Below are 456687 nucleotides of genomic sequence, written 5' to 3' on the forward strand. Positions count from 1 at the left end.
CTCTTTTTCGTTCCGTTTCCGGTCCGAATTCGATTTCCGGCGACCCGTGGAGTGGTCTTGCCTTTCGGCGTGTCCACTACGTTAGTCGATTCTCTCGGCAGCTCATAATCGAGCTGATAACGCGAATTACGGGCATGCCGAATTCGCACCCGTCAGGGCGAGGATCGTCGGTAGTGGTGTGGCCGCTCCGAGTGGCTCGATCCGGTCCGATGGACCGTGCCGAGAGCTGTACCCGTGTCAAGCGGCTCGGACTACATTAGGCGTCTGCCGGGCGTGAGTCAAGCCGCCTTGCGGCTGGGGCGACGACGCGGCGCGTGGGCACGGTACGGGCTCACGGTCGGATCCCCCTCGATCCAGAAGCGCCACGGCTGGTGGGCCCCGTCGCCGCCCACCCCGGTGCGGGGACCGCTGCGCACCTGGTCACGGGGCGGCGGGGTGCCGTGCAGGACGGACAGTGCCGGAGCGGGGCCACCGAAGAGGTCGCTGCCGTTCAGCTCGCGGTCGACGTCCAGGGCGGTCGCGAGACGGGCCGGGCCCTTGGCCAGTTCCTTGTCGTTGCGGGCCGAGAGGCGTCGTTCGCGGGCCAGGCCGGCCCCGACGTTGATCTCCCCGGCCCTGAGCAGGACTCCGCTCGCGTGGCCGTCCGGGCCGCAGACCAGGTTGAGGCAGTGCCACATCCCGTAGGTGAAGTAGACGTACGTGTGGCCGGGCGGGCCGAACATGACGCCGTTGCGCGCGGTGCGGCCCCGGAAGGCGTGGGAGCCGGGGTCGATCTCGCCCGCGTACGCCTCCACCTCGGTCAGGCGCAGCTCGATCGTGCCCATCGGGTGACGGCGTACGAGGGTGCGGCCCAGCAGGTCCGGGGCGACCTCCAGGACGTCGCGGTCGAAGAAGTCCCGCGTCAGCGGAGTGCGGTCGAGGTTCTCGGTCATGCCATCCGAGGGTACCGGGATCGTCCGGAGGGGAACCGGCTACCGTCATGGCGCGTAAGTAGGGGTCAGGACCCAGCAGTACCTAGAAGGAGTGACTATGGGCTTCAAGCGGCTGCTCGCGAGCATGGGCGCCGGTGGCGCATCGGTGGAGACCGAGCTCACCGAGGCGAACGTCGTCCCCGGCGGCATCGTGCAGGGCGAGGTGCGGATCCAGGGCGGTTCGGTCGCCCAGCAGATCGAGGGGTTGAACGTCGGGCTCCAGGCACGGGTCGAGGTCGAGGGCGGGGACCAGGAGACCAAGCAGGACATGGAGTTCACCAAGCTGAACCTCGGCGGCGCCTTCGAGGTGCAGGCGGGCGCGGTGCACGTGGTGCCGTTCGGCCTGGAGATCCCGTGGGAGACGCCGCTCACGATGTTCGGCGGCCAGCACCTGCGCGGGATGAACATCGGGGTGACCACCGAGCTGGAGATCGCCCGCGCGCTGGACTCCGGTGACCTGGACCCGATCAACGTGCACCCGCTGCCGGCGCAGGAGGCCATCCTGGACGCCTTCCGCCAGCTCGGCTTCGGTTTCCGCAGCGCGGACATGGAGCGCGGCCACATCCGCGGCACCCGCCAGCGGTTGCCGTTCTACCAGGAGATCGAGTTCGTCCCGCCGGCCCAGTACCGCGGGCTGAACCAGGTGGAGCTGACGTTCGTCGCCGACGACCGCGAGATGGACGTCGTCCTGGAGATGGACAAGAAGCCGGGGCTGTTCAGCGAGGGCAGCGACTCCTACCGAGCGTTCAAGGTGGGTCTGCACGACTACCAGCAGACCGACTGGGCCGCGTACCTCAACCAGTGGCTCGCCCAGGTCGGCGGCCAGCGCAACTGGCTCTGAGGGCTGTCCCGCCATCCCCGGCGGTACGCCCTCCGGGAGGAGGGCGGTACGCCCCCTACAGTCGGGGAAGAAGGCAGACGAACCGATCAGGAGAGGTGCGAGACGTGACCGAGCCGAAGAGGGCCCCGCTGCCGCATGACTTCCACCCGGAGGTGCCGGCGTTCACCGTCGTGAGCGACGATCTCGCTCCGGGGGCCGTACTGGGCGACGCCCAGGTGTATGCGGCCGGGAACACCTCGCCGCAGCTGCGGTGGGAGGGTTTCCCCGAGGGGACCGAGAGCTTCGCCGTGACGTGTTTCGACCCGGACGCCCCGACGGGCAGCGGGTTCTGGCACTGGGTGCTCTTCGACATCCCGGTGTCGGTGACGGAGCTGCCCGCCGGCGCGGGCAGCGGGGAGTTCAAGGGGCTGCCCGAAGGCGCCGTGCAGGCACGCAACGACTACGGGGAGAAGGAGTTCGGCGGCGCCGCGCCGCCCGCCGGGGAGAACCACCGGTATGTGTTCACGGTCTACGCCGTGGACACGGAGAAGCTCGGTGTCGACAGCGACACGTCTCCCGCCGTGGTCGGGTTCAACCTCCGGTTCCACACGCTCGGCCGCGCCCAGCTGATCGGCGAGTACCGGGCCCCCGCGGGCGATTAGTTCGTCTGCTGTTTGCCCTGCTCTGGTCTTGGAGAGATCAGAGCAGGGCATTTTTTTATTGCGTTGTCCATCGCGGCCCGCCCGGACAGAGTTGATCCGGGCCTGCCAGGGGGCGGGCGGCACACGGGAGGTGGGCAGGATGCGTGACACGCTGGTTCTCAACGCGAGCTTCGAGCCACTGTCGACGGTGACGCTCAACCGTGCGGTGGTCCTGATCCTGACGGACAAGGCCGTCGTCGAGCAGTCGCATCCCGAGCTCCGTATGCGTGGTGCCGCCGTGGACATTCCGGCGCCCCGGGTGATCAGGCTCTGCCGGTACGTACGGGTGCCGTTCCGAAGACAGGCGCCGTGGTCCAGGAGAGGTGTGCTGGTCCGGGACCAGTACCGGTGCGCGTACTGCGGGGGGCGGGCGTCCACCGTCGACCACGTGGTGCCGCGCGCCCAGGGCGGACAGGACACCTGGCTGAACACGGTGGCCTCCTGCGCGGAGGACAACCACCGCAAGGCGGCGCGGACGCCGGAGCAGGCGGGGATGCCGCTGCTGAAGCAGCCGTTCGTCCCCTCCCCCGCCGAGGCGATGCTGTTGGCGATGGGTGCGCGCGACCGGTCGGCGCTGCCCGAATGGCTGGACCGGGCGGCAGCGGCGTAGGGCGTGGTGGAGAGGGGGCGTCGCGGTCGCGGAGGGCCGTGACGTCCTGGGTGTACGCCCGGCGGGGGCGGGCCCCGTGCGTCAGCGGAGCAGCAGCTGGACGATGGCCACCGTGCCGACCGCGACGATGAGGCAGCGCAGCACGGTGGGGCTCAGCCGGCGGCCGACCTTGGCGCCTATCTGGCCGCCGATGGCCGAGCCCACCGCGATGAGGACCACGGCTGTCCAGTCGAAGTCGGCGACGAAGAGGAAGAACAGGGCGGCGATGGTGTTGACCACGGCGGCCAGGACGTTCTTGACGGCGTTGAGGCGCTGGATCGTGTCGTCGACCAGCATGCCCATCAGGGAGAGGTAGATGATCCCCTGGGCGGCGGTGAAGTAGCCGCCGTAGACGCTGGCGAGGGTCAGACCGGTGAACAGGAGGGGCCCGCCGTCGGTGCGGGGCGTGGCTCCGGTGTGCTCACGGCGGCGCTGCACGGCTTTGCTGATGCGCGGTTGCAGGATCACCAGGACGAGAGCCAGGGCGACGAGGACGGGGACGATCGTCTCGAAGGCCGTGGAGGGCAGGGCGAGGAGCAGGGTCGCCCCGGTGAGTCCGCCGATCGCGGCGCCGGCGCTCAGCTTGAGGATGCGGCGGCGCTGTCCGGCGAGTTCCTTGCGGTAGCCGATGGCCCCGCTGATGGAGCCCGGGATGAGTCCCAGTGCGTTGGACACGGTCGCGGTGACCGGGGGCAGGCCGGTGGCGAGCAGGACGGGGAAGGTGATCAGGGTTCCTGAGCCGACGATCGTGTTGATCGTGCCCGCGCCGAGGCCGGCCGCGAAGACGGCGATTATTTCCCAGATGGACAAGGCCATCTCCTTCGGTGGTCAGTGACGCCTCCCCGCCATGAAGGTCGAGGGGCCTCACTGATCATGCACGAAGGGGGCGTCGGGTCAGGAGACGGGGGGTTCCTCGCGTCGTTCCACGGCGGGGGCGGGGATGGAACCGTGAGTGTTGCCGCCGTTGCCCCCGTTGCCGCCGTTGCCGCCGGTGTTGAAGCCGGGGACGCCGCCGCCGAGGTTCCCGAAGGCGCCGCTGAGGCCCTTGAGGGCGTCGCCGATCTCGCTGGGCACGATCCAGAGCTTGTTGGCGTCCCCCTCGGCGATCTTGGGGAGCATCTGGAGGTACTGGTACGAGAGGAGCTTCTGGTCCGGGTCTCCGGCGTGGATGGCCTCGAAGACCGTGCGGACGGCCTGGGCCTCGCCCTCGGCGCGCAGGGCGGCGGCCTTGGCCTCGCCCTCGGCGCGCAGGATGGCGGACTGCTTCTCACCCTCGGCGGTGAGGATCTGGGACTGCCTGATGCCCTCGGCGGTGAGGATCGCGGCGCGCTTGTCGCGGTCGGCGCGCATCTGCTTCTCCATCGAGTCCTGGATGGAGGTCGGCGGCTCGATCGCCTTGAGCTCGACGCGGTTGACGCGGATGCCCCACTTGCCGGTCGCCTCGTCGAGGACGCCGCGCAGGGCCGCGTTGATCTCCTCGCGGGAGGTGAGGGTCCGCTCCAGGTCCATGCCGCCGATGATGTTGCGGAGGGTGGTGACGGTGAGCTGCTCGATCGCCTGGATGTAGCTGGCGACCTCGTACGTCGCCGCGCGCGCGTCGGTCACCTGGTAGTAGATGACGGTGTCGATGTTGACGACCAGGTTGTCCTGGGTGATCACCGGCTGGGGCGGGAAGGGCACCACCTGTTCACGGAGGTCGATCCGGTTGCGGATCGAGTCGATGAACGGGACGACGATGTTCAGGCCCGCGTTCAGGGTGCGGGTGTAGCGGCCGAACCGCTCCACGATGGCGGCGCTCGCCTGCGGGATGACCTGGATCGTCTTGATCAGGGCGATGAAGACGAGCACCACCAGAATGATCAGAACGATGATGATCTGCATCGTGTCTCTCGTGCCCTTCGGTTGGCCGGTGGATCGCGGGGATCGGGGTCGTACCTCATGTGCGGCCGGTGGGCGGCGAGTTGCGGCTGCCGGGTCCGGGGCTCACGAAGATCGACATGATCGTCTTCGAGTCTGGCAGACCTCGGCCCGCCCTGTGCACGGTTTCGGTCACATGACGACGGCCGTCGCTCCGTCGATGTCCACGACATCGACCTGGCTGCCGGGTTCGAAGATCTGGTCGCTGTCGAGCGTGCGGGCCGACCAGACCTCGCCGGCGAGCTTGATGCGCCCTTCGTGGGCCGATACGCGTTCCAGCACGACCGCCTGACGTCCTTTCAGGGCGTCGATGCCGCTGGCGTGCCCCGCCTGTCCGGCCCGGTGTCTGGCGGCGATCGGGCGTACGACGGCGATCAGCGCGACCGAGACCAGGACGAAGACCAGCACCTGGGCGACGATCCCGCCGCCGAGGGCGGCGACGGCCGACGCGGCCACCGCCCCGACGGCGAACATGCCGAATTCGGGCATCGCGGTCAGGACGAGGGGGATGCCCAGTCCCACCGCGCCGATCAGCCACCACACCCACGCGTCGATGTCCACCCGGTCATCGTAGGACTGTCGGTGCGTCACCGACAGGGCGCACGGGGGTCGACTGCGGTGAACCGCTTGCCGGCCGGGGTGCGGTGGCCCGTGGCGGCGCCCCCGTCAGGAGAGCGGGAGACCGTGCGCGGTGTAGCGGTCCCCGGTGTGCTCGACGATGAGCGGGAGGCCGAAGCAGCGGGAGAGGTTGCGGGAGCTGAGCTCGGTCTCCATGGGGCCGGCCGCGAGGATCTTGCCCTGACGGATCATCAGGACGTGGGTGAACCCGGGCGGGATCTCCTCGACGTGGTGGGTGACCATGATCATGGAGGGGGCGTACGGGTCGCGGGCGAGGCGTCCGAGGCGGCGGACGAGGTCCTCGCGCCCGCCGAGGTCGAGTCCGGCGGCGGGCTCGTCCAGGAGCAGCAGCTCGGGGTCGGTCATCATGGCGCGGGCGATCAGGGTGCGCTTGCGCTCGCCCTCGGAGAGCGTGCCGAACCTGCGGCCCAGGTACTCCGTCATGCCGAGGCGGTCGAGGAAGGCGCGGGCGCGCTCCTCGTCGACGGCCTCGTAGTTCTCGTTCCAGGTGGCGGTCATGCCGTACGCGGCGGTGAGGACCGTCTGCAGCACGGTCTGGCGCTTGGGCAGCTTGTCGGCCATCGCCACGCCCGCCATGCCGATCCGGGGGCGGAGTTCGAAGACGTCGGTGCCGACGCCGCCGAGCTGGTCGCCCAGGATGGTGGCGGTGCCCGTGCTGGGGAAGAGGTAGCTGGAGGCGAGGTTGAGGAGGGTCGTCTTGCCGGCGCCGTTGGGGCCGAGGATGACCCAGCGCTCGCCCTCCTTGACCGACCAGGAGACGTCTTCCACCAGAGCCCGTCCGTCGCGGACCACGGATACGTCCACCAGCTCCAGTACATCGCTCATGGCGCGTTGTCTCCCCATGCAGTCTCGTCGATCGTCGCGTGCCGGTGGGCACGGCTCCCAGGGAAAACCTACGCCACCGCGCGAGTGCTTCGGCCGTGAGGGCTGTCCCCAGGCGTCGCCCGAGGGCTGTGCCGCGATTCCCGGGGGATCGGCGCGCGGCGTCGGATGCGGTGCACCGCAAGGCGGAGGGGCATCCGCATACCGGATGTACGGGGATGTTCCGACAACGCGGCGAGGTGCCGTAGCCGGCGTCGCGCGCCCGCCGGGAATCGCGGGACGGTCCTTAGGCTGTCGGCATGCTTGTCGAACCACGTTCAGGGTTGTTGGCCGCTTGGGGAAACGCGCTTCTGGCGGGGCTCGTCTCGCCGGACGAGGCGGCCCTCGCGATTGTCGGTGAGGACGCGGTGCACCGCGTCGAGGGGCTGCCGGGCGAGGCGGGGCCGGTCGGGCTCACGCTGGCGCTCGGCCGGTTGCGGGGGCTGGGGGTGACCGGTTTCCGGGTCGCGCTGCCGGTGCCGGGGCACCCGCTGGGGCTGAGCGGTCCGCCGGATTTCAACGCGCGGGCGCTGGAGGCCGAGGAGGCGGTGGTGGCGTACGGAGCACCGTACGGGCTGGTGCCGGAGGTGAGCGAGGCCGGGCCGGAGGGGGATCTGCACGTCGAGGTGGTGTGGCGGGTGCTGCCGGTACGGGAGGCCCCGCCGGCGGACGTGCCGTCGCTGGGCGAGGCGGAGCGGGAGCTGGCCGAGGCGCTGCGGGACGCGACGGCGGTGCTGGCGCGGCTGGACGTGGCCGGGGCGGGTCCGGTGGCGGAGGCGGCGGTGGACGCGTACCGGGCGCGGGTGGAGCGGGGGGACGGGCGCGAGGTGCTGGCGCCGGGGTATCCGCCGCGCGCGGTGCGGGTGCTGGAGATGGCGCAGCGGGTGGGGCTGCTGGTCTCGGTGGCGTACGGGAACGGACACGGCGGTGCGGTGAGCGCGTCGGAGATCGCGGCGCGGGGGGCCGCGCTGCGGCCGGTGGAGCGGGTGGCTCGGCGGGCCGTGGTGGCGGCGTACAACGCGTATGTGGAGGGCGGGGAGGTGGGTCGGTAGGCCCGGGGGCGTTCCGCTCCCGGCGATGCGCCCCGGTGGTGTTCCGCTCCCGGCGGTGGGGCTCCCCCGGGCCGCCGGGGGCGGACGGGCCCCTGCTGAGGACCGCCCGCCTCGGCACCCGGCCGGGCCGGCACGGTGGCGGGGTCAGTCCGCGGCTCCGTGGCGTACGGCCCACAGGGCCGCCTGGGTGCGGTCGGCCAGGTCGAGTTTCATCAGGATGTTCGACACGTGCGTCTTGACCGTCTTCTCGGAGAGGACGAGCGCGCGGGCGATCTCCCGGTTCGAGCGGCCGTCCGCGATGAGGCCGAGGACCTCGCGTTCCCGTTCGGTCAGGGTGCTCCCCCGCCCGGTGCCCGCGCCCGCCTCCTCCTGGGCCAGCAGCGCGCCCGCCACCTCCGGCTGGAGCAGGACGTGGCCGGCGTGCACCGAGCGGATCGCCCCGGCCAGGGCGTCCGGGTCCACGTCCTTGTAGACGTAGCCGGAGGCTCCGGCGCGCAGGGCGGGGACCACCGTGCGCTGCTCGGTGAAGCTGGTGACGATGAGGACCTTGGCAGGGTTGTCCAGCTCGCGGAGGCGGCGCAGGGCCTCGATGCCGTCGGTGCCGGGCATCTTGATGTCCATCAGTACGACGTCGGGGCGCAGCTCCTCGGTACGGGCCACGCCCTCCGCGCCGTCGGCCGCCTCGCCGACGACCTCTATGTCCTCCTGGATCTCCAGGAAGGTACGCAGTCCGCGGCGGACCACCTGGTGGTCGTCGACCAGCAGCACCCTGATGATCTTCTCAGCCACCGGGGACCTCCATCTCGATCGTGGCGCCCTTGCCGGGCTCCGAGGCAACGGTGAGCCGGCCGCCGACGCTGCTCGCCCGGTGGCGCATGGAGACGAGGCCGAGGTGGCGGCCCGCCCGTCGGACGGCGGTGGGGTCGAACCCGCGCCCGTCGTCGGCGACGCGCAGGACGGTGGCGGCCGCGCGCCGGGTCAGGGTGACGGTGACGCGTTCCGCGCCGGAGTGGCGCAGGGCGTTGTGCAGGGCCTCCTGCGCGACCCGGAGCAGGGCCTCCTCCTGGGCGGCGGGCAGGGCGCGCACCCCGTGGCTCTCGAAGGCGACCTCGGCGGTGTGCGCCCGGTCCAGGACCTGGACCTGGGTGCGGAGGGTGGCGATGAGGCCGTCCTCGTCGAGCGCGGCGGGGCGCAGCTCCACGACGGCGGCCCGCAGCTCGTCGACCGCCTCGGCGGCGAGGGCGGCGACCTGGTGGAGCTCCCCCTTGGCGCGGGCGGGGTCGCGGTCCACGAGAGCGGCGGCGGCCTGGGCGGTGAGGCGGAGCGAGAACAGCTTCTGGCTGACCGCGTCGTGCAGCTCGTGGGCCAGCCGGGAGCGCTCCTCGGCGATGGTCAGTTCGCGGCTGCGCTCGTAGAGACGGGCGTTGGTGAGGGCGATGGCCGCGTGCTGGGCGAGGATCGAGAGCAGTTCCTCGTCCTCGGCGGTGAAACCGCAGCCGCCCTCGGGCTTGGGGCACAGCTTGTTGGCGAGGAACAGGGCCCCGATGATCTCGTCCCCGTCCGTGATGGGCAGGCCGAGGAAGTCGGACATGTCGGGGTGGGCGGCGGGCCAGCCCCCGAACCGGGGGTCCTCGCGGACGTCCGCGAGGCGTTCGGGCCCCGACTGGTGGAGCATCGCGGCGAGGATGCCGTGCTGCCGGGGCAGCGGACCGATGGCCTTCCACTGCTCGTCGCTGACGCCGTCGACCACGAACTGGGCGAAGCCGCCGTGGTCGTCCGGGACGCCGAGGGCCGCGTACTGGGCGTCGAGCAGCTCGCGGGCGGAGGCGACGATCGTCTTGAGGACGTCGCCCACGTCGAGGTGGCGGCTCATGGCGAGCAGCGCGGCACTCACCGCGGCGAGCCCCGACGCTGGGCGATGACTCATGGGATCACCGTACCGGCGAGGTGTCGAGGGCCGTATCGGGCCGGAGTCGGTGATCGGCGGGCGGCGGCCCGGGCCCGCGGGGCGCCGCGGCTCGGTCGCAGGTCGTAGGACCGGCCGCCGGTACGTCCGCGCGGGGGCCGGCGAGGCGGTCGGGGGCGGGGCGCCGCCCCAGGCGCGGCGCCCCGGGGGGAGCCCGCCGGGGCCGTCCTCGCCGGAGGGGGCGAGGGTCGTGACGCTCCGAGTTGCTTCAGCAACGAAAGGTGAGGCGGCCCGGGTGCCGATGTGAGCCCAAGCATAGGAGCCACGTCACTTACGAACGTACCTAGTGGGACGATAAGGGCGATTTGACCAGGAGCACGTCAGGGTTATTTCGGGCGAACAGGACCCTTCTCCACTACCCGGCTTCGTACGTCACATCTTTGCCACGGGTTTTTGCTGCCGCTAAGAATTGCTCTCGTCCCCGACGGAGGTGCGCATCACCGCCTCCGGTCTCGTCCTCCGTGAGGACCCCTGAGTATTCGAAGAGGTAGCCCTACATGTCTGCGACTCGCATCCCCAGTCGTCTCCGTCGTCTGAACAAGGTCCAGAAGATCTCCGTGGCCGGTGTGTCGGCCCTGGGCGTCGCCGCCCTGACCTTCTCGCTCGTCCCGTCGAACGGTGAGGCCGAGGTCGCCCCGCAGGCGGCAGCCGCCGCCGCGCCCGTCGCGTTCACCGGCGTCACGGGTTCCGCACAGGCCAAGACCGTGCAGGACAGCGTGATCGCGCAGCACTCCACCGCCGAGAAGCTGGTGAAGGCCGCCGACGCCGCCAAGGCGAGGGCCGCCGCCGAGACCAGGGCCAAGGCCGCCAAGGCGAAGGCCGCCGCGGAGGCGAAGGACAGGGCCGAGAAGGCCGCCAAGGCCAAGGCCGACGCGAAGAAGCGCGGCTCCGAGGCCGCCAACCGCTCCACCGCGCGCAAGCCCGTCTACGCCAACAACCTGGACGGCTGGATCCGCGAGGCGATGTCGATCATGAAGAAGGAAGGCATCCCCGGCTCCTACGAGGGGATCCACCGCAACATCATCCGTGAGTCCAGCGGCAACCGCTGGGCCATCAACAACTGGGACATCAACGCCCGGAACGGCATCCCGTCCAAGGGCCTGCTCCAGGTGATCCAGCCGACCTTCGACCGGTACCACGTCAAGGGCACCAAGAAGGACCTGTACGACCCGGTCGCCAACATCGTCGCCGCCTGCAACTACGCGGCCGACCGCTACGGCTCCATGGACAACGTGAACAGCGCCTACTGAGCCGCTGCTCCCCACCGGGCGCCGCCGGGCCACCGGGAACCGGTCCCGGCCCGCCCGACCCGGCCGTACCCATGCCGGAGGCCGGCACCCCGCGGGGTGCCGGCCTCGGCGTCGTACTACCGGTGGCGCGCCGTCCGGCGACGGCGCGGGAGGAGCCTACTTGCGCATGACCTCGGGCTCGTGGCGGCGCAGCAGGCGGGCGACCGCGAAGGCGCAGACGAGGGCGATCACCAGCAGCACGAAGATGTTGATCCCCCACTGGGTCGCCGTGGCCTCCCAGAGCGGGTCCAGGTCGGTCGGGTTCTTCGGGTCCCACGGCGGCATCAGATGGGCCAGGTCCAGCGTGGTGCCCGCCGCGGCCACGCCCCAGCGGGACGGCATCAGCCAGGTGAGCTGCTCCAGGCCGGGGGTTCCGTACACCTGGAAGAGGACGCCGGTGAACACCAGCTGGACGATCGCGAACATGACCAGCAGGGGCATGGTCATCTCGGAGGTCTTGACCATCGCCGAGATCATCAGGCCGAACATCATCGAGGTGAACCCGAGGGCCACGATGGAGAGGCAGATCTCGACGGCCGGCGGCATGAACAGGCCCTCGGCCGGCAGGTCGCGGACGGCGAAGCAGATGCCGCAGAGGATGACGCCCTGGAACGCGGTGATCACGCCGAGCACGATCACCTTGGACGCCAGGTAGGCCGAACGGGAGAGGCCGGTGGCCCGTTCCCGTTCGTAGATGACGCGTTCCTTGATCAGTTCTCGTACGGAGCTGGCCGAACCGGCGAGGCAGATGCCGACCGCGAGGATCAGCAGGATCATTCCGGACTTGCCGTTGAACCGGGTCGGCGGGGTGGGCGCGGTCAGTCCGAACTCCGCCGGGATGACCGCGCTCAGCACACCGATCACCGCCGGCAGCGCCACCATCAGGCCGAGGAAGGCCTTGTCGGAGGCGATGACGGAGGAGTAGCGGCGCACCAGGGTCCACAGCTGCGTGCCCCAGGCCTGCGGCTTGGGGGGCCGCATCTGCTGCGGCGGCGGCATGGTGACCGGCTGGGCGGCGACCGCGTCGATGTCGGAGGCGTACAGCTGGTAGTGCTGCGAACCGCGCCAGCGGCCCGCCCAGTCGTAGTCGCGGTAGTTCTCGAAGGCGGAGAAGACGTCGGCCCAGCTGGTGTAGCCGAAGAAGTTCAGCGCCTCCTCCGGCGGGCCGAAGTAGGCGACCGAACCGCCGGGCGCCATCACCAGGAGCTTGTCGCAGATCGCCAGCTCGGCCACCGAGTGGGTGACCACGAGCACCGTGCGGCCGTCGTCGGCGAGGCCGCGCAGCAGCTGCATGACGTCGCGGTCCATGCCCGGGTCGAGGCCGGAGGTCGGCTCGTCCAGGAAGATCAGCGAGGGCTTGGTCAGCAGCTCCAGGGCGACCGAGACGCGCTTGCGCTGGCCGCCGGAGAGCGAGGTGATCCGCTTGTCCTTGTGGATGTCGAGCTTGAGCTCGGCGAGGACCTCGGTGATCCGGGCCTGGCGCTCGGCCTCCGTGGTGTCCGCGGGGAAGCGGAGCTTGGCCGCGTACTTGAGCGCCTTGGAGACGGTCAGCTCCTTGTGCAGGATGTCGTCCTGCGGGACCAGGCCGATGCGCTGGCGCAGCTCGGCGAACTGCTTGTACAGGTTCCGGTTGTCGTAGAGGACGTCGCCCTGGTCGGCGGGCCGGTAGCCGGTGAGCGCCTTGAGCAGGGTGGACTTCCCCGAACCGGACGGGCCGATGACCGCGATCAGCGACTTCTCGGGGACGCCGAAGGAGACGTCCTTGAGGATCTGCTTCCCGCCGTCGACCGTCACCGTGAGGTGGCGGGCGGAGAAGGAGACCTCGCCGGTGTCGACGAACTCCTCCAGCCGGTCCCCGACCAGCCGGAAGGTCGAGTGGCCGACGCCGACGATGTCGTTCGGGCCGATGAGGGCGGAGCCGGACTTGTGGAGCGGCTGGCCGTTGACGTACGTGCCGTTGTGCGAGCCGAGGTCGCGGATCTCGAAGCGGCCGTCCGGCGTGGCGCGGAACTCGGCGTGGTGGCGCGAGACCTGGAGGTCGGAGACGACGAGTTCGTTCTCCAGCGCACGACCGATGCGCATGACCCGGCCGAGGTCCAGCTGGTGGAACGTGGTCGGGCTGCGGTCTCCGTAGACCGGCGGCGCCCCCGCGGCGCCGCCGTGTCCCGGTCCTGCCGGGTGCCCCGGGGCCTGCTGGTGCGGCACCCCCTGGTGCGGGGGCTGCTGGTGCGGGACCTGCTGCCGGGGAGCCTGCGGCTGCTGCCACGCCTGGTGCTGGGCGGGCGCCTGGTGCTGGACCGGGGCCTGGTGCTGGACCGGGGCCTGGTGCTGGACCGGGGCCTGCTGTCCGTGCCAGCCCGCGCCGCCGCCCTGCTGCTGGTGGGGCTGCTGTACGGGCGCCTGCCCGGCGGCGGCCGGGTGGCCGCCGGAGGCGTCGGCGCCCGTTGCGGCGCTGAGGCTCACCCGGGGCCCGTCGGTGGCGTTGCCGAGGTGGAGCACCGTGCCGGGGCCGATCTCCACCTGCTGGATCCGGCGCCCCTGCACATAGGTGCCGTTGGTGCTGCCGTGGTCCTCGATCGACCAACCGCGGCCGTTCCAGCTGATCGTGGCGTGCCGCCACGAGACCCTGGCGTCGTCGATCGTCAGGTCGCCCTGCGGATCACGCCCCAGGGTGTACGTCCTGGACGGATCGAGCGTCCAGGTGCTGCCATTCAATTCCAGTACGAGTTCCGGCACTCCGCGCCCCACTAGTCGTCCCCCGTGTTACCCCCGTCGCAGGGAGTCTAGGGATGCTGAACATCGTGGGGAACTATTCCAGGACCAGTCCCCGATCCGAAAGTCGGACGGGTGAAGACCGCGCGGAGACCCGGCCGGCCACGCCGAAACCGGGGGTGAAACACGATCGGAGCGGGTGAAGTCCGGACGAACATCCGCTTACCGCTCACCGACGTCCTCATGGCCGGATAACCACGCATTGAGCAGCAGTCGTCGGGGCGGAGCGCAAGACCCGTACCGGTCAGATCCGCACTCCGTGCTCCGGCGGGGGCCGAGGACCGCCGCCTGCCGGGGCGGGGCCGGTCCGGGCGGCGCGGGCACCGCCGGGGCGATTCCGTCCGGCACTCGGGACGACCGGCCGGAGGGGGCGGCGGGACCGATACGGTGGGAGCACCATGAGCGCATCCCAGCCATCTCAGCCCCTCCCGTCTCCTGGGCCCGTCGAGCCCCCCGAGCCCCGCCGGGCCGGCGGGACGGGCGGTGAGCCCTCCCGGGCCGGCGACAGCCCCACGCTTCTCGTCAAGATCTTCGGCAAGGACCGGCCCGGCATCACCGCCGGCCTCTTCGACACCCTCGCCGCGTACGCGGTCGACGTCGTGGACATCGAGCAGGTCGTCACCCGGGGCCGCATCGTGCTCTGCGCCCTGATCACCCCTCCCGCCGCGGGCGGGAGCACCGAGGGCGATCTGCGGGCGACCGTGCACAGCTGGGCCGACTCCCTGAACCTCCAGGCGGAGATCATCTCCGGCATCGGCGACAACCGTCCCCGCGGGGACGGCCGTTCGCACGTGACGGTGCTGGGGCACCCGCTGACCGCCGAGTCGACGGCGGCCATAGCGGCCAGCATCACCTCGACCGGCGGGAACATCGACCGGATCTTCCGGCTGGCGAAGTACCCGGTCACCGCCGTCGAGTTCGCGGTGTCGGGGACCGGGACCGAGCAGTTGCGGACGGCCCTGGCGACCGAGGCCGCGGAGATCGGCGTGGACGTCGCGGTGGTCTCGGCCGGGCTGAGCCGCCGGGCCCAGCGGCTGGTGGTCATGGACGTCGACTCCACGTTGATCCAGGACGAGGTCATCGAGCTGTTCGCGGCGCACGCGGGGTGCGAGGACAAGGTCGCCGAGGTGACCGAGCAGGCGATGCGCGGGGAACTGGACTTCGAGCAGTCGCTGCACGCCCGGGTCGCGCTGCTGGCCGGTCTGGACGCCTCGGTGGTGGACAAGGTCCGCGCCGAGGTACGGCTCACTCCCGGCGCCCGCACCCTCATCCGCACGCTGAAGCGGCTGGGCTACCAGGTCGGTGTGGTCTCCGGCGGTTTCACCCAGGTCACGGACGACCTCAAGGAGCGGCTCGGCCTCGACTTCGCCTCGGCCAACACGCTGGAGGTGGTGGACGGCAAGCTGACCGGCCGGGTCGTCGGCGAGGTGGTGGACCGGGCGGGCAAGGCGCGGCTGCTGCGGAGCTTCGCCGAGCAGGCCGGGGTGCCGCTGGCGCAGACGGTGGCGATCGGGGACGGGGCGAACGACCTCGACATGCTGAACACCGCCGGGCTCGGCGTCGCGTTCAACGCCAAGCCGGTGGTCCGGGAAGCCGCGCACACCGCGGTGAACGTCCCGTTCCTGGACACCGTGCTCTACCTCCTCGGCATCACCCGGGAAGAGGTGGAGGCGGCGGACGGCCTCGTCGGCTGACCGGCCGGCGTCCGTCCCAGGACGCCTGCGGCCGGGGCCGGGGCGGTCCCGCCGTCGCACGGGTACGTGCCGCGAGCGGCCCGGGGCCCGGTCCGGGCGGGGCCCGGAGCACGAGGCCCCGGAACGCCCGGCGGGAAGGGCGTGCCGGGGCCATCGCATGGGTGTGCGACCGGTCCTGCGGTCGGCTCAGTCGTTCGGCGTCCAGTACTCGGTGAGCCTGCCGGCCCCGTGTTCCACGCTCTTCCAGGGGCCGGGGAACTCGACCACGGCGTAGGAGGCGGTGGGGAAGCCGTCCCGGGTCATTCGGGCCAGGGCGTCACCCTCGGCGGAACCGGAGAGGGCGTCGGCGGCCCCGTGCATGCCGGGGTTGTGACCGATGACCAGGAGGTTGCGCACCTCGTCCGGCGTCTCGTTGAACAGGGCGATCAGCTCGCCGAGGGAGGCGTCGTACAGCCGCTCCTCGTAGACGGTGCGGGGACGCTGGGCGAACTCGTGGACCGCCAGCTTCCAGGTCTCCCGCGTCCGGACGGCGGTGGAACAGAGGGCCAGATCGAAATCGATGCCGGAATCGGCGAGCTTGCGGCCGGCCACGGGCGCGTCCTTGCGGCCGCGTTCGGCCAGCGGGCGCTCATGGTCGGAAGCCTGTGACCATTCCGCCTTGGCGTGCCGGAGAAGGACGATCCTGCGAGATGTCTCGACGCTCATACATCTCAGCTTCGCATGAAAACCGGCCTGGGGCGCAGGGTGTTGACGGGCTCGCCCAGAGAGAGGGCGGGGAGCCGGCGCACCGGTCCGCGACCGCTCCGGCTCAGCGGAGCAGCAGCCGGAGTATGGGCTCGATCAGCTGTCCGAGCACCGGGGCGCCGGTGGCGGCGTGCGCCTGTCCGGGAGTGAGGATCATGGACAGCAGGACCGCGAAGGCGACGGCGGGCAGGGCGAGGGCCCACCAGGGCAAGCGGGCGCCGCCGCCGTCCGCGGGCGGCCGGGGAGGCCTGGGGCGCGTCGTCGGTACCGGCATGGCCGCCTCCGTGGAGTCATCGGGTCGTCACCGAAGAACTTACGGACCGGGGGCAGCGGCTTCCATCCGGCGACCCACCCACCTGACCCTGACCCTGGCCCCCTAAGGGAAGGGGGGCTAGCCCCACCCCCGGACAGGGGAAGGGGCCGCCGGGGCCTCCCGGGGGCGCCGGACCACCGGGTCCGGGCCCCGCGGGCAGCCGCGGCCTCGGGGGTCAGGGTGAGGCGATCGTGGCGATCACGCCGATGACGACGGTGATGAGAAGCATGGCCCCGAAGACGAGGAGGAGCTTCTTCTGGCCGTTCTGGGGATTCGGATCGAGCACTGGCATGGGGTCAGTGTCGCATCTCAGCACTCGTCCTCGATCGTCCGGTTCCGTCCCGCGAGGACGCCGACCGCCATCTGGGGAATCATCAGCCCGGCCATCAGGGCGATCGGCAGTCCCCAGCCGCCGCTGTGCTGGTAGAGGACGCCGACGAGCAGCGGGCCGGGGATCGAGAGCAGGTAGCCGGTGGACTGGGCGAACGCCGAGAGCCGGACCACGCCCGCGCCGGTCCGGGCCCGCATGCCGATCATGGTGAGGGCGAGGGGGAAGGCGCAGTTGGCCACCCCGAGGAGCAGGGCCCAGGCCCAGGCCCCGGCGGCGGGGGCGAGGTAGAGGCCGCTGTAGCCGATCAGGCCGCACATGCCGAGGGCGACGACGATGGGGCCCTGCTGCCTGAGCCGCGAGGCGGCCCGGGGGATGACGAAGGCCAGCGGAACGCCCATCGCCATGGTGACCGCGAGCAGCAGTCCGGCCGTACCGGCGGAGACGCCCGCGTCGCGGAAGATCTGCGGCATCCAGCCCATCGTGATGTACGCGGCCGTGGCCTGGAGCCCGAAGAAGCAGGCGAGGGCCCAGGCGGTGCGGCTGCGGGTGATCCGCAGGCCCGGGGCCTCCGCGCCGGGGGCGGCGGAGGCGGCCGGGGCGGGCGCCGGTGTGCGGTCGCGGACGAGAACGACCCAGGGCAGCACGGCGGCGGCGGCGAGCGCGGCCCAGACGGCCAGGCCGGTCCGCCAGTTCCCGCCCAGCGCGCCGGTGACGGGGACGGTCAGGGCCGCGGCCAGGGCGGTGCCGAGGGCCAGGGCCATGGAGTAGAGGCCGGTCATGCTGCCGACGCGGTCGGGGAACCAGCGCTTGACGATCACCGGCATCAGGATGTTGCTGACCGCGATGCCCATCAGGGCCAGCGCGCTGGCGGCCAGGAACCCCGCGGTGGAGCCGATGTAGGGGCGCACGACCAGGCCGACCGCGATGGCGGCCATGCCCGCGCAGACCACGGCGCCCGCGCCGAATCGGCGGGCCAGGCGCGGCGCCGTCACGCCGAAGACCGCGAAGCACAGCGGCGGTACGGAGGTGAGCACTCCGGCCACGCTCCCGCTCATGTGCAGCCCGTCGCGGACCTCCTCCAGCAGCGCGCCGAGGCTGGTGATCGCGGGGCGGAGGTTCAGAGCGGCCAGGACGAGCCCCACGGCTATGAGGCGCAGCAGCCAGGGCGCGGGGGGTTCGCTCCCGTCGGCGAGCCGCGGCGTGCGGAGTTCAGGGGCGGCGCGCGGGGTCGGGGCGCTCTTCAGGGTCGGGGCCTGCGTATCGTCGTCCGGCATAGCCCCATCATAGAATCATGGGATGATTGATTGTCCACTCCGTTCCCCCTCGACCGCCCGGGCCGCCTGAGAGAATCCGGCCCCACCCCCTTCCCACCCGGCCCTCGCCGGGCAGGACCCGAGCAAGGAGCACCATGGCGTTGACGTCCCCGCGGCGTTCGGCACTCTCCGACCAGGTGATCGCCCAGCTGAGGAACCAGATCACCTCGGGCGAATGGCCCGTCGGCTCGCGGATCCCGACCGAGCCCGAGCTGGTCGAGCAGCTGGGCGTGGCCCGCAACACCGTCCGCGAGGCGGTGCGGGCCCTCGCGCACAACGGGCTCCTGGACATCCGGCAGGGCTCCGGCACGTACGTGATCGCCACGAGCGAGCTGGCCGGGGTGATGCACCGCAGGTTCGCCGCCGCCGACCCCCGGCACATCGCCGAGCTGCGCTCGACGCTGGAGTCGTCGGCGGCCCGGCTGGCGGCGGTCCGGCGCACCGAGCGGGACCTGCGGCAGCTGGACACCGTGATGGCGCGCCGGGAGGCGGCCTGGGCGTCGGGCGACACTGAGGCGTTCGTCGCGGCGGACGCCACACTGCACCTGGCGGTGGTCGCCGCCTCGCACAACGACGTGCTGAGCGAGCTCTACGCCGACCTCGGGGACCTGCTGCGCGACTACCTGCGCGGCGACGTGGGCCCCGAGCTGCGGCCGGAGAACCACATGGACCACGCCCGGCTGGTCGAGGCGATCCGGGCGGGGGACGCGGAGACGGCGGCCTCGGAGGCGGCGGGTCACGCGCTGAAGTGGCTGGAGCCGCGCGCCGAACCGACCGGCTGAAGACGCGGCGGCCCGGGCCGGCGGATCCGGCCGACGAATCCCGCGCCGGACCGGACCGGGGCCTCCTCGGCGTCTCCACCGCCGTCCGCGGGCCGGGCCGCTCCCCGGCTCCCGGCCCCTTCAGCGGGGAGCGGGGCGATGGCTGACCCAGGCCGTGGCGATCTCCTTCCAGCAGCGGTCCTCCAGCCGTACGGTCCGGCCGGGTTCCACCGCGATCGCCTCGCCGTCCGCGTCCACGTCCCACCACCGGTCGCATTCGGTGTGCAGCCGGACCAGGTCGACGGAGGGGTAGGGGTTGTGGCAGTACGCGACGACCCGGGAGCCCTCGATGGAGGTACGGCACTCCGAGCCGGCCGGTTCGGGCTTCGGCGGCTCCGCTCCCGCACCGGGGTCGGCCCCGCTGGCGGCGTGGACGCCCAGCGGCACGGCGAGGACGGCGGCGGCCAGCGGGGCGAGCAGGAGGAGACGGGTCCGTCGGCGGGTGGGGCGCACAGCGTTCTCCCTCCCGCAGCCTGACCAGAAGTCCGGTTCCTCCCCATTCTGCGGTGGATCGGCGGACTTTTCGACCGGAGCGTCGGCGGGGGCCCACGGAGCGTGAACGGCCCCCGGCCGCGTACCGCCTCCCGGAAGGGGGAGAGTACGCGGCCGGGGGCCGTCAGCCCGGTCCGGTCGCGGTCAGGCGCCCATCATGTGCACGCCGCTGTCGACGTGGATGATCTCGCCCGTGGTGCGCGGGAAGAAGTCGGAGAGCAGGGCGACGATGCTGCGGCCGGCCGGCTCCGGGTCGTTCATGTCCCAGGCCAGCGGGGCGCGGGTGTTCCAGACGTCGGCCAGCTCCTCGAAGCCCGGGATGGACTTGGCGGCCATGGAACGGAGCGGCCCGGCGGAGATCAGGTTGCACCGCAGCCCGTCCTTGCCCAGGTCGCGGGCGAGGTAGCGGGAGGTGGCCTCCAGCGCGGCCTTGGCCGGGCCCATCCAGTCGTACTGCGGCCAGGCGTACTGGGCGTCGAAGGTGAGGCCGACGATCGAGCCGCCCTCGCTCATCAGCGGCTTGCAGGCCATCGCGAGCGACTTCAGGGAGAACGCCGAGACGTGCATCGCGGTGGCGACGGACTCGAACGGCGTGTTGAGGAAGTTGCCGCCGAGCGCGTCCTGCGGCGCGAAGCCGATGGAGTGGACGACGCCGTCCAGCGAGCCGAGCTCCTCGCGCACCAGGCCCGCGAGCCGGTCCAGGTGCTCCTGGTTGGTCACGTCCAGCTCGATGACCTTGGCCGGCTTCGGCAGCTTCCTGGCGATGCGCTCGGTGAGCGTGGGGCGGGGGAAGGCCGTGAGGATGACCTCGGCGCCCTGCTCCTGGGCCACCTTCGCGGCGTGGAACGCGATGGACGACTCCATCAGCACCCCGGTGATCAGGATGCGCTTGCCGTCGAGAATTCCGCTCATGGTGATCAGTGACCCATGCCCAATCCGCCGTCAACGGGAATGACGGCTCCAGTGATGTACGACGCGTCGTCGGAGGCGAGGAAGCGCACCGCGGCGGCGATCTCCTCGGGCCGCGCGTAGCGGCCGAGCGGTACCTGGGCCACGATGCCCTTGCGCTGCTCCTCGGTGAGCGCCTGGGTCATGTCGGTGTCGACAAAACCGGGGGCGACGACGTTGAAGGTGATGTTCCGCGAACCGAGTTCGCGGGCCAGCGAGCGGGCGAAGCCGACCAGCCCGGCCTTGGAGGCGGCGTAGTTGGCCTGGCCGGCCGAGCCGAGGAGGCCGACGACGGAGGAGATCAGGACGACGCGGCCCTTCTTGGCGCGCAGCATGCCGCGGTTGGCGCGCTTGACGACCCGGAAGGCGCCGGTGAGGTTGGTGTCGACGACGGAGGTGAAGTCGTCCTCCGACATCCGCATCAGCAACTGGTCCTTGGTGATGCCGGCGTTGGCGACCAGCACCTCGACGGGGCCGTGCTTCTCCTCGATCTCCTTGTAGGCCTGCTCCACCTGTTCGGCGTCCGTGATGTCGCAGCGGACCGCGAGGACACCGGCGTCGGTGAGGAGGCGAGGGGGCTCTCCGGAGCGGTAGGTGATCGCGACCTGGTCGCCGTTGTCGGCGAAGGCGCGGGCGATGGCGAGGCCGATGCCCCGGTTTCCTCCGGTGACGAGAACCGAGCGGCTCATCGGATCACCCTTTCCTTGGCTGTCTGGTACGCCGAAAACCTATCGGTACCGTGCGTGGATCGTGGAATCGGGCCCTGACAGTGGCTTGTCCGGGGTGCTGTCGGGTTCCTACAGTCCGTGCCGATGCGTGGTCGCTCCACGCGTCCGCGATATCCCCCGGTGCGGCCACCCCGCGGCGTGGTTCACTGCCGTGATGGATCGAGAAGGGAACTCCCCGTGCCCCACGAGGTAGATCAGTCATTCCTGGCCCTGCCGTCGCGCGCGCTGGCCGACGCGGCGCTCGCCCGGGCGCGGGCGCTCGGCGCGACGCACGCCGATTTCCGGTTGGAGCGGGTGCGCAGCGCCTCCTGGCGGCTGCGGGACGCGCGGCCGGCCGGGGCGTCCGACAGCACGGACCTCGGGTACGCGGTGCGGGTGGTGCACGGCGGGGCGTGGGGGTTCGCCTCGGGCGTGGACCTGACGATGGACGCGGCCGCGAAGGTGGCCTCTCAGGCCGTCGCGATGGCGAAGCTGTCGGCGAAGGTGATCGCGGCGGCCGGCTCCGAGGAGTTGGTGGAGCTGGCGGACGAGCCGTCGCACGGTGAGCGGACCTGGGTCTCGGCGTACGACGTCGACCCCTTCTTCGTACCGGACGAGGAGAAGGCGGCGCTGCTCGCCGAGTGGAGCGGGCGGCTGCTGGGCGCGGAGGGCGTCGCGCACGTGGACGCGTCCCTGACGACCGTGCACGAGAACAAGTTCTACGCGGACACGGCGGGCACCGTCACCACGCAGCAGCGGGTGCGGATCCACCCGCAGTTCACCGCCGTGGCGGTGGACGGCACGACCGGCGAGTTCGACTCGATGCGGACGATCGCGCCGCCGGTGGGGCGGGGCTGGGAGTACCTCACCGGGACCGGCTGGGACTGGGACGCCGAGCTGGAGGAGATCCCCGGGCTGCTCGCGGAGAAGATGCGCGCGCCGGGCGTGGAGGCGGGGGCGTACGACCTGGTCGTCGATCCGTCGAACCTGTGGCTGACCATCCACGAGTCGATCGGCCACGCCACCGAGCTGGACCGGGCGCTGGGGTACGAGGCGGCGTACGCCGGTACCTCGTTCGCCACCTTCGACCAGCTGGGCAAGCTGGCGTACGGCTCCCCCGTGATGAACGTGACCGGCGACCGCACGGCCGAGCACGGGCTCGCGACGATCGGGTACGACGACGAGGGCGTGGAGGCGCAGTCGTGGGACCTGGTGAAGGACGGCACGCTGGTCGGCTACCAGCTGGACCGCCGGATCGCGAAGCTGACGGGGCTCGGCCGCTCCAACGGCTGCGCGTTCGCGGACTCGCCGGGCCACGTCCCCGTACAGCGCATGGCGAACGTGTCGTTGCGGCCGGAGCCGGGCGGGCTGTCCACGGAGGACCTGATCGGCGGGGTGGAGCGCGGGATCTACGTGGTCGGCGACCGGTCGTGGTCCATCGACATGCAGCGCTACAACTTCCAGTTCACCGGGCAGCGGTTCTTCCGCATCGAGAACGGCAGGCTCGCCGGTCAGCTGCGCGATGTGGCGTACCAGGCGACGACCACGGACTTCTGGGGCTCGATGGAGAAGGTCGGCGGACCGCAGACGTACGTCCTGGGCGGCGCGTTCAACTGCGGCAAGGCCCAGCCGGGCCAGGTCGCGGCGGTCTCGCACGGCTGCCCCTCCGCCCTCTTCCGGGGCGTCAACATCCTCAACACGACGCAGGAGGCCGGACGATGAGCCGGGTCAGCAAGCCGTACGAGATCGTCGAGCGGGCCCTGGAGCTGTCCGCCGCGGACGGGCTGGTGGTCATCGCCGACGAACACTCCTCGGCCAACCTGCGCTGGGCGGGCAACGCGCTCACCACGAACGGGGTGACCCGGGGCCGGACCCTCACCGTCATCGCGACGGTGGACGGGGCACGGGGGACGGCGTCCGGCGTCGTCTCCCGGTCCGCCGTGACCACCGAGGACCTGGAGCCCCTGGTACGGGCCGCCGAGGCCGCCGCCCGGAGCGCGGGGCCGGCGGAGGACGCGCAGCCGCTGGTGAGCGGGGCGCCCTCCTCCCCCGATTTCACGGACGCGCCCGCCGAAACCGGTTCGGAGGTCTTCACGGACTTCGCCCCGGCGCTCGGCGACGCCTTCGCCCGCGCCCGGTCGGGGGGCCGCGAGCTGTACGGCTTCGCCCACCACGAGACGACCTCCACCTACCTGGGGACGTCGACCGGGCTGCGGCTGCGCCACGACCAGCCGAACGGGACGCTGGAGCTGAACGCGAAGTCGCCGGACCGTACGCGCTCGGCGTGGGCGGGCCGGGCCACCCGGGACTTCAAGGACGTCGACCCGGCGGCGATGGACGCCGGGCTGGCGCAGCGGCTGCGCTGGGCGGAGCGGCGTGTCGAGCTGCCCGCCGGACGGTACGAGACGCTGCTGCCGCCGACCGCCGTGGCCGACCTGCTGATCTACCAGTTCTGGTCGTCCACCGCGCGGGACGCGGTGGAGGGCCGGACGGTGTTCTCCACGCCGGGCGGCGGTACCCGGCTGGGCGAGACGCTCTCGCCGCTGCCGCTCACCCTGCGCAGCGATCCGCACGCGCCGGGTCTGGAGTCGGCGCCGTTCGTCATCGCCCACTCCTCCGGCGACAGCGCCTCCGTCTTCGACAACGGACTGCCGCTGGCCTCCACGGACTGGGTCCGGGACGGGAAGCTGGAGCGGCTGACGACCACCCGGCACTCGGCGGCCCTGACCGGGCTCCCGGTCGCCCCGGCGGTCGACAACCTGCTGCTGGAGGGCGGTGGCGAGCGGTCGCTGGAGGAGATGGTCGCCGCGACGACGGGGCGGGCGCTGCTGCTGACCTGCCTCTGGTACATCCGCGAGGTGGACCCGGCGACGCTGCTGCTGACCGGGCTGACCCGGGACGGCGTCTATCTGGTCGAGGACGGCGAGGTCGTCGGCGAGGTGAACAACTTCCGGTTCAACGAGTCGCCGGTGGACCTGCTCTCGCGGGCCTCGGAGGCCGGGCGTACGGAGAAGACGCTGCCGCGCGAGTGGGGCGACTGGTTCACCTGGGCGGCGATGCCGGCCCTGCGCGTCCCGGACTTCAACATGAGCTCGGTCAGCCTGGGCGTATGACCCGCCTAGACTGGGCCCCCGACCCCTACACCTGCAAGGAGCACCGGAACCGTGACGGACATCGTCGACGAGCTGAAGTGGCGCGGGCTGTTCGCCCAGTCCACTGACGAGGACGCATTGCGCAAGGCTCTCGCGGACGGTCCCGTCACCTTCTATTGCGGCTTCGACCCGACCGCGGCCAGTCTGCACGTGGGGCACCTGGTGCAGGTGCTCACCATGCGGCGGCTCCAGCAGGCCGGGCTGAAGCCGCTGGCGCTGGTCGGCGGGGCCACGGGGCAGATCGGCGACCCGCGGCCCACCGCCGAGCGCACGCTGAACGACCCGGAGACCATCGCCGCCTGGGTGCGGCGGCTGCGGGGGCAGATCGAGCCCTTCCTCACCTTCGAGGGCCCGAACGCGGCGACGATGGTCAACAACCTGGACTGGACCGCGGGCATGTCCGCGATCGAGTTCCTGCGGGACATCGGCAAGCACTTCCGGGTCAACAAGATGCTCACCAAGGACTCGGTCGCCCGGCGGCTGGAGTCGCAGGAGGGCATCAGCTACACCGAGTTCAGCTACCAGCTGCTCCAGGGCATGGACTTCCTGGAGCTGTACCGCCGCCACGGCTGCACCCTCCAGCAGGGCGGCAGCGACCAGTGGGGCAACCTCACCGCGGGCATCGACCTGATCCACCGCCTGGAGCCGGGGGCGGTCGTGCACGCGCTGGCGACGCCGCTGATGACGAAGGCGGACGGGACGAAGTTCGGCAAGTCGGAGAGCGGCGCCGTCTGGCTCGACCCGGAGATGACGACGCCGTACGCGTTCTACCAGTTCTGGCTGAACGTGGACGACCGCGACGTCTCGCGCTACCTGCGCATCCTCAGCTTCAAGAGCCGTGCGGAGCTGGAGGAGCTGGAGAAGCTGACTAAGGAGCGGCCGCAGGCGCGCTCCTCGCAGCGCGCGCTGGCCGAGGAGCTGACCACGCTGGTGCACGGCGGCGCGCAGTGCGCGGCCGTGATCGCGGCGTCGAAGGCGCTGTTCGGCCAGGGCGACCTGGCCGAGCTGGACGAGGCGACGCTGAGCGCCGCGCTGTCGGAGGTGCCGCACGCCACCGTCGCCGAGCTGGGCCCGCTGGTGGACCTCCTGGTGGAGGTCGGCCTGGCGCCCAGCAAGTCGGGGGCCCGGCGCACGGTCAAGGAGGGCGGCGCCTACGTGAACAACGTGAAGGTCGTCGACGGCGAGGTCCCGCCGGACGCCGGGGAGCTGCTGCACGGACGCTGGCTGGTACTGCGCCGGGGCAAGAAGAACCTGGCCGCCGTGGAGGTCCGCCCGGCGGGCTGACCTCTCGCGCACCGCGTAGGTACGCCGCGGCCGGCCACGCATCGGATGCGTGGCCGGCCGCGGCGCTTCGGGGTCAGGGCCCGCCGCGCCGTCGTGCGGGCCGGTCTCGGGTACGCGGGTCGCTCCGGCGCACGAGCCGGTCTCGGGCGTGCGCGTCGGGGGCCGCTCCCGGGGCCCTCGGTGGGACGGCCGTCACCCCTTCTGCGCCTTGATGTGCTCGACGACCTCGTCGAAGGCCCCGGCCGGCGAGAAGTCCACGTATTCGCAGTCCTCCAACGCCACCGGGACGTGTCCGGGCGGCCAGTAGAACGCGTCCCCGGCTTCGTAGAGATCGTCGCCGTGGGGCGTCCGCATCTTCAGCCGCCCCTTGAAGAGATAGCCCCAGTGCGGGCACGGGCAGAGGTCGTCGGCCAGCCCCTTGAGCGCCGGCCCCATGTCGGTGCCCTCGGGAAACTTCACGAAGGCGACGGACAGGTCTCCGCCGATGTCCTGAACACGCAACTCCACGCCGTCGCCTTCGATGGCGACAGGGGTGTCCTTCTGCGTCGTCGCTGTCATGGCTCCTCCTTGCTCACCTGGTGAAGGACCCAGCGAGAACTTCCTCTCCCAGCCTGGACCCGCGAACGGCGCACCGCGAGCCCGGTGCACCGCTTCCCCAGGGGTTGGAGCAGCGGCGCCGGGCGGGACTCCGGCACCTCAGGGCGCCGCGGCCGGACACGCCTTGCTCGCGTGTCCGGCCGCGGCGCCCTGAGGTGCCTTCGGGGGGTCAGGTTCTCTGCCGGTTGCCCCGGATCGCCTGCCAGGCCATGTCGCCCACGGCGACGACCGCCACGGCGCCCGCCAGTTGCAGCAGGTGGCGGATCCAGTCGATGCCCTTGGTGTCCTCGACGCCGATCCAGCCGGCGACGGCATTGCCGAGGATGCTGCCGAGGACGCCGAAGACGACCGTCAGCCAGAGTGGGATGTCCTGTTTGCCGGGCAGGATCGCTCTGGCGAGGACGCCGAGCACCAGTCCCACGATGATTGCCCACAACCAGCCCATTTCGCCTCCTCGTACGGCGCGGAGTGCGCGTCCGTCCAGTCTTGGGCCGCCGTTCGGGCGGCGCACGCCCGGTTGGACCGTCCGGGGGACACGGCCCCGCCCGCGGGGCCGCGCCCCGGTCTCCTGTCCGGCGGGGGCCGGGCGTACCGTGGAGGCAGCGCGGGCCCGGGGAGCCGGGCGAGGAGATCGGGTGGTGGAGCATGCTGCGGAAGAACGCGGGGCCGGAGGTCATCCGGATCACGGGCGCTCGTCAAGGGCTGACGGAGGACGTCCGGGGCCGGCAGCGGCGCTATGTGATCTCGATGTCGGTGCGCACGGTGTCGGTGGTCCTGGCCGCGGTGCTGTGGAACGTGGAGCGGCATGTGGCGATCGTGGCGCTCGTGCTGGGGGTGCTGTTGCCCTACATCGCGGTGGTCATCGCCAACGCGGGCCGCGAGAACGCGACTTCGCTGCCGACGACGTTCGTGGCGATGCCGGTGCGGCCCGCGCTGGGAGCCGGGCCGGCGCCCGGCACGGCGGAGGCCGGGGGCGCCGGGGGGACGTCGGGCCGGGTTCCGCCGCCGCACGGAGACGGCTGACCTCGTACGCCCCGCGAAGCCCGGGAAAAGCTTCAGATCAATCGTGACGTTCCGGTGCACCGCACCCCGGTCCCCGTGACATACTTCAAATCCGCTCCGCATCCCCCGTCGGAGCGATAGACCGACGCCGGGCAGCTCCCCCCGTGGCTGCCCGGCGTCGCCTTTTCTCCGGCGGGGACGGCTCGAACGCTCGGCGAGCAGCAGCCCTTAAGCTGAGGCGCGTGATCCTTTCCGAGACGTCCGCCGAGAGCCCTGCCGGCGCCCCGATCTGCTCCGCCAAGGGCTGCCGGGCCGCCGCCGTGTGGGTGCTCGCCTGGAACAATCCCAAGCTGCACACACCGGAGCGGCGCAAGACCTGGCTGGCCTGCGAGGACCACCGGGAGCACCTGTCGTCGTTCCTCGATGTCCGCGGTTTCCTCAAGGACGTCGTGGCGCTGGAGGACTGGGAGTCTGTGGACGGGCCCGGGGGCGGCCGGGCGGTCTGAGTCCCGGCCGCCGATCGCGGAGGCGGTTCAGCCGCCGATCGCGGACATCGGGCGGTCGGGTTGCAGGAAGCTCGGGTCGTCCAGTCCGGAACCCGCCTTCTTGCCCCACATGGCGGTCTTCCAGAGCCGGGCGATCTCCTCGTCCGGCGCGTCCCCGCGCAGTGCTCCGCGCAGGTCGGTCTCCTCGCGGGCGAAGAGGCAGGTGCGGACCTGGCCGTCGGCGGTGAGCCGGGTGCGGTCGCAGGCGCGGCAGAAGGGGCGGGTGACGGAGGCGATCACCCCGACGCGGTGGGGGCCGCCGTCGACCGTCCAGCGTTCCGCGGGGGCGGAGCCACGGGAATCGTCGCCCTCGGGGGTGAGGGTGAACCGGGTGCGGAGCGAGGCGAGGATGTCCCCGGCGGTGATCATGCCGTCGCGTTTCCAGCCGTGCTGGGCGTCGAGCGGCATCTGCTCGATGAAGCGGAGCTCGTAATCGTGGGCGAGGGCCCAGGCCAGCATGTCGGGGGCCTCGTCGTCGTTGAGTCCCGGCATCAGGACGGAGTTGACCTTCACCGGGGTGAGCCCGGCCTCGCGGGCGGCCTCCAGCCCCTCCAGCACGTCCTTGTGGCGGTCCCTGCGGGTGAGGGTCTTGAAGACGTCGGGGCGCAGGGTGTCCAGGGAGACGTTGACCCGGTCGAGTCCGGCCGCCTTGAGGGCGGCGGCGGTCCGCTTGAGGCCGATGCCGTTGGTCGTGAGCGACATGCGGGGGCGCGGGGCGAGCGCGGCGCACTGCTCGACGATGGAGACGAGGCCGGGGCGCAGCAGGGGCTCGCCGCCGGTGAAGCGGACCTCGGTGATGCCGAGCGAGGTGACGGCGATGCGGATCAGGCGCACGATCTCGTCGTCGGAGAGCAACTCGCTCTTGCCGAGCCACTGAAGGCCCTCTTCCGGCATGCAGTAGGTGCAGCGCAGGTTGCACTTGTCGGTGAGTGAGACGCGCAGGTCGGTGGCGACCCGGTCGTAGGTGTCGATGAGCACGGTAGCTCCCTCCCCCGGTGGCGCCGGCGCTCTTCCGGTACTTCCGAGCCTACGTGAGACGGGGGGCATCGGTGGGGCCCGTTTGCCACGAGGTGCGGCCGGGCCGCGTCGTAGGGTCCTACGACGCGGCCCGGCCGCGGGTGGCGGGTGATGTGCCGGGGGTTCCTCGGCGTCGCCCCGGAGGGGGCCGCCCGGGTGCGGTCAGTGGGCGCCGATGCCGGTGAGGGACTTGACCTCCAGCTCGGCGTACTTGTCCGTGTCGGGCTTCTCCTTGGCGGCCAGCGAACCGATCCAGCCGAGCAGGAAGCCGAGCGGGATCGAGATCAGTCCGGGGTTCTCCAGCGGGAACCAGGCGAAGTCGACGTCGGGGAACATCGAGCTGGGCTTGGAGGAGACGACCGGGGAGAACAGCACCAGCAGGACGGAGGAGGCGAGGCCCCCGTAGATGGACCAGAGGGCCCCGGTGGTGGTGAACCGCTTCCAGAAGAGGCTGTAGAGGATCGTCGGCAGGTTGGCGGAGGCCGCGACGGCGAAGGCGAGGGCGACGAGGCCGGCGACGTTCAGGTCGCGGGCGAGCGCGCCGAGGGCGATGGAGACGACGCCGATGGCGACGGTGGCCCAGCGCGCCGCGCGGACCTCCTCCTTCTCGGTGGCCTGGCCCTTGCGGATGACGTTGGCGTAGATGTCGTGGGCGAAGGACGAGGAGGAGGCGAGGGTGAGTCCGGCGACGACGGCCAGGATGGTGGCGAAGGCGACGGCGGAGATCACCGCGAGGAGGATGGCGCCGCCGGTGGAGCCGGAGCCGCCGCCGATCTCCAGGGCCGCCAGGGGCGCGGCGGTGTTGCCCGCCTTGTTGGAGGCGATGATGTCGCCGGGCTTGAGGAGCGCCGCGGCGCCGAAGCCGAGCACGATCGTCATCAGGTAGAAGGCGCCGATGATGCCGATCGCCCAGTTCACGGACTTACGGGCGGCCTTGGCGGTGGGCACGGTGTAGAAGCGGATCAGGATGTGCGGCAGGCCCGCGGTGCCGAGGACGAGGGCGAGGCCGAGGGAGATGAAGTCCAGCTTGGAGACGCCGTCGGCGCCGTACTTCAGACCGGGCTCCAGGAAGGCCGCGCCCTTGCCGCTGTTGGCGGCGGCGGTGCCGAGCAGGTCGGAGACGTTGAAGTTGAACTTCAGCAGGATCAGGAAGGTGATGAGCAGGGTGCCCGCGATGAGCAGGACGGCCTTGACCATCTGCACCCAGGTGGTGCCCTTCATGCCGCCGATGGTGACGTAGAGGATCATGAGCACGCCGACCAGGGCGACGATGAGGATCTTCCCGGCGTCGCTGGTGATGCCGAGCAGCAGCGAGACGAGGACGCCCGCCCCGGCCATCTGGGCCAGCAGGTAGAAGATCGAGACGACGATCGTGGAGGTGCCGGCGGCGGTGCGGACGGGGCGCTGGCGCATCCGGTAGGCGAGGACGTCGCCCATGGTGTAGCGGCCGGAGTTGCGCAGGGGTTCGGCGACCAGGAGCAGGGCGACGAGCCAGGCCACCAGGAAGCCGATGGAGTAGAGGAAGCCGTCGTAGCCGAAGAGGGCGATGGCTCCGGCGATGCCGAGGAAGGACGCGGCGGACATGTAGTCGCCGGAGACCGCGAGTCCGTTCTGGAATCCGGTGAACTGACGGCCGCCCGCGTAGAAGTCGGAGGCGCTCTTGGTCTGGCGGCCCGCCCAGACGGTGATGAAGAGGGTCGCCACGACGAAGACGGCGAACAGCGTGATGATCAGGGGCCGGTGCTCGCTCGCGCCCTCGGTGGCGGCGAGCTGGACGGCGGGGTGGAGGGCGGGGGCGGTGCTCATGCGTCGGCCTCCATACGGGACTTGATCGCCTCGGCCTTGGGGTCGAGCTGGGTGGCGGCGTGCCGGGAGTAGAGCCAGGCGATGAGGAAGGTGGTGGCGAACTGGGCGAGGCCGAGGACGAGCGCCATGTTGATGTTGCCGGCGACCTTGGTGGCCATGAATCCGCCCGCGTAGTTGCAGAGCAGGACGTAGAGCAGGTACCAGGTCACGAAGGCGATGGTCAGGGGGAAGGCGAAGGACCGGTGGGAGCGGCGCAGGTCGGCGAAGTCCGGGCTCGCCTGCATCGCGACGAACGCCTCGGTGGTGGGCTGGACGGGGCCGCCGGGCGAGGTGCCCTGGGGCGGCGGCGGGGCATCGGTAGCCACGGAATCTCCTCGTGACGCGGGTGCGGTGGGCTGGGGGGCGATGGGTGTCAAGGAAGCCTCTGGTGCCGGGGGACGGTGATGTGCCTCCTGGACAACGGCACGAAGGGCGTGACGAAGCGGTTCACCGCCTCTTTCGCCTTCCGGGAACCGGTCCTTTCGCCTCCTCGGAGGCGTCGCGCCGCGTCCGGCCGCCGGGGGCGTCACCCGTTCGCGTTCACCCTTCCCCCTCACCCTTCGAACTGACTTGCCAGGAAACGTTGATGCGCCGGGAAGATCGGCGTAGCTTCACTCGTCATGTACGCGACCGAGCACGCCAGGTGCCCGGTCGTTCGGCACGGATGATGTGGAGAACCCATGGCTCATCTGTCATCGAGACGGACCCGCGCACTCGCGGTCCCCGTCGGACTCGCGCTGACGGCCTCGCTCGGCTTCCTGCCGACGGGGACGGCCACCGCGGCGCCCACCGGCGAGCAGGCCTCCGCGAGCGTGCGGACCGACGGCCCGAAGCTGTCCTACGTGGTCAACACGCGGGGCGGTCACGGCACCGTCAAGAAGGTGAAGAAGGCGATCGCCGACGCGGGCGGCACGGTCGTCATCGCCTATGAGCAGATCGGCGTCATCGTCGTCCACTCGCAGAACCCGTCCTTCGGCGAAACGATCCGCCGGGTCCGTGGCGTGGAATCGGCGGGCGCGACCCGCACGAACCCGATCGTGCCGCAGGCCACCAAGGACGTCGGCTCGATGGCGGAGCCGCTCACCGCCGAGCAGGCCGCGGAGGCCGCCGCGGACGCGACGGCCGACGAGGACCCGCTGGAGCCGCTCCAGTGGTCGTTGTCCGCGATCAAGGCGGACAAGGCGCACCAGAAGTCGCTGGGCTCGAAGAAGGTGACGGTCGCCGTCATCGACACGGGCGTCGACGACACGCACCCGGACCTGGCCCCGAACTTCGACAGCCGCGCTTCGGCCAACTGCGTCTCGGGCGCTCCGGACACCACCGCCGGCTCCTGGCGTCCGGCGGCGGGCGAGAGCGACCACGGCACGCACGTGGCGGGCACCATCGCCGCGGCGAAGAACGGCGTCGGCGTCACCGGCGTCGCCCCGGGCGTGAAGGTGTCGGGCATCAAGGTGTCCAACCCGGACGGGTTCTTCTACACCGAGGCCGTGGTCTGCGGGTTCCTCTGGGCCGCCGAGCACGGCGTCGAGGTGACCAACAACAGCTACTACACCGACCCGTGGCTGTTCAACTACAAGAACGACGCGGACCAGGGCGCGTTGGTCGACGCCCTCACCCGTGCCGTGAAGTACGCGGAGCGCAGGGGCACGGTCAACGTCGCGGCGGCGGGCAACTCCCGCCACGACCTGGCGGCCGACGCGATCGAGGACACCACCAGCCCGAACGACTCCGAAACGGTCACGCGGACGATCGACCCGAGCGCGTGCCCGGACATCCCGACCATGCTGCCGGGCGTCGTGACGGTCTCCGCGACCGGTGCGAAGGGCCTCAAGTCCTCGTACTCGAACTACGGCAAGGGTGTCATCGACGTGGCGGCCCCGGGCGGTGACTCGACGGTCTACCAGACCCCCGAGCCCCCGGCCGTCAGCGGGCTGATCCTCTCGACGCTGCCGGGCGGCAGGTTCGGCTACAAGGCCGGTACGTCGATGGCCTCCCCGCACGTCGCGGGCGTCGTGGCGCTGATCAAGTCCAAGCACCCCTACGCCTCGCCCGCCGCGGTGAAGGCGCTGCTGACGCTCCAGGCGGACGCGAAGGCGTGCGGCGAGCCCTACGACATCAACGGGGACGGCGTCATCGACGCGGTCTGCGAGGGCGGCAAGAACGACAACGGCTTCTACGGAGCCGGAGTGGCGGACGCGCTGGACGCGGTGCGCTGGTAACGGTACGGCCGAGGGGCCCGGGGAGAGCGATCTCCCCGGGCCCCTCGGGCGTTCCCCGGGCGTTCTCCGGGCGTTCTCCGGGCGGCGGGGATGAGGGTCAGGGCGCGCCGGAGGCGGCCCGGCCCGCGCCCCGGCCCGCGGCGGTGAGCACCCCGAGGGTCAGCAGGGCCTGGGCGGCGATGTAGGTGAGCATCACCCAGAAGTCGGGCGCGGGCGCCTGCGGCCACTTCGCGATGCCGGTGGCGATGAGGGCGTCGGAGAGCAGGAAGAGCGCCCCGCCCGCCGCGGCGTACGCCCCGAACACGCCCGCCCGCCAGGCCGTCGCGGTGAGCAGCAGGCTGTAGCCGGTGAGCGGGATGCGCAGGTCGGCGGGAAGGTCCGGCCAGATCAGCGCGAGGAAGACGGCGAGGACGACGGCGTACCCGGCTCCCGCGGCCACCGGCACCCGCCCGCGGCCTCCGCCCCGCCCGAACAGCGTCAGGTAGCAGACGTGGCCCACGGCGAAGGAGCCCATGCCGACGAGGAAGGCCAGGTCGTCGTCGCCGAGCAGGAAGACGTCGCCGCCCCATCCGAACAGCAGGGCGGCGACGAGCAGCCGGGGGCCGCCCCGGAGGGCCGCGTACACGGCGAGCAGCGGCATCAGCAGCGGTTTGGCGACCAGGTGGACGGCCTCGGCCCCGGCGAGCAGCCCGGCCAGGTCGGCGGTCGCGGCGAGGAGGAAGGCGAGGAGCACGGGACGGGCGAAGCGCTCGGCACGGCCGCCCGCCCCGGTGCCGCCGGGGCGGGCGGCGGTGGCGGTCACAGGGCGCTTTCCGCGGCGGAGCCCCTCAGAGGCACGGACGACGGCTCGCCCGCCCCGGCGGCGGCGGGCGCGGCCTCGGCGGGCGCGGTCCCCGCCTTCGCCGCCGGCTGCCAGCCCGGTCCCCGGAAGACCCGCCCGGCCCGCTCGCTCCAGGTGTCGGCGGCACGGACGTCCCGGGCGATGGCCGCGTACTCATGGGTGGCGACGCGCAGCGGGTTGTAGGTGTCGATGTTCTTGGTGAGCCCGTAGACGGGCCGCTCGGCCTCCGCCGCGAAGGACCCGAACATCCGGTCCCAGACGATCAGGATGCCGCCGTAGTTGCGGTCCAGGTAACCGCCCTGCGAGGCGTGGTGGACGCGGTGGTGGGACGGGGTGTTGAGGACGTACTCGAAGGGGCGGGGGAGCTTGCCCACGCGTTCGGTGTGCACCCAGAACTGGTAGACGAGGTTGGCCGACTGGCAGAACGCGAGCGCCGCCGGGTGCACGCCGCAGGCGATCAGCGGCAGGTAGAAGGGCCAGACGGTCGCGGAGGTCCACGGCTGGCGCAGCGCGGTGGTGAGGTTGAACTTCCGGCTGGAGTGGTGGACCACGTGGCAGGCCCACAGGATCCGGATCACGTGGTGGCCGCGGTGGGACCAGTAGTAGAAGAAGTCCTGGGCGAGGAGCATCAGCGGCACGGTCCACCACAGCACGGGCGCCCGCAGCGGCGTCAGCTCGTAGACCGCCGTGTAGACGGCCAGGATGGGGATCTTCCACAGCAGGTCGAACCCGAGGCTGCCGAGCCCCATGGTGACGCTGGTGGCGGCGTCCTTCGTGTCGTACCCGGCCGCCTCCTCGTCCGGATGGAGGCGGTAGCTGACCATCTCGATCACGGTGAGCAGCACGAAGGCCGGTATCGACCACAGCACGACGTCGGGCAGGTTCGGCTCCATGCGAGCACCGTAGGGCCGCGGGTCGGCGAGGGCTAGAGGTTGTTACCCACAAGTATGCGAGACCAGCTGTCAGCAGTCTTTGGCGCCTTCCGCCAAGAGCCGCCTCCCCGGGGCCTGCCGGGCCGGCCCCCCTCGTCTCGATCGCCGTCCTCACCGTCATCACGGTCGCGGCCGGCATCGCCGTGCCGACCGTGGGCGACAAGGGCGCCCTCCCGTCCTCCCTGCCGGTCCCCGGTCTGCCGGACGTGCCGTTCACCCTGGAGGCTCTGACGGCGATCGCGCCGTACGCGTTCGCGATGGCCCTGGTCGGCCTGATGGAGTCCCTGATGGCCGCCGAGCTCGTCGACGAGATCACCGACGCCCACTCCTCCAAGACCCGGGTCGCCGTCATGGTCATGGTCTCCTCGGGGGCGCCTCCTCCGTCGCCGCCCTGGACGCCGTCGAGGCCGAGTACGCCCAGCGCGGCAAGACCGTGGAGATCACCGGCCTGAACGACCCCAGCGCCGACCTCCACGGCAGGCTCACCGGCGAACTCGCCGGCGGCCGCTGACCCCGCGTCCGCACGGCGACGGCGTCGGCGTTGTGGGGCGAACCGGACCCCGGCGCGCCGCCGCCGGGCCGGCGCCGCCCGGCGCGCCCGGGGGCCCGTGCCCGTCCGCCGCGCCTCCGCCGAATAGGGCCCTGTCAGTCGAGGCCCGTATTCTCTGTGACCATGCTCGACGACCGCCAGACAGCCGCACCGTGGCCGACCTCCTACCCCAAGGGGTACGCGGTCGTCGACGTGGAGACCACCGGCCTCGCCCGGGACGACCGGATCGTGTCCGCCGCCGTCTACCGGCTGGACGCCCGGGGCGACGTCGAGGACCACTGGTACACGCTGGTCAACCCGGAGCGCGACCCCGGGCCCGTCTGGATACACGGGCTGACGAGCGACGTGCTGGAGGGAGCGCCGCTCTTCCCGGAGGTGGCCGCCGAGCTGTCGGAGCGGCTGGCGGACCGGGTGCTCGTCGCGCACAACGCCGCCTTCGACTGGTCGATGATCGCCCGGGAGTACGCACGGGCCTCGGTCGTCGCCCCGGTCGAACACCGGCTGTGCACGATCGCGCTGGCCAAGGAGTTGCGACTGCCCCTGCCCAACCACAAGCTGGCCTCGCTCGCGGCGCACTTCGGGGTCGTCCAGCAGCAGGCCCACCACGCCCTGGACGACGCCCGGGTGCTGGCCGAGGCGTTCCGGCCGAGTCTGCACGCGGCGGCCCGGAGCGGGGTGCGGCTGCCCCTGCTGGAGTGCCGGCCGCTGACCGAGTGGTCCGACTCCCCCGTCGCCCCGCGCGTGGGGTACCAGCCCTCGCGGCAGCCGAACAGCTGGCGGCCCTCACGCAAGCGGCCGGCCTGCCCGTACCCCAATCCGGGGCGGTACGAGAAGGAGAAGCCGCTCAAGCAGGGGATGCGGGTGGCGTTCTCCGGGGACACCTCCGTCGACCGGGAGCTGCTGGAGGACCGGGCGGTGGAGGCCGGTCTGCACGTGGCGACCAGCGTGTCCCGGCTGACCAGTCTGCTGGTGACCAACGACCCGGACGCGGCCACCTCCAAGACGCAGAAGGCCAAGGCGTACGGGACGCCGATCCTGGAGGAGAGCGCCTTCACCCACCTCCTGCGCGACGTGGCCCCCGCCGAGGGCTCCGCACCCCGGCAGCAGGCTCCCCCGCCGTCATCGGAGTGAACCGGGCACGACTCGCCCGCCAGCCGCTCGCCCCCCCCGCCGCCGGGCGTCCCACCCTGTGGCGCATGGCACGTTGTGAGGTTTGCGGAAACGACTACGGCATGTCCTTCGAAGTCCACGCGCAGGGCGCGGTGCACGTCTTCGACTGCTTCGCCTGCGCCATCCACCGCATGGCGCCGATCTGCGAGCACTGCCGGGTCCAGGTGATCGGGCAGGGCGTCGAGGCCGACGGGCAGTGGTACTGCGGCGCCCACTGCGCCCGCGCCGAGGGGAAGGCGGGCATCGTGGACAGAGTGTGACGCACCACCCCATTGCCGGATGGCTCCGGCCGTACCCCTGAGTGCCGCGCCTCAGCGCCCCGGTTGTACGGTCATGGGGTGTACCGCTTCCTGTTGACCCGGCAGTGGGTGATCCTCACCCTGCTCGGCCTCGCGCTGATCCCGACGATGATCGAGCTGGGTTTCTGGCAGTTCCACCGGCACGAGCACCGGGTCGAGCAGAACGGGCTGATCTCGCGGAACCTCGGCGCGCGGCCGGTCCCGGTCACCGAACTCACCTCCCCCGGGCACACCGTCCCCCGGTCGGACTACTGGCGGGCGGTCACCGCGACGGGAACGTTCGACACCGAGCACGAGGTCGTCGTCCGCCGCCGGACCTCGGACGACGACCGTATCGGCGTCCACGTCCTGACCCCGCTGGACCTCACGGGCGGCGGCACGGTCCTGGTCAACCGGGGCTGGGTTCCGGCCGCTCCGAACCAGACCGACTACCCCGACGTGCCGCCCGCGCCCCGGGGCGAGGTGACCGTCACCGGCCGTCTCAAGGCCGACGAGACGACCGGCAGCAGCGGCATCAAGGACCTGGCGGGACTGCCGGACCGGCAGGTGATGCTGATCAACAGCGACCAGCAGTCCCAGTTGCTGTCCCGGCCGGTCCTCGGCGGTTACATCGAGCAGACCGAGCCCGCGCCTGCGGGCGACCTGCCCGAGCAGATCGCCCGCCCCGACGACAGCTCGATCGGCCCGCACATGGCCTACGCGGTGCAGTGGTGGCTGTTCGTCGCCGCCGTCCCGGTCGGCTGGTTCATCCTCGTACGCCGCGAGAAGCGCGACCGCGAACAGGCCGCGGCCGGGGACGCGGCGACCGAATCCGCCGAGGAGCCCGCACCGGCGAGCGCCTGAGGCCGACGGCACCTCACCGGCCCGGTCGACATCCACCCGGTTGACATCGGTCCGGTTCGGGAAAACGCCTGGCGTGACCCCATGCATCGAGGACTACGCTCTGATCGGCGATCTCCAGACCGCCGCGCTCATCGGCAGGAACGGTTCCGTCGACTGGCTCTGCCTGCCGCGCTTCGACTCCGGCGCCTGTTTCGCCGCCCTGCTCGGCACCGAGGAGAACGGCCACTGGCGCATCGCCCCCCAGGGCACGGCGTCGTCGGACGTGTGCACCCGGCGCGCGTACGTGAAGGACTCGCTGGTCCTGGAGACGTACTGGGAGACGCGGACCGGCACGGTCAAGGTCATCGACTTCATGCCGCAGCGCGACCAGGCTCCGGACCTGATGCGGATCGTCGAGGGCGTGAGCGGCACCGTCGACATGAGTTCGGTGCTGCGGCTGCGCTTCGACTTCGGCTCGGTGGTGCCCTGGGTGCGGAAGTCGCACGGCCACCGGGTGGCGGTCGCCGGTCCCGACTCCGTGTGGCTGCGCAGCGAACCGCCGGTCAAGACGTGGGGCCAGCAGTTCAGCACCTGTTCCTCCTTCACCGTCTCCGAGGGCGAGAGCGTGGCGTTCGTGCTCACCTGGCACCCCTCGCACTCGCCGCGCCCGAAACTGATCGATCCGCACAAGGCGCTCAAGCACACGTTGCACGACTGGGCGAAGTGGGCCGGGCGGTGCACCTACGACGGCCCCTACCGCGAGGCCGTGCTCCGCTCCCTGATCACCCTGAAGGCGCTGACGTACGCCCCCACGGGCGGGATCGTGGCGGCCCCGACGACCTCGCTGCCGGAGGAGATCGGCGGCGTACGGAACTGGGACTACCGCTACTGCTGGCTGCGGGACGCCACGCTGACCCTCGGGGCCATGGTCTCCGCCGGTTATCTGGAGGAGGCGGAGGCGTGGCGGGACTGGCTGCTGCGGGCCGTCGCCGGGGATCCGGCGGACCTCCAGATCATGTACGGGCTGGCGGGCGAGCGGCGGCTGCCGGAGACGGAGCTGCCGTGGCTGGCCGGGTACGCGCACTCCCGGCCGGTACGCACCGGCAACGCGGCCGTCCGCCAGCGCCAGCTCGACGTCTACGGCGAGGTCATCGACGCGCTCCGGCTCGCCCGCGTCGCCGGCCTCGACGACAAGCCGCACGCCTGGAACCTCCAGCTCAGCCTGCTGGGTTTCCTGGAATCGAGCTGGCGCGAGCCGGACGAGGGGCTGTGGGAGATCCGCGGCGCCCGGCGGCACTTCGTGCACTCCAAGGTGATGGCCTGGGTCGCCGCCGACCGGGCGGTGCGCACCCTGGAGGAGAACCCGGAGCTGCCCGGCGACGCGGAGCGCTGGCGGGCGATGCGGGACGCCGTGCACGCCGAGGTCTGCGAGAAGGGGTACGACCCCGAGCGGAACACCTTCACCCAGTCCTACGGGTCGCGGGAGCTGGACGCCGCGACGCTGCTCATCGTGCGGACCGGGTTCCTGCCGCCGGACGATCCCCGGGTGATCGGCACGGTCGACGCGGTCCGGGCCGAGCTGGGCAGCGACGGCCTGGTCCGCCGCTACTCCACGGAGGGCGTCTCCGTGGACGGCCTGCCGGGCGACGAGGGGGCGTTCGTCGTCTGCTCGTTCTGGCTGGTCGACGCGTTGCACCGGACCGGCAGGACCCGCGAGGCGCGGGAGCTGTTCGAACATCTGCTGGAGCTGCGCAACGACATGGGGCTGCTGGCCGAGGAGTACGACGTGGCGGCGGGCCGCCAGCTGGGCAACTTCCCCCAGGCGTTCAGCCACATCGGACTGGTGAACTCCGCGGTCGACCTCGCCGGGGAGGACCCGGCAGGATAGGGCCATGGATCTTGGACTGAAGGACCGCGTCTACATCGTCACCGGAGCGACCCGGGGCCTGGGGAACGCCACGGCTCGGGCGTTGGCCGAGGACGGCGCGAAAGTGATCATCACCGGCCGGGACGGGGCGTCCGTCGAGGAGGCCGCCGCCGAGCTGGGCCCGGACGTGGTCGGGATCGCCGCCGACAACGCCGACCCGAGCGCCGCCCAGCGCCTGGTGGACACCGCGCGGGAGCGTTTCGGGCGGCTCGACGGCATCCTCGTCAGCGTCGGCGGGCCCGCCCCCGGCTTCCTCGCCGACAACACGGACGACCAGTGGCAGACGGCGTTCGAAACGGTGTTCCTGGGGGCGGTGCGGCTGGCCCGGACGGCCGCGGCCACGCTCGGCGAGGGCGGGGTGATCGGCTTCGTGCTCTCCGGGTCGGTCCACGAGCCGATCGCGGGGCTGACCATCTCCAACGGGCTGCGTCCCGGTCTCGCCGGCTTCGCCAAGTCGCTCGCCGACGAGTTGGGACCGCGCGGCATCCGGGTGGTGGGCGTGCTGCCCGCCCGCATCGACACCGACCGGGTCCGCGAGCTGGACGCCCTGTCCGGCGACGCGGAGGCGGCCCGCACCGCGAACGAGGCGCGGATTCCGCTGCGGCGCTACGGGACGCCCGAGGAGTTCGGGAAGACCGCCGCGTTCCTGCTCTCCCCCGCCGCCTCGTACCTCACGGGCGTCATGGTCCCGGTCGACGGCGGGGCCCGGCACGGCTTCTGACCGGCCGGGAGGTGACGTCCGCGCCGGGGGCGCGCCGCCCGTCCGGCGCCGCAGGGGGCGGCGTCGGCGCGGACGCTCCCCCGGCCGCGCGTACCCGCCGGGCGACGGCGGAGCCGCTCCCGCCGGTACGTGCCCGGGGCCGTCAGGACACGCGTGCGGCGCGGTGCTTGACGGCCTTGAGCCGTACCTCGGCGGGGAGTTCGGCCAGGCCGGCCGATTCCCTGGCGTGCCTCAGCGCTCCGTCCGCGACCGCGTTCAGCGTCTCCCGGGGCGCGGCGTGCGGTTCCGTCAGCAGGCGGACCCGGGCCCGGGGGGCGGTGCGGCGGCCGGTCAGCATCGTCCGGGCGCGGGAGACTCCGTCCAGGCCGCCTGCCTCGTCGGAGACCACGTTCTCCAGGGCGCGGCCCCGCAACCGGGCCCCTTCGCCGTCGCCGCTGTCCACCAGGATCTCCGCGAGCCGGCCGCGGCGCAGCTGGGCGAGGAACCACCACAGGGCGAGGACCACCAGGACGGCGAGGATCGCGATCACGGTCGGCCACCACCAGCCCTCGTCGCGCCAGCGGTGCCGGGCGGCCGTGCTGAGCAGCACGTCGCCCTTGCCGTCCCAGGGCCACCAGGTCGGCACGGACGCGCCGAGTCCCACGGCGAGCACGGCCCCGCCGACGACGACCAGCACCAGTCCGGCCAGGGCCAGCAGGACCCGGTTGACGGTGGAGCGCATGCGGCTCATCCCTTCTTCGGCGGTCGGTGCACCTGGACGGAGGGGGCCGGCGGCTTCGCCAGGCCCAGTTCCCCCACGGCTTTCTCCAGCACGGAGTTCAGGTCGGCCCTCACGTCGTCGAGCTCCCGGAAGTGCGCCAGTGCGCGCACCTTCGCCTTCCGCCGCCCCACCCGGACCCGCACGGACTGCACCCCGGGCACCCCCACGGCCCGGTCCCGCAGGACCAGTGCGGCAGCGTCGCGGTCGAGGCCGGCGCGGACGCCCGCCCGTTCCCGGCGCATCGGCAGCAGGCCGCGCAGTCCGGGGGTGAGGGCCAGCAGGATCAGCCACAGGCCGATCGCCGCGGCGACGCCCGCGCCGACGAGCACCGCGACGTCGTCCAGGTGCCGTTCGGCCAGGCCGTCCGCGAGCGAGCGCCGCCACCGCATGGCGGGGTGGTCGGCCCGTACGGCGGCGATGTCGTAGAGCAGCAGACCGGCCGCGCCCAGGAGCACGAGGGCCAGCAGGGCGGCCGGAACCCTGCGCGCGGACCAGAAGCGGCCGGCCCTGCCGCCGCCGCCCTGTTCGAGGGTCGGGACCGGTTCGCGGTCGGCGGACGGCGTGGCCGGGGGCGCGTCGCCGCCGCGTCGCTCGACGGTGGGCATCCGCCGGGTGGAGCCGGTCGGTTCCCCGGGTTCGGTCATCGGATCCTCCCCTGTGCGGCGCTCGCTCCGGTCGGGTGCAGCCGTTCGACCTGCACGGCCACCTCCGGAACCTCCATACCGGCGAGCGTCTTGACCCGTTGGGCGACGCGGCGGCGGACGGCGCCGCAGGTACGGCCGATGTCACCGGGGTAGCCGAGTTCCAGACTGACCCGGACCCGGGCGGAGTCCCGGTGCACGGTGACCGTCGCGCGCGGCGAGATCCCGTCCGCCGGCGGGTCGTCGACGGCCTCCTTCGCCGCCTGGGCGGCGATCTTGGCGACGACGCGGTCGGCGATCCGGGTCTCGCCCCGTTCGGCGGCGGCGACCCGGCCGGTCACCGCCGTCACCGTCGCCGGTCGGCGCGCTCGCGACTCCGGAAGAAGTCGCCGGGCTCCAGGTCACCGTCCAGGAAGCGGCCGGCGACGAAGCCGATCGCGCCCAGGGCGGCCACCAGGACGAAGGCTCCGAATCCGCCGAAGTATCCGGCGAACCCGAGCGCCATGCCGGCCAACAGGCCGGCGACAGCCATGCTCATCGTGTCTCTCTCCTCGATTGCCGTGCGACTCGACCGCCGTGCGACGGAGATGCGGAAGGACTACTGGACGCGCTGTTCGGACTGGTCGTCATCGTCGTCCTCGTCGGGCAGTTTGACGTCGCTGACCGCGATGTTGACCTCGACGACTTCGAGGCCGGTCATGCGTTCCACCGCGGAGACGACGTTCTCGCGGACGTCGCGGGCCACCTCGGAGATGGCCACGCCGTACTCGACGACGATCTCCAGATCGAGGGCGGCCTGGGACTCGCCGACCTCCGCCTTCACCCCGCGGGTGACGGACTTGCCGCCGCCGGGGACCTTGTCGCGGACGGCGCCGAAGGTCCGCGAGAGGCCGCTGCCCATCGCGTGGACGCCGGACACGTCGCGTGCCGCCATCCCGGCGATCTTCTCGACGACTCCGTCGGCGATGGTGGTGCGGCCCCGGGTGCCCGGGTCGCCGCCGCCTCGCTTGCCGAGGGACTTGCCGCCCGGGCCGCTGTCGGGGTTGGTGCGCTGGGAACTTTCAGTCATCGCCGCTCTTCCCTTCGGGACATTCGGGATACTCCGGACAGAAGGACTTCCTTGCTCACGTTAAGTGCGCTTTCGCGATCCCGCGCCATGGATACGGCAGGCTGGGGCAATGACAACGGCTCGGGGCCCCGAGAGGGCCGACGGATGGACCGCTGCGGTACGGGAACGGCTCGGCCTGGGCAGGCTGCTGCCCTTGGGCGGCCCGGCGGAAGGGGCCTGGATCGCGGAGACGGCCGCCGCCTCGGTACTGCGCGGGGCGGCGGCCCGCCCCGGAACAGTGCTGGGGAAGCTGCGGATCGGTCCGGCGGAGGAGGCGATGGCGGGCTCCCCGGCGGCTCCCGGCGCCCCGGCGGCCCCACCGGCTCCACCGGGTGCGCTGCCACCGGTGCCGCTGCGGATCGAGGCGGAGTTCTCGGCCGCCCTCGACCGGCCGCTGCCCGATGCGGCGGCGGCCCTGCGCGCGGCGCTCCTCACGGCCGCCGCCGCCCGGCTGGGCCTGGAGATCACCGAGGTCGACCTGACGGTGACGGCATTGCTCACGGACGGTGCGCCCGATCAGGTGATGGAGCGGAGGACAGCGGCGGTTCCGGCCGCCGAGGCGGACAGCCCGGTGGCGGAGGCGGCGGCCGGGGTGCCGGGCGTCGTCTCGCTCACCCGGATCCTGGGCTCGCCGGTGCACACGGCCGCGGACCACGTGCGGGTCGAGGTGGCGACGGCCGGGGACCGGGAGGCGCGGGAGGTGGCCCGGTCGGTGCGTACCGCGGTCACCGCCGCCCTGGCCCGACCGCTGCCCGTGTCGGTGCTGGTCACGGACGTGGTGGAGCCGCCGGGCGGCGCCGGGCCGAGCGGCTCCGGCGACACCGGCCGCCCCGGCGGCTCGGAAGGCCGCGACGGCTGAGTCCGGCGGAAGGCCGGAGCGGGTACGGGCCCGCCGCCCACGCCCTGCACGGCCGCCCCCGGCGGAGGCCCGCCGGGGGCGGCCGTGTGAGGACCGGGCCTAGTCGGTGATGCCCGCCAGGTCGCGGAGGCGGCGGCCCTGGGCGGCCCGCTCGGCGACGCGCTGCTGCTCGTAGTCGCGGGAGAGCGCCCCGGCCAGCAGCGCCTTCGTCTCGACGACGGCGTCACGGGGGGCGGCCACCAGGGCGGCGGCGAGGTCGCGGGCCGCCGCGTCGAGCTGGTCGCCGGGGACCACCAGGTTGGCGAGGCCGGTGCGCTCGGCCTCCTCGGCGTGCACGAAGCGGCCGGTGGCGCAGATTTCGAGGGCGCGGGCGTACCCCACGAGATGGACCAGCGGGTGGGTGCCCGTGAGGTCGGGAACGAGACCGAGACTGGTCTCACGCATGGCGAACTGCACGTCCTCGGCGACGATGCGCAGATCGCAGGCAAGGGCGAGCTGGAAGCCGGCGCCGATGGCGTGGCCCTGAACCGTCGCGATGGACACCAGGTCGTTGCGGCGCCACCAGGTGAACGCCTCCTGGTACTCCGCTATGACGGCGTCCAGCTCGGCCTCGGAGCCGCGGGCCATGTCGAGGAACGAGGGCTCGCCGTCGAAGCCCTCGGGGGTGAACGCCTGCCGGTCCAGGCCCGCGGAGAAGGACTTGCCCTCGCCGCGCAGCACCACGACCCGCACCGTGCCGGGCAGCGCCCGTCCGGCCTCCGTCAACGCCCGCCACAGAGCGGGAGACTGAGCGTTGCGCTTGGCCGGGTTGGCGAGCGTCACCGTGGCGACGGCATCGTCGACGGCGAGCCGTACGCCGTCCTTGTCGAGCACAGTGTCGAGCGAGGTCATCGGGCGCCTCCGGAGGGGGTTCGGTCAGCACGAGGAACTAAGTGACTGAACAGTAACCACCCGGGCGACCGTGTGGTCGACCGGGTGGCCACCCCGAAATCCCGCTGGGCCCGAAGGCGTCGAAGAGCTGCGGCCTCAGGCCGAAGCGGCCTTCTTGCCCCGTGTCGCGCCGCCGCGCCCTCGCAGCGTCACTCCGGACTCACTGAGCATCCGGTGGACGAACCCGTAGGAGCGGCCGGTTTCCTCGGCCAGCGCCCTGATGCTCGCACCGGAGTCGTACTTCTTCTTCAGGTCTGCCGCGAGCTTGTCACGCGCGGCGCCGGTCACCCGGCTGCCCTTCTTCAGAGTCTCGGCCACCCGTGCCTCCTCATGGGAAGTGCGCTCTGGACTCTCATGATCACCCCTCCCGCGCTTCCTGGCCACCCATTCGGCAAGGTCGGTGCGTGCGGTTTCCGGGAGGCGAGGGGCGCCGACACGATCGGAAGTCCTCGTTCCCGAGGGCGCACACAGGCGTGCGGCCCCGATCGGCCGGAGAACCGGCAGGTCAGGGCCGTACGGGGAGAAACCGTCCGGCAGAGGGCGTGCGGCGGGCGAGCGCCCGGCGCACCACCGGAGTACGAGAGGTTCTCACGCAGATGACGGATCACGCGTAGGCCGAATGATCCACCCCCGGTGGATCAGGCGAGGGCGACGAGGTCGCGGTAGTCCGCTCCCCAGAGGTCCTCGACCCCGTCCGGAAGCAGGATGATCCGCTCCGGCTGGAGCGCCTCGACGGCCCCCTCGTCGTGGGTGACGAGGACGACCGCGCCCTTGTAGGTGCGCAGCGCGCCGAGGATCTCCTCGCGGCTGGCGGGGTCGAGGTTGTTCGTCGGCTCGTCGAGCAGGAGCACGTTGGCGGAGGAGACGACCAGGGTCGCGAGCGCGAGCCGGGTCTTCTCGCCGCCGGAGAGCACGCCGGCGGGCTTGTCGACGTCGTCGCCGGAGAAGAGGAAGGAGCCGAGCGTCTTGCGGACCTCGACGAGGTCGAGGTCGGGGGCGGCGGAGCGCATGTTCTCCAGGACCGTGCGCTCCGGGTCGAGGGTCTCGTGCTCCTGGGCGTAGTAGCCGAGCTTGAGACCGTGCCCCTGGATGATCTCGCCGGTGTCGGGCTTCTCCGCGCCGCCGAGCAGACGCAGCAGTGTGGTCTTGCCCGCGCCGTTGAGGCCGAGGATGACGACGCGGGAGCCCTTGTCGATGGCGAGGTCGACGTCGGTGAAGATCTCCAGCGAGCCGTAGGACTTGGAGAGGCCCTCCGCCATCAGCGGGGTCTTGCCGCAGGGGGCGGGTTCCGGGAAGCGCAGTTTGGCGACCTTGTCGGAGACGCGGACGGCCTCCAGGCCGGCCAGCAGCCGGTCGGCCCGCTTGGCCATGTTCTGCGCGGCCACGGTCTTGGTGGCCTTGGCCCGCATCTTGTCGGCCTGCGAGTTGAGGGCGGCGGCCTTCTTCTCGGCGTTCTGGCGCTCGCGCTTGCGGCGCTTCTCGTCGGCCTCGCGCTGCTGCTGGTAGAGCTTCCAGCCCATGTTGTAGACGTCGATCTGGGAGCGGTTGGCGTCGAGGTAGAACACCTTGTTGACGACCGTCTCGACCAGTTCGACGTCGTGGGAGATCACGACGAAGCCGCCGCGGTAGGACTTGAGGTAGTCGCGCAGCCAGACGATGGAGTCGGCGTCGAGGTGGTTGGTCGGCTCGTCCAGGAGCAGGGTGTCGGCGTCCGAGAAGAGGATGCGGGCCAGCTCGACGCGGCGGCGCTGACCGCCGGAGAGGGTGTGCAGGGGCTGGCCGAGGACCCGGTCGGGCAGGTTGAGCGCGGCGGCGATGGTGGCGGCCTCGGCCTCGGCGGCGTACCCGCCCTTGGTGAGGAACTCCGTCTCCAGGCGTTCGTACTTCTTCATCGCCTTCTCGCGGGTGGCGCCCTTGCCGTTCGCCATCCGGTCCTCGTTCTCGTGCATCTTGCGCAGGATCTCGTCGAGGCCGCGGGCGGAGAGGACGCGGTCCCGGGCGAGGACGTCGAGGTCGCCGGTGCGCGGGTCCTGCGGGAGGTAGCCCACCTCGCCAGACCTGGTGATGGTTCCCGCGGCGGGGGCGCCCTCGCCGGCGAGGCACTTGGTGAGGGTGGTCTTGCCCGCTCCGTTGCGGCCGACGAGGCCGATGCGGTCGCCCTTGGCGATACGGAAGGAGGCGGACTCGATGAGGATGCGGGCGCCGGCGCGCAGCTCGATGCCGGAGGCGGTGATCACGGAAAAACTCCAGGGCAGTATGGACGGCGGAGGGACGAGGGCGGAGGTCTCTCGACGCCGCTAATGCACAAGGAGAAAGGCCATACGGCCCATTCTACCGGCGGTCCGCAACTGCTTTTCCGCGTGCCCGGCGGGACGAACCGACCGATACTCGGCGCAGGGCGGCACGCCGTCGCCCGCCGAGCCCGAGGGTGGTGCGACGTGCAGTTCGACGACGACGCCGATCTGGACACCTCCGAGGTCCAGGACGTGCGCGGCAGCCGGATCCCGGGCGGGCGGGCCACCGTGGGCGGCGGGATCGCCGGGGTGATCGCCCTGGTCCTGGGCCTGCTCTTCGGTGTCGGCCCCGATCAGCTCGGCCTCACCTCCGACGGCCCGGACGCGGCGGCGACGGCCTCCTCGGCGGGGCAGGTGCAGGAGAGCTGCCTGAAGGGGCGGGACGCGAACAGCCGGGAGGACTGCCGGACGGTGGCGGTGGTCAACAGCGTGCAGGACTTCTGGCGGCAGGAGTTCCAGCGGCAGGACATGCCGTACGAGGGCGCGCGGACGGTCCTGTTCAGTCAGCGGGTGGGCACCGCGTGCGGGTCCGCCACCTCGGCGGTCGGGCCGTTCTACTGCCCCGGCGACCGCAAGGTCTATCTGGACCTCGGGTTCTTCGACGACCTGCGGACGAAGTTCGGCTCCAGCGGCGGCCCGTTCGCGCAGGCGTACGTGGTGGCGCACGAGTACGGCCACCACGTGCAGAACCTGACGGGCGCGCTCGGCCGGTCGCGGGACGGCCGGCCGGGCGAGAACAGCGACGCGGTGAAGACGGAACTGCAGGCCGACTGCTACGCCGGGGTCTGGGCGCACCACGCGACGACCACGGACGGGCCGGCCGGCCGCCCGCTGATCACCGAGCTGACCCGGGCGGACGTCCGGGACGGCCTGGACGCGGCGGCGGCGGTCGGCGACGACCGGATCCAGCAGAGGTACCAGGGCCGGGTCGCACCGGAGTCCTGGACGCACGGTTCGGCGGCGCAGCGGCAGCAGTGGTTCTCCACCGGACTCCGCACGGGCGACATGACCCGGTGCGACACCTTCGCCTGACCGGGTGCGGCCGCCCTCGCCGGGCGCCGCCGGAAGACCGGGGCGCGGATCACCCGGCGGCGGACGGGCCGGGCGCGCCCGCGGGCCCGGCTGTCGCGCGCCTCCCCGACGGGCGGGCTTGGCATGCCGCCGCCCCGGGGCCCGGCTCCCGGGGTCCGGGGCGGGCCCGGAGGCGTGCGGCTCAGGTCCCCCCGGTGTGCACCTGGAAGGCGGCCCGCCGGACCGCCTTGGCCAGGGCCGGGTCCGGGTGGGCGGCGGCCAGCGCGACCAGGACCTGGACGGTACGCGGGTGGCCGACGGCCCTGACCTCGTCGAGGAGGGCGGGGACGGTGCCCTGGACTGCGGTGTCGAGGTGGCGCACGAGCAGCCCGGTCTCGCCGTGGTCGGCGACGGCCGCCGCGGTGTCGACCCAGAGCCAGGTGGCCTCCTCGCGGCTGAGGACGTCCTGGGCGTCGTCGGGGTCGTTGCCCTCGTACTCGGCGAGCCAGAGCAGCGCGTAGGGGCGCAGCGAGGGCTCGGCCAGTACAGAGCGGACCTCCGGTTCGGCGGGCGCGCCGACGACCCTCAGCGCCTCGAAGGCCAGCCCGCGCAACAGGGCGTCCTCGCCCCGGGCCACGGCGAGCAGTTCGGCGACGGCGCTGCCGACCGTGCGGGCGGCGAGCCAGGCGCGGTATTCGTCGCGGGCCGGGCCGGGGGTGAGCCGGGCGCAGCCGAGGAGCATGTCGGCGGCGGACTGCTCGATGTTCCCGGCCGGGCTCTGGGCGGCGACGCAGATCTGTTCCAGCTTGACCCAGACCGCCCAGTTGCCGAGGGGGGTGAGGGTGGCGTGCCCCTGGCCGAGGGTGAGCGCCCCGACGGCGGCGAGGCCCTCCAGCGCCCAGTCGAGCAGCAGGGCGTTGAGGTCGGCGTCGCGGGCGGGCTCCACGGGGGCGGGGGGGCCGGCCGGGCCGGCGGTCGCGGGGCCGCCGGGCCCCAGGGGGACTTCGCAGCGCTCCTCGTGGAGTTCGGCGACGCGCTGGCCGAGGAGGTCCAGCAGGGCGGGGACGGTGACGGGGCCCGCGGAGAGCTGGAGGAGCGAGAGCACCTGGGGCACGGCCTCGACGGCTTCGGCGACCGCCCCGGCCTCGATGCCGGCGGGAGCGGCGTGGACCAGCGACCAGGCGTCGAAGAGCGCCACCCAGCCGCGCAGGACGGCGGAGTCGTCCCGGTCCCAGGCGCGCAGCCGCCAGCCGGGGCGGGCGGTGTCGCCGTGCAGCTCGATCAGTCCGGCCAGCCGGGCCCGGTCCCATCCCGCCCGGACCTGCGCCGGGGAGAGCTCCAGGGCGGCGGCCGCCCGTTCGAGGGCCTGGGCCGCGAGCGGGGCGGTGGTGCCCGGCCCGGGCGCGTCGGCCGCCCAGTGGGCGATGCGTACGGCGTCGGCGAGGACCGCCCTCGCCTGGCGGGCCAGTTCCGCACGGGGCGGGGTGCCCTCGGGGGGCCGGGGCGCCGGCCTGGTGCGCCGGGTGGTCACCGCCTTGCGGGCGGTGGCGAGGGGTCGCGGGCGGACAAGTCGCAGTCTGGAGTCGCGCGGAGTACGGGACGTCACGGGAGCAGTCTTGCCCCTGACGGCCCGAAAGCCCAAACGGAAGGCGTTTCGCCGGTACGTGAAAGGTTCCCCGGACGCGACGACAAGGGGGAGAGTTCACCCCATCGGCTCACATGAGGGGCGTGAGGAAGCGCCGCAGGGTCTCCTCGTAGCGGGCGGGGCCGGCGTTCCACATCGACGCGTGCGGAGCCTGCGGCACGGTGTGGAGGGCGACCAGCTCGGGGCGGCGGGCGGCGAGTTCGCGGGAGGGCCCCCAGGGGGCGATCGTGTCGTCGGGCCCGTGCAGGATCAGGGTCGGGGTGTCCAGGGTGACCGGCGCGGAGGTCTCGAGCACCGGAGCCGGGTTCATACCGGTCCGGCCCTGGGCCGCGCGGACGGCGAGCGGCAGCAGGGCGGCCGGGACGCCCCGGGCGGCGGCCAGGGCGCGCAGGGTGGCCTGCCAGTCCAGCACCGGGGAGTCGAGGACGATGCCGCTGATCCGGTCGCGGAGCGGGGACTCGACGGCGGCGTACAGGGCCATGGTGGCGCCGGTGGACCAGCCGTGGACGATCACGTTCCGGGCCCCGTACCGCAGGGCGAAGCGGATGGCGGCGTCCACGTCGCGCCACTCGGAGGCGCCGAAGCGGCCGACGCCGTCGGCGGCGCGCGGGGCTCCGGGGTCGCCCCGGTAGGCGAGGTCGAGCACGGGGAGGCTCTGCCCGTGCAGGAAGGGCATCACGTTCATGGGGTGGGCGCGGGTCGTGCCGAGGCCGTGCACGGTGATCACCCAGGTGTCGCGCTCTCCGGGGACGTACCAGGCGGGCAGGGGGCCCCGCTCTCCGGGGATCTCGACGTCCCGGTGGTCCAGGCCGAGATCGCCGCGCGGGTCGCCGCCGTACAGCTCGGGGGTGAGCCGGACCTTGGCGCCCGGTTCGAGGAGCCCCCGGCCGACGCCCTCCAGCTTGCGCACGACGGTGTCGGCGCCCGGGGAGGCCCCGTCGATCACCGGTCCGACGACCGCGTGGACGCCGGGGCCCGCCAGGCCCCAGGTGCCGGGCCGGAGCGCCGAGAAGGACCGGGTCAGGGTGGTTCGCCCGGCCGCCGTGGCGTGCACGGTGAGCCGGCGGTCGGCGGGGAGGGGGCGGCCGGGCGTCGCCCGGAGGGCGACGTCGCCCGCGTACCGGCCGGCCGCGACCGCTGCCGCGCCGACGCCGAGGACTGTGGTGACGGCCGTTGCCGTCGCGGTTACCGGGCGCACCGCTCCAGTGTCGTGGGGCGGACGGCGTGCTGCCAGTGGGCGGCGGCCGTCCGGGGCCGTCCGGTCCCCGCGCGCCCGCGGCGCCCCATCGGGCCGCAGGACGCACGGTGGACGTCAGCCGCGCTGGCCGTACCCCCGGAGTGCTTTCGTCACCTCGGCCAGCTGTCCCTCGTCGAGCAGGGCCGGGACGCGGCCGGGGACGGAGCTCGCGGTGAGCCAGAGACGGCAGAGCCACTCCAGCTGGGCGGTGCGGTCGTACGCCTGGTCGAGGGTGTCGCCGTAAGTGACGGTGCCGTGGTTGGCGAGCAGGCAGCCGGTGCGGTCCCGGAGCGCTTCGAGCATCGCCTCGGCCAGCTCCGGGGTGCCGTAGCGGGCGTAGGCGGCCGTGCGGACGGGCCCGCCGAGGAGGGCGGCCGCGTAGTGGACGAGCGGCACCTCGGCGACGAGGGTGGAGACGGCGGTGGCGTGCACGGCGTGGGTGTGCACCACGGCGGCGGCGCCGGTGGAGCGGTAGACCGCCAGGTGGAGGGGGAGTTCGCTGGTCGGCTCCAGCTCCCCCAGGACCCGGCGGCCCTCCGGGTCGACGCCGACCGCGTCGCCGGGTCCGAGCCGGTCGTAGGGGACCCCGCTGGGGGTCACCAGGATCAGGTCGCCGAGGCGGGCGGACACGTTGCCCGAGGTGCCGACGACGAGGCCGTCCGCCGCGCTGCGGCGCGCGGTGTCCACGACGTCCCGCCACACGCGGTCCACGGCTTCCGGGTGCTGGTGAGTCATGGGGCGAGCGTAGGGGGGTATCCGCTCAACCGGAACGTCGTACGGCGCGTGACGGGGATCTCCATCGAGTGACGAACGGCCGTTCAAAAATGTTCGCCAACAAGCGGCAAAGAGCAGCCCACGCCCCGCCCCAGGGGCCTCGCGCGGCCTCCCCCGCCCACAACCGGAAGCGACCCACTCCGCTTGGGGTCACCGCAACGCCCTGCCCAGTTCATCTTCCGTTCATCCAGGTTGCCTACGGTCCATGTGCCACTGACGTCGAACGATTGCCTGGGTAAATGGAACACATCACGCTGCTGCTTGCGATTGTGGTCGTAACAGCTCTCGTGTTCGATTTCACGAACGGTTTCCACGACACCGCCAACGCGATGGCGACGACCATCTCGACCGGCGCACTGAAGCCCAAGACAGCGGTGGCGATGTCCGCCGTTCTCAACCTGATCGGCGCGTTCCTGTCGGTGGAGGTCGCCAAGACGATCTCCGGCGGGATTGTCAACGAGGACGGCCTCAGAACAGAGGTCATCTTCGCGGCGCTCGTCGGCGCCATCCTGTGGAACCTGCTGACCTGGCTGGTCGGCCTGCCGTCCAGCTCCTCCCACGCCCTGTTCGGCGGTCTGATCGGCGCCGCGGTCATGTCGGCCGGCTGGTCCTCGATCAACGGCGGCACCGTCGTCACCAAGGTCCTCCTCCCGGCGATCGCCGCCCCCGTGGTCGCGGGCCTCGCCGCGATGCTGGCCACGCGGCTCACGTACCGGATCAACCGGAACGTCACCGACCCGAACCAGCTGAAGTCCACCGCCAAGGGCTACCGGGCCGGGCAGATCGCCTCCGCGGGTCTCGTCTCCCTCGCCCACGGCACCAACGACGCCCAGAAGACGATGGGCATCATCACCCTCGCCCTGGTCACCAGCGGTGTCCTGGCCCCGGGTTCCAACCCTCCGATGTGGGTCATCGTCTCCGCCGGCGTCGCCATCGCGCTCGGCACCTACCTGGGCGGCTGGCGCATCATCCGCACCATGGGCAGCGGCCTGACCGACCTCAAGCCGCCGCAGGGCTTCGCCGCCCAGACCAGTGCCGCCACCGTCATCCTGGCCTCCTCGCACCTCGGCTTCTCGCTCTCCACCACCCAGTCCTGCTCGGGTGCCGTGATGGGCGCGGGCCTCGGCCGCAAGGGGGGCGTGGTCCGGTGGTCCACCGCCACCCGGATGTTCGTCGCCTGGGGTCTGACGCTGCCGGCCGCGGGACTGGTCGGCGCCGCCGCCGAGTTCCTGACCAAGCAGGGCACGTGGGGCATCGCCGTCACCGCGATCCTGCTGATCGGCGGCTCGTTCGCCATCTGGCTGGCCTCGCGCCGCCAGCCGGTCGACCACACCAACGTCAACGACTCGGCCGCGGCCGACGAGCCGCAGGGCGTCGTCACCACCGCCATGGCCGCGGTCCAGCCGCCGCCGGCCGGCGTCCCTGCCGCCGGCCTCATGACCACCATCGCGGCCCCGGCATCGGCGCCCGACGACCCGGCCCGGCCGCCGGCCAAGGTGTAAGGACAGATCCGTATGAAAATCGACTGGGCAGCTCTCGCCTCCGTCTTCGGTGTCAGTCTCGTCGTCACCGTCGCTCTGGTCGGCCTCTTCACCCTGGGCATCGTCGCCCTCTCCAAGCCGTCGGCCGCGTCCGGCGGCGGCTCGGCGGCGCTGGCCCGCACCAGCGCCTACGCCTGCTTCGCGGCGTGCGCGGCGGCGGTCGCGTACGGGATCTACCTGATCGTCGCCTGAGCCGTATCCCGCACGCGGGCGCCACACCGGGCCGGACACACACCTGTGTGTCCGGCCCGGTGTGCGTCTGCCCACAGTGGAGCCCCGCAGGTCAACAGCGAGTTGACGGCTGTTCGCGGGGCGTGGTGGACTGCCGGAGCCATTTACGGCGACAGCAGAGGAAGCCGGTGCGAATCCGGCGCGGTCCCGCCACTGTCACCGGGGAGCACTCCCCCACACCGGACGTCACGGCTCGCGGTACGCGGGCTGGAAGGCCGGGGGAACTGCGGATCCGGGAGCCAGGAGACTCTCGTCGCCGTCACGTCGAACCAGGGCGCGGACCCTGAGTGAGGACCTACGCCATGCCCGGCCGCCGTGTGCCGCATCCCGTGCCCCCGTGTACAGGCCGAGGTGCCGGAACGCCTCTTCCCGCGGCGGGCTGACCCGTGCGAGCCGATCGCGTCTTCGCGTACGGCGCCACGGCCGGGCTGATCGCCGACGCCCTGTTCGGCGACCCCCGGCGCGGCCACCCCGTCGCCGGTTTCGGCCGCGCCGCCGCGCGGGTGGAGTCCCTGTTGTGGCGCGACGACCGGGGCCGGGGCGCGCTGCACGCCCTCGTCTGCGCCGGAGGCGCCGCGGGGGCCGCCGCACTGGCCGCGCGCGCCGTGCGCGACCGCCCCGCCCTCGCCGTCGCGCTGACCGCCGCCACCGCCTGGTCCGTCCTGGGCGGTACGTCGCTGGGCCGGGAGGCCCGTGCCGTCGGCGGGGCGCTGAGCGCCGGGGACCTGGAGGCGGCCCGGGAGCGGCTGCCGCATCTGTGCGGGCGCGATCCGCAGGCCCTGGACGGACCGGGGATCGCCCGTGCCGTCGTCGAGTCGGTCGCGGAGAACACCTCGGACGCCGTCGTGGGCGCGCTGGTGTGGGGCGCGATCGGCGGGGTGCCGGGGCTCGTCGCCTTCCGGGCGGTGAACACCCTCGACGCGATGGTGGGCCACAGGTCGCCCCGCTACCACCGCTACGGCTGGGCCTCGGCCCGCCTGGACGACGTGGCGGGGTGGCCGGGCGCCCGGCTGACGGCCGCGCTGGCCGTGGCGGGCGGCGGGCGGCCCCGGGACGCCGTGCGCGCCTGGAAGGCCGACGCGCACCGCCATCCGAGCCCGAACGCGGGACCGGTGGAGGCCGCGTTCGCCGGGGCGCTCGGCGTACGGCTCGGCGGGACGCTGGCGTACGCGGGGCGCGTCGAGCACCGCCCGGTGCTGAACGGGGCCGCCGGGCGGGACGTGCGCGGCGCGGACGTCGAGCGCGCGGTGCGCCTGTCGCGCCGGGTCGGCGTCCTGGCCCTCGGGGTCTGCGTGGCGGGCCGGCTGGCGGCGGGGCGCCTTCTCGCGGGACGGAAGCGGGGGCGGGCGTGAACGGTCCGGTGCGGAAGACGGTACGGAACGGGTACGGGCGTGCGCGGCCCGGCGGGGGAACGGGAGCGGGCATGAGCGGTGGACTGCTGGTCGCGGGGACCACGTCGGACGCGGGCAAGAGCGTCGTCACGGCGGGCATCTGCCGCTGGCTGGTGCGCCGGGGCGTGAAGGTCGCGCCGTTCAAGGCGCAGAACATGTCGCTGAACTCCTTCGTGACCCGGGAGGGCGCGGAGATCGGCCGGGCCCAGGCGATGCAGGCGCAGGCGGCCCGGGTGGAGCCGACGGCCCTGATGAACCCGGTGCTGCTGAAACCGGGCGGCGACCGCTCCAGCCAGGTGGTCCTGATGGGCAGGCCGGTCGGCGAGATGAGCGCGCGGGGGTACCACGGGGGCCGTCAGGAGGCGCTGCTCGGCACGGTCACCGACTGCCTGGAGCAGCTCCGGTCGACGTACGACGCGGTGATCTGCGAGGGGGCCGGCTCCCCCGCGGAGATCAACCTGCGGCGCACCGACATCGTGAACATGGGGATCGCGCGGGCCGCCGGCTTCCCGGTGCTGGTGGTCGGGGACATCGACCGGGGCGGGGTCTTCGCCTCGTTCTTCGGGACCACCGCACTGCTGGGCCCCGAGGACCAGGCGCTGGTCGCGGGCTACCTGGTGAACAAGTTCCGGGGCGACGTCTCGCTGCTGGAGCCGGGCCTGGACATGCTGTACGGGCTGACCGGACGGCGGACGTACGGGGTGCTGCCGTTCGCCCACGGGCTCGGCATCGACGAGGAGGACGGCCTGCGGGTCTCCCTGCGGGGTGCGGTGCGGGAGTCGGCCGTGGCTCCCCCGCACGGCGAGGACGTGCTGCGGGTCGCGGTCTGCGCGGTGCCGCTGATGTCGAACTTCACGGACGTGGACGCGCTGGCGGCCGAACCGGGCGTCGTCGTGCGGTTCGTGGACCGGGCGGAGGAGCTGGCCGACGCGGACCTGGTGGTCGTCCCCGGGACGCGCGGCACCGTGAAGGCGCTGGCCTGGCTGCGCGAGCGCGGCCTCGCGGACGCGCTCGCGCGGCGGGCGGCGGAGGGCCGGCCGGTGCTGGGGATCTGCGGCGGGTTCCAGGTGCTCGGTGAGCGGATCGAGGACGAGGTGGAGTCGCGGGCGGGGGTCGTGGACGGGCTCGGCCTGCTGCCCGTGCGCATCCGCTTCGACCGGGCCAAGACGTTGGCGCGACCGGTCGGCTCCGCGCTGGGCGAGCCGGTGGAGGGGTACGAGATCCACCACGGGGTGGCCGACGTGCGGGGCGGCGAGCCGTTCCTGGACGGGTGCCGGGTGGGGGCGGTGTGGGGGACGCACTGGCACGGGTCGCTGGAGAGCGACGCGTTCCGGCGGCGGTTCCTGACCGAGGTGGCGCGGGCCGCCGGACGGCGGTTCGTTCCGGCGCCGGACACGAGCTTCGGGATGCTGCGGGAGGAGCAGCTGGACCGGCTCGGGGACCTGGTCGAGGAGCACGCGGACACGGACGCGTTGTGGCGGCTGATCGAGGGGGGCGCGCCTGCGGGGCTGCCGTTCGTGCCGCCGGGGGCCCCTGCCCTGCCGGGGGCCGGCACGGGGGCGGAGGCGCGTTCGGCGCCGGGGGACGCGGGCGCTGAGGATGCGGAGGGCCGGGGCGCCGCCCCGCCTCCCGCTCCTCGATCGCCCGAGGGGCCGGGATTCGCCCGGTCCGCGGAGGCGGCGCCCCGGGGAGTGGAGTGCGCCGGGCCCGGCCCGGCCGGGCTCGATGGTGTTGACGTCGACGAGGAGGCCAAGTGAGTACGCCGTATCCCTTCACCGCGATCGTCGGACAGGACGACCTGCGGCTCGGGCTGTTGCTGAACGCGGTCAGTCCCGCTGTGGGCGGGGTCCTCGTGCGCGGGGAGAAGGGGACCGCCAAGTCCACCGCCGTGCGCGCGCTCGCCGCGCTGATGCCCGAGGTCTCCGTCGTCCCCGGATGCCGGTTCTCCTGTGACCCCGCCTCCCCCGACCCGGCGTGTCCCGACGGGCCGCACGCGGACGCCGCCGGCGTGTCGCGCGCGGCGCGGACCGTGGAGCTGCCGGTCGGCGCTTCGGAGGACCGGCTCGTGGGAGCGCTGGACATCGAACGGGCGCTCTCCGAGGGCGTGAAGGCGTTCGAGCCGGGGCTGCTGGCCGACGCGCATCGCGGCATCCTCTACGTGGACGAGGTCAACCTCCTCCACGACCACCTGGTGGACCTGCTGCTGGACGCGGCGGCCATGGGCGCCTCGTACGTGGAGCGCGAGGGCGTCTCCGTACGGCATGCGGCGCGGTTCCTGCTGGTCGGGACGATGAACCCGGAAGAAGGCGAGCTGCGGCCGCAGTTGCTGGACCGGTTCGGGCTGACCGTGGAGGTCTCCGCCTCCCGGGACACCGACGAGCGGGTGGAGGTCGTGCGGCGACGGCTCGCGTACGACGACGATCCCGAGGGGTTCGCGGCGCGCTGGGCCGAGGAGGAGGGGGCGCTGCGCGAGCGGATCGCCGCCGCGCGCGCCCTGCTGCCCCGGGTCGTGCTGGGCGACGGCGTGTTGCGGCAGATCGCGGCGACCTGTGCCGCCTTCGAGGTCGACGGGATGCGGGCCGACATCGTCATGGCCCGTACCGCGACCGCACTGGCCGCCTGGACGGGGCGCGAGGAGGTCACCGCCGAGGACGTACGGCAGGCCGCGCTGCTGGCCCTGCCCCACCGGCGTCGCCGCAACCCGTTCGACGCGCCCGGCCTGGACGAGGACAAGCTCGACCGGACCCTCGACGAGGCCGCCGGGCAGGACGGGGGCCCGGGGGACGACGAGCCCGATCCGGACGGCGGAGGGGACGGCGGAGGTGGCGGTGGCGGTGGCGTGCCGCCGCAGGCCGGCGGACCGGACAGCACAGCCCCGGAGGACGGTACGCCCTCCCCGGCGCCCGAGGACACGCCGTCCCGGGCCCCCGAGGGCGAGTCCGGCGCGCCCGGCCGGCCCGCCGGGGGCGAGCAGCAGTCGGTGGCGTCCGCCGAGCCGTTCCGGACGAAGACGCTCAGCGTGCCCGGGCTCGGGGAGGGCGCTGCCGGGCGGCGCTCCCCGGCCCGTACCGAGCACGGGCGCACCACCGGCGCGCGGCGGCCCGAGGGGGCGCTGACCAAGCTGCACCTGGCCGCGACCGTGCGGGCGGCCGCCCCGCACCAGCGGGCGCGCGGTCGGGCCGGGCGCGGGCTCGTGGTGCGCCGGGACGATCTGCGGCAGGCGGTCCGCGAGGGGCGGGAGGGCAACCTCGTGCTGTTCGTCGTGGACGCCTCCGGGTCGATGGCCGCCCGGCAGCGGATGAGCGCGGTCAAGGGGGCCGTGCTGTCGCTGCTGCTCGACGCCTACCAGCGGCGTGACAAGGTCGGCCTGGTCACCTTCCGGGGCAGGGAGGCCGAGGTGGCGCTGCCGCCGACCTCGTCCGTGGACGCCGCCGCCGCCCGGCTGGAGTCGCTGCCGACCGGGGGCCGCACCCCGCTGGCCGCCGGGCTGCTCAAGGCCCATGACGTGCTGCGGGTGGAGCGGCTGCGCGATCCGTCGCGGCGGCCCCTGCTCGTCGTGGTCACGGACGGCCGGGCGACCGGCGGCCCGGAGCCGGTGGCGCTCGCCGGACGGGCCGGCCGGCTGCACCGCTCCGAGGGGACGGCCTCGGTCGTCGTGGACTGCGAGTCGGGGTACGTACGCCTCGGTCTCGCCGGGGAACTCGCCCGGGAACTGGGAGGCGCCGCCGTCACGCTCGACGAGCTGCGGGCCGACTCGATCGCCGGGCTCGTCAAGGACGTCACCGCAGCCGGGAGGGCCGCTTGATGCCGCAGGGACAGCCGACTTCCGTACCGGACGACGGGCTTACCACCCGTCAGCGGCGCAACCGCCCGCTCCTGTTCATCCACACGGGCGTCGGGAAGGGCAAGTCCACCGCCGCCTTCGGGCTGGCGTTGCGCGCCTGGAACCAGGGGTGGCCGATCGGGGTGTTCCAGTTCGTGAAGTCGGCGAAGTGGAAGGTCGGCGAGGAGAACGCGCTCAAGGTGCTCGGCGCGAGCGGTGAGGGCGGCACCGTCGACTGGCACAAGATGGGCGAGGGCTGGTCCTGGGTGCAGCGCGACGGCCAGCTCGACAACGAGGAGAAGGCCCGCGAGGGCTGGGAGCAGGTCAAGCGCGATCTGGCGGCCGAGACGTACCGGCTGTACGTGCTCGACGAGTTCGCCTACCCGATGCACTGGGGCTGGATCGACGTCGACGAGGTCGTCGAGGTGATGCGGAACCGGCCCGGCGTCCAGCACGTGGTGATCACCGGCCGCAACGCGCCGGACGCGCTGATCGAGGCCGCCGACCTGGTGACCGACATGACGAAGGTCAAGCACCCGATGGACGCGGGGCAGAAGGGCCAGAGGGGCATCGAGTGGTGAGTGCGCCCCGCCTGGTCATCGCCGCTCCGGCCTCCGGCAGCGGCAAGACCACCGTCGCCACCGGCCTGATGGCCGCCTTCGCCGCGCGCGGGCTCGCCGTCTCGCCGCACAAGGTGGGCCCGGACTACATCGATCCGGGTTATCACTCCCTGGCGACGGGACGTCCCGGCCGCAACCTCGACGCGTACATGTGCGGGACGGAGTTGATCGCCCCGCTGTTCGCGCACGGGTCGGCGAGGTGCGACCTCGCCGTGGTCGAGGGCGTGATGGGGCTGTACGACGGCGCCTCGGGACAGGGCGAGCTGGCGTCCACCGCCCAGGTGGCGAAGCTGCTGCGCGCCCCCGTGGTGCTGGTGGTGGACGCCTCGTCGCAGTCCCGTTCGGTGGCGGCCCTGGTGCACGGGTTCGCGTCCTGGGATCCGGAGGTGCGGATCGGCGGGGTGATCCTGAACAAGGTGGCCTCCGACCGGCACGAGGCGCTGTTGCGGGACGCGTTGGACGAGTCGGGGCTGCCGGTGCTCGGCGTGATCCGGCGGGCCCCGCAGGTCGCGACGCCCTCGCGCCATCTGGGGCTGGTCCCGGTGGCCGAGCGGGGGGCGGAGGCGGTGGAGGCCGTACGCGCCATGGGCGAGCGGGTGCGCGCCGGGTGCGATCTGGACGCGCTGATGGCACTGGCGCGGACGGCTCCCGCACTGCCGGACGAGCCGTGGAGCCCCGCGTACGCCCCGGCCCGGGAGTCGTACGCCCCGGCACGGGGTCCCCGGCCCGTCGTCGCGGTGGCGGGCGGGGCGGCGTTCACCTTCGCCTACGCGGAACACGCCGAGCTGCTGACGGCGGCCGGGGCGGAGGTCGTGGCCTTCGACCCGCTGCGGGACGAGAAGCTGCCGGCGGGTACGGCGGGCATCGTGATCGGCGGCGGGTTCCCGGAGGTGTACGCGCCCGAGCTGTCGGCCAACCGGCCGCTGCGGCGCGCGGTGACGGAGCTGGCCCTGAGCGGCGCCCCGGTGGCCGCCGAGTGCGCGGGGCTGCTCTATCTGGCGCGGGAACTGGACGGGAAGCCGATGTGCGGGGTGCTCGGCGCCGAGGCCCGGATGTCCGAGCGGCTGACCCTCGGATACCGGCAGGCGGTGGCCGTCTCCGACAGCGTGCTGGCGGTGGCGGGCACCCGGATGCGCGGGCACGAGTTCCACCGCACGGTCCTGGAGCCGGGGGCGGGGGCCACCCCCGCGTGGGGCATGCACCAGCCGGAGCGACGGGTCGAGGGGTACGTGGAGCGGGGCGTGCACGCGAGCTATCTGCACACCCACTGGGCCGCCTCGCCCGAGGTGGCCGGCCGGTTCGTGGCACACTGCCGGGCCCGGTGAGCCGCTTTCCCGGGGGCGTGACGGGGCGCGCGAGAAGGTGCGGGGGCGTACGCGCGGCTCACTCGGCGATGCCGACGACCAGCCAGATGAAGCCCACGCCCCCGATGGTGCAGAGAAGGGTGGAGCGGGCGGGATGGGTGTGGTGCGCCTCGGGAAGGATCTCCGCAGCGGCCAGGTAGAGCAGGGCTCCGCCGAAGAAGCCGAGATAGCCGCCGAGCAGTTCCTCCGGAAGGGTGAATAGCAGCGTCGTCGCCGCGCCCACGACCGGCGCCACCGCGGCCGCGAACAGCATCAGGAGCGCCTTGCGGCGGGCGTTCCCGTAAAGAGTGGTGAGGGTGTACGTGTTGAATCCGTCGGCGAAGTCATGACTGATCACCGCCAGCGCCACGGCCACGCCCATGGAGCCGCCGACCTGGAAGGCGGCGCCGAGCGCGACGCCGTCCATCAGGCTGTGGCCGACCATCGCGGCGGCCGCCGTCAGCCCCACCTGCGGTACGCGCTCGTCCCGGCGGGCCGCCGCCCCGTGCGCCACCTGGCGTACGGCGAGCAGCCGCTCGACCAGATGGGCCACCAGGAAGCCGCCCACGAACAGCAGCAGGGCGGCCGGCACCCCGAACACCGGCTCGCCCGCGGCCTCGACCGCCTCCGGCAGGAGGTCGAGTCCGACCACGCCGAGCATCAGGCCGCCCGCGAAGCCGAGCACCAGATGGCGGCGGTCGGTGATGCGCCGGGCGACCCAGCCGCCGGCCAGGGTCATCAGGAACGCGCCGAGCGCGACGAACACCGCCATGGGCCCTTGCTAGCCGATCGGGCACGCCCTCCGCATCCCAGGGTGTCCTTACCCGCGGGGCCCCCGGCGCCCCCGCGGCAGCCCTCCCGGTACGCCGCCGGCCGCGCCGTCCGGGTGTTCCCCACCGCCCGTCCCGTGTTCCGCACGACCCGCCCGTTCCGTATACGGAGGGGGCTCGTCCCCTCTCCCGCGCCCCCGCGCCGTACCACCTGAAAGGCAGGACTCCGCCGATGACCGGAGCATCCCCCGGCCCCGCACCCGCGTCCGGCGCCCGCAGTCTCGTGGTGGGGGTCGGCGCCCGCAAGGGCGTCCCCGGTGATGTGGTGTTCGCCCTCATCGAGGCGGCGTTGCGCGGGGCGGGGCTGGACGCGTCGGACGTGGTGGAGGTCGCGACGGTCGACGCCAAGGGGGACGAGCCGGGGATCGTGGGGGCGGCGGCCCGGCTCGGGGTGCCGGTGCGGACCCATCCGGCCGGGGCGCTGGCCGCGGTCCGCGTGCCGCATCCCTCGGGCGCGGTGGGCGCGGTGGCGGGCACCCCCTCGGTCGCCGAGGCGGCGGCGCTGATCGAGGCGGACGAACTGGTGGTGCCCAAGACCCGTGCCCCGGGCGGGAAGCCGGGCGAAACCGCGTTCGCGGGCGGGGGGGCCGCCGAGGAGGGGGCGGCGGTCCGGGGGGCCGCGACCTGTGCGGTGGCCCTGCGGTATCCGGCCGCCGCCGGGGCGCCCGGTGTTCCGGGCAGGAAAAATTCCTCTTCCCCGGTGACGGCGGGCCCCGGTCCGTCCACCATGGCTGCCATGAATCCCCCCACGAACATCGAGAGCGCCGGGCCCGACCTGCGCCACCACGGAGACGCGGAGGTACGCGGCGAGAATCTGACCGACCTCGCCGTGAACGTCCGGACCCACACGCCCCCCGAGTGGCTGCGCGAGCGGATAGCCGGGTCGCTCACCTCGCTCGCCGCCTACCCCGACGGGGCGTCGGCCCGCGCCGCGGTCGCCGACCGGCACGGCCTGCCGGTGGAGCGGGTGCTGCTGACGGCGGGCGCGGCCGAGGCGTTCGTCCTGATCGCGCGGGCCCTTCCGGCGCGCCGTCCGGTCGTGGTGCACCCGCAGTTCACCGAACCGGAGGCGGCGTTGCGGGCGGCCGGGCACCAGGTGGGGCGGGTCCTGCTGCGTGCCGAGAACGGCTTCCGGCTCGATCCGGCAGCGGTGCCCGAGGAGGCGGACCTCGTGGTGGTCGGCAATCCGACGAACCCGACGTCCGTGCTGCACCCGGCGGCCCTGCTGGAGAAGCTGGCGCGGCCGGGGCGGACGCTGGTGGTCGACGAGGCGTTCATGGACGTGGTGCCGGGCGAGCGCGAGGCGCTGTGCGGGCGGACGGACGTCCCCGGGCTGGTGGTGCTGCGCAGCCTCACCAAGACGTGGGGGCTGGCCGGGCTGCGGATCGGTTATGTGCTGGCCGCGCCGGAGACGGTGGCGCTGCTGGCCGAGGCGCAGCCGCTGTGGCCCGTCTCCACCCCGGCGCTGGCGGCGGCCGAGGCGTGCATGGAGCCGCGGGCGCTGGTGGAGGCGGCCGGGGCGGCGGACCGGATCACGGTGGACCGGGCCCATCTGCTCGCCGGGCTGGCCGAGTTCAGCGAGGTCCAGGCGGTGGAGGAGGCCCGGGGGCCGTTCGTCCTGATCCGTCTGGAGCGGGCGGCGGAGGTGCGCGAGCGGCTGCGGCTGCTGGGCTTCGCGGCCCGGCGCGGGGACACGTTCCCGGGGCTGGGGCCGCAGTGGCTGCGGCTCGCGGTCCGCGACCGGACCACGACCAATCGTTTCCTCCAGGCGCTGGACCAGGCGGTGCAGGCGCTGCCCGCGCGGTCGGGGCGCTGAGGCGGGCCCCGTCCGGGGAGCGGGGCGCCGGAGGGTTTCCCGACCGGCCGGGGCGCGCCCGTGAAGGGTTTCCGCCCGGCCGGGCTGAGGCACCGGAGGGCCGGGCTGAGGCACGGAGGGGCTCACGGGCGGCAGGGCGGAGTGGTGAGGGGCAGGGCCCGGTGGAGGGCCCCGCCCCGGGGCGTTACGGCGTCGTACCGGTCCCGGTCAGTTCCGGCCGGCGGCCCGCCTGCGGGCCAGCACCGTCGCGCCCGCGCCCACGGCCAGCAGCAGGGCCGCGCCGCCCGCGATGTACGGGGTGGCGGAACTGCCGCCCGTCTCCGCGAGGTTCTCGGTGGGGGCGGTGCCCGTGTCGGAGCCGGTCTGCGTCTTCACGTCGCCGCTCGTGCCGCCGTCGCTCCCACCGCCCTGGTCGCCGCCGTCGCCGTCGCCGCCGCCCGTGGAACCGCCGTCGGTGGAACCGCCCGTGGAGCCGCCGTCCGCGGGGCCCGGCTTCCCGGGGGTCTTCGGGCCCTTCGGGGTCTCACAGGTCGCCTCGGCGAGGGTGACCTCGCCGTTCACCTCGGCCACGTTGAGCTTGAGCGGGTTGACCGCGACCTTCAACCGGAGCGCCGTGGCGGCCGCGGTCCGCTCGGTGGTGGCCGTCGTGGACAGGTCGAGGGAGACCTCTCCGACCCCCGGTACCGACACCCGCGTCGGGCCGCCCGCGCTGAGCTCCACCTCCTTGCCCAGGACCGCGACACGACCGAGCACGTTCGACTCGGCGACCGGCTTCTTCCCCGCCTCGCAGACCGCCTTGGAGGTGACCTTCTCGACCTCGACGAGCGAGAGCGCCGCGAGTCCGGGGACATGGACCCTGGCCCTGGCCAGGTGGGCGGCCCCTTCGGCCCGGTGCTCGTCGGCCGTGGCGTTCGCGGTGGCCACGTCGGCGCGCAGGAGGCTGACCGGAGCTCCGCCCTCCACCCCGTCCACGTTCACGCTCAGCGCGGTCTTCCCGGCGGCGGCCGGGGCCTGTACCTCGTTGAGCGTGGCCTTGAGGGGCACGTGGACGGCCTTGTCGAGGAGCGAGACGTCGAGCCCGGTACGGAGCACGACCGCGCTCGCCCTGCCCTCGCCGGTGGCGGGCGTCGCCGGGGCCGCGTGCGCGGGGACGGCGGCGAGCAGGACGACCGGAGCGGCGGCGACCGCCAGAGCGGAGAGACGGAAGGTGTTGCTGTTCAAGGTGGTGGAACCCCCACAAGAGACATGGAGCCGCCGGCGCGGCCCAATGGGGGACATCGCCCGCGCCGGCGGCTTCGACTCCGTGAATCTTTACGTACTGAGGGTGAACTGACGTACACCTGGCGTGAGTTCACCCCAAAGGGGGGTTTCCGAGCACGTATTCGAATCTTTCGGCGCACGCGTCCCCTACCGTCACTCGATTCACCCGCCGCCGGTCGTACAACCCTGTCGGCGTCCGATGCCGGGGCAGTACGCGCGGAAAGGGCACAACGAGCCGGAAGCGCGTCCGTCACCGCCGGTCAACACGGCACCCGGCCGCAGCCGCCCCACCACGACGCCCGACCGCGCCGCCCCGGCCCGGTCGCACCCCTCACCCGACCACCCGTCCGTCGAGCACGACGTGCCGGGGGGCCGCCAGCACCCGCACATCCGCGCGCGGATCCTCGTCGTACACGACCAGGTCCGCCGGGGCCCCCTCCTCCAGGGCCGGCCGCCCCAGCCAGCGCCGCGCCCCCCAGGCGGTGGCGGAGAGGGCCTCCAGGGGCGGGATGCCCGCCTTGACCAGCTCGGCCACTTCGCCCGCGACCAGTCCGTGCGCCAGGGAGCCGCCCGCGTCGGTGCCGACGTAGACCGGGATCCCCGCGTCGTAGGCGGCGCGCACGGTGTCGTAACGGCGCTCGTACAGCCGCCGCATATGGGCCGACCAGCGGGGGAACTTGGCCTCGCCGCCCGCCGCGAGGTCGGGGAAGGTGGCGATGTTGACCAGGGTCGGGACGATCGCTACGCCCCGTTCGGCGAAGAGCGGGATGGTGTCCTCGGTGAGGCCGGTGGCGTGCTCGACGCAGTCGATGCCCGCCTCCACCAGATCGCGCAGCGACTCCTCGGCGAAGCAGTGGGCGGTGACCCGGGCGCCGAGCCGGTGCGCCTCGGCGATGGCCGCCTCCACCTCGCCGCGCGGCCAGCAGGCGGTCAGGTCCCCGGCGGAGCGGTCGATCCAGTCCCCCACCAGCTTGACCCAGCCGTCCCCGCGACGGGCCTCCCGGGCGACGTAGGCGACGAGGTCGCCGGGCTCGATCTCGTGCGCGTAGTTGCGGATGTAGCGGCGGGTCCTGGCGATGTGGCGACCGGCCCGGATGATCTTCGGCAGGTCCCCGCGGTCGTCGATCCACCGGGTGTCGGAGGGCGATCCGGCGTCCCGGATGAGCAGGGTTCCGGCCTCCCGGTCGGTGAGCGCCTGCCGCTCGGCGGTCGCGGCGTCGACGGGCCCGTGCCGGTCGAGGCCGACATGGCAGTGCGCGTCGACCAGGCCGGGCAGCACCCAGCCCCGCACCGTCCCGGCCCGGTCCGCGCCCGGCGGCCGCTCGTAGGTGATCCGCCCGTCCACCGCCCACAGTTCGTCCCGCACCTCGTCCGGGCCCACCAGGACCCGGCCCTTCACCCGCAGCACCCGCTGCTCCTCCCGATCACTCATATGCCGCACTGTACGAGGCCGTCGGTAGGCTGCCAGGGCCCGGGAACATGTCGGCGGGCCCCGGAAGCCCGCCGCCCGACGAACGACACCGAAGAGAGCCCCGCCGTGACGCACCCCTTCCTCGACCTCCCCCCGCTGACCGCCGCGCACTTCGCGGCCATCGAACGGCGGGTGGCCGCCCTCCTGGCCACCGAGCAGGACGTCGTCATCACCCAGGGCGAGGCCCTGCTGCCCCTGGAGGGCTGCATCCGCGGCGGCGCCCGGCCCGGCTCCACGGCGCTGAACGTGGTCACCGGACCGTACGGGCAGACCTTCGGCGACTGGCTGCGGGACTGCGGCGCGCACGTCGTCGATCTCACCGTGCCCTTCCACACCGCCGTGACCGCGGCCCAGGTCGCCGAGGCGCTCGCCGCGCACCCCGAGATCGACTTCGTCTCGCTGGTGCACGCGGAGGCGGCGACCGGCAACACCAACCCGGTCGCGGAGATCGGCGAGGTGGTCCGGGCGCACGGCGCGCTGTTCATGCTGGACGCGGTCGCCTCGGTCGGCGCGGAGCCGCTGCTGCCGGACGCCTGGGGCGTCGATCTGTGCGTGATCGGCGCGCAGAAGGCCATGGGCGGCCCCGCCGGGGTGTCGGCGGTGTCGGTGAGCGAGCGGGCCTGGGAGCGGATGGCCGCCAACCCGGCCGCCCCGCGCCGCTCCTACCTCTCCCTCCTGGACTGGAAGGAGCGCTGGATCGACGGCGGACGCGCCGCCCTGCCGCACGCCCCCGCGCAGCTGGAGATGCTGGGCCTGGAGGCGTGCGTGGCGCGGATCGAGGAGGAGGGGCTGGAGACGGTGACGGCCCGCCACGCCTCGGCCGCGGCGGCGACCCGGGCCGGGGCGCAGGCCCTGGGCGGCGGTCTGGAGCCGTACGTCCACGATTCGCGGGACGCGGCCCCGGTGGCCACGACGCTGCGCGTTCCGGCGGGCACGGACGCCGCCGCGCTGGTCGCGCACGCGCGGGCGGCGGACCCCGCGCTGCCGCTCGTCGCGGGCGGCGGGGCGCTGTCCAAGGAGATGATCCGGGTCAACCACTACGGCCCGGACGCGACGCGGGGCACGGTGCTGTCCTCGCTCGCGGCGGTGGGGGCGGCGCTGGCGGACGCGGGTCTGCGGGTCGACATCGAGGCTGCCCACCGGGCCGTTTCGGAAACGTGGCCGAGCCGCTGATATTCATAATGTGGGAAGCTGCTTTATATAAAAGCAGCTTCCCACATTCTTCTGCCCGCTTTTCCGTCACCTAAACGGGGCAGTTTTTTCCGGCCTCGAACTTCATGATTCGGACAGGTTCCGAGAGAGTTACCACCCTGTGACCGACTCCACACGGGCGACATTATGCCCGATTAATTCAGGACAAAGGGCTGGAAACCGACCCCAGATCGGGGGGCTTCTCGCGCACGCCTGATAACACATGGCCGCGCCGCGTCCAACCCCTCACGCCGATGCAATTTCGAAATTTGCTGGGTAAATTCAATTCGCATGACCGCCGCACCAGCAGATTTTGCCCGTGCCCGAAGTGAATTCCTCAGTATCGATGCACCGCGAGTGGAGGACGGAGCCGCGATCTGGCGTATCGCCCGCGACTCCCAGGTCCTGGACCTGAACTCCTCGTACAGCTACCTGCTGTGGTGCCGTGACTTCGCCGCGACCTCCGTGGTCGCCCGGGGCGAGAACGGCGAACCCATCGCCTTCGTGACGGGCTACCTCAGGCCCGACCGGCCCCAGACCCTCGTCGTCTGGCAGGTGGCCGTGGACCGGGCCCACCGGGGCAAGGGACTGGCCGCCGCCCTGCTGGACGCGCTGACCGCCCGGGTCGCCGCCGATCAGGGCCTGTCGTTCGTGGAGACGACGATCACGCCGGACAACACCGCCTCCGAGCGGCTGTTCACCTCCTACGCCCAGCGCCACGACGTCGGCCTGGAGCGGGAGGTCCTCTTCGACGGCGGCCTGTTCCCCGAGGAGGAGCACCTGCCCGAGGTGCTCCACCGGATAGGCCCGTTCACCACCTGAGCCCTCCCGGCCACGGCGCCGGCGTGCCCGAACCGTACGCCGTCGTTCCGCGGGTCCGCGCACCCGATCCGTGCGCCCGGCCCCCTCTTTCCGCGCCGGCCGACCCTCCGGCGCGGTCCCGGCCGCCTCCGTGCGGCGGGGAGCACCAGACCACCGCCCGTCACACCCCCTCACGCAGGAGATCCGCTGTGACCATCACCCCGCCCGCCCTGAGCGTCTTCGAAACCCTGGAGTCCGAGGTCCGGAGCTACTGCCGCGGCTGGCCCGCCGTGTTCGACCGCGCGCAGGGCGCCCGGCTGACCGACGAGGACGGCCACTCCTACCTGGACTTCTTCGCCGGCGCCGGCTCGCTCAACTACGGCCACAACAACCCGGTGCTGAAACGCGCGCTGATCGACTACATCGAGCGCGACGGCATCACCCACGGGCTCGACATGGCGACCACCGCCAAGCGCGCGTTCCTGGAGACGTTCCAGAACGTGATCCTGCGCCCGCGCGACCTGCCGTACAAGGTGATGTTCCCCGGCCCGACCGGCACCAACGCCGTCGAGTCGGCGCTGAAGCTGGCCCGCAAGGTCAAGGGCCGCGAGTCCGTCGTCTCGTTCACCAACGCCTTCCACGGCATGTCGCTGGGCTCGCTCGCCGTCACCGGCAACGCGTTCAAGCGCGCCGGAGCCGGCATCCCCCTGGTGCACGGCACCCCGATGCCGTTCGACAACTACTTCGACGGCCGGGTACCGGACTTCCTCTGGTTCGAGCGGCTGCTGGAGGACCAGGGCTCCGGGCTGAACAAGCCCGCCGCCGTGATCGTGGAGACGGTCCAGGGCGAGGGCGGCATCAACGTGGCCCGCGCCGAGTGGCTGCGCGCCCTCCAGGAGCTGTGCCACCGCCAGGACATGCTGCTGATCGTCGACGACATCCAGATGGGGTGCGGCCGGACCGGCGGCTTCTTCTCCTTCGAGGAGGCCGGGATCACCCCGGACATCGTCACCCTGTCGAAGTCCATCAGCGGCTACGGCCTGCCGATGTCGCTCTGCCTGTTCAAGCCGGAACTGGACATCTGGGAGCCGGGCGAGCACAACGGCACCTTCCGCGGCAACAACCCGGCCTTCGTCACGGCCGCCGCCGCGCTGCAGGCGTACTGGGCGGACGGCCAGATGGAGAAGCAGACCCTGGCCCGCGGCGAGCAGATCGAGCAGACGCTGCTGGCCATCTGCGGCGAGGAGCCGACCGCGCGGTTCCGCGGCCGGGGCCTGGTGTGGGGCATGGAGTTCGAGGACCCCGCCCGCGCCTCGGCGGTCTGCGCCCGCGCCTTCGAGCTGGGGCTCCTGCTGGAGACCTCCGGCCCGCAGAGCGAGGTCGTCAAGCTGCTCCCGCCGCTGACCATCACCCCCGACGAGCTGGACGAGGGCCTGCGCACGCTGGCCCGCTGCGTCCGCGAGACGGCCTGACCCGGCGCTGCCGGGGCAGGCGAAGAAGGAGGGGCCCCGGGCCGATGGGCCCGGGGCCCGCGCAGAGAAGAGAAAGGCGACAGCTCACCGTGATCGTCCGATCGTTCAGTGACATCGAGAACACCGACCGGCATGTGAAGGCCGCGTCCGGCACCTGGGAGAGCAAGCGCATCGTGCTCGCCAAGGAGAAGGTGGGCTTCTCGCTCCACGAGACCGTGCTCTACGCGGGTACGGAGACCTCCATGTGGTACGCGAACCACATCGAGGCCGTGCTCTGCACCGAGGGCGAGGCCGAGCTCACCAACGACGAGACCGGTGAGAAGCACTGGATCACGCCGGGCACCATGTACCTGCTGGACGGGCACGAGCGGCACACCATGCGGCCCAAAACGGACTTCCGTTGCGTGTGTGTCTTCAACCCTCCCGTGACCGGACGGGAGGACCATGACGAGAACGGCGTCTACCCCCTGCTGACCGAGGAGGCCTGAACCACCATGACCACCGAAGTACGCGCCGATCTGTACCCCTCGCGCGGTGCCGCCGAGATGACCACTCCCCGCCAGGACCCGGTCATCTGGTCCGCGCCGGGCGCACCGGGCCCGATCAGCGCCAAGGACCTCCAGGGCTACGAGCACGACGGTTTCCTCACCGTCGACCAGCTCATCACCCCGGACGAGGTCGCCGTCTACCGGGCCGAACTGGACCGGCTGGTCTCGGACCCGGCGGTCCGCGCCGACGAGCGCTCCATCGTCGAGAAGCAGTCCCAGAACGTCCGGTCCGTCTTCGAGGTCCACAAGCTCAGCGAGGTCTTCGCCGGGCTGGTCCGCGACGAGCGGGTGGTGGGCCGGGCCCGCCAGATCCTCGGCTCGGACGTGTACGTCCACCAGTCCCGGATCAACGTGAAGCCGGGCTTCGGGGCCTCGGGCTTCTACTGGCACTCGGACTTCGAGACCTGGCACGCGGAGGACGGCCTGCCGAATATGCGGACGGTGTCCGTGTCGATCGCGCTGACCGAGAACTTCGACACCAACGGCGGGCTGATGATCATGCCCGGTTCGCACAAGACGTTCCTCGGCTGTGCGGGCGAGACGCCGAAGGACAACTACAAGAAGTCGCTCCAGATGCAGGACGCGGGCACCCCGTCCGACGAGGCGCTGACGAAGATGGCCGACCGCCACGGCATCAAGCTCTTCACGGGCAAGGCCGGTTCGGCGACCTGGTTCGACTGCAACGCCATGCACGGCTCGGGCGACAACATCACCCCGTACGCGCGCAGCAACGTCTTCATCGTCTTCAACAGCGTGGAGAACGAGGCGCAGGAGCCCTTCGCGGCTCCGGTCCGCCGGCCCGAGTTCATCGGGGCGCGGGACTTCACCCCGGTGAGGTAGCGCGGCGGCGCACGCCGCGGGGGCCGGGACGGCGTATCGTCCCGGCCCCCGCGGCGTGCCGGGAGAACCGGGTCCATCGGGTTGTGCGCCCGGCCGGTCCGGCCGGGCGCACAACCCGATGGACCCGGCGGGAATCGGCGAGGAGGGNGGCCGACCGCCACGGCATCAAGCTCTTCACGGGCAAGGCCGGTTCGGCGACCTGGTTCGACTGCAACGCCATGCACGGCTCGGGCGACAACATCACCCCGTACGCGCGCAGCAACGTCTTCATCGTCTTCAACAGCGTGGAGAACGAGGCGCAGGAGCCCTTCGCGGCTCCGGTCCGCCGGCCCGAGTTCATCGGGGCGCGGGACTTCACCCCGGTGAGGTAGCGCGGCGTGCCGGGAGAACCGGGTCCATCGGGTTGTGCGCCCGGCCGGTCCGGCCGGGCGCACAACCCGATGGACCCGGCGGGAATCGGCGAGGAGGGTGTGCTCCATGACTTCTTCCGTACGCCACATCACGATCGACTGCGCCGACGCCTACGCGCTCGGCGCCTTCTGGGCCCGGGTGCTCGGCGGGCGGGTCTCCGACGAGGACTCCCCCGGCGACCCGGAGGCGCTGGTCGAGGCCCCCGGCACGGCCGTCCTCCTCATCCGGGTGGACGAGGAGAAACGGACCAAGAACCGCGTCCACCTGGACATCCAGCCGCAGGACCGCTCCCGGGACGAGGAGGTGGAGCGGCTGCTCGCGCTGGGCGCGACCCTGGTGGCCGACCACCGCAAGCCGAACGGCCGCGGCTGGGCGACGCTGGCCGACCCCGAGGGCAACGAGTTCTGCGTGGAGTGCTCCGCCGCCGAGCGGGCGGCGCTGTCCGGGACACGGCTGCCGGTGACCGCCGACGACGTGTCCTCGGCGGTGCGCCTCGCGGTGGACGTGCTGGCCGGGGCCCCGGCGGACCGCTGGGACGCGCCCGCCGGGAACCTGACGTGGAGTTGCTGGGAGACGGCGGAGCACCTGAGCGACGACCTGTTCGCGTACGCCGCGCAGCTGGGCCCCCGCACGCCTCCGCTGGACCGGGAGGTGCCCTACCGGTGGGCGCCCCGGCGGGAGGGCGGGCCGCGCAACGCGGTCTTCGCCGACCGGGAGGCGGGCCCCGCCGGACTGCTGGCCACGCTGGAGGCGAGCGGGGCGCTGCTGGCCGCGATGGTCCGGACGACACCGCCCGAGGTGCGCTCGTACCACGGGTACGGGATCTCCGACCCCGAGGGGTTCGCCGCGATGGGCGTGGTGGAGACCCTGGTGCACACCCATGACCTCGCCCGGGGGCTGGGCCTGGAGTGGCCGCCGCCCCCCGGGCTGTGCGACCGGGTGCTGGCCCGGCTCTTCCCGGACGCCCCGGCGGGCGGCGACCGGTGGGCCGTCCTGCTGTGGGCCACCGGCCGCGCCGGACTGCCGGACCGCCCTCGCCGCACCTCGTGGCGGTGGGACGGGCGGCCCCCGGCGGATCAGACGGCGTCGAGCGCCGGGTAGTCGGTGTAGCCCTTGGCGTCGCCGCCGAAGAAGGTGGCCGGGTCGGGGGTGTTGAACGGGCCGCCCGCCTTCAGCCGGGCGGGCAGGTCGGGGTTGGCGAGGAAGAGAGCCCCGTAGGAGATCAGGTCGGCGGCGCCGTCGTCGATCACCGTGTGGTCGCCGGGCCCGGTGGGTCCCTCGGTGTGCACGTTGAGGACGACGGCTCCGGAGAACGCCTTGCGCAGGGCGAGGGTCAGCTCGCGGATCGGGACGGCCTCCAGGATGTGCAGATAGGCGATGCCGATCGGGTCGATCTCCCGGACCAGGGCGGTGTACGTGGCCTCCGGCGCGGGCTCGTCGATGCCGTTGTACGGGTTGCCGGGCGAGATGCGCAGGCCGGTGCGCTCCGGGCCGATCGCGGCGGCGACGGCCCGGACGACCTCGACGGCGAAGCGGGTACGGGCCTCGTCCGAGCCGCCCCAGGCGTCGGTGCGCCGGTTGGTGTTGGGCGCCAGGAACTGGTGGATGAGGTAGCCGTTGGCACCGTGCAGCTCGACCCCGTCGAACCCGGCCTCCACGGCGTTGCGGGCGGCGGTGACGAAGTCCTCGACGGTCGCGCGGACCTCGGCGTCGGTCAGCTCGCGCGGCTCGACGAAGTCCTTCGGCCCCGCGTGGGTGTAGACCTGGCCCTCGGCCTTGACGGGGGACGCGCCGACGGGAACGAGCCCGTCGGGCAGAAGGACCGGGTGGCCGATGCGTCCCGTGTGCATGATCTGGGCGAAGATCCGGCCGCCCGCGGCGTGCACCGCGTCGGTGACCTTGCGCCAGGAGGCGACCTGCTCGGCGCTGTGCAGACCCGGGGTGGAGGGGTAGCCCTGGCCCACCGCGGAGGGCTGGATGCCCTCGGTGATCACGAGTCCGGCCGAGGCGCGCTGGGCGTAGTACGTGGCGGTCAGCTCGGTGGCGGTGCCGCCCTCGCCGGCCCGGCTGCGGGTCATCGGGGCCAGTGCGATGCGGTTGGCGAGCGGGAGGCCGGCCAGGTCGATCGGGTCGAAAGCGGTGGTCATGAGGGCTCCCAAGAAGTATGTGGTCGGCCAACTATTTCCGCCGGGAGTCACTGTAGCCCATTGATTGGCCGACCAAGGTAAAGTCGGGGGAAACCGTCGGGCATCATCGGAACCCCCCACACGGGAGCCGCCGCTCCCCGCCCGAGGACCCCAGGAGCCCGCCATGACCACCGGCCGCGCCACCCCCGCGGAAGACGCCTGTACCGCCACCGCCGCGTCAAACGCCTGCGCCGCCGCGCCGGCGCTCGGCGGACCCGTCAGCCACGCCGTCTCCCGGGTCGCCCGGCTGCACCGGATCGCGGCGGGCAAGGTGCTCAAGGGGGCGGGCCTCTACCCGGGGCAGGAGCTGCTGATGACGCACCTGTGGGACCGGGGGGCGGTCCGTCAGACGGAGCTGATCCGGGCCCTGGAGCTGGACCCGTCCACGGTCACGAAGATGCTCCAGCGGCTGGAGCAGAGCGGCCATGTGCGCCGCCGCCCCGACCCGGCCGACCGGCGGGCGGTGCTGGTCGAGGCGACGGACGACAGCTGCGCCCTGCACACCGCGGTCGAGGCCGCCTGGGGCCGGCTGGAGGAGCAGACGCTCGCGGGCCTGGACCCGGCCGAGCGCGATGCGCTGGTCCGGCTGCTGGCGAAGGTCGAGGAGAACCTCTGCCAGGAGACCGCCGACTGCCCCGACCGCCGCTGACCCGCCGGGGCCCCGGCGGAAGCCGGGCGGAGGGGCCGGGGGTTCGTACGGCGGACCCGGGAACGCGCGCCGGGGCTCCGGGAGGGCTCCGCACGGGTCAGGCCAGGAACTCTAGCACCCGGTCCACGTCGGCCTCGGTGTTGTAGAGGTGGCAGGAGACGCGCAGGTTCCCCACCGGGGCGGAGACGGCGATCCCGGCCTCCGCCAGCTCCGGCTGACGGTCCGCCAGCCCCGGCACGGAGACGATGGCCGACTCCCCCGGGACCACCGCGCGCCCCAGCCCGGTGAGCCCCGCGCGCAGCCGGGCGGCGAGCCCGGTGGCGTGCGCGTACAAGGTGTCGGCGCCGACCTCGGCGAGCAGGGCGAGGGAGTGCTCGGCCCCGTGGTACGAGAGGAAGGCGGGCGGCTCGTCGAACCCCCGGGCGGTCGGGGCGAGGCGTTCCAGCGGGCCGTAGTTGCCCGCCCAGGGCGCCCCGGCGGAGACCCACCCGGCGAAGAGGGGCGGCAGAGTTTCCTGCGCTTCCTCCGTGACGGTGAGGAACGACGTACCGCGCGGGCAGAGCAGGAACTTGAAACCGCCGGTGACCGTGTAGTCGTACGCCCCGGCGTCCAGCGGCAGCCAGCCCGCCGCCTGGGTGGCGTCCAGCAGCGTCCGGGCCCCGTGCGCGGCGGCGGCCGCGCGGACGGCGGCGAGGTCGGCCACCCGGCCGTCCGCCGACTGCACGGCGGAGAAGGCGACCAGGTCGGTCGAGGGGCGGACGGCGGCGGCGAGGCCGTCGAGCGGGACGTACCGCGTCCGCAGATCCCCGCGGAGCGCGAACGGGCTGACCACGGAGGAGAACTCCCCCTGGGGGCAGAGGACTTCGGCCCCGGGCGGCAGTGATGCGGCGATCAGGCCGACGTGCACGGTGACGGAGCTGCCGGTGGCGACGCGGTCCGGGTGGACTCCGACGAGCCGGGCGAAGCCGGCCCGGGCCGCCTCCACCGCGTCGAAGCTGCCCGCGCCCACCCGGCGGCCCGCCGCGTTCTCGTCGGCCAGGGCCTTGACGGCGGCGATCGTCCGGCGGGGCAGGAGGCCCCAGCTGGAGGTGTTGAGGTAGGTGACCTCCGGCGCGAACTCGGCGGCTGCCGCGGGGATGGGCGCGAGGATCGTCATACGGCCAGCCTGAGGCCCCGGCGGCGCACAGTCAATCACGCAGAGTGAAGAAGGGGGCCGCGGGGGCGCGGACACGGGGCGCGGGACCGGCGCTCCCCGGCCCGGGCTCCGGCACACGCCCGCCGTCGTCCGGTCCCGATCCGGTCCCGCCCCCCGGCCCCGGCTCAGCTCTGCGGGACCTCGCAGGCCCCGTCGGGGCCGCAGGCCGGGGCATCCCCGCCGACGTCGGCGAGGGCGGTGGCGGAACGGTCCTTCCATGCCTGCTCCAGCGCCTGGACGAAGACCTCGGAGGGCTGGCCGCCGGAGATCCCGTACCGCCGGTCGAGGACGAAGAACGGCACGGCGCCGGCGCCCAGTTCGGCCGCCTCGCGCTCGTCGGCGCGGACGTCGTCGGCGTACGCCCCGGGGTCGGCGAGCACCGCCCGCGCCTCGTCGGCGTCGAGCCCGGCCTCCACCGCGAGGGCGAGCAGCACCTCGTCGTCGTAGACGGAGCGCTCCTCCGCGAAGTTGGCCCGGTAGGCGAGGGTCAGCAGCTCATCCTGGCGGCCCCGGGCCTTGGCCAGGTGCAGCAGCCGGTGGATGTCGAAGGTGTTGCCGTGGTCACGGCCCTCGAGCCGGTAGCCGAGCCCCTCGGCCCGCGCGTTGGCCGCCACGTCGGCCTCCATCGAGGCCGCCTCCTCGCGGGTGCGGCCGTACTTCCGGGCCAGCATGTCGAGCACGGGCGCGGTGTCGCCCTTGGCGCGGGAGGGGTCGAGCTCGAAGGACCGGTGCACCACCTCGACCTCGTCCCGGTGGGCGAACTCCGCGAGACCCTTCTCGAAACGGGCCTTGCCGATGTAGCACCACGGGCAGGCGATGTCCGACCAGATCTCGACGCGCATGACTCTTCTTCTCTCCAGGCTCGCGGGGGCGTGCGGAGGGTTCGCCGCGCGCCGGTTCTCCGGTACGAACACCGGACCTGACCTGGTGATTCCCCTGCCGGAGGCGATCTGCTGGCGTCCGGTGCGGAAATCGGGGAGACTCCCCCGCATGATCTCGGTGGTGCAGAACGTGGCGATCGACTGTGCGGACGCCTACGGGCTGGCCCGGTTCTGGAGCGAGGTGACCGGCTGCCCGCTGCATCCGCAGGACGCGCCGGGCGCCCCGGAGGCGCAGGTACGGCAGGCGGAGGGCCCGGCGCTGTACTTCAACCAGGTCCCCGAGGCCAAGGCCGGCAAGAACCGGCTCCATCTGTGCCTGCGCCCCGACACCTCGCGCGAACCGGAGGTGGAGCGGCTGCTGGCCCTCGGCGCCACCCTCGTCTCCGATCTGCGGAACCCCGACGGCTCCGGCTGGGTGGTCCTCGCCGATCCCGAGGGCAACGAGTTCTGCGTCCTGCGCAGCGCGTCCGACCGGGCCGCGACGGACGCCTGACATCCCTTTTCCCCTGCCGCGGCAGACGGTGGAGGACCGCCCTGCCGACGGCCGGGAACGATGCGTACCCGCCCCCGGAGGCTCTGATGACCGAGATAACCCTGCGTGCGGTCCATGACGGGGACCTGCCGCTGTTCTTCGCCTGGATGAGCGACCCCGACGCGACCCGCGTCGCCGCGTTCACCCCGCAGGACCCCGCCGACAGGACCGCGTTCGACGCCCACTGGGCGCGCATCCGTGCCGCGTCGAGCACCGTGGTGATGCGCACGGTGGTGGCGGACGGGACGGTGGTGGGCCATGTCGGGGAGTACGGGGAGCCGGGCGACCGCCAGGTCACGTACTGGATCGACCGCGCGCACTGGGGCCGCGGCCTGGCGACGGCCGCCCTGCGGGCGTACCTCGACGAGTCGCCCACGCGTCCGCTGCACGCCCGGGCCGCCGCCGACAACCTCGGATCGCGCCGGGTGCTGGAGAAGTGCGGCTTCGTGGTGACCGGCGCGGACCGGGGGTTCGCCGCGGCTCGCGGCGAGGAGATCGACGAGGTCCTGACCACGCTGCACGGCTAGGGAACGCCCCTCCCCCACGCCGCACGGGCTGTCGGTCGTGGCCTGATTCGGCCGTTGCACGGCTTATGTCCACGGCGGAAGAATGACCGGGACCGGACGGTGACGCGGGGACGGGGCGCTCGGTGAAACGCATCCACTTCACGGCGGAGGACCTGGCCCGCACGCGTGTGGCCCCCACCATCGGCGTGGCGGCGGAGACGTTCGACAGCGTGCGGATGCTGGGGAACCGCGACGCGGGCCTCGCGTTCCGCGGCTGGCAGGTGTCGGTCCGCGGACGGCTGGGCGAGGGGGCGGGCCCGCTCGCGGCGTTGATGCCCGCGCGGGGCCCCTGGTCGACGCGATGTCCTTGATGGGCGCCGCGCCGTCGATCGACGAGGCGGTGGACACCTGGATGGCGGCGCCCCGGGCCCTGCTGCGCGTCGAACTGGAGCACATCGGCTTCCACCCCGCGCACCGCACGTGGGCCCGCGGTCTGCTCGACGGCGCCCGGGAGGCCCGCCTCCAGGTGGCCTCGGCGCTCCGGGCCTGCCACCGCGTGACCGTCGCCCCGTACTGGAACGGGGTCCGTTCCCATCTGGACGAGGCCCGGGCCGGGTACGTGCGCGCGATGGCGGACGGCGGGGTCGAGCGGCTCCTCACCGGGCTCGGCGGCTCGGCCGCCCGCTGGCGGCCCCCGGTTCTGGAGGTGGCCCACGCGCGCGACGAGGACGTCCATCTGAACGGGCGCGGTCTGGTCATCGCCCCGACGATGTTCTCCACCGGCCAGATCGAACTGCTCTTCCCGCCGCTCGATCCGTCCCGGCCGCCCACGCTGGCCGTCCCCGCCCCCGGCCTTGGGGCGCCCGCCCCCGCCCTGTGGGAGGGCGGGGGCGAGTCCGCCGTGCACTCGCTCGACGATCTGCTGGGGCGTACCAGGGCCGCGGTCCTGCGGGCGGCCGTCGCCGGGCGCCGCACCACGGAGCTGGCCCGCGTCCTGGGGATCTCGCCGGCGACCGCTACCCACCACACGGCCGCGTTGCGCAACGCGCGCCTGCTCGCCACCCGTCGCGAGGGCAGAGCGGCCGTGCACACCGTCACCTCGCTGGGTCTGGCCCTGCTGGGCGGGCGCCCCGTCGCCTGACGGGTCGGCCCGGCCGGCGCGGGAGGAACTTCCCGCCACCCGGCTCCTTTCGACGGTCCTCGAAATGTTGGCGGCTCTCCTCGGCCGGCCCCTACGTTCGGACGCGAAGCGACCATCCGCCGCCCGGCCGGAACGGGCGGCGGACCAACGTCTCGTACACGTTCCACGAACGTGTCGGCCTCTGGGGGAGTCACATGATCAGAAAGCGCATCGCGGGAATGCTGGCCTCGACGGCGCTCGTCCTGGCGGGGGGCGCGGCCCTCGCACCGGGCGCCGCGGCGAGCGGCCCCTCCCTCTCCACGGCGCCTCCCGCCTCGGCCGCCTCCGTGCAGCAGGCGTGCTGGGGCCAGCCGGAGCACGGCAGCGAAGGGCATTACGGGAACAGCGGCTGGTGCGACTCGGGCCGCTACCGCCAGGCGATCAGGTGCGAGAACCTGGGCGGCTACCGCTACGTGCGCTACGGCCCGTACGTCTGGGCGCCCGCGAAGAGCACTGCGTGGTGCAGCCTCGGCGACCGGGTCGTCGGCACCTGGCTCGAATAGGCCCACGGGCCCTCCGGCAAGGGGCGGGCGGCCCGTGCGGCGGCCCGCCCCGGCCGGAACGGCTCGGCACCGCTTCCGTCTCCGCACCGCACCGCATCACGCACGCACGCACGCACGCAACGGAGTAGACGTATGCGCACAGCATTCCTCAAGCCGGTCCTGGCGGCCGCCCTCCTCCTGTCGGCGGTCACGGTCTCGGCTCCGGCGGCGACCGCCGCACCGGCGGCCGGCTGGGACCGCTGCCCCAACGGTTCCTTCTGCATCTTCGACGGGCGCGACGGCACCGGCACGATCGCCTGGTTCCGGTCGGGTTCGCCGGACCTGCGGGGTCAGTCGATGGACAACCGGACCTCCTCGTACTGGAACCGCACCGGCACCGTGTTCGCCCTCCACGACTGGTACGGCTACGGCGGCAACTGCTGGCCGATCTGGAACCAGAGCCCGGCCAACCTCCAGTCGGTCAACGCGGCATGGGACAACATCGCCAGCTCGGTCAGCAGGGGATCCTGCGGCTGAGCCCCCGTGCCACGGGGGGGGCGGGGGCCGCCTTAGGACGAGCACCACCGGACGGCGGCCCCCGCGGGCCCGCACCCGAGGGGCGGCCCGCCTCCCCCGCGCGGCGGAGGCGGATCATCGCCGGGCAGGAGGCGCCGGGGGCCGGCCGGGGGCCCGCGAGGCGCCCGAGGGTCGCGGGCGCCGGGTGACGGCGCCCCAGGTGAGAAACGGGTGAGAAGGGGGTGAGAAGGGGCACGATCAGGAACGTCCGGAGGCGTCCCGTTCGTCCCTCCAGCGGGATGAACAAGACCATCAGGCGCGCTTCGGTCTTCTGCCTGCTCATGGTGCTCGCCCTGCTGGTGCGGGCGACGTGGGTGCAGGGCTACGAGGCCAAGGCGCTCGCAGACGACGAGCACAACCGGCGGAAGACGATCGCGCAGTACGCGCAGCCGCTCGGGGACATCATCGTGGCCGGTTCGCCGGTCACCGGATCGAAGGGGACCGCGGGTGGCGACCTCCGGTACAAGCGCACGTACACCCACGGCGAGCTGTACGCGGCCGTCACCGGCTACAGCTCGCAGGCGTACGGGGCGACCCAGCTCGAAGGGATCTACGGCGACGTCCTGGACGGCACGGACGACCGGCTGAAGAACCCGAAGGACCTGCTCACCGGTGAACAGGCGACGCCGGGCGACGTCCTCACCACCATCGACCCGGACGTCCAGAAGGCCGCTTACGAGGCGCTCGGCGACGACAAGGGCGCGGCGGTGGCGATGGACCCGAGGACCGGGCGGATCCTCGGCATGGTCTCCACCCCCTCGTACGACCCCTCGAAGATCAGCGGGACGGCGGACGGCGAGGCGTGGAAGGCGCTGCTGGAGGACGAGGACAAGCCGCTGGTCAACCGGGCGCTGCGGCAGCCGCTGGCGCCGGGCTCCACGTTCAAGCTGGTGGTCGCGGCGGCGGCGCTGGAGAACGGGCTGTACGGCTCGGTCGACGAGCCCACCGACAGTCCCGACCCGTACACCCTGCCGAACACGGCCACCGTCCTGCGCAACGAGAACGCCTCCGCCCCGTGCGAGAACGCGACCCTGCGCACCGCGCTCCAGTACTCCTGCAACAACGTCTTCGCGAAAGCGGCCGTCGATCTCGGCCAGGAGAAGGTGAAGGAGATGGCGGACGCCTTCGGATTCGACACGGAGAAGCTGGACGTCCCGGTGCGGGCGGCGAAGAGCGTGTATCCGACCGGTATGGACGAGGCGCAGACGGCGCTGACGGGGATCGGCCAGTTCGAGGTCACCGCGACCCCGCTCCAGATGGCGATGGTCACCTCGGCGTTGGCCAACGGCGGCGAGTCGGCCGCGCCGCACATGGTGTCCCGGGTGACGGACGGGGACGGGACGGCGCTGGAGGAGACCGGCGACGGCGAGGGGAAGCGGGTGGTGGAGGAGTCGACGGCGAAGCAGTTGCGGAGCGCGATGGTGACGGTCGTCGAGGAGGGCACCGGCGCCAACGCCCGGATTCCCGGGGCCGAGGTCGGCGGCAAGACGGGGACGGCGCAGAACGGCGTGGACAACGGCAACACCCCGTACGCCTGGTTCACCTCGTACGCGAAGGACCGTGAGAGCGGTGAAGAGGTGGCGGTGGCCGTGATCGTCGAGGACTCGGGCTCGGCGCGCTCCGAGGTCAGCGGAAACGGGCTGGCCGCGCCGGTCGCGCAGAAGATGATGAAGGCGGCGCTGGAGCGGTGAACCGGGGGGGCCGGGGCGACTCGTGAACCGCCTCCGGTCCCCGGCCCCGCACCCCCCTCTTCGGCCGGCCTCGCCCCCCGTCGCTCCGGACGGCGCCCGGTCCCCCGAGCCGCCCCCGCACCCCCGGCGGACCGGCCCGGGGTCTGTCGTCACCCTGCCGGCTGCCCGGCCGCCCTTCGGGCGACGAGGGCGGTGTGACGACCGGCCCTAGGGAATCCGCCCGATGCCGTCGCACCGCCTTACTCCGCAGCATGAGCCGCACGGTGTGGGCGCGGATCACGGAGCGGAGGCCGGAGCGGCATGGGCGGTACGGGCGGTACGGCGGTGGCGCGGGTCCTGCGGGACCGCGTGGCCGGGCGGTATCTGGCGGGGGTGGTCGTCTCCGGTTTCGGTACCTCGGCGATGTGGCTCACGGCGGGGATCTGGGTCAAGTCGCTGACCGGGTCGAACAGTCTTGCGGCCCTGACGGTGTGCGCGATGTGGGTTCCGGTGCTGGCGGGACCGGCGCTCGGAGCGCTCGCCGACCGGATGGACCGGAAGGCTCTGCTGGTCCGGGTGAATCTGGCGATGGCCTGTCTGCTCGCCATGCTGCTGCTGGTGGACTCGGGCCGCACGGTCTGGCTGGTGTTCGTGGTGCTGGTGCTCTACGGGGCGGGCGGCGTCCTGCTCGACGCGGCGGAGTCGGCACTGGTCGCGGGGACCGTGCCCGCCCCGCTGCTGGCGGACTTCAACGGGCTGCGGATGACGGCCAACGAGGGCGTGAAGCTGGTCGCACCGCTGGTGGGCGCGGGCCTGTACGCGCGGTTCGGCGGTCCGGCCGTGGCGCTGCCGGCGGCGGTGACATGTGGCGTCGCCGCCCTGGTCTTCGCCCGGCTGCCGGTGCGGGAGGGCCCGCGCGACCGGGACCGGACGGAGCCGTGGTCCGCTGAACTCGTCGCCGGGCTGCGGCGGATCCGCGCCTCGGCCGGGCTGCGCCCGCTGGTGACGGCGGGCTCGGTGACGATGCTGCTGGCGGGGGTGAACGGGGCCGTGACCTTCGCGTACGTCGACGATGTACTCGGCCGCGCACCGGCGTACGCGGGGGTGCTGTACGCGGTGCAGGGCGCGGGTTCGGTGGCGGTGGGGCTGCTGGCGGGCCCGCTGCTGCGCCGCCTGCCGGAGCGGGTGTTCGCGGCGGCCGGGACGGCGCTGTTCGGGCTGGCCGTGGCGGCGCGGTCGGTGCCGTCGGACGCGGTCGCCCTGGCGGCGAGCGCGGCCATCGGGTTCGGTTTGCCGTGCGTGCTGATCGCGGCGACGACGGCGGTGCAGCGGGAGACGCCGGACGCGGTGCTGGGGCGGACGGCGGCGACGGCGGCCTCGCTGATGACGGCGCCCAACGCGGTGGCCCTGGCCCTGGGGGCGGGGCTCGTCGCGGTGGCGGACGTCCGGCTGCTGACGGTGGCGGCCGGGGGGCTGGGGGTGCTGGCGGCGGCGGTACTGGCCGCGGGCGCCCGGACGGGACGGCGGCCGGACGGGGCGGCGGCCGGCGGTCATCCGGGCGGGCGATGACGGCACGGACGCCCCGGAGGGGGCCGGGCGGCCCGGAGAGCGACGGGGCTGCGGGGATGCGGGATTTCGGGGCGACGGGATTGCGGGGCGGGCTGCGCGGGGCTACGGGGCCGCGGAAATCCGTGCGACGCGGGCACGGCGGGCCGGGCAGGATACGGCCATGCCGAAACCTTCCGGATTCCAGTACGAGCAGCAGGGCGACCAGAGCGTCGTCATCACCCACCACGGCCGCGCCGCGGGCGCCCTGCGCGGCGGCCGGGCGGAGAAGTTCCTGGCGGAGGTCGCCTCGGGCGACGCCCAGCTGGTGATGGCACGGTGGACCGGGGCGTACAAGCACGGCAACGAGCGGACCGCCCGCGACCACCCGCGCAACCGCCGCTGAGACCGGGCCGACGGCCGCCGTCCCACCGTGCCATCGCCTGTCGTCCGGACGGCCGAAGGTAAGGGAACGGCAAAGCCGGGTCGTTCGTTACCCCGTGCATGACCGCAATGACCCCCGGCTCGAACCTTCCCCTCTCCGCCGCCCGCGTGGCGGTGGACGTCGCCGCTCCGGTGCGGCTCGACGTCTCGGGCCTGCTGCTCACCGCCGACGGCAGGGTGCGCTCCGACGACGACTTCATCTTCTACAACCAGCCCTCCGGCTCCGGGGTGACCTACCGCTCCGGCGGAGGCTCCGCGCCCGACGCGATCGTGGTGGACACCGCGGCCGTGCCGCCGGACATCGAGAAGATCGTCGTCACCGCGAGCCCGGACGCCGCGGGCCAGACCTTCCAGGGCATCGAGCCCACCGCCACCGTGCGCAACGCGGACGACGGCAGCGCGCTCGCCACCTTCACCCCGCCCCGGTTGGGCTCGGAGACGGCGCTCGTGGTCATCGAGGTCTACCGGCGCAACGGGGCCTGGAAGGCACGCGCGGTCGGCCAGGGGTACGCGAACGGGCTGGCCGGGATCGCCACGGACTTCGGCGTCACGGTCGAGGAGCCGGCGGCCCCCGCCCCGCAGGCGGCGCCCGCCCCGCCCGCGCCGCAGGCCCCCGCGCCGGTGGCCGCTCCCGTGGACCCGCGGATCGCCCCGCCCTCTCCCCCCGCTCCCCCGGCGGCCCCCGCCGGCTCGGGGAAGATCAACCTGGACAAGGGCCGGGTCAGCCTCCAGAAGAACCAGACGGTGTCGCTCGTCAAGGGCGGGGCGCCCCTGCTGTCGCGGGTCAGGATGGGCCTGGGCTGGGAGCCCGCCTTCCGCGGCAAGGACATCGACCTGGACGCGTCGGTCATCGCCTACGGCCCCCAGCGCAACCACCTGGCCAGCTGCTACTTCGGCAAGCTGACCATCCTGAACGGCGCGGTCCAGCACTCCGGGGACAACCTCACCGGCGAGGGCGCGGGAGACGACGAGACGATCATGGTGGACCTGGGCCGGCTTCCCGCGGAGGCCACGGGCCTGGTCTTCACGGTGAACAGCTTCACCGGCCAGAAGTTCAGCGAGGTCGCCAAGGCGTACTGCCGGCTGATCGACGACGCCACGGGCGAGGAGCTGGTCCGCTTCGACCTCACCGGCGCGGAGCCGCAGACGGGCGTGATGATGGCCAAGCTCATCAGGCAGTTCACCGGCGAGTGGGAGATGACCGCGCTGGGCGAGTTCGTGAAGTCGCGCACCGTGCGGGGCATGGTGAAGCCCGCCGCGCAAGCCCTGTGACCGGGCCCCGAAGCAGGTCCGGGGCGCCCCGGACCTGCTGGGGGCGCCCCGGAACGTGAGGACGAGCGGAGGGGGCGGGCGGCTGACGGCGCCCGCTCCGCCCTCCGCTCAGAGCTTGGTCAGCTTGGAGTAGGGGCTCAGGATCCTTCCCTGACGCCCCGAGAAGTCGATGAGGACAGCATCGTTGTCGCCCTCGACAGCGAGAATCCTGCCGAGCCCGAACTGGTCGTGCGACACCCGGTCGCCCACATCGAAGCATTCGACCGGTGGGGCCTCCTGGGCCGGGCGGTTGAAGGGACTGGACGGCAGGTGACGCCGGGAGCCGGCTGACTGTTTCATTGCCACGAGTATGCGCCCTGCGATGGCCCGACGCCATGCCCGCCGACGCCCGGGCCCCCCAGAAATACCGGATCGTAACCAGCACTCCCCCTGCCCACCCGGGGTCGGCACCCGTCCCCAGCAGCGGAATCACGGCAGAACACCACCTCGGAAAGCCCCCGAACGTGTGGCGGCCCTTGTGCCCGGCCGAGGGTGTTGGAGCCGGTATGCGGTCGGTTTCCCGGTGGGGTCGGGCACCACCTCCGGAAAGCCGCGAGCCGTGACACACCGGGCGCGCGCATCTCCCGCACTGGTCAGTAGTCCGGAGCCTCACGCAGTTGCTCGTCGTGCTGCATCGAACGAGGGGCCGGCAACGCGGACTCCGAAGCCGGAGCGTCCCTGCCGCACAGAGCTCGGTGGTAGCGCAGATGCGCTTGGCTGATGCGGTGCTGGGGAATCTAACGGAGCGTTCCCACGCGACTACCGTTCGAGGTCGAACGGACGGTGCCTTCCGGATCGACGTAGATGGCCAGCGTGTCGAACTGAACGTGATGGTTGGGGCACAGCACCAACAGGTTGGCAAGTTCGTCGGGCCCGTCGTGCGGGTGCCCCAGTCCCCGGATGTGGGCTGCTTCGCTGTACGTGCCGAACCGTTTCGCCAGCTGCTCTCCACAGACCTGGCAATGGTCGGCGTGCATCTTCTTCACCCGATCGGCCAACCCGACGTCGCGAACGGCACGGTACGTGGTCGTCTCCCGACGAGCCACGGGACCTTGCCGCCCCTGGCCGTCTGCCGATTTCTCTATACCGCTCGCGCTCTCGTACCCGGCCAACCCGAGGCGGTCCATCAGCCGGTGCTGCTCGAAGTCGGCCAGAAACGTCTCCCGTACGACGGCGATGGCCTGGGACCGTACGAACGGATCTCTCAGGAGCCGGTCGGCCTGGTCGGTGAAGCCTGCTCGCGGTTCGGATCTGTCGAAAGCCGCCGCGCTCACCTTTTCCGGCTGCTCCGTCGAGAGCCCTTCGACGTCCCACAAGCCGCTCGTCCGAAGGTGCCAGAACGGGTACTCCGGAGTCGGGGAGGAATGAGGCCGACCGAACTCGACCAACAGATCGCCCACTTCCTGACGGAATTGCGGCCAGGGCGAAAGCCTTGATTCCCCTCGGGCGTTCCGCGCGATGGCCCACATCAGAGCCAGAGCCTTGTGCGGGCTCACATGTCCCTCACGTCGATGAACCCTGATCTTCCTCAGTCTTTCCATCAGGTGATCGACCGTGAGGTCCGGCTGCCGCTCGCCTCTTGCCGCCCTGGCGACGTCTTCGTCCGCCAGCGGGGGGATCAGCGAGTTCTCGGGCCGGCTGGGGGCAAGAGGCGAAGAAGTGGCTGCGGTCTCCTCCAGACGAAGAGGACGTTGACGCACTTCGGGAAGGACGGCACGACCGCCCTCCACCCAACGGCGCCAGGAACGCGGCGCGCGCTCCAGCGCATCCGCCGCCGAGAGGCGCTTGTCGCCGCGCGCTTCGATCCAGGCCCAGTTCAACCGGTCCTCCTCCCCCTGCAGATCGAGGAGTGCCAGTTCGTAGCGCATATTGGGAAAGGTCTTCCCCTTGTCGCTCTGTTCGATGACTTCACAGTCCTCGATGACCGCCAGGCCGCAGAACTTCACGTATCCCTTGCACGTATCCCTTGGGGGTCTTGTTGCGCGTAACCGTCGCGAAGACGAGCAGGGGCGCAGCCAGGGCCCGCTCCCGCGGGCTCACTGCGCGATGGCTCGCCCAGACCCTCTGCAGCACCTTGTTGCCCGGCGTACCGCCCACAGGAACGGCATGATCGACACGTTGATCCCCGAAGTAGACGACGCGTCCGCGCTTCAGGTCGAATTCATCGTGCCACGGCGTCTCGACGGATCCCGCCTTCCAGGGGCTCGAACGAATGAGCACCGCCGGCCGACGCGTGATGCCTGCCGCCTTGACTTCAGCGATCGGGTTGATTCCCTTGCTCAGCTGAATCGGAGCAAGAATCCGCGAAGCCGTTCGGTGATGGATGTTCGGATGACCATCCATGTCGGAAATGAGCGGATCCCTGTTCTGCGAGGACCGCAGCACCTCGCCCACAAGCAACCGGCCACTCATCGAATTCCTCACCTCACCGTTTCGTGCAGGTGATTCTGCCAGGTCGGAATCGCTGACCGTCGCCGGGTACGGTGGGCACAACCCCACTCGTCGACATCTGCTTGGTGAGAACAACGCTCCACCGCTGAGCGCCGCTCCCCCCACTGCCTCTTTCCGTCCGAGACCCTCCGCGCCCCCCTCAGTGGCCCGCGCGTGAGCGGGCCTTGAAGGCCGCCTTGCGGGCCTCCTTGGCGGCCTTCTTGTCGCCGTGCAGGCGGCCCATGGCCTCCAGGACGTCGGCGGTGGCCGGGTGGTCGACGCGCCAGACCTCGTCGAAGAAGCCGCCGTGCTGGGTGGACAGGCCCTCCACGAGGCCCTGGAGCTCGTCCAGCTCGCCGTCGGCGTCCAATTGGGCGGCGATGGTGTCGACGGCCAGCCAGAAGATCATCTCCTCCGGCGGTGCGGGCACGTCGGCGGCGCCCCGCTCCGCGAGCCAGACGCGGGCCAGGCCGCCGAGTTCCGGGTCGTCGAGCACCGCGCGTACGGCCGGCTCCGCCTCGGGGCCGGCCAGGGCGAGGGCCTGCTGGCAGTGGAGGCGGCGGAGCGGCGCGCCCCCGTCCGTACCGCGTGCGGCGGCCAGCAGCTCCGCGGCCGCCGCCTCCGCGTCCCCGGCGCCGCGGCCCGCGAGCCAGAGGGTGACCTCGGTGCGGGCGGCGGACTCCGGGTAGTGCGCGATGCCGTCGAGAAGAGCCTCGGCCCCCTTGCCCGCGAGGTCGCCCACGGCGGGCGCGTCCACCCCCGCCTCCAGCATGCGGGCGCGGACGCCGTACAGCCCGAGGGGGGTGAGCTTGACCATGCCGTACCGGGTGACGTCGTCGTCGGCCCCGGCGGCGGAGCCGTCCGCCGATTCGTCCTCCTCGACCAGCAACGCCTCGTCGACCGGCCGGTACTCGACGATCCCGATCGGTTCGAGCAGCCGGAACTGGTCGTCCAGCCGCATCATCGCCTCCGACACCTGCTCCAGGATGTCGTCGGTGGGCTCGCCCATGTCGTCGGGGACGATCATCGAGGCGGCCAGCGCGGGCAGCGGGACCGGATCGTCGCCCGCGCCGCTGTCCGCGAGGGTGAGCAGGTAGAGGTTGCCGAGCACGCCGTCGAGGAACTCCGCCTCGGCCTCCGGATCCCAGTCCAGCGCCTCGAAGTCGATCGAACCGTCCTCGCCGACCAGGTCCGCGAAGTCGTCCAGGACGGGCGCGGTGGCGTCGGCGTGCACGGCGTCCAGGCCGTCGAGCCAGATGGCCAGGACGTCCTGCGGGGAGCCGCCGGTGAGCAGCGCCAGGTTCTCGCCCGCGGTGACGGTGCCCTCGGCCTCCGAGTCGTCCGCGCCGTCGGGGAGTTCGGCTTCCTCGGGGTCGGTGACGTCGAGGAGGCCGGTGTCCACGGCGAGCCGCCATGCCTCGCTGGCGTACGCGGCGCCCTCCTCGTCCGCCGTGAGCCCCAAGTGCTCGGCGGCGGCGGGGAGTTGCGCCTCGACGAGTTCACCGCCCGCGCCGACCCGGGTGTCCGGGCCGGCCCAGCGGGCGAGCCGTACGGCGCGGACCAGCAGCGGAGCGGCGAGCGCGTCCCGTGCCAGTTCGGCCTCGGAGTTCAGCCGCACCGGCGGCATGGAGGGGCGCTCTGCGGACATCGGGGGATTCTCCTCGGTGCGTGCTCGGAGCGTACGGAAGGCGTACGCGGTTCAGCCGCTCCAGCCTAGACGCAATTCACCGCATGCCGCCCACCGCTCACGGGAGTCCGCGGGCCGCCCCCGTCCCGTCCCGCCGCCGTCACTCCGCCCCGGGCTCCATGCTGAGCACCGGGGTGTAGCGGTTCACGCCGCCGCCGGTCATGCCCGGGTACCTCTGGACGCGTTCCCAGAGGGGGGAGCGGGAGCCGATCCCCTCACCGGGGGCGGCGAGGGCCGCGATGTGGTGCTCGGCGCTCTCCCACTCGGCGTAGTTGAGGACCCGGGTGCCGTCGGTGCTCGCGTGGAAGTGCGCGGCGAGGCCGCCGGCGGGCAGTTCGGGCTCACCGTCGAGCGCCTCGAACACGCTGTCCACCCAGTCGCGTTGCCTTGCCGGGTCGGGCCCGTCGAACTCGACGTCGACGATCACGACGCAGCCGGTCTCCCGGGTGTCGCCCTCGGCCCGGAGGCCGGAGCGGTACAACGCGTACGCGTGGAGTCCGAGGCGTTCGATGCCGGGGACCGCGGCGTCGATGTCGGCGTTGCGGGCGTCGCGGCCCTCCCGTACGAAGTCCTGGTAAGCCTGTTCGCCGGTCCACTGGGAGTAGTGCAGGAGCGTCGCGCCGTCCTCCCCCGCGTAGACGCTGTAGGAGAGCAGGCCGTGGTGCGGCCACTCCCGGCTCTCCCAGGCCTTCCGGATGGCGTCCACGGCCTGCGTCTGCCGCTGGGGCGTCCCCACGTTCCAGGTACTGGCTTTGGCGATCGCGGCGTCGGGGCGGGCGGGGTCCGGGCGGCCGGTCAGGCGGATGGTCATGGCGGTCTTCCCCTCTCGTGCGCACCGGTCGGTGCGCCACGGCCACCACCGTCACACCTCAAGCGCGATCGAGGTCAAGGCCGTTCCGCCGCCGGTCGCCGCCGCGGGCGGGAACCCCCGGCGTCATGTGCCGAGTTCGGTGCGCCAGGCCGTCGTGTTGAGCTCGTCCATCAGCCGGATGTCGTGGCCCTCCAGCGGGAAGACCCGCCCCGGCAGACCGGGGGCGGCCGAGACCGCCAGGGCGTCGCCCTCCACCAGGTCCCCGCCCTCGGGGGTGGAGACCCAGGCGAGGATCGACTTCACGGTGTCGCCGGGGTCCAGCAGGACCTTCTTCGGACCCGGGTCGCCGCCGAAGTACGAACCGTCCTCGTTGACCTTCACCGGGAGGGGGCGGCCGTCCTCGCCGAGGGCCCGGACCCCGGGGTAGCCGTCCACGGCGTAGGGCTCGCGGCCGCAGTTGGTGAGGGTCAGCACGACGGCCCGGTGCATCATGCCGGTCTCCACCGGGCCCATGTCCACCACGACCCCGGAGGCGGGGCACTTCCCGGCCGGGGCGGCGGTCGGGCCGGGCCGCACGGGCGCCCCGTGGGCGGGCGCGGGGGCCGGGGGAAGCGTCTCGGCGCGGACGATGCCGGAGCGGGGTGCGGAGGCGGACGGGGCGGGTTCCGGCCGTTCCCCCTCGCCGGCCGGGACGAGGAAGCCGGAGCAGCCGGTCAGCACCACCGTCGCGGCCCCTGTCAGGACGGCCGGGACCCGCCCCCGTACGCGTCCGCCCCTGCCGTTCACGCCGCCCCCTCGCCCCTGCCGTTCACGCCGCCCCCTCGCCGCGGCCGGTCGTCCGGCCGCCCGCTCGATCATGTCAGAGGAGAGGCGGCAGGCCGGGAGACGGGAGCGGGCGGAGGGGAAGCGGGGCCGCCACCAGGACACTTCAGCAATTCTTTGCCTTCATCCCCAGAAGATCTAAGTGGACCTACCCGATGGCCGGAGCCGACACTTCGGACATGACCGCCACCGCACCGCGCCCCTTCGGCCGCGTCCTCTGCGCCATGATCACGCCCTTCACCGCCACCGGGGCGCTGGACCCGGACGCCGCCCGCGCGCACGCCGCCCGTCTGGTGGCCGAGGGCTGCGACGGCATCGTCCTCAGCGGCACCACGGGCGAGTCCCCCACCACGACGGACGCCGAGAAGTCCGCCCTGCTGCGGGCCGTCCGGGCGGGGGTCGGGGACGGGGTGCCGCTGCTCTCCGGCGTCGGCGGCCCGGACACCGCGACCGTCCTGCGCCGCGCGCGCGAGGCCGAGGAGGCGGGCGCGGACGGGCTGCTGGTGGTGAGCCCGTACTACAGCCGCCCGCCGCAGGCCGCCGTCGAGGCGTACTTCCGGCGGGTGGCGGACGCCACCGGTCTGTCGCTGATGCTGTACGACATCCCCGGCCGCACCGGCGTCCGGATCGAGCCGGAGACCCTGCTGCGGCTGGCGGAGCACCCCCGGGTGGTGGCGGTGAAGGACTGCGCGTACGACCTGCTCGGCTCGACGAAGGTGATGGCCCGCACCTCCCTGGCGTACTACTCGGGCTGCGAGGAGCTGAACCTGCCGCTGTACGCGGTGGGCGGCGCGGGCTGCGTCAGTACGGTCGCGAACGTGGTCCCGCGCCGGATGCGGGCGCCGCTGGACGCGTTCGACGCGGGCCGCCCCGACGAGGCGGCCCGGCTGAACGGCCTCACGGTCCGCCTCACCGAACTGATGATGGCGAGCGGTCTCCCCGGTACGGTCACCGCCAAGGCCCTCCTGGACGCCGGCCCGGTCCGGGAACCGCTGCAGCCCGCCGGGCGCGAGGCGGCCGACGGGCTGCGGAAGGCGTACGAGGAACTCCTCGCGGCCTGAGGGGGACGGCGGGCCGCGGTCCGGGGCCCGTGCGGGCCCGGACCGGACGTTCCGGGGCGGCGGCCTCAGTTGTGGGCGTGCAGGACCTCGTTCAGGCCGCCCCACACCGCGTTGTTCGGGCGGGCCTCGACGGTGCCGGTGACGGAGTTGCGGCGGAAGAGGATGTTGGAGGCGCCGGACAGCTCGCGGGCCTTGACGACCTGGCCGTCCGGCAGGGTGACGCGGGTGCCGGCGGTGACGTACAGGCCGGCCTCGACGACGCACTCGTCGCCGAGCGCGATCCCGACGCCCGCCTCGGCGCCGATCAGGCAGCGCTCGCCGATGACGATGCGCTCGGTGCCGCCGCCGGAGAGGGTGCCCATGGTGGACGCGCCGCCGCCGATGTCGGAGCCGTCGCCGACGACGACGCCCGCCGAGATGCGGCCCTCGACCATGGAAGTGCCGAGCGTGCCCGCGTTGAAGTTGACGAAGCCCTCGTGCATGACGGTGGTCCCGGCGGCGAGGTGCGCGCCGAGCCGGACCCGGTCGGCGTCCGCGATGCGGACGCCCTTGGGGGCGACGTAGTCCGTCAGGCGCGGGAACTTGTCGACCGAGGTGACCTGGAGGTGCAGGCCCTCGGCGCGGGCGTTGAGGCGGACCCGCTCCAGGTCGTCGACGGCGACCGGGCCGAGCGAGGTCCAGGCGACGTTGGCGAGCAGTCCGAAGAGGCCGTCGAGGCTCTGTCCGTGCGGGCGGACGAGCCGGTGCGAGAGCAGGTGCAGACGCAGGTAGGCGTCGTGCGCGTCGAGCGGCTTGTCGTCGAGCGAGGAGATGACCGTGGCCACGGCGACGACCTCGACGCCGCGCCGGGCGTCCACGCCGACGGCCTTGGCGGCGCCCTCGCCGAGCCGGTTGACGGCCTCGTCCCGGCTGAGACGCGTCGTGCCGGCCGGGCCGGGGTCCGAGGTCAGTTCGGGGGCGGGGAACCAGGTGTCGAGGACGGTGCCGTCACCGGCGACGGTGGCGAGGCCGGCGGCGACGGCGCCGGTGGTGCGGGCAGAACCCTGGGAGATCGTGTCGGTCATGAACAGCAACCTAACCGGCCGGGGCCCGCTCGGGCGAACCGGTCCCGGCCTGCGGCCCCTTCCCCGCGACCGGCTGCCGCGCCCCCCGGCCCGGCAGTCGCCGCGCCGCCCGCACCGCCGCTCCCGCCGCCACCGCGAGCAGGGCGCAGAGCGGCCACAGGAGGGCGGGCGCGGCGGCGTACACGGCGGCCCCCAGCGGAGGGGCGAGCACCTGCCCGCTGATCGACGCCCCGGCGTACAGGCTCTGGAAACGGCCCTGGAGGTGGCCGGGCGCCTGGTCGGCGACGTAGGCGGTGGCGGGGGTCTTGTAGAGGATCTCCCCGAGGGTCAGCGAAAGCATCATGGCGACGGCGAGGAGCACGCCCGCGCCGGGGATCAGCAAGGCGTAGCCGAGCGCGACGAGCAGCAGCCCCGCGCCGACGAGGCCGAGCGGGGCGCGTCGGCGCAGGGCGTGGGCGGCGGGCAGTTCGAGGCAGAGGATGACGCCGCCGTTGAGGGCGAGCAGCCAGCCGTAGAGCTGGGCGGAGTGGCCGTGGTCGGCGAGGAAGACCGGGAGGGTCGAGTACTGCTGCCGGTAGACGAGGTCGACGACGACGATCGCGGCGAGGAGCACCAGGACGGCGGGCCTGGCGCGGAGTTCGCGCCAGAGGCCGGGGGCGGCCGGGTCGTGGACGGGTGCGGAGAGGGCGGTGCCGCGGGCGGGCAGGATGCGGGCGGCGTACACGGCGAAGAGCAGGGTGCCTGCGCCGTCCGCGACGAAGAGCCAGTCGTAGGAGAAGCGGGCGGCGAGCAGGGCGCCGAGCGGCGGGCCGACGGCGAAGCCCCCGTTGGCGGCGAACCGGGTGAGGGCGAAGCTCTGGCGGCGGCCCCCCTCGGGTACCGAGACCGCCACGAGGGCGGCGTTGGCGGCCCGGACGACGCCCGCGGCGTACTGGGCGAGGGGGAGCACCCCGTACAGGGCGGCGACCGGGAGTGCGGGCAGGACGACGAGCGCCGCCCCGCTGACGCAGGCTCCGGTCAGCAGCCCGCGGCGGTGGCCCAAGCGGTCCCCGAACCAGCCGCCGGTGAAGTTCCCCGCCACCAGGCCGATGCCGCCGACGCCGCTGACCACGCCGGCCTGGGCGACGGTCAGCCCGCGCGGTCCGACGAGGTACACGAAGAGGTAGACGAAGGTGAAGCTGACGACGGCGTTGAGGAACGCCCCGAGTGCCAGCAGCCGTACCGTTCGCGGCACTCCGCGCAACATGCCCATCCCCCGCCGCCTCCCGTGTCCGGGAACCACCGCACGGCGCAGTGAGTTCCTTATGGGAACTAACTGTGTCAGCATGGTTCCATCGGGGTCAACCGGAAAAGCCCGGACGGGGACGACAGCGGTCACCACGGAGGGACGACCATGCCTCAGCGCACCAGCCTGGCCGACGCCGACTGCTCCATCGCCCAGGCCCTCGACGTCGTGGGCGACTGGTGGACGCTGCTGATCGTGCGGGACACCGCGCGCGGGGTGCACCGGTTCGACGCGCTCCAGCAGGAGTTGGGCGTCTCGCGCAAGGTGCTGACCGAGCGGCTGCGGCTGCTGGTCGACGCCGGGGTGCTGGCGCGGGAGCCGTACCAGGACCGTCCGGTCCGGTACGAGTACCGCCTCACTCCGCGCGGCCGGGCGCTGCTGCCCGTACTGATCGCGCTCCAGGACTGGGGCGACGCGTGGGTGCTGGGGGAAGGGGAGACGATGGCGACGACGACGGAGGCCTCGCGGGAGGCGGCCCGGGTGCGGGCGCTCCGGGGGACGCGGCTGCCGGAGCTGCTGCTGCCGGGCGACGACGGAGTGCCGCGCGACCCGGTCGCCGAGACCCCCTACACCGTCCTGTACTGCTTTCCGAGCGCGTACGCCCGCCGCGACGCCTACCCGCCGGGCTGGGCGGGGATCCCGGGGGCGAGCGGCTGCACGCTCGAATCGTGCACGTACCGCGACCAGGTGGCCGAGTTCACGGCGGCGGGGGCGACCGTGCACGGGGTGTCCACGCAACGTCCGGACGAACAGCGGGCGTTCGCGGAGAAGGAGCGGCTGCGCTTCCCGCTGCTCTCGGACGCGGACCTGACGCTGACCGCGGCGCTGCGGCTGCCCACGTTCCGGGCGGCGGGGGTGAGCCGGCTGAAGCGGCTGACGCTGGTGGTGGACCGGGAGCGGACGGTCCGGGAGGTGCTGTACCCGATCACGGACGTCGGGGCGAGCGTGCGCGACGCGCTGGAGGCGGTGCGCCGGGAGCCGGCCGGCTGAACCCCGCCCCCGGCGGGCCCGTACCCAGCCGCCGGTCCTCGCTCACGGCGCCGGGCCCGCCCCGGGCCTCAGCCGCCGCCCGCCACGATCCGCGCCAGCATCTCGCGGGTGTACGCGGCGTCGAACCCGCCGCCCGCCAGCAGCACCTGGAGGCAGACGCCGTCCATCAGCGCGACGAGGGCGCGGGCGGTCCCGGGGTCGGTGCGGCGGGACAGCAGCCCGACGGCCTCCTCGGTCCACTCGGCGGCGACCGGCCGCAGCGCGGGGCGGCGCAGGGCCGCGAGGTACAGCTCGTACTCCAGCTCGATCGCTCCGCGCTCGCCCGCGAACCACCGGTCCAGCAGCCGGGCCAGCTCGTCCGCGAGGTCCGCCCCCGAGCCGCCCCCTCCGGGCTCCGCGTCGAAGACGCCGCTGTCGCGCAGGGCCTGGACGAAGTTCTCGTTGCACCGGCGCAGGGCGGCGACGAGGAGGTCGTCGAGCGAGTCGAAGTGGTACGTGGTCGAGCCGAGCGGCACATCGGCCTCGGCGGCCACGGTGCGATGGCTGAGACCCGCCATGCCCTCGGCCGCGATCACGCTCAGCGCCGCGTCGATGATCCGCGTCCGCCGCCCCGGGTCGTACCGGCGGGCCATCAGTGGGCCCCTCCCAGGTTGAGCACGACCACCCCGGCGACGACCAGGGCGATGCCCGCGATCTTGACCGGGCTGCCGGACTCCCCGAGGAACAGGATCCCGATCAGGGCGACCGCGGCGGTGCCGACACCGGCCCAGACGGCGTACGCGGTGCCCACCGAGAGCGTCTTGAGGGTCTGCGCGAGCAGGGTGAAGGCGATGAGGTAGCCCACCACGGCGCCGAGCGAGGGCCAGAGCCGGGTGAAGCCCTCGCTGTACTTCATGGCCGTCGTCCCGGCCACCTCCGCCGCGATGGCGGCGGCCAGCAGGCCGTATGCGTATCCCATGGGACGACTGTACGCAACGTTGCGTACGACCGTACATATCATCGGCCCACGTCCGGGACGTTACGGTGTGCCGACCGACCACACGGCCCGGGCACCCGGGCCGACGACATGACGGAGACGCAGTGGCGCAGGACGCAGGGTGGGGCGGCGGCCCGTACGGGGGCGCACCTCACGGAGGGGGGCCCTTCCACGGGGGCGCGCAGGGACCGGGCGGAGGCTGGAACGGCGGGTGGGCGGCACCGCCCAGGCCGGGGGTGATACCCCTGGCGCCGCTGAGGGTCTCGGACATGCTCAGCGGCGCCTTCTCGACACTCGGCAGGTACTGGAAGCCCCTGATCGGCGTCGCGCTGACGCTGTTCGGCGCGGCGACGCTGGTGATGATCGTCGCTCTGGTGGTGGCCGGCTCCGCCGTCGCGACCCACTGGGACGAGCTGACGTCCGACTCCTCGGGATCTCCGGACGCAGCGGACCTGGTCCCGCTCGGCGTCGCGTTCGGCGTGCTGATGGTCGTCGGCATGATCGTCTACCTGCTGGCCTCGGCCGTGGTGCAGGCAGCCGTGCCCGTGGTCCTCCAGGAGGCCGTCCTGGGCCGTCCGATCCGTTTCGGCGCCGTCTGGAGCCGCGCGTGGTCGCGGGTCTGGGCGATCATCGGCACGGTGTTCCTGACCGGGCTGATCCTGGTCATCCCGATGGCGCTGTTCCTGGCCGCCTTCGCCGGCCTGATGATCTACACCGTCTCGCTCGGCGACGAGGACGGCGTCGTACCGCTGATGCTGTTCGGCTTCCTCGGCGCCCTGCTCATCGCCCCGGTGGCGACCTGGCTCTACGTACGGTTCTCGCTGGCCCCCACGATCGTGGTCTTCGAACAGCAGCGGCCGGTCGCCGCCCTGCGTCGCTCGGTCCGACTGGTGCGCGGGAGCTGGTGGCGGGTCTTCGGCGTCGGACTGCTCGCGTACGGGCTGGCGGCCACGCTCGGTTACATGATCCAGATGCCGTTCCAGGCGGCCGGCATGCTCCCCGGCGTGTTCGACCCCGCGGACATGGGAGCCGATCCGACCGCCGGGGAGCTCATCGCCGTGTTCGGCGGCCTGATCCTGCTGTCGCTCCTCAGCCAGCTGATCTCCCAGCTGTTCACCGCGATCTTCCCGCCGCTGGTGGTCGGCCTGTTGTACGTGGACCTCCGGATACGCACGGAGAACCTGGGCCCGGTCCTGGCGGAGGCGGCCGGGGCGGCCCTGCCCGAGCAGTACGGACCGCCGCCGCCCGCCCACGCCTGAACCGCCCCGCACGCGAACGGCCCTGCCCGCCAGTCGGACTGGCGGGCAGGGCCGTTGGTGTGCGTCCGGGACGCGTCAGACGTTGAACCCCAGCGCGCGGAGCTGCTCGCGTCCGTCGTCGGTGATCTTGTCCGGGCCCCACGGCGGCATCCAGACCCAGTTGATCCGGAGTTCGTTGACGATGCCGTCCGTGGCGGACTTCGCCTGGTCCTCGATGACGTCGGTCAGCGGGCAGGCCGCGGACGTCAGGGTCATGTCGATGGTGGCGATGTTCGCGTCGTCGACGTGGATGCCGTAGATCAGGCCCAGGTTGACGACGTCGATGCCCAGTTCGGGGTCGACGACGTCGTACAGCGCCTCGCGGACCTCCTCCTCGGAGGCCGGCTTCATGGTCACGGTCTCGTTGTCGCTCATGCGGTCTTCCCTTCGGACAGCGCCTTGGCCGTCGCGTCCTTCCACGCCATCCAACTCAGCAGCGCGCACTTGACCCGGGCGGGGTACTTGGAGACGCCGGCGAACGCCACCGCGTCCTCCAGCACCTCCTCCATCGCCTCGTCCGGCTCCAGCTGGCCCTTGGACTGCATCAACTCCAGGAACGTCTCCTGGATCCTCCGCGCCTGGGACAGCTCCTTGCCGACGAGCAGCTCGTTCAGCACGGAGGCGCTGGCCTGGCTGATGGAGCAGCCCTGGCCGTCGTAGCTCACGTCGGCGATGGTCTCGCCGTCGTACTTCACCCGGAGTGTGATCTCGTCACCGCACGTGGGGTTCACGTGGTGGACCTCCGCGTCACCGTCCCGCAGGCCGCGCCCGTGGGGGTGCTTGTAGTGGTCCAGGATCACTTCCTGGTACATCGAATCAAGCTTCACCAGTCAACCCTCAGCCGAAGAAGTTCCGTACGTGCTCCAGGCCGTCCACCAGGGCGTCGACCTCGGCGGGCGTGGAGTACAGATAGAACGACGCTCGCGTCGTCGCGGGAATTCCGTACCGCAGGCAGACCGGGCGGGCGCAGTGGTGGCCCACGCGGACGGCGATGCCCTGCTCGTCGAGTACCTGGCCCACGTCGTGCGGGTGGATGTCGCCGAGCGTGAAGGAGATCGCCGCCCCGCGGTCCTCGGCCGTCGCCGGGCCGATGATCCGCAGGTCCGGGACCTCCAGGAGGCGCCGCACCGCGTACTCGGTGATCGCCTTCTCGTGCTGGTGGATCTTCTCCATGCCGATCGCGGAGAGGTAGTCCACGGCCGCGCCGAGGCCGACGGCCTGGGCGATCGGGGGCGTACCCGCCTCGAACTTGTGGGGCGCCGGGGCGTAGGTCGAGGAGTGCATCGACACGGTCTCGATCATCTCGCCGCCGCCGAGGAACGGGGGCAGGTCCTCCAGGAGTTCCTGCCGCCCCCACAGGACGCCGATGCCGGTCGGGCCGACCATCTTGTGGCCGGTGAAGGCCACGAAGTCCGCCTGGAGCGCCTGCACGTCGAGCACCATGTGCGGGGCCGCCTGCGAGGCGTCGATGCAGACCAGCGCGCCGACCTGCTGGGCGCGGCGGATGATCTGCTCGACCGGGTTGACGGTGCCGAGGATGTTGGAGACCAGGGTGAAGGAGACGATCTTCGTCTTCTCGGTGATGATCTCGTCGATGTTCGACAGGTCCAGCCGGCCGTCGTCGGTGATGCCGAACCACTTCAGCTTCGCACCCGTGCGCTGCGCGAGCAGCTGCCACGGGACGATGTTGGAGTGGTGCTCCATCTCCGTGGTGACGATCTCGGTCTCACGGTCCACCCGATAGGGCTCGTCCGCCCACCCGAGCATGTTCGCCACGAGGTTCAGCGACTCGGAGGCGTTCTTCGTGAAGATCACCTCGTCGCGGCTGGGCGCGTTGATGAAGGCGGCGACCTTGTCGCGGGCGCCCTCGTACAGCGCGGTGGCCTCCTCGGCGACCGTGTAGACGCCTCGGTGCACGTTCGCGTTGTGGCGCTCGTAGTACGTGTTGAGCGCGTCGAGGACCTGGCGCGGCTTCTGCGAGGTCGCCGCGGAGTCCAGGTAAACGATCTTCTTGCCGTCGTGGACCGTGCGGTCCAGGAGCGGGAAGTCCTTGCGGATCGCCTCGGTGTCGAGGAGGCCGGAGAGCCCCTGTCGGGCGTCAGTCACGCGGAAGCGCCACCCTTCGTGTAGGCCTCGTAGCCCTCGTTCTCCAGCTGGTCGGCCAGCTCGGCGCCGCCGGAGGCCGCGATCCGGCCGCCCGCGAAGACGTGCACGTAGTCGGGCTTGATGTACTTCAGGATGCGGGTGTAGTGCGTGATCAGGAGCGTGCCGACCTCGCCGGTCGCACGGACCCGGTTGACGCCCTCGGAGACGGTCTTGAGCGCGTCGACGTCGAGGCCGGAGTCGGTCTCGTCCAGGACGGCGATCTTCGGCTTGAGCAGCTCCAGCTGGAGGATCTCGTGGCGCTTCTTCTCACCGCCGGAGAAGCCCTCGTTGACGTTGCGCTCGGCGAAGGACGGGTCCATCTGGAGCCCGGCCATCGTCTCCTTGACCTCCTTGACCCACGTACGCAGCTTGGGGGCCTCGCCGCGGACGGCGGTGGCGGAGGTGCGCAGGAAGTTGGAGACCGAGACGCCGGGGATCTCGACCGGGTACTGCATGGCCAGGAACAGGCCGGCGCGGGCGCGCTCGTCGACGGACATCTCCAGGACGTCCTCGCCGTCCAGGGTGACCGTGCCCCCGGTGATCGTGTACTTGGGGTGACCCGCCAGCGAGTACGCGAGGGTGGACTTGCCGGACCCGTTGGGGCCCATGATGGCGTGGGTCTCGCCCTGCTTCACGGTCAGGTCGACGCCCTTGAGGATCTCCTTCGTGGCGTTGTCGGCCTCGACGGTGACGTGCAGGTCGCGGATTTCAAGCGTTGCCATGGGTGACTCAGGACTCCTGGGTGACGGAGACGAGCACATCGTCCCCTTCGATCTTTACGGGGTATACGGGGACGGGGCGCGTCGCGGGAAGACCGGACGGCTTGCCGGTGCGGAGGTCGAACGACGATCCGTGCAGCCAGCACTCGATCGCGCAGTCCTCCACCTCGCCCTCCGAGAGGGAGACGTTCGCGTGCGAGCAGATGTCGTTGATCGCGAACACCTCGCCCTCGGTGCGGACGACGGAGACGGGCGTGCCGTCGAGCTCCACCCGCTTGGGGGTGTCGTCCTCCAGCTCGCTCAGCGCACAGGCTTTGACGAAGGCCATCAGACGGACGCCTTCAGCTCGGCCTCGATCTTCTCGATCAGCCGCTCCTCGACGTCCGGGAGGCCGATCTGCTGGACCAGCTCGGCGAAGAAGCCGCGCACGACCAGGCGGCGGGCCTCCTCGGCCGGGATGCCGCGCGACTGGAGGTAGAAGAGCTGCTCGTCGTCGAAGCGGCCGGTCGCGGAGGCGTGGCCGGCGCCGACGATCTCGCCGGTCTCGATCTCCAGATTGGGCACGGAGTCGACCCGGGCGCCGTCGGTGAGGACGAGGTTCCGGTTCATCTCGTAGGTGTCGGTGCCCTCGGCCGCGGCCTGGATGAGGACGTCGCCGATCCAGACGGCGTGTGCGCCGTCGCCCTGGAGGGCGCCCTTGTACACCGCGTTGGACGTGCAGTGCGGGGTGTTGTGGTCGACCAGGAGGCGGTGCTCCTGGTGCTGGCCCTTGTCGGTGAAGTACAGGCCGAACAGCTCCGCCTCGCCGCCGGTGGCCGCGTAGGCGACCCGGGGGTGCAGGCGGACGAGGTCGCCGCCGAAGGTGACGACGACGGACTTGAAGGAGGCGTCGCGGCCGACCAGCGCGTTGTGCTGGCCGACGTGGACGGCCGTGTCGTCCCAGTCCTGGACGGAGACGACGGTCAGCTTCGCGCCGTCGCCCAGGACGTAGTCGACGTTGGCGGCGAGCACCGCGTCGCCGGTGTGGTCGATGACGACGACGGCCTCGGCGAAGGCGCCCAGCTCGATGAGCTGGTGGCCGTAGGCGGTGCCGCCCTCGCCGTGCACGGCGATCCGGATCGGCTCGGTGAGCACGGTGTCCTTGGCGACCGTGACGACCGACGCCTGCTCGAAGGAGCTGTACGCCTGGGCGGCCACCCGGTCCACCGGGGTACCGGCCCGGCCGAGGCGGGCGTCGTCGCGGCCGACGGTCTCGACGGTGACGCCCTCGGGGGCGTCGATGGCGACCTTGACCCCGCCGCCGGTGGCGACGGCGGTGCCGTCGTGCAGCCCGCGCAGCCGCTCCAGCGGCGTGAAGCGCCACTCCTCCTCGCGGCCGTGCGGGACGGGGAAGTCCGCGACGTCGAAGGACGGGGGTGCGCTCATGCGGGTGGCGACGGTCGACTCGGCGGCCACCGCGATGGAGCCGGCGGTGGTGGAGCCCGCCGGAGTGTTCTGAGCCTCAGCCATGGCTGTCGTAGTGCTCGCTTTCTTCAGTCACGTACTCGGGGGTTCGGTGGGGCGGCGGGACGGCCGCGGGCGGCCGTCCCGGGGGTCTCGGGCGAGACCTAGCCGACCGAACCCTCCATCTGCAGCTCGATCAGCCGGTTGAGTTCCAGGGCGTACTCCATGGGCAGCTCCTTGGCGATCGGCTCGACGAAGCCGCGCACGATCATCGCCATGGCCTCGAACTCGGTGAGTCCGCGGCTCATCAGGTAGAACAGCTGGTCCTCGGAGACCTTGGAGACGGTCGCCTCGTGGCCCATCGACACGTCGTCCTCGCGGACGTCGACGTAGGGGTAGGTGTCCGAGCGGGAGATCGTGTCGACGAGCAGGGCGTCGCAGAGGACGTTGGACTTCGCGCCCGGCGCGCCCTCGCCGATCTCGATCAGTCCGCGGTAGGACGTGCGGCCGCCGCCGCGCGCCACCGACTTGGAGACGATGTTCGAGGAGGTGTTCGGGGCCATGTGGACCATCTTGGCCCCGGCGTCCTGGTGCTGGCCCTCGCCCGCGAAGGCGATGGACAGGGTCTCGCCCTTGGCGTGCTCGCCCATCAGGTAGACGGCCGGGTACTTCATGGTCACCTTGGAGCCGATGTTGCCGTCGACCCACTCCATGGTCGCGCCCTCGTAGGCCACGGCCCGCTTGGTGACCAGGTTGTAGACGTTGTTCGACCAGTTCTGGATGGTCGTGTAGCGGCAGCGGCCGCCCTTCTTGACGATGATCTCGACCACGGCGCTGTGCAGCGAGTCCGAGGAGTAGATCGGGGCGGTGCAGCCCTCGACGTAGTGGACGTAGGCGTCCTCGTCGACGATGATCAGCGTCCGCTCGAACTGGCCCATGTTCTCCGTGTTGATGCGGAAGTAGGCCTGGAGCGGGATGTCCACGTGGACGCCCTTGGGCACGTAGATGAACGAGCCGCCGGACCACACGGCCGTGTTCAGCGAGGCGAACTTGTTGTCGCCGACCGGGATGACGGTGCCGAAGTACTCCTTGAAGAGCTCCGGGTGCTCCTTCAGCGCGGTGTCGGTGTCCAGGAAGATGACGCCCTGCTCCTCCAGGTCCTCGCGGATCTGGTGGTAGACGACCTCGGACTCGTACTGCGCGGCGACGCCGGCGACCAGGCGCTGCTTCTCCGCCTCGGGGATGCCGAGCTTGTCGTACGTGTTCTTGATGTCCTCGGGCAACTCCTCCCAGGAGGCCGCCTGCTTCTCCGTGGAGCGCACGAAGTACTTGATGTTGTCGAAGTCGATGCCCGACAGGTCGGAGCCCCAGTTCGGCATGGGCTTCTTGTCGAAGAGCTTCAGCCCCTTGAGCCGCAGCTTCAGCATCCACTCGGGCTCGTTCTTCTTCTCCGAGATGTCGCGTACGACAGCCTCGGAGAGGCCGCGCTTCGCCGCCGCGCCTGCCGCGTCGGAGTCGGCCCAGCCGAATTCGTACGTACCCAGACCCTCGAGCTCAGGGTGGGCAGTCTCCGTGGGGAGCGTCATGCGGGGTTCCTCCCGGCCGTGCTTGCAGATGCTGAATGGGTGGTCTGTGGGGGTGCTGCGTGGCCACTGCGCGGCACATAGGTCGTGCACACGCCGTCGCCGTGGGCGAGGGTGGCCAGACGCTGCACATGGGTCCCGAGGAGGCTGGAGAAGAATTCCGTCTCCGCCTCGCACAGCTGTGGGAACTGCTCGGCGACGTGCGCCACCGGGCAGTGGTGCTGGCACAGCTGCTCGCCCTGCTGGGGGCCGGGCGCGCTTCGCGCCGTAGCAGCGTACCCGTCGGCGGACAGGGCCTTGGCCAGGGCCTCGGTACGCCCCTGGGGCTCCGCGGCCTCGACCGCCGCCCGGTACGCCTCGCCCGCCGCGGCCATCCGGGCGCGGGCGAAGGCGACGACCGCCTCGTCCCCCCCGGACTCGGCGATGAAGTGCAGGGCGTCGGCGGCCAGCTTGTCGTAGGACTGGTCGAAGGCGTCACGGCCGCAGTCCGTCAGGGCGAACACCTTGGCGGGCCTGCCGCGGGTCCGCGCCCCGTAGACCCGCTGTTCGCGGGCTTCCACGACGTTGTCGGAGACGAGGGCGTCGAGATGGCGGCGGACGGCGGCCTGGGTGAGGCCGAGCCGCCCCGCGAGGTCCGCGACGGTGGAGGGGCCGTGGTCCAGGATGGAGCGCGCGACCCGGTTGCGCGTGGAGCGCTCACCGGTCGCGAGGTCCTCCTGAGGAGCCCGTCCGTCGTATTTCACAACACCATTGTTGCGTAATTCATTCGACTCTGACAACCACGGTCCGAAACGATCTACGGTGCGGTTCGTCACTTAGGGTTACCTAATCCGGCCCCGCGGAACGCCCTGTCCGAGGCGCTGCCTAGACTGGTGCGCCATGGAGAACGAGCCCGTCGTACAGGTCGGGAACCTGGTCAAGCGGTACGGCGCGAAGACCGCGGTGAACGGCCTCGACCTGGTCGTCGCGGCGGGCGCGGTGACCGCCGTCCTCGGCCCGAACGGCGCCGGGAAGACCACCACGATCGAGATCTGCGAGGGCTACCGCCGGCCCGACGCGGGCGCCGTGCGGGTCCTCGGCCTCGACCCGGTCGCCGACGCGGAACGGCTGCGCCCGCGCATCGGCGTGATGCTCCAGTCCGGCGGCGTCTACTCGGGGGCTCGCGCGGAGGAGATGCTCCGGCACATGGCGAAGCTGCACGCCCACCCCCTCGACGTGGACGCCCTGGTCGAGCGCCTCGGCCTCGGCGACTGCGGCCGTACGGCCTACCGGCGGCTCTCCGGCGGCCAGCAGCAGCGCCTCTCCCTGGCCATGGCGGTCGTCGGCCGGCCCGAGCTGCTCTTCCTGGACGAGCCGACCGCCGGGCTCGACCCGCAGGCCCGCCGCGCCACCTGGGAGCTGGTGCGCGAGCTGCGCGGCGACGGGGTCTCCACGGTGCTGACCACCCACTTCATGGACGAGGCCGAAGCGCTCGCCGACGACGTCGCGATCATCGACGCGGGCCGGGTCGTCGCCCACGGCGCCCCCGAGGAGCTGTGCCGGGGCGGCGCGGAGAACACCCTGCGCTTCACCGGCCGCCCGGGGCTCGACCTCGGCTCCCTCCTCAAGGCGCTGCCCGACGGTTCCGGGGCGGCGGAGCCGCTGCCGGGGACGTACCGGATCACCGGGGACGTCGGCCCGCAGCTGCTGGCCACCGTGACCTCCTGGTGCGCCCAGCACGGCGTGATGCCCGACGGCATCTCCGTGGAGCGGCACACCCTGGAGGACGTCTTCCTCGACCTGACCGGCAAGGAGCTGCGCGCATGAGCGCCGGTACGTACACCCCGCGCCCCGGCGCCGCCCCGCTCCCCCGGATGATCGCCGCGCAGACCGCGCTGGAGACCCGGATGCTGCTGCGCAACGGCGAGCAACTGCTGCTGACGGTGATCATCCCGGCGCTGCTGCTGGTGCTGTTCAGCGCGGTCGACATCATCGACACCGGCTCGGGCGCGTCGGTGGACTTCCTGGCCCCGGGCGTCCTGGCGCTCGCCGTGATGTCGACCGCCTTCACCGGCCAGGCCATCGCCACCGGCTTCGAGCGCCGCTACGGGGTCCTCAAGCGGCTCGGGGCCTCCCCGCTGCCCCGCTGGGCGCTGATGACCGCGAAGACGCTGTCGGTGCTGGTCACCGAGGTGCTGCAGATCGCGCTGCTGACGGCGATCGCCCTCGCCCTGGGCTGGTCGCCGCACGGCAACCCGCTCTCCGTGGCACTGCTCCTGGTCCTGGGGACCGCCGCGTTCTCCGGGCTCGGCCTGCTGATGGCCGGGACGCTGAAGGCGGAGGCGACCCTGGCCGCCGCCAACCTGGTCTTCCTCCTGCTGCTGGTCGGCGGCGGGATCCTCGTGCCGCTGGACAAGTTCCCGGACGCGGTGCGGTCGGCGCTGGAACTGCTGCCCGTGTCGGCGCTCTCCGGAGGGCTGCGGGACGTTCTCCGGCACGGTGCCCCGATGCCGTGGGACCAGGCCGGGATCCTGGCCGTGTGGGCGGTGCTGGGGCTCGGCGCCGCGGCGAGGTTCTTCCGCTGGGAGTAGTCCCCGGCAGGGCCTTACGGCTGGACTTGTGCGGGCATCCGGGTACGGAACCACCCCTCGTGAAATCGTGCACAAGCCCCGTCCTACGATGGTCGGCGTGGAAACCCCCATCTCCCTCATCGCCAAGCGCTGGACGCCGTCCACCCGGGTGGTGAAGCGCGCCGCGCTCTCCGCCGTCATGATGAGCGTCTTCATCATCGTCACGGGCGGGGCCGTCCGGCTCACCGGTTCGGGCCTCGGCTGCGACACCTGGCCCAAGTGCACCGACGACAGCCTGTTCGCCACCCCGGAACAGGGGCTGCACGGTGCGATCGAGTTCGGCAACCGCATGCTGACCTACGTGCTGTCGGCCGCGGTCGGCTGGGCGATCGTCGCCGTCAGCTCGATGAAGCCGCGCCGCCGCAAGGTGACCCGGCTGGCCTGGGCGCAGTTCTGGGTCGTGCTGGGCAACGCCGTCCTCGGCGGCATCACCGTCTGGGCGGGCCTCAACCCCTGGACGGTGGCCGGGCACTTCCTGCTGGCCAACGCGCTCCTCGCCCTCACCGTGATCACCTGGGTGCGGATCGGCGAGGGCGACGGGCCGCCGCGCCCCCGGGCGCCGCTGCCGGTGCGCCGCCTGGCCTGGGCGATCGTGGCGACCACGGTGGTCCTGATCGTGCTGGGCACCTCGGTGACCGGGTCCGGCAAGCACGCCGGCGACAGCAGCGACGTGCCGCGCATGCCCTGGGACTGGTCGGCCGCCGCCCATGTCCACGCCGTCGCCGCCTGGGTGGTCTGCGCCCTGGCCATCGCGATGTGGCTGGCGCTGCGGGCGGTGGACGCGCCCGCCGACACCCGGGCCCGCGCCCGGGACCTGCTGCTCGTGCTGCTCGCCCAGGGCGTGATCGGGTACGTCCAGTACTTCAGCGACGTCCCCGAGATCCTGGTCGGCGTCCACATGTTCGGCTCGGCCGTTCTGTGGATCGCGGTGATCCGGCTGGTGCTGAGCATGCGCGAGCGCGGCGACGAGACGTCGGCCCCGCTGCCGGGCCCGTCCTCCGAGCGGTCGGAGAAGGCGTCCGCCACGGCGGGCTGAGAGCCTTCGCGTACGACGGAGGGGGCGGCGGGCATGATGCCCGCCGCCCCCTCCGTCGTACGCTCTCCGGCCCCGCGCGGCCGTCGTCCTCCCGGAGCGTTTCAGCTCTCGTTGGAGGGGCCGCCGACCTGGATCCCGGCCATCCGTGACCACTCGTACGGACCCGTGCGGACCTTGAGCGCGAACTCGCCGTCGAACTCGTCGTGCATCACGATGCCGGACTTCGCGGCCGCGCTCTCGGCCACCGCGTACGTCGGGGCCACCAGGTCGCCCCAGGCGCCGTCCCGGCCGACCAGGACGATGCGGGCGCCCGCCTGGCCGATGTAGGCGAGCTGACCCTCCGCGCCGCCGTGCTGCTTGGCGAAGGCGCCGATCTCCCGGGCGAGCTTCGCCGCCCTGCGCTCGGCGCGCGCCGCCTTCCTGGCGTCGGTCCGCGGGGTCTGCCCGGTCTCGTTCGCTTCTACTGCCGTCTCTGCCATGGACAGGATGCTACCGACGGGTAGCCGAACTGGCGACGGGCGGGTCGCGTGGCTTGTGCCACGCGACCCGCCCGTCGCCGGAAGCGGAGGCGTCGTCAGCGGAGGAAGGGGTCCACCGCGACGGCGAGGAAGAGCAGGGAGACGTAGGTGATGGACCAGTGGAAGAGCCGCATCTCCTTGAGCTTGGCCCCGGTCACCCCGGCCTTGGCCCGGTTCTGCAGCCCGTGGGCCTCCCAGAGCCAGGCGCCGCCGGAGAGCAGCGCCACCGCGGTGTAGAACCAGCCGGTGTAGCCCAGCGGAGTGAGCAGCAGCGAGACCGCGACCATCACCCAGCTGTAGAGGACGATCTGCTTGGCGACCACCCGGTTGGAGGCGATGACCGGGAGCATCGGGACGCCGACCCGCGCGTAGTCGTCCTTGACCTTCATCGACAGCGGCCAGTAGTGCGGCGGCGTCCAGAAGAAGATGACGGCAAAAAGGATGACCGCGGCCCAGGAGACCGTGTTCGTCACCGCCGACCAGCCGATGAGGACCGGCATGCAGCCCGCGATGCCGCCCCAGACGATGTTCTGGGAGGTGCGGCGCTTCAGCAGCATCGTGTAGACGACCACGTAGAACAGCAGCGCGCCGAGGGCGAGCGCGGCCGACAGCCAGTTGACGAGCAGTCCGAACCAGAGCGTGGAGACCACCGCGAGGGCGATGCCGAAGGCCAGGCATTCACGGGGGCTGACCATGCCCGTGACCAGCGGGCGCTGGGACGTGCGGTCCATCAGCGCGTCGATGTCGCGGTCGATGTACATGTTGAGCGCGTTCGCGCCGCCCGCGGAGAGGTATCCCCCGATGGTGGTAGTGAGAACGAGCCACAGGTCGGGTACACCCTGGGCAGCGAGGAACATCACCGGAACGGTGGTGATGAGCAACAGCTCGATGATCCGTGGCTTGGTAAGCGCCACGAACGCCTTGACGCGGGCCCCGAACGGGCGGTGGCCCCCCGGGCTGGGAGTCAAGGCGACCCCTGCGGGTCGGGACTCGACGGCCGTCACGCACACCCCTGACAGAGAAATCCCAGCAAGCTCCGGCCGAGGAGGCCCGTGAAGACTTGCGCGAACTCGTCCACTCTAGACGTTGGGGGTACGCCCTCCTTCGCGGGGGTGGGGTCGTGTTGGGGGTGACAGCGCGTCCCGGACGCTTTCCGCCGGGAGGCGAACTCCACGCACCGCCCACACCCTGGAAAGTGCACGGAAAGCGTGCCTGTCAACGGGGGTAGGCTCGACAGCGCCCGGTGCGGCAACCGTCACCGGTTTACGACAGTGGAGAGGAGCCCTGACTCAGGGTGAGCATCAAGCCGACCACCGCAGACCTCCAGTGGACCGATGTGGACCAGCGGGCCGTGGACACCGCCCGCGTTCTCGCCGCGGACGCCGTACAGAAAGTCGGAAACGGCCACCCGGGCACGGCGATGAGCCTCGCGCCTGCCGCCTACACCCTCTTCCAGAAGGTGATGCGGCACGATCCCGCGGACGCCGAGTGGACCGGTCGCGACCGGTTCGTCCTCTCCGCCGGGCACTCCAGCCTGACCCTGTACATGCAGCTCTACCTGGCCGGCTACGGCCTGGAGCTGGACGACCTCAAGGCCTTCCGCACCTGGGGCTCCAAGACCCCGGGCCACCCGGAGTACGGCCACACCACGGGTGTCGAGACCACGACCGGCCCGCTGGGCCAGGGCGTCGCCAACGCGGTGGGCATGGCGATGGCCGCCCGCTACGAGCGCGGTCTCTTCGACCCCGACGCGGCCCCCGGCGCCTCCCCCTTCGACCACATGGTGTGGGTCGTCGCGGGTGACGGCTGCCTCCAGGAGGGCATCTCGGCCGAGGCGTCCTCGCTGGCCGGCCACCAGAAGCTGGGCAACCTGGTGCTGCTCTGGGACGACAACCACATCTCCATCGAGGGCGACACGGAGACCGCGGTCTCCGAGGACACCCTCAAGCGGTACGAGGCGTACGGCTGGCACGTCCAGCGTGTCGACCAGCTGCCCAACGGCGACCTGGACCCGGCGGGTCTGTACGCGGCGCTGCAGGCGGCCAAGGCCGAGACCGAGCGCCCCTCCTTCATCGCGGCCCGCTCGATCATCGCCTGGCCCGCCCCGAACGCGCAGAACACCGAGGCCGCGCACGGCTCGGCGCTCGGCGACGACGAGGTCGCGGCGACCAAGCGGGTCCTCGGCTTCGACCCGGAGCGGACCTTCGAGGTCTCCGACGAGGTCATCGGCCACACCCGTCAGGCCCTGGACCGCGGCCGTGAGGCCCGCGCGGAGTGGGACAAGGCGTTCGCCGCGTGGCGCACCGCCAACCCCGAGCGCGCCGCCTCCTTCGACCGGATCGCCGCGGGCGAGCTGCCCGAGGGCTGGGAGGAGAAGCTCCCCGTCTTCGAGCCCGGCAAGTCCCTGGCCACCCGCGCCGCCTCCGGCAAGGTGCTCCAGGCGCTCGGCGAGATCGTGCCCGAGCTGTGGGGCGGCTCCGCCGACCTCGCCGGCTCGAACAACACGACGATCGACAAGACGTCCTCGTTCCTCCCGGCGGGCAACCCGCTGCCGGAGGCCGACCCGTACGGCCGCACGATCCACTTCGGCATCCGCGAGCACGCCATGGCCGCCGCCATGAACGGCATCGCGCTGCACGGCAACACCCGGATCTACGGCGGCACCTTCCTGGTGTTCTCCGACTACATGCGCAACGCGGTGCGGCTCTCCGCCCTCATGCACCTGCCGGTGACCTACGTGTGGACGCACGACTCGATCGGCCTGGGCGAGGACGGCCCCACCCACCAGCCGGTCGAGCACCTGGCCTCGCTGCGCGCCATCCCCGGCCTGAACATCGTGCGCCCGGCCGACGCCAACGAGACCGCCGTCGCCTGGCGCGAGATCCTGCGCCGCTACACCAAGGTGTTCGGCAAGGGCGCCCCGCACGGTCTGGCGCTGACCCGCCAGGGCGTGCCGACGTACGAGGCGAACGAGGACGCGGCCAAGGGCGGGTACGTCCTGTTCGAGGCCGAGGGCCCCGCCGGGGAGAGCGCGGAGCCGCAGGTACTGCTCATCGCGACCGGCTCCGAGGTGCACCTCGCCGTCCAGGCGCGCGAGCAGCTCCAGGCGGACGGTGTGCCGACCCGCGTGGTCTCGATGCCGTCCCTGGAATGGTTCGAGGAGCAGGATCAGGGATACAAGGACAGCGTCCTGCCGCCCTCGGTGAAGGCGCGGGTCGCCGTCGAGGCCGGCATCGGCCTCACCTGGTACCGGTACGTGGGCGACGCGGGCCGGATCGTCTCGCTGGAGCACTTCGGGGCCTCGGCGGACGCCAAGGTCCTGTTCCGCGAGTTCGGCTTCACGCCCGAGCACGTGGCCGCCGCCGCGCGGGAATCCCTCGAAGCCGCCGCGCGCTGACGCAGGTGGACACCACTAGTAGGAGATGCAACTCATGACAGACGCACTCAAGCGCCTCTCCGACGAGGGCGTGGCGATCTGGCTCGACGACCTGTCGCGCAAGCGGATCACGTCCGGCAACCTGGCCGAGCTGATCGACCAGAGCCACGTCGTCGGCGTCACCACCAACCCGTCGATCTTCCAGAAGGCGATCTCCTCGGGCGACGGTTACGAGCAGCAGCTCACCGACCTCGCCGCCCGCAAGGTCACCGTCGAGGAAGCCCTGCGCATGATCACGACGGCGGACGTCCGCGACGCCGCCGACATCCTGCGCCCGGTCTTCGACGCCACCGACGGCCAGGACGGCCGGGTCTCCATCGAGGTGGACCCGCGCCTGGCCCACGACACCACGGCCACCGTCGCCGAGGCCAAGCAGCTGGCCTGGCTGGTCGACCGGCCGAACACGCTCATCAAGATCCCGGCGACCGAGGCGGGCCTCCCGGCCATCACCGAGACGATCGGCCGGGGCATCAGCGTCAACGTGACGCTGATCTTCTCGCTGGAGCGCTACCGCGCGGTCATGGACGCCTACCTGGCGGGGCTGGAGAAGGCGAAGGCCGCGGGCCTGGACCTCTCCAAGATCCACTCGGTGGCCTCGTTCTTCGTGTCCCGTGTGGACACCGAGATCGACAAGCGCCTCGACGCGATCGGCTCCGACGAGGCGAAGGCCGCCAAGGGCAAGTCCGCCCTGGCCAACGCCCGCCTGGCCTACGAGGCGTACGAGGAGGTCTTCTCCTCCGACCGCTGGGCGGCCCTGGACAAGGCGCAGGCCAACAAGCAGCGTCCGCTGTGGGCCTCGACCGGCGTCAAGGACCCCGCGCTGAAGGACACCCTGTACGTCGTCGACCTGGTGGCGCCGAACACGGTCAACACCATGCCGGAGGCGACGCTGGAAGCGGTGGCCGACCACGGCGAGATCACCGGCAACACCGTCGCCGGCGGTTACGACCGGGCACGCGCCGACCTCGACGCCATCAAGAAGCTCGGCGTCTCGTACGACGAGGTCGTGAAGCTGCTGGAGGACGAGGGCGTCGAGAAGTTCGAGGCGTCCTGGAACGACCTGCTCAAGTCGACCGAGGCGGAGCTTTCGCGCCTCGCCCCCTCGGAGGGCTGACCACTTTGTCTGCTGTTCCCGGAGCCAACCCGCTCCGTGACGCACAGGACCGACGGCTCCCGCGCATCGCGGGGCCGTCGGGCCTGGTCATCTTTGGCGTCACGGGCGATTTGTCCCGTAAAAAGCTGATGCCTGCCGTCTACGACCTGGCCAATCGCGGCCTGCTGCCGCCGGGCTTCTCGCTCATCGGTTTCGCGCGCCGCGACTGGGAGGACGAGGACTTCGCCCAGGTCGTCCACGACGCCGTCAAGGAGCACGCCCGCACGCCGTTCCGCGAGGAGGTCTGGCAGCAGCTCATCCAGGGGATGCGCTTCGTCCAGGGCAACTTCGACGACGACGAGGCGTTCGAGACGCTCAAGGACACCATCCAGGAGCTGGACCAGGCGCAGGGCACCGGAGGCAACTACGCCTTCTACCTGTCCGTGCCGCCGAAGTTCTTCCCCAAGGTCGTCCAGCAGCTCAAGAAGCACGGCCTGGCGGACCAGAAGGAGGGCTCCTGGCGGCGTGCCGTCATCGAGAAGCCCTTCGGCCACGACCTGGCCAGCGCGCAGGAGCTCAACCAGCTCGTGCACGACGTCTTCCCGCCCAACGAGGTCTTCCGGATCGACCACTACCTGGGCAAGGAGACGGTCCAGAACATCCTGGCGCTGCGGTTCGCCAACACGATGTTCGAGCCGATCTGGAACCGGTCCTACGTCGACCACGTACAGATCACGATGGCCGAGGACATCGGCATCGGGGGCCGGGCCGGCTACTACGACGGCATCGGCGCCGCCCGCGACGTCATCCAGAACCACCTGCTCCAGCTGCTGGCGCTGACCGCGATGGAGGAGCCCGGCTCCTTCCACCCGAAGGCCCTGGTCGCGGAGAAGCTCAAGGTGCTCACCGCCGTCGAGCTGCCCGAGGACCTGGGGCTGCACACCGTACGCGCCCAGTACGAGCACGCCTGGCAGGGCGGCCAGGAGGTCCTCGGCTACTGCGAGGAGGACGGCATCGACCCCAAGTCGACGACCGACACCTACGCGGCGATCAAGCTGACGATCAACAACCGCCGCTGGGCGGGCGTGCCGTTCTACCTCCGCACCGGCAAGCGGCTCGGCCGCCGGGTCACGGAGATCGCGGTCGTCTTCAAGCGCGCGCCGTACCTGCCCTTCGAGTCGAGCGCGACCGAGGAGCTGGGCGGCAACGCCCTGGTCATCCGGGTCCAGCCGGACGAGGGCATCACCGTGCGCTTCGGCTCCAAGGTGCCCGGCACCTCGATGGAGGTCCGGGACGTCACGATGGACTTCGCGTACGGCGAGTCGTTCACGGAGTCCAGCCCCGAGGCGTACGAGCGGCTCCTCCTGGACGTCCTGCTCGGCGACGCCAACCTCTTCCCGCGCCACCAGGAGGTCGAACTCTCCTGGACCATCCTCGACCCGATCGAGGAGTACTGGGCCAAGCACGGCAAGCCGGCGAAGTACCCGGCGGGCACCTGGGGCCCGGCCGAGGCCGACGAGATGCTCGCACGTGACGGACGGAGCTGGAGGCGGCCATGAAGATCGATCTCACGGAAACCACGTCCAGCAAGATCAACCAGGCACTGGTCTCGGCCCGCCGGGCGATCGGCACCCCCGCCATCGGCATGGTGCTCACGCTGGTCGTCGTCACCGACGAGGAGAACGCGTACGACGCGCTCAAGTCGGCCGGCGACGCCTCCCGCGAGCACCCTTCGCGGATCATCGCGGTGATCAAGCGGGTCAGCCGCTCGCCGCGCGCCCGCCGGGACGCCCGGCTCGACGCCGAGGTCCGGGTCGGTTCCGACGCGGGCACCGGGGAGACCGTGGTGCTGCGGCTCCACGGGGAGCTGGCCAACCACGCCCAGTCGGTGGTCCTGCCGCTGCTGCTGCCGGACGCCCCGGTCGTGGTGTGGTGGCCCGAGGGCGCCCCCGCGGACCCGGCGAAGGACCCGCTCGGGGCGCTGGCCCAGCGCCGGATCACCGACACCTACTCGGCCGAGCGTCCGCTCGACGAGCTGGCGGTGCGGGCCGCGACGTACAGCCCCGGCGACACGGATCTGGCCTGGACCCGGATCACCCCGTGGCGCTCGATGCTGGCCGCCGCGCTGGACCAGCAGCCGGCCGAGGTCATCGCCGCGACCGTCGAGGGCGAGAGCGACAACCCGAGCTGCGAGCTGCTCGCCATGTGGCTCGCCGACCGGCTCGGCGTGCCGGTGGAGCGCACGCTCTCCGAGGGCCCCGGTCTGACGGCGGTCCGGATGGAGACGAAGAACGGCGTCATCGTCCTGGACCGGCCGGACGGCTCGCTGGCCACGCTCTCCATGCAGAACCAGCCGGACCGCGCGGTGGCGCTCAAGCGCCGTGAGACCGCCGAACTGCTGGCGGAGGAGCTGCGCCGGCTCGACCCGGACAACACCTACGCCTCGGCGGTGAAGTTCGGCGTGGACCGGTTGCATGCGGGCGGCGAGGTCAAGGCCACGCCGGTCGAGGGGCCGGTGGAGAAGGCGGACAAGGCCGCCGACGCCAAGGCCCCGGCCGCGAAGAAGGCCCCGGCCAAGAAGGCGGCGTCGAAGTGACCCCGCCCCAACTGGTCGTCCACCGCGACAAGGAGCTGATGGCTCGGGCCGCGGCGGCCCGGCTGATCACGAAGGTCGTGGACGCCCAGGCGTCCCGGGGCCACGCCTCGGTGGTGCTGACCGGCGGGCGCAACGGCAACGGTCTGCTGGCCGCGCTCGCCGCCGCGCCCGCCCGGGACGCGATCGACTGGGCGCGCCTGGACCTGTGGTGGGGCGACGAGCGGTTCCTGCCCGAGGGCGACCCGGAGCGCAATGCCACCCAGGCCCGTGAGGCGCTGCTCGACGCGGTGGAGCTGGACCCCGCCCGGGTGCACGCGATGCCCGCGTCCGACGGCCCCTACGGCGACGACGTGGACGTCGCGGCGGCCGGTTACGCCGCCGAGCTGGCCGCGGCGGCGGCTCTCGAGGACCACGGCCCGGTGCCCGTGTTCGACGTGCTGATGCTGGGCGTCGGGCCGGACACGCATGTGGCCTCGCTCTTCCCGGAGTCGCCCGCGGTGCGGGAGACCGAGCGCGCCGTCGTCGGTGTGCGCGGAGCCCCCAAGCCGCCGCCGGTCCGCGTCTCGCTCACCCTGCCCGCGATCCGCGCGGCCCGTGAGGTGTGGCTGCTGGCGGCGGGCGAGGACAAGGCGGAGGCGGCGGCGATCGCGCTGTCCGGGGCCGGGGAGATCCAGGCTCCGGCGGCGGGCGCGTACGGGCGCAGCCGTACCCTGTGGCTGCTGGACGCGGCGGCGGCCTCGCGGCTGCCGCGCGCGCTCCACCCCCCGGCGCCCGCCTGAGCGCTGACGCCTCGTGAGGCCCGGCCCGCCTTTCCCGGCGGTCCGGGCCTCACGCGCGTCCTGACGTGAAAGGCTCGCCCCATGGTGCATATCGGAACCGTGGTGATGGGTGCGGCCGACGTGGCGCGGGCCGCCGCCTTCTGGAAGGCGGCGCTCACGTACACCGAGCGCGAGCCGGGGACGGACGACTGGGTGGTGCTGGTCCCGGTCGAAGGGGCCGGCGTGGGCGTGGCGTTGGGGCGCTCCACCTCTCCGGTGCAGGAGGTCCCCCGCGTCCACCTCGACCTCTACTCCGACACCCAGGAGGCCGAGGTCGAGCGGCTGATCGGGCTCGGTGCGACAAGGGTCGCGTGGGACCTGTACCCGCCGGACCCGGACTTCGTGGTGCTCGCCGACCCCGAGGGCAACCGCTTCTGCGTCATCGACACGGCGCACGGCGGCTGAGGACGGCCCGGCGGGCCGGGGTCAGAGGACGACCTGGTCCGTTCCCTGCTCCAGCTTCGTGATCGCGGCCCGGCAGGCGCCGACGAAGCGGTCGAAGACCGGAGTGGTGCTGCCGGCCCGGCCCGCACGGGTGTTGAGGGTGAACATGGCGGCGCGCAGCTCCGTGGTGAGCTCCAGTTGGCCGCCCTTGGCCAGCATGGTGCGGTTGACCGGGTTGGCAGGGTTGACCCCGGCCAGGTCGGGCGTCTCGTCCCCGTCGCGCCAGGCGATGCCGGCCGCGTCGAACTCGGCCTTGAGCAGGGTCCTGAAGCGGATGTTCAGCCCCCCGACGACCACCGCCCGGGGAACGGTGCCCGCCTGGGCCGCCGTACAGCCGTGCAGGCTCAGGACGTTGAGGCTGCTCGCCGCCATGGAGAGGGCGACGTGGTCGTCGCAGTTCTTCGCGGTGACGTGCAGGTCCCTGTTGCCGGAGGCCCGCAGCCCCTCGAACATCCAGTAGTCGAACACCCCGTGGCCGTCCGTCAGCGGGGCGAGGGTGGCCGGGTGGTAGCCGGCGATGGCGAGGCAGAGCTCGGAGGTGCCGACCTCGATGCCGCCGCCGTGCAGGGCCATGACGGTGGTCCGGTTGTAGGGGAACCTCTGCGGGAGAGAGTGGTCGGTGTACTCGTGTCTGCGGTAGCGGCGGGCGAATTCGACGCCCTCCTGGCCGGCGAGCTTCTTGTAGAGGTCGGTGTTGGAGGCGTAGACGTCCAGGTCGCCTGTGGCGTGGGCGTCGGTCGCGGTGAGCGAGCCCAGCAGGGGACCGCTGACGGCCGCGGTAGCGAAGGCGGTGAGGACGGTACGGCGGCTGGTGGGGTTCATGATCGATATCGTCGCCGTTCCGGAACCGGCTGCCCAGGGGATCTCCTGTGCCGTCCGTCACGGCCCGGAGGTCTCCGCGCGCTCCAGGAACGGTTCCAGCAGGCCCGGTACGGCCTCGGCCGCGAAGGCGAGGCCCTCGGCCTCGTCGGCGTCGTACACCGTGTACGCGCCTCCCCCGGCGGCCGTGGTGGCCGTGACGTCCAGCAGTCCGGCCCGGCGCTGGAACACCGACTGCCCGATCGTCCAGCCGATCACCCCGGTCCGCTCCAGCGCGGCCGTCGAGCGGCGGACCGTGCCGGAGCGGGTGACCAGGTAGCGGCCCGCGAGCCCGTGCCCGATCCCCCGGTACGCGTCCAGGGCGAGCGCCGCCGCCACGGGGAGGGCCACCACCGCGCAGCAGAGCGCGATCCACAGCAGCACGGGGGTGAGCAGCGCCCCGAGGAGGGCCAGGAGCAGGACCGGGCCGAGGGCCGCGGCGAGCGACCGGCGCAGTCGGCGTCCCCGGGCGGCGGGAGGATGGGGGGTGAGCGCCGCACCCGTCGGGGCGACCGCCTCGCGCAGGACGTCGGCGGCGGCGGAGTCGGCGCGGGCCCGGGGGACGACGGGGATCAGGGTGTGGTGGTCGGCGTTCCGGGCCTCGTGGTCCTTGGCGAGGCCGGTGGTGATGGCGTCCAGGCGGGCCGCGCCGAACAGCCGTACGCCCAGCGGTTCGACCAGGTCGACGCCGCGCAGCCGGGCCTCCTCGACGGAGAGGGACCGGGAGGTGAACAGGCCTCGCCGCACCCGCAGCGTGCCGCCCGGCTCGCGCTCCAGGCGGTAGTTCCACCACATCTCGATCCAGAGGCCGAGCGCTCCGACGACGCCGGCGACCAGGGCGGCGAGGGCCAGGACGAGGATCGTCCAGAGCAGCGGGACCTCCCGCAGGAGGCCGCCGATCCACTCGATGACCTCGCCCTGGGCCCCGACCCAGTCGCTGACCTGCAGCACGGTCCCGGCGGCGGCCCCGCCGAGCATGGGAGCGACGAAGGAGACCGGGGCGTAGCGGATCCAGCGGGGGTCGAGGACGGCCAGTTCGCCCTCGCGGTGGGCTCCCTCGTGCGGTGCGGTGACGGCGCGCTCCAGGAGGAGGAGGCGCAGCCGTTCGCCCTCGGCGCGGGAGACGGGGTCCAGTTCGAGGGTGGAGTCGGAGCCCTGTTCACCGGTGCCGATCCTGACCGTGACCAGGCCGAGGAGGCGCAACAGCAGGTTGGCGGTGAGGTCGACCGTGCGGATGCGTCCGCGGGCCAGCGAGCGGCGCTTGACGGTCAGGAGGCCGGTGTGGAGGTCGACGCGCTCGGCGCCGATCCGGTAGCGGGTGCGGTGCCAGCGGACCCGGTCGGCGCCCGCCGCGGCCCCGATGGCCAGGAGGGCGGCGGCGAGCACCCAGAGCACGGCGGCCGGGAGGCCGATCCGGGTGGCGAGGCCGAGCGTCGTGGGGACGGCCGCGCCCGCGACGACCCCGGCCACGACGAGAGCGGTGACCAGGACCGTACGGGGGTCGAGGCGGCGCCAGTCGGCGGGCGGGGCGGCGGTGCTCATGTGGCGTCGCCGGGGGTCTCGCGGGTGATGCGGGTGAGCCGCCGGGCGAGTTCGGCGGCGACCTCGTGGTCCAGCCCCGCGATCCGCACCGCGCCCTTGGCGGAGGCGGTGGTGACGGTGACCGTGGCCAGCCGGAAGAGCTGCTCCAACGGGCCCCGTACGGTGTCCACGGTCTGGATCCGGGACATGGGGGCGATCCGCCACTCCTGGCGGAAGAACCCGGTGCGGACGTACACCGCGTCCTCGGTGACCTCCCAGCGGTGCGTGCGGAACCACCACAGGGGGAGGAGGACGGCGGCCGCCGTGCCCGCCGCGGCCAGGACCGCGGCGGGCAGCAGCAGCCAGAAGCGGGCCGGCCCGATCAGCGTGCCCAGCACCGCGAGCGGCACGACCGGCGCGGCCGTCAGCAGCAGCCACTGGGTCCGCCACCAGCCGACGGCTCGTTCGTCCAGCGTGTTGCGCGGTGGCCGCAGCCGTACCGCCGCCCCCTCCCCCCGGGTCATCGGGTCAGCGCCCCCGCAGTGTGCGGTAGGCGTCGACCAGGGCGGCGGTGGAGCTGTCGAGCTGTCCCGCGTCCGCGCCCCCGTCACCGGTCAGCAGCGGTTCGATCCTCTTGGCGAGGACCTTGCCGAGTTCGACGCCCCACTGGTCGAAGGAGTCGATGTTCCAGATCGCGCCCTGGACGAACACCTTGTGCTCGTACAGCGCGATGAGCTGGCCGAGGACCGAGGGGGTCAGCTTGTCGGCGAGGATCGTCGTCGTGGGGTGGTCGCCCCGGAACGTCTTGTGCGGGACCAGCTCCTCGGGCACGCCTTCCGCACGGACCTCATCGGGCGTCTTGCCGAAGGCGAGGGCCTGGGTCTGCGCGAAGAAGTTGGCCATGAGCAGGTCGTGCTGGGCGATCAGGCCGGGCAGCAGGTCGTGGACGGGTGCGGCGAAGCCGATGAAGTCCGCCGGGACCAGCTTGGTGCCCTGGTGGATCAACTGGTAGTACGCGTGCTGCCCGTTGGTGCCGGGGGTGCCCCAGACGACCGGGCCGGTCTGCCACTCCACCGGGTCGCCCTCGCGGTCGACGGACTTGCCGTTGGACTCCATGTCGAGCTGCTGGAGGTAGGCGGTGAACTTGGACAGGTAGTGGCTGTACGGCAGCACCGCGTGCGACTGGGCGTCGAAGAAGTTGCCGTACCAGACGCCGAGGAGGCCCATCAGGAGCGGGGCGTTCTCCTCGGCGGGGGCGGTGCGGAAGTGCTCGTCGACGAGGTGGAAGCCGTCGAGCATCTCGCGGAAGCGCGCCGGGCCGATGGCGACCATCAGCGAGAGGCCGATCGCGGAGTCGTAGCTGTAGCGTCCGCCGACCCAGTCCCAGAACTCGAACATGTTGGCCGTGTCGATGCCGAACTCCTCGACCTTCTCGGCGTTGGTCGACAGGGCCACGAAGTGGCGGGCGACGGCGTCCTGACCGGCCCTCAGCTCGGTCAGCAGCCAGTCCCGGGCGGAGGTGGCGTTGGTGATGGTCTCGATCGTCGTGAACGTCTTCGAGGCGATGACGAACAGCGTCTCGGCCGGGTCGAGGTCGCGGACGGCCTCGTGGAGGTCGGCGCCGTCGACGTTGGAGACGAAGCGGAGGGTGAGGTTGCGGTCGGTGAAGGAGCGCAGCACCTCGTACGCCATGGCGGGGCCGAGGTCGGAGCCGCCGATGCCGATGTTGACGATGTTCTTGACCGGCTTGCCGGTGTGGCCGGTCCACTGCCCGGAGCGGACCTTGTCGGCGAAGGCGGCCATCTTGTCCAGGACGGCGTGCACGGCCGGGACGACGTTCTCGCCGTCGACCTCGACGACGGCGTCGCGCGGGGCGCGGAGCGCGGTGTGCAGGACCGCCCGGTCCTCGGTGGTGTTGATCTTCTCGCCGCGGAACATGGCGTCCCGCAGCTCCGCGACCCCGGTGGCGGCGGCGAGGTCGCGCAGCAGGCGCAGCGTCTCGTCGGTGACCAGGTGCTTGGAGTAGTCGAGGTGGAGGTCGCCGACCCGCAGGGAGTAGGCGGTGCCCCGGTCCGGCTGCCGCGCGAACAGCTCGCGCAGCTGGGGCGCGCCGAGCTCCTCACGGTGCTTGGCGAGAGCCGTCCACTCGGGCGTCTGGTTGAGCTTGGTTCGGCTTGCTGCGTTCATCCCGGATATCAGCCCGTTTCTTCTCGTTGCTCGGCATCCCCGCCGCCCTTCCAACCTAATTGATCGGGGCGGCGGGCGGCGGAGGCGGCGGGCCGGTGGCGCGGGAAGACGACACGGCCGGACACCCGTGGGGTGTCCGGCCGGTGAGAAGCTGGTGATCCGTGGGACGGGGACGCTGGGGCGTGTTGCGAAAGGAGCGTCGTCCGCCCGGAGGGCGGGCCCGGCGGCGTCCGGTGCGTGCGACCGCAAGGCGGAGGGCCATCCCGATACTGGTGGTATCGGGATGGCCCCGACAACGCGGCGAGCGTGCGTGCCGGGCGTCGCCGAGCAGGCCGGACTCTCGAAACCCGCCCTAGATCTCGCCGCGGAGCTTGGCGAGGGCCTCGGCGAGGATCGCCTCGCCGTCCTCGTCGCTGCGCCGCTCCCGTACGTACGCCAGGTGCGTCTTGTACGGCTCGGTGCGGGGCGGGTCGGGCGGGCTGTCCTTGTCCTGTCCGGCCGGGAAGCCGCAGCGAGGGCAGTCCCAGGTGTCCGGCACCTGCGCGTCATGGGCGAAGCTCGGCTGCGTCTCGTGCCCGTTCGAGCACCAGAAGGAGATGCGGAGACGCGGCGCGGACTCGCCCCGCTCGGCCTCCCCCATCGGCCCCGCTCCGACCCGGCTTCCCCGGATCGCGTTGCCACTTGCCACGGTCGTAACTCCCTGCGTGATGGTGCTCGAGCGATGCCCCAGTCTACGTAAGGCCCAACGCGCGTCCAGTGAAAGGAGTTACACGCTCACCGGATGCGCCGGCGTCGCCTCAGCCGTCCAGCTTGATGAGCAGGCCGAGGACCACGATGCACGCGAACCAGATCAGGCCGACCACGACGGTGATCCGGTCGAGGTTGCGCTCGGCGACCGAGGAGCCGCCCACGGAGGACTGCATTCCGCCGCCGAACATGTCGGAGAGGCCGCCGCCCTTGCCCTTGTGCATGAGCACCAGCAGCATCAGCAGCAGGCTGAAGACGATCAGAGCGATCTGGAACGCCAAAACCACGGCTGGTCCCTACTTTCCGGAATTCTTGACTACTGGGTGTACGTACACCGGGGGCCGAAGGGCATGGGCCCCTTCGGCCCCCGCAAGGGTACGACGGATCCGCGCTACCGCATACTCACTGGTCGCGGAAGCGGACGATCTTGACGAACTCGTCGGCGTCCAGCGCCGCGCCGCCGACCAGGGCCCCGTCCACGTCGGGCTGCGCCATGATGGCCGCGACGTTGCCGGACTTCACCGAGCCGCCGTACTGGATGCGGACGGCGTCGGCCAGCTCCTGCGAGTACAGCTCGGCCAGCCGGCGGCGGATCGCGCCGCAGACCTCCTGGGCGTCCTCGGGGGTGGCGACCTCGCCGGTCCCGATGGCCCAGACCGGTTCGTAGGCGATGACGATCGTCTCGGCGTGCTCGGCCGGGACGTCCTTCAGTCCGCCGTCGAGCTGCGCGAGGGTGTACGCGACCTGGTTCCCGGCCTTGCGGACGTCCAGGCCCTCGCCGACGCAGAGGATCGGGGTCAGACCGTGCTGGTAGGCGGCCTTCACCTTGGCGTTGCAGATCTCGTCGGTCTCGCCGTGGTACTGGCGGCGCTCGCTGTGGCCGACGGCCACATAGGCGCAGCGCAGCTTGGCGAGCATGGAGCCGGAGATCTCACCGGTGTAGGCGCCGGACTCGTGCGCGGAGACGTCCTGGGCGCCGTACTTGATCCTCAGCTTGTCGCCGTCGACCAGGGTCTGTACGGAGCGCAGGTCGGTGAAGGGCGGGAGGACGGCGACCTCGACGTCCTCGTAGTCCTTCTCGGTCAGCGCGAAGGCGAGCTTCTGGACGTGGGCGATGGCCTCGAGGTGGTTGAGGTTCATCTTCCAGTTGCCCGCCATCAGCGGGGTGCGGGTGGTCATGAAAGGTCAGTCCTCCAGTGCGGCGAGCCCGGGAAGCGTCTTGCCCTCGAGGTATTCGAGGCTCGCGCCGCCACCGGTCGAAATGTGTCCGAAAGCATTCTCGTCGAAGCCCAGGATGCGGACGGCCGCGGCGGAGTCGCCGCCGCCGACGACGCTGAAGCCCGGGGAGTCGACGAGCGCCTGGGCGACCGCGCGGGTGCCCTCGGCGAAGTCGGGGTGCTCGAAGACGCCCATCGGGCCGTTCCAGAAGACGGTGGCCGCGTCGGCGAGCTTCGATGCGTAGAGCTTGTTGGTCTCGGGTCCGTTGTCCAGCCCCATCTGGCCGGCCGGCATGGCGTCGGCGGCGACGGTGGTGGGATGGGCCGGGGCCTTGGTCTTGAGGTCGGGGAAGGAGGGGGCGACCACGACGTCGACGGGGAGGACGAACTCCACGCCCTTCTCCTCGGCGCGCCGCAGGTACTCCTGGACGGCCGGGATCTGGTCCTCCTGGAGCAGCGAGCTGCCGACCTCGTGCCCCTGGGCCTTGAGGAAGGTGTACGCCATGCCGCCGCCGATGAGGATGCGGTCGGCCCGCTCCAGCAGATGGTCGATCACGCCGAGCTTGTCGGAGACCTTGGCGCCGCCGAGCACGACGGCGTAGGGGCGCTCGACGTCGGTGGTGAGCTTCTTGAGGACGCCGACCTCGGTGGCGATCAGGTAGCCCGCGTAGTGCGGGAGCCGGGCCGGGAGGTCGTAGACCGAGGCGTGCTTGCGGTGCACCGCGCCGAAGCCGTCGCCCACGTAGACGTCGGCCAGCTCGGCCAGCCGGTCGGCGAAGGCGCCGCGCTCGGCGTCGTCCTTGGACGTCTCGCCGGGGTTGAAGCGGAGGTTCTCGACGACCGCGACCTGGCCGTCCGCGAGTCCGGCGACCGTGGCGCGGGCGGACTCGCCGACCGTGTCGGTGGCGAAGGCGACGTCGGCGCCGAGGAGTTCGCCCAGCCGGGTGGCGGCGGGCGCCAGCGAGAAGGCCGGGTCCGGGGCGCCCTTGGGGCGACCGAGGTGGGAGGCGACGACGACGCGCGCGCCGGCCTCGGCGAGCTTGGCGACCGTCGGGACGACGGCGCGGATACGGCCGTCGTCGGTGATCCTGGTGCCGTCCAACGGCACATTGAGGTCGGCGCGGACGAATACCCGCTTGCCCGCGACCCCTTCGGCGAGAAGTTCGTCGATCGTCTTCATCTGGTCTTCCGTTACTCCTTGCAAGGACGGATGAACATGCTAAGAGGCTCGACCGGCGCGTCGTTGCGCCGGTCGAGCCCCTTACTCACATCGTGGTGCCGCCGACCCCGAGGATCAGAGCTGCTCGCCGACGAAGACCGTGAGGTCGACGAGGCGGTTGGAGTAGCCCCACTCGTTGTCGTACCAGCCGAGGATCTTCACCGACGTCCCCTCCTGGACCATGGTCATGGCGGAGTCGAAGGTGCAGGACGACGGGTCTCCGACGATGTCCGAGGAGACGATCGGGTCCTCGGTGTACGTCAGGAAGCCCTTGAGCGCGCCGTCGTCGGCGGCCTTCTTGAACGCGGCGTTGACCTCGTCCACGGTGACCTCGCGCGACAGGGTCACGACGAGGTCGGTGGCGGAGCCGGTCGGGACCGGGACGCGCATCGCCATGCCGTCGAGCTTGCCCTTGAGCTGCGGGAGCACCAGGGCGGTGGCCTTCGCGGCGCCGGTGGTGGTCGGAATGATGTTCTCGGCCGCGGCGCGGGCGCGACGCAGGTCCTTGTGCGGGAAGTCCAGGATCCGCTGGTCGTTGGTGTACGCGTGGACCGTCGTCATCAGGCCCTTGACGATCCCGAAGTTCTCGTCGAGGACCTTGGCCATCGGCGCCACGCAGTTGGTGGTGCAGGAGGCGTTGGAGATGACGTTGTGCCGGGCCGCGTCGTACTGGTCCTGGTTGACGCCCATGACGATGGTGATGTCCTCGTCCTTGGCCGGAGCCGAGATGAGGACCTTCTTGGCGCCGCCCGCGATGTGCTTCTCGGCGTCGGCCTTCTTGGTGAAGATGCCGGTCGACTCGATGACGATGTCGACGCCCAGCTCACCCCAGGGGATGTCGGCCGGGTTGCGCTCGGAGAGCACCTTGATGGTGTGACCATCGACGGTGATGGTGTCGGCGGTGTGGCTGACCTCTGCCTTGAGACGACCCAGGATGGTGTCGTACTTCAGCAGGTGGGCCGTGGTCGCAGTGTCACCCAGGTCGTTGACAGCCACGATCTCGATGTCCGCACCCTGCTCGAGCAGCGCGCGGAAGTAGTTGCGACCGATGCGGCCGAAGCCGTTGATGCCTACGCGGATCGTCACGAACCGATCTCCTCGTTAGGTACGCCGGTTTTCGACGCCGGCGAGTTGTATAGGGATGTCCCCGACCGCTTCCGACCCTACCTCTCCGGGGGCCGGGAGGTGACATCGAGAGGGCCGCCCCGCGCCACCGGATACGGCCGGAGGCCCGTACTCGCCGGTAGGAGCACGCGCCTCCGTTTCACCGGGCGGGGCCGCGGCCGCGCCGGGCCCGGGGCCTCGGTCACGGCCGGCCGGGGCCGGCGTCCCCCGCCCGGCCCGGAGCCGGCGGGCGACCGCCGGGCGGCTGTTCGCTCAGCCGACCAGCCCGTCGGCCATCTCCTCGCTGAGGGTCGACTCGGTCCCCGGGATGCCGAGGTCCTGGGCCCGCTTGTCGGCCATCGCCAGCAGCCGGCGGATCCGGCCGGCCACGGCGTCCTTGGTCAGCGGCGGGTCGGCGAGCGCGCCCAGCTCCTCCAGAGACGCCTGCTTGTGCTCCATGCGCAGCCGCCCCGCGGCGGCGAGGTGCTCGGGCACCTCCTCGCCCAGGATCTCCAGGGCGCGGCCCACCCGGGCCCCGGCGGCGACCGCCGCGCGGGCCGAGCGGCGGAGGTTGGCGTCGTCGAAGTTGGCGAGCCGGTTGGCCGTGGCGCGGACCTCGCGCCGCATCCGCCGCTCCTCCCAGGCGAGCACCGCGTCGTGTGCGCCCAGCCGGGTCAGCAGGGCGCCGATCGCGTCGCCGTCGCGGACCACGACGCGGTCCACGCCGCGCACCTCGCGCGCCTTGGCGGCGATGGAGAGCCGGCGGGCCGCCCCGACCAGGGCGAGGGCCGCCTCGGGCCCCGGGCAGGTGACCTCCAGGGAGGAGGAACGGCCGGGCTCGGTGAGCGAGCCGTGGGCGAGGAACGCGCCGCGCCAGGCCGCCTCGGCGTCGCAGGTGGCCCCCGAGACCACCTGCGGGGGCAGGCCCCGGATCGGGCGGCCGCGGCCGTCGACCAGACCGGTCTGGCGGGCCAGCTGGTCGCCGCCCGCCACCACCCGTACGACGTAGCGCGAGCCGCGCCGCAGGCCGCCGGGGGCCATCACGATCAGCTCCGAGCTGTGCCCGAAGATCTCCAGGATGTCGCGCTTGAGGCGGCGGGCGGCGTTGCCGGTGTCCAGCTCCGCCTCGATCACAATCCGGCCGCTCACCAGGTGCAGCCCGCCCGCGAATCGAAGAATCGCCGAGACCTCCGCCTTCCTGCAGCAGGTCCGGGTGACGGGAAGATGAGAGATTTCGTTCTTCACCGCTGGCGTCATCGCCATGGGCCGATCCTTCCATGCATCCGAAAAATACGGTCGTACGCGGCGGCCAACAGCTCCTGATCATGGACCGGAACGCCGTCGGGCGATGCCACCGGCGCCAGCTCGACCGCGGCCCCGAGCCGCTGGGCGGCGTCCGCCAGGGAGTCACGATCGGGCACGGCGGCCTCGTCGGCCAGCACCACGTCCAAGGCGAGTTTAGGGGCGTGTCGCCCCAAAACCTCCACATGACGCTGCGGTGAGAAGCCTTCTGTTTCACCGGGCTGGGGGGCGAGGTTCAGCGAGAGGACCTTGCGGGCCTTGGTGGTCACCAGGGCGTCGAGCAGTTCGGGCACGAGGAGGTGCGGGATCACGGAGGAGAACCAGGACCCGGGGCCGAGCACCACCCAGTCGGCGTCCAGGACCGCTTCCACCGCCTCCGGGACGGCCGGCGGGTCGGGCGGGACCACGTGCACGGACTGCACCTCGCCGGGGGTGAGCGCCACGGTCGCCTGGCCCCGCACGGTGACGATCGCGTCGGGCAGCTCCGGGTCGTGGCCCTTGACCAGCGCCTGGAGCTCCAGCGGGACGGCCGACATCGGCAGCACCCGGCCGTGCGCGCCGAGCAGCCTGCCCACCAGGTCGAGCGCCTGGACGGGATCCCCGAGCTGCTCCCACAGGGCGACGATCAGCAGGTTGCCGACGGCGTGCCCGTGCAGTTCGCCCTGGGACTCGAAGCGGTGCTGGACCACCCGGGACCAGGTGCGGCCCCAGTCGTCGTCGCCGCACAGCGCGGCCAGCGCCTTGCGCAGGTCGCCGGGGGGCAGCACCCCCAGCTCCTCGCGCAGCCGGCCGCTGGAGCCGCCGTCGTCGGCGACGGTGACCACGGCCGTGAGATCGCCGGTGATCCGGCGCAGCGCCGTCAGGGACGCCGAGAGGCCCATGCCGCCGCCGAGCGCGACGACCTTGGGCTGGGCACCGCGTTTGCGGCCGGAGAGCGCCGAGCCGGCGCGGCTCAGGCGCCGCATCCGCAGGTTGCGTCCGGTCACTCTCGCCCCATGTCACGGTGGACGAGGACGGTCTCGATGCCTTCGGCGGCGAGCCGGGCGGAGAGCTTCTCCGACATGGCGACGGAGCGGTGCTTGCCGCCGGTGCAGCCGACCGCGATGGTCACGTAGCGCTTGCCCTCGCGGCGGTAGCCCGCGGCGATCAGCTGGAGCAGCTCCGTGTACTGGTTGAGGAACTCCTTGGCGCCCGGCTGGTCGAAGACGTAGTCGGACACCTCCGCGTTGACCCCGGTGAAGGGGCGCAGCTCGGGAACCCAGTGCGGGTTGGGCAGGAAGCGGCAGTCGACGACGAGGTCGGCGTCGACGGGCAGCCCGTACTTGTAGCCGAAGGACATCACCGTGGCTCGCAGCTCCGGCTCCGACTCGCCCGCGAACTGGGCGTCCATCTTGGCCCGCAGCTCGTGCACGTTGAGGCTGGAGGTGTCGATGACCAGGTCGGCGTCGCCGCGCAGCTCGCGCAGGAGGTCGCGTTCGGCCGCGATGCCGTCGACGATGCGCCCGTCGCCCTGGAGGGGGTGGGGGCGGCGGACGGACTCGAAGCGGCGGACCAGGGCGTCGTCGGAGGACTCCAGGAAGACGATCCGCCGGGTGACGTGCTTGGCCTCCAGGTCCGCGAGCGATTCGCGGAGGTTGTCGAAGAAACGGCGGCCGCGCACGTCGACGACGACGGCGATCCGGGCCACGTTGCCCTGCGAGCGGGCGCCGAGCTCCACCATGGTGGGGATCAGGGCGGGCGGCAGGTTGTCGACGACGAACCAGCCGAGGTCCTCCAGGCATTTGGCGGCGGTGCTGCGACCGGCGCCCGACATCCCGGAGATGATCACCAGCTCGGGGATGGCCGCCTCACCGGTCTCGTTCGGGATGCTCGTACTCACGTCTGCTGCTCCGTCTGCTCGTTCTGCGGCGTTCTGTGCGGTCGTGCGGCTGTTCTCGGTCATGAGCTGCCCCCGTCGTCCTCTTCGATGATCTCTCCTGTGGCCGTGTTCACGGCAGGCCCCGCGGGAGCGGTCGCGGCGAGGGCGGCGGCCACCGATTCCGCCGTCCTGCGCCCTACGCCGGGGACCTCGCAGATCTCGTCGATTGTCGCCTGCCGGAGCTTCTTCACCGAGCCGAAATGCTTGATCAGCGCCTGCTTCCGGGTCTCGCCGAGGCCGGCCACGTCGTCGAGGGGGCTGGAGCGGATGCGCTTGGCACGTTTGGCGCGCTGGTAGGTGATGGCGAAGCGGTGGGCCTCGTCCCGGATGCGCTGGAGGAGGTAGAGGCCCTCGCTGGAGCGGGGCAGGACGACGGGGTCGTCGTCGTGGGGGAGCCAGACCTCTTCGAGCCGCTTGGCGAGGCCGCAGACGGCGATGTCGTCGATGCCCAGTTCGTCCAGGGCGCGCTGGGCGGCGGCGACCTGGGGCTGCCCGCCGTCGACGACGACGAGCTGCGGCGGGTAGGCGAACCGCTTGGGCCGGCCGTCGTCTTCCCGGGGCTCGGTCGCGTCGTCCGGGGCGGCGGCGACGGCCGGGGCGGGGACGGGGCCGGTCGGGGCGGGTCCGGCGGCGGCGGGCCCGGCGGTGGCGGCGGGCCCGGCGGTGGCCGCCGGGTCGGATCCGGCCGGGGGCCGCTCCTCCCACTCCCCCGTGCGCTCCTTCTCCTGCAGGTAGCGCTTGAAGCGGCGGCCGATCACCTCGTGCATCGAACGGACGTCGTCCTGGCCCTCGAAGCCCTTGATCTGGAAGCGGCGGTACTCGCTCTTGCGGGCGAGCCCGTCCTCGAAGACCACCATGGAGGCCACCACGTCGTCGCCCTGGAGGTGGGAGACGTCGTAGCACTCGATGCGCAGCGGGGCGGCGTCCAGGCCCAGCGCCTCGGCGATCTCCTCCAGGGCGCGGGAGCGGGTGGTCAGGTCGGAGGCGCGCTTGGTCTTGTGCAGTCCGAGCGCCTGCTGGGCGTTGCGCTGGACGGTGGCCATCAGGTCCTTCTTGTCGCCGCGCTGCGGGATGCGCAGGCTGACCTGGGAGCCCCGGCGCTCGGCGAGCCACTGGGAGACCGCTTCGGGGTCCTCGGGCAGGGCGGGGACCAGGACCTCCTTGGGGACGGCGTCGCCGCGCTCCTCCCCGTACAACTGCTGGAGGGCGTGTTCGACGAGGCCGGAGGTGTCGACCGCCTCGACCTTGTCGGTGACCCAGCCGCGCTGGCCGCGCACCCGGCCGCCGCGCACGTGGAAGATCTGGAGGGCGGCCTCCAGCTCGTCCTCGGCGACGGCGATCAGGTCGGCGTCGGTGGCGTCGGCGAGGACGACGGCGCTCTTCTCCATGGCCCGCTTGAGGGCCCCGACGTCGTCGCGGAGGCGGGCGGCCCGCTCGTACTCCATCTCCTCGGCCGCCCGCGTCATGTCCTTCTCCAGGCGGCGGATGTAGGCGCCGGTGCGGCCTGCCATGAAGTCGCAGAAGTCCTCGGCCAGCTCGCGGTGCTCCTCGGGGGTGACCCGGCCGACGCAGGGGGCCGAGCACTTGCCGATATAACCCAGCAGGCAGGGGCGGCCGGTGCGCTCGGCGTTCTTGAAGACCCCGGCGGAGCAGGTGCGGACTGGGAAGACCCGCAGCATCAGGTCGACCGTCTCGCGGATCGCCCAGGCGTGGCCGTAGGGGCCGAAGTAGCGCACGCCCTTCTTCTTCGCGCCGCGCATGACCTGGACGCGGGGGAACTCCTCGCCGAGCGTGACCGCGAGGTACGGATAGCTCTTGTCGTCCCGGTACTTGACGTTGAACCGGGGGTCGAACTCCTTGATCCAGGAGTACTCCAGCTGGAGCGCCTCGACCTCGGTGGAGACGACCGTCCACTCGACGGAGGCGGCGGTGGTCACCATGGTCCGCGTACGCGGATGGAGGTTGGCCAGGTCCTGGAAGTAGTTGGCCACGCGCTGGCGCAGGTTCTTGGCCTTCCCGACGTAGATCACCCGGCGGTGCTCGTCGCGGAATTTGTAGACCCCCGGGGAGTCGGGGATCTGTCCCGGCTTGGGGCGGTAGCTGGAGGGGTCTGCCATGTCTCACACCCTACTTGCGGGCGGTGACAGCGCCTCGTCCTCGGGGTCCTCGGGATCCTCGGGGCCCTGGAGGTCCTGGGGGTCCTCGGGTGGTGCCGCGCTCCGGGGGGCCGGGGGAGGGGATGTGCGCACCCCGGAGCGCGGTCCTGCGGACCGGTGGACCGTCGCTCAGGCGCCCGTCGCCGGGGACCGCCCGGTACGGCGGCGGAGCGCGGCGGCCCCGGTCAGTGCCAGGGCGAGCAGCGCCCCGGCGACGGCGATGGCCGAGACGGCGGTCAGCGCCGTCTCGGGGCCCTGGGCCGCGGCGGCGGGCGCGGGGCCCGCGGCGGAGGCCGCGTCCGGGACCGGGCCCCGGGCGGGGGCAGGGCCGGGAACGGGGGCCTGTCCGGTGGCCGCTTCGGGTCCGTAGCCGCCCGCCTTGCCGGAGCGGGCGTAGCCGGAGCCGGGCAGCTTGTCGCCGTACGCCTTCCCGACCCGGTCCCGGTAGGCGTCGAGCGTGGCGCCCTTCACCCCCACGGCGGTTCTCGCGTCCTCGTCCAGCGGGAGGACCCGGGAGCCGTCGTGGACGTACCAGGCGTCGATCTGCGGTTCGCGGAAGACGGTGCCGCCGGGCAGCGCACGGGCTCCCTGGGCGACGTAGCGGGCCTCGTCGTCGCCGGTGGCGATGTTCACCACCTGCCAGTCGTCGCCGCTCGCGCCGGGGACGGTCCACAGCGACGCCTTCCGGCCGTCCGGGGAGACGGCCGTGCTGGCGAGGTGGTCCAGGGTGCTCGGGGCGGCCCCGGGCCTCCCGGCCACGAAGGCGGCGGAGAGCGTACGGACGGGGACGGCCTTCCCCTCGATCCGGGGCGCGCCCGCCTTCGCGCTCGCGGTGCCCTCGCGGGCGAAGAACCGGGAGAGGGTGTGGAGGATCGCGGGCGTGGTGGCCGCGTCGTGGGCGGCTTCGAGGGTGGTGGCGGTCAGCTTCACCGGGGCGGGCCGGCCGTCGTCGGCGAGGGCGGGGGCCGTGGCGGTGAACAGGGCCGCCCCGGTCAGCGCGACGGCGGCGACGCGGCGCGTGGCGCCGGTGCGGCAGGTGGCGGGGTTCATGTCCTCACGCCCCGATCCGGTAGAGCGAGTGGGTCCAGGAGAACTCGTTGTTGTTCACGTACCAGGCGTGCGAGGCCCAGTTGTAGCGGTTGCTGGAGGGCCACGGGTCGCCCCAGTAGACCCAGCTGCCGGCGTCGTCGTACCCGTGGACGACGTGCATGTGGCCGCCGCCGGACGACCACTGGATACGGGTCTCGATCGGCCGCCGGGCGGAGATCTCGGTCTGTACGGTCGGGTAGCGCAGCCAGCCGGTGACGTAGCTGCCGGGCCTGACCCCGGCCCAGGACAGACCGGTCTGGACGTTGCCGAGGGTGGCCTGCGCGTTGGGGCACTGGGTGTTCTGGCTCCGGTTGAAGGCGGCGTTGCAGAACTGGTTCTGGCTGTAGGCGCGGCCGAACCAGGCGGCGATGGTGTTGCCTCCGGCCGCCCAGCACCAGTTGCTCTGCTGCTGTGCCTGCATGGTGATGTCGAGCCGCTGGGCGGCGGCGACGGCGGAGCCGGCCGGGGCCTGGGCCGCGGTGGCGGTGCCCGCGGGGACGGCGAGCAGGACGGCGGCCAGGAGGGTGGTGAACGAGGACCTTCCGGGCCTGACTCTTCGGGTGCGCATGGCGTTCCTCCCAATGCGGGGGTGGGGATCGGAGGAGCGCGTCCGGACGCTGACGATGAGCATCCGGCGTTGTCCGGAGCAGGTCAACACGCTTCAATGCGAGGTGACATCACGGTGTGAACGGCGCGGCGTCCGTGTGAACGGTCCGGTCCCGGTCACCTGCTCCCCCGCGTCCCCGGCGGGCGGTGTCGCCACTCCCCACGTGAACGTTCACCGGAGGCCCGCCATGCGGCAGACCGAGACCGAACTGGCGCAAGTGCTGCGGACCGGCCCGTTCCATCTGGCGTTGCGCACGGCCCTGTCGGTGCGCGGGCTTCCGCTCCAGCGGGTGCAGCACCATCTGGCGCACCGGGGTGTCAAGCTCGGGGTGACCAGTCTCAGCTACTGGCAGCAGGGCGCGCGGCGCCCCCGGCGGGCCGAGTCGCTGCGGGCCGTGCGGGCGCTGGAGGAAGTGCTGTCGCTGCCGGCCGACTCGCTGCTGCGGCTGCTGCGCGACGGCGGCGTCCCGGCGGAGGGGGACCGCCCGGCAGGGCGTTCGTACCGGTCGCTGGTGGAGGCGTCCGGGTCGGTGGAGCGGCTCCTCGCGGCCATGGAGTCGCCGGTGGACGGCGGTCTGCACACGGTGGGGCACCAGGAACGGGTACGGATCGGGGCCCGCCGGGAGCTGGCCGGCCGCACCTCCCGGCACGTGGTGCGCGCGCACCGCGACGGCGTGGACCGCTATCTCGCCGTGCACCGGGGCGACCCGGGGTGCGATCCGTCTCGGGTCGTGGTGCGGGCCCTGGAGAACTGCCGGACGGGGCGGGTCCGCTGGGACCGGGAGGCGGGGGTGCTGGTGGCGGAGCTGTTGTTCGACACCCGGCTGCGGTCGGGCGAGACGTACCTCTTCGGCTACGGCTTCGAGGACGGCACGGGCGGCGCCGGCGACGAGTACGTGCGCGGCTTCGCCTTCGGGGGCGGCCAGTACGTGCTCCAGGTCGGCTTCGACGAGGCGGCGCTCCCGGTGCGGTGCCGCCGCTTCGCCCAGGCGTCGGCGGGGTCGGCGCGCGGCTCACGCGAGGACCTCACCCTGACCGGCCGGCACCGGACCGTGCACCTGGTGGAGGAGGGCGTACGGCCGGGTCTGATCGGGATCGACTGGGACTGGGAGTGAGGGGCCGGGGCGCGGCCCCTCACCGGTCGGGCCCGCTCGGACGCCGCCGGGCGTGGGTTCTCGGGGGCCGGGGCGCGATGGACCCTGTTCAGGCGCCGGGGCCCGCGACGAGCTTTCCGCCCTCGGCGGTGACCGGCACGGCGGGCAGCGGCACGGTGGCCGGGCCCTTCACCGGCTCGCCGGTGGTCACGTCGAAGCGGCTGCCGTGGCAGGGGCAGTGGCCCTCGGTGCCCTCGACCTTGTCCAGGACACAGCCGCCATGGGTGCACTGGGCGCTGAACGCCTTGTACTCGCCCTTCGCCGGGCAGACGACGACGAGGCGCTGCTCGCGGTAGAGCCTGGCCCCGCCGACGGGCACCTCGGAGGCCGCCCCGAGGTCCACGGGGGCGGTGGGGGTGGGGTTCCGGGCGTGGCCGAGCTTGGAATCGGTGGAGCAGGCGGCCGCTCCCAGCCCGGCGGCGCCGGCGAGCGCGGCGCCCTTCAGCACGGTACGGCGGGCGGCGGGCAGACCGGGCACGGGGACTCCACGGGTCGTTGTTCGGAGTGGATCGCGAGAGATCGCGATCGGGGCGGGGCGGGCCGCCGGACGGCGGGAGCGATGGGGGGCGAACCCGCGGCCCGGTGACGGAAACGACGATACCGGCGGGGGCCGGCGGCCCCGTGACCGGGCCGCCCCGCCCGCCCCGCCGGCATGTGCGATCCGGGGGGACGGGCGGGGCGGCACCGCGCTCAGGACGTGCGGGCGCGGGTGGTCTTCTTCGCGGCGGCCGTCTTGCCGGTCGCCGCCCTGGACGTCGCGGCCTTGGACGCCGCCGCCTTCTTCGCGGCCGTCTTCTTCGCCGGGGCGGCCTTGCGGGCGGCGGCCTTGCGGGGCGCCGCGCGGCCCGAGGGCACCGCGGCCTCCGCGACGCGGTCCGGGTCCAGGATGGACTGGAGGAACTTCCCGGTGTGGCTGGCGGGCACGGAGGCGACCTCCTCGGGCGTCCCCTCCGCGACCACCAGGCCGCCGCCGCTGCCGCCCTCGGGCCCCATGTCGACGACCCAGTCGGCGGTCTTGACGACGTCGAGGTTGTGCTCGATGACGATCACCGTGTTGCCCTTGTCCACCAGGCCGGAGAGCACGGTGATCAGCTTGCTGATGTCCTCGAAGTGCAGACCGGTGGTCGGCTCGTCCAGGACGTAGACCGTGCGGCCCGTGGAGCGCTTCTGGAGCTCGCTCGCCAGCTTGACGCGCTGCGCCTCGCCGCCGGAGAGGGTCGGCGCGGACTGGCCCAGCCGGACGTAGCCGAGGCCGACGTCGTTGAGGGTGCGCAGGTGGCGGGCGATCGCCGGGACGGCCTCGAAGAACTCCAGGCCCTCCTCGATCGGCATGTCCAGCACCTCGGCGATGGACTTGCCCTTGTAGTGGACCTCCAGGGTCTCCCGGTTGTAGCGCGCTCCGTGGCAGACCTCGCACGGGACGTACACGTCGGGCAGGAAGTTCATCTCGATCTTGATCGTGCCGTCGCCGGAGCAGTTCTCACAGCGGCCGCCCTTGACGTTGAAGGAGAAGCGGCCCGGCAGATAGCCGCGCACCTTCGCCTCCATCGTCTCCGCGAACAGCTTGCGGACGTGGTCGAAGACTCCCGTGTACGTCGCCGGGTTGGACCGGGGGGTCCGGCCGATCGGGGACTGGTCGACGTGCACCACCTTGTCGACCAGGTCGTCGCCGTCGACCCGGGTGTGGCGGCCGGGGACCGACTTGGCGCCGTTCAGCTCGCGGGCCAGGTGGGTGTAGAGGATGTCGTTGACCAGGGTCGACTTCCCGGACCCGGAGACGCCGGTGACGGCGGTGAGGACGCCGAGCGGGAAGGAGACGTCGATGTCCCGGAGGTTGTTCTCCCGGGCGCCGTGCACCGTGAGGCTGCGGGCCGGGTCGACCGGGCGGCGGACGTCCGGCAGCGGGATCGACCGCTTGCCGGACAGGTACTGGCCGGTGATCGACTGCTTGTTGGCCAGCAGCTCCTTGAGCGAGCCCGAGTGGACGACCTTGCCGCCGTGCTCGCCCGCGCCGGGGCCGATGTCGACGACCCAGTCGGCGACCTTGATGGTGTCCTCGTCGTGCTCGACGACGATGAGCGTGTTGCCCATGTCGCGGAGGCGGACCAGGGTCTCGATGAGCCGGTGGTTGTCGCGCTGGTGCAGGCCGATGGACGGCTCGTCCAGGACGTACAGCACGCCGACCAGGCCGGAGCCGATCTGGGTGGCCAGCCGGATGCGCTGGGCCTCGCCGCCGGACAGGGTGCCGGCCGCGCGGTTGAGCGAGAGGTAGTCCAGGCCGACGTCGACGAGGAACTTCAGCCGCTCGTTGACCTCCTTGAGCACCCGCTCGGCGATCTTCTTGTCACGGGCGTTCAGGGTGAGGCGGCCGAGGAACTCAGCGCACTCGCTGATCGACATCGCGGCGACCTCGGCGATGGACTTCTCCATCACCGTCACCGCGAGCACGATCGGCTTGAGGCGGGTGCCCTCGCAGGTGGGGCAGGGCACCTCGCGCATGTAGCCCTCGAAGCGCTCCCGGCTGGAGTCGCTCTCGGCCTCGGTGTGCCGCCGCTTGACGAACTGCACCGCGCCCTCGAAGGCGGGGGTGGTGTAAGCGCGCTCGCGCCCGTACCGGTTGCGGTAGCGGACCTCGGTCTGGATCTTGTGGCCGTGCAGCAGGGCCTTCTTGGCGCGCTGCGGCAGCCCGGCCCAGGGGATGTCCGTACGGAAGCCGAGCGCTTCGGAGAGGGCGCCGATCAGCCGGCCGAAGTACTCCTTGGTGTGGCCGTGGGACCAGGGGTGGATCGCCCCCTCGTCGAGGGACTTCTCCTCGTCCGGGACGATCAGCTCCGGGTCGACCTCCATGCGGGTGCCGATGCCGGTGCAGTCCGGGCAGGCGCCGAAGGGCGAGTTGAAGGAGAAGGAGCGCGGCTCCAGCTCCTCGAAGGAGAGGTCGTCGTACGGGCAGTAGAGGTGCTCGGAGTACATCCGCTCGCGCTCGGGGTCGTCCTCGGGGAGGTCGACGAAGTCGAGCACGACCATGCCGCCGGAGAGGCCGAGCGCGGTCTCGACCGAGTCGGTCAGCCGGCGCTTGGCGCTGTCCTTGACGGTGAGGCGGTCGACGACCACCTCGATGGTGTGCTTCTCCTGCTTCTTCAGCGTGGGCGGCTCGGCGAGCTGGATGGTGGCGCCGTCGACCCGGGCCCGGCTGTAGCCCTTGGTCTGGAGGTCGGCGAAGAGGTCGACGAACTCGCCCTTGCGCTCGCGCACCAGCGGCGAGAGGACCTGGAAGCGGCTGCCCTCGGGCAGGCCGAGGACCTTGTCGACGATGGCCTGCGGCGACTGCCGCGAGATCGGGCGGTGGCACTGGGGGCAGTGCGGCTTGCCGATCCGGGCGAAGAGGAGCCGGAGGTAGTCGTAGACCTCGGTGATCGTGCCGACCGTCGAGCGCGGGTTGCGCGAGGTCGACTTCTGGTCGATGGAGACGGCCGGGGACAGGCCTTCGATGAAGTCCACGTCCGGCTTGTCCATCTGCCCGAGGAACTGCCGGGCGTACGAGGAGAGCGACTCGACGTAGCGGCGCTGCCCCTCGGCGAAGATCGTGTCGAACGCGAGGGAGGACTTGCCCGACCCGGAGAGCCCGGTGAAGACGATGAGGGAGTCGCGGGGCAGGTCGAGCGAGACGTTCTTCAGGTTGTGCTCGCGCGCGCCACGGACGATGAGACGGTCGGCCACGCCGGTCCGCACCTTTCTAGAGAGAAGCGGGGGAACTGAGCCCCTCTCCCAGGGTATGGGGGGCGCCACAGCGGTGTCAGAGGCTTTCGACCCCGAGCGTATAGCACGCACATTCGATTTACGGCGACCCTCGGACTCCTTCACCCGAACGGGTGGCGGAGCTAGGCTCAGCCGCATGACGGATCATGCGCATGACCTGGGAGCTGTACGCGGGGCGACCGAACGGCTGCTCGACGCAGCCGCCGAACTGGACAACGCCTCGATCGCCGAGGCGTCACGGTTGCCCGGATGGAGTCGGGGCCATGTCCTGACCCACCTCTCCCGTAACGCCGACGCGCTCGGAAATGTTCTCCGGGGCCTCCCGATGTACGCGAGCAGCGAAACCCGCGACGCCGACATCGCCGCCGGCGCCTCCCGCCCGGCGGCCGAGCAGCTGAAGGACCTGCGGGAGAGCGCGGAGGGCTTCCTCGCCGTCGCGGCCGAGCCCGCCGACTGGACCCGGACCGTCACCCTGCGCAACGGGGTCACGGACTCCGCGGCCCGGGTGCCCTTCCGGCGCTGGATCGAGGTGGAGCTGCACCACGTCGACCTCGGCGTCGGCTACGAGCTGGAGGACCTGCCCGCCGAGTTCGTGGAGCGGGAGATCGCCTTCCTGGCCGACCGGTTCCTCGGCCACGAGGACGTGCCCGCCACCGCCCTCACCGACCGGGACGGCCGCACCTGGAGCACGGGCGGCGGCCCCCCGAGCGCCCTGGTGACCGTCCAGGGGCCCGCCGCGGAGCTGCTGGGCTGGCTCAGCGGGCGCCGTGACGGCTCCGCCCTGACCGCCGCCGGGGGCCCGCTGCCCTCGCTGCCCCCGCTATAGGCTGAGCCGCATGACGTACAGCGGAGCGGTGAAGGTCGGCGGACCGGCGAGCGTGCACGAACTGACGGACCTGATGATCTCCAAGGTCGCCGTCGGCGCGATGGACAACAACGCGTACCTGCTGCGCTGCCGGGCCACCGGCGAGCAGTTGCTGATCGACGCGGCCGCCGAGCCGGAGACCCTGCTCACGCTGATCGGTGACGACGGCATCGCGTCCGTCGTCACCACCCACCGGCACGGGGACCACTGGCAGGCGCTGGCCGAGGTGGTCGGGGCGACCGGCGCCCGGACGTACGCGGGCCGCCACGACGCCGAGGGCATCCCCGTGCCGACCGACGTCCTGGTCGAGGACGGCGACACGATCACCGTCGGCCGGGTCGAGCTGACCGCCCGCCACCTGGTCGGGCACACCCCGGGCTCCATCGCCCTGGTCTACGACGACCCGTACGGCGCCCCGCACCTGTTCACCGGGGACTGCCTCTTCCCCGGCGGGATCGGGAACACGCACGAGGACCCCGAGGCGTTCGCGAGCCTGCTGGGCGACGTGGAGACGAAGCTGTTCGACCGGCTGCCCGACGAGACGTGGGTCTACCCCGGCCACGGCGACGACACGACGCTCGGCGACGAGCGCCCGCGCCTTCCGGAGTGGCGCGCCCGCGGCTGGTAGCCCGCGCCCCACGGCCTTCCGCGCGCATCCGCCGCGTACGGGCTCGGCGCACGCGCCCGCTCCCGCACGCGTCCGGCACGCCGCGCACACGAAAGCGGCCGGGGCGGGAACGGCTTCGCCGTCCCGCCCCGGCCGCTGCCGGTGTGTCCCTGTGCCGCCCGGGGCGGCCCCGGGTCAGCTGAGGGTCTTGTTCTCCTCCTCGGCCGGGCCGGCGGTCTCCGCCTTCCGGGCCTCCTCCGCCTCGGCCGCCGCCGTCTTCTTGCTGGCGATGAGGCTGGTGATCGTGGTGATCACCAGGACACCGCAGATGACGGTGAGCGAGAACGGGATGGAGATCTCCGGCACGTGCACCCCCGACTCGTGCAGGGCGTGCAGCACCAGCTTGACGCCGATGAAACCGAGGATCACCGACAGGCCGTAGCTGAGGTGGACCAGCTTCTTCAGCAGGCCGCCGATGAGGAAGTACAGCTGGCGCAGGCCCATCAGCGCGAACGCGTTGGCCGTGAAGACGATGTACGGGTCCTGGGTCAGACCGAAGATCGCCGGGATCGAGTCCAGCGCGAACAGCACGTCGGTCATACCGATGGCGAGCATGACCACCATCAGCGGGGTCAGGACGCGCTTGCCGTTCTCCCGGATGAAGAGCTTGGTGCCGTGGTACCGGTCGGCGACGCCGAAGCGTTGCTCGATCGACTTCAGGAGGCGGTTCTCCTCGAACTCCTCGTCCTCCTCGTCGGCCCGCGCCTCCTGGATGAGCTTCCAGGCGGTGTAGATCAGGAACGCGCCGAAGATGTAGAACACCCACGAGAAGTTCGCGATCACGGCGGCGCCGGCCGCGATGAAGATCGCGCGGAGCACCAGGGCGATCAACACCCCGATCAGCAGCACCCGCTGCTGGAGGTGGGAGGGCACCGAGAACTTCGCCATGATCAGGACGAAGACGAAGAGGTTGTCGACGCTCAGCGACTTCTCGGTGATGAATCCCGCGAAGAACTCGCCGGACGCCTTGCTCTCGCCGAACACCATGAGGCCGATTCCGAAGAGGACGGCCAGCACGATCCAGACGACCGTCCAGATTCCGGCTTCCTTGGTCGACACGTCATGGGGCTTGCGCCCGATGAAGAAGTCGACGGCGATGAGGGCCGACAGACCAAAGATGGTCAGGGCCCATACGGTCCATGAAACGTCCACTGCGCCTCCGGCAGTTCGCTACGGCTACTTGATCAGCGTCGTCGCTGCCGGAGGTCTCTTCCACCCCCGCACACGATGGTGCCGGGACCGGCGCCCCGGGACCGATAACGGTCCGTATTGACGGGACGCCGCGTAAGGAGTACTCCCCTCCGTTCGTCGAAGAGTACAGGCATCACCAAGGATTGGTAAAGAAAAGAGTAAAGAAACCATCAAAACCGCAGGTGAGGGTGGTGCGTGCGTCAGCGTCCAGCGGCTCGGCGGGCGGCCGCGACCGCCGCGAGGACCTCCTCCAGGACGCGACTGCCCGGCGGGACCGCCAGGGGCTCGTACGTCCAGGCGTGCCCGACCCAGGGATCGGCGAGGTGGCTGTCGGCGACCGGGGTGATCCTCAGCAGCGACCGCCACAGCGGGTCGAGCACCGGCCCGTACGCGCTCGCCTCCTCCCGGTCCGCGACCATCATGAGGTGCACCCCGACCGAGGGGCCCTCGTCCGCGAGGTAGCGGAGCTGGGTGACGGCCCGGTCGTCGAAGCCGTGCGGGAAGTCGTTGACCACCAGGAGCTGCTCGGCGGTGTCCAGGTCGGGAGGGAGCGAGTCGGCCGCGCGGGCCCGCACCGCCATCTGCACCAGGTCCACCCGCCGGGTGAGACGGGCGAGCACCGCGGCCACTCCCCCGGCCCCGGAGGCGGGCGGACCGGCGAGGACGCCCGCCTCGACCAGCGGCGCCAGCGGACCTGCCGCCGAACCCGCCGGGTCGATGACGTGTACCGAGAACTCCCCCGGCGGGTGGACCGCCAGCAGCCGCGCCGCGTGGGCGACGGCGGTCTCCACGGCGAGCCGGCGCAGGCGGTCGGCGTCCACCGACGCGGCCGCCTCGGACGCCGTCCGGCCGCTGTCCACCCAGATCCCGCGCTCCAGCGGCAGCCGGACCAGCAGCGGGATGCGCAGGTCGGTGCGCTCGGGGAGGTGGAGGTCGCCGATGCGCAGGGCCATCGGCATCTCCATGGGCACGTGGTGGGCGTGCCAGACGGGGTTGCCCCATCCGGCGTACGCGGCCGGCAGCGCGGGCTCGACGACGGCCGCCTCGGCGGCCAGCTGGGCCAGGTCGCGGTCGAGGGCCTCCCGGGCCCGTGAGGCCAGTTCGTCGCGCTTGGCGCGGGCCTGTTCGCGGGCGCGGTCGCCCGCCCCGCCGATCCGGTTGCGGGGGTCGGACAGGGCGCGGTCGAGCTCCTGGTCCATCCGGGACTCGGCGAAGTCCACGGCGCTGCGGTAGGCGGCGACGGCGCGGGCCAGGTCCTCGAACATGCCCCAGATCTGGTTGTAGAGGCGCTCGTCCATCGACCAGCCGGCGGCGTCGCCAGCGACCGGCTGGGCGGGCTGCCCGGGCGGGGCGGGCGGCGCGGTGGGCGCGGGCGGCGCGGTGGGCGCGGGCGGCGGTGCGGCGGGCTGCCGTCGCGGGTGCGTGTAGGCGATGGGGCCGCCGGTCGCGGGCGCCGGTCCGTCCTGCCCGGGCACGATGCGCGGCTGCGGGGTGTGCGGCTGGGGCGCGGTGGCGGCCGGGGGCTCCGGGGCCGGGGCGGGCGGAAGGGGACCGGCCGGGCCCGCCGGGCGCCGTACGCGATCACCGCCCGGGGCGCGGGGCGGCGGGGCCACCGAGCGGGCCCGGGCCACGGCCTCCTGAATGGAGCCGGCCAGCGCCGCGGCGTCGCTCACGCCCTGGTCGGCGAGCATGTCCGCGAGCCCGCCGGCATACCCCTGCCCCACCGCGCGGACCTTCCAGGCGTCCTGGCGGCGGTAGAGCTCCAGGGCGCTGACCGCGGACTCGGCGTCCAGGCCGGTGAGGGTGAAGGTGGCGATCTCGTCGCCGTCGAGGCCGGTGACGGCGACGAAGGGGGCGGGGACGGCGCCGAACCGCGTCGGGCCCCCCGCCACCGCGGGCAGTGCGAGCAGCACGGTGACGCGGTGGACGTCCGCGGGCAGGGCCTCCGGATCGACGGCGAGCCGGTGGTCGGCCGCAGCCTGCTGGGACACTTCGAGGCCGGGGAGGTGGGGCGAGCCGGGGTGGGCGACCCGCTCGGCGCCGCCCACGGCGCCCCGCGCGTCGCCGAGGGTGGCCCCGGCCACCACGGGCGTGCCGGCCGATACCCGGATCTCCAGACGGGTCCGGGGCAGGGGGTGGTTCTGCCCCCGGACCAGTTCGGCCGTCATTGCGCTGTCCCCCTCGACGATGGCCCGCGCCGGTGGCCGCGGTGCCGTGGTGGTGCTGTGCCGTATTGGTGCTGTGCCGTGCACGGGCGGCCCCCGGCGGGGCCGTGCCGCCGGAAACCGCCCCGCCTGTCCGTCCCGGCGCCGGGGCCTACAGGTGAGGCAGGATCGACGGCATCAGGTCCTGGAAGGTACGGCCGTTGGCCGGGTTCCCGAGGGCCGTCATCTGCCAGCCGCCGCCCGCGCGGTGCACCTTCGCCATGATCTGGGCGGTGTACTGGCCGCCGCCGTCGAGCGTGTACCGGGCGAGCTCCTGGCCGTTGGTCTCGTCGACGATGCGGCAGAAGGCGTGTCGCACCTCCTGGAAGGTCTGCCCGGTGAAGGAGTTCACCGTGAAGACGATCTGGTCGATGTGGACCGGCACGCGCTGGAGGTCGACGAGGATCGCCTCGTCGTCGCCGCCGGAGCCCGCGCCGCCGACCAGGTTGTCGCCGGTGTGCTTGACCGAGCCGTCGTCGCTGACGAGGTGCCGGAAGAAGACGACGTCGACCGGCTGCTTGTCGGCGAAGAGCACCGCCGAGGCGTCCAGGTCGATCTCGCGGGTGCGCGAACCGAACAGGCCGCGGCGCGGAGCCGCCTGCCAGCCGAGCCCCATCCGCACCGCGGTCAGGGTCCCCCCGTCGCTCTTCTGCAGGCTGATGGCCTGACCCTTGGTCATGTTGACCGTCACGCGCTGTCCCCTCTCGGCGTTGCCCCGCAACCATCCGTGTGCGGTTTCCCGCACCCTACGCATTCCACCCCGGGCGGCAGCAGGTTCGGGCCCTTTTCGTGTCGGTCTTGCAACACACCCGGCACGGTGTTCCGGGCCGGGCGGAGCGGGGGCCGTCCACCGGCGCCGGGAGCGGTCAGGCGCCGGTGGGCGGGCCCCGCGGACCGATCCGGATCAGGCCAGGCCCGCTTCCTTCATCTGACGCAGTTCCTTCTTGAGCTCACCGACCTCGTCACGGAGCCGGGCGGCCACCTCGAACTGCAGGTCGGCGGCGGCGGCCCGCATCCGGTCGGTCATCTCCTCGATGATCCCGGCCAGCTCGGTCGCGGGCCGGTCGCCGCGCACCTCGCCGGACTTGGCCGCCCTGCCCTTCGCCCCGCCCTTGGCGGCCTTGCCGCCGAGTGCGGGAACCGGGGTCTTGGCCTCGGCCTCCTTGCCCTGCCGGTAGCCGGTGCCGAGCAGCTGCTCGGTGTCGATCTCCTCGCGGGCGATGGTGGCGACGATGTCGTTGATCTTCTTGCGCAACGGCTGCGGGTCGATGCCCCGCTCGGTGTTGTAGGCGATCTGCTTCTCGCGGCGGCGGTTCGTCTCGTCGATCGCCTGCTCCATGGCCGGGGTGATCTTGTCCGCGTACATGTGGACCTGGCCGGAGACGTTGCGGGCGGCGCGGCCGATGGTCTGGATGAGCGAGGTGCCGGAGCGCAGGAAGCCCTGCTTGTCGGCGTCGAGGATGGCCACGAGGGACACCTCGGGGAGGTCCAGGCCCTCGCGCAGGAGGTTGATGCCGACGAGCACGTCGTACTCGCCGGACCGCAGCTCGCGCAGGAGCTCGATGCGGCGCAGGGTGTCGACGTCGCTGTGCAGGTAGCGGACCTGGATGCCGAGTTCCAGGAAGTAGTCGGTGAGGTCCTCCGCCATCTTCTTGGTGAGCGTGGTGACCAGGACCCGTTCGTCCCGCTCGGTGCGCTTGCGGATCTCGTGGACCAGGTCGTCGATCTGGCCCTCGGTGGGCTTGACCACGACCTCGGGGTCGACGAGGCCCGTGGGGCGGATGATCTGCTCGACGAACCCGTCGCCGCGCGAGAGCTCGTACTTCCCCGGGGTGGCGGAGAGGTACACCGTCTGGTCGATCCGCTTCAAAAACTCCTCCCACTTCAGCGGCCGGTTGTCCATGGCGGACGGCAGCCGGAAGCCGTGGTCGACGAGGGTCCGCTTGCGGGAGGCGTCCCCCTCGTACATGGCGCCGATCTGCGGGACCGTGACGTGGGACTCGTCCAGGACGAGCATGAAGTCGTCGGGGAAGTAGTCGAGGAGGGTGTTGGGCGCGGTGCCGGGGGCGCGGTCGTCGAAGTGCATCGAGTAGTTCTCCACGCCGGAGCAGGTGCCGATCTGACGGAGCATCTCGATGTCGTACGTGGTGCGCATGCGCAGCCGCTGGGCCTCCAGCATCTTGCCCTGCTTCTCCAGCTCGGCCAGGCGCTGCTCCAGCTCCCGCTCGATGCCGCCGACGGCCTTCTCCAGGCGTTCGGGGCCGGCGACGTAGTGGCTGGCGGGGAAGACGTGGACCATGGGGTCCTCGCTGATGATCTCGCCCGTCAGCGGGTGGAGCGTGGACAGGGCCTCGATCTCGTCGCCGAACATCTCGATGCGGACGGCGAGCTCCTCGTAGACCGGGAAGATCTCGATGGTGTCGCCGCGGACCCGGAAGGTGCCGCGGGTGAACGCCAGGTCGTTGCGGGTGTACTGCATCTCGACGAAGCGGCGCAGCAGCCGGTCCCGGTCGATCTCCTCGCCCACGTCGAGCCGGACCATGCGGTCCACGTACTCCTGGGGCGTACCGAGGCCGTAGATGCAGGAGACGGAGGCGACCACGACGACGTCGCGCCGGGTGAGCAGGGAGTTCGTCGCGGAGTGGCGCAGCCGCTCGACCTCCTCGTTGATGGAGGAGTCCTTCTCGATGTAGGTGTCCGACTGCGGGACGTACGCCTCGGGCTGGTAGTAGTCGTAGTACGAGACGAAATACTCCACCGCGTTGTTCGGGAGAAGCTCGCGGAACTCGTTGGCGAGCTGGGCGGCGAGGGTCTTGTTCGGCGCCATCACCAGGGTGGGGCGCTGCAGCTTCTCGATCATCCAGGCGGTGGTCGCCGACTTGCCGGTGCCGGTCGCGCCGAGCAGGACGACGTCCTTCTCGCCCGCGCGGATGCGTCGCTCCAGGTCGGCGATGGCCGCGGGCTGGTCGCCGCTGGGCTGGTAGGGACTGACGACCTCGAAAGGCCGCACCGAACGTTCGATCTTGGAAACGGGCCGCATGCAACCACCGTACGGCGCGCCACTGACAACGGCCTCGGATCAGCGGCGGCGAGGGCCTCCGGCGTCCTCCCGGAGGGTGCGACGCGCGTCCTCCCGGAAGGTGCGACGCGCCCTCTCCCGGCCGGCGCCCGGGGCGGGCTTCCGCGCCCAGCGGGCCGGAGGGCGCCCCGGGCGACGTCCTTCCGAGGGAGCCGGGACAGGGCCCGAGCACCGGCCCGCCCGCGGGCCTCGGCCGCTCGGCCCGCCCGTCACGGCCCCGGGGTCGAACATGAGCGCCACGGCCGCCAGGAGCAGGAAGCAGCCGGGGCCGACCAGCATCGGGCCGATCATCTCGGCGGGCCGGTCGCCGGGCAGGACGTCGGCCAGGTCGGACGGCACGGTCGGCGGCAGGTGGAGGTGCACGTCGAGCGCGGCCATCCCGGTGTAGTGCATCCCGGTCACCGCGACGGCCATCAGGATGCTCGCGCCGAGGCCGGAGAGGGCCCCCCGGAGGGTGACGGCCGCCCACAGCGCGCCCGTGGCGGCGCACCCGGCGATCAGCACCGACAGGACGACGAGCGGGGTGTCGTACGCGAAGTGGGCGGCCATGCGCATGCCCGCCATGCCGAGGTAGTGCATCGAGGCGATGCCGAGGCCCGTGATGGTGCCCCCCGTGATCAACGCCATGCGGGTCGCGCCCCGGTATCCGACAATGAAGATGCCGATGCCGACCATCACCACCGCCAGGGCGAGACCGGCGAAGGTGAGCGGCTTGTCGTAGGAGATCGGGGCCTCCCGCACGGTGAAGCCCGTCATCGCCACGAAGTGCATGGTCCAGATGCCGGAACCGATGGACAGCGAGCCCAGCGCCAGCCATCCGGCCCGGCAGCCGCGCGTCGTACGGAGGGACCGGGTGGTGCAGCGGAGCCCGAGGGCGGCTCCCAGGGCGGCCATGAGGAACGCCGCGACCGGGGTCACCAGGCCGTAGGTGAATCCGTCGACCGTTCCTTGCATGCGCGTGCGTCCTTCGAGAAAGCCCGGGGTCGAGGAGGAACCCCAAGGGGCGAGTCCCGGCAGACAGACAAAGAACCCCCCACTTTACCGGTACGCCTCCGTGCCGGGCTCCACGGTGGTCCCCGGGACCGAAGGTTCCGTTCATGTCACGGCCATCGCCGCCCCGCCGGGTGTTGGCGGGCCGCTGTCACTCTCTGCGTGTCCGCACACTCCCGAAGTGAGGAGTCCCCGTGTTCGTCCGCACCGCAACCGCCTCCGCCACGGCCGCCGCCCTGTTCGGCGCCGGCGCCCTGCTGCTCCCCGCCGACCGGCCCCAGGCGCCGGCCCAGCTCTCCGCGCAGCGGGCGGACCCGGTCGTCGTGGCCCACCGAGGAGCGTCCGGTTACGCGCCGGAGAACACCCTCGCCGCCGTCGACGCCGCCGAAGCGCTCGGCATCGACTGGGTCGAGAACGACGTCCAGCGCACCCGCGACGGCGTGCTCGTCGTGCTGCACGACACCGGTCTGAAGCGCACGACCGACGTGGAGCAGGTCTTCCCCGACCGGGCGCCCTGGGCGGTCAAGGACTTCACCGCGGCCGAGCTGGCGAAACTCGACGCGGGCAGCTGGTTCGGCACGCAGTTCGCCGGGGCGCGGATTCCGACGCTCACCGAGTTCCTGCACCGCCTGGAGCGCAACCGGCAGAAGCTCCTGCTGGAGATCAAGAGCCCGGCGACCTACCCGGGCATCGAACGCGAGATCATCCAGACGCTGGGCCGTACGGGGTGGCTGGACCGCTCCCACGTGCGAAGCCGGCTGGTCGTCCAGAGCTTCGGCGCGGACAGCGTCAAGAAGATCCACAGCCTGCGTCCGGACGTCACGACCGGCTTCCTGGGCACCCCGGCGGTGGCCGACCTGCCCTCGTACGCCGCGTTCACCGATCAGATCAACCCCTCGTACGCGACGATCGACGCCGACTACGTGGCAGCCGTCCAGCGGCTCAAGGGCGCGCACGGCAAGCGGCTGCGGGTGAACACGTGGACGGTCAACAAGGCGGCGGACGCGGTGCGCGCCCGGGAGCTGGGCGTCGACGGGATCATCACCAACTTCCCCGACGTGGTGCGCGACGCGACGAGCTGACGCGGCGGGAGGCGCCGGAGGCCGGGCCCGCGGGCGCTTGTTCACCCGGCCGGGTGAACGGCGGTGGTCGAGTGGTGGCACACTGCGCCGGTGACGCGACCCCGTTCCCACCCACCGGCCACCGCCGCCGGCCTGCCCGCTCTCCAGCGCCGGACGTCGGCCGTGCTCGTCGTCAGCCAGATACTCGGCGGCCTCGGCGTGGCCGTCGGCATCGCCCTGGCCCCGATGCTGGCCGCCGAGGTGAGCGGGTCGGAGGCGCTGTCCGGACTTGCGCCGACCGCGTCCGTGGTCGGCACCGCGCTGCTGTCGCTGCCGCTGGCCGCGCTGATGACCACCCGGGGCCGCCGGGCCGGCCTGGTCCTCGCCTATCTGATCGGCGCGCTCGGCGGGGGGCTGGTGGTCCTCGCCACGATGCTGTCCAGCTTCCCGCTCCTGCTGCTCGGCATGGCCGCGTTCGGCGCGGGGTCGCTGGCCGGTCTCCAGGCCCGCTTCGCGGCGGCCGATCTGGTGGGGCCGGAGCGGCGGGGGCGGGCGATCTCCACCGTCGTCTGGGCCACCACGATCGGCTCGGTGCTGGGCCCCAACATCTCGGCCCCGGCCAGTCGGCTGTTCCGCGGCACTCCGGTGCCGGAGGCCGCGGGACCGTATCTGTGTTCGGGCGCCGTGTTCCTCGTCGCCGCGCTCGTCGTGGCGCTGGCGATGCGCCCGGATCCGCTGCTCACCGCCCGCGCCCTGGCCCAGGAGGGGCCGTCGGGTCCGCCCAAGCGTTCCCTCGCCGCCGGGATCGCGGCGGTCAGGGAGGCGCCGATGGCACGCCTCGCCCTGGTGACGGTCGCCGTGTCGCACACCGCCATGGTGTCGATCATGGTCATGACCCCGGTCGACCTCGGACGGCACGGCGCCGGCCTCCAGTTGATCGGCCTGGTCATCAGCGGGCACATCGCGGGCATGTACGCGTTCTCGCCGGTGATGGGGTGGCTGGCCGACCGGTTCGGCCGACTGGCCGTGATCGGGCTGGCCGTCGGACTGCTGAGCTGCGCGGCGCTGCTCGCGGGTACCGCCGGGCCCCGGCACGGGCAGACCGCCGCGGGCCTGTTCGTCCTGGGGCTCGGCTGGTCGGCGGGCATGATCGCCGGTTCGGCGCTGCTCACCGACGCCGTGCCCCGGTCCGCCCAGGCGGCGGTGCAGGGGCTCTCGGACCTGACCATGAACGCGGCGGCGGGCATCGGCGGGGCGACGGCCGGGGTGATCGTCGCCCAGTGGGGGTACGGCCCCCTCAACGCGATCGGCGCCGCCCTGCTCCTGCCGGTCGCCGCGCTCACCTTGCGCCGGAGCCTGCGGCGGCCGGGCCCGGCCGTCGGCTGACGCGTCGTCGGCCCACGCCCCTCACCGGGCCCCGTCCGCACCCGCGGCCCCGGCCGCCGCACCCCGCCGAAGCCACCGCCCCCACACCGCCCGAGCCGCCCGCCACCAACCGTCAGCCGCCAACTGCCCGCCCTCAGGAGCGTCGGAGCCCTCAGAGGCTGATGTGGTACGCCTTGCGCAGCGTCTCGTGCACGGTCCAGGTCGTCCGGTCGCCCTCGCGCAGCACGCAGGCGTCCCCAGGGCCGATCTCCAGCGTCGCCCCGCCCTCGACCGCGACGGTCGCCCGTCCGCCGACGACCACGAACAACTCGTTCGCCTCGGTGTCGGTGACCACGCCGGGCGTGATCTGCCAGATGCCCCGGATCTGCTTGCCGTCGGGCGATTCCCACAGCACCTTGCCGGTCACCACGGGATCTCCGGAGACGATCTGCGACGGATCGAGCGGTTCCGGAACGAGTTCGGCGTCCGCGATGTGCACGGCGAAGGAGGCGGGGCCCTGGGCGTATGTCGTCATGGCCGGTCACCTTAGCGACCACTTCCGGCCACCCCGCGACCAGGACCCGCCGCAAGGCGTCCGCCCGTGGTTTGCGCCCCCTCCGTCCGCGACAGGGATGGGGCATGCCTCAGAACTCACCCGAACCCTACGAGCCGGTGCTCTCGGCGGAGGTGCGCGCCGCTCTGAGCGCGGGGCTGCCCGTCGTGGCACTGGAGTCGACGATCATCGCGCACGGTCTGCCGCGCCCCCGCAACCTGTCCGTGGCGCTGGAGCTGGAAGGGCTCGTCCGGTCCGCCGGAGCCGTCCCCGCCACCGTGGCCGTGCTGGACGGGCGGGCCCGTGTCGGGCTGGGCACGGACCAGTTGGAGCGGGTCGCCGGAGACCCGCCGGTACGCAAGCTGGGGCACCGCGACCTCGCACCGGCGCTGGCGTCGGGGGCGAGCGGCGCGACGACGGTCTCCGCGACGGCGTTCCTGGCGGCGCGGGCGGGCATCGGCGTCTTCGCCACGGGCGGCCTCGGCGGCGTACACCGGGAATGGGCCGTGGACCAGGACGAGTCGGCCGATCTGCGGCTCCTCGCCCGTACCGGCGTCACCGTGGTCTGCGCGGGGGTGAAGTCGGTCCTCGACGTCCCGGCGACCCTCCAGCGCCTGGAGACCCTCGGTGTCGGCGTCGTCGGGTACCGCACCGAGCACTTCCCCGGCTTCTACCTGAGCAGTTCCGGCGAACCCGTCGACTGGACGGCGCACAGCCCCGAGGAGGTGGTGGAGATGATCCGGGCGAAGGAGGCGCTGGGCGGGCCCGCCGCCGCGCTGATCGTCGCCAACCCGGTGCCGGAAGCCGAGCAGTTGGACCCGGCGCTGCACGAGCGGGTGCTGGCGGAGGCGCTGGCCGCGTGCCGGGAGCGGTCCGTCTCGGGGCAGGGCGTCACGCCGTTCCTGCTGGACCAGCTGATGCGGCGGACCGAAGGCGCGTCGCTGGAGGCGAACCTCGCGGCCGTACGGGGGAACGTGAAGCTCGCGGCGCGGATCGCGGTGGCGGCGGCGGAACCCGGGTGACCCGGCCGGCGGCGGAAGGCGGACACCCGGAGCCCCGGCCGGCGGCGGGCGGCGGGCCGCCGCCGGACCGGACCGCGGGACACCGCGGCGGGCCGCCGCCCCGGTCCCCCGCCCGCGGTGGGCTGCTGGTGGTGGGGGAGGTGGTGACGGACGTCGTGGCGCGGCACGGGTCGCCCCTCGCGCACGGCACCGACACGAAGGCTGTCATCCGTACGCTGCCGGGCGGCGCGGGGGCCAACGCCGCCTGCTGGGCCGTGCGTTCGGGCTGTGCGGACGTCCGGCTGCTCGCCCGGGCGGGGGCGGAGGCCGCCGCCTGGCACCGGGAGGCGCTGGAGCGGGCGGGGGTGCGGGCGTTCCTCGCCGTGGACCAGGAGGTGGCGACGGCGACCGTCATCGCCCTGGTCGACGCGGACGCCGAGCGCACGTTCCTGACCGACGGCGGGGCGGTGCTGCGGCTCGCCGCCGAGGACTTCACGCCCTCGATGCTGGACGGCGTCGGACGGCTGCACCTCTCGGGCTACCTGCTGTTCGCCCCCGTGAGCAGGAGCGCCGCGCTGCTCGCCCTGCGGACCGCCGTGGAACGAGGTGTCGCGGTGAGCGTGGACCCGGCGTCGGCCGGGTTCCTCGGCGTGTTGGGGCCGCGGCGGTTCCTGGAGTACGCGGAGGGGGCGGAACTGCTCCTGCCGAACGCGGACGAGGCGCGGCTGCTCACCGGGCTGCCCGAACCGGAGGGCGCGGCGGCCGAGTTGAGCCGGCGGTTCCCGCGGGTCGTGGTCACCCTGGGCGCGAGCGGGGCCGTGGTGGCGGCCGGGGGCGAGGTCGTCGGCCGCGTCGCCGCCCCGCGTGTGCGAGAGCCGGTCGACTCCACGGGGGCGGGTGACGCGTTCACCGGCGGGTTCCTCGCGGCCCTGCTGGCCGGTGCGGACGATCTGCCGGCGGCGGCCGAGGGCTGCCGGGCGGGGGCGGCGGCCGTCGCCGTGGTCGGCGGCCGTCCGCCCCCGGCGGCCCGCTGAGGGGACCGGCGGCCCGGCGGCCGGGGCGTCGCGTTCACCCTCCTGCGGGCAGCCCCGACCAGGCCGGGTGTGACGGGTCGTCCGCGCGCACCACCACGTCCGCACGCTCCGTGGGCGCGGTCTCGTCCTCGTACCGGGCGAAGGCGGGCAGGGTCCAGTGTTCCGGCTCGGGCGTGCGCCGTCGCAACGCGCCCGGGGACAGCCGCAGGTGGACGGCGAGCGCGAACGGGAACCAGTGCCCCAGCAGGAACGGGCCGTGCACGATCACGACCCCGCCCTCGGGCACCTCCCGGTAGGGGGTGCGGGTGGCCCGGTCCGTCGCGGGATCCCACAGGTCGGGCAGCACCCGCCCGGAGCCGCCCGCCTCCAGCGGCCCGAACACCTCGCGCCACAGCGCCCCGGTGTCGTACCAGCCGTCGAGGTACGCGTCCGGATCCCGCTTCCCGTACTCGTAGCGCAGGCTCGCCGGGCGCAGGAACCCCTCGGTGGAGACCACGAGGACCGAACGGCCGAGCAGGCGCATCTCCTCGGCCAGGCGCTCGGCCGCTCCGCCGGTGCGGGCGGCCGGCGCGCCGTCGACGCCGAACACGAGCCGGGGCCCGCCGTCGGCGGCGGACAGCCCGTCGCCGTACCGGGCCAGTTCGCGGGCCAGCCGTTCCCAGGTGATCGCTTCGAGTCGCACGACGCCATCATCGCCAAACCGGCGCGAGGGCGCCCGGCCGGGCACCCCGCGGCCCAGTCCCCGAACGCCCCGGCAGGCGGGGCCGGCGGGTCACTTCCCCCGCAGTTCCGCGGCGAGCGGGCCCTCGCCGCTCACCTCCACGCGCCCGTCCTCCACCGCCTCGGCGAAGGTCCTCGCGCCCTGCGCCAGCTCCAGGCAGACCTCCGCGTCCAGGGCGATCCGGGCGTCGGGGCGGTCGGCGGGGCCGTACCCGTACACCGCTCCGGGCGCCTCCGCCCCCGGGGACGCGGCCCCCTCTCCCCCGCCCACGCGCAGGTGGAACTCGCCCTCGTCGAGCCGGACCTCCACGACGCCCTGCCGCGTGAGTCCGGCGAGGGCGCCGAGCAGGGGCAGGGCGAACCAGTGGGCGCGCACCGCGTCGGTGGGGCGGCGCTCGTCGAGGGCGGGCGCGCCCCACGCGGCGAGGGCGGTGAGGACGGGCAGCAGGCCGCGTCCGCGCCCGGTCAGCTCGTAGACCGACGCGCCGGAAGGGGGCGGCAGTCTGCGGCGCACGGCCAGTCCGCCCTGCTCCATGTCCTTGAGCCGGGAGGCCAGGACGTCCGTGCTGACGCCGGGCAGATCGGCGTGCAGGTCGGTGTACCTGCGGGGTCCGCCCAGCAGTTCACGGACGATCAGCAGCGTCCACCGGTCGCCCACGGAGTCGAGGGCGCGGGCGGTGGCGTCGAACTGGTCGTAGCTCCGGCGGCGGGCGGGGCGTGCTGGCGGCTGCTGCTGACGTGGCATGCGAGGCAGTCTAGACATGTTGTTGGACTTTCCAAGCTCAAGCTTGGTAAAACCAAGTACCGCACATTCGGCTCGGGAGGCAGCGCATGGAGTTCCGGCAGTCCAGCAAGCTCAACGAGGTCTGCTACGAGATCCGGGGCCCGGTCATCGAGCACGCCAACGCCCTGGAGGAGGCGGGTCACAGCGTGCTGCGGCTCAACACGGGCAACCCCGCGCTCTTCGGCTTCGAGGCGCCCGAGGAGATCGTCCAGGACATGATCCGGATGCTGCCGCAGGCGCACGGCTACACCGATTCGCGCGGCGTCCTCACGGCCCGGCGGGCGGTGGTCCAGCGCTACCAGTCGATGGGACTGACCGAGGTCGGCGTGGACGACGTGTTCCTCGGCAACGGGGTCTCCGAGCTGATCTCCATGGCCGTGCAGGCGCTGCTGGAGGACGGCGACGAGGTGCTGATCCCGGCCCCGGACTTCCCGCTCTGGACGGCGGTGACCACGCTCGCGGGCGGCAAGGCGGTGCACTACGTCTGCGACGAGGAGTCCGACTGGAACCCGGACCTCGCCGACATGGCCGCGAAGATCACCGACCGGACCAGGGCCGTCGTGATCATCAACCCGAACAACCCCACCGGGGCGGTCTACCCGCGCGAGGTCCTGGAGGGCATCCTGGATCTGGCCAGGCGCCACGGGCTGATGGTGTTCGCGGACGAGATCTACGACCAGATCCTGTACGACGGGGCCGAGCACCACAGCGCGGCGGTCCTCGCCCCGGACCTGGTCTGCCTCACCTTCAGCGGGCTGTCGAAGACGTACCGGGTGGCGGGCTTCCGGTCCGGCTGGCTGGTGGTGTCCGGCCCCCGGCAGCACGCCCGCGACTATCTGGAGGGGCTGACCATGCTGGCCTCCATGCGGCTGTGCCCCAACGCCCCCGCGCAGTACGCCATTCAGGCCGCGCTCGGGGGCCGGCAGTCCATCCGGGAGCTGGTCGCGCCGGGCGGCAGGCTGCACGAGCAGCGCGACCGGGCCTGGGAGCGGCTGAACGAGATCCCCGGGGTCTCCTGCGTGAAGCCGAAGGGCGCCCTGTACGCCTTCCCGCGCATCGACCCGAAGGTGCACCCCATCGTCGACGACGAGAAGTTCGTGCTGGACCTGCTGCTGCGGGAGAAGATCCAGGTGGTGCAGGGCACCGGCTTCAGCTGGCCGCGCCCGGACCACTTCCGCATCCTGACCCTCCCGTACGCCGACGACCTCGACGCGGCGATCAGCCGCATCGGCCGCTTCCTGAGCGGATACCGCCAGTAGCCCGTCCGGCCCGGCACGAGGGCCCGCCCCGGAGACGGGAGCGGGCCCGGAGGCGTAGCCGGCCTCCGGGCCCTGTGGTTGCCGCCCATCTCGCACGCCGGCACGTTTAAGGGTTCGGGTCAGTCATGATGTCGTCGCGTCCTGCCTTTGGACCACCGCAGATCGGAGCTCTGCGGGCCGGACTTGAACCGGCATCTCGACGCGCGCGGGCCCGAGCCCGTTCGATCCGGCGATCGGCGGCGCATGCTGAGTCTGGAGCAAGAGTCTGAGATTGACGGCGGTCTGCCTCTGCCTGACTTGGGCTACTCCGGCCCGTGCCGGAGGGAGGATTCGAACCTCCACGGGAACCGCGCCTTCACGACAAGCCTCAGTTTCAGCTTGCGCTCCTCGCGCACCCCGGCCCCGCAGAAGGCGGCCGGGGAATCCATGGTCGGTCACCCGAAGAGGTAACCGAATACCGCATCACCCACCCGCTGGTCGGTGACCTCCGCGCCGTTGGCCTCCTCGCGGGCGAACTTCACGGCCTGCTGGAGCTTCTCGATCCGGTCCAGCAGTTCGTTGACGCGCCGCGCGGGCAGCGCCCCGGAGAACTTGACGGTCGTCCAGTACCCGACCGGGACGTCCTCGTAGTACACCTCGACCTGTGCCGGGTGCTTGTCGGTGGCCTCCGCCTTCACGTGGTTGCGGGGCACCTTCCTGGTGCGGAGCGTACGGACCGGCTCGGTCTTCCAGGAGTCGGTCGAGGGGTCCTGCACCCACGCCTCGGCCGCGTCCAGCACGGGCAGCTTGCGGACGAAGGTGTTGAGGTCGGTCAACTGCTTCTCCAGGAAGAGCAGGTACGACACCGGCACCTGGCTCACCAGCACCCGGCCGTCCACCGTCACATCGGCGCGGGCCGCGCAGTTCGCCCAGTCCTTGGTGGCGGTCACATCGAAGAGGCGGGTCAGCGTGGTCGCGGTCTGCCGCAGCACGTCCTCCGCCTTGACCTGGACCAGCGTCGACTCGGGCGGAAGCTGCTCGCCCTCCTCGTCCTTGGGCTGGTAGGTACGGGAGATCCCGGCCAGCAGCGCGGCCTTCTGGAGGCCGTGGTGCGCTGCCGTCAGGTCCTGGTGCGCCTTGGTCTTGACGCCCTTCTCCACTGCGATGATCTGATTGAGTTTCGCCACGTCGAGGACGCTAACAGGGGCGACTTCCCGGTGGCCAAGGGTTTTAGCGCACGTAGTGGGGGTCGTCGTCCCCGCCGGTCTCCGGAAGCGAGTCGCCGGCCAGCAGTGCCTCCAGTACGGCCACCGGATCGGCGTCCGGGGCGGCGCGCGGCCACCACTCGTCGGCGCCGGGGTCGGACTCGTAGCCGTACCAGCGCATGTCCCGGCCGAACCGGAGCTGGAGCGAACCACCCGGATGGGTCAGGTGGTTGCGACGAGGCGTGAAGCGCGGGTGGCCGGCGGCGGCGAGCGCGGGCCTGGCCCGGTCGAAGGGGCCGGCCGGCGGATCCCAGGGCGTCTCCAGGACCGCCAGGCCCTCCGCCTCGCCCTGCCGCCAGGCGGCGACCGCGCGGGCCAGGTCGGTGGTGGTGCGGCCGGTGGCGTACGCCAACTCCCGGTAGAGGGCGCGGGTGGTGGCGGTGAGTCCGGCGGTCGGGCGGGAGGCGGCGAGGCGGACGGCGTCCTGCCACGCGGTGAGCCCGGCCAGCGGATCGCGTCCGGTGGCCAGCAGCGCGTGGGCGCGGGCGGCGGCGTCGGCGGCGAGGTGGTCCAGCCCCAGCGGATCACGGGCGCCGGGCAGGTCCGGGTACGACGGCGGCTGGCCGGGGTGCGGCGGGACGGGCAGGGGCGCGGGGAGCGGGGGCAGGAAGCGGACGGCGAAGGCGTCCCGCGCGTCGACCGACGGCACGTCCGGGACGGCAGGGCGCTCACGGGCGGAGTGCTCGGCATTGCGCCGGCCCAGCTCGTCCAGCAGCTCGCGCTCGCCCCGCCCCCGCATCAGCAGCAGGACGAACGGGTCGCTGTCGAGCAGCAGGGCCGTCTGGAAGCAGAGGGCGGCGACGTGCTTGCAGGGCCGCCCGTGGTCGGGGCAGGTGCAGCTGGGGTCGAGGTCGTCGGCGGCGGGCAGCAGCCGGACCCCGGCCTCCTCGGCGGTACGGGCCAGGGAGTGCGGCATCTCCTTGGCCAGCAACGCCGACAGGTGGCCGGGCCGCGCGGCGACCGCGTCGAGCAGGGCCTCCCAGCCGGGGTCGGCGAAGGTGCGCAGCCGCAGTTCGGCGCGGTAGGGGCGGGCCCGGCTGCCGTGCACGTAGGCGACGACCCGGCCGGGGGTGACGGTGATCGCCGCGACCTGTCCGTCGTCGGCGTACGCGCGTCCCCGGGCGAGGCGGGCCTCGTCTATCGACAGGGACTCCAGGGCGTCCACCCAGGCCCGGCCCCACCAGCTGGCCGCGAAAGGCTCGCCCTGGGCGGAGGTGCGGGCGGGCACCGCCTCGAAGGTGCGCCGCAGATCGTCCGGGCCGGTCCTCGCGCGGGGCGCGGACCTGCGGGCGGTCGGGCCACTGGTCGGCCGGGGGCTCACGCGGGCCTCCGCAGGGCCACGAGGTCCGCGAGGTCGCGGTCGCTCAGCTCGGTCAGGGCGCTCTCCCCGGCGCCCAGCACCGCGTCCGCCAGGGCCCGCTTGGACTCCAGCAGCTCACCGATCCGGTCCTCCACCGTGCCTTCGGCGATGATCCGGTGGACCTGGACGGGCTGGGTCTGGCCGATGCGGTAGGCCCGGTCGGTGGCCTGCTCCTCGACGGCCGGGTTCCACCAGCGGTCGAAATGGACGACGTGGGCGGCGCGGGTGAGGTTCAGCCCGGTGCCGGCCGCTTTGAGGGAGAGCAGGAAGACGGGGGCCTCGGCGGACTGGAAGCGGTCCACCATCCGCTCCCGCTCGGCCACCGGCGTACCGCCGTGCAGGAGCTGGGAGGGGATCGCACGGGAGGCGAGGTGCGCCGAGAGGAGCCTCGCCATCGAGACGTACTGGGTGAAGATCAGGACCGAACCGCCCTCGGACAGGATCGTGTCGAGCAGCTCGTCCAGGAGGGCCAGCTTGCCGGAGCGGCCGACGAGGCGGGTGGGCTCCTCCTTCAGGTACTGCGCGGGGTGGTTGCAGATCTGCTTGAGCGAGGTCAGCAGCTTCATGACCAGGCCCCGGCGGGCGATGCCCTCCGCCGCCTCGATCCGCCCCATCGTCTCGCGGACGGCCGCCTCGTAGAGCGTGGCCTGCTCGCGGGTGAGGGAGACGGGGTGGTCGGTCTCGGTCTTGGGCGGCAGCTCGGGCGCGATGCCGGGGTCGGACTTCCGGCGCCGCAGGAGGAAGGGGCGCACCAGCCGGGACAACCGCTCCACGGCCTCCTCGTTGCCGAGGCCGGCGGCGGTGCCCGTGTTCTCCACGATCCGGGCGTGCCGGGCGCGGAACGCCTTGAGCGGGCCGAGCAGCCCCGGGGTGGTCCAGTCGAGGAGCGCCCACAGCTCGGAGAGGTTGTTCTCGACGGGGGTGCCGGTGAGGGCGACCCGGGCCGGGGCGGGGATGGTGCGCAGCGCCCTGGCCGTGGAGGAGTGCGGGTTCTTGACGTGCTGCGCCTCGTCCGCGACGACCAGGCCCCAGCTCTGCCGGGCCAGCTCGGCGGCGCTGGAGCGCATGGTGCCGTAGGTGGTGAGGACGAAGCCGCCGTCCGGGTCGCTCAGGGTCCGGTCCGTGCCGTGGAAGCGGCGCACCGGGACGCCGGGGGCGAAGCGGTTGATCTCGCGGTGCCAGTTGCCGAGGAGGGAGGCGGGGCAGACCACGAGGGTCGGCGAGGGGTGCGCCCGGTGCAGATGGAGGGCGATGAGGGTGATCGTCTTGCCGAGGCCCATGTCGTCGGCGAGGCAGCCGCCGAGCCCGAGCGAGGTCATCCGGTCCAGCCAGGCCAGGCCGCGCAGCTGGTAGTCGCGCAGGGTCGCCTCGAGGCCGGGCGGCGGTTCGATCGTCGTGTCCTGGCCCAGGATGCGCTCCCGGAGGGCGGCCAGCGCCCCGGCGGGAACGGCGTCCACCCGCTCGCCGTCCACCTCGGCGCTGCCGGTGAGGGCGACGGCCAGCGCCTCCACCGGGTCCAGCAGCCCCAGCTCCCGCTTGCGCGCCTTGCGCACGAGGGCGGGGTCGACGACCACCCACTGGTCGCGGAGGCGCACCACCGGGCGGTGGGCCTCGGCCAGCGTGTCCATCTCGGCCTCGGTCAGCCGCTCCTCCCCCAGGGAGAGCTGCCAGTCGAAGGCGAAGAGGTGCTCGGCGTCGAAGAAGGACGTGCCGTCGGTGGCCGACCCGGGCGCGGGCCGCACGACGGCGGTGGCGGTGAGCGACCGGGCCAGCTCGCGCGGCCAGTGCACCGCGACCCCGGCGGCGGCCAGCCGGGATCCGGCGTCGCTCAGCAGCTCGTACAGCTCGTCCTCGGTGAGCGCGAGCACGTCGGGGACCGGCTGCCCCAGGAGCCGTTCCAGCGGGTGCCAGACGCGGGCGGCCCGGCGGATCGCCAGCACCGCGTCGACCCGGGCGCGCGGCCCGAACGGCTCGCCCGCCATACCGCCCCACAGGGCCGCCGCGTCCACCACATAGGTCGGGTCGGCGAGGCTGTGGACCTGTACGACGGCCGCCGCGGCACGGCGGGCCGCCGGTCCGTCCGCGTGCGCGGCCCGCCCCGGCCCGCCGCCCGCCCCCGCGTCCTCGCGGGCGGCGGTGGGCGCGCAGGCGTCGTGGGTGGCAGGGGTGTCGTGGGTGGCAGGAGTGCCGTGGGTGTCGTGGGTGTCGAACAGCTCGTACGCGGAGAGGTCCAGGCGCAGCGAGACGCGCACGCCCGCGTCCAGCCCCGAGGCCACTTCGACGGCCCAGGCGGCGGCGTGCGGCAGATGCTGGGCCTCACGGGCGGCGAACGGGGCGCCCATCGCGAACGCGGCGGCGGGCGTGCGCGGCAGGGTGTCGGCGACCGCGTCCAGGAATGCCCCGACGAGCGCCTCGGGGTCGGGCAGCCGGGGCGGCCCGGCGCTAGGGACCGGGACCGCGTGCCCCTCGGCCGGCAGGGCGGCGGCGACCGCCCGCAGACGCGCGACGTCCTCGGCGTCCCTCGGGCCCGCCCGCCAGGCGTCGTGGCCGTCCGCGGTGAGTCCGGGCAGCAGCCTGCCGCGGGCGACGAGGTGCAGGGCGTGCTGCGCGGCCGCGCCCCAGCAGCGGGTGGCGGGGTGGGCGGCCGCCTGGCTCGGGGCCCGTACGAGCAGGGGCAGCGCGGCCTCCACGGTCAGCAGCGCCACGGCCGTCTCGGTGGCGCGCACGCCCCCGGGGCCCGCCGCCGGATCCGCCCGGACGACCGTGAGCCGGCCGGGGGTGTACGGAACGGGGTCGAAGCGCACCGCGGCGTCGGCGGGCCCGAAGGGCGTCCCGGCCACTGCCCGCGCCCCCTCGTCCGGCCACGGCTCCGCGTCCTCCGCCTCCGGATCCCAGAAGGCGACACGCCCCTCCCGGGGCACCGCACCGGGCAGGAAGACCGCCGGGCGGCGCAGCAGCCGGGCGGCGTCGGCGGTCCGGGACAGGCCCTCGCCGCCCTCCGCCACGCCCTCAGGGGGCCGTGCCGTCATGTCCGCCCCTTCCGCCCGCTCCACGGCCGTTCCCCCGCCGTCCCCAGCACGGAATGTGCTGATGCCGCGAGTCTAGGCGGGAGGTCTGACACCGCGGGCTCCCCCCTCGTCGCCCCAGGTCAGCGACGGAGGAGGAGGGTGAGGAACGGTCTCCGCGCCGCCGGGGGCCCGGCCACGCCCGGTGACGGCGGGGAGGGCCCCACGCCCCGCGCCGCTCGCCCGGTCGGCCGCGCACGGGATGCCGGCCCCGCCCCGGGCGGGCAGGGTGGCCAGCGCCAGCACGTCTTTCCGACGTACCGATTCGCCGGACGAGCAGACGAGGATCCGCCCATGTCCGTGACCGCTACCGCTCCCCGCCGCCGCCGACGCCGGATCGGCGTCGCCGCCGGGGTCTCGCTCCTCGCCCTCGCCGCCACCGGCTGCTCCGGACTCGGCCGCACCGCCGTGGGGCCGGTGACGTACACGACGGAGCGCGAAGCGGTGGTGCAGGTGAACAGCCCTTCGGTACGCGGCTGCCACCGGATCGCCCCGGCCGGGGCCCACGAGGTGGAGAACGGGACGCTGGTCGACGTGATCCTCTACCCCACCCGTGACTGCACGGGGCGCGGGACGGCGTACGTGCCGACCCGGGCCGGCGATGTGACCGCGCCGGGCAGCGGCCCGTGGCGCAGCTACAGCTTCGTGCACTGACACGCGGCGGCCCGGGAGGCGGCGCCGACGGCCGGCGCCCGGGGAGCGGCCCCGGCCGGAACCCGGGCCGGGGAGCGGCCGGGCGCCGTCGCCGGTCAGAGGACGGGGCGCGCGAGCAGCCAGGTGCCGTCCTCGGTGAGCGTGCGCTCCACCGTGAGCCCGGCCGCCGCGAGGTGTCCGGCCAGCTCCTCGTCGGACAGCTCGCGCGACAGGAAGGTCTGCGTCCACCGCGCGTCGTCGAAGTGGTATTCCGCGCGCACCGAGCGCACGCCGTCGCCCACCGGGTCCGCGGAGACGATCCGGATCAGGCAGCCCGACGCGTCCATCCGCTCCCACGGCAGCGCCGAGCGGTGCGCCGTCCCCTCGCGCTGGACGAGGACGATCCCGTCGTCCCGTACATGGGCGCGGCAGACGCGCAGCATCCCGTCGCGCACGCGGTGGTCCCCGGCGTGGACCAGGAAGGAGCCGAGCAGCACCACGTCGAACCGCTCCCCGCCCAGGTCCAGCGACTCGATGGGGCTGCGCACCGTGCGCGCTCCGGTGATCTGCTCCAGCATCTCCGGCGACTCGTCCACCGCCGTCACCCGGAAACCGCGCTCCACCAGCGGATGCGTCACCCGGCCCGCACCGCAGCCCAGTTCGAGCAGGTCGGCTCCGGCCGGGGCCACGCCCGCGATCACGTCCGGCTCGTTGCCCACGGCCAGCCGGCGGTACAGCTCGACCGCGCACCCGTCCGGGGTGATGGCTCCGGGGCCGGTCCCCGCGTACCCCTCGCGTACCAGTGATTGGCTCATGGGGAGGGAACGTACCGCCGCCGGGCGCGGTTCCCCGCCCGCCGGCCGCCCGGTCTCCCCGCCACCCGCCACGCCGCGTCGCCGCGGCCCTCCGCAGCGTAGTGGGGCCGGTCCGGGGCGTTGCTCCACCCCGCGTCCGCCGCCGGTCGGGTCCATGCTGGGAAGTGAGGTGATCGCCATGCGTACCGGCAATGAGCCCACGACCGCCCGCAGTCCGCTGCGGATGCGCCTCTGGCTGAGCCTGTGGGGGACCGCCTGGGCCCTCTTCGGCCTGGTGGCCTTCGCGCTGAACGGACGGCCGGGCTGGGCCGCGGCGTGCGGCGTGGTGCTGCTGCTCGCGGTGGCGGACCTCTGCGTGATCGCGTACCGGATGCGCCAGGGTGCGCGCTACCAGCCGGGCCGCGACGTCCCGCCGTACGAGCCGGACCGCGGCGGCCGTCCGCGCAGGCCCCCCGGCTGACCGGCCGGGAACGGCCCTGCGGGGGCGCCCGTCCCGGGGCCGCCCGAAGGGGAGGGCGGTCCGGTCAGGGCCGCTCGTCGAACTTCGCGGCGCGCAGGTACTCCGGCTTCGGGTCCAGCGCCGCCGCCAGACGGAAGTGCCGGGTCGCCCGCTCCGGATTGCCGGACCGTTCGAAGGTGCGGGCCAGCGCGAAGTGGGCGAACGCGTTGTCCGGCTCGCGCTCCAGCACCAGTTCGAACTCCAGCTCCGCGGGGCGCAGTTGGGCGGCGGCGAAAAAGGCGCGGGCCCGCAGCAGCCGGGCGGCGGTGTTCTCCGGGTGCGCGGCGATCACCGAGTCGAGGAGCTTGACGGCGCCCCGGGGATCCCGGGCGTCGAGCAGGCGTTCGGCCGCGCGGAAGTCGATGACGTCGGTCTCCGGGTTCCTCTCGGGCACGTTCGCGTCCTTCCCTCTCCTGGTGAACCTCGCGCGTCTCCGCCCCCGCGCCTGGCGGCATCCGTGTCCGCGCCCCCGCGCCGGCCGCGTACGCGCCTTCACGTACGCGTCCTCGCCGCACACGGGTCCTCGCGCGCTGTCAACGCCCGGACCCTCTCCGGTATTCCCGCTCCGGCGCCGGGACCAGCCGTCCCGGGGCCGGACTCAGCGGACGGCTGCCGCCCTGCGGACCAGTTCGTCCCAGACCTCGTCGACCCGGGACACCAGCGCCTCGTGCGAGCCGTCGTTGTCCACGAGCAGGTCGGCGACGGCGCGGCGCTCCTCACGGGTCGCCTGGGCGGCCATCCTGGCGCGGGCGTCGGACTCCGTCATTCCACGCAGCCGTACGAGCCGGTCCAGCTGGGTCTCGGCGGAGGCGTCGACGACCACGACGAGGTCGTAGAGGGGGGCGAGCCCGTTCTCGGTGAGGAGGGGCACGTCGTGGACGACCACGGCGTCCTCGGGGGCCGCCCGTTCCAGCTCGGCCGCGCGGGCGCCGACCAGGGGGTGGACGATCGCGTTCAGCGCGGCCCGCCGCTCGGCGTCGGCGAAGACGAGCGCGCCGAGCGCCGGGCGGTCCAGGGCGCCTTCGGCGGTCAGGACGTCCGGCCCGAACTCCTCGACGACGGCGGCGAGCCCGGGCGTCCCGGGCTCGACGACCTCGCGGGAGATCAGGTCGGAGTCGATCAGCACGGCGCCGCGCTCGACGAGCAGCCGCGACACTTCGCTCTTGCCGGCGCCGATGCCACCGGTCAGGCCCACTTTCAGCATGGGCCGCAGCCTACGTGCTCCGCCTCGGGCCCGGCCCGCCGGTGCGGCGCCGGGCCGCGCGCCCACGGCCCGGGCGGAGGCGCTCAGCCCTCGCCCTCCCGTTCGGCGAGGAAGCGCTCGAACTCCCTGCCGAGCTCGTCGGCGGACGGCAGGTCGGCCGGCTCGGCGACGAGGTTGCCGCGGGTCTCGGAACCGGCGACGGCGTCGTACTGGTGCTCAAGGCCCTCGACCAGGGAGACCAGCTCCTCGTCGCCCTGGCGGATCTGCCGGTCGATCTCGGTCTGGGTGCGGTGCGCCTCGGTGCGCAGGCTGTGCGCGAGGGCGGGCAGCACCAGACCGGTCGCGGCGGTGACCGCCTCCAGCGCGGTGAGCGCCGCGTCCGGGTAGGCGGAGCGGGCCACGTAGTGCGGGACGTGGGCGGCGACCCCGAGGACGTCGTGGCCCGCCTCCATCAGCCGGTACTCCACGAGGGCCTCGGCCGATCCGGGCACCTGGGCCTCGTCGAAGGGGCTGCGGTGGCCCGGCATCAGGTCGGTGCGGTTGCCGTGCGGGGTGATGCCGACGGGCCGGGTGTGCGGGACGCCCATCGGGATGCCGTGGAAGTTCACCGCGAGCCGGACGCCGAGACGCTCGACGATCTCCTCGACGGCGGCGGCGAACCGCTCCCACTCCACGTCCGGCTCCGGGCCCGACAGCAGCAGGAAGGGCGCCCCGGTGGCGTCCTGCACCACCCTGACCTCCAGGGTCGGGGCCTCGAAGGACGTCCAGCGGTCGCGCCGGAAGGTGAGCAGGGGGCGCCGGGCGCGGTAGTCGACGAGCCGGTCGTGGTCGAAGCGGGCGACGACCTGGTGCGGCAGCGTCTCCAGCAGGCCCTCGACGATCTGCTCGCCGGTCTCGCCCGCGTCGATGTAGCCGTCGAAGTGGTAGAGCATGACCAGGCCGGCCGACTCCTGCGCCAGCGCCATGTCGACGACGGCCAGGCCCTTCGGCTCCCATTCGTACAAACTCTGCGGATCAGGCACGGTTACCGCTCCTCCTCGTGTTCCTAGGGGAGAACGCGGCCGGCCGCACGAGCATTCCCCGCGGCGGGCCTTTCCCCGCCGGAGACGGGTCCACACCCCGTCAGCCGCCCTCCCCGTGCGGGGGTTTCGCCCGGGGCCGGCCGCCCGCCCCGATCCTGGTCCAGACCTTGACGGGTCCGTGCTCCGTCCCTACCGTCACGGGGCATCTCCTGCGGAAGCACTCCGCCCGCAGGTACGCGAAGACCCGCACCCCCACGTTCCGGACGCGATTCCCCGACGGGAAGGCCCCCCATGCGCACCCGCTCCCCCCTCACCGTCCTGCTCGCCGCCGCCCTGGCCGCCGGGCCCCTCACCCTGGCCGGCGCCGGGCCCGCCCACGCCGCCGTCATCGACGTGAGCACCGCGGCCCAGCTCAAGGCGGCGCTCGCCGCCGTCTCCCCCGGCGACACGATCCGGCTCGCCGACGGCGTCTACACCGGGAACTTCAAGGCCGCCCGGCCCGGCTCCTCCGGCGCGCGGATCACTCTCACCGGCTCCAGCAGGGCGGTCCTGACCGCGGGCGGGGGCTACGGACTGCACCTGAACGGCGCCTCGTACTGGACCGTCCGGGGAGTGACGGTCACGGGCGGCCAGAAGGGCATCATGGCCGACGCGGCGGACGGGGTCGTGATCGACTCGGTGACCGTGCACGACCTGGACATGGAGGGCGTCCACTTCCGCAGGTCCAGCAGGAACGGCGTCCTGAAGAACTCCCGGATCCACGACACCGGGCAGAACGGGCGCGGCATGGGCGAGGGCGTGTACGTCGGTTCGGCGGGCGACCTCACCGACCGCAGCGACAACGCGCAGATCCTGAACAACACCATCGGGCCCGGCGTCGGCGGCGAGTCCGTCGACGTCAAGGAGGGCACGACCGGGGCGCGGATCATCGGCAACACCTTCGACGGCGACGGGCTGACCGGCGCCAACTACGACGACTCCTGGGTCGACGTGAAGGGCAACGACGTCCTCGTCGAGGGCAACCGGGGCTCTCGCACCACCAACAACGGCTACGAGACCCATACGCAGCAGAGCGGCTGGGGCTGCGGCACCGTCTTCCGGAACAACTCCTCGGACCTCTCCGGGGCCACCGGCGACAAGAGGCTCGCCATCAACGTCACCAACCACGGCTCCGGCTGCCGGACCACCGTGTACGCGAGCAACACCGTCACGGGCGGCAGGGGCCTGACCAACATCGCCGTCACCCCCTGAGGACGCGAGTGAGGCCCGCCCCCGAGGGGGGCGGGCCTCACCTACCGCTGTACAGCTACCGCAGCCGATCGGCCGCAGGGGTCAGAGCGTCAGCTCTGGCCGCCCGCGAGCTTCTCGCGCAGCGCGGCAAGGGCCTCGTCCGACGCCAGGGCGCCGGAGTTGTCCGCCGACTCCGAGGAGTAGGAGCCGCCGCCGCCACCGCTGCCGCCGGAGGCGGCCGGAGCAGCGCCGGCCGGGGCGGCAGCGCCCTCGGCCGCAGCAGCCTCGTCGGCCTCGCGGGACTTGATGACCTGGGCCTGGTGCTGCTCGAAGCGCTGCTGCGCCTCGGCGTACTGGGTCTCCCAGATCTCACGCTGCGCCTCGAAGCCCTCGAGCCAGTCGTTGGTCTCGGGGTCGAAGCCCTCGGGGTAGATGTAGTTGCCCTGGTCGTCGTACGACGCGGCCATGCCGTACAGCGTCGGGTCGAACTCGACCGAGGCCGGGTCGCCGCCGAAGGACTCGTTGGCCTGCTTCAGCGAGAGGCTGATGCGACGGCGCTCGAGGTCGATGTCGATGACCTTGACGAAGATCTCGTCGTTGACCTGGACGACCTGCTCCGGGATCTCCACGTGGCGCTCGGCCAGCTCGGAGATGTGGACCAGGCCCTCGATGCCCTCGTCGACGCGGACGAACGCACCGAACGGAACGAGCTTGGTGACCTTGCCCGGGACGACCTGACCGATCTGGTGCGTCCGGGCGAACTGCTGCCACGGGTCTTCCTGCGTCGCCTTGAGCGACAGGGAGACGCGCTCGCGGTCCATGTCGACGTCGAGGACCTCGACGGTGACTTCCTGACCGACCTCGACGACCTCGGAGGGGTGGTCGATGTGCTTCCAGGACAGCTCGGAGACGTGCACGAGACCGTCGACGCCGCCCAGGTCCACGAAGGCGCCGAAGTTGACGATCGAGGAGACGACGCCGGAGCGGACCTGACCCTTCTGCAGGGTGGTGAGGAACGTCTGGCGCACCTCGGACTGGGTCTGCTCGAGCCAGGCGCGGCGGGACAGGACCACGTTGTTGCGGTTCTTGTCCAGCTCGATGATCTTCGCCTCGAGCTCCTTGCCCACGTAGGGCTGAAGGTCGCGGACACGACGCATCTCGACGAGCGACGCCGGGAGGAAGCCGCGGAGGCCGATGTCGAGGATGAGACCACCCTTGACGACCTCGATGACGGTACCGGTGACGATCCCGTCCTCTTCCTTGATCTTCTCGATGGTGCCCCAGGCACGCTCGTACTGAGCGCGCTTCTTCGAGAGGATCAGGCGGCCTTCCTTGTCCTCCTTCTGGAGGACCAGGGCCTCGATCTCGTCGCCGACCTTGACGACCTCGTTCGGGTCGACGTCGTGCTTGATCGAGAGCTCGCGGCTCGGGATGACGCCTTCGGTCTTGTAACCGATGTCGAGGAGAACCTCGTCCCGGTCAACCTTGACGATGACGCCGTCAACGATGTCGCCGTCGTTGAAGTACTTGATCGTCTCGTCGATCGCCGCGAGGAACGCGTCCGCGTCGCCGATGTCGTTGACCGCAACCTGCGGAGTGGTGGCGGTGGTCTCGGTGCTGCTCGTCATGTGGGAAAGGGCTCCGGTACGGACAGAGAGTCGTAGGTACTGCTACGCCGAAAGCCCGTATCGCCTCTGCAGAAGCCGGACAGCCTGGAAAGCGCGCAATCCGTTTCCGGAGAGACGCCTCGACAACCGAGGGGACATGCAACAGACGCGAGCGCGGCCTGCTAGGTCTGAAGCGCGCAGGCTCGCAGCGCAACTTGTAGCATACGGGGGCAGCCGGACAGGGTCAATGCGCGAAGGCGCGCACCCGGGGCGGAACGCCCCGGTTCCCGGCTCAACTCGTGTTCTCCGAGGCCGCATCGGTCCGAGAACATTACGGCACGGCGTCGTGGACGCGGATCCGCACCCGGGAGGGCGCTCCTGGTACGTACCGCGCGCGGCGGGTGAAGGCAAACTACAACGACGGGCACGATGAGCCAAGAGATCCACGGGACCTGCTCCGCGCAGACGGCGGAATCCGCCGAGCCGGAGGCCACCCGCCGCCTTGCCGACGAGGCGGAGAGCAGCCGGGCCAGCCGGGGCTGGTGGGACCGGAACGCCGACGAGTACCAGAGCGATCACGGCGGGTTCCTGGGGGACGACCGCTTCGTCTGGGGGCCGGAGGGGCTGGACGAGGCGGAGGCCGCCCTGCTGGGGCCCGCCGAGGCGCTCAAGGGCCTCGACGTCCTGGAGATCGGGGCCGGGGCCGCCCAGTGCTCGCGCTGGCTGGCGGGCCGGGGCGCCCGGCCGGTCGCCCTCGACCTCTCGCACCGCCAGCTCCAGCACGCCCTGCGGATCGGCGGGGACGTCCCCCTGGTCGAGGCGGACGCGGGCCGGCTCCCCTTCCGCGACGGCTCCTTCGACCTGGCCTGCTCCGCGTACGGGGCGGTCCCGTTCGTCGCCGACCCCGTCCAGGTCTTCCGCGAGGTGCGCCGGGTGCTGCGGCCCGGCGGGCGCTGGGTGTTCTCGGTGACGCACCCGATCCGCTGGGCGTTCCCGGACGAGCCCGGGCCCGAGGGCCTGTCCGTCGCCGCCTCCTACTTCGACCGCGTCCCCTACGTCGAGCAGGACGAGAGCGGGACGGCCGTCTACGTGGAGCACCACCGCACGCTCGGCGACCGGGTCCGGGACGTGGTGGCGGGCGGTTTCCGGCTGGTCGACCTGGTCGAACCGGAATGGCCCGCGTGGAACGACCGGGAGTGGGGCGGCTGGTCCCCGCTGCGCGGCAACCTGATCCCGGGCACGGCGATCTTCGTCTGCGAACGGGACTGACCGGGCCGGGGCGGCGGCCCCGCCCCGGGAGCGCCCGTACGACACTGGGGGCGTGATCCGCACCGAAGCCCTGGACCGCCTGCCCGTCCGCACCGCCCTGCCCGCCCTGGAGCGCGCGCTCGACGACCGGGGCGTCGCCGTCCTGTGCGCCCCGCCCGGCACCGGGAAGACGACGCTCGTCCCCCTGGTGCTGGCCGGGCTGACCGGGGGCGGCCCGGTGCGCCGGGTGCTGGTGGCCGAGCCGCGCCGGATCGCCGCGCGGGCGGCGGCCCGGCGGATGGCCTGGCTGCTGGGCGAGCGTCCGGGCGAGCGGGTCGGCTTCACGGTGCGCGGCGAGCGCGTGTTGGGGCGGGGGACGGTGGTGGAGGTCGTGACCACCGGGGTACTGCTCCAGCGCCTCCAGCGGGACCAGGAGCTGGCCGGGGTGGACGCGGTGATCATCGACGAGTGCCACGAGCGGCATCTGGACGCGGACACGGCCGCCGCCTTCCTGCTGGACGTACGGGAGGCGATCCGGCCCGATCTGCGGCTGGTGGCGGCGTCCGCGACGACCGACGCGGAGGGCTGGGCGCGGCTGCTGGGCGACGCCCCGGTCGTGGAGGCCGAGGGTGTGTCGTATCCCGTGGAGGTGGTCTGGGCGCCGCCCGCCCGGCCGGTGAGGCCTCCGCACGGGATGCGGGTCGATCCGGCGCTGCTGGCGCATGTGGCGGCGACCGTGCGGCGGGCCCTCGCGGAGCGGGAGGGGGACGTGCTCTGCTTCCTGCCCGGCGTCGGCGAGATCGGCCGGGTGGCGGGGCAGCTCGCCGGGGTGGACGCGGAGGTGCTCCAGGTGCACGGGCGGGCCCCGGCGGCCGTGCAGGACGCGGTGCTGGCCGGGTCCGCCGGGCGGCGGCGGGTGGTCCTGGCGACCTCGGTGGCGGAGTCGTCCCTGACGGTGCCGGGCGTCCGGGTCGTCGTCGACTCGGGCCTGGCCCGGGAGCCCCGTACCGACCATGCCCGGGGCCTGGGCGCCCTGACGACCGTGCGGGCCTCGCAGGCGGCGGGACGGCAGCGCGCGGGGCGGGCGGGCCGGGAGGCCCCGGGGGCGGTCTACCGGTGCTGGGACCGGGCCGAGGACGGGCGGCTCGCGCGCTTCCCGGCCCCGGAGATCCAGGTCGCCGACCTCGCCGCGTTCGCGCTCCAGGCGGCGTGCTGGGGCGACCCGGACGCCTCCTCGCTCGCCCTGCTGGACCCGCCCCCGGCCGGGGCGATGGGCGCGGCCCGGGAGGTGCTGGCGGCGGTCGGCGCGGTGGACGCGGAGGGCCGGGCCACCGGGCGCGGCGTACGGATGTCCCGGCTCGGCCTGCACCCCCGGCTGGCGCGGGCCCTCCTGGACGGCGCGGCGGAGGTGGGGGCGCGGCGGGCGGCGGAGGCGGTGGCGCTGCTGAGCGAGGAGCCGCCGAAGGAGTACGGGGACGATCTCGCGGCGGCGCTGCGGACGGCCCGCCGGGGCCGGGACGGGTACGCGGGCCGCTGGAAGCAGGAGGTGCGCCGGCTGGCGTCGTCGCTGGGCGCGGAGCCGGGGAGCGGTTCGGGTGCGGGGCCGGAAGGCGGTTCCGGCCGGGGCGCGGACCCCGGTCCGGGGGCGGGGGCCGCGGGGCTCTCCGACGACGCGGCCGTGGGACTCGTCGCCGCACTGGCGTTTCCCGAGCGGGTGGCGCGGGCGCGGGGCGACGGGGCGTTCCTGATGGTGTCGGGCACCGGCGCGGAGCTGCGGGCGGAGTCGCGGCTGCGCAGTGCCCCCTGGCTGGCCGTGGCGGTCGCGGACCGGCCCTCCCACGCGGCGTCGGCGCGGGTGCGGCTGGCGGCGGTGATCGGCGAGGAGACCGCGCTGGAGGCGGCCGGGGGGCTGCGGGTGCGGGGGGAGGAGGTCCGCTGGGCGGACGGCGACGTGGTGGCCCGGTCGGTGGACCGGCTGGGCGCGGTGGAACTGGCGGTACGGCCGCTGCGGCAGGCCCCCGCGGAACTGGTCCGCGAGGCCCTGGCGGAAGGGCTGCGGCGGGACGGGCTCGGGCTGCTGCGCTGGAACCGGGAGGCCGAGCAGCTGCGGTCGCGCCTGGCGTTCCTGCACCGGGTGCTGGGCCCGCCGTGGCCGGACGTGTCGGACGGGGCGCTGATGGCGGCCCCGGAGGCGTGGCTGGAGCCCGAGCTGTCGCGGGCGCGTCGGCGGGCGGACCTGGGCCGGATCGACGCGGGCCAGGCGCTGCGGCGGTTGCTGCCGTGGGCGACGGGCGAGGCGGCCCGGCTGGACGAGCTGGCGCCGGAGCGGATCGAGGTGCCGAGCGGATCCCGGATCAGGGTGGAGTACGGCGGGGAGCAGCCCGTCCTGGCGGTGAAGCTCCAGGAGGTGTTCGGGCTGGCCCGGACGCCCCGCGTGGCCGGGGTGCCGGTCCTGGTGCATCTGCTCTCCCCCGCCGGACGGCCCGCGGCGGTCACGGCGGACCTGGCGTCGTTCTGGCGGGACGGCTACCGGGCGGTCCGGGCGGAGCTGCGCGGCCGCTACCCGAAGCACCCGTGGCCGGAGGACCCCGCGACCGTGCCGGCGACGCGGTTCACCACGGCCCGCCTCAAGCGGCAGGGTTAGGGCCTGTCGTCACACTGCCGTCGCCGCCCGGCAGGTGGCAGTGTGACGGCAGGCCCCGGGGCGGTCGGTCCGCGGCGCCGCCGACCCGGCTGACAACCCGTCAGCACCGGGCGCCGTAGCGGCCGGGACGCGGGAGGAGAGCACGGCGGACAGCCCCTCGGCCCGGAGGCGAAGGGGCTGTGCGACCGCTGTGCGGGGCAGGGGCGCCGGAGCCAGGGCTCGGCGGCCTCGGTCAGGGCTTGGCGGCCTCGGAGGGCTCCGCCGCCGGGGGAGCCTGCGTCTCGGCGGGCGCCGGCTCCTCGGGGACCGGTTCCCGCGGCGCCTCGACGGTGAGCTCGATGACGAGCGAGGCCCCGCCCTCGGTGGTGAGGCGCAGCAGGTACGTGCCCTCCTCGCCGTCCGCGTGGATCTCCGGCAGGCGCAGCTTCCCCTCGGCGTCCGTGGTCAGGCCGGTGAGGGTGCGGACCGGCTTGCCCGCCGCGTCCTTGAAGTACGGGCCCTTGTCGTTGGCGACGGCGCCCGCGCGGTCCTCGACCATGGTGGCGGTGACGGCCACTCCGGCCGCGGCGGCGTCCTTGTAGGTGGCCTTGACCGTGACGGGGTCCGCGAACTTCTCGCCGGGGGCGGCGACGAGCGCCTTGTCGTCGGTGCGGGCGACGGCGTCGGCCTGGCGGGCGGTGACCGTCGCCGCGTAGGCCAGGGTGCGCGGGCGGCCGGTGCCCGCGACGGCGGTCACGGTGAACTCCCCGGCCTTCTCGCCGGCGTGGAGCTGCGGTGCGGTGGCGGTGCCGTCCGCCCCGGTCCGTACCGTGACGGTCTTCCTGCCGCCGGCGAAGAGCGTGCCGGTGTCGCCGGTGACGGTGAAGGTGACGGGCACCTTGGCGAGCGGGGCGCCGAGCGCGTTGCGGGCGCGGACGGAGACCCGCTCGTCGAACGTCTGGCCCGCGGTGGCGCGCAGCGGGCCGGTGCCCGCGTTCTCCAGCGAGCCGAAGGTCTCGGCGGGCGGGGTCGGCTTGGGGGCGGGCGGTTTCGGGGCCGGGCTGGAGGAGTCTCCGCCGCCGGGCTTCGAGGGGGCCGGGCTCGGCTTGCCGCCCGGCTTGGACGGGGAGGGCTTCGGGCTCGGCGTCTCGCTCGGGCGGGAGTCGGCGCCCGGACGGGGGCCCGGGGTGGGGAGGGGGGTGCTCGGGGCGGTGGGCAGCGTGCCGGTGCCGTCGGGGACCTCGTGCGTACCGCGCTGGTAGTAGGAGAACCAGGAGCGGACCGTGTTCAGGTACTCCCTCGACCGGTTGTAGCTCAGCACGGCCTGGTCGAGTTCGGCCCCGACGGCCAGGTCGCGGTCGTTGGCGCAGAGGTAGCGGCCGGCGGCGAGCGCCGCGTCATAGATGTTGTTGGGGTCCTTGCGGCCGTCGCCGTTGGCGTCCTGCCCCCAGGAGGCCCAGGTGGAGGGGATGAACTGCATCGGGCCGACCGCGCGGTCGTGGACCGCGTCGCCGTCGTAGGCCCCGCCGTCGGTGTCCTTGATCAGGGCGAAGCCCTGGCCGTTGAGGGCCGGCCCGAGGATGCGGGGGGTGGCGGTGCCGTTGGCGTCCACCCGGCCGCCGCGGGCCTGGCCGGACTCGACCTTGCCGATCGCCGCGAGGAGTTGCCAGGGCAGCCGGCAGGCGGGGTCGGTGGTCGCGACGGTCTGCTCGGCCTGCTTGTACGCGGCGAGGATCGTCGCCGGGATGCCCGCCTCCGCGCTACCGGCCGCCGGGAGGCTGCTGGACGAGCCGGGCTTGCCGGGCGTGACCAGGGGCGGAAGGTCGGTGTAGTAGGGCGAGTTGCCGGTCGCCGCGCCGTCGTTCCCGGCGCTCGCGGTGTCCTCGCCTGCGGCCTGCGGGTCGCCGCCGCCGACGGCCCCTTCGGCCGCGGGCGCCTGCGAGGCCGCGAGCGCCGCCACGGCGGCCGCCGCCACCGCGGTGGTCGTGGCCCCCTTGCGCAGACGTCGGCCGATGTGCGCTGCCATACGTTCCGGTCCCTCCCCCTCGAAGGCTGCTCGCGCTCCCCAGCGCAAGGACTTCAGCGACCCTACGGCAACTCGTGTCGCCGGGGCACCGAACCCTGACCGCTTCTTACTGTTTTTTCACGTGGGCGGGCACACCTTGTCCGCTCGGCCCCCCAAGAGCGCCCGAACGGTCCCGCATACTTGCCGCCATGCCGTTCACGCTCAGTCATGCCGCCGCCGTGCTCCCGGCGATCCGCCGGAACGGGACCGCCCGGTGGCCCCTGTTCCCCTCGGCGCTCGTCGCCGGTTCGTTCGCGCCGGACGTCACCTACTTCGCCGACACGGTGGTCCCCGGGGCGATGGAGTTCGGTGCGTTCACCCACACCTTCGTCGGGGTCGTCACGGTGAACGTGGCGATCGCCGCGGCGCTGGTCGCCGTGTGGGCACTTCTGCGGGAGCCGCTGGTGGCGCTGTTGCCGGTACGCGTACGGGGCCGCGTCCACGCCTTCGTCCGGGGGCAGCGGTGGACCCGGGCGTCGTTCGGGCCGTCCGCCTGGCTGTGGTTCGCGGTCTCCGGGGCGGTGGGCGCGGCCACGCATGTGGTGTGGGACGCGTTCACCCACCACAGCCGGTGGGGCACGGAACTGGTGCCGGTGCTCGGCCGCACCTTCGGCGGCTTCCCGGGGTACCAGTTGGCCCAGTACGGCAGTTCGGCCCTCGCCCTCGTGGCCATCGGCTGGTTCGCCGCCGACGGACTGCGGCGGACCGCTCCGGCCCCCGCGCCCGGGGAGGTCCCGGTGCTCGGCCGCCGCGAGCGGTGGGGCGCGCTCGGGCTGCTGGCCGTGTGCGTGGCGGCCGGCGTCACCCACCGGTGCCTGCGCTGGTACGCCTCCTTCGGCCGGGTGGAGTCCCCTCTCGACATCGTCCCCACGGCCTGCTTCGGCGCGGGGGCGGGGCTGGCGGCGGGACTGCTGTTGTACGGGGCGGGGGTGCGGCTGCTGCTGCGGAGGCGTGGACGGCGGCCGGTCACGGACGCCCCGAGGCCCGAGGCGCCCCTACCGCAGGAGCCCCGGACGGGCGGGCCCCGTGGCGAGGAGTCCGGTACGGAGGTTTCCCGTACGGGTGGGTCGCGCACCGGAGCGGCGGCCGGCGGGAGGTAGGAACGGCGGCGGGGGGCGGTTCCGGAACCGGGACGCGGTTGCGGACCCGCCCCCCTGCCGCACGGGTGGCCGCTCGCTCAGTGAGCGGCGGACTCCCAGTCCGTGCCGACGCCGACCGACACGTCGAGCGGGGCGCGCAGTTCGACCGCGTGGGCCATCTCGTGGCGCACGATCTCCTCCACCCGCTTCCGCTCGCCCTCCGCGATCTCCAGGACGATTTCGTCGTGGACCTGGAGGAGCATGCGCGAGGTCAGTCCGGCCTCCCGCAGCGCCTTGTCCACCCGCAGCATCGCCACCTTCACGATGTCGGCGGCCGTGCCCTGGATCGGGGCGTTGAGCGCCATCCGCTCGGCGGCCTCGCGGCGCTGGCGGTTGTCGCTGTTCAGGTCGGGGAGGTAGCGGCGGCGGCCGAGGATCGTCTCCGTGTAGCCGGTGGCCCTGGCCTCCTCGACGACCCGGTGGAGGTAGTCCCGTACCCCGCCGAACCGCTCGAAGTAGGTGTCCATCAGCACCCGGGCCTCGGCGGGGTCGATGTTCAGCTGCTGGGAGAGGCCGAAAGCGGAGAGGCCGTAGGCCAGGCCGTAGGACATGGCCTTGATCTTGCGGCGCATCTCCGCGTCGACCGCGTCCTTCTCGACGCCGAAGACCTGGGAGGCGACCGTGGTGTGCAGGTCCTCCCCGGAGGTGAACGCCTCGATCAGCCCGGCGTCCTCGGAGAGGTGCGCCATCACCCGCAGTTCGATCTGGCTGTAGTCCGCCGTCATCAGCGTCTCGAAGCCCTCGCCGACGACGAAGCCCCGGCGGATCGCCCGGCCCTCGTCGGTGCGGACGGGGATGTTCTGCAGGTTGGGCTCGGTGGAGGAGAGCCGGCCGGTCGCCGCCACCGTCTGGTTGAACGTGGTGTGGATGCGGCCGTCCGGGGCGATCGTCTTGATCAGTCCCTCGACGGTGACCCGCAGCTTCGCCTGTTCGCGGTGGCGCAGCATCAGGACCGGCAGCTCGTGCTCGGTCTGCGCGGCCAGCCAGGCCAGCGCGTCCGCGTCCGTCGTATAGCCCGTCTTGGTCTTCTTCGTCTTCGGCAGACCCAGCTCGCCGAAGAGGATCTCCTGGAGCTGCTTGGGCGAACCGAGGTTGAACTCGCGGCCGACCGCCGCGTGCGCCTCCTTCACCGCCTGCTGCACGGTCCCGGCGAACTGCTGCTCCATGGACTCCAGATGGGCCCGGTCGGCGGCGATCCCGTGCCGCTCCAGACGGGCCAGGAGGATCGAGGTCGGCAGCTCCATGTCGTGCAGCAGTTCCGCCGCGCCCACCTCCTCCAGTCGGACGGTGAACGCGTCGCCCAGGTCGAGCACGGCGCGCGCCTGCGCCATCAGGGCGTCCTGCTCGGCCCGGTCGTCCGCGCCGAAGGCCAGCTGCCCGTCGGAGGCGGCGGCCGGGGCCAGCTCGCGGCCCAGGTACTCCACGGCCAGCGCGTCCAGGGCGAAGGAACGGCGGCCCGGCTTCACCAGGTACGCGGCGAGCGCGGTGTCCATCGCCACGCCTTCGAGCTGCCAGCCCATCTCCGGGAGGACCCGCATCACGTTCTTCGCGTTGTGCAGCACCTTCGGACGGGCGGGGTCGGCGACCCAGGCGGCGAACGCCCGCTCGTCGGCCTCGTCCAGCTGCGTCGGGTCCAGCCAGGCGGCGGCCCCGTCGGCGGCGGCGAGCGCGACCTCGGTGACCGTGCCGGCCCCCAGCGACCAGGTGTCGACCGTCATGACGCCGAGCGGCTGCGCCCCGTGCTCCTCCAGCCAGGGGCCGACCTCGCCGGAGCCGAGCACGGCCCCGTCCAGCTCGATCCCGGCGGCGGGCGCGGGCGGCGCGGCCTCCGCCGCCCCCGGGTCGACGGAGAGCAGGCGCTCGCGCAGGCTCGGGTTGCGGATCTCCAGGAGGTCGAGGATGCCGGTGACCGCCGTGCGGTCGTAGGGGGCGCGCTCCAGCTCGGCCGGGGTCTTCGGCAGCTCCACGTCCCGGACCATCTCGGTCAGCACGCGGTTCATCTTCACCGCGTCCAGGTGGTCCCGGAGATTCTGCCCGGCCACGCCCTTGACCTCGTCGGCCCGCGCGATCAGCTCGTCGAAGGAGCCGAACTGGTTGATCCACTTCGCGGCGGTCTTCTCCCCCACCTTGGGAATGCTCGGGAGGTTGTCCGACGGGTCGCCGCGCAGGGCGGCGAAGTCCGGATACTGCCGCGGGGTGAGCCCGTACTTCTCCACGACCTTCTCCGGGGTGAACCGGGTCAGCTCGGAGACCCCCTTGGTGGGGTACAGCACGGTCACGTTGTCCGTGATCAGCTGGAAGGAGTCCCGGTCGCCGGTGACGATCAGCACCTCGAACCCGGCCTCCTCGGCCTGGGTCGCCAGGGTCGCGATGACGTCGTCCGCCTCGAACCCGTCCACCGCGAACCGGTCCGCGCGCATCGCGTCCAGCAGCTCCCCGATCAGCTCGACCTGCCCCTTGAACTCGTCGGGGGTCTTGGAGCGGTTCGCCTTGTACTCCGGGAACTCCTGGGACCGCCACGTCTTGCGGGACACGTCGAACGCGACCGCGAAGTGCGTGGGCGCCTCGTCACGCAAGGTGTTCGCCAGCATCGACATGAAGCCGTACACGGCGTTCGTCGGCTGCCCCACCGCCGTCGTGAAATTCTCCGCGGGCAGGGCGAAGAACGCCCGGTACGCCAGGGAGTGCCCGTCCATGAGGAGCAGGCGCGGTCGGTTGTCTGCCGTCTTCTTCGATGCCGTCTCAGCCACGCCCCCGATCCTGCCACGGTCCACTGACAATCCGGGCCTCCACGGCCCTGCGGGGCCGTGACAGGATCGGTGGAGAGGACACAGACCCGTGGAAGAAGCGCTCGAAGGGGAGCAGCATCATGGCCACCAAGCCGCCGACCGGTGACCCGGTCCAGGACGCCCCGACGGTCGAGCCGGCCCCGCACGCCGCCGCCGGGCTGCCCGCCGTCGCCCACTCCCTGCGCGTCGCGAGCCGGCAGATGGGCGTGGGCCGCTCGGCGCGCACCCTCCTCCGGGTCAACCAGAAGAACGGCTTCGACTGCCCCGGCTGCGCCTGGCCCGAGGGCGAGGAGCGGCACACCGCCGAGTTCTGCGAGAACGGCGCCAAGGCCGTCGCCGAGGAGGCGACGCTGCGCCGCGTCACCCCCGCCTTCTTCGCCGCCCACCCGTTGGCGGACCTCGCCGAGCGCAGCGGCTACTGGCTCGGTCAGCAGGGCAGGATCACCCAGCCGGTGTACCTCCCCGAGGGCGGCGACCGGTACGAGCCGGTTACCTGGGAACGGGCGTTCGCGATCATCGCCGAGGAGCTGACCGCCCTCGACTCCCCCGACGAGGCCCTCTTCTACACCTCCGGCCGCACCAGCAACGAGGCCGCCTTCCTCCTCCAGCTCTTCGCCCGCGAATTCGGCACCAACAACCTGCCGGACTGCTCCAACATGTGCCACGAGTCCTCCGGGTCGGCGCTCACGGAGACCATCGGCATCGGCAAGGGCAGCGTCTCGCTGGAGGACATCCACCAGGCCGACCTGATCATCGTCGCCGGGCAGAACCCCGGCACCAACCACCCCCGCATGCTCTCCGCCCTGGAGAAGGCCAAGAAGTCCGGGGCGAAGATCATCTCGGTCAATCCGCTGCCCGAAGCCGGCATGGAGCGGTTCAAGAACCCCCAGACCCCGCACGGCATGCTCAAGGGCACCCCCCTCAACGACCTCTTCCTCCAGATCCGCATCGGCGGCGACCAGGCCCTCTTCCGCCTCCTCAACAAGCTGATCCTGGCTGCCGAAGGGGCCGTCGACACCGCTTTCGTCGCCGAACACACCCACGGATACGAGGAGTTCGCGAAGGCCGCCGAAGCGGCCGACTGGGACCGGACGCTGCGGGCGACCGGCCTCACCCGGGCCGAGATCGAACAGGCACTCGCCCTCGTCCTCGCCTCGAAGCGCACCATCGTCTGCTGGGCCATGGGCCTCACCCAGCACAAGCACTCCGTGCCCACCATCCGCGAAGTCGTCAACTTCCTCCTCCTGCGCGGAAACATCGGCCGGCCCGGCGCCGGGGTCTGCCCGGTGCGCGGCCACTCCAACGTCCAGGGCGACCGCACCATGGGCATCTTCGAACGCCCCGCCCCCGCCTTCCTCGACGCCCTCGACAAGGAGTTCGGCATCACCTCGCCCCGCCACCACGGACACGACGTGGTCCGCGCCATCCAGGCGCTGCGCGACGGCGAGGCGAAGGTCTTCTTCGCCGTGGGCGGCAACTTCGTCGCCGCCACCCCCGACACCGCCGTCACCGAGGCCGCGATGCGCCGCGCCCGCCTCAGCGTCCACGTCTCCACCAAGCTCAACCGCTCGCACGCCGTCACCGGGGCCCGCGCCCTGATCCTCCCGACGCTCGGCCGCACCGACAAGGACGTCCAGGCGAGCGGCAAGCAGTTCGTCACCGTCGAGGACTCCATGGGCATGGTCCACGCCTCCCGCGGCAACCTCGCCCCCGCCGGCCCCCACCTGCTCTCCGAACCCGCCATCGTCGCCCGCCTCGCCCGCGCGGTCCTCGGCGCCCGGTCCCGTACCCCCTGGGAGGAGTTCGAGCGGGACTACGCCGCCATCCGCGACCGCATCTCCCGCGTCGTCCCCGGATTCGAGGACTTCAACGCCCGCATCGCCCGCCCCGGGGGCTTCGCCCTCCCCCACGCCCCCCGCGACGAACGCCGCTTCCCCACCGCCACCGGTCGCGCCAACTTCACCGCCGCCCCCGTCGAGTACCCCGAACTCCCCGACGGCAGGCTCCTGTTGCAGACCCTGCGCTCCCACGACCAGTACAACACCACCATCTACGGCCTCGACGACCGCTACCGGGGCATCAAGGGCGGCCGCCGCATCGTCCTGGTCAACCCCGAGGACGCCGCCGCCCTCGACCTCCCCGACGGCTCCTACACCGACCTCGTCAGCGAGTGGAAGGACGGCGTGGAACGCCGCGCCGAGGGCTTCCGCGTCGTCCACTACCCCACCGCCCGGGGCTGCGCCGCCGCCTACTACCCCGAGACCAACGTGCTGGTCCCCCTCGGCTCCACGGCCGACACCAGCAACACCCCGGCCAGCAAGTCCGTCGTCGTCCGCTTCGAGAGGACTCCCTGACATGACCTGGACCGCCCCCCGGCCGCGCCGGACCGTCCACCTGACCGACCTCGCCACCCTCGACGAACGGCCCACCCTCCAGGGCTGGTTGACCTGGCACCGGGAGACCCTGCTGGCCAAGTGCGCCGGACTGGACGGAAAGCAGCTGGCCCGGACCACCGCCGAGCCCTCCACGCTCACCCTCCTCGGGCTCGTCCGCCACCTGGCCGAGGTCGAACGGTCGTGGTTCCGGCGCATGCTCGACGGCGAGAGCGTCGGCGAGGTGCACGACGGCCCGGCGGACGGCGACGAAGGGCTCGAAGGCGTCGAACCGGCCCACGCCGAAAGGGATTTCGCGCGCTACCACGCCGAGATCGCGGCCTGCGACGCGGCAGCCGCCCGATACGCCCTCGACGACACCTTCCAGCCACCGGGCGTCGACGTCCCGCTCTCGCTGCGCTGGCTGTACGTCCTGATGATCCAGGAGTACGCCCGCCACAACGGCCACGCCGACCTCCTGCGGGAACGGACGGACGGCGCCACCGGCGACTGACGGACCGCGGCTCCCGGCCCGGCCCCGGAGGAGAACCGGGGCCGGGCGTCCCTAAGCGTCCGCTCAGCCGTCTGATAGGAACAGTGCAGACAGCGACGAACCAGCGCACCCGAACGGAGCCGGAACCATGGGCGAGCACACCACACCCCTCTTCCCCCAGGAAGTCATCGACGAGTACGCGGCACTCGGCGTCGACCTGCCCGCCCTCTTCTCCGCCGGCCACCTCGGCGACCGCATGGGCGTCACCATCCTCGAGGCCGCCGCCGACCGCGTCGTCGGCACCATGCCCGTCGAAGGCAACACCCAGCCCTACGGCCTCCTGCACGGCGGCGCGTCCGCCGTCCTCGCCGAAACCCTGGGCTCGATCGGCTCCATGCTCCACGGCGGCGCCTCCAAGGTCGCCGTCGGCGTCGACCTCAACTGCACCCACCACCGCGGCGTCCGCGCCGGCCTCGTCACCGGCGTCGCCACTCCCGTGCACCGGGGCCGCTCCACCGCCACGTACGAGATCGTCATCACCGACGAACAGGACAAGCGGGTCTGCACCGCACGCCTCACCTGCCTCCTGCGCGACGCGCCCCGGCCCGACGCCGGCTGACCCCTCCCCGCACCCCGCACCACCCCGCCTGCCCGGCCGGAAGCGCACCCAGCGCAATCCGGCCGGGCAGCGCCATATCTCCACCAAAAAACGGCCGTTGACCGACACACTCGGTCAACTCCCTTGACGCCGCAGCGCGTTCCATGAGCCACTCAGCAGCCACATCAACCCCCACAGCACCGGCGCCCCACCCGCCGCCGTAACACTGCGTAACAACCGGGACATGTGGAAACCGGCCGCCCCCACCGACGCCGCGCCCCGGGGCCACCTCGCCACGCCCGCCGCCCCCGCCCCGCCCGGCCCACCCGCGACAGCACCAAGATCACCCCAAGCCCCTTAGCAGAGCTGCGCGTTCTCACCATGTGGTCCCTTCGCAGTCCAGGCGAAACCGGCACATGTCCTCACAGGAAGCTCAAGCCTTGCTCAAGGGCATAACAAGAGAGTCACATCCGCAGCCGACCCATCCCAGTGGCCCCCGGCTGCGCTTAGAGTCACGGCCAGTCACCGCGCCGCCGGGCGCGTCTGCTGCACGGCCCTGTACCAACCCAGTACGGCCCGGCGAACGACACGGCACCTCACGCAGAGGAGGCCGCGCCAGGGAAAGGACCTTTCGTGCGACACCGTTCTTTGCTCATACTCACCTCAGTACTCACCACCGGAGCACTGACCCTCACCGCCTGCGGGTCGCGCGACGACAGCAAGGGCGGCAGCGGCGACGGCGGCGGCGGCAACCAGACGGTCGTCATCGGCCTCGACGCCCCCCTCACCGGCGACCTCTCCGCCCTGGGCCTCGGCATCAAGAACTCCGCCGAGCTCGCCGTGAACACGGCCAACAAGGAGAAGACCGTCCCCGGCGTCACCTTCAAACTCCAGGCCCTCGACGACCAGGCACAGCCCTCCGTCGGCCAGCAGAACGCCGTCAAGCTCATCGGCACCAAAGAGGTCCTCGGCGTCGTCGGCCCGCTGAACTCCGGCGTCGCCCAGTCCATGCAGAAGCCGCTCAACGACGCCAAGCTCACCCAGGTCTCCCCCGCCAACACCGGCACCGAGCTGACCCAGGGCGACAACTGGAAGACCGGCGACAAGAAGCGCCCCTACGCGTCCTACTTCCGCACCGCCACCACCGACCAGATCCAGGGCGCCTTCGCGGCCAAGTACCTCTTCGAGACCGCGAAGATCAAGGACGTCTACCTCATCGACGACCAGAAGCCCTACGGCGCCGGCCTCGCCGCGTCCTTCAAGGCGACGTTCACCGAGCTCGGCGGCAAGATCGTCGGCACCGACCACGTCAACCCCGAGGACCGCGACTTCAACTCCGTCGCCACCAAGGTCAAGAGCTCCGGCGCCAAGGCCGTCTACTACGGCGGCGAATACCCCGCCGGCGCCCCCCTGAGCCAGCAGATCAAGGACAGCATCAAGATCCCGCTCATGGGCGGCGACGGCATGTACAGCGCCGACTTCATCAAGCTCAACAAGAAGGCCGAAGGCGACATCGCCACCTCCGTCGGCAAGCCCGTCGAGGAACTCGAGTCCGCCAAGAAGTTCATCGCGGACTACAAGGCGGCCGGCTACAAGGACGCCTACGAGGCCTACGGCGGCGGCACCTACGACGCCACCTGGTCCATCATCGAGGCCGTCAAGATCGTCGCCGCCGAGAACGACGGCAAGATCCCGGCCGACGACGGCCGCGCCAAGGTCCTCGAAGCCATGGAGAAGGTCAAGTTCGAAGGCGTCACCGGCCCCGTCTCCTTCGACGAGTTCGGCGACACCACCAACACCCTGATGACCGCCTACCAGGTCACCGGCGGCAAGTGGGCCTCCAAGCTCAGCAGCACAGTCGAATAACCACCGGCCCGGCCCCGGCCCCGCCGCCCGTCACACACAGCAACCAGACCGCGCGGGAGCGCTACCAGCCCTCCCGCGCGGTGCCATATCCGAACCACTCCACGGAGGCCCTGCGGTGCACGAACTGCCGCAACAGCTGGCCAACGGACTCATCCTCGGCGCGATGTACGGTCTCATCGCGATCGGTTACACGATGGTCTACGGAATCATCCAGCTCATCAACTTCGCACACGGCGAGATCTTCATGATCGGAGGCTTCGGAGCCCTCACGGTCTACCTCGGGCTTCCGTCCGGATTCTCCCTCATCGCCGCGATACCCCTCATGATCGTCGGAGGCGTCATAGCCGCCGTCGCCATCAGCATGGCCGCCGAACGCTTCGCCTACCGGCCCCTGCGCGGCGGACCACGCCTGGCACCCCTCATCACGGCCATCGGGCTCTCCCTCGCCCTCCAGCAAGCCGTGTGGATGTGGTACCCCAACGCCACGAAGGACCGCTCCTTCCCCCAGTTCGAAGGCGAAGCCTTCGACATCCTCGGCGCCACCATCCAGCGCGGTGACATCTTCGTCCTCGTCGTCGCCCCCCTCTGCATGCTCGCCCTCGGCTTCTTCGTCTCCAAGACCCGCGCCGGCCGCGGCATGCAAGCCACCTCGCAGGACCCCGACACCGCCAAGCTCATGGGCATCAACACCGACCGCATCATCGTCATGGCCTTCGCCATCGGTGCCGCGTTCGCCGCCGTCGCCGCCGTCGCCTACGGGCTCAAGAACGGCCAGATCGGCTTCCGCATGGGCTTCATCATGGGCCTCAAAGCCTTCACCGCCGCCGTCCTCGGCGGCATCGGCAACATCTACGGCGCCATGCTCGGCGGCATCGTCCTCGGCATCGCCGAAGCCCTCGCCACCGGATACATGAGCGAAGTCCCCGGCATGGAACTCTTCGGCGGCGGCGCCTGGAAGGACGTATGGGCCTTCGCCCTCCTCATCATCGTCCTCCTCGTACGCCCCCAGGGCCTGCTCGGCGAACGCGTCTCGGATCGGGCGTGATGACCATGACCACCAACACCACGCCCGCCACCACCTTCATCAAGGTGCCCGCAGCCCGCCACCTCACCACCGCCGGCGCGGCCATCGCCCTCATCGGCACCTTCCTCGCCTGGACCTGGACCGCCGAATTCCCCGGCGACCTCACCGTCACCGGCTACCCCGGCGGCCTCCAGGTCCTCACCCTCGTCGGCACCGTCCTCACCCTCCTGTTCGCCCTCTCCGGCTACGGGATCAAGGGCCTGCGCTGGCTCACCCCCGGCGGCGCCAACAGCCCCGTCCGACTCGCCGCCATCGGCGTCCTCGGCACCACCGGCTACGCCGTCGGCGCCATCTCCGTCAAACTCGGCGGCGTCGTCAACCTGGAGCCCGGCGCCTGGGTCGCCCTCGCCGGCGCCCTCATCGCCTTCACCGCCTCCCTCGGCCTCCCCGCCGACCAGCAACTCGACGACACCATCAAGCACAACACCCTCGACCGATTCCTCAACACCCTGCGGGCCCCCGCCCCCGAACGCCCCAAGGAACTCCCCAACTGGGCCGAGATCCTCATCATCGCCGGAGCCTTCGGCGTCGCCCTCCACGTCTTCACGTACGGCATCGACACCGAGTACGCCGAACTCTTCATCGGCTACATCATCAGCGTCGCGTTCGGCTTCACCGCGCTCAACCGGGCCGGCCTCATCACCCGCCTCACCCGGCTGACCACCAAGCACCGCAACGTCACCCTCACCGCCGCACTCGTCGCCGCGTTCTGCTTCCCCTTCACCCAGCAGAACGAGCAGTACGCCCTCATCGGCGCGAACATCCTCATCTTCGCGACCGTCGCACTCGGCCTCAACGTCGTCGTCGGCCTCGCCGGCCTCCTCGACCTCGGATACGTCGCCTTCCTCGGCGTCGGCGCCTACGCCGCCGCCCTCGTCTCCGGCTCCCCGCTCTCCCCGGTCGGCGTCCAGTTCCCCTTCTGGGCCGCCGTCCTCACCGGCGCCGCCGCATCACTCGTCTTCGGCGTCGTCATCGGCGCCCCCACCCTGCGGCTCCGCGGCGACTACCTCGCCATCGTCACCCTCGGATTCGGAGAGATCTTCCGGCTCACCGTCAACGCCCTCAACGGCGTCAGCGGCCCCGACCTCACCAACGGCTCCCAGGGCATCCCCAGCATCCCCGACCTCAACCTCTTCGGCTTCGACTTCGGCATCAGCCACGACATCGCCGGATTCACCCTCGGCAGGTCGGCCAACTACTACCTGCTGATGCTCGTCTTCACCGCCGTCGTCGTCCTGGTCTTCCGACGCTCCGGAGAATCCCGCATCGGCCGCGCCTGGGTCGCCATCCGCGAGGACGAGACCGCGGCCACCGCCATGGGCATCAACGCCTTCCGGCTCAAGCTCCTCGCCTTCGCCCTCGGCGCCACCCTCGCCGGACTCGCCGGTACCGTCCAGGCCCACGTCTCCTACACCGTGACGCCCGAGCAGTACCAGTTCGCCGGCTCCGTACCCCCGAACTCCGCCTTCCTCCTCGCCGCCGTCATCCTCGGCGGCATGGGAACCCTCAGCGGACCCCTCGTCGGCGCGGCCCTGCTCTACCTCATCCCGGCCAAACTCCAGTTCATGCAGGACTACCAGCTCTTCCTCTTCGGCATCGCGCTGATCCTGCTCATGCGCTTCCGCCCCGAAGGCCTCGTCGCCGACCGCAGGAAGCAACTCGAATTCCACGAGACCGGCCAACTCGACGTCCCAGCCGAGGACGCCCCACTCACCCGGACGACCGCCGGCACCACGAAGGCGGGGGCGTGATCACATGACCACCGAAACCACCACCCCGACCACCACCACGGTCCTCGACGCCAGCGGCGTCACCATGCGATTCGGCGGACTCACCGCCGTACGCGGCGTCGACCTCACCGTCAACAGCGGCGAGATCGTCGGTCTCATCGGCCCCAACGGAGCCGGCAAGACCACCTTCTTCAACTGCCTCACCGGCCTCTACATCCCCACCGAGGGCAAGGTCAGCTACAAGGGCACCGTCCTGCCCCCCAAGCCCCACCTCGTCACCAAGGCCGGCATCGCCCGCACCTTCCAGAACATCCGCCTCTTCTCCAACATGACCGTCCTGGAAAACGTCCTCGTCGGACGCCACACCCGGACCAAGGAGGGCCTCTGGTCCGCCCTCCTGCGCCTCCCCGGCTACCACAAGGCGGAAGACGCCAGCCGCGAACGCGCCATGGAACTCCTGGAGTTCATCGGCCTCCAGGACAAGGCCGACCACCTCGCGCGCAACCTCCCCTACGGAGACCAGCGCAAGCTGGAAATCGCCCGCGCCCTCGCCAGCGACCCCGGACTCCTCCTCCTGGACGAGCCCACCGCCGGCATGAACCCCCAGGAAACCCGCGTCACCGAAGAACTCATCTTCGCCATCCGGGACCAGGGCATCGCCGTCCTCGTCATCGAGCACGACATGCGGTTCATCTTCAACCTCTGCGACCGGGTCGCCTGCCTCGTCCAGGGCGAGAAACTCGTCGAAGGCACCCCCGGCGAGGTCCAGGCCGACGAACGCGTCGTCGCCGCCTACCTCGGCACCCCCTTCGAAGGCGCCCCCGGCGCCGAGGAGGCCGCCGAAGTAGAGGCCGCCGAAGCCCACGCCACAACAGCCACACCGGCCAGGACCGCTCCCCCGAAGACGACCGGCACCACCACGCCCGACACCACCAGCACGGATGAGGAGGGCACCCGATGACCGCACTGCTAGAGGTCGAAGACCTCCGGGTCGCCTACGGCAAGATCGAAGCGGTCAAGGGCATCTCCTTCACCGTCGACGCCGGCCAGGTCGTCACCCTCATCGGCACCAACGGCGCGGGCAAGACCACCACCCTGCGCACCCTCTCCGGACTGCTCAAGCCGCTCGGCGGCCGCATCCTCTTCGAGGGCAAGCCCCTGGCCAACATCCCCGCCCACAAGATCGTCTCCCTGGGCATCGCCCACTCCCCCGAGGGACGCCACATCTTCCCCCGGCTGACGATCACCGAGAACCTCCTCCTCGGCGCCTACCTCCGCAACGACAAGGCAGGCATCGAGAAGGACGTCCAGCGCGCCTACGACCTCTTCCCCATCCTCGGGGAACGCCGCAAGCAGGCCGCCGGCACCCTCTCCGGCGGCGAGCAGCAGATGCTCGCCATGGGACGCGCCCTGATGTCCCAGCCCAAGCTGCTCATGCTCGACGAGCCCTCCATGGGCCTCTCCCCGATCATGATGCAGAAGATCATGGAGACCATCGTCGAGCTCAAGGCGGCGGGCACCACGATCCTGCTCGTCGAGCAGAACGCCCAGGCCGCCCTGTCCCTCGCGGACCAGGGCCACGTCATGGAGGTCGGCAAGATCGTCCTCTCCGGCGCGGGCTCCGACCTGCTCCACGACGAATCGGTCCGCAAGGCGTACCTCGGCGAGGACTGACACCCCTGCCGTACGCGAGAGGCCCGCACCCGGTTCACCCGGGTGCGGGCCTCTCGCCTTGTCCGTACGCGGCTACTCGGCCGTCTTCTTCTTCTCCTCGGCGTCCGCGATCAGCGCCTCCGCCAGCTGCTGCATCGACATCCGCCGGTCCATCGACGTCTTCTGGATCCACCGGAACGCGGCCGGCTCGGAGAGCCCGTAATCCGTCTGCAGGATGCTCTTCGCCCGGTCCACCAGCTTGCGGGTCTCCAGCCGCTGCGAGAGGTCCGCGACCTCGCTCTCCAGCGCCTTCAGCTCCGCGAACCGGGAGACGGCCATCTCGATGGCCGGCACCACGTCGCTCTTGCTGAACGGCTTCACGAGGTACGCCATGGCCCCGGCGTCCCGGGCCCGCTCGACCAGCTCGCGCTGCGAGAACGCGGTGAGCATGAGGACCGGGGCGATGGACTCGCCCGCGATCTTCTCGGCGGCGGAGATGCCGTCCAGGACGGGCATCTTCACGTCCAGGATGACGAGGTCCGGCCGGTGCTCCCGGGCCAGCTCCACGGCCCGCTGCCCGTCGCCCGCCTCCCCGACGACGGAGTAGCCCTCCTCCTCCAGCATCTCCTTGAGGTCGAGGCGGATGAGCGCCTCGTCCTCGGCGATGACGACGCGGGTCGTCAGCGGCGGGACGTGCGACTGGTCGTCGTCGGCGGCGTCAACGGGCTGGGGCGACTCGGGGGTGGTCACGGGGCTCCTCGGTACGGGGCAGATACTGCTGCCACGAGCCTACCTAGCTCCTGTAAGGTAGTGACGCGCAGGGCAGCAATGACCCTTCCTTTCTAAGGCCCCAGTACTCCAACTGGTCAGAGAGGCCGCTCTCAAACAGCGGACAGTGTGGGTTCGAATCCCACCTGGGGCACTTTTCCTTAGATTCCAAGGCGCAAGACGGTTCGGCGAACTTCACTTGATCTGAGTAAGCACGCCCCATTCCAAGCCGGACTGCCCTCTGTACGGCAAAGCTCGCTGGCATGTACGACGTGAGAACCCGTGAGCGGGCCCTGGCTCTGGTCGCGCAGGGCCGCAGCCTCAATTCCGTGAGCAAGCAGACCGGCATTTCGCGTGCCGCCATCCGCTCCTGGCAGACACGCCTGGAACCGCTCGACAAGAACCGGGGCGCCCCATGCCCCCGATGCACCGGCATCCCTAGCAAGATCGAGAACCCGGCCTCGTACGCCTACTTACTGGGGCTCTACCTCGGGGACGGCTGCATCAGTGCGGGCAAACGAGGCGTGTATTCACTCCGCATCGCATGCGCCGACGCATGGCCCGGACTCATCGACGCCTGCGCCGAGGCCGTACAGATCGCACGGCCCTACAACAAGGTCTGCCGGGTAGCGAGTGCCGGCTGCCAGTACGTCACTTCCTTCAGCAAGCACTGGCCCTGCCTCTTCCCTCAGCACGGGGCCGGTAAGAAGCACCACCGCAGGATCGCTCTGGAACCGTGGCAGCAGAAGATCGTGGACGCCCATTCCTGGGAACTCATCCGCGGACTCTTCCACTCCGATGGCTGCCGCATCATCAACTGGGCCACGCGCCTGGTCCAGGGTGAGCGGAAGCGCTATGAGTACCCCCGGTACTTCTTCACCAACAAGTCCGACGACATCCGCAAGCTCTTCAGCGATACCCTCACCGCCGTAGGCGTCGAGTGGACGGTCCTTGCGCGTGGCAGCGATCCGTTCAACATCTCCGTAGCCCGACGGGCATCCGTCGCCCTCATGGATGCGCACGTCGGGCCGAAATACTGAGCCGCCCTACTTCGGGCTGTCGTCCTCGCCGATGTGGTGGACGCGGACCAGGTTCGTGGAGCCCGCGACGCCGGGCGGGGAGCCGGCGGTGATGACCACGACGTCGCCCTTCTTGCAGCGGCCGATGCGCAGCAGTTCCTCGTCGACCTGGGCGACCATCGCGTCCGTGGAGTCGACCTTCGGGCCGAGGAAGGTCTCGACGCCCCAGGTGAGGTTGAGCTGGGCGCGGGTGGCCTCGTCGGGGGTGAAGGCGAGGAGCGGGATGGGTGAGCGGTAGCGGGAGAGGCGTTTGACGGTGTCGCCGCTCTGGGTGAAGGCGACGAGGAACTTCGCGCCGAGGAAGTCCCCCATTTCGGCTGCCGCCCGTGCTACCGCGCCGCCCTGGGTGCGGGGCTTGTTGCGTTCGGTGAGGGGCGGGAGGCCCTTGGCGAGGAGGTCTTCCTCGGCGGCCTCGACGATGCGGGACATGGTGCGGACGGTCTCGACGGGGTATTTGCCGACGCTGGTCTCGCCGGAGAGCATGACGGCGTCGGTGCCGTCGATGATGGCGTTGGCGACGTCGGAGGCCTCGGCGCGGGTGGGGCGGGAGTTTTCGATCATCGAGTCGAGCATCTGGGTGGCGACGATGACCGGTTTGGCGTTGCGCTTGGCGAGTTTGACGGCGCGTTTCTGGACGATCGGCACGTGTTCCAGGGGCATTTCGACGCCGAGGTCGCCGCGGGCGACCATGATGCCGTCGAAGGCGGCGACGATGTCGTCGATGTTGTCGACGGCCTGGGGTTTTTCGACTTTGGCGATGACGGGGAGGCGGCGGCCTTCTTCGTCCATGATGCGGTGGACGTCGTCGATGTCGCGTCCGGTGCGGACGAAGCTGAGGGCGATGAGGTCGGCGCCGGTGCGCAGGGCCCAGCGGAGGTCGTCGATGTCCTTTTCGGAGAGGGCGGGGACGGAGACGGCGACGCCGGGGAGGTTGAGGCCCTTGTTGTCGGAGACCATGCCGCCTTCGATGACGGTGGTGTGGACGCGGGGGCCGTCGACGCCGGTGACTTCGAGGGTGACGCGGCCGTCGTCGACGAGGATGCGTTCGCCGGTGGTGACGTCGGCGGCGAGGCCTTCGTAGGTGGTGGAGCAGATGTCGCCGGTGCCTTGGTCTTCGAGGGGTTCGACGGTGATGGTGAAGGTGTCGCCGCGTTCAAGGAGTACGGGGCCTTCGCGGAAGCGTCCGAGGCGGATCTTCGGGCCTTGAAGGTCGGCGAGGATGCCGACGCTGCGGCCGACTTCTTCGGAGGCTTTGCGGACGTGGTCGTAGCGCTCTTGGTGTTCGGCGTAGCTGCCGTGGCTGAGGTTGAAGCGGGCGATGTCCATTCCCGCTTCGACCAGGGCTTTGATCTGGTCGTATGTGTCGGTTGCGGGTCCTAGGGTGCAGACGATTTTGGCTCGGCGCATGGTTCGAGCCTAATCCTTACCTACGGGTAGGCGGATGGCTCGGCGTGACACCTCAACGTCCTTTGCGTGAAGGGCTATTGACAAGTGTTGAATTGTGCGGAGGGGTGCTCCGATGAGCGTTCATCCGAGGTCCGGGGGGATGAGGGTGAAGGAGGCTTCGACCTGGGCGTCGACGGTCTGGCGTACGGGTTCGAGGTCGAGGGGGGTGGTGTCGGTGGTGGCTTCGGCGGCGGCTCCGAATGGCATGGCGGGGGCGGCGAAGGCGGCGCGGTTGGTGTGGAGGCCGTGCTGGGTGCCGATGTCGTTGAGTTCGAGGAGGGCGTCGAGGCGGGTGTCGAGGGCGTCGGCGTAGGCGCGGGCGCGTTGGAGGGCTTCGTGGACGGCTTGGCGGCGGGCGGCGGCGTGGACGGGTGAGGTGGGGCGCAGGGCCCACCAGGGTCCGTCGATGCGGGTGAGGTCGTGGTCGGCGAGGCGGGTGAGGAGTTCGCCGAGGGCGGTGAAGTCGTTGAGGGTGGCGGTGAGTTGGACGTTTCCGTGGTAGGCGCGGATGCGTTCGGTGCGGCCGTGGCGGGTGAGTTCGGGGCGGATGGCGAGGGTGCCGGTTTCGAGTTTTTCGATGGCGTCGCCGTAGGTCCTGATGAGGTCGAGGGTGGTGGTGTTGCGGTGGGTGAGGTCGTCGAGGGTGGTGCGGCGGTCGGTGTTGCGGGCGGTGAGGGTGATGGTGATGTGGGCGATTTCGGGGTCGGTTTCGAGGTGGGCTTCGCCGCGGACGGTGAGGTGGGGGGCGGTGGGGGTTCCGTAGGGGTGGTGGGGGGCGGCTGCGGGGGTTTCGGTCATGTGTTCACTGTGGCACGGGGGTGGTGTGTCGGGGTGGGTGTCGGGTGGTCATCGGATCGAAACCTGTGCGGGGTGTTGTGGGGGGTGGCTGCTGGGCCATGATCTACGCGCGTTGCCCTACTGAACGAGGAGTGAAGAGATGCCGTTGGACCGTAGGAACTTTCTGAGCCGTTCGGCCGCTGTCGGCGCGGGTGTGGCGATGGCGGGCGGGGCCGTCGCGGCTCCGGCGGTTGCGGTGGGGGCGGAGGGGTTCGGACATGGCCGGGGGAATTTGCCGAAGCGGTACTCGTTCACGGTGATGGGGACGACCGATCTGCACGGGAACGTCTTCAACTGGGACTACTTCACGGACAAGGAGTACGACGACTCGGCGCACAACGATGTCGGTCTGGCGAAGATCTCGACGTTGGTGGACGAGGTGCGGCGGGAGAAGGGGCGGGGGAATACGCTGCTGATCGATGCGGGTGACACGATTCAGGGCACCCAGTTGTCGTATTACTACGCGAAGGTCGATCCGATCACGGCGCGGCGTGGTCCGGTGCATCCGATGGCGCGGGCGATGAACGCGATCGGTTATGACGCGGCGGCGCTCGGGAATCATGAGTTCAATTACGGGATTCCGGTGCTGCGGAAGTTCGAGGAGCAGTGTGATTTCCCGCTGCTGGGGGCGAACGCGTTGGACGCGAAGACGTTGCGGCCGGCTTTCGCGCCGTATGTGATCAAGCGGATGCGTACGCCGTGCGGGCGTGATGTGCGGGTGGCGGTGCTGGGTCTGACGAATCCCGGTGTCGCGATCTGGGACAAGGCGAACGTGGGCGGGAAGATGGTGTTCCCGGGTCTGGAGGAGCAGGCGGCGAAGTGGGTGCCGAAGCTGCGGTCGATGGGTGCGGACGTGGTGGTCGTGTCGGCGCATTCGGGTTCTTCGGGGACGTCGTCGTGGGGTGATCAGTTGCCGTACGTGGAGAACGCGGCGGCGCTGGTGGCGGAGCAGGTGCCGGGGATCGACGCGATTCTGGTGGGGCACGCGCATGTGGAGATCGCCGAGCGTTTCGTGACGAACCGGGAGACCGGGAAGCGGGTGGTGCTCTCGGAGCCGGCGAAGTGGGGGCAGCGGCTGACGTTGTTCGAGTTCGATCTGGTGTGGGAGAAGGGCCGCTGGGTGGTGGAGAGGGCGGGCTCGCGGGTGCTGAACTCCAACACGGTGGCGGAGGACCGGAAGGTGACGTCGTTGTTGCGCCGGGAGCACCGGAAGGTGGTGGAGTACGTCAATCAGGTGATCGGTACGTCGGTGGTGGCGATGTCGACGGCGGATGCGCCGTGGAAGGACGAGCCGATCATCGATCTGATCAACCAGGTGCAGACGGAGACGGTGAGGGCGGGTCTGGCGGGCGGGGAGTTCGCCGCTCTGCCGGTGCTGTCGCAGGCGTCGTGCTTCTCGCGTACGGCGGGGATTCCGGCCGGTGATGTGACGATCAGGGATGCGGCGGGGCTGTATCCGTTCGAGAACACGTTGGAGGCGCGGTTGATCACGGGCGCCCAGTTGAAGGATTACCTGGAGTATTCGGCGCGGTATTACGTGCGGACTCCGGCGGGTGGGCCGGTGGACACCGCGAAGCTGACGAATGCGGACGGGGTTCCGGACTACAACTACGACGCGGTGTCGGGTGTGACGTACGACGTCGATATCGCGCAGCCGGTGGGTGCGCGGATCGTGGGGTTGTCGTTCGAGGGGAAGGCGGTCGATCCGGCGGCGCGGTTCGTGCTGGCGGTGAACAACTACCGGGCGTCGGGCGGGGGGAATTTCCCGCATGTGCCGGGTGCGCGGCAGGTGTGGGCGGATTCGGACGAGATCCGGAACACGATCATCGGCTGGGTGCGGGAGAAGGGGACGGTGGATCCGGCGGCGTTCGCGTCGGTGGGGTGGCGGTTGACGCGTGAGGGGGTGCCTGTCTTCCCGTAGCGCTGCTTGTCGCGCGGTCTGTTGTCCGGCCCGGGTCTCCTTCTTCGGGGGGCCCGGGCCGTTCTTCGTGTGCGGGGTCAGTGGGTTCGGGTCAGGGGGTGGGGGCCGGTGGCCTGGGCGGGGATGGGGGCGGGTTGGGGGGTGAGGCCGAAGGTGGTGAAGGCGGTGCGTTCGGGGAGGGGGTAGGGGTTGGCGCCGGTGAGGTTGTTGAGGATGGTGGCGCTGCGCCAGGCGGCGAGGCCCAGGTCGGGGGCGCCGACGCCGTGGGTGTGGCGTTCGGCGTTCTGGACGTAGACGTGTCCGGTGACGGCGGGGTCGAGGACGAGTCGGTACTGGTCGTCGATGCGGGGGCGGTGGGAGGCGTCGCGGCTGAGGTAGGGGGCGAGGCCGCCGAGGAGGGCGTCGAGGGGGCGTTCGCGGTAGCCGGTGGCGAGGATGACGGCGTCGGTGGCGAGGCGGGTGCGGATGCCTTGCTGGGTGTGTTCGAGGTGGAGTTCGACGCGGGTGTCGGCGAGTCGGCCGGCGGTGCGGACGTGGACGCCGGGGGTGAGGGTGGCGTCGGGCCAGCCGCCGTGGAGGGTGCGCCGGTAGAGCTCGTCGTGGATGGCGGCGATGGTGTCGGCGTCGATGCCTTTGTGGAGTTGCCACTGGCGGGGGACGAGTTCGTCGCGGGCGGTTTCGGGGAGGGCGTGGAAGTAGCGGCTGTAGTCGGGGGTGAAGTGTTCGAGGCCGAGTTTGGAGTACTCCATGGGGGCGAATGCCTGGGTGCGGGCGAGCCAGTGGAGGTTTTCGGCGCCTTCGGGGCGGGCGCGCAGGAGGTCGAGGAAGATCTCCGCGCCGGACTGGCCGGAGCCGATGACGGTGATGTGGTCGGCGGCGAGGAGGCGGTCGCGGTGGCGGAGGTAGTCGGCGGAGTGGAGTACGGGGACGCCTTCGGCTTCGGCGAGGGGTTTGAGGGGGTCGGGGACGAAGGGTTCGGTGCCGATGCCGAGGGCGATGTGGCGGGCGTAGGCGCGGCCGAGGGCTTCGGCTTCGCCGTCGCGGTCGAGTTGGGTGAAGTCGACTTCGAAGAGGGCGCGGTCGGTGTTCCAGCGGACGGCGTCGACCTGGTGGCCGAAGTGGAGTCCGGGGAGTTGTTCGGTGACCCAGCGGCAGTAGGCGTCGTATTCGGCGCGTTGGATGTGGAAGCGCTCGGCGAAGTAGAAGGGGAAGAGGCGGTCGCGGGTGCGGAGGTAGTTGAGGAAGCTCCAGGGGCTGGTGGGGTCGGCGAGGGTGACGAGATCGGCGAGGAAGGGGACTTGGAGGCTGGCGCCGTCGAGGAGGAGGCCGGGGTGCCAGTGGAAGGCGGGGCGTTGTTCGTAGAAGGTGGCGGCGAGGGGGCGCCGGGTGCCGGGGGCGGCGGGGATGGCGTGGGCGAGGGCGGCGAGGGAGAGGTTGAAGGGTCCGATGCCGATGCCGACGAGGTCGTGTGGCTGGTCGGGTTCGGGGGCGGGCCGGTCGGTCATCGCGGGGTGTCGCTTTCCGTGGAGTGGGGTGCGCCGGTGGTGGCGGCGGGGTGGGTGAGGAGTTCGGTGGTGGCGTGGGTGACGAGGTCGAGGAGGGCTTGGAGGTCCTGGGGGGTGGTGTGGGGGTTGAGGAGGGTGGCTTTGAGCCAGAGGCGGTCCGCGGTGTGGGCGCGGCCGAGGACGGCGTGGCCGCGGTGGAGGAGGGTGCGGCGGATGGCGGCGACGGTGTGGTCGTCGGCTCCGGTGGGGCGGAAGAGGACGGTGCTGATGGTGGGGTGGTCGTAGAGGTCGAGGCCGGGGGTGGCGGTGATGAGGTCGGCGAGGTGGTGGGCGGTGGCGAGGGTGCGGTCGATGAGGTCGGCGAGTCCGTCGCGGCCCAGTGCGTGGAGGGTGACGGCGATTTTGAGGGCGTCGGGGCGGCGGGTGGTGCGCAGGGAGCGGCCGAGGAGGTCGGGGAGGCCGGCTTCGGTGTCGTCGTCGGCGTTGAGGTAGGGGGCGTGGTGGTGGAGGGGGGCGAGGTGGTGGTGGTCGGGTACGGCGAGGAGTCCGGCGGACGCGGGCTGCCAGCCGAGTTTGTGGAGGTCGAGGGTGACGCTGTGGGCGCGGTGGAGGCCGTGGAGGAGGGTGCGGTGGGTGGGGCTGAGGAGGAGGGGGCCTCCGTAGGCGGCGTCGATGTGGAGTTCGGCGCCGTGGGCGGCGCAGAGGTCGGCGATGGTGTCGAGGGGGTCGATGGCGCCGGTGTCGGTGGTGCCGGCGGTGGCGACGACGAGGTGGGGGCGGTGGAGTTCGGTGAGGGCGGCGTCGAGGGCGGTGGGGTCGAGGGTGCCGCGGGGGGCGGGGACGGTGACGGGTTCGGGGAGGCCGAGGAGCCAGGCGGCGCGGGCGATGCTGTGGTGGGCGTTGGCGCCGCAGATGGTCTGGACGGGGCCGTGGCGTTCGCGGGCCAGGAGGAGGGCTAGTTGGTTGGCCTCGGTGCCGCCGGTGGTGATGACGGCGTCGGGTGAGGGGGTGTGGGGGTAGATCTCGGCGGCCAGTGCGGCGGTGAGGTCGGCTTCGAGGGCGGAGGCGGCGGGGGCCTGGTCCCAGGAGTCCATGGAGGGGTTGAGGGCGCTGGCGGCGAGGTCGGCGGCGGCTGCCAGGGCGAGGGGCGGGGTGTGGAGGTGGGCGGTGCAGTGGGGGTGGGCGGGGTCGGCGGCGCCTGCCGCGAGGGCGGTGACGAGGGTGGTGAGGGCGTGGTGGGGGCCGGTGCCGTGGTCGGGGATGAGGGGGTGGGCTGCGGCGCGGGTGCGGGGGGCGACGATCCCGGGTCCGCCGGCGGGGAGGGGGCCGTCGCGGAGGGCGGCGCCGTCGTGGAGGGCGGCGAGGACGGTGTCGAGGAGGGGGCGCAGGGCGGCGGGGCCCGTGACGCCTCCGGCGAGGGGCGGGGTGGTGGGCATGGGCGGAACGGTCCTTCACGTGCGGGCGGGGTGGGCATGCCGACTGCTCCCGGGTTTCGGGTGGTGCGGCCGAAGAGCCCAACGATCCGGGCTCGAAAGGGGTACTGGTGGGCGGTGTGGCCTGTTCGGGACGGGTTGAGGCGGTATCGGCGTGCGATTGCTGGACGGGTGTGCGGGGGGCGCGGGGGGCGCGGAGTGCGGGGGGGCGCGGAGTGCGGGGGGGGGCGGTTGCGGCGGGNGGGGGGGGGGGGGGGGGGGGGGGGGGGGGGGGGGGGGGGGGGGGGGGGGGGGGGGGGGGGGGGGGGGCGGTTGCGGCGGGCGGCCCGACGACGGCTCTCGGGTTCGCCCTCGGCGTACGGCGGCGGGAGAAGCCCGTCCAGAAGGGTTCGGCTCGTCGGTAAGGGTTCGGGGCGGCGGTGGTGCGGGGGGGCCGCGTCGTACGGAGCGGGGCCCCGCCGGTGGGTACGCCGCTGTACCGGCCGGAGGCGGAGTCCTTCACGGCGGCTGAGGCGTCCGGGCCGGACCGGGGTGCTCGACCTGTTCAGTGAACGCGATCACGCGGTCCCGGAGATGCCGACCGGGGTGGGGGGGCGAGGCCGCCCATCGCTCCCAGCAGGCGGTGGTGGTGTGCCGGGCGGGGCTCGTGACGGCCCGGCGGGAAGGGGCGGCGGGAGGGCGGCGGCCCACCGCACGTCGGCCGCCCCGGGGGCGGCGGAGTTGCCGCAGACGCGCGGGCGATCCTGACCGGGGCGTCGGCGGGACGGGCGGAGCGGGCGGCCGATCTGCGGGCGGCGGGCGGGGCAGGGGCGGCGCGACGGGTGGGGCCCGGGGCGACGCGCCGGAGGGCCGGGGGGCGGTGCGGTGGAGGGCAGCGCGGCCGGCTGATCCCGTGCGCGTAGGGCCGGTTGGTTCCGTCCGCGCACAGCCGGGTTCGTTCGCCGGTCGGGGCGTTCACCGGTCGGGGCGTTCGCCGGTCAGCGGGGTCCCCCGGCCCCAGGGGGGCCTCGGCCCCGGGGCGGGCCCGGCGCCCTGTGCCGGGTGCGCTCCCCCTCCGCCGGGCGCGCACGGCCGCGGGGTGGGAGCCGGTGTTCTGGTCGTCGGCGCCTGGCACCGGGTGCGCGCACGGCCGGGGGCGGGCCGGTCCCCGCCCCCCGGCCGTGCGCGTCGGGTCAGCCGTTCGCGGCGGCGTTCGTCCGTACGGCGAGGGCGCGGCGGAGGTCGTCGAGCTGGTCGACGAGCTTGCGGCGCAGGGCGGGGATGAGGTCGGGGTCCTCCAGGGCGCGGGCGCCGGTGGCGAGGCTGTCGGCGTCGATGGCGTAGGCGGGGAAGGCGTGGCGTCCGGCGGCCTCGGCGATGGCGGGGCCCCGGCGGGCGGCCAGCGCGGTGGCGTCCGCGTAGAAGCGGGGCACGTACGCGGCGAGCAGGTCTTCCTGGCCGGGCTGCCAGAAACCCTGGGCGGTGGCGGTGAAGAGGTAGTTGGACAGGGTGTCGTCGGTGAACAGCGCGTCCCACGCGGCGGCCTTGGCCTCGGCGGTGGGCAGCGCGGCACGGCAGCGGGCGGCGCCTTCCCGGCCGGTGGCGCTGGTGTCGGCTTCGAGCGCGGCGGCGATGGCCTTCTCGTCGGTGGCGCCGAGGGCGGCGAGCCGGGTGAGGATGCGCCAGCGCAGCTCGGGGTCGAGCTCGGGTCCGCCGTGGACGGTGCCTTCGTCGAGCCAGGTGCGGAGCGTGTCGGGCTGGGTGGCGGCGTCGATGAAGTGGCGTACCGCGATGAGGCGGAGGCCGGGCTGCGAGCCGTCCTCGGTGCGGCGGATGAGGTCGCGGCAGAGGTCGGTGAGCGTGGCGAGGGCGGCGGGCCGGTCCTCGGGGGCGACGTAGCGGTCGGCGATCTGTCCGGCGGCGAAGGTGAGGACGCCCTGGACGAGGGCGAGGTCGCTCTCGTAGGGGAGGTGGGTGCGGGCCGTCGCGAGGTAGGCGGCGGGGGCCAGGTCGCCGTCGCGGACCATGTCGCGGGCGGCGTTCCACAGGACGGCCCGGGTGAGGGCGTCGGGGATGCCGGAGAGGCCGGCGAGGACGGTGTCCCAGGAGGCGGCGTCCGGGCGGATCTTGGCGTAGGTGAGGTCGCCGTCGTTGAGGACGACGAGGGCGGGGCGGTGGCCGGGGCGGACCGTGGGGGTGCCGTCGCCGGGTACGTCGATCTCGAAGCGGTCGCGCAGAGCGAGGTGGCCGGGGCCCGCCTGGGTGTTCAGAGCGTGGTCGTAGGCGCCGACGGCGATGCGGTGGGGGCGGGAGCCGTCGCGGGTGACGGTGAGGGTCCAGGACTGGCCGTTGCCGCTCGGGGCGGTGGCGGAGGGTTCGGGGGCGCCGACCTCGGCGGTGAGGGTGTCGATGCCGGTGGTGCGCAGCCACTGCTCGGCCCAGGTGTGGACGTCGCGGTCGGTGGCGGAGGCCAGGTTGTCGATGAAGTCGGCGAGGGTGGCGTTGGCGAACCGGTGGCGGGCGAAGTGGGCGTTGATGCCGGCCAGGAAGTCCTTCTCGCCGAGCCAGGCGACGAGTTGGCGCAGGGCGGAGGCGCCCTTGGCGTAGCTGATGCCGTCGAAGTTGAGGAGGGCGGAGGCGGTGTCGGGGACGGCGTCGGGGTCGGGGGCGACGGGGTGGGTGGAGGGGCGCTGGTCCGCGTCGTAGCCCCAGCCCTTGCGGGCGACGCCGAAGTCGACCCAGGTGTCGGTGAAGCGGGTCGCCTCGGTGAGCGTCTGGTAGCCCATGTACTCGGCGAAGGACTCGTTGAGCCAGATGTCGTCCCACCACGTCAGGGTGACGAGGTCGCCGAACCACATGTGGGCCATCTCGTGGGCGATGACCATGGCGCGGGTCTGGCGTTCGGTGTCGGTGACGGCGGAGCGGTAGACGAACTCGTCGCGGAAGGTGACGAGTCCGGGGTTCTCCATGGCGCCCGCGTTGAACTCGGGGACGAACGCCTGGTCGTAGGAGTCGAACGGGTAGGGCTCGTCGAACTTCTCGTGGTAGCGGTCGTAGCAGGCGCGGGTGATGTCGAGGATCTCGTCGGCGTCGGCGTCCAGGTACGGGGCGAGGGAGCGGCGGCAGTGGATGCCGAAGGGCAGCCCGGCGTGTTCGGTGGTGATCGAGTGCCAGGGGCCCGCGGCGACCGCGACGAGGTAGGTGGAGACGGGCGGGGTGGGGGCGATGGTCCAGTGTCCCTCGCCGGTGTGCTCGGCGACGCCGTTGCCGAGGACGGTCCACCCGTCGGGGGCGGTGACGTCGATGGCGAAGACGGACTTGAGGTCGGGCTGGTCGAAGGCGGCGAAGACGCGCTGGACGTCCTCCATGAAGAGCTGGGTGTAGAGGTAGGTCTCGCCGTCGGTGGGGTCGGTGAAGCGGTGCATGCCCTCGCCGGTGCGGGAGTAGTGCATCGCGGCGTCGACGCGCAGTTCGTGGGGGCCGGCGGCGAGGCCGGTGAGGGGGTAGCGGTTGCCGTCGAGGAGGGCGGGGTCGAGCGGCTGTCCGTCGAGGCTGATCGAGCGCAGGGCGGCGGGCTTGACCTCGACGAAGGTGTCTCCGGCCGCGCGGGCGGTGAACCGGATGGCGGTGCGGGAGTCGAAGGTCTCGTCGCCGGTGGTGAGGTCGAGGGCGATGGTGTACCGCTCCACGTCGAGGAACTGGGCTCGGGTCTGCGCTTCGTCGCGCGTCAGTACGGACATGGCCCCATGCTGCCGTACGGGGGACGGTGGGCGCAGCGGGGTTCTCGCAGGGCGGAGCCGGTCCGGGACGGCCACTGCCGGGGCGGGTCCGGCGGGCGGGAGCCCGGTGCGATGACCCCGTGGCGGCCTACGGGATGGGCTGCGGGGGCAGCGCGCTGGGCTTCCGCCGCACCATCCGCTCCTTGCGCGACGACGCCTCGTGGAGGCCCGGCCGGCTCGCGCTCGGCGCGGCGGCCATCGGCTCGGGCGTCTGGACGATGTACTTCGTCGCCGTGACGGGCTTCCACGTGGCGGAGGCGCCGGTCCCCTACGACCTTCGGCAGACGGCTCTGCGCCTGGTCGTCGCGCTCGTGGTGGTCGGCGTGGGCGTCTTCATCGTCGGCTACCGGGGACGGCCCGTACGGCGTTGCCGGCGGCGGGCCTGACCACCCGGCTCGGGGTCGGGGTGGCGGGCATGCACTGCGTCGGCATGGCGGGCATGCGGATGAACGGGCGGCTGGAGTACAGCACGGTGGCCGTCGCGCTCTCCGTCCTGATCGCGATCGCCGCCGCGACCGCCGCCCCGCGGGCCGCCGTGTCGGGCCCCGACCGCCGGGCGGCCCGGGGGTTCCCGGCCGCGCACCCGGGAACGCCCGCCTACCAGGGAGCGGGCGCTTACCAGGGAGCGGGCACGCCCCCCGCAGCGGCCACGTCCCGGCGAACGGCGGCGTACGACCGGCTCGACGCCCACGGGCAGCCGCAGTCGCAGCCTCAGCCTCCGCAACACCACCTGATCAGCATCCGTCGGGCGAGCGGCGGGTGGCGGGCGCGGGGGCCGGGGCCGGCCAGAACCGGGAAAGGGCTTCCGTGCTTTCTCAGACCCCGGCGCCGTTCTCCGTCTCCTCGGCGATGCGCTCGTGGTGGCGGATCACCTCGGCGATGATGAAGTTCAGCAGCTTCTCGGCGAACGCCGGGTCCAGGTTCGCGCTCTGCGCCAGCTGCCGGAGCCGGGCGATCTGGCGGGTCTCGCGCGCGGGGTCGGCGGGCGGCAGCCGGTGGTCCGCCTTGAGGCGGCCGACCTGCTGGGTGGCCTTGAAGCGCTCCGCCAGCATGTGGACGACGGCGGCGTCGATGTTGTCGATGCTCTCGCGCAGCCGGCTCAGCTCGGCCTGGACGGAGGCGTCGATCTCGCTCGTACTCATGGTCAGCGAGCTTAGAGGACGTCTCGGGCGGTGATCCGGCGGTGGCGGACGAGTGCTGCGGCGATGCCGGCGAAGCCGAGGTCCGCACCGGGCGGGACGGCTTCCCGGCCTGCCGCCGTCAGGTGGCGATCGTCGGCGGATCGTCGGGGTCGGGCACCTGGTCGCTCCAGCCGCCGGGCACGCTGCGGCCCTGCTGCTCGCGGAAGCGGACGGGGGCGGTGCCGACCCGGCGGGCGAAGAGGCGGGAGAAGTAGGCCGGATCGTCGTAGCCGACGCGGCGGGCCACGGCGGCGACCGGCAGGTCGGTGGCGGCGAGGAGTTCCTTGGCCCGGCCCAGCCGGATGCCGAGCAGGTAGTCCTTGGGGCTGCAGCCGGCCCCGCGCCGTACGGCGGTGCGCAGTTCGGCGGCCGTCATGCCGTGCCGGGCGGCGTGCTCGGCGATGGTGAGCGGCTGGTAGGCGTCGCGGGCCAGCGCCCGGAGCACCGGGTCGCCGTCCGGGCCGACGTCCGCGCGGGCGCGGCGCAGGGAGACGAGGAGTTCGTGGACGGCGGCCCCGGTCTCCACCTCCAGCAGCGGGTTGCCGCGCCGGGCGGCGCGCACCATGCGTCCGACGGCGGCGCGCGGCGCGGCGGTGTCGGAGAGCGGGACGAGGGGGCGGTCGGGCTCGATGTAGCCGAGTTCGGTGTACGTGGTGGTGGCGGGCCCGGTGAAGTCGACGAAGCTCTCGTCCCATCCGGTGCCCGGGTCGGCGCCGTAGTGGTGGGGGGTGCCGGGGGTCAGCCAGATGAGGCTGGGGCCGGTGACCGGGGTGCGGCGGCCGTCGGAGCCCTTGAACCAGCCGGTGCCGGAGTGGACGATCACGGCGACGTGGTGGTCGAGGGTGCGGGGGCCCACGGTGGGCAGCGCCCCGTGCTGGAGGCCGACGCCGAGGCAGACGAGCCCCAGGCGGTGGTGGAGGGGGCTCGGGGTGAAGAAGCGCATCCAGGTGTGGTACATCGCGGTCCTTCCCTCCCAGGTGGCCCCTCGCGCCCGGACCGGGCGGGTCCGTTGCGTCCAATCAACTGCGATCTTTGTCCATGGACCCGGTGCGCGCCAGAGGTGACAGTGGTCGGACCACTGGATCGAGGGCCGCGGGTGCGGCCCAGCACAGGAGCGTACGAGCACCATGACCGACTTCACCGTGGGCGACGACTGTTTCCGGTTCGACGGGAAGCCCGTACGGCTGCTGTCGGGCGCCCTGCACTACTTCCGGGTGCACGAGGAGCAGTGGGAGCACCGGCTGGCGATGCTCGCCGCGATGGGGCTGAACTGCGTCGAGACGTACGTCCCGTGGAATCTGCACGAGCCCCGGGAGGGCGAGGTCCGGGACGTGGGGGCGCTGGGCCGGTTCCTGGACGCGGTGGAGCGGGCGGGGCTGTGGGCGATCGTGCGGCCGGGCCCGTACATCTGCGCCGAGTGGGAGAACGGCGGCCTCCCGGTGTGGGTGACGGGCCGGTTCGGGCGGGGGGTGCGTACCCGGGACGCGGCCTACCGGGCGGTGGTGGAGCGGTGGTTCCGCGCGCTGCTGCCGCAGGTGGTGCGGCGGCAGGTGTCCCGGGGCGGGCCGGTGATCCTCGTCCAGGCGGAGAACGAGTACGGCAGTTACGGCAGCGACGCGGTGTATCTGGAGTGGTTGGCGGGGCTGTTGCGGCAGTGCGGGGTGACGGTCCCCCTGTTCACGTCGGACGGTCCGGAGGACCACATGCTGACCGGGGGTTCGGTGCCGGGCCTCCTCGCGACGGCGAACTTCGGTTCGGGGGCGCGGGAGGGGTTCGAGGTGCTGCGCCGGCACCAGCGGAAGGGCCCGTTGATGTGCATGGAGTTCTGGTGCGGCTGGTTCGACCACTGGGGGGCCGAGCCGGTGCGCCGGGATCCGGAGGAGGCGGCCGGGGCGCTGCGGGAGATCCTGGAGTGCGGGGCGTCGGTGAACGTCTACATGGCGCACGGGGGGACGAACTTCGGGGGCTGGGCGGGGGCGAACCGTTCCGGTCCGTTGCAGGACGGGGCGTTCCAGCCGACGGTGACCTCGTACGACTACGACGCGCCGGTGGACGAGTACGGGCGGGCGACGGAGAAGTTCCGGTTGTTCCGGGAGGTGCTGGCGGAGTACGCCGAGGGCCCGTTGCCCGCGCTGCCGCCGGAGCCGGTGGGGCTGCCCGGGCCGGTGCGGGTGGAGTTGGCGGAGTGGGCCGGGCTCGGGGACGTGCTGGAGGTGCTGGGCGGTCCGGAGACGGAGTCGGGGGTGCCGCCGACCTTCGAGGAGCTGGGCGTGGACCGGGGCCTGGTGCGCTACCGGGTGGCGGTGCCGGGGCCGCGGCAGGCGTATCCGCTGGGGGTCTCGGGGTTGCGGGACCGGGCGGTGGTCTCGGTGGACGGGGCCCGGGCCGGGGTGCTGACCGAGGAGTCCGGGACGCTGCCGGAACCGGTGGCGGGTCCGGCGGAGGTCGAGCTGTGGGTGGAATCGCTGGGGCGGGTCAACTACGGGCCGCGCCTGGGCGAGTCGAAGGGTCTCACCGGCGGGGTGCTGCACGAGCGTCAGTATCTGCACGGGGTGCGGGCCCGGGGGCTGCGGCTCGACGCGTTCGAGGCGGCGGACGCGGTGGCGGCGGTGCCGTTCGGGCCGGTACCGGAGGGCCCCGGCGCGACGGGGCTGTTCCGGGGGGCGTTCATGGTGGAGGGGGCGGCGGGCGTCGATCACGCGGGTCTCGAACTGCCGGGCTGGACGCGTGGGTTCGTCTGGGTGAACGGTTTCTGTCTGGGCCGTTACTGGTCGGTGGGCCCGCAGCGGACCCTGTACGTTCCGGGCCCGGTGCTCCGCGAGGGCGCCAACGAGGTGTGGGTGCTGGAGCTGGAGGAGGCGGGCGAGCCGCGGGTGGAACTGGGCCCGGGGGCGCCCGTGGTGGCGGGCGCCCCCGGGGCGGTTCACGGTTGACCGGCCTCGGCCGGTCCCCGGTCACCGGACGGGCGTCCGGTGACCGGGAGGACCGGGGGCGGAGCCGGCCGGTCGTTCCGTGGGGGCCGAGCGAGGGGGCCGGGCGGCCCGGACGGGTCAGAGGGAGTCGGCCGCGGAGGCGATGTCCGCCGCGAAGTGCGAGACCTCGGTGTAGACGCCCGGGTAGTTCGGGCGGGCGCAGCCCTGGCCCCAGCTGACGATGCCGACCTGGATCCACTCGTCGGAGTCGTCCTTGCGGAACATCGGTCCGCCGGAGTCGCCCTGGCAGCTGTCGACGCCGCCGGTGTCGAGGAGGCCGGCGCACAGCTCCTCACCGGGGACGAGGTCGCTGTAGGCGCTCTGGCAGTCGGCGTCGGAGACGAACGGGACCTCGGCCTTGAGCAGGTGGCGCTGCTGGCTGCCGCCCTCGCGGTCGGCGCCCCAGCCGGCGACGGTGAACGTGCCCTCGTCGTAGGTGTCGTCGGTGGCGATCTTCAGGGTGGGCTGGTCGATGGGCTGGTCGAGCTTGATCAGGGCCCAGTCCTTGCCGGTGCCGTTGTAGCCGGGGGCCTGGAGGACCTTGGCGGACCGGACCTCGACGGCCTCGGGCGATTCGAGGTCGGCGACGCCGCCGGTGGCGGTGATCGAGGTGTCGTCGCCCGAGCCGTCCACGCAGTGGGCGGCGGTGAGGACGATGTCCTGGGTGTAGAGGGCGCCGCCGCAGCCCATGGAGAGCCGGACCATGAAGGGGAACTCGCCCTGTTCGGCGCGCTCTCCGCCGACGATCGGCTGGGGGGCCGCGGACGCGGGCTGGAAGCCGACGGCCGCCACGGCGATCGCCGCCACGGCGACGGAACACCTTTTCAGCACACTCGGAAGCTTCATGAAGGCCTGCTTTCGTGGGGGGATTTCGTGTGGGGGGTCGCTGTGGGGGGTTGTCGCGCCGCGCCACCGTGCAGGAAACCCCGTACGGGGCGCCGAGCAGGGCGCCGAGCGGGGGCCCGCACGGCGGTGGGAGCGCCGCGCGTCGGAGCGGAAGTGCTGGTGTGCGTGCGTGCGGGAGTGCTGTGGGTCGCGTGGTCCGGCACGCGTGTCCCGGCCGGGTGACGACCTCCGGCCCGGCGGCCGAAATGGTCATGCACACGACAAGAACACTCCGATTATCGGTGTCGAGTGACCGCTGCCACAAGGCGCACTTTCCGGCCGGATCTTTTCGGCCATACGGAGGGGGCTCCTCCGATCCCCGGTCCCGGGCTCCCCCGCCCCGTGCGGCCTCCCGCGCACGGCCGCGGCTTACAGTGGAGATCCGCCGGCCCCCAGGGGGCCGGCGTCACGGAGTCAACCGTCGCCGAGGGGGGGGTTCCGACGTGGCGAACCGCCCTCCGGGCGCACCCGTCGTCCACGGCTTTCCGCATCTGGCCACGGTCCGCTCCGCCATCACCGCGCTCTACCGGCGGCTCTCCGCGGACGGCGTCCACGCCTACGCCACCAGCCTCGCCCCCGCCGACGCGGCCTTCGCCGACCAGGACGACCTCCATCTGGGAGCCCAACGGGTGGCACGCGCCCTGGTCCAGCACTTCCACCTGCCCGACGCCCGCCTGATCGTCGGCTTCCGGGCGATGGAGCACGCGGCGAGCGTGGAACTCACCGCGGGCCCCGAGTACTTCGTCGAGCTGAACGACCGCTTCCGCACCCATCGCCGGGACGTCGGGGCGGCGCTGGCGCACGAGGTCGCCCATGTGCTGCTGCACCGGCTCGGCCTGGAGTTCCCCGGCACCCGCGCCAACGAGATCCTGACCGACACGGTGACGGCCTATCTCGGAGCCGGGTGGCTGCTGTTGGACGCGTTCCGCGAGGACGCCGCCTCCCGCCAGAAGCTCGGCTACCTGACCCCGGAGGAGTTCGGGTACGTCCTGGCCAAACGGGCGTTCGCCTTCGGCGAGGACCCCTCCCCCTGGTTCACCAGCCCGCAGGCGTACACCGCGTACGCCGAGGGGCGGGAGCGGGCGGCGCGCGACCTGCGCCGGCCGCCGCTGTCCGCCGCCGGCTGGGCGGGCCGCCGCCGCTACGCCAAGGACCGGAGGTACGCCCGGGAGCACCCGGGGGCCGTTCCCGACCCGAGCGTTCCCTACGCCTTCGAGACCGGCGGCCCGGAGCTGCGGGTCTCCTTCCCCTGCCCCACCTGCCACCAGCGCATCCGGGTGCCCGTCCGGGGCCGGTTCGGCGCGCGGTGCGGTCTGTGCCGTACACACCTGGAGTGCGACACCTGAGCGGGGGCGTCGTCGGCGGCCCACCGTAGGGTCGAAGCATGACGAACGAGCCGATCAGGGACGAACCAAGCCTGTTCGACGCGCTGTACGAGGATGAGGACGCGGTCGTACGGGCACTGCGGGCGGGCGTGTCCGCCGAGGCGAGCGACGAGGAGGGCACGACCGCCCTCTACCTGGCCTCGGTCCAGGACCTCCCCGGGGCGGTGCGGCTGCTGCTCGCGGCGGGGGCGGACCCCGACCGGGCGAGCGGCCCCGAGGCGGGCGACCTTCCGCTGTGCGGGGCGGCGTGCGGCGGGCACACCGAGGTGGTGCGGGCCCTCCTGTCCGCCGGGGCGCGGCCGGACCTGCGCGAGCAGTTCGGTTTCACGGCGCTGCGGTGGGCGGTCGGCCTGGGGCACGCCCCCACGGTGGAGGCGCTCCTGGCCGGGGGCGCGGACCCGCTGCTGCCGGGCCCGCAGGGCGAGGCGATGCTGGTGCTGGGCGCGCAGCGGGGGTCCGCCCGCACGGTGAGGGCGCTGCTCGCGCACGGCGCGGGGGCGAGGGGCCAGGAGGCCGTGGTCGCCCTGGCGCTGGCCGAGGCCCGGCGCATCGCCGCGCTCGACCCGGAGCGGGAGTTGCGGCGGCGGCTGGAGGAGGGTTACGGCTCCGGCATCGAGACGGTGACGCGGCGGGAGCGGCGGGAGGGTGAGGAGACGATCGCCGTGGAGGTGCTCCGGGACGGGGTTCCGACGGCGGGCGTGGACCAGCACACGGGGCACGGCGAGGTCGCGGCCCTGCTGGAGGAGGCGGCGGGACCGCCCGCGACCGACCGCGCCCCACGGCCCGCGCGGGCGCCGTCCCCTCCGCCGCCCCGGCCTCTCACACCTCCCGTGCCGCCCGCGCCTCCCATGCCTCCCGGGTGAGTTCGTACTCGACCTCGCCGTGCTCGGAGCCCTCGACGGCCTCCGGCCAGTCCTCGGTGTAGGCGCGCAGGAAGGTCAGTCCCGTCTTCTCCATCACGCGGCGCGATCCCGTGTTGACCGCCATGGTGTTCGCGGTGACCCGCCGGACGCCGAGGTCGGCGAACCCCTTGTCCACCAGGGCCCGCGCGCCTTCGGTGGCGTATCCGCGGCCCCAGGCGGCGCGGTTCAGCCGGTAGCCCAGTTCGACGACGGCGGGGTCGTGGTCGTCCAGCGGCCGGAGTTCCCACCAGCCCAGGAACGCTCCGGTGTCCTGGCGCTGAGCGGCCCAGTAGCCGCGGGCGCCGGTGCACGGGTGGGTGTGGAGGAGTCTCGGCAGGACCCGGTCCCGGATGTCCTCGCGGCTCGTCGGCCGGCCCCCGTTGATGTACCGCATGACCTCGGGGTCGTTGTCGAGGGCGAAGAGATCGGGGGCGTCCTCGGGCGTGACCGGGCGCAGGAGGAGCCGGTCGGTCTTCAGGAAGGTGTGCATGGGGCGATCCTCACCGCGGCCGACCGGGCCGTGCCACCGGATAACCGTTCCACCGGATATACGCGGCGCGCCGGGAGCCGCCCGCGGGGTCCGGCCCCGGACGGGCCGCCCCGGGGCGGCGGGTGAGGACGAGCGCCCCGCCGTCCGGTCCGTCCGGCGAGGAGGCGGCGGCCCCGCCCTCCGGCGGCCGACGCGCCCCTCCCGGGACGCGGGGCTCTGCCCCGTGCCCCGGCCCTCGCCCGCCGGACGGTGGGCGAGGCGGCCCGGCGGGAAGGGTGCCGGGCCCGCGGTGCGTGGGGGCCGTCAGGCCGCCCGGCGCCCCCGCGGCGCCGCACCCGGACGCGCGGCGCCGGCGGAGCGCCCCGCGCTTCCGGCCGAACGGCCCGTGCCCCCGGCCGAACGCCCTCCGGCGCCCGTGCCCGTGCCCGAACCCCGTCGTCCCCGTCCCCGGCTGCCGGAGCGCACCGCTCCGCCGCCCGAGGAGCCGGCCGCGCCGCCCGACCGCGTCCGCTGCTTCGGCGGAGTCGGCTGCGGCACCTCGATCACGACCGCGACGCCCGAGGGCTCGCGGGCCCCCGTGATCCGGCTCAGCTCCGCATCGCCCGACGTGACCCGCGTGGTGCGCGGCGCGATGCCCGCGTCCTGCATCAGTCGGGTCATCTCGCGCTTCTCCTCCGGCAGCACCAGCGTGACGACGCTGCCGGACTCCCCGGCGCGCGCCGTACGCCCACCGCGGTGGAGGTAGTCCTTGTGGTCGGTCGGCGGGTCCACGTTGACGACCAGGTCGAGGTCGTCGACGTGGATGCCGCGGGCCGCGACGTTCGTCGCGACGAGCGCGGTGACCTGCCCGTTCTTGAACTGGTCCAGCGTCCGGTTGCGCTGCGGCTGCGAGCGCCCGCCGTGCAGCGCGGCCGCCCGCACACCGCTGGCGAGCAGCCGCTTGGCGAAGCGGTCGGCGGCGCGCTTGGTGTCGACGAACATGATCACCCGGCCCTCGCGGGCGGCGATCTTCGTGGCGACGGCCTTCTTGTCGGTCTCGTCGAGGACGTGGAGCACGTGGTGCTCCATCGTGGTGACCGCGCCGGCGGACGGGTCGACGGAGTGCACGACCGGGTCGGTGAGGAACATCTTCACCAGCCGGTCGATGTTCTTGTCCAGGGTCGCGGAGAACAGCATCCGCTGGCCGTCCGGCTCGACCTGCTTGAGCAGGGCGACGACCTGCGGCATGAAGCCCATGTCGGCCATCTGGTCGGCCTCGTCGAGGACGGTGATGGAGACCTCGTCCAGACGGCAGTCGCCGCGCTCGATGAGGTCCTTGAGCCGGCCCGGGGTGGCGACGAGGACTTCGGCGCCGCGCCGCAGCGTGGCGGACTGCTTGGTGATCGACATGCCGCCGACGACGGTGGCGAGCCGCAGGTTCACGGCGGTCGCGTACGGGGTCAGCGCGTCGGTGACCTGCTGGGCCAGCTCACGGGTGGGCACGAGGACCATGGCGAGCGGAGCGCGCGGCTCGGCGCGGCGGCCGGCGGTGCGGGCCAGCAGCGCCAGGCCGAAGGCGAGCGTCTTGCCGGAGCCGGTGCGGCCCCGCCCGAGGATGTCCCGGCCGGCCAGCGAGTTCGGCAGGGTCGCGCCCTGGATGGGGAACGGCTCGGTGACGCCCTGCGCGGCGAGGGTCTTCAGCAGCGCGGCGGGCATGTCGAGGTCGGCGAAGGCGTCGACGGCGGGCAGCGCGGGGGTCACGGTCTCCGGCAGGGCGAATTCGCCCTGCGGCGGGGTGGCGCGACGACGGGCCGGGGGCTTGGAGCCGCCCTGGTTCCGGGAGCCGCCCTGGGCGCGGGAGCGGGGTGCGCCGCCCCGGCCGTTCGACGGGGTCTGGGTGCTCTGGCCGCGGCCGCGGGCCGGGCGGGAGCGGGGGGTGCGGTCCTGGCGTTCGGAGCTGGTCATGCGGAATTGCCCTCCTGGGGGGATTCCTGGGCGACTGCCGAATGGGTTGACTGCGGGGTGTGCCGATCCGGCCGTCGTGTGCGCCCCCAGGATGTGCGCACGGAAACGGATGGGTGCAACGAGGTCGTTGCTCGGACAGCACAAACCGGGGCCCGCACCGTGAGGTGCGGGCCCCGGTCAGCGAGGTACGCGTCCGGTGATCAGACCGGGACGATGTTCTCGGCCTGCGGGCCCTTCTGGCCCTGCGTGACGTCGAAGGAGACCTTCTGGCCCTCCTGCAGCTCGCGGAAGCCGGAGGCGTTGATGTTGGAGTAGTGGGCGAAGACGTCGGCGCCGCCGCCGTCCTGCTCGATGAAGCCGAAGCCCTTTTCCGAGTTGAACCACTTCACGGTGCCGGTGGCCATGTCATTCTCCTAAAACAGGTGCAGTGCCGGAAATCCGCACTTTACGAATTCCAAGTCGCCGCATTGAGCCCCATCCGGAGAAAGCCGGAAAACAATAAAGCGCCTGAGGAAGCATTCCCGTCAGGCGCACATAAAGTTCATGGGTACCAAAACTGCAACGCGGACAACACTACCACGTCCTCCCTCCCGGCGCAGGGGTACGCCACGCCGCCGGAGGGGAGACTTCGCTGACCGGAGGGCGTAGGGAGGCGTCCCGGGGCGGGCGCGAACGGAGCCGGCCCGCCCCCGGCGCGTCAGGGCGCCTCGACCGCCGGGGCGTCGTCGCCGGTCCGCCGTACGGTGCGCAGGGGTCCGCCCGGCCGCCAGGACCGGATGACCAGCGCCTCCCCGTCGAGCCCGGTGCGGACCACTTCGGCCAGCTCCGCGCGGAAGAGGTGGAAGGGCTCCGGCGGAGCCGCCTCCTCGATGAAGCGGGCGATGACCGCCGGGTCGGTGATCTCCACGGCCCGGCCGCTGACACGCACGTCGCCGTCGTTCATCTCGGCGTCGGGGCCCGGGTTGGCCTGGAGCGCGAAGCGCGGATCGCGCCGCAGGTCCAGGGCCTTGCGGGAGTTCGGCATCATGCCGAGCAGCAGCTCACCGAAGCGGAAGTCGGCCTCCAGGCCGGTGACCCGGGGCGAGCCGTCCTTGCGCAGGGTGGCGAGGACGTGGTGCTTGTAGAGGCGGAAGCGCCGCTGCACGGTGTCGGCGAAATCGGGTTCGGCGGCGGCGAAGCCGTCCCAGGAGACCGGTGCGGGCGTGGTCGGTGAAGACGTCATGACGCCATGGAACACCGGATACCCGACATCTTCTGTCGGGTATGGCGGCGCGACCGGCGGACGGGCGCGCCGGGCCGCATGCCGTCACCGCCCCGCCGCCTTCAGCCCCGGTCCTCCGGAGCCGGCCGGGTGAGCCGCAGCATGACCTCGTCGTACTCCTCGTCGACGCGGCGGCTCTCCTCCACGAACCCCATCCGGGCGTAGAAGCTCCGGGCCCCGGTGTTCTTCTCGTACACGTCCAGGGCCAAGGAGCCGTGCAGCGCCGCCGCGTGTTCGACCAGGCGGCGGCCCACCCCGGTGCCCTGGGCCTCCGGGGCCACGAAGAGGCCGCCGATCTCGGCGTCCAGGAGGCCCAGGAGGGCCACCACCCGGCCGTCCGCCTCGGCGACCCAGTTCTCGGCGTGGACGAGATAGATCTCGCGCATCTTGCGGGCCCGCTCGCCCCCGCCCTCGCCGGGGATGAAGGGGTGGGCCGCACGGCCGGCACGGGACCAGACGTCCACCGCGGCGTCCTCGTCGGCGGCGGTGTAACGGCGGATCACGGCGGGGGCGGAGACGTGTTCGGGCATACGGGCGACCGTATCCCGCGGCGGACGGTCCGTCAGCCGGATTTCTTTCCCGCGCCGCCCGGGCGGTCACATGTCCGCGAGTGTGATCAGCGCCGCCCGGCCCATCGTCCGCAGCACGCCGGGCGACGCCCCGGTCGCCAGCACGGCGTCGTAGCGGTCCAGCCGGACGCCCGCCCCCTCCAGCTCCGCGCCGTCGTCCAGGGAGACGGCCAGCACCGCGCCGCCCTCCGGGAGGAGCAGGCGGACCGTGCCGCAGACGACGGCGGTCTCCGCCCGCGTACGGTCCCTGCGGTACATGACGTTGAGGTTGAGGACCGGGCCGCCCAGCAGGAAGCCCTCGGTGGGCAGGTCGCCGGGGAAGCCGTGGGGCCACAGGGGCTCGTCCACGATGTGGTGCTCGCCGCCCACGACGAGGTCCATGCCCGCGCCCTCGACCACGGTCAGGACGCGGTCCACGCCGGGGAAGACGGAGAACGGGCCGTCGGCGGTGACGTCCGCGAGGCTGACGCGCCAGTCGAAGGCGCCGGTCCCCGCCTCCGCGGGGCCGGCGGCGATCTCCCGGACGCTCCCGCCGCCGTTCTTCCAGGGGACGGGGGCGCGGTCGGCGGTGCGCAGGATGCGTACGGTCATGCGGTGGCCCCCCGTTCCGGCCCCGCCCCCGGGCCGGGTCGGGTCATGGTCGTCGTGATCGTCGTGGTCGTCGTGCGCGGCGGCTCCCGCGCCGCGCCGCCCGGACCACGAGCGTAGGCCACCCGACGCGCCACCCCGGCCCCCCGGCCCATGGCGCCGGTTCGCTATCTTGATCGCCGCCGCCCCCACCGGCCCCGTTGCCCACCCCCAGTGAAGGAGCCGGCCATGGAGGCCGCCGCCGCCCCCGCGTGTTACCGCCACCCGTCCGCCGAGACGTATGTCCGCTGCACCCGTTGCGACCGCCACATCTGCCCGGACTGCATGCGGGAGGCCCCGGTCGGCCACCAGTGCGTGGAGTGCGTGGAGGAGGGGCGGCGCTCGGTGCGGCGGGCCCGTACGGTCTTCGGCGGGGCGGTGTCCCGGGCGACGGCGCCGATGGTGACGTACGTGCTGATGGCGCTCAACGTGCTGGCCTACGTCGGCGAGGTGGTCCGGCCGGAGATCGTGGACCGGTTCGCGGTGCTCGGGGCGGCGCTCACCGGCCCGGACGGCGAGGTCTACTACTACCGGGGCGACACCTTCCCCGGGTACGAGCTGACGGGCGTCGCGGACGGCGAGTGGTACCGGCTGGTGACCGGGGCCTTCCTGCACATGCCGCCGGACGCCTCGTTCGGGGTGATGCACCTGGTGTTCAACATGTTCACGCTGTGGAACATCGGCCGGGCCGTGGAGGGGCAGCTGGGCCGGGCCCGCTATCTGGCGCTGTACCTGCTGTCGGCGGTGGGCGGTTCGGTCCTGGTGTACCTGCTGGCGCCGGACACCTCCACGGTCGGCGCCTCCGGTGCGGTCTTCGGGCTGGCCGCCGCGTACTGGGTCATCCACCGGCGGCTCGGCCACGACATGGCGGCGGTCAACCGCTTCATGGCCGGGTTCCTGATCTGGATGCTGATCTCGGCCGCGTTCACCTCGTGGCAGGGGCACCTGGGCGGGCTGCTGACCGGGGCGCTGGTGACGTCCGGGCTCGCCTTCGCGCCGGCGAAGCTGCGGGCGTGGCCGGTCCAGCTCGCGGGCGGGCTGGTGCTGCTGGGGCTGTTCGCGGTGGCGGTGGCGCTGAAGACCTCGGCGCTGACGGGCGGCTGAGGACGGAGGGGCACGGGCCCGGGGGAAGGTGTTCCGCCGGGCCCGTACCGGCTCCGGACGCGCCACGGCGCCCGCTGGAGTCCGGTCGGGGACGGGCAGGCGCCGCGTTCAGTTCCGTACGCCGTTGTACGGGACGTGTGGTGGGGGCTCCCTCCGGGCCGCGTGGGCCCGGGGGAACCCGGAGGTGGTGCTCAGACCAGCAGGGACCGGTCCGTCGGACGGATCGGGGCCGGCAGGGCGCTGGTCCCGGTCAGGAAGCGGTCCACTCCGCGGGCGGCGGAGCGGCCCTCCGCGATCGCCCAGACGATCAGCGACTGACCGCGTCCCGCGTCACCGGCGACGAAGACGCCGTCGACGTTGGTCGCGTAGTGCTCGTCGCGGGCGACGTTGCCGCGCTGGTCGAGCTCCAGGCCGAACTGCTGGACCAGGCCGTTGGACTGGTCGGTTCCGGTGAAGCCCATGGCGAGGGTGACCAGCTGCGCGGGGATGCGCCGCTCCGTGCCGGGCTTCTGCTCCAGCTTACCGTCCTTGAACTCGACCTCCACCAGGTGGAGGGCCTGGACGTTGCCGTCCTCGTCGCCCTCGAAGTGGGTGGTGGAGACGGAGTAGACCCGCTCGCCGCCCTCCTCGTGCGCGGAGGTGACCTTGTAGAGCATGGGGAAGGTCGGCCAGGGCTGGTTCGCGTTCCGCTCCTCGCCCGGCTTCGGCATGATCTCCAGCTGGGTGACGGAGGCCGCGCCCTGGCGGTGGGCGGTGCCCACGCAGTCGGCGCCGGTGTCGCCGCCGCCGATGACGACGACGTGCTTGCCGCCGGCGTGGATCGGGGCGACGGTGAGGTCGCCCTCCTGCACCTTGTTGGCGAGGGGCAGGTACTCCATCGCGAAGTGGACGCCGTTCAGCTCGCGGCCGGGGACCGGCAGGTCGCGGGAGACGGTGGCGCCGGCCGCGATGACGACCGCGTCGTAGCGGCGGCGGAGCTTGGCGGCGTCGATGTCCCGGCCGATCTCCACCCCCGTGCGGAACTTGGTGCCCTCCAGGCGCATCTGCTCGATGCGCCGGTTGATGTGGGACTTCTCCATCTTGAACTCGGGGATGCCGTAGCGCAGGAGGCCCCCGATGCGGTCCGCGCGCTCGTAGACGACGACGGTGTGGCCGGCCCGGGTCAGCTGCTGGGCGGCGGCGAGTCCGGCCGGGCCGGAGCCGACGACGGCGACGGTCTTGCCGGAGAGGCGCTCCGGCGGCTGCGGGGTGACGTCGCCGCTGTCCCACGCCTTGTCGATGATGGAGACCTCGACGTTCTTGATGGTGACGGCGGGCTGGTTGATGCCGAGCACGCACGCCGACTCGCAGGGGGCCGGACACAGCCGCCCGGTGAACTCCGGGAAGTTGTTCGTGGCGTGCAGCCGCTCGGACGCGGCGGTCCAGTCCTCGCGGTAGGCGTAGTCGTTCCACTCGGGGATGAGGTTTCCGAGCGGGCAGCCGTTGTGGCAGAAGGGGATGCCGCAGTCCATGCAGCGGCCGGCCTGCTTGCTGATGATCGGGAGCAGCGAGCCCGGAACGTAGACCTCGTTCCAGTCCTTGACGCGCTCGGCCACGGGGCGGGTCTTCGCGACCTCGCGTCCGGTGGTCAGGAAGCCCTTGGGGTCAGCCATGGGTCGCCGCCTCCATCATCTTCTCGGTGGTCTCCTGCTCGGAGAGGCCGGCGAGCTCGGCGGCGTCCTTGGCGGCGAGCACTGCCTTGTACGTGGACGGGATGATCTTGCTGAAGCGGGTCACGGCGGTGTCCCAGTCGGCGAGGAGCTTCTCCGCGACGGTGGAGCCGGTCTCCTCGTGGTGGCGGCGCACGACGTCGTGCAGCCACTCCCCGTCGGTGTCGTCCGGCTCCTCGACGGCGCCGAGGTTGCCGACGTTGACGTTGTCGCGGTCCAGGTCGATGACGTAGGCGACGCCGCCCGACATGCCGGCGGCGAAGTTGCGGCCGGTCGTGCCGAGGACGACGGCGTGGCCGCCGGTCATGTACTCGCAGCCGTGGTCGCCGACGCCCTCGGAGACGACGAGCGCCCCGGAGTTGCGGACGCAGAAGCGTTCGCCGGTGCTGCCGCGCAGGAAGATCTCGCCGCCGGTCGCGCCGTAGCCGATGGTGTTGCCGGCGATGGTGGAGTACTCGGCGAGGTGGTCGGCGCCCCGGTCCGGGCGGACGACGACCCGGCCGCCGGAGAGGCCCTTGCCGACGTAGTCGTTGGCGTCGCCCTCCAGGCGCAGGGTGATCCCGCGCGGCAGGAACGCGCCGAAGGACTGGCCGGCCGAGCCGGTGAAGGTGATGTCGATGGTGTTCTCGGGCAGGCCCGCACCGCCGAACTTCTTGGTCACCTCGTGGCCGAGCATGGTGCCGACGGTCCGGTTGATGTTGCGGATCGCGACCTGGGCGCGGACCGGCTGGGCCGCCTCGGCGCTGGTCGCGCCGAGGGCGTCGGCGGCCAGCTTGACGAGCTGGTTGTCGAGCGCCTTGGCCAGGCCGTGGTCCTGCTCGGCGATGCGGTGGCGGACCGCGCCCTCGGGCAGTTCGGGCACGTGGAAGAGCGGGGCGAGGTCGAGGCCCTGCGCCTTCCAGTGGGTGACCGCCCGGTCGGTGTCGAGGAGTTCGGCGTGGCCGACGGCCTCCTCGATGGAGCGGAAGCCCAGTTCGGCGAGGAGTTCGCGGACCTCTTCGGCGATGAACTCGAAGAAGTTGACGACGTACTCGGCCTTGCCGGAGAAGCGGTCGCGCAGGACCGGGTTCTGGGTGGCGATGCCGACCGGGCAGGTGTCCAGGTGGCAGACGCGCATCATGACGCAGCCGGAGACGACGAGCGGCGCGGTCGCGAAACCGAACTCCTCGGCGCCCAGCAGGGCGGCGATGACGACGTCGCGGCCGGTCTTGAGCTGGCCGTCGGTCTGCACGACGATGCGGTCGCGCAGGCCGTTGAGCAGCAGGGTCTGCTGGGTCTCGGCGAGGCCCAGCTCCCAGGGGCCGCCCGCGTGCTTGAGGGAGGTGAGCGGGGAGGCGCCCGTTCCGCCGTCGTGGCCGGAGATGAGGACGACGTCCGCGTGGGCCTTGGAGACACCGGCGGCGACCGTGCCGACGCCGACCTCGGAGACCAGCTTCACGTGGATGCGGGCCCGCGGGTTGGCGTTCTTCAGGTCGTGGATGAGCTGCGCGAGGTCTTCGATGGAGTAGATGTCGTGGTGCGGCGGCGGCGAGATGAGGCCGACGCCGGGCGTCGAGTGACGCGTCTTGGCGACCCACGGGTAGACCTTGTGGCCGGGCAGCTGGCCGCCTTCGCCGGGCTTGGCGCCCTGGGCCATCTTGATCTGGATGTCGTCGGCGTTGACCAGGTACTCGCTGGTGACGCCGAAGCGGCCGGAGGCGACCTGCTTGATGGAGGAGCGGCGCTCCGGGTCGTACAGGCGCTCCGGGTCCTCGCCGCCCTCGCCGGTGTTGGACTTGCCGCCGAGCCGGTTCATCGCGATGGCGAGGGTCTCGTGGGCCTCGCGGGAGATGGAGCCGTAGGACATCGCGCCGGTGGAGAAGCGCTTGACGATCTCGGAGGCGGGTTCGACCTCGTCCACGGGGACGGGGGCCCGGTCCGGGGTGAAGCCGAAGAGGCCCCGCAGCGTCATGAGGCGCTCGGACTGCTCGTTCACCCGTTCCGTGTACTGCTTGAAGATGTCGTAGCGCCGGTTGCGGGTGGCGTGCTGGAGGCGGAAGACCGTCTCCGGGTCGAACAGGTGCGGTTCGCCCTCGCGCCGCCACTGGTACTCGCCGCCGATCTCCAGGGCGCGGTGGGAGGCCGCGATGCCGGAGGCGGGGTACGCCTTGATGTGCCGGGCGGCGACCTCCTTGGCGATGACGTCCAGGCCGGCGCCGCCGATCTTGGTGGCGGTGCCGTTGAAGTACGTGGCGACGAACTCCTCGTCGAGGCCGACGGCCTCGAAGACCTGGGCGCCGCGGTAGGAGGCGACGGTGGAGATGCCCATCTTGGACATGACCTTCAGGACGCCCTTGCCGAGCGCGTGGATCAGGTTCCGGATGGCCTGCTCGGCGTCGGTGTTCTCGATGAAGGTGCCGGCGCGGACCAGGTCCTCGACGGACTCCATGGCGAGGTAGGGGTTGACGGCGGCGGCGCCGTAGCCGATGAGGAGGGCGACGTGGTGGACCTCGCGGACGTCCCCGGCCTCGACCAGCAGGCCCACCTGGGTGCGCTGCTTGGTGCGGATGAGGTGGTGGTGGACGGCGGAGGTGAGCAGCAGCGAGGGGATCGGCGCGTGCTCGGCGTCGGAGTGCCGGTCGGAGAGGACGATCAGGCGGGCGCCGTCCTCGATGGCGGCGTCGACCTCGGCGCGGATCTCCTCGATCCGCGCGGCGAGGGCCTCGCCGCCGCCGCCGACCCGGTAGAGGCCGGCGAGGGTGGCGGCCTTCATGCCCGGCATGTCGCCGTCGGCGTTGATGTGTATCAGCTTCGCCAGCTCGTCGTTGTCGATCACCGGGAACGGCAGCGTGACGCTGCGGCAGGTGGCGGCGTTCGGCTCCAGGATGTTGCCCTGGGGGCCGAGCGAGGAGCGCAGCGAGGTGACGAGTTCCTCGCGGATGGCGTCCAGCGGCGGGTTGGTGACCTGGGCGAAGAGCTGGGTGAAGTAGTCGAAGAGGAGCCGGGGCCGCTCGGAGAGCGCGGCGATCGGCGAGTCGGTGCCCATGGAGCCGAGCGGTTCGCCGGCGGTGCGGGCCATCGGCGCGAGGATGACGCGCAGCTCTTCCTCGGTGTAGCCGAAGGTCTGCTGGCGGCGGGTGACCGAGGCGTGGGTGTGCACGATGTGCTCGCGGTCGGGCAGGTCGCTCAGCTCGATCTCGCCGGCCTCCAGCCACTCCTGGTACGGCTGCTCGGCGGCGAGGGACGCCTTGATCTCGTCGTCCTCGATGATGCGCCGCTCGGCGGTGTCCACGAGGAACATCCGACCGGGCTGGAGGCGGCCCTTGCGGACCACCTTCGCCGGGTCGATGTCCAGGACGCCGACCTCGGAGGAGAGCACGACGAGGCCGTCGTCGGTGACCCAGTAGCGGCCGGGACGCAGACCGTTGCGGTCGAGGACCGCGCCGACCTGGACGCCGTCGGTGAAGGTGACGCAGGCCGGGCCGTCCCAGGGCTCCATCATGGTGGCGTGGTACTGGTAGAACGCGCGCCGGGCCGGGTCCATGGCGTTCTTGGATTCGGGGCTCTCCCACGCCTCGGGGACCATCATCAGCACCGCGTGCGGCAGTGAGCGCCCGCCGAGGTGGAGCAGCTCCAGGACCTCGTCGAAGGAGGCCGAGTCGGAGGCGTCCGGGGTGCAGACGGGGAAGATCCGGTCGAGCCGGGCCGGGCCGAAGAGGTCGGAGGCGAGCTGGGACTCGCGGGCCTTCATCCAGTTGCGGTTGCCCTTGACCGTGTTGATCTCGCCGTTGTGCGCGACGAAGCGGTAGGGGTGGGCCAGCGGCCAGCTGGGGAAGGTGTTGGTGGAGAAGCGGGAGTGGACCAGCGCGACGGTCGAGGCGAAGCGGCGGTCGGAGAGGTCCGGGAAGAACGGCTCCAGCTGCCCGGTGGTGAGCATGCCCTTGTAGACGATGGTGCGGGCGGAGAGCGAGGGGAAGTACACCCCGGCCTCCCGCTCGGCGCGCTTGCGCAGGACGAACGCCTTGCGGTCCAGGACGATGCCGCTGGACTCCCCGTCGGCGACGAAGACCTGGCGGAACTCGGGCATGGTGGCGCGGGCGCCGTTGCCGAGCAGGGCTGGGGCGACCGGGACCTCGCGCCAGCCGAGGACCGTCAGGCCCTCCTCGGCGGCGATGGCCTCGATCGTGCGGACGGCCCCGGTGGAGCCGTCGGCGGGCAGGAAGGCGATACCGACGGCGTACGAACCCGCCTCGGGAAGCTCGAAGGGGGTCTCGGCGCGCAGGAAGGCGTCGGGGACCTGGCAGAGGATTCCGGCGCCGTCGCCGGAGTCGGGCTCGGATCCGGTGGCGCCGCGGTGTTCGAGGTTGCGCAGCACGGTCAGCGCCTGCTCGACCAGCTCATGGCTGGCCACACCGGTCAGAGTGGCCACGAACCCGACGCCACAGGCGTCGTGCTCGTTACGGGGGTCGTACATCCCCTGCTGGGCGGGGCGACCGTCCATGGGCGACCAGGCGTCGATACGCATCGGCTCTCCCGTCGTCGTCGTGGCATGTGCGGTGCCGAGGGACGACGTTGGCCCTCTGCGAAATTTGGTGCAGGCTACATGATGGGGCGCTTCTCAGGAAGCGGAAGGCTCGTTCCAACATGCGGACATCATGGGGTTCGGGGACGACTGGGTGACCAGAGGTGACCGGACGTACCAGGAGGGGGTCGCTGTCGGAACGATCGGCGCCCGGGGAGTCGCAGAGAGCAGGCGTCGTTGCCTGCGGTGCTTACGGCTCTTGCCCGGCGGCCGAGGAAACGAAACCACCGGGTAACGGCTACTTATGTGCAGCGCTGCATAGCGTCTCATTTTAGGGGCGTGCGGCCCGTCCCGCCCAGGGGCGGGCGCCACGACGTACGTCACACGGGGTGCGGGGCGGTTGCGCCGTTCGGGCGGCCCGGCCCCGCCGCTCACCCCGCCGGCCCAGCCGGGAGTCAGCCGACCGCCACGCCGAACAGGGTGCCCAGGCCGTAGGTGATCGCCGCCGCCGCCCCGCCGAGGGCGAGCTGCCGCAGTCCGCTGAACCACCAGCTGCGGGCCGTCACCCGGGCCACGACCGCGCCGCAGGCGAAGAGTCCGGCCAGGGCCAGGAGGACGGCGGGCCACAGGGCGCTCGCGCCGAGGAGGTAGGGCAGGACAGGCAGCAGGGCCCCCAGGGCGAAAGCGCCGAACGAGGAGACGGCGGCCACCAGCGGGGAGGGCAGGTCGCCCGGATCGATGCCCAGCTCCTCGCGGGCGTGGATCTCCAGCGCCTGCTCGGGGTCGCGCGACAACTGGCGGGCGACCTCGCGGGCCAGCGGGGCGTCGACGCCCCGGGACTCGTAGAGGGCGGCCAGCTCCGCCATCTCGTCCTTGGGGTGCTTGCGCAGTTCGCGGCGCTCGACGTCCAGCTCCGCCTCGACCAGTTCGCGCTGGGAGGCGACGGAGGTGTATTCGCCCGCCGCCATGGAGAAGGCCCCGGCGGCGAGCCCGGCGAGGCCGGTGATCACGATGGTCTGCTGGGAGACCGCGCCGCCGGCCACCCCGGTCATCAGAGCGAGGTTGGAGACCAGGCCGTCCATGGCGCCGAAGACGGCGGGGCGCAGCCAGCCGCCGTTCACGTCCCGGTGCGTGTGGTTGTCCCGGTGCGCTTCGTGCAGGACGGCGTCGGTCTCGATGATGGCCACGGCGTGCCTCTCCCCTCGCGAACGGGGGGTTGCCACCCCACCGCTTCCCCTTGCGTACAACTTTCGACAAAGTCCAAACTACGCCGTCCGGGTGTCCGCCGCCAGCAAGGCAAGGCTGCCCTATACCCCTTCTGACCTGCGAAGAAAGGTGAGCCTCAGCTATCCCGGCCGTCACCCACCCGGCCCCTTTCCGCGTGTTCTCCGCCTCGCTCCGCCCGCCGCGTGGCACAGATGCGGACAGGACCCGGAGGCGGTCCCGGCCCCGGACGCGGAGGCCGCTCCGGGCTCGGACCCGGTCCCGCCGAACGAGCGGAAGGGCGGCGCGATGAACGGCGACGCGGTGAACGGCGGTACGAGGAGCACGGCGGCCGGCGGGGAGCGGGCCAGGGGCGCGCTGCTGGGACTGGCGGTCGGGGACGCGCTCGGCGCCCCGGCGGAGAATCTGCGGCCCTCCGAGATCCGCCGCCGCTGGGGCCGGATCGAGGGCTTCGTGGACGACGATCCGGCGGGCACCGACGACACGGAGTACGCGATCTTCTCCGGGCTGCTGCTGGCGCGGCACGGCTCGGCGCTCGCCGGGCTGCTGGCGGGCCGGCCGGACGCCCTGCCCGAGCGGTGGACGGCCCCGCTGAAGAACCGGCTCTCCACCTCCGTACCCGGCTTCGACCGGACCGGCTTCGACACCCTCGCCGCACTGACCCACCAGGAGGCTCTGCGCCCATGACCCGCATCGCCGTGCTCGGCAGCACCAACATGGACCTCGTCGTCCACACGGCCCGCGCCCCCGGCCGCGGCGAGACCGTCACCGGACGGGAGTTCCGGACGGTTCCCGGCGGCAAGGGCGCCAACCAGGCCGTGGCCGCCGCCCGCGCGGGCGGGGAGGTGATGATGATCGGCGCGGTCGGGAACGACGCGTACGGGGCGCGCCTGCGGGACGCCCTCGAACACGCGGGGGTGGACACCGACCTGCTGCACACCGCCGAGGGCCCCAGCGGCACCGCCCACATCGTGGTGGACGACACCGGGTCCAACGCGATCGTGGTGGTCCCCGGTGCGAACGGGTCCGTCACCGCTCTCGGGCCCGGGGAGATCGCGGCGATCGCCGCCTCCGAACTGCTGCTGATGCAGCTCGAGCTCCCCCTGTCCGCCGTCGTCGAGGGGGCCCGCGCCGCTCACGCCCAAGGCGTGCGGACCATCCTGACGCCCTCCCCCGTCCAGTCCCTGCCCGACGAACTCTTCGACCACATCGACCTGTTGGTCCCCAACGAGCACGAGGCCGCCGAGCTGTCCGGGCAGGACGAACCGCACGCCGCCGCCCAGATCCTGCTGCGGAAGGTGCCCGAGGTGCTCATCACCCTGGGCGCGAAGGGGTGCCTGTACGCGGCCCGGGGCGGCGAACCGGTGCTCTTCGAGGCCCCTTCGGTGAGAGCCGTGGACACCACCGGGGCCGGGGACACCTTCGTCGGCGCGCTGGCCGTGGCGCTCGGCGAGGGGCGGCCGGTGGCCGGGGCCGTGGCGTTCGCCTCCTCGGCCGCCGCGCTCTGCGTGCAGAAGCCCGGCGCGTCCACGTCCATGCCCTACCGCCGCGAGATCGAGGCGTCATGAGCGCCACCGCCGCGGGGCCGCTGACCGGGCTGAAGGTCCTCGACCTCGCCACCCTCTTCGCCGGGCCCCTCGCCGCCACCATGCTCGGGGACTTCGGCGCCGATGTGATCAAGGTCGAGCACCCCCGCAAGCCGGACCCCTCGCGCGGGCACGGGCCCGCCAAGGACGGGATCGGCCTGTGGTGGAAGCTGCTCGGCCGCAACAAACGCACCCTGACCCTCGACCTGTCCGCGCCCGGCGGCCGGGACGTGCTGCTCCGGCTGGCCGCCGGGAGCGACGTGATCGTCGAGAACTTCCGGCCCGGCACCCTGGAGCGCTGGGGGCTCGGCCCCGAGGAGCTGCACGCGGTCAACCCGCGCCTGGTGCTGGCCCGGGTCACCGGCTTCGGCCAGTTCGGTCCCTACGCGCACCGCCCCGGCTTCGGGACGCTGGCCGAGGCGCTGAGCGGGTTCGCGGCGATCACCGGGGAGCCGGACGGGCCGCCGACGCTGCCGCCGTTCGGGCTCGCGGACTCCATCGCGGCGCTGGCGACGGCGTACGCGGTGATGGCCGCGCTCGCCGGGCGGGAGAAGACCGGCGCGGGGCAGGTGGTGGACCTGGCGATCATCGAGCCGATCCTCACCGCGCTGGGCCCGCAGCCGCTCTGGTACGACCAGCTCGGCTACGTCCAGCCGCGCACCGGCAACCGCTCCCGCAACAACGCCCCGCGCAACACCTACCGCACCGCCGACGGCCACTGGGTCGCGGTCTCCACCTCCGCCCAGTCCGTCGCGGAGCGGGTGATGCGCCTGGTGGGCCGCCCCGAGCTGATCGAGGAACCCTGGTTCGGGTCGGGCGCCGCCCGGGCCGAGCACACCGAGGAGCTGGACGCGGCGGTCGGCCACTGGATCTCCCGGCACGACCGCGACGAGGTACTGGACGCCTTCGAGAAGGCGCAGGCCGCGGTCGCGCCGATCCACGACGTGCGGGAGGTGATGGAGGACCCGCAGTACCGGGCGCTGGGCACCCTCGCGGAGATCGACGACCCGGAGCTGGGTCCGCTGCGGATGCAGAACGTCCTCTTCCGGCTCTCCGCGACGCCGGGCTCCATCCGGTGGGCGGGCCGACCGCACGGTGCGGGCACCGAGGAGATCCTGGCCGGGCTCGGCTTCTCGGAGGACCGGATCGCCGCGCTGCGGGACCAGGGGGCGCTGTGACCGGCCGGGTGCCGCCGCTCCCCCCGCTGCCGGAGGACTCGCGCGCCGACGCCGCCCGGCCGCCGCTGACCTGGCTGTACGTGCCCGGCGACCGGCCGGAGGTGGTGGCCAAGGCGCTGGGCTGCGGGGCGGACGTGGTGATCGTCGACCTGGAGGACGCCGTCGCCCCGGACCGCAAGGAGTACGCGCGCGCCGCCACCGCCGAACTCCTCGGCGACCGGGTGACCGCGGCCCCCGACGCCGTGCCGGTCCATGTCCGGGTGCACGGCGAGGACGACGTCCGGGCGCTGGCGGGGCTGCCGGGGCTGGCCGCGTTCCGGCTGCCGAAGATCACCCACGCGGTCTCGGTGCACCACGTGGCGGCGGTGGCCCCGGGCGTGCCGCTGTATCCGCTGCTGGAGTCGGCGCTCGCGATCGAGCACGCGTACTCGATCGCCTCGGCCCACCACCGCGTCCACGGCATCGCGCTGGGCGAGGCGGACCTGCGGGCGGACCTGGGCGTACGGGAGGACGCCGGGCTGGACTGGGCACGCGGCCGGGTGGTGGTGGCGGCCCGGGCGGCGGCCCTTCCGCCGCCGGTCCAGTCGGTGTTCCCCGACGTCCGGGACCTGGACGGGCTGTGGACGTCGTGCGGGCGGGGGCGGGCGCTCGGGATGCTGGGCCGGGCGGCGATCCACCCGCGCCAGCTGGAGGTGATCGAACGGGCGTTCCTGCCGACCGCGGAGGAGGTGGAGGCGGCCGAGGAGATCGTCGCGGCCTCGGCGGTGGAGGGGGGCGCGCTGGCGCTGCCGGACGGGAGGTTCGTGGACGCGGCGGTGGTGGCGTCCGCCCGCCGGACGATCGCGCTCGCCGGGCGGGCCTGAGACGGCGGGCCCGCCCGGCGAGCGGGAGGTGTGCGGGTGCGGCCGGGGAGGACGCGGGAAGGCGGCCGTTCCCGGCCGCCGCCCGGTCAGCTCTTCTCGGCCGCCGCTTCGGTGCTTCCGGCGGTGAGGCCCGTGCCCCTCTCCCCCGGTCCGTCCTTCGTGAACGGGTCCTTCTTCGCTCCGGCGTCCTGCGCGGCGGCGTCCGAGCCGGCGGCGCCGTCCTCGTCGGAGGTCTTCGCCGGAGCGTCCCGGTCGGGCTCGACGACCTCCTCGCGGCCCGGCCGCGTCTTCGCGGAGACCACCATGTAGGCGACGGCGAGGACGAAGACGATGATCGCGGTCCACACGTTCAGGCGGAGGCCCAGGATGTGGTGGGCCTCGTCGACCCGCATGTACTCGATCCAGCCGCGCCCGGCGCAGTACGCCGCGACGTACAGCGCGAACGCCCGGCCGTGGCCCAGCGTGAAGCGGCGGTCCGCCCAGATGACGAGCAGCGCCACACCGACGCACCACAGCGATTCGTACAGGAAGGTCGGGTGGTACGTCCCGGCGACCCGGTTGGCGCCCTCGCTGATCTCCAGCGCCCAGGGGAGGTCGGTGGGCTTGCCGTACAGCTCCTGGTTGAACCAGTTGCCCCAGCGGCCGATGGCCTGGGCGATGGCGATGCCGGGGGCCAGCGCGTCGGCCCAGGCCGGCAGGGGGATGCCCCGGCGGCGGCAGGCGATCCAGGCGCCGACCGCGCCGAAGGCGATGGCTCCCCAGATGCCGAGGCCGCCCTGCCAGATCTTGAAGGCGTCGACCCAGTTCTCACCCTCGCTGAAGTACAGCTGGTAGTCGGTGATCACGTGGTAGAGCCGACCGCCGACGAGGCCGAAGGGAACCGCCCAGACGGCCACGTCGGCCACGGTGCCGGCTTTGCCGCCCCGGGCGATCCAGCGCTTGTTGCCGAACCAGACGGCGACGAAGACACCGATGATGATGCAGAACGCGTAGCCGCGGAGCGGGATCGGGCCGAGCTCGATCACGCCGGTCGACGGACTGGGAATGGAGGCAAGGTTCATGGCGAGGTCGACGCTACCCTGCCGGGCGGTGGGTACGGCAAGCCACCCGGCAACGTCTGGGTAACGGGGACCGCCCCGTGGACGGGCCGGGGGCCCGCGGTGAACGGGGCCCTCGGGCCGGTCAGGAACCGGCGGCCGACGACGGGGCGGCGGGGGCGGACGCCCCGTCGTCCGACGGCGTCGGGGCCGCGGACCCGTCGGCCGTGGCCGTCCCCTCCGAGGGGGCGGCCGGGGCGGCGGTGCCCGGCTTCTTGCCCTTGTTGGCCGCGAGGACCCACTTCTTCAGGGCCGCCGGGGAGATCTGTTCGCCGTCCTTGGCCGGGAAGACCGACTCCCCGTTGAGCAGCACGGTCGGCGTGCCCTGGAAGCCGCCCTCGCGGAAGGCCGTGTCGGACTTCTTCACCCAGCTGTCGTGGGCGCCGTCCTCCACACAGCTGCGGAACTCCGGCGTGTCGAGCCCCTGGACCTTCCCGGCCAGCTCGATCAGCCGGCTGTTCCTGCCGTAGGCGTCGTCCGGCTCGGGCGGCTGGTTGCTGAAGAGGACGTCGTGGTAGGGCGCGAACTTGCCGGCGTCCTGGGCGCAGGCGGCGGCGTTGGCGGCGCGCAGCGAGCCGGAGCCGCCGAGGTTGCCGTCGATGATCGTGGCCAGGTGGTACTCCACCTTGACCTGTCCGTCGTTCACCAGCTCCGTGACGGTGTCCCGCAGCGCGTTCTCGAACTGGGCGCAGACGGGGCAGCGGAAGTCCTCCCAGATCGTGAGGGTGGACGGGGCGTCGGCCGCGCCGACCGGCAGGGTCAGGGCGTCCTCGCCGGACGCGCCCGACGGGGCGATGGCGGGCCCGGACGCGGTGTCCTCGCCCCCGTCCTCGCCCACATTGGCCGCGATCAGGCCGACCACGGCGGCCAGGCCGAGCACCCCGGCCACCGCCGAGGCGACGATCAGCGTCCGGCGGCGCTTCTCGCGCCCCTTCTCCTGCTCGCGCTGCCGGGCCAGGCGCTCACGCGCGCTTCTGTTTCCCTCAGGGATCTTGTCGCTCACACCGGGGGAAACGAACCGGGGAGGCGCCTTCGCGCCTCCCCGGCCCACAATCCATCCGTTCGGGTGATGCGAGGGGTCAGCGCTTTCGAACGCCTTCGGCCAGTTCGCCCGCGAGGGAGCGGACGGCGGCGAGGCCGGCGGCCTCGTCCGGGGCGTCCAGCATGGCCTTGACGAACGCCGACCCGACGATCACGCCGTCCGCGAACCCGGCGACCTCGGCGGCCTGCGCCGCGTTGGAGACGCCGAGGCCGACGCAGACCGGGAGGTCGGTGGTGGCGCGGGTGCGCTCCACCAGGTTCTGGGCCTGGGCTCCGACGGAGGCGCGGGTGCCGGTGACGCCCATCAGGGAAGCGGCGTAGACGAAGCCGCTGCCGGCCGCCGTGATGGCGGCGAGGCGGGCGTCCCGGCTGCTGGGGGCGACGACGAAGACGGTGGCCAGCCCGTGCTTCTCGGCGTGCTCGCGCCACAGCGCGGACTCCTGGACCGGCAGGTCGGGCAGGATGCACCCGGCCCCGCCCGCCTCCGCCAGCTCGGCGGTGAACCGCTCCACACCGTAGCGGTCGATGGGGTTCCAGTACGTCATGACGAGGATCGGGACGCCGGTGGCCTCGTGCGCCTCGCGGACCGTGCGCATCACGTCGGCGATCCGGACGCCGCCGCGCAGGGCGATGTCGTCGGCGGTCTGGATGATCGGCCCGTCGAGGACGGGGTCGCTGTGCGGGAGTCCGACCTCGACGATGTCCGCGCCGCCCGCGACCACGGCCTTGACCGCCTCGATGCCGCCGTCCACGGTCGGGAAGCCGGCCGGGAGGTAGGCGATGAGCGCCGCCCGGTCCGCCGCCTTCGCACCGGCGAGAGTGGTGTTCAACAGCTCGATGTTGCCGCTCACGTGGCGTCCCCCTCGATCTCGGCGCGGTCGCTGTCGGCGTCCGCCTCGACGGCGGCGTCGGTGTCGTAGAGCCCGAAGTAGCGGGCGGCGGTGTCCATGTCCTTGTCGCCCCGGCCGGACAGGTTGACCAGGATGAGCCCGTCCGGTCCCAGCTCCTCGCCGAGGTCGAGGGCGCCGGCGAGCGCGTGGGCGCTCTCGATGGCCGGGATGATGCCCTCGGTGCGCGACAGCAGGCGCAGCGCCCGCATGGCCGCGTCGTCGGTGACCGCGCGGTACTCGCCGCGTCCGACGTCCTTGAGGTAGGAGTGCTCGGGGCCGATGCCCGGGTAGTCCAGTCCGGCCGAGATGGAGTACGGCTCGGTGATCTGGCCCTCGTCGTCCTGGAGGACGTAGGAGCGCGACCCGTGCAGGATTCCGGGCTCCCCGGCGGTGAGGGTGGCCGCGTGCTCGCCGGTCTCCACCCCGTGCCCGGCGGGTTCGCAGCCGATCAGGCGGACTCCGGCGTCGGGGATGAAGGCGTGGAAGAGGCCGATGGCGTTGGAGCCGCCGCCGACGCAGGCGACCGCCGCGTCCGGGAGGCGGCCGGTGCGCTCCAGGAGCTGGCGGCGGGCTTCGACGCCGATGACGCGGTGGAAGTCGCGGACCATCGCCGGGAAGGGGTGCGGGCCCGCGACCGTGCCGAAGAGGTAGTGCGTGCGGTCCACGTTGGCGACCCAGTCGCGGAACGCCTCGTTGATGGCGTCCTTCAGGGTCCGCGAGCCGGACTTCACGGCGACGACCTCGGCGCCGAGCATCCGCATCCGGGCGACGTTGAGCGCCTGGCGCCGGGTGTCGACCTCGCCCATGTAGATGGTGCAGTCGAGGCCGAAGAGGGCGCAGGCGGTCGCGGTGGCGACGCCGTGCTGGCCGGCCCCGGTCTCGGCGATGACCCGCGTCTTGCCCATGCGCTTGGTGAGGAGCGCCTGGCCCAGCACGTTGTTGATCTTGTGCGAGCCGGTGTGGTTCAGGTCCTCGCGCTTGAGGAAGATCCGGGCGCCGCCCGCGTGTCCGGCGAAGCGCGGGACCTCGGTCAGCGCGCTGGGGCGGCCGGTGTAGTTCACCATCAGCTCGTCGAGCTGGGCGGCGAAGGCGGGGTCGGCCTTGGCCTTGTCGTACTCGACGGCGACCTCGTCCACGGCGGCGACGAGCGCCTCGGGGATGAACTTTCCGCCGTACGCGCCGAAATAGCCCTCGGCGCTGGGGATCAGACCCTCGGGGTCCGGGATGAAGAAGTCGGACGACATGCGACGTGCTCCTTGGCATGGCAACGGGTGGGTTCACCGTATGCGCCGGGCAGCGGGCGCCGCCGCGACCGGTCTGCGGTCACGGCGGTGCGGTCGTACGTACGAGAGGGAACGGGGGTGGTGCGGTACGTCGGCCGGGGCTCGCTACAGCGCGGTCCCCGGGCGCCATCGCATCCCGTTGACCTGGCCGGGCTCGTCCCCGATGACGTACCGCACGCGCCGGCCGAGCACGCGCCGGGCGGGGGCGCGGCAGCCGCGCGGCCGGCACCCGCGCGCCAGCGGGGCGTGCGGATCGCGGGCCGGGGCCCCGGCGGCGCCGAGGCCCGGCCGGGTGCGGTGCGGGGGACGGTCGGGCATGGTCGGACGCTCCGGGTCAGCCGCGGCCGTGGCGGAGCGCCGGGTGGGCGCCGGCGGCGACCAGGTCGGCGACGGCGGTCCGCGGGTCGCGGCCGGTGACCAGGGACTCGCCGACCAGGACGGCGTCGGCGCCGGCGTTGGCGTACGCGATCAGGTCGTGCGGGCCCCGGACGCCGGACTCGGCGACCTTGACGATGTGGTCGGGGATCTCGGGGGCGACGCGCTCGAAGGTGGAGCGGTCGACCTTGAGGTCCTTCAGGTTGCGCGCGTTGACGCCGATGATCCTGGCGCCGGCGTCCACGGCGCGCTCCGCCTCCTCCTCGTCGTGCGCCTCGACCAGCGGGGTGAGTCCGATCGACTCGGCCCGCTCGATCAGGGAGACCAGGGCCTCCTGGTCGAGGGCGGCGACGATCAGCAGGGCGAGGTCGGCGCCGTAGGCGCGGGCCTCCCACAGCTGGTACGAGGTGACGATGAAGTCCTTGCGCAGGACCGGGACGTCGACCTTGGCGCGGACGGCCTCCAGGTCGGCCAGCGAGCCGCCGAAGCGGCGCTCCTCGGTGAGGACCGAGATGACGGACGCGCCGCCCGCCTCGTAGTCCGCGGCGAGCGCGGCGGGGTCCGCGATGGCGGCCAGGGCCCCCTTGGACGGGGAGGAGCGCTTGACCTCGCAGATGACGGTGACGCCCTCGCCGCGCAGGGCGGCGACTCCGTCCTTGGCCTGGGGGGCGCGCGCGGCGCGCTCCTTCAGCTCGTCGAGGCTGACGCGCGCCTGCCGCTCCGCGAGGTCGGCGCGAACGCCGTCGATGATCTCGTCGAGCACACTCACGCGAGCGGCCCCCTTCCGGAACGGTGATGAGGGAACAGGATCAGCCGTACCGATGGTATCCGCAGCGGGGCCCGGGGCCCGCATCCGGCCACGTCCCGTCCCACTACCTGGGCACCGGGGAGGAGCGGCCCGGCCGTTTCATGGGGCCAGTGCCGAGCCGAACGGCAGATTCCGGACGACGGTGAAGACCGCTAGGACGGCTCCCACGGCCCACCAGTGGACGGGGGCGAGGCCGATCCTCAGCGGGCGGCCGCGCCAGGCGCGTACCAGCCACAGCGCCCAGAGGGCGGCGAAGAGGAAGTAGCCGGCGGTGGCGATCGCGTTGGCGGAGAACGCCGCGCCGAGATCGCCGGTGACGAAGGCGTGGGCGCTGCGCAGTCCGCCGCAGCCGGGGCAGAGGATCCCGGTCAGCCTGAGCAGCGGGCAGACGGGGTAGTGCCCGGCCTCGTTGGGGTCCACGGCTCCGACGTAGGCGAAGGCCCCGGCGACCGCCGCGAGGATGCCCGCCGGGACCGCGAGGCGGCGGAGGCGGGAGGGGTGCACCGGCGGCGGGACCGGCCGGCCCTGCGCGAAGCCTGCGGCGCAGGGGCCGGGGTGCGGGGCCTGCCGGTCCGGCGCGGCGTACGGGGCCGCCTCCGGGATCGGGCAGACCGTCTGCGGCATGGTCCCGGGGCCGGGGCTTTGCGGGGCGGTCTCCGGGCGGGCCGGGCCGGGGCCGGTCCCCGGCGGCGGGGCGGCGCCGGGGGACGGCTGGGCTGCTGAGGGGGTTGGCGAGGCGTCCACCCGCCGATTGTCCCCCGAGGACGCGGAAAGGCGCGGCCCGGCAGCGGGTCGCGCCTTTCCGCGTGTCGGTCGCCGGGACGGGCCGGCGGCCGGGTCAGTGGGAGGCCTGCGCCTGTCCGGCACGCGCCCGGGCCTCTACCATCTCGGCCGACTCCTTCGGCATGCCGAGGCCGGCCGCCTTCATGGCGAGGCCCACGAGGCCACCGGCGAAGATCACGGCGACACCGACCCAGAAGCCGAGCGGGTTGGCCGCGACCATGAAGACGCCTGCGACGCAGAAGCCGATGAACGAGATGATGACACCGGTCCAGGCGGCCGGGGTGTGTCCGTGGCTCGTGCCCGCCATGAGTTGCTCCTCGTTGGTGTTGCGCAGTGGGTGACGCTGATACGTGTGGCCGCCGCCCGGGGGACGGCTCGTTTCCCATTGTCCCGTACGGGGCGGCGGGAGGTGAGCCTGGGGTCACCCGCGCGTCGGGTCCTCGCCCCGGTCCAGGGCCTTCCACAGGTCCTCGGGGCGGTCCGGGGCGGGGGCCGTGCGGGACGCCCTGCCGGGGCGGGGGGCGCCGTCGCGCTCGTACTTCCCGGACATGGCGGGCCAGCGGGCGCCGTGGCGCAGGGCGAGGAGCCCGGCCAGCAGGATCAGCACGCCGCCGGCCGCCGTGACGTAGGGCCAGCCGGTGTGGCTGAGGGCGTCGATGGTGGCCGCGGTGTCCCCGGTGGTCCTGGCGGCCTCCTCGTCGAGGGCCGCGCTGTCGGACGCGCCGGTCCACGCGCTGACGGCGGCTCCGAGGCCGCTGAGGGCGAGCAGCGCGGCCACGATCCGGCGGGCCGCGCCGCGTACGGCGAAGACGGCGACGAGGGCGGCGAGGCCGACGACGGCCAGGGCCGCCGGGACGCCGGTGACGTCCCGGCCGTCGACGGAGAGCGGGAGGGCTCCGCCGCCGGTGGCCGCGTCGCCCTCGGCCCAGGTCTGTCCGGAGGCGAGGAGGACGACGGTCGCGCCGGCCGCGCCGAGGAGCAGGGCGGCCGCGAGGCTGCGGCGGCTCCCCGCCCGGTCGGACGCGGCGCCGGGCGCGGGGTCGGCGGTTCGGGGCTGGGGTACGGGGGCGGCACTCACGCCTTCCACTATCCCCTACCGGTTCAGCGGTCGTGGAGCCGGTTGGCCGTGTGGACGGCGCGGAGCACGGCCGCCGCCTTGTTGCGGCACTCGGTGTCCTCGGCGACCGGGTCGGAGTCGGCGACGACCCCGGCCCCGGCCTGCACGTACGCGGTGCCGTCGCGCAGGAGGGCGGTCCGGATGGCGATGGCGGTGTCGGAGTCCCCGGCGAAGTCGAGGTAGCCGACGCAGCCTCCGTACAGTCCGCGGCGGCTCGGCTCCAGCTCCTCGATGATCTGCATGGCGCGCGGCTTGGGGGCCCCGGAGAGGGTGCCCGCGGGGAAGCAGGCGGTGAGCACGTCGAAGGCGGTGCGGTCCTCGGTGACCCGGCCGGTGACGGTGGAGACGATGTGCATCACGTGGGAGTAGCGCTCGATCGACATGAAGTCGACGACCTCCACGCTGCCCGGTTCGCAGACCCGCCCCAGGTCGTTGCGGCCGAGGTCGACGAGCATCAGGTGCTCGGCGCGCTCCTTGGGGTCGGCGAGCAGTTCCTCGGCGAGCGCCTGGTCCTCCTGGGGGGTGGCGCCCCGGTGCCGGGTTCCGGCGATGGGGTGGACCATGGCCCGGCCGTCCTCGACCTTGACCAGGGCCTCGGGGCTGGAGCCGACCACGTCGAATCCGTCGAAACGGAAGAGGTACATGTACGGGGACGGGTTGGTGGCCCGCAGCACCCGGTAGACGTCGAGGGCGCTCGCGGTACAGGGGGTCTCGAACCGCTGGGAGGGGACGACCTGGAACGCCTCGCCGGCCCGGATGCGCTCCTTGATGTCGACGACGGCGTCCTGGTAGGCGTCGCCGCCCCACCGTGCGGTGCAGGGGGGCAGTTCGGAGGGGGGCAGGACGGCGGGGGCGTTCTCGACCGGGCGGCGCAGGTCCCGTTCCATCGCGTCGAGGCGGGCGACGGCGTCCGCGTACGCCTCGTCGACGCCGGTGTCGAGGTCGTTGTGGTTGATCGCGTTGGCGAGCAGCAGGACGGCGCCGTCCCGGTGGTCGAGGACGGCGAGGTCCGAGGTGAGGAGCATGGTCAGCTCGGGCAGCTGCAGGTCGTCGCCGCCGTGCTCGCCGATCTTCTCCAGCCGGCGGACGACGTCGTAGCCGAGGTAGCCCACCATGCCGCCGGTGAACGGCGGCAGGCCCAGGTCGCTCACCAGGTCGCGCGGGGTGTGCAGGGTCTCGACGGTGGCGCGCAGCGCCTCCAGCGGGTCGCCGCCGAGGGGGACGCCGACGGGCGCGGCGCCGAGCCAGTGGGCCTCGCCGTCACGGGCGGTGAGGGTGGCGGCGCTGCGGACGCCGATGAACGAGTAGCGCGACCAGGTCCGGCCGTTCTCGGCGGACTCCAGGAGGAAGGTGCCGGGGCGTTCGGCGGCGAGCTTGCGGTAGAGGCCGACGGGGGTGTCGCCGTCCGCGAGGAGGCGGCGGCTGACGGGGACGACGCGCCGGTCGACGGCCAGCTTGCGGAAGGTGTCGAGATCCATGGCCGGACCCTAACCGCCGAGGAGGGGCAGGACGTCGGCGTCGAAACAGGTGCGGTCGCCGGTGTGGCAGGCGGCGCCGGTCTGGTCGACCCTGACCAGCACGGTGTCGGCGTCGCAGTCCAGGGCGACGGACTTCACGTGCTGGACGTGGCCGGAGGTGTCGCCCTTGACCCAGTACTCCTGGCGGCTGCGCGACCAGTAGGTGCAGCGGCCGGTGGTGAGGGTGCGGTGCAGCGCCTCGTCGTCCATCCAGCCGAGCATCAGCACCTCGCCGGTGTCGTACTGCTGGGCGATGGCCGGGACCAGGCCGTCCGCGCCGCGCTTGAGGCGGGCGGCGACGGCGGGGTCGAGGCTGCTGGCGGGCGGCGTGGCGCCGGGCGTGCTCGTCATGGACCCATTGTGCCGTGGGCGGGAACGCCGTCCGGGCCGGCGTCCACTGGGCGGACGCCGGGTGGCGGTCGTACGCTGGCGGACATGTCGACCCATGCGAAGCGTGAACGTCTTCTGCTCGCCGATCTGTTGGAAGCGGCCGGGCCCGGGGCTCCGACCCTGTGCGACGGCTGGAAGACCCGCGATCTGGCCGCCCACGTGGTGGTCCGCGAACGCCGCGCGGACGCGGCGGGCGGGCTGCTGGTGGGGGCGTTGAAGGCCCGGCTGGAGCGGGTGCAGGCGGAGTACGCGGCGAAGCCGTACGAGGAGCTGATCCAGCTGATCCGGACCGGTCCGCCCCGGTTCTCCCCGATGTCCCTCAAGCAGATCGACGAGGCGGCGAACACCGTCGAGTTCTTCGTCCACACGGAGGATGTGCGCCGGGCCCAGCCGGACTGGTCGCGCCGCGAGCTGGACCCGGTCTTCTCCGACGTGCTCTGGTCCCACATCGAGAAGACCTCCCGGCTGCTGGGCCGCCGGTCCCCGGTGGGGCTGGTGCTGCGTCGGCCGGACGGCCGGACGACGGTGGCGCACAAGGGGGTGCCGGTGGTGACGGTGACCGGGGAGCCCGGCGAGCTGCTGCTGTACGCCTTCGGCCGGCAGGACTCGGCGGACGTCCAGGTGGAGGGCGAGGAGGCGGCGGTGGAGCGGCTGCGGATGGCGGAGCTGGGGATGTAGTCCCGGGCCGGCGGGCCGGTCCGGCGCGGTGAGGCGCGCTTCACGCGCCGCGCAGCCGCCGCGCGGCCAGGGCGAGGGAGATCTCGACCGCGTCGCGGGGGCGGGTGAGGCAGCGGCCGGTGAGCTGTTCGAAGCGGCGGAGGCGGTTGAGGACGGTGTTGCGGTGGCAGTAGAGCCGCGCACCCGCCCGTTGCGCCGAGCCGTCCGCGTCCAGCCAGGCGGTGAGGGTCTCCACGATGACGTCGCGGTCGGCGGGGTCCAGCCGGTCCAGCGGCCCCAGCACCCGGTCGGCGAGCGCCCCCGCGAGGTCGGGGCAGGAGACGACCAGGGCGTCCGGGAGGTGTTCGTCGAGCAGGACGGCGCCCCCGGTCGCGGGGCAGGCGCGCAGCGCGGTCTCCGCCGTCCGCCGGGCCTCGCCGAGCGCGGCCAGCCCCTCGACGGCGGAGCCGATCCCGGCCCGGACACCGGGCGGTACGTCGAGCCCTGCGGCCAGCGCGCTCAGCTCGCCGGGCTCTTCCGTCAGCGGCAGGATCGCGAACTCGGCGTCCGGGCCCGGGTGCCAGAGCGGTGCCGCGCCCGCGGCGGCGGGAAGCGGAAGCGGAGGCCGGACGGCGGAACCGGACCCGCCCGGCGCGGCCCCCGACCCGTCCGGCCCGCTCCCCGGTCCGTCCGGTACGGCCCCCGGGGCGTCCGGGGTCGCGGGCGCCGTTCCGCGGCCGGGGCCGGCGGCCACGGCGAGCACCGCGTACCGGCCCTGTTCCGGCAGCCCCAGCATCGCGGACGCCTCCGCGAGGTCCGCGATCCGGGCGGTCCCGTCGAGCAGGGCGGCGACCATGAGCCGCTGCCGGTTCCCGCGCCGCCAGGCCAGCCGCCGCTCGGCCTGCCGGTAGGCGTCCGCGACGATCCCGCAGTGTTCGTCGACGAAGTTCCACACGTCGGCCGCGACATGGACGAGCAGCCGGACGTCGTCGGCGTCGCGTCGCGCGGTCTCGTCCACGAGGCCCTGCCAGACCATCGCGCCGCCCATCCGGAAGGCGTGCAGGACCGCGTCGAGCGGTACGCCCTGCTCGGCGCGGATCTCCCCGATCCAGCGGGAGGTGCGGTGGGCGGGCTCGCGGAACTCGCGGGGCTGGAGCAGCGAGCCCACGTTGTGCCGCAGCGAGTGGTGCACCTCCTGCCAGACCTCGGCCCGGGCGGAGTCGATCGCCGCCCGGTAACCGGGTTCCTGGGCGTACAGGGCCTCGACGAGCCGGTCGGTGAGGGCCGGGAGCGAGGCGACGAGGACCCGGGCGGCCCGGTGCAGCACCTGGACGGCCTCGCGGTCGGCCAGCGACCGGAAGCGCTCCGGCAGCGACGGCACCGGCGGCTGCGGCGCCGGGGGCCTTCCGTGCGGCGGGACGATCCGCTGACGTACGACCTGGGGCATGGCGGCCTCCACCCGGATTCGGCCGGCCGCGCGAACGGCGGGCCCGGCGCACGGAGCGCCCGGCCCGGCGGGCACGAGCGCGGCGAGACGATCCTGACGCCCGCAGAATGGCATACCGCCCAGTCGGTACCTAGGGGTCTGCGCGGAACTCGTCATCACGGTCCGGCAACCTCCCGGTGGCTCAGGGGCGCAGCAACCGGGCCAGTTCGGTACGGGAGCGGATGCCGAGGGCGGCGAAGACGTTGCGGAGGTGGTGGTCGACGGTGCGCGGGCTGAGCGAGAGGCGCAGCCCCACCTCGCGGTTGGTGGCGCCCTCGGCGACGCAGCGGGCGATGCGCTGCTGCTGCGGGGTGAGCGCGGCCAGCGGTTCGCCGCCCGCCTCCCGCGGGTTCCCGGCCGGCTCCCCCGCCGCCCGCAGCTCCCCGGCCGACCGGTCCGCCCAGGCGCGGGCCGAGCAGCGCTGGAAGGCCACCAGGGCGTCGCGCAGCGGCCCGCGCGCCTCCCGGGTGCGCCGGCGGCGGCGCAGCCACTGCCCGTACAGCAGCTGGGTGCGGGCCCGCTCGAAGTCGCCCTCGGCCCGGCCGTGGTGGGCGAGGGCCTCGGCGTAGCGGGCGTCGGCCTCGTCGGCGGGGGCCAGCAGGGCGCGGCAGCGGGCCAGTTGGGCGGGGGCTCCGGGATCGGCGGTCCGCGCCGCCCAGGAGGCGAACGCGTCGACGGCGGCGTGCAGTTCGCCGGCTTCCTCCGGCAGCCGTCCTCCCAGCACCGCGGCCTCGACCCAGCAGGGCACGGCGAGCGTCCGGACGGCGAAGTGGCCCCGGCCGGGCCCTGCTCCGATCAGGGGGGCGAGCCGGGCGGCCGCGTCGCCGGGCCGCCCGGACGCCAGGTCCGCGCGGGCCCGTGCCCAGGTGGCGAGGGTGGCGGCCTGGGCCAGCCCGTTCGGCGCCGCCCCGGCCAGCGCGGCGTCCGCGTGTGCGGCGCACGCCTCGGCGGGGCCCTCCACCGAGGCGGCGAGAGCGAGGACGGCGTGCAGTTGGGCGGAGGCGTTGGGCTGCCCCGCGCGGCGGGCGGCGTGCAGCCCCTCCAGCGCGTGGGCCCGCGCGCCGGCGTGCCGCCCGGCCCGCAGTTCGGCGTAGGCGAGGTGTTCCAGCGCCTGGGGCAGCAGCGCGTCGGGCCCCTCCGTCCGTACGGCGGCGAGCGCCCGGGCCCCCGCGCGGCAGGCGGCGGCGAGGTCCCCGAGCACCAGCCCCGCGACCCCGGCCCGCAGCAGCCCGGCCGGGCCGCCGGGGCCTCCGGCGGGGCCGAGGCAGCGGCGGAGCCGGGCGTGGCCTTCGGCGGTACGGCCCTGGAGCACGGCGGCCATACCGGCCCGGTAGTCCTCCAGGCCCTCCTCCGCCGGGGCGCGGGAGAGGCGGCCGAGGGCGTCGAGGTAGCCGAGCGCGTCCCCCGCCGCCCAGGCGGCCTCGGCCGCTTTGAGGAGGGCGTCGGCCGTCCGGGGGTCGTGGGGGTCGAGCAGTCCGGCCGCGGCGAGCAGGGCTTCGTGGGCGTCGGCGGCGGGCCCGGAGCGCAGGGTGAGCATGCCGTGGACGTAGGACGCCAGGCCCCGCGAGGCCCCGCCCGGCCGGGCCGCCGCGCCGGCCGTCCGGGGCCCGGTCCTGGCCAGCAGGGCGCGGGCCCGGGCCGGATCGCCCGCCAGCCCCGCTTGTTCGGCCGCGGCGGCGAACCGGGCCGCCCGCAGCGCCGGTTCGGCGGAGAGCAGAGCGGCGCGGACGAGGGCGGCGGAGCGTTCGGCGTGCGGCCGGGGGGAGGCGGCGGCCGCCTCGATCCGGGCGGCCAGCACGGGGTCCGGCCCCGCCGCGGCACAGGCCCGCTGGACGAGCGCGGCGAGGGGCGCGGGGGCGGGGCCGTCCGGCAGGTCCGCGGGAGCCGTGGCATCCGGCGGCCGGGAGGCCGCCGTTCGGGCCCCCCGGCCGGCGGCGGGCCCCGGCTCCCCCGCCGCCCCCCGGGAGGCCGGGGAGCCGGTGGGCCGACCGGGGGTCCGGCCGCCGGTGGGGTGTGTGGAGGCCCGGCTTCCGGCGCCGCCCGCGCGGGTCCGGCCGGAAGCGGAGTCTGCGGGCAGCCGGTCCGCGGCCTCCGCCAGCAGGGCCGCGAGCAGTTCGTGGGCGGCTCGGCGGTGGGCCCGGGGGGCGTGGCGGAGTACGGCGCGGGCGATCAGGCGGTGGGAGAAGTGGACGCGGTCGCCTGCCCGTTGGAGGAGGCCCCCGGTGCCGGTGAGGCCGGAGAGCGCCCGGTCCAGGAAGGCCGGGGGCAGCCCGTGGCGGGCGCCCGCGCGCAGCAGGAGGAGGGCGTCCGCCCCCGCCCCGCCCGGCTCGTGCTCCTGGGCCGCCGCGGCGAGCAGGAGCAGGGTGCGGGCCGGGGCCGGGAGGCCGTCGAGGCGTTCGGCGTGGGCGGCCAGGACCGCTTCGCCGCCGGGCAGGGGGTAGGGCAGCGGAGCCCTTCCGGCCAGCTCGTCCGGGGTGAGGCGGCGGGTGAGCCCGACGAGCAGAGAGGGGTTCCCGGCCGCCTCGCCGAGGAGTTCGGCGCGTACGACCGGGTCGAGCCCTTCCGTACCGGCGCCCGGGGTGAGTCGGTCCAGGAGCGCCGAAGCCGCCTCCGCCTCCAGCGGCCCCGGGCGGAGCGTGGGCAGTCCGGCGAAGAGGCCGGTCCCGTCGGCGGCGGTGAGCAGGACGGCGGTCCGGCTGCCCGCGCCCGCCCCGTGGGCCGCGGAGACCAGGGCGGCCCGGGGCGCCCGGTCCCAGGCGTGCGCGTCGTCGGCGCAGACGAGCAGGGGCCGCCCGCCGCCCGGTGCGTACGGCTCCCGCGGCTCCCGCAGCCGGGCGGCCAGCGCCTCCGGCGTGATGACGGGGCACGGGGCGGCGGGCTGCGGGGCGAACAGTCCGTCCGGCCCCTCACCGGCCGCGGACCGGTCCGCCCGGGCGGCGGTCGCGTACAGCACGGGGCCCCGGCCCCGGTGCGCTTCGGCGGCGGCGCGCAGCAGGGCCGTACGGCCGAGCCCGGGTGGCGCGGCCAGGACGAGCGCTCCTCCACCGCCCTGCCACGACGCGTCCAACAGGCTTCTTACGGCGGCGAGTTCATCGTTCCGGCCGTACAGCCGGCCCGGACTGCGCACGGTCGTCGATGAGGTCACACCGGCACGGTACGGTCGGGCCGGCGGGCCGGGAAGCGCCCCGTCCGGATAGTGCGCGAGGACGCCCCGGCGCGGTGCGCCCGCCCAGTGCGGGCCCTGCCGCGCTGTGCCGGAGCACAGCGCGGCAGGGGTGGCGGGGTCCGGGCTAAGCGGTGTGCGGGCAGGTGCCCCGGTACTCCGCGATGGTCAGGCTCGGTGCGGGCAGCGGGCAGAGGAACTGCTCGTAGCGGGTGTCGTCGTCGATGAACCGCTTCAGCCAGGAAATGCTGTACTTCGCGATCGTCGTGTTGGAGGTGTTCGGCGTGAAGTGCGAGGCGCCGCGCAGCTCCAGGTACGCCTTGTCGAGCGAGCCGGGCAGCGACTCGTAGAACGGTTCGGAGTGCGTGGCGACGGGCGCGACCGTGTCGCCGTCCGCCCCTACCACGAGGGTGGGCGTGCGCAGTTCGGGCCAGGTCTTGTCGGTGTTCCAGCCGGTCAGCGGGATCGCCGCCTTCAGCGAGGTGCGGCTCTTCGCGGCCTCCAGGCTGCCGCCGCCGCCCATCGAGTGGCCCATCACCCCGAGCCGGGAGGCGTCGACCCGGGCCCGTACCGAGCTGCGCTGGGTCAGGTAGTCCAGGGCGGCGAGGAGCTGGCGGCCCCGGCTGTCCGGCTGGTCGAGCGTGGTGATGGTGTCGATGGTGAAGACCACGAAGCCCTGGGAGGCCAGGCGCGGCCCGAGCCAGGCGATGGAGGACTCGTAGGCGGTGAAGCCGGGCGAGACGACGACCGCGCCGAAGGTGCCGTCGGCGGTGGAGGTCGGGTAGTGGATGGTGCCGCCGCCGAACCCGCTCACCAGGAGGGAGGAGACGGAGGTCTGCGAGGTGGCGTAGGGGCCGCGGCTCGCCTCGATGGAGGCGTTGGTGGGCGCCGGGCCCCGCTCGTAGGGGTTGTCGGCGGCCTGGGCGCCCGGGGCCAGGGCGGTCATCAGGAGGCCGGCGGTGGCCGCGCCGGCGGTCGCCAGGCCCGTCACCGTACGGAAGCGGCGGGGGCGGGAGGGGCGCGGGGGGAGGGTGCCGGAGGGGAGGTGCTGCTGCACGGGGGGGTCCTCTCGGTGGTGGCGGACCGCACCACGCGCGGGTCTGCGGCCCCTCGTCCGAGGGCGCGGGGACGCGCGGCGTGGCGGCGGCCGGCGTTCGTGTCGCCGGCGTCCGCCACTCTCGCCCCGCCCGCCGGGGACGCGCATCGGCGGTATCACCGGTCTCGGTGGACCGGTGACACCGCTCGTACCGCTCGGCCGCGGTTCAGCGGACCGGGTGGCCCGCCTCCCGCAGTGCGTCCTTGACCTCGGAGATCCGCAGGTCGCCGAAGTGGAAGACGGAGGCGGCGAGCACCGCGTCGGCCCCCGCCCCGATCGCCGGGGCGAAGTCGGCGAGCCGGCCCGCGCCGCCGGAGGCGATGAGGGGGACGGAGACGTGTCCGCGCACCGCCTCGATCATCTCGGTGTCGTAGCCGTCCTTGGTGCCGTCCGCGTCCATCGAGTTGAGCAGGATCTCCCCCGCGCCCAGTTCGGCGGCCCGGTGGGCCCATTCGACGGCGTCGATGCCGGTGCCCTTGCGGCCGCCGTGAGTGGTGACCTCGAACGTGCCCCGCGAGGTGCGGCGGGCGTCGACCGAGAGCACCAGGACCTGGCGTCCGAAGCGTTCGGCGACCTCGCGGATGAGGTCGGGGCGGGCGATGGCGGCGGTGTTGACGCCGACCTTGTCCGCCCCGGCGCGCAGCAGTCTGTCGACGTCGTCCGCGGTGCGGACGCCGCCGCCGACCGTGAGCGGGATGAAGACCTGCTCGGCGGTGCGGCGCACCACGTCGTACGTCGTCTCGCGGTCGCCGCTGGAGGCGGTGATGTCGAGGAAGGTCAGTTCGTCGGCGCCCTCGGCGTCGTACAGCTTGGCCATCTCGACGGGGTCGCCCGCGTCGCGCAGGTTCTGGAAGTTGACGCCCTTGACGACCCGGCCGTTGTCGACGTCCAGGCAGGGGATGACCCGTACGGCGAGGCTCATCGCGCGCCTCCCCGGTACGCCTCGACCTCGACCTCGACGACCAGGCTCGGGTCCACGAAACCGGACACGATGATCATCGACGCGGCGGGGCGCACGGCGTCGAACAGCTCCTTGTGGGCGCGGCCGACCTCCTCCACGTCCCGGGCGTGCGTGATGTACATCCGGGTGCGGACGACGTCCTCGCGGCCGAGGCCCACCTGCTCCAGCGCGGCGAACGCGACGTCGAAGGAGGTGACGGCCTGCTCGTACGGGGAGCCCGCGGCGATCTCGCCGTTGACCACGGAGGTGCAGCCGGCCACCAGGACGAGCCCGTTGGGCAGTTCGACGGCGCGCGAGTAGCCGAACTTCTCCTCCCAGGGCGCACCGGTGGAGATCCGGCGTACGGAAGGGGCGGCCCCGCTCATGCGGCGACCGCCTTGAGCGCCTCTTCCAGCGTGAACGCCTTCGCGTACAGCGCCTTGCCGACGATCGCGCCCTCGACGCCCTCGGGGACGAGGAGGGAGATGGCGCGGAGGTCGTCGAGCGAGGAGACCCCGCCGGAGGCGACGACCGGGCGGTCGGTGGCGGCGCAGACGTCGCGCAGCAGGCCCAGGTTGGGGCCCTGGAGGGTGCCGTCCTTGGCGATGTCGGTGACGACGTAGCGGGCGCAGCCCTCGGAGTCGAGACGGGCCAGGGTCTCGTACAGGTCGCCGCCGTCGCGGGTCCAGCCCCGGCCGCGCAGGGTGGTGCCGCGGACGTCGAGGCCGACGGCGATCTTGTCGCCGTGCTCGGCGATGACCTTGGCGACCCACTCGGGGGTCTCCAGGGCGGCGGTGCCGAGGTTGACGCGGCGGCAGCCGGTGGCGAGGGCGGCGGCGAGGGAGGCGTCGTCGCGGATGCCGCCGGACAGCTCGACCTTGATGTCCATGGCCCCGGCGACCTCGGCGATCAGGGCGCGGTTGTCGCCGGTCCCGAAGGCGGCGTCCAGGTCCACCAGGTGCAGCCACTCGGCGCCGGCGCTCTGCCAGGCGAGGGCGGCCTCCAGCGGGGAGCCGTAGGAGGTCTCGGAGCCGGACTCGCCGTGGACGAGGCGGACGGCCTGGCCGTCGCGGACGTCGACGGCGGGGAGCAGTTCAAGCTTCGGCATTACAGCGTCTCGATCCAGTTGGTCAGCAGCTGGGCGCCGGCGTCGCCGGACTTCTCGGGGTGGAACTGGGTGGCCCACAGCGCGCCGTTCTCGACGGCGGCCACGAACCGTTCGCCGTAGGTGGACCACGTGACCCGGGGGGCCCGGATCTTGGCGTTGGTGACTTCGAGGGACCAGTCGTGCGCCGCGTAGGAGTGCACGAAGTAGTAGCGCGCGTCGGCGTCCAGGCCGGCGAAGAGCCGGGAGTCCTCGGGGGCCTCGACGGTGTTCCACCCCATGTGGGGGACGACGTCGGCCTTGAGGGGGCCGACCGTGCCGGGCCATTCGTCCAGGCCCTCGGTCTCCACGCCGTGCTCGACGCCGCGCTCGAACAGGATCTGCATCCCGACGCAGACGCCCATGACGGGGCGTCCGCCGGAGAGCCTGCGGCCGACGATCCAGTCGCCGCGGGCCCGCTTGAGCCCTTCCATGCAGGCGGCGAACGCTCCGACGCCGGGGACGAGCAGTCCGTCGGCGGCCATCGCGCGGTCGTAGTCGCGGGTGATCTCGACGTCCGCGCCGACGCGGGCGAGGGCCCGCTCGGCGGAACGGACGTTGCCGAAGCCGTAGTCGAAGACGACGACCTTCTTGGTGTCGGTCATGCCATGGCCTTCTTGTCGTACTCGCTGATCACGTGCCCGCCCTCAGTCCCACAGTCCCTGGATCCGCAGGATGCCCGCCACCAGGCACATCACGGAGCCGATCGACAACAGCACGATGACGCCCTTGGGCATCCCCTGCTTGGCGAAGGAGTAGACGCCGCCGGCCAGGAAGAGGCCGACGACGATCAGGATGGTGTTGAGGCCGTTCACAGGGCGCCCTTCGTGGAGGGCAGGATGCCGGCGGCGCGCGGGTCGTGCTCGCTGGCGTAGCGCAGGGCGCGGGCGAGCGCCTTGAACTGGCATTCGACGATGTGGTGGGCGTTGCGCCCGTACGGCACGTGGACGTGCAGGGCGATCTGCGCCTGGGCGACGAAGGACTCCAGGATGTGCCGGGTCATCGTCGTGTCGTACGCGCCGATCATCGGCGCCATGTTCTCGGGCTCGGTGTGCACGAGGTAGGGGCGGCCGGAGAGGTCGACGGTGACCTGGGCGAGCGACTCGTCCAGCGGGACGGTGCAGTTGCCGAAGCGGTAGATGCCGACCTTGTCGCCGAGGGCCTGCTTGAAGGCGGCGCCGAGGGCGAGGGCGGTGTCCTCGATGGTGTGGTGGCTGTCGATGTGCAGGTCGCCCTCGGTCTTGACGGTGAGGTCGAAGAGGCCGTGGCGGCCGAGCTGGTCGAGCATGTGGTCGTAGAAGCCGACCCCGGTGGCGACGTCGACCTTTCCGGAGCCGTCGAGGTTGATCTCGACGAGCACGGAGGTTTCCTTGGTGGTGCGTTCCACGCGGCCTGTGCGGGGGCTCATGCGTCGTGCTCCTTCTTCAGTTCGCGTACCGCATCGAGGAACGCGTCGTTCTCTTCGGGGGTGCCGGCGGTGACCCGCAGCCAGCCCGGTACGCCGTTGTCCCGGACCAGGACGCCCCGGTCGAGGATCTGCCGCCAGACGGCGTGGCTGTCGTCGAAGCGGCCGAACTGGACGAAGTTGGCGTCCGATTCGGTGACCTCGTAGCCGATGGCGCGCAGCTCGGCCACCAGCCGGTCGCGCTCGCCCTTGAGCTGCGCGACGTACCCCAGCAGCGTATCGGTGTGCTCCAGGGCGGCGAGCGCGGTGGCCTGGGTGACGGAGGAGAGGTGGTAGGGCAGCCGGACCAGCTGGACGGCGTCGACCACGGCCGGGTCGGCGGCGAGGTAGCCGAGGCGGAGCCCCGCCGCGCCGAACGCCTTGGACATGGTCCGGGAGAGGACCAGGTGGCGGCGGCCCTCGATCAGCGGGAGCAGCGAGGGGTGATGGCTGAACTCGCCGTACGCCTCGTCCACCACGACGATCGAGGGCCGGGCGGCCTGCGCGGCCTCGTACAGGGCGAGGACGGTCTCGGCCCGGACGGCGGTGCCGGTGGGGTTGTTGGGCGAGGTGATGAAGACGACCTCGGGCCGGTGCTCGGCGATGGCGGCGCGGGCGGCGTCCACGTCGATGGTGAAGTCGTCGTTGCGCGGCCCGGAGATCCAGCCGGTGCCGGTGGACCGTGAGATCAGGGCGTGCATGGAGTACGAGGGCTCGAAGCCGATCGCGGTGCGCCCGGGTCCGCCGAAGGTCTGGAGCAGTTGCTGGAGGACCTCGTTGGAGCCGTTGGCGGCCCAGACGTGGGCGGCCGTGACCTCGTGGCCGGCGGTCCGCGTCAGGTAGCGGGCCAGTTCGGTGCGGAGTTCGACGGCGTCCCGGTCGGGGTAGCGGTTGAGGCCGCGGGCGGCTTCGCGGACGCGTTCGGCGATCCGCTCGACCAGGGCCTCGGGGAGCGGGTAGGGGTTCTCGTTGGTGTTGAGGCGTACGGGGACGTCGAGCTGGGGCGCTCCGTACGGGGACTGGCCGCGCAGTTCGTCGCGGACGGGCAGTTCGTCCCGGGCGTCGCGGGGCGAGGGGTCGTTCGTCACTGCTGCGGGACCTTCCAGCCACGGTGTTCGTCGAGTTCGCCTTCGGCGAAACGTGCCTTGAGGGCGGCGCCGTGGGCGGGGAGGTCCTCCGCCTCGGCGAGGGCCACGACGTGGTGGGTGACCTCGGCGAGCGCGTCGCGGGTGTAGTCGACGATGTGGATGCCGCGCAGGAAGGACTGCACGGACAGGCCCGAGGAGTGGCAGGCGCAGCCGCCGGTGGGCAGGACGTGGTTGGAGCCGGCGCAGTAGTCGCCGAGGGAGACCGGGGACCAGGGGCCGACGAAGATCGCCCCGGCGTTGCGGACCCGGTCGGCGACGGCGGCGGCGTCGGCGGTCTGGATCTCCAGGTGCTCGGCCCCGTAGGCGTCGACGACCTTGAGGCCGTCCTCGATCGAGGAGACCAGGACGATCGCGGACTGGCGGCCGGCGAGGGCGGGCCCGACGCGGTCCTCGACGTGCTTGGTCGCGGGGACCTGCACGGCCAGCTCCGCCTCGGTGGCGGCGGCCAGCTCCTCGGAGTCGGTGACCAGGACGGCGGCGGCCATCGGGTCGTGCTCGGCCTGGCTGATCAGGTCGGCGGCGACGTGCGCCGGGTCGGCGGTGGCGTCCGCGAGGATCGCGATCTCGGTGGGCCCGGCCTCGGCGTCGATGCCGACGCGGCCCTTGAGGAGGCGCTTGGCGGCGGCGACGTAGATGTTGCCGGGGCCGGTGACCAGGTTGACCGGGGGGCAGTCCCCGGTGCCGTACGCGAACATCGCGACGGCCTGGGCGCCGCCCGCCGCGTACACCTCGTCGACGCCGAGCAGGGCGCAGGCGGCGAGGATCGTGGGGTGCGGGAGGCCGTCGAAGTCCTTCTGCGGCGGGGAGGCGACGGCGACGCCCTCGACGCCCGCCTCCTGGGCCGGGACGACGTTCATCACGACGGAGGAGGGGTAGACCGAGCGGCCTCCGGGGACGTAGAGCCCGACGCGCTCGACGGGAACCCACTTCTCGGTGACGGCGCCGCCGGGGACGACCCGGGTGGTGTGCGTGGTGCGGCGCTGTTCGCGGTGGACCAGGCGGGCGCGGCGGATCGACTCCTCCAGCGCCGCCCGGACGGCCGGGTCCAGCTCCGCCAGGGCGCGGGTCAGGGCCTCGGCGGGCACCCGTACCGATGCGATCCGGACACCGTCGAACTTCTCTCCCCACTCGATCACCGCCGCGGAACCACGATGGCGTACGTCCTCGCAGATGGGCCGCACCGTCTCCAGGGCGGCTTCCACGTCGAACTCGGCACGGGGCAGCAGGTCGCGCAGGGCTCCGCCCTCGGGGAGGGCGTCACCGCGCAGATCGATTCGAGAGATCACACGGCAATTCTCTCAGACCGCCCGGAGCGGCCGGGCGTCCGTATCACTGGCTGATACCGGCCGTCCGCACCACTGGCCGATACGTGTCTCGGCCATGTCCGGCCGTCACCGCCGACCGCGGGCTTCCACGGCGTCACGGACGGGAATAACGGTTCTACAGCGTGTATGCACCACGAAGGCATGACGGCACGACAGCATGTGTGCACGGAGGGAGCGGCCGTGACCGAGCCGCACGAGGGCGACATCCCGGACGGCCTCAGCGCAGCGGAGCTGGGCATGTGGCAGTCCTTCCGCAACGGGACGACCTACGACTTACGGACCTACGACCCGGCCCGCAACGACCCGTTCGCCCCGCACGCCTGGGGGCCGGAGCGGAGCGTCGGCGCGCGCACGGTGGCGCGGCTGCTGCTGGACGGCCCGCCCGCCCGGCCCGGCCGGGTGGCGGCGCTGAAGCTCCGGGGGGTGCGGATCACCGGGAAGCTGGACCTGGCGGGCGGCCGGGTCTCTCCGTACGTGGAGCTGACCGGCTGCCGCTTCGAGCAGGAGGTGGTGCTCCCGGAGTGCCACTTCACGACGTTGCGGCTGGTGGGCTGCGCGCTGCCCCGGCTGGAGGCGGCGCGGCTGCAGACGGAGGGCGATCTGCATCTGCCGCGCTGCCGGGTGGACCGGGGCATCCGCCTGACCGACGCCCAGATCGGCACGGATCTGCTGATCAACCAGCTCAGCGTCGGCCCGGACCGGCACGGGCGGGCCGTCGTCGGGGACGGCATGACGGTCGCGCAGGACCTCCAGGCCGAGATGGTCGAGACGCTGGGCGAGCTGAGTCTGCGCGGGGCGAAGGTGGGCGGTTCGCTGTCCCTGCGCGGCAGCCGGCTGCGCGCGGCGGAGGACCGCAGGGCGCTGAACGCCCCGCAGCTGACGGTGGAGCGCACGCTCTACATGACCGAGGCGTGGGTGAGCGTCGACACGGGGAACCAGGGCACCACCCCCCCGTACGGCGTGGTCTACGCCCCGACCCCGGCGCGCGGCACCCGGTCGCAGATATTCGAGTGCCGGGGCGGGGTGCGGCTGGACGACGGGCGGTTCGGGGACGCGGTGGACCTGCACAAGGCCCGGTTCACCATGACGCGGCAGGAGGAGCTGTCGCTGCGCAGGATCGTCACTCCCGAGCTGCGGTTCAACGCGGAGCGCCCGGAGGAGGGCCGGGTCGTGCTGAACGGCGCGAAGGTGGTGACGCTGATCGATCTGTCGACGAGCTGGCCGGGGCCGGGCGGTCTCGCGATGGGCGGTTTCGTCTACGAGAACCTGGTCCCCTACGGCCATTTCCCGCTCTCCCGGCGGCTGGAGTGGGTGCAGGCCGCGACGCCGGAGTACGTCCCCGAACCCTACGAGCGGCTGGCCACGGTGATGCGGAGCTGCGGGGAGGACGCGGACGCGCGCGAGGTGCTGCTGGCCAAGCAGCGCCGCCGCCGCGAGACGCTGCCGCCCGCCGCGAAGGCGTGGGGGTACCTCCAGGACTGGATGGTGGCGTACGGCTACCGGCCGGGGCGGGCGGCGGTGTGGATGGCGGTGCTGTGGGCGGCGGGCACGGCGGCCTTCGCGCAGCACGACCCGCCGTCGATCAAGGGGTCGGAGCATCCGCAGTGGAACCCCGCCCTGTACGCGCTGGATCTGCTGATCCCGGTGATCAACCTCGGGCAGGACGGCTACTGGCGGATGGAGGACGCCTGGCAGTGGGCCGCTGCCGGTCTGGTGCTGGTGGGATGGGTTCTGGCCACCACGGTGGCGGCGGGGGCCTCCCGGATGCTGCGCAGAGGTTGATCCGGCGGGCGTCCCGCCGGGCGTGCGGCGCCCGGCGGAAGGCGGCCCGCCCCCGCGGTCACGGGCGGCCGGGGCCGGGGGCCGGCCGCCGGCGCCCGGTGGCCGACGGGACGTACGAGCATCACACAGAGGTGCGATCAAGCCATCCGCAACCGTTTCCTTTGCCCTTTCTTGACTGGGCCCGATACAACCCCTCCACTCGGCACAGAAGCTTCACAGCATGACCCTGGCGCGGTCCCCACCAGCGCTTTTCAATGGTCTGCACCATGGCCTTCCTTCGTGCTCTGCTCCGTACCGCGCGCATGGCCCGGCACGGCTCCCCGTCGGCCGCCGGACCGGCGGCGGACGACGCGGTGCTGCTCGACGCCCCGGACGAGCGGCTCTCCCCCGCGCTGGTCGCCGCTGCCCTGGGCGACTACGAACCGGCCGCCCGGCTGCTCGCCGCCACCCGGGACGCGGCCGACTGGGAGAACCGGGACCGCTATCTGGACCGGCTCGTCGTCTTCGCCCGCGGCCGGGACGGCTGGCTCGTCGACTGGCTGGCCGCCGCTCCGCGCGATCCGGACGCGCTGCTGGTCAAGGCGGAGCTGGCGGTCCGCCGGGCCTGGGAGTCGCCCGCCCGCGCGGAACGGCTCCGCGAGGTCGCCCCGCTGATCACCGCCGCCGCCGACGCGGACCCGCGCGACCCCGTGCCGTGGCGGCTCGCCCTGGACCACGCGCGCGGCGCCCACGCCACGCACACCGCATTCGAGTCGCTGTGGGAGCAGGCGGTACGGCGCTCCGCGCACCACTACGGCTGCCATGTGGCGGCGCTGCGCTACCTCTCCGCCGCCTGGTACGGCTCGCATCGCGAGTGCTTCGACTTCGCCGAGCGGGCCGCCGAGGACGCGCTGCCCGACTCCCTGGTGCAGGCCCTGCCGGTCCGGGCGGCGTTCGCACTGCTCCTGGACCCCCGGGCGGCGGAACGGACCACCTCCGTGCTGGAGGAGCGGATCGACGCGGCGGCCGACCTGGCGATCAGGCTCTCCGCCGCCTACCGGCCGGGCGACCCGTGGCCGGCGGAGGTCCGCAACCTCCTCGCGTACGTGCTGCTCGCCCGGGGCCGCTGGGCGGAGGCGCTGCACCAGTTCCACCTGATCGGCCGGCACGCGACGTCCTTCCCGTGGTCGTCGGTGTCCGAGGACCCGCTCGGCCGGTTCCTCGACGCACGGGACGGCGCACGGCTCCGGGCGGCCTCCCCGGCCCCCTCGCGCGGCCGGGCCGACCACGGCCGCCCCCGGGGCCATTACGCTTGAGCGCTGTGACCACCGCCCGCCTTCCCCTCTTCCCGCTCCACGCGGTGCTGTTCCCCGGCCTGGTGCTGCCGCTCAACGTCTTCGAAGAGCGATATCGCGCCATGATGCGGGAGCTGCTGAAAAGCGACGAGGACGAGCCCCGCCGCTTCGTCGTGGTCGCGATCCGCGACGGCCGCGAGACGGCCCCGACCGGCTCCGGCATGCCGGACACCGCCGCGTCGGCGGCCGTCACCGAACGCGCCCCCGCCGAGGGCTTCGGCCCCGACCCCCTCCAGACCTTCCACCGGGTCGGCTGCGTGGCCGACGCGGCGACGATCCGCGAGCGCGCCGACGGCAGCTTCGAGGTCCTGGCCACCGGCACCACCCGGGTCAGGCTGCTGTCCGTCGACGCGAGCGGCCCGTATCTGACCGCCGAGGTGGAGGACGTGACGGAGGAGCCGCCCGGGGAGGACGAGGGCGACGAGGCGGGGGCGCTCGCCGAGGGCGTCCTGCGGGCCTTCCGCGCCTACCAGAAGCGGCTGGCCGGGGCGAACGAACGCTCGCTGGCGAGCGGCGCCGAGCTGCCCGACGACCCGACGGTGGTCTCCTACCTGGTAGCGGCGGCCACGGTCCTGGACGGCCCCACCAAGCAGCGGCTGCTCCAGGCTCCGGACACCGCGACCCGGCTGCGCGAGGAGCTGACGCTGCTGCGCAAGGAGACCGCGGTCATCCGGCATCTGCCCTCGCTGCCCGCGGCCGACCTGACCCGGACCCCCACCCACCCCAACTGACCGAGGACTCCCCGGTGGCGAAGAAGCCGAAGAAGCAGGCGGGCGGCACCCCCGCCACGGTCGCCCTGACCGCGGCGGGCACGCCCTTCACGGTTCACGCGTACGAGCACGACCCGGCCTCCCCCTCGTACGGCGAGGAGGCCGCCGAGGCCCTGGGCGTCTCCCCCGACCGGGTCTTCAAGACCCTGGTCGCGGAGGTGGACGGCGAACTGGCGGTCGCGGTGGTCCCGGTGGCCGGCTCCCTGGACCTCAAGGCCCTGGCCTCCGCGGTGGGCGGCAAGCGCGCCGTGATGGCGGACCCGGCCGCGGCGGAACGCACCACGGGCTACGTACGCGGCGGCATCTCCCCGCTCGGCCAGCGCAGACGCCTGCGCACGGTCCTGGACGCCTCGGCCCGCGCCCACCCCACGATCTGCGTCTCGGCGGGGCGCCGGGGCCTGGAGGTCGAGTTGGCGGCGACGGACCTGGCGGAACTGACGGGGGCGGTGTTCGCGGAGATCGCGCGGAGCGCGTGAGCGCGGCGGTCCCGCTCCCCCGCGCCCCCGCGCCTCACGTGCCGGAAGCCGGCCCGGCCGGCGGCCCCGGGGGCGGCCCCTGCACGGCCCCGTCGTAGTACCCCGAGAACCCCGCCCACTCCGGCTCCGGATCCCGCGGTCCGAACGCCGCCGTCAGCAGCAGGTGGACCCCCATCGCCGCGAACGGCCACGCCAGTACCGCCGCCCACACCGCGTGCAGTTCCAGCGGGGCGTCGAACGTCACGCCCCGGCCCGCCTCCCGGGCCCGCGCCACCACGTCGGAGGAGGGACCGAGCCAGACGCCCGTCCGCCAGGCGATCAGCGAGGCGGCCAGCGCGCCCAGCGCCAGCCCCACGACCACGAGGACGCCCCCGCGGCGCAGCCGCCAGAAGACGGCGGCGGCCGAGAGCGCGCCGAAGCCGAGGGCCAGCAGCACGAACGTTCCGTCCGCCCCGATCGCCTCCTCGCCCTCGCTGTTCTCCAGGAAGACGGCCGTCTCGTCGGAGACCAGCGGGACGCGCGGCGCGAGCCACAGCCACAGCAGGCCGAGCACGATGCCCGAGAGCGCGACCAGGACGGCGACGACGACGGCCTGACGGAGTTCCGCGGCGGTGTCCGGGTCGTCCGTCGAACCCGGGGAGGGCGCGAGGGGGGAGCCCGGGGGCGGGGCCTGCCACGGGTCGTGGGGGCCGGACGGGTCGGGCGGCGTCAGAGGTGCGGTCACCGTGCCATCGTGCCAGGCCACCCCGTGGGGCGCCTCACCGGATGCCGCACCGTGCCGTGCGGCCGGGGGCGCCGGCCGCGTACGCGCCCCGGTCGCCGGGACGCCGGCCGTTCCCCGGCGGGAGCCCTACCGTACGGCCGCCCGCCGGTACGCCCAGGTGGCGACCGCCAGCGACAGCACCCCCACCGCCGCGCAGACCGCCAGGAAGAACGCGATGAGCCCCCAGTCCGGGCGGGCGTCGAAGGAGCGGGCCAGCGCCTCGACCCCGTACGTCGAGGGCAGCAGGTCGCGCGTCCAGCCCACCGGCCCCGGCAGCCGCTCGGCGGGCAGCACCCCGAGCAGCAGGGCGGCGGACATCCCGAGCTGGCCCAGCAGGGTCGCCAGCTCCGGGCGCGGGGCGAGCAGCCCGAGGGCCGCGCCGAGCCCGGCCAGGGCGGCGCCGGAGAGCGGGACGACGGCGGCCAGGACCCACAGGTGGGTGAGCGGCAGCTGGAAGAGCACGCTGCCGGTGACGGCGGTGAAGACCGTGCCCGGCACGGTGAACGAGGCGTACGCACCGGCCGTCCCGAGCACCACGGCCGCGGGTGGCACCGGCAGGGTGGCGTAGTGGTCGAGCCCGCCGCTCGCCCGCAGCTGCCCGAAGTACTGGGCGAGCAGGTTGAGCGCGACGAACGCGACGACCAGGACGCTGGAGCCCGCGACCACGGCGCGCGCCTCCGCGCCGCCGTCCACGACGCCCCGCATCAGGATCATGATCCCGACGGACTGGAACGTCGCCACGAAGAGCAGCGGGATGCGGGCGACCCGCGCCCGGGAGAGCTGGGCGCGGTAGACGGCGGCCAGCGAGGGGAACAGCCGGGCGCGCGGCGCGAGGGGGGCCGGGACCGTACGGGCGGGCGCCCGCCCGGCGGGGCCGGGCGCGGGCCGGGCGGGGGCCGGGGCGGTCCTGGCCGGAATGATGCTCGTCACCTGCGGCCGCTCCCCTCGCACACGTCCCACCCGTCCCGCCCCTCGCCCGCGTCCCGGCCGGGTACGTCCCCGCCGGGCGCCGCGGTCACGGCGACCGCCGCACGGCCCGCGCCGTCCCGGCCTCCCGCGCCGCTCCTGCCGTTCACGCCTTCACCAGCCCCTTGGTCGCATCGGCCGCGTCCCCGCCGAGCGCGAGGTAGACATCTTCCAGGCTGGGCGTGGCCAGGGTGAAATCGTCGAGCGCGGCGAAGGCCGCGCCGCCCGTCACCGCGGCGACCGCGGCCCGCGCCTCGTCGGGGCCGAGCCGCAGCACCCAGCGCCGCCCGGCCTCCTGGGCGGACGGCCGCAACGCCGCGACCTCGGGGACGTCCAGCGGGGGCCGTTCGCGCCACACCAGCTCGACGCGGACCTCCCCGGCGACCTGTTCCTTGAGCCCGGCGGGCGTGTCGCAGGCGATGACCCGCCCGCGTTCGAGGACGGCGACCCGGTCGAGGACCGTCTCGGCCTCGATGACGTTGTGGGTGACCAGCAGGACCGTGGCCCCGTGCTCCGCCCGGCGGCGGTCGACGGCGGCCCAGACGGCGCGGCGGGCGACCGGGTCCATGCCGGTGGTCGGTTCGTCCAGGACCAGGACGGGCCGGTCCCCGACCAGGGCGGCGGCGAAACACGCGAGGCGGCGCTGACCGCCGGAGAGCTTCTTCAGGGGCCGTCCGGCGAGCCCGGTGAGGCCCAGTTCCTCCAGGACAGCGTCGCGCTCGGCGCGGGCCTCGCGGACGGGCAGGCCGCGCAGCCGTCCGGTGGTCTCGGCGGCGAGCGCGACGGTCAGCTCGTCGAGGGCGGTGGACTCCTGCCCCAGGTAGCCGATCAGCCGGGAGGCCCGCTCGGGGTGGCGTACGAGGTCGTGGCCCAGCACCTCGACGCTGCCGGAGTCGGGCCGCATCAGGCCGGTGAGCTGACGGACCAGGGTGGACTTGCCGGCGCCGTTGGGGCCGAGCAGACCGAAGATCTCACCGCGCTCCACGTCCAGGCTGATGCCGTCCGTGGCGCGGACCTCGGGCGTCGCGGGAGCGCCGCGGCGGCCCCGGGCCTCGGGATAGACCTTGACCAGATCGCGCACCGCGCACACGGTGCCGGTGTCCCGCTGCGCCTGTGCTGTGCCCCTACTCACGAGGTACGAGGGTACGGGGTCGCGTGCCCCGGTTCGCGCCGGGGGCCACCCCGCGTCGCCCTTCCCCGCGGACGGCTACTCCCCCGCCGGTACGTGCTCGGCGGCGGCCCGCACGTCGATCTCGCGCCAGAAGCCGGCCCGGATCGCGTAGCGGTCGTGCTCGTCGATCTGGTCGTCCTTGTGGGCGAGGAGCCCGAAGCGGGCCGCGTACCGCAGGAGTTCGCCGTCGATCCGGTGCGGGATGCGCGGGTACATGGTGGAGAGCTTCTGCAGGTGGACGGTCTCGGGGAGGCGTTCCATCCAGCGGCGGGCGAAGACCTGGCCCACCTCGAAGGGGTCGCCGCCGACGGTGGTGATGTCCTCCTCCCGGTCCGCCCAGCGCTGTTCGGCGCTGGTGACCTGGGCGAGGGTGGGCAGCGACGCGGTCTCGGGGGGCTCGCCGAGGGCTCCGCCGCGCTCCACCCACCCCTTGTCGGAGGACCAGCGCAGCGTGGCGCCGGCGGGCTGGACCGGTTGCGGGCGGTCCGAGGCAGCCGCGTGGGCGCGCAGCGCGGCCAGGTCCTTGGGGGTGGGGACGCCCCGGTGTCCGGCGGCGGGCGTCTCGGGAGCGGCGGCCGGCGTGGGGGCGGACGCGTCCGGGGCCGCGGGGCCGCCCCGGGCCGCGGCGGCGCGGGCCGCCTCCGAGGCGCGTTCGGCGGACGCGGCGAGGGCCGCTTCGGGCAGCGGCGCGGAGAGGATCGCGGTGATCTCGGGGCGGGTGGCGGGCTGCGGGACGCAGACGCCGCCGGCGTCCTTGGCGCGTACGGCCTTGGTGATCCAGGCCCGGTCGAGGACCCGCCGTTCGTCGGCCTCGGCGACCAGGTCCTCGGACTGGTTGTAGTCGCCGTCGGCGGCCTGGACGGCCCAGAGGTGGACGGCGACCCCGTGTTCCTTGGCGGACATCAGGCCGGGCAGCAGGTCGCCGTCGCCGGTCACCAGGACGATGTCGGAGCAGGCCCGGTTGCGGGCCAGTTCGGTCAGCTCGGCGTGCATGGCGGCGTCGACGCCCTTCTGCGCCCAACGCCCGTCGCTGCGGGTCAGGGCCCCGAGCCGGACGGTCACGCGGGGCATCACGCGGAGTCGGCGGTGTTCGGGCTGGGGCACCCGGTCGGGGGCCCCGTCGAACCAGTAGATGCGCAGCAGCGGCTGCCGGGTGTCAGCCTCGGCGCGCTCGCGCAGCCCCTGGACGAGGGCCGTGTGGTCCACGGTGATGCGGGAACGCGCGGGCTCTCCGGCCAGCAGACTGGCGGCTGCGCCCAGCAAGTAGCCGGCGTCCACCAGGACGACGCAACGGTCCACGCGTTCCACCCTCTTCCAGACCTCGGGAACGGTTCAGCGGCCCGCTCCCCGATGACCGGGCCCGCTTACCCAGGGTTCGCTTCGAGTCTGCCCGACCGCGCGGGGGTAGGCGGCCGGAACTCGATCATCGGCGTGGCGGATCGGGTGAGGAGGGGGGAAGACGCCGGAAAGAAGCCGAAATGGCGGCGGAGCGGCGCAGGAGGAGGGTGGAGCTGCCGGGTGGAGGCCGGGTCCGGCGGTTCACCGGGGATTCCGCTACGCACGGTAATGATCCAACATGCACGGTTTGCGGGGCTATGTGAGTCTGACAGCGGTCCTGGACGGCCAGGACTCCCCACAGGAGGCATTCACCATGGCCAAGAACAAGAACCGCAAGCAGGGCAGCCAGCACGACCGCGCGTCCGCGTCGGAGCGTGGCGCCGAGCAGGCCAAGTCGTCGGCGTTCGAGTCGCAGAGCCCGACGCAGGCCCAGGGCAGCCCGTCCGACGCGGCGCGCAAGCACCAGCGGCGCTTCGGCCACAACTGACGCGTCGGCCGCTCGCGGTCATCGAGACGAGAGGGGCGTCCCGCCGGTGCGGGGCGCCCCTCTCGTCATGACGTGTGCCGGGCCCCGGCTCAGCCGGCCAGGCAGGCCGGGCCGAGCAGCACCTTCAGGTCGCCGAAGAGGGCCGAGTCGGCCTTGACCCGGTGCCGGTCGAGCCTCAGGACCGTGGTCGTGCGGGGGCCCTGGAGCTTGATGCGCACCTCGGTGTCGCCCCGGTGGTGGCTGAGCACCTCGCCGAGCCGGGTGACCATGGGCGGGGTGATCTTCACGGTGGGGATGGTGAGGACGACGGGGGCGTTGGCCCCCGCGTTGGAGATGTCGGGGACCTGCATCTCCATGGCGACCAGCCGGGGCACGTCCTCGCGCTTGTCGAGGCGTCCCTTGACGAAGACGACGGTGTCCTCGACGAGCTGCGTGGAGACCAGCTGGTAGGTGGCGGGAAAGAACATGCACTCCAGGGAGCCCGCCAGGTCCTCCACGGTGGCGATGGCCCAGGCGTTGCCCTGCTTGGTCATCTTGCGCTGGAGGCCGGAGATGATGCCGCCGACGGTGACGACGGAGCCGTCCGAGTAGTCCCCGCCCATGAGCTGGGAGATCGAGGCGTCGGCCTTGTCGGACAGGACGTGCTCCAGCCCGAACAGCGGGTGGTCGGAGACGTACAGGCCGAGCATCTCCCGCTCCTGGGCGAGCAGGTAGGACTTCTCCCACTCGATGTCGGAGAACTCCACGTCGAGGCCGAAGCCCGGCTCGCCGCTCTCCTCCTCGCCGCCGCCGAAGAGGTCGAACTGCCCCTCGGCCTCCTTGCGCTTGACCTGCACCACGTTGTCGATCATCGGCTCGTGGTGGGCGACCAGCCCCTTGCGGGTGTGGCCCATCTCGTCGAAGGCGCCGGCCTTGATGAGGGATTCGACGGTGCGCTTGTTGCAGACGACCGCCTCGACCTTGTCGAGGAAGTCGGGGAAGGAGCTGTACTTCCCCTTCGCCTTGCGGGTCCGGATGATCGAGTCGACGACGTTCTGGCCGACGTTGCGGATCGCGGTCAGGCCGAAGAGGATCACGTCGTCGCCCTGGGCGGCGAAGTTGGACAGCGACTCGTTGACGTTGGGCGGGAGCACCTTGATGCCCATGCGGCGGCACTCGTTGAGGTAGACCGCGGACTTGTCCTTGTCGTCCTTGACCGAGGTCAGCAGGGCGGCCATGTACTCGGCGGGGTAGTTCGCCTTGAGGTAGGCGGTCCAGTAGGTGACCAGGCCGTACGCCGAGGAGTGCGCTTTGTTGAACGCGTATCCGGCGAACGGCACCAGGACGTCCCACAGCGCCTTGATCGCCTCGTCGGAGAAGCCCTTCTTCTTCGCGCCCGCCTCGAAGAGGACGAAGTTCTTCGCCAGCTCCTCGGGCTTCTTCTTGCCCATCACGCGGCGCAGGATGTCGGCCTCGCCGAGCGAGTACCCGGCGACGATCTGGGCGGCCTTCTGGACCTGCTCCTGGTAGACGATCAGGCCGTAGGTGAGGCCGAGGACCTCCTTGAGGGGCTCCTCCAGCTCCGGGTGGATCGGGGTGATCTCCTGGCGGCCGTTCTTGCGCTCCGCGTAGTTCGTGTGCGAGTTCATGCCCATCGGGCCCGGCCGGTAGAGGGCCGAGACGGCGGAGATGTCCTCGAAGTTGTCGGGCTGCATCTGGCGCAGCAGGGAGCGCATGGGCCCGCCGTCGAACTGGAAGACGCCGAGCGTGTCGCCGCGGCAGAGCAGTTCGTACGTCTTGGGGTCGTCCAGCGGCAGGGCGAGCATCTCCAGGTCGATGCCCTTGTTGGACTTCACCATCTTGATGGCGTCGTCCATGATCGTCAGGTTGCGCAGGCCGAGGAAGTCCATCTTCAGCAGGCCCAGCGACTCGCACTGCGGGTAGTCCCACTGCGTGATGGTGACGCCGTCGGTGTGCCGGACCCAGACGGGGGCGTGGTCGACGATCGGCTCGCTGGACATGATGACGCCGGCGGCGTGCACGCCCATCTGCCTCACCAGGCCCTCGACGCCCTTGGCGGTGTCGATGACCTTCTTGACGTCCGGCTCGTTCTCGTACATCGCCCGGATCTCGCCCGCCTCGCTGTAGCGCGGGTGCTTGGGGTCGGTGATGCCGTTGAGGTCGATGCCCTTGCCGAGGACGTCGGCGGGCATGGCCTTGGTGAGCCGGTCGCCCATCGCGTACGGGTAGCCCAGCACGCGGGCGGAGTCCTTGATGGCGTTCTTCGCCTTGATCTTGCCGTACGTGCCGATCATGGCGACCTTGTCGGCGCCGTACTTCTCGGTCACGTACCGGATCACCTCGACGCGCCGGCGCTCGTCGAAGTCGATGTCGACGTCGGGCATGGAGACGCGCTCGGGGTTGAGGAAGCGCTCGAAGATCAGCCCGTGCTCGATCGGGTCGAGGTCGGTGATGCCCATCGCGTACGCCACGATCGAACCGGCCGCCGAGCCGCGGCCGGGGCCCACCGCGATGCCGTTGTTCTTGGCCCACATGATGAAGTCGGCGACGACGAGGAAGTACCCCGGGAACCCCATCTGGATGATGATGTCCATCTCGTACTCGACCTGCTTCTGCCGGTCGTCGGGGACCCCGTTCGGGAAGCGGCGGGCCATGCCGGCCCGGACCTCCTCCTGGAACCAGGTGATCTCCGTGAAGCCCTCGGGGATCTCGAACTTCGGCATGAGGTTCTTCGCCTCGAACATGCCGGTGGTGTCGATCTGCTGGGCGACCAGGAGGGTGTTGCGGCACCCCTCCTGCCAGGCGTCGGAGGAGTCGACGGCGTACATCTCCTCCGTCGTCTTCAGGTAGTAGCCGGTGCCGTCGAAGCGGAAGCGGTCGGGGTCGGAGAGGTTCTTGCCGGTCTGGATGCAGAGCAGGGCGTCGTGGGCGGTGGCCTCGTGGGCGTACGTGTAGTGGGAGTCGTTGGTCACGAGCGGCGGGATGTTCAGCTTCCTGCCGATCTCCAGCAGCCCGTCGCGGACCCGGCGCTCGATCTCGATACCGTGGTCCATCAGCTCCAGGAAGTACCTGCCCTCGCCGAAGATGTCCTTGTAGTCGGACGCCGCCCGGACCGCCTCGTCGAACTGGCCGAGCCGCAGCCGGGTCTGCACCTCGCCCGAGGGGCAGCCGGTGGAGGCGATGAGCCCCTCGGACCACTGGGAGATGGTCTCCTTGTCCATCCGGGGCCACTTCTGGAGCCAGCCCTCGGCGTACGCGTCGGAGGAGAGCCGGAAGAGGTTGTGCAGTCCGGTCTTGTTCGCCGCCCAGATCGTCTTGTGGGTGTAACCACCGGATCCGGACACGTCGTCGCGCTTCTGGTGCGGCTGCCCCCACTGCACCTTGCGCTTGTGCTTGCGCGATTCCGGGGCGACGTACGCCTCGATGCCGATGATCGGGGTGACGCCCGCCTTCTTCGCCGAGTGGAAGAAGTCGTAGGCCCCGTGGAGGTTGCCGTGATCGGTCATCGCGATATGCGTCATGCCCATCTCGTTGGCCGCCTCGAACATGTCCTTGAGCCGCGCCGCACCGTCCAGCAGCGAGTACTGGGTGTGAACGTGCAGGTGCGTGAAGGGCGGCTTGGTCACGGCGTCGGGCCTCCGGGAAGTCGGGCGATGACGGACGGGGGGACAGCGTGGAAGTCTACGACGTGACGGAGTCGGACGACGGGCACTCCCGGCCTCCGCCGAGCGTTGGAGAGAGCGGAACACATGTCCGTTTTGTCATGCGCTCGGCCACCTGGACCCCCGGGCCGGCCGGAGACGCCCACAGCAGCAGGAGGCAGCGAGAAATGTCGGAGACGCAGACCGGCGCGACAGAGCGCGGGGAGCAGATTCTCGCCGTTTTCGACACCGCCTTCGGCGAGCTGCTGGCCGCCGACCCGGCGGCCTTCCGGGTCAAGTTCCGCAAGATGGCGGGGTCCGCCTTCGCCTTCTACCGGGGGACGGCCTGCCTCTTCTACGAGGACCTGGAGCAGGAGCGGCACGGCGGCCCGTATGTGGACGAGCGCACGGGCCGGGTGTGGATCCACGGCGATCTGCACGCGGAGAACTTCGGCACGTACATGGACGCCAACGGCCGCCTCGTCTTCAACGTGAACGACTTCGACGAGGCGTACGTGGGCCCCTTCACCTGGGACCTGAAGCGGTTCGCCGCCTCCGTGGCGCTCATCGGGTACGCGAAGGCCCTGGCGGACGAGCAGATCACCGATCTGGTCGGGATCTACGCCGCCGCCTACCGCGGGCGGATCCGCGCGCTGGCGACGGGCGCGAAGAACGACGAGGTGCCGCCGTTCACGCTGGACACCGCGGACGGGCCGCTGCTGGGGGCGCTGCGCGCGGCCCGGTCGCGCACCCGGTTCTCGCTGCTGGACTCCATGACCGTGATCCGGGACTTCGAACGCCGGTTCGCCGAGGGCGGCGGGACGATCGACCTGGACGCCGCGACGCGCTACAAGGTGCTCGCCGCGTTCGACGGCTATCTGGAGACGCTGCCGGAGTCGAGCCTGACCCGCCCCGACTCCTACCGGGTCAAGGACGTGGTGGGCCGCCGGGGCATCGGCATCGGCTCCGCCGGGCTGCCGTCGTACAACATCCTCCTGGAGGGCAACAGCGACGCCCTGGAGAACGACGTGGTGATCTACCTCAAGCAGGCGCAGACCCCGGCGGTCTCCCGGCACATCACGGACGCGGCCGTGCGGGAGTACTTCCAGCACGAGGGGCACCGCACGGTGATCTCGCAGCGGGCGCTCCAGGCGCACGCGGACCCGTGGCTGGGCTGGACCGAGCTGGACGGGGCGGGCCAGCTGGTCGCCGAGGTCTCGCCGTACGCGGTCGACCTGGACTGGTCCGACATCGACGAGGTGGACGAGATCGCGGCGGTCGTCGCGGACCTGGGCCGGGCGACGGCCACGATGCACGCGGCGGCGGACGACGAGAGCGGCCACTCGCTGGTGCCGTTCTCCACGGAGCGGGCGATCGACGCCGCGATCGCCGCCGACGAGGAGGGCTTCGCGCCGATGCTGGTCGACTTCGCCCACGGTTACGGGGCGCGGGCCCGGGCGGACCACCAGATCTTCGTGGACCTCTTCCGCAACGGGAGGATCCCGGGGCTGCGGGGGCCCGCCTGACCTCGGTACGCCGCCCCCGGGGCCCCGGGACTCTCAGCCTCTTTTAAGGTCCGCTTACCTCGGCGCATGACACACTTTCCGGCGATGGACATCTCAGGGACGCAGCTCAGGGTCGCGCGCGCGACGGTCTTCACCGCGCTCGTCGTCACCCTGTCCACGGCGTCCCATGTGCTGCTCTCCCGGGTTCCGCTGCCGCTGACCGCGGTCGCGCCGCTGGCCGCCGCGGTCTTCGCCGTGGCCTACGCGCTGGCGGGCCGGGAGCGCGGCTTCGGGGCGATCGCGGGGCTGCTGGTCCCGCTGGAGCTGGCCGCCGACACGCTCTTCACCACGGGCCAGCACCTCTGTTACGGGGCGGCCGGCGGCCCGGTGGCGGGCCCGCTGCGCGCGGTGGGCTTCGACGTGCTGTGCGGCGGCGAGGTCGGCACGGGCGGCGCCCGGATCGCGGGCGTCGGGGCGGTGGGGACCCCGCTGGCCGAGGTGGCCGGGGCGGGCGACCGCGCGGCGGCCCTGCTGGCGCACCCCGGTCCGGCCGTGCCGTGGCTGCTGCTCGTCGCCCATGTGGCGGTCGGGCTGCTCGCCGCGGTCTGGCTGCGACGCGGCGAGGCGGCCCTGGCGGGGCTGGTGCGCACGACGGCCCTGCTGGCGTTCCGGCCGCTGCTGACGGCGGTCGCGGTGGTGGGCGCGGGCGTGCGGTCCCCGGCCCGCCGCTCCCGGCCCGCCGGGCGGCCGTACCCGCCGCTGACCGCCCGTTTCCTCGTGCACTGCGTGGGGCGCAGGGGCCCGCCGGCCGTGACGTACGCCGCCGCCTGAGGGCACGGCGGCGCGACGACGGCAGCACCCCCTAACCTTCCCCGCACACGCGTACCCACGGAGAACGACCATGAGCAACCGCAACACCCAGGCGAACAAGGCAGCGGCCCGCGAGCGGCTGCGCGCCGAGCGCGAGCGCCAGGCCAAGAAGGACAAGACCCGCAAGCAGCTCGTCGTGGCGGGCTCGGTCGTCGCGGCCCTCGCCGTGATCGGCGGCGTCAGCTACGGAGTGATGCAGCTGAACAAGCCGGGAGCCTGGGAGGAGGCCGCCGACGCGAAGAACGTCAGCGCGCCGAAGAACACCTCGGGCAAGGACGGCACCACCGTGGTGATCGGCAAGCCGAGCGCGAAGAAGACCCTGGAGCTGTACGAGGACTCGCGCTGCCCGGTCTGCGCCACGTTCGAGCAGGGCGTCGGCGAGACGGTCTCGAAGGACGTCGAGGCCGGCAAGTACAAGGTCAAGTACGTCGGGGCGACCTTCATCGACAACACCGACAACGGCGAGGGCTCCAAGAACGCCCTCAGCGCGCTCGGCGCGGCGCTGGACGTGAGCCCCGAGGCGTTCATGGCGTACAAGGCCGCGCTGTACTCGGCGGAGTTCCACCCCGAGGAGAGCGACGACAAGTTCGCCGAGGACAGCTACCTGATCAAGGTCGCGGACTCGGTCGACGCCCTCAAGGGCAACAGGGCCTTCCAGAAGAACGTCGAGGACGGCACGTACGACGCCTGGGCGATCAAGATGTCCAAGACGTTCGACGAGAGCGGGGTCCAGGGCACCCCCACGCTGAAGATGGACGACAAGAAGATCACTGCCGAGGGCAGCGAGAACGCCCCGATGACGGCGGAGGAGTTCACCAAGGCCGTCGACAAGGCGCTCAAGGCGTAAACGCCCCGCGCCTCCACGGAACCCGGCGCGCCGGGGCGGTCCCGCCGCCCGGACGCGCCGGGTTCCGGCGTTCGGCGGCCCGTGCGCTCCCCGGGTCCGCCGAAAGGCCCTACAGGGTGGCCAGGAAGCCGAGCGCGACCTTCCAGGTCTGCTCGGCCGCCGCCCGGTCGTAGTCGTGCCGGTCCGGGTCGGTGAACAGGTGCCCGGCCCCGGGGTAGCGGTAGATCTCCACGTCCGCGCCGGTGCGCTGCATCTGGAGGTACCAGCTGTTCAGCCAGTCGTGGGACTCGAAGGGGTCCGGGTCGGCGACGTGCAGCTGGACGGGCAGTTCGTCCACCGTCGCGTTCTCGGCGATGTCCGAGGTGCCGTGGAACAGCAGCAGCCCGCGGGCCTTCGCGTCTCCGAGCGCCAAGGTCTGCGCGATCGCGGCCCCGAAGGAGAAACCGGCGTAGACCAGCCCCTGGTCGGAGTAGGGCGCGGCGGCCAGCACGGCGCGCTTGAGCAGCTCGTCCTTTCCGGTCGCGTCCTTGTGAGCCATGCCCTCTTCCACCGTGTCAAAGGTGTGTCCCTCGAACAGATCGGGCACGCGCACCTCATGGCCGGCGTCCCTGAGGCGTGCGGCCGCCGCGTGCACGGCGGGCGTGAGCCCGTACGTCGAGTGGAAAAGCATGATGTTCATGGCCCCATGGTGCCATTCGCACCCTTGAGGGCCGCACTACTGCTGGGAGGACGAGCGAATGGAGAGCGTGCTGCGCCCGCTGATCGTGATCGGTGGTTCCGTGCTGGTCACGCTGCTGGCCGGCTGGGCGGTCGACCGGTTGCTGCGGCGGGCCGACAGCCGTCATCACGAGACCCCGTTGTGGGGACTGCTCCGACGCTGCCGCCCTCCGTTGCAGGTGGTGATCATCACGGCGCTGCTGCGCGGCAGCTACCGCCAGACGAAGATCGACTGGGTGTGGGAGCACCGCGCCGGGATCGGCCAGCTCCTGACCCTGGTGCTGATCGGCGCGTCGGCCTGGCTGGTCGTGCGGGCCGCGGCGACGGTCGTGGAGGCGAGTTACGCCCGGTACGCCACGGCCACCCGCGACCCGGCCCGGGTGCGCCGGGTCCGCACCCAGGTGACGCTGATCCAGCGGGTCGTCATAGCGGTGGTGATGGTGGTCGCGATCGCCGCGATGCTGCTGACGTTCCCGCCGATGCGGGGGGTCGGCACGTCGATGCTGGCGTCGGCCGGCCTGCTCGGCATCGTCGCCGGCGTCGCCGCCCAGTCCACGCTCGGCAACCTCTTCGCCGGGCTCCAGATCGCGTTCGGCGACATGGTGCGGCTCGGCGACACCGTGGTGGTGGACGGCGAGTGGGGCACGATCGACGAGATCACCCTGACGTTCCTGGCGGTGCGGACCTGGGACGAGCGGCGGATCACGATGCCGGTCTCGTACTTCACCAGCCAGCCGTTCGAGAACTGGTCGCGCGGCGGGATCCAGATGACCGGCACGGTCTTCTTCCACCTCGACCACTCCGCCCCGGTCGCCGCGATGCGGGAGAAACTGCGCGACATCCTCGGGGACATCGCGGCCTGGGACGGCCGGGACTGGTCGCTGGCGGTCACGGACACCACGCCGTCCACCATCCAGGTGCGGGCCGTGGTGACGGCGAAGGACGCGGACGACATCTGGACGGTGCGGTGCGCGGTGCGCGAGCAGCTGATCGGCTGGCTGCGGGACCACCACCCGTACGCGCTGCCGCGGATCGCCACCGCGCCCGCCGCGCTGCCGCCGGGCGAGCAGTGGGCGGAGCTGACCGGCGCGGGGGGCCGGGCGGGCCTCAACGGGGCGCCGTCCGCCGACCGGGCCCCGCGCACGGGCCGCGGCTGACCCCGGCGCGGGGCGGGCGCCCGCCGCTCACCGCAGCGAGCGGACGTCCAGGTACCGCAGCACCCGGTCCACGACCTCCGGGTCGGAGCCGGGCTCGCTGCGCGCCGAAAGCACCTCGTGGCGGGCGGCCGACATCATCTCGCGCTGGACGCGGTTGATCGCCTTGAAGCGCTTCGCCCGCTGCGCGTAGGCCTCGCGCCGCTCCTCGTCGACCATGTCGGGGCTGATCCGGGCCCCGATGTCGTAGGCGGCGCGCTGGAGCCGCTCCAGGACGTCCTCGGGGAAGTCCTCGGCCTCCTGGATCTCCTTGAGGCGCCCCTTGGCCGCCTTGGCGGCCCGGATCGCGAGCTCCCGCTCCAGGGCCGCCTCGGCGGCGGTGTCGGCCCGGACCTTCAGCTTGCGCACCAGCCAGGGCAGGGTGAGCCCCTGGAAGACCAGGGTGGCCATGATCACGGCGAACGCGATGAAGATGATCTCCTCCCGGCCCGGAAAGGGCTGTCCGTCGTCGGTCTTGAGCGGGATCGCCAGCGCCAGGGCGACGGAGGCCACCCCCCGCATCCCGGCCCACCACATCACGACGGTCTCGCGCCAGCTGGTGGGGATCTCCTCGCTGACGTCCCGGCGGGTGTGCAGCCGCTTGGCCAGCCAGGTCGCGGGCAGCAGCCACAGCAGCCGTACGCCGACGACGACCGCGACGATCGCGAGCCCCCACCCGACCATCTCCAGGGCGTGCCCGTCGGCGGTGCCGAACACGGTGTGCAGCTCCAGCCCGATCAGCCCGAAGGCCACCCCGGTGACGAGGGTGTCGACGATGTCCCAGAAGGTGCGCCCGGTGAGCCGGCCCTGTACGTCGTCGGCGTCGGCGGCGTGTTCGGCGAGGTACAGCGCGGTGGTCAGGACGGCCAGCACGCCGGAGCCCATCAGCTCCTCGGCGAGGACGTAGGAGACGAACGGCACCAGCAGCGTCAGGCCGACCTGGAGGGTGGCGTCGCCCAGCAGGCCCATCAGCTTGTTGGTGAGCCAGCCGAGCACCAGGCCGACGGCCACCGCGACGACCGCGGAGAGGACCAGCAGCCCGAACGCCTCGGGGAGCGAGAAGGAGCCGCTGACGGCGGCGGCGATGGCCACGTGGTACAGCACGATGGCGGTCACGTCGTTGAAGAGGCCCTCGCCCTCCAGGATCGACACCAGTCGGCGCGGCAGCCCCACCGAGCCCGCCACGGCGGTCGCGGCGACCGGGTCGGGCGGGGCGACGAGCGCGCCGAGCGCGACGGCCGCGGCGATCGGCAGCCCGGGCACGATCGAGTGGGCGACCGCGGCGACGGCGGCCGTGGTGACGAAGACGAGGGCCACGGCCAGCAGGAAGATCGGGCGCCTGTTGGCGGCGAACTGCCGCCAGGAGGTGCGCTGCACCGTCGCGTAGAGCAGCGGCGGGAGCACGGCGGGGAGGATGACCTCCGGCGGGATGTCGACGTTCGGCACGAACGGCATGAACGCCATCGCGATGCCGGCGAGGGTCATCAGCACCGGCGCGGGCAGGCCGAGGCGGTCGCCCAGCGGCACCGTGACCACGGCTCCGAGCAGCAGCAGGAGCAGGAGGGACATCTGTTCCACGGGGGGCCTTCCGGAGCGTGCGTGTCCGGCGGGTCACCAGCGGCCGAACAGGAATCCACCCTGCCACGCGGAGGGTGCGATTCGGCTGATACCCCCTCTCCGGGCGCTCAGACCGGGTGGATGTCCCGCCGCATGGCCCGGTGCGGCATGCCCGCGTCGGGGAACTCGGGGCCGTACGCGACGTATCCGAGCCGCTCGTAGAAGCCGAGGGCGTGGGTCTGGGCGTGCAGGTCGACGGCGGCCAGACCGAGCGTGCGCGCCTCGTCCTCGATGGCCCGCACGAGCGCCGCGCCGACCCCGAGGCCGCGGGCCTCCCGGCCCACGGCGAGGCGGCCGAGCGAGCCGACGCCCGGGGCGCCGCCGGTCTTCCCCGCCGCGTCCGCGCCGTGCAGCAGCCGCCCGGTGCCGAGCGCCGTGCCGTCCGCGGCGACGGCCAGGACGTGCACCGCGGTCGCGTCGTACGTGTCGTACTCCAGCTCCTCGGGCACGTTCTGCTCGCCGACGAAGACGTCCTTGCGGACCTGGAAGCAGGCCGCCAGGTCGCTCTCCTCGACGGCCCTGCGGACCGTGTACGCGAAGGGGGCGGAGGTCACTGGCTCTCCGCCGCGATGGTGTCGAGGGCGTGCTGGAGGTCGGCCGGGTAGCCGCTGGAGAACTCCACCCAGCTCCCGTCGGCCGGGTGCTCGAAGCCCAGGCGGACGGCGTGCAGCCACTGCCGGGTCAGGTCGAGGCGCTTGGCCAGCGTGGGGTCCGCGCCGTAGGTGAGGTCGCCGACGCAGGGGTGGCGGTGGGCGGACATGTGGACCCGGATCTGGTGGGTGCGGCCGGTCTCCAGCTTGATGTCGAGGAGGCTGGCGGAGCGGTAGGCCTCGATCAGGTCGTAGTGGGTCACCGAGGGCTTGCCCTCGGCGGTGACCGCCCACTTGTAGTCGTGGTTGGGGTGGCGGCCGATGGGGGCGTCGATGGTGCCGCTCATCGGGTCCGGGTGGCCCTGGACGAGGGCGTGGTACTTCTTCTCGACGACCCGGTCGCGGAACTGGGCCTTGAGCAGCGTGTAGGCCCGCTCGGACTTGGCGACGACCATCAAGCCGGAGGTGCCGACGTCGAGGCGGTGGACGATGCCCTGGCGCTCGGCGGCCCCGGACGTCGAGATCCGGTACCCGGCGGCGGCGAGGCCGCCGATGACGGTGGTGCCGCTCCAGCCGGGGCTGGGGTGGGCGGCGACGCCGACCGGCTTCACGATGACGACGATGTCGTCGTCGTCGTGGACGATCTCCATGCCCTCGACGGGCTCGGCGACGATCTGGACGGGGGGAGCGGCCTGCGGCATCTCCACCTCCAGCCAGGCGCCTCCGTGGACCCGCTCGGACTTCGCGGCCACCGAACCGTCCACCTGGACCTTCCCGGCGGCGGCCAGCTCGGCGGCCTTGGTGCGGGAGAAGCCGAACATGCGGGCGATGGCGGCGTCGACGCGCTCGCCCTCAAGGCCGTCCGGTACGGGCAGGGTGCGGATCTCGGGGTGCGTACTCACCTGTCGAGTATGCCTTGCCCGGACCACGCCCCGCGCGGCCCGGTCAGTCCTTGTGCACGGTCCCGTCGGGGTCCAGGCCCTTGAAGGAGAGGATCACGATGAGAATGCCGCCGCAGACGATGGCGGAGTCGGCGAGGTTGAAGACGGCGAAGTGCTTGGGGGCGATGAAGTCCACCACCGCCCCCTCGAACACGCCGGGAGCCCGGAAGAGGCGGTCGGTGAGGTTGCCGAGCGCACCGCCCAGGAGGAGTCCCAGGGCGACGGCCCACGGCAGGCTGTGGAGCTTGCGGGCCAGCCGGATGATGACCACGATCACGCCGGCCGCGATGATGGTGAAGATCACCGTGAACGCCTCGCCGAACCCGAACGCCGCACCCGCGTTCCGGATCGCCCGGAACTGCAGCCAGTCGCCGATGACGTCGATGGGCGGCTGGTGCTCCAGCTTCGCGACCACGATCATCTTGGTGGCCAGGTCCAGCAGGTAGGCCACGACGGCCACGGCCAGGAGGACGAGGATTTTCCGCTTGCCCCGGCCCCCCCTCTCGGCGGCGTCGGCGGCGGTGCTTCCGCCCTCGTCCACGCCCTCGACATCAGGGTCTTCCGGCGTACCGATGATGCGCTCCGCCTCTGCCACGTGAGTCCCTCAACCCTAGGTGCCTGCCTTCGGACGAGGGTACGACACACCTGTGCGGATCAGCCGCGCCGCTCCTGCTTCTGCTTGTCCTCGACGCACAGGGTGGCCCGGGGGAACGCCTGCATCCGCGCCTTGCCGATCGGGTTGCCGCAGATCTCGCAGAGCCCGTACGTCCCGGCCTCCAGCCGGGCCAGGGCCCGCTCGGTCTGCTCCAGCATCTCCTGGGCGTTGGCGGCCAGCGACAGCTCGTGCTCACGGGTGATGTTCTTGGTGCCGGTGTCGGCCTCGTCGTGGCCCGCGCCGTCGCCGGAGTCCCGCATCAGCCCCGCGAGGGCCGCGCCCGACGCCTCCAGCTCGCTGCGGAGCCGCAGGATCTCGCTGGTCAGGAGGGTGCGCGCCTCGGTGACCTCGTCCGGAGTCCAGGGGTCCTCGCCCGGCCGGACGGCCAGTTCGTCGGGGGCGGCGGCGCGGGCCGGCGGCACGGGGGCCGTGGCCTGTGCGCCTGCTCCGGGACGACTCGCGCTCTTCTTGGCTACCACCGTGGGGGCTCCCGTCTGCTCGGCGGCCGGGGCCGCCTCCGTGGCCGCCGGTGCGGCCTTGTCCGACGCCTTCTCGGCGGCGGTCTGCTCGGCTGCCGGTTCCGTACCGGCCGCCGTCCTCCTCGCCGCGGTCTTCTTCGCGGCCGTCCTCTTGGCCTTCCCCGCCGTCTTCTTGGCGGCGGCTTTCTTCGCACTCTCTCCGGCCGTCTTCCTCGCGGCCTTTTTCGTCGCCTTACCCGCCGTCTTCTTCGCGGACCCGGCCGGCGGCTCGGGGGCGCCGTCGTGCTCGGCCGCGGTCTCGTCCGCCGTCTTCTTCGCCACCATGGCCGCGGCCCCTTCACATATTGTGATCTTGCTCGCGAATCGTGCTGGGACGATAAATCGACTCCAGCCCCGCGGCAACGGGGCACGCCGCCCGCTCCCCCCTCCCCCGCGTCCGGTCGTGGCGCACCTCCCACCGTTGTGCCCAGCTCACCGCCGGGTAATCCGCTCCGCGCGCCCCGTCGGCGGACCCGGGCGCCCCGTCCCGCCACACGGGTCACGCCCGCGCGCCCCGGCAATCCGGTCGGCCCGCGCCCGTACGGCCCCGTACACTGGCCCCAGCGAGAGGCAGGGACGGGACGAGTAGCGCCGTACGCAGCCAGGAGCGACCCGGGGACGGTGGGAGCCCGGGGGCGAGCGCGTCGCGAAGATCACCCCGGAGCCGCCGGAAGAACACCCCGGACCGTGGGTTCCACGGCGCGGGGCCACTAGACCCGGCATCGCACCCCAATGAGGGGGTCGCGGGCGCACGCCCGGGGCCAAGGAGGGTGGTACCGCGGGAGCCGACGCGCTCTCGTCCCTCCGACGGAAGTGGAAGACGTCCGCCGGAGGAAGCCGCACATGACATCGCCGCAGTACCGCCAGGTGCCCGCCCAGGTCGACCTGCCCGCGCTGGAGCACGCCGTGCTCGACTTCTGGCGCGAGAGCAAGGTCTTCGCCAAGAGCCTGGAGCAGTCCGAGGGCCGCCCCGAGTGGGTCTTCTACGAGGGCCCGCCCACCGCCAACGGCATGCCGGGCGCCCACCACATCGAGGCCCGCGTCTTCAAGGACGTCTTCCCCCGCTTCCGCACCATGCAGGGCTACCACGTGGGCCGCAAGGCCGGCTGGGACTGCCACGGGCTGCCGGTCGAGCTGGCGGTCGAGAAGGAACTGGGCTTCAACGGCAAGAAGGACATCGAGGCGTACGGCATCGCCGAGTTCAACGCCAGGTGCCGCGAGTCGGTGACCAGGCACACCGACGCCTTCGCCGAGCTGACGACCCGCATGGGCTACTGGGTCGACCTGGACGACGCCTACCGCACGATGGACCCGGAGTACGTGGACTCCGTGTGGTGGTCGCTGAAGGAGATCTTCAAGAAGGACCTGCTGGTCCAGGACCACCGGGTCGCCCCCTGGTGCCCCCGCTGCGGCACGGGCCTGTCCGACCACGAGCTGGCCCAGGGGTACGAGACGGTCGTCGACCCCTCGGTGTTCGTCCGCTTCCCCCTGACGTCGGGCCCGCTGGCCGGCGAGGCGTCGCTGCTGGTCTGGACGACCACCCCCTGGACCCTGGTCTCCAACACCGCGGTCGCCGCGCACCCCGAGGTCCGCTACGTCGTCGCGACGGACGGCCGGGAGAAGCTGGTCGTCGCCGAACCGCTGCTGGAGAAGGCGCTGGGCGAGGGCTGGGAGCCCACCGGCCGGACGTTCACCGGCGCGGAGATGGAACGCTGGAGCTACGAGCGCCCGTTCGCCCTCGTCGACTTCCCGGCCGAGGCCCACTACGTGGTCAACGCCGAGTACGTCACGACCGAGGACGGTACGGGTCTGGTCCACCAGTCCCCCGCGTTCGGCGCCGACGACCTCGTGGTCTGCCGCTCCTACGGCCTCCCCGTGGTCAACCCGGTCCGCCCCGACGGCACCTTCGAGGAGGACCTGCCGCTGGTCGGCGGCGTCTTCTTCAAGAAGGCCGACGAGACCCTCGCCGCGGACCTGGACGCGCGCGGCAAGCTCTTCCGCCACGTCCCGTACGAGCACAGCTACCCGCACTGCTGGCGCTGCCACACGGCGCTGCTCTACTACGCGCAGCCGTCCTGGTACATCCGCACGACGGCCGTCAAGGACCGGCTCCTCCAGGAGAACGAGAAGACCAACTGGTTCCCGGACTCGGTCAAGAACGGCCGTTTCGGCGACTGGCTGAACAACAACGTCGACTGGGCGCTCTCCCGCAACCGCTACTGGGGCACGCCGCTGCCGATCTGGCGCTGCGAGGACGGCCACCTGACGTGCGTGGGCTCGCGCGCGGAGCTGACGGAACTGACGGGCCGGGACCAGTCCTCCCTCGACCCCCACCGCCCGTTCATCGACGAGGTCACCTTCACCTGCACGCACGAGAACTGCCAGCTGGAGGCGTACCGCGTCCCGGAGGTCATCGACGCCTGGTACGACTCGGGTTCGATGCCGTTCGCGCAGTGGGGCTACCCGTACAAGAACAAGGAAGTCTTCGAGAGCCGCTACCCGGCGCAGTTCATCTCGGAGGCCATCGACCAGACCCGCGGCTGGTTCTACACGCTGATGGCGGTCGGCACCCTGGTCTTCGACAAGTCGTCGTACGAGAACGTGGTCTGCCTGGGCCACATCCTCGCCGAGGACGGCCGCAAGATGTCCAAGCACCTGGGCAACATCCTCCAGCCGATCCCGCTGATGGACCAGCACGGGGCGGACGCGGTGCGGTGGTTCATGGCGGCGGGCGGCTCCCCGTGGGCGGCGCGCCGGGTGGGCCACGGCACGATCCAGGAGGTCGTCCGCAAGACGCTCCTGACGTACTGGAACACGGTCGCCTTCCAGGCCCTGTACGCGCGCACCTCCGGCTGGGCGCCTTCCGGGGCGGACCCGGCCCCGGCGGACCGCCCGGTCCTGGACCGCTGGCTGCTGAGCGAACTCAACGCGCTGGTGGACCAGATGACGGTGGCTCTGGAGAGCTACGACACCCAGCGCGCCGGCAAGCTGCTCTCGGCGTTCGTGGACGACCTCTCCAACTGGTACGTACGCCGCTCGCGCCGCCGCTTCTGGCAGGGCGACAAGGCGGCCCTGCGCACCCTGCACGAGGTGGTCGAGACGGTCACGCGGCTGATGGCGCCGCTGGTTCCGTTCATCACCGAGCGGGTCTGGCAGGATCTGGTCGTCCCGGTCACGCCGGGCGCCCCGGAGTCGGTCCACCTCTCGTCGTGGCCCACGGCGGACGCCTCGGCCCTCGACCCGGTGCTCTCCTCCCGGATGGCGCTGGTGCGCCGCCTGGTGGAGCTGGGCCGGGCCACCCGCGCCGAGTCGGGCGTGAAGACCCGTCAGCCGCTCTCCCGCGCCCTGGTGGCGGCGAGCGGTTTCGAAGCGCTCTCCCCGGAGCTGCGCGCCCAGATCACGGAGGAGCTGAACGTCACGTCCCTGGCCTCGCTCTCCGAGGTCGGCGGCTCGCTGGTCGACACGACCGCCAAGGCCAACTTCCGCGCCCTGGGCAAGCGGTTCGGCAAGGGCGTCCAGGCGGTGGCCAAGGCCGTGGCGGACGCGGACGCGGCGGCGCTCTCCCTCGCCCTGCGCGAGGGTACGGCCTCGGTGGAGGTGGAGGGCGAACTGATCACCCTCGCCCCCGACGAGGTCATCATCACGGAGACCCCGCGCGAGGGCTGGTCGGTCGCGTCGGACTCGGGCGCGACGGTCGCACTGGACCTGGAGATCACCCCGGAGCTGCGCCGCGCGGGCCTCGCCCGTGACGCGATCCGCCTGATCCAGGAGGCCCGCAAGAACAGCGGTCTGGACGTGGCGGACCGCATCGCCGTCCGCTGGACCTCGACCTCCCCCGCGACGGTCGAGGCCCTCACCGAACACGCTCCCCTCATCTCCGAGGAGGTGCTCGCCCCGGACTACGCGGAGGGCGAGGCGGACGAGACGTACGGCGAGACCTTCGAGGACGAGGGCCTGGCGCTCGCGTTCCGCCTGCGCAAGCGGTAGGACCGGCCCGCACGACCGGAGGGGCCCGCCGGAATCCGTTCCGGCGGGCCCCTTCGCGTACCCGCTTCGAAGGACCCGCCCCGCGCCCGCGCTTCGCTCGCCGGCCCGCTCCCCCGCCCCCGCCGGCCGGCCTCCGCCCACGGCGAAGGGCCGGGCCCCGGGGAAACCCCGGGGCCCGGCCCTTCGGACTGCCGACGGCTACGCGCTCAGCGAGCGCGTCCCGCTCAGTTGTCGTCCTCGTCGATCAGGAAGCCGCGCATCGGCGACGGCGCCTGCTGCATCGGCTGCGGCGCCTGCGGTCGCACCGGCGCCATCGGCTGCGTCATCGCGGGCGACATCTGCTGCTGCCCACCGTAGGACGGCGCACCGCCCATGGACGGACCGCCGCCCATCTGCTGGCCGCTGTGGCCACCGTGGCCGGAGCTGCCCATGGAGTGGCCCATCGCACCCGCACCGGCCGGGGCCAGCGAGGGGGACGGCGGCAGCGAAGCGGTCGCCGGGGTCCGCGGCGGCGCGAGCGAGTCGTCCGCCTGGGTCTCCAGCTGACGCAGCTGGCTCTCCAGGTAGGACTTCAGCCGCGTGCGGTACTCGCGCTCGAAGCCGCGCAGGTCCTCGACCTTGCGCTCCAGCGTCGCGCGGGCGGACTCCAGCGAGCCCATCGCCACGCGGTGCTTCTCCTGCGCGTCCCGCTCCAGGGCGTCGGCCTTGGCACGGGCGTCCCGCTCCAGGCCCTCGGCGCGGCTGCGCGCCTCGCCGACGATCTTGTTGGCCTCGGAACGGGCCTCCGCGATCGCCTGGTCGGCGGTCTGCTGCGCGAGCGAGAGGACACGGGCGGCGCTGTCGCCGCCGGGGCCCTGCCCCTGCTGCTGCATCTGCGGCGGCTGCATCTGCTGCTGCATCTGCTGCTGGGGGTGCTGACCCATGGGGCCGCCCATCGGGCCTCCCATGGGACCGCCCTGCATCGGGCCGGGGCCGTGCGGGCCCTGCGGACCGGGGCCGTGGCCGCCCTGGGGGCCGTGGCCGCTGGGACCTGCGGGCAGCTGCGGCGCGCCACCGGGCAGCTGGGGCGGACCCATCTGCGGCTGCTGCTGCTGCGGCGGTCCCGATATGGCGGCGGGCACCGGGGCCCCCGGCCGGTCCTGCGGCTCCGGAGCCTTGCGCATACCCTGCTGCTGCTGTTGCTGCTGCTGGTTCTGCGCGGCGGCACGCGTCGCGGCGGCCAGCTTGGCGCGCAGGTCCTCGTTCTCACGGAGCAGACGGGTCAGCTCCGATTCGACCTCGTCGAGAAAGGCATCGACCTCGTCCTCGTCATAGCCTTCTCGGAGGCGGACGGTCGTGAACTGCTTGTTCCGCACGTCCTCGGGGGTCAACGGCATCTCTTCTTCACCTCTACGTAGTCGTCGGCAGTCGGCAAGACCGTATCGCTCACAACCTGACCACAACGCTGATCAGGATGTAGACGATGATCATCAGAACGAAGAAGGACAGGTCGAGTGCCACGCCCCCGAGACGCAGCGGCGGGATGAACCGCCGCAGAAGCTTGAGCGGTGGATCGGTGACAGTGTAGGTGGCCTCAAGAACGACCACCATCGCCTTGCCGGGCTGCCATGAACGTGCGAACTGGAAGACGTAGTCCATCACCAGCCGGAAGATCAGCACGATGAGGAAACACATCAGCGCGATATAGACCACATCCAGTGCGACGCCCATGTCTCGCGCTTCCCTCTCCCCTGGCTCTCGTCAGCTCCGGCCTCGCGGCCGGCACCGGCCTCTCGGCCGGGTCGTTCCCGGTGTCGTGTTCTCAGCTCTGGTTGAAGAATCCGCCCTCTGCGATGCGGGCCTTGTCCTCCGCCGTGACATCGACGTTAGCAGGCGACAACAGGAACACCTTCTGCGTCACGCGCTCAATGCTGCCATGGAGACCGAAGACGAGTCCCGCGGCAAAGTCGACAAGTCGCTTCGCGTCCGTGTCGTCCATCTCCGTGAGATTCATGATCACCGGAGTGCCCTCACGGAAGTGTTCCCCGATGGTACGGGCCTCGTTGTAGGTCCTGGGATGCAGCGTGGTGATGCGGTACGGCTCCCGCTCGGACACGACCTTGGGCATGATCACCGGTGCGTTCTTCTCCATGTTCGGACGTTCGGGTGTGATGGATGCCACGGGTGCGATCCGGGCGGGTCGCACGCTTTCCGCGGGGAGCTGAACCGGCTCGCGCTGGGCGGGCGGTTGTACTACTCGTACCGGTTCGTCCCTTTCGCGCTCACGCTCGCGTTCGCGCTCCCTGTCCCGCTCCACCTGGTGCGGGGGCTGGTGCCGACGCCGGTCGCGCTCGGGCTCCGGCTCGGGTTCGAATTCGTCGTCGGGGTCGAACCCCGGGCCGTCGTACCCATCGTCCTCCACGAGGCCGAGGTAGACCGCCATCTTGCGCATCGCGCCGGCCATGCTCCGAGTCCTCCGCTCTGTGGTGGATCGGCATTCGTCACCAAGTGCCCGCCATCCACGGTGGCCTGCCCGCCATAAGCGGGAATGACCATATTTTCTGCTGTGGTCCGACCTGCTTTGCGACGTTACCCGAGGCGGGGTCGGACTCCGAGTACCGCCGTACCGACGCGTACATGTGTCGCCCCGGCCGCCACCGCGTCCTCCAAGTCCCCGCTCATACCCGCGGAGACCATGTTCGCAGCCGGACGACCGGCGCGCAGGCGGGACGAGATTTCCATCAGCCGCTCGAAGGCGGCCCGTTGCCGTCCGGCGTACTCACCGGTCAGCGGCGCCACGGTCATCAGACCGCCGAGCCGCAGCCCGGGCGCCCCGTCGATCGCGGCCGCCAACTCCTCGACCCCGTCCGGAGCGACGCCGCCGCGCTCACCGCGCTCGCCGCTCTCCGCGTCCAGGGCGACCTGGACCAGGCAGCCGAGTTCACGCTCGCCGCGCACCGCCGCGGCGGAGAGGGCGGTGACCAGCTTGAGGCGGTCCACCGACTGCACGATATCGGCATAACCGGCCACAGAACGAACCTTGTTCGTCTGGAGCTGTCCGACAAAGTGCCATGTCAGCGAAAGATCCGCACAAGCGGTGGCTTTGGGGGCGGCGTCCTGGTCACGATTCTCCGCGACATGGCGCACACCGAGTTCGTGCAGGATCCGCACATCGCTCGCCGGGTAGGTCTTGGTGACCACGACGAGGGTCACGTCCTCGCGCCTGCGGCCGGCCGCGGCACAGGAGGAGGCGATCCTCTCCTCCACCCGTGCCAGGTTCGCGGCGAGTTGAGCCTTTCGGTCCGTCATGCCCTATCAGTCCAACCAGACATATCCGGCGAGCCGCCCGGTGGTGCGGTCGCGTCGGTACGAGAAGTGGTCGCCCGATTCGAGGGTGCAGTACGGCGAGGCGTGCCGGTCCGTCACCCCGAGGGCGGCGAGCTGGGCGTGGACCCCGCCGGTGACGTCGACGGCCGGGGTGCCCCAGCTCGTCTCGGACCAGGCGCCGGGAACCGCCTCGGCGACCTCGGCGCGCATCGCCTCCGGGACCTCGTAGCACCGGCCGCAGACGGCCGGGCCGGTGTGGGCGGTGATCCGGGAGGGCTGCGCGCCGAGCGCGACCATGGCCTCGACCGCCGCGGGCACGACCCCGGCGACCAGTCCCGGCCGCCCGGCGTGCGCCGCTCCGACGACGCCGGCGACCGGGTCGGCCAGCAGGAGGGGCGTGCAGTCGGCGGTGAGGACCGCGAGCGGCAGTCCGCGCCGGGCGGTCACCACCGCGTCCACGGCCGGAATCTCCGCGTCCGCGCCCCAGGGTCCGTCCACCACGGCGACGTCGCGGCCGTGCACCTGGTTCATCCAGACGACGAGCGCCGGGTCGATGCCGAGGCCGCGGGCGGCACGCTCCCGGTTCGCGCCGACGGCGGCGGGGTCGTCTCCGACCGCGCCGCCGAGGTTGAGCTCACCGTACGGAGCGGCGCTCACTCCGCCCCACCGGTCGGTGAAGGCGAAGTGGGCGCCGCCCGTGACGGCTACCGTCCGGTGCTGCCCTATCACTTCAAGAAGTCCGGTACGTCCAGCTCTTCGGCCTGGGTGTCCTGGTAGGGACGGGCCGTCGGGACGTGCGGCGGGGAGACGGGGGGCAGCGAGCTCTCGCTCGGAACCGGTGCGGGGGCGGGCTGCTCGGCCGGGGCCGGGCTCTCCTCGCGCGGAGGCACGGAGCCGAGTCCGCCCACCGGGCGCACGGGTTCGGGGGCGGAAGGCCGGACCGGAGCGGCCGGCTCCTCCCGCTTGGCGCTGTTCGCGCCGAGCACGTTCTCGCGGCGGGCCGGCGGCTGACCGCCGTCGAAGCCCGCGGCGATCACGGTGACCCGCACCTCGTCGCCCAGGGCGTCGTCGATGACGGCGCCGAAGATGATGTTGGCCTCGGGGTGGGCCGCCTCGCTCACCAGCTGGGCGGCCTCGTTGATCTCGAAGAGACCGAGGTCGCTGCCGCCGGAGATGGAGAGCAGGACCCCGCGGGCTCCGTCGATGGAGGCTTCCAGGAGCGGCGAGGAGATCGCCATCTCGGCGGCCGCCACCGCGCGGTCGTCGCCGCGCGCCGACCCGATGCCCATGAGCGCCGATCCGGCCTCGGACATGACCGACTTGACGTCGGCGAAGTCGAGGTTGATCAGGCCGGGGGTGGTGATGAGGTCGGTGATGCCCTGGACGCCCGAGAGCAGCACCTGGTCGGCCGACTTGAACGCGTCGAGCACGCTGACCTGGCGGTCCGAGATGGACAGCAGCCGGTCGTTGGGAATGACGATGAGGGTGTCGACCTCTTCGCGGAGTTCGGCGATGCCGTCCTCCGCCTGGTTCGCGCGTCGCCGGCCCTCGAAGGTGAACGGGCGGGTGACCACACCGATCGTCAGGGCGCCGAGCGAGCGTGCGATGTTGGCGACGACGGGCGCGCCGCCGGTGCCGGTGCCGCCGCCTTCTCCGGCGGTGACGAAGACCATGTCGGCCCCCTTGAGGACCTCCTCGATCTCCTCACGGTGGTCCTCTGCCGCCTTGCGACCGACGGCCGGGTTCGCCCCGGCGCCGAGGCCCCGGGTGAGTTCACGGCCGACGTCGAGCTTGACGTCGGCGTCGCTCATCAACAACGCCTGTGCATCGGTGTTGATCGCGATGAACTCGACGCCCTTGAGACCGACCTCGATCATTCGGTTGATGGCATTGACACCACCGCCGCCGACACCGATGACCTTGATGACTGCGAGGTAGTTCTGCGGTGCTGCCACGTCGAAGGCCTCTCGCCTCGAGTTACGTGTCGTCGCTCTGCGGTGGCCCCGCGGCGACGACTGATGTCGATGGGGACGGTCCGAACGCCGACCCAAACCCTAACGTTCAAGTTTAGGGTTAACAGTGTGTCTGCTTCCTGGACTCTTCCGAACAGGACACTAAGTCGACAAGTGGCGCACGTTCAACGAACACGCCGAACCTCCCGTTTTTCTTTTCACCCTATGTGATCACCCGTAGCGCTGACCAACCAGGGTGCTGGCCAGCACAAATACTCGTCAACTCGCCGAAACCGCCGGGGCGGTGGGGGCGCTTACATCGAAGTGTCCCGCTTTGGGCGACGCCTTCATGAGCGCGGCCAGGACGCGCCCCTTCACCGCGCCGCCCTCGCCGCTCCCCCAGGTCACCACACGGTCGCCGGTGAGCCGCAGGGAGATGTCGTCGTACGAGACGACCCGCACCGCCTCGGCGTCCGCCGCCACGCCCTCGGGAAGGTCGCCGGCCACCCGGACCGCTTCCCGCAGCAGGCGGTCCTCGCCGAAACGGCGGAGGCTCGCGGACGGTTCGGGCTTCAGCTCCAGCAGGGGCACGCCCTCGGGTGCCTCGTCCACGGTCGCGAAGCGCACGCCCTCGGCGTCCACCTCCACGAACTTCCCGCCCTTTTCGACCAACAGGACCGGCTTCCGCTCGGCCACCTGGAGGACGATGCCGTCCGGCCACGACCGGACGACGTCGACGGTGTCGATACGCGGCAGCTTCCGGCGCAACCGGCCCTCCATGGCATCGGTGTCCACGGAGACCAGCGGGGCGCCGACCGGAGTGGCGGCAACCGCTTCCACTTCTTCGCGGGTCAGCACCTCGACCCCGCTCGTACGGACCTTCTCGACACGGAACCAGGAGGATCCGTAGAGCGCCCAGACCGCGAACGCCGCGAGCAGGGCGGTCGCGACGCCGATCAGGACCACCAGCAGGCGGCGGCTGATCCGGGACCCCTCGGGGCCGATGTGCGGCGGGCGGGCGGAGGTGTCCGTCCGCCCGGGCGCGCCGCGCTGGGCGGTCGTCGGTCCGGCCACGCTCGCTCCTTCGCCGGACCCGGGACGCGCGCCCCGGGTCCGCACCGCATCGCGCCGCACGCCTAACGGCGCGAGGCGATCGCTTCGTACACCATGCCGACGAGCAGGTCGTCGGCGTCGCGCCGGCCGAACTCGGCGGCGGCGCGGGACATTTCGTACAGCCGGTGCGGATCCGACAGTACCGGCAGGACGTTGCCCTGCACCCATTCCGGGGTGAGCGCCGCGTCGTCCACCAGCAGACCGCCGCCCGCGTTGACCACCGGCTGGGCGTTGAGCCGCTGTTCGCCGTTGCCGATGGGCAACGGGACGTAGGCGGCGGGGAGCCCGACGGCGGAGAGTTCGGCGACGGTCATCGCGCCGGCGCGGCAGAGCATCATGTCGGCCGCGGCGTACGCGAGGTCCATCCGGTCCACATACGGTACCGGGATGTAGGGCGGCATTCCGGGCATGTTGTCGACCTGCGGCAATTCGTTCTTCGGGCCGACCACATGAAGGATCTGGATGCCGGAGCGCTGGAGCAGCGGCGCGACCCGCTGGACCACCTCGTTGAGGTGGCGCGCGCCCTGCGAGCCGCCGGAGACCAGCAGCGTGGGCAGGTTGGGATCGAGGTGGAAGGAGGCGCGGGCCTCCGGGCGGACCCGGGCGCGGTCCAGGGTGGCGATGGTGCGGCGCAGCGGGATGCCGATGTAGCGGGCGCCGCGGAGCTTGCTGTCCGGGGTGGAGACGGCGACCCCGTGCGCGTACCGCGAGCCGATCTTGTTGGCCAGGCCCGGCCGGGCGTTGGCCTCGTGGACCACGATCGGCACCCCGGCGCGCTTGGCGGCCAGGTAGCCGGGCAGGGCGACGTAGCCGCCGAAGCCGACCACGCAGTCCGCCCCGGTGCGCTCCAGGACCTGCTCGGCCGCCTTGATGGTGCCGCGCAGCCGGCCCGGGACGGTGATCAGCTCGGGCGTGGGTTTACGGGGCAGCGGGACGGCGGGGATGAGCGCCAGCTCGTACCCCCGCTCGGGCACGAGCCTGGTCTCCAGTCCGCGTTCCGTGCCGAGGGCAGTGATTCCCACGGTCGGGTCCTGCCTGCGCAGGGCGTCTGCGAGGGCAAGCGCGGGCTCGATGTGTCCGGCGGTCCCCCCGCCGGCGAGTACGACATGCACCGAAATTCACCGCTCTCCGGACGGACGCTTCTTGCCGCGCCGTCTCATCGTCTTCCATCTCACCCCGGGCTTCCGCATGGCCAGGGCCATCTTCGCGGCGGGGTCGTCCCGTGCGAAGGCGATCATCAGCCCGACCGCGAACATCGTCGGCAGCAGGGCCGACCCCCCGTAGGAGAACAGCGGGAGCGGGACACCGGCGATCGGCAACAGGCCGAGCACCGCACCGATGTTGATCACGGCCTGGGCCATGATCCAGGTGATCACGCCTCCCGCGGCATACCTGACGAAGGGGTCCTCCGTGCGTCCGGCCACGCGGATACCCGCATAGCCTAGAGCCGCGAACAGGGCGAGCACGGACAGCGTCCCCGCCAGGCCCAGTTCCTCACCGGTGATCGCGAAGATGAAGTCGGTGTGGGGTTCCGGGAGTTGGCCCCATTTTTCCACACTCGCACCCAGCCCGGAACCGAACCATCCGCCGGAGGCCAGCGCGTAGATTCCGTGGGCGGCCTGCCAGCAGCCCGCCTCCGGATCGGGTTCGCCGACGATGCCCATGCAGGAGAGCCGGGACATCCGGTTGGGGCTGGTCCAGATCAGCAGGAACGCCATGACGGCCGCGAATCCGAGCACCCCGGCGAAGAGCCGGGTGGGGGCGCCGGCCAGCCAGAGCAGGCCGAACAGGACCGCTGTGAGAATGATCGCGGTCCCCATGTCGCCGCCGAGCATGATCAGTCCGAGCAGCATGAAGGCGACCGGGACGAGCGGCACGAGCATGTGCTTCCACTGCGTCAGCAACCGCTTGTCCTGCTTCCGGGCCAGCAGGTCCGCCCCCCACAGGATGAGGGCGAGCTTGCCGAACTCGCTGGGCTGCAGCTGGAACGGGCCGCCGAGGTAGATCCAGTTCTGGTTGCCGTTGACCGACATCCCTATCCCGGGCACCTGGACCAGGACCATCAGGAAGACGGTGACCATCAGTATCGGGTAGGCCAGCCCCCGGTGCAGTTTCACCGGCATGCGGGCGGCGACCGCCATCAGCACGCCCCCGATGACGGCGGCGACGAACTGCTTGCCGAAGAAGTACGTGGCGGGCTTGCTGATGTTCAACGCCTGGATCATCGAGGCGGAGTAGACCATCACCAGGCCCAGCACGGTGATCAGGAGGCTGGAGCCGAGGATCACGTAGTAGGCGGTCAGCGGCCGGTCCCAGGCCCGCCGTGCCCGCTCGTAGGCCCGGCGCGGTCCGCCGCCGCGCCCGGGGCGGGGGACGCGGGATCCGGCCCCGCCGCGTCCGGCGTCGCGGGACGCCCCGGGGCGCCGGACCCCGGCGGCGAGGCGTCCGCGCAGGGCGGGACCGGCAGGCAGGGGCACGCCGGCGGGGGCGGGCGCCGCGGCGAGGAGGCGGGACGCCGGGGCCCGTGCGCTCCCCCGCCGTACGGCGGAACTCTCGTCGGCCGGCATTGTCGCTGTCCCCTCCACTGGTCGTGCCCGGGGCCCGTGACCCCGGGCGCGGAGGCCCGGTCGGTCAGGCGGTCTCTTCGGCGCGCGCGCGGACCGCGTCCGCGAACGCCTCGCCCCGCTTGTTGTAGTTGGTGAACATGTCCATCGAGGCACAGGCCGGGGCCAGCAGTACCGTATCGCCCGGCCGGGCGAGCCCGGCGGCCCGCGCGACCGCTTCGGACATCGCCCCAGTGTCGGTCCGGTCGAGGTCGACCACCGGGACGTCGGGGGCGTGTCGCGTCAGGGCTTCGTGGATCAGGGCCCGGTCGGCGCCCATCAGCACGACCCCGCGCAGCCGCTTCGCCGCGCCGGTGACCAGCTCGTCGAAGGTGGCGCCCTTGGCCAGTCCGCCGGCGATCCAGACGATGGAGCCGTAGGCGGCCAGGGACGCCTCGGCGGCGTGGGTGTTGGTGGCCTTGGAGTCGTCCACGTAGGCGACTTCGCCGATGTCCGCGACGTGTTCGATGCGGTGGGCGTCCGGCCGGAAGGCGCGCAGCCCGTCGCGGACCGCGGCCGGTCCGACGCCGAAGGCGCGGGCCAGGGCGGCGGCCGCGAGGGCGTTGGCGATGTTGTGGGGGGCGGGCGGGTTCACGTCGGCGACCTCGGCCAGCTCCTGCGCCTGCTTGTGGCGGTCGGCGACGAACGCCCGGTCGACGAGGAGGCCCTCGACCACGCCGAGCTGCGAGGGGCCGGGGGCGCCGAGGGTGAAGCCGATGGCCCGGCAGCCCTCCTCCACGTCGGCCTCGCGGACCAGGTCCTCGGTGGCCGGGTCGGCCGCGTTGTAGACGCAGGCGACCGTGTTGCCCTCGTAGACCCGGCCCTTGTCGGCGGCGTACGCCTCCATCGAACCGTGCCAGTCGAGATGGTCCGGGGCGAGGTTGAGGACGGCGGCGGAGTGGGCGCGCAGGGAGGGCGCCCAGTGCAGCTGGTAGCTGGAGAGTTCGACGGCGAGCACGTCGTACTCCTGCTCGCCGAGGACCGCGTCCAGCAGCGATACGCCGATGTTGCCGACGGCCGCGGTGCGCAGCCCGGCCGCCTGAAGGATCGAGGCCAGCATCCGTACGGTGGTGGTCTTGCCGTTGGTGCCGGTGACCGCGAGCCAGGGGGCGGCCTTCCTGCCGTTGGTCCCCCGCAGCCGCCAGGCCAGTTCGACGTCGCCCCAGACCGGGACGCCCGCCTCGGCGGCAGCCAGGAAGAGCGGCTTGTCCGGCTGCCAGCCGGGGGCGGTGACGACGAGTTCCGTGGACGGCGGCAGGGTCGCGCCGTCGCCGAGGCGCACCGTGACGCCGAGCGCCTCCAGTTCGGCCGCCTGCGCGCGGGCGCGTTCGTCGTCGCCGTCGTTGACGACGGTGACGAGCGCGCCGCGCTCGTGCAGGGCCCGGGCGGCGGGGATCCCGCTGACGCCGAGCCCGGCGACGGTGACGTGCTTGCCCTGCCAGTCCACGGTGCTCACTTCTTGGCTGCCCATCCCGCGTAGAAGAGGCCGAGTCCGACGATGACGCACATGCCCTGGATGATCCAGAACCGGACCACGACGAGGACTTCGGACCATCCCTTGAGTTCGAAGTGGTGCTGGAGCGGCGCCATCCGGAAGACCCGCTTGCCGGTCATCTTGAACGAACCGACCTGGATGACCACGGACATGGTGATCATCACGAAGAGGCCGCCGAGGATGGCGAGCAGCAACTCGGTGCGGGACAGGATCGCCAGCCCCGCGAGGGCGCCGCCGAGGGCGAGCGAGCCGGTGTCGCCCATGAAGATCTTGGCGGGCGAGGTGTTCCACCACAGGAAGCCGAAGCAGGCGCCCATCAGGGCGGCGGCGACGACGGCGAGGTCGAGCGGGTCGCGCACCTCGAAGCAGGCGTTGGGGTTGGTCAGGTTGTCCGCGTTGGCGCAGGACTCCTGGAACTGCCAGAGGCCGATGAAGGTGTAGGCGCCGAAGACCATCACCGAGGCGCCGGTGGCCAGTCCGTCGAGGCCGTCGGTCAGGTTCACGCCGTTGGACATGGCGAGGATCATGAACAGGGCCCAGACGCAGAACAGCACCGGGCCGATCGACCAGCCGAAGTCCTCGACGAACGAGATCCGGGTGGAGGCCGGGGTGTAGTCCATGGAGTTGGGGAACTGGAGCGAGAGCACCGCGAACGCGATGCCGACGATCAGCTGTCCGGCCATCTTCGCCTTGGCCCGCAGGCCGAGCGAACGCTGCTTGACGATCTTGATGTAGTCGTCGAGGAAGCCGACGAGCCCCATGCCCGCCATCAGGAAGAGCACGAGGAAGCCGGAATAGCGGATGTCCTCACCCGTGATGACCTTCGCGAGGAGGTACGCGATGATCGTCGCCAGGATGAAGGCGATCCCGCCCATCGTGGGCGTGCCCTTCTTGCTGCCGTGGGTGCGCGGGCCGTCGTCCCGGATGAACTGCCCGTACCCCTTGCGGGCCAGCAGCTTGATCAGCAGCGGGGTGCCGACCAGGGTCAGGAAGAGCCCGATGGCCCCCGCGAAGAGGATCTGCCTCATCGGCCGGCGACCTCGCCCTCGGTCGAGTTCTCCAGCAGTGCCTGGGCGACCTTCTCCAGGCCGACCGACCGGGACGCCTTCACCAGCACGACGTCTCCCGGGCGCAGTTCACTGCGCAACAGGTCGACGGCCGCCTGTGCGTCGGACACGTGCACCGACTCCTCACCCCACGAACCCTCGTTATATGCGCCCAGTTGCAGCCAGGAGGCTTCTCTCCCCCCGACAGCGACGAGCTTGCTGACGTTGAGCCGGACGGCGAGCCGCCCGACCGCGTCGTGCTCGGCGAGCGACGCGTCACCGAGCTCGGCCATCTGACCGAGCACCGCCCAGGTGCGTCCCCCGTCGGCCCCTCGGGCCTGGCCCATGGCGGCCAGCGCGCGCAGTGCGGCTCTCATGGATTCGGGGTTCGCGTTGTAGGCGTCGTTGACGACGGTCACACCGTCCGGACGCTCGGTGACCTCCATGCGCCAGCGGGAGAGGGAGCCCGCTTCCGAGAGCGCCTCGGCGATCTCGGTCACGGACATGCCCAACTCATGGGCGACGGCGGCCGCGGCGAGCGCGTTCGACACGTGGTGCTCACCGTACAGGCGCATGGTCACGTCGCTGCACCCGGTGGGTGTGTGGAGCTCGAAGGAGGGGCGCCCGTCGGGGGTCATCCGGACCTTCTCGCCCCGTACGTCCGCTTCGGGCGCTTCCCCGAAGAGCAGGACGCGGGCCTTGGTGCGCGAGGCCATCGCGCGGACGAGGGGGTCATCGGCGTTGAGCACCGCGCAACCGTCCTCGGGGAGGCCCTCGACCATCTCGCCCTTGGCCTGGGCGATGGCCTCCCGGCTGCCGAACTCGCCGAGGTGCGCGGAGCCGACGTTGAGGACCAGGCCGATACGGGGCGGGGTCAGCTCGGTGAGGTACCGGATGTGGCCGATGCCCCGGGCGCCCATCTCCAGGACCAGGTGCTCGGTCTCGGGGGTGGCGCTCAGGGCGGTGAGGGGCAGCCCGATCTCGTTGTTGAGGGAGCCGGGCGTCCAGACGGTCGGGCCCTTGCGCTGGAGGAGCTGCGCGATGAGGTCCTTGGTGGACGTCTTGCCCGCGGACCCGGTGAGGGCGACGACGGTGGTGCCGAGGCGTTCCACTGCGGCCCGGGCGAGGGCTCCGAGCGCGCCGACGACGTCGTCCACGACGATCGCCGGAACGCCGACCGGGCGGGCCGCCAGGACGGCTGCCGCGCCCGCCTCGACGGCGCGCTGGGCGTAGTCGTGGCCGTCGACCCGCTCGCCGGCGAAGGCGGCGAACAGGCTGCCGGGCGCGACGTCGCGGGAGTCGATGACGACGGGCCCGGTCACGGTGGCCGCCGGATCCGGTATGTCGTGCGACTGCCCGCCGACGATTGCGGCGATCTCGGCGAGGGAAAGGGTGATCACTTGGTCATCCCTGACTGTTGTTCTCGTGGTGAGGGGCACGGTCGGCGCCGGGGTGCGCCAGGGACCGCTCGATGGCTGCGTGCAGGACCTCGCGGTCGTCGAAGGCCCGGATCACGCCGTGGACGTCCTGGCCCTGCTCGTGGCCCTTGCCCGCCACCAGGACGGTGTCACCGGGCTCGGCGCGGGCGACGGCGGCGGCGATCGCGGCGGCCCGGTCGGCGTCGACCAGGACGTCGCCGCGCTCGTGGACGGGCACCTCGGCGGCGCCGGAGAGCATCGCGGAGAGGATCGCGAGGGGGTCCTCGGAGCGGGGGTTGTCGGAGGTCAGTACGGCGGTGTCGGCGAGGCGGGCCGCCGCGGCGCCCATCGGTCCGCGCTTGGTGGTGTCGCGGTCGCCGCCGCAGCCGAGGACGATGTGCACCTTGCCCTCGGTGACCTTGCGCAGGGAGCGCAGCACGGATTCGACGGCGTCGGTCTTGTGCGCGTAGTCGACGACGGCGAGGTAGGGCTGTCCGGCGTCCACCCGCTCCAGCCGGCCCGGGACGCCGGGGACGGCTGCGACGCCGTCCGCGGCGGTCTGCGGGTCGACGCCCGCGACGGCCAGCGTGACGATCGCGGCGAGGGTGTTGGCGACGTTGAACGGGCCGGGCAGCGGGGCCCGGGCGGCGATCCGCTCGCCCCGGGGGCCGACGGCGGTGAAGGTGCTGTCCTGGGGCCCGACCTCGACGTCCTCGGCGTGCCAGTCGGCGTCCGGGTGGCCCTCGGCGGAGAAGGTGGTGACGGGGACGCCGGACTCGGCGATGAGCCTGCGTCCGTACTCGTCGTCGAAGTTGACGACACCGCGGTGGCTGCGCTCGGGGGTGAACAGCTGGGCCTTGGCCTGGAAGTAGTCCTCCATGCCGGAGTGGAACTCCATGTGCTCCGGGCTGAGGTTGTTGAAGACGGCGACGTCGAAGACGCAGCCGTCGACCCGGCCGAGCACCAGGGCGTGGCTGGAGACCTCCATGGCGACGGCCTCGACGCCCCGTTCGCGCATGACGGCGAAGAGGGCCTGGAGGTCGGTGGCTTCGGGGGTGGTGCGCTCGGACTTGATGCGCTCGTCGCCGATCCGCATCTCGACGGTGCCGATCAGCCCGGTGGGGCGTCCGGCGGCGCGCAGTCCGCCCTCGACGAGGTACGCGGTGGTGGTCTTGCCGGAGGTTCCGGTGATGCCGATCTGGAGGAGGCCGATGCCGGGCCGTCCGTAGATGTCGGCGGCCAGCTCGCCCATCACGGCGCGCGGGTCCTCGGTGACCAGGACCGGCAGGCCGGTGGCGGCGGCGCGTTCGGCGCCGGTGGGATCGGTGAGGACGGCGACGGCGCCGAGGCCCGCGGCCTGGGCCGCGAAGTCGGCGCCGTGGAGACGCGCGCCGGGCAGGGCCGCGTACACGTCGCCCGGACGCACGGCGCGCGAGTCGTGCGTGATGCCGGTGACGTCGCCGTCCCCGGCCGCTTCGACGCCGAGCCGTCCGGCCAGCTCGCCGAGGGGGGTGGGCCGGAGCCGGTCCGGTCGGGGCGCTCCCGGGTAGGTCACAGGCGCGTCCTTCTGAGAGGTTTGGGACTGATCAGCGTGGGGCACGGCGGTGAGCGTACCGGGCCGGTGCGGGCTCTCGCGAAGCGAGGCTCCCCGGTTCCGGTGGTTCGCGTTCCGGTTCCCGGGGTCGGGGGTGATGGTTGTCACTGAGGGTTCCCTTGGGGGAGATGCTCGCGCATCCCCCGTTCACTCGCCGGGTTCGAAGGACACCGGCAGCCGGGGCGGCTTGCTGCCGGACGGGGGGATCTGGAGCGACTTGAGCGCGAACTCCATGACCTGCTTGTAGATCGGGCCGCAGATCTGGCCGCCGAAGTAGCTCCCCCTGGTGGGGTTCTGGATCGCGCAGTAGACGGTGATCCGCGGGTCGTCGGCGGGGGCGAAACCGGCGAAGGAGGCGGTGTAGCCCTTGTAGACGCCGCGGTCGGGATCGACCCGGTTGGCCGTACCGGTCTTGCCCGCGACCCGGTAGCCGGGGATGGCGGCCTTGGTTCCGGTCCCCTCCCGGTCGTCGACGACGGACTCCAGCATGGCCGCCAGGGTCTTGGCGGTCTTCTCGCTGACCACCCGGGTCTCCTCGGGGGCTTCGGCAGGGGTGAAGCGCCCGTCGGCGCCCTTGGCGCCGCGGACGAGGGTGGGGGCGACCCGTACGCCTCCGTTGGCGACCGTGGAGTAGACCGAGGCGGCCTGGACGGCGTTGATGGAGAGGCCCTGGCCGAAGGGGATCGTGTACTGCTGCGAGGTCGACCAGTCCTTGGGGTGGGCCAGCAGGCCGGGCGACTCGCCGGGGTAGCCGAGCCCGGTCTTCCGGCCGAGGCCGAACTTGCGCAGGTAGTCGTAGAGGACCTTGTTCGACTCCGCCTGGGTCTTGCCGAGCTGACCGGTCGCCAGGATGGTGCCGATGTTGCTGGACTTGGCGAGCACCCCGTTGAGCGTGAGGTACCAGGTGGGGTGGTCGACGTCGTCCTTGAAGAGGCGGTCGCCCCGGTGCAGCCGGTTGGGGACGGTCACGTGGGTGCCGGGGGTCGCGGCCCCCTCCTCCAGCACGGCGGCGATCGACATGACCTTGCTGGTGGAGCCGGGCTCGTACACGTCCTGGAGGGCCGCGTTGCCGAGCGAGGCGGAGGTGGCCTGCGAGAGGTCGTTGGGGTCGTAGCCGGGTGCGTTGGCCATGGCCAGCAGCTCGCCGGTCCTCGTGTTCTGGACGATGACGTAGCCGCGGTCGGCCTTGGACTTCTCGACCTGGTCGCTGATGGCCTTCTGGGCGGCCCACTGGATGTCGCGGTCGATGGTCAGCTCGATGTCGGAGCCGGGGACGGCCGGGATCTCGCTGCTGCCCGCGGTGGGGACCCGGCGGCCGCCGGCCTGGGCGTAGCGGATCTTGCCGTCCTCGCCCGCGAGTTCCTTGTCCAGCTGGGATTCGAGTCCGCCGCCGCCCTTGCCGTCGGCGCTGACGAATCCCAGTATCCCGGCGGCGAGGCCCCCGTTGGGGTAGACGCGCTTGGTGGTCGGCTCCTGGAGGACGCCGGCCAGGACGTTGGCTCCCGGGCCGCCCTTGAGCTTGTCCTCGGACGCCTTCTCGGCGAAGACGGCCTTGAGGTCCTTGATCTGCTTCCAGACCTGGGGGGTCTGCCGGTAGGCGAGGACGGTGTAGCGGCTCTTGGCCGAGAGCTGTTCGGTCAGCTTCCCGACGTCCTTGCCGAGGATCGGGGCGAGCAGGGCGGCGGCCTGCTGCGGGGCGTCGGGCGCCTTGCTCTCCTCGGGCGTGAAGAGCTTGGGGTCGGCCGTGATGTTGTGCGCGTCGACGCTGGTGGCGAGGGCGACGCCCTTGCGGTCGGTGATCTCGCCCCGCTCGGCGGCGACCGTGTACTCCAGGTAGCGGTTCTTCTCGGCCTTGGCCGCGTACGCGTGGGCGTCGACGGCCTGGACCTGGAGAAGCCGCGCCACGAAGGCGAGCATGACCAGCGTCAGCCCGAGGCCGACGAGCCGCAGCCGGGGGCGCGGGCTGCCCAGCCGCAGGGAACGCGGCGCCTTCCCGCGCCGGGTGGCGCCGCCCGCCGGGGGCCGGGGGCGGCGGGTCTGCGGGCGCGCGCCGGAGCGGCCGGCCGAGCTGCGGGGGCGGGCCGGGCCGGGTACACGGCGGGGCGGCGGGTCCTTGGGCGGCACTGCGTCACCTGCCGGGGCTCGTCGGGGTCGGGCTGTTCTCCGCCGAGGGGGCGGCTGCGGGGCCGGGCGCCGGTGCGGAGCCGGAGGACCCGGCGGACGCGCCGGCGGCCGAGGGGGCGGGGGTCGCGTCGGGGGCCGCGGTGGCGTCGGCCGAAGCGCTGGGGCTCGGGGTGGGGCTCGGCGGCGGGGCGGTGGCCCTGGCGGGCTTGCCCCGGACCGTGCCGTCGGGGTTCAGGAAGGCGGGGCTGCCGCCGGGGACCATGCCCAGCTCCCGGGCGCGGCGTTCCAGGGCGTCGGGCTGGGAGCGGCTGTCGACGTCGCGTTGGAGGGCCTGCTGCTCGTCGGTCAGCTCGGTGGTGTTCCGCTTGAGTTCGCTCAGCCGGAACGAGCCCTCGTTGAGGGCGGAGTTCAGCAGGAGCAGGGTGATGAGGCCGCCGCCCAGGAGCAGGACGACCAGGAGGACGAAGGGGGTGCGGGCGGCGGTGCTGGGCCCCGGGGACGGCATCAGCCGGGCGAGCCGGGCGGCTCGCCCCTTCAGCGGCGCGGTGGGCCTGCTCACCGCACGCCCCCCGTGGCGCCGGCCGGGCAGCGGTGTCCGGGCCGGGAGCTCATCGCTCCTCCTCGCGGATGCGCTGGGCGCCGCGCAGCCGGGCGGGGGCGGCGCGCCGGTTCTCGGCGATCTCCTCCTCGGTGGGCAGCTCGGCGCCCCGGGTGAGCTGCTTCAGGCGGGGCTGGTAGCGCTCGGGGACGACGGGCAGTCCGGGGGGCGCGGTGTTGGCGGAGCCGGCCGCGAAGACCTGCTTGACCAGCCGGTCCTCCAGCGAGTGGTACGAGAGCACGGCGATGCGCCCGCCGACGGCGAGGCTGTCGACGGCGGCGGGGACGGCCCGCTCCAGGACGCTCAACTCGCCGTTGACCTCGATGCGCAGGGCCTGGAAGGTCCGCTTGGCGGGGTTGCCGCCGGTGCGCTTGGCGGCCTGCGGCAGCGCGTCGCGGATCAGCTCGACGAGCCGGGCGCTGTTGCTGAAGGGCTCCTTCTCGCGCTCGCGCACGATGGCGGAGACGATCCGCTTGGCCTGCTTCTCCTCGCCGTACGCGCGCAGGATGCGGACCAGTTCGCCGGGCGGGTAGGTGTTGAGGACCTCGGCGGCGCCCATGCCGGTGGACTGGTCCATGCGCATGTCGAGCGGAGCGTCCTGGGCGTAGGCGAACCCGCGGTCGGCCTCGTCCAGTTGCATGGAGGAGACGCCGAGGTCGAACAGCACGCCCTGGACCTTGGGGACGCCGAGCCGGTCGAGGACCTCGGGGAGCTCGTCGTAGACGGCGTGCACGAGGGTGGCCCGGTCGCCGTAGGGGGCGAGCCGTTCCCCGGAGAGGCGGAGCGCTTCCTTGTCGCGGTCCAGGGCGATCAGCCGGGCGGTGGGGAAGGCCGCGAGCAGGGCCTCGCTGTGGCCGCCGAGGCCGAGGGTGCAGTCGACGACCACGGGCTCCGGGCGGGCGGGGTCCTGGAGGGCCGGGGCCAGCAGGTCCAGGCACCTCTGGAGCATCACCGGGACGTGTCGGGTCTGGCTCAATGCGCCCTCTTTAGGCTCTGTCCCGTTCGGCCGGCACGTACGTCCTGGTCCCCGCCCGCTCCGAAGGGGAGGCCCGCCGGCGCCGGGGAAGTGGCGTCGGCCGACCGGGAGCGGGAGAGGGCCGGGCCGCACGTACGCCGCACATCACGGGGGGAAAACGGAATACAACGGAATATGCAGGAGGTGCAGATGGTGCGAGTGGTGCGATGGGCGTGCGTACGGAGGTGGATGGTGACTTCGCGTTACTTTAGTCCACCCTGCCATTCGATCGATGCGCGATCAACGAACCGCGCAGCGCGCCGCGCCACCCGTACGGATGCGGCGACCTCACCCGGACGGGTGCGTCCGGAGGTCCTGTGGGTTACCTCACAACAAGCCGCGTCGACGTTCTTTGTCCGCTCTCACAGCCTCTCGCGCCAGGTGGGAAGGCTACCGTCGTAGCCATGTCGACTTCTGCTCACTCCCCTGCCGAGTCCGTGACGTCCCCCGCTCCGGCGGTCCGCGAGGGAGGCCAGGTCACCGACCGTCTCGTCGCGCTGAACTCCGCGTACGCGAAGGACTTCCGCGACCCGGGCATGGACGCCCGCCCCGTCCTCCAGGTCGCCGTGGTCGCCTGCATGGACGCCCGCCTCGACCTGCACGCCGCCCTCGGCCTCGAACTCGGCGACTGCCACACCATCCGCAACGCGGGCGGCGTGGTGACCGAGGACGTGATCCGCTCGCTGACCATCAGCCAGCGGGCGCTCGGCACCCGCAGCGTGGTCCTCATCCACCACACCAACTGCGGCCTGGAGTCCCTCACCGAGGAGTTCCGCAACGACCTGGAGCGCGAGGTGGGCCAGCGGCCGGCCTGGGCGGTGGAGGCGTACAAGGACGCCGACCAGGACGTGCGCCAGTCGATGCAGCGGGTGCGGACCTCGCCCTTCCTGCTGCACACCGACGACGTGCGCGGATTCGTCTTCGACGTGACCACCGGTCTGCTGCGGGAGATCGACTCCGCTTCCTGAACGGGCCCCTCGCGCGTCCCGGCCCTCACCCGCGCCCCACACGTGCGTCGCCCTGCCCCGGGGCGTCGGAATCGTGACAGACGCCGTCTTTTCACCCCCACTTGTCCGCAGGCGAGTGACACGAAGCGGTAACGCCAACAAGAATGCGGGGGTGGCGCTCCCCGGGCCTTCCGGCGGAGTGTCCGTTTCTTCGGGGCGGGCCGCGCGGGTACGCGCGGCGGCCCCTGCGCACAAGGGCCGAGGAGGGCCGGGTGACGACCTATGACGATCGAGCGAGCCTCACTGATCTGACCACCACCGCTGAGCGGGTGCGCAGGTCGGTGGAGAGTGTGATCGAGGGCAAGCCCGAGGTCGTACGGCTGTCGCTGACGGTGCTGCTCGCCGAGGGGCACCTCCTCATCGAGGACGTCCCCGGCGTCGGCAAGACCATGCTGGCCAAGGCTCTGGCGCGCTCCATCGACTGTTCGGTGCGGCGCATCCAGTTCACGCCGGACCTGCTGCCCTCCGACATCACCGGGGTGTCGGTCTTCGACCAGCAGCGGCGGGAGTTCGAGTTCAAGCCGGGCGCGATCTTCGCCCAGATCGTGATCGGCGACGAGATCAACCGCGCCTCGCCGAAGACGCAGTCGGCGCTGCTGGAGTCGATGGAGGAGCGCCAGGTCACCATCGACGGGCACACCTACGAGCTGCCCGACCCGTTCATGGTGGTGGCCACCCAGAACCCGGTCGAGATGGAGGGCACCTACCCGCTGCCCGAGGCCCAGCGCGACCGCTTCATGGCCCGGGTCTCCATCGGCTACCCCAGCCCGGAGGCCGAGCTCCGGATGCTCGACGTGCACGGGGGCCTCTCCCCGCTGGACGACCTCCAGCCGGTGGCCCACGCCCACGACGTCGTGAAGCTGATCGACGCCGTCCGGACGGTGCACGTCGCCGAGGCCGTGCGGCGTTACGCGGTGGAGCTGGTGGCCGCCACCCGCAGCCATCCCGACCTCCGGCTCGGCGCCTCCCCGCGTGCGACGCTGCACCTGCTGCGCGCCGCGAAGGCGTCCGCCGCGCTCAGCGGTCGCGACTACGCCCTGCCGGACGACGTCCAGGCGCTGGCCGCCCCGGTGCTGGCGCACCGGCTGCTGCCCACCGCCCAGGCCCAGCTGAACCGCCGCACGGCGGACCAGGTGGTGCTGGAGATCGTCCAGCGCACCCCCGTGCCGACCTCGGCGGGCGGCGCCGCGCCGGTCGGGCAGCAGGGCCGCCCGCCGTACCGCCGGCAGCCCGGGACACGGCGGCCGTGATGGCGGCCGGCGAGCCCGGCGCCGTGGAGGGCGGCGACCGGAAGGGCGGCCTCCGCACGGCCCTGGGCGGGCTGACCACCCGGGGGCGCTCGTTCCTGGCCGCCGGTCTGGCCGCCGGCGCCTGCGCGTACGTCCTGGGCCAGAGCGATCTGCTGCGGGTCGGGCTGCTGCTCGCCGTGCTGCCCCTGGTCTGTGTGACCGTGCTCCACCGCACCCGCTGCCGGGTCACGGGAACCCGGCGGCTCTCCCCCTCCCGGGTGCCTGCGGGCGCGGAGGCCCGGGTGCACCTGCGGATGGAGAACGTCTCCCGGCTGCCCACCGGGCTGCTGATGCTCCAGGACCGGGTGCCGTACGTGCTGGGTCCGCGCCCGCGCTTCGTCCTGGACCGGGTGGAGGCGGGAGGCCGCCGCGAGGTGTCCTACCGGGTCCGCTCCGACCTGCGGGGCCGCTATCCGCTCGGTCCGTTGCAGCTGCGGCTCGGCGACCCGTTCGGGATGTGCGAGCTGACCCGCTCCTTCAGCGCGTACGACACCCTCGTCGTCATCCCGCGCACGGTGCCGCTGCCCGCGCTGCGGCTGGCGGGCGAGGCCTCCGGGTACGGCGACGGACGCCAGCGTTCGCTCGCGCTCGCCGGTGAGGACGACATCATTCCGCGCGGCTACCGGCACGGCGACGACCTGCGCCGGGTCCACTGGCGCTCCACCGCACGCCACGGGGAGCTGATGGTGCGCCGTGAGGAGCAGCCGCAGCGGGCCAGATGCACGGTCCTGCTGGACACCCGGCAGATCGGCTACCGGGGCGCCGGGCCGGACTCGGCGTTCGAGTGGGCGGTCTCGGGGGCGGCTTCCGCCCTGGTGCACATGCTGGAGCGCGGCTTCGCCGTCCGGTTGCTCACCGACGACGGGAACGCGGTCCCCGGCGAGGGGACCGGTGGTTTCGCGGGTTCCACCCAGGAGTCGGCGGACTCGGCGGGGCTGATGCTCGACACGCTCGCGGTGGTCGGCCATTCCGACGGCGGGGGCCTCTCCCGCGCCCACGACGTGCTGCGCGGCGGCGACGAGGGGCTGCTCATCGCCTTCTTCGGCGATCTGGACGAGGAGCAGGCCGCGGTGGCGGCCCGGATGCGGCAGCGCGCCGGTGCGGGGGTGGCCTTCGTGCTGGACAGCGCCGTCTGGGCCGGTGAGGCGGGCGCGGCGGGGCGGGCCGAGGAGCGGCTGCGGCGGCTGCGCGAGTCCGGTTGGACCGCGGTGCCGGTGGAGCCGGACGACGAACTGCTCGACGTGTGGCAGGCGGCGGGCGGGATGCGCCCGGACACGCCGAGCGCCCCGAGCGGCGGCGCGACGGGATTCACGGGGGGACGGTCATGAGCGGTCGGGCCAGGCTGGCGCTGTGCGCCTGGGCGGCGACACTGCTGGCGGCGGGTGCGCTGACCCCGCTGGTGGAGGAGGCCCGCTGGCTGGTGCCGGCGGCCGTGCTGCTCGGCGTCCAGAGCGGGACGGGCGCGCTCGCGCGCCGGGCGCCGCTGGCCAGGACGGCCGTCGTCGCCGTCCAGGCCCTGGTCGCCCTGGTTCTGCTGACGCTGGTGTTCGCCCGGGACGAGGCCCTGTTCGGCGTGGTGCCGGGGCCCGACGCCGTCCTTCGGCTCGGCGATCTGCTGGCGGCCGGCGGGGAGGACGTCGGCACGTACGCCACTCCGGCCCCGCTGACCGAGGGCATCGAGCTGATGGTGGTCGGCGGTGTCCTCCTGATCGGTCTCGTGGTGGACGCGATGGCGGTGACCTTCCGCAGCGCGGCCCCGGCCGGACTGCCGCTCCTCGCCCTGTACTCGGTCGCGGCCGGTCTCTCGGACGGCGGTGCGAGCCCGCTGTGGTTCGTGCTGGCGGCCTCCGGTTATCTGCTGCTCCTGCTGGCGGAGGGACGGGACCGCCTCTCCCAGTGGGGCCGCGTCTTCGGCGGCGCCTCGCGGAGCAGGGGCGGGCTGGCCGAAGGGCTGGCCGGGGCGGGCGGCGGGTCCTCCCCCGTCCGCACCGGGCGGCGGATCGGGGCGTTGGCGCTCGGCGTGGCCCTGGTCGCCCCGGCGGCCCTGCCGGCCCTGGACGACGGGCTGCTGGGCGGCAGCGGTCCGGGGAACGGCCGGGGCAGCGGCGGCGGCACCATCTCCGCCGTCAATCCGCTGGTCTCGCTGCAGGACAACCTCAACCAGCCGGAGAACCGGGAGGTGATGACGTACCGCAGCAACATCGAGAACCCGCAGAACCTCTACCTCCGCATCCTGGCCCTGGACGAGTTCAACGGCAGCGAGTGGCGTTCCTCCACCCGCCGGCTGACGGACGTCCCGGAGCGGCTCCCCCGGCCCGAGGGGCTGGGCGGGGACGTCTCCGTCACCGAGGTCCGGACGAACATCTCCGCCTCGCCCTCCTACCAGCAGACGTATCTGCCGCTCCCCTACCCGGCGAGCGAGGTCCGCGCCGACGGCCGCTGGCGGTACGAGCCCGAGGGCCGCACCCTGGTCGGGGACGACGGGCAGACCACGCGCGGCGCGCGGTACGAGGTCGGCAGCCTGGTCGTCGAGCCCACCGCCGGACAGCTCGCCGCCGCGGGCGCGCCGCCGGAGAAGCTCCTCAGCGAGTACACGCGGGTTCCCGACTCGCTGCCGGGCGTGGTCGCCCGGACCGCCGAGCGGGTCACCGGGGGCTCGGCCAACGCCTACGAGCGGGCGGTGAAGCTCCAGGACTGGTTCGCCTCGGAGGGCGGCTTCACGTACGACACGTCCGTCGCCTCGGGGACCGGAACGTCCGCCATCGCGCGGTTCCTCCGCGACAAGGAGGGCTTCTGCATCCACTTCTCGTTCTCGATGGCGGCGATGGCCCGGACGCTGGACATCCCGGCCCGGGTCGCGGTGGGCTTCACCCCGGGCGCCATGAAGTCGAACGGAGCGGTCTCGGTCGGACTGCGGGACGCGCACGCCTGGCCCGAGCTGTATTTCGAGGGCGTCGGGTGGACCCGTTTCGAGCCCACCCCGAGCCGGGGCAGCACCCCGTCCTGGACCCGGCCCGAGGTGCCCGCGGCCGGCGCGAGCGACGCGGCCGAGCCCTCGGCCGCAGCCCCCACCGAGCCGTCCGCCGTTCCCTCCACCGAGAGCAGTTGTCCGCCGCAGTTGCGCCAGGAGGGTGGCTGCGGCCCCTCGCCGGAGACGGGCGCGGCGCTGCCGACCGACCGGGGCGTCTCGGGCTGGAAGGTGCTGCTGGTGTCCCTCGCACCGGTCGTGGTGCTGCTGCTGGTGCTGGCGCCGCTGCTGTGGCGGACCCGGACGCGGAACCGCCGGCTGGGCTCCGGGGGCCGGACGCCCGCCGACGCCGCCGCGCGGACCCTGGCCGCCTGGCGGGAAGTCGCCGACACGGCCTGGGACCACGGCATCGCGCCGGACGAGTCGCTGACGCCCCGGAAGGCGGCGGCCAGGATCGTGCGGCTGGGCCGGCTCGACACCGGGGCGGCCGAGGCCGTGCACCGGATCGCGGGCGCGGTGGAACAGGTGCTGTACGCCCCCCGTCCGCACCCCGCGGCCGGACTGGCCGACGACGTCCTCGCGGTACGGGCTGGGTTGGAGGCGTCGGCGGGCCGGGGCGCCCGGCTGCGCGCGATGTTCCTCCCCCGATCGTCCGTCCGGGTGGTGTGGGCCCTCACGGAACGCCGGGCGGCGCTCTCGGAGCGCTGGGCGGGCCGCCCGGGGGCCGGCCGCTGGTCGGCCCGGTTGCTCCGCCTCTCACGCCGGCACGGCTGAGGCGGGCGGCGGCCTCCGCCCGGCGTCGAGGCCGCCGGGCCGGGCCGGTTCAGCGGGTCCAGACCGGCGTCCTTCCGCCCCCGGCCTCCTGCCGGGGGCCGACGGGACGGCGCGGGGCTGCGGGTCCGCGGGAGCGGAAGGACGGCGGGCGCGGCGGGACCTCGGCCGCACGCCGCCACGCCCGTCCCGCGGCCCGTCGCGTGCGACGACGAGTGGGGCGGTCGCGTTTCCGCGACCGCCCCACTCGTCGGTGTCGTACCTCGCGCCGTCGCCCGGCCCTGTCGGGAAGGGCGGGGCGGTGGCGTCCTACTGGCCCTGCTCGTCGCGGCGGCGCTGCCACCGCTGCTCGATGCGGTTCATCATCGACCGGCGTTGTCTCGGCCGGCGGCTCGCGCCGCTGTCCCCGCCGCCCGCGGCGGCCGGCTGCTGTTCACCGGGTTTGGGCGCCTTGCGCCAGCCGGTGACCGCGAGCACGGCACAGCCGAGCATGACGAGGAACCCCACCACGCTGATCCAGATCTGCTGGGCGACCATTCCGGCCATGAGGAGCGCGATACCCACCAGGAAGCCTGCGACCGCCTGGTAGACCCTTCGTCGGGTGTACGTACGCAGTCCGCTTCCCTCGAGCGCTGTCGCGAACTTGGGATCTTCGGCGTACAGCGCTCGCTCCATCTGCTCGAGCATGCGCTGCTCGTGCTCCGAGAGCGGCACGGGATCCTCCTCGTCGTCGGCCGCGGGGGCGACCGGTATGCGGCCCTTCCAGGATAGGCAGGGATTCGCCCCCGTGAAACCCGCCCTCTAGCCTTCAGCCAGTCCGGACCGCTATGTCGGCTCGGCTGCTGAGGCGTAGATTCCCCGACGACCGTTCCGCCATGCCGGATGGTGTCACCCGATCATACGGGGCTCGCGCCCCGTACGGGGGTCCTGAGTCCGACTCCGTCCGATGCTGCGTCGCTGATCAGCGCCGCTTCTCTCCCAGGACGTGGAGCTGGGCGGCGACGGAGTGGAAGGCGGACTGCTCGGCCACGGCCGCTTCGAGCTTGAGAAGGGCCTCCAGGGCGCCGGGCTCGGTGTCCACCAGGGCGCCCGGCACGAGGTCGGCGAAGACCCGGACGCCGTGCACGGCGGCGATCTCCAGACCGGCGCCGGAGACCAGGCCGGAGAGCTGTTCGGCGGTGAACCGGCGGGGTACCGGGTCGCCCTCGCCCCAGCGGCCGGCCGGGTCGGTGAGCGCCTGGCGGGCCTCGGTGAAGTGGCCGGCGAGGGCGCGGGAGAGAACGGCCCCGCCCAGTCCGGCGGCCAGCAGGCTGAGCGCACCGGAGGGGCGCAGCGCCGCGACCGCGTTGCGCACGCCCGCGGCCGGCTCGTCGACGTACTCCAGGACGCCGTGGCAGAGCACCGCGTCGAAGCCGTCGCGGTCGACGACGTCGAACAGCCCGAGGATGTCGCCCTGGACGCCCCGGACCCGGTCGGCCACCCCCGCCTCGGCCGCGCGGCGCTCCAGCGCGAAGAGCGCGTTGGGGCTGGGGTCGACGACGGTGACCCGGTGGCCGAGCCGGGCGGCGGGCACGGCGAAGTTGCCCGTGCCGCCTCCGGTGTCCAGGACGTCCAGGGCGTCCCTGCCGACCGTCTCGGCCTGACGGTCCAGAGCGTCCTTGAGGACCTCCCAGACCACGGCGGTACGAAGGGAGGCGCGGGGGCGCGGCTGGTCCGACACGGCAGATGACTCCTCGACACGGTGCCGCCGGGGACGGCGGAGCGTGGACAGTGCGGTGGTGATGTGAGCGGTCACCACCCTATGGCCTCGTCCCGCCGTCGAGGGCGCGGCGTTCGCCCGCCGCCGCCGACTGGAGGGCGACGGCGCGGCGGCGGGCCCCGGTCAGCCGCCGCCGGGCCGCTCCGCACGTGGTTGCGGCAGGGCCGGCTGGAGCACCAGGAGCCGTTCGACCAGGCGCAGGAACATGGCGGCGTCGCGCAGCACGTCGTCGGCGTCGCGCCCGCTGGCGGCTCCCGGCATGCCGGCCTCCGCGCGGGCCCTGCGGTCGGCCCCCGCGGCGAAGTGGGCGCTCCAGTCGGTCAGCTCCGGCGCGATCTCCGGAAGGACCTCCCAGACGCTGCGGATGCGGTCGCGGCTGCGCTTGTTCGTCTCGGGGCGGCCCCGGGCGGCCAGCACGGCCGCGGCGGTGCGCAGGGCGGCGAGGTGGGCGGTGGCGTACCGCTCGTTGGGCTCGTGGAGCACGGCGGCCTCGTCGAGGCCGGAGCGGGCCTTGGCGAGGAGGTCGAGGGCTGCGGGCGGCGCCGTGGCGCGGCGCAGGACGGGGTGGACATCGCTTGCCGGACCGGTCAGTGAGGGGGCAGGGCTGCCTGCGCGGCGCCGCGGGACGGCGGCTGCGGACGAGCTGGCCATGACGAACCTCCTGTCGTCGGGTGACGGCTTCGTGGCCGTCTGTGTCCATGGTGGCAACCACCACTGACAATCGGTTCTCCTACCCTGCTGAGCTGCCGTTTTGCTTCGGGCGCATGTTCGGGCTAGTTTTTGCACTGACTAGTCAGTTCATAAAGGGGAGGGTCTGTGGAGAGCCCGCACGGCGCGGCGGTCGCCGCCGAGAGCTTGGGACTGAAGGGGCCGCGCGGCTGGGTCTTCCGGGACGTGACGTTCAGCGCCGCGCCGGGAACGCTGGTGGCCGTCGAGGGGCCGTCCGGTTCGGGCCGCACCTGTCTGCTGCTCGCGCTGACCGGCCGTATGCGCCCCACCGAGGGCCGCGCCGAGACCGGCGGCCTGCGGCTGCCCCGGCAGGCCGCCGCCGTCCGCGCGATCGCCGCGCTGGGGCCGGTGCCGATGGTCAGCGAGCTGGACCCGGCCTTCACGGTCGCCGAGCACCTCCGCGAACGCGCCCTGATGCAGGGCCGCTACGGCGCCACCCTGCGCGGCCTGCTGCGCCCGCGCGCCGAGCGCCGGGCCGCGGCGCGGGCGCGGATCGACGAGGCGCTGGAGGCCGCCGGCCTCGACGTGACGGCGCTCCCCAAGGCGGAACGCACCTCCGTACGGGACCTGGAACGGCTGGAGGCGCTGCGGCTGTCCGTGGCGCTCGCGCTGATCGGCACGCCGCGGCTGCTCGCCGTGGACGACGCCGACCTCAAGCTCTCGGACGCCGAACGCGACCGGGCGTGGGCGCTGCTGCGCTCCGTGGCGGACTCCGGGACGACCGTGCTCGCCGTGTGCAGCGAGGCCCCCGAAGGCGCCCTCACCGTCCGTACCGCCCACGCGGCCGACGCCCCGGCCCCGGCCGGGGGGAAGACGGCCGCGCCCACCGACGACCCGACCACCACCGACGAGGAGACGGCCGATGCGTTCGCCGAAACTGGCCGCGCTTGAGCTGAAGCGGTTCGGCAGGGGGAAACTGCCGGCCGCCGCACTGGTGGCCCTGCTGCTCCTGCCGCTGCTCTACGGCGCCCTGTACCTGTGCTCGTTCTGGGATCCCTACGGGAAGCTCGACAAGCTGCCCGTCGCCCTGGTCAACGACGACAAGGGGACCACCAGCGACGGCAAGCGCCTGGCGGCCGGGGACGAGATCAGCGAGAAGCTGCTCGACTCCCAGGTGTTCGACTGGCACGAGGTCGGCTCCGCCGAGGCCGAGAAGGGCGTCGAGGAGGGCACGTACTACCTCTCGTTGACGATGCCGCCGGACTTCAGCGAGAAGATCGCCTCCAGCGGCGGGGACTCCCCCGAGACCGGCGCGCTCCAGGTGCGGACGAACGACGCCAACAACTACATCGTCGGCCAGATCTCCCGGACCGTCTTCGGCGAGGTCCGCAACGCCGCCTCCACGAACGCCTCCCGCTCCTTCCTGGACCGCATCTTCATCAACTTCTCCGACCTGCACGACAAGACCGCGGAGGCGGCCAAGGGCGCCGACGACCTCAAGGGCGGCATATCGAAGGCGAAGAAGGGCTCCAAGGACCTCGCGGACGGCCTCAAGGACTCCAAGGCGGGCAGCAAGAAGCTCTCGGACGGCATCGTCAAGCTGAACCAGGGTGCGCGCGAGCTCGCCACGGGCTCCGGCCAGGTCGCCGGGGGCACCCAGCTGCTGGCCGACAAGGTCAACGCCATCGCCGGCGACGTACGCCCGTTCTTCGAGGACAACGGGAAGTCCATCCGCGACACGGCCCTGCTGGTCGCCGACACCTCCGCGGCCGTACGGCACAACCTCGACCTGCTGGTGAAGAGCGCGCCCGCCGCCGCCGGCGGCGCCAAGGAGGGCGCCGACGAACTGACCGAGATCCATCGGACCCGGTGCGAGGAGGCCGAGGAGCCGGACGCGACGGCCTGTCCGGCACTGGAGCGCGCCAAGACCGCCGCCGTCGACGTCGCGAAGATCGCCGCCGATGTGAACACCCTGGTCACCAGCCAGAACGGCGACCTGAAGAAGCTGAGCACCCAGCTCACCGCCTTCCAGAAGCAGGCCGAGGACCTCGCGAAGCGCGCACCGACGCTGGACGACGACCTGGCGGCGGCCGTGAGCAAGGTCAACGAACTCAACACCGGCGCCCAGAAGGTCGCCAAGGGCGCCCGGGCGCTGCACACCGGACTCGGCGGGGCGCAGACCGGTTCCAGCGAACTGGACACCGGCGTCGGCAGGTTGAAGGCCGGTGCGGAGAACCTGGACGGCGGGCTGTTCCGGCTCGGCGACGGTTCGGCCGAGCTGGCCCAGGGCCTCAACGACGGCGTCGGCAAGATCCCCGACTACGACGAGAAGGACCGCGACATCCGGACCGGCGTCATGGCCGACCCGGTCAAGCTCGCCTCCCAGTCGCTCCACGAGGCCCCCAACTACGGCACCGGCTTCGCCCCGTACTTCATCCCGCTGTCCCTGTGGGTCGGCGCGATGGTGGCGTACATGCTGATCCAGCCGCTCAACCGGCGGGCGCTCGCCGCCGGGGCCTCCTCCTGGCGGATCGCGCTCGCCGGCTGGCTGCCGGTCGCCGCGATCGGCACGCTCCAGGTCGGCGCCCTGATGGCCGTCCTGCACTGGGGCCTCGGCCTCCAGATGACCCACGCCGCCGGCACGATCGGCTTCCTGGCTCTGGTGACCTGCTGCTTCGCCGCGATCGTGCAGTGGCTGAACGCCTGCTTCGGGGCGGCCGGACGCATCCTGGTGCTGGTGGTGCTGATGCTCCAGCTGACCTCGGCCGGGGGCACGTACCCCGTCCAGACCAGCCCCGGCTTCTTCGGCGCGATCCACCCGTACCTGCCCATGACGTACGTCGTCGAGGGGCTGCGCAGGCTGATCACGGGCGGCCCGCTCACCCCGGTCTGGCTGGGCTGCGCGGTGCTGGCGGCCTTCACCGCCGGGGCGCTCGCCCTGACCGCGTTCACCGCCCGCCGCAAGCAGGTGTGGAGCCTGAGCCGGCTGCACCCGGAGCTGAGCCTGTGAGCGCGCCCTCGGTCGCGTCCCCGGCCGCGCCGGGGCCTGGAAGAATCGGCGCCATGGAAAGCAGTGGCACCACGCGCCGCCAGGCCACCCGGCAGAAGCTCTACGAGGCGGCGGTGACCCTCATCGCCGAGAAGGGCTTCTCCACCACCACCGTCGACGAGATCGCCGAGCGGGCCGGGGTCGCCAAGGGCACGGTCTATTACAACTTCAAGAGCAAGACCGAGCTGTTCGAGGAGTTGCTCCGGCACGGCGTGGGGCTGCTCACCGCCTCGCTGCGGGCCGCCGCCGAGGAGTCGGAGGAGCGCGGTGGCACCCGGGTCGAGGCGCTGGACGCGATGATCCGCGCCGGGCTCGCCTTCATCGACCGCTACCCGGCCTTCACCCAGCTGTACGTGGCCGAGCTGTGGCGCACCAACCGCGCCTGGCAGTCCACGCTGCTGGTGGTGCGCCGGGAAGCCGTCGCGGTGGTCGAGGACGTGCTGCGGGACGGCGTGCGCGACGGCGAGCTGAGCGAGGAGATCGACATCCCGCTGACGGCCGCGGCGCTGGTCGGGATGGTGCTGGTGGCGGCGCTGGACTGGCAGGCGTTCCAGCCGGAGCGCTCGATCGACGAGGTGCACTCGGCGCTGTCCCTGCTGCTGCACGGGCGGGTCAGCGGGCGCTGAGGCCCCGGGCCCGTCCGGGAGCCCGCCGGAGCACCTGACCGGAGCCGAAGCCCCTGACCCGGCCCGCCGTGCGTACGGCGACGTCGAAGACGCCGGCCGATGGAGTCCGCGTCCCCCGTGGACTCCATCGCGCCGGCGTCTTCCGTACCTCCGGGAACCCGTCCCCCGTGACCCCGTACGTCCCCCGTGGTCCCCGAGCCCCGTCGTGCACCCCCGTTCCGTCGGGGGTACCGCGCCGTTCCGCCGCCCCGTGCCGGCGGTCGCGGCGCAGCGCCCCTTCCGTGGTCATCACTCTGCCGTCCGCGCGGGCGGGGGCCTATCCGCGCGGGTACTCATCCGCGGCGCTAGGTACGGGTACTCAGGGCGCCGTGCCCTGCCCCGTCCGGGCCCCGCGCGGGGGTCGCTACGATCGGCGGCATGTCGGTCATCCCCCTGGTGTTCACCAGCGGCTGGGCGAGCGGGATCAACGCGTACGCGGTGGTCCTGCTGCTCGGCCTGTTCGGCGCGACCGGCGTCGGTGACGAGGTGCCCGCCGCCCTCCAGCGCACCGACGTGCTGGTCGTGGCCGGGGTGCTGTTCCTCTGCGAGGCGGTCGCGGACAAGATCCCCTACGTGGACTCCGTGTGGGACACGGCGCACACCGTGATCCGGCCGGTGGCCGGGGCGGTGGTGGCCGCGCTGCTGGCCGGGGAGAGCGGTTCGCTGCCGGAGGTGGCGGCCGGCGCGATCGGCGGGTCCACGGCGCTGGTGAGCCATCTGGTGAAGGCCGGGACGCGGATGGCCGTCAACACCTCCCCGGAACCGTTCAGCAACATCGGGATGAGCGTCGTCGAGGACCTCGGGGTCGCCGGGGTGGTCACCTTCGCGGTCTTCAACCCGGTGGCGGCCGCCGTGATCGCGGCCGTGCTGCTGGTGCTCGGCGTCGTCGTCGTGCTCTTCCTCGCCTCCCGGATCCGCCGCTTCCTGCGCCGCCGGGCCGAGCGGCGGCAGGAGAGGCGCCCGACCGGGGCGGACGGGCCCCGGCCTCCCGGCCGAACCCCCGGGGCCGGTCGGTAAAGTCACCGGCATGGCACGCATTGCGGTGATCGGCGCCGGTACGGGCGCCATGGCGGCGGCAGCCCGGCTCGCCGTCGCGGGCGAGAAGGTGACGGTCTACGAGCGGTCCGCGAGCTACGGCGGCTCGGTCGGCCGTCATGAGCACGAGGGCTTCGTCTTCGACACCGGGCCCGGGCTGCTGCACCTGCCCGCCGTCCAGCGCGACCTCTTCGTGAAGACCGGCAAGGAGTCCCTGGAGCAGTGCGTGACGCTGGTCCAGGTCGATCCGGCGAGCCGCCACCTCTTCGCGGACGGCACGGCCCTCTCCCTGCCCAACGCCTCCCGGGCCGGGGTGGCCGCCGCCCTGGACGGGTCGCTGGGCGCGGGCTCCGGGGCGCGCTGGAATGACTTCATGGACCGGGCCCGGGACGCCTGGGACCGCTCGCGGCGGCCGCTCCTGGAGGAGCCCCTGCGGCCGGACCACCACGTGCTGGGGCGCGATCCGTACCCGGCGGTCCGGCAGCGCCGGCTGCTGCGCCCGGCCCGGCGGGCGGACACGGTCGCGGAGATCGGCGCGGGGGAGCTGGCGGACGCCCGGCTGGCGGCCCTGCTCGACGGGTACGCCCTCGCCCACGGCCTGGACCCGCGCACCGCCCCCGCGAGCGCCGCGCTGCTGCCGTACATGGAGCAGACCTTCGGCAGCTGGTACGTGAGGGGCGGGATGCGTGAGCTGGCCCGCGCGGTGTACGAGCGGTGCGTGGCCCGCCGGGTGCGGTTCGTCTTCGGGGCCGAGGTGGTCCGGATCGTCGAGAAGGACGGCCGGGCGGCGGGCGTGGAGCTGGCGGACGGCGAGGTGGCCGAGGCCGACCGGGTGGTGCTCGGGGTCCGGCCGCGCCCGGGGCTGGTGCCGGATCGGCAGGTGTGGGGCGCGGACGACGTGAGGGTCCGCCCGGGTCCGGGCGCGGGCGCGGCGGGCCGGTTCACGGTGCTGCTGTCGCTGCGCGGGGGCCGGGAGCCGGAGGCGGTGCACCGGACCGTGGTGCACAGCGCCCGGGGGGCGGCGGAGCAGGAGGCCGTGTTCGGGGGCCGGGTCGCCGCGCACCCCACGGTGACGGTGCTGCGGCCCGACGACCCGGCGACCCGGCCCGACGCGGAGCACGAGGCGGTGACGCTCACCGCGACGGTGGCCCCGCAGGGGCCGGTGGACTGGCGGGACGCGGAGGTCCGGCGGCGGTTCGCGGACGTCCTGGTGGAGAGGGCGGCGGCGGTCGTTCCCGGGCTGCGGGAGCGGATCCTGCACACGGAGGTCCGCACCCCCGCGCACACCGAGGCGGAGACGGGGGCGGAGGGCGGTGCGGTGCCGCCGCCCGCGCTGGCCGGGGCGGCGGGGGCGTACCTGCACCCGGGCAACTCCACCCGGCTGCCGGGGCTGTATCTCGCGGGCGGCTGGGCGCACCCGGGCGGCGGGCTCGCGCACGCCGGGATGTCGGGGACGCTGGTGGCCGGGCTCGTGGTGGAGGGCGACGGCTTCCGGGGCTCCCGCTGAGGTTCCCGGCCCGCCGGGGGCTCCGGCGCCCGCCTCGCGCCGGGTGTACGCGTTGCGCCGCCGGCCGGGACCGGTCCCGGCCGGCGGCGCCGTCCGTTCAGTAGCGGTACTGCTCGTTCTGGCCGGTGTCGTAGCCGTTGCCGTACGGGGTGGGCCCGGCGGGCTGTTCCGGCGGCATCGGGGGGTACTGCTCGGCGTCGCGCTGCTGCGGAACCCAGACGCCGCCGGGCGGGGTGTCCGCGGCGTACTGCTCCGACCCGTAGCCCTGGTGGTAGGGGTCGGCGTGGCTCTGCCGGCCGCCCTGGCCGTCGTCGCCGTAACCGCCGTAGGAGGGGGCCCCGTTGGTGGGGCCGATGTACGGGTCGGAGTAGGCGGCGTAGCTCTGCGGGTCGGAGCCGTAGTCGTACGTTCCGGCGTAGGGGTCCTGGGCCGGCTGCTGTGCGTAGCCGCTGTAGGAGTCGTACGCGGCGTACTGCGGCGGGGCCTCGAAGGCGGAGTCCTGGCCGCCGCCGGTGTCGTAGTCGGAGGCCCCGTGGACGCCGTACCGGCCGGTGTCGGCGGGCATCGCCTGCGTCTCGTGGAGGGGCGGGGCGGCCGGGGACGCGTCGTGCCCGGCGGGCTCCCCCTCCGAGACCTCCAGCCCGGAGACCTCCAGGGTGGGCTCCTTCGTCGCGGCTCCCTTGCCGCCCGCCCTGCGGCGGCGGCTCTCCCCCGGATTGCCGCCCAGGGACCACCCGGTGGAGAAGCCGCGCCGGAAGGACAGCGTCACGAAGGTCTGGCCGGTGGCGAAGGCGAGCGTCCCGATGACGATGACCGGGACCGAGGAGAGCAGCACCCCGGCCACCACGCCGAGGAACCCCGCGAAGGCGAGGAGCCGCCAGCGCAGTCGCGCCTTGTACTGCAGAAGCACCTCGCCCAGCAGCCACAGGGCCACCAGACCGAATGCGATGTAGAGGACCGTCCAGCCCACGCCCGCCCCCTCCTGCGGCCGTAGCCGCGTCGGCGGCGGGTACGACCGGTCACGACTGCTTGTGCAGTCCGAGTTTCTCGTAGATTTCGAGCGTAGCCGTCGAGTTGTTGAGCGTGATGAAGTGCAGTCCGGGCACACCCTCGGACAGCAGCTCCGCGCAGAACTCCGTTGCGAACTCGATGCCAATGGAGCGTACAGCGGCCGGATCGTCCTTGGCGGCGAGGATGCGCTCTTTCAGCGGCTCGGGCACGGTCGCGTTGCTGAGCTGGGAGAACTTTTCCAATTGCTTGACGCTGGTGAGGGGCATGACTTCGGGGATCACCGGGGTGTCGCAACCCGCCGCGACCACGCGGTCACGCATGCGGAGGTAGTCCTGCGGGCGGAAGAACATCTGGGTGATCGCGTAGTCCGCGCCCGCCCGGCACTTGTCGACGAAATGTCCGATGTCCGTCTCCCAGTCGGTGGACCGGGGGTGCATTTCGGGAAAGGCCGCGACGCCGACGCAGAAGTCGCCCGCCTCCTTGATGAGCCGCACCAGGTCGGCCGCGTACTTCACGCCCTGCGGGTGCTCGATCCACTCGCCCATCGGGTCGCCCGGCGGGTCGCCGCGGACGGCGAGGATGTTCCTGATGCCCGCGTCCGCGTACTGGCCGACCATGTTGCGCAGTTCGGCGACCGAGTGGTCGACCGCGGTGAGGTGGGCGACGGGGGTGAGGGTGGAGTCCGCCGCGATCTCCTGGGTGGCCTTGACCGTCCCGGCGCGGGTGGAGCCGCCGGCGCCGTAGGTCACGGAGACGAAGCTCGGGCGGACCGCCTCGACCCGGCGCAGCGCGTTCCAGAGGTTCCGCTCGCCCTTCTCCGTCTTGGGCGCCCAGAACTCGAAGGAGTACGACGTCTTGCCGGTCGCTAGCAGGTCACGCACGGTGCGCGCGTGATCCGTCCTGGTGGAGGGTGTGCCGAGGGCCATGAGGGGAGGTTAACCAGCGCGTGGACGCTCCCCCAACCGGAGCGGGGAACTTTGTCTCGTTTTGCCGGACTGTTGTCCAGTCCTCGGACAGCATCCCGGGACGTGCGCCGCCGACGGGCGGGTCTCAGAGCGACCGCGCCCGGATGCGGCGGGCCAGTTCGGCGGTGGCGGCTGCCGGGTCGGCGGCCTCGGTGAGGGCCCGGACGACGACGACGCGGCGGGCTCCGGCGTCCAGCACCTGGTCCAGGTTGCCCGCGTCGATCCCGCCGATCGCGAACCAGGGGCGCGGCTGGTCGAGCGAGGCCGCGTAGCGCACGAGGCCGAGGCCGGGGGCGTGGCGGCCGGGCTTGGTGGGGGTGGGCCAGCAGGGGCCGGTGCAGAAGTAGTCCACGCCGTCCTGGGCGACGGCCGCGTCGACCTCCGCCTCGGCGTGCGTGGAGCGGCCGACGATCCGGTCGGCGCCGATGATCGCGCGGGCCGCGGGGACCGGCAGGTCGCCCTGGCCGAGGTGGAAGACGTCGGCGCCGACGGCGTGGGCGACGTCGGCACGGTCGTTCACCGCGAGGAGCTTGCCGTGCCGACGGCAGGCGTCGGCGAACACCGCGAGGTGCTCCAGCTCCTCGGCGGCCTCCATGCCCTTGTCCCGGAGCTGGACGATGTCGACGCCGGAGGCGAGCACCGCGTCCAGGAAGGCGGGCAGGTCGCCCCGGTCCTTGCGGGCGTCCGTGCAGAGGTAGAGCCGGGCGTCGGACAGCTGCTCGCGGATCGTGGACATCGGTGGCGCTCCCCCGTGGTCGTGACGGTGCACGGGCCGCGTCGAACGGCCCGTGCACCGCTTCCTGTCGGATCGGTCAGACGGCGAGCGCCTGGGCGCGGCGCTTCACCTCCGTCCCGCGATTCTCGCTCAGCGCCTGCGCGGGGGTGCCGGGCAGGGTCGGGTCGGGGGTGAAGAGCCACTCCAGCATCTCTTCGTCGGAGAAGCCGTCGTCCCTCAGGAGGGTCAGGGTGCCGGAGAGGCCCTTGACCACCTTGTCGCCGTCGATGAAGGCGGCGGGCACCTGGAGCGTCCGGTTCTCCCCGCGGCGCACGGCGATGAGCTGGCCCTCCTTGACCAGCTGGCGCACGCGCGTCACCTCGACGCCGAGCATTTCGGCGATGTCGGGAAGGTGGAGCCAGGCAGGGACGAGAGCATCGGTCTTTGCGTCAATCTCGGTCACGAGGACAAGCGTGCCATCCAGGACCGACAGCCGGTAGCCGGGCCCGACCGTACGGGGGCGGGGACGCGGCGGGCCGGTGGCCGTCCGGCGGGGCGGCCCCCCTCAGAGGGCGGCGGACTTCAGGGGTACGGCGGGGTCGGCGGCCTTCTCCGGATCGAGGGCGGCCCCCGACTCGATGAGCCTGCGCCCCTGGGCGAGATCGCGCGGGCGGCCCACGGCCAGCACGGCGACCAGCGCGCCCTCGCGCAGCCAGCACACCGACCAGGCCGGGTCCGCCCCGTCGCCGCGCCACAGCAGGGTGTCGGCGTCCGCGTGGTGGCCGGCGTACTGGACGAAGCGCCCGAACTGCTCGGACCAGAAGTACGGGACGGGGTCGTGGACGGGCAGCGGCGCGCCGGTCCCGGCGGCCGTGATCGAGGCGGCGGCGGTGCGCGGGCCCTGGAGCGCGTTGTCCCAGTGATGGACCAGGAGGCGGGCGCCGTAGCGGGCGGAGGGGAAGGAGGCGCAGTCCCCGACCGCGTACACGTCGGGCAGCGAGGTGCGCAGCGCGCTGTCGGCGGTGACCGAGCCGTCCGGGCCGAGCGCGACCCCGGAGCCGGCCAGCCACCCGGTGGCGGGGCGCGCGCCGATGCCGACGACCACGGCCCCGGCGGGCAGCGCCCGGCCGTCCGCGAGGACGACGGCTCCCTCCTCGACGCGGTCGACCCGGGCGCCGGTGAGGAGTTCGGCGCCGCTCTCCGCGTACCAGGCGGTCATCGGGGCGGTCACCTCCGCGGGCAGGGTTCCGGCGAGCGGGCGGGCGGCGGCCTCGACGACGGTGACCGCGCAGCCCGCGGCGCGGGCCGCGGTGGCGAACTCCGCGCCGATCCACCCCGCCCCGACGACGACCACGTCGTGCTGCCGCTCCAGGACGGGCCGCAGCCGGGCGGCGTCGTCGAGCGTGCACAGCAGATGGACCCCGGGCACGCCCTCGGAGCCGGGCAGGGCGACGGGCTCCGCGCCGGTCGCGATGATCAGGGCGTCGTAGGGGACGGGTCCGTCGGCGGTGTCCAGCAGGTGGTCGGCGGCGCGCAGGGCGGTGACGTCCAGGCCGAGGCGCAGGGTGATGTCCAGCGCCTCGAAGTCGACGTCGAACGCGGAGTCCTCGGCCTTGCCCAGCAGCACGGCCTTGGACAGCGGGGGCCGGTCGTAGGGCTGGTGGGGCTCGGCGCCGATCAGGGTCACGGGCCCGGCGAAGCCCGCCTCGCGCAGGGCGACGGCGCTCTGCACGCCGGCCATGCCCGCTCCGACGATCACGACGTTCCGGGCGGGGCTCTTCTCCGTCTGCTGCTCGCTCACCCGTCCACCCTAATCACCTGACAAAGCGTCAGGAAGGGGGCCGCCGGAAGGGGTGGCGCCGGGAGGCGGGCGGGCCGCCGCCAGGACGCCGTCCGTCAGGAGGGCAGCTCCTCCACCACGCTGGTCCCGCAGCCCTCCTGGGACTCCCACGCCCACCGCTCCTCCAGCCGCACCCTGCCGTCCGGGAGGTCCACGACGGTGGAGAGGCAGTGCCCGGACGAGGTGCTTCCGTCCTGCTTGAGCTGGACGTAGCGGAAGTCCAGCGCGTCCCCGTGCCGGGTGCCGACGAGATGGCCGCGGACCACGTCGCCGCCCGTGTACTCGGCCCAGATCCGGCCGCCCTCCTCGTGGTACGCGAACCGGGTGCGGGTTCCGACCTGGCCGGGGGCCTGGTCGGCGACGGGTGCGAGGACGAGTCCGTCGAGCGAACGGGCCATGGCGGCTGCTCCCCTACTGGGCGGTGGGCGGCGGGGTTTAGGGTGGCCAAGGTAGAACACTCGCGGGAGCCCGGACGCACCGGGCTGAGAGGGAGGCTGACCGGCCTCCGACCGTACGAACCTGATCCGGGTCATGCCGGCGAAGGGAGGGGCTGGACACCCATGCACGTCGCGGGAGACACCACCGGGGCTCCGGGAAGAACACCGGGGCCGGACGGAGCCGACGTCCTCGTCGTGGGGGGCGGCGTCATCGGCCTGGTCACCGCCTGGCGGGCCGCCCAGCGCGGGCTGGCGGTCACCGTGGCCGATCCGGCGCCGGGCGGCGGGGCCGCCCGGGTCGCGGCGGGCATGCTGGCCGCCGTCACCGAACTGCACTACGGCGAGCAGACGCTGCTCGGCCTCAACCTCCTCTCGGCCGCCCGTTATCCGGCGTTCGTCGAGGAGTTGGAGGAGGCGAGCGGCCGGGACACCGGCTTCCGGACCTGCGGCACGCTCGCCGTCGCGCTGGACTCCGACGACCGGGCGCACCTGCGCGAACTGCACGCCCTCCAGGAGCGGTCGGGCCTGGAATCGGTCTGGCTGAGCGGCCGTGAGTGCCGCCGCCTGGAGCCGATGCTGGCCCCGGGGGTGCGGGGCGGCCTCCGGGTCGACGGCGACCACCAGGTGGACCCGCGCCGCCTCGCCGCGGCGCTGCTGACCGCGTGCGAGCGGGCCGGGGTCGCCTTCCGCCGGACGACCGCCGAGCGGCTCACCGTCGCCGGGGGCCGGGCCGCCGGGGCGCTGCTCGGCGACGGCACGGAGTTCGCGGCCGACCAGGTCGTCCTCGCGGCGGGCAGCCTCAGCGGCCGGCTGGCGGGGCTCCCGCCGGAGCTCGTGCCGCCGGTACGGCCGGTGAAGGGCCAGGTCCTGCGGCTCACCGTGCCCCCGGCGTACGCCCCCTTCCTCAGCCGCACCGTGCGCGCGGTGGTCCGGGGCGGCCACCTCTACCTGGTACCGCGCGAGAACGGCGAGCTGGTCGTCGGGGCCACCAGCGAGGAGATGGGCTGGGACACCACGGTCACCGCCGGAGGGGTCTACGAACTGCTGCGCGACGCCCACGAGCTGGTGCCGGGGATCACGGAGCTGCCGTTGACCGAGACCCGGGCCGGTCTGCGTCCCGCGTCCCCGGACAACGCCCCGCTGCTCGGCCCGACCGCCCTGCCCGGCCTGCTGTTCGCCACCGGCCACCACCGCAACGGCGTGCTGCTGACGGCCGTGACCGGGGACGCGATGGCCGACGCGCTCACCACCGGCGAGCTGCCCGAGGCGGCCCGCCCCTTCTCCCCGGCCCGCTTCGAGCCCGCCCCCGCCCCCGTACCCCAGGAGCAGTCCGTATGACCCAGCAGTCCGCCGCACCGGCAGCCGCCGCTCCCCCGACCGGCTCCGCGGCCGGGCCCGAAGCCGCCGCCGTACCCGAAGCCGCCCCCGCACCCGAAGCCGCCGTGCCGGGAACCGTCTCCGTCTCCGTGAACGGGGAGGTCCGGGCCGTTCCCGCCGGAACGGATCTGGGCGCCCTCGTCGCCGCCCTGACGCGGGCCCCCGCCGGGGTCGCCGCCGCCGTCAACGAGAGCGTCGTCCCGCGCGGCCGGTGGGCCGCGACCCCGCTCGGTGAGGGCGACCGCGTCGAGGTCCTGACCGCCGTCCAGGGAGGCTGACCATGTCGGACGACGTCTTCACGCTGGGGCCCGCCGCCTTCGGCTCGCGACTGATCATGGGCACCGGCGGGGCGCCGAGTCTGGAGGTGCTGGAGCGTTCGCTGATCGCGTCGGGCACCGAGCTGACCACGGTCGCGATGCGACGGCTGGACCCGACCGTCCGGGGGTCGGTGCTCTCGGTGCTGGAGCGGCTCTCCGTCCAGGTGCTGCCGAACACCGCGGGCTGCTTCACCGCGGGCGAGGCGGTGCTGACCGCCCGGCTGGCCCGGGAGGCGCTCGGCACGAACTGGGTGAAGCTGGAGGTGATCGCCGACGAGCGGACCCTGCTGCCCGACCCGATCGAGCTGCTGGACGCGGCGGAGACCCTGGTGGACGACGGGTTCGTGGTGCTTCCCTACACCAACGACGATCCGGTGCTGGCCCGGAAGCTGGAGGACGTGGGGTGCGCGGCGATCATGCCGCTGGGCTCCCCCATCGGCTCCGGGCTCGGCATCCGCAACCCGCACAACTTCGAGCTGATCGTCGAGCGGGCCGGGGTGCCCGTGATCCTCGACGCGGGGGCCGGGACGGCCTCGGACGCGGCGCAGGCGATGGAGCTGGGGTGCGCGGCCGTGATGCTCGCCTCCGCGGTGACCCGGGCCCAGGAGCCCGAGCTGATGGCGGGTGCGATGCGTCACGCGGTGGAGGCCGGGCGGCTCGCGTACCGGGCCGGCCGGATTCCGCGCCGCCACTTCGCCGAGGCGTCGTCCCCGGTGGCCGGGCGGGCGGCGCTCGACCCAGAACGCCCGGCGTTCTGAGGTCCCCCGCCCGCCAGGCCACCGGGGCTGTGGGTGGAGCCGCCCGGTCAGAGCCCCCGCCCGGCCGGGGTCCCGCCCCACCTGGGGCGGGGCCCTGTCACGGATCGGCTGCAGAACGGCCCCGGGGACGCCCCGGGCCGTCCGGCGTGTCGGCGGCGGCTCGTAGACTCTCGGGGTGGACACGACCCTCCAGGACCCCCTCGTCGGGCAGCTGCTCGACGGCCGGTATCGCATTGAGGCGCGCATCGCCGTCGGCGGGATGGCCACGGTCTACCGGGCCGTGGACACCCGCCTGGACCGGGTGCTCGCCCTCAAGGTGATGCACCCGGCGCTCGCCACCGACGTCTCCTTCGTCGAGCGCTTCATCCGGGAGGCCAAGTCGGTGGCGCGCCTCGCGCACCCCAACGTGGTCGCGGTCTTCGACCAGGGCGCCCAGGGCGCGTACGTCTACCTGGCGATGGAGTACGTGGCGGGCTGCACCCTGCGGGACGTGCTGCGCGAGCGCGGGGCGCTGCGGCCCCGGGCGGCGCTGGACATCCTGGAGCCGGTCCTCGCCGCGCTCGGGGCGGCGCACCGGGCGGGGTTCGTGCACCGCGACATGAAGCCGGAGAACGTCCTCATAGGGGACGACGGCCGGGTGAAGGTCGCCGACTTCGGCCTGGTCAGGGCGGTCGGCACGGCCACCGACACCACCGGGTCGCTGCTGGGCACGGTGTCGTACCTGGCCCCCGAGCAGATCGAGCACGGTTCGGCCGACACCCGCAGCGACGTCTACGCCTGCGGGGTCGTGCTGTACGAGATGCTGACCGGCGCCAAGCCGTACACCGGCGAGAACGCCGCCCAGGTCATCTACCAGCACCTCAACTCCGACGTACCGCCCCCCTCCGCCGTCGTGCCGGGGCTCCCGGTGGCGCTGGACGGCCTGGTGGCGAGCGCCACCGCCCGCAATCCCGAGGTGCGCCCGCACGACGCGGTGCTGCTGCTGGCCGAGGCCCGCGAGGCCCGCGCCGGACTGTCCGAGGCCGAGCTAGACGCCGTGCCGCCGCAGGCCCTGTCGGACGTCCATGACGGCGCGGAGGACCGTACGAGCGTGCTCCCGCGCGCCCTCCCGGCGGACGGCGCCGGGGCCGTGCACCGCACCAGCCGCCTGGAGGCGCCGCCCGCGGGGCCCGCCCCCCGGCGGCCGCTGCTGCGGCGCGGGCCCTTCGGCGGACCGCACCGCACCCTGATCCTGGTGCTGACCGCCGTCCTGCTGACGCTCGGCGTCGGCACCGGCGTCTGGTACATCAACTCCGGGCAGTTCACCCGGGTCCCCCCGCTGCTCGGCCAGACCCAGCAGGAGGCCGAGCGGCGGATCGCCGAGGCTGGCCTCGGCCTCAAGGGCGTGGACCGGGTCTTCAGCGACAGCGTCGAGCGGGGTGAGGTCGTGCGCAGCGACCCCGCGTCGGGCGACCGGATCCGGGGCAACGGCTCGGTGAAGCTCGTGGTCTCCCGGGGCCCGGAGATCGTGCGGGTGCCGGACGTGGCGGGCAGCTCCCTCGCGGACGCCCGGCGCTCCCTGAAGAAGGCGGGGCTGGTGCCCGGCATGGTGACCAGGGAGTTCAGCGAGGACGTGCCCCGGGGCGAGGTGGTCCGCACGGACCCCCGCGCGGGCGCCGACCGCCACCCGGACACGGCCGTGGCGCTCGTCGTCAGCAAGGGCGCCCCCGTCGAGGTGCCGGACGTCACCGGGCTCTCCGTCCAGGACGCCACCGCCGAGCTGGAGGCCGAGGGGCTCAAGGCCGAGGCGCTGCCCGGCCGGGTCCACTCCTCCGAGGTGGCGGGCGACGTCGCCGAGCAGTCCCCCGGCGAGGGGACCGAGGCCGCCGAGGGCGACACGGTCGAGCTGACCGTCTCCAAGGGCCCCCGCCTGGTGGACGTCCCGGACGTCACCGGCCGCAACGTCGACGAGGCGCGGAGCACACTGGAGGAGGCGGGCTTCGAGGTGAAGGTCGACCGGCCTTTCCTCTCCTTCAGCGACACGGTCGCGAGCCAGTCCGTGGACGGCGGCGAGCGGGCCCCCGAGGGGTCCACGATCACCATCGAGACCAAGGGGTTCTAGAACCGCATGCACGCTCTGCGCAATCCGGTGGGCGGCCACGTCCCGGTGGCCGGCGGCCTGGCCAAGGTCGGCCTGGAGTACGCCCGGGAGCTGGCGGCGGAGGCCGTGCAGGTCTTCGTGGCCAACCCGCGCGGCTGGGCGACGCCCGCCGGGAACCCGGCGCAGGACGAGCTGTTCCGCGCCGGGTGCGCGGCGGCCTCCATCCCGGCGTACGTGCACGCCCCGTACCTGATCAACTTCGGGTCGCACACCGGGGCGACGGTGGAGAAGTCCGTGGACTCCCTGCGCCACTCGCTGCGGCGGGCCCGGGAGATCGGCGCGCGGGGCGTGGTGGTGCACACCGGTTCCGCCACCGGCGGGAGGCCGCGCGCGCAGGCGCTGGCGCAGGTGCGCGAGCGCATGCTCCCGCTGCTGGACGAGCTGACCCGCGACGACGACCCGGACCTGCTGCTGGAGTCGACGGCCGGGCAGGGCTCCTCGCTCTGCTCGCGGACCTGGGACTTCGGGCCGTACTTCGAGGCGCTGGACGCCCACCCGAAGCTGGGGATCTGTCTGGACACCTGCCACATCTACGCGGCGGGCCACGATCTGACCGGCCCGTCCGGGATGCGGCAGACGCTGGACCTGCTGGTGGGGACGGTCGGCGCGGGGCGGCTCAAGCTGATCCACGCCAACGACTCCAAGGAGGCGGTGGGGGCGCACAAGGACCGGCACGAGAACATCGGGTCCGGTCACATCGGGGCGGAGCCGTTCGGTGAGCTGTTCGGGCATCCGGCGACCGAGGGCGTACCGCTGGTCATCGAGACGCCCGGCGGCAAGGAGGGGCACGCGGCGGACGTGGCCCGGCTGAAAGGGCTGCGCGGCGCGCCCCGGCCGTGACGGCTACAGCTCCGGGCCGTCCCCGGGCTCTTCCTGGTAGGAGTAGCGCTGCTCGGACCAGGGGTCGCCGATGTTGTGGTAGCCCCGCTCCTCCCAGAAGCCCCGCCGGTCGGCCGTCATGTACTCGATGCCCCGGACCCACTTCGGGCCCTTCCACGCGTACAGGTGCGGGACGACGAGGCGGAGCGGGAAGCCGTGTTCGGCGGTGAGGAGTTCGCCGTCCTTGTGGGTGGCGAAGAGGGAGCCTTCGGAGGCGAAGTCGGCCATGCGCAGGTTCGAGGAGAAGCCGTACTCGGCCCAGACCATCACATGGGTGGCCTCGGGGGCGGGCGGAGCGAGTTCCAGGACCGTACGGGCGGGGACGCCGCCCCATTCCGCGCCGAGCATGCTGAACTTCGTCACGCAGTGGAGGTCCGCGACGACCGAGGAGAAGGGCAGCGCGGAGAATTCCTGGTGGTTCCAGCAGTGTTTGTCGCCGTCGGCGGTGGCCCCGAAGACCCGGAATTCCCACCGGTCGGGCTTGAACTTGGGAACGGGCCCGTAATGGGTGACCGGCCATCCGCGCTGCAATCGCTGTCCCGGCGGAAGCTCCGACTGTTCTGCTGCTGCGCGACTCTCCCGGCTTTCCGGCTGACCCATGCCTCCATGGTGACAGACAGGCAGGGGTGGTCACGACCAGGACCGGCCCCATCCGGGCAACTCGCACTAAGCATGCACTTACTGGACGGCCGCTGAGCGCGGTGCGAGGATCTGGCCGACTCGCCAGTTCGATCACCGGTTGGAAGGAGCCTTTGCCATGCAGGGCGACCCCGAGGTCCTTGAGTTTCTCAATGAGCAGCTGACTGCCGAATTGACCGCCATCAACCAGTACTTCCTGCACGCCAAGATGCAGGAGAACTTCGGGTGGACCAAGCTCGCCAAGTACACCCGGGCCGAGTCCTTCGACGAGATGAAGCACGCCGAGGTCCTCACCGACCGGATCCTGTTCCTGGACGGGCTGCCGAACTACCAGCGGCTGTTCCACGTCCGGGTGGGGCAGACGGTCACCGAGATGTTCCAGGCGGACCGCCAGGTCGAGGTGGAGGCGATCGACCGCCTCAAGCGGGGCATCGAGGTGATGCGCGCCAAGGGCGACATCACCTCCGCGAACATCTTCGAGTCGATCCTGGCGGACGAGGAGCACCACATCGACTATCTCGACACGCAGCTGGAGCTGGTCGAGAAGCTCGGGGAGCCGCTCTACATCGCCCAGCTGATCGAGCAGCCGGAGAGCTGAGGGGTCAGGCGGCTTCGGGGAGGCGTACGTCCCCGATCGCGCCGACGGCGGCGGGCTCCTGCCGCTGGTCGAGCAGCTTGCGGCGGGCGCAGTCGCCGCGGCCGAGCAGGGCCTGGATACGGCGCACACATCCGCCGCAGTCGGTCCCGGCCTTGCAGGCGGAGGCGATCTGCCGGGGGGTGCAGGCTCCGGCGTCCGCGTGCTTCTTGACCTGTGCTTCCGTGACGCCGAAGCAGGAACAGACGTACATGCGGGCCACCTTCCTGCGGATCGGTCACGGGCGCCGTCCCGATTTCCACGGTGAGGCTAACCTAACCTTACCCGCCGCTCAACCGGCGCAAAAGGCCGGATACGGCCGTGGGGCACGGATCACATGGATCCGTGCCCCACGGCTGCGCCCGCCCGGGACCGCCTACTGGTCGCGGTACATCTCGGCGACGAGGAAGGCCAGGTCCAGGGACTGGCTGCGGTTGAGGCGGGGGTCGCAGGCCGTCTCGTAGCGCTGGTGCAGGTCGTCCACGAAGATCTCGTGGCCGCCGCCCACGCACTCGGTGACGTCGTCGCCGGTGAGCTCCACGTGGATGCCGCCCGGGTGGGTGCCCAGGCCCTTGTGGACCTCGAAGAAGCCCTTGACCTCGTCCAGGACGTCGTCGAAGCGGCGCGTCTTGTGGCCGGAGGCGGCCTCGAAGGTGTTGCCGTGCATCGGGTCGGTGACCCAGGCGACGGTCGCGCCGGAGGCGGTGACCTTCTCGACCAGCTCGGGGAGCTTGTCGCGGACCTTGTCGGCGCCCATGCGGACGATGAAGGTCAGCCGGCCGGGCTCGCGCTCGGGGTCCAGGCGGTCGATGTAGCCGAGCGCCTCGTCGACGGTGGTCGTCGGGCCGAGCTTGATGCCGATCGGGTTGCGGACCTTCGAGGCGAACTCGATGTGCGCGCCGTCCATCTGGCGGGTGCGCTCCCCGATCCAGACCATGTGGCCGGAGGTGTCGTACAGCTCGCCGGTACGCGAGTCCGTGCGGGTCAGCGCCGTCTCGTAGTCGAGCAGCAGGGCCTCGTGCGAGGCGTAGAACTCGACCGCCTTGAACTCGGCCGGGTCGGTGCCGCACGCCTTCATGAAGTTGAGCGCGTTGTCGATCTCCCGGGCCAGGGCCTCGTAGCGCTGGCCGGCCGGGGACGACTTCACGAAGTCCTGGTTCCAGGCGTGGACCTGGCGCAGGTCGGCGTAGCCGCCGGTGGTGAAGGCGCGCACCAGGTTCAGCGTGGAGGAGGAGGCGTGGTACATCTGCTTCAGCCGGGCCGGGTCCGGGATCCGGGCCTCCTCGGTGAAGGCGAAGCCGTTCACCGAGTCGCCGCGGTAGGTCGGCAGGGTCACGCCGTCGCGGGTCTCGGTCGGCTTGGAGCGCGGCTTGGAGTACTGGCCGGCGATCCGGCCGACCTTGACGACCGGCACGGAGGCGGCGTAGGTCAGGACGGCGCTCATCTGGAGGAGCGTCTTCAGCTTGGCCCGGATGTGCTCGGCGGACACGGCGTCGAAGGCCTCGGCGCAGTCGCCGCCCTGGAGCAGGAACGCCTCGCCCTTGGCGACGGCTCCCAGACGGGCGCGCAGCTGGTCGCACTCGCCCGCGAAGACGAGCGGCGGATACGACGCGAGGTCCGCGAGTACATCGCGCAGGGCCTCGGAGTCGGGGTACTCGGGCTGCTGCGCCGCGGGAAGGTCTCGCCAGGTGTGGCCACCGGCGACGGAGGTATTGGCGTTCACGGTCACGCTCCCAACATTACGGGGTCGCGGAAGGCGTCCATTCGGGCGCTCAATGGGTGAGACACCTGTTCCGCCGCCCGGATCGTCCGCTAGGGTCGGGGCATGTCGACGCAACAGATCCAGCTCTCGCTCCCGAACTGGTGGTGGACCGCTCATCCGGCGGCCCGCTGACACATCGCGCTGACACATCGCGAAGGCCGCCCGAGGGGCGGCCTTTTTCTCGTTCGAAAAGCCGTTCCTCGCCCTGTGAACCCGGTGCGGGCCCCCCTGGGGAGCCCCGTCCGGGCCGTCCGGAAGGAACCCGCTCCCATGTCCCAGACCGCATCGCCCTCCGCCTCCGCCCTCGTCAGCCGGCTGCTGGCGGAGGGGGCCCCGCCCTTCGCCCTGCTGCGGCGGCGGACGCCCGGGCGTGACCACGATCACGTCGAACTGCTCATCGGCGGGGTGCGGGAGGCGGACCGGCTGGCCGACCTGCCGGTGGGCCCGTCCCCGGCCCTGGCCCTGGTGCCGTTCCGGCAGATCGCCGAGCGCGGCTTCGACGTGCGCGACGACGGCACCCCGCTGAGCGTGCTGGTCGCCGACGAGACGCACGAGCTGGGGCTCGCGGAGGTGCTGGCGGCGCTGCCCGCCCATGACGTGGCGGTGGAGGACCGCGGCTTCGACGTGCAGGACGCGGAGTACGCGGACATCGTGCGGCGGGTGATCCGGGACGAGATCGGTCGAGGCGAGGGCGCGAACTTCGTGATCCGGCGGACCTTCCGGGGCGAGATCCCCGGGTTCGGGCGGGCGGACGCGCTGGCGCTGTTCCGGCGGCTGCTGGCGGGCGAGCGGGGCGCGTACTGGACGTTCGTCGTCCACACCGGGGACAGGACGCTGGTCGGGGCCAGCCCCGAGGTGCATGTGCGGATGTCCGGCGGGACGGTCGTGATGAACCCGATCAGCGGGACCTACCGCTACCCGGACGGAGGGCCCACCGCGACGAGCCTGCTGGCGTTCCTCGGGGACCGCAAGGAGAGCGAGGAGCTGTCCATGGTGGTCGACGAGGAGCTGAAGATGATGTGCACGGTGGGCGACATGGGCGGGGTGGTGGTCGGCCCCCGGCTCAAGGAGATGGCGCACCTCGCCCACACCGAGTACGAGCTGCGCGGGAAGTCCTCGCTGGATGTGCGGGACGTGCTGCGCGAGACGATGTTCGCGGCGACCGTCACCGGCTCCCCGGTGCAGAACGCGTGCCGGGTGATCGAGCGCTACGAGCCCGGGGGCCGCGGCTACTACGCGGGCGCGCTGGCGCTGCTGGGCCGGGACGCGAGCGGGGCGCAGACCCTGGACTCCCCGATCCTGATCCGTACCGCCGACATCGCGCCCGACGGCTCGCTGCGGGTTCCGGTCGGGGCCACGCTCGTACGCCACTCGGACCCGGAGGGCGAGGTCGCCGAGACGCACGCCAAGGCGGCCGGGATCCTCGCCGCGCTGGGGGTGCGGCCGGGCCGGCCGGCCGCGGAGGCGCACCGCCCCCGGCTGGCCGCCGACCCCCGGGTGCAGGCGGCGCTGGAGGCCCGGCGCGGCTCTCTCGCCCCGTTCTGGCTGCGGATGCAGGAGCGCGCCCAGGAACTTTCCGGCCATGCCCTGGTGGTGGACGGCGAGGACACGTTCACCGCGATGCTGGCCCATCTGCTGCGGGCCGGCGGGCTGGACGTCTCGGTGCGCCGCTACGACGAGCCGGGGCTGCGCGAGGCGGTCCGGGCACACACGGGGCCCGTGGTGCTGGGCCCCGGCCCGGGCGACCCGGGCGACCCGGGCGACCCGAAGATGCGGTTCCTGCGGGAGATCGCCGCCGAGCTGCTGCGGGACCACCGGCACGGGCTGCTGGGCGTCTGCCTGGGGCATGAGCTGATCGCGGCGGAGCTGGGGCTGGAGATCGTCCGCAAGGCCGTGCCGTACCAGGGGGCGCAGACCGGGATCCGGCTGTTCGGGCGGCCGGAGACGGTGGGCTTCTACAACAGCTTCACCGGGCGGTGCGACGCCTCGGCCGCCGCCGAGCTGGCCGCGCACGGGATCGAGGTGAGCCGGGACGAGGAGAGCGGCGAGCTGCACGCACTGCGGGGGCCGGGCTTCGCCTCGGTGCAGTTCCACCCGGAGTCGGTGCTGACCGTGCGGGGTTCGGCGATCGTGACGGAGCTGCTGGCGGGGCTGCCCGTGGCGGGCTGAGCGGAAGGCGGGGCCGCCCGTGGCGGGCCGGGCTTCACGCCCTCGGCACGAGGACGTTCTCGCTGTGGCGGCGGGCCAGGTGGTCGACGACGTTCGCGACGGTCGCGTCGATGATCTGGCCCACCGCGTCCTCGGTGTAGTACGCCTGGTGGGAGGTGACGACGACGTTGGGGAAGGTGACCAGCCGGGCGAGGGTGTCGTCGTCGATGCCCTCCAGGGACTTGTCGAGGAAGAACAGTCCCGCCTCCGCCTCGTACACGTCGAGTCCGACGCCGAGGAAGCGGCCCGCGCGGAGTTCGGCGACCAGGGCGGTGGTGTCGACGAGGCCGCCGCGGCTGGTGTTGACGAGGATCGCGTCGTCCTTCATCGCCTTCAGAGCGGCCTCGTCGATGACGTGCCGGGTGGCGGGGAGCAGCGGTACGTGCAGGCTGAGCAGGTCGGCCTCGGCGAGCAGCCGCTCCTTCTCCACGTACTCCATGCCCAGCTCGACGCAGGCCGGGTTCCGGGCGACGTCCCAGCCGAGCAGCCTCATGCCGTAGCCGTGGGCGATCCGGGTGAACGCCTCACCGATCTTGCCGGTGCCGAGCACCCCGGCGGTCCGGCCGTGCATGTCCCGGCCGAGCAGCCCGTCGAGCCGGAAGTCGAAGTCCCGGGTGCGGCTCGCGGCGCGGATGACGCGCCGGTTGACGGCCATGGCGAGGGCCCAGGCGAACTCGGCGACCGAGTACGGCGAGTAGGACGAGACGCGGGCGACACGCAGGCCCAGCCGCTCGGCGACGTCCAGGTCGATGTTGTTGAAGCCGGTGGAGCGCTGGGCGATCATCTGCGTGCCGCCCGCGGCGAGCGTCTGGAGCACCGGGGCGCTCAGGTCGGCGTTGACGCTCGTGGAGATGATCTCGTAGCCGGCCGCGATGGGGGCGGTGTCCCGGTTGAGGAAGACGTCCAGGCAGCGGACCTCGTGGAGCCCAGCGAAGGCTTTCTCGATCAGGGGCTTCTCGTCGGACTGCACACCGAAGGCCAGGATTTCCACGGGGTCTCCCGATCCGGAACTGTTGGCGGGGCGGGGCCGTACACGCGCGAATATACGGCCCCGCCCCGGAACCCGCCGGTCAGACGTCGTCGAGACCGCTCTCGATGGCGTACCGCACCAGCTCCACCCGGTTGTGCAGCTGGAGCTTGCCGAGGGTGTTCTGCACGTGGTTCTGGACGGTGCGGTGGGAGATGACCAGGCGCTCGGCGATCTGCTTGTACGAGAGCCCCTTGGCGACCAGCCGCAGCACCTCGGTCTCCCGGTCGGTGAGCTGTGGGGCCTTGGGCTCGTCCGGCGCCGCGGGGGCGGGGTCGGAGGCGAGGCGGCGGTACTCGCCGAGGACGAGGCCCGCCAGGCCCGGGGTGAAGACGGGATCTCCGGCGGCGGTGGAGCGGACGGCCTCGATCAGCTCCTGGGTGGAAGCGGACTTCAGCAGGTAGCCGGTGGCCCCGGACTTCACCGCCTCCAGGACGTCGGCGTGCTCACCGCTGGCGGAGAGGACCAGGACCCGCAGGCCCGGGGCGGCGCCGACCAGCTTCTTGCAGACCTGGACGCCGGGCATGCCGGGCAGGTTCAGGTCGAGGACGAGGACGTCCGGGTCCACGGCCCCGGCCCGTCGGACGGCGCCCGGGCCGTCGCCGGCGGTGGCGACGACGTCGAAGCCGGCCTCGGCCAGGTCGCGGGCGACCGCGTCGCGCCACATCGGGTGGTCGTCGACGACCATGACCCTGATGGGCCGGCCGCCGTCCTCCCGCTGGTCCTGTGCTCTGTCGTGCGTACTCATCGGGCCGATCCTGCCTTCCCCCGGGAAACCCTCGGTGCTCTGGGAACCTTCAACTCGACCTCGCAGCCCTGCCCGGGCACCGAGATCAGCTCTGCCGTGCCGCCCAGGTCGCGCAGGCGGCCCCGGATGGAGAGCGCCACCCCGAGCCGCCCCTCGCCCTCCGCCTGGGCGAGCCTGCCCTCCGGGATGCCGGGACCGTCGTCCCGGACGGTGACGATCACCTCGTCCGGCTCGTCCTCCACCAGGATCCACGCCCGGGCGTCCGGGCCCGCGTGCACCCGTACGTTGTCCAGGGCGGCGCTGACGGCGGCGGCCAGCTCCCGGGCCTGGGCCGCGGGGAGCAGGACCGGGGCCCCCGGCTCGGCGAAGCTCGTCCGGGATCCGGCGTGCGGGGCGAGGAGGGCGCGCAGGTCGCGGTCCGCCTCCTCGCCGGGCGGGTCGTCGTCCACCTCGACCGTGCGGACCACCGCCCCCTCGGCGGCGTTCTCGGAGACCCGGGTGGGGGGCGTCAGACCGCTGGAGACCAGGGTGCGCAGGGCGACCTCCTGCTCCCCGGCGAGCCGGCCCAGCTCGGCCGCCTCGCCCCCGATCGCGGTACCCCGGCGCTGCACCATGGCGAGGACCTGGAGCACGCTGTCGTGGATGTCGCGGGCGAGCCGCTCGCGTTCGCGGGTGGCGGCCTCGATCTCCAGGGCGCGGGCCAGGGTGCGCTCACTGGCGCGGGCGACCTCGACGACGTATCCGATGGCGATGGAGGCGACCCAGACCAGCAGGACGTTGTGGAAGGTGTCCCGGCTGGGGTCGCCGCGCTGGATGATGTTGGCGACGGCGACGAACGTGGAGGCGAAGGCCGCCCACCGCCAGCCGCCCTTGAGGGCGAAGGCGAGGACCGAGCCGGCCGTCCAGATCGAGGGCAGCGTCGGCCCGTCGAACGTCTGGGAGTCCAGGTCGGCGAGCGGGGTGACCAGGATGCCGGCCAGCGCGACGACGAGGTCCGCTCCGAGGAAGCGCTTGGTGCAGGCGGCCGCGGAGCGGACCTTAGGCAGGGTGGCGAGCGTCCAGACGACGAGGAAGCCCAGGTAGGCCGCCGCCACCCAGGGCCGCTCGAACTTCTCCCGCGCGAAGGCGGCGAGCAGCACCGCGTAGACCGCGGTCCCCACGCGGTAGCCCGTCAGGGCGCGCCACAGCGGCAGCTCGACCGACATCCGTACGACCCGCTCACGCCTGGCCATGCCACACCCCCCGGAGGATGGACGACGCGGTTACGCGCCGGACCGTTCCGTGCCGTTTCCGTCGTTCGCGGCAGCCTGCTTCCGCTCCCGCTTGGCCTCCTCCGCCCTGGCCTTCGCCTCCTCGGCGATCTGGCGCTTGGCGGCGGTGGCGTAGACGTCGACGTACTCCTGGCCGGAAAGCTTCATGATCTCGTACATAACCTCGTCGGTCACCGAGCGCAGGATGAAGCGGTCGCCGTCCATGCCCTGGTAACGGCTGAAGTCGAGCGGCTTGCCGATCCTGATGCCGGGGCGCATCAGCTTGGGCATCACCTGGCCGGGCGGCTGGATCTTCTCGGTGTCGATCATGGCGACCGGGATGACGGGCGCTCCGGTGGCCAGCGCGACCCGGGCCAGGCCGCCGGGCTTGCCCCGGTAGAGACGGCCGTCGGGCGAGCGGGTGCCCTCGGGGTAGATGCCGAAGAGGCCGCCGCTCTCGACGACCTGGATGCCGGCCTTGATCGCCGCCTCGCCCGCGCCGCGCGCTCCGGAGCGGTCCACGGGGAGCTGGCCGACGCCCTTGAAGAAGGCGGCGGTGAGCTTGCCCTTGACCCCGGGGGCGGTGAAGTACTCGGCCTTGGCGATGAACGTGACCTTGCGGTCCAGCACGGCCGGCAGGAAGAACGAGTCGGAGAACGACAGGTGGTTGCTCGCGAGGATCGCCGGACCGCGCGCGGGAATGTTCTCCAGGCCCTCCACCCACGGCCGGAAGGCGAGCTTCAGGGAGCCGCCGATGGAGAACTTCATTGCGCCGTAGATCAACTCTGGTGCCTCCTGTGTGCTGTCCGTAGACCTTAGCCTGTGGGGCCGCCCCCTCCCCTGCCCGGCCCGGGGCCCGCCGGGCCCCGGGCGGAGCCGTGACGGCCCTGGTCGGTGTCGGTCCGGTCGCGTACGGTGAAGCCATCCGTCAAGCACTCCCCCGGGTGCGCCCTCCCCCGCCCCGCCCCACGAACAGGAGACCCCGGTGCCGGTCCTCCCTGGAGCCGAGCCGTTCCGCCACGAGGGCGGAGAGGTCGGCGTCCTCCTCTGCCATGGTTTCACCGGATCCCCGCAGTCGCTGCGCCCCTGGGCGGACTATCTCGCCGAGCGCGGGCTGACGGTCTCGCTGCCGCTGCTGCCGGGCCACGGCACCCGCTGGGAGGACATGGCGGTCACCGGCTGGCAGGACTGGTACGCGGAGGTGGACCGGGAGCTGCGGATCCTCGCGGAGAAGTGCGAGCGGGTCTTCGTCTTCGGCCTCTCCATGGGCGGGGCGCTGTCCCTGCGGCTCGCGGCCAAGCACGGCGACGCGGTCAGCGGGCTGGTGCTGGTCAACCCGGCCAACAAGGTGCACGGCCTCTCGGCGTACGCGCTGCCGGTCGCCCGCCATCTGGTGCGGACGACGAAGGGCGTGGCCGACGACATCGCGCTGCCCGGCTCGCACGAGGTGGGCTACACCAAGGTGCCGCTGCACGCCGCCCACTCGCTGCGGAGGTTCCTGGCGCTGGTCGACGGGGAGCTGCCCCAGGTGACCCAGCCGCTGGTCCTGCTGCACAGTCCGCAGGACCATGTCGTGCCGCCCGCCGACAGCGCGCGCGTCCTGAGCCGGATCTCGTCCACGGACGTCCAGGAGATCCTGCTGGAACAGAGCTACCACGTGGCGACGTTGGACCATGACGCGGAGCGGATCTTCGATGAGAGCTACCGGTTCATCGGCCGTCTCGCACCGAACGTCGGGATGAAGGGGAGCACGTCCGGTGGCTGAGCACGACGCGGAGCGCACGAGCGGGGACGAGGAGCGCGAACCGCGCCCCACGGAGCCGGCGGCCGTCCCGGAGGGGACGGCGAAGCCGGCCGGGGCCGAGGGAGCGGAGCAGGAGCGGGCGATCGACGAGGACGCGGCCTGGGCCGCGATCGTCGCGGGGTACGGGGAGGAGCCGCCGGACCCGCCGGGCGCCAAGCCGTTCAAGGCGGTCGAGGACCTGGCCCTGCCGGAGGACGGCCAGCGCAACACGGTGGATCCGGACGGTTCCGCCGGGAGCCCGGCGGACAAGGGGTCCGGCAAGGCGCCCCCGAAGCCGCCGGAGAAGAAGCCGCTGGGCAGTTCGGTGGTCTTCGCGCCCGGCGTCGCCGGTCCGCGCGACTACGAGCTGCCCGAGTCGAAGGACGACGGCGTCGACGACCCGGACGACGGGGACGAGGGCCACTTCGTGCCCCCGGAGCCGCCGCCGCTGCCGGAGGCCGACGTCACGGCGAAGTTCGCCTGGCTCGCGGTGATCGGCGGGCCGGTGCTGATGCTGGTCGCGGTGCTGTTCCGGTGGGAGATGACGTGGTGGCTCACCACGCTGTGCATCGGCGGCTTCCTCGGCGGTTTCGCCACCCTGGTGGCCCGGATGCCGCACGACGACGATGACGACACCTACGGCGACCCGGGGCGCGGCGCGGTCGTGTAGTCACCGCCCGGCGGGGACGCGGAGGGCGGCCAGGACCGGCAGGTGGTCCGTGGCCGCCCTCAGGTCGTCCTCGCTCACGCCGGGCAGCCCGGTCGGCGCCCCGCAGCCGAGCACCTCGACGCCCCGGGTCGCGAAGATCGCGTCGATGCGCTTGCGGGGCTCCCCGGACGGGAACGTCGGCTCCCCGCCCCACGGCGCGACGGCCCGGCAGTCCTGGAGAGGCCCGGCCAGATGCCGGAACGCCTTCCCGTCCGGGACGTCGTTGAGGTCGCCGCCCGCCACGGCGTGCTCCACGCCCATTGCGCCCAACCGCTCCAGCAGCAGGTCCGCCTGGGCCAGGCGTTCGTCGCGCTGGAGGCTCAGATGGCAGCTCAGCACCCCCAGCCGGGCCCCGGCGATCCGCACCACGGCGGTGGCGAAGCCCCGGCGGTGCAGGCCGGGGGTGAGCGGCAGCAGGACGTCCTCGGTGCGCTCGACAGCGACCCGCAGCGAGCACAACAGCAGGGGCCCGGCCGCGGTGGCCCCGCCGCTCAGCACCACCAGGCCGCTGCTCTTCGCGAGCCGGGCGGCGGCCTTGCGCCAGCGGAAGAAGCGCGGGGCCTCCTGGACGAGGACCAGATCGGGGGCGCAGGCGCGGATGACCCGGGCCAGGGCCGCGGTGTCGTCGTGCAGCGAGCGGACGTTGTAGCTCAGCACGCGGATGACGGCTGAACCGTCCGCCTCGGTACGGGGATCGGGCAGGGGCGTCAGGACCATGCGGGCCACGATACGACGGACGCCCGCCGCGGCCCCGGAGGGCGGCGGCGGGCGTCGGTGCGTCGTGCGAGAGGTGCGATCAGCCCTGGCGGGCGAGGTCGGCCGCGCCCACGAGCCCTGCCTTGCCGCCGAGTTGGGCGGCGAGCACCTGGGCGTGCGGACGCCATTCGCCGCCGATCAGCCAGCGCCGGAACGACTTGCGGATCGGGTCGAGGACCAGTTCGCCCTCGTCCGAGACGCCGCCGCCGACGATGAACGCGGAGGGGTCGAACAGCGAGGCGAGGTCGGCCAGTCCGGCGCCGGCCCAGCGGGCCAGTTCGCGGAAGGAGTCGATGGCCACCGGGTCGCCCTGGCGGGCGGCCTCGCTGATGTGCTTGCCCTCGATGCCGTCCACCGAGCCGTCGCCGAGGCCGAGCAGCACGGTGGCGTTCTCGGGGGTGGCGTTGGCGCGCTGCTTCGCGTACCGGACCAGGGCGCGGCCGGAGGCGTACTGCTCCCAGCAGCCCTGGCTGCCGCAGCCGCAGAGCAGACCGTCCGGGACGACCCGGATGTGGCCGAACTCGGCGGCTACGCCGAAGCGTCCGCGGCGCAGCTTGTTGCCGATGATGATGCCGCCGCCCAGGCCGGTGCCGAGCGTGATGCAGATGACGTCCTCGTGGCCCTGACCGGCCCCGAAGCGGTATTCGCCCCAGGCCGCGGCGTTGGCGTCGTTCTCCACGACGACGGGCAGGCCGACGCGCTGTTCGACCTTGTCCTTGAGCGGCTCGTGGCGCCAGTCGATGTTGGGTGCGAACAGGACGGTGGCGCGCTTGTCGTCGACGTAGCCGGCGGCGCCGATGCCGACGGCCTCCACCTCGTGGCCCTCGCTCGCTCCGGCGACCGCCGCGCAGATCGCGTCGACGATGCCTTCGGCCGTCGGCGGGGTCGCCACCTTGAACGTCGAGAGGATCCGGCCCTCTTCGTCGACCACTCCAGCCGCGATCTTCGTGCCGCCGATATCGACGCCGATGGTGAGTCCCATGAATCCCTCAGTTCCGGTCGAGCCCCGCTAGGGCCAACCGTACCCGAGGCCGGGCCCCGGACCGGCCGGAGCCGGTCAGTCCAGGTCGATGCGTTCGGGGCCGGAGGGGCCTTCGTCGCGGGGGCCGGCGGGCCTCTCCGCGGCCTTATCCGCCGGGTCGCCGCCCGACGCGCCCTCGGTGGTGCGGGTCCAGCGGCTCTCCTGGCCCCCGACCGCGGAGCGGTAGGCGGCGAGCAGTTCGCCGCCGGCGGCGGCGAGGTGGTCGAAGACCTGCGGGTTGCGTTCGATGACCGGTTCGACGGCGGACCTGGCCTGCCGGACGGCCTGCTGGAGGGCGCCCTGGGCGGCGATGCCGAGCAGCGGGGTCTGGAGCGAGGAGACCTTGTCGGCGACGGCGTCCACCAGCTTGCGCAGTTCCTCGGCGGCCGACCCGGGCGGGGGGCCGTACCGGGCGCGGCGGCGGGCCTGCTCGGCGGCGAGGTCCTCGGCGCAGGCGTCGGCCCACGCGTCGCCGTCGACAGGACGATCGGTGGCTTCACTCATGGCGGGCTCCTGCGGCGCGGGCGGCCGACGGTCGGCCTGCCGTTCACGTACCACCGACGTTACCCGAACGGTCCCACGGGGTTCAGGTGGTGCGCGGCCACAGCGCCGGATCGGGGGTGAACCGCACCCGCAGCACCCCGTCGGCCAGGGCCGCGCCGGAGACGGTGCACCGGCGCAGCGCGGAGGCGATCCGCACGATCCGGCGGAAGGGGCCGACGGTCAGGAGGAGTTCGTCGCCCCTGCGGACCAGGCGCAGGTCCTCCTTGGCGGCCCCGGGCAGGGGCAGGCACCAGGCGAGGACGGTGCCCCCGCCCTCGGCGGCCGGCTCCTCCTCGGTCCACCACGGGTCGCCGGCGGGGCCCGGCGTCCGCTCGTCGGGGGCGGGGACCCGCAGCGCGGCCAGGTCGTCCGGGCCGTGCGGGTCGCGGCCCAGGTGGGCGGCCTCGTGCACGGGAAGGTCCGGGGCCAGGTCCTGCCGCCAGCGGTCGAGGCACTTCTCCTGCTGGGCGGCGAGCCCGGCGAACCAGGGGTCCGCGGAGTGGCGGGGCAGGACGCGGGAGGCGACCAGCAGGTCGGTGCGGAGCCCGTACAGGGCGAGGCCGGTGCGGGCGGTGCGCAGGGCGTCCTCGGCGGCCGGGCCCGGCTCCGCGACCAGCCGGAGGGTGGTGGCCCCGTCCTCGATCAGGGCCTGTACGGCGGCCAGCTCGGCGTCCTTGCGGGCGGCGGCCTCGTACAGCCACCGGGCGGGCATCGGAACCCCGGCGAGCTGGGCGAGGACCGGGCGCAGGGCACGGGCGGCCTGGCGTTCGGCGGGGAGGAGGCGGCGCAGGTAGCGGCGGAGTTGTTCCGGGAGGGCGAGCAGGGCCAGGGCCTCGGCCAGCGGCGGGAGGTCGACGACGAGGGTGTCGTAGCCGGACCAGTCGCCCTCGGCGGCGCGGCGCAGGGTGTGCAGCAGGGCGAGCTGCGGGGAGCCGGGGAGTTCGGTCAGCTCCTCGCCGTCGAGCCGGCCCGCGCCGAGCAGGTCCAGGACGCCGGAGGCCCGGTTCTGGAGGTCGGCGAGTTCGGCGCGGAAGTGTTCGCCGGAGTCGATGCGGGCGTGGTCGAGCAGGTCGGTGACCCGGGCGGGTTCCGCGGCGGCGGGGAAGCCGGGTATGGCCTCGGCGGAGAGCAGCAGGGTGCGGGCGCCGTCCGCGGCGGCGGCCAGGGCGGTGGCCGCCGCCGCGGTGGTACGGCCCGCGCCGCCGGGGCCGGTGACCAGGACCGTGCGCACGGGGCTCAGGTCCCCGGGATGGACTCGACGCGCTTCTTCAGACCGGCGAGGGCGCGGTCGATGATGACCTTCTCGGCCTTGCGCTTGATCATGCCGAGCAGCGGGATCTTGACGTCGACGGCGAGCCGGTAGGTGACCTCGGTGCGCGCGCCGCCGGCGAGCGGGGTCAGGGCGTAGGTGCCGTCCAGGGAGCGCAGCATCTGGGACTTGACGAGACTCCAGCTGACCTCGTTCTCGCCGGTCCAGGTGTAGGAGAGGACGTGGTCGTCCTTGATCGCCCCGGCGTCCAGGACGAGGCGGACCCGCTCGGCGCGGCCCCGGTCGTCGGTGACGAGGACCTCGGCCTCCTTCACCTCGCCGGTCCACTCCGGGTAGCGGGCGAAGTCGGCGATCACGCCCATGACGTCGGCCGGCGCCGCCTCGATCGTGATGCTCGAGCTGGTGTGTTCAGCCATCGCCGTGGCCCTCCAGTGCGGTGTAACCGGTCCCGTTCGGCAGAGCTCTGCCGCTGTGCAGGCTATCGCGTGCCCGGGGCGCCGCGGGCCGCGGCCCGGCGGCCCGCGTTCACCAGCTGAGCGCCCAGGGCGTTCCGGTGGAGGCGAAGTGGCCGACGTTGACGCACTCGGTGGCGCCGATGCGCATCCGGCGGACCAACGGCTGGTGAACATGGCCGAAAAGCGCGTATCGGGGGCGGGTGGCGCGGATCGCCTCCAGCAGGGCGGGGCTGCCGCGTTCGAAGCGGCGGGCGACGGTGTCGTACGTCAGTTCGGGGACCTCGGGCGGGATGTGCGAGCAGAGGACGTCGACCTCGCCGAGCGCCTCGACCTTGGCAGCGTACTCCTCGTCGCTGATCTCGTACGGGGTGTTCATCGGGGTCTTGAGGCCGCCGCCGACGAAGCCGAAGACCCGGCCGCCGATCTCGACGCGTTCGCCGTCCAGCACGGTGGTGCCCGGACGGGCGTACTCGGGCCACAGGGCGGGGACGTCGACGTTGCCGTAGGTGGCGTACGTCGGAGCGGGGAAGGCCGCGAAGAGTTCGGCGTACTGCCTGCGCACCGCGCCGAGGATCTCCGCGTTGCGGTCGCGGCCCGCCCACAGCTCGCGGCCGAAGGCGCGGGCCTCGTCGTAGCGGCGGGCGGTGCGCAGGGCGACGATGCGGTCGGCGCTCTCCACGCCGAACAGGTCGGGGAAGATGCCGCGCGAGTGGTCCGCGTAGTCGAGGAAGAGCACCAGGTCGCCGAGGCAGATCAGGGCGTCGGCGCCGTCTCCCGCGCGGGCCAGGGCCTCGGTGTTTCCGTGCACGTCGCTGACCACGTGGATTCGGGTGGACCGGGCGGCCGGGCCCCCGTCGTCCGATTCGCTTCCTCGCATGGGATCACCCTAGGGGGCCGGTTCCCCGACTGGGTAGACCGTCCGGACCTGCGGTTACTTCCACGCCAGGACGGCGGTGGACTACTGTGCGCGGAAGGGCCATTTATATGTGTGATGCATAAGACATCTGGCCGGAACCCCCTATCCGGAACCACGTACCGGTGGGTAACGTCCGGGCAGTCCAGTCGTGCTCACCCCCGCTGAGCACCCGCCACTCCTGGACCGCAGCCGGTGCGTCACACAGAGCCGTGGCACCGGAGCCCGATGAGGAGCAGCAGTCTTGCGCGAGTTCAGCCTTCCGGCCCTGTACGAGGTCCCGACGGACGGCAACCTGACGGATCTCATCCGCCGCAATGCCGCTCAGCATCCCGATGTCGCGGTCATGAGCCGCAAGGTCGCCGGTGTCTGGACGGACGTCAGCGCCACCCGGTTCCTGGCCGAGGTGAGAGCCGCCGCCAAAGGGCTGATCGCCTCGGGCGTGCAGCCCGGCGACCGGGTCGCCCTGATGTCGCGCACCCGTTTCGAGTGGGTGCTGCTGGACTTCGCGATCTGGAGCGCGGGCGCGGTGACCGTGCCGGTGTACGAGACCAGCTCCCCCGAGCAGGTGCAGTGGATCCTGGGCGACTCCGGGGCGGTGGCGGTGCTCGTGGAGAGCGACGCGCACGCCGCCGCGGTGGCCTCCGTACAGGACGCGCTGCCGGATCTGGCGCATGTGTGGCAGATCGACGACGGCGCGGTGGAGGCGCTGGGCAGGGCGGGGGCCGAGGTCTCCGAGGAGACCAGCGACCTGCGGATGCGCAGCGCCAAGGCGGACGATCCGGCGACGATCGTCTACACCTCGGGTACCACGGGTCGCCCCAAGGGCTGTGTCCTCACCCACCGCAGCTTCTTCGCGGAGTGCGGCAACGTGGTGGAGCGGCTGAAGCCCCTCTTCCGCACGGGCGAGTGCTCGGTGCTGCTGTTCCTGCCCGCCGCGCACGTCTTCGGCCGGCTGGTCGAGGTGGCGTCGGTGATGGCGCCGATCAAGCTCGGCTGCGTCCCCGACATCAAGAACCTCACCGACGAACTGGCCGCGTTCCGGCCGACGCTGGTGCTGGGGGTGCCGCGGGTCTTCGAGAAGGTCTACAACGCGGCCCGCGCCAAGGCGCAGGCGGACGGCAAGGGCAAGATCTTCGACCGGGCCGCCGACACGGCGATCGCCTACAGCCGGGCGCTGAGCACCCCGCAGGGCCCGGCCCTGGGGCTGAGGCTCAAGCACAAGCTCTTCGACAAGCTGGTCTTCGGCAAGCTGCGCGCCGTCCTCGGCGGGCGCGGCGAGTACGCGATCTCCGGCGGCGCCCCGCTGGGCGAGCGGCTCGGCCACTTCTTCCGGGGCATCGGCTTCACCGTCCTGGAGGGCTACGGCCTGACCGAGTCGTGCGCGGCCACCGCGTTCAACCCCTGGGACCGGCCGAAGATCGGCACGGTCGGCCAGCCGCTGCCCGGTTCGGTGGTGCGGATCGCGGACGACGGCGAGGTGCTGCTCCACGGTGAGCACCTGTTCACCGGGTACTGGAACAACGAGGCGGCCTCCGCCGAGGCGCTGGCCGACGGCTGGTTCCACACCGGGGACATCGGCACGCTCGACGAGGACGGCTACCTCGCGATCACCGGCCGCAAGAAGGAGATCATCGTGACGGCGGGCGGCAAGAACGTCGCCCCCGCGGTGATCGAGGACCGCATCCGGGCGCACGCCCTGGTCGCGGAGTGCATGGTGGTCGGCGACGGCCGCCCGTTCGTCGGCGCGCTGGTCACGCTGGACGAGGAGTTCCTCGGCCGCTGGGCCGAGGAGCACGGCAAACCGGCCGGCTCCACGGCCCTGTCGCTGCGCGAGGACGCGGAGCTGCTGGCCGAGGTGCAGCGCGCGGTGGACGACGGGAACGCGGCGGTCTCCAAGGCCGAGTCGGTGCGCAAGTTCCGCATCCTGCCGACCCAGTTCACCGAGGAGGCGGGCCACATCACGCCGTCGCTGAAGCTGAAGCGGAACGTCGTGGCGAAGGACTTCGCCGACGAGGTGGAGTCGATCTACCGCGGCTGAGCGGTCTCCCGCGCACGAAGGGCCCGCGCCTGGTCGTCAGGCGCGGGCCCTTCGGCGTGCGTACGGTCACAGCAGGGTCGTGAGCTTCTCCGCCAGCAGGTCCCAGCGCCACTTCTCCTCGACCCAGGCCCGGCCGCGCTCCCCCATCCGCTGCCGCAGCTCCGGATCCCCGAGCAGCGTGACGATCCGGTCGGCGGCGTCCTCGGCGCTGCCGCCGCGCACCACCCACCCGGTCTCGCCGTCGAGCACCGCGTCCGGGGCGCCGCCGGAGTCGCCGGCCACCACGGGCAGCCCGGTCGCGGACGCCTCCAGGTAGACGATGCCGAGCCCCTCCACGTCGAGGCCGCCGCGCCGGGTCCGGCAGGGCATCGCGAAGACGTCCCCGGCCCCGTAGTGCGCGGGCAGCTCCGCCCAGGGCACCGGTCCGGTGAAGCGGACCGCGTCCCGCACCCCGGTCTCCACCGCGAGCCGCTCCAGGTCCTTGGCGTACGGCCCGCCGCCGACGATCAGGAGGACCGCGTCCGGGACCTGCGCGAGGATCGCGGGCATGGCCAGGATCAGCGTGTCCTGGCCCTTGCGCGGCACCAGCCGGGAGACGCAGACGACGACCGGGCGGTCCGAGAGGCCGAGGCGGGCCCGGACCCGGTCGCCGCCGGAAGCCGGGTGGAAGGTCTTCTCGTCGACGCCGGGCGGCAGTTGGACCATCCGGCCGGCCGCGTCCGGAGTGAGGGCGGCGGCGATCCGGGAGCGGGTGTACTCCCCCAGATAGGTGATCGTGTCCGTGCCCTCCCCGATCCTCCGCAGCAGGCTCCGGGAGGCGGGCAGCTGGGCCCAGCCGGCCTCGTGCCCGTGGGTGGTGGCCACCAGGCGGCGGGCGCCCGCGCGGCGCAGTGCCGGGGCCATCAGGCCGAGCGGGGCCGCCGCGCCGAACCAGACGGAGGTGCAGCCGTGTTCGCGCAGCAGGGCGGTGGCCCGGCGGGTGACGCGCGGGGTCGGCAGCAGCATCGTCGTACGGTCGCGGACCACGGTGAACGGCTGCTCGGCGTCGAAGGCGGCGGTGGCCGCCGCGCCCTCCTCGTCGCGTTTCCAGGTGGAGGCGTAGACGACGACGCGGTCGGGGTCCAGGCGCAGCGCCATGTTGTGCAGGAACGCCTGGATGCCGCCGGGGCGGGGCGGGAAGTCGTTGGTCACGATCAAGGTCTTGTCCATCGCCGCCGACAGTACCGAACGGCCGCGCTTCACCGCTCCCGCGGCCTCCCGGCGGCATCATGAGCGGCCGGGGGGGTGCCCGGGGACGAGCGACGACAGGTGCGGCGATGACGGGACGAACACCCACCGGCGCGGGACCGTGGCCGTACGCGGTCTGGGCGCTGACCCGGGCCTGGCTGCTGGCCTGCGTGTTCAAGGTGGTCACGGTGGCCGGCCCGGACGTCACCGTGGACGTCTCGGTGATCTACCGGGGCTGGTACGAGACCCTGCTGAGCGGCACGTACCCCCTGGACGACGTCACCTGGCAGTACCCGCCCGGCGCGGCCCTGGCGATCCTCTCCCCCGCCCTGCTGCCGTTCTGGGAGTACGCGACCGCGTTCTTCGTGGTGGTGCTGGTCTGCGACGCGCTGGTGCTGGGCCTGCTGCTGTACGCGGGGCGGCGGCCGGGCGGGCGGGCGGCGGGCGCCTGGGTGTGGGTGGCCGGGGTGCCGCTGCTGGGGCCCACGGTCTACGCCCGCTACGACCTGCTGGTGACGGCGGTCGCGGTGGCGGCGCTGCTGGCCGGGGTGCGCAGGCCCCGGGCGCTGGGGGTGCTGGCGGCGTTCGGGGCGCTGGTGAAGGGGTGGCCGGCGCTGCTGCTGGCCGGAGTGCGCAAGGGGCGGCCGACGCGGGCGGCCTGGACGTCGGCGGCGCTGGGCGCGGTGGGGCTCTCGGCGGCGTTCGCCCTGTGGATGCCGGGGGCGTTCGCGTTCCTGGCCTTCCAGCGGGACCGGGGCACCGAGGTCGAGTCGCTGGGGGCGCTGGTCTTCCATGTGGCGCGGCACTTCGGCTGGGAGGGGCGGGTGGAGCTGCGGTACGGCTCGATGGAGTTCCTCGGCCCGTACGTGGAGCCGGTGTCGACGCTGGCGCTGGGGCTCGCGGTCCTGGCGCTGGGCTGGCTGCTGCTGTGGCGGTGGCGGGCGCGGGTCTTCGCGGTGCGCACCCCGGCCGAGGCGGCGTTCACGGCGGTGCTGCTGTTCACGGTCACCAGCCGGGTCATCAGCCCGCAGTACGTGGTGTGGCTGGTCGGCCTCGCCGCGGTGTGCCTGGTGTTCCGGGGGGCGGCGATGACGCTTCCGGCCGTCCTGGTGGTGGTGTCGGCGGGGGTGACGCTGCTGGAGTTCCCGATCGGCTTCGGCCATGTGGTGGCGAGCGACGCGTGGGGCGTGGCGCTCCTCGTCGTACGCAACGGGCTGCTGGTGGCGGCCTCGTTGATCGCGGCGCGGCGGCTGTGGCGCTCGACGGTGCCGGGGAGGCCCCGTACGGCGGCGACCGCGGCGGCGGGGGGTCAGCCGAGCCGGGCGGCGAGGTAGTCGCGCCAGTCGGCGGTGAACTGTTCGAGGGTGGTGGCGAGCACCGACGTCATCCCCTGTTCCACCGCCCCCTCGCGCCCGTCGTGCGCGCCGACGGTCTCGTAGAAGGCGATCAGCTTCTCCTCGCCCCACCGCTCCGCGATCAGCTCGCAGGCCAGCCAGCCGCCCTCGTAGGCTCCGGCCAGCTCCGCGGGATCGCCGTCGAAGCCGAAGTCCCGGTCGGCGGGGAGCGCGGCGGGGGTCCGGCCGTCGCGGACGGCCGCGGCCAGCTCGGGGGCGGTCTCGTCGGCCGCGCGGTCCTCGTCCCGGTAGGCGGTCCAGTCCGCGAAGCCCTCGGAGAGCCAGACGGGGGTGGCCGTGGAGGTGCTGGTCCGGGTGGCGACGTGGGTCGTCTCATGGGTCAGGACGATCCGCTGCCCGAAGCTGCCCAGGGTGGCGTACGCCTGCGGGTTGACGATCACCCGGTCCGCGATGGCGGGGCGTTCGCCGGTGCCGCCGACCTCGCCGGTGGTGACGGCGGCGATGCCCCGGTAGCCGGCCTCCGGTGAGCCCAGGAGCTTCGCCATGGACTTCACGGAGTCCGGGACCAGGACCACGACCCGGCGGTTCCAGGGGCGTGGCCAGGCGTCCGAGACGGCGGGGACGGCGAGGTCCACGGTGTCGGCGATCTGCCGCAGCTCCTCCACGCCCCGGCCGACGCCCAGGACGATGCTGTGGGCCCCCTCGACGACCTCCACGTCCCCCTGCTGCCACAGCTGCCCGGAGGCGCCCTTGGCGGGCCGGTCGGCGGTGATGTACCAGCGGTCGCCGTCGCGCGTCAGCTCCAGGACGCGGCGGGTGGCCACCGGGGCGGTGTCGTACCCGGCGATCCGGTAGCGCAGCTCCACCTCGGCGGTGGCCCGCGGCCCGTCCTGCCGGGTGATGCCCTTGACGTCGTACGTCCAGGACTTCAGGGGGACGTCGGCGAGCCGGTCCAGCTCGGTGCGCTGGGCGGCCCGCAGCCCGGCGGCCTCCGGGGCGAGGGCGGCGAGGTAGCCGGCCCGGTCGTGGGCGAGGACGGCGGCGGCGCGGCGCTCCAGGGCGGCGTCGAGGACCCCGGGGGTGAGGGGGGCGTCCCGGTCGCCGGGGGACGCGCAGGCGGACGCGGCCAGGAGGGCGGCCAGCAGCGGGCCCGCCGCACGCCGACGCCTCCGGGCGCCTCCCCCGCGTGCGTCACGTCGTCCTACGGCCACCCGCCGATCGTACGGTCAGATCCGGGTGACCGAGGAGACGGGCATCATGCCGACCGGGTCGTAGCGGACCGCGGCGCCCGGGTGGGGGGCGTGGACGACCTGGCCGTTGCCGACGTACATGCCGATGTGGCTGGCGTCGGCCCGGTAGGCGACCAGGTCGCCGGGTCGCGCCTGGGAGAGCGGCACCATGCGGCCGGCGTAGCGCTGGGCCTGGGAGGTGCGGGGCAGGCTCACGCCGGCCTGGGCGTAGGCCCACTGCATCAGGCCGGAGCAGTCGAATCCGGAGGGGCCGTTGGCGCCCCAGACGTAGGGCCGGCCGAGTGCCCGGTGGACGGCTGCGACGGCGGACATCGCGCGGCCGGAGGCGGGGCCGGAGAGGTCGGGCAGGTCCTCGCGCCCGGAGCGCGTGGCCCGGTCGAAGGAGGCGCGTTCCTCGGGCGGCAGCGAGTCGAGCAGCCGGCGGGCCTCGCGGAGCTTGCCCTCCACGGTGCGCTTGTGGCGGGCGACGGCGGCCCGGCTGCGCTCCAGGCCGCTCAGGGCGCGGGTGGCCTCCGCCCGGGTCTGCGCCATCGCGCGCTGGGCGTGCCGCAGCTTGTCCAGGGTGATCGCCTGGCGGGCCCCGGCCCGGTCGAGGGCGGCGGCCCGCTCCAGGTAGGTGTCCGGGTCGCCGGAGAGCAGCAGCGCGAGGGAGGGGTCGAGGGAGCCGGTGCGGTACTGGGCGCCCGCCATCGCACCGAGCCGGTCGCGCATCCGGTTGACGCGTTCCTGGCCGCGGGCCGTGGCGTCCAGGGCGCGGTCCGCCTCGTCGCGCAGCCGCTCCACGCGCTCCCCGGCCGCGTTGAACCGCTCGGTGGCCCGCTCGGCCTCCTCGTGGAGGCGGTCGACGGCGGCCTTCGCGCTCTGCCGCGTCTCCTTCGGGTCGGCGTCGGCCGGCGCCGCGGTCAGCGTCGCCGCCGCGGTGGCGGCGGCCGCCGAGATGACCGTGGTCCGGACGCCTCTCGTGAAGCCGGACTGTGTGCAACGGCGATGGGACACCACAGGTAGCCGCACTCCCTTCCGCTGACGCGGTGGTGCGCAGCCCCTGCCGCCCGGGCGGGCGGACGGAGTCCGGGAGCTGCGCAGCAGCCAGACAGTAATCGGCCGATCACGCGGCGGCCAAGGACCGCGCGGGGGCGGAAGGGCGGCCGGACACGGCCGCCCCGCCGGTGACCTCGGTCTCCGGCGGGGCGGGGGTGTCAGTGCGGCGCTCGGGGATTCCCTCGTTCGGGCGTGCCGTCGCGGGTTTCCCGAGTGCGCTCCGGTGTCAGATGCGGACGCCGAACTGGAAGGTGCCCATGTAGTCCATCGACTCGTAGCGGACGGAGGCGCCCGGCTTCGGGGCGTGCAGGATCTGGTTGTTGCCGGCGTAGAAGCCGACGTGCGCCAGGTTGTTGAAGAACACCAGGTCGCCGGGGCGGAGCTGGCTGCGGCCGATCTTCGTGCCGTCGTTGTGCTGGGTGAACGTGGTCCGGGTGATGTGGACGTTCACCTGGGCGAAGGCCCACTGGGTCAGCCCGGAGCAGTCGTAGGAGTTGGGGCCGGTGGCGCCGGAGACGTACGGCTTGCCGATCTGGGTGGCGGCGGCGGCCAGGGCGGCGGCGCCGCGGTTGGACGCGGGGGCCTCGTTGCCGAGCGCGACCCGCTCGCCGGCGTCGCGGCTGGCGCGCTGCTCCTCCTGCTTCATCTTGGCCTGCTCGGCCTGGGTCAGCGTGTTGAGGAGCCGCTGGGCGTCGGCCAGCTTGGCCTGGTACTTCTTCTTGTTCTCACCGAGCGCCTTGCGGACGTCGGCGAGGTCGCCGAGCTTGTCCTGGGCTTCCTGGCGCTGCTGGGCGAGGGTGCGCTGCTTGGCCTGGATCTTCTGCAGCGACTCCGTCTGCTTGACCGTCAACTGGTCGAGCGCGGAGGCCTGGTCGAGGAAGCTGTCCGGGTCCGAGGCGAGGAAGAGGGCCACGGAGGGGTCGATGCCGCCGGAGCGGTACTGCGCGGTGGCGATCGAACCGAGTTCGGTGCGCAGCGTGTTCAGCTCGGCCTGGCCGCGGGCGACCTTGTCCTGGAGCGCGTCGACTTCCTTCTTCAGGTTGTCCTGCTGCTCCTTGGCGCCGTTGTACTTCTCGGTGGCGGCCTCGGCCTCGTGGTAGAGCTTGTCGACCTTCGCCTTGACCTCGCTCTTGCTGGGCTTGGGGTCGGCGTGGGCGGCCTGGGAGGACAGGGCCACGGCCGCGGCGGCAGTCGCGGTGAGCACGGTCACGCGGGTGCGGCTCGGCTGCTTGGGACGACGGTGGGACGCCACGGAGGCGAGCTCCTTCTTCCTCTGAGCCGCCTACCGGGCTTGTGGGGGAAAGAATCCCCGGCTCCGTGCACATGACGGACTCGGCGGTTCCTTCGCCGTCACCCCCGATGGGTGATCAACCGTGCGAAGGTTCGAGGCCTGACCCTAGTGACCAACTTGTGATCAGTTCAAATCCTCACAGGATTTTTCTCGTCACACGGGGCACTTCTTTACTCTCACCCCACCGCGTGTAGCGGGGACTTGACGGTACGTTCCCAGAAAACCGGCATGTCACACATGCCACCCAAATAACTTCAGACGCGTGAAAGGCGTTTGAGGAGCAGGACGGACGCGACCGGCCGCGCCCCCGCCTTCGCCACGCCGTCCGCCACCTCCCGGTCCGTGGAGACGACCACCACGGGCCGTCCCGGCGGTTCGGCACGGGCGAGTTGGCGGATCACCTCGTCCGCCGTGACGCCGGGCTTGCTGAACAGCACCCGCACGCCGCGCGGCGGGGCGAGCAGCACCGGGGCGGCCAGTTCGGCCCCGTCGAAGACACAGGTCATCTCGGCGCCGGTCTGCGCGGCGAGCACCGAGAGCCCGCCCAGCAGCCGCAACCGCTGCTTCTCCAGCGGCATCTGGGGATAACCGGTCTTGGTGACGTTGTAGCCGTCCACGATGAGGTGGGCCTGCGGCAGCGCCAGCAGTTGGTCCAGCAGGGCCGGGTCGGTCTCCGAAAGGGCTCGGGCCGCAATGTCCTTGGGCGACATCCGGCCCGGCTCCAGCGCGTCCACGGTGTCGGCCGGGTGGGTCGTCGCCGGGGGCAGCGCCAACTCCCGGCGCAGCCCCGACGCCGCGTCCAGCACGGTGTCCAGGAGCAGCCGCAGCCGCATGTCCTCCACCGAGCGGCCCTCGCGAGCGGCCCGGCGGCTCGCCTCCAGCGCCGCCTCGGCCTCCCCCAGCCGCCCCTTGAGCCGCCGCGCCTCGCTCTCCACCGCGGAGAGCTGGGCGGCCGACTCCGTCCGCACGGCCTCGGTCTCGGCGACGCTGCGGCGCAGGGCGGCCTCACCGCGCTTGACCTCGCTCTGGGCGCTGCGCAGCTTGCGGTGCAGGGACTCGGCCTCCTTGCGGGCCGCCTCCAGCTCGGTGCGCAGCCGTTCGGTCTCGGCGCGGGTGTGGGCGCGGGCCCGCTCCAGTTCCTGGCGCAGGTGCTCCAGCTCGCGCCGGGCCTCCTCGTCCGCCCGTTCCGCGTCGGCGCGCTGGACCTCCTCGCCGGCGGCCTCCACCAGCTTGACCCAGCCGGCCGGGCGCAACACGTAGGCGGCCGCCGCCACGTCGAGGGGGTCGGCGGCGGCGGGCGGCGAACCCGCCTCCAGGGCGCCGGCCAGCTCGGGCTGCGACTGGCCGAGCCGCTCCCCGATCCGCTGCCGGAAGGCGGCGTCGCCCTCGAGCGCGGCGGCCATCGCGTTCCCCGCGAACTTCGCCCGCCGGGTCGGGGTGAACCGGGAGTACTGCCGCAGCTGAGGGGGCAGTTCGGAGACGGTCAGGGCGCCGAAGGCGTCCGCGACCAGCGCGATCACCCGCCGCCGCACTCCTTCGGGCAGCGGACGGCCGAGCGCCTCCGCACCGCCGCCGGCCTCATCGGCCGGCCCGGCGCCGCTGGTCGGCTGTTCCACCGTCCGTCACCCCATATACGTGAAGGGCCCGCTCCTCAGGAAGCGGCGCCCGGCTTGTCCACCAGTTCGATCCGGTCCACCGCATTGCACCAACGACAGCGGACCGACTCGATGGTCTCACTGACCACCTCCCGCTCCTCGACACTCGGCTCACCGGCCAGGTCGAGGTGCACGTACTCCACGACCTTGGAGGAACGGGTCACGTCGAAGCGCGTGAGATTGCCGCACAGGGTGCAGCGCCAGCGTGTCCCGTCGGTCGGCAGGGGGACCGTCGTCATCGTTGCGTCCTCTTTCGTCGTCTCCGGGAGTCCGCGCCGGGCGCGCCGCCGCGTCTCCACCTGTCTACGTCAAGGATCTCGCGGTGCGCCGTCGAACTGCGGAAGTCCTGGCGCAACCCTACGGCCTCGCGTATGGCCCCCGGCACGGCGAGGCGCTCCCACGCGTTCCGCACGGGTAGGCCATGCTCGGCACATGATCGAGTGGCGGCGGGCCGGGCGGCGGACCACGGCCGGACGGATCCGGGAGGCGGTGACGTCGGGCGGCGCCCCGGTCGCCCACGGGCTGATCGGCGTCTGCGGGGTGGTCTTCCTGATCAGCCCGCTCTCCGGGTTCGGCGGCGCCGCCCGCGGGGGCGAGGACGCGCTGCTCGCCGCGCAGGCCGCGTACTTCGAGCGGTGGGGCGTGATCCCCGCCGAGCTGTGGGAGGGATCGGCACACGCGCTGCTCACGCCGTTCACCGCGCTGTTCGTGCACGGCAGCTGGCTGCACCTGCTGGGGAACCTGCTGTTCCTGTACGTGTTCGGCGCGATGACCGAGGAGCGCATGGGCAGGGTGCGGTTCGCCCTGTTCTACGTGGGCTGCGGCTACGTGGCGCTGGTCTGTTACGCGGCGGCGCACGCCGACTCCGAGCAGACGCTGGTCGGGGCGTCGGGGGCGATCTCCGCGGTGCTCGGCGCGTTCCTGTACCTCTTCCCCAGGGCCCGGGTGACCAGCCTGTTCCCGTTCCTCTTCTTCCTGCCGCTGCGCTTCCCCGCCTGGATCGTGCTGGTCTTCTGGTTCGCCCTCCAGTGGGCGGCGGCGCAGAGCGCGGGCAGCGGGCCGGGGGTGGCGTACCTGGCCCATGTGGCGGGGTTCGCGGTCGGCTTCCTCTACGCCTGGGGGCTCCATGGGCGGAGAGCTAGAGTGAAGGTTCCAGCCACCGAGGGAGACAGCCAGCCGTGATCACCGCGATCGTGCTCATCAAGACCAGCGTGGACCGGATTCCGGAGATCGCCGAGGCCATCGCCGCGCTGGACAGCGTCAGCGAGGTCTTCTCCGTCACCGGCACCTACGACCTGATCGCCATGGTCCGCGTCGCCCGGCACGACGACCTCGCCGACGTCATCCCCGGCCGGATCAGCAAGATCCCGGGCGTCGAGGGCACCGACACCCATGTGGCCTTCCGTACGTACTCCCAGCACGACCTGGAAGCGGCCTTCGCCATCGGTCTCGACGCGTAGGCGCCCCACGGCGACGCCTCGGCCGGGGACGGGCCGCGCGCCCGGCCCGGTCGGGGCGTCGCCGTGGAGGCCTCTCCTCAGAGCTGCGCGGCCTCGCCGCGGTCCGGGACGCAGCGGCCGTCCTCGGTCCGGTAGTTCCAGCGGGCGCCGTCGCGGACCAGCTCGGAGACCGCGCGCAGGAAGCGGTCGATGTGCTCGTCGGGCGTACCGGCCCCGAAGCTCACCCGGATCGCGTTCAGCGACCTCTCGCCCGGCTCGGCCTCGGGCGCGCCGCACTCCCCCGGCTCCTGCGAGTCGCTGCCGAGCAGGGTGCGCACCAGCGGGTGGGCGCAGAAGAGGCCGTCGCGGACGCCGATGCCGTACTCCGCGGAGAGGGCGGCGGCGAAGTGCGAGCTGTTCCAGCCGCGCACCACGAAGGAGATGACTCCGACCCGCGGCGCGTCGTCGCCGAACAGCGAGAGCACCCGCACCTCGGGCACCTCGGCCAGCCCCTGACGGACCCGGGCCACCAACTCCTGTTCGCGGGCGACGAGGTGGTCGAAGCCCGCCTCGGTCAGGGCCTTGCACGCGGAGGCGATGGCGTGGACGCCGATGACGTTGGGCGAACCGGCCTCGTGGCGGGCGGCGGTGGTGTGCCAGTCGACGTCCACGCCGCCGTCGGCGCGGCGGGCGACCTTGCGGGACGCGCCGCCGCCGGCGAGGTAGGGCTCGGCGGTCTGGAGCCAGTCGGCGCGGCCGGCCAGGACCCCGGAGCCGAAGGGCGCGTACAGCTTGTGGCCGGAGAACGCGACCCAGTCGACGTCCAGTTCCGCGATGTCCACCGGGTGGTGCGGGGCCAGCTGGGCGGCGTCCAGGACGATCCGGGCGCCGTGCGCGTGGGCGGCGGCGGCGAGTTCCTTCACCGGCCACAGCTCGCCGGTCACGTTGGACGCGCCGGTGACGCAGACGAGGGCGGGGCCGTAGGGGTCGCGGGCGGCGAGCGCGCGCTCCAGGGTCTCGACGGCCCGGGCCGGGGTGCGGGGCGCGTTGAGGTAGGTGACCCGGGCGTCGCGCCAGGGCAGCAGGGAGGCGTGGTGCTCGGTCTCGTACACGAAGACCTGGCAGTCGGCGGGGAGGGCGGCGGCCAGCAGGTTGAGGGAGTCGGTGGTGGAGCGGGTGAAGACCACCTGGTCGTCCGCGCGGCAGCCGAGGAACTCCGCGACCGTGCGGCGGCTGCCCTCGAAGAGGTCGGTGGAGAGCTGCGAGAGGTAGCCGGCGCCGCGGTGGACGCTGCCGTAGTACGGGGCGTACGCGGCGACGTCGTCCCAGACCCGCTGGAGGGCCGGCGCGCTGGCGGCGTAGTCGAGCGCGGCGTAGGCGACCTCCCCGCCGGTGACGAGCGGGACAGTGACGTCCCGCCCCAGAACGGGCAGCGGGGCACAAACCGACGGGTCGAGGGCAGCGGTGGGGACAGACATGGCGAACTCCCGTAACAGGCAGGCGAAATCCCCGCGCCGGCGGTACGCGGCAGCGCAAGGAGGGAAAGGAAAGAAGGGTGCGCGGAAGAAGGGCGGGAAGCCCTAGCGCATTCGCTTGCTCACAGAAGGCTCCCTAGGGACCAGGACCCCGGGGGCTGGCATCCGCTGGATGCCGAGGGGCCCGCGCTTGCCGCAGACCTCGCTGCCTACGGCCTGGTCTTCACCCGGGGCACCCCGCCACGGACGGAGGGTTGCCGGACAGCGGGCCGGGGCCGTAGTCGCTGTCACTCATGACCTGCGCAGCATCTTGCCATACCTGGGCGCACGCGCAAGGCGCGGTCCGGATACCGGACCGCGCCCTGTCGCGCACCGCGTGCGCCGGAGGGTCTCCTCCCCGCGGCGTCAGGCGTTGCTGGCCGCCACCCAGCGCTCCAGGGCCCGCTTGGCCGCCCCGGAGTCGATGGAGTCGGCGGCCACCGCGATCTTCGCCGCGAGCTGTTCGACCAGCGTCCCCGCGGCCGGGTCCAGGGCGACCAGGGCCGCCGCCGAGTTGAGCAGGACCGCCTCCCTCACCGCGCCGCCCTCGCCGTCCAGCAGCCGCCGGGCCACATCGGCGTTGTACGAGGCGTCCGCGCCGCGCAGCGCCTCGACGGGGACGATGGGCAGCCCGACGTCACGCGGGTCGAACGCCTCTTCGCGGACCGCGCCGTCCCGCACCACCCAGACCCGGGAGGTGGCGGTGGTGGTCAGCTCGTCGAGGCCGTCGTCGCCGCGGAAGACCAGGGCGGAGTTGCCCCGGGCGGCCAGGACGCCCGCGACGATGGGCGCCATCCGGGCGTCGGCGACGCCGACCGCCTGGGCGCGGACCTGGGCCGGGTTGGTGAGGGGGCCCAGGATGTTGAACGTGGTCTGCGCGCCGAGCTCCTTGCGGGCCTTGGCGGCGTACCGCAGGGCGGGGTGGAACTTCACGGCGAAGCAGAAGGTGATGCCCGCCTCTTCGGCGACCTCGACGACCCGCCGCGGGGTCAGCTCCAGATTGACGCCGAGCTTCTCCAGCACGTCGGAGGAGCCGCTGGCGGAGGAGGCGGCCCGGTTGCCGTGCTTGACGACCTTGGCGCCGGTGCCGGCGACGACGATCGCGGACATGGTCGAGATGTTGACCGTCCTGGCGAGGTCGCCGCCGGTGCCGACGATGTCGACCGTGCGGCCCGGCACCCGGATGGTGTTGGCGTGGGCGTACATCGCGCGGACCAGTCCGGTGACCTCGTCGACGGTCTCGCCCTTGGCCCGCAGCGCCACGGCGAATCCGGCGATCTGCGCGTCGGTGGCCTCGCCGCTCATGATGCGGTCCATGGCCCAGGCGGTCTCCTCGGAGCTGAGGTCCTCGCCGCGCAGGAGCGGGTTCAGGAGGCCGGGCCAGGAGGGGGCCGCCACGCCGTCGCCGCCGCTCGGGGTCACCACGTTCATGGTCCGCTCCAGGGTCCACAGCCGGTCAGGGGAATCGGCTCCACCCTATCCAGCGCCGGGGACCGCGAAGAGCCCCGTCCATCGAATGGACGGGGCTCTCGCGGTGGCGATCAGTTCAGGGGATCAGTGGTGGCCGTGGCCCTCGCTGATCTCCTTGTACTCCTCGGGGGTCGCCTTGGGGATCTGGTTCCCCTCGCCGTAGAACCCCTTGCTGAGCTTGGCGCGCAGCTTCTGCACCGGGGAGATCTTGCGCTTCACGCCGTTCTCGTCGACCGCGGGGCCGAGTTCGAGCGGCTTGTACTGCTCGTGCGCCGTGAGCGTGTGCAGCTGCGCGGGGCTGAGCGGCTCGTGGACCTCCACGAACTCACCGTGCGGCAGGCGCTTGATGATGCCGGACTCGCGTCCGTGCAGCACCTTCTCCCGGTCGCGGCGCTGGAGGCCGAGGCAGATCCGCTTGGTGACGATGAACACGATGACCGGTCCGAGGAAGAAGAAGATCCGGACGAACCAGGTGATGGCGTTGATCGACAGGTGGAAGTGCGTGGCCCACAGGTCGTTGCCGCCGCCGATGAGGCCGACGAAGTAGGCCGTGATCCACGCGGCGCCGAACGCGGTGCGCGTCGGGGCGTTGCGCGGGCGGTCCAGGATGTGGTGCTCGCGCTTGTCGCCGGTGACCCAGGACTCGATGAACGGGTAGAGCGCGATGACGCCGAGCACCAGGCCGAAGGCGACCAGCGGGATGAACACGCCCAGGACGAGCGTGTGGCCCCACAGGTTGATCTCCCAGCCCGGCATCACACGGACCAGACCCTCGGCGAAGCCCATGTACCAGTCGGGCTGGGCGCCGGTGGAGACCTGGTCGACCCGGTAGGGGCCGATGGCCCAGATCGGGTTGATCGTGGCGATCGCCGAGATGACCGCGATGATGCCGAAGACGAGGAAGAAGAACCCTCCGGCCTTCGCCATGTACACGGGCAGCAGCGGCATGCCGACGACGTTCTTGTTGGTCCGGCCGGGGCCCGCGAACTGCGTGTGCTTGTGGTAGAAGACCAGGATCAGGTGGGCCACCAGCAGGCCGAGCATGATGCCCGGCAGCAGCAGGATGTGGACCGAGTAGAACCGGGCCACGAAGTCGTGGCCGGGGAACTCGCCGCCGAACAGGAACATCGAGATGTACGTGCCGACGATCGGCACGGACAGGATCGCGCCCTGGGTGAAGCGGACACCCGTACCGGAGAGCAGGTCGTCCGGGAGGGAGTAGCCGGTGAACCCGGTGAACATGCCGAGCACGAACAGCAGGAAGCCGAACAGCCAGTTGATCTCGCGCGGCTTGCGGAAGGCGCCCGTGAAGAAGACGCGCATCATGTGCACGAACATGGCGGCCAGGAAGATCAGCGCGGCCCAGTGGTGGATCTGCCGCACGAGCAGACCACCGCGGACCTCGAAGCTGATCTTCAGGGTCGAGGCGTACGCCTCGGACATCCGGATGCCCTGCATGGGCTCGTACGGACCGTGGTAAACGATCTCGCCCATGCTCGGCTGGAAGAACAGCGTCAGGTACACACCCGTGAGGATGATGATGATGAAGCTGTAGAGCGCGACCTCACCGAGCATGAAGGACCAGTGGTCCGGGAAGATCTTGCGCATGTTGGCCTTGGCCAGGCCGTAGATGCCCAGCCGGCCGTCAGCCCAGTCGGCGACCCGCTCGCCCGCCGGGGCCTTGCGCCCGCTCGCCGGTTCGGCGGCGGAGGGGTTTGTCGTCGCAGTACTCATCCGCGCTCCCAGAAGGCAGCACCGACGGGCTCGTCGAAGTCGCCGAGCGCCTCGAGGTTGCCCTCGCTGTTGACTCCGATCCGCAGCTGCGGAAGGGGGTGGCCGGCGGGACCGAAGATGACGCGAGCGCCGTCGGAAAGGTCGAAGGTGGACTGGTGGCACGGGCAGAGCACGTGGTGCGTCTGCTGCTCGTACAGGCTGATCGGGCAGCCGACGTGGGTGCAGACCTTGGAGAACGCGACGATGCCCTCGTGGGCCCAGTCCCGCTGGCGCTTGTCCTTGATGTCGTCCGGCTCGATGCGGACGAGCATCAGGGCGGCCTTGCCCATCTGCGTCTGGAAGTCGTGCGCCTCCGGGTCGAGCCCCTCGGGCATGGCGAAGGTCAGCGACCCGACGGTGATGTGCTCGGGGCGCAGCGGCTTCATCGTGTTCATGTTGATGAGCTGCTTGCCCTCCGCCCAGAGGGTCTTGCGGAGCTTCTTCTCCGGCAGCGGACCGAGGTCGCGCAGCAGGACCACGCCGGAGAGCGGCACCAGGGCCAGCGCGCCGAACATGGTGTTGCGGATCAGCTTGCGACGGCCGATCGCGGACTCCGCGGCACCGGCCGCGAAGTCGGCCATGACCTGGGCCTTGACCTCGGGCGTCGCCTCGATCGGGTGACGGTCGTCCGCGACCTCGACGTCGGACATGAGGGTGCGCGCCCAGTGGACGGCTCCCGCGCCGATGAAGAAGAGCGCCGCGCCCAGGGTGAGACCCAGGGAGAAGTTGAGCGCGCTCACGTGGCCGAACGGCCAGATGTAGACGATCTTGTCCACCGGGAAGATGACGTAGGAGGCGATGAAGCCCACCGTCGCCAGCATCGAAAGGGTGAACATGAACGCGACGGCGCGCTCGGAGCGGTTCGCGGCGCGTTCGTCGAGGTCCTGGATGCGCGGCTGGTGGGCCGGCAGCCCGGGGTCGGCGAACGGGTCGTCCGCACGCTCCACCGCGCCGTGCGCGGTCTCCTGCACAACGGGCAGGTTGTCTTCTGGAATCTGTTGGCTACTCATGACTTCTTGGCCTTAGCGGTGTGGGCCGCGACCCAAACGGCGACTGCGACGAGCGCACCGAGTCCGAAGATCCAGGCGAACAGGCCCTCGCTGACCGGGCCGAGACCGCCGAGGGCCAGACCGCCGGGGCTCTCCGTCTCATCACCGTTCACGGTCTCGATGTACGCGATGATGTCCTTCTTCTCCTGCTCCGGCATCGTCGTGTCGGGGAAGGAGGGCATGCTCTGCGGGCCGGTCTGCATGGCCTCGTAGATGTGCTTCGGGCTCACACCTTCGAGGTCGGGTGCGTACTTGCCCTCCGTCAGGGCTCCGCCCTTACCGGTGAAGTTGTGGCACTGGGCGCAGTTGGTGCGGAACAGTTCGCCGCCGTTGGCGACGTCCGCGCCCGCCGGGTCGACCTGCTTGTCGGTCGGCGTGATCGGACCGGCGCCGAGCGACGCGACGTACGCCGCGAGCTGGTCGATCTCCGCCTGGCTGTAGATGACCTTCTTCTTCGGTACCTGGGCGCCCGGCTGCTGCGCGGGCATACGGCCCGTACCGACCTGGAAGTCCACGGCGGCGGAGCCCACGCCCACGAGGGACGGCCCGTCGGTGGTGCCCTGACCGCCGGTGCCGTGGCAGCTGGCGCAGCCTACGGCGTAGAGCTTCTTGCCCTCTTCGATGGCGAGGGACTGGGCGGTTTCATCGGCCTGCGCCTTGCCCGCAGGCGCAAACGCGGCGTACAGCCCCCCGGTAGCCGCCAGCGCGAGGAGTAGTACGACGACCGCCGCCAGCGGATGGCGTCGTCGTGCGGAGAGCTTTTTCACGGATTACCCCGGTGTCAGGATCTTCTGCGTCGATGGTGGGCGGGTGCGAGCCCGGTTACTTGATCATGTAGATCGTTGCGAACAGGCCGATCCATACGACATCGACGAAGTGCCAGTAGTAGGACACGACGATGGCGGCGGTGGCCTGATCGTGGGTGAACCTCTTGGCCGCGTACGTTCTGCCGAGGACCAGCAGGAAGGCGATGAGACCGCCTGTCACGTGCAGACCGTGGAAGCCGGTGGTCAGGTAGAACACCGAGCCGTAGGGGTCGGACGAGAGGGAGAGCCCCGCGTCCTTGACCAGCTCGGTGTACTCCAGGACCTGGCCGCCGATGAAGATCGCACCCATCACGAACGTGATGATGAACCAGGTGCGGAGCTTCTTCACATCGCCCCGCTCGGCGGCGAAGACGCCGAGCTGGCAGGTGAGTGAGGAGAGCACCAGGATGGTGGTGTTCGTCGCCGAGAACGGGAAGTTCAGATGGCCGGACATCTCCTTCCAGTAATCGGGTCCCATCACCGATCGCAGGGTGAAGTACATCGCGAAGAGGGCCGCGAAGAACATCAGCTCGGAACTCAACCAGATGATGGTTCCGACGCTGGTGAGGTTCGGCCGATTGACCGACGGGTGCGCGTGCCCGGTTTCTACTGTCGTTGCTGTCGCCACGACCGACATTATGTCGGTCGCTTATCCCGCCCTCACCCCGGGGGGTGCCGTTCGGTGTGTCCGTGCCGTCCGCAGGGGTCGCGCCCTGCGCCGAACGGCCCAGCGCGACGTCGTCATTACCGGTGCTGACGGCCGGTCGGGCGGAGTACGATCCGCGCATCGGTTCATGCCCCGAGAGCCCCGACGACGTCGATGTCACGGAGGAACAATGCAGGCGACCGCCACGGTCCTGGTCTACAGCGACGACGCCAACATCCGGGAGCAGGTGCGGCTGGCAGCCGGTCGCCGGCCCGCCGCGGACGTGCCACCGGTGGAGTTCCTGGAGTGCGCGACGCTCCCGGCCGTCCTCGCGGCGCTGGACGGCGGGGGCGTCGACGTCTGTGTGCTGGACGGCGAGACGGCTCCCGTCGGCGGCATGGGCGTCTGCCGCCAGATCAAGGACGAGATCTTCCGCTGCCCGCCGGTGCTCCTGCTGATCGGCCGCCCGCAGGACGCGTGGCTGGCCACCTGGAGCCGCGCGGAGGCCGCCGTGACGCTGCCGGTGGAGCCGGTGGAGTTCGCCGACGCGCTGGCCGCCCTGCTGCGGCAGCGGCTCTCCGTGGGGGCCTGAGAGGCCGCCGCGGCCCGGTGGGCGGGCGCCCGGCGGGCGCCCGGCCCGGGTCTCAGACGTGGGGACGCAGCCGGGCGGCCTGGAGGGTCTGCGGGCTGTCCGGCGCCCCCTCGTGGAGGGCGCTGCCCCGCTGCCACTCCTCCCAGGAGAGGTTCCAGTCGCCGAACCCGTTGCCGAACGGGTCCATGTCCTCGCCCTCGCTGCCGACGACCTTGACGATGTCGCCCTCGCGTACGGTGTCGAAGAACCACTCGGCGTTGCTCGTGCTCATGCCGGTGCAGCCGTGGCTGACGTTGGCGCTGCCCTGGGAGCCGACGGACCAGGGGGCGGCGTGCACGTACTCGCCGCTCCAGGTCACCCGGGTGGCCCAGTAGACCGGCAGGTCGTACGACTCCGAGGAACCGGCCGCGATACCGATGCTCTCCCCGCGCATACGGACGAACTGCTCCTTGGCGAGCACCACCTTGACCCCGTTGCGGGTGGAGAACCCGGGCTTGCCGGTGGTGACCGGAATGGTGTTGATCACTTCTCCGTTGCGGAGCACCGTCATGGAGTGGTCCGAGGCGTCGGTGACGGCCTCGATCCGGTCGCCGGTCCGGAGCTTGAGCGGCTTGGCGTCGGCTCCGTAGAGCGCGTTGGTCACCTTGATGCCCGCCAGGTTGGAGCGCACCTCGATGGAGGCGTTGGCCGGCCAGTACTCCTTCGGGCGGTAGTGCAGCTTCTTGTCGTCCACCCAGTGCCAGGAGCCGGTGACCGCCGGGGTGGAGCGGACCTTCAGGGCGCGCTCGACGGTGGCCCTGGCCGCCTTGTCGGTGATCGGAGCGCTGAGTTCCGCCGTGATGGGCTGTCCGACGCCGTAGGTGCCCGCCTCAGGGCCGAAGGCGACCTTCAGCAGCTTCTTGGGCGATGAGGTGCCGAAGGAGAGCGTACGGACGCCTGGAGCGCCGTCGGCGTTCTCCATGGCGACCCTGACGGTGTATCCGGTGCCGGCCGCGAGGGGGACGGTGGAGCGCCAGCGCCTGCCGTCGGCGGAGAGCTCTCCCGCGAGGTGGCGGCCCCCGGTGTCCACGGCGCTGACGTCGGTGATGCGCCCCTCGTCGCCCTTGACGGTGACTTCCAGGGGCTTGTCGGGATCGGCCTTCTCCTTGCTGGAGGGGCCGTTGAAGGAGACCTGGTCGCTCGCGTCGAAGGGCTTCGTCGAGAGCGGGTGGCCGTCGGAGGATCCACAGGCGGTCGCACCCGCGGCGAGGGTCACGACCAGCAGGGTGCAGCTCACTACGGTGCGGAGGCGCGGCGTGTGGTTCATGCCGTCCACGCTAGGAAGATTCATCCGTTCCAGCGCGTTCAGTGACTGCAAACGAGGGAAGGGCCCGCGTCGCTCTCGGCGACGCGGGCCCTTCGTGGTGTAGCGCGTGTCACCGCCGGAGCGGTGTCACCGGGTGCGGTGTCACTGGGTGCGGTTCTCGCCCCGGTAGTACTCGAAGACCCAGCCGAAGAGGCCGATCAGGAGCAGGGGGGCGGAGAAGTACAGGAGCCACCAGCCGAAGACGACGCCCATGAAGGCGAAGGCTCCGCCGACCGCCAGGGAGAGCGGCTGCCAGCTGTGCGGGGAGAAGAACCCCAGCTCGCCGGCCTCGTCGGCGACGTCGGCTTCCTTGTTGTCCTGGGCCATGGCGTCGACCCGGTTGGCCGTGAAGGCCAGGTAGAAGCCGATCATGACGGCCAGCCCGAAGGCCAGGAAGAGCGCCGTGGTGCCGACCGGCTCCTTCGACCACACGCCGTACACGATGGCCATGCCGAGGATGAAGACGCTCAGCCAGATGAACATCTGTCCCTGGATCTTCACTTGCCTGCCTCCTTGCCGCCGGCCAGGGCCTTGTCCGACTCGGAGTCGTGGTCGAGCTGCTCCAGCGCGGTGATCTCCGGGTGGTGCAGGTCGAACGCCGGGGATTCGGAGCGGATCCGCGGCAGGGTGAGGAAGTTGTGCCGCGGGGGCGGGCAGGAGGTCGCCCACTCCAGCGAACGGCCGTAGCCCCACGGGTCGTCGACCTCGATCTTCTTGCCGTACTTCGCGGTCTTCCAGACGTTGTAGAAGAACGGCAGCATCGACAGGCCGAGCAGGAACGAGGAGATCGTCGAGATCGTGTTCAGCGCGGTGAAGCCGTCCGCGTCGAGGTAGTCCGCGTAACGACGCGGCATGCCCTCGGCGCCGAGCCAGTGCTGCACCAGGAACGTGCCGTGGAAGCCCACGAACAGCGTCCAGAACGTGATCTTGCCGAGCCGCTCGTCCAGCATCTTGCCGGTGAACTTCGGCCACCAGAAGTGGAAGCCGGAGAACATCGCGAAGACCACGGTGCCGAAGATGACGTAGTGGAAGTGCGCGACGACGAAGTACGAGTCCGAGACGTGGAAGTCCATCGGGGGCGAGGCGAGGATGACGCCGGTCAGACCACCGAAGGTGAAGGTGATCAGGAAGCCGACGGCCCAGAGCATCGGTGTCTCGAAGGACAACGACCCCTTCCACATCGTGCCGATCCAGTTGAAGAACTTCACACCGGTCGGTACCGCGATGAGGAAGGTCATGAACGAGAAGAACGGCAACAGCACGCCGCCCGTCACGTACATGTGGTGTGCCCACACCGTCACGGAAAGACCGGCGATGGCGATGGTGGCCGCGACCAGGCCGATGTAGCCGAACATCGGCTTGCGGCTGAATACCGGGATGACCTCGGAAATGATTCCGAAGAACGGTAGCGCGATGATGTACACCTCTGGATGCCCGAAGAACCAGAAGAGGTGTTGCCAGAGCAATGCGCCGCCGTTGGCCGCGTCGAAGATGTGCGCGCCGAATTTACGGTCGGCCTCCAGCGCGAAGAGCGCGGCGGCCAGGACCGGGAAGGCCAGCAGGACCAGGACACCGGTCAGCAGGACGTTCCAGGTGAAGATCGGCATGCGGAACATCGTCATGCCGGGGGCGCGCATGCAGATGATCGTGGTGATGAAGTTGACCGAGCCGAGGATCGTGCCGAAGCCGGAGAAGGCCAGACCCATGATCCACATGTCGGCGCCGACGCCCGGCGAGCGGACCGCGTCCGAGAGCGGGGAGTAGGCGAACCAGCCGAAGTCGGCGGCGCCCTGCGGGGTGAGGAAGCCGGCCACCGCGATGATCGAGCCGAAGAGGTACAGCCAGTACGCGAACATGTTCAGCCGCGGGAACGCCACGTCGGGCGCGCCGATCTGCAGCGGCATGATCCAGTTCGCGAATCCGGCGAACAGCGGCGTCGCGAACATCAGCAGCATGATCGTGCCGTGCATCGTGAACGCCTGGTTGAACTGCTCGTTCGACATGATCTGCGTGCCCGGACGGGCCAGCTCGGCGCGCATGAAGAGCGCCATGAGTCCGCCGATGCAGAAGAACACGAACGAGGTGACCAGGTAGAGCGTACCGATCGTCTTGTGGTCGGTGGTGGTCAGCCACTTCACGACGATGTTTCCCGGCTGCTTGCGCCGCACGGGCAGCTCGTCCTCGTACGAGTCGTCTGCCGGAGCGGCACCCTGAGGTTCGTTGAGGATGCTCACAGTTGGTTCTTCTCCGCATTCCTGGCCGGGTCCGTCTGCGCGATGCCTGCCGGCATGTAGCCCGTCTGACCCTTGTCAGCCAGCTCCTTGAGGTGCTGCTGGTAACGCTCCGGGGAGACGACCTTCACGTTGAAGAGCATCCGGGAGTGGTCGACGCCGCAGAGCTCGGCGCACTTGCCCATGAAGGTGCCCTCGCGGTTGGGGGTCACCTCGAACACGTTGGTGTGGCCCGGGATGACGTCCTGCTTCATGAGGAACGGCACCACCCAGAAGGAGTGGATGACGTCACGCGAGGTGAGGACGAAGCGGACCTTCTCGCCCTTCGGCAGCCACAGGGTCGGGCCCGGGTTGCCGTTCTGCGGGTTGCGGGTTCCGGGGATGCCCACGTCGTAGACGCCGCCGGCGCCCTCGGGGAAGTCCTTCTGGAACTTGTCGGGGATGGCGTCGAGCTCCTTGGGGACCTCGGGGCCCGCTGCGGGCTGGCCATCCACCTTCTCGATGTAGTTGAAGCCCCAGCTCCACTGGAAGCCGACCACGTTGATGGTGTGGGCGGGCTTGTCGGAGAGCTCGAGGAGCTTCGACTCGTCTCGCGCGGTGAAGTAGAACAGCACCGAGACGATGATGAGGGGAACCACTGTGTACAACGCCTCGATGGGCATGTTGTACCTGGTCTGCGGAGGTACCTCCACCTTGGTCCGGCTACGCCGGTGGAAGATGACGCTCCAGAGGATCAGCCCCCAGACAAGGACACCCGTGACGAGCGCTGCCGCCCACGAGCCTTGCCAGAGGGAGAGGATCCGCGGGGCCTCTTCCGTTACCGGTGTGGGCATTCCGAGGCGGGGGAAATCCTCCCAGTTGTATGAACAACCGGAGGCCGTCGCCAAGACCAGGCCCGCAGTCAGCACCTGCGGCAGCTTCCGCCGCATCGGGCGCCGCGACGAGCGGTCGGAGCCGTTGGGACTCACGTAGCGCCTTCCCGAGAGTCTCGCCCGCACGGTTCGGCGCGCCCGTATGTCTCTGGTCGGTCGCCGGCCCTGACGCGGGCAGGGGTTTGGATGTTTATGCGGACCAAACCCTACTGGACGCTATTTGGGGTCGCGCGGGGAGGGTGCCCAACGCGCCGCCGGACACCCCCATGGAGTGGAATCCGGGCCTCCGGCCCCCATCTGACGGCCCCTCGTCCGCCCGGCGGGAGCGGTCCCCGGCGGAGCGGGGCCGGGGGCGGGCTAGCGTGGCGGGATGCCCTACTTCGACGCCGCCTCCGCCGCCCCCCTGCACCCCGTCGCACGCCAGGCCCTGCTTGCCGCGCTCGACGAGGGCTGGGCCGATCCAGCCCGTCTGTACCGGGAGGGGCGGCGGGCCCGGCTGCTGCTGGACGCGGCCCGGGAGGCCGCTGCGGAGGCCGTCGGGTGCCGCCCGGACGAGCTGGTGTTCACCTCGTCGGGGACGGCGGCGGTGCACGCGGGAATTGCCGGGGCTCTTTCCGGGCGTCGGCGTGTCGGCCGCCGTCTGGCCCACTCCGCGGTCGAACACTCGTCGGTGCTCCACGCCGCGGCGGCCCACGAGGCGGCCGGCGGATCGGTCACCGAGGTCCCGGTGGGCCGTTCGGGGGCGGTGGACCCGGCGGCGTACGGCGAGGCGCTGCGGGCGGACACCGCGCTGGCCTGCCTCCAGTCGGCCAACCACGAGGTGGGCACCGAGCAGCCGGTGGCCGAGGTCGCCGCGCTCTGCGCCGAGGCGGGGACGCCCCTGCTGATCGACGCGGCCCAGTCGCTCGGCTGGGGGCCGGTCCCGGCGGGCTGGTCGCTGCTGACGGCGAGCGCGCACAAGTGGGGCGGTCCCGCCGGGGTCGGACTGCTGGCGGTCCGCAAGGGGGTGCGCTTCGCTCCCCCGGGCCCGGCCGGGGAGCGGGAGTCGGGGCGGGCGCCGGGGTTCGAGAACCTGCCGGCGATCGTGGCGGCGGCGGCCTCGCTGCGCGCGGTGCGGGACGAGGCGGCGGCCGAGGCGGTACGGCTGCGGGCGCTGGTGGACCGGATCCGGACCGTGGTGGCCGAGCGGGTGCCCGATGTGGAGGTGGTGGGAGACCCGGAGCGGCGGCTGCCGCATCTGGTCACCTTCTCCTGTCTCTACGTCGACGGGGAGACCCTGCTGCACGAGCTGGACCGGAGGGAGTTCTCCGTATCGTCCGGTTCGTCCTGCACCAGCAGCACCCTGACGCCGAGCCATGTGCTGAAGGCGATGGGCGTGCTCTCGGAGGGCAACGTCCGGGTGTCGCTGCCGCCGGGCACCGCCGGGGCGGACGTGGACCGCTTCCTCGAGGTGCTGCCCGCTGTGGTCGCCGACGTACGCGAACGGCTCGGCGCCCCGGTCGCCGCCCCCCGCCCCGCCGCCACCGCCGCGCCCCTGGTGGTCGACGCGCTGGGCCGCCGCTGTCCGGTCCCGGTGATCGAGCTCGCAAAGGTGATCGGGGAGGTACCGGTGGGCGCCACGGTGACGGTGCTCGCCGACGACGAGGCGGCGCGGCTGGACATCCCGGCCTGGTGCGAGATGCGGGGCCAGGAGTACGTGGGCGAGGAGCGGGCGGACCGAGGCTCGGCCCATGTGGTCCGCCGGCTCAGCTGATCACGCCAGGTGCTGCCGGATCTCGGCGGCGGCGTCGTGGCCGTACGCCTTGGTGAAGCGGTCCATGAAGGCGGTGCGGCGCAGGGTGTACTCCTGGGTGCCGACCGTCTCGATGACCAGGGTGGCGAGCATGCAGCCGACCTGGGCGGCGCGCTCCAGGCCGACGCCCCAGGCGAGACCGGAGAGGAAGCCGGCCCGGAAGGCGTCGCCGACGCCGGTGGGGTCGGCCTTGACGTCCTCCTCGGGGCAGCCGACCTCGATGACCGGCTCGCCGACCCGCTCGATCCGGACGCCGCGGGCGCCGAGGGTGGTGACGCGGTGGCCGACCCTGGCGAGGATCTCCTCGTCGCTCCAGCCGGTCTTGGACTCGATGAGTCCCTTCTCGTACTCGTTGGAGAAGAGGTAGGTGGCGCCGTCGAGGAGGATGCGGATCTCCTCGCCGTCCATCCGCGCGATCTGCTGGGAGAAGTCGGCGGCGAACGGGATGTTCCGGGTGCGGCACTCCTCCGTGTGGCGGAGCATCGCCTCGGGGTCGTCGGCGCCGATGGAGACGAGGTCGAGGCCGCCGACGCGGTCGGCGACGCTCTTCAGCTCGATGAGGCGGGCCTCGCTCATCGCCCCCGTGTAGAAGGAGCCGATCTGGTTGTGGTCGGCGTCGGTGGTGCAGACGAAGCGGGCGGTGTGCAGAACCTCGGAGATCCGGACGGAACCGGTCTCGACGCCGTGCCGGTCGAGCCAGGCGCGGTAGTCGTCGAAGTCGGACCCGGCGGCGCCGACCAGGATCGGGCGGGTGCCGAGCAGGCCCATCCCGAAGCAGATGTTGGCGGCGACACCGCCCCGGCGCACATCGAGGTTGTCGACCAGGAAGGAGAGGGAGACCGTGTGCAGCTGATCGGCGACCAGCTGGTCGGCGAAGCGGCCGGGGAAGGTCATGAGGTGGTCGGTGGCGATCGAGCCGGTGACTGCAATACGCACGGGGAGACTGCTCCTGCGGAAGGCGAAGGGCCGTGAGTGCGCCCTCCGGGACGACGTGACAGTTCACGCTACCGGGTGAGTCGGGCGACGGGGAAAAGGGAAAACTACCCGATAGTAGGGCTTTCTACCTGAGCTCGGCCGTGGTTACGGTGCGGATATGTCGAACCACACCGCACTGCCCGAGTCCGAATCGAGCCTGGCCGCCCTGCGCGGGGACTGCGCGCGGATGGCGCCGCACTGGACGAAGCCCGCCAGGAGCGCCCCGGCCCCCGTGAAGCCGTCCCTGATCAACGGGGTGACGGTGCCGCCCTCGTCGGCGCGGCTGGTCGACGCGATGACCGAGTACGGGGACTGAGCACCGGCCGGGGCCGGCCGGCGGGCATCGCCTTTCGGCCTTTCCCCACCGGCTCCGGCGCGATCCGCGCGGCGTCCGCGTACGGGGCTCCCAGGCCGGTGGAACCGCACGCTCCCCCGCTCCGTCCCACCGGTGTCCCCGTCCGGGGGCACGCGGTTGGCGCCGCGACGGCGACGCAGTCGAAGGAGCGATCCGGTGAGCACCGAGCGACCCGACAACGACGTGACCGGTTCCCGGCGGCGGCGTCCGCCGCTCGCGGTGGCCTCGGTGGCCGCGGCCGTCCTGCTGGCCGGGGGCGGGGGCGCCTACTGGGCCTCCACCGCCCCGGGCGACGCCGCCGGGGCGGACAGCCGTGCGGCGGCGGAGGACGCGGCCCGGCCGTTGGCCCTGGACGCACCCGCCGACCCACCGGGCGGGGCCTCCTCGGACGCGCCGCCCGCGGGCATCGCCCCCGGCGAACCGGCTCCCTCCGGCCCGCCCGTGGCCTACCGGGCCCCGGGCGGACTTCCGGACGGCCCGGCCGAGGCGGCGGTCCACGTGGCCAAGGGCACGGTCGCACCGGCCGACGTCGCCCGGCTGGCGAAGGCGCTGGGCATCCCGGGCACACCGCGCACCGAGGGCACGTCCTGGGTGGTCGGCGACGACGACGGGCCCGGCGCGCTCCTGAAGGTGGCGAAGCAGGCGCCGGGCTTCTGGACGTTCGCCGCGACCACCCCGTCCAAGCCCTGCGAGCCGGGGGCGATGTGCGCGAACGGCCCCGCCGGGGCGGGCGGCGGCGAGCCGGTGAGCGAGAAGGCGGCGAAGGCGGCCGCGGCCCCGGTCCTCAAGGCGGTCGGCCAGGACGACGCGGCGCTGAACGCCGGCCAGATGATGGGCGACGTCCGCGTGGTGAACGCCGATCCGAAGATCGGCGGCCTCCCGACGTACGGCTGGTCCACCGGTGTCCAGGTGGGCCCGGACGGCGAGGTGACCGGGGGCAGCGGGCGTCTCAAGGCGCCGGCGAAGGGCGAGGTCTACCCCGTGGTGGGCGCGGACGAGGCGCTGAAGCAGTTGAACGCGGAGAGCAGGGGGAAGGGCGACGGCGGTCGGGACATCGGCGGTTGCGCCACTCCCGTGCCGCTGGAGGGCGAGCCGAAGCCCCCGTCCGAGCCCCAGTGCGTGCCGTCGAACGGCAAGCGGGCGCCGGTGGAGCGGACGGTCGAGGACGCGGTGTTCGGTCTGGCGCCGCACCACGCGGAGGGCCGTCCGACGCTGGTGCCGTCCTGGCTGTTCACGGTCCGGCAGGCTCCGGGCGGCCCGGAGGAGACGGTCACGCGGATCGCGGTGGACCCGGAGTTCGTCGAGGAGCCGGAGGTCCCGACGCCGTCCGGGGACCGGAAGGTGACCTCGTACGGGGCGGACGGGCGGACCCTGGAGGTGACCTTCTGGGGCGGCGTGTGCAGTACGTACACGGCGAGCGCGCGGGAGAGCGCGGGCCAGGTGCGGATCACCGTCACGGAGAAGCCGCAGGAGGAGAAGAAGCTCTGCGTCCTGGTCGCCAAGGAGCTGACGCGGACGGTGACGCTGGAGAAACCGCTGGGCGACCGCCCGGTGATCGACGCCGCCTCGGGCGGGGCGGTGCCGCGCCGCTGAGCGGCGGGCCCCCGGCATGCGGAGGCGGCCCCGGGAATGATTCCCGGGGCCGCCTCCGCATGCCGTGTGTTCCCGCTCGCAGCGCCTCGGGCGGTTCTCGAAAGTCCCGCCTGCCCGGCGACGCCCGGGCGGACGGCGCTGCTTCCGGAAGACGCCCTAGCTGAACGAGTCGCCGCAGGCGCAGGAGCCGGTGGCGTTCGGGTTGTCGATCGTGAAGCCCTGCTTCTCGATGGTGTCGACGAAGTCGATGGAGGCGCCGCCCAGGTACGGGGCGCTCATCCGGTCGGTGACGACCTTGACGCCGTCGAAGTCCTTGACGACGTCACCGTCGAGCGAGCGCTCGTCGAAGAAGAGCTGGTAGCGCAGGCCCGAGCAGCCGCCGGGCTGGACGGCGACGCGCAGCGCCAGGTCCTCGCGGCCTTCCTGCTCCAGCAGGGCCTTGACCTTGGAGGCGGCGGCGTCGGACAGGAGGATGCCGTCGCTCACGGTGGTGGTCTCGTCCGATACGGACATCTGCTTCTCTCCCGGGTTGTACGGACTGCTTGCCGACGGTTCAACCGCCAGACCCGCGTAATCATTCCGGGCCGAGCGCTTGTCTGTTCCTTTTCATGCTCGCACACCCGGCCGCCCGGGGGATGCGTCACATCGACGCTATCGGCATCGTCAAAGTGACACGAAGCGGCTATGATAGATAGCGTCAAATAGACGAAAAGGCGCGTTCGCCGAAGCGCAGAGCAGAACGCAGAGAAGAAAGGGTGCGTGACGTGACCACGGCCCAGCCCCTGGACGTACAGCCGACACCCCTCGCGCTGCTGCTGCTCGGCCGAGAGGCCGACCCGAGGAGCGAGCGCGGCGTCGACTGCCCCGGGGACCTCCCCTCCCCGTCCGACCCGGACCTGGTGGCGCGCGCCCGCGCCGCGAAGGAGAGGCTCGGGGACAAGGTGTTCGTCCTCGGCCACCACTACCAGCGCGACGAGGTCATCCAGTTCGCGGACGTCACCGGCGACTCGTTCAAGCTGGCCCGGGACGCGGCGGCCCGCCCGGAGGCGGAGTACATCGTCTTCTGCGGGGTGCACTTCATGGCCGAGTCCGCCGACATCCTCACCACGGACGACCAGGCGGTCGTGCTGCCCGACCTGGCGGCCGGCTGCTCGATGGCCGACATGGCCACCGCCGAGCAGGTCGCCGAGTGCTGGGACGTACTGACCGACGCCGGGGTCGCCGACCGGGTGGTGCCCGTCTCGTACATGAACTCCTCCGCGGACATCAAGGCCTTCACCGGCCGGCACGGCGGCACGATCTGCACCTCGTCGAACGCGAAGCGGGCCCTGGAGTGGGCCTTCGAGCAGGGCGAGAAGATCCTCTTCCTCCCCGACCAGCACCTGGGCCGCAACACGGCCGTGCGGGACATGGGGATGAGCCTCGAGGACTGCGTCGTCTACAACCCGCACAAGCCGAACGGCGGCCTCACCGCCGACCGGCTGCGGGACGCGAAGATGATCCTGTGGCGCGGGCACTGCTCGGTCCACGGCCGTTTCTCGGTCGAGTCGGTCGAGGACGTCCGGGCCCGCATCCCCGGCGTCAACGTGCTGGTGCACCCGGAGTGCAAGCACGAGGTCGTCGCCGCCGCGGACTACGTGGGCTCGACTGAGTACATCATCAAGGCGCTGGAGGCGGCCCCGCGCGGCTCGAAGTGGGCCATCGGCACGGAGCTGAACCTGGTCCGCCGCCTGGCCGACCGTTTCGCCGACGAGGACAAGGAGGTCGTCTTCCTCGACAAGACGGTCTGCTTCTGCTCGACGATGAACCGCATCGACCTGCCGCACCTGGTCTGGACGCTGGAGTCCCTGGCCGACGGCAAGCTCGTCAACCGGATCGAGGTCGACCCGGAGACGGAGAAGTACGCGAAGCTCGCGCTGGAGCGGATGCTGGCTCTGCCGTAGCGTCCGGCCGCTCCCGGAAACCGCCCGGAAGCCCCGGTGCGCCGCAGGCCGGCGTGCCGGGGCTTCCGCGTGCGGGCCCGGGCCTTCCCGGCCGGGCCGGTTCCCCGCGCCGGTGGGAGCGTGTTCGCCGCCCCGGCCGGGAACCCCGAAGGGGCCTGTCCCGCGCGAGCGCGTGGAACAGGCCCCTTCGAGCGGTCGGGTCAGGCCTTCGCGGGCTCGGCCTCGCGGGCCTCCTCGGGCGGGTTCTGCGCCGTCGGGCCCTCCTCGACCGCGCGCTTGGCGGCCTTCTTCTCGGCGCGGCGCTCCTTGCGGAGCTCGACCATCGCGTACAGCGTCGGCACGAGCAGCAGGGTCAGCAGCGTGGAGCTGATCAGACCGCCGATCACCACGACGCCCAGCGGCTGCGAGATGAAGCCGCCCTCGCCGGTGACGCCGAGCGCCATCGGGAGCAGGGCGAAGATGGTCGCCAGCGCCGTCATCAGGATCGGCCGGAAGCGGTGGCGGCCGCCCTCGACGACCGCTTCGACGATGCCGAGGCCCTGGGCGCGGTACTGGTTGATCAGGTCGATCAGCACGATCGCGTTGGTGACCACGATGCCGATGAGCATCAGCATGCCGATCATCGCCGGGACGCCCAGCGGGGTGCCGGTGACGAGCAGCAGGGCCAGCGCCCCGGTCGCCGCGAACGGGACGGAGACCAGCAGGATCAGCGGCTGGACGAGCGACCGGAAGGTGGCCACCAGCAGCATGAAGACGATGGCGATGGCGGCCAGCATCGCGAGCCCGAGCTGGGCGAACGCCTCGTCCTGGTCCGCCGTGACGCCGCCGATGGTGGCGGTGGCGCCCTCGGGGAGGTCCAGCGCGTCGAGCTTCTCGGCGAGCTCGGTGCTGACCGCGCCCGTGTTGTCGCCGACCGGCTTGGCGGTGATCGTCGCCGAACGCTGGCCGTCGATGCGGGTCATGGAGACCGGACCGGGGACGATCTTCACGTCGGCGATGTCGCCGAGCTCGACCGGGCCCAGCGGCAGGGCCTTCAGCTCGGCCAGGGTGGCGGCCGGCTTCGCGGAGCGGATGACGATGTCGCGTTCGGTCTCGTCGAGCGTCGCGGAGCCGGCGGGCGTGCCCCGTACGGCTCCGGCGACGATCCCGCCGAGGGCGGCGGAGTCGAACCCGGCGGCGGCCGCCTTGTCGTTGGCGGTGACCGAGATGCGCGGGACGCTCTGCGCCAGGTCGCTCTGGACGTCGGTGACGTCCTCGATGGTGGCGACCTCGGTGCGGACGGCCTCGGCCGCCTTCTTCAGGACGTCCCCGTCGGCGGCCTTGACCACGACGCTCAGGTCCTGGGAGCCGAAGCCGTCGCCCGCGGCGATGGTGGTGTCGCCGATGCCGTCGAGCTTGCCGAGGGCCTCGTCGATGCGGTCCTGGGCGTCCTCGGAGTCCGCGGCGTCCTTCAGGGTGACCTGGTAGGACGCCTGGTTGGAGCCGGTGCCGCCGCCGAAGGCGGCCATGAAGCCGGAGGAGCCGACGGTGACCTGGTAGTCCTTGACGCCCTTGTCCTCGCCGAGGACCTTCTCGATCTTGCGGGCGGACTCGTCGGCGGCTTCCAGGCTGGTGCCGGGGGCCAGCTCCTGCTTGACGGTGAGGACCTCCTGCTCGCCGGCGTCGAAGAAGTTCGTCTTCAGCAGCGGGACCATGCCGAAGGTCCCGAGCAGGACGGCGACGGCGATGACGATGCTGGTGATCCGGCGGCGGGTGGCGAAGCGGAGGATCGGGACGTAGATCCGCTGGAGCCGGCTGGCCGCCTCCTTCTCCTCCGCGAGGCGGCGCGCTTCCGCCGCGTCCTCGGGGGTGCCCTTCGGCGGGCGCAGGAACCAGTACGACAGGACCGGCACCACGGTGAGCGAGACCACCAGCGAGGCGAGCAGCGCGGCGGTGACGGTCAGCGAGAACGAGCCGAACAGCTGGCCGACCATGCCGCCGACCAGACCGATGGGCAGGAAGACGGCGACGGTGGTGAGGGTGGCGGAGGTGACCGCCCCGGCGACCTCCTTGACCGCGGTGGTGATCGCCGCGTGGCGCTCCTCGCCGTAGCCGAGATGGCGCTTGATGTTCTCCAGGACCACGATCGAGTCGTCGACGACCCGGCCGATGGCGATGGTGAGCGCGCCGAGCGTGAGCATGTTGAGCGACAGGTCGCGGGTCCAGAGCACGATCAGCGCGAGGACGACCGAGAGCGGGATGGAGACCGCGGTGACCAGCGTCGAGCGGATCGACGCGAGGAAGACCAGGATCACGACGACCGCGAAGACCAGCCCGAGCGCGCCCTCCGTGGTCAGGCCCGAGATCGACTTGGAGACGGCGGGGCCCTGGTCGGAGACGACCGTCAGCTCGGCGCCGCGGCCGAGGTCCTCACGGAGGCCGGGCAGCTTCTCCTGGACGGCGTCCGAGATGGCGACGGCGCTGCCGTCCTTGTCCATCGTCGCCATCACGGCGAGGCTCGGCTTGCCGTTGGTGCGGGTGATGGAGACCGCCGTGGACGGCTCCTGCCTCACCTCGGCCACGTCGCCGAGGCGCACCGGCTTCGCCGGCCGGTCCGAGGGGCCCGCCGGGTTCCCGGCGACGACCTGGAGGTCCTCGATCTGCCGCAGCGAGGTGTAGGCGCCGCCGACCTGGATGGTGCGGTTCTTGCCGGACTCGGAGAAGGAACCGGCCGGGACGGTGGCGCCGCCCGACTGGAGGGCCTGGGCGAGCGTGCCCGTGTCCAGGCCGGCGGCGGCGAGCTTCCCGGCGTCGGGGACGACGGAGACCTGGAGGTCCCGCACGCCGTCGACGGTCACCTGGCCGACGCCTTCGATGTCCTGGAGGGCGGGGACGACCGTGCGGTCGAGCCGGTCGGCCAGGACCTGCTGGTCCTCGTCGGAGGTGACGGCGAGGACCACGGTCGGGATGTCGTCCGTGGAGCCCGCGATCACCTGCGGGTCGACGTCGGCGGGCAGTTGGGCGCGGGCCCGGTTCACCGCCTGCTGGATGTCCGCGACGAGCTGCTTGACGCCCTCGTCGCCGAAGTCGAAGGTGGCCATGACGAGGGCGGTGCCCTCGCTGGCGGTGGAGGTGACGCCCTCGACGCCGTCGACGGCCTTGAGGGAGTTCTCCAGGGGCTCGACGACCTGCTTCTCGACCACGTCGGGGGACGCACCCTGGTAGGGCGCCAGCACCGTGACCATCGGCAGTTCGATGGTGGGCAGCAGCTGCTGCTTGAGCTGCGGGATCGCTATCGCGCCGAAGACCAGCGCGACGATCGAGATCAGCCCGATCAGGGCCCTTTGCGCGAGGCTGAATCTGGACAGCCAGGACATGGGTGGGTCTCTCTTCTGTGGCGTACGCGGCAGGGGCGCGGAAGGGAGGACGTCAGGGCCCGTCCCTCCAGCCCAGTCCTACGATCGCCGCTCCCCGCAGCCGATACGTCGCCCCCCGGGCTGCTTTCTCACGCCGCGCATACCGCAGCTGGAGTACACCGCCGTACCCCGGGCCCGCCGGTCAGTCGGCCCGCGGACGCACCAGGCCCGATTCGTAGGCGATGACCACCAATTGGGCCCGGTCCCGGGCGCCCAGCTTCGCCATGGCCCGGTTCACGTGGGTCTTGACGGTGAGCGGGCTGACCGCCAGCCGCTCGCCGATCCGGTCGTTGGAGTGGCCGCCGGCGACCAGGACCAGTACCTCGCGTTCGCGGCCGGTGAGCGCCGCCAGCCGTGGTGCGTACTCCGAGCTGTCCGGCCCCTCCGCCGGACCGCTGCCGCCCTGGGCCAGGAAGGTGGCGATGAGCCCCTTGGTCGCCGCCGGGGAGAGCAGCGCCTCGCCGGCCGCGGCGATCCGGATCGCGTTGAGCAGTTCCTCCGGCTCCGCGCCCTTGCCGAGGAAGCCGGAGGCCCCGGCGCGCAGGGACTGGACCACGTACTCGTCGACCTCGAACGTGGTGAGCATGACCACCCGCACCGCGGCCAGCTCGGGGTCGGCGCTGATCATGCGGGTGGCGGCCAGCCCGTCCGTGCCCGGCATCCGGATGTCCATGAGCACCACGTCGGCGCGCTCGGCCCGGGCCAGCTCGACGGCCCGGGCCCCGTCGGCGGCCTCGCCGACCACCGTCATGTCCGGCTCGGAGTCCACCAGCACCCGGAACGCGCTGCGCAGGAGCGCCTGGTCGTCGGCGAGCAGGACCCGGATCGGCGCCTCCCGGACGCCGGAGGCCGGAGCGGGCGTCGGTATCGGCGTCGGCGTCGGCGTCGGTTGGGTCATCGGCGGATCCCCGTCCCGCCCGCCGTGCCCGGCCGCTCCGGTTCTCCCGTGCGGGCTTCGACCGGAAGGATCGCATGGACCCGGAACCCGCCGCCGTACCGAGGCCCCGCGGTGAGGGCCCCGCCGAGGGCGGTGACGCGTTCGCGCATGCCGAGCAGCCCGTGGCCGCCGCTCTCCGGTCCGTCGCCGTCAGCCGCGGCGCCCCCGGCCGGCCCGGCCCCGGGCCGGCGGCCCGCGCTTCCCCGGCCGTCGTCGAGCACGGTGACCTCCACGGTGGCCCCGACCCGCACCACGCTCACCTCGGCCCGGGCCCCCGTCCCGGCGTGCTTGCGCACGTTGGTCAGGGCCTCCTGGATGACCCGGTAGGCGGCGAGGTCGACGGCGGCGGGCAGCCGGTCGCGGTCGGCGCAGGCCACCTCGACGGGAAGGCCGGCGTTGCGGAAGGTGGCGACCAGTTCGCCGAGCACGGCGAGGCCGGGGGCCGGCTCGGTGGGGGCCGCGGGGTCGCCCTGCTGGCGCAGGAGCCCGACCGTGACCCGGAGTTCGTTGAGCGCGGAGCGGCTGGCGTCGCGTACGTGGGCGAGCGCTTCCTTGGCCTGGTCCGGTCGCTTGTCCATGACGTGGGCGGCGACCCCGGCCTGCACGTTGACCAGGGCGATGTGGTGGGCGACGACGTCGTGGAGGTCGCGGGCGATCCGCAGCCGCTCCTCGGCGACCCGGCGGCGGGCCTCCTCCTCCCGGGTGCGCTCGGCCCGCTCGGCGCGTTCCCGGATGGCGTCGATGAAGGCGCGCCTGCTGCGTACGGCGTCCCCGGCGGCCCCGGCCAGACCGGTCCAGGCGAAGACGCCGAAGTTCTCCTGGCTGTACCAGGGGGTCGAGCCGAAGACCATCGCGGTGGCCGTGACCGCCACCGTGGTGAGCAGCCCGACCCGCCAGGTGGTGGGGCGGTCGGTGCGCGAGGCGACGGTGTAGAGGGCGATGACCGTGCTCATGACGACCGGGGCGGGCGGCTCCATCAGCACGTACTCGGCGATGGTGAGCGTGCCGGTGGCGGCGAGGACCTGCACCGGCCGCCGGCGTCGCAGAACCAGGGCGACAGCGCCGAGCACCATGAGGAACACGCTGAACAGCCCGGGGGTGCGGGCGCCGAAGGTCGGCCCGTGTCCGGCGCCCGGGTCGGCGAACGACCCGCAGATCATCGAGACGAGCGCGCCCAGCGCGACGGCCGCGTCGAACGCGAGCGGGTGGTCCCGGAGCCAGCGGCGGGCGCGCGCGAAACCGGACGAGAGGGTGGTCACGACCGGCTACGGTACGCGGCCGCCCCGCGGAGCCGTACGCCTTCCCGGGAAACGGCCCCCGGCTCTCCCGGGAGGAAGCTCCCGGGAGAAGCGCCGCTGCCCCGCGTCCGGCGGACCGGGCACGGGGCAGGACGTACGGGGGGGGTGCCGGTGCGGCCGTCCACGGGCCCGCCGGGCGGGCGCATGGGGGCTCAGTTGGGGATGAGTCCGTCGTCGCCGAGCATGGCGCGTACCTCTTCGAGGGTGGCGTCGGGCGCCGGCAGGATCAGCTCGGACGGCTCCAGGGATTCGTCCGGGAGCGGGGCGCCGAGCTCGCGCACCTTGTCCAGGAGCGCGTGGAGGGTGGCGCGGAAGCCGGGTCCGTCGCCGCTCTCCATCTCCTTGAGCAGGACGTCGTCGAGCTCGTTCAGTTCGACGACGTGGCTGTCGGCCAGCTCGACCTGGCCCTCCCCCATGATCCGTACGATCATGACGCTGCCCTCACTGCTTGTCGAACTTGTGCGGGGACGACTGCTGCGACTGCTGGGCACCGCCCTGGGCGCCGCCTTCGATGGCCTGCTGCGAGGACGAGGAGCCCCCGGCCAGCTCGGCCTTCATGCGCTGCAGTTCCAGCTCCACGTCGCTGCCGCCGGAGATCCGGTCCAGCTCGGCGGCGATGTCGTCCTTCGCCGTGCCGGTCGGGTCGTCCAGGGCCCCGGAGGCGAGCAGCTCGTCGATGGCGCCGGCCCGCGCCTGGAGCTGCTGCGTCTTGTCCTCGGCCCGCTGGATCGCGAGGCCGACGTCGCCCATCTCCTCGGAGATGCCGGAGAACGCCTCGCCGATCCGGGTCTGGGCCTGGGCCGCCGTGTAGGTGGCCTTGATGGTCTCCTTCTTCGTACGGAAGGCGTCCACCTTGGCCTGGAGGCGCTGCGCCGCGAGGGTGAGCTTCTCCTCCTCGCCCTGGAGCGTGCTGTGCTGGGTCTCCAGGTCGGTGACCTGCTGCTGGAGGGCTGCGCGCCGCGACAGCGCCTCGCGCGCCAGGTCCTCGCGGCCCAGCGCCAGCGCCTTGCGGCCCTGGTCCTCCAGCTTGGAGGACTGGCCCTGCAGCTGGTTCAGCTGCAGTTCCAGGCGCTTGCGGGACGTCGCCACATCGGCGACGCCGCGACGCACCTTCTGCAGCAGCTCCAGCTGTTTCTGGTACGAGTAGTCGAGGGTCTCGCGCGGGTCTTCGGCCCGGTCAAGGGCCTTGTTCGCCTTCGCGCGGAAGATCATTCCCATACGCTTCATGACACCGCTCATGGGCTTCGCGCGCCCCCTTCTGACGGACTGAGCTCCGGCACTCCCGATAGAACCCACAGTACGGGCCCTGCCTCTATTACCGCACTGTTCGGAGGCGGATGTGCTCCTCCCCAAGGACGAGTACGCCGGGGAAACGCTCCCGCCCAAGGTGTAGGCGGGGCCCCGGGACACCCGGTGACGGGTGCCGGAACAGGCGGTTAACGCCCGTATCGCCCGGTCGGCGCCCCGACGGGGGCGCCCTCCGTTGCCGGATCGTTTTCGCCCCGGGGCCGGGCCCGCGCGCCGACCCCGTACCCTTGGGTTTTGTGTTCCGTAGCCGCGCCAAGACAGAGAAGGCCCCCACCGACAAGGTGACGGCGGACCTCTCCCAGCAGCCCCGCGACCCGCAGGCTCCCAAGGGTCGCCCCACCCCCAAGCGCAGTGAGGCCCAGTCGCAGCGCCGTCGTGCCGCTTCCGCCGCGCCGGCGGACCGCAAGGCGGCCGTGAAGCGCCAGCGCGAAGCGCGCCGCGCCGACCTCGCCCGCCAGCGCGAGGCGCTCGCCTCGGGCGACGAGCGCTACCTCCCGGTCCGCGACAAGGGCCCGGTGCGGCGCTTCGTCCGGGACTACGTGGACTCGCGCTTCTGCGTCGCGGAGTGGTTCCTGCCGCTCGCCGTGATCATCCTGGTCCTCAGCGTGATCCAGGTGCCGAACATGCAGGCCATCGTCATGATGCTCTGGCTCGGGGTGATCGTCCTGATCGTGATCGACTCGATCGGTCTGGGCTTCCGCCTGAAGAAGCAGCTCCGCGAGCGCTTCCCGGACACCCCGAAGCGCGGCGCCGTGGCGTACGGCCTGATGCGCACGCTCCAGATGCGCCGACTGCGGCTCCCGAAGCCGCAGGTCAAGCGCGGAGAGCGGCCCTGAGCACGGACACCTCCGGCTTCACCGGGGCCTCCTCGGCGTGGCCGGCGGGTCTCGGCGGCGTACGCGACACGGTCCGGCAGGAGCTGGTCGCCCGGCAGCTCGACGAGCAGATAGCGGCGCGCTTCCCGGTGGGGCGGCGGCTGCGCGTTCTGGACGTGGGCATGGGCCGGGGCGCCCAGGCGCTGCGGCTCGCGCGGGCCGGTCACTCGGTGACCGGTCTGGAGTCGGACGCCGGGATGCTGACGGCCGCCCGGGAGTCCCTGGCGTCCGAGCCCGAGGGCATCCGGGAGCGCGTCCGGCTCGTCGAGGGCGACTGCCGGGAGACCGGCGTGCACTTCCTGCCCGGCAGCTTCGACGTGGTGCTGTGCCACGGCGTCCTGATGTACGTCGAGGAGCCGGACCCGATGCTGGCCGGGCTCGCCCGGGTGCTGGCCCCCGGCGGCCTGCTCTCCCTGCTCGTACGGAACGCGGACGCGCTCGCGATGCGCCCGGGGCTCGCCGGCGACTTCGGCGCCGCCCTGGCCGCCTTCGACACCGCCACGTACACCGACCGCCTCGGCCTCACCGTGCGCGCGGACCGGCTCGACGCCCTGCGGGCCACCCTCGCCGGGATCGCCGCTCCCCTGCACGCCTGGTACGGGGTCCGCGTCTTCACGGACAACGTGGACGACGACGTGGAACTGCCGGCCGACGAACGGGAACGCGTGCTGGCCCTGGAGGACCGGGCCGGGCGCACCGACCCGTACCGGGGCGTGGCGGCACTGCTGCACCTGTGCGGCGTACGGGGCTGACGCCCGCCGTGCCGCACTCCGGCCCCGCGGGGCGCGCGCACGCGTAGGGCGGCGCACCCCGCCGGTGGGCCCCGGCCCCGTTCGGCTCATCAGCGCGGGCACCCGAACGGGTCCGGACCCAGACTCCGGATATGGACGCATCCTCCTCTCGCAGCCGGGCGCGCAGGCTGCTGATCCCCCTGTCCGCGGCCGTCTGCGCCATCGCTCTGGCGGGCGGCTGCTCCGGTACGAGTCCGGCCGCTCCGGCGCCCGAGGCGAGCGCGTCGGGCACGGCGCAGGGTTCGGTGAAGCGCGCCCCCGACGACCTGGAGGCCGCCTACCAGAAGGTCATCAACGACGTGCTGCCCTCGGTGGTGCAGATCGACGCCTCCCAGGGGCTCGGCTCCGGGGTCGTCTACGACGGCAGGGGCCACATCGTCACCAACGCCCATGTGGTCGGCGACGAGAAGAAGTTCAAGGTCAGCGTCGCCACCGGAGAAGAGGTGGTGAGCGCGTCGCTGGTCTCCTCCTACCCGGAGCAGGACCTCGCGGTGATCAAGCTCGACGATGTGCCGGACGGGCTGCGGCCCGCCAAGTTCGGCGATGCGGGCAAGGTCGAGGTGGGGCAGATCGTGCTGGCGATGGGCTCGCCGCTGGGCCTGTCCAGCAGCGTCACCCAGGGCATCGTCTCCGCACTCGGCCGGACCGTGAGCGAGAGCCGGTCGGGCGGCGGCACCGGGGCGACGATCGCCAACATGGTGCAGACGTCCGCGGCGATCAACCCGGGCAACAGCGGCGGGGCGCTGGTCGACCTGGACAGTGAGGTGATCGGCATCCCGACCCTCGCGGCGACCGACCCGCAGCTGGGAGAGGGCGCGGCGCCGGGCATCGGCTTCGCGATCCCCGTCTCGATGGTGAAGACGGTGGCGGACCAGATCATCGAGGACGGCAAGGTCACCGACTCGGGGCGGGCCGCGCTCAACATCACCGGCCGCACCGTCGTCGACGACGACTACCGGCCCGCCGGGGTGGCGCTGGTCAGCGTGGAGCGGGGCGGGGCCGCGGACGAGGCGGGGCTGCGGCCCGGGGACACCATCACCGGGATCGGGGACAGCGAGGTCGCCACGATCACCTCGCTCTCCGAGGCGCTGGCGAACGACAGGCCGGGCCAGAAGGTGACGGTGACGTACACGCGCGACGGCGACAGCCGGACGGCTGAGGTCACGCTCGGGGAGATCTGAGCGGACCCACGGAATCCTCGGGGGCTCCGCATCCCTGCCGGTCGCACTGGGACGGGGGCGGAGCCGCCGGCGTTTCCGGTGGTGGGGCGGGGGGCTTGACGGGCGGCCGTTCCCTTGTGGCGGTACGACAGATCTTCTGGCGTCTCGGGGGCCTCGCGGGGGGTGGGAGGAGAGACGAGGCGATGGCCCGGGCGGCGGCGGTGGTCGTCGGCGCCTGCTGACCTGTTGGCCTCTCCGCCCGGGCCGTCAGCGGGGATTCCGGTCATCGGAGAGGGGTGGTGGCCGCCGGGGCTCCGGGGCCACCACCCCGTCTCCGGGGCCGGGCGTCAGGCGCCGTCGGCCTGCAGGCTCATCGGGCCGTAGATCTTGGTCGTGTCCTCGAAGAGCGTCACCTGTGCGGTGCCGCCCTCCAGGAGCTCCTTCCAGTACTCGCCGATCCAGGACTCCGCGTCACCCTGGGTGGTGAACTCCTCCGGCTGCAGCGCCGGCTCCGTCTCCGTACCGTCGGACTTCTCGAACCGCCACGTCCACGCCATGTCAGCCTCCCGGGTCACGTTGCTGTCCGAAGCGTAGCCGGACGCGCACCTCGCGCGGGGACACGGGAGGATCGGGGGGTGGAACTGACTCTGCTCGGCACCGGAGCCCCCGAGGGGCTGCCGCGCCCCTCCTGCCCCTGCGCGGCCTGCGCCTCGGCCCGCGGCCCGTGGGCGCGGGCCGCGACCGCGTTGCTGGTCGACGGCGCGCTGCTGCTCGACCTCACCCCGGGAGCGGTGTTCGCCGCCGCGCGGGCGGGGCGTTCGCTGGGCCCGGTACGCCAGGTGCTGCTGACCCACCCGCACGACGGCCCCGCCGTCGAGCTGCCGCCCGCCCTGCCGCCGGCCGGGCGGGTGCCGGACGGCCAGGTCCTGACGCTGATCAGCGGGCACCGGGTGCGGGCGGTGGCGATGGACGCGCCGGGGACCGGGTACGAGGTGACGTCCCCGGAGGGCGAACGGCTGCTGTACCTGCCGCCGGGGGCCGCTCCGGCCGGGCTGCCCGAGCGGGTGGAACAGCCGCTGGACATGGTCGTCTGCGATGTGATCGGGCGGCCGGACGCGGTGGCGCGGCTGCGGTCGGCGGGGGCGGTGGGCCCGACGACCGAGGTGGTGGCGGTCCACCTGGACCACGACGCCCCGCCGGGCCCGGCCCTGGAGCGGCGGCTCGCGGCGGCCGGGGCGCGGGCGGTGCCGGACGGGACGACGCTGGTGGTGGGCGAGTACCGGGCGGTGCCGGACGTACCGCGCCGGGTACTGGTGACGGGCGGTGCGCGGTCGGGGAAGTCGGTGGAGGCGGAGCGGCGTCTGGAGACGTTCCCGGCGGTGGTGTACGTGGCGACCGGGGGCCGCCGCGACGGGGATCCGGAGTGGGCGGCGCGGATCAGCCTGCACCGGGAGCGCCGGCCGGGCGCCTGGCGGACCGAGGAGACCTGTGAACTGGCGGAGCTGCTGCGGGCGGACGGGCCGCCGCTGCTGATCGACTGCCTGGCGCTGTGGCTGACCGACGCGATGGACCGGGTGGGGGCCTGGGAGGACGAGCGGTGGCACGGCGGGGGTGGCGAGGCGGTACTGCGGGAACGGGTCGGTGAGCTGGTCGCCGCGGTGCGCGGGACGCGGCGGCCGGTCGTGCTGGTGACCAACGAGGTGGGGTCGGGGGTGGTCCCGGCGACGTCGGCGGGGCGCCGGTTCCGGGACGAGCTGGGACGGCTGAACGCGGCGGTGGCGGCGGAGTGCGAGCAGGTGCTGCTGGTGGTGGCGGGGCAGGTGCTGGTGCTGCGGGGCTGAGGGCCCCTCCGGAGGGGCGGGTCCTGCTGTTCACGCCGGGCCCGCCCCGTACGCGCGGGGCACGCTGTCCGCGTCGGATCCCCGTCCCGTACGCGCGGGCCGCGGGATGAAGGGAGGGGCGCTTCCTCGGCGCCCCGGGCCCGGCCCGTACGCGCGGGGGCTCGTGCCGGGGCCCTCGTGCCGGGGGCGGCCCGACCCGTGCGCCGGGCGTCTCGTGCCCGGGGCCCGGCCCGTACGCGGAACCGTGCACCCCGGGGCCCGGCCCGTGCGCCGCGGGTGGCCGATCTCGGCCGGGACCGTGCCGTGGGGCGACCGGTACTGTTCCGGGCAGGGGCCCGCCGCCGGGTTCCCGTGCCCGGACCCGACGTGACGACCCGCGAGGCAGACCCCCGTGAACCTGGACGACTTCTCCGACCTGATCCAACGCCCCGACGGGGGTGTGCGGCGCGATGCCGAGGAGCGGCGCGAGCGGCTGGCCGTCCCCCCGGGGGCGCTCGGACGGCTCGACGAGCTGGGCGAGTGGCTCAGCGCCGCGCAGCAGTCCGTGCCGGTCAGGGCGGTCGAGCAGCCGCGTCTGGTGCTCTTCGCCGGTGACCACGGGGTGGCGGAGCTGGGCGTCTCCGGGCGGCCGGCGGGCAGCGCGCACGAGCTGGTGCGGGCCGCCCTCGACGGGACGAGCCCGGTCGCGGTGCTGGCCCGGCGGTTCTCGGTGCCGATGCGGATCGTGGACGTCTCCCTGGACTGCGATCCGCGGCTGCTGCCCGAGTCCGTGGTCCGCCACCGGGTGCGGCGGGGGTCGGGGCGCATCGACGTCGAGGACGCGCTGAGTGCGGAGGAGGCCGAGCAGGCGATCCGCCTGGGCATGGCCATCGCCGACGAGGAGGCGGACTCCGGCACCGATCTGGTGGTGCTCGGCGACCTCAGCGTCGGCGGGACCACGGCCGCGGCCACCCTCGTCGCCGCGCTCTGCGGTACGGACGCCTCCGTGGTGACCGGACGCGGTGGCGCGGGCATCGACGACCTGGCGTGGATGCGCAAGTGCGCGGCGATCCGGGACGCGTTGCGCCGGGCGCGGCCCGTGCTCGGCGACCAGCTGGAGCTGCTGGCCGCCTCCGGCGGGGCGGACCTGGCGGCGATGACGGGTTTCCTGCTGCAGAGCGCGGTGCGCCGGATGCCGGTGATCCTGGACGGCGTCGTCTCGGCGGCCTGCGCGCTGGTGGCGCAGCGGGCCGCGTTCCGGGCGCCGGACTGGTGGCTGGCGGGCCAGACCAGCGGGGAGCCCGCGCAGACGAAGGCGCTGGACCGGATGGCGTTGACCCCGCTGCTGGACCACGGGGTGACGGTGGGCGGGGGCAGCGGCGCGCTGCTGGCCCTGCCGCTGGTGCAGGCCGCGGCGGCGCTGGCCGCCGAACTCCCCGAGCGCGAGCAGGAGAGGGCCGGGACCGAGGAGGACGAGGAGAGTACGGAAGCCGAGGCGGGCGCGGAGGCCGGGGCGGAGGCCGTCGCTCCCGACAGGGCCTGAGAACCGTCCCGGGGCCTGAGGGCCGCCTCCCCGGCCCCTCGCGGCTTTCCCGCTCGGGTCTCCCCCGCGCGGACGGGACCGGTGTCCCGCGGACGGCGCGCGGCTCCGGTCCCTCTCCGGAAGGCCCTGGGATCGATCAGGCGGCGGCGTATCGGAGGCGGTTCACGGCCTCGGTGCGGGCGGGGGTGGAACCCGGTCCGGGGCGCCGCCGATGAGGTCCTGGAACTTCCGGCGCGGCCCGGCCCAGCGCACATCGTGGTGGTAGGCGCGCAGCATCGCCCGGGAGCGGGCCCGATGGCGGCGGCGGTAGAAGCGCCGGGCCCAGAGCGAGGCGGGCCGGGCGAGGCGGACCGCGCCGACCAGCGCGACGAACGGGACGAGGGTGCCGAGCACCGCCATCCGCGTCTTCCCCTTGAGCAGGCAGACCAGGACGAAGGCGAAGCTGACCGCGTACGTCGTGATGACTCCGACGCGGTCCTGCTGTTCCTCGTCGCTGACGTCGTCCACGCCGAGCGGGGAGAAGCCGGCCAGGACCAGCAGCACCAGCGCGGCCGTCAGCACGACCACCTCCACGCTCTGCCGGCCCTCCTCGGACCAGTACACGTCGTCCAGGTGCAGGATCAGCGCGAACTCGTCCAGCACCAGGCCGGCCCCCACCCCGAAGATCACCGCGAAGACCCCGGCGGCCACGCCCTGCCGTCCGCTCGCCACCGCGCCGAACCCGCCGACCACCGACAGCACCACCCCGGGCACTACGTGGTGGAGGTGCACCCCGCCCGGCGTGATGTCGCGGAACGGGCCCTTCCCGGCACGGATCATGCGCGTGATGGTGCGGGTGACCGCGAAGGTCAGGACGAAGGCGGCCAGCGCGAGGAGCAACGGCAGCTTGCCGGGCTCCACGATGTTCTCGTGCCACCAGTGACCCATCCCACCCACTCCCGAAATGCATGGTTTTCCGGCGTTAGGCGTGTTTCGCCCAATCTATCGGTGGGGGCCAGCGGCTAGCCTGCGCGCGGTGACCTCCCTGAACAGCCACGGCATACGTTTCGCCTTCGGCACCCTGACCGTGCTGCCCGTCCGCGTGACCCGCTGGGACCGCGCCACCGCCCGCTCCGGGATGCTCTGCGCCCCGCTCGCCGGACTCGTCGTGGGACTGCTCGCCGGGGGCGCCGGCGCCGTGTCGCTGCTGGCCGGGTCGGGGCCGCTGTTCGCCGCGGTGGCCTCCGTCGCGGCGCCCGCCGCCCTCACCCGGGGACTGCACCTGGACGGTCTGGCGGACACGGCGGACGGCCTCGGCAGCGGGAAGCCGGCCGAGGACGCGCTGCGGATCATGAAGCAGTCCGACATTGGGCCGTTCGGTGTCATCACGCTGCTCCTGGTCCTGCTGGCCCAGGTCGCGGTCCTCTTCGAGCTGTACGGGGAGGGCTGGGCGCACGGGGCGCTCGGGGCCGTCGTCGCGGCCGTCTCCGCCCGCCTCGCACTGACCCTGGCGTCCCGCCGGAACGTCCCGCCCGCCCGCCCGGAGGGGCTCGGCGCGACGGTGGCGGCCACGGTCCCGGTCCGACGGGCGCTGGGCGCGGCGGCGGTGACGGTGGCGCTGTGCGCGGCGGCGGGCGCGGCCCTCGGCCCGTACGGGGCGGTGCACCACGCGCTCGCGGTGCTCGGCGCGCTCGCGGCGGCCGAACTGCTGCTGCGCCACTGCGTGCGGCGGTTCGGCGGGGTCACGGGGGACGTCTTCGGGGGCGTCGAGGAGACCGCGGCGACGGCGGCCCTGGTGGTGCTGGCGCTCGGGGGCTGACGGGGAGCCACCCGCCGCGGAGGCACCGCCCCGGGCCTTCCCCGACCGTCCCGGCGTTCGGGGAAGCCGTCGGGAGGGCCCGCCGCCGTCATCGAGCGGGATCCGCGCGCGTAGGCTCATTCCCGGCACATCGCCCGGGCGTCTACGATGCGCCGGGCAGGGTCGGCCCCCCCTCGACCGACCTCGAACTCAACGGAAGCGAGATTTCACCACCGTGACTGCTCTCACTCTCAGCACTGCCGGTGCGGCGACGCTGCGCGCCGACGCACTCGTCGTCGGCGTCGCCAAGGGCACTGGGCCGAAGCCCGGCCTGGTCCTCGCACCGGGTTCCGAGGCCGTGGACAAGGCGTTCGACGGAAAGCTCGCCGCCGTCCTGGAGACCCTCGGCGCCACCGGTGCCGAGGGCGAACTGACCAAGCTGCCCGCCGCGTCCGGCCTCAAGGCCCCGGTCGTCGTCGCGGTCGGCCTCGGTCCGGTCCCGGACAAGGAGGACGCGTACGACGCCGAGGCGCTGCGCCGCGCGGCGGGCACCGCCGCCCGTGCGCTCTCCGGCGCCAAGAAGGCGGGCTTCGCGCTGCCCGCCGGCACGGTCGAGGACGCCGCCGCCGTCGCCGAGGGCGCGCTCCTGGGCGCGTACGCCTTCACCGCCTACCAGGGCGGCGAGGACAAGCTGGCCCCCAAGGACGCGAAGTCCAAGGACAGCGGCCCCAAGCAGCCCCTCGCCGAGGTGGTCCTGCTCGGCGGCAAGGCACGCGACAAGGCGTACAAGGCGGCCGTCGAGCGCGCCCTGGCGCTGGCCGAGGAGATCAACCGGGCCCGCGACCTGATCAACACCCCGCCGAACGACCTGTACCCCGAGTCCTTCGCCGCCGTGGCCACCGCCGCCGGCAAGGAGCACGGCATCAAGGTCCAGGTCCTCGACGAGAAGGCGCTCGTCAAGGGCGGCTACGGCGGCCTCCTGGGCGTCGGCCAGGGCTCGGCGAACGGCCCGCGCCTGGTGAAGCTCGCCTACACGCACCCCAAGGCGGAGAAGACCCTGGCCCTCGTGGGCAAGGGCATCACCTACGACTCGGGCGGCATCTCGCTCAAGCCGGCCGGCCACAACGAGACGATGAAGTGCGACATGAGCGGTGCGGCCGCCGTGTTCGCCGCCGTGGTCGCGGCCGCCCGCCTGGGCCTGAAGGTCAACGTCACCGGCTGGCTGGCGCTGGCCGAGAACATGCCCTCCGGCAACGCCACCCGCCCCGGTGACGTGCTGCGCATGTACAGCGGCAAGACCGTCGAGGTCCTCAACACCGACGCCGAGGGCCGGCTCGTCCTGGCCGACGCGCTGACCCGCGCCTCGGAGGAGAAGCCGGACGCGATCGTCGACGTGGCGACCCTGACCGGCGCGATGGTGCTGGCGCTCGGCAACCGCACCTTCGGCATCATGGCCAACGACGACGCCTTCCGTACGTCGATCCACGAGATCGCCGAGGAGGTCGGCGAGGCGTCCTGGCCGATGCCGCTCCCCGCCGACCTGCGCAAGGGCATGGACTCCCCCACCGCCGACATCGCCAACATGGGCGAGCGCATGGGCGGCGGCCTGGTGGCCGGCCTGTTCCTGAAGGAGTTCGTGGGCGAGGGCATCGCCTGGGCGCACCTGGACATCGCGGGCCCGGCCTTCCACGAGGGCGCTCCGTACGGCTACACGCCCAAGGGCGGCACCGGCTCCGCGGTCCGCACCCTGGTGCGCCTCGCCGAGCGCACCGCCGACGGCGACCTCGGCTGAGCCCGGGGGCGCCCGGCGGATCCCGACCGGACCCGTGGCGCCGGGCGCCCCCGAGCAGCGAGCCGACGCGTACGGCCCCGGGCATACGTCCGGGGCCGTACGTGTTGTCCGGGCGGGACCGGTGAGAAGAGAGAGGGGTTTCGCTCTCGACGAACACCGGCCGCATCCGTAGGCATCTACGCAGCAGTAACCCTCCGGAACGGACGATCATCCGTCCCGGACCCGGGCCCCGCGTCCCGCCCACCGTCGACAAGTGCGAAGATGGGTTCTCGGCAGGACAGGGCCCCCACCACAGGGCCGAAGACAAAAGCGGCCGCACACCAGCCGACCGGCCGGTCACACCCCAGCGACGGGGCCCGGCGTACGGCGCACATGCATGGAGGACGTGACGTGGCGAACGACGCCAGCACCGTTTTCGACCTAGTGATCCTCGGCGGTGGCAGTGGCGGTTACGCCGCGGCCCTGCGCGGAGCGCAGCTGGGCCTGGACGTCGCCCTGATCGAGAAGGGCAAGGTCGGCGGCACCTGCCTGCACAACGGCTGCATTCCCACGAAGGCGCTGCTGCACGCGGGCGAGATCGCGGACCAGGCCCGCGAGTCGGCCCAGTTCGGCGTGAAGGCCACCTTCGAGGGCATCGACATGGAGGCCGTCAACAAGTACAAGGACGACGTGATCTCGGGCCTGTACAAGGGTCTCCAGGGTCTCATCGCCTCGCGCAAGGTCCACTACATCGAAGGCGAGGGCAAGCTGTCCTCCCCCACCTCGGTGGACGTGAACGGTCAGCGCGTCCAGGGCCGCCACGTGCTGCTGGCGACCGGCTCCGTGCCGAAGTCGCTGCCCGGCCTGGAGATCGACGGCAACCGGATCATCTCCTCGGACCACGCGCTGAAGCTCGACCGCGTCCCGAAGTCCGCGATCGTGCTGGGCGGCGGCGTCATCGGCGTCGAGTTCGCCTCCGCGTGGAAGTCCTTCGGCACCGAGGTCACCATCGTCGAGGGCCTCAAGCACCTCGTCCCGGTCGAGGACGAGAACAGCTCCAAGCTGCTGGAGCGCGCGTTCCGCAAGCGGGGCATCAAGTTCAACCTCGGCACCTTCTTCGACAAGGCCGAGTACACCCAGGACGGCGTCCGCGTGACGCTCGCCGACGGCAAGACCTTCGAGGCGGAGGTGCTGCTGGTCGCGATCGGCCGCGGCCCGGTCTCGCAGGGCCTCGGTTACGAGGAGCAGGGCGTCGCGATGGACCGCGGCTACGTCCTGGTCGACGAGTACATGCAGACCAACGTTCCGACGATCTCGGCCGTGGGCGACCTCGTCCCGACCCTCCAGCTCGCCCACGTCGGCTTCGCCGAGGGCATCCTGGTCGCCGAGCGCCTCGCCGGCCTCAAGACCGTCCCGGTCGACTACGACGGCGTGCCCCGGGTGACGTACTGCCACCCCGAGGTCGCCTCCGTCGGCATCACCGAGGCCAAGGCCAAGGAGATCTACGGCGCGGACAAGGTCGTCGCCCTCAAGTACAACCTCGCGGGCAACGGCAAGAGCAAGATCCTGAAGACCGCGGGCGAGATCAAGCTCGTCCAGGTCAAGGACGGCGCCGTGGTCGGCGTCCACATGGTGGGCGACCGCATGGGCGAGCAGGTCGGCGAAGCCCAGCTGATCTACAACTGGGAGGCGCTGCCCGCCGAGGTCGCGCAGCTCATCCACGCACACCCGACGCAGAACGAGGCGATGGGCGAGGCTCACCTGGCGCTGGCCGGCAAGCCCCTCCACGCCCACGACTGACCCCCGGTCCCGGGCGCGACGACCGACCACTTCCGCATTTTCGTAAGGAGCAACTGAAACCATGTCGGTTTCCGTAACCCTTCCGGCGCTCGGCGAGAGCGTCACCGAGGGCACTGTCACCCGTTGGCTGAAGGCCGAGGGCGAGCGCGTCGAGGCCGACGAGCCGCTGCTCGAGGTCTCGACCGACAAGGTCGACACCGAGATCCCGGCCCCCGCGTCCGGTGTGCTGACCTCCATCAAGGTCGCCGAGGACGAGACCGTCGAGGTCGGCGCCGAGCTGGCCGTCATCGACGACGGTTCCGGTGGCGGAGAGGCCGCGGCTCCGGCCGCCGAGGAGGCCCCGGCCGCCGAGCCCGCGTCCACCCCGGCCCCGCAGGCCGAGGAGGCGCCCACCGCCCCGTCGACCGAGACCGAGGCTCCGGCCCAGGCCCCGACCGCCGAGGCCGCCACCGGTGGTTCCTCCGCCGAGGGCACCGACGTCACCCTCCCCGCGCTCGGCGAGAGCGTCACCGAGGGCACCGTCACCCGCTGGCTCAAGGAGGTCGGCGAGGAGGTGGCCGAGGACGAGCCGCTGCTCGAGGTCTCCACGGACAAGGTCGACACCGAGATCCCCGCCCCGGTCGCCGGTGTGCTGCTGGAGATCGTGGTCGGCGAGGACGAGACCGCCGAGGTCGGCGCCAAGCTCGCCGTGATCGGCGCCCCGGGCGCCGCTCCGAAGCAGGAGGCCCCGGCGCAGGAGGCGCCCAAGCAGGAGGCGCCGAAGCAGGAAGCCCCCGCCCCGGAGGCCCCGAAGCAGGAGGCGCCCAAGCAGGAGGCCCCGAAGCAGGAGGCGCCCGCTCCGGCCGCCCCCGCGGCCCCCGCCGCCCCGGCCCCGGCCCCGGCGCAGCCCGCCCCCGCCGCTCCGGCGCAGCCCGCCGCTCCGGCTCCCGCCGCGACCTCCGGTGACGACGGCGCGTACGTCACGCCGCTGGTCCGCAAGCTCGCGTCCGAGAACAACGTGGACCTCGGCTCGGTCAAGGGCACCGGCGTCGGCGGCCGCATCCGCAAGCAGGACGTCGTCGCCGCCGCGGAGGCCGCCAAGGCCGCCGCCGCTGCCCCGGCCCCCGCCGCGAGCGGCGGAGGCCAGACCGCCGCCAAGGCCGCGCCGAAGCTGGAGGCGTCCCCGCTGCGCGGTCAGACGGTCAAGATGACCCGCATGCGCAAGGTCATCGGCGACAACATGATGAAGGCCCTGCACTCGCAGGCCCAGCTGACCTCGGTCGTCGAGGTCGACATCACCAAGCTGATGAAGCTGCGCAACCAGGCGAAGGCCGCGTTCGCCGCCCGTGAGGGCGTCAAGCTGTCCCCGATGCCGTTCTTCGTGAAGGCGGCGGCCCAGGCGCTGAAGGCCCACCCGGTCATCAACGCCCGGATCAACGAGGACGAGGGCACCATCACGTACTTCGACTCGGAGAACATCGGCATCGCCGTGGACGCCGAGAAGGGTCTGATGACCCCGGTCATCAAGGGTGCGGGCGACCTCAACATCGCCGGCATCTCCAAGAAGACCGCGGAGCTGGCGGGCAAGGCGCGCGGTGGCGGCCTGACGCCGGACGACATGTCCGGCGCCACCTTCACCATCAGCAACACCGGTTCGCGCGGCGCGCTGTTCGACACCGTCATCGTCCCGCCGAACCAGGCCGCCATCCTGGGCATCGGAGCGACGGTCCGCCGTCCCGTGGTCATCGACCACCCGGACCTCGGCGAGACCATCGCGGTGCGCGACATGACGTACCTCTCGCTCTCCTACGACCACCGTCTGGTGGACGGCGCGGACGCCGCCCGCTACCTGACCTCGGTCAAGGCGATCCTGGAGGCCGGTGAGTTCGAGGTCGAGCTCGGCCTCTGAACGCCCCGGCTGTAACCAGCCTCACCAGCGGCGCCCCCGCCCGGAACCCTTCCGGACGGGGGCGCCGCCGTATTGTCTAACCACCACGGGAGGCCCACCGCCGCCGTGATGATGTAGGCAGCACCGGTCTGCCCTGAAGGAGCCCTCCATGACCCCGCCCGTCGTCCACTCGCTGCGCGAACAGATCCGCGAGCACATCGTGGAGGGGATCGTCAGCGGGCGCTGGAAGCCGGGCGAGCGGATCGTGGAGCGCCGCATCGCCACCGAGCTGGAGGTCAGCCAGACGCCGGTGCGCGAGGCGCTGCGCGAACTGGAGACGCTGCGGCTGATCGAGTCGGCCCCCAACAAGGGCGTCCGGGTCCGCAACCTCACCGCCGCCGACCTGGAGGAGAGCTACCCGGTCCGGGCCGGCCTGGAGCAGATCGCGGCCGAGCTGGCGGCCCCGGTGCTCGGCCGGGACTGTTCGGCCCTGGAGCCCCATGTGGCCGCCCTGTACGAGGCGGACCGGCTGGCCGACGGCGAGGCCCAGGTGCGGCACACGGTCGGTTTCCACCGGGAGCTGGTGCGGGCCGCCGGGAACGCGGTGCTGCTGCACACCTGGGAGGGGCTGGGCATCGAGGTGTTCACGGCCCTGTCGATCCGCTGGCTGGGCACGGTGCAGAAGTCGTACGCGGAGGAGCACCAGACGCTCATCGACGCGTTCCTCGCCGGGGATCCGCACATCGGCGCCCTGGTGAAGGCGCACGTCCTGGGCTGCGCCCCGGCCCCCGAGCACTCCGAGGCGGCCGCCCCCACCGCGTAACGCCCCCCCTCCCGCGCCCCCGCCCCTCGCAGGACTCACGGCTCACGGCTCACGGCTCACGGCTCACGGCTCACGGCTCACGGCTCACGGCTCACGGCTCACGGCTCGATCATCTGCCGCTCGGCCTGCTCTTCCGTGCAGGTCAGTGCCCCTTTTGCGGGTAATTTCGCGTCACTCCGTGCCCCCTTTCGAGGCACCCCATGCCACTTTTCTTCGTATCGAGAAGTTTTGCCTTCAATCCTTTGATCGATCATCGATCAGCGCCTTACAGTTCACTTCGCGGGCCCACCGGCCCCATCGCCCTGTCCTGCCAGCCAGGGCCTTCTCCACCCCCCTCCTCTCCGGAAGGCGGCGATCATGACCGACCCCGTAGGAAAGCTTCCGAGCGAGCTCGACCAGCTCCCGGACCGTGACCCCGAGGAGACCGCCGAGTGGGCGGCCTCCCTGGACGCCGTCACCAAGGCCGCCGGCCCGCACCGCGCCGCGTACCTCATGCGCCGGTCGCTGCAGCACGCCGAGGGCGCCGGTCTCGCGCTGCCCAAGCTGCTGGAGACCGACTACGTCAACACCATCCCGACCGCCGCCGAGCCCGCGTTCGACGGCGACCTGGAGATGGAGTCGCGGATCACCGCGTGGAACCGCTGGAACGCGGCCGCGATGGTCACCCGGGGCGCCCGGTACGGGGTCGGCGGCCACATCGCCACCTTCGCCTCGGCGGCCTGGCTCTACGAGACCGGCTTCAACCACTTCTTCCGCGGCAAGGAGGGGGACGGCTCCGGCGACCAGCTCTACATCCAGGGCCACGCCTCCCCCGGCATCTACGCCCGCGCCTTCCTGGACGGGCGGCTCACCGAGCAGCACCTCGACAACTTCCGCCAGGAGTCCGGTGGCGAGGGCCTGCCCTCCTACCCGCACCCGCGGCGGCTGCCCTGGCTGTGGGAGTTCCCCACCGTGTCGATGGGCCTCGGCCCGCTCTCGGCGATCTACCAGGCGCGCTTCAACCGCTACCTGGCCAACCGCAACATCAAGGACACGGCCGGCTCGCACGTCTGGGCGTTCCTGGGCGACGGCGAGATGGACGAGCCCGAGTCGACGGCGGCCCTCGCACTGGCCTCCCGTGAGCAGCTCGACAACCTGACCTTCGTCATCAACTGCAACCTGCAGCGCCTCGACGGCCCGGTCCGCGCCAACTTCCGCGTGGTCCAGGAGCTGGAGGCGCAGTTCCGCGGGGCCGGCTGGAACGTCGTCAAGACGCTCTGGGGCAACGCCTGGGACGAGCTGTTCCAGCTGGACACCCAGGGTGCGCTGCTGCGCCGCCTGCGCGAGGTCCCGGACGCGCAGTTCCAGACGTACGCCACCCGTGACGTCGCCTACATCCGCGAGCACTTCTTCGGCGCCGAGCCCGCGCTCGCCGAGCTGGCGAAGCTGCTGACCGACGCGAAGATCGCCGAGTGCTTCTACACCTCGCGCGGCGGCCACGAGGCCCGCAAGGTCTACGCGGCGTACCGGGCGGCGGTCGAGCACAAGGGCGCGCCGACCGTGATCCTGGCCCAGACGGTCAAGGGCTACACCCTCGGCAAGGGCTTCGAGTCCAAGAACGCCAACCACCAGATGAAGAAGCTGTCGATCGACGAGTTCAAGGGCATGCGCGAGCTGCTCGGCCTCCCGATCCCCGACAGCGCCTTCGAGGACGGCCTGGTCCCCTACGGCCACCCCGGCGCCGACTCCCCCGAGGTCCGCTACCTCCAGGAGCGCCGCGCCGCTCTCGGCGGCCCCGCCCCGGCCCGCCGGATGCACGCCTCCGCGCCGCTGCCGCAGCCCGAGGAGCGCGCGTTCAAGGCCCTGTACAAGGGGTCCGGCAAGCAGGAGATGGCCACCACCATGGCGTTCGTCCGCCTGGTGAAGGACCTGATGCGGGACAAGGAGACCGGCAGGCGCTGGGTGCCGATCGTCCCGGACGAGGCCCGTACCTTCGGCATGGAGTCGCTGTTCCCGTCTGCCGGCATCTACTCGCCGCTGGGCCAGACGTACGAGCCGGTCGACCGCGACCAGCTGATGTACTACAAGGAGGCCAAGGACGGCCAGATCCTCAACGAGGGGATCACCGAGGCCGGGGCCATGGCCGACTTCATCGCCGCCGCCACGTCGTACGCGACGCACGGCGAGACGATGATCCCGTTCTACATCTTCTACTCGATGTTCGGCTGGCAGCGGACCGGCGACCAGATGTGGCAGCTCGCCGACCAGCTCGGCAAGGGCTTCATCGTCGGCGCCACGGCGGGCCGCACGACCCTGACGGGCGAGGGCCTCCAGCACGCGGACGGCCACTCGCACCTGATCGCGGCCACCAACCCGGCCTCGCTCAACTACGACCCGGCGTTCGCGTACGAGGTCGCGGTGATCGTCAAGGACGGCCTGCGCCGGATGTACGGCCACGCCGCTCCCGGCGAGGACCCGGACGTCTTCTACTACCTGACGGTCTACAACGAGCCGAAGCCCCAGCCCGCGATGCCCGAGGGCGTCGAGGAGGGCATCGTCAAGGGCCTGTACCGCTTCAAGGAGGGCACGCCCGCGAAGGCGGACGCGCCGCGCCTGCAGCTGCTGGCCTCCGGTACGGCGATCCACTGGGCCCTGGAGGCCCAGGAGCTGCTGGCCGCCGACTGGGGCGTCACGGCCGACGTGTGGTCCGCCACCTCGTGGGGCGAGCTGCGCCGCGACGCGCTGGCGGCCGACGAGGCGCTTCTCCGCGGTGAGCAGCGGGTCCCGTACGTGACCCAGGCGCTCTCCGGCGCGCCGGGCCCGGTGCTCGCGGTCAGCGACTGGATGCGCCAGGTCCCGGACCAGATCAGCCAGTGGGTGGAGCAGGACTGGTCCTCGCTCGGCACGGACGGCTTCGGCCTCTCCGACACCCGCGACGCGGCCCGCCGCCACTTCGGCGTCGACGCCCCGTCCATCGTGGTGGCCTCGCTGGCCCAGCTCGCCAAGCGCGGCGAGGTCCCGGCCTCGGCGGTCAAGGAGGCCCGGGAGCGGTACGGCCTCTGAGCCCCGCTCCCGCACCCTGCCGAAGCCCCCGGTCACCGGGCGGGCGCGTCCGACAGCGCGCCCGCCCCGGCGGCCGGGGGTCTTCCCGTACCCGCTGCCGCGACAATGGGCCCATGCGTGCTGCCCGGCTGATCAAGATGGTGCTGCTCCTGCAGGCCCGCCCCGCGATGACCGCCGCCGAGCTGGCGGCCGAGCTGGAGGTGTCGGAGCGTACGGTCACCCGGGACGCGCAGGCCCTGTCCGACGCGGGGGTGCCGGTGTACGCGGAGCGCGGCCGGGCCGGCGGCTACCGGCTCGTCGGCGGGTACCGCACCCGGCTGACGGGGCTGGCCCGGGACGAGGCGGAGGCCCTGTTCCTCTCCGGACTGCCCGCCGCCCTGCGCGAGATGGGGCTGGAGGACGCGGCGTCGGCGGCCCGGCTCAAGGTGTCGGCGGCGCTCCTGCCCTCCCTGCGGGACGCCTCCACCTCCGCCGCCCGCCGCTTCCACCTGGACGCGCCGTCCTGGTACCACGAGCCGGAGACCCCCGCGCTGCTGCCGCCGATCGCCGACGCGGTCTGGGACGACCGGATGCTGCGGGTCCGCTACCGCCGGGGCGGGGGCCGTGAGCGGGAGCGTACGGAGGTGGCGCGGGAGCTGGCCCCGTACGGCCTCGTCCTCAAGGCGGGCGTCTGGTACCTCTGCGCGCGGGCCGGCGAGGACTTCCGGGTCTACCGGATCGACCGCTTCACCGCCGTGGAGCCGGCCGGGGAACGCTTCGAACGCGACGAGTCCTTCGACCTGCCCGGGTTCTGGGAGGAGCGCGCCGCCGCGTTCGCCCGGTCCCTGCTGCGCACGGAGGTGACCGTACGGGTGTCCGAGCGCGGGGCGCGGATGCTCGCGTACACCGGTGACCGGGCGGCGGCCGCGGAGGCGCTCGCGGAGGCGTCTGCTCCGGACCGGGAGGGGTGGCGCACGCTCACGCTGCCGGTGGAGTCGCCGGACGTGGCCTACGGCCAGCTGCTCGCGCTGGGCCCCGAGTTGGAGGTCCTGGCCCCCGAGGAGCTGCGGGCCCGGTTCACGGAAGCGGCCGAACGCCTGCGCGAGCTGTATCGCTGAAAGGCTTCAATTCGACGGCTGCGCGTGCGGGAGCACCCGGCAGGCTGGATGCTGTACCCGTGATGGACGAAACGGAATTCTGGGAGATCATCGACAGCACCCGCGAGGCCGCCGAAGGCGACCCCGAGGACCACGCGGAGCTGCTCGTGGAACGGCTGACGCAGCTCGACCCCGAATCCGTGCTGGACTTCGCCCGGCACTTCGAGGCCCGCTACAACCGGGCCTACCGCTGGGACCTGTGGGGCGCGGCGGCCGTGCTGCTGGGCGGGGCGAGCGACGACGCCTTCGACTGGTTCCGCTGCTGGCTGATCGGCCAGGGCCGGGAGGTCTTCGAGGGGGCCCTGCACGATCCGGACGACCTGGCGGAGCTGCTGGAGGAGTTCGACGAGGAGATCGACGGGGACGGCGAGGAGCTGGGGTACGCGGCGGACGAGGCGTACGAGCAGCTCACCGGCGTGGTCGCGCCGGAGCTGGGACTGCCGCCGCAGCCCCCGGAGCCGCTGGGCGCCCCGGTCGACTTCGAGGACGAGGAGGCGCTCGCCGCCCGCTTCCCCGAGCTGTGGGACCGCTTCGGGCCCCGTTGACCGGGCCCCTCGACGGGGGCCCGGTCCTCGCACGGGCCGCGCCGGCCCCGCGTCCGGTCAGGCGGGGTCGAGCGAGCGGCCCATGCAGACGTCGTCCACGTACCGCCCGTTCAGGAAGAACTCCCCGGGGAAGACCCCTTCGACGGCGAAGCCCTCGGAGGCGTACAGGGCGCGGGCGGGCTCGTTGTGCGCGAGGACCCGCAGGGTGATCCGGTTGGCGCCCAGGCGGCGGGCCTCGTCGAACGCGGCGCGCAGCAGGAGCCGCCCCGCCCCGGCCCCGCGCGCCCAGGTCGCCACGGCGAGCCCCCGTATCTGGCGGACGTGGGCGTTGGAGGCCAGCGGGGTGGCCGCGGCGAGGCGCAGGTACCCGGCGACGCGCGGGGCGCCCCCCGCCGACTCCACCGCCTCCGCCGCTTCCGCCACGAGGAATTCCTCCGGCGGGTGCCGCTCCCCGAAGAAGGGCTCGTAGGGCGGCACGGGCGGGGGCAGCACCGCGTGCAGGGTCGACCAGGTGGACCGGTCGAGCTCGGCGAGTTCGGCCTCGTCGGCGGGCGTGGCGGGACGGACGGAAAGCAGGGAGAGTGCGGCCATGCGAGCACTGTGCCACGCGGCGCCCCCCGTGTTCGAGCCATTTCATGGGGCAGGATGAGCCCATGCCGAGCTCCCGTATCGCCGTCAGCGGATCGTCCGGACTCATCGGAGCGGCGCTGGTGCGCTCGCTGCGCGCCGACGGGCACGAGGTGGCCCGCCTGGTGCGCCGGCCCGCGAGAACCGGTGACGAGGTCGAGTGGGATCCCCGGCGGGGTTACGTGGACGCGGCGGGGCTCGTCGGCTGCGACGCCGTGGTGCACCTGGCCGGGGCGGGGGTGGGCGACCACCGCTGGACCGACGCCTACAAGCGGGAGATCCGGGACAGCCGGGTCCTGGGGACGGCCGCCGTCGCGGAGGCCGTCGCCTCGCTCGACGCCCCGCCCCGGGTGCTGCTCTCGGGGTCGGCCATCGGCTTCTACGGCGACACCGGAAGCTCCCCGGTGGACGAGAGCGCGCCGCCCGGCGACGGGTTCCTGCCCTCGGTCTGCGAGGAGTGGGAGGCGGCCACGGCCGCCGCCGAGGAAGCGGGCGTGCGTACCGTGCACGCCCGGACCGGCCTGGTCGTCGGCCGTGAGGGCGGGGCCTGGGGGCGGCTCTTCCCCCTGTTCAGGGCGGGGCTGGGCGGGAAGCTGGGCAACGGCCGCCAGTACTGGAGCTTCATCGCGCTGCACGACCACGTGGCGGCGCTGCGCCACATCCTGGACACCGAGTCGCTGACCGGGCCGGTGAACCTGACGGGGCCGAAGCCGGTCACCAACGCCGAGGTGACCGCCGCGATGGGCCGGGTGCTGCACCGGCCGACGCTGCTGCCCGCGCCGGCGCCCGCGCTGCGGCTGGTGCTCGGGGAGTTCGCCGAGGACGTGCTGGGCAGCCAGCGCGTGATCCCGTCGAAGCTGCTGGACTCCGGGTTCTCGTTCGCCTTCCCCGGTATCGACGGGGCGATCCGCGCCGCGCTGGACTGAACCGGCCTCTCCCCGCCGGGCGGGCCGCCCGGCACCCGTCCGACCCGCACCCGTCCGACCCGCGGGCGGGCCCCGGGCGGCCGGGGGCGTGCGACCCCGTGCCCCGGTGCTCCCCGGCGCGCATCTGACCCGGTATCAGCCACCCTCCTAGCCTCGATGTGAACTCCGGCTTTCCGGGGGCCTGTTGGGGGGAATAACCCTCCACCAGTCGCACCGACTCGGGGAGGGGCACGTGCGCAGCACGGCATACCACGCAGACGTGATCATCATCGGGGCCGGGATCGCCGGCCTGTCGGCGGCCCACCTGCTGATCAGGGCGGGGCTCGGCGTCAGTGTCCTGGAGGCCGAGCCCCGGGCGGGCGGCCGACTCGCCACCGACGAGGTGGACGGGTTCCGGCTCGACCGCCTCGGCCCGCTGCTCAGCGGCTCCTGGCCCGAGCTGACCGGCAGCCCGGGGCTCGGCTCCCTGGAACTGCGGGAATTCGCGCCGGGGGTCCTGGTCCACTCCGAGGGCCGCCGCCACCTCACCGGCGACATACGGAGCGCAAGGGGCGCACTCAAGGCAGCGCGCACCCGATCGAGCGCCCCCTGGCCCCATCGCGCCCCCCGCACGCCGGGCACGTCCCGCGCCTCCCGAACGGCCCTGTCCCCCCGGGCCCCTTGGGCTTCCCGGGCTTCGGAGGCCCCCGGCGGCTACGGCGCTCCCGGCGCTCACGGGTCGGTGCGGAGCGCGAACGGCTGGGAGCCCTGCGCTCCGGCGCGCGGCGGCGGCCGGGGCGGCGCGGTGACCGGCGCGATCGACCGGGCCCGGCTGGGCGCGGCCCTGTCCCGGCTGGCGGCCACCGAGGAGGCCCGGCTGCTGGCCCGCCCGGAGCGGACGGTCGCCGACGCCCTGCCCGGCGTCGGACTGCCCGCCCGCACGGTGGAGGGCGTCCTGCGCCCCTTGCTCACGGCGCTGCTCAGCGACCCCGCGCTCACCACGTCGAGCCGGTGCGCCGATCTCGCGCTGCGGGACTACGCGCGCGGCGGGCTCTGCGTACCGGCCGGGGGTTCGGCCGCGCTGCCGAGGCTGCTGGCGGCCTCCCTGCCCCCGGGAACGGTGCGTACGGGCGTCCACGTGACGGCCGTCGGCACCACCTCCGTACGGACCAAGGAACACGGCGAGCTGGGGTGCCGTTCCCTGCTGCTGGCGACCGGGGCGGGGGCGGCGGCCGAGCTGCTGCCCGGCCTGCGGGTGCCGGCCTTCCACCCGGTGACGGTCCTGCACCACACCGCGCCCGCCCCGCCCCCCACGGGCCGGTCGCTGGTGCTGGACGGCGACCGGTCGGGTCCGGTGGCGCACACCGCCGTGATGAGCGAGGTCGATCCCTCGCGGGCCCCGGAGGGCCGGACGCTGATCACCTCGACGGTGCTCGGGCCCCCGCCCCCCGACCTGGACCGCTCGGCGCGGGCGCACCTGGCGGCGCTGTACGGGGTGCCCACGGACCGCTGGGAGCTGCTGGCGGCCCGCCACGACCCGGAGGCGGTGCCCGCGATGGAGGCCCCGCACGACCCGCGCCGCCCGGTGCGGGTGCTGGCCGGGCTGTACGTGTGCGGCGACCACCGCGGCACCAGCACGGTGCAGGGCGCGCTGCATTCGGGCCGCCGGGCGGCGAAGGCCCTTCTCGCCGACCTGGCCCTCCCGGGCGCCCGCGAGGGGAGCCCCCGCCTGCCGGAGGCCGCGTGAGCCGCTGCGAGGGCGTGCGCTGTCCCTGCCGGGCCCGCGGGGCCGTGCGGAGGCCGCCGGGGCGGCGCGAAAGCCCCCGGGGCGGCCCGGGAGCCGCGTGAAGGCCCCGGGGCGCCGGGGGCCGTGGAAGGGGGCCGGGCGGGCGGTCAGCCGAGGGCGGCGACCCGGTCGCGGTAGCCGCGGACGGCGACCGCGTCCCGGTAGGGCTCCAGGCTGTGCTCGAAGGCGCGTACGTACTCGGCGGCGCGTACCGACCGCATCTCGGCCGCCTGCCGGGCCGCCTCCGCGCCCAGCAGGCACGCCTGCTCCAGCTCGCCGAGGCCGAGCCGGGCCGAGGCGAGGACCACCCGGCAGAACAGCCTGCTGCGGGCGTACGCCGGGGCGCGCAACTGGAGCGACCGCTCGGCGTGCTGGGCGGCGGCCCGCCACTGCTGGAGGTCGCGGTGGCAGTGGCCCAGCTCGTCCGCGAGCTGGGCCTCGTCGAAGGTGCGGGCCCAGTGCGGCGTCTCGTCGCCGGGGCGCGCGGTCTCCAGGGCGTGCTCGGCCCGGCTGAGGGCGGCGGTGCAGGAGCGGGCCTCCCCGAGCACCCCGTGCCCGCGCGCCTCGACCGCGTGCAGCAGCGCCTGGACCAGCGGCGGGGCGGCCGAGCCGATGCCCTGCTGGGCCACCCGGGCGAGCTGGACGGCCTCCCTGCCGTGCCCCAGGTAGACCGCTTGGCGGCTCATCGTGATCAGCACGTAGGCGCCGTAGCCCCGGTCCCCGGCGGCCTGGGCGAGCCGCAGCGCCTGGACGAAGTACCGCTGGGCGAGGCCGTGGGCGGCGATGTCGTACGAGGTCCACCCGGCCAGCCGGGTCAGCTCCGCGACCGCGGCGAACAGCCGCCGCCCGGTGGTCTCGCCGTACGTGCCCCGAAGCATCGGCTCCGCCTCGTGCTCCAGGTAGCGCACCAGGGCCTGCCGGGCGTGGCCGCCGCCGTACGCGTGGTCGAGGGTGTGGAACAGCTCCCCGACCGAGCGGAGCGCGGCGACGTCCCCGGCGCCGACCCGCTGCCCGGCGCCGCGGTCCGTCTGACGCTGGCGCGGCACCACCGGCGCCACCGGCAGCGCCGCGGCCCCGGCGTGCCCCCCGCCGGGCGGATGCGCGCCGCCCGGATGCGCGCCGCCCGGGTGCGTGGCGGCCGGGCCGGGCGGCACGGGCCGCTGGTGTCCGGCGGACGGGCGCGCCGGGCTCCGGGCCTCGGGGCGCCGGGGTCCGTCCGGACGGACCGGCGTGGCGGCCCCGCCCTCTCCCCCGGCCCGGCGGGCGGCCCCGCCGTCCCGGGCCACCCACTCGTCGGCCCGGCCGATCAGCCAGTCGCGGCTGGGCACGACGAGTCCGGCCGGGGTGAAGGCGATCTTGCGCAGCTCGGTGTGGGTGCCGGAGTCCTTGCGCCAGAGGCCGCTGACGATGTCGATCGCCTCGGCCGGGGTGGCCGCGAACTCCAGCCCCGCGTAGACGGGTGCGCAGGCGTCCAGCCCGAGGTCCTGCGCGGTGAGCCGCCGCCCGAGCCGCCGGGTGAAGACCTCGGCGATCAGCGCGGGGGTGGTGCCGCGCGGCTGCTGGCCCCGGAGCCAGCGCGTGACCGAGGTCTTGTCGTACCGCAGGTCCAGGCCGTGTTCGAGGCCGAGCTGATCGACGCGGCGGGCCAGGCCGGCGTGCGAGAAACCGGCTTCCGCGATGAGCGAGGCGAGTCGGCGGTTGGGCGTGCGCTGCGGGGGTCGTTCCGACATCAGCTGTACGGTCTCCTGCCTTCGGGGCCGACCGGGCAGCCCTCATGGGAACGGCGCGAATGTAACGGCCCCCGGAACGGTCGCGGCCACCCTTTGCTCCACGTTCATCCGATCGTGTGAGGATTCCGGTCGGAGCTGACGGAAAAGCCCGGGACGGGGAGGCGCGGGAGGCGGCCGTTCCACCTGGCGGGGAGCCGTTCGGGTGACGGCCGTACAGTGGATGCGGGCGCGATCAGTGCAGGGCGCCGTCGTCCCGGGGACACCCCTCCGGGCACACGGAGCCCGCGTAGGGAGGCATCGGTGAGCGAGCTGCGGTTCGTCCGTCTGGGCTTCGGCGAACAGGCCGTCGAGTACACGGAAGCTTGGCAGAAGCAGCGCGAGGTGCACGCGGACCGGTTCGAGGACCGGGTGCCGGACACCTGTCTGCTCCTGGAGCACCCGCCCGTCTACACCGCGGGGCGCCGTACGGCCGACAGCGAGCGTCCGCTGGACGGTACGCCGGTGATCGACGTCGACCGGGGCGGGAAGATCACCTGGCACGGGCCGGGCCAGCTCGTCGGCTACCCGATCCAGAAGCTGCCGCGCCCGGTCGACGTCGTCGCGCACGTGCGCCGGCTGGAGGAGGCCCTGATCCGCACGGCCGCCGACTTCGGTGTGGAGACCACCCGGGTGGAGGGCCGCAGCGGCGTCTGGGTGCTCGGCGACCCGGTCGAGCGGCGCCCGGCGCCGGGCGGGCTCTCGCTGGACTTCGACCCCCGGCTCGGGGACGAGGAGTTCGACCCGCGGCTGAACGGCCCGGAGTACGCCCCGTCCAACGCCGGCCAGCGCCGCGAGGACCGCAAGCTCGCCGCGATCGGCATCCGGGTCGCCAAGGGCGTCACCATGCACGGCTTCGCGCTGAACGTGAACCCGGACAACACCTGGTTCGACCGGATCGTGCCGTGCGGCATCCGGGACGCGGGGGTCACCTCCCTCTCCAACGAGCTGGGCCGGGAGATCACGATCGAGGAGGTGCTGCCGGTGGTCGAGAAGCACCTGCGGGACATCCTGGAGAACGCGGACCTCGCACCGCGCGAGGTCGGCCGGCCGGAGCCCGCCGCCGCGGCTCCGGCGTAGCGGCCCCGGCGTAGCGGCCCCGGCCGTGGGCGCCCGGCGTGGCGGCCGGCGGCCCCGGCGGGTACCGGCCGGTAGCCCCGATCGGCGCCGGAAGCCGGGAATAGGCCCTGACGGCCGCAGGTTAGCCGGACGTAGGACCGTTTGATGTAGGGGCGTACCCTGGGGTCCGCCGAAGAATCGAAAGCGAATACCGCGCGAGTACCTCGCGAATCCCACGCGAAGCCCGCGGATCCGACGCAGCAGAAAGCAAAGGGGAGCCGGAGTGTCCGCTGTCGCACCCGACGGGCGCAAGATGCTGCGCCTGGAGGTCCGAAACAGCCAGACCCCCATCGAGCGCAAGCCCGAGTGGATCAAAACGCGGGCGAAGATGGGCCCCGAGTACAAGCAGCTGCAGCAGCTGGTGAAGGGCGAGGGGCTGCACACGGTCTGCCAGGAGGCGGGCTGCCCCAACATCTTCGAGTGCTGGGAGGACCGCGAGGCCACCTTCCTCATCGGCGGCGACCAGTGCACCCGCCGCTGCGACTTCTGCCAGATCGACACGGGCAAGCCGCAGGCGCTGGACCGCGACGAGCCCCGCCGGGTCGGCGAGTCCGTCGTCACCATGGACCTGAACTACGCCACCATCACCGGCGTCGCGCGCGACGACCTGGAGGACGGCGGCGCCTGGCTGTACGCCGAAACGGTCCGCCAGATCCACACGCTCACCGCGGAGCGGGAGGCGGGCGCGACCAAGGTCGAGCTGCTGATCCCCGACTTCAACGCGGAGCCCGCGCAGCTCGCGGAGGTCTTCTCCTCGCGCCCCGAGGTGCTCGCGCACAATGTGGAGACGGTGCCGCGCATCTTCAAGCGCATCCGCCCCGGCTTCCGTTACGAGCGTTCCCTGGAGGTCATCACGCGGGCCCGCGAGGCCGGTCTGGTGACCAAGTCCAACCTGATCCTCGGCATGGGCGAGACCCGCGAGGAGGTCAGCGAGGCTCTCCAGGACCTGTACGACGCGGGGTGCGAGCTCATCACCATCACGCAGTACCTGCGCCCCTCCGTCCGGCACCACCCGGTCGAGCGGTGGGTGAAGCCGCACGAGTTCGTCGAGCTGAAGGACGAGGCCGACGCGATCGGCTACTCCGGTGTGATGTCGGGCCCGCTGGTGCGGTCCTCGTACCGCGCGGGACGGCTGTTCCAGCAGGCGATGGACGCGCGCGGCACCGCCGGGAGCGCCGCGGCCGGGGCGGCCCAGGCCGCGCCGGCCGTGTGAATCCGCTCACGAGCGGCCCCCTCGTGGCGTCGGCACGCCGGAGCGGTCCGGACGCTCCCCGCAGGTCGGGGACGCGTACGGACCGCTCCGGCGTGCGCTCCGCCGGAAACAAGGCTTCATTGGTGTTTGACCGCCCGGTCACGCACTGGTAACACCGAACAGTGACCCTGGGTACGCAGGCGGCCGCACCGCCGCGGCCGCCCCGGTCACCGCTTCCCGCACTCATCCGCGCCCCGCAGGCGCATCCGTTCCGAGGGGGAACACCACGATGCAGGCCGCCCCGGTCCGCGCCCACGCCCTTCCGTCCGTCACCACCGCCCTGCGCGCCGTCGAGTCGCTGCTGCTGAGCGGCGGCCAGCGCACGGCCCGCCGCAACGCCTGGACGGCCGTCCTGGAGGACCGCCGCCGCGCCCGGGACCGGGTGGAGGCCGAGTACGTCCTGGACGCCGTGGCCGACCACCGTTCCTAGGCCGCCTGCCCGCCACGTAAACTTCGATACATGGCGAGGAAGGCAAAAACTGAAGGCGCGGACAGCGCCGAGAACGCGGGGCGGCTCAAGCAGATCGCCCTGACCTACAAGATGACCAGGCGGACCGACAGCAAGATCGGTCTCATCGTCGCGGGTGTCGGAATCGTCACGTTCGGTGTCCTCCTCGGCATCGGCTTCGCGATCGGGCACCCGGTCTATCTGGGCATCCTGGGCTTCGTGCTGGCCGTCCTCGCGATGGCGATCGTCTTCGGCCGCCGGGCCGAGCGGGCGGCGTTCGGGCAGATGGAGGGGCAGCCCGGAGCTGCCGCCGCCGTACTGGACCGGATCGGACGCGGCTGGACCACCACCCCCGCGGTGGCGATGAACCGCAGCCAGGACGTCGTCCACCGGGCGGTCGGCAAGGCCGGCATCGTCCTGGTGGCCGAGGGCAACCCGAACCGGGTGAAGGGCCTCCTGGCGTCCGAGAAGAAGAAGATGGCCCGCATCGTGGTGGACGTGCCGGTGCACGACATCATCGTCGGCAACGGCGAGGGCCAGGTGCCGCTGAAGAAGGTCCGCACCAAGATGCTGAAGCTCCCCCGCGTCCTGACCGGCCCGCAGGTGACCACCACCAACGACCGGCTGCGCGCGATGGGCGACCTGATGAGCAACATGCCGCTGCCGAAGGGCCCGATGCCCAAGGGCATGCGGATGCCGCGCGGCGGAAAGATGCGCTGACCGCGCCTGCGAGCGTGAGAAACGGGGCGGCCCGGGACCGATCGTCGGTCCCGGGCCGCCCCGTTCGCCGTTCCTCCCCGCCGCGGACGCCGTATCCGGAGCGGGACGTCACCCACGGAACCGGGAGGTCGCATCCGGAGCCCGGGACGTCACCTGCGGACCCGGAAGGACACACCCGGAGCCCGGGACGTCACCTGCGGACCGGAGACGTCACATACGGACCTGTACGGCGCGGGACAGCCGGTCGTGCAGGCCGCGGCCGTCGCGGTCCCAGACGAGGGCGGGGATGGCGAGGGCGAGCAGGACGGTCCGTACGGCGACCCGGCCGAAGCCGAGGCGTCCGCCGCCCTCGGCGACGACCCGGATGCCCAGGAGGCGCTTGCCGGGGGTGCAGCCGATGGTGCCGACGGTGAGCAGGCTCATCACCAGGAAGATGCCGAGCGCCCAGTTCCCCGCGGCCTGCTGGTCACCACGAGCGAACAGTCCGTATGCGATCAGCATGCAGAGCGTCCAGTCGACGAAGAGGGCTCCGAAGCGCCGGCCGAGCGGCGCGATCGCCCCGGGCCCCTCCTCGGGCAGTCCCAGCCCCTTGCCCCGGTAGCCGAAGTCGGCGCCCATCTCCTCGGCCGCCGCGCGGGGCCCCGAGAGCCACGATCCGATTGCTTGCCTGTTGTCCACCCGTCCACGGTACTGCGGCCGTGTTTGCCCCCGGCCGGGCGGGGGCATCGGAAACAGTCGCGGAGATGCCGCACACGATCACCCCGGTTAACTTGGGCGAAACAAATGGGTCACGCTCGGGAAATCACGTCTGCCTAGGGTCGGGACCAGCGTGTGCCACCCGCACTGGCCGCACAACGAGCTACAACCCCGCCCCTCCCGGGTCGGGAGTAGGAGGAGTTGGATGTTCCAGAACGCCGACGAAGTGCAGAAGTACGTAGCGGACAACGACGTCAAGTTCATCGATGTCCGGTTCTGCGACCTTCCCGGGGTGATGCAGCACTTCACCATCCCGGCAGCGACGTTCGACCCGGCCGAGGAACTGGCCTTCGACGGTTCGTCGATCCGCGGCTTCCAGGCCATCCACGAGTCGGACATGGCGCTGCGCGCGGACCTGTCGACGGCTCGGGTGGACCCCTTCCGCCGCGACAAGACCGTCAACATCAACTTCTTCATCCACGACCCGATCACGGGCGAGCAGTACAGCCGCGACCCGCGCAACATCGCCAAGAAGGCCGAGGCGTACCTGACCTCGACCGGCATCGCGGACACCGCGTACTTCGGCCCGGAGGCCGAGTTCTACGTCTTCGACAACGTCCGCTTCCAGACGTCGGCGAACGAGAGCTTCTACCACATCGACTCCGAGGCCGGCGCCTGGAACACCGGGTCCGAGGAGAACAACCGCGGCTACAAGGTCCGTTACAAGGGCGGCTACTTCCCGGTCCCGCCGGTGGACCACTTCGCCGACCTGCGGGCCGAGATCTCCCTGGAGCTGGACCGCAACGGCCTCCAGGTCGAGCGCCAGCACCACGAGGTCGGCACCGCCGGCCAGGCCGAGATCAACTACAAGTTCAACACGCTGCTCGCCGCGGCCGACGACCTGATGCTCTTCAAGTACATCGTGAAGAACGTCGCCTGGCGCAACGGCAAGACCGCGACCTTCATGCCCAAGCCGATCTTCGGCGACAACGGCTCGGGCATGCACGTGCACCAGTCGCTGTGGCAGGGCGGCTCCCCGCTCTTCTACGACGAGCAGGGGTACGCCGGCCTCTCGGACATGGCGCGCCACTACATCGGCGGCATCCTGAAGCACGCCCCGTCGCTGCTGGCCTTCACCAACCCGACGGTAAACTCCTACCACCGCCTGGTGCCCGGCTTCGAGGCCCCGGTCAACATGGTGTACTCGCAGCGGAACCGTTCCGCCGCGATGCGCATCCCGATCACCGGCTCGAACCCGAAGGCCAAGCGGGTCGAGTTCCGCGCCCCGGACCCGTCCTCCAACCCGTACCTCGCGTTCTCCGCGCTGCTGATGGCGGGCCTGGACGGCGTGAAGAACAAGATCGAGCCGGCCGAGCCGATCGACAAGGACCTCTACGAGCTGGCTCCCGAGGAGCACGCCAACGTCCAGCAGGTCCCGACCTCCCTCCCGGCCGTGCTCGACGCCCTGGAGGCGGACAACGAGTACCTCCAGGCGGGCGGCGTCTTCACGGCGGACCTGATCGAGACCTGGATCGACTACAAGCGCACGCACGAGATCGCCCCGATCCAGCTCCGCCCGCACCCGCACGAGTTCGAGCTGTACTTCGACCTGTAGGACACCTTCGGGCCGCCGGGTCCGGAAGCACCGAGGGCCGCCGCCTCCTCCGGGAGACGGCGGCCCTCGCCGGTGGGACCAGCCCGCCGCAGCGGCAACGGCCTCACCGGTCAGCCGTTCTGCGTACCGCGGCCGGGTCCGCACACCGGGCGGCCGGAAGCCGGCCTCACCGCAGCGAGGGCCGCGCCCGTCCCGCCCAGTACTCGTCCGCCGTGATGCCCAGCAGGACCACGTCGTGGTACGTGCCGGCGAAGTACTCGTGCTGGCGCAGGCGGCCCTCCTCGACGAAGCCGAGCTTGCGGTAGAGGGCGAGGGAGGCGTCGTTGAAGGCGTAGACCTCCACCTCGCACTTGTGGTGGCGCTGTTCGGCGAACATGTAGGTGAGGACCAGTTCGCTGGCCTCGGCCGCGTAGCCCTGGCGGCGGTGTTCGCGGGAGACCTCGACGCCGGTGCGGAAGCGGCCGGCGCGGGCGTCCGTCTCGCCCACCGTGATCGCGCCGACGAAGGCGTGCTCGAAGCGGGTCTCGATGACCAGGCGGTACGAGGCCGGGTCCGGGCTGCGGGCGGCGCGTTCGGCGGTCCAGGCGCGGAAGCTCTCGTCCGAGCGCGGGGGTTCGACCACGTCGGCGTTGCGGGCGTCCACGGTGTGCAGGGCCAGGGCCCGGAAGCCCTCCCAGTCCTGGGGTTCGACGCCTCGCAGGCGTACCCGCTCACCGGTCCACAGGTCGGTCATCTCGCTCCAGCCAGGTCGGTACGGACAGGTCGGTGGGTCAGGCTACGTGGGCGGCGATCGTCCTCGCGCAGGCCAGGGCCTCCGTGTGCGTGGTGTCCACCTCCAGGTCGTAGGCCACGCCCCGGTGGACCGCCTCCGCCTGGGCGGCGGCCATGCCCCTCGGGCGGTCCCCGCGGGCGACCCCGCGCGCCTCGGCCACCTCGCTGTCGCAGCGGACGCCCACCCACAGCACGTCCAGGCCCGCGAGCGCCCGCCGCCAGGGTTCCTGGGAGGAGGGGCCGCCGAGGAACACGTCGTCGACGATCACCCGGGCGCCCGCCCGGGCCGTCGCGGCGACGCCCTCGCGCCAGGCCGCCTCCAGCCTCCGGAATTCCCGGCCGACGGTCACGCCGCCGTCCGGGGCGAACGCGATGCCCGCGTCCGTCGTGCGCAGGGACGCGGGCAGGGAGTCGACGAAGGCGTCGATCGCGGCGGCGAGCCAGGGGTCCGGCAGCTCCGCCTGGAGGCAGCGGACGATGCCGGACTTGCCGGAGCTGGAGCCGCCGTTCACCACGATCACCTGGGTCGTCACCCGGTCACAGTAGAGGCAAACCGTGCGGTGTTCGAGACGTTTTCGGGCGCGGGCGACGGGCAGGCCCCGGAGGGCGCACACCAGGTGCGGACGCACGCCCCGGAAGAAGCGGGGGTGACGGGCGCAGTACCCGTACTCGGCCCCTCCAGCCAGGTCGGAGCGTTCGCCGGTCTCACGGGAGCGGCCGTGTTCCACCGGGGGCCGAGCCCACGATCCCCACGTCGTCGGTCTTCCCCTAGAGTGCCGTCGCGAGGGGGCCCGGGTTGTTCGTCGCACAAGGTCTTGGGCACTCTCGTTCTCGCCTCCGTCGGCGCCCCCGGCTTTGATCACCGGTGGGTCCTGTCCCCCCATCCACCGGTGCACGGAAAGGACCGTGGCATGTCCAGCGACCGTCTCATGCGCATCCGCAGCGCGGAGTTCCAGGCCATGGCCGAGAGGGTTCTGCAGGTCACCGAGCTCACCTCGCGCCTGAACGTCCTGCCTTTCGAGGACGAAGCGGGCAAGGCGGAGCTCTTCGAGCAGATCCTCGGCAAGCCGCTGCCGCCGAAAGTCACGATCTATCCGCCCTTCTACACGGACCACGGCCTGAACCTCGACCTCGCCGAGCGCGTCTTCATCAACCAGAACTGCACGTTCCTGGACTATGCCGGTGTCCGGCTCGGCGAGCGCGTGATGATCGGACCGAAGGTCACGTTCATCACCAGTGGCCACCCGGTCGATCCCGAGGAGCGGCGGCTGTACCTCACCGGAGCCCCCATCGACGTGGCGGAGAACGTGTGGATCGGCGCCGGCGCCACGATCCTGCCCGGCGTCAGCATCGGCCGGGACGCCGTGGTCGCCGCGGGCGCGGTCGTGGCCGATGACGTTCCGCCGGCGAGCCTGGTGACCGGTGGCAAGGCAGCCGTGCGCCGGACGTGGTGACGGCCTTCGTAAAGCACGAAGACCTCCGTGCGTGGTGGGGAGCCTGGACGCCTCCACCGCACCGGAGGTCTTCGCCATGATCAAGACCTCCCGGCCTTGACAACGCTCGTGATCAATACACCTGGCCGCCGCTCCCCGCCGTCCGCTCCGGCGGTCGGGAACCGGCGAGGCTCGCCCGTGCCGCGTCCATGAACGCCGTCTTGGCCTCCTCCAGATGCTCGTTGACCTCGGCCTCTCCGATGTCGCGCCACACGGCGGCGTTCAACGCGTGGCCGTACGTCCTCACGGGCTGGCGCAGGGTGTCGTCGCACAGGAGCGTGACGTTGCCGGACGCGGTCCACAGCGCGGTCATGACGGGGCCCGTCTGCGTCATCCAGCCGTCCTCGTCGTCCCCCCACGGGTCGGGGCGGCGGTAGGCGGCGCGTTCGGCGGCCTGGGCGCAGGCGACGAACTCCTTGAGGACGTCTATCTGCTCGGTCCGGCGGCTCTCCGCGGCGGCCACCGCCTGGCGGCGTTCCTCGACGCGCTCCGCCGAGCGCTGGGTGGCGCGCTGGGCCAGTGCGGTCAGTCCGCCGCCCAGGGCCACGCCCGCGAGGGAGACGACCGACGTCCAGAGATCAGCAGCCATGGTGATGCCCTTCCGCCCGTTCCCCTGTCCGGTCGGGGCCATGGTGCCGTACGGGCCGGCCGGGCAGCCGAGCGCCCCCGGGCCGTCGGTTCGACGGCCCGGGGGCGGCATCGTCCTGCGGCAGGTCCCGGTCAGCGGCCGTAGCGGATCAGGGCGCGGACCATGCGGCAGGTGGTGTCGGACGGCGGGTGGATGCCCAGACGCTCGGCGGTGATCCGTATCCGGCGGTTGTTGGCGCTGGAGGGCTGGTAGACGCCGCTGTCGAGCAGGGCGATGGCCAGGCGCATGGCCTTCAGCCTGCGGTTGTGCGAGACGTACCACTCGCGGGGGCGGCCCGCGGGCAGTCGCTTCTTCGGCAGCGGGGTGGGAAGCGGCGGGTGGAAGGGCATCGGGAGCTGTCGGTCGAGCGGCTCGGTCGTGACTGGGGCACCAGTCATCGGCATCCTCCTGGCAGCGTGGTGGAACCCTCACGAACTCCCTCCATTTTACTGCCCCCCACTGACAATCGCCCCTGTTCAGAGGCGCTTTCGACAGTCCCTCGCGTAACCTCGGCCCCATGGAGATCTGGATCAATCCCGCCTGTTCCAAGTGTCGCGGGGCGATGACCCTGCTGGATGCCGAGGGGGCCGACTACACGGTCCGCCGCTACCTGGAGGACGTGCCCTCGCCGCAGGAGATCCGGGAGGTGCTGGACCGGCTCGGTCTCGAGCCGTGGGACATCACGCGGACGCAGGAGGCGGCGGCGAAGGAGCTGGGGCTTGAGGAGTGGCCCCGGGACGCGGCATCCCGCGACCGGTGGGTCACCGCCCTGTCCGAGCACCCCCGGCTGATCCAGCGCCCGATCATCACCGCCGAGGACGGGACGGCCGTGGTGGCGCGCAGCGAGGAAGCGGTACGGGACGCGCTGGGGCGGTAGAGCGGTGGCCCCGGGGCCACCCCTGCCGGAAACGCGTCCGGAGCCGGTGCCGGGACCGGGGGCGGGCCGGGCGGGGCGGTCACTCCCCGGGGGCCGTGCCCGGCAGCGTCGCCAGGAACGCGTCCAGACGGCGGTTGACCTCGGTCGCCGCCGGGGCGTGCAACGGCAGCGTGTGGTGGGTCGCGCCGGGAACCGTGTACACCGTCGCGTCCGGCAGTGAGCGGTCGGCCGCCCGCGCCGTACGGGCGGGGTCGAGAGCGCGGCCGCGCTCGGCGAGCAGGACGAGCGTCGGCACGGCGAGATCCCGCAGAGCCGACGGCCGGGGGCGCGGGCCGGTGACCGGGCGCACGGAAGGGAAGCGGGCTCCCTCCGCGTACAGGCGCACCCAGCCCGCGTCCAGCGCCGTCCCGGCCGTCTCCCAGGCCAGGAACGCGCGGGCTCGCGACGGGGTCGGGCGCAGCAGCGACGGCATGGCGCGCAGGAGGTACGCCGGTCGGAAACCCGAGAAGCACTGCGTGGGGTCCACGAGCACCAGGCCGGCCAACCGTCGGGGGCCCGCGTGGAGGGCGTGGTGGAGCGCGATCCACGCCCCGTAGGAGTGACCGGCGAGCACGGGCCGCCCGCCCTCCGCCTCGGGGCACAGCGCCTCCAGCACCGCGTCCAGCCACGCCGTCAGATCCGCCACCGTGCGGATCGGGCGCTCCCCCGGCGTACTGCGGCCCGGCTGGCCGACGAGGTCGACCGCGTGTACGCGACGCGTCCGGCCGAGGTGGGACGCCTGCGCGTACCAGACGGCGGAGGTCGCTCCGCCGCCGGGCAGCAGCACGACGGGCGGGGCGGCGGCGTCGGTGGGCCCGTGGCTGGTGATGTGCGTGGCGCCGTAGGGGGTGGTGATGTTCGCGGTGGTCGTCCCCGGGGGCCAGCGCTCGGCCAGAAACGCGTCGTAGGCGGTGAGGAACGGGGCGCAGGGCCCGGCGTCCGGGGGCTCCGCGGACTCGGTACGGGGGGACAGCGGCATGGCGGGGCCTCTCCTCGGCGTCTCGACGGCCTTCCCCGCGATATTATCTCGCTGAGCGAGAGAATGGGGTGGCGATGAGCACGACCGAACGCCGGGGAAGCGGCGAGCCGGAGGCACGAGCCGAAATGATCCATCTGCTGCGTAAGGTGACGGTCGAATTCGGCCTGCGGCAGGCGGAGTTCGCCGAACTCCACGGGATGCACGCCACCGACGTGCGGGCTCTGATCAGCCTGCTGGACGCCGAGCGGGCGGGCACGGACGCGACCGCCGGCTGGCTCGGAGCGCAGCTCGGGCTGCATTCGGCGGGTACGACGGCGGTCGTGGACCGGCTGGTGCGGCTGGGCCATGTGACGCGCGGACGCGACCCGCGTGACGGGCGACGCGTGCTCCTGACGGTGGACGAGCGGGCGGTGGAGCTCGGGCAGGCGTTCTTCGGGCCCCTCCTCGGGGCCACCGATGCGGTGCTGCGCGAGTTCGACGCCCGGGAGGCGGACGCCGTACGGCGCTTCCTGACGACGGCGTACGAGGCGGTGCGGCGCCCGCCGGGGGACGCCGCCCGCCCCGGCGCCGCCCGCTCCGGCGCCGCCCGCTCCGGGTCGGGCGCTCCGCCCGCCGGTCCCGGCGCCGGTCCTGACGGGTCGGACGAGGGATGACCGCTTTCCGGCAGGGCCCACCCGTACCGAGTCCGTCGTCGACTTCGTCGTCATGGGCACGGTGGGCGGCGCCGACGCCACGAGCACGCCCGCCGAGGTCACCGGGCTGCTGGGCGACGGGTTCGTCGAAAGCCGTCCCGGGCGGCGGCAGGTGCTGCTGAGTCACGACCTGGTCGAGTTCGCCTGGGAACGGGACGCGGGCGGCGGGGAGGCGGACGGGGGCCCCTGGCGCGGGTTGTACGTCACCGTGCAGGCGCACCGGCTCGACCCGTCGCCGACCCTCGACGCCCTCGCCACGGTCCTGGACCGTGTCGGCTTCCCCCTCGTGGAGGTCGCGCCGGACGGGGTCGGCTGCCGTCCCTGACGGCGGCGGGGTTGCGCCGGACGGTGGCGGTCGGGGGGCGGTGCGGTCGTTCGCCTTGATCTCCCTCGCCGTCCTGGGTACGAATCCAGGACGACGGCGACCGGGTACGAGGTGTGTTTCTCCGATGGGTTCATGGGCCGATTCCGCCGAGGTCCTGGGCAGTGCTCTGCCCCGGGAGCTCTCCGGCGCCGGCAACCGCCGGGCCGTCCTGATGGCCGCCCTCCGCGACGCCGTGCGCAGCGGACGGCTCGCCCCGGGCGCCCGGCTGCCGCCCTACCGTTCCCTCGCCGCCGACCTGGGCCTCGCCCGCAACACCGTGGCCGACGCCTACGCGGAGCTGGTCGCGGAGGGGTGGCTCGCCGCCCGCCAGGGGTCGGGCACCCGGGTCGCCGAGCGGGCCGCCCCGGCCGCCCCCGCCCACCGGCCGCGCACCCCCGAGCTCGCCGCCCGGCCGGTCCACGACCTGGTCCAGGGGCGGCCGGACCCCTCGGCCTTTCCGCGTACCGCCTGGCTGGCCTCGGCGCGCAGGGCGCTGGCCGCCGCCCCCGACGACGCCTTCGGGCCGGGCGATCCGCACGGGCGGCCCGAGCTGCGGCGGGCCCTGGCCGGTTACCTGGCCCGGGCGCGCGGGGCGCGCACCGCTCCCGAGCGCATCGTCCTGTGCTCGGGAGCCGCACACGGGCTGCGGCTGCTCGCCCAGGTGGTGGGCGGCCCCTGGGCGGCGGAGGAGTACGGCCTGCCCTTCCACCGCGGTCTCCTCGCCTCCCACGGCGTCGGCACCCGGCCGCTCGGCGTCGACGCCGACGGCGCCCGGGTCGACGGGCTGACCCGCCGCGACCGGGCCGTGCTCCTCACGCCCGCCCACCAGTTCCCCACCGGCGGGCCGTTGCACGCGGCGCGGCGTGCGGCCGTCGTCGACTGGGCGCGGGCCACCGGCGGGCTCGTCGTCGAGGACGACTACGACGGGGAGTTCCGCTACGACCGGCAGCCCGTGGGGGCCGTCCAGGGGCTCGACCCGGAGCATGTGGTGCTCCTGGGGTCGGTGAGCAGGAGCCTCTCCCCCGCCTTGCGGATCGGGTGGATGGTGCTGCCCCAGCGGCTGGTGGGGCCCGTCGTCGCGGCGAAGGGCGACCGCGAGCAGTTCTCCAGCGCCACCGAGCAGCTGACGCTCGCGGACTTCGTCGTCTCGGGCGCGTACGGCCGGCAGGTGCGGCGGATGCGGCAGCGACACCGCCGCCGCCGCGACCAGTTGGCGGCGGCCCTGGAGCGGTGCGCCCCGCACGTCCGGGTCGCCGGGATCGCGGCGGGGCTCCACGCGGTGCTGGAGCTGCCGCCGGGCACCGAGCGTTCGGCGGTGCGGGCGGCGGCCCGGCTGGGGGTCGCGGTGGAGGGCCTGGGCGACTATCTGCACCCGGACGCGGAGGGGGGCCTCCCGCTCGGACCCGGCGGGCGGGGCGGCCCCGGCGTCGCGGGGGCCGGCCGCCGCCCCGCGCCCCCCGCACGGGACGGGCTCGTCGTCGGCTACGCGACGCCCTCCGAGGCCGGCTACCCGAAGGCGTTGGAGGCGCTGTGCCGCTCGTTGCCACCGGCCGGGCCGCCCTCCGGCGCCCCGGTCACCCCCGGGCCTGCGTCTCCGCCGCCACCAGCAGTTCCGTGAGATGGAGGCCGAAGCGGGCGTCGCAGGCGTGCGGCGTCCCCGTCCGCACCGCTTCGGCCAGGGCGTCCACCGCGCCCCGGAACGCGGTCTCCGCGCCGTCCCAGCCGGGGATCGACACCGTGCCCCGTTCGCCCCGGAACTCGATCTCGACGCCCGCCGCGCCGGGCGGGGCGCTCAGCCCGAGGGTGACCGTGCTGGACGCGCCGGAGGCGTGGCGCAGGATCAGGTGCGTGGTGTCGGCCGGTCCCGGGGCGGCGGTCAGGTGCTCGACGTCGCCCAGGACCGGGATCAGGACGGAGAGCGCGTGCGGGCCGACGTCCCACAGCCCGCCCTTCTCACGCCGCCACGGGGAGTCCGCGTACTGGCTGGTGGAGCCCTCCGCGTAAAGGGAGCCGAGCCACTGGGCGCGCGCCGTGAACCAGCCGTCCCGCTCGGCCTGTTCGGCGATCCAGGCCGCGGTGTCCGGGGCGAACCGGAGGGTGCAGAACACCACCGAGGCCACCCCCGCCCTCTCCACCGCGTCGGCGACCGCGCGGGCCCCCTCGACCGTGGTGGCGACCGGCTTGTCCATCAGGAGGTGGCGGCCCGCCTCCGCCGCCCGGACCGCCAGCGGGGCCTGGACGTCCGGCGGCAGCGCGAAGGCCACCGCGTCGCTCGCCGCCAGGAGCGCCTCGACGCCCTCGTCGCCGGTGTACGCCGGGGCGCCGTGGGCGGCGGCGAGGGACTCGGCGGCCTCGGCCCTGCGGCCCCACACCCCGCTCAGCTCGACGCCGGGGTGGGCGGCGAGCGCGGGTGCCTGGGTGTTGCGGGCCCAGGGGCCGGTGCCGAGGAGGCCGATGCGCAGAGGGGCGGCGGGGGTGCCGACAGCTGAGTCCATGGGGCCAGTGTGCCCGGCGGGACGGGCGGCCGGGCAGGGGGGCGTGGCGTCCGGCCGACGGGCCGGGCGGAGTCCGCCGCCCGGGGCGGGTCCTGGCGGGAGCCGAATGCGGTGGCGCGGAGCGGGCGCGACCCGTTACGTTTCCCGGGCCGGCCGCGGGACTTCGGCTGCGACTTCCGGGACCTGCCTATGAAGCAATGATTTCGCTGTTCGCGCCTCCATTCCCCGGCCGGCGACCCCGTCTCCGCCCCCCTCTCCGGCGAGAAGAGCCGCGAAGAGGGTTCTCCACCCCCGGGGGAAAGCCATGGACACGACCGAACCCGCGAGCGCGCCCGGGCCCGACGCGGGCCCCTCCACCGAGGCCGCCCGCCGCCTGGCCGCCGGCCTCGTCGCCGCCGAGGACGTCCTCCTCTTCGTGAACGCCGCGATCACGGCGACCGGGCAGCCGGAGTTCCGCTCGGACGCCGACGAGCAGCGGCTCTCCCTGGACTTCCTGCACACCTACGTACGGGTCAACTACCGCCGGGTGTACGCCGCTTCGCTGGCCCTGGACATCAACCACCACAACGCGGCCCTCATCGTGCGCGGGTTGTTGGAGACGCCGGGCGACGCGAGCCGCGAGGAGCGGCGCACCGAGGGCCGGCTGATCGCCGCCCGGCTGGCGCTGTTGCCGCCGCCCCGCGTCTACCGCCTCTTCGGCGAGCTGCGCCGCGCCAGGGTCAACAACCGGCGCACCCGGGCGATCATGCGGGAATGGCTGGCGGCGCGGCCGGACCTGGGGCATGACGCGGTGAAGTACCGGACCGGGCTGAAGACCGCCGCACGGCACATCCACCTTCCCTGCCCGCAGGGGTCCGAGCCGCTCGCCGAGGTCGGGCGGTTCCTGTTCCGCCCGGGTCGGCTGCCCCGGTACGAGCACGGGACGCTGGACGCCTGGCGGCGCGCCCACTACGACCGAGGGGCCTTGTCCGAGCTGCCGTTCACCGTCGCGGAGGGGTTCGCCGCCCGGCACGGGATGAAGCGCGAGGCGTTCCTCAAGCGGGCCGCGCCCCGGATGACCCGGCTGGAGCGGCTGCGCACCCAGGAGCGGCAGACGGCCCTTCGAGGGCCCGCGTCCCCCGCCGTGGAGGTGGACCTGACCGTGATGCCGCTGACCCGGCTCGCGCTGTACGTGCTGTCGCTCGGCCTCGGGGAGCGCGCCGAACGCCGGGCCGAGCTGACCGGCGCCCTGCGCGCGGCGGCCCGGCGGGCGGCGGGCGCGCACGCGGGGAGGTGGGGGCGGGTCCACGCGGTGCTGGACGACAGCTTCTCCTCGTCCGGTTCGGGGCGGAAGCGGCGGCGCCCGCTCGCCGTGGCGCTGGCCTGCCACCACCTGCTGGAGGTGCTGGCCGCGCCGGGGGCGTACCGGGGGCTGTGGACCTCGGGGGCGCGCGACGCCCTGCTCGTACGTCCGTGGGGGCCGACCCCGTTGGGCACGCGGATCCTGGACGCGCTGGAGCCGGGGCCCGGCGGGGCGGTCCCCGACCGGCTGGCGATCGTCTCGGACGGCTGGGACAACGCTCCGGCGGGGCTGGCGGGCGAGGTGCTGCGGGTGTGGCGGCACCGGCTGGACCCGGCGCGGAGGACGGCGGTCGTGCATCTCAACCCCGTGTACGACACGGACGGTTTCGACGTGCGGCGGCTGGCGGCCGGGGTGGCGACGGCCGGAATCCGGGACGCGGAGGACCTGCCCGCCCTGGCGGAGATCGCCCGGTTCGCCGAGGGGCGCACGGGCCCGGAGGAGTTGTACGCGTATCTGGACCGGCGGGTGGCCCGGTTCACCGGAGCGGGAGGCGGGGCGTGAACCGGCTGGAGCTGACCGGGCTCGCCGCCCGGCCCGCGCAGGTGTGGGGCGGCGTACGGCTCGTGCCGCTGGTGCGCGAGGCGCCGGTGGCGGGGTTGCGGCTGCACCGCGAGGTGTACGAGGGGCTGGGCGCGGGGGTCGTCGAGCTGGGGCCCCGCGAGCGCTATCTCTCGTACATCCCGCACGGCCTGGTCGCGGACTGGTCGGGTGAGGACGGCCCGGCCGCGGGGGCGGGCGGGGTGCGGTCGGCCGCGTACGGCACCCAGTTCGGCGGGGGCGACGCGTTCCGCTCCCTGCCGCTGCCGCCGGTGCCGCACCACCGGATGGCCAAGCGGCGGCCGGGCGACCGGCTGCGGTTCCTGCCGCTGCACCTGGCGTTGGAGGGGTATCTCGCGCTGCACTTCGGCGGCCCCTCGACGGCCTGGGAGGAGTGGTCGCGCACGGCCCTGCGCGGCGGGCTCTCGCCGCGTGCGGAGGACGCGTACCTCGGGCTGTCCGTGCGGGGGCTCGGGGACGCGCTGCGCGTCTTCGAGATCCACCCGGGCCAGTGCGGGGTGATGGTGTACGTCTCCGACGCCCTGGCCGCCGCCTTCGTCGTCCCGCACCCGGACGACTACCGCCTCCTGCACGCCTCGCTGGTGGAGGACCTCTACGGGGAACTGGTCCACCAGTACGCGCTGTACGGGCCCCCCGCGGCGGAGGTTCCGGTGCGCATCGGCGGCGAGGAGCACATCCGCGACCTCGGTGGGCTGCGGGCGGCGGCGCTGGCACTGCGGCGGGAGTGGGAGGAGGCGCACGACACCCTGTTCGCATGGGAGCTGCTGGACGCCTCGTACACGTTCGACCGGGTGTACCGGATGAAGGCGTTCACCCTGTGGCGGTTTCTGCCGCCGTTCGTCCGGGACGGGGGCGGGCAGCACATCGGTGAGACGATCACCGACCACGAGGGGCGGGTCGCCTACCTCAAGACGTTCCGGCTCTCCGACGCGCAGATCCGCCGGGGCCATCTGCTGCGGACCCTGGCCGCGGCGGACTGGGAGCCGGCCCGGGCGGCGGACGCGCTGGGGGCGAGCCGGGAGGAACTGCTGCGCCGGATGCGGGCGGCCGGGTTCGGGGCCCTGCTCAAGGGCGGCGGGTGAAGCACGGACCGGGCCCTTTGCCCACGGCCCGGCGGGGGCCGGGTACAAGGCCGAGCGTGAGGCACGTAACGCCGGGGGTCCGTATCGACGGGTGGAAGGAGACTGCTGCGTCGCCGCGATGTCTGCTTCAATGGGGACATGGCCAGCTTCCAGCACATCGCGTCGGGTCGCAGCGACCTCGAACCGTTCTGGCCGTCCCGTCAGCACCACGACTTCGACCGGGTGTGTTGCCGCGCGTGGAACGCGCAGGCCCACTAAAGCCGCTCACCCCGGCCTTCGGCCCGCGCGTACGACGCAAGTCCGTCCCTGACGACTCCTCGCGCGAAAGAGCTGAACCCCATGGCGAACACCCGTACCTTCTCCGCCGCGTCCGCCGCCACCTCGGCGCCCCCGGCCCCCGCTGCGACCCGCTCCACCGCCTCCCTCCCCTCCCACCCCAACCGGCACCGGCTGCGCGCGGTCGACCGCGACGAAGTCGTGGCGCCGGCCGAGGCGGCCGGGTTCCTCCCGCCGGGGGCCACCTGGCTGCCCGCCCCTCCGCACACCCTGCCCGTCCTGCCCGGCCGGCCGCCGATGATCGGCTACCTGGTGCTGGTGCCCGCCGACCAGCAGCACGCGCCGGCGGGGGCCGCCGCCTCGCGGCTCGCGTCGCCCGACGGCTCCCCCTTCCCCCGGCAGCCCGCGTACGGAGAGGCCGGCCGGGCGGACGGCGAGGCCGCCCCGCCCGGCCCGGTCCGGATCGACACCGCCCGGCGTACGGCTTCGGTCGACGGCGCCGCCCTGGACCTGACGTATCTGGAGTTCGAGCTGCTGGCCCACCTGGTGGCCCACCCCCACCGGGTGCACACCCGCGACCAATTGGTGACGACGGTGTGGGGGTACGGGCATGTGGGCGACGGACGGACCGTCGACGTGCATGTCGCGCGGCTGCGCCGCAAGCTCGGTGCGCAGCACCGCCGTTCGATCCAGACCGTCCGCCGGGTGGGGTACAAGTACACGCCCTGAGCGCCCCGTTCCGCCGCCGGGCCCGTAGGGCGCGTGGCCCACGTCCGGCGGCCCCGGGACACGGTGGGGGAAAACCGTGTCCCGGGGCCGCCGCCGTGCGCCCGTCCCCTCAGGCCCGTACGCGGTCGCGCACCGGCCCGGCGGGCTGCTCGTCCTCCAGGCTCGGCAGGCGGGAGAGTCCGCGCGGCGTACGCCAGTTGCGCTCGCCGAGCAGCAGCATCACGGAGGGCAGCAGCACCATCCGTACGACCGTGGCGTCCAGCAGCACCGCGACGGCGAGGCCGACGCCCATCTGCTGCATGTCCTGCATGGACAGGGTGCCGAACACCGCGAACACCGCGACCATGATGGCCGCCGCCCCGGTGACCGCCCCCGCCGTGCGGCGCAGGCCGGTCTCGATGGCCGCCCGGTTGTCCAGGCCGCTGCCGCGCGCCTCGCGGATCCGGGAGACGACGAAGACGTGGTAGTCCATGGACAGGCCGAACAGGACCACGAGGACGAACAGCGGCATCCACGCCTCGATCGCGCCGATCCCCTCCGAACCGATGAGCGACGCACCCCAGCCGTGCTGGAAGACGGCGGTCATCACGCCGTAGGAGGCGGCCACCGACAGGAGGTTGAGGACGATGGAGGTGACGGCGATGACGTAGCTGCGGAAGCAGAGCAGCATCAGCAGGAAGGTCACCGCCGTGATGAAGGCGAAGACCGGGACGATGCCGCGTCGGAGCTGGTCGTTGAAGTCGACCGACCCGGCGGTCTCCCCCGTGACGTGGGCCTTCGCCCCGGTGCCGTCGAACACGGCGGGCAGCCGCTTCTCGCGCAGTTCGGCGAGGTCGGCGGCGCCGTGCGGGAGGGGGACCTCGAACTCGGCGATGTTCCGGGCGCGGTGGAGGGTGACGTTCTCGAAACCGTCGAGGGCCTTGCCGACCTCCGGGGCGGTGATGTCGGGCGCGGTCACCACGACGAGGGCGGGGGCCGGGCCGCCGGGGAAGCTCTCGGTGATCCGGCTGTGGGCGATCGAGAGCGGCGCGTCGGAGCCGAACTGCTTCTCCAGTCCCAGCGATTCGGTCTTCATGCCGAGGGCGGGCGCGGCGAGGGCGAGCAGCAGGACGACGGCGGCGAGGGCGAACGTGCGGGGCCGGGCGAGGACGGGGCCGAGCAGCCGGCCGGTGACGCGTCCGCTGCCCGTTCTCCCCCGCTGGGCGCGGCGGTTCAGCAGCGGGATGCGGCCGGCGTCGACGCGGTCGCCGAGCCAGGAGAGCAGGGCGGGCAGGACGGTGACCGAGCCGAGCATGGCGATGAGGACGACGATGATCGTGGCGAGCGCGAAGCCCTTGAACAGCAGGAGGCCGGAGAGGAACATGCCGCCCATCGCGACCATGACGGTGAGGCCGGAGACGAGGACCGCCCGGCCGCTGGTGGCGGCGGCGATGCGCAGGGCGGTCTCGGCGTCGCGTCCGGCGGCGCGTTCGTCGCGTTCGCGGCGCAGGTAGAAGAGGCAGTAGTCGACGCCGACGGCGAAGCCCATGAGGAACATCACCGAGTACGTGGTCTGGAACAGGTGCAGTTGGTGGCTGGCGATCGACAGGAGGCCGAAGGCGGCCATGCACGCGGTGAGGGCGAGCCCGACCGGGAGGAGGGCGGCGACGATCGCGCCGAAGGCGACGAGGAGGATGCCCAGGGCCAGCGGTACGGCGGTGAACTCGGCCTTCTTGAAGTCCTCGGCCAGCAGGTCGCCGAGCCACTTGCCCGCGCTGGCCTCGCCGAACTGGTGGATCTCGACGCCCGGATGGTCCTCGCCCACGGCGGCGACCGCGTCCAGGACGGGCTGGACCCGGTCGGGGGAGGTGGCGGCGTCGCCCTTCATCTCGAAGGAGATCAGCGCGGCCTCGCCGTTCCCGGAAGGGACGGGCGGGGCGATGTTCCGCGTCTCGCCGGTCTCCCGCACGGCGGTGGCGAGCGCTTCGGCGGCCGGCTTCCAGTCGCCCGCGGCGGGGGCGGAGACCATGACGAGTTCGCCGGCGGGCTTGTCGAGTCCGGCGTCGAGGAGGATCTGCTCGGCGCGGGCGGACTCCCCGGCCCCGTTCTCCGCGTTGGTCATCTCGACCATGCCGGTGGCTCCGCCGACGCCCGTGGCGAGTACGACGAAGAGCAGCCAGCCCAGGATCGCGGTCTTTCGGTGGTGGATGCTCCACACGCCGATGCGTGCGGCGAGGTTGCGCCTCATATGGTCTCTCCCCCGGAGGTAAGCGTCAGGTAAGTGGTTCGAGCGCTTCGAATCTAGGAACCGGGGGCGGTCCGCCCCAGCCGTCGGGGCCCCGGGTCGCGGAGGCGTAGGGGGTGGGTGCGGGGGTGGTGCCAGGTACACCCCCGCCGGGTGGCGGACCGGCTGACGCGGTGGGGCCGGGCCGGGTGAGACTGGCTTCCGGAGCGGGCGCGGGCCGTGCTCCGGTGGGGAACGCGTCCGGGCGGGGCTCGGTCGCGACGTGGGAGTGGAGCCGGGAGAACCGTTCCGGCCGCGGTGAGGGGAGAAGGATCGCGATGAAGGTGTTCTCGGGCCGGTTGCGGGAGGCGTCGCTGGCGGCGGGGCGGGGGCTGTTCCTGTCCGTGGCCGGTGTGGCGGGGTCCGTCACCGTGTTCGTGCTCGCGGTGCTCTCGATCTCCTTCATCCTGCTGGGCGTCGGCGTGTTCACCACCCCGAACGTGCTGGAGGCGGTGCGCAGGCACGCCGACCAGCGGCGGCTGTGGGCGGCGACCTGGTGCGGTGTACGGATTCCGGTCCCGTACCGGCCGCTCCCGAAGGATCTGCGGCCGGGCGTGACCGGTCGGGTGGAGCGCACGACGCTCCTGCTGAAGGACCCGGCGACCTGGCGGGACCTGCTGTGGCTGCTGATGGACATGTCGGCCGGGGCGGTCCTGGCCGTGGTCTCCGCCGCGCTGATGCTCTACCCGGTGGAGGGCCTCGTTCTGGCGGCGGGGCTGTGGCGGGTGTTCCGGGACGATCCGTACTGGTACGGGTTCGTGCCGGTGGACAGCCAGCTGACCGGGCTGGCCGCCCTCGGCCTGGGCGTCGTCCTCTTCCACCTGGGGATGCGGGCCTCCGTACCGGTGCTGCGGGCCCACTTCCTGCTCGCCCGTACGCTGCTGGGCCCGGCGCGCGACGAGGAGCTGGCCCGGCGCGTCGAGCGGCTGACCGAGACCCGGCACGAGGCCGTGGACACGGCGGCGTCCGAACTGCGCCGTATCGAGCGGGACCTGCACGACGGGGCGCAGGCGCGGTTGGTCGCGATGGGCATGAACCTGGGCACGATCGAGGCGTTGATCGAGAAGGACCCGGCGCAGGCGAGGAAGATGCTGAAGACGGCCCGGGAGTCGTCGGCGGAGGCGTTGACCGAACTGCGCGATCTGGTCCGGGGCATCCACCCGCCGGTCCTCGCCGAGCGCGGTCTGGGCGACGCGGTGCGGGCGCTGGCGCTGCGGCTGCCCGTCGCCACCGAGGTGACGGTGGAGCTGCCGGGGCGGGCGGACGCCCCGGTGGAGTCGGCGGCGTACTTCGCGGTCAGCGAGGCCCTGACGAACGCGGCCAAGCACGCGGAGGCCGAGCGGGTCTACGTGGACCTGCACCACGCGGAGGGGATGCTCCGGATCTCGGTGACGGACGACGGCAGGGGCGGCGCGGTCGTCGGGCCGGGCTCGGGGCTGAGCGGAATCGAACGGCGACTGGGTACATTCGACGGCGTCCTGGCCGTCAGCAGCCCCGCGGGCGGTCCCACCATGGTGACCATGGAGATCCCTTGCGCGTTGTCCTAGCCGAAGACCTCTTCCTGCTGCGCGACGGCCTGGTGCGCATGCTGGAGGCGTACGACTTCGAGGTGGTCGCGGCCGTGGAGACCGGGCCCGAGCTGACCAGGGCTCTGGCCGAGTCGGAGCCGGACGTCGCCGTCGTCGACGTCCGGCTCCCGCCGTCGCACACGGACGAGGGCCTCCAGTGCGCCCTGGCCGCCCGCCGGGTCCGGCCGGGGCTGCCGGTGCTGGTGCTCTCGCAGCACGTGGAGCAGTTGTACGCGCGGGAGTTGCTGGCGGACGGCAATGGCGGCGTGGGCTATCTGCTGAAGGACCGGGTCTTCGACGCGGACCAGTTCATCGACGCCGTGCGCCGGGTGGCGGCGGGCGGAACGGCGATGGACCCGCAGGTCATCTCCCAGCTCCTGACCCGCCGCTCCCGTGACGAGCCGATGGGCGGTCTCACCCCGCGCGAGCGGGAGGTGATGGAGCTGGTGGCGCAGGGCCGCTCGAACGCCGCCGTCGCCGCGCAGTTGGTGATCACGGAGCGGGCGGTGGCCAAGCACACCTCGAACATCTTCGGGAAGCTGGGCCTGCCCCCCTCCGACGACGACAACCGGCGGGTGCTGGCGGTCCTGGCGTACCTGGACCGGGGCTGATCCGCGGGGTGTCCGGGCCGCTTCCGGTCAGCCCGTGAACCAGCCCGCCGCGTCCAGCCGGAACGCGCCGCCCGGGGCCATCGTGCGCAGGTCCTCCTCCGGGGCGGACAGCCGCTCCTCGCCGAGCGCCCGGGCCCACTCCGCCCGCAGCCGGTCGAAGCCCTCGGCGGACCGGGTCAGCAGGTCGACGCCGTGCGGGGTGAGGCGGATCAGGGTGCGCCAACCGGCTCACGGGGCCCGGTGGACGCCCCACCGGCCGCGTTCGCCCGAGAGTCGGGCGCGAGCCGGACGCGTCGGGTCCGGGCGCAGGCGGTCCGGCTCGGATCTCCGCGACCGAGCGGGGCGCGGAAGTCGGTGCACACCCCTGGTCCCCCCGCGTACCCGTCAGTACATTGACGGCATGTCTAACACGCAGCCAGCGGCGGTCGCGTCGGAGCGGACGCACCTCAAGGCCCGCAAGGTGTCCTTCGCCTGGGAGAAGACCCCTCTGCACTGGGTGCCGGGCGACCCGTTCACCACGCACACCATCAACGTGCTTCACCTGCTGCTCCCCGCCGGAGAGCGCTGGTTCATCCACGTGTACCGGCAGATACTCCCGTACATCCACGACGACCGGCTCCGCGAGGACGTCATCGGGTTCATCGGGCAGGAGGCCGTGCACGCGCAGGCGCACGACGACGTCCTGCCGCACCTGCGGGAGTTGGGACTCGACCCGACCCCGTACACCGCGCAGGTCGACTGGTTCTTCGAGAAGCTGCTCGGGGACCGGACCCTGCCGCCGGGGCGGGCCTCGCGGTGGTGGCTGATGGAGCGGGTGGCGCTGATCGCCGCGATCGAGCACTACACCGCGTTCCTGGGCGACTGGATACTCAACGCCGAGGCGCTGGACCGCCGGGGCGCGGACCCGACCATGATGGACCTGCTGCGCTGGCACGGGGCGGAGGAGGTCGAGCACCGGTCGGTGGCCTTCGACGTCTTCATGCACGTGGACGGGGGCTACCGGCGACGGGTGCGCACCTGGGCGACGGCGTTCTCGGCGCTGGTGTTCCTGTGGCAGCGCGGCATCCGCTTCTTCATGGAGAACGACCCGACGCTGCCGGAGGGCGAGGCGTCGCTCAAGGCGTTCCACGCGCGCGGGAAACAGGGCACGCTGCCGGCCACCGGGGCGATCCTGCGGTCCGTCCCCACCTATCTCAGCCGGTCCTACCACCCCTCCCAGGAGGGCAGTACGGCCCAGGCCGTGGAGTACCTGACCCGCTCCCCCGCCGCGCGCGCCGCCGAGGCCGAGACCGCGAAGGGGGCCTGACCCGTGGCCCTGCCCCGTCTCCGTGGCCTCGTGCTGGTCTCCGGTGCGGTCCTGCTCGCCCGGCGGGCGCTGAAGCGCCGGATCGCCCGGTCCCCGCTGTGGCCGCTGCCCGCCCTGCCCGAGCCGGTATCGGGCCACTCCCAGCGGCGCGCGACGGCGGTCCGCCGACTGCTGGTCACCGACCGGACCGAGGTCGCCGACGGCGTGGTCCGACTCCGGCTGGAGGGGCCCGGTCTGCCGCCCTGGACGCCGGGGGCCCATCTGGACCTGGTGCTTCCGTCCGGCCGGGTGCGGCAGTACTCGCTGTGCGGCGACCCGGAGGACACCGGGGCGTACACGGTGGCGGTCCGGCTCGTGGCGGACGGGCGGGGCGGTTCGCGGGAGGTGCACGAACTGCTCCGGGAGGGCCGGGAGGTCCAGGTGCGCGGGCCGCGCAACCGCTTCCCGCTGACCGCCGCCCCGGCGCACCTCTTCGTCGTCGGCGGCATCGGCATCACCCCGGTCCTGCCGATGCTGCGGTCGCTGGCCGCTTCGGGGGCCGAGTGGCGGCTGCTGTACGGGGGGCGGACGCGGGCCTCGATGCCGTTCCTGGAGGAGGTCGAAAAGCTCGGCGCGGACGGGGAGCGGGTCACGGTGGTCGCCCAGGACGAGGCCGGGCACCCGGACGTCGCGGGGGCGCTCGCCGCTCTCGCCCCGGGCACCGCGGTCCACTGCTGCGGGCCCGAGCCTCTGATGGAAGCCGTCGCCGCCGCGCTCCCCGAGGGCTGCGCGCTGCACCTGGAGCGGTTCACGGCCGCCGCGGCGGGTGGGGCGGGGGCCGGTTCCGGGCCGTTCGAAGTGGAGTTGCGGCGCAGTAGGCGTACGGTGCCGGTGGCCGCCGGGCAGTCGGTGCTGGACGCGGTCCGCACGGCCGCGCCCCATGTCGCGTACTCCTGTGGACAAGGGTTCTGCGGGACGTGCCGACAGCGGGTGCTGGAGGGCGAGATCGACCATCGGGACGACCTGCTGACCGAGGGCGAGCGGGACGGCTCGATGCTGATCTGCGTCTCGCGCTGCCGGGGCGAGCGCCTGGTGCTGGACCTGTAGGGGATGCCCCGCCGGCCGGGTCCGGGCTCGCGTCCCCCCGCCCGGGGGGGGGCAGGACACCGCACGGGGCCGGTGGGGCATATGCGGGCACCCCGGATAGGCTGTCGGACATGACGACCGGGGTGCGGCGCAGGATGGGCGTCGACGAGCGCAGGCAGCAACTGATCGGCGTCGCGCTGGACTTGTTCAGCCGCCGCTCGCCCGAGGACGTGTCGATCGACGAGATCGCCGCCGCCGCGGGCATCTCCCGTCCGCTGGTCTACCACTACTTCCCCGGCAAGCAGAGCCTGTACGAGGCGGCACTGCGGCGGGCCGCCGACGAGTTGGCGTCCCGTTTCCTGGAGCCCCTCGAAGGCCCCCTGGGGGCACGTCTGTTGCGGGTGATGGGGCGTTTCTTCGACTTCGTCGACGAGCACGGTCCCGGCTTCTCGGCGCTGATGCGCGGCGGGCCCGCGGTCGGGTCCTCGACGGCGAACGCGATGATCGACGGGGTGCGGCAGGCCGCGTACGAGCAGATCATCACCCACCTCGGGGTGCGCGAGCCGCCCGCCCGGCTGGAGCTGGTGGTCCGCTCCTGGGTCTCCCTCGCCGAGTCGACGGCCCTGATCTGGCTGGACGGGCGGCGGGTTCCGCGCGCCGAGCTGGAGTTGCAGCTGGTGCACGACTTCGCGGCGCTCGCCGCCGTGAGCGCCGCGTACGACCGGGAGATGGCCGGCATCGTGCTGCGGGTGCTGTCGCAGGAGCCGGAGGACGGGCCGTTCGGGGAGCTGCTGGCGCGGCTCTCGGCGTTCGCCCCGGACGTACCCGCCGTACCGGCGCAGCGGCTGCCGCGCTGACGGTCGACGCCTGCGGTCAGGCGGGCAGGCCGTTGCGGTGGGAGACGCGGCGGGCGGCGGCCAGCAGGGCGTGGATCTGCGGGCCCGCCTGGTCGATCTCGGCGACCGGGCGGGGGAACGGCAGCCGTACGTCCTCGTGGGTGTGCGGGTGTTCGAGCCGCAGGGTGACCCCGTAGCGGTCCATCGCCAGCGGCACGGCCCGGGTCATCCCGCGCTCCGGGCGGGGGTGGACGAGGCGCAGGAGCAGCGGGACGAGCTCGGCGTGGTCGTCGACCAGGTGGGTGAGCATGCCCGCCTCGCACGCGGCGATCGGGTCGGTCTCCGCCTCCTCCAGCTCCTCCAGGGTGAGGAAGGTGCGCCCTTCCGCGTCCTCCAGGACGGCCTGCCCGAACTCCATGCAGGTGGACCGCTCGCCGCCGGCGCCGTACGGGGCGGCGAGGAGTCCGGTGACCGTGACGCGGGCGCGCAGCCGGTCGCGCACGGGGACGGGGGCGATGTCCGTGAACTCCAGGCGGGCCGGAACGCGTCCGGCGCTCGGCGCGTGGCCGCCGTCGTCCGGGGCGTGCAGGTGGATGTGGCCCATCGCGGTCGTGCCGTCCAGGCGGCGCACCTCGGTGTGCAGGCCGTCGCTGATCACCGTCATGGAGTGGGCGACGGCCAGGATCGACCGGACGCGTTCGGCGCGGGTGGGCCGCGTGGCGCGGGGGCGAGCAGGACGCATCCGAGATCTCCCAGGGGGGTCGGCGACACCTGAGCAGTTACTTAGGTATGCCTAACCTTACTCGCAATGCGCGGGCCCGGGTAGTCCGGGGGGGCGCGTACGGTGACCCGGGTAAACGAGGACGGCCCCCGCGGGGCGCGACGGCCAGGGGCGTGCGGGACGTGCTCGGGACGGGGACGGGTGCGGCGGGCCGGGGCGTGCGGGACGTGCTCGGGCGGGGCGGTTGCGGCGGCCCGGGGCGCGGGCGGCCCGCTCAGAGCGGGAGATCGGTGCGCAGGGCCGCCGCGAGGCCGACCTCCGCGTTGTCCGACCTGCCGCGCTCGAACGCCCGCCGGTACGCCTCGTCCCCGACGGCCGCCCGCGCGCGGCGCTCACAGGTCTCGCGGACCGGTCCCAACTCGGGCGTTCCGCGCTGGGGATGGCCGACCATGCGCCAGTACGCGTGCCCGGTGCCGTAGATGCGGGCGGCGTGCGCGCCCGCGCCCTGGGCGGCGACGGCGGCGGCCAGGAGGTCCAGGCCCAGCGCGACGCCGAAACTGTCGCGGAGCCGGTGCTTGCCCGCCAGCATCGACCGGGCGTGGGCGGCGGAGGCGGCCGGGCGGTCCTGGAGCAGGGCGATCAGGGCGAGTTGGTAGTCCGCGTAGGAACGGGTCCAGTACTCGCCGGCGCGCTCGCAGGCCCGGCGCAGCGCGCCGGCCGCCGCCTCGGCCTCGGCGAGCCGGCCGAGCGCGGTGAGCGCGAAGACGGTGATGAGGCGGCAGCGCAGCCGGTGGGCGGAGTCCGCGGGGACGCCGGCGGCCGTCCGCAGGACGCGCGTCGCCGCCTCCAGGGCGGCCGCCGGCTCCCCCGTCATCAGCCGGGTGAGGCCGCAGAGGTACGTCGCGCCGAGCAGGCCCTCCTCATCCCGGTCGTACAGGGCGACGGCGGTGCAGAGCGAGCCGTACTTCTCGGCGGTCGCGAAGTCCCCCTGGAGCAGGGCGGCGACGCCGAGGACCCACTGGAGCCCGGTCCGGCCGGGCCCCTCGACCGGGCCCGCGTCCAGGGCGCGCTGCGCGTAGTCGCGGGCCTCGGTGAGATGGCCGCAGCAGGCCCAGAAGAAGCCGACCCGCCCCGCCATCTCCTGGGCCCCGGCGACGTCGTGGACGAGCAGGTGCTCCAGGGCCGCGCACAGGTCGAGGTGGGCGTCGGACACCTTGTGGTACCAGGACACCTGGTCCGGCCCGGTCCATCCCTCGTGGGCGCGGCGGGCGAGGCGGAGGAAGCCGGCGGCGTGCCGGTCGGCGGCGGCGCGGGCCTCCCCCAGTTCGGTGAGCCACATCCGGCCGTACTCGCGCAGCGTGTCCAGCATCCGGTAGCGGTCGCCGTCGCGCTGGACGACGGACTGGGCGACGAGGCCCTGGAGCGCCCGGTCCACCTCCTCCCCGGTGAGCGGGCCCCCGGCACAGACCTCGCGGGCCACGGCCGCGTCGAAGTCGGCGCGCAGCGGGGTGAGGCGGGCCCACAGGAGGCGTTCCAGCGGGGTGCACAGCTCGTGCGACCAGCCGATGGCGGTGCGCAGGGTGCGGTGGCGGCGGGGCCACGCCGTCGCGTCGGCGAGGAGGTCGAACCGGGAGGCGGCGGGGGCGGGCGCGGAGGCGTCCGGGGGAGGGGCAAAGGAGACGGCGGGTGCGGACGCTGCCGGGCCGTCGCCGTCCGGGGGCCCGGCCGGGTCGGACGCGCCCCGCGTGCCGAGGGCGCCGCCCGACCCGTCGAAGCGGCTGCCGATCCGGGCGGCCAGCTGGGCCACGCTGTGCCGGCCCATGCCCGCGACGGCCAGTTCGATGGCGAGCGGGATGCCTTCGAGGCGGCGGCAGATCCCGGCGGCGGCCTCCTCGTCGCCGGGGGCGTCGAGCCCGGCCCGGGGGTCGGCGGCGCGCAGCCGGTCGGTGAAGAGCTGGAGGGCGTCGGGCGCGCCGTCGACCGGGAGCGGGGGCACGGCGACGACGTGCTCGCCCCGGGTGCCGAGCGGCTGCCGGCTGGTGACCAGGACGGTCAGCCCCGGCGAGGTGGTCAGGATCTCCGCCAGCAGGTGGGAGCAGGGGGCGCGGAGGTGTTCGGCGGAGTCGAGGACCAGCAGGAGGTGTTTGTCCTCAAGCCATTCGCAGAGCGCCTCGACGGGCATCCGCAGGCCGTGGTCCGCGAGCCCGACCGCGTCCGAGACGGTGGGGAGCAGCAGCCCGTGGTCGGGGAGCGGGGAGAGGTCGGCCCACCAGGCGCCGTCCGCGTAACGGCCGGCCGCGGCGCGGGCGGCCCGGAGCGCGAGCCGGGTCTTGCCGACGCCGCCGGGGCCGATCAGGGTGGTCATCCGGTGCGTGGTCAACGCGGTGTGCAGCCGGGCCAGCTCGGCCCGCCTCCCGACGAAGCTGCTCGTCTCCTCGGGGAGGTGTCCCACCGTGGTCATCGTCACCGTCCGCGCGCTGGATCAGGATGCGCCGGCGGGCCGACCGCCCCGGGCGGGGCCCCGCCACGCGCACCGGGCCGGCCCCGCCGCCCCGGGTGGGGCGAGCGGGACCGGCCCGGTGGGCCGGGGCGGCGGTCGCGGCTCCGTCGCCGACGTCTGCCGTCACCGTAGTGCGGTGGGACCTCAACGCAGGGTGAAGACGGCCGCCGTGCGTCCCGGAACGGTGAAAGTGGCTGATTTCCTGTCGTACCTGGCTCGTTTGACCGTAGAGTCCGCGCCCTCGGCCTGGACCGGGTGCAACGCGTACGTCTTCCCCTTCGGCGCGGCCAGCCGTTGTTCGACCGTGTCCGGCGCGGCGTTGATGACGACGGCCAGGGCGCCGAGGCGCATCGTGATCACGCCGGGGGTCTCGTCCGTGCCGGAGAGCGGGAAGGACAGCGCGGACTGGACCTGGTCCGCGGTGCTCAGGGAGAACTCCTTCTCGGTGGCGCGGATGGTGAGCAGGTCGCGGTAGGCGGCGGACGCCCCGTCGATCTGGGCGCACCGGGGGGCGATCGTGCCGGCGGCGGCCAGCAGCGGCTTGGCGTAGGGCCACTTGTCCCGGTTGTCGGCGGCGGGCGGGAGGCCCCGGCCGAAGCCGTTGCCGTCGCGGCAGTCCCAGTGCAGGGCGTTGAACCAGTCGCCGCTGTCGTAGGAGTTGCGGTCCAGGGACTTGGAGCGCAGCAGGTCGGTGCCCGCCTGGGAGAGCGAGGGCCCCTGGGAGAGGGCGGAGGCGGCCATCGCGACCACCTGGGCCCGGGCCCGCTCGGCGGCCGGAGTGCCGGCCGGGAGTTTGAAGGCGAGGGCGTCGAAGAGGGTCTCGTTGTCGTGGGCGTCGGAGTAGGCGAGGGCGTCGCCGGGCGCGGCCGCGTAACCGGCGGGCGCCCCGTTGTAGTCGACGCCGGAGCCCTTGACGGTGCGCCCGGAGCTGTCGGTGAAGGTGTAGTCCGCGAGGTTGCCGGTGAGGCCGACCTTGATCAGGTCCTGGTAGTGGAGCAGCCGGGCCTTCTGCTCGGCGCGGGTGCCGTTGGCGGGCGAGGCGTTGGGGTCGGTGTAGAGGCCGGAGGCGAAGCCCTGGACGCCGGGGTCCTCGTCGAAGGGGCCGCCGCCGCGCACGGCGTCGCGGGCCCGGTCGGAGAAGGTGGCGATGCCGGTGCCGGCCATGTTCTTCTGGGTGGCCTGGACGAAGCGGGCGTCGTCGGCGATCTCGCCGAAGTTCCAGCCCTCCCCGTACAGGATGATCTTCTTCCCGTCGACGCCGTCCTTCGCGGGGGTGAGGGAGTCGAGCGCCTCGCGGACGGCGAGGATGTTGTCCTTGGGGTGATGGCCCATCAGGTCGAAGCGGAAGCCGTCGACCTTGTACTCCTTCGCCCAGGTGACGACGGAGTCCACGACGAGCTTGCCCATCATGGTGTTCTCGGGCGCGGTGTTGGCGCAGCAGGTGGAGGTGGCGACCGTGCCGTCCTCCAGGAGCCGCTGGTAGTAGCCGGGCACGATCCTGTCGAGGACCGACTTGTCGTCCTGCCCGGAGGCGACGGTGTGGTTGTAGACGACGTCCATGACGGTGCGCAGTCCGGCCCGGTTGAGGCCCTGGACCATCTGCCGGAACTCGACCGTGCGCGCGGTGCCGTCCGGGTCGGAGGCGTAGGAGCCCTCGGGGACGGTGTAGTGCAGCGGGTCGTAGCCCCAGTTGAAGCCGTCCTGGGCGGCGGCCCCGCTCACGCACTCCTGCTGCTTCTCGGAGTCGGGGGCGTGGACGGCGAGGTCGCAGCCGGGCTTCGCCTGGTCCTTCTTCTTCTCCGGGACGGTCCCGATGTCGAAGACGGGCAGCAGGTGGACGTAGTTGGCGCCGGAGTCGGCGAGCTTCTCGAGGTGCCGCATGCCCTTCGAGCGGGTGTCGGTGAAGGCCAGGTACTCACCGGGGTGCTCGGCCGTGCGGTCCGTGATGGAGAAGTCGCGGACGTGCAGCTCCTGGATACGGGCGTCCCGCAGCGGGGCGGCGGCGGGCTTTCTCAGGCCGGACCAGCCGCGCGGGGCGAGCTTCGGGTCGGTGAGGTCGACGACGAGGCTGCGGGCGGAGTCGGCGGTCAGGGCGGTGGAGTAGGGGTCGGTGACCTTGTTGGTGACGAGCTTCTGGACGGTGGGGGCCCACACGGTCACGGCGTACCGGTAGGGCTTGCCCTGCCAGCTCCTCTTCCCGGTGACCGACCAGACGCCGGTGCGGTCGTCGCGCTTCATCGGGACGGCGCGGCCGTCGAGTTCGAGGGCGACGGTCCGGGCGGTGGGAGCCCACACGGAGAGCGTCGGCGTCGACTTCCGGAAGACCGGGCCGAGCTGGGCGGAGGCGGCCTCGCGGCCGTAGAGGTCGTCCAGGACGCCCGCGGTCTGGACGCCGGTGGCGGCGAGCAGGGCCCCGTTGGCGGCGCGCTGGGTGGCGACGATCTGGCCGCGCAGGGATTCCCGGACGCGGTCGCGGTCACGGGCGTCCACGGTGAACGCCGGGTAGTCCTTCAGGTGCGGGTGCTTCGCCTTCTGGGCGTCGCTCAGCGCGGCCGGGGCGAGCCGCAGCCATCGCCCCTCGTCGGAGAGCGCCCCGTCGACGACGGAGATCCCGCCCTTTTCGGCGTACACGAGTTGCTGGCTGGTGGCGTCGGTGGTCTTCACCTTCCAGACCACGGTGTCCGCGTCGATCCACTGCGCCTCGGCCTTCGACAGGTCGGGGGCCGCGCCGCCGCCGGTCTGCGGGAGGAGGTAGCCGGGCCTGCCGCCGAGCATCCAGACCTCGTGCCCGTAGGTGGCGAGGTCGAGGGACTGGTCGCTGGGCAGGTCCTTCTCGTCGCCCTTGTGCAGGATGTAGCTGAGCGTGGTGGCCCCGTCCACGAGCGGCACCTCGAAGGTGACCCCGTAGGCGTCCTTCTTCACCGGCATGAGCGGCTCGGCCCAGTCGGTGGGCTCCTTCGCCCCGGCCCAGGTGTGCAGCCCCCAGCCGTCGTAGTTCCCGTCCGGGCGGTGGTAGTGGAGGACCGCCTTCGTCGTGTCCTGCGGCGGGGTCTCGGGGGCCTCGGCCGTCTGGCCGTCCTTGCCCTGCTCGATCCAGACCTGTCCGGTCGCGCCGAGGTCGATGGTCCGCCGCGGCCCGTCCGCCGTGCCGTTCTTCTCGACGGTGTACGCGACGGAGTCGGCGCCCTTCTCCAGATCGATCCAGGCGAACGCGCCGTAGGCGTCCCGCCCGATGAAGTCGGCCGTCTTCTCACCGGACTTGAGCTGCCAGCCGGCGTAGTCGCCGTCCGGGCGCTGGTAGTGGACGACGGCCCGGTCGCGTTCGACGGCGACGGGCTTCGGGGTCGGCGAGGCCTGCCCGGCGGTGGTGGAGGCGAGGGCGCCGGAGGTGCGGCCGGTCCGGTCGACGACGACGGCCTTGTAGCGCAGCGGGGTGCCCGCCTTCACCGTCCCGTCGAGGTACTGAGTGACCTTGTAGGGGGCGTGGTCGGCCGAGCCGAGGGTCTGCCACTTCCCGTTGCCGACCTGGGCGGCGAAGACGACCCGGTTGAGCTGTCCGCCGTCCACGTCGGCGGTGATCTCGACGGTGCCGGTCGCGCCGGCGGCCGGGGCCTTCAGCGAGAGCGCGGGCGCGGCGGCGGGGGCGCCCACGGCCCGGTCCGCCTTCAGCACGACGCTGGAGAGGGCGGGCACGGTGACGGCGGCCTTCTTGTCCTCGCCGCTGCGGACCGTCTCCGAACCGCCGTACACGGTACGGAAGTCCATGCCGGCCGACTCGGTGGCGAGCTGGACCGTCCTCGGGCTCGTGCCGTTGTTGGAGGCGACGAGGTATTCGTACGGGCGCCGGGTGTCGATGCGCGAGACGGCGTACACCGAGCCTTCCGCGAACCGCTCGATCTGGACGCCGTCGCGCAGCGCCGGGTGTTCCCCGGTGAGCTTCGCCAGCGCGGCGATGGAGCGGTAGAGCGGGTGCTTCGTGTCGTACGCGTCAAAGGCGTGGGTGCGGTCCGTGCCGAGCCGGTCGTCGTCGAGGTAGTCGGCGGTCTTCGAGGCGAAGAGGGTCTGGCGGGAGTCCTTGTCGCCGCCCGCCCCGGTGAAGCCCTGCTCGTCGCCGTAGTAGACGACCGGGTTACCGCGGCCGAGGAACATCAGCTCGTTGGCGAGCCGGGCCCGCTTCAGCAGCTCGGCGTCGTCGGCCTTCGGGTTGTCCTGCTTCAGGAAGGTCCCGATGCGGCCCATGTCGTGGTTGCCGAGGAAGGTGACCTGCTCGTAGGCGTTGGCCTTGTCGGTGGTGTAGCGGTAGTCGTTCCCGTACACCGAGGCGAGCTTGTCGGCGGGCGCGCCCCGGGAGGCGAACTGCCGGGCGGCGTCCTGGAAGGGGAAGTCCAGGGTGGAGTCCAGCCGGCCGCGGGTGACGTAGGGCGAGGTGATCTCGGTGTCGGCGGAGTAGACCTCGCCGAACATGAAGAAGTCGTCCCGGCCGCGCTTGGCCGCGTAGTCGTCGAGCGCGGTGGCCCACTGGGTCCAGAAGTCGAGGTCGACGTGTTTGACGGTGTCGATGCGGAAGCCGTCGATGTCGAAGTCGCGGACCCACTTCTGGTAGATCCTCGCCATGCCCTTCACGACCTCGGGGCGCTCGGTCCACAGGTCGTCGAGCCCGGAGAAGTCGCCGTACTCGTTGGACTCCCCGGCCCACGTGGAGTCGCCCCGGTTGTGGTACATGGTCGGGTCGTTGAGCCAGGACGGCACCTTCGCGGCGGTGCCGGGGGCCTGGACCGGGGTGTACGGGAAGGAGTCCCGGTCCACCTTCCGCACACCGTCGCGGTCGTCGAAGGGGCGGCCGTCCCGGTCGAGGTAGGGGTAGGCGCCCTTGGGCTTGTAGCCGTAGGCCTTCTCGGCGTGGTCGACGGTGTCGGCGGTGTGGTTGGTGATGACGTCGAAGAAGACCTTCATGCCCTTGGCATGGGCCTTGTCGATCAGCTTCTCCAGGTCGGCGTTGGTGCCGAAGTGCGGGTCGACCTGGGTGAAGTCGGTGATCCAGTAGCCGTGGTAGCCGGCCGAGGCGTCCTTGCCGGCGCCCTGGACGGGCCGGTTCTTGAAGATCGGCGCCATCCAGATGGCGGTGGTGCCGAGGCCCTTGATGTAGTCGAGCTTCTGGGTCAGGCCCTTGAGGTCGCCGCCCTGGTAGAACCCCTTGTCGGTGGGGTCGTAGCCGTGCTCCAGACGTGAACCGGTCAGCCCGCCCCGGTCGTTGGAGCGGTCGCCGTTGGCGAAGCGGTCGGGCAGCACGAAGTAGAACTGCTCGCGCGTGAGGTCGTGCCGGGCCGCCTCACGGGCGAGTTGCGCGTCCGAGGGCGGGGCCGGCGGCCGGGGGGACGCGGCGGCGGTGGCCGCCGGGACGACGGGCAGCAGTGCCGCGCACAGGACGGCCACCGCCCCTCGTCTCAGGGTGGTTCGGGTCACGGAGGGTGCTCCTCGGGGCGTGATGGGTCGGTCGAGGGGTGGGTCGATGGGGCCGTGAGGCGGGCCGCGTGGCGGGCGGTGCGGTGCGGAGGCGGGCCGGTGGCAGCGCCACCGGCCCGCCTTTGGAGCAGGGGTCAGCCGCGCCAGACGTCGGCGGTCAGCGCGACCTTGCCGGAGGCCGGGACGGTGGCGGTGCGGTTGGCGCCGCTCTCCCAGGTGACGTTTCCGGCGGCGTCCTTGCGGACGTACTTGTAGGCGAACGTGGTCCCGGCGGGCAGGGCCACGTCCAGCTTCCAGACGGGGTACGCCGCCGGGTCGAGCTTGGGTGCGCTCGCCGGGTTCCAGTCGCCGAGGGCCGCCCGGTCTCCGGTGACGTGGATGTTCTGGCCGGGCTGCGTGGTGGCGGTGACGCCGAAGGAGGCGCCGGAGGAGCCGGTCCCGGGGTTCGTGCCGCCCCCGGAACAGGTGCGGGCGCCCGCGTGCAGGGCGACGGCGGCGCCGGCCGGGACGGTGGCGGTGAACTGGCCCGAGCCGTTCACGGTGACGCCCTTGCCGGACTGGACGTCGCAGTAGTCACCGGCGGGCAGCGAGGTCCGGAAGGTGCGGGTGAGCGCGGAACCCTCGTGGTTGATGGCCACGTACGCCTTGGTCCCCCGGCCGAAGGCGATCTGGTCACCGCCGTTGTCCCACCAGTCGGTCACGCCCTGCCCGCGTGCGGCGTTGCGGAAGCCGACCATGGAGGAGATCTCGCGCCAGGCGTGCTGGCACTTCCAGCCGTCGCTGTAACAGGCGTTCACCTGGCCGCCGTTCGGCGGTCCGGCGTCGTGGTCGGCGAACTCGTAGCCGGAGTGGACGTCCGGGGAGCCGTAGGGCCAGGCGAGCATGAACACGTTGGCCAGGGTGTAGGCCGAGCCGTTCTTGTAGGTGAGGGTGTCGCCGCCCCGCTCGGTGTCGTGGTTGTCGACGAAGACGCCGGACTTCCCGGACTCCATGAAGCCCCAGCCCTCGCCGAAGTTCTTCAGGTGGGCCAGGTTCTCGTTGAGGAACACCTGCTTGAGGCTCCGCCCGTAACGGAACTCCTGCACGTCCCCGGTGCCGAGGTACTCGGAGGGCGAGACGGCCTCGCCCGCGCCGTGGATGGCCTCCTGCTTCCAGTAGACGTCCGGCTTGCTCAGCCGGGACTTGATGTTCGCCAGGTCGGCGGCCGGCATGTGCTTGGCGGCGTCGATGCGGAAGCCGTCCACGCCCAGCGAGAGCAGGTCGTTGAGGTAGCCGGCGATCCTGCCGCGCACGTACTCCTCGCCGGTGTCCAGGTCGGCGAGGCCGACCAGTTCGCAGTTCTGGACGTTGGCGCGGTCGCCGTAGTTGTTGCCGATCTGGGAGCGGCAGTCGTCCATGTCGGCGCCGGAGTAGAGGCCCGGGTAGCCGTACTTGGTGTACGCGGAGCCGCCGGTGCCGGTGCCGTCGCCCGCCGCCATGTGGTTGACGACGGCGTCGGCGACGACCTTCACGCCCGCCGAGTGACACGTGTCGACCATGGCGGAGAAGGCGGCCCGGTCGCCGAGCCGGCCGGCGATCCGGTAGCTGACGGGCTGGTAGGACGTCCACCACTGGCCGCCCTGAATGTGCTCCTGGGGCGGCGAGACCTGGACGTAGCCGTAGCCCGCCGGACCGAGGGCGTCCGTGCACGCCTTGGCTATGGAGGCGAACTTCCACTCGAACATCACGGCGGTGACGTCCTTGTCGCCCGGAGCGGCGGCCTGCGCGGGGGGCGCGGCGCCGAATCCGGTGGGGACGACGAGGGCGGCGGCGCCGGCCACGAGGGCGAGCGCGGCAGACAGGGGCCTGCGTGCCATGTCTTTCCTCCTGCGGGTGGGGGAAACGCGGGTGACGGTGCAGCCTCAGTCGGCAACGCGCCCTGCCCTCAAGGCTCCTGAAGGTTCTTGCTGCAAGAATGCAACCTTGCCGCGCAGCAGACCGTACGAGGCCGCCCGTCACCGGTCAACCCTTTGGACATCTCCCGCTCACATCCATGAAACGGAGCCGTTTTCTCGCTGCAAACTCTTTCGCAAGATATTGCGGGCCTGTTACGTTGCATGCGACTCCGGTCCGGTCGGCCGGGGGGCCTGGTCCCGTCCGCGGGGCCCGGACTCCACGCGCCCGGCCGGCCGGGCCGGTCACGACAAGAGAGGCACCCGGAGTCGCTGCAACTCCCCGCCGGCCCTCCCTGGGCCGACTCCTGGTGCCTCTCCTGTGCGTGTGCCCCGCACCCCCGCCTACGCGCGGACCGCCGCCGTCGAGCCCCGTACCACCAGCTCCGGCTGGAAGACGTACTCCGTGCGCTGCACCGGGCTCCCGCCGATCTCCTCCAGCAGGGCGCCCACCGCGGCCGCCGCCATCGCCTGCACGGGCTGGCGCACCGTGGTCAGCGGCGGGTCGGTGAACGCGATGAGCTGCGAGTCGTCGAAGCCGACGACCGACACGTCCCGGGGCACGTCGAGCCCCCTCCCCCGGGCGGAGCGGACCACGCCGAGGGCCATCAGGTCGCTGCCGCAGACGATGCCCGTGCACCCCGCGTCCAGCAGGGCGCCCGCCGCCACCTGGCCGCCCTCGACGCTGAACAGCGTGGAGCAGACCAGGAGTTCGGCCTCGGAGCGGTCCATGCCGAGCACCGGGGCGGCGGCCTCCAGGAACCCCTCGCGCTTGCGGCGGGAGGGGACGTAGCGCTGCGGGCCGATGGCCAGGCCGATCCGGCGGTGGCCGAGGTCGGCGAGGTGCTGGAGGGCCATCCGTACGGCGGCGTTGTCATCGGGCGAGACGAACGGGGCGCTGATGCGCTCGTTGTACCCGTTGATCAGGACGAACGGCACGCCGCGCTCGGTGAGCGCGGCGTACCGCGCCGGGTCGGCGGAGGTGTCGGCGTGCAGTCCGGAGAGGAAGACGATGCCGCCGACGCCCCGCTCCACGAGCTGCTCGACCAGTTCGTCCTCGGTCGCACCGCCCGGAAGCTGGGTGCAGAGCACGGGGGTGTAGCCGTGGCCGGCCAGCACCTGTTCGACGGACTGGGCGAACGCCGGGAAGATCGGGTTGGTGAGTTCGGGCGTCACCAGGCCGATCAGCCCGGCGCTGCGCTGCCGCAGCCGTACCGGGCGTTCGTAGCCCAGGATGTCGAGCGCCGCGAGCACCCGCTGGCGCGTGGAGTCCGCGACGCCCTGCTTCCCGTTCAGCACCCGGCTGACCGTCGCCTCGCTGACCCCCGCCTGTCCGGCGATGTCGGAGAGGCGCGGCGCCGTGCCGGCCCTGGGCGCGGGCAGTGTCACACCGTCCACCACACCGTGGTGTCGGCGGGCAGCTCGGCCTCGGCGCCGTCCACGGTGACCGGGGAGCTGGCGAGCAGCACCCGGCCGCGGGCGGCGACGCGGACCGGGGCGCCGGTGGTGTTGACGGTGCAGACGAAGCCGGGGCGGGCGAAGACGAGGACGCCCTCGGGGGCGTCCAGCCACTCGACGTCCGTGCCCGCGCCGAGGCCCGGGTGGTCGCGGCGGGCGGCGATGGCGGCCCGGTACAGCTCCAGGGTGGAGCCCTCCACGCCGGTCTGCGCCTCGACGGACAGCTCGCCCCAGCAGGCGGGCTGCGGGAGCCAGCTGCCGCCGTCGCCGAAGCCGTACGACGTGCCCTCGCGGGTCCACGGGATCGGGACGCGGCAGCCGTCGCGGAAGCCGTCCTGGCCCTCGGCGCGGAAGAACGAGGGGTCCTGTCGGGCCTCGTCGGGCAGGTCGGTGACGTCGGGCAGGCCGAGCTCCTCGCCCTGGTAGACGTAGGCGGAGCCGGGCAGGGCGAGCATCAGCAGGGTGGCGGCGCGGGCGCGGCGCAGGCCGAGTTCGCGGTCGCCGGGGGTGCGGATCTGGGTGCCCAGGCCCGGCGGGTTGGCGAACCGGGTGGCGTGCCGGGTGACGTCGTGGTTGGAGAGCACCCAGGTGGTGGGGGCGCCGACCGGGCGCATGGCGTCGAGCGAGGAGTCGATGACCTTGCGCAGCTCGGCGGCGTCCCAGGCGGTGGAGAGGTACTGGAAGTTGAACGCCTGGTGCATCTCGTCGGGGCGCACGTAGTGGGCGGTGCGCTCGACGGTCGGGGTCCACGCCTCGGCGACGGCGATCCGCCCGCCCGCCGCCCTCCGCCGCCCTTCTGAGGAAGGCCCTCCGGCCCCCATCGTGTCGGGGTACTCGTCGAGGATGGTGCGCCAGCTGCGGTAGATCTCGTGCACGCCGTCCTGGTCGAAGAAGGGCATGACGTCGTTGCCGAGGAGCTTGAGCTGGTCGTGGGAGCCGAGGTCGGGCAGCCCCTCGGCCTTGACGAGGCCGTGGGCGACGTCGACGCGGAAGCCGTCCACGCCCATGTCGAGCCAGAAGCGCAGGATGGAGCGGAACTCGTCGGCGACGGCCGGGTGCTCCCAGTTGAAGTCGGGCTGCTCGGGGGCGAAGAGGTGAAGGTACCAGTCGCCGGGGGTGCCGTCCGGGTTGGCCGTACGGGTCCAGGCGGGGCCGCCGAAGATGGACTCCCAATCGTTGGGCGGGAGTTCGCCGTCAGCGCCCTTGCCGGGGCGGAAGTGGTAGCGCTCGCGCAGGGCGGAGCCGGGGCCCTCGGCTAGGGCGCGCTTGAACCACTCGTGCTGGTCGGAGGAGTGGTTGGGGACCAGGTCGACGATGATGCGCAGTCCCAGGCCGTGGGCCTCGCGGATCAGCGCGTCGGCGTCCAGGAGGTTGCCGAACATCGGGTCGATGGCCCGGTAGTCGGAGACGTCGTACCCGGCGTCGGCCTGCGGGGAGGCGTAGAAGGGGCTGAGCCAGACCGCGTCGACGCCCAGCTTCTTCAGGTAGGGGAGGCGGGCGGTGACACCGGCGAGGTCGCCCATGCCGTCGCCGTTGCCGTCGGCGAAGCTCCGCGGATAGACCTGGTAGATCACCGCGTCCTGCCACCAGCCGGTGCGGTGGCCCGGGGCGTCGTCAAACGTGCCGGTGGAGGGGGCAGCGAGGTGCTGGGTCATGTCGTCCCTGGGGTGTCTGGGTGGGAAGCGGCGCCGGTGACCGGGTCCGGGTTTTCGGCGCCGCCGTGACGAATGCGGTGGTGCGTACGGGGGCTGGTGCGGGCGGCCGGGAGCCCGCTCAGCCCTTGACGGCTCCGGCGGACATGCCGGTGACCAGGTGCTTCTGGGCGAAGAGGAACACCAGGGCGGCCGGGATGGCGATGAGCACGGAGGCCGCGGTCATGGGGCCCCACTGGGCTCCGTACTGGTTGACGAACTTCTGGAGTCCGCCGGCCAGCGTGAGGTTCTCGTCGCCGACCAGGAAGGCGGAGGCGTAGGCCACTTCGCCCCAGGCGGTGATGAAGGAGTAGAACGCGGTGACCGCGAGGCCGGGCTTGGCCAGCGGCAGGATCAGCCGGAAGAAGGTGCCGAACGGGGTGAGGCCGTCGACCTCGCCCGACTCGTCGATCTCACGGGGGATGGTGTCGAAGAAGCCCTTCATCATCCAGGCGCAGAACGGCACCGAGATGGTGAGGTAGGTGATGACGAGGCCGGCGGGCTGGTTGAGCAGCCCCAGGCTCGACATGATGTTGTAGATCGGCACGATGAGGACGGCGACCGGGAACATCTGGGTGATCAGCAGCGTCCACATCAGCCCGCGCTTGCCGGGGAAGCGGAACCGGCTCACCGCGTATCCGGTGGTGGCGGCGGTGAAGACGCCGATCACGGTGGAGAGCGCGGAGATGATCACGGAGTTGGCGAACCAGTTGAGGAACTCGGTGTCGCGGATCAGGTTCGTGTAGTTGACGAACGTGGTCTCGCGGAAGAAGTCCGTGGTGGTCGCGTACTTGGCGGGCTTGAGCGAGGTCAGCAGGACCCACAGCACCGGGAAGACCGCGATCACCGAGGCGGTGATCAGGGTGAGGTGCAGGCCGACGGAGGCGAGCGGGGAGCGCTCGCCGCGCAGCCGGACCTTGCGCACGGCGTGCCGGGCGGGGGTTTCGGTCGCGGTGGTCACCAGTTGTCTCCCTGGGAGCGCAGGACTCGCCGGTAGACGACGGCGAAGAGCATCAGGAGTACGAGGATCAGCACGCCCCACGTGGAGGACTGCGCGTAGTCGCGCGGGCTGATCTCGAAGGAGAACTTGTACGCCTGGGTCACCAGGATCTGGGTGGCCTCGCCGGGTCCGCCGCGGGTCAGCAGGAAGATCACCGGGAACATGTTGAAGGTCCAGATGGTGGAGAGCAGGACCACCGTGGTGGAGACCGGGCGCAGGCCGGGCAGCGTGATGTGGCGGAAGCGCTGCCAGGCGGTCGCGCCGTCCATCTCGGCCGCCTCGTACTGCTCGGAGGGGATGGACTGGAGTCCGCCGAGGAGGGCCACCATCATGAACGGGATGCCGAGCCAGACGTTGACGGCGATGACCGCGAACTTGGCCCAGCCGGGGTCGTTCAGCCACGGCACGGCGTCGATGCCGGCGCCGCCGAGGATCTTGTTCAGCAGGCCGCGCTCCTCGTTGTAGAGGAAGCGCCAGGCGAAGACGGAGACGAAGCCGGGGATGGCCCAGGGCAGGATGAGGGCCATGCGGTAGGCGGAGCGTCCGGCGATGCGGCGGTTGAGGATGTTCGCCAGGGCCATGCCGAGGACGAAGGTGACGCTCACGCAGGAGACCGTCCACACCAGTGTCCAGCCGAGCGTGCCGAGGAACTGCGAGCCGGTCAGGGCGTCGACGTAGTTGTCGGCGCCGACGAACTCGTAGGTGGCGGGGATCTCGTTGACCCCGATGGAGCGGGCGACGTTGCGCTCGTCGGCGTCGGTCATCGAGAGGTAGACGCCGCGGACCAGCGGATAGCCGATGATCACGCCGATCACGACGACGACCGGGGCGACCATGGCCCAGGCGTACCAGTGGACCGACAGGGCCCGCCTCAGGCGGCCGGGGGTCGGTGGTGGGGTGCCAGTACCGCGGCTCCGGCCGCGGGCGGTGTTCTCGCCCGCGGCCTTCACCACCGACTGGCTGGTGTGGACAGCCATCAGTCGGCCAACCTTCCTGTTACTTCCAGTCCTTCAGGAGCTTGCGGTAGGAGTCGCCGGTGGCCTTGGCGGCCTTCTCCGGCGTGGTCTGTCCGGTGAGGACCTTGGTGTACTCGACGCGCAGCGGCTCGAAGAGGCTGCCGCCCTCGGGGATCCAGGGGCGCTCGACGGCGGTCTCGACGACCGGCTTGAAGAAGCCGACGATCTCGCTGTCGACCGCTTCCTTCTTGGCGTACGCGGAGGTGCGGGTCGGCAGCAGGTTCAGCTCGCCGGCGGCGGTGGCCTGGCTGTCCACGGAGGTCATGTACTCGACGAAGGCGTACGAGGCGTCGAGGTTCTTGGAGCCCGCGTAGACGGCGAGGTTGTGGCCGCCCTGCGGGGCGCCCTGGGCGGCGGAGCCGGCCGGGACCGGGGCGACGCCCAGGTTGTCCTTGTCCGTGAACTCCTTGCCGGTCAGGGTGTCGGCGACGGCCCAGGGGCCGTTGATCATCATCGCGACGTCGCCGTTCTTGAACGACTGCATCATGTTCTCCCAGCCGTCCGAGGCATCCGTCTTCGCGGTGCCGTCGTCGACCAGTTCCTTGACCGCCTTGAACGCCTTGACGCCCTCGGGCTTGTCCACGGTGACGGTCTTGGAGGCGGCGTCGACCATGTCGCCGCCCTCGCCGTACAGGAAGGAGAGGAAGTAGTACGGGTCGTCGCCGCGCAGGTAGAGGCCGGTCTTGCCGGTCTTGTCCTTGATCTTCTTGGCGACGGTCTTGAGGTCGGCCAGGTCGGCGGGCGCGTCGACGCCGGCCTCCTTGAACATCTTCTTGTTGTAGAAGACGCCCATGGAGTCGATGACCTGCGGGACGGCGTAGGTCTTGCCGTCGTACTTCGTCGAGGCGACGGCCTGCTTGAGGAAGTCGTCCTGGTTCTTCAGGGCGGCGGTGCCGTCCAGCGGGGCCAGGTAGCCGAGGTTGGCGAAGTCCGGCGTCCAGGCGACCTCGGAGCGGATCACGTCGGGGGCGCCGTCGCCGGCCTGGGCGGCGTTCTTGAACTTGTTCTGCGCCTCGCCGAAGGGCACGTTGACGTACTTGACGTCGACCTTCGGGTGCTGCTTCTCGAAGCCCTCGGCCAGCTTCTTGAAGACCTTGTCCTCGCTGCCGACGCTGGAGGTGTCCCACCAGGTCACCGTGCCGGAGAGCTCGCCCGAGCTCTTGCCGCCGCCGGACTCGTCGTCGCTGCCGCAGGCGGTCGCCGCGAGCGCCAGGGCCGCGACCAAGGCGGTGGCCGTTATGCCACGTCGCATCTGAACTCCTTCAACTGCCGTACCGCTCCGTCGCGGCGCCGGGTCGACGTGAACGTAACAAGGATGAAAGACGACCGAAAGACTTTGCGGAAGATTTCTGCAAGCGCTGGTGATCGTTACATTGGCGTGTCCTCAAGGTTGCCGTCAACCCTCTTGACGACCCACGCCCACCACCGGCAAAGGCAGGCGGGACGGGGTGCGGCCATCGCGCGACCCCCCGAACGCAGAGCGTGATCCCCCGCCGCAACTCCTTGCAAGAGGTTGCCGAAAAGCCCTCCGCACCCCTCCTCCGGACCGCCCGGCACACGGTGGGCAATCCGGGACGGGCCCGGTACAGTCCCGTCCATGACCGCACGGCTTGCCGATATCGCAACTCAGGCGGGGGTCAGCGAAGCAACGGTCAGCCGGGTCCTGAACGGCAAGCCCGGAGTCGCGGCGACCACCCGCGAATCCGTCCTCGCGGCGCTCGACGTCCTCGGCTACGAACGCCCGGTGCGGCTGCGCAGGCGCAGCGCGGGGCTGGTGGGCCTGATCACGCCGGAGCTGGAGAACCCGATCTTCCCCGCGCTGGCCCAGGTCATCGGCCAGGCCCTGACCCGGCAGGGCTACACCCCGGTCCTGGCGACCCAGACCCCCGGCGGTTCCACCGAGGACGAGCTCACCGAGATGCTGGTGGACCGGGGCGTCTCCGGCATCATCTTCGTCTCCGGACTGCACGCGGACACCTCCGCCGACATGCAGCGCTATGAGCAACTGCGCGCCCAGGGCGTCCCCTTCGTCCTGGTGAACGGCTTCTCCGCCAAGGTGCGGGCGCCGTTCATCTCCCCGGACGACCGGGCGGCGATGCGCCTGGCGGTGACGCACCTGGTGGCGCTCGGCCACACCCGCATCGGCCTGGCGGTCGGCCCGAAGCGCTTCGTCCCCGTACTCCGCAAGATCGAGGGCTTCCACGCGACGGTGCGGGAGCAGCTCGGGCTCGCGCCGGACGAGGTGGAGGAGCTGATCCAGCACTCCCTGTACACGCTGGAGGGCGGCCAGGCGGCCGCCTCCGCCCTGCTGGAGCGCGGCTGCACCGCGGTGGTGTGCGCGAGCGACATGATGGCGCTCGGGGCGATCCGGGCCGCCCGCCGGCTGTCGAAGGACGTGCCGCGCGACCTCTCCGTCGTGGGCTACGACGACTCCCCGCTCATAGCGTTCACGGACCCGCCGCTGACGACGATCCGGCAGCCGGTGACGGCGATGGGCCAGGCCGCCGTCCGCACGCTGCTGGAGGAGATCGGCGGAACCCCGGCCCCGCACAGCGAGTTCGTCTTCATGCCCGAGCTGGTGGTCCGCGGTTCGACCGCCTCGGGACCCGGAGGCGGCCCGGGGTCGCCCCCTCGTCCTTGAGGCGCAGGAAGTGCGACGAGAACCCGACCGGAGGATGATCGAGGGCGGGGACACCTCTATGGAAGACTCTCTGCCTATGGGTGAAACACAGGTGACAGCGCAGGAAGACCGGTCGGCGGCCGGTTCTTCACCCATCCCGGCCGAGGCGGTCGCCGATACCGCCACCGGGCCCTCCGCCGCTCCCCCGGCTTCCGGGAAGTCCGGCTGGACGGAGCGCTTCCGCTCGCTGCGGACGCCCGGCCGCCCCCGGCTCTGGTTCGAGATCCTGCTCATCGCGGTCAGTTACTGGCTGTACTCGCTCGTGCGCAACGCGGTCCCCGAGCAGAAGGCCCAGGCGCTGCGCAACGCGGACTGGATCTGGTCGGCGGAGAAGTCGCTCGGCCTCGCCTTCGAGGAAACGGTCAACCACGCGGTCGATTCCGTGACGTGGCTGGTCGTGTCGATGAACTACTACTACGCGACGCTGCACTTCGTCGTGACCATCGGCGTCCTCGTGTGGCTGTTCCGCCGCCATCCGGGCCGTTACGCGGCGACGCGGCTGGTCCTCTTCGCGACGACGGCCGTGGCGCTGCTCGGCTACTACCTCTACCCGCTGGCGCCGCCCCGGCTGATGAACGGCGCGAACTTCATCGACACCGTGCTCGTGCACGAGACGTGGGGTTCGATGGCCTCGGGCAACTTCAAGAACATGTCGAACCAGTACGCGGCGATGCCCTCGATGCACATCGGCTGGTCCCTCTGGTGCGGCCTGACGATCTTCGCCCTGGCCTCGGCGCCCTGGGCCCGCATCCTGGGCCTGCTCTACCCGACGCTCACCCTGGTCGTCATCGTGGCCACCGCCAACCACTTCTGGCTGGACGCGGTGGGCGGCATGGTCTGCCTCGCCTTCGGGTACGCGGTCTCCCGCGCCTGGTACGGGGCGCTGCCGCAGCACCTGCCGAGGTGGGTTCCGGACCGCCGGAGCCGCCTGACCGCCCTCCGCGCCACCGCTCTGCCACGCCAGGCCCCGGAACCGGCGGCGACCACCGCCCCCAAGGCCTAGGGACCCCGGCTCGACCGGATGCCGCCCCGCCTCCCCGCCTCCCCGCCCCGCCGGCGCCTGAGGGGCGGGGCGGGGGCACCGCCGCTGCGAGTTAATACACCTAGGCCCCGGCCCCGTAGAACCGCTCCTCCACCACCGCGCGGGCCCGCCGGGTGATCCGCCGGTAGTCGTCCAGCATGTCCCCCACGTGCCCCGGCTCGTACCCCAGGTAGCGCCCCACCGCCGCCAGCTCCCGCGACTCCGACGGGAACGTGTCGCCCGGCCGCCCCCGTACCAGCATCACCGCGTTGCGCACCCGGGACGCCAGCACCCACGCCTCGTCCAGCGTCTGCGCCTCCTCCGCCGGGATCAGCTCCGCGGCGCAGGCGGCGGCCAGCGCCTCGCGCGTGCGCGTCGTGCGCAGCCCGGGCTCCGCCCATCCGTGCCGCATCTGCATCAGCTGCACGGTCCACTCGACGTCGCTCAGCCCGCCCCGCCCCAGCTTCGCGTGGAGCGTGGGGTCCGCGCCGCGCGGCATCCGCTCGGACTCCATGCGCGCCTTGAGCCGGCGGATCTCGCGTACGGCGTCCTCGCCGAGGCCCTCCATCGGGTACCTGAGCGGGTCGATCAGCTCGACGAAGGCGCGGCCCACCTCCGCGTCGCCCGCCACCGGCTGGGCCCGCAGCAGGGCCTGGCTCTCCCAGACCAGCGACCAGCGCCGGTAGTAGGCGTCGTAGGACTTCAGGGTGCGCACCATCGGCCCGGTCCGGCCCTCGGGGCGCAGGTCGGCGTCGATCAGCAGCGGCGGGTCGGCGGTCGGCAGCTGGAGCAGTCGGCGCATCTCGGAGACGACCGCGTTGGCGGCCTTGGCCGCCTCCTCGTCGCTGACGCCCTCGCGCGGCTGGTGGACGAAGAGGACGTCCGCGTCGGAGCCGTAGCTCAGCTCGTGTCCGCCGAAGCGGCCCATGCCGATGACGGCGAACCGGGTCGGCAGGGTGTCGCCCCACCGTTCCCGTACGGCGGCCCGCAGCGCGCCCGCGATGGTGACGGCGTTCAGGTCGGTGACGGCCGAGCCGACGCGGTCGACGAGGGCCCCGTGGTCCTGTTCGGCCGGGTTGTCCTCGGTGCCGTACGAGCCGATGAGGTCGGCGGCCGTGGTACGGAACAGCTCCCGGCGGCGCACCCCGCGCACCACCGCGACCGCCGACTCCGCGTCCCCGGCCCGCCCCACCGCGGCCAGCACCTCCTGCTCCAGGTGGGTCCGGGTGCGGGGCGTGAGCCCCTCCGGGTCGCCGAGGATCGCCACCGCCTCCGGGGCCCGCATGAGCAGGTCCGGGGCGAGGCGGCCGGCGGAGAGGACCCGGGCGAGGTTCTCCGCGGCGGCGCCCTCGTCCCGCAGGAGCCGCAGGTACCAGGGGGTCTTGCCGAGCGCGTCGGACACCTTGCGGAAGCCGAGGAGCCCGGCGTCCGGGTCGGCGGAGTCCGCGAACCAGCCGAGCAGCACCGGCAGCAGGGTGCGCTGGATGGCGGCCTTGCGGGTCACCCCGGAGGAGAGGGCCTCCAGGTGCCGCAGGGCGGCGGCGGGGTCGGCGTACCCGAGGGCTTCCAGGCGGATCGCGGCGGCCTTCGCGCTGAGCCGGGTCTCCCCGGGGGCGAGCTGGGCGACGGCGTCCAGCAGCGGCCGGTAGAAGATCTTCTCGTGCAGCCGCCGTACGACGGAGGCGTGCCGCTTCCACGCCTTGTTCAGCTCGGCCACCGGATCGGTGCGCATCCCGAGCGACCGGCCGAGCCGCCGCAGGTCCGCCTCGTCGTCGGGGACCAGGTGGGTGCGGCGGAGCCGGTGGAGCTGGATGCGGTGCTCCATGGCGCGCAGGAAGCGGTACGCCTCGTCGAGCTGGGCGGCGTCCGCGCGCCCCACGTACCCGCCCTCGGCGAGCGCCCGCAGCGCCTCCAGGGTGGAGCCGCTGCGCAGGGAGGCGTCGCTGCGGCCGTGCACCAGCTGGAGCAGCTGTACCGCGAACTCGACGTCCCGCAGGCCGCCGGGTCCGAGCTTCAGCTCCCGGTCGATCCGGTCGGCGGGGATGTTGTCGACGACGCGGCGGCGCATCTTCTGCACGTCGGGGACGAAGTTCTCGCGGTCGGCGGCCTGCCAGACCAGCGGGGACACGGCGTCCACGTACTCCGCGCCCAGCTCGGGGTCGCCGGCCACCGCGCGCGCCTTCAGCAGGGCCTGGAACTCCCAGGTCTTGGCCCAGCGCTGGTAGTAGGCGAGGTGGGAGCTGAGGGTGCGCACCAGCGGCCCGTTGCGGCCCTCGGGGCGGAGGTTGGCGTCGACCTCCCAGATGGCGCCCTCGACGGTGGTCTCGGAGCAGATCCGCATCAGATGGGCGGCGAGCCGGGTGGCGGCCTGCAGGGCCTTGGTCTCGTCGACCCCCTCGCGCGCCTCCGCGACGAAGATGACGTCGACGTCGGAGACGTAGTTCAGCTCGCGCCCGCCGCACTTGCCCATCGCGACGACGGCGAGCCGGCACTGCGCGGCGTCCTCGGGGGCGGCCGTACGGGCGATGGCGAGGGCGGCGCGCAGGGTGGCGGTGGCGAGGTCGGCCAGTTCGGCGGCGGTCTGGGCGAGGCCGGTGGTCCCGCAGACGTCCCGGGCGGCGAGGGTGAGCAGGCACCGGCGGTAGGCGACCCGCAGCGCGTCGGGGTCGGCGGCGCCGGCGAGCCCGTGCTCGAACTCGGCGACGCCCGGGTGCAGGTCGGCCGCCTCGTACGTGACGAGCGTCTGCCAGTCGCGCGGGTGCCGCGCCAGGTGGTCCCCCAGCGCCTCGGAGGCGCCGAGGACCCCGAGGAGCCGGTCGCGCAGGGGTTTGGCGGTGACGAGGGTGTCGAGCAGCATCTGCCGGTCGCCCTCCTCCCCCGCCTCCGCGATCCGGACCAGCCCGCGCAGGGCCAGATCCGGGTCGGCGGTCGCCCCGAGCGCCTCCAGCAGGACCGGATCGGACCGTACGGAGGCGAGCGCGTCCAGGTCGAGGAGCTGCTCGGCGGCGGAGGGGTCGGTGAATCCGTGCCGCAGCAGCCTGGTGAACGTGCTGCTCCTGCGCCCCGGCGCGGTCGTCATCCCGTGCTCTCCTGCCAGCCGAACCGAACTGCCTAGCCTGGTGTCGCGGCGGCGCGGCCACGTGGCCGCGTCACAGCTCTCCGAGCCTAGTCCTGTGGCGGCGGGTTCGGGGTGGCGGCGGGCCCCGCGAGCGGTGTGGTCCCCGCCGTGCGGGGCAGGGCCGTGCCGTTTCCGGCCCCCGCTGCCCCGGTCCGGGCGCCGGCGGTCCCCACCAGGACGGTGGCGTACAGCTCCTCGGAGACCAGGACCCGGGGGGCGAGTCCGGCGGCCCGCAGGATCTCGACCGCCCTCTCCCGCTGCCGCTCGCTCGCCTCGACGAGCAGGCTGCCGCCGGGGGCGAGCCAGTCCGGCGCCCCGGCGGCGACCCGGCGCATGACGTCGAGGCCGTCGCCGCCCCCGTCCAGGGCGACGCGCGGTTCGTGGACGCGGGCCTCGGCGGGCAGCAGGGCGACGTCGTCGGTGGGGACGTAGGGGACGTTGGCGAGGAGTACGTCGACCCGGGCGCGCAGAGTGTTCGGGAGGGGGTCGAAGAGGTCGCCCTCGTACACGTGCCCCAGCTCGCCCACGTTGCGCCGGGCGCACCGTACGGCGGCGGGTTCGACGTCGCACGCGTGCAGTTCGGCGGCGTCCGACACGGCGGCCAGGGCGGCGCCGAGCGCGCCGGAACCGCAGCAGAGGTCGACGACGACGGCCCGCCGGGGAGCGAGGGCGGCGGCCTGCGCCACGAGGAACTCCGTACGACGGCGGGGCACGAAGACGCCTGTGTCCACCGCATAGCGGCGTCCGCCGAACTCCGCCCAGCCCAGGACGTGTTCGAGCGGAAGTCCGGCGGCGCGGCGCTCGACGAGCGAGGACAGTTCGTCCGGGGTGGCGGCGGCCTCGTGCAGGAGGCGGGCCTCGTCCTCGGCGAAGACGCAGCCGGCGCGGCGGAGGGCGAGGACGGTGGTGGAGAGGAAGGCGGCGGTGCGAACGGTCATACGAGCGGAGCCTTTCGGGGAAACCGATGGGCGCTCGGCGATCGTCCTAGTCCGTCCGGTCGGCTGCTGCCGTCGTTCCCGGCCGTACGACGTGATCGCGCGGGGTGAGCACCCGGTCTGATCCAGCGGTAATGGGTCTCACCTCCTCGGTCGATCGCGTCGGTCCCCGTGGTGTGCGGGGACGGTGCGCGGGCCTGCCCTGGGGCCGCCCGCGCGGGGTCGTAACAGTACAACAGCCCGCTCCCGCACCCGGACCGGGTGCGGGAGCGGGCTGTCGGAGCCCCGGCTTCGCTCCTCGCGCCGCCTACAGGTCGACGCTGTCCCGCAGCCTGGTGGGCGTCAGGAACAGGGAGGCGACGACGCCGACCACCGCGATGCCGGCGGAGATGAGGAAGATGTGGCCGGTGGCGTCCCCGTACGCGGCCCGGACGATCTCCTGGACCTCGGGCGGCATGGCGGCGAGGTTGAGGGTGGAGCCTCCTGAACCGGTGGCGGCGGGGTCGATGCCGAGCCCGGTCAGCCCGTCGGTGATCTTGACGGAGACCTGGTGGGCGAGGACCGCGCCGAGCACCGAGACGCCCATGGTGCCGCCGAGGGAGCGGAAGAAGGTGATCGCGCCGCTGGCCGCGCCGATCTCGCTGAGCGGGACGGTGTTCTGGAGGACGAGGACGAGGTTCTGCATCGACATGCCGACTCCGACGCCGACGCCGAGCATCCCCAGCGACACCATCACGAGCGAGGTCTCGTGGTCGATGAAGGAGAGCCCGAGGAAACCGGCGGCGAGGACGATCACACCGGCGACGATGAACGGCTTGACCTTGCCGGTCGTGGACACGAGGCGTCCGGCGACGGTCGAGGAGACGAGCACGCCCGCCATCAGCGGGATGGTGAGGAGGCCCGCCTCGGTGGGCGAGTAGCCGCGGCCGATCTGGAAGTACTGGCCGAGGAAGACCGCGCCGCCGAACATGGCCATGCCGACCGCGAGGCTGGCGACGATGGCGAGGGCGGGATCCCGGCGGCGGACGACGTGCAGCGGGACGACGGGCTCCTTGACCCGGCCCTCGACGAGGACGGCCGCGGCGAGGATCAGCACGCTGCCGCCGACCATGAGGGCGGTCTGCCAGGAGAGCCAGTCGAAGTCGTCGCCGACGAAGGTGACCCAGAGCAGCAGCAGGCTGACCCCGGCGGCGATGAGCGCGGCGCCGAGGTAGTCGACCTTGGCGTCGGACCGGCGGACTTCGGGGAGGTGCAGGGTGCGGCCGAGGATCACGGAGGCGAGCAGGGTGAAGGGCACGGCGACGAAGAAGCACCAGCGCCAGCCGAGCCAGGAGGCGTCGGTGATGAACCCGCCGAGAAGCGGCCCGCCCACGGTGGCGACGGCCATCACCCCGCCGAGGTAGCCGTTGTAGCGCCCGCGCTCCTTCGGGCTGATCATCGCGGCGATGATCACCTGGACCAGCACCTGGAGCGCGCCCATGCCGAGCCCCTGGACGGCGCGGAAGGCGATGAGCTGCTCGGTGGACCCGGCGAACCCGCAGGCGACCGAGGAGACGACGAAGAGGCCGATGGCCACCTGGAGCAGCAGTTTCTTGCTGAACAGGTCGGCGAGCTTGCCCCAGATCGGGGTGGAGGCCGTGGAGGTGAGCAGGGTCGCGGTGACGACCCAGGTGTACTGCGACTGCGTGCCGTCGAGCGATCCGATGATCTGCGGGAGCGCGACCGAGACCACGGTGCTGCTGATCATCGCCACGAACAGCACGATGAGCAGCCCGCTCAGGGCGCGCAGGACGTGCCGGTGGTCCATGGGTGCGGCGGGGGCCCCGACCGGGGCGGCGGTGTCTGCTGCGCTCACGCGCAACCTCCGGAAATGTTCGTACGAGACCCGTACGGGGCCGCCCGCGCCGGCCTGCTGCACGGGTACGGGCACGCCTGTACGAGAGGGAGAAGGCTTCACCATACATGCACACTGCGCAATTTTGCCCACTGCGCAACTATCTTGCCCCCGGGGGATAATGCGGGCATGGACAGCAGCGCCGCGGGCCCGGGACTCCGGGAACGCAAGAAGGAAGCCACCCGGCAGGCCGTGCACGAGGCGACCCTGCGCCTGACGGTGGAGCACGGCTTCGACCAGGTGACGGTCGAGGCGGTGGCGGACGCGGCCGGAATCTCGCGCAGAACGTTCTCCAACTACTTCACCAACAAGGAGGACGCCCTCCTCTACGGCGAGGAGCAGCAGATCAGGGCCCTGGTCCGCACGGTGCGCGACCGGCCGGCGGACGAGCCGGCCTGGCCCGCCCTGCGCGCGGCGGTGGCCCAGTTCGCGGACCGGGTGGCGCCTCCGGAGCGCGAATGGGCGGTACGCACCCGCCTGGCGATGCGCCATCCCTCGCTGCTGGCACGTCAGTTGGCCAACCACGCCGCCCTGGAACGCGACCTGGCGGAAGCGGTGGCCGCCCGCCCCGGCCCGGCCTCGGCCCCGGTCCGCCCGATCGTCCTGGCGGCGGGCTTCCTCTCCTCGCTCCGGATCGCGATGCGCATGTGGATCGAGGAGGACCTGGCCCGCGAACCGGCGGCGGTGATCGACGAGATCCTGGACGAGATGGGGCGGGGGTTCACGTAGGGGCGGGCGCCCCTGGCCGTCGCCGCCCGCCCCGGCCGTCCGGCCCGGAAACCGCCGGTCCGGCGCCGGGCCGGCAACCCCGACCCGGTCACCCGCCTCGGCACTCGGCACAGGCACCCCCACCGATAGGGGGCGGGAGCCTCAGGAACCCGGCCGCTTCACGCGGATCTCGTAGGCGATCTCCCACCGGATGTCCGGCACGACGATGTCGGCGGTCTCCACGGGGCGGCCCTCGTCGTCGAAGTACGTGCGCTCGATCGCGATGACCAGGTCGCCCACGGAGATCCCGAGCAGATTGGCCTGCTCCCTCGTCGCGCGGGCCGGGCGGACCAGTTCGATGCCGGTGGCGATGTCCACGCCGATGGACCGCATGCGTTCGACGACGCCGATCTTGCCGCGCGGGCCCATCTCCGGGAGCAGGACCGGCGTGCCGTCCGTGATGGCCATCGGCTCCCAGCTCTTGGCCAGTTGCACGGGCATGCCGTCGGCGAGGAATTCGTAGTCCGTCACGACGCAGGGGTCGCCGGGCTCGATCGCCAGCCGTTCGGCGATGTCCTCCGTCGCGGGAACGCGCGCCGCGCTGGTGCACTCCCACTCCGCCTCGTGGTCGAGCTCCTTCATGTTCGAGGCGAAGGGCCCGGCGCCGCGCTGCTCGCTGTGGCGCGAGCGGATCATGCGCCGACGCTCGCGGGGCCGCCGAACGTACGTGCCCGAACCGGCGCGGCCTTCCAGGATGCCTTCGACGATCAGGTGCTCCATGGCCCGCTGGGCCACGGACCGGCCGACCCCGAACTCCTCGGCGAACCGCGCCCGGGACGGCAGCTTCTCCCCGACCGCCCATTCACCGGCCCGCACGCGAGCCCGCAGCTCGTCCGCCACCTTCAAGTACGACTTATCACGTGGCATTTGAGCAGCTCCGTGTGTTCGGCGTCGATATGGGCGTCGCTGTTGACAAAGCTAACCCATCAGGTTGAAGCTGAATACTCAGCATTACATGGAGTAACGAGAGGCCCCGGGGGAGAAGTGTGCGCTCTGCACAAGCGCGGGTTGCGGCGCTGACCGGCATGCTCGCCGCCGCCACGGGCGCCGAACCGCGTGCGATCGCCGAGCCGGACGCGTTCCGCGTGGAGGCCGATCTCCCCGCCGAGCTGAGTGAGGCCGCCCACGCGGCCGTGCTCGCCGCCCTGGCCACGGCGGACCGCTACGGGCACAGGCTGACCCGCACCTCCGAATACGTCTGGGCCGAGATCAGCAGAGAGGCGAACGTGAACACGACCGAATCCTCCGACACGGCCTACCGCGCCCTGCTCGGCCACACGACGACCTGCACCGCCTGCCGGACCGGCGTGAACTGCCCCGACGCCACACGGCTCGTCCGCGCCTGGCGGGACACCCGCAGATGAGCCCCACCGACCGCCTCGACCCCGCCGACCGCACCGACCACCTCAGCCTCGCCGAACCCACCGACCGCCTCGACCCCGCCGACCCCACCAGCCCCACCAGCCCCGCCCACGACGGAGGCACCTGATGCGCGACACCCGTCCGGCCTTATCGGCAGCGCCCGGGAGGCTCGCATGATCACCCTCTCCCCGACCGACGTCCGCACCTGCGAGGCGTGCTGGTCCGCCCCGGTCGCCGTGGCCCGGCACACCCCCGCCGGCCGCGACCTGCTCTGCGAGGACTGCGCGGAGGGCGGCTACCCGCGCCGCGTCGACCTGTTCCCGCCCCTCGGCGTCTACGGCCTGACCACGCGCAAGCTCGCGAACGACGGCAGACACGGCAGCGGCCCCCCGAAAACCCCACCGAACCCCGGCCCCCCGCTGCCCAGCCCGCCACCGGCCCCGTCCCCGCCGGGGACACCGCCGGTGTAGGACACCGCTCGCCCCCACCCCCCGACGTGCCACTCCTCCGTCCCGCGACGGTACGGGCGCGGAGCGGGCACAGGCCGGGAGACGACCCCGGCGGCCCGGTCGGCCCTGGCGCGTAAGGTGGCGATCTTCGGCAGGCGGAAGCCCGCTGGAGTACCCCGAGGCGGTGCGATCACCATGCCTCCCGACGCCGCCCCCACCCGGCTCCGGCTCGACCGCGCCCTGGACGGGCTGGCCGCCACCTTCCGCGGCATGACCGCGCGCGCCGACGAGGTCCAGTGCGCGTGTCACTGGGGCAGCCCGGAGGAACTGGCGCTGCTGAAGGCCCCAGGCGTGCCCCTCGCCCCGGATCTCCTCCGCCGCACCTGGGACGCCCCCGACTGGGACGACCACGGGGCGGTGCTGCGGCGGATCCTGCCCCAGTTCGCCCGGGCGTTGGTCCGCGGCGAGGTGGAGCCGATGTTCGGCATGTACGAGGTCGGCCGCTCGTTCGCCCGGGGCAACTGGCAGCGGTGGTCCGCGCAACAGAGCGCTGCGGTACGGGAGTTCCTGCACGCGTGGTGGGCCCAGAACCTCCTGGACCCGGCCCCCGCCGTGCCCGCGCACGAACTGCTGTCCCTGTGCGCCGAGGCGGCGGGCACGGCGGTTCCCTGGCTCACCGTATGGGAGTCGGTCGACGACGAGGTGTCCGACCGGCACCTGAGGGAGGCCGCCGCCGCGTGGGAGTACGGGCTGCTGGGCGATCAACTGCCGTGGGACGCCTGGGACGACGAGGACGAGAGCGGGCTGCGCGGCGAACTCTCCACCTGGCTCGTCCGCCACGCCCCGACGCGGCTGCGCACCCGGGACGGCTGCGGGACGCTGCTGCACCGCATCCGCCTGATCGGCCTCAGCGGACCGGATCGCTGGGAGGACCCGCACTGGCCCGGGCACCGGTACTGAACCGGCAGCCGCCCGCCCACCAGCCTCGCCGAAGCGACGAAACCCGTGTGTCGCGAGCCGCCCGCGGTCCACGGACGGCCCGGGCTACCTCTTGCGCACCCGGCTCACCACAAACGCCGCCCCGACGATGACGATGAGGGCGACGGCGACGATCCAGAAGGCCGGAGCGCCCTGCCCCGCCCCTTTGGCCAAGAACTGCCCGTGCTCCATACCGTTCTCCCTTCGTCCGATGTGCCGGCGTGCGGCGGCGTACGCGTACCCAACGCTCGCGTACCCCGTTCCGCCGGCCATGCGCACCCGGCGGCGGCAGAAACGGTCGGGACCGGAAACGGCTGCGGGCGGGCCGTCCCGGTTCGACCGAAACCGAGGGGGCCCGCCCGCAGCACGTACGCAGGCGCTACAGCACCGGCAGCAAGTTCTTCAGCTCGAAAGCCGTCACCTCGCTGCGGTACTCCTCCCACTCCTGCTTCTTGTTGCGGAGGAAGAAGTCGAAGACGTGCTCGCCCAGCGTCTCGGCGACCAGTTCGCTCTTCTCCATCAGGGAGATCGCCTCGCCCAGGTTCTGCGGGAGCGGTTCGATGCCCATCGCGCGGCGTTCGGCGTCGGAGAGGGCCCAGACGTCGTCGTCGGCGCCGGCCGGGAGTTCGTAGCCCTCCTCGATGCCCTTGAGTCCGGCGGCGAGCAGGACCGCGTACGTGAGGTACGGGTTGGCGCCGGAATCGATCGAGCGGACCTCGACGCGGGCGGACCCGGTCTTGCCCGGCTTGTACATCGGGACGCGGATGAGGGCGGAGCGGTTGTTGTGGCCCCAGCAGATGTACGAGGGGGCTTCGCCGCCCGCTCCGGCCGCGCGGGAGGAGCCGCCCCAGATGCGCTTGTAGGAGTTGACCCACTGGTTGGTGACGGCGGAGATCTCCGCGGCGTGCCGCAGCAGTCCGGCGATGAAGGAGCGGCCGACCTTGGAGAGCTGGTACTCCGCCCCCGACTCGTAGAAGGCGTTGCGGTCGCCCTCGAAGAGGGAGAGGTGGGTGTGCATGCCCGAACCCGGGTACTCCGAGAAGGGCTTGGGCATGAACGTGGCCTGCACGCCCTGTTCCAGCGCCACCTGCTTCATCACCAGGCGGAACGTCATGATGTTGTCCGCCGTGGAGAGCGCGTCCGCGTACCGCAGGTCGATCTCCTGCTGGCCCGGCGCGCCCTCGTGGTGGCTGAACTCGACCGAGATGCCCATCGATTCGAGCATCGTGATCGCCTGGCGGCGGAAGTCCATCCCCACGTTCTGCGGTGTGTGGTCGAAGTAGCCCGAGCTGTCCGCCGGGGTCGGGCGGGTGCCGTCGACCGGCTTGCTCTTCAGCAGGAAGAACTCGATCTCGGGGTGGGTGTAGAAGGTGAAGCCGAGGTCCGAGGTCTTGGCGAGGATGCGCTTCAGCACGTAGCGCGGGTCCGCGAAGGAAGGGGAGCCGTCCGGCATGAGGATGTCGCAGAACATCCGCGCGGTGCCCGGGGCTTCCGCGCGCCAGGGCAGGATCTGGAACGTGCCCGGGTCCGGCTTGGCGATCATGTCCGACTCGTAGACCCGCGCGAAGCCCTCGATCGCCGAGCCGTCGAAGCCGATGCCCTCGTCGAATGCCTGCTCCAGCTCGGCCGGAGCGACGGCGACGGACTTGAGGAACCCGAGGACGTCGGTGAACCACAGCCTCACGAAGCGGATGTCGCGCTCCTCAAGGGTCCTGAGGACGAATTCCTGCTGCTTGTCCATTGCCACATCCTTGCAGTTCAGACGGTCCGTGCACCACCGCCCGGGGTAGGGGGACACTGCCAGTATCACGACCCGGGATTTCACCCACATTACGCACCCGGTGTGAGAGGGAGCACTCGGCCACCCCCGGCGATCGGCGGCCGACGCACCCGGGCCCGGCAGCCGGGTCGCGGCTGGTTTCCGGCCCGTTGACGCACGGGGGTCCGCAGGCCGCTCCCCGGTCTTCACGGCCTCCGCGGAACGGGGTTTCCCGGGGTCACGGCGGGCGGTGGACGCGTCGTGCACCCGAACGGGCGAGTGCGGTCGCGCCGCCCCGGCGGGCCGGTGACGATGGGTGGCGCTCGGGGCCGTACGGCAGTGCCATCGGCACGCAGGAGGAAATCCCCCATGACGACCGCCAAAGACATCATGCACAGCGGGGCCCGTTGGATCCCGGCCCACGAGACGCTCGACCGTGCAGCGCAGTTGATGCGCGAGCACAACGTGGGCGCGCTGCCCGTCTCGGCCAACGGCGACTCGGACCGGATGGTCGGCATCATCACCGACCGCGACATCGTGGTGGGCTGTGTGGCCAAGGGCCACGACCCGGCCAAGGTCACGGCGGGCGATCTCGCGCAGGGCACGCCCCGTTGGATCGATGCGGGGGCCGGTGTGGAGGCGGTCCTGGAGGAGATGCAGACCCATCGCATCCGCCGGCTGCCCGTCGTCGAGAACAAGAAGCTGGTCGGCATGATCAGCGAGGCCGACCTGGCGCAGCACCTGACCGAGGAGCAGATCGCCGGCTGGGCGGAGAAGGTGTACTCCCGCACCTGAGCCACCGGGGCGCGGAGCGGGCGGAGCGTCGGCGGCCCGGCGGTCGTCCGCTGTTCCTCCCGCTCCGTCGGCTCCGCCCCTCCCGCTTCGGGCGGCGGCGCGGGAGGGAACGGGGGGGAATCGGGGGAGGGAATCGGGGGAGGGCGTCGGGGAGAGGGAGCGGACGGCCCACCCTGCCTCCGGCCGCATACCCGGCGGGGGTAGGGTGGGCCGTATGGCCGGTGAGCTGCGGAGCAGGGGTGTGACGTACGGGCAGCTGGTGCTGTTCGCCGCCCTGCTGTTCGGCATCGTCACCATGCACACGGTCGGGCACCCGGCCGAGCACGGCGGCCCGTCCTCCTCGCCGGCCGTGATGAGCGGCGAGCACGGCGGCCCCGCCTCGTCGGCGGGGGCCGCCGGCCACGCGACCGCCGGAGCCCGGGAGGCGGTGCCGGCTCCGCCCGGCGTCGACGCACCGCATCCGCCGTCCCACGGCTTCCCCGCCTCGGACGCCGGGGTTCCCCCGAGCGGCATGGATCCGCTCTCCGTCTGCCTCGCCGTCCTCGGTGCGTGGGGGCTCGCCCTCCTCGCCGCCCGGCTGCTGCTCGGCCTGCGCGCCGACGGGCGGTCCCCTGGCGCACCGGCGAAGGCGGGCCTCCTGCGGGCTCCGCGGCCGAATCCGCCACCCCCGATACCGGTCCTCGCCGCCGTCTCGGTACTGCGCGTGTAGGAGGGGCGTCCCACCTCCGCCCCTTTTCCTTTTCCCGAACCACCAGCACGCCAGAGGTGTCTTCAGCATGTCCGCACGACCCACCCGACGCGCCGTCCTCGGCGCAGCCCTCGCCGCCGCCGGAACCGGAGCGCTCGCCGCCTGTTCCGACGGCGGCGGCGATCACGGCGGTACGCACGCGCCCGGAGCGGCGCGGGAATCCGGTACGTACGTCTCCCCCGGCGGCGAGGAGGTCCGGGCGGCCGAGGCGGCGCGGGGCTCCGGCCCCGTACGCGAGGTCTCCCTCACCGCCGCCCGCACCCGGCTCGACCTCGGCGGCGGGCGGACCGTCGCCTCCTGGGCGTACGGGGACCGGCTGCCGGGGAGCGAGGTGCGGGTGACGGCGGGCGACACGCTCGCGCTCACCCTCGCCAACCACCTGCCCGAGCCCACCTCCCTGCACTGGCACGGGCTCGCCCTGCGCAACGACATGGACGGCGTCCCCGGGCTGACCCAGCGGAGCATCGGGCCGGGGGCCGACTTCGCCTACCGGTTCGCCGTGCCGCACCCGGGGACGTACTGGTTCCACCCGCACTCCGGCGTCCAGCAGGACCGGGGGCTGTACGCACCGCTGATCGTGGAGGACCCGAAGGAGCCGTTGTCGTACGACAAGGAGTGGGTGGTCGTCCTCGACGACTGGGTCGACGGGGTGGAGGGGTCCACTCCGGACGCCGTCCTGAAGGAGCTGTCCGGCGGCATGGGCGGCGGGATGGACCACGGTGCGCACACCATGTCCGGCGACGGGGACGGGGACGGGCACGGGGACCGGAAGGAGAAGGAAGGGAAGGGGGGAGCGGACGGCGGCGGGCCCTCGCGGATGACGATGGGGGCCCGCAGTGAGCTGCTCGGGGGCGACGCCGGTGACGTGGCCTATCCGTACTACCTGGTCAACGGGCGGGTGCCGCAGGACCCGGCGGTCTTCTCCGCGCGGCCCGGCGACCGGATCCGGCTGCGGATCATCAACGCCGGCGGCGACACCGCCTTCCGGGTCGCGCTCGGCGGGCACCGGCTGACCGTGACGCACACCGACGGGTTCCCGGTCCGGCACACCACGGGGGACTCGCTGCTGCTGGGGATGGGCGAGCGGTACGACGTCCTCGTCACCGCCGGGGACGGGGTCTTCCCGCTGACCGCGCTGGCCGAGGGGAAGAACGCGTCCGCCCTCGCCGTCCTGCGGACCGGGAGCGGGGCCGTGCCCGACGCCTCCGTACGCCCCGCGGAGCTGGACGGGAAGCCGGTGGAGGCGGGGCGGCTGGCCCCGGACCCGTCGGTGGCGCTGGGCGACCGGGCGCCGGACCGGACGATCCGGGTGCGGCTGACCGGCGGGATGGCCAACTACGACTGGGCCTTCGACGGCCGGCCGTACGACGCGAAGGAGCGGCGGCCGGTGGAGGCGGGCGAGCGGGTGCGGCTGGTCTTCGACAACGCGACGGCCATGTGGCACCCGCTCCATCTGCACGGGCACACCTTCGCGCTCGGCGGGAACGCCGCCGGGGCCCGCAAGGACACCGCGATCGTGCTGCCGCACCGGTCGCTGACGGTGGAGTTCGACGCCGACAACCCGGGGCTGTGGATGGTCCACTGCCACAACGTGTACCACGCGGAGGCGGGGATGATGACGGTGCTCGGGTACCGGGCCTGATCCCCCGGTACGACCCTTCCGACGCACCGCGGGTCGAGCGAGGAAAGCGTCCTTGACCTGCTGTTTCGGTGAGCCCGGGCATATTTCGCCCGGGCCGCCGAGGCATTGCGTCAGAAAGACGATTACACTGGCGCCCGTGCCTCAACTACGCCTCGCACTGAATCAGATCGACTCGACCGTCGGCGACCTCGCCGGCAACTCGGAGGCGATCGTCCACTGGACCCGGCACGCCGCCGAGCAGGGCGCCCACCTCGTGGCGTTCCCCGAGATGGTGCTGACCGGATACCCCGTCGAGGACCTGGCCCTGCGGTCGTCCTTCGTCGAGGCCTCGCGTCGGGCGCTGCGCGCGCTGGCCGCCCGGCTCGACGCGGAGGGCTTCGGCGAGCTGCCGGTCGTCGTCGGCTACCTGGACCGCTCCGAGCACGCCGCCGCCCGCTACGGGCAGCCCGCCGGCTCCCCGCGCAACGCCGCCGCCGTGCTGCACCGCGGCGGGATCGCGCTCGACTTCGCCAAGCACCACCTGCCGAACTACGGGGTGTTCGACGAGTTCCGGTACTTCGTGCCGGGCGACTCGATGCCCGTCGTCCGGGTCCGGGGCGTCGACGTGGCCCTCGCGATCTGCGAGGACCTGTGGCAGGACGGCGGGCGCGTCCCGGCCGCCCGCTCCGCCGGCGCCGGGCTGCTGCTCTCCATCAACGCCTCGCCGTACGAGCGGGACAAGGACGACACGCGGCTGGAGCTGGTCCGCAAGCGGGCCCGGGAGGCCGGCTGCACCACGGCGTACCTGGCGATGATCGGCGGACAGGACGAGCTGGTCTTCGACGGCGACTCGATCGTCGTCGACAAGGAGGGCGAGGTCATCGCCCGAGCCCCGCAGTTCTCCGAGGGCAGCGTCATCCTCGACCTGGAGCTGCCCGCCGCGGCCCCCGAACCGCCCTCGGGCGTGGTGGACGACGGGCTGCGCATCGACCACGTGGTGCTCTCCGACCAGCCCGTGGACGCGTACGAGCCGGAGTTGGCGGGCGGGTACGCGGAGCGGCTGGAGGACGAGGAGGAGATCTACTCCGCGCTCGTGGTCGGGCTGCGCGCGTACGCCGCGAAGAACGGTTTCAGCAGTGTGCTGATCGGGCTCTCGGGCGGCATCGACTCCGCGATCTGCGCGGCCATCGCGTGCGACGCGCTCGGCGCGCAGAACGTGTACGGCGTCTCCATGCCGTCGAAGTACTCCTCGGACCACTCCAAGGACGACGCGGCCGAGCTGGCTCGGCGCACCGGACTCAACTTCCGCACCGTGTCCATCGCGCCGATGTTCGACGCGTACATGGGGTCGCTGGAGCTGACCGGGCTCGCGGAGGAGAACCTCCAGGCCCGGCTGCGCGGTACGACGCTGATGGCCATCTCCAACCAGGAGGGGCAGATCGTGCTGGCGCCGGGCAACAAGTCCGAGCTGGCGGTCGGCTACTCCACGCTGTACGGGGACGCGGTCGGCGCGTACGGGCCGATCAAGGACGTGTACAAGTCGTCGGTCTTCCGCCTGGCGAAGTGGCGCAACCGGGCGGCCGAGGAGCGGGGCCAGGTCCCGCCGATCCCGGAGGCGTCGATCACCAAGCCGCCGAGCGCGGAGCTGCGGCCGGGGCAGGTCGACACGGACTCGCTGCCGGACTACGAGGTGCTGGACGCGATCCTGGAGCTGTACGTGGACCGGGACCAGGGGCTGGACGCCATCGTCGCGGCCGGGTTCGACGCGGAGCTGGTGGCGAAGACGCTGCGGATGGTCGACACGGCGGAGTACAAGCGGCGGCAGTATCCGCCGGGGACGAAGATCTCGCCGAAGGGGTTCGGGAAGGACCGGCGGCTGCCGATCACCAACCGGTGGCGCGAGTCGTCGTAGGCGGGTGGGCGGTCACGGACGGACAGCGTCGGTGGCCGCCTTCTCCTCGGACGCCGGACGGGCCGCCCGGGCCGCCACCACGCGGGACCGCTTCCCCTCGCCCCGGTCCAGGCGGCCCGCCGTCACCGCGATCGCCAGGCCGGTCACCGCCAGCACCGCGCCCACCGGGGCCGGGGACGTCCAGCCCCAGCCGGCCGCGATGGCCGCGCCGCCCAGCCAGGCGCCGCCCGCGTTGGCCAGGTTGAAGGCCGAGTGGTTGGAGGCGGAGGCCAGGGTCGGGGCGTCTTTCGCCTTGTCCATGACCAGCATCTGGAGCGGGGTCGTCGTCATGAACCCCACCGCTCCCAGCAGCACCACCATCACCAGCGCCGCCCACCGCACGTGCACGGCGAACGGGAAGAGGGCCAGGACCACCGCGAGCGCGCCGAGCGAGCCGTACAGGGTGGGGCGCGGCGCCCGGTCGGTGAGGGGGCCCGCGGCCAGGGCGCCCAGGGTCATGCCGATGCCGAAGAGGGCCAGGACCGGGGTGACGGAGGACTCGCCGAAGCCCATCGCCTTCGTGGTCATGGCCGAGAGGTACGAGTACACCGCGAAGACGCCGGCGAAGCCGAAGACGGCGGTGAGGAGGCCGAGGACCACCTGGCGGTCGCCGAGGGCGCGCAGTTCGCGGCGGACGTCCTGGTGCGCCTCGACCGGGATCCGGGGCACCAGGCGGGCGAGTGCCGCCATCGCGGCGAGGCCGATCGCCGCGACCACGAGGAAGGTGGCCCGCCAGCCGAGGTGCTGGCCGAGCAGGGTGGCGGCGGGGACGCCGACGATGTTGGCGACGGTCAGGCCGAGGAACATCGTCGCGACGGCCCGCGCCTGACGGCCCTCGGCGACCAGCCGGGCGGCGACGACCGCGCCGACGCCGAAGAACGCGCCGTGCGGCAGCCCCGCGAGGAGGCGGCCCGCGACCAGCCAGCCGAAGTCCGGGGCGAGCGCGGAGGCCAGGTTGCCGAGGGTGAACAGGGCCATCAGGAGCAGCAGCATCTTCTTGCGCGGGATGCGCGAGCCGAGGCCGGTGAGCAGGGGCGCGCCCAGGACGACGCCGATCGCGTACGCCGACACGAGGTATCCGGCGGTGGGCACGGACGTGTCCAGGTCGTCGGCCACGTTGGGGAGCAGCCCCATCATGACGAACTCCGTCGTGCCTATGCCGAAGGCGCTCACGGCCAGGGCGAGGAGGGCCAGGGGCATGGGGAGGGGACCTTTCGCGATCACTCGGAACCAGGGGCGGCACGAAGAACCGCCGCCTCGGGACGGACGCCGGGCGACGGCTGGGTCTTCGTTATGTATTCGACTGGAACAAATTGTCGCAGACGATTCGCGCCGCGCGGTGAACGGCCGGTGGCGCGTACGCGTTCAGCCGCCACCGCCCCGGTGGAGGCGTGCTCCCGCTGTCACGGGTCCGGGGTGTGATTCCCGGCAGGGAGCCGGTGGGTCGTGGCCGCCGTCACAGCTCCACGCGCGCCGCGATCGGGAGGTGGTCGCTGTCGGTCGCCGCCAGGGTCCAGGACGCCTTCGGCTCGACGCCCTTGACCATGATCTGGTCGATCCGGGCCATCGGGAACGAGGCGGGCCAGCTGAAGCCGAACCCGTCGCCCGCCGCACCCTGGGTGGAGCGCATCTGCGCGGTGACCGCGTTCAGCGAGCGGTCGTTCATGGTGCCGTTCAGGTCGCCGAGCAGGACGACGCGCGCCACCCGTTCGCGGGAGATGGCCTTCCCGAGCGCGTCGGCGCTGTCGTCGCGCTGATTGGCGGTGAACCCGGCGTGCATCTTCACACGGACGGACGGCAGGTGGGCGACGTACACCGCGACCTCGCCCTCGGGGGTGGCGACCGTGGAGCGCATCGCCCGGGTCCAGCCCATCTTGATGTCCACGGGCCTGGTGTCGGCCAGCGGGTACTTGCTCCACAGGCCCACGGTGCCCTGGACCGAGTGGTACGGGTAGCGGTCGGCCAGCGACTTCTCGTACGTGGCGACCTGCCGGCCCGGGAGTTCCTGGAGGGCCACGACGTCCGCGCCGGAACCCGCGACCTGCTGGGCGGTGCCCTCGGGGTCGGGGTTGCCGGCGTTGACGTTGTGGGTGGCGACGGTGAGGCCGCCGCCGGAGCCGGACTTGTCGGTGATCAGGCCGCCGAACATGTTGAGCCAGACCACGACGGGCAGCAGCAGCGCCACCAGGGCGGTCGCGGAGCGCCGCACCAGGGCCAGGGCCAGCAGGAGGGGGATGAGGAGCCCGGCCCACGGCAGGAACGTCTCGACGAGGCTGCCGAGGTTGCCCAGGCGGTTGGGGATCTGCGCGTGGACGCCCATCAGCAGGGTGAGCAGGACCGAGCAGAGGGCCAGCAGGATGCCGCGCCGCCACAGGCCCCGGTCGTTCCTCAGGCGCCGCCCCAGGGCCCGGAAGCGGGAATCGCGGTGTCCGGGCTGCTCCGCGCTGCCGTTGTCCGTGTCCGCTCCGTACGCCTGCACCATCGCGCTGTCCTCACTGCCTTGCCCTGTACATCGCCGCGTTCCCGACCCTAGGCGATGAGGGGCCCCTTTCCCGCCGCCGACCCCGCCCGCGGGCCCGCCGGCCTGACGGCCCACCGGCCCGCCGGGCATCCGACGACGCGTACGGAAGGCAGGACGACCGGGACGGGCCCGGGGGTTCCGGGCCGGGGCGGGTGAACGCCCTTGTGACAGAACGGGCACACTCGGCGGGCGCTTCCGCCGGCGGCCGGGCCGCGGGTGCGGGCCCACTTCCCGAGGGGCGGGGCGGGATGCCACCATGGAAGGGATCCGGGGACGCCGTCAGGGCGCCTCGAGATGACGAAGGAGCCACCGGTCATGTCGCTTCAGGCTGCACCGAAACAGCACCAGTCCTCCCCCGCGGGCGCGTCCGCCGACAGCAGCAAGGCGCTGTACGGAGGGAAGTCCACCCGCCGCATCACCGTCCACGACATCGCCGCCGCCACCGAGCGCGGCGAGAAGTGGCCCATGCTCACCGCCTACGACGCGATGACCGCGTCCGTCTTCGACGAGGCGGGCATCCCGGTCATGCTCGTCGGGGACTCGATGGGCAACTGCCACCTCGGCTACGAGACCACCGTGCCGGTCACCATGGACGAGATCGCCATGCTGTCCGCCGCCGTCGTACGCGGCACCCGGCGCGCCCTGATCGTCGGGGACCTGCCCTTCGGCTCGTACCAGGAGGGCCCCGTCCAGGCGCTGCGCAACGCCACTCGGCTGATCAAGGAGTCGGGCGTCGGGGCGGTCAAACTGGAGGGCGGCGAGCGGTCCCACGAGCAGATCCGGCTGCTGGTCGAGTCCGGCATCCCGGTCATGGGCCACATCGGTCTCACCCCGCAGTCCGTCAACGCGATGGGCTACCGGGTCCAGGGGCGCGGCGAGGAGGCCGCCCAGCAGCTGCTGCGCGACGCCAAGGCCGTGCAGGACGCGGGCGCCTTCGCCGTCGTGCTGGAGCTGGTCCCCGCCGAGCTGGCCGCCGAGGTCACCCGTACGCTGCACATCCCGACCGTCGGCATCGGCGCGGGGTCCGCGACCGACGCGCAGGTGCTCGTCTACACCGACATGGTCGGGCTGACCGGCGGCAAGGTGCCGCGCTTCACCAAGCAGTACGCGAATCTGCGCCAGGTGCTCGGCGACGCGGCGAAGGAGTTCGCGGACGAGGTCGTCGGAGGCGCGTTCCCGGCGGCGGAGCACACCTTCCACTGAGCCGCCGGCCCCGCCCACCGGCCGCCACCAGCCATTTCCCGCACCACCGACAGCCCGCCGACATCCCCCATCGGCGGGCTGTCGCGCGTGCGGGGCCCGTGTCGGCGGTCTGTCGGCGGGCGCTGGTCTGCTGGTGGCCATGGAACGAACCGACAAGAATCCCGGCAGCGGCCGGAACGCCGTCGAGGTGCGGGGGCTGGTCAAGCACTACGGCGCGACCAAGGCCCTGGACGGCGTGGACCTCGACGTCCGCGAAGGCACCGTCCTCGGTGTGCTCGGCCCCAACGGGGCGGGCAAGACCACCCTCGTACGCTGCCTCTCCACCCTGATCACCCCCGACGCCGGCCGCGCGGTCGTCGCGGGCTACGACGTGGTGAAGCAGCCCCGGCAGCTCCGCCGCACCATCGGCCTCACCGGGCAGTACGCCTCGGTCGACGAGAAGCTGTCCGGCTGGGAGAACCTCTACATGATCGGGCGGCTGCTCGATCTGCCCCGCAAGCGGGCGAGGGCCCGCGCCGACGAGCTGCTGGAGCGGTTCTCGCTCACCGAGGCCGCCAAGCGGGCCTGCATGGAGTACTCCGGCGGGATGCGCCGCCGGCTCGACCTGGCCGCCTCCATGATCGGCAACCCCTCCGTGCTCTACCTGGACGAACCGACGACGGGGCTCGATCCCCGGACCCGCAACGAGGTGTGGGACGAGGTGCAGCGGATGGTCGCCGAGGGCGCGACCGTGCTGCTGACCACGCAGTACATGGAGGAGGCGGAGCAGCTCGCCAAGGAGCTGACCGTGATCGACCGCGGCAGGATCATCGCCCGGGGCGGGGTCGACGAGCTGAAGGCGAAGGTCGGCGGGCGCACGCTCCAGATCCGGCCCTCGGACCCGGCGGAGCTCGCCGCGATGGCGCAGGCGATCCGGGAGGCCGGGCTCGACGGCGTCGCCGGTGCGCAGGCGGTGCCGGACGAGGGCGTGCTGTACGTGCCGATCCTCAGCGACGGTCAGCTGACCGCCGTCATCGGGCTGCTGGGCGTGCGCGGCTTCTCCCTCGCCCATGTCTCCACCGCCCTGCCCAGCCTCGACGAGGTGTTCCTCGCGATCACCGGCGGCAGGGCCGCCCCCCTCTCCGACCAGGCCCCCCAGGAGGTCGCCGCATGAGCACCACGACCCTGTCCCCCGCGCC

409 protein-coding genes, 1 tRNA gene, 5 pseudogenes and 3 riboswitches (1 of these 418 only partly in view) are annotated in these 456687 nt (G+C 72.9%); of the genes and pseudogenes, 179 read left to right on the forward strand and 236 right to left on the reverse strand.

What is annotated here, in order from left to right; translation table 11 throughout:
• Positions 1–278: 278 nt before the first annotated feature.
• Entirely contained in the window at positions 279–932 is a 654-nt protein-coding gene (locus AMK24_RS14310) for a DNA-3-methyladenine glycosylase (protein ID WP_073768944.1), read from the reverse strand.
• Between the two features lie 97 nt (positions 933–1029).
• On the opposite strand from AMK24_RS14310, the gene AMK24_RS14315 reads away from it, so the two are divergent.
• The 3 genes from AMK24_RS14315 to AMK24_RS14325 all read left to right on the forward strand — a co-directional run bounded on the left by AMK24_RS14315 (position 1030) and on the right by AMK24_RS14325 (position 3102).
• A complete protein-coding gene (locus AMK24_RS14315; protein ID WP_073768946.1) occupies positions 1030–1812 on the forward strand; it encodes a sporulation protein in 783 nt (260 codons plus the stop codon).
• 104 nt (positions 1813–1916) lie between these two features.
• Positions 1917–2453 carry a YbhB/YbcL family Raf kinase inhibitor-like protein gene (locus tag AMK24_RS14320; RefSeq protein ID WP_073768948.1) on the forward strand — a complete coding sequence of 179 codons (537 nt, stop codon included), beginning with the start codon at positions 1917–1919 and terminating at the stop codon, positions 2451–2453.
• Positions 2454–2592: 139 nt separating this feature from the next.
• The gene (locus AMK24_RS14325) at positions 2593–3102 is read left to right on the forward strand and encodes an HNH endonuclease (RefSeq protein WP_073768950.1); all 510 of its coding nucleotides are present in this window, start codon (positions 2593–2595) and stop codon (positions 3100–3102) included.
• Between the two features lie 81 nt (positions 3103–3183).
• Here the strand turns inward: AMK24_RS14325 and AMK24_RS14330 are convergent, their stop codons facing one another.
• From AMK24_RS14330 to AMK24_RS14345, 4 genes are all read right to left on the reverse strand, one after another.
• A complete protein-coding gene (locus AMK24_RS14330; RefSeq protein WP_107427402.1) occupies positions 3184–3957 on the reverse strand; it encodes a sulfite exporter TauE/SafE family protein in 774 nt (257 codons plus the stop codon).
• Between the two features lie 78 nt (positions 3958–4035).
• Entirely contained in the window at positions 4036–5022 is a 987-nt protein-coding gene (locus tag AMK24_RS14335) for an SPFH domain-containing protein (RefSeq protein ID WP_073768952.1), read from the reverse strand.
• Between the two features lie 168 nt (positions 5023–5190).
• A complete protein-coding gene (locus AMK24_RS14340) occupies positions 5191–5619 on the reverse strand; it encodes an NfeD family protein (RefSeq protein WP_073768954.1) in 429 nt (142 codons plus the stop codon).
• Between the two features lie 105 nt (positions 5620–5724).
• On the reverse strand, positions 5725–6522 hold the full coding sequence (locus tag AMK24_RS14345) for an ABC transporter ATP-binding protein (protein ID WP_073768956.1): 798 nt from the start codon (positions 6520–6522) through the stop codon (positions 5725–5727).
• Between the two features lie 296 nt (positions 6523–6818).
• Between AMK24_RS14345 and AMK24_RS14350 the strand changes: the two genes are divergently transcribed.
• On the forward strand, positions 6819–7610 hold the full coding sequence (locus AMK24_RS14350; RefSeq protein ID WP_073768958.1) for a hypothetical protein: 792 nt from the start codon (positions 6819–6821) through the stop codon (positions 7608–7610).
• A 144-nt stretch (positions 7611–7754) separates the two neighbouring features.
• Here AMK24_RS14350 and AMK24_RS14355 read toward each other — a convergent pair whose 3' ends face one another.
• Complete coding sequence (locus tag AMK24_RS14355) at positions 7755–8399, reverse strand: response regulator (protein WP_073768960.1); 645 nt, start codon at positions 8397–8399, stop codon at positions 7755–7757.
• Positions 8392–9537 (reverse strand): GAF domain-containing sensor histidine kinase, encoded by a 1146-nt coding sequence (locus AMK24_RS14360; RefSeq protein ID WP_073768962.1) that lies wholly within the window; start codon positions 9535–9537, stop codon positions 8392–8394. The genes AMK24_RS14355 and AMK24_RS14360 overlap by 8 nt, the downstream gene beginning before the upstream one ends.
• Positions 9538–10073: 536 nt before the next feature.
• On the opposite strand from AMK24_RS14360, the gene AMK24_RS14365 reads away from it, so the two are divergent.
• On the forward strand, positions 10074–10826 hold the full coding sequence (locus AMK24_RS14365; RefSeq protein ID WP_073768964.1) for a transglycosylase SLT domain-containing protein: 753 nt from the start codon (positions 10074–10076) through the stop codon (positions 10824–10826).
• 156 nt (positions 10827–10982) lie between these two features.
• Here AMK24_RS14365 and AMK24_RS14370 read toward each other — a convergent pair whose 3' ends face one another.
• The gene (locus AMK24_RS14370; protein ID WP_443333910.1) at positions 10983–13601 is read right to left on the reverse strand and encodes an FHA domain-containing protein; all 2619 of its coding nucleotides are present in this window, start codon (positions 13599–13601) and stop codon (positions 10983–10985) included.
• A 434-nt stretch (positions 13602–14035) separates the two neighbouring features.
• Between AMK24_RS14370 and serB the strand changes: the two genes are divergently transcribed.
• Positions 14036–15331: a phosphoserine phosphatase SerB gene (gene serB, locus AMK24_RS14375; protein ID WP_073768968.1), complete on the forward strand. Its 1296-nt coding sequence runs from the start codon at positions 14036–14038 to the stop codon at positions 15329–15331.
• 186 nt (positions 15332–15517) lie between these two features.
• On the opposite strand, the gene AMK24_RS14380 is transcribed toward serB, so the two are convergent.
• From AMK24_RS14380 to AMK24_RS14390, 4 genes are all read right to left on the reverse strand, one after another.
• A complete protein-coding gene (locus tag AMK24_RS14380; RefSeq protein WP_073768970.1) occupies positions 15518–16036 on the reverse strand; it encodes a SixA phosphatase family protein in 519 nt (172 codons plus the stop codon).
• A 103-nt stretch (positions 16037–16139) separates the two neighbouring features.
• Positions 16140–16349, reverse strand: coding sequence for a hypothetical protein (locus AMK24_RS14385; RefSeq protein WP_073768972.1), 210 nt, complete (start codon positions 16347–16349; stop codon positions 16140–16142).
• Between the two features lie 214 nt (positions 16350–16563).
• Entirely contained in the window at positions 16564–16680 is a 117-nt protein-coding gene (locus AMK24_RS35180; protein WP_007446146.1) for an SGM_5486 family transporter-associated protein, read from the reverse strand.
• A gap of 17 nt (positions 16681–16697) precedes the next feature.
• Positions 16698–17993 (reverse strand): CynX/NimT family MFS transporter, encoded by a 1296-nt coding sequence (locus tag AMK24_RS14390; protein WP_073768974.1) that lies wholly within the window; start codon positions 17991–17993, stop codon positions 16698–16700.
• 134 nt (positions 17994–18127) lie between these two features.
• Here AMK24_RS14390 and AMK24_RS14395 point away from each other — a divergent pair, with 134 nt between their 5' ends.
• Positions 18128–18814 carry a FadR/GntR family transcriptional regulator gene (locus AMK24_RS14395; protein WP_073768976.1) on the forward strand — a complete coding sequence of 229 codons (687 nt, stop codon included), beginning with the start codon at positions 18128–18130 and terminating at the stop codon, positions 18812–18814.
• 120 nt (positions 18815–18934) lie between these two features.
• Here the strand turns inward: AMK24_RS14395 and AMK24_RS14400 are convergent, their stop codons facing one another.
• From AMK24_RS14400 to fabG, 3 genes are all read right to left on the reverse strand, one after another.
• Positions 18935–19306 (reverse strand): hypothetical protein, encoded by a 372-nt coding sequence (locus tag AMK24_RS14400; protein ID WP_073768978.1) that lies wholly within the window; start codon positions 19304–19306, stop codon positions 18935–18937.
• A 183-nt stretch (positions 19307–19489) separates the two neighbouring features.
• A complete protein-coding gene (fabI, locus tag AMK24_RS14405; protein WP_003969986.1) occupies positions 19490–20257 on the reverse strand; it encodes an enoyl-ACP reductase FabI in 768 nt (255 codons plus the stop codon).
• Positions 20258–20262: 5 nt separating this feature from the next.
• Positions 20263–20982 (reverse strand): 3-oxoacyl-[acyl-carrier-protein] reductase, encoded by a 720-nt coding sequence (fabG, locus tag AMK24_RS14410; protein WP_073768980.1) that lies wholly within the window; start codon positions 20980–20982, stop codon positions 20263–20265.
• Positions 20983–21198: 216 nt separating this feature from the next.
• Between fabG and AMK24_RS14415 the strand changes: the two genes are divergently transcribed.
• Genes AMK24_RS14415 through tyrS form a run of 3 tightly spaced genes read left to right on the forward strand, consistent with a single transcriptional unit; the run spans position 21199 to position 25436 of the window.
• The gene (locus AMK24_RS14415; protein ID WP_073768982.1) at positions 21199–22722 is read left to right on the forward strand and encodes a TldD/PmbA family protein; all 1524 of its coding nucleotides are present in this window, start codon (positions 21199–21201) and stop codon (positions 22720–22722) included.
• Entirely contained in the window at positions 22719–24113 is a 1395-nt protein-coding gene (locus AMK24_RS14420) for a metallopeptidase TldD-related protein (protein WP_073768984.1), read from the forward strand. The genes AMK24_RS14415 and AMK24_RS14420 overlap by 4 nt, the downstream gene beginning before the upstream one ends.
• Before the next feature lie 51 nt (positions 24114–24164).
• Positions 24165–25436 (forward strand): tyrosine--tRNA ligase, encoded by a 1272-nt coding sequence (gene tyrS / locus AMK24_RS14425; RefSeq protein WP_073768986.1) that lies wholly within the window; start codon positions 24165–24167, stop codon positions 25434–25436.
• Between the two features lie 192 nt (positions 25437–25628).
• Here tyrS and AMK24_RS14430 read toward each other — a convergent pair whose 3' ends face one another.
• Positions 25629–25994: a hypothetical protein gene (locus AMK24_RS14430; protein ID WP_073768988.1), complete on the reverse strand. Its 366-nt coding sequence runs from the start codon at positions 25992–25994 to the stop codon at positions 25629–25631.
• 208 nt (positions 25995–26202) lie between these two features.
• Positions 26203–26478 (reverse strand): GlsB/YeaQ/YmgE family stress response membrane protein, encoded by a 276-nt coding sequence (locus tag AMK24_RS14435; RefSeq protein ID WP_073768990.1) that lies wholly within the window; start codon positions 26476–26478, stop codon positions 26203–26205.
• Between the two features lie 200 nt (positions 26479–26678).
• On the opposite strand from AMK24_RS14435, the gene AMK24_RS14440 reads away from it, so the two are divergent.
• Both AMK24_RS14440 and AMK24_RS14445 read left to right on the forward strand, forming a co-directional pair.
• Positions 26679–27056, forward strand: coding sequence for a DUF3099 domain-containing protein (locus AMK24_RS14440; RefSeq protein ID WP_073768992.1), 378 nt, complete (start codon positions 26679–26681; stop codon positions 27054–27056).
• Positions 27057–27277: 221 nt separating this feature from the next.
• On the forward strand, positions 27278–27541 hold the full coding sequence (locus AMK24_RS14445; protein ID WP_073768994.1) for a hypothetical protein: 264 nt from the start codon (positions 27278–27280) through the stop codon (positions 27539–27541).
• A 27-nt stretch (positions 27542–27568) separates the two neighbouring features.
• On the opposite strand, the gene moaA is transcribed toward AMK24_RS14445, so the two are convergent.
• The 3 genes from moaA to AMK24_RS14460 form a co-directional block, all read right to left on the reverse strand.
• A complete protein-coding gene (gene moaA / locus AMK24_RS14450) occupies positions 27569–28558 on the reverse strand; it encodes a GTP 3',8-cyclase MoaA (protein ID WP_242435166.1) in 990 nt (329 codons plus the stop codon).
• Positions 28559–28759: 201 nt separating this feature from the next.
• Complete coding sequence (locus AMK24_RS14455; RefSeq protein ID WP_073768998.1) at positions 28760–30403, reverse strand: solute symporter family protein; 1644 nt, start codon at positions 30401–30403, stop codon at positions 28760–28762.
• Entirely contained in the window at positions 30400–30768 is a 369-nt protein-coding gene (locus AMK24_RS14460) for a DUF485 domain-containing protein (protein ID WP_073769000.1), read from the reverse strand. Before AMK24_RS14460 ends, AMK24_RS14455 begins: the two co-directional genes overlap by 4 nt.
• Before the next feature lie 354 nt (positions 30769–31122).
• Here AMK24_RS14460 and AMK24_RS14465 point away from each other — a divergent pair, with 354 nt between their 5' ends.
• A complete protein-coding gene (locus AMK24_RS14465; protein ID WP_073769002.1) occupies positions 31123–32661 on the forward strand; it encodes a S8 family peptidase in 1539 nt (512 codons plus the stop codon).
• Between the two features lie 97 nt (positions 32662–32758).
• On the opposite strand, the gene AMK24_RS14470 is transcribed toward AMK24_RS14465, so the two are convergent.
• Both AMK24_RS14470 and AMK24_RS14475 read right to left on the reverse strand, forming a co-directional pair.
• Complete coding sequence (locus AMK24_RS14470; protein ID WP_073769004.1) at positions 32759–33463, reverse strand: lysoplasmalogenase; 705 nt, start codon at positions 33461–33463, stop codon at positions 32759–32761.
• Positions 33460–34395 carry a sterol desaturase family protein gene (locus tag AMK24_RS14475; RefSeq protein ID WP_073769006.1) on the reverse strand — a complete coding sequence of 312 codons (936 nt, stop codon included), beginning with the start codon at positions 34393–34395 and terminating at the stop codon, positions 33460–33462. Before AMK24_RS14475 ends, AMK24_RS14470 begins: the two co-directional genes overlap by 4 nt.
• A 122-nt stretch (positions 34396–34517) precedes the next feature.
• Between AMK24_RS14475 and AMK24_RS35440 the strand changes: the two are divergent.
• The 6 genes and pseudogenes from AMK24_RS35440 to AMK24_RS14505 form a co-directional block, all read left to right on the forward strand.
• A pseudogene (locus tag AMK24_RS35440) lies at positions 34518–34784 on the forward strand (SulP family inorganic anion transporter); the annotation flags it as partial.
• Positions 34785–35101: 317 nt separating this feature from the next.
• Complete coding sequence (locus AMK24_RS14485) at positions 35102–36115, forward strand: DEDDh family exonuclease (RefSeq protein WP_073769008.1); 1014 nt, start codon at positions 35102–35104, stop codon at positions 36113–36115.
• Between the two features lie 65 nt (positions 36116–36180).
• The gene (locus AMK24_RS14490; RefSeq protein ID WP_073769010.1) at positions 36181–36414 is read left to right on the forward strand and encodes a hypothetical protein; all 234 of its coding nucleotides are present in this window, start codon (positions 36181–36183) and stop codon (positions 36412–36414) included.
• Between the two features lie 78 nt (positions 36415–36492).
• Positions 36493–37296, forward strand: coding sequence for an SURF1 family cytochrome oxidase biogenesis protein (locus tag AMK24_RS14495; RefSeq protein WP_073769012.1), 804 nt, complete (start codon positions 36493–36495; stop codon positions 37294–37296).
• A 73-nt stretch (positions 37297–37369) separates the two neighbouring features.
• The gene (locus tag AMK24_RS14500; protein ID WP_073769014.1) at positions 37370–39163 is read left to right on the forward strand and encodes a glycoside hydrolase family 15 protein; all 1794 of its coding nucleotides are present in this window, start codon (positions 37370–37372) and stop codon (positions 39161–39163) included.
• Positions 39164–39167: 4 nt separating this feature from the next.
• The gene (locus AMK24_RS14505) at positions 39168–39923 is read left to right on the forward strand and encodes an SDR family oxidoreductase (RefSeq protein WP_073769016.1); all 756 of its coding nucleotides are present in this window, start codon (positions 39168–39170) and stop codon (positions 39921–39923) included.
• Positions 39924–40065: 142 nt separating this feature from the next.
• On the opposite strand, the gene amaP is transcribed toward AMK24_RS14505, so the two are convergent.
• Genes amaP through AMK24_RS14530 form a run of 5 tightly spaced genes read right to left on the reverse strand, consistent with a single transcriptional unit; the run spans position 40066 to position 42393 of the window.
• A complete protein-coding gene (gene amaP / locus AMK24_RS14510; protein ID WP_079190524.1) occupies positions 40066–40644 on the reverse strand; it encodes an alkaline shock response membrane anchor protein AmaP in 579 nt (192 codons plus the stop codon).
• A gap of 5 nt (positions 40645–40649) precedes the next feature.
• Positions 40650–41327, reverse strand: coding sequence for a DUF6286 domain-containing protein (locus tag AMK24_RS14515; protein ID WP_073769020.1), 678 nt, complete (start codon positions 41325–41327; stop codon positions 40650–40652).
• Positions 41324–41674 (reverse strand): Asp23/Gls24 family envelope stress response protein, encoded by a 351-nt coding sequence (locus tag AMK24_RS14520; RefSeq protein WP_073769022.1) that lies wholly within the window; start codon positions 41672–41674, stop codon positions 41324–41326. The genes AMK24_RS14515 and AMK24_RS14520 overlap by 4 nt, the downstream gene beginning before the upstream one ends.
• Positions 41671–41862 (reverse strand): hypothetical protein, encoded by a 192-nt coding sequence (locus AMK24_RS14525; RefSeq protein ID WP_073769024.1) that lies wholly within the window; start codon positions 41860–41862, stop codon positions 41671–41673. The genes AMK24_RS14520 and AMK24_RS14525 overlap by 4 nt, the downstream gene beginning before the upstream one ends.
• A gap of 60 nt (positions 41863–41922) precedes the next feature.
• Positions 41923–42393, reverse strand: coding sequence for an Asp23/Gls24 family envelope stress response protein (locus AMK24_RS14530; protein ID WP_073769026.1), 471 nt, complete (start codon positions 42391–42393; stop codon positions 41923–41925).
• 109 nt (positions 42394–42502) lie between these two features.
• On the opposite strand from AMK24_RS14530, the gene AMK24_RS14535 reads away from it, so the two are divergent.
• A complete protein-coding gene (locus tag AMK24_RS14535) occupies positions 42503–43291 on the forward strand; it encodes a hypothetical protein (protein ID WP_073769028.1) in 789 nt (262 codons plus the stop codon).
• A gap of 99 nt (positions 43292–43390) precedes the next feature.
• Here the strand turns inward: AMK24_RS14535 and AMK24_RS14540 are convergent, their stop codons facing one another.
• The 3 genes from AMK24_RS14540 to AMK24_RS14550 all read right to left on the reverse strand — a co-directional run bounded on the left by AMK24_RS14540 (position 43391) and on the right by AMK24_RS14550 (position 46458).
• Complete coding sequence (locus AMK24_RS14540) at positions 43391–44182, reverse strand: enoyl-CoA hydratase/isomerase family protein (protein WP_073769030.1); 792 nt, start codon at positions 44180–44182, stop codon at positions 43391–43393.
• 135 nt (positions 44183–44317) lie between these two features.
• Complete coding sequence (locus AMK24_RS14545) at positions 44318–44539, reverse strand: helix-turn-helix domain-containing protein (RefSeq protein ID WP_006123601.1); 222 nt, start codon at positions 44537–44539, stop codon at positions 44318–44320.
• A 320-nt stretch (positions 44540–44859) separates the two neighbouring features.
• Positions 44860–46458 carry an ABC-F family ATP-binding cassette domain-containing protein gene (locus AMK24_RS14550; protein WP_073769032.1) on the reverse strand — a complete coding sequence of 533 codons (1599 nt, stop codon included), beginning with the start codon at positions 46456–46458 and terminating at the stop codon, positions 44860–44862.
• Between the two features lie 201 nt (positions 46459–46659).
• Between AMK24_RS14550 and ypfJ the strand changes: the two genes are divergently transcribed.
• Positions 46660–47547 carry a KPN_02809 family neutral zinc metallopeptidase gene (ypfJ, locus tag AMK24_RS14555; protein ID WP_073769035.1) on the forward strand — a complete coding sequence of 296 codons (888 nt, stop codon included), beginning with the start codon at positions 46660–46662 and terminating at the stop codon, positions 47545–47547.
• Between the two features lie 181 nt (positions 47548–47728).
• On the opposite strand, the gene AMK24_RS14560 is transcribed toward ypfJ, so the two are convergent.
• From AMK24_RS14560 to AMK24_RS14570, 3 genes are all read right to left on the reverse strand, one after another.
• Positions 47729–49057, reverse strand: a complete 1329-nt coding sequence (locus tag AMK24_RS14560) for a hypothetical protein (RefSeq protein WP_073769037.1) — start codon at positions 49055–49057, stop codon at positions 47729–47731.
• A 184-nt stretch (positions 49058–49241) separates the two neighbouring features.
• Positions 49242–50369 carry an alpha/beta hydrolase gene (locus AMK24_RS14565; protein WP_073769039.1) on the reverse strand — a complete coding sequence of 376 codons (1128 nt, stop codon included), beginning with the start codon at positions 50367–50369 and terminating at the stop codon, positions 49242–49244.
• Between the two features lie 114 nt (positions 50370–50483).
• Positions 50484–51143 (reverse strand): class II aldolase/adducin family protein, encoded by a 660-nt coding sequence (locus tag AMK24_RS14570; protein ID WP_073769041.1) that lies wholly within the window; start codon positions 51141–51143, stop codon positions 50484–50486.
• A 278-nt stretch (positions 51144–51421) separates the two neighbouring features.
• On the opposite strand from AMK24_RS14570, the gene AMK24_RS14575 reads away from it, so the two are divergent.
• From AMK24_RS14575 to AMK24_RS14605, 7 genes are all read left to right on the forward strand, one after another.
• Entirely contained in the window at positions 51422–52684 is a 1263-nt protein-coding gene (locus AMK24_RS14575; RefSeq protein ID WP_073769043.1) for an inorganic phosphate transporter, read from the forward strand.
• Positions 52685–52696: 12 nt separating this feature from the next.
• Positions 52697–52915, forward strand: coding sequence for a hypothetical protein (locus AMK24_RS14580; RefSeq protein ID WP_073769045.1), 219 nt, complete (start codon positions 52697–52699; stop codon positions 52913–52915).
• A gap of 158 nt (positions 52916–53073) precedes the next feature.
• Positions 53074–53203, forward strand: a riboswitch (cobalamin riboswitch).
• A gap of 137 nt (positions 53204–53340) precedes the next feature.
• Positions 53341–54306: a cobalamin biosynthesis protein gene (locus tag AMK24_RS14585; RefSeq protein ID WP_073769047.1), complete on the forward strand. Its 966-nt coding sequence runs from the start codon at positions 53341–53343 to the stop codon at positions 54304–54306.
• A 71-nt stretch (positions 54307–54377) separates the two neighbouring features.
• On the forward strand, positions 54378–56102 hold the full coding sequence (locus tag AMK24_RS14590) for a cobyric acid synthase (RefSeq protein ID WP_073769049.1): 1725 nt from the start codon (positions 54378–54380) through the stop codon (positions 56100–56102).
• Complete coding sequence (locus AMK24_RS14595; protein WP_073769051.1) at positions 56099–58150, forward strand: putative cobaltochelatase; 2052 nt, start codon at positions 56099–56101, stop codon at positions 58148–58150. Before AMK24_RS14590 ends, AMK24_RS14595 begins: the two co-directional genes overlap by 4 nt.
• The gene (gene cobO, locus AMK24_RS14600; RefSeq protein WP_073769053.1) at positions 58150–58749 is read left to right on the forward strand and encodes a cob(I)yrinic acid a,c-diamide adenosyltransferase; all 600 of its coding nucleotides are present in this window, start codon (positions 58150–58152) and stop codon (positions 58747–58749) included. Before AMK24_RS14595 ends, cobO begins: the two co-directional genes overlap by 1 nt.
• Positions 58743–60113, forward strand: a complete 1371-nt coding sequence (locus AMK24_RS14605; RefSeq protein WP_073769055.1) for a cobyrinate a,c-diamide synthase — start codon at positions 58743–58745, stop codon at positions 60111–60113. The genes cobO and AMK24_RS14605 overlap by 7 nt, the downstream gene beginning before the upstream one ends.
• 58 nt (positions 60114–60171) lie before the next feature.
• Here AMK24_RS14605 and AMK24_RS14610 read toward each other — a convergent pair whose 3' ends face one another.
• On the reverse strand, positions 60172–60903 hold the full coding sequence (locus AMK24_RS14610) for a ZIP family metal transporter (RefSeq protein ID WP_073769057.1): 732 nt from the start codon (positions 60901–60903) through the stop codon (positions 60172–60174).
• A 230-nt stretch (positions 60904–61133) separates the two neighbouring features.
• Here AMK24_RS14610 and cobC point away from each other — a divergent pair, with 230 nt between their 5' ends.
• On the forward strand, positions 61134–62777 hold the full coding sequence (gene cobC, locus AMK24_RS14615; RefSeq protein ID WP_073769059.1) for an Rv2231c family pyridoxal phosphate-dependent protein CobC: 1644 nt from the start codon (positions 61134–61136) through the stop codon (positions 62775–62777).
• 207 nt (positions 62778–62984) lie between these two features.
• Here cobC and AMK24_RS14620 read toward each other — a convergent pair whose 3' ends face one another.
• Both AMK24_RS14620 and AMK24_RS14625 read right to left on the reverse strand, forming a co-directional pair.
• A complete protein-coding gene (locus tag AMK24_RS14620) occupies positions 62985–63998 on the reverse strand; it encodes an SCO1860 family LAETG-anchored protein (RefSeq protein WP_073769061.1) in 1014 nt (337 codons plus the stop codon).
• Positions 63999–64368: 370 nt separating this feature from the next.
• Entirely contained in the window at positions 64369–65469 is a 1101-nt protein-coding gene (locus AMK24_RS14625) for an amidohydrolase family protein (protein ID WP_073769063.1), read from the reverse strand.
• A 105-nt stretch (positions 65470–65574) separates the two neighbouring features.
• On the opposite strand from AMK24_RS14625, the gene AMK24_RS14630 reads away from it, so the two are divergent.
• The 8 genes and pseudogenes from AMK24_RS14630 (at position 65575) to AMK24_RS14660 (ending at position 71872) form a co-directional block, all read left to right on the forward strand.
• Positions 65575–66681, forward strand: coding sequence for an aminotransferase class V-fold PLP-dependent enzyme (locus tag AMK24_RS14630; RefSeq protein ID WP_073769065.1), 1107 nt, complete (start codon positions 65575–65577; stop codon positions 66679–66681).
• Positions 66682–66990: 309 nt separating this feature from the next.
• A complete protein-coding gene (ectA, locus tag AMK24_RS14635) occupies positions 66991–67521 on the forward strand; it encodes a diaminobutyrate acetyltransferase (protein WP_073769067.1) in 531 nt (176 codons plus the stop codon).
• Between the two features lie 188 nt (positions 67522–67709).
• Complete coding sequence (gene ectB, locus AMK24_RS14640; RefSeq protein ID WP_073769069.1) at positions 67710–68972, forward strand: diaminobutyrate--2-oxoglutarate transaminase; 1263 nt, start codon at positions 67710–67712, stop codon at positions 68970–68972.
• An 89-nt stretch (positions 68973–69061) separates the two neighbouring features.
• On the forward strand, positions 69062–69460 hold the full coding sequence (locus AMK24_RS14645) for an ectoine synthase (RefSeq protein WP_030813810.1): 399 nt from the start codon (positions 69062–69064) through the stop codon (positions 69458–69460).
• A 6-nt stretch (positions 69461–69466) separates the two neighbouring features.
• The gene (gene thpD / locus AMK24_RS14650; protein WP_073769071.1) at positions 69467–70360 is read left to right on the forward strand and encodes an ectoine hydroxylase; all 894 of its coding nucleotides are present in this window, start codon (positions 69467–69469) and stop codon (positions 70358–70360) included.
• 83 nt (positions 70361–70443) lie between these two features.
• Positions 70444–70507 (forward strand): hypothetical protein (locus AMK24_RS35330; RefSeq protein WP_338012695.1); only part of this gene is annotated, 64 nt, incomplete at its 3' end.
• A 1-nt stretch (position 70508) separates the two neighbouring features.
• Positions 70509–70731: pseudogene (locus tag AMK24_RS14655) on the forward strand (phytanoyl-CoA dioxygenase family protein); the annotation flags it as partial.
• Between the two features lie 106 nt (positions 70732–70837).
• Positions 70838–71872: a VOC family protein gene (locus AMK24_RS14660; protein WP_073769073.1), complete on the forward strand. Its 1035-nt coding sequence runs from the start codon at positions 70838–70840 to the stop codon at positions 71870–71872.
• Here the strand turns inward: AMK24_RS14660 and AMK24_RS14665 are convergent.
• A complete protein-coding gene (locus AMK24_RS14665; RefSeq protein WP_073769075.1) occupies positions 71848–72918 on the reverse strand; it encodes an alkene reductase in 1071 nt (356 codons plus the stop codon). The genes AMK24_RS14660 and AMK24_RS14665 overlap by 25 nt on opposite strands.
• Before the next feature lie 163 nt (positions 72919–73081).
• On the opposite strand from AMK24_RS14665, the gene AMK24_RS14670 reads away from it, so the two are divergent.
• Entirely contained in the window at positions 73082–73606 is a 525-nt protein-coding gene (locus AMK24_RS14670) for a MarR family winged helix-turn-helix transcriptional regulator (protein ID WP_073769077.1), read from the forward strand.
• A 97-nt stretch (positions 73607–73703) separates the two neighbouring features.
• Here the strand turns inward: AMK24_RS14670 and AMK24_RS14675 are convergent, their stop codons facing one another.
• Both AMK24_RS14675 and AMK24_RS14680 read right to left on the reverse strand, forming a co-directional pair.
• Positions 73704–74762 (reverse strand): aminotransferase class V-fold PLP-dependent enzyme, encoded by a 1059-nt coding sequence (locus tag AMK24_RS14675; RefSeq protein ID WP_073769079.1) that lies wholly within the window; start codon positions 74760–74762, stop codon positions 73704–73706.
• A 164-nt stretch (positions 74763–74926) separates the two neighbouring features.
• Positions 74927–75643, reverse strand: coding sequence for a DsbA family oxidoreductase (locus AMK24_RS14680; protein ID WP_073769081.1), 717 nt, complete (start codon positions 75641–75643; stop codon positions 74927–74929).
• A gap of 148 nt (positions 75644–75791) precedes the next feature.
• Between AMK24_RS14680 and AMK24_RS14685 the strand changes: the two genes are divergently transcribed.
• The 10 genes from AMK24_RS14685 to AMK24_RS14725 all read left to right on the forward strand — a co-directional run bounded on the left by AMK24_RS14685 (position 75792) and on the right by AMK24_RS14725 (position 83889).
• Positions 75792–76175: a VOC family protein gene (locus AMK24_RS14685; RefSeq protein WP_073769083.1), complete on the forward strand. Its 384-nt coding sequence runs from the start codon at positions 75792–75794 to the stop codon at positions 76173–76175.
• 86 nt (positions 76176–76261) lie between these two features.
• On the forward strand, positions 76262–76741 hold the full coding sequence (locus AMK24_RS14690; RefSeq protein ID WP_073769085.1) for a GNAT family N-acetyltransferase: 480 nt from the start codon (positions 76262–76264) through the stop codon (positions 76739–76741).
• A gap of 122 nt (positions 76742–76863) precedes the next feature.
• Positions 76864–77091, forward strand: a complete 228-nt coding sequence (locus tag AMK24_RS34745) for a hypothetical protein (RefSeq protein WP_242435167.1) — start codon at positions 76864–76866, stop codon at positions 77089–77091.
• Positions 77082–77861 (forward strand): helix-turn-helix domain-containing protein, encoded by a 780-nt coding sequence (locus AMK24_RS14695; RefSeq protein ID WP_242435168.1) that lies wholly within the window; start codon positions 77082–77084, stop codon positions 77859–77861. Before AMK24_RS34745 ends, AMK24_RS14695 begins: the two co-directional genes overlap by 10 nt.
• A 194-nt stretch (positions 77862–78055) precedes the next feature.
• The gene (locus tag AMK24_RS14700) at positions 78056–78403 is read left to right on the forward strand and encodes a hypothetical protein (RefSeq protein ID WP_073769087.1); all 348 of its coding nucleotides are present in this window, start codon (positions 78056–78058) and stop codon (positions 78401–78403) included.
• 132 nt (positions 78404–78535) lie between these two features.
• A complete protein-coding gene (locus AMK24_RS14705) occupies positions 78536–78919 on the forward strand; it encodes a peptidase inhibitor family I36 protein (RefSeq protein ID WP_073769089.1) in 384 nt (127 codons plus the stop codon).
• 278 nt (positions 78920–79197) lie between these two features.
• On the forward strand, positions 79198–80649 hold the full coding sequence (locus AMK24_RS14710) for a peptidoglycan D,D-transpeptidase FtsI family protein (RefSeq protein ID WP_073769091.1): 1452 nt from the start codon (positions 79198–79200) through the stop codon (positions 80647–80649).
• A gap of 300 nt (positions 80650–80949) precedes the next feature.
• On the forward strand, positions 80950–82197 hold the full coding sequence (locus AMK24_RS14715) for an MFS transporter (protein WP_073769093.1): 1248 nt from the start codon (positions 80950–80952) through the stop codon (positions 82195–82197).
• 160 nt (positions 82198–82357) lie between these two features.
• Entirely contained in the window at positions 82358–82579 is a 222-nt protein-coding gene (locus AMK24_RS14720) for a hypothetical protein (RefSeq protein ID WP_073769095.1), read from the forward strand.
• Between the two features lie 98 nt (positions 82580–82677).
• Positions 82678–83889: a TerD family protein gene (locus AMK24_RS14725; protein ID WP_073769097.1), complete on the forward strand. Its 1212-nt coding sequence runs from the start codon at positions 82678–82680 to the stop codon at positions 83887–83889.
• A gap of 108 nt (positions 83890–83997) precedes the next feature.
• Here the strand turns inward: AMK24_RS14725 and AMK24_RS33695 are convergent, their stop codons facing one another.
• From AMK24_RS33695 to AMK24_RS14745, 6 genes are all read right to left on the reverse strand, one after another.
• Positions 83998–84228, reverse strand: coding sequence for a hypothetical protein (locus tag AMK24_RS33695; protein WP_003969918.1), 231 nt, complete (start codon positions 84226–84228; stop codon positions 83998–84000).
• Between the two features lie 437 nt (positions 84229–84665).
• Complete coding sequence (locus AMK24_RS33945; RefSeq protein WP_073769099.1) at positions 84666–85874, reverse strand: HNH endonuclease; 1209 nt, start codon at positions 85872–85874, stop codon at positions 84666–84668.
• Positions 85837–86340 (reverse strand): hypothetical protein, encoded by a 504-nt coding sequence (locus AMK24_RS33700; RefSeq protein WP_143203711.1) that lies wholly within the window; start codon positions 86338–86340, stop codon positions 85837–85839. Before AMK24_RS33700 ends, AMK24_RS33945 begins: the two co-directional genes overlap by 38 nt.
• A 178-nt stretch (positions 86341–86518) precedes the next feature.
• Positions 86519–88006, reverse strand: a complete 1488-nt coding sequence (locus AMK24_RS14735) for a hypothetical protein (protein WP_073769101.1) — start codon at positions 88004–88006, stop codon at positions 86519–86521.
• A 139-nt stretch (positions 88007–88145) separates the two neighbouring features.
• Positions 88146–88856 (reverse strand): antibiotic biosynthesis monooxygenase, encoded by a 711-nt coding sequence (locus AMK24_RS14740; RefSeq protein WP_073769103.1) that lies wholly within the window; start codon positions 88854–88856, stop codon positions 88146–88148.
• Between the two features lie 123 nt (positions 88857–88979).
• The gene (locus AMK24_RS14745; protein WP_073769105.1) at positions 88980–89642 is read right to left on the reverse strand and encodes a DUF4232 domain-containing protein; all 663 of its coding nucleotides are present in this window, start codon (positions 89640–89642) and stop codon (positions 88980–88982) included.
• 215 nt (positions 89643–89857) lie between these two features.
• On the opposite strand from AMK24_RS14745, the gene AMK24_RS14750 reads away from it, so the two are divergent.
• Positions 89858–90739, forward strand: a complete 882-nt coding sequence (locus tag AMK24_RS14750) for a 4-hydroxy-tetrahydrodipicolinate synthase family protein (RefSeq protein ID WP_073769574.1) — start codon at positions 89858–89860, stop codon at positions 90737–90739.
• Between the two features lie 65 nt (positions 90740–90804).
• Here AMK24_RS14750 and dapD read toward each other — a convergent pair whose 3' ends face one another.
• Both dapD and AMK24_RS14760 read right to left on the reverse strand, forming a co-directional pair.
• The gene (gene dapD / locus AMK24_RS14755; protein ID WP_073769575.1) at positions 90805–91803 is read right to left on the reverse strand and encodes a 2,3,4,5-tetrahydropyridine-2,6-dicarboxylate N-succinyltransferase; all 999 of its coding nucleotides are present in this window, start codon (positions 91801–91803) and stop codon (positions 90805–90807) included.
• A gap of 10 nt (positions 91804–91813) precedes the next feature.
• Complete coding sequence (locus tag AMK24_RS14760) at positions 91814–93055, reverse strand: MFS transporter (RefSeq protein WP_073769107.1); 1242 nt, start codon at positions 93053–93055, stop codon at positions 91814–91816.
• 141 nt (positions 93056–93196) lie between these two features.
• On the opposite strand from AMK24_RS14760, the gene AMK24_RS14765 reads away from it, so the two are divergent.
• Complete coding sequence (locus AMK24_RS14765; RefSeq protein ID WP_073769110.1) at positions 93197–94078, forward strand: winged helix-turn-helix transcriptional regulator; 882 nt, start codon at positions 93197–93199, stop codon at positions 94076–94078.
• Between the two features lie 68 nt (positions 94079–94146).
• Here the strand turns inward: AMK24_RS14765 and AMK24_RS14770 are convergent, their stop codons facing one another.
• Together AMK24_RS14770 and AMK24_RS14775 are read right to left on the reverse strand one after the other, a co-directional pair.
• On the reverse strand, positions 94147–94710 hold the full coding sequence (locus tag AMK24_RS14770; RefSeq protein ID WP_073769112.1) for a TetR/AcrR family transcriptional regulator: 564 nt from the start codon (positions 94708–94710) through the stop codon (positions 94147–94149).
• On the reverse strand, positions 94710–95036 hold the full coding sequence (locus AMK24_RS14775; RefSeq protein WP_073769114.1) for a DMT family transporter: 327 nt from the start codon (positions 95034–95036) through the stop codon (positions 94710–94712). The genes AMK24_RS14770 and AMK24_RS14775 overlap by 1 nt, the downstream gene beginning before the upstream one ends.
• A 287-nt stretch (positions 95037–95323) precedes the next feature.
• Here AMK24_RS14775 and AMK24_RS14780 point away from each other — a divergent pair, with 287 nt between their 5' ends.
• Positions 95324–96313: a hypothetical protein gene (locus tag AMK24_RS14780; RefSeq protein ID WP_073769576.1), complete on the forward strand. Its 990-nt coding sequence runs from the start codon at positions 95324–95326 to the stop codon at positions 96311–96313.
• A 75-nt stretch (positions 96314–96388) separates the two neighbouring features.
• Here the strand turns inward: AMK24_RS14780 and AMK24_RS14785 are convergent, their stop codons facing one another.
• From AMK24_RS14785 to AMK24_RS14820, 8 genes are all read right to left on the reverse strand, one after another.
• Positions 96389–96727, reverse strand: coding sequence for a metal-sulfur cluster assembly factor (locus AMK24_RS14785; RefSeq protein WP_030117349.1), 339 nt, complete (start codon positions 96725–96727; stop codon positions 96389–96391).
• Positions 96724–97179, reverse strand: a complete 456-nt coding sequence (sufU, locus tag AMK24_RS14790) for a Fe-S cluster assembly sulfur transfer protein SufU (protein ID WP_073769116.1) — start codon at positions 97177–97179, stop codon at positions 96724–96726. Before sufU ends, AMK24_RS14785 begins: the two co-directional genes overlap by 4 nt.
• A gap of 10 nt (positions 97180–97189) precedes the next feature.
• Positions 97190–98458, reverse strand: coding sequence for a cysteine desulfurase (locus AMK24_RS14795; protein ID WP_073769118.1), 1269 nt, complete (start codon positions 98456–98458; stop codon positions 97190–97192).
• Complete coding sequence (gene sufC / locus AMK24_RS14800; protein ID WP_073769120.1) at positions 98455–99219, reverse strand: Fe-S cluster assembly ATPase SufC; 765 nt, start codon at positions 99217–99219, stop codon at positions 98455–98457. The genes AMK24_RS14795 and sufC overlap by 4 nt, the downstream gene beginning before the upstream one ends.
• Before the next feature lie 7 nt (positions 99220–99226).
• A complete protein-coding gene (locus AMK24_RS14805) occupies positions 99227–99544 on the reverse strand; it encodes a bifunctional 3-phenylpropionate/cinnamic acid dioxygenase ferredoxin subunit (RefSeq protein ID WP_014156911.1) in 318 nt (105 codons plus the stop codon).
• Positions 99544–100725: a Fe-S cluster assembly protein SufD gene (sufD, locus tag AMK24_RS14810; RefSeq protein WP_073769122.1), complete on the reverse strand. Its 1182-nt coding sequence runs from the start codon at positions 100723–100725 to the stop codon at positions 99544–99546. The genes AMK24_RS14805 and sufD overlap by 1 nt, the downstream gene beginning before the upstream one ends.
• A gap of 98 nt (positions 100726–100823) precedes the next feature.
• The gene (gene sufB / locus AMK24_RS14815) at positions 100824–102245 is read right to left on the reverse strand and encodes a Fe-S cluster assembly protein SufB (protein ID WP_073769124.1); all 1422 of its coding nucleotides are present in this window, start codon (positions 102243–102245) and stop codon (positions 100824–100826) included.
• Positions 102242–102985, reverse strand: a complete 744-nt coding sequence (locus AMK24_RS14820) for a helix-turn-helix transcriptional regulator (protein WP_073769126.1) — start codon at positions 102983–102985, stop codon at positions 102242–102244. The genes sufB and AMK24_RS14820 overlap by 4 nt, the downstream gene beginning before the upstream one ends.
• A 136-nt stretch (positions 102986–103121) precedes the next feature.
• Here AMK24_RS14820 and AMK24_RS14825 point away from each other — a divergent pair, with 136 nt between their 5' ends.
• The 3 genes from AMK24_RS14825 to AMK24_RS14835 all read left to right on the forward strand — a co-directional run bounded on the left by AMK24_RS14825 (position 103122) and on the right by AMK24_RS14835 (position 105887).
• Complete coding sequence (locus AMK24_RS14825; protein WP_073769128.1) at positions 103122–104048, forward strand: ABC transporter ATP-binding protein; 927 nt, start codon at positions 103122–103124, stop codon at positions 104046–104048.
• Positions 104045–104812: an ABC transporter permease gene (locus AMK24_RS14830; RefSeq protein WP_073769130.1), complete on the forward strand. Its 768-nt coding sequence runs from the start codon at positions 104045–104047 to the stop codon at positions 104810–104812. Before AMK24_RS14825 ends, AMK24_RS14830 begins: the two co-directional genes overlap by 4 nt.
• 88 nt (positions 104813–104900) lie before the next feature.
• The gene (locus tag AMK24_RS14835) at positions 104901–105887 is read left to right on the forward strand and encodes a COX15/CtaA family protein (protein WP_073769132.1); all 987 of its coding nucleotides are present in this window, start codon (positions 104901–104903) and stop codon (positions 105885–105887) included.
• A 101-nt stretch (positions 105888–105988) separates the two neighbouring features.
• Here the strand turns inward: AMK24_RS14835 and AMK24_RS14840 are convergent, their stop codons facing one another.
• Together AMK24_RS14840 and AMK24_RS14845 are read right to left on the reverse strand one after the other, a co-directional pair.
• Positions 105989–106366 (reverse strand): hypothetical protein, encoded by a 378-nt coding sequence (locus AMK24_RS14840; RefSeq protein ID WP_073769134.1) that lies wholly within the window; start codon positions 106364–106366, stop codon positions 105989–105991.
• 95 nt (positions 106367–106461) lie between these two features.
• Complete coding sequence (locus tag AMK24_RS14845) at positions 106462–107415, reverse strand: heme o synthase (RefSeq protein ID WP_073769136.1); 954 nt, start codon at positions 107413–107415, stop codon at positions 106462–106464.
• Positions 107416–107699: 284 nt separating this feature from the next.
• Between AMK24_RS14845 and tkt the strand changes: the two genes are divergently transcribed.
• The 6 genes from tkt (at position 107700) to AMK24_RS14875 (ending at position 114753) form a co-directional block, all read left to right on the forward strand.
• Positions 107700–109802, forward strand: a complete 2103-nt coding sequence (gene tkt / locus AMK24_RS14850) for a transketolase (RefSeq protein WP_073769138.1) — start codon at positions 107700–107702, stop codon at positions 109800–109802.
• Between the two features lie 34 nt (positions 109803–109836).
• Positions 109837–110955: a transaldolase gene (gene tal, locus AMK24_RS14855; RefSeq protein WP_073769140.1), complete on the forward strand. Its 1119-nt coding sequence runs from the start codon at positions 109837–109839 to the stop codon at positions 110953–110955.
• Between the two features lie 5 nt (positions 110956–110960).
• Entirely contained in the window at positions 110961–112493 is a 1533-nt protein-coding gene (zwf, locus tag AMK24_RS14860) for a glucose-6-phosphate dehydrogenase (protein ID WP_073769142.1), read from the forward strand.
• Positions 112490–113530, forward strand: a complete 1041-nt coding sequence (opcA, locus tag AMK24_RS14865; RefSeq protein ID WP_073769144.1) for a glucose-6-phosphate dehydrogenase assembly protein OpcA — start codon at positions 112490–112492, stop codon at positions 113528–113530. Before zwf ends, opcA begins: the two co-directional genes overlap by 4 nt.
• Positions 113527–114309 (forward strand): 6-phosphogluconolactonase, encoded by a 783-nt coding sequence (gene pgl, locus AMK24_RS14870; protein WP_073769146.1) that lies wholly within the window; start codon positions 113527–113529, stop codon positions 114307–114309. The genes opcA and pgl overlap by 4 nt, the downstream gene beginning before the upstream one ends.
• 81 nt (positions 114310–114390) lie before the next feature.
• Positions 114391–114753, forward strand: coding sequence for a VOC family protein (locus AMK24_RS14875; protein ID WP_073769148.1), 363 nt, complete (start codon positions 114391–114393; stop codon positions 114751–114753).
• A 21-nt stretch (positions 114754–114774) separates the two neighbouring features.
• Here AMK24_RS14875 and AMK24_RS14880 read toward each other — a convergent pair whose 3' ends face one another.
• The 15 genes from AMK24_RS14880 to AMK24_RS14950 all read right to left on the reverse strand — a co-directional run bounded on the left by AMK24_RS14880 (position 114775) and on the right by AMK24_RS14950 (position 130678).
• A complete protein-coding gene (locus tag AMK24_RS14880) occupies positions 114775–115614 on the reverse strand; it encodes a poly-gamma-glutamate hydrolase family protein (RefSeq protein WP_073769150.1) in 840 nt (279 codons plus the stop codon).
• Positions 115615–115671: 57 nt separating this feature from the next.
• Positions 115672–117192, reverse strand: a complete 1521-nt coding sequence (locus AMK24_RS14885; RefSeq protein ID WP_073769152.1) for a PH domain-containing protein — start codon at positions 117190–117192, stop codon at positions 115672–115674.
• Entirely contained in the window at positions 117189–117695 is a 507-nt protein-coding gene (locus tag AMK24_RS14890) for a PH domain-containing protein (RefSeq protein ID WP_073769154.1), read from the reverse strand. Before AMK24_RS14890 ends, AMK24_RS14885 begins: the two co-directional genes overlap by 4 nt.
• A 4-nt stretch (positions 117696–117699) precedes the next feature.
• Entirely contained in the window at positions 117700–119358 is a 1659-nt protein-coding gene (pgi, locus tag AMK24_RS14895; RefSeq protein ID WP_073769156.1) for a glucose-6-phosphate isomerase, read from the reverse strand.
• 352 nt (positions 119359–119710) lie between these two features.
• A complete protein-coding gene (locus tag AMK24_RS14900; protein ID WP_073217477.1) occupies positions 119711–120046 on the reverse strand; it encodes an RNA polymerase-binding protein RbpA in 336 nt (111 codons plus the stop codon).
• 109 nt (positions 120047–120155) lie between these two features.
• Positions 120156–120392, reverse strand: coding sequence for a preprotein translocase subunit SecG (gene secG / locus AMK24_RS14905; RefSeq protein ID WP_030118084.1), 237 nt, complete (start codon positions 120390–120392; stop codon positions 120156–120158).
• 115 nt (positions 120393–120507) lie between these two features.
• Complete coding sequence (gene tpiA, locus AMK24_RS14910) at positions 120508–121284, reverse strand: triose-phosphate isomerase (protein ID WP_073769158.1); 777 nt, start codon at positions 121282–121284, stop codon at positions 120508–120510.
• Positions 121285–121290: 6 nt separating this feature from the next.
• Positions 121291–122502, reverse strand: a complete 1212-nt coding sequence (locus AMK24_RS14915; RefSeq protein WP_073769160.1) for a phosphoglycerate kinase — start codon at positions 122500–122502, stop codon at positions 121291–121293.
• A 114-nt stretch (positions 122503–122616) separates the two neighbouring features.
• Positions 122617–123627 carry a type I glyceraldehyde-3-phosphate dehydrogenase gene (gap, locus tag AMK24_RS14920; protein ID WP_073769162.1) on the reverse strand — a complete coding sequence of 337 codons (1011 nt, stop codon included), beginning with the start codon at positions 123625–123627 and terminating at the stop codon, positions 122617–122619.
• A gap of 291 nt (positions 123628–123918) precedes the next feature.
• Positions 123919–124908, reverse strand: coding sequence for a DNA-binding protein WhiA (whiA, locus tag AMK24_RS14925; RefSeq protein WP_073769164.1), 990 nt, complete (start codon positions 124906–124908; stop codon positions 123919–123921).
• Positions 124899–125933, reverse strand: coding sequence for a gluconeogenesis factor YvcK family protein (locus AMK24_RS14930; protein ID WP_073769166.1), 1035 nt, complete (start codon positions 125931–125933; stop codon positions 124899–124901). The genes whiA and AMK24_RS14930 overlap by 10 nt, the downstream gene beginning before the upstream one ends.
• Positions 125930–126889 (reverse strand): RNase adapter RapZ, encoded by a 960-nt coding sequence (gene rapZ, locus AMK24_RS14935; protein ID WP_073769168.1) that lies wholly within the window; start codon positions 126887–126889, stop codon positions 125930–125932. Before rapZ ends, AMK24_RS14930 begins: the two co-directional genes overlap by 4 nt.
• Entirely contained in the window at positions 126886–128982 is a 2097-nt protein-coding gene (uvrC, locus tag AMK24_RS14940) for an excinuclease ABC subunit UvrC (RefSeq protein WP_073769170.1), read from the reverse strand. Before uvrC ends, rapZ begins: the two co-directional genes overlap by 4 nt.
• Before the next feature lie 168 nt (positions 128983–129150).
• Positions 129151–130071: a hypothetical protein gene (locus AMK24_RS14945; protein ID WP_073769172.1), complete on the reverse strand. Its 921-nt coding sequence runs from the start codon at positions 130069–130071 to the stop codon at positions 129151–129153.
• Positions 130072–130075: 4 nt separating this feature from the next.
• A complete protein-coding gene (locus AMK24_RS14950) occupies positions 130076–130678 on the reverse strand; it encodes a papain-like cysteine protease family protein (protein WP_073769174.1) in 603 nt (200 codons plus the stop codon).
• Positions 130679–130904: 226 nt separating this feature from the next.
• Here AMK24_RS14950 and AMK24_RS14955 point away from each other — a divergent pair, with 226 nt between their 5' ends.
• Positions 130905–131831, forward strand: a complete 927-nt coding sequence (locus AMK24_RS14955; protein ID WP_073769176.1) for a hypothetical protein — start codon at positions 130905–130907, stop codon at positions 131829–131831.
• Between the two features lie 88 nt (positions 131832–131919).
• On the opposite strand, the gene AMK24_RS14960 is transcribed toward AMK24_RS14955, so the two are convergent.
• The gene (locus tag AMK24_RS14960; RefSeq protein ID WP_073769178.1) at positions 131920–132348 is read right to left on the reverse strand and encodes a Rieske (2Fe-2S) protein; all 429 of its coding nucleotides are present in this window, start codon (positions 132346–132348) and stop codon (positions 131920–131922) included.
• Between the two features lie 212 nt (positions 132349–132560).
• Positions 132561–135587 (reverse strand): excinuclease ABC subunit UvrA, encoded by a 3027-nt coding sequence (uvrA, locus tag AMK24_RS14965; RefSeq protein WP_073769180.1) that lies wholly within the window; start codon positions 135585–135587, stop codon positions 132561–132563.
• A 175-nt stretch (positions 135588–135762) separates the two neighbouring features.
• Here uvrA and AMK24_RS14970 point away from each other — a divergent pair, with 175 nt between their 5' ends.
• The gene (locus tag AMK24_RS14970) at positions 135763–136452 is read left to right on the forward strand and encodes a maleylpyruvate isomerase family mycothiol-dependent enzyme (RefSeq protein WP_073769182.1); all 690 of its coding nucleotides are present in this window, start codon (positions 135763–135765) and stop codon (positions 136450–136452) included.
• A 10-nt stretch (positions 136453–136462) separates the two neighbouring features.
• On the forward strand, positions 136463–137119 hold the full coding sequence (locus AMK24_RS14975) for an MBL fold metallo-hydrolase (RefSeq protein WP_073769184.1): 657 nt from the start codon (positions 136463–136465) through the stop codon (positions 137117–137119).
• 174 nt (positions 137120–137293) lie between these two features.
• On the opposite strand, the gene AMK24_RS14980 is transcribed toward AMK24_RS14975, so the two are convergent.
• From AMK24_RS14980 to AMK24_RS15000, 5 genes are all read right to left on the reverse strand, one after another.
• The gene (locus AMK24_RS14980) at positions 137294–138310 is read right to left on the reverse strand and encodes a TerC family protein (RefSeq protein WP_073769186.1); all 1017 of its coding nucleotides are present in this window, start codon (positions 138308–138310) and stop codon (positions 137294–137296) included.
• A gap of 239 nt (positions 138311–138549) precedes the next feature.
• A complete protein-coding gene (locus AMK24_RS14985) occupies positions 138550–140517 on the reverse strand; it encodes a TerD family protein (protein ID WP_073769188.1) in 1968 nt (655 codons plus the stop codon).
• A gap of 148 nt (positions 140518–140665) precedes the next feature.
• Positions 140666–141244 (reverse strand): TerD family protein, encoded by a 579-nt coding sequence (locus tag AMK24_RS14990; protein ID WP_073769190.1) that lies wholly within the window; start codon positions 141242–141244, stop codon positions 140666–140668.
• Positions 141245–141457: 213 nt separating this feature from the next.
• On the reverse strand, positions 141458–143593 hold the full coding sequence (gene uvrB / locus AMK24_RS14995) for an excinuclease ABC subunit UvrB (RefSeq protein WP_073769192.1): 2136 nt from the start codon (positions 143591–143593) through the stop codon (positions 141458–141460).
• Between the two features lie 39 nt (positions 143594–143632).
• A complete protein-coding gene (locus AMK24_RS15000) occupies positions 143633–144586 on the reverse strand; it encodes an MHYT domain-containing protein (protein WP_242435169.1) in 954 nt (317 codons plus the stop codon).
• 230 nt (positions 144587–144816) lie between these two features.
• Between AMK24_RS15000 and AMK24_RS15005 the strand changes: the two genes are divergently transcribed.
• Both AMK24_RS15005 and AMK24_RS15010 read left to right on the forward strand, forming a co-directional pair.
• A complete protein-coding gene (locus tag AMK24_RS15005; RefSeq protein ID WP_073769194.1) occupies positions 144817–145704 on the forward strand; it encodes a glycerophosphodiester phosphodiesterase in 888 nt (295 codons plus the stop codon).
• A gap of 90 nt (positions 145705–145794) precedes the next feature.
• Positions 145795–147069: an MFS transporter gene (locus tag AMK24_RS15010; protein ID WP_242435170.1), complete on the forward strand. Its 1275-nt coding sequence runs from the start codon at positions 145795–145797 to the stop codon at positions 147067–147069.
• A 151-nt stretch (positions 147070–147220) separates the two neighbouring features.
• Here AMK24_RS15010 and AMK24_RS15015 read toward each other — a convergent pair whose 3' ends face one another.
• Positions 147221–147583 carry a cupin domain-containing protein gene (locus tag AMK24_RS15015; protein WP_073769198.1) on the reverse strand — a complete coding sequence of 121 codons (363 nt, stop codon included), beginning with the start codon at positions 147581–147583 and terminating at the stop codon, positions 147221–147223.
• A gap of 104 nt (positions 147584–147687) precedes the next feature.
• Here AMK24_RS15015 and AMK24_RS15020 point away from each other — a divergent pair, with 104 nt between their 5' ends.
• Positions 147688–148623 (forward strand): pseudouridine-5'-phosphate glycosidase, encoded by a 936-nt coding sequence (locus AMK24_RS15020; protein ID WP_073769200.1) that lies wholly within the window; start codon positions 147688–147690, stop codon positions 148621–148623.
• Between the two features lie 140 nt (positions 148624–148763).
• Positions 148764–149636 carry a carbohydrate kinase family protein gene (locus AMK24_RS15025; protein ID WP_384579957.1) on the forward strand — a complete coding sequence of 291 codons (873 nt, stop codon included), beginning with the start codon at positions 148764–148766 and terminating at the stop codon, positions 149634–149636.
• A 34-nt stretch (positions 149637–149670) separates the two neighbouring features.
• On the opposite strand, the gene AMK24_RS15030 is transcribed toward AMK24_RS15025, so the two are convergent.
• On the reverse strand, positions 149671–150318 hold the full coding sequence (locus AMK24_RS15030; protein ID WP_073769202.1) for a uridine kinase: 648 nt from the start codon (positions 150316–150318) through the stop codon (positions 149671–149673).
• Between the two features lie 90 nt (positions 150319–150408).
• On the reverse strand, positions 150409–151101 hold the full coding sequence (locus AMK24_RS15035) for a winged helix-turn-helix transcriptional regulator (protein ID WP_242435171.1): 693 nt from the start codon (positions 151099–151101) through the stop codon (positions 150409–150411).
• Between the two features lie 86 nt (positions 151102–151187).
• On the opposite strand from AMK24_RS15035, the gene AMK24_RS15040 reads away from it, so the two are divergent.
• On the forward strand, positions 151188–152399 hold the full coding sequence (locus AMK24_RS15040; protein ID WP_073769206.1) for a pyridoxal phosphate-dependent aminotransferase: 1212 nt from the start codon (positions 151188–151190) through the stop codon (positions 152397–152399).
• Positions 152400–152833: 434 nt separating this feature from the next.
• Here the strand turns inward: AMK24_RS15040 and AMK24_RS15050 are convergent, their stop codons facing one another.
• From AMK24_RS15050 to AMK24_RS15060, 3 genes are read right to left on the reverse strand one after another with little or no spacing between them, the layout of a single operon-like run.
• On the reverse strand, positions 152834–153565 hold the full coding sequence (locus tag AMK24_RS15050) for a DUF7873 family protein (protein ID WP_073769208.1): 732 nt from the start codon (positions 153563–153565) through the stop codon (positions 152834–152836).
• 43 nt (positions 153566–153608) lie between these two features.
• The gene (locus tag AMK24_RS15055; RefSeq protein WP_073769210.1) at positions 153609–154964 is read right to left on the reverse strand and encodes an SWIM zinc finger family protein; all 1356 of its coding nucleotides are present in this window, start codon (positions 154962–154964) and stop codon (positions 153609–153611) included.
• A complete protein-coding gene (locus tag AMK24_RS15060) occupies positions 154961–158032 on the reverse strand; it encodes a DEAD/DEAH box helicase (protein WP_073769212.1) in 3072 nt (1023 codons plus the stop codon). The genes AMK24_RS15055 and AMK24_RS15060 overlap by 4 nt, the downstream gene beginning before the upstream one ends.
• 330 nt (positions 158033–158362) lie before the next feature.
• Between AMK24_RS15060 and AMK24_RS15065 the strand changes: the two genes are divergently transcribed.
• Positions 158363–158722: a hypothetical protein gene (locus tag AMK24_RS15065; protein ID WP_073769214.1), complete on the forward strand. Its 360-nt coding sequence runs from the start codon at positions 158363–158365 to the stop codon at positions 158720–158722.
• Between the two features lie 95 nt (positions 158723–158817).
• Here the strand turns inward: AMK24_RS15065 and AMK24_RS15070 are convergent, their stop codons facing one another.
• The gene (locus tag AMK24_RS15070) at positions 158818–159516 is read right to left on the reverse strand and encodes a class I SAM-dependent methyltransferase (RefSeq protein WP_073769216.1); all 699 of its coding nucleotides are present in this window, start codon (positions 159514–159516) and stop codon (positions 158818–158820) included.
• Between the two features lie 178 nt (positions 159517–159694).
• Between AMK24_RS15070 and AMK24_RS15075 the strand changes: the two genes are divergently transcribed.
• On the forward strand, positions 159695–159976 hold the full coding sequence (locus tag AMK24_RS15075; protein WP_073769218.1) for a DUF6343 family protein: 282 nt from the start codon (positions 159695–159697) through the stop codon (positions 159974–159976).
• Positions 159977–160040: 64 nt separating this feature from the next.
• On the opposite strand, the gene AMK24_RS15080 is transcribed toward AMK24_RS15075, so the two are convergent.
• From AMK24_RS15080 to AMK24_RS15090, 3 genes are all read right to left on the reverse strand, one after another.
• Complete coding sequence (locus AMK24_RS15080) at positions 160041–160409, reverse strand: tetratricopeptide repeat protein (RefSeq protein ID WP_073769220.1); 369 nt, start codon at positions 160407–160409, stop codon at positions 160041–160043.
• A gap of 204 nt (positions 160410–160613) precedes the next feature.
• Complete coding sequence (coaE, locus tag AMK24_RS15085) at positions 160614–161219, reverse strand: dephospho-CoA kinase (protein WP_073769222.1); 606 nt, start codon at positions 161217–161219, stop codon at positions 160614–160616.
• 83 nt (positions 161220–161302) lie between these two features.
• Positions 161303–162241: a PAC2 family protein gene (locus tag AMK24_RS15090; protein ID WP_073769224.1), complete on the reverse strand. Its 939-nt coding sequence runs from the start codon at positions 162239–162241 to the stop codon at positions 161303–161305.
• 291 nt (positions 162242–162532) lie between these two features.
• On the opposite strand from AMK24_RS15090, the gene AMK24_RS15095 reads away from it, so the two are divergent.
• A complete protein-coding gene (locus tag AMK24_RS15095) occupies positions 162533–163492 on the forward strand; it encodes a right-handed parallel beta-helix repeat-containing protein (protein WP_073769226.1) in 960 nt (319 codons plus the stop codon).
• A gap of 89 nt (positions 163493–163581) precedes the next feature.
• Here the strand turns inward: AMK24_RS15095 and rpsA are convergent, their stop codons facing one another.
• Positions 163582–165099, reverse strand: coding sequence for a 30S ribosomal protein S1 (rpsA, locus tag AMK24_RS15100; RefSeq protein ID WP_073217562.1), 1518 nt, complete (start codon positions 165097–165099; stop codon positions 163582–163584).
• A 408-nt stretch (positions 165100–165507) separates the two neighbouring features.
• Here rpsA and AMK24_RS15105 point away from each other — a divergent pair, with 408 nt between their 5' ends.
• The gene (locus tag AMK24_RS15105; RefSeq protein ID WP_073769228.1) at positions 165508–166347 is read left to right on the forward strand and encodes a class I SAM-dependent methyltransferase; all 840 of its coding nucleotides are present in this window, start codon (positions 165508–165510) and stop codon (positions 166345–166347) included.
• Between the two features lie 52 nt (positions 166348–166399).
• Positions 166400–168970 carry an ATP-dependent helicase HrpB gene (gene hrpB / locus AMK24_RS15110; protein ID WP_073769230.1) on the forward strand — a complete coding sequence of 857 codons (2571 nt, stop codon included), beginning with the start codon at positions 166400–166402 and terminating at the stop codon, positions 168968–168970.
• Positions 168971–169202: 232 nt separating this feature from the next.
• Here the strand turns inward: hrpB and AMK24_RS15115 are convergent, their stop codons facing one another.
• A complete protein-coding gene (locus AMK24_RS15115) occupies positions 169203–170975 on the reverse strand; it encodes a lytic transglycosylase domain-containing protein (protein ID WP_073769232.1) in 1773 nt (590 codons plus the stop codon).
• Positions 170976–171163: 188 nt separating this feature from the next.
• Here AMK24_RS15115 and AMK24_RS15120 point away from each other — a divergent pair, with 188 nt between their 5' ends.
• Positions 171164–172114 carry a DUF4184 family protein gene (locus tag AMK24_RS15120; RefSeq protein WP_073769234.1) on the forward strand — a complete coding sequence of 317 codons (951 nt, stop codon included), beginning with the start codon at positions 171164–171166 and terminating at the stop codon, positions 172112–172114.
• 77 nt (positions 172115–172191) lie between these two features.
• Here AMK24_RS15120 and polA read toward each other — a convergent pair whose 3' ends face one another.
• Positions 172192–174903 (reverse strand): DNA polymerase I, encoded by a 2712-nt coding sequence (polA, locus tag AMK24_RS15125; RefSeq protein WP_073769236.1) that lies wholly within the window; start codon positions 174901–174903, stop codon positions 172192–172194.
• A 119-nt stretch (positions 174904–175022) separates the two neighbouring features.
• Here polA and AMK24_RS15130 point away from each other — a divergent pair, with 119 nt between their 5' ends.
• From AMK24_RS15130 to AMK24_RS15165, 8 genes are all read left to right on the forward strand, one after another.
• Entirely contained in the window at positions 175023–177296 is a 2274-nt protein-coding gene (locus AMK24_RS15130) for an FdhF/YdeP family oxidoreductase (protein ID WP_073769238.1), read from the forward strand.
• Between the two features lies 1 nt (position 177297).
• The gene (locus AMK24_RS15135) at positions 177298–177828 is read left to right on the forward strand and encodes a DinB family protein (RefSeq protein ID WP_073769240.1); all 531 of its coding nucleotides are present in this window, start codon (positions 177298–177300) and stop codon (positions 177826–177828) included.
• Between the two features lie 127 nt (positions 177829–177955).
• Positions 177956–178426 (forward strand): PaaI family thioesterase, encoded by a 471-nt coding sequence (locus tag AMK24_RS15140; protein WP_073769242.1) that lies wholly within the window; start codon positions 177956–177958, stop codon positions 178424–178426.
• 627 nt (positions 178427–179053) lie between these two features.
• The gene (locus AMK24_RS15145) at positions 179054–180271 is read left to right on the forward strand and encodes a branched-chain amino acid ABC transporter substrate-binding protein (protein WP_073769244.1); all 1218 of its coding nucleotides are present in this window, start codon (positions 179054–179056) and stop codon (positions 180269–180271) included.
• A gap of 115 nt (positions 180272–180386) precedes the next feature.
• The gene (locus AMK24_RS15150; protein ID WP_073769246.1) at positions 180387–181316 is read left to right on the forward strand and encodes a branched-chain amino acid ABC transporter permease; all 930 of its coding nucleotides are present in this window, start codon (positions 180387–180389) and stop codon (positions 181314–181316) included.
• Complete coding sequence (locus AMK24_RS15155; RefSeq protein ID WP_384579806.1) at positions 181316–183106, forward strand: branched-chain amino acid ABC transporter permease; 1791 nt, start codon at positions 181316–181318, stop codon at positions 183104–183106. Before AMK24_RS15150 ends, AMK24_RS15155 begins: the two co-directional genes overlap by 1 nt.
• 4 nt (positions 183107–183110) lie before the next feature.
• Positions 183111–184046, forward strand: coding sequence for an ABC transporter ATP-binding protein (locus AMK24_RS15160; RefSeq protein WP_073769248.1), 936 nt, complete (start codon positions 183111–183113; stop codon positions 184044–184046).
• A complete protein-coding gene (locus tag AMK24_RS15165) occupies positions 184043–184759 on the forward strand; it encodes an ABC transporter ATP-binding protein (RefSeq protein ID WP_030114399.1) in 717 nt (238 codons plus the stop codon). Before AMK24_RS15160 ends, AMK24_RS15165 begins: the two co-directional genes overlap by 4 nt.
• A 72-nt stretch (positions 184760–184831) precedes the next feature.
• Here AMK24_RS15165 and AMK24_RS15170 read toward each other — a convergent pair whose 3' ends face one another.
• Positions 184832–185488: an ANTAR domain-containing response regulator gene (locus AMK24_RS15170; RefSeq protein ID WP_073769250.1), complete on the reverse strand. Its 657-nt coding sequence runs from the start codon at positions 185486–185488 to the stop codon at positions 184832–184834.
• A gap of 97 nt (positions 185489–185585) precedes the next feature.
• Here AMK24_RS15170 and AMK24_RS15175 point away from each other — a divergent pair.
• Together AMK24_RS15175 and AMK24_RS15180 are read left to right on the forward strand one after the other, a co-directional pair.
• Positions 185586–185660 (forward strand) — tRNA-Leu (locus AMK24_RS15175).
• Positions 185661–185769: 109 nt separating this feature from the next.
• A complete protein-coding gene (locus tag AMK24_RS15180; RefSeq protein WP_073769252.1) occupies positions 185770–186546 on the forward strand; it encodes a helix-turn-helix domain-containing protein in 777 nt (258 codons plus the stop codon).
• A 6-nt stretch (positions 186547–186552) separates the two neighbouring features.
• Here the strand turns inward: AMK24_RS15180 and pyk are convergent, their stop codons facing one another.
• Positions 186553–187992 carry a pyruvate kinase gene (gene pyk / locus AMK24_RS15185; RefSeq protein WP_073769254.1) on the reverse strand — a complete coding sequence of 480 codons (1440 nt, stop codon included), beginning with the start codon at positions 187990–187992 and terminating at the stop codon, positions 186553–186555.
• Positions 187993–188112: 120 nt separating this feature from the next.
• Positions 188113–188829, reverse strand: coding sequence for an SIMPL domain-containing protein (locus AMK24_RS15190; RefSeq protein ID WP_073769256.1), 717 nt, complete (start codon positions 188827–188829; stop codon positions 188113–188115).
• A 139-nt stretch (positions 188830–188968) separates the two neighbouring features.
• Here AMK24_RS15190 and AMK24_RS15195 point away from each other — a divergent pair, with 139 nt between their 5' ends.
• Positions 188969–190789, forward strand: a complete 1821-nt coding sequence (locus tag AMK24_RS15195) for a bifunctional metallophosphatase/5'-nucleotidase (protein ID WP_073769258.1) — start codon at positions 188969–188971, stop codon at positions 190787–190789.
• A gap of 77 nt (positions 190790–190866) precedes the next feature.
• On the opposite strand, the gene AMK24_RS15200 is transcribed toward AMK24_RS15195, so the two are convergent.
• The 3 genes from AMK24_RS15200 to pepN all read right to left on the reverse strand — a co-directional run bounded on the left by AMK24_RS15200 (position 190867) and on the right by pepN (position 197446).
• Complete coding sequence (locus tag AMK24_RS15200; protein WP_073769260.1) at positions 190867–192294, reverse strand: lysine N(6)-hydroxylase/L-ornithine N(5)-oxygenase family protein; 1428 nt, start codon at positions 192292–192294, stop codon at positions 190867–190869.
• Positions 192291–193730, reverse strand: a complete 1440-nt coding sequence (locus AMK24_RS15205; protein WP_073769262.1) for a pyridoxal phosphate-dependent decarboxylase family protein — start codon at positions 193728–193730, stop codon at positions 192291–192293. The genes AMK24_RS15200 and AMK24_RS15205 overlap by 4 nt, the downstream gene beginning before the upstream one ends.
• Positions 193731–194899: 1169 nt before the next feature.
• Complete coding sequence (gene pepN, locus AMK24_RS15215; RefSeq protein ID WP_073769266.1) at positions 194900–197446, reverse strand: aminopeptidase N; 2547 nt, start codon at positions 197444–197446, stop codon at positions 194900–194902.
• 134 nt (positions 197447–197580) lie between these two features.
• Between pepN and AMK24_RS34750 the strand changes: the two are divergent.
• Positions 197581–198026 (forward strand): annotated as a pseudogene (locus tag AMK24_RS34750) (MHYT domain-containing protein); the annotation flags it as partial.
• A 274-nt stretch (positions 198027–198300) separates the two neighbouring features.
• Here the strand turns inward: AMK24_RS34750 and AMK24_RS15230 are convergent.
• Positions 198301–198627, reverse strand: a complete 327-nt coding sequence (locus AMK24_RS15230; protein ID WP_073769272.1) for a chorismate mutase — start codon at positions 198625–198627, stop codon at positions 198301–198303.
• A 118-nt stretch (positions 198628–198745) separates the two neighbouring features.
• Positions 198746–199624, reverse strand: a complete 879-nt coding sequence (locus AMK24_RS15235; RefSeq protein ID WP_073769274.1) for an AraC family transcriptional regulator — start codon at positions 199622–199624, stop codon at positions 198746–198748.
• Positions 199625–199793: 169 nt separating this feature from the next.
• Here AMK24_RS15235 and AMK24_RS15240 point away from each other — a divergent pair, with 169 nt between their 5' ends.
• The gene (locus AMK24_RS15240) at positions 199794–201599 is read left to right on the forward strand and encodes a glycoside hydrolase family 35 protein (protein WP_073769276.1); all 1806 of its coding nucleotides are present in this window, start codon (positions 199794–199796) and stop codon (positions 201597–201599) included.
• Between the two features lie 117 nt (positions 201600–201716).
• Here AMK24_RS15240 and AMK24_RS15245 read toward each other — a convergent pair whose 3' ends face one another.
• Positions 201717–202484: a S1 family peptidase gene (locus AMK24_RS15245; protein ID WP_073769278.1), complete on the reverse strand. Its 768-nt coding sequence runs from the start codon at positions 202482–202484 to the stop codon at positions 201717–201719.
• Positions 202485–202966: 482 nt separating this feature from the next.
• On the opposite strand from AMK24_RS15245, the gene AMK24_RS15250 reads away from it, so the two are divergent.
• Entirely contained in the window at positions 202967–203869 is a 903-nt protein-coding gene (locus AMK24_RS15250) for a hypothetical protein (RefSeq protein WP_073769280.1), read from the forward strand.
• A gap of 38 nt (positions 203870–203907) precedes the next feature.
• Positions 203908–204771: an ankyrin repeat domain-containing protein gene (locus AMK24_RS15255; protein ID WP_079190526.1), complete on the forward strand. Its 864-nt coding sequence runs from the start codon at positions 203908–203910 to the stop codon at positions 204769–204771.
• Here the strand turns inward: AMK24_RS15255 and AMK24_RS15260 are convergent.
• The 6 genes from AMK24_RS15260 to AMK24_RS15285 form a co-directional block, all read right to left on the reverse strand.
• A complete protein-coding gene (locus tag AMK24_RS15260; RefSeq protein ID WP_073769282.1) occupies positions 204728–205300 on the reverse strand; it encodes a GNAT family N-acetyltransferase in 573 nt (190 codons plus the stop codon). The two genes, AMK24_RS15255 and AMK24_RS15260, sit on opposite strands and share 44 nt — an antisense overlap.
• 303 nt (positions 205301–205603) lie before the next feature.
• On the reverse strand, positions 205604–207244 hold the full coding sequence (locus AMK24_RS15265) for a DEAD/DEAH box helicase (protein ID WP_073769283.1): 1641 nt from the start codon (positions 207242–207244) through the stop codon (positions 205604–205606).
• A 200-nt stretch (positions 207245–207444) separates the two neighbouring features.
• Positions 207445–207648, reverse strand: coding sequence for a cold-shock protein (locus tag AMK24_RS15270; RefSeq protein WP_030583235.1), 204 nt, complete (start codon positions 207646–207648; stop codon positions 207445–207447).
• Positions 207649–207941: 293 nt separating this feature from the next.
• Positions 207942–208466 (reverse strand): pyridoxamine 5'-phosphate oxidase family protein, encoded by a 525-nt coding sequence (locus AMK24_RS15275; RefSeq protein WP_073769284.1) that lies wholly within the window; start codon positions 208464–208466, stop codon positions 207942–207944.
• A 101-nt stretch (positions 208467–208567) separates the two neighbouring features.
• Positions 208568–209035 carry a GNAT family N-acetyltransferase gene (locus AMK24_RS15280; RefSeq protein WP_073769285.1) on the reverse strand — a complete coding sequence of 156 codons (468 nt, stop codon included), beginning with the start codon at positions 209033–209035 and terminating at the stop codon, positions 208568–208570.
• 66 nt (positions 209036–209101) lie between these two features.
• Entirely contained in the window at positions 209102–209665 is a 564-nt protein-coding gene (locus tag AMK24_RS15285) for a HutD/Ves family protein (protein ID WP_073769286.1), read from the reverse strand.
• A gap of 225 nt (positions 209666–209890) precedes the next feature.
• On the opposite strand from AMK24_RS15285, the gene AMK24_RS15290 reads away from it, so the two are divergent.
• The gene (locus tag AMK24_RS15290; protein ID WP_073769287.1) at positions 209891–210805 is read left to right on the forward strand and encodes a rhomboid family intramembrane serine protease; all 915 of its coding nucleotides are present in this window, start codon (positions 209891–209893) and stop codon (positions 210803–210805) included.
• 191 nt (positions 210806–210996) lie between these two features.
• On the opposite strand, the gene AMK24_RS15295 is transcribed toward AMK24_RS15290, so the two are convergent.
• The 3 genes from AMK24_RS15295 to AMK24_RS15305 all read right to left on the reverse strand — a co-directional run bounded on the left by AMK24_RS15295 (position 210997) and on the right by AMK24_RS15305 (position 218202).
• The gene (locus tag AMK24_RS15295; RefSeq protein ID WP_073769288.1) at positions 210997–212457 is read right to left on the reverse strand and encodes a glutamate synthase subunit beta; all 1461 of its coding nucleotides are present in this window, start codon (positions 212455–212457) and stop codon (positions 210997–210999) included.
• Entirely contained in the window at positions 212450–217018 is a 4569-nt protein-coding gene (gene gltB / locus AMK24_RS15300) for a glutamate synthase large subunit (RefSeq protein ID WP_073769289.1), read from the reverse strand. The genes AMK24_RS15295 and gltB overlap by 8 nt, the downstream gene beginning before the upstream one ends.
• A 452-nt stretch (positions 217019–217470) precedes the next feature.
• Positions 217471–218202: a VIT1/CCC1 transporter family protein gene (locus AMK24_RS15305; RefSeq protein WP_073769290.1), complete on the reverse strand. Its 732-nt coding sequence runs from the start codon at positions 218200–218202 to the stop codon at positions 217471–217473.
• 325 nt (positions 218203–218527) lie between these two features.
• Here AMK24_RS15305 and AMK24_RS15310 point away from each other — a divergent pair.
• The 4 genes and pseudogenes from AMK24_RS15310 to AMK24_RS15325 form a co-directional block, all read left to right on the forward strand.
• A pseudogene (locus tag AMK24_RS15310) lies at positions 218528–218776 on the forward strand (ADP-ribosylglycohydrolase family protein); the annotation flags it as partial.
• Between the two features lie 146 nt (positions 218777–218922).
• On the forward strand, positions 218923–219807 hold the full coding sequence (gene rbsK, locus AMK24_RS15315) for a ribokinase (protein WP_073769291.1): 885 nt from the start codon (positions 218923–218925) through the stop codon (positions 219805–219807).
• Positions 219804–221003 carry a CaiB/BaiF CoA transferase family protein gene (locus tag AMK24_RS15320; RefSeq protein ID WP_073769292.1) on the forward strand — a complete coding sequence of 400 codons (1200 nt, stop codon included), beginning with the start codon at positions 219804–219806 and terminating at the stop codon, positions 221001–221003. Before rbsK ends, AMK24_RS15320 begins: the two co-directional genes overlap by 4 nt.
• Complete coding sequence (locus AMK24_RS15325; RefSeq protein WP_079190527.1) at positions 221000–221866, forward strand: HpcH/HpaI aldolase/citrate lyase family protein; 867 nt, start codon at positions 221000–221002, stop codon at positions 221864–221866. The genes AMK24_RS15320 and AMK24_RS15325 overlap by 4 nt, the downstream gene beginning before the upstream one ends.
• Before the next feature lie 86 nt (positions 221867–221952).
• On the opposite strand, the gene lgt is transcribed toward AMK24_RS15325, so the two are convergent.
• The 11 genes from lgt to hisI form a co-directional block, all read right to left on the reverse strand.
• Positions 221953–222927 (reverse strand): prolipoprotein diacylglyceryl transferase, encoded by a 975-nt coding sequence (lgt, locus tag AMK24_RS15330; RefSeq protein ID WP_073769293.1) that lies wholly within the window; start codon positions 222925–222927, stop codon positions 221953–221955.
• A 121-nt stretch (positions 222928–223048) separates the two neighbouring features.
• A complete protein-coding gene (locus tag AMK24_RS15335) occupies positions 223049–223966 on the reverse strand; it encodes a thioredoxin domain-containing protein (RefSeq protein ID WP_073769581.1) in 918 nt (305 codons plus the stop codon).
• Positions 223967–224042: 76 nt separating this feature from the next.
• Positions 224043–224855: a tryptophan synthase subunit alpha gene (trpA, locus tag AMK24_RS15340; RefSeq protein WP_073769294.1), complete on the reverse strand. Its 813-nt coding sequence runs from the start codon at positions 224853–224855 to the stop codon at positions 224043–224045.
• On the reverse strand, positions 224852–226138 hold the full coding sequence (gene trpB / locus AMK24_RS15345; RefSeq protein ID WP_073769295.1) for a tryptophan synthase subunit beta: 1287 nt from the start codon (positions 226136–226138) through the stop codon (positions 224852–224854). The genes trpA and trpB overlap by 4 nt, the downstream gene beginning before the upstream one ends.
• Before the next feature lie 144 nt (positions 226139–226282).
• The gene (gene trpM / locus AMK24_RS15350) at positions 226283–226495 is read right to left on the reverse strand and encodes a tryptophan biosynthesis modulator TrpM (protein WP_073769296.1); all 213 of its coding nucleotides are present in this window, start codon (positions 226493–226495) and stop codon (positions 226283–226285) included.
• A gap of 16 nt (positions 226496–226511) precedes the next feature.
• Positions 226512–227321, reverse strand: a complete 810-nt coding sequence (gene trpC, locus AMK24_RS15355; RefSeq protein WP_073769297.1) for an indole-3-glycerol phosphate synthase TrpC — start codon at positions 227319–227321, stop codon at positions 226512–226514.
• A gap of 138 nt (positions 227322–227459) precedes the next feature.
• A complete protein-coding gene (locus AMK24_RS15360; protein WP_079190528.1) occupies positions 227460–227984 on the reverse strand; it encodes a DUF2752 domain-containing protein in 525 nt (174 codons plus the stop codon).
• A 214-nt stretch (positions 227985–228198) separates the two neighbouring features.
• Positions 228199–228450, reverse strand: a complete 252-nt coding sequence (locus tag AMK24_RS15365) for an HGxxPAAW family protein (RefSeq protein WP_073769299.1) — start codon at positions 228448–228450, stop codon at positions 228199–228201.
• 114 nt (positions 228451–228564) lie between these two features.
• A complete protein-coding gene (locus AMK24_RS15370) occupies positions 228565–229230 on the reverse strand; it encodes a TIGR02234 family membrane protein (RefSeq protein WP_073769300.1) in 666 nt (221 codons plus the stop codon).
• A gap of 14 nt (positions 229231–229244) precedes the next feature.
• Positions 229245–230738, reverse strand: a complete 1494-nt coding sequence (locus AMK24_RS15375) for an anthranilate synthase component I (protein WP_073769301.1) — start codon at positions 230736–230738, stop codon at positions 229245–229247.
• A gap of 9 nt (positions 230739–230747) precedes the next feature.
• Positions 230748–231128, reverse strand: coding sequence for a phosphoribosyl-AMP cyclohydrolase (hisI, locus tag AMK24_RS15380; protein WP_073769302.1), 381 nt, complete (start codon positions 231126–231128; stop codon positions 230748–230750).
• 84 nt (positions 231129–231212) lie between these two features.
• Here hisI and AMK24_RS15385 point away from each other — a divergent pair, with 84 nt between their 5' ends.
• Entirely contained in the window at positions 231213–231845 is a 633-nt protein-coding gene (locus AMK24_RS15385; RefSeq protein ID WP_073769303.1) for a TIGR03085 family metal-binding protein, read from the forward strand.
• 40 nt (positions 231846–231885) lie between these two features.
• On the opposite strand, the gene AMK24_RS15390 is transcribed toward AMK24_RS15385, so the two are convergent.
• From AMK24_RS15390 to hisD, 11 genes are all read right to left on the reverse strand, one after another.
• On the reverse strand, positions 231886–233271 hold the full coding sequence (locus AMK24_RS15390) for a PucR family transcriptional regulator (protein ID WP_073769304.1): 1386 nt from the start codon (positions 233269–233271) through the stop codon (positions 231886–231888).
• A 181-nt stretch (positions 233272–233452) separates the two neighbouring features.
• Positions 233453–236455 (reverse strand): helix-turn-helix transcriptional regulator, encoded by a 3003-nt coding sequence (locus AMK24_RS15395; RefSeq protein ID WP_073769305.1) that lies wholly within the window; start codon positions 236453–236455, stop codon positions 233453–233455.
• Between the two features lie 145 nt (positions 236456–236600).
• On the reverse strand, positions 236601–237530 hold the full coding sequence (gene bdeA / locus AMK24_RS15400) for a bis(hydroxyethyl) terephthalate hydrolase (RefSeq protein WP_073769306.1): 930 nt from the start codon (positions 237528–237530) through the stop codon (positions 236601–236603).
• 205 nt (positions 237531–237735) lie between these two features.
• On the reverse strand, positions 237736–238491 hold the full coding sequence (gene hisF, locus AMK24_RS15405) for an imidazole glycerol phosphate synthase subunit HisF (RefSeq protein ID WP_073769307.1): 756 nt from the start codon (positions 238489–238491) through the stop codon (positions 237736–237738).
• Complete coding sequence (locus AMK24_RS15410; RefSeq protein ID WP_073769308.1) at positions 238488–238895, reverse strand: RidA family protein; 408 nt, start codon at positions 238893–238895, stop codon at positions 238488–238490. Before AMK24_RS15410 ends, hisF begins: the two co-directional genes overlap by 4 nt.
• Complete coding sequence (gene priA, locus AMK24_RS15415) at positions 238892–239617, reverse strand: bifunctional 1-(5-phosphoribosyl)-5-((5-phosphoribosylamino)methylideneamino)imidazole-4-carboxamide isomerase/phosphoribosylanthranilate isomerase PriA (protein ID WP_073769309.1); 726 nt, start codon at positions 239615–239617, stop codon at positions 238892–238894. The genes AMK24_RS15410 and priA overlap by 4 nt, the downstream gene beginning before the upstream one ends.
• Complete coding sequence (gene hisH / locus AMK24_RS15420) at positions 239617–240258, reverse strand: imidazole glycerol phosphate synthase subunit HisH (RefSeq protein ID WP_073769310.1); 642 nt, start codon at positions 240256–240258, stop codon at positions 239617–239619. Before hisH ends, priA begins: the two co-directional genes overlap by 1 nt.
• Before the next feature lie 42 nt (positions 240259–240300).
• Entirely contained in the window at positions 240301–240468 is a 168-nt protein-coding gene (locus AMK24_RS34220; RefSeq protein ID WP_199876430.1) for a hypothetical protein, read from the reverse strand.
• Positions 240465–241061, reverse strand: a complete 597-nt coding sequence (gene hisB, locus AMK24_RS15425; protein WP_073769311.1) for an imidazoleglycerol-phosphate dehydratase HisB — start codon at positions 241059–241061, stop codon at positions 240465–240467. The genes AMK24_RS34220 and hisB overlap by 4 nt, the downstream gene beginning before the upstream one ends.
• A complete protein-coding gene (locus AMK24_RS15430; RefSeq protein ID WP_073769312.1) occupies positions 241058–242185 on the reverse strand; it encodes a histidinol-phosphate transaminase in 1128 nt (375 codons plus the stop codon). Before AMK24_RS15430 ends, hisB begins: the two co-directional genes overlap by 4 nt.
• On the reverse strand, positions 242182–243531 hold the full coding sequence (hisD, locus tag AMK24_RS15435) for a histidinol dehydrogenase (RefSeq protein WP_073769313.1): 1350 nt from the start codon (positions 243529–243531) through the stop codon (positions 242182–242184). Before hisD ends, AMK24_RS15430 begins: the two co-directional genes overlap by 4 nt.
• Before the next feature lie 219 nt (positions 243532–243750).
• Here hisD and AMK24_RS15440 point away from each other — a divergent pair, with 219 nt between their 5' ends.
• The 4 genes from AMK24_RS15440 (at position 243751) to ybaK (ending at position 247932) form a co-directional block, all read left to right on the forward strand.
• Complete coding sequence (locus AMK24_RS15440) at positions 243751–245352, forward strand: oxidoreductase (RefSeq protein WP_073769314.1); 1602 nt, start codon at positions 243751–243753, stop codon at positions 245350–245352.
• A gap of 254 nt (positions 245353–245606) precedes the next feature.
• Positions 245607–246647, forward strand: a complete 1041-nt coding sequence (locus tag AMK24_RS15445) for a hypothetical protein (protein ID WP_073769315.1) — start codon at positions 245607–245609, stop codon at positions 246645–246647.
• Positions 246648–246652: 5 nt separating this feature from the next.
• The gene (locus AMK24_RS15450) at positions 246653–247417 is read left to right on the forward strand and encodes an LON peptidase substrate-binding domain-containing protein (RefSeq protein ID WP_073769316.1); all 765 of its coding nucleotides are present in this window, start codon (positions 246653–246655) and stop codon (positions 247415–247417) included.
• 14 nt (positions 247418–247431) lie between these two features.
• Positions 247432–247932, forward strand: coding sequence for a Cys-tRNA(Pro) deacylase (gene ybaK / locus AMK24_RS15455; RefSeq protein ID WP_073769317.1), 501 nt, complete (start codon positions 247432–247434; stop codon positions 247930–247932).
• A gap of 34 nt (positions 247933–247966) precedes the next feature.
• On the opposite strand, the gene AMK24_RS15460 is transcribed toward ybaK, so the two are convergent.
• From AMK24_RS15460 to AMK24_RS15475, 4 genes are all read right to left on the reverse strand, one after another.
• A complete protein-coding gene (locus tag AMK24_RS15460) occupies positions 247967–248677 on the reverse strand; it encodes an ABC transporter permease (protein WP_073769318.1) in 711 nt (236 codons plus the stop codon).
• A gap of 105 nt (positions 248678–248782) precedes the next feature.
• Positions 248783–249625: an ABC transporter permease gene (locus AMK24_RS15465; RefSeq protein WP_073769319.1), complete on the reverse strand. Its 843-nt coding sequence runs from the start codon at positions 249623–249625 to the stop codon at positions 248783–248785.
• Between the two features lie 142 nt (positions 249626–249767).
• Positions 249768–250751, reverse strand: coding sequence for an ABC transporter ATP-binding protein (locus AMK24_RS15470; RefSeq protein ID WP_073769320.1), 984 nt, complete (start codon positions 250749–250751; stop codon positions 249768–249770).
• A 117-nt stretch (positions 250752–250868) separates the two neighbouring features.
• On the reverse strand, positions 250869–252140 hold the full coding sequence (locus AMK24_RS15475) for an NYN domain-containing protein (RefSeq protein ID WP_199876431.1): 1272 nt from the start codon (positions 252138–252140) through the stop codon (positions 250869–250871).
• A 268-nt stretch (positions 252141–252408) separates the two neighbouring features.
• On the opposite strand from AMK24_RS15475, the gene AMK24_RS33705 reads away from it, so the two are divergent.
• On the forward strand, positions 252409–252657 hold the full coding sequence (locus AMK24_RS33705) for a hypothetical protein (protein WP_143203712.1): 249 nt from the start codon (positions 252409–252411) through the stop codon (positions 252655–252657).
• A gap of 89 nt (positions 252658–252746) precedes the next feature.
• Here AMK24_RS33705 and dnaE read toward each other — a convergent pair whose 3' ends face one another.
• On the reverse strand, positions 252747–256283 hold the full coding sequence (gene dnaE / locus AMK24_RS15480) for a DNA polymerase III subunit alpha (protein ID WP_073769321.1): 3537 nt from the start codon (positions 256281–256283) through the stop codon (positions 252747–252749).
• Between the two features lie 203 nt (positions 256284–256486).
• Here dnaE and AMK24_RS15485 point away from each other — a divergent pair, with 203 nt between their 5' ends.
• From AMK24_RS15485 to AMK24_RS15495, 3 genes are all read left to right on the forward strand, one after another.
• Complete coding sequence (locus AMK24_RS15485; protein WP_073769322.1) at positions 256487–257824, forward strand: DUF2252 domain-containing protein; 1338 nt, start codon at positions 256487–256489, stop codon at positions 257822–257824.
• Positions 257825–257908: 84 nt separating this feature from the next.
• Entirely contained in the window at positions 257909–258634 is a 726-nt protein-coding gene (locus tag AMK24_RS15490) for a hypothetical protein (protein ID WP_073769323.1), read from the forward strand.
• A 70-nt stretch (positions 258635–258704) separates the two neighbouring features.
• Complete coding sequence (locus tag AMK24_RS15495) at positions 258705–259520, forward strand: DsbA family protein (protein ID WP_073769324.1); 816 nt, start codon at positions 258705–258707, stop codon at positions 259518–259520.
• Positions 259521–259629: 109 nt separating this feature from the next.
• On the opposite strand, the gene AMK24_RS15500 is transcribed toward AMK24_RS15495, so the two are convergent.
• Complete coding sequence (locus AMK24_RS15500; RefSeq protein ID WP_073769325.1) at positions 259630–260199, reverse strand: dienelactone hydrolase family protein; 570 nt, start codon at positions 260197–260199, stop codon at positions 259630–259632.
• Between the two features lie 58 nt (positions 260200–260257).
• On the opposite strand from AMK24_RS15500, the gene AMK24_RS15505 reads away from it, so the two are divergent.
• A complete protein-coding gene (locus tag AMK24_RS15505; protein WP_073769326.1) occupies positions 260258–261394 on the forward strand; it encodes a mechanosensitive ion channel family protein in 1137 nt (378 codons plus the stop codon).
• Between the two features lie 27 nt (positions 261395–261421).
• Here the strand turns inward: AMK24_RS15505 and AMK24_RS15510 are convergent, their stop codons facing one another.
• The 5 genes from AMK24_RS15510 to AMK24_RS15530 all read right to left on the reverse strand — a co-directional run bounded on the left by AMK24_RS15510 (position 261422) and on the right by AMK24_RS15530 (position 266036).
• Positions 261422–263008, reverse strand: coding sequence for a Na+/H+ antiporter (locus tag AMK24_RS15510; RefSeq protein ID WP_073769327.1), 1587 nt, complete (start codon positions 263006–263008; stop codon positions 261422–261424).
• A 107-nt stretch (positions 263009–263115) separates the two neighbouring features.
• Positions 263116–263601 (reverse strand): GNAT family N-acetyltransferase, encoded by a 486-nt coding sequence (locus AMK24_RS15515; RefSeq protein ID WP_073769328.1) that lies wholly within the window; start codon positions 263599–263601, stop codon positions 263116–263118.
• Positions 263598–264539 carry an RluA family pseudouridine synthase gene (locus AMK24_RS15520; RefSeq protein WP_073769329.1) on the reverse strand — a complete coding sequence of 314 codons (942 nt, stop codon included), beginning with the start codon at positions 264537–264539 and terminating at the stop codon, positions 263598–263600. The genes AMK24_RS15515 and AMK24_RS15520 overlap by 4 nt, the downstream gene beginning before the upstream one ends.
• A gap of 43 nt (positions 264540–264582) precedes the next feature.
• The gene (lspA, locus tag AMK24_RS15525) at positions 264583–265173 is read right to left on the reverse strand and encodes a signal peptidase II (RefSeq protein ID WP_073769330.1); all 591 of its coding nucleotides are present in this window, start codon (positions 265171–265173) and stop codon (positions 264583–264585) included.
• A gap of 59 nt (positions 265174–265232) precedes the next feature.
• On the reverse strand, positions 265233–266036 hold the full coding sequence (locus AMK24_RS15530) for a TraR/DksA family transcriptional regulator (RefSeq protein WP_073769331.1): 804 nt from the start codon (positions 266034–266036) through the stop codon (positions 265233–265235).
• A gap of 558 nt (positions 266037–266594) precedes the next feature.
• Between AMK24_RS15530 and ileS the strand changes: the two genes are divergently transcribed.
• Entirely contained in the window at positions 266595–269738 is a 3144-nt protein-coding gene (gene ileS / locus AMK24_RS15535) for an isoleucine--tRNA ligase (RefSeq protein WP_073769332.1), read from the forward strand.
• Positions 269739–269962: 224 nt separating this feature from the next.
• Here ileS and AMK24_RS15540 read toward each other — a convergent pair whose 3' ends face one another.
• The 16 genes from AMK24_RS15540 to rsmH form a co-directional block, all read right to left on the reverse strand.
• Positions 269963–271114, reverse strand: a complete 1152-nt coding sequence (locus tag AMK24_RS15540) for a DivIVA domain-containing protein (RefSeq protein WP_073769333.1) — start codon at positions 271112–271114, stop codon at positions 269963–269965.
• Between the two features lie 49 nt (positions 271115–271163).
• Positions 271164–271448, reverse strand: coding sequence for a YggT family protein (locus AMK24_RS15545; protein ID WP_006123846.1), 285 nt, complete (start codon positions 271446–271448; stop codon positions 271164–271166).
• Between the two features lie 91 nt (positions 271449–271539).
• On the reverse strand, positions 271540–272181 hold the full coding sequence (locus AMK24_RS15550; RefSeq protein WP_073769334.1) for a cell division protein SepF: 642 nt from the start codon (positions 272179–272181) through the stop codon (positions 271540–271542).
• 125 nt (positions 272182–272306) lie between these two features.
• The gene (locus tag AMK24_RS15555; RefSeq protein WP_073769335.1) at positions 272307–273026 is read right to left on the reverse strand and encodes a YggS family pyridoxal phosphate-dependent enzyme; all 720 of its coding nucleotides are present in this window, start codon (positions 273024–273026) and stop codon (positions 272307–272309) included.
• Between the two features lie 6 nt (positions 273027–273032).
• The gene (gene pgeF / locus AMK24_RS15560) at positions 273033–273773 is read right to left on the reverse strand and encodes a peptidoglycan editing factor PgeF (RefSeq protein WP_073769336.1); all 741 of its coding nucleotides are present in this window, start codon (positions 273771–273773) and stop codon (positions 273033–273035) included.
• A complete protein-coding gene (gene ftsZ, locus AMK24_RS15565; RefSeq protein WP_073769337.1) occupies positions 273770–274999 on the reverse strand; it encodes a cell division protein FtsZ in 1230 nt (409 codons plus the stop codon). The genes pgeF and ftsZ overlap by 4 nt, the downstream gene beginning before the upstream one ends.
• Positions 275000–275275: 276 nt before the next feature.
• Positions 275276–276070, reverse strand: a complete 795-nt coding sequence (locus AMK24_RS15575; RefSeq protein ID WP_073769339.1) for a cell division protein FtsQ/DivIB — start codon at positions 276068–276070, stop codon at positions 275276–275278.
• A 62-nt stretch (positions 276071–276132) separates the two neighbouring features.
• Positions 276133–277221 (reverse strand): undecaprenyldiphospho-muramoylpentapeptide beta-N-acetylglucosaminyltransferase, encoded by a 1089-nt coding sequence (gene murG / locus AMK24_RS15580; RefSeq protein ID WP_073769340.1) that lies wholly within the window; start codon positions 277219–277221, stop codon positions 276133–276135.
• 6 nt (positions 277222–277227) lie between these two features.
• Positions 277228–278676: a putative lipid II flippase FtsW gene (ftsW, locus tag AMK24_RS15585; RefSeq protein ID WP_199876432.1), complete on the reverse strand. Its 1449-nt coding sequence runs from the start codon at positions 278674–278676 to the stop codon at positions 277228–277230.
• 64 nt (positions 278677–278740) lie between these two features.
• Positions 278741–280183 (reverse strand): UDP-N-acetylmuramoyl-L-alanine--D-glutamate ligase, encoded by a 1443-nt coding sequence (gene murD / locus AMK24_RS15590; RefSeq protein ID WP_199876433.1) that lies wholly within the window; start codon positions 280181–280183, stop codon positions 278741–278743.
• Entirely contained in the window at positions 280165–281235 is a 1071-nt protein-coding gene (gene mraY / locus AMK24_RS15595; protein WP_073769342.1) for a phospho-N-acetylmuramoyl-pentapeptide-transferase, read from the reverse strand. Before mraY ends, murD begins: the two co-directional genes overlap by 19 nt.
• On the reverse strand, positions 281232–282653 hold the full coding sequence (locus AMK24_RS15600; protein ID WP_073769343.1) for a UDP-N-acetylmuramoyl-tripeptide--D-alanyl-D-alanine ligase: 1422 nt from the start codon (positions 282651–282653) through the stop codon (positions 281232–281234). The genes mraY and AMK24_RS15600 overlap by 4 nt, the downstream gene beginning before the upstream one ends.
• Before the next feature lie 4 nt (positions 282654–282657).
• Positions 282658–284373, reverse strand: coding sequence for a UDP-N-acetylmuramoyl-L-alanyl-D-glutamate--2,6-diaminopimelate ligase (locus AMK24_RS15605; protein ID WP_073769344.1), 1716 nt, complete (start codon positions 284371–284373; stop codon positions 282658–282660).
• Between the two features lie 39 nt (positions 284374–284412).
• The gene (locus AMK24_RS15610) at positions 284413–286389 is read right to left on the reverse strand and encodes a peptidoglycan D,D-transpeptidase FtsI family protein (protein ID WP_073769345.1); all 1977 of its coding nucleotides are present in this window, start codon (positions 286387–286389) and stop codon (positions 284413–284415) included.
• A 4-nt stretch (positions 286390–286393) separates the two neighbouring features.
• Complete coding sequence (locus AMK24_RS15615; protein ID WP_073769346.1) at positions 286394–286948, reverse strand: FtsB family cell division protein; 555 nt, start codon at positions 286946–286948, stop codon at positions 286394–286396.
• Between the two features lie 49 nt (positions 286949–286997).
• Positions 286998–287963, reverse strand: coding sequence for a 16S rRNA (cytosine(1402)-N(4))-methyltransferase RsmH (gene rsmH / locus AMK24_RS15620; protein WP_073769347.1), 966 nt, complete (start codon positions 287961–287963; stop codon positions 286998–287000).
• Between the two features lie 443 nt (positions 287964–288406).
• Here rsmH and AMK24_RS15625 point away from each other — a divergent pair, with 443 nt between their 5' ends.
• From AMK24_RS15625 to AMK24_RS15640, 4 genes are all read left to right on the forward strand, one after another.
• Entirely contained in the window at positions 288407–288970 is a 564-nt protein-coding gene (locus AMK24_RS15625; protein ID WP_073769348.1) for a beta-class carbonic anhydrase, read from the forward strand.
• 251 nt (positions 288971–289221) lie between these two features.
• The gene (locus tag AMK24_RS15630) at positions 289222–290259 is read left to right on the forward strand and encodes an AAA family ATPase (RefSeq protein ID WP_073769349.1); all 1038 of its coding nucleotides are present in this window, start codon (positions 289222–289224) and stop codon (positions 290257–290259) included.
• Positions 290259–291626, forward strand: a complete 1368-nt coding sequence (locus AMK24_RS15635; protein ID WP_073769350.1) for a DUF58 domain-containing protein — start codon at positions 290259–290261, stop codon at positions 291624–291626. Before AMK24_RS15630 ends, AMK24_RS15635 begins: the two co-directional genes overlap by 1 nt.
• Positions 291623–294040: a transglutaminase TgpA family protein gene (locus AMK24_RS15640; protein WP_073769584.1), complete on the forward strand. Its 2418-nt coding sequence runs from the start codon at positions 291623–291625 to the stop codon at positions 294038–294040. The genes AMK24_RS15635 and AMK24_RS15640 overlap by 4 nt, the downstream gene beginning before the upstream one ends.
• Positions 294041–294346: 306 nt before the next feature.
• On the opposite strand, the gene AMK24_RS15645 is transcribed toward AMK24_RS15640, so the two are convergent.
• The 3 genes from AMK24_RS15645 to AMK24_RS15655 form a co-directional block, all read right to left on the reverse strand.
• Complete coding sequence (locus AMK24_RS15645) at positions 294347–294751, reverse strand: DUF3040 domain-containing protein (RefSeq protein WP_030117797.1); 405 nt, start codon at positions 294749–294751, stop codon at positions 294347–294349.
• A 247-nt stretch (positions 294752–294998) separates the two neighbouring features.
• Entirely contained in the window at positions 294999–295757 is a 759-nt protein-coding gene (locus tag AMK24_RS15650) for a methyltransferase (RefSeq protein WP_073769351.1), read from the reverse strand.
• Positions 295758–295919: 162 nt separating this feature from the next.
• Positions 295920–296447, reverse strand: coding sequence for an SAV_6107 family HEPN domain-containing protein (locus AMK24_RS15655; protein ID WP_073769352.1), 528 nt, complete (start codon positions 296445–296447; stop codon positions 295920–295922).
• 165 nt (positions 296448–296612) lie between these two features.
• Here AMK24_RS15655 and AMK24_RS15660 point away from each other — a divergent pair, with 165 nt between their 5' ends.
• From AMK24_RS15660 to AMK24_RS15680, 5 genes are all read left to right on the forward strand, one after another.
• Entirely contained in the window at positions 296613–297416 is an 804-nt protein-coding gene (locus tag AMK24_RS15660; protein ID WP_073769353.1) for an ATP-binding cassette domain-containing protein, read from the forward strand.
• Positions 297388–299475, forward strand: a complete 2088-nt coding sequence (locus tag AMK24_RS15665; protein ID WP_073769354.1) for a YhgE/Pip family protein — start codon at positions 297388–297390, stop codon at positions 299473–299475. The genes AMK24_RS15660 and AMK24_RS15665 overlap by 29 nt, the downstream gene beginning before the upstream one ends.
• A 53-nt stretch (positions 299476–299528) precedes the next feature.
• Complete coding sequence (locus tag AMK24_RS15670; protein WP_073769355.1) at positions 299529–300140, forward strand: TetR/AcrR family transcriptional regulator; 612 nt, start codon at positions 299529–299531, stop codon at positions 300138–300140.
• A gap of 417 nt (positions 300141–300557) precedes the next feature.
• Positions 300558–301196: a DUF4126 domain-containing protein gene (locus tag AMK24_RS15675; RefSeq protein WP_073769356.1), complete on the forward strand. Its 639-nt coding sequence runs from the start codon at positions 300558–300560 to the stop codon at positions 301194–301196.
• A 10-nt stretch (positions 301197–301206) separates the two neighbouring features.
• On the forward strand, positions 301207–302721 hold the full coding sequence (locus tag AMK24_RS15680) for a phytoene desaturase family protein (protein WP_073769357.1): 1515 nt from the start codon (positions 301207–301209) through the stop codon (positions 302719–302721).
• 97 nt (positions 302722–302818) lie between these two features.
• Here the strand turns inward: AMK24_RS15680 and AMK24_RS15685 are convergent, their stop codons facing one another.
• The 6 genes from AMK24_RS15685 to AMK24_RS15710 form a co-directional block, all read right to left on the reverse strand.
• The gene (locus tag AMK24_RS15685) at positions 302819–303691 is read right to left on the reverse strand and encodes a hypothetical protein (RefSeq protein WP_073769358.1); all 873 of its coding nucleotides are present in this window, start codon (positions 303689–303691) and stop codon (positions 302819–302821) included.
• Positions 303692–303740: 49 nt separating this feature from the next.
• A complete protein-coding gene (gene metF / locus AMK24_RS15690) occupies positions 303741–304658 on the reverse strand; it encodes a methylenetetrahydrofolate reductase [NAD(P)H] (protein WP_073769359.1) in 918 nt (305 codons plus the stop codon).
• Positions 304659–304782: 124 nt separating this feature from the next.
• The gene (thiE, locus tag AMK24_RS15695) at positions 304783–305433 is read right to left on the reverse strand and encodes a thiamine phosphate synthase (protein ID WP_073769360.1); all 651 of its coding nucleotides are present in this window, start codon (positions 305431–305433) and stop codon (positions 304783–304785) included.
• Positions 305434–305509: 76 nt separating this feature from the next.
• A complete protein-coding gene (locus AMK24_RS15700; protein WP_073769361.1) occupies positions 305510–305875 on the reverse strand; it encodes an Rv2175c family DNA-binding protein in 366 nt (121 codons plus the stop codon).
• Positions 305876–305977: 102 nt separating this feature from the next.
• Positions 305978–307153 (reverse strand): NAD(P)/FAD-dependent oxidoreductase, encoded by a 1176-nt coding sequence (locus AMK24_RS15705; RefSeq protein WP_242435180.1) that lies wholly within the window; start codon positions 307151–307153, stop codon positions 305978–305980.
• Positions 307154–307308: 155 nt separating this feature from the next.
• On the reverse strand, positions 307309–307650 hold the full coding sequence (locus AMK24_RS15710; protein WP_073769363.1) for a hypothetical protein: 342 nt from the start codon (positions 307648–307650) through the stop codon (positions 307309–307311).
• A gap of 52 nt (positions 307651–307702) precedes the next feature.
• A riboswitch (TPP riboswitch) is annotated at positions 307703–307815 on the forward strand.
• Between AMK24_RS15710 and thiO the strand changes: the two genes are divergently transcribed.
• The 5 genes from thiO to AMK24_RS15735 all read left to right on the forward strand — a co-directional run bounded on the left by thiO (position 307813) and on the right by AMK24_RS15735 (position 313121).
• Positions 307813–309027, forward strand: coding sequence for a glycine oxidase ThiO (thiO, locus tag AMK24_RS15715; protein WP_073769364.1), 1215 nt, complete (start codon positions 307813–307815; stop codon positions 309025–309027). Its footprint overlaps the riboswitch before it by 3 nt.
• Positions 309024–309344, forward strand: a complete 321-nt coding sequence (gene thiS, locus AMK24_RS15720) for a sulfur carrier protein ThiS (RefSeq protein ID WP_079190530.1) — start codon at positions 309024–309026, stop codon at positions 309342–309344. The genes thiO and thiS overlap by 4 nt, the downstream gene beginning before the upstream one ends.
• Before the next feature lie 2 nt (positions 309345–309346).
• Positions 309347–310141 carry a thiazole synthase gene (locus AMK24_RS15725; RefSeq protein ID WP_073769365.1) on the forward strand — a complete coding sequence of 265 codons (795 nt, stop codon included), beginning with the start codon at positions 309347–309349 and terminating at the stop codon, positions 310139–310141.
• Positions 310142–310316: 175 nt separating this feature from the next.
• Positions 310317–312242, forward strand: coding sequence for a Stk1 family PASTA domain-containing Ser/Thr kinase (gene pknB / locus AMK24_RS15730; RefSeq protein ID WP_073769366.1), 1926 nt, complete (start codon positions 310317–310319; stop codon positions 312240–312242).
• A 6-nt stretch (positions 312243–312248) separates the two neighbouring features.
• Complete coding sequence (locus tag AMK24_RS15735) at positions 312249–313121, forward strand: deoxyribonuclease IV (RefSeq protein ID WP_073769367.1); 873 nt, start codon at positions 312249–312251, stop codon at positions 313119–313121.
• A gap of 3 nt (positions 313122–313124) precedes the next feature.
• On the opposite strand, the gene AMK24_RS15740 is transcribed toward AMK24_RS15735, so the two are convergent.
• A complete protein-coding gene (locus tag AMK24_RS15740; protein WP_073769368.1) occupies positions 313125–313760 on the reverse strand; it encodes a sulfite oxidase-like oxidoreductase in 636 nt (211 codons plus the stop codon).
• A 157-nt stretch (positions 313761–313917) separates the two neighbouring features.
• Between AMK24_RS15740 and bfr the strand changes: the two genes are divergently transcribed.
• Positions 313918–314397 (forward strand): bacterioferritin, encoded by a 480-nt coding sequence (gene bfr / locus AMK24_RS15745; protein WP_073769369.1) that lies wholly within the window; start codon positions 313918–313920, stop codon positions 314395–314397.
• Between the two features lie 4 nt (positions 314398–314401).
• On the opposite strand, the gene AMK24_RS15750 is transcribed toward bfr, so the two are convergent.
• On the reverse strand, positions 314402–314647 hold the full coding sequence (locus AMK24_RS15750; protein WP_073769370.1) for a (2Fe-2S)-binding protein: 246 nt from the start codon (positions 314645–314647) through the stop codon (positions 314402–314404).
• Between the two features lie 162 nt (positions 314648–314809).
• Positions 314810–316156 carry a class II 3-deoxy-7-phosphoheptulonate synthase gene (locus AMK24_RS15755; protein WP_073769586.1) on the reverse strand — a complete coding sequence of 449 codons (1347 nt, stop codon included), beginning with the start codon at positions 316154–316156 and terminating at the stop codon, positions 314810–314812.
• A gap of 309 nt (positions 316157–316465) precedes the next feature.
• On the opposite strand from AMK24_RS15755, the gene AMK24_RS15760 reads away from it, so the two are divergent.
• Positions 316466–318364: an anthranilate synthase family protein gene (locus tag AMK24_RS15760; RefSeq protein WP_073769371.1), complete on the forward strand. Its 1899-nt coding sequence runs from the start codon at positions 316466–316468 to the stop codon at positions 318362–318364.
• Between the two features lie 34 nt (positions 318365–318398).
• Here the strand turns inward: AMK24_RS15760 and AMK24_RS15765 are convergent, their stop codons facing one another.
• The 4 genes from AMK24_RS15765 to AMK24_RS15780 form a co-directional block, all read right to left on the reverse strand.
• The gene (locus AMK24_RS15765) at positions 318399–319394 is read right to left on the reverse strand and encodes a 2-hydroxyacid dehydrogenase (protein WP_073769372.1); all 996 of its coding nucleotides are present in this window, start codon (positions 319392–319394) and stop codon (positions 318399–318401) included.
• Positions 319395–319473: 79 nt separating this feature from the next.
• Positions 319474–320178: a response regulator gene (locus AMK24_RS15770; protein WP_073769373.1), complete on the reverse strand. Its 705-nt coding sequence runs from the start codon at positions 320176–320178 to the stop codon at positions 319474–319476.
• Positions 320175–321410, reverse strand: a complete 1236-nt coding sequence (gene macS / locus AMK24_RS15775; RefSeq protein WP_073769374.1) for a MacS family sensor histidine kinase — start codon at positions 321408–321410, stop codon at positions 320175–320177. The genes AMK24_RS15770 and macS overlap by 4 nt, the downstream gene beginning before the upstream one ends.
• Positions 321411–321440: 30 nt before the next feature.
• Positions 321441–322211: a lysophospholipid acyltransferase family protein gene (locus AMK24_RS15780; protein WP_073769375.1), complete on the reverse strand. Its 771-nt coding sequence runs from the start codon at positions 322209–322211 to the stop codon at positions 321441–321443.
• Between the two features lie 202 nt (positions 322212–322413).
• On the opposite strand from AMK24_RS15780, the gene AMK24_RS15785 reads away from it, so the two are divergent.
• Both AMK24_RS15785 and AMK24_RS15790 read left to right on the forward strand, forming a co-directional pair.
• The gene (locus AMK24_RS15785) at positions 322414–323193 is read left to right on the forward strand and encodes an alpha/beta hydrolase (RefSeq protein ID WP_073769376.1); all 780 of its coding nucleotides are present in this window, start codon (positions 322414–322416) and stop codon (positions 323191–323193) included.
• Positions 323186–323881 (forward strand): hypothetical protein, encoded by a 696-nt coding sequence (locus tag AMK24_RS15790; RefSeq protein WP_073769377.1) that lies wholly within the window; start codon positions 323186–323188, stop codon positions 323879–323881. Before AMK24_RS15785 ends, AMK24_RS15790 begins: the two co-directional genes overlap by 8 nt.
• Here the strand turns inward: AMK24_RS15790 and AMK24_RS15795 are convergent, their stop codons facing one another.
• The 6 genes from AMK24_RS15795 to AMK24_RS15820 all read right to left on the reverse strand — a co-directional run bounded on the left by AMK24_RS15795 (position 323882) and on the right by AMK24_RS15820 (position 328842).
• Positions 323882–324637, reverse strand: a complete 756-nt coding sequence (locus AMK24_RS15795) for an endonuclease/exonuclease/phosphatase family protein (protein WP_073769378.1) — start codon at positions 324635–324637, stop codon at positions 323882–323884.
• A gap of 79 nt (positions 324638–324716) precedes the next feature.
• The gene (locus tag AMK24_RS15800) at positions 324717–325658 is read right to left on the reverse strand and encodes an ROK family glucokinase (protein ID WP_073769379.1); all 942 of its coding nucleotides are present in this window, start codon (positions 325656–325658) and stop codon (positions 324717–324719) included.
• A 75-nt stretch (positions 325659–325733) separates the two neighbouring features.
• Positions 325734–326201 carry a DUF5304 domain-containing protein gene (locus AMK24_RS15805; RefSeq protein WP_073769380.1) on the reverse strand — a complete coding sequence of 156 codons (468 nt, stop codon included), beginning with the start codon at positions 326199–326201 and terminating at the stop codon, positions 325734–325736.
• Positions 326202–326283: 82 nt separating this feature from the next.
• Complete coding sequence (locus tag AMK24_RS15810) at positions 326284–327471, reverse strand: ArsA family ATPase (RefSeq protein WP_073769381.1); 1188 nt, start codon at positions 327469–327471, stop codon at positions 326284–326286.
• Between the two features lie 5 nt (positions 327472–327476).
• Positions 327477–327926 (reverse strand): SRPBCC family protein, encoded by a 450-nt coding sequence (locus AMK24_RS15815; RefSeq protein ID WP_073769382.1) that lies wholly within the window; start codon positions 327924–327926, stop codon positions 327477–327479.
• Positions 327927–328035: 109 nt separating this feature from the next.
• Positions 328036–328842 carry a metallophosphoesterase family protein gene (locus AMK24_RS15820; RefSeq protein ID WP_073769383.1) on the reverse strand — a complete coding sequence of 269 codons (807 nt, stop codon included), beginning with the start codon at positions 328840–328842 and terminating at the stop codon, positions 328036–328038.
• A gap of 280 nt (positions 328843–329122) precedes the next feature.
• On the opposite strand from AMK24_RS15820, the gene AMK24_RS15825 reads away from it, so the two are divergent.
• Positions 329123–330919, forward strand: a complete 1797-nt coding sequence (locus AMK24_RS15825; RefSeq protein ID WP_073769384.1) for an AMP-dependent synthetase/ligase — start codon at positions 329123–329125, stop codon at positions 330917–330919.
• Between the two features lie 66 nt (positions 330920–330985).
• Here AMK24_RS15825 and AMK24_RS15830 read toward each other — a convergent pair whose 3' ends face one another.
• Positions 330986–332128 (reverse strand): glycosyltransferase family 4 protein, encoded by a 1143-nt coding sequence (locus AMK24_RS15830; RefSeq protein ID WP_073769587.1) that lies wholly within the window; start codon positions 332126–332128, stop codon positions 330986–330988.
• A gap of 107 nt (positions 332129–332235) precedes the next feature.
• Here AMK24_RS15830 and AMK24_RS15835 point away from each other — a divergent pair, with 107 nt between their 5' ends.
• Positions 332236–333480 (forward strand): glycosyltransferase family 87 protein, encoded by a 1245-nt coding sequence (locus AMK24_RS15835; protein ID WP_073769385.1) that lies wholly within the window; start codon positions 332236–332238, stop codon positions 333478–333480.
• Here the strand turns inward: AMK24_RS15835 and AMK24_RS15840 are convergent.
• From AMK24_RS15840 to AMK24_RS15860, 5 genes are all read right to left on the reverse strand, one after another.
• Positions 333456–334712, reverse strand: a complete 1257-nt coding sequence (locus AMK24_RS15840; protein WP_079190531.1) for a hypothetical protein — start codon at positions 334710–334712, stop codon at positions 333456–333458. The genes AMK24_RS15835 and AMK24_RS15840 overlap by 25 nt on opposite strands.
• A gap of 15 nt (positions 334713–334727) precedes the next feature.
• The gene (locus AMK24_RS15845) at positions 334728–335750 is read right to left on the reverse strand and encodes a C40 family peptidase (RefSeq protein ID WP_073769386.1); all 1023 of its coding nucleotides are present in this window, start codon (positions 335748–335750) and stop codon (positions 334728–334730) included.
• Positions 335751–336015: 265 nt separating this feature from the next.
• Positions 336016–337041 carry a C40 family peptidase gene (locus AMK24_RS15850; RefSeq protein ID WP_073769387.1) on the reverse strand — a complete coding sequence of 342 codons (1026 nt, stop codon included), beginning with the start codon at positions 337039–337041 and terminating at the stop codon, positions 336016–336018.
• A 293-nt stretch (positions 337042–337334) separates the two neighbouring features.
• On the reverse strand, positions 337335–338696 hold the full coding sequence (locus AMK24_RS15855) for an NYN domain-containing protein (protein ID WP_073769388.1): 1362 nt from the start codon (positions 338694–338696) through the stop codon (positions 337335–337337).
• A 35-nt stretch (positions 338697–338731) separates the two neighbouring features.
• On the reverse strand, positions 338732–338974 hold the full coding sequence (locus tag AMK24_RS15860) for a hypothetical protein (protein WP_073769389.1): 243 nt from the start codon (positions 338972–338974) through the stop codon (positions 338732–338734).
• Positions 338975–339167: 193 nt separating this feature from the next.
• On the opposite strand from AMK24_RS15860, the gene AMK24_RS15865 reads away from it, so the two are divergent.
• Positions 339168–339917, forward strand: a complete 750-nt coding sequence (locus AMK24_RS15865) for a rhomboid family intramembrane serine protease (protein ID WP_073769390.1) — start codon at positions 339168–339170, stop codon at positions 339915–339917.
• Positions 339914–340195 (forward strand): Lrp/AsnC family transcriptional regulator, encoded by a 282-nt coding sequence (locus AMK24_RS15870; RefSeq protein ID WP_003969641.1) that lies wholly within the window; start codon positions 339914–339916, stop codon positions 340193–340195. The genes AMK24_RS15865 and AMK24_RS15870 overlap by 4 nt, the downstream gene beginning before the upstream one ends.
• A gap of 77 nt (positions 340196–340272) precedes the next feature.
• Here AMK24_RS15870 and AMK24_RS15875 read toward each other — a convergent pair whose 3' ends face one another.
• The 6 genes from AMK24_RS15875 to ctaE form a co-directional block, all read right to left on the reverse strand.
• A complete protein-coding gene (locus AMK24_RS15875) occupies positions 340273–341652 on the reverse strand; it encodes an aminotransferase class V-fold PLP-dependent enzyme (protein WP_073769391.1) in 1380 nt (459 codons plus the stop codon).
• 178 nt (positions 341653–341830) lie between these two features.
• Positions 341831–341948, reverse strand: a riboswitch (SAM riboswitch).
• Between the two features lie 106 nt (positions 341949–342054).
• Entirely contained in the window at positions 342055–343119 is a 1065-nt protein-coding gene (gene trpD / locus AMK24_RS15880) for an anthranilate phosphoribosyltransferase (RefSeq protein ID WP_073769392.1), read from the reverse strand.
• 123 nt (positions 343120–343242) lie between these two features.
• Positions 343243–344892, reverse strand: a complete 1650-nt coding sequence (gene qcrB, locus AMK24_RS15885) for a cytochrome bc1 complex cytochrome b subunit (protein ID WP_073769393.1) — start codon at positions 344890–344892, stop codon at positions 343243–343245.
• Positions 344889–345941: a cytochrome bc1 complex Rieske iron-sulfur subunit gene (gene qcrA / locus AMK24_RS15890; RefSeq protein ID WP_073769394.1), complete on the reverse strand. Its 1053-nt coding sequence runs from the start codon at positions 345939–345941 to the stop codon at positions 344889–344891. The genes qcrB and qcrA overlap by 4 nt, the downstream gene beginning before the upstream one ends.
• The gene (qcrC, locus tag AMK24_RS15895) at positions 345938–346747 is read right to left on the reverse strand and encodes a cytochrome bc1 complex diheme cytochrome c subunit (protein WP_003969636.1); all 810 of its coding nucleotides are present in this window, start codon (positions 346745–346747) and stop codon (positions 345938–345940) included. Before qcrC ends, qcrA begins: the two co-directional genes overlap by 4 nt.
• 55 nt (positions 346748–346802) lie before the next feature.
• Entirely contained in the window at positions 346803–347423 is a 621-nt protein-coding gene (gene ctaE / locus AMK24_RS15900; protein WP_073769395.1) for an aa3-type cytochrome oxidase subunit III, read from the reverse strand.
• A 199-nt stretch (positions 347424–347622) separates the two neighbouring features.
• Here ctaE and AMK24_RS15905 point away from each other — a divergent pair, with 199 nt between their 5' ends.
• Positions 347623–348024 carry a response regulator transcription factor gene (locus AMK24_RS15905; RefSeq protein ID WP_073769396.1) on the forward strand — a complete coding sequence of 134 codons (402 nt, stop codon included), beginning with the start codon at positions 347623–347625 and terminating at the stop codon, positions 348022–348024.
• A 52-nt stretch (positions 348025–348076) separates the two neighbouring features.
• On the opposite strand, the gene AMK24_RS15910 is transcribed toward AMK24_RS15905, so the two are convergent.
• The 4 genes from AMK24_RS15910 to ctaC form a co-directional block, all read right to left on the reverse strand.
• Positions 348077–349330, reverse strand: a complete 1254-nt coding sequence (locus AMK24_RS15910) for a L,D-transpeptidase (RefSeq protein WP_073769589.1) — start codon at positions 349328–349330, stop codon at positions 348077–348079.
• Positions 349331–349471: 141 nt separating this feature from the next.
• Positions 349472–349870: a cytochrome c oxidase subunit 4 gene (locus tag AMK24_RS15915; protein WP_073769397.1), complete on the reverse strand. Its 399-nt coding sequence runs from the start codon at positions 349868–349870 to the stop codon at positions 349472–349474.
• Positions 349867–351603 carry an aa3-type cytochrome oxidase subunit I gene (gene ctaD, locus AMK24_RS15920; protein WP_073769398.1) on the reverse strand — a complete coding sequence of 579 codons (1737 nt, stop codon included), beginning with the start codon at positions 351601–351603 and terminating at the stop codon, positions 349867–349869. The genes AMK24_RS15915 and ctaD overlap by 4 nt, the downstream gene beginning before the upstream one ends.
• Complete coding sequence (ctaC, locus tag AMK24_RS15925) at positions 351600–352568, reverse strand: aa3-type cytochrome oxidase subunit II (RefSeq protein ID WP_073769399.1); 969 nt, start codon at positions 352566–352568, stop codon at positions 351600–351602. The genes ctaD and ctaC overlap by 4 nt, the downstream gene beginning before the upstream one ends.
• A gap of 274 nt (positions 352569–352842) precedes the next feature.
• Between ctaC and AMK24_RS15930 the strand changes: the two genes are divergently transcribed.
• The gene (locus AMK24_RS15930) at positions 352843–354225 is read left to right on the forward strand and encodes a cysteine desulfurase/sulfurtransferase TusA family protein (RefSeq protein WP_073769400.1); all 1383 of its coding nucleotides are present in this window, start codon (positions 352843–352845) and stop codon (positions 354223–354225) included.
• On the opposite strand, the gene AMK24_RS15935 is transcribed toward AMK24_RS15930, so the two are convergent.
• Positions 354226–355200 (reverse strand): carbohydrate kinase family protein, encoded by a 975-nt coding sequence (locus AMK24_RS15935; protein WP_073769401.1) that lies wholly within the window; start codon positions 355198–355200, stop codon positions 354226–354228.
• Between the two features lie 157 nt (positions 355201–355357).
• Between AMK24_RS15935 and AMK24_RS15940 the strand changes: the two genes are divergently transcribed.
• A complete protein-coding gene (locus AMK24_RS15940) occupies positions 355358–355555 on the forward strand; it encodes a hypothetical protein (protein WP_073769402.1) in 198 nt (65 codons plus the stop codon).
• Positions 355556–355750: 195 nt separating this feature from the next.
• Entirely contained in the window at positions 355751–357187 is a 1437-nt protein-coding gene (locus AMK24_RS15945) for a hypothetical protein (RefSeq protein ID WP_073769403.1), read from the forward strand.
• A gap of 156 nt (positions 357188–357343) precedes the next feature.
• Here the strand turns inward: AMK24_RS15945 and AMK24_RS15950 are convergent, their stop codons facing one another.
• On the reverse strand, positions 357344–357700 hold the full coding sequence (locus AMK24_RS15950) for a HesB/IscA family protein (protein WP_030118057.1): 357 nt from the start codon (positions 357698–357700) through the stop codon (positions 357344–357346).
• Positions 357701–357951: 251 nt separating this feature from the next.
• Between AMK24_RS15950 and nadA the strand changes: the two genes are divergently transcribed.
• Positions 357952–359130, forward strand: a complete 1179-nt coding sequence (gene nadA / locus AMK24_RS15955; RefSeq protein ID WP_107427404.1) for a quinolinate synthase NadA — start codon at positions 357952–357954, stop codon at positions 359128–359130.
• Positions 359131–359330: 200 nt separating this feature from the next.
• On the opposite strand, the gene AMK24_RS15960 is transcribed toward nadA, so the two are convergent.
• From AMK24_RS15960 to AMK24_RS15980, 5 genes are all read right to left on the reverse strand, one after another.
• The gene (locus AMK24_RS15960) at positions 359331–362486 is read right to left on the reverse strand and encodes an efflux RND transporter permease subunit (protein ID WP_073769405.1); all 3156 of its coding nucleotides are present in this window, start codon (positions 362484–362486) and stop codon (positions 359331–359333) included.
• 181 nt (positions 362487–362667) lie between these two features.
• Entirely contained in the window at positions 362668–363423 is a 756-nt protein-coding gene (locus AMK24_RS15965; RefSeq protein WP_199876435.1) for a response regulator, read from the reverse strand.
• On the reverse strand, positions 363420–364721 hold the full coding sequence (locus tag AMK24_RS15970; protein ID WP_073769406.1) for a sensor histidine kinase: 1302 nt from the start codon (positions 364719–364721) through the stop codon (positions 363420–363422). The genes AMK24_RS15965 and AMK24_RS15970 overlap by 4 nt, the downstream gene beginning before the upstream one ends.
• Before the next feature lie 191 nt (positions 364722–364912).
• Positions 364913–365191 (reverse strand): PspA-associated protein PspAA, encoded by a 279-nt coding sequence (pspAA, locus tag AMK24_RS15975; protein ID WP_073769407.1) that lies wholly within the window; start codon positions 365189–365191, stop codon positions 364913–364915.
• 10 nt (positions 365192–365201) lie between these two features.
• On the reverse strand, positions 365202–365987 hold the full coding sequence (locus AMK24_RS15980) for a PspA/IM30 family protein (protein ID WP_030121604.1): 786 nt from the start codon (positions 365985–365987) through the stop codon (positions 365202–365204).
• Positions 365988–366304: 317 nt separating this feature from the next.
• Between AMK24_RS15980 and AMK24_RS15985 the strand changes: the two genes are divergently transcribed.
• The 3 genes from AMK24_RS15985 to AMK24_RS15995 all read left to right on the forward strand — a co-directional run bounded on the left by AMK24_RS15985 (position 366305) and on the right by AMK24_RS15995 (position 368915).
• Complete coding sequence (locus tag AMK24_RS15985) at positions 366305–366904, forward strand: DUF3043 domain-containing protein (RefSeq protein WP_073769408.1); 600 nt, start codon at positions 366305–366307, stop codon at positions 366902–366904.
• Between the two features lie 83 nt (positions 366905–366987).
• Positions 366988–367695 (forward strand): methyltransferase domain-containing protein, encoded by a 708-nt coding sequence (locus AMK24_RS15990; RefSeq protein ID WP_073769591.1) that lies wholly within the window; start codon positions 366988–366990, stop codon positions 367693–367695.
• 131 nt (positions 367696–367826) lie between these two features.
• Positions 367827–368915, forward strand: coding sequence for a S1C family serine protease (locus AMK24_RS15995; RefSeq protein WP_073769409.1), 1089 nt, complete (start codon positions 367827–367829; stop codon positions 368913–368915).
• Between the two features lie 326 nt (positions 368916–369241).
• Here the strand turns inward: AMK24_RS15995 and AMK24_RS16000 are convergent, their stop codons facing one another.
• Positions 369242–369451, reverse strand: coding sequence for a hypothetical protein (locus AMK24_RS16000; protein ID WP_073769410.1), 210 nt, complete (start codon positions 369449–369451; stop codon positions 369242–369244).
• A gap of 78 nt (positions 369452–369529) precedes the next feature.
• Here AMK24_RS16000 and AMK24_RS16005 point away from each other — a divergent pair, with 78 nt between their 5' ends.
• Positions 369530–370735 carry a bifunctional adenosylcobinamide kinase/adenosylcobinamide-phosphate guanylyltransferase gene (locus AMK24_RS16005; protein WP_073769411.1) on the forward strand — a complete coding sequence of 402 codons (1206 nt, stop codon included), beginning with the start codon at positions 369530–369532 and terminating at the stop codon, positions 370733–370735.
• A gap of 391 nt (positions 370736–371126) precedes the next feature.
• The gene (gene cobT / locus AMK24_RS16010) at positions 371127–372257 is read left to right on the forward strand and encodes a nicotinate-nucleotide--dimethylbenzimidazole phosphoribosyltransferase (protein ID WP_073769412.1); all 1131 of its coding nucleotides are present in this window, start codon (positions 371127–371129) and stop codon (positions 372255–372257) included.
• Between the two features lie 162 nt (positions 372258–372419).
• Here cobT and AMK24_RS16015 read toward each other — a convergent pair whose 3' ends face one another.
• Positions 372420–373184: a hypothetical protein gene (locus tag AMK24_RS16015; protein WP_073769413.1), complete on the reverse strand. Its 765-nt coding sequence runs from the start codon at positions 373182–373184 to the stop codon at positions 372420–372422.
• Positions 373185–373272: 88 nt separating this feature from the next.
• Here AMK24_RS16015 and AMK24_RS16020 point away from each other — a divergent pair, with 88 nt between their 5' ends.
• The 8 genes from AMK24_RS16020 (at position 373273) to AMK24_RS16055 (ending at position 385018) form a co-directional block, all read left to right on the forward strand.
• Positions 373273–374055, forward strand: a complete 783-nt coding sequence (locus AMK24_RS16020) for an adenosylcobinamide-GDP ribazoletransferase (protein WP_073769414.1) — start codon at positions 373273–373275, stop codon at positions 374053–374055.
• 214 nt (positions 374056–374269) lie between these two features.
• Positions 374270–375826, forward strand: a complete 1557-nt coding sequence (locus AMK24_RS16025; protein WP_073769415.1) for a leucyl aminopeptidase — start codon at positions 374270–374272, stop codon at positions 375824–375826.
• Between the two features lie 390 nt (positions 375827–376216).
• Positions 376217–377605: a dihydrolipoyl dehydrogenase gene (lpdA, locus tag AMK24_RS16030; protein ID WP_073769416.1), complete on the forward strand. Its 1389-nt coding sequence runs from the start codon at positions 376217–376219 to the stop codon at positions 377603–377605.
• A gap of 61 nt (positions 377606–377666) precedes the next feature.
• A complete protein-coding gene (gene sucB / locus AMK24_RS16035; RefSeq protein WP_073769417.1) occupies positions 377667–379493 on the forward strand; it encodes a 2-oxoglutarate dehydrogenase, E2 component, dihydrolipoamide succinyltransferase in 1827 nt (608 codons plus the stop codon).
• Positions 379494–379641: 148 nt separating this feature from the next.
• Entirely contained in the window at positions 379642–380295 is a 654-nt protein-coding gene (locus AMK24_RS16040; protein WP_073769418.1) for a GntR family transcriptional regulator, read from the forward strand.
• Between the two features lie 357 nt (positions 380296–380652).
• Complete coding sequence (gene aceE / locus AMK24_RS16045) at positions 380653–383337, forward strand: pyruvate dehydrogenase (acetyl-transferring), homodimeric type (RefSeq protein ID WP_073769419.1); 2685 nt, start codon at positions 380653–380655, stop codon at positions 383335–383337.
• A 113-nt stretch (positions 383338–383450) separates the two neighbouring features.
• Positions 383451–384434: a helix-turn-helix transcriptional regulator gene (locus AMK24_RS16050; RefSeq protein ID WP_073769420.1), complete on the forward strand. Its 984-nt coding sequence runs from the start codon at positions 383451–383453 to the stop codon at positions 384432–384434.
• Positions 384435–384496: 62 nt separating this feature from the next.
• Complete coding sequence (locus AMK24_RS16055; protein WP_073769421.1) at positions 384497–385018, forward strand: DUF4240 domain-containing protein; 522 nt, start codon at positions 384497–384499, stop codon at positions 385016–385018.
• 57 nt (positions 385019–385075) lie between these two features.
• Here AMK24_RS16055 and AMK24_RS16060 read toward each other — a convergent pair whose 3' ends face one another.
• Positions 385076–385609 carry a GNAT family N-acetyltransferase gene (locus tag AMK24_RS16060; protein ID WP_073769422.1) on the reverse strand — a complete coding sequence of 178 codons (534 nt, stop codon included), beginning with the start codon at positions 385607–385609 and terminating at the stop codon, positions 385076–385078.
• 62 nt (positions 385610–385671) lie between these two features.
• Here AMK24_RS16060 and AMK24_RS16065 point away from each other — a divergent pair, with 62 nt between their 5' ends.
• Both AMK24_RS16065 and AMK24_RS16070 read left to right on the forward strand, forming a co-directional pair.
• Entirely contained in the window at positions 385672–386571 is a 900-nt protein-coding gene (locus tag AMK24_RS16065; protein ID WP_073769423.1) for a TIGR01777 family oxidoreductase, read from the forward strand.
• 232 nt (positions 386572–386803) lie between these two features.
• The gene (locus tag AMK24_RS16070; protein WP_073769424.1) at positions 386804–388297 is read left to right on the forward strand and encodes an FAD-dependent oxidoreductase; all 1494 of its coding nucleotides are present in this window, start codon (positions 386804–386806) and stop codon (positions 388295–388297) included.
• 146 nt (positions 388298–388443) lie between these two features.
• On the opposite strand, the gene AMK24_RS16075 is transcribed toward AMK24_RS16070, so the two are convergent.
• The gene (locus AMK24_RS16075; RefSeq protein WP_073769425.1) at positions 388444–390066 is read right to left on the reverse strand and encodes a regulator; all 1623 of its coding nucleotides are present in this window, start codon (positions 390064–390066) and stop codon (positions 388444–388446) included.
• 300 nt (positions 390067–390366) lie between these two features.
• Here AMK24_RS16075 and lipB point away from each other — a divergent pair, with 300 nt between their 5' ends.
• From lipB to AMK24_RS16095, 4 genes are all read left to right on the forward strand, one after another.
• Complete coding sequence (lipB, locus tag AMK24_RS16080) at positions 390367–391182, forward strand: lipoyl(octanoyl) transferase LipB (RefSeq protein WP_073769426.1); 816 nt, start codon at positions 390367–390369, stop codon at positions 391180–391182.
• Positions 391183–391444: 262 nt separating this feature from the next.
• A complete protein-coding gene (gene lipA / locus AMK24_RS16085; RefSeq protein ID WP_073769427.1) occupies positions 391445–392434 on the forward strand; it encodes a lipoyl synthase in 990 nt (329 codons plus the stop codon).
• A 268-nt stretch (positions 392435–392702) separates the two neighbouring features.
• Positions 392703–392903 (forward strand): SCO2195 family GlnR-regulated protein, encoded by a 201-nt coding sequence (locus AMK24_RS16090; protein WP_073769428.1) that lies wholly within the window; start codon positions 392703–392705, stop codon positions 392901–392903.
• A 30-nt stretch (positions 392904–392933) separates the two neighbouring features.
• Positions 392934–393641, forward strand: a complete 708-nt coding sequence (locus AMK24_RS16095; RefSeq protein WP_073769429.1) for a DUF4191 domain-containing protein — start codon at positions 392934–392936, stop codon at positions 393639–393641.
• A 210-nt stretch (positions 393642–393851) separates the two neighbouring features.
• Here AMK24_RS16095 and AMK24_RS16100 read toward each other — a convergent pair whose 3' ends face one another.
• Entirely contained in the window at positions 393852–394259 is a 408-nt protein-coding gene (locus AMK24_RS16100; protein WP_199876441.1) for an RDD family protein, read from the reverse strand.
• A gap of 283 nt (positions 394260–394542) precedes the next feature.
• Between AMK24_RS16100 and glnA (AMK24_RS16105) the strand changes: the two genes are divergently transcribed.
• Complete coding sequence (gene glnA / locus AMK24_RS16105) at positions 394543–395952, forward strand: type I glutamate--ammonia ligase (RefSeq protein ID WP_073769431.1); 1410 nt, start codon at positions 394543–394545, stop codon at positions 395950–395952.
• Positions 395953–396118: 166 nt separating this feature from the next.
• Here the strand turns inward: glnA (AMK24_RS16105) and AMK24_RS16110 are convergent, their stop codons facing one another.
• Positions 396119–396685 (reverse strand): GNAT family N-acetyltransferase, encoded by a 567-nt coding sequence (locus AMK24_RS16110; RefSeq protein ID WP_073769432.1) that lies wholly within the window; start codon positions 396683–396685, stop codon positions 396119–396121.
• A 37-nt stretch (positions 396686–396722) separates the two neighbouring features.
• Positions 396723–397256: a chloramphenicol phosphotransferase CPT gene (gene cpt / locus AMK24_RS16115; protein WP_199876436.1), complete on the reverse strand. Its 534-nt coding sequence runs from the start codon at positions 397254–397256 to the stop codon at positions 396723–396725.
• A 378-nt stretch (positions 397257–397634) separates the two neighbouring features.
• On the opposite strand from cpt, the gene AMK24_RS16120 reads away from it, so the two are divergent.
• Positions 397635–398177 carry a DapH/DapD/GlmU-related protein gene (locus AMK24_RS16120; RefSeq protein ID WP_073769433.1) on the forward strand — a complete coding sequence of 181 codons (543 nt, stop codon included), beginning with the start codon at positions 397635–397637 and terminating at the stop codon, positions 398175–398177.
• Between the two features lie 112 nt (positions 398178–398289).
• On the opposite strand, the gene AMK24_RS16125 is transcribed toward AMK24_RS16120, so the two are convergent.
• The gene (locus AMK24_RS16125; protein ID WP_073769593.1) at positions 398290–398805 is read right to left on the reverse strand and encodes a hypothetical protein; all 516 of its coding nucleotides are present in this window, start codon (positions 398803–398805) and stop codon (positions 398290–398292) included.
• 131 nt (positions 398806–398936) lie between these two features.
• On the reverse strand, positions 398937–399242 hold the full coding sequence (locus AMK24_RS16130) for a hypothetical protein (RefSeq protein WP_073769434.1): 306 nt from the start codon (positions 399240–399242) through the stop codon (positions 398937–398939).
• Positions 399243–399361: 119 nt separating this feature from the next.
• Here AMK24_RS16130 and AMK24_RS16135 point away from each other — a divergent pair, with 119 nt between their 5' ends.
• Positions 399362–399721, forward strand: a complete 360-nt coding sequence (locus AMK24_RS16135; protein ID WP_073769435.1) for an ArsC/Spx/MgsR family protein — start codon at positions 399362–399364, stop codon at positions 399719–399721.
• A gap of 79 nt (positions 399722–399800) precedes the next feature.
• Here the strand turns inward: AMK24_RS16135 and AMK24_RS16140 are convergent, their stop codons facing one another.
• The gene (locus AMK24_RS16140; protein WP_073769436.1) at positions 399801–400739 is read right to left on the reverse strand and encodes an alpha/beta fold hydrolase; all 939 of its coding nucleotides are present in this window, start codon (positions 400737–400739) and stop codon (positions 399801–399803) included.
• Positions 400740–400813: 74 nt separating this feature from the next.
• On the opposite strand from AMK24_RS16140, the gene AMK24_RS16145 reads away from it, so the two are divergent.
• The 3 genes from AMK24_RS16145 (at position 400814) to pdxR (ending at position 403413) form a co-directional block, all read left to right on the forward strand.
• The gene (locus tag AMK24_RS16145; protein WP_079190532.1) at positions 400814–401392 is read left to right on the forward strand and encodes a MarR family transcriptional regulator; all 579 of its coding nucleotides are present in this window, start codon (positions 400814–400816) and stop codon (positions 401390–401392) included.
• A gap of 52 nt (positions 401393–401444) precedes the next feature.
• The gene (locus AMK24_RS16150; RefSeq protein ID WP_242435173.1) at positions 401445–401756 is read left to right on the forward strand and encodes a hypothetical protein; all 312 of its coding nucleotides are present in this window, start codon (positions 401445–401447) and stop codon (positions 401754–401756) included.
• A 124-nt stretch (positions 401757–401880) separates the two neighbouring features.
• Complete coding sequence (pdxR, locus tag AMK24_RS16155) at positions 401881–403413, forward strand: MocR-like pyridoxine biosynthesis transcription factor PdxR (RefSeq protein ID WP_073769437.1); 1533 nt, start codon at positions 401881–401883, stop codon at positions 403411–403413.
• Here the strand turns inward: pdxR and AMK24_RS16160 are convergent.
• On the reverse strand, positions 403370–404290 hold the full coding sequence (locus AMK24_RS16160) for a Gfo/Idh/MocA family protein (RefSeq protein WP_073769438.1): 921 nt from the start codon (positions 404288–404290) through the stop codon (positions 403370–403372). The genes pdxR and AMK24_RS16160 overlap by 44 nt on opposite strands.
• 304 nt (positions 404291–404594) lie before the next feature.
• Here AMK24_RS16160 and AMK24_RS16165 point away from each other — a divergent pair, with 304 nt between their 5' ends.
• From AMK24_RS16165 to AMK24_RS16175, 3 genes are all read left to right on the forward strand, one after another.
• On the forward strand, positions 404595–406133 hold the full coding sequence (locus AMK24_RS16165) for a hypothetical protein (protein WP_242435174.1): 1539 nt from the start codon (positions 404595–404597) through the stop codon (positions 406131–406133).
• The gene (locus tag AMK24_RS16170) at positions 406130–407272 is read left to right on the forward strand and encodes an ARPP-2 domain-containing protein (protein ID WP_073769439.1); all 1143 of its coding nucleotides are present in this window, start codon (positions 406130–406132) and stop codon (positions 407270–407272) included. Before AMK24_RS16165 ends, AMK24_RS16170 begins: the two co-directional genes overlap by 4 nt.
• 339 nt (positions 407273–407611) lie before the next feature.
• Positions 407612–408277, forward strand: coding sequence for a winged helix-turn-helix domain-containing protein (locus AMK24_RS16175; protein ID WP_073769440.1), 666 nt, complete (start codon positions 407612–407614; stop codon positions 408275–408277).
• A 109-nt stretch (positions 408278–408386) separates the two neighbouring features.
• Here the strand turns inward: AMK24_RS16175 and AMK24_RS16180 are convergent, their stop codons facing one another.
• The gene (locus tag AMK24_RS16180) at positions 408387–410504 is read right to left on the reverse strand and encodes an MMPL family transporter (RefSeq protein WP_199876437.1); all 2118 of its coding nucleotides are present in this window, start codon (positions 410502–410504) and stop codon (positions 408387–408389) included.
• A gap of 314 nt (positions 410505–410818) precedes the next feature.
• On the opposite strand from AMK24_RS16180, the gene AMK24_RS16185 reads away from it, so the two are divergent.
• Positions 410819–412087, forward strand: a complete 1269-nt coding sequence (locus AMK24_RS16185; RefSeq protein ID WP_073769441.1) for a sensor histidine kinase — start codon at positions 410819–410821, stop codon at positions 412085–412087.
• On the forward strand, positions 412072–412719 hold the full coding sequence (locus AMK24_RS16190) for a LuxR C-terminal-related transcriptional regulator (protein ID WP_073769442.1): 648 nt from the start codon (positions 412072–412074) through the stop codon (positions 412717–412719). The genes AMK24_RS16185 and AMK24_RS16190 overlap by 16 nt, the downstream gene beginning before the upstream one ends.
• Positions 412720–412746: 27 nt before the next feature.
• Here AMK24_RS16190 and AMK24_RS34760 read toward each other — a convergent pair.
• A pseudogene (locus tag AMK24_RS34760) lies at positions 412747–412944 on the reverse strand (MarR family transcriptional regulator); the annotation flags it as partial.
• A gap of 175 nt (positions 412945–413119) precedes the next feature.
• Here AMK24_RS34760 and AMK24_RS16200 point away from each other — a divergent pair.
• From AMK24_RS16200 to AMK24_RS16210, 3 genes are all read left to right on the forward strand, one after another.
• Positions 413120–414025: a metal-dependent hydrolase gene (locus AMK24_RS16200; protein WP_073769443.1), complete on the forward strand. Its 906-nt coding sequence runs from the start codon at positions 413120–413122 to the stop codon at positions 414023–414025.
• Between the two features lie 3 nt (positions 414026–414028).
• Positions 414029–415111, forward strand: a complete 1083-nt coding sequence (locus tag AMK24_RS16205; RefSeq protein WP_073769444.1) for a PDR/VanB family oxidoreductase — start codon at positions 414029–414031, stop codon at positions 415109–415111.
• A 110-nt stretch (positions 415112–415221) separates the two neighbouring features.
• The gene (locus AMK24_RS16210) at positions 415222–415947 is read left to right on the forward strand and encodes a TetR/AcrR family transcriptional regulator (RefSeq protein ID WP_073769445.1); all 726 of its coding nucleotides are present in this window, start codon (positions 415222–415224) and stop codon (positions 415945–415947) included.
• Between the two features lie 16 nt (positions 415948–415963).
• On the opposite strand, the gene AMK24_RS16215 is transcribed toward AMK24_RS16210, so the two are convergent.
• The 9 genes from AMK24_RS16215 to AMK24_RS16255 form a co-directional block, all read right to left on the reverse strand.
• Positions 415964–416668 carry a DUF2470 domain-containing protein gene (locus AMK24_RS16215; RefSeq protein ID WP_073769446.1) on the reverse strand — a complete coding sequence of 235 codons (705 nt, stop codon included), beginning with the start codon at positions 416666–416668 and terminating at the stop codon, positions 415964–415966.
• A 253-nt stretch (positions 416669–416921) separates the two neighbouring features.
• The gene (locus AMK24_RS16220) at positions 416922–419108 is read right to left on the reverse strand and encodes an ATP-binding protein (protein ID WP_073769447.1); all 2187 of its coding nucleotides are present in this window, start codon (positions 419106–419108) and stop codon (positions 416922–416924) included.
• Between the two features lie 183 nt (positions 419109–419291).
• Positions 419292–424610, reverse strand: a complete 5319-nt coding sequence (pulA, locus tag AMK24_RS16225) for a pullulanase-type alpha-1,6-glucosidase (RefSeq protein ID WP_073769448.1) — start codon at positions 424608–424610, stop codon at positions 419292–419294.
• A gap of 134 nt (positions 424611–424744) precedes the next feature.
• Complete coding sequence (locus AMK24_RS16230; RefSeq protein ID WP_073769449.1) at positions 424745–426466, reverse strand: carbohydrate-binding module family 20 domain-containing protein; 1722 nt, start codon at positions 426464–426466, stop codon at positions 424745–424747.
• A 420-nt stretch (positions 426467–426886) separates the two neighbouring features.
• Complete coding sequence (locus tag AMK24_RS16235) at positions 426887–427942, reverse strand: LacI family DNA-binding transcriptional regulator (protein WP_073769450.1); 1056 nt, start codon at positions 427940–427942, stop codon at positions 426887–426889.
• Positions 427927–429654, reverse strand: coding sequence for a glycoside hydrolase family 13 protein (locus AMK24_RS16240; protein ID WP_073769451.1), 1728 nt, complete (start codon positions 429652–429654; stop codon positions 427927–427929). The genes AMK24_RS16235 and AMK24_RS16240 overlap by 16 nt, the downstream gene beginning before the upstream one ends.
• A gap of 118 nt (positions 429655–429772) precedes the next feature.
• Positions 429773–430651, reverse strand: a complete 879-nt coding sequence (locus AMK24_RS16245; protein ID WP_073769452.1) for a sugar ABC transporter permease — start codon at positions 430649–430651, stop codon at positions 429773–429775.
• Complete coding sequence (locus AMK24_RS16250) at positions 430648–431667, reverse strand: carbohydrate ABC transporter permease (protein WP_073769453.1); 1020 nt, start codon at positions 431665–431667, stop codon at positions 430648–430650. The genes AMK24_RS16245 and AMK24_RS16250 overlap by 4 nt, the downstream gene beginning before the upstream one ends.
• Positions 431668–431686: 19 nt before the next feature.
• Positions 431687–432958: an extracellular solute-binding protein gene (locus AMK24_RS16255; protein WP_073769454.1), complete on the reverse strand. Its 1272-nt coding sequence runs from the start codon at positions 432956–432958 to the stop codon at positions 431687–431689.
• 345 nt (positions 432959–433303) lie between these two features.
• On the opposite strand from AMK24_RS16255, the gene AMK24_RS16260 reads away from it, so the two are divergent.
• Complete coding sequence (locus AMK24_RS16260) at positions 433304–434347, forward strand: LacI family DNA-binding transcriptional regulator (protein WP_073769455.1); 1044 nt, start codon at positions 433304–433306, stop codon at positions 434345–434347.
• Positions 434348–434423: 76 nt separating this feature from the next.
• Positions 434424–435389 carry a phosphatase PAP2 family protein gene (locus AMK24_RS16265; RefSeq protein ID WP_073769456.1) on the forward strand — a complete coding sequence of 322 codons (966 nt, stop codon included), beginning with the start codon at positions 434424–434426 and terminating at the stop codon, positions 435387–435389.
• 100 nt (positions 435390–435489) lie between these two features.
• Here AMK24_RS16265 and AMK24_RS16270 read toward each other — a convergent pair whose 3' ends face one another.
• The 3 genes from AMK24_RS16270 to AMK24_RS16280 all read right to left on the reverse strand — a co-directional run bounded on the left by AMK24_RS16270 (position 435490) and on the right by AMK24_RS16280 (position 441267).
• The gene (locus AMK24_RS16270; RefSeq protein WP_073769457.1) at positions 435490–438486 is read right to left on the reverse strand and encodes a bifunctional [glutamine synthetase] adenylyltransferase/[glutamine synthetase]-adenylyl-L-tyrosine phosphorylase; all 2997 of its coding nucleotides are present in this window, start codon (positions 438484–438486) and stop codon (positions 435490–435492) included.
• A gap of 86 nt (positions 438487–438572) precedes the next feature.
• On the reverse strand, positions 438573–439463 hold the full coding sequence (locus AMK24_RS16275) for a putative protein N(5)-glutamine methyltransferase (protein WP_079190533.1): 891 nt from the start codon (positions 439461–439463) through the stop codon (positions 438573–438575).
• A gap of 304 nt (positions 439464–439767) precedes the next feature.
• Positions 439768–441267: an MFS transporter gene (locus tag AMK24_RS16280; protein WP_073769596.1), complete on the reverse strand. Its 1500-nt coding sequence runs from the start codon at positions 441265–441267 to the stop codon at positions 439768–439770.
• Between the two features lie 216 nt (positions 441268–441483).
• Between AMK24_RS16280 and AMK24_RS16285 the strand changes: the two genes are divergently transcribed.
• Positions 441484–442083, forward strand: a complete 600-nt coding sequence (locus tag AMK24_RS16285; protein WP_073769458.1) for an acyl-CoA-like ligand-binding transcription factor — start codon at positions 441484–441486, stop codon at positions 442081–442083.
• Positions 442084–442224: 141 nt separating this feature from the next.
• Here AMK24_RS16285 and AMK24_RS16290 read toward each other — a convergent pair whose 3' ends face one another.
• Positions 442225–442989, reverse strand: coding sequence for a GntR family transcriptional regulator (locus AMK24_RS16290; RefSeq protein ID WP_073769459.1), 765 nt, complete (start codon positions 442987–442989; stop codon positions 442225–442227).
• 158 nt (positions 442990–443147) lie between these two features.
• Between AMK24_RS16290 and AMK24_RS16295 the strand changes: the two genes are divergently transcribed.
• From AMK24_RS16295 to AMK24_RS16305, 4 genes are all read left to right on the forward strand, one after another.
• Entirely contained in the window at positions 443148–443486 is a 339-nt protein-coding gene (locus AMK24_RS16295) for a hypothetical protein (protein ID WP_073769460.1), read from the forward strand.
• The gene (locus AMK24_RS35185; protein ID WP_274535075.1) at positions 443483–443611 is read left to right on the forward strand and encodes a hypothetical protein; all 129 of its coding nucleotides are present in this window, start codon (positions 443483–443485) and stop codon (positions 443609–443611) included. Before AMK24_RS16295 ends, AMK24_RS35185 begins: the two co-directional genes overlap by 4 nt.
• A 46-nt stretch (positions 443612–443657) precedes the next feature.
• Entirely contained in the window at positions 443658–443954 is a 297-nt protein-coding gene (locus AMK24_RS16300) for a hypothetical protein (protein WP_073769461.1), read from the forward strand.
• 174 nt (positions 443955–444128) lie between these two features.
• Positions 444129–444893 carry a hypothetical protein gene (locus AMK24_RS16305; protein ID WP_073769462.1) on the forward strand — a complete coding sequence of 255 codons (765 nt, stop codon included), beginning with the start codon at positions 444129–444131 and terminating at the stop codon, positions 444891–444893.
• A gap of 84 nt (positions 444894–444977) precedes the next feature.
• Here the strand turns inward: AMK24_RS16305 and AMK24_RS35190 are convergent, their stop codons facing one another.
• Entirely contained in the window at positions 444978–445103 is a 126-nt protein-coding gene (locus AMK24_RS35190; RefSeq protein WP_274535076.1) for a hypothetical protein, read from the reverse strand.
• 187 nt (positions 445104–445290) lie between these two features.
• The gene (glnA, locus tag AMK24_RS16310; protein ID WP_073769463.1) at positions 445291–446652 is read right to left on the reverse strand and encodes a type I glutamate--ammonia ligase; all 1362 of its coding nucleotides are present in this window, start codon (positions 446650–446652) and stop codon (positions 445291–445293) included.
• A gap of 387 nt (positions 446653–447039) precedes the next feature.
• On the opposite strand from glnA (AMK24_RS16310), the gene AMK24_RS16315 reads away from it, so the two are divergent.
• The 4 genes from AMK24_RS16315 to AMK24_RS16330 all read left to right on the forward strand — a co-directional run bounded on the left by AMK24_RS16315 (position 447040) and on the right by AMK24_RS16330 (position 451746).
• Positions 447040–447465, forward strand: coding sequence for a CBS domain-containing protein (locus AMK24_RS16315; RefSeq protein WP_073769464.1), 426 nt, complete (start codon positions 447040–447042; stop codon positions 447463–447465).
• 214 nt (positions 447466–447679) lie between these two features.
• Positions 447680–448174, forward strand: a complete 495-nt coding sequence (locus tag AMK24_RS16320; RefSeq protein WP_073769465.1) for a hypothetical protein — start codon at positions 447680–447682, stop codon at positions 448172–448174.
• A gap of 67 nt (positions 448175–448241) precedes the next feature.
• Positions 448242–449855, forward strand: a complete 1614-nt coding sequence (locus AMK24_RS16325; RefSeq protein ID WP_073769466.1) for a multicopper oxidase family protein — start codon at positions 448242–448244, stop codon at positions 449853–449855.
• Positions 449856–449991: 136 nt separating this feature from the next.
• On the forward strand, positions 449992–451746 hold the full coding sequence (locus AMK24_RS16330) for an NAD+ synthase (RefSeq protein ID WP_073769467.1): 1755 nt from the start codon (positions 449992–449994) through the stop codon (positions 451744–451746).
• A gap of 12 nt (positions 451747–451758) precedes the next feature.
• Here AMK24_RS16330 and AMK24_RS16335 read toward each other — a convergent pair whose 3' ends face one another.
• Both AMK24_RS16335 and AMK24_RS16340 read right to left on the reverse strand, forming a co-directional pair.
• A complete protein-coding gene (locus tag AMK24_RS16335; RefSeq protein ID WP_073769468.1) occupies positions 451759–452985 on the reverse strand; it encodes an MFS transporter in 1227 nt (408 codons plus the stop codon).
• Between the two features lie 256 nt (positions 452986–453241).
• Positions 453242–454267 (reverse strand): endonuclease/exonuclease/phosphatase family protein, encoded by a 1026-nt coding sequence (locus tag AMK24_RS16340; protein ID WP_079190535.1) that lies wholly within the window; start codon positions 454265–454267, stop codon positions 453242–453244.
• Between the two features lie 354 nt (positions 454268–454621).
• Here AMK24_RS16340 and panB point away from each other — a divergent pair, with 354 nt between their 5' ends.
• From panB to AMK24_RS16355, 3 genes are all read left to right on the forward strand, one after another.
• Complete coding sequence (panB, locus tag AMK24_RS16345; RefSeq protein WP_073769469.1) at positions 454622–455509, forward strand: 3-methyl-2-oxobutanoate hydroxymethyltransferase; 888 nt, start codon at positions 454622–454624, stop codon at positions 455507–455509.
• 139 nt (positions 455510–455648) lie between these two features.
• On the forward strand, positions 455649–456662 hold the full coding sequence (locus tag AMK24_RS16350; RefSeq protein WP_073769470.1) for an ATP-binding cassette domain-containing protein: 1014 nt from the start codon (positions 455649–455651) through the stop codon (positions 456660–456662).
• On the forward strand, positions 456659–456687 hold the 5' portion of the coding sequence (locus AMK24_RS16355) for an ABC transporter permease (protein ID WP_073769471.1). Its footprint extends 832 nt past the window's final position; the window shows 29 of its 861 coding nt (coding positions 1–29); it begins with the start codon at positions 456659–456661; the stop codon falls past the right edge of the window. The genes AMK24_RS16350 and AMK24_RS16355 overlap by 4 nt, the downstream gene beginning before the upstream one ends.

This window comes from Streptomyces sp. CB02366, assembly GCF_001905905.1.
GTDB lineage: Bacteria > Actinomycetota > Actinomycetes > Streptomycetales > Streptomycetaceae > Streptomyces.

Coding starts and splice junctions, on each gene's coding strand:
- AMK24_RS14310 (WP_073768944.1), bottom strand. CDS start 932: ATGACCGAGAACCTCGACCGCACTCCGCTGACGCGGGACTTCTTCGAC.
- AMK24_RS14315 (WP_073768946.1), top strand. CDS start 1,030: ATGGGCTTCAAGCGGCTGCTCGCGAGCATGGGCGCCGGTGGCGCATCG.
- AMK24_RS14325 (WP_073768950.1), top strand. CDS start 2,593: ATGCGTGACACGCTGGTTCTCAACGCGAGCTTCGAGCCACTGTCGACG.
- AMK24_RS14330 (WP_107427402.1), bottom strand. CDS start 3,957: ATGGCCTTGTCCATCTGGGAAATAATCGCCGTCTTCGCGGCCGGCCTC.
- AMK24_RS14335 (WP_073768952.1), bottom strand. CDS start 5,022: ATGCAGATCATCATCGTTCTGATCATTCTGGTGGTGCTCGTCTTCATC.
- AMK24_RS14345 (WP_073768956.1), bottom strand. CDS start 6,522: ATGAGCGATGTACTGGAGCTGGTGGACGTATCCGTGGTCCGCGACGGA.
- AMK24_RS14350 (WP_073768958.1), top strand. CDS start 6,819: ATGCTTGTCGAACCACGTTCAGGGTTGTTGGCCGCTTGGGGAAACGCG.
- AMK24_RS14360 (WP_073768962.1), bottom strand. CDS start 9,537: ATGAGTCATCGCCCAGCGTCGGGGCTCGCCGCGGTGAGTGCCGCGCTG.
- AMK24_RS14365 (WP_073768964.1), top strand. CDS start 10,074: ATGTCTGCGACTCGCATCCCCAGTCGTCTCCGTCGTCTGAACAAGGTC.
- serB (WP_073768968.1), top strand. CDS start 14,036: ATGAGCGCATCCCAGCCATCTCAGCCCCTCCCGTCTCCTGGGCCCGTC.
- AMK24_RS14380 (WP_073768970.1), bottom strand. CDS start 16,036: ATGAGCGTCGAGACATCTCGCAGGATCGTCCTTCTCCGGCACGCCAAG.
- AMK24_RS14385 (WP_073768972.1), bottom strand. CDS start 16,349: ATGCCGGTACCGACGACGCGCCCCAGGCCTCCCCGGCCGCCCGCGGAC.
- AMK24_RS35180 (WP_007446146.1), bottom strand. CDS start 16,680: ATGCCAGTGCTCGATCCGAATCCCCAGAACGGCCAGAAGAAGCTCCTC.
- AMK24_RS14390 (WP_073768974.1), bottom strand. CDS start 17,993: ATGCCGGACGACGATACGCAGGCCCCGACCCTGAAGAGCGCCCCGACC.
- AMK24_RS14395 (WP_073768976.1), top strand. CDS start 18,128: ATGGCGTTGACGTCCCCGCGGCGTTCGGCACTCTCCGACCAGGTGATC.
- fabI (WP_003969986.1), bottom strand. CDS start 20,257: ATGAGCGGAATTCTCGACGGCAAGCGCATCCTGATCACCGGGGTGCTG.
- fabG (WP_073768980.1), bottom strand. CDS start 20,982: ATGAGCCGCTCGGTTCTCGTCACCGGAGGAAACCGGGGCATCGGCCTC.
- AMK24_RS14420 (WP_073768984.1), top strand. CDS start 22,719: ATGAGCCGGGTCAGCAAGCCGTACGAGATCGTCGAGCGGGCCCTGGAG.
- AMK24_RS14430 (WP_073768988.1), bottom strand. CDS start 25,994: ATGACAGCGACGACGCAGAAGGACACCCCTGTCGCCATCGAAGGCGAC.
- AMK24_RS14435 (WP_073768990.1), bottom strand. CDS start 26,478: ATGGGCTGGTTGTGGGCAATCATCGTGGGACTGGTGCTCGGCGTCCTC.
- AMK24_RS14440 (WP_073768992.1), top strand. CDS start 26,679: ATGCTGCGGAAGAACGCGGGGCCGGAGGTCATCCGGATCACGGGCGCT.
- AMK24_RS14455 (WP_073768998.1), bottom strand. CDS start 30,403: ATGAGCACCGCCCCCGCCCTCCACCCCGCCGTCCAGCTCGCCGCCACC.
- AMK24_RS14465 (WP_073769002.1), top strand. CDS start 31,123: ATGGCTCATCTGTCATCGAGACGGACCCGCGCACTCGCGGTCCCCGTC.
- AMK24_RS14475 (WP_073769006.1), bottom strand. CDS start 34,395: ATGGAGCCGAACCTGCCCGACGTCGTGCTGTGGTCGATACCGGCCTTC.
- AMK24_RS14490 (WP_073769010.1), top strand. CDS start 36,181: ATGGCACGTTGTGAGGTTTGCGGAAACGACTACGGCATGTCCTTCGAA.
- AMK24_RS14505 (WP_073769016.1), top strand. CDS start 39,168: ATGGATCTTGGACTGAAGGACCGCGTCTACATCGTCACCGGAGCGACC.
- amaP (WP_079190524.1), bottom strand. CDS start 40,644: ATGCGCTCCACCGTCAACCGGGTCCTGCTGGCCCTGGCCGGACTGGTG.
- AMK24_RS14515 (WP_073769020.1), bottom strand. CDS start 41,327: ATGACCGAACCCGGGGAACCGACCGGCTCCACCCGGCGGATGCCCACC.
- AMK24_RS14525 (WP_073769024.1), bottom strand. CDS start 41,862: ATGAGCATGGCTGTCGCCGGCCTGTTGGCCGGCATGGCGCTCGGGTTC.
- AMK24_RS14530 (WP_073769026.1), bottom strand. CDS start 42,393: ATGACTGAAAGTTCCCAGCGCACCAACCCCGACAGCGGCCCGGGCGGC.
- AMK24_RS14535 (WP_073769028.1), top strand. CDS start 42,503: ATGACAACGGCTCGGGGCCCCGAGAGGGCCGACGGATGGACCGCTGCG.
- AMK24_RS14540 (WP_073769030.1), bottom strand. CDS start 44,182: ATGACCTCGCTCGACACTGTGCTCGACAAGGACGGCGTACGGCTCGCC.
- AMK24_RS14570 (WP_073769041.1), bottom strand. CDS start 51,143: ATGACTCACCAGCACCCGGAAGCCGTGGACCGCGTGTGGCGGGACGTC.
- AMK24_RS14575 (WP_073769043.1), top strand. CDS start 51,422: ATGGAACACATCACGCTGCTGCTTGCGATTGTGGTCGTAACAGCTCTC.
- AMK24_RS14580 (WP_073769045.1), top strand. CDS start 52,697: ATGAAAATCGACTGGGCAGCTCTCGCCTCCGTCTTCGGTGTCAGTCTC.
- AMK24_RS14590 (WP_073769049.1), top strand. CDS start 54,378: ATGAGCGGTGGACTGCTGGTCGCGGGGACCACGTCGGACGCGGGCAAG.
- cobO (WP_073769053.1), top strand. CDS start 58,150: ATGCCGCAGGGACAGCCGACTTCCGTACCGGACGACGGGCTTACCACC.
- AMK24_RS14610 (WP_073769057.1), bottom strand. CDS start 60,903: ATGGCGGTGTTCGTCGCGCTCGGCGCGTTCCTGATGACCCTGGCCGGC.
- cobC (WP_073769059.1), top strand. CDS start 61,134: ATGACCGGAGCATCCCCCGGCCCCGCACCCGCGTCCGGCGCCCGCAGT.
- AMK24_RS14625 (WP_073769063.1), bottom strand. CDS start 65,469: ATGAGTGATCGGGAGGAGCAGCGGGTGCTGCGGGTGAAGGGCCGGGTC.
- ectA (WP_073769067.1), top strand. CDS start 66,991: ATGACCGCCGCACCAGCAGATTTTGCCCGTGCCCGAAGTGAATTCCTC.
- thpD (WP_073769071.1), top strand. CDS start 69,467: ATGACCACCGAAGTACGCGCCGATCTGTACCCCTCGCGCGGTGCCGCC.
- AMK24_RS14660 (WP_073769073.1), top strand. CDS start 70,838: ATGACTTCTTCCGTACGCCACATCACGATCGACTGCGCCGACGCCTAC.
- AMK24_RS14665 (WP_073769075.1), bottom strand. CDS start 72,918: ATGACCACCGCTTTCGACCCGATCGACCTGGCCGGCCTCCCGCTCGCC.
- AMK24_RS14670 (WP_073769077.1), top strand. CDS start 73,082: ATGACCACCGGCCGCGCCACCCCCGCGGAAGACGCCTGTACCGCCACC.
- AMK24_RS14675 (WP_073769079.1), bottom strand. CDS start 74,762: ATGACGATCCTCGCGCCCATCCCCGCGGCAGCCGCCGAGTTCGCGCCG.
- AMK24_RS14680 (WP_073769081.1), bottom strand. CDS start 75,643: ATGCGCGTCGAGATCTGGTCGGACATCGCCTGCCCGTGGTGCTACATC.
- AMK24_RS14685 (WP_073769083.1), top strand. CDS start 75,792: ATGATCTCGGTGGTGCAGAACGTGGCGATCGACTGTGCGGACGCCTAC.
- AMK24_RS14690 (WP_073769085.1), top strand. CDS start 76,262: ATGACCGAGATAACCCTGCGTGCGGTCCATGACGGGGACCTGCCGCTG.
- AMK24_RS14695 (WP_242435168.1), top strand. CDS start 77,082: ATGTCCTTGATGGGCGCCGCGCCGTCGATCGACGAGGCGGTGGACACC.
- AMK24_RS14700 (WP_073769087.1), top strand. CDS start 78,056: ATGATCAGAAAGCGCATCGCGGGAATGCTGGCCTCGACGGCGCTCGTC.
- AMK24_RS14705 (WP_073769089.1), top strand. CDS start 78,536: ATGCGCACAGCATTCCTCAAGCCGGTCCTGGCGGCCGCCCTCCTCCTG.
- AMK24_RS14710 (WP_073769091.1), top strand. CDS start 79,198: ATGAACAAGACCATCAGGCGCGCTTCGGTCTTCTGCCTGCTCATGGTG.
- AMK24_RS14715 (WP_073769093.1), top strand. CDS start 80,950: ATGGGCGGTACGGGCGGTACGGCGGTGGCGCGGGTCCTGCGGGACCGC.
- AMK24_RS14720 (WP_073769095.1), top strand. CDS start 82,358: ATGCCGAAACCTTCCGGATTCCAGTACGAGCAGCAGGGCGACCAGAGC.
- AMK24_RS14725 (WP_073769097.1), top strand. CDS start 82,678: ATGACCGCAATGACCCCCGGCTCGAACCTTCCCCTCTCCGCCGCCCGC.
- AMK24_RS33695 (WP_003969918.1), bottom strand. CDS start 84,228: ATGAAACAGTCAGCCGGCTCCCGGCGTCACCTGCCGTCCAGTCCCTTC.
- AMK24_RS33700 (WP_143203711.1), bottom strand. CDS start 86,340: ATGAGTGGCCGGTTGCTTGTGGGCGAGGTGCTGCGGTCCTCGCAGAAC.
- AMK24_RS14735 (WP_073769101.1), bottom strand. CDS start 88,006: ATGTCCGCAGAGCGCCCCTCCATGCCGCCGGTGCGGCTGAACTCCGAG.
- AMK24_RS14740 (WP_073769103.1), bottom strand. CDS start 88,856: ATGACCATCCGCCTGACCGGCCGCCCGGACCCCGCCCGCCCCGACGCC.
- AMK24_RS14750 (WP_073769574.1), top strand. CDS start 89,858: ATGACCGCCACCGCACCGCGCCCCTTCGGCCGCGTCCTCTGCGCCATG.
- dapD (WP_073769575.1), bottom strand. CDS start 91,803: ATGACCGACACGATCTCCCAGGGTTCTGCCCGCACCACCGGCGCCGTC.
- AMK24_RS14760 (WP_073769107.1), bottom strand. CDS start 93,055: ATGGGCATGTTGCGCGGAGTGCCGCGAACGGTACGGCTGCTGGCACTC.
- AMK24_RS14765 (WP_073769110.1), top strand. CDS start 93,197: ATGCCTCAGCGCACCAGCCTGGCCGACGCCGACTGCTCCATCGCCCAG.
- AMK24_RS14770 (WP_073769112.1), bottom strand. CDS start 94,710: ATGGCCCGCCGGTACGACCCGGGGCGGCGGACGCGGATCATCGACGCG.
- AMK24_RS14775 (WP_073769114.1), bottom strand. CDS start 95,036: ATGGGATACGCATACGGCCTGCTGGCCGCCGCCATCGCGGCGGAGGTG.
- AMK24_RS14780 (WP_073769576.1), top strand. CDS start 95,324: ATGCTCAGCGGCGCCTTCTCGACACTCGGCAGGTACTGGAAGCCCCTG.
- AMK24_RS14785 (WP_030117349.1), bottom strand. CDS start 96,727: ATGAGCGACAACGAGACCGTGACCATGAAGCCGGCCTCCGAGGAGGAG.
- sufC (WP_073769120.1), bottom strand. CDS start 99,219: ATGGCAACGCTTGAAATCCGCGACCTGCACGTCACCGTCGAGGCCGAC.
- AMK24_RS14805 (WP_014156911.1), bottom strand. CDS start 99,544: ATGGCCTTCGTCAAAGCCTGTGCGCTGAGCGAGCTGGAGGACGACACC.
- sufD (WP_073769122.1), bottom strand. CDS start 100,725: ATGGCTGAGGCTCAGAACACTCCGGCGGGCTCCACCACCGCCGGCTCC.
- sufB (WP_073769124.1), bottom strand. CDS start 102,245: ATGACGCTCCCCACGGAGACTGCCCACCCTGAGCTCGAGGGTCTGGGT.
- AMK24_RS14825 (WP_073769128.1), top strand. CDS start 103,122: ATGGAGAACGAGCCCGTCGTACAGGTCGGGAACCTGGTCAAGCGGTAC.
- AMK24_RS14830 (WP_073769130.1), top strand. CDS start 104,045: ATGAGCGCCGGTACGTACACCCCGCGCCCCGGCGCCGCCCCGCTCCCC.
- AMK24_RS14835 (WP_073769132.1), top strand. CDS start 104,901: ATGGTCGGCGTGGAAACCCCCATCTCCCTCATCGCCAAGCGCTGGACG.
- AMK24_RS14840 (WP_073769134.1), bottom strand. CDS start 106,366: ATGGCAGAGACGGCAGTAGAAGCGAACGAGACCGGGCAGACCCCGCGG.
- tal (WP_073769140.1), top strand. CDS start 109,837: ATGACAGACGCACTCAAGCGCCTCTCCGACGAGGGCGTGGCGATCTGG.
- opcA (WP_073769144.1), top strand. CDS start 112,490: ATGAAGATCGATCTCACGGAAACCACGTCCAGCAAGATCAACCAGGCA.
- AMK24_RS14875 (WP_073769148.1), top strand. CDS start 114,391: ATGGTGCATATCGGAACCGTGGTGATGGGTGCGGCCGACGTGGCGCGG.
- AMK24_RS14880 (WP_073769150.1), bottom strand. CDS start 115,614: ATGAACCCCACCAGCCGCCGTACCGTCCTCACCGCCTTCGCTACCGCG.
- AMK24_RS14885 (WP_073769152.1), bottom strand. CDS start 117,192: ATGAGCACCGCCGCCCCGCCCGCCGACTGGCGCCGCCTCGACCCCCGT.
- AMK24_RS14890 (WP_073769154.1), bottom strand. CDS start 117,695: ATGACCCGGGGGGAGGGGGCGGCGGTACGGCTGCGGCCACCGCGCAAC.
- pgi (WP_073769156.1), bottom strand. CDS start 119,358: ATGAACGCAGCAAGCCGAACCAAGCTCAACCAGACGCCCGAGTGGACG.
- tpiA (WP_073769158.1), bottom strand. CDS start 121,284: ATGACCACCCGCACCCCGCTGATGGCGGGCAACTGGAAGATGAACCTC.
- AMK24_RS14915 (WP_073769160.1), bottom strand. CDS start 122,502: ATGAAGACGATCGACGAACTTCTCGCCGAAGGGGTCGCGGGCAAGCGG.
- whiA (WP_073769164.1), bottom strand. CDS start 124,908: ATGGCGATGACGCCAGCGGTGAAGAACGAAATCTCTCATCTTCCCGTC.
- rapZ (WP_073769168.1), bottom strand. CDS start 126,889: ATGACCGAGAACAGCCGCACGACCGCACAGAACGCCGCAGAACGAGCA.
- uvrC (WP_073769170.1), bottom strand. CDS start 128,982: ATGGCAGACCCCTCCAGCTACCGCCCCAAGCCGGGACAGATCCCCGAC.
- AMK24_RS14945 (WP_073769172.1), bottom strand. CDS start 130,071: ATGAACCCCGCCACCTGCCGCACCGGCGCCACGCGCCGCGTCGCCGCC.
- AMK24_RS14950 (WP_073769174.1), bottom strand. CDS start 130,678: ATGCGCACCCGAAGAGTCAGGCCCGGAAGGTCCTCGTTCACCACCCTC.
- AMK24_RS14955 (WP_073769176.1), top strand. CDS start 130,905: ATGCGGCAGACCGAGACCGAACTGGCGCAAGTGCTGCGGACCGGCCCG.
- AMK24_RS14970 (WP_073769182.1), top strand. CDS start 135,763: ATGACGGATCATGCGCATGACCTGGGAGCTGTACGCGGGGCGACCGAA.
- AMK24_RS14975 (WP_073769184.1), top strand. CDS start 136,463: ATGACGTACAGCGGAGCGGTGAAGGTCGGCGGACCGGCGAGCGTGCAC.
- AMK24_RS14985 (WP_073769188.1), bottom strand. CDS start 140,517: ATGACGGCCGAACTGGTCCGGGGGCAGAACCACCCCCTGCCCCGGACC.
- uvrB (WP_073769192.1), bottom strand. CDS start 143,593: ATGCGGCCCGTTTCCAAGATCGAACGTTCGGTGCGGCCTTTCGAGGTC.
- AMK24_RS15000 (WP_242435169.1), bottom strand. CDS start 144,586: ATGCAAGGAACGGTCGACGGATTCACCTACGGCCTGGTGACCCCGGTC.
- AMK24_RS15015 (WP_073769198.1), bottom strand. CDS start 147,583: ATGACGACATACGCCCAGGGCCCCGCCTCCTTCGCCGTGCACATCGCG.
- AMK24_RS15020 (WP_073769200.1), top strand. CDS start 147,688: ATGCCTCAGAACTCACCCGAACCCTACGAGCCGGTGCTCTCGGCGGAG.
- AMK24_RS15035 (WP_242435171.1), bottom strand. CDS start 151,101: ATGCCACGTCAGCAGCAGCCGCCAGCACGCCCCGCCCGCCGCCGGAGC.
- AMK24_RS15040 (WP_073769206.1), top strand. CDS start 151,188: ATGGAGTTCCGGCAGTCCAGCAAGCTCAACGAGGTCTGCTACGAGATC.
- AMK24_RS15060 (WP_073769212.1), bottom strand. CDS start 158,032: ATGACGGCACGGCCCCCTGAGGGCGTGGCGGAGGGCGGCGAGGGCCTG.
- AMK24_RS15065 (WP_073769214.1), top strand. CDS start 158,363: ATGTCCGTGACCGCTACCGCTCCCCGCCGCCGCCGACGCCGGATCGGC.
- AMK24_RS15070 (WP_073769216.1), bottom strand. CDS start 159,516: ATGAGCCAATCACTGGTACGCGAGGGGTACGCGGGGACCGGCCCCGGA.
- AMK24_RS15075 (WP_073769218.1), top strand. CDS start 159,695: ATGCGTACCGGCAATGAGCCCACGACCGCCCGCAGTCCGCTGCGGATG.
- coaE (WP_073769222.1), bottom strand. CDS start 161,219: ATGCTGAAAGTGGGCCTGACCGGTGGCATCGGCGCCGGCAAGAGCGAA.
- AMK24_RS15095 (WP_073769226.1), top strand. CDS start 162,533: ATGCGCACCCGCTCCCCCCTCACCGTCCTGCTCGCCGCCGCCCTGGCC.
- rpsA (WP_073217562.1), bottom strand. CDS start 165,099: ATGACGAGCAGCACCGAGACCACCGCCACCACTCCGCAGGTTGCGGTC.
- AMK24_RS15105 (WP_073769228.1), top strand. CDS start 165,508: ATGAGCCAAGAGATCCACGGGACCTGCTCCGCGCAGACGGCGGAATCC.
- AMK24_RS15115 (WP_073769232.1), bottom strand. CDS start 170,975: ATGGCAGCGCACATCGGCCGACGTCTGCGCAAGGGGGCCACGACCACC.
- AMK24_RS15120 (WP_073769234.1), top strand. CDS start 171,164: ATGCCGTTCACGCTCAGTCATGCCGCCGCCGTGCTCCCGGCGATCCGC.
- AMK24_RS15130 (WP_073769238.1), top strand. CDS start 175,023: ATGGCCACCAAGCCGCCGACCGGTGACCCGGTCCAGGACGCCCCGACG.
- AMK24_RS15135 (WP_073769240.1), top strand. CDS start 177,298: ATGACCTGGACCGCCCCCCGGCCGCGCCGGACCGTCCACCTGACCGAC.
- AMK24_RS15140 (WP_073769242.1), top strand. CDS start 177,956: ATGGGCGAGCACACCACACCCCTCTTCCCCCAGGAAGTCATCGACGAG.
- AMK24_RS15155 (WP_384579806.1), top strand. CDS start 181,316: ATGACCATGACCACCAACACCACGCCCGCCACCACCTTCATCAAGGTG.
- AMK24_RS15160 (WP_073769248.1), top strand. CDS start 183,111: ATGACCACCGAAACCACCACCCCGACCACCACCACGGTCCTCGACGCC.
- AMK24_RS15165 (WP_030114399.1), top strand. CDS start 184,043: ATGACCGCACTGCTAGAGGTCGAAGACCTCCGGGTCGCCTACGGCAAG.
- AMK24_RS15180 (WP_073769252.1), top strand. CDS start 185,770: ATGTACGACGTGAGAACCCGTGAGCGGGCCCTGGCTCTGGTCGCGCAG.
- pyk (WP_073769254.1), bottom strand. CDS start 187,992: ATGCGCCGAGCCAAAATCGTCTGCACCCTAGGACCCGCAACCGACACA.
- AMK24_RS15190 (WP_073769256.1), bottom strand. CDS start 188,829: ATGACCGAAACCCCCGCAGCCGCCCCCCACCACCCCTACGGAACCCCC.
- AMK24_RS15195 (WP_073769258.1), top strand. CDS start 188,969: ATGCCGTTGGACCGTAGGAACTTTCTGAGCCGTTCGGCCGCTGTCGGC.
- AMK24_RS15200 (WP_073769260.1), bottom strand. CDS start 192,294: ATGACCGACCGGCCCGCCCCCGAACCCGACCAGCCACACGACCTCGTC.
- AMK24_RS15205 (WP_073769262.1), bottom strand. CDS start 193,730: ATGCCCACCACCCCGCCCCTCGCCGGAGGCGTCACGGGCCCCGCCGCC.
- pepN (WP_073769266.1), bottom strand. CDS start 197,446: ATGTCCGTACTGACGCGCGACGAAGCGCAGACCCGAGCCCAGTTCCTC.
- AMK24_RS15230 (WP_073769272.1), bottom strand. CDS start 198,627: ATGAGTACGAGCGAGATCGACGCCTCCGTCCAGGCCGAGCTGAGCCGG.
- AMK24_RS15235 (WP_073769274.1), bottom strand. CDS start 199,624: ATGTACCACACCTGGATGCGCTTCTTCACCCCGAGCCCCCTCCACCAC.
- AMK24_RS15240 (WP_073769276.1), top strand. CDS start 199,794: ATGACCGACTTCACCGTGGGCGACGACTGTTTCCGGTTCGACGGGAAG.
- AMK24_RS15245 (WP_073769278.1), bottom strand. CDS start 202,484: ATGAAGCTTCCGAGTGTGCTGAAAAGGTGTTCCGTCGCCGTGGCGGCG.
- AMK24_RS15255 (WP_079190526.1), top strand. CDS start 203,908: ATGACGAACGAGCCGATCAGGGACGAACCAAGCCTGTTCGACGCGCTG.
- AMK24_RS15260 (WP_073769282.1), bottom strand. CDS start 205,300: ATGCACACCTTCCTGAAGACCGACCGGCTCCTCCTGCGCCCGGTCACG.
- AMK24_RS15265 (WP_073769283.1), bottom strand. CDS start 207,244: ATGACCAGCTCCGAACGCCAGGACCGCACCCCCCGCTCCCGCCCGGCC.
- AMK24_RS15270 (WP_030583235.1), bottom strand. CDS start 207,648: ATGGCCACCGGCACCGTGAAGTGGTTCAACTCGGAAAAGGGCTTCGGC.
- AMK24_RS15275 (WP_073769284.1), bottom strand. CDS start 208,466: ATGACGTCTTCACCGACCACGCCCGCACCGGTCTCCTGGGACGGCTTC.
- AMK24_RS15280 (WP_073769285.1), bottom strand. CDS start 209,035: ATGCCCGAACACGTCTCCGCCCCCGCCGTGATCCGCCGTTACACCGCC.
- AMK24_RS15285 (WP_073769286.1), bottom strand. CDS start 209,665: ATGACCGTACGCATCCTGCGCACCGCCGACCGCGCCCCCGTCCCCTGG.
- AMK24_RS15290 (WP_073769287.1), top strand. CDS start 209,891: ATGGAGGCCGCCGCCGCCCCCGCGTGTTACCGCCACCCGTCCGCCGAG.
- AMK24_RS15295 (WP_073769288.1), bottom strand. CDS start 212,457: ATGGCTGACCCCAAGGGCTTCCTGACCACCGGACGCGAGGTCGCGAAG.
- gltB (WP_073769289.1), bottom strand. CDS start 217,018: ATGCGTATCGACGCCTGGTCGCCCATGGACGGTCGCCCCGCCCAGCAG.
- rbsK (WP_073769291.1), top strand. CDS start 218,923: ATGACCCGCATCGCCGTGCTCGGCAGCACCAACATGGACCTCGTCGTC.
- AMK24_RS15320 (WP_073769292.1), top strand. CDS start 219,804: ATGAGCGCCACCGCCGCGGGGCCGCTGACCGGGCTGAAGGTCCTCGAC.
- lgt (WP_073769293.1), bottom strand. CDS start 222,927: ATGAACCTTGCCTCCATTCCCAGTCCGTCGACCGGCGTGATCGAGCTC.
- trpB (WP_073769295.1), bottom strand. CDS start 226,138: ATGTCGTCCGACTTCTTCATCCCGGACCCCGAGGGTCTGATCCCCAGC.
- trpM (WP_073769296.1), bottom strand. CDS start 226,495: ATGCCCGACCGTCCCCCGCACCGCACCCGGCCGGGCCTCGGCGCCGCC.
- AMK24_RS15360 (WP_079190528.1), bottom strand. CDS start 227,984: ATGCCGCAGACGGTCTGCCCGATCCCGGAGGCGGCCCCGTACGCCGCG.
- AMK24_RS15365 (WP_073769299.1), bottom strand. CDS start 228,450: ATGGCGGGCACGAGCCACGGACACACCCCGGCCGCCTGGACCGGTGTC.
- AMK24_RS15375 (WP_073769301.1), bottom strand. CDS start 230,738: ATGGATCTCGACACCTTCCGCAAGCTGGCCGTCGACCGGCGCGTCGTC.
- hisI (WP_073769302.1), bottom strand. CDS start 231,128: ATGACGAGCACGCCCGGCGCCACGCCGCCCGCCAGCAGCCTCGACCCC.
- AMK24_RS15385 (WP_073769303.1), top strand. CDS start 231,213: ATGTCGACCCATGCGAAGCGTGAACGTCTTCTGCTCGCCGATCTGTTG.
- AMK24_RS15390 (WP_073769304.1), bottom strand. CDS start 233,271: ATGCCCCAGGTCGTACGTCAGCGGATCGTCCCGCCGCACGGAAGGCCC.
- hisF (WP_073769307.1), bottom strand. CDS start 238,491: ATGAGCCTCGCCGTACGGGTCATCCCCTGCCTGGACGTCGACAACGGC.
- AMK24_RS15410 (WP_073769308.1), bottom strand. CDS start 238,895: ATGAGCGGGGCCGCCCCTTCCGTACGCCGGATCTCCACCGGTGCGCCC.
- priA (WP_073769309.1), bottom strand. CDS start 239,617: ATGCCGAAGCTTGAACTGCTCCCCGCCGTCGACGTCCGCGACGGCCAG.
- hisH (WP_073769310.1), bottom strand. CDS start 240,258: ATGACCGACACCAAGAAGGTCGTCGTCTTCGACTACGGCTTCGGCAAC.
- hisB (WP_073769311.1), bottom strand. CDS start 241,061: ATGAGCCCCCGCACAGGCCGCGTGGAACGCACCACCAAGGAAACCTCC.
- AMK24_RS15445 (WP_073769315.1), top strand. CDS start 245,607: ATGGTCTGCACCATGGCCTTCCTTCGTGCTCTGCTCCGTACCGCGCGC.
- AMK24_RS33705 (WP_143203712.1), top strand. CDS start 252,409: ATGCACGGTTTGCGGGGCTATGTGAGTCTGACAGCGGTCCTGGACGGC.
- AMK24_RS15485 (WP_073769322.1), top strand. CDS start 256,487: ATGTCGGAGACGCAGACCGGCGCGACAGAGCGCGGGGAGCAGATTCTC.
- AMK24_RS15490 (WP_073769323.1), top strand. CDS start 257,909: ATGGACATCTCAGGGACGCAGCTCAGGGTCGCGCGCGCGACGGTCTTC.
- AMK24_RS15495 (WP_073769324.1), top strand. CDS start 258,705: ATGAGCAACCGCAACACCCAGGCGAACAAGGCAGCGGCCCGCGAGCGG.
- AMK24_RS15500 (WP_073769325.1), bottom strand. CDS start 260,199: ATGAACATCATGCTTTTCCACTCGACGTACGGGCTCACGCCCGCCGTG.
- AMK24_RS15505 (WP_073769326.1), top strand. CDS start 260,258: ATGGAGAGCGTGCTGCGCCCGCTGATCGTGATCGGTGGTTCCGTGCTG.
- AMK24_RS15530 (WP_073769331.1), bottom strand. CDS start 266,036: ATGGTGGCGAAGAAGACGGCGGACGAGACCGCGGCCGAGCACGACGGC.
- ileS (WP_073769332.1), top strand. CDS start 266,595: ATGACATCGCCGCAGTACCGCCAGGTGCCCGCCCAGGTCGACCTGCCC.
- AMK24_RS15540 (WP_073769333.1), bottom strand. CDS start 271,114: ATGCCGTTGACCCCCGAGGACGTGCGGAACAAGCAGTTCACGACCGTC.
- AMK24_RS15545 (WP_006123846.1), bottom strand. CDS start 271,448: ATGGGCGTCGCACTGGATGTGGTCTATATCGCGCTGATGTGTTTCCTC.
- AMK24_RS15550 (WP_073769334.1), bottom strand. CDS start 272,181: ATGGCCGGCGCGATGCGCAAGATGGCGGTCTACCTCGGCCTCGTGGAG.
- AMK24_RS15555 (WP_073769335.1), bottom strand. CDS start 273,026: ATGACGGACCGAAAGGCTCAACTCGCCGCGAACCTGGCACGGGTGGAG.
- ftsW (WP_199876432.1), bottom strand. CDS start 278,676: ATGCCGGCCGACGAGAGTTCCGCCGTACGGCGGGGGAGCGCACGGGCC.
- murD (WP_199876433.1), bottom strand. CDS start 280,183: ATGGGCAGCCAAGAAGTGAGCACCGTGGACTGGCAGGGCAAGCACGTC.
- mraY (WP_073769342.1), bottom strand. CDS start 281,235: ATGAGGCAGATCCTCTTCGCGGGGGCCATCGGGCTCTTCCTGACCCTG.
- AMK24_RS15625 (WP_073769348.1), top strand. CDS start 288,407: ATGTCGACTTCTGCTCACTCCCCTGCCGAGTCCGTGACGTCCCCCGCT.
- AMK24_RS15635 (WP_073769350.1), top strand. CDS start 290,259: ATGGCGGCCGGCGAGCCCGGCGCCGTGGAGGGCGGCGACCGGAAGGGC.
- AMK24_RS15640 (WP_073769584.1), top strand. CDS start 291,623: ATGAGCGGTCGGGCCAGGCTGGCGCTGTGCGCCTGGGCGGCGACACTG.
- AMK24_RS15655 (WP_073769352.1), bottom strand. CDS start 296,447: ATGGCCAGCTCGTCCGCAGCCGCCGTCCCGCGGCGCCGCGCAGGCAGC.
- AMK24_RS15665 (WP_073769354.1), top strand. CDS start 297,388: ATGCGTTCGCCGAAACTGGCCGCGCTTGAGCTGAAGCGGTTCGGCAGG.
- AMK24_RS15670 (WP_073769355.1), top strand. CDS start 299,529: ATGGAAAGCAGTGGCACCACGCGCCGCCAGGCCACCCGGCAGAAGCTC.
- AMK24_RS15675 (WP_073769356.1), top strand. CDS start 300,558: ATGTCGGTCATCCCCCTGGTGTTCACCAGCGGCTGGGCGAGCGGGATC.
- AMK24_RS15680 (WP_073769357.1), top strand. CDS start 301,207: ATGGCACGCATTGCGGTGATCGGCGCCGGTACGGGCGCCATGGCGGCG.
- metF (WP_073769359.1), bottom strand. CDS start 304,658: ATGGCCCTCGGCACACCCTCCACCAGGACGGATCACGCGCGCACCGTG.
- thiE (WP_073769360.1), bottom strand. CDS start 305,433: ATGTCCACGATCCGCGAGCAGCTGTCCGACGCCCGGCTCTACCTCTGC.
- AMK24_RS15705 (WP_242435180.1), bottom strand. CDS start 307,153: ATGGCCGGCGTGCAGAGCGCCGTCGCCCTGCGCGAGGCGGGCTTCGCC.
- AMK24_RS15710 (WP_073769363.1), bottom strand. CDS start 307,650: ATGGCCCGTTCGCTCGACGGACTCGTCCTCGCACCCGTCGCCGACCAG.
- thiO (WP_073769364.1), top strand. CDS start 307,813: ATGCACGTCGCGGGAGACACCACCGGGGCTCCGGGAAGAACACCGGGG.
- thiS (WP_079190530.1), top strand. CDS start 309,024: ATGACCCAGCAGTCCGCCGCACCGGCAGCCGCCGCTCCCCCGACCGGC.
- AMK24_RS15725 (WP_073769365.1), top strand. CDS start 309,347: ATGTCGGACGACGTCTTCACGCTGGGGCCCGCCGCCTTCGGCTCGCGA.
- AMK24_RS15735 (WP_073769367.1), top strand. CDS start 312,249: ATGCACGCTCTGCGCAATCCGGTGGGCGGCCACGTCCCGGTGGCCGGC.
- AMK24_RS15740 (WP_073769368.1), bottom strand. CDS start 313,760: ATGGGTCAGCCGGAAAGCCGGGAGAGTCGCGCAGCAGCAGAACAGTCG.
- bfr (WP_073769369.1), top strand. CDS start 313,918: ATGCAGGGCGACCCCGAGGTCCTTGAGTTTCTCAATGAGCAGCTGACT.
- AMK24_RS15750 (WP_073769370.1), bottom strand. CDS start 314,647: ATGTACGTCTGTTCCTGCTTCGGCGTCACGGAAGCACAGGTCAAGAAG.
- AMK24_RS15760 (WP_073769371.1), top strand. CDS start 316,466: ATGTCCCAGACCGCATCGCCCTCCGCCTCCGCCCTCGTCAGCCGGCTG.
- AMK24_RS15770 (WP_073769373.1), bottom strand. CDS start 320,178: ATGAGTACGCACGACAGAGCACAGGACCAGCGGGAGGACGGCGGCCGG.
- macS (WP_073769374.1), bottom strand. CDS start 321,410: ATGGCCAGGCGTGAGCGGGTCGTACGGATGTCGGTCGAGCTGCCGCTG.
- AMK24_RS15795 (WP_073769378.1), bottom strand. CDS start 324,637: ATGGTCCTGACGCCCCTGCCCGATCCCCGTACCGAGGCGGACGGTTCA.
- AMK24_RS15800 (WP_073769379.1), bottom strand. CDS start 325,658: ATGGGACTCACCATCGGCGTCGATATCGGCGGCACGAAGATCGCGGCT.
- AMK24_RS15805 (WP_073769380.1), bottom strand. CDS start 326,201: ATGAGTGAAGCCACCGATCGTCCTGTCGACGGCGACGCGTGGGCCGAC.
- AMK24_RS15815 (WP_073769382.1), bottom strand. CDS start 327,926: ATGGCTGAACACACCAGCTCGAGCATCACGATCGAGGCGGCGCCGGCC.
- AMK24_RS15820 (WP_073769383.1), bottom strand. CDS start 328,842: ATGCGAGGAAGCGAATCGGACGACGGGGGCCCGGCCGCCCGGTCCACC.
- AMK24_RS15830 (WP_073769587.1), bottom strand. CDS start 332,128: ATGGACAAGACCTTGATCGTGACCAACGACTTCCCGCCCCGCCCCGGC.
- AMK24_RS15835 (WP_073769385.1), top strand. CDS start 332,236: ATGACGGGACGAACACCCACCGGCGCGGGACCGTGGCCGTACGCGGTC.
- AMK24_RS15860 (WP_073769389.1), bottom strand. CDS start 338,974: ATGACGACGGTCCCCCTGCCGACCGACGGGACACGCTGGCGCTGCACC.
- AMK24_RS15865 (WP_073769390.1), top strand. CDS start 339,168: ATGATCGAGTGGCGGCGGGCCGGGCGGCGGACCACGGCCGGACGGATC.
- AMK24_RS15875 (WP_073769391.1), bottom strand. CDS start 341,652: ATGTCTGTCCCCACCGCTGCCCTCGACCCGTCGGTTTGTGCCCCGCTG.
- trpD (WP_073769392.1), bottom strand. CDS start 343,119: ATGAACGTGGTGACCCCGAGCGGCGGCGACGGCGTGGCGGCCCCCTCC.
- qcrB (WP_073769393.1), bottom strand. CDS start 344,892: ATGAGTACTGCGACGACAAACCCCTCCGCCGCCGAACCGGCGAGCGGG.
- qcrA (WP_073769394.1), bottom strand. CDS start 345,941: ATGAGTAGCCAACAGATTCCAGAAGACAACCTGCCCGTTGTGCAGGAG.
- ctaE (WP_073769395.1), bottom strand. CDS start 347,423: ATGTCGGTCGTGGCGACAGCAACGACAGTAGAAACCGGGCACGCGCAC.
- AMK24_RS15905 (WP_073769396.1), top strand. CDS start 347,623: ATGCAGGCGACCGCCACGGTCCTGGTCTACAGCGACGACGCCAACATC.
- AMK24_RS15910 (WP_073769589.1), bottom strand. CDS start 349,330: ATGAACCACACGCCGCGCCTCCGCACCGTAGTGAGCTGCACCCTGCTG.
- AMK24_RS15930 (WP_073769400.1), top strand. CDS start 352,843: ATGCCCTACTTCGACGCCGCCTCCGCCGCCCCCCTGCACCCCGTCGCA.
- AMK24_RS15940 (WP_073769402.1), top strand. CDS start 355,358: ATGTCGAACCACACCGCACTGCCCGAGTCCGAATCGAGCCTGGCCGCC.
- AMK24_RS15950 (WP_030118057.1), bottom strand. CDS start 357,700: ATGTCCGTATCGGACGAGACCACCACCGTGAGCGACGGCATCCTCCTG.
- AMK24_RS15960 (WP_073769405.1), bottom strand. CDS start 362,486: ATGTCCTGGCTGTCCAGATTCAGCCTCGCGCAAAGGGCCCTGATCGGG.
- AMK24_RS15965 (WP_199876435.1), bottom strand. CDS start 363,423: ATGACCCAACCGACGCCGACGCCGACGCCGATACCGACGCCCGCTCCG.
- pspAA (WP_073769407.1), bottom strand. CDS start 365,191: ATGATCGTACGGATCATGGGGGAGGGCCAGGTCGAGCTGGCCGACAGC.
- AMK24_RS15980 (WP_030121604.1), bottom strand. CDS start 365,987: ATGAAGCGTATGGGAATGATCTTCCGCGCGAAGGCGAACAAGGCCCTT.
- AMK24_RS15995 (WP_073769409.1), top strand. CDS start 367,827: ATGGACGCATCCTCCTCTCGCAGCCGGGCGCGCAGGCTGCTGATCCCC.
- AMK24_RS16000 (WP_073769410.1), bottom strand. CDS start 369,451: ATGGCGTGGACGTGGCGGTTCGAGAAGTCCGACGGTACGGAGACGGAG.
- AMK24_RS16015 (WP_073769413.1), bottom strand. CDS start 373,184: ATGGGTCACTGGTGGCACGAGAACATCGTGGAGCCCGGCAAGCTGCCG.
- sucB (WP_073769417.1), top strand. CDS start 377,667: ATGTCGGTTTCCGTAACCCTTCCGGCGCTCGGCGAGAGCGTCACCGAG.
- AMK24_RS16040 (WP_073769418.1), top strand. CDS start 379,642: ATGACCCCGCCCGTCGTCCACTCGCTGCGCGAACAGATCCGCGAGCAC.
- aceE (WP_073769419.1), top strand. CDS start 380,653: ATGACCGACCCCGTAGGAAAGCTTCCGAGCGAGCTCGACCAGCTCCCG.
- AMK24_RS16050 (WP_073769420.1), top strand. CDS start 383,451: ATGCGTGCTGCCCGGCTGATCAAGATGGTGCTGCTCCTGCAGGCCCGC.
- AMK24_RS16055 (WP_073769421.1), top strand. CDS start 384,497: ATGGACGAAACGGAATTCTGGGAGATCATCGACAGCACCCGCGAGGCC.
- AMK24_RS16060 (WP_073769422.1), bottom strand. CDS start 385,609: ATGGCCGCACTCTCCCTGCTTTCCGTCCGTCCCGCCACGCCCGCCGAC.
- AMK24_RS16065 (WP_073769423.1), top strand. CDS start 385,672: ATGCCGAGCTCCCGTATCGCCGTCAGCGGATCGTCCGGACTCATCGGA.
- AMK24_RS16075 (WP_073769425.1), bottom strand. CDS start 390,066: ATGTCGGAACGACCCCCGCAGCGCACGCCCAACCGCCGACTCGCCTCG.
- AMK24_RS16090 (WP_073769428.1), top strand. CDS start 392,703: ATGCAGGCCGCCCCGGTCCGCGCCCACGCCCTTCCGTCCGTCACCACC.
- AMK24_RS16095 (WP_073769429.1), top strand. CDS start 392,934: ATGGCGAGGAAGGCAAAAACTGAAGGCGCGGACAGCGCCGAGAACGCG.
- AMK24_RS16100 (WP_199876441.1), bottom strand. CDS start 394,259: ATGGGCGCCGACTTCGGCTACCGGGGCAAGGGGCTGGGACTGCCCGAG.
- glnA (WP_073769431.1), top strand. CDS start 394,543: ATGTTCCAGAACGCCGACGAAGTGCAGAAGTACGTAGCGGACAACGAC.
- AMK24_RS16110 (WP_073769432.1), bottom strand. CDS start 396,685: ATGACCGACCTGTGGACCGGTGAGCGGGTACGCCTGCGAGGCGTCGAA.
- AMK24_RS16120 (WP_073769433.1), top strand. CDS start 397,635: ATGTCCAGCGACCGTCTCATGCGCATCCGCAGCGCGGAGTTCCAGGCC.
- AMK24_RS16125 (WP_073769593.1), bottom strand. CDS start 398,805: ATGGCTGCTGATCTCTGGACGTCGGTCGTCTCCCTCGCGGGCGTGGCC.
- AMK24_RS16130 (WP_073769434.1), bottom strand. CDS start 399,242: ATGACTGGTGCCCCAGTCACGACCGAGCCGCTCGACCGACAGCTCCCG.
- AMK24_RS16135 (WP_073769435.1), top strand. CDS start 399,362: ATGGAGATCTGGATCAATCCCGCCTGTTCCAAGTGTCGCGGGGCGATG.
- AMK24_RS16140 (WP_073769436.1), bottom strand. CDS start 400,739: ATGCCGCTGTCCCCCCGTACCGAGTCCGCGGAGCCCCCGGACGCCGGG.
- AMK24_RS16145 (WP_079190532.1), top strand. CDS start 400,814: ATGAGCACGACCGAACGCCGGGGAAGCGGCGAGCCGGAGGCACGAGCC.
- AMK24_RS16150 (WP_242435173.1), top strand. CDS start 401,445: ATGGGCACGGTGGGCGGCGCCGACGCCACGAGCACGCCCGCCGAGGTC.
- pdxR (WP_073769437.1), top strand. CDS start 401,881: ATGGGTTCATGGGCCGATTCCGCCGAGGTCCTGGGCAGTGCTCTGCCC.
- AMK24_RS16160 (WP_073769438.1), bottom strand. CDS start 404,290: ATGGACTCAGCTGTCGGCACCCCCGCCGCCCCTCTGCGCATCGGCCTC.
- AMK24_RS16165 (WP_242435174.1), top strand. CDS start 404,595: ATGGACACGACCGAACCCGCGAGCGCGCCCGGGCCCGACGCGGGCCCC.
- AMK24_RS16175 (WP_073769440.1), top strand. CDS start 407,612: ATGGCGAACACCCGTACCTTCTCCGCCGCGTCCGCCGCCACCTCGGCG.
- AMK24_RS16180 (WP_199876437.1), bottom strand. CDS start 410,504: ATGAGGCGCAACCTCGCCGCACGCATCGGCGTGTGGAGCATCCACCAC.
- AMK24_RS16185 (WP_073769441.1), top strand. CDS start 410,819: ATGAAGGTGTTCTCGGGCCGGTTGCGGGAGGCGTCGCTGGCGGCGGGG.
- AMK24_RS16200 (WP_073769443.1), top strand. CDS start 413,120: ATGTCTAACACGCAGCCAGCGGCGGTCGCGTCGGAGCGGACGCACCTC.
- AMK24_RS16210 (WP_073769445.1), top strand. CDS start 415,222: ATGACGACCGGGGTGCGGCGCAGGATGGGCGTCGACGAGCGCAGGCAG.
- AMK24_RS16215 (WP_073769446.1), bottom strand. CDS start 416,668: ATGCGTCCTGCTCGCCCCCGCGCCACGCGGCCCACCCGCGCCGAACGC.
- AMK24_RS16220 (WP_073769447.1), bottom strand. CDS start 419,108: ATGACCACGGTGGGACACCTCCCCGAGGAGACGAGCAGCTTCGTCGGG.
- AMK24_RS16230 (WP_073769449.1), bottom strand. CDS start 426,466: ATGGCACGCAGGCCCCTGTCTGCCGCGCTCGCCCTCGTGGCCGGCGCC.
- AMK24_RS16240 (WP_073769451.1), bottom strand. CDS start 429,654: ATGACCCAGCACCTCGCTGCCCCCTCCACCGGCACGTTTGACGACGCC.
- AMK24_RS16250 (WP_073769453.1), bottom strand. CDS start 431,667: ATGGCTGTCCACACCAGCCAGTCGGTGGTGAAGGCCGCGGGCGAGAAC.
- AMK24_RS16255 (WP_073769454.1), bottom strand. CDS start 432,958: ATGCGACGTGGCATAACGGCCACCGCCTTGGTCGCGGCCCTGGCGCTC.
- AMK24_RS16260 (WP_073769455.1), top strand. CDS start 433,304: ATGACCGCACGGCTTGCCGATATCGCAACTCAGGCGGGGGTCAGCGAA.
- AMK24_RS16265 (WP_073769456.1), top strand. CDS start 434,424: ATGGGTGAAACACAGGTGACAGCGCAGGAAGACCGGTCGGCGGCCGGT.
- AMK24_RS16270 (WP_073769457.1), bottom strand. CDS start 438,486: ATGACGACCGCGCCGGGGCGCAGGAGCAGCACGTTCACCAGGCTGCTG.
- AMK24_RS16275 (WP_079190533.1), bottom strand. CDS start 439,463: ATGACCGTTCGCACCGCCGCCTTCCTCTCCACCACCGTCCTCGCCCTC.
- AMK24_RS16280 (WP_073769596.1), bottom strand. CDS start 441,267: ATGGACCACCGGCACGTCCTGCGCGCCCTGAGCGGGCTGCTCATCGTG.
- AMK24_RS16285 (WP_073769458.1), top strand. CDS start 441,484: ATGGACAGCAGCGCCGCGGGCCCGGGACTCCGGGAACGCAAGAAGGAA.
- AMK24_RS16290 (WP_073769459.1), bottom strand. CDS start 442,989: ATGCCACGTGATAAGTCGTACTTGAAGGTGGCGGACGAGCTGCGGGCT.
- AMK24_RS16295 (WP_073769460.1), top strand. CDS start 443,148: ATGCTCGCCGCCGCCACGGGCGCCGAACCGCGTGCGATCGCCGAGCCG.
- AMK24_RS35185 (WP_274535075.1), top strand. CDS start 443,483: ATGAGCCCCACCGACCGCCTCGACCCCGCCGACCGCACCGACCACCTC.
- AMK24_RS16300 (WP_073769461.1), top strand. CDS start 443,658: ATGATCACCCTCTCCCCGACCGACGTCCGCACCTGCGAGGCGTGCTGG.
- AMK24_RS16305 (WP_073769462.1), top strand. CDS start 444,129: ATGCCTCCCGACGCCGCCCCCACCCGGCTCCGGCTCGACCGCGCCCTG.
- AMK24_RS35190 (WP_274535076.1), bottom strand. CDS start 445,103: ATGGAGCACGGGCAGTTCTTGGCCAAAGGGGCGGGGCAGGGCGCTCCG.
- glnA (WP_073769463.1), bottom strand. CDS start 446,652: ATGGACAAGCAGCAGGAATTCGTCCTCAGGACCCTTGAGGAGCGCGAC.
- AMK24_RS16315 (WP_073769464.1), top strand. CDS start 447,040: ATGACGACCGCCAAAGACATCATGCACAGCGGGGCCCGTTGGATCCCG.
- AMK24_RS16320 (WP_073769465.1), top strand. CDS start 447,680: ATGGCCGGTGAGCTGCGGAGCAGGGGTGTGACGTACGGGCAGCTGGTG.
- AMK24_RS16325 (WP_073769466.1), top strand. CDS start 448,242: ATGTCCGCACGACCCACCCGACGCGCCGTCCTCGGCGCAGCCCTCGCC.
- AMK24_RS16335 (WP_073769468.1), bottom strand. CDS start 452,985: ATGCCCCTGGCCCTCCTCGCCCTGGCCGTGAGCGCCTTCGGCATAGGC.
- AMK24_RS16340 (WP_079190535.1), bottom strand. CDS start 454,267: ATGGTGCAGGCGTACGGAGCGGACACGGACAACGGCAGCGCGGAGCAG.
- panB (WP_073769469.1), top strand. CDS start 454,622: ATGTCGCTTCAGGCTGCACCGAAACAGCACCAGTCCTCCCCCGCGGGC.
- AMK24_RS16350 (WP_073769470.1), top strand. CDS start 455,649: ATGGAACGAACCGACAAGAATCCCGGCAGCGGCCGGAACGCCGTCGAG.